Annotated in this window: 305 protein-coding genes, 3 tRNA genes, 3 rRNA genes, 2 pseudogenes and 2 riboswitches (1 of these 315 cut by a window edge); of the genes and pseudogenes, 148 read left to right on the top strand and 165 right to left on the bottom strand. The window is 38.2% G+C overall.

Annotation, left to right across the window (positions count from 1 at the left end; all coding sequences use genetic code 11):
• From QUE72_RS17425 to QUE72_RS17460, 8 genes are all read left to right on the top strand, one after another.
• Positions 1-469: the final stretch of an HlyD family secretion protein gene (locus tag QUE72_RS17425; RefSeq protein ID WP_074496206.1), read on the top strand. 779 nt of this gene lie to the left of the window's left edge; only the last 469 of its 1248 coding nucleotides appear in the window; the start codon falls outside the window, past its left edge; its stop codon occupies positions 467-469.
• 4 nt (positions 470-473) lie between these two features.
• The gene (locus QUE72_RS17430) at positions 474-851 is read left to right on the top strand and encodes a hypothetical protein (protein WP_074496207.1); all 378 of its coding nucleotides are present in this window, start codon (positions 474-476) and stop codon (positions 849-851) included.
• 2 nt (positions 852-853) lie between these two features.
• On the top strand, positions 854-1261 hold the full coding sequence (locus QUE72_RS17435) for a hypothetical protein (RefSeq protein WP_286270399.1): 408 nt from the start codon (positions 854-856) through the stop codon (positions 1259-1261).
• Between the two features lie 54 nt (positions 1262-1315).
• On the top strand, positions 1316-3463 hold the full coding sequence (locus QUE72_RS17440; protein WP_074496208.1) for a peptidase domain-containing ABC transporter: 2148 nt from the start codon (positions 1316-1318) through the stop codon (positions 3461-3463).
• Positions 3464-3755: 292 nt separating this feature from the next.
• Positions 3756-3935: a hypothetical protein gene (locus tag QUE72_RS17445; RefSeq protein WP_074496209.1), complete on the top strand. Its 180-nt coding sequence runs from the start codon at positions 3756-3758 to the stop codon at positions 3933-3935.
• A 644-nt stretch (positions 3936-4579) separates the two neighbouring features.
• A complete protein-coding gene (locus QUE72_RS17450; RefSeq protein ID WP_286270400.1) occupies positions 4580-6673 on the top strand; it encodes a winged helix-turn-helix domain-containing protein in 2094 nt (697 codons plus the stop codon).
• Between the two features lie 361 nt (positions 6674-7034).
• Positions 7035-7658 carry a fused MFS/spermidine synthase gene (locus tag QUE72_RS17455; protein ID WP_074496211.1) on the top strand — a complete coding sequence of 208 codons (624 nt, stop codon included), beginning with the start codon at positions 7035-7037 and terminating at the stop codon, positions 7656-7658.
• Positions 7651-8541, top strand: a complete 891-nt coding sequence (locus tag QUE72_RS17460; protein WP_286270403.1) for a spermidine synthase — start codon at positions 7651-7653, stop codon at positions 8539-8541. The genes QUE72_RS17455 and QUE72_RS17460 overlap by 8 nt, the downstream gene beginning before the upstream one ends.
• A 1-nt stretch (position 8542) precedes the next feature.
• Here QUE72_RS17460 and QUE72_RS17465 read toward each other — a convergent pair.
• Positions 8543-9151, bottom strand: a pseudogene (locus QUE72_RS17465) (FMN-binding negative transcriptional regulator).
• Positions 9152-9444: 293 nt separating this feature from the next.
• Between QUE72_RS17465 and QUE72_RS17470 the strand changes: the two are divergent.
• Positions 9445-11376 (top strand): SUMF1/EgtB/PvdO family nonheme iron enzyme, encoded by a 1932-nt coding sequence (locus tag QUE72_RS17470; RefSeq protein ID WP_286270404.1) that lies wholly within the window; start codon positions 9445-9447, stop codon positions 11374-11376.
• A 37-nt stretch (positions 11377-11413) separates the two neighbouring features.
• Here the strand turns inward: QUE72_RS17470 and rluF are convergent, their stop codons facing one another.
• The 6 genes from rluF to QUE72_RS17500 all read right to left on the bottom strand — a co-directional run bounded on the left by rluF (position 11414) and on the right by QUE72_RS17500 (position 17719).
• Positions 11414-12262: a 23S rRNA pseudouridine(2604) synthase RluF gene (gene rluF / locus QUE72_RS17475; RefSeq protein WP_286270406.1), complete on the bottom strand. Its 849-nt coding sequence runs from the start codon at positions 12260-12262 to the stop codon at positions 11414-11416.
• 87 nt (positions 12263-12349) lie between these two features.
• Positions 12350-12464, bottom strand: a 5S ribosomal RNA gene (gene rrf, locus QUE72_RS17480).
• 120 nt (positions 12465-12584) lie between these two features.
• Positions 12585-15464: ribosomal RNA gene (locus QUE72_RS17485) — 23S ribosomal RNA — on the bottom strand.
• A gap of 444 nt (positions 15465-15908) precedes the next feature.
• A tRNA-Ile gene (locus QUE72_RS17490) sits at positions 15909-15985 on the bottom strand.
• A 28-nt stretch (positions 15986-16013) separates the two neighbouring features.
• A tRNA-Ala gene (locus QUE72_RS17495) sits at positions 16014-16089 on the bottom strand.
• An 87-nt stretch (positions 16090-16176) separates the two neighbouring features.
• Positions 16177-17719, bottom strand: a 16S ribosomal RNA gene (locus QUE72_RS17500).
• Together the 16S, 23S and 5S rRNA genes with 2 tRNA genes alongside form the textbook arrangement of a ribosomal RNA operon.
• A 636-nt stretch (positions 17720-18355) precedes the next feature.
• Here QUE72_RS17500 and QUE72_RS17505 point away from each other — a divergent pair.
• Positions 18356-19102 carry a hypothetical protein gene (locus QUE72_RS17505; protein WP_286270408.1) on the top strand — a complete coding sequence of 249 codons (747 nt, stop codon included), beginning with the start codon at positions 18356-18358 and terminating at the stop codon, positions 19100-19102.
• Between the two features lie 63 nt (positions 19103-19165).
• Here the strand turns inward: QUE72_RS17505 and QUE72_RS17510 are convergent.
• From QUE72_RS17510 to prmA, 8 genes and pseudogenes are all read right to left on the bottom strand, one after another.
• Positions 19166-19498: pseudogene (locus QUE72_RS17510) on the bottom strand (phosphoribosylglycinamide synthetase C domain-containing protein); the annotation flags it as partial.
• Positions 19499-19514: 16 nt separating this feature from the next.
• Complete coding sequence (locus tag QUE72_RS17515) at positions 19515-20738, bottom strand: tetratricopeptide repeat protein (protein WP_286270410.1); 1224 nt, start codon at positions 20736-20738, stop codon at positions 19515-19517.
• A 60-nt stretch (positions 20739-20798) separates the two neighbouring features.
• The gene (gene purD / locus QUE72_RS17520) at positions 20799-22082 is read right to left on the bottom strand and encodes a phosphoribosylamine--glycine ligase (protein WP_286270412.1); all 1284 of its coding nucleotides are present in this window, start codon (positions 22080-22082) and stop codon (positions 20799-20801) included.
• Positions 22083-22153: 71 nt separating this feature from the next.
• A complete protein-coding gene (locus QUE72_RS17525; RefSeq protein ID WP_322111100.1) occupies positions 22154-22906 on the bottom strand; it encodes a class I SAM-dependent methyltransferase in 753 nt (250 codons plus the stop codon).
• 260 nt (positions 22907-23166) lie between these two features.
• Positions 23167-24768, bottom strand: a complete 1602-nt coding sequence (gene purH / locus QUE72_RS17530) for a bifunctional phosphoribosylaminoimidazolecarboxamide formyltransferase/IMP cyclohydrolase (RefSeq protein WP_074497070.1) — start codon at positions 24766-24768, stop codon at positions 23167-23169.
• A gap of 179 nt (positions 24769-24947) precedes the next feature.
• Positions 24948-25235, bottom strand: a complete 288-nt coding sequence (gene fis / locus QUE72_RS17535) for a DNA-binding transcriptional regulator Fis (RefSeq protein ID WP_074497022.1) — start codon at positions 25233-25235, stop codon at positions 24948-24950.
• Between the two features lie 18 nt (positions 25236-25253).
• Positions 25254-26219: a tRNA dihydrouridine synthase DusB gene (gene dusB / locus QUE72_RS17540; protein ID WP_286270413.1), complete on the bottom strand. Its 966-nt coding sequence runs from the start codon at positions 26217-26219 to the stop codon at positions 25254-25256.
• A 200-nt stretch (positions 26220-26419) separates the two neighbouring features.
• On the bottom strand, positions 26420-27301 hold the full coding sequence (gene prmA, locus QUE72_RS17545; protein ID WP_286270414.1) for a 50S ribosomal protein L11 methyltransferase: 882 nt from the start codon (positions 27299-27301) through the stop codon (positions 26420-26422).
• A gap of 175 nt (positions 27302-27476) precedes the next feature.
• Between prmA and QUE72_RS17550 the strand changes: the two genes are divergently transcribed.
• On the top strand, positions 27477-28172 hold the full coding sequence (locus QUE72_RS17550) for a substrate-binding periplasmic protein (protein ID WP_286270415.1): 696 nt from the start codon (positions 27477-27479) through the stop codon (positions 28170-28172).
• 6 nt (positions 28173-28178) lie between these two features.
• Positions 28179-29144 carry a siroheme synthase gene (locus QUE72_RS17555; protein WP_286270417.1) on the top strand — a complete coding sequence of 322 codons (966 nt, stop codon included), beginning with the start codon at positions 28179-28181 and terminating at the stop codon, positions 29142-29144.
• Positions 29145-29430: 286 nt separating this feature from the next.
• On the opposite strand, the gene QUE72_RS17560 is transcribed toward QUE72_RS17555, so the two are convergent.
• The 8 genes from QUE72_RS17560 to QUE72_RS17595 form a co-directional block, all read right to left on the bottom strand.
• The gene (locus tag QUE72_RS17560) at positions 29431-30444 is read right to left on the bottom strand and encodes a sterol desaturase family protein (RefSeq protein WP_286270420.1); all 1014 of its coding nucleotides are present in this window, start codon (positions 30442-30444) and stop codon (positions 29431-29433) included.
• A gap of 55 nt (positions 30445-30499) precedes the next feature.
• Positions 30500-32725 carry a TonB-dependent receptor family protein gene (locus QUE72_RS17565; protein WP_286270421.1) on the bottom strand — a complete coding sequence of 742 codons (2226 nt, stop codon included), beginning with the start codon at positions 32723-32725 and terminating at the stop codon, positions 30500-30502.
• A complete protein-coding gene (locus QUE72_RS17570; protein ID WP_286270422.1) occupies positions 32725-33966 on the bottom strand; it encodes an imelysin family protein in 1242 nt (413 codons plus the stop codon). Before QUE72_RS17570 ends, QUE72_RS17565 begins: the two co-directional genes overlap by 1 nt.
• A 96-nt stretch (positions 33967-34062) precedes the next feature.
• The gene (locus tag QUE72_RS17575; protein WP_286270423.1) at positions 34063-35820 is read right to left on the bottom strand and encodes a DUF4856 domain-containing protein; all 1758 of its coding nucleotides are present in this window, start codon (positions 35818-35820) and stop codon (positions 34063-34065) included.
• A 702-nt stretch (positions 35821-36522) separates the two neighbouring features.
• Positions 36523-37815 carry a sensor domain-containing diguanylate cyclase gene (locus tag QUE72_RS17580; RefSeq protein WP_286270424.1) on the bottom strand — a complete coding sequence of 431 codons (1293 nt, stop codon included), beginning with the start codon at positions 37813-37815 and terminating at the stop codon, positions 36523-36525.
• A gap of 314 nt (positions 37816-38129) precedes the next feature.
• Entirely contained in the window at positions 38130-42113 is a 3984-nt protein-coding gene (gene cobN / locus QUE72_RS17585) for a cobaltochelatase subunit CobN (protein WP_286270425.1), read from the bottom strand.
• On the bottom strand, positions 42110-42454 hold the full coding sequence (locus tag QUE72_RS17590) for a DUF2149 domain-containing protein (RefSeq protein WP_074497044.1): 345 nt from the start codon (positions 42452-42454) through the stop codon (positions 42110-42112). Before QUE72_RS17590 ends, cobN begins: the two co-directional genes overlap by 4 nt.
• A 5-nt stretch (positions 42455-42459) precedes the next feature.
• Positions 42460-42987, bottom strand: a complete 528-nt coding sequence (locus QUE72_RS17595) for a MotA/TolQ/ExbB proton channel family protein (protein WP_175573081.1) — start codon at positions 42985-42987, stop codon at positions 42460-42462.
• Positions 42988-43261: 274 nt separating this feature from the next.
• On the opposite strand from QUE72_RS17595, the gene QUE72_RS17600 reads away from it, so the two are divergent.
• From QUE72_RS17600 to QUE72_RS17615, 4 genes are all read left to right on the top strand, one after another.
• Entirely contained in the window at positions 43262-45454 is a 2193-nt protein-coding gene (locus QUE72_RS17600; protein ID WP_286270429.1) for a TonB-dependent hemoglobin/transferrin/lactoferrin family receptor, read from the top strand.
• A 159-nt stretch (positions 45455-45613) separates the two neighbouring features.
• Positions 45614-47320, top strand: coding sequence for a pseudouridine synthase (locus QUE72_RS17605; protein WP_286270430.1), 1707 nt, complete (start codon positions 45614-45616; stop codon positions 47318-47320).
• A gap of 484 nt (positions 47321-47804) precedes the next feature.
• Entirely contained in the window at positions 47805-48305 is a 501-nt protein-coding gene (locus QUE72_RS17610) for an RNA polymerase sigma factor (protein WP_286270431.1), read from the top strand.
• Entirely contained in the window at positions 48298-48939 is a 642-nt protein-coding gene (locus QUE72_RS17615) for a hypothetical protein (RefSeq protein WP_286270432.1), read from the top strand. Before QUE72_RS17610 ends, QUE72_RS17615 begins: the two co-directional genes overlap by 8 nt.
• A gap of 69 nt (positions 48940-49008) precedes the next feature.
• Here the strand turns inward: QUE72_RS17615 and QUE72_RS17620 are convergent, their stop codons facing one another.
• Complete coding sequence (locus QUE72_RS17620; protein ID WP_286270434.1) at positions 49009-50913, bottom strand: winged helix-turn-helix domain-containing protein; 1905 nt, start codon at positions 50911-50913, stop codon at positions 49009-49011.
• Between the two features lie 147 nt (positions 50914-51060).
• Between QUE72_RS17620 and QUE72_RS17625 the strand changes: the two genes are divergently transcribed.
• Entirely contained in the window at positions 51061-51819 is a 759-nt protein-coding gene (locus tag QUE72_RS17625; protein WP_286270437.1) for a sterol desaturase family protein, read from the top strand.
• An 11-nt stretch (positions 51820-51830) separates the two neighbouring features.
• Here QUE72_RS17625 and QUE72_RS17630 read toward each other — a convergent pair whose 3' ends face one another.
• Entirely contained in the window at positions 51831-52232 is a 402-nt protein-coding gene (locus tag QUE72_RS17630) for an MmcQ/YjbR family DNA-binding protein (RefSeq protein WP_286270439.1), read from the bottom strand.
• Positions 52233-52497: 265 nt separating this feature from the next.
• Here QUE72_RS17630 and QUE72_RS17635 point away from each other — a divergent pair, with 265 nt between their 5' ends.
• The 3 genes from QUE72_RS17635 to QUE72_RS17645 all read left to right on the top strand — a co-directional run bounded on the left by QUE72_RS17635 (position 52498) and on the right by QUE72_RS17645 (position 55621).
• The gene (locus QUE72_RS17635) at positions 52498-53751 is read left to right on the top strand and encodes a S1 family peptidase (protein ID WP_286270440.1); all 1254 of its coding nucleotides are present in this window, start codon (positions 52498-52500) and stop codon (positions 53749-53751) included.
• Positions 53742-54707, top strand: a complete 966-nt coding sequence (locus tag QUE72_RS17640) for an FHA domain-containing protein (RefSeq protein WP_286270441.1) — start codon at positions 53742-53744, stop codon at positions 54705-54707. The genes QUE72_RS17635 and QUE72_RS17640 overlap by 10 nt, the downstream gene beginning before the upstream one ends.
• Before the next feature lie 182 nt (positions 54708-54889).
• Positions 54890-55621, top strand: a complete 732-nt coding sequence (locus tag QUE72_RS17645; RefSeq protein ID WP_286270442.1) for a PEP-CTERM sorting domain-containing protein — start codon at positions 54890-54892, stop codon at positions 55619-55621.
• A gap of 376 nt (positions 55622-55997) precedes the next feature.
• Here the strand turns inward: QUE72_RS17645 and QUE72_RS17650 are convergent, their stop codons facing one another.
• Positions 55998-57176, bottom strand: coding sequence for an IS4 family transposase (locus tag QUE72_RS17650; protein WP_286269174.1), 1179 nt, complete (start codon positions 57174-57176; stop codon positions 55998-56000).
• Positions 57177-57602: 426 nt separating this feature from the next.
• On the opposite strand from QUE72_RS17650, the gene QUE72_RS17655 reads away from it, so the two are divergent.
• The 4 genes from QUE72_RS17655 to QUE72_RS17670 all read left to right on the top strand — a co-directional run bounded on the left by QUE72_RS17655 (position 57603) and on the right by QUE72_RS17670 (position 62615).
• Positions 57603-58919 carry a S41 family peptidase gene (locus QUE72_RS17655; RefSeq protein ID WP_286270444.1) on the top strand — a complete coding sequence of 439 codons (1317 nt, stop codon included), beginning with the start codon at positions 57603-57605 and terminating at the stop codon, positions 58917-58919.
• Positions 58920-58921: 2 nt separating this feature from the next.
• Positions 58922-59608, top strand: coding sequence for a response regulator transcription factor (locus QUE72_RS17660; RefSeq protein WP_286270446.1), 687 nt, complete (start codon positions 58922-58924; stop codon positions 59606-59608).
• 8 nt (positions 59609-59616) lie between these two features.
• Positions 59617-60897, top strand: coding sequence for a sensor histidine kinase (locus tag QUE72_RS17665; RefSeq protein ID WP_286270448.1), 1281 nt, complete (start codon positions 59617-59619; stop codon positions 60895-60897).
• Positions 60898-61436: 539 nt separating this feature from the next.
• The gene (locus QUE72_RS17670; protein WP_286269174.1) at positions 61437-62615 is read left to right on the top strand and encodes an IS4 family transposase; all 1179 of its coding nucleotides are present in this window, start codon (positions 61437-61439) and stop codon (positions 62613-62615) included.
• Between the two features lie 73 nt (positions 62616-62688).
• Here the strand turns inward: QUE72_RS17670 and QUE72_RS17675 are convergent, their stop codons facing one another.
• Entirely contained in the window at positions 62689-63159 is a 471-nt protein-coding gene (locus tag QUE72_RS17675; RefSeq protein ID WP_286270450.1) for a GNAT family N-acetyltransferase, read from the bottom strand.
• Entirely contained in the window at positions 63156-64049 is an 894-nt protein-coding gene (locus QUE72_RS17680) for a substrate-binding periplasmic protein (protein ID WP_286270451.1), read from the bottom strand. Before QUE72_RS17680 ends, QUE72_RS17675 begins: the two co-directional genes overlap by 4 nt.
• A gap of 1270 nt (positions 64050-65319) precedes the next feature.
• Here QUE72_RS17680 and QUE72_RS17685 point away from each other — a divergent pair.
• The 4 genes from QUE72_RS17685 (at position 65320) to QUE72_RS17700 (ending at position 69001) form a co-directional block, all read left to right on the top strand.
• The gene (locus QUE72_RS17685; RefSeq protein ID WP_286270452.1) at positions 65320-65745 is read left to right on the top strand and encodes an MAPEG family protein; all 426 of its coding nucleotides are present in this window, start codon (positions 65320-65322) and stop codon (positions 65743-65745) included.
• A 251-nt stretch (positions 65746-65996) separates the two neighbouring features.
• A complete protein-coding gene (locus QUE72_RS17690) occupies positions 65997-66458 on the top strand; it encodes a nuclear transport factor 2-like protein (protein WP_286270453.1) in 462 nt (153 codons plus the stop codon).
• A 64-nt stretch (positions 66459-66522) separates the two neighbouring features.
• Entirely contained in the window at positions 66523-67512 is a 990-nt protein-coding gene (locus QUE72_RS17695; RefSeq protein ID WP_286270454.1) for an alpha/beta fold hydrolase, read from the top strand.
• A gap of 139 nt (positions 67513-67651) precedes the next feature.
• Positions 67652-69001 (top strand): S41 family peptidase, encoded by a 1350-nt coding sequence (locus QUE72_RS17700; protein WP_286270455.1) that lies wholly within the window; start codon positions 67652-67654, stop codon positions 68999-69001.
• A 483-nt stretch (positions 69002-69484) separates the two neighbouring features.
• On the opposite strand, the gene QUE72_RS17705 is transcribed toward QUE72_RS17700, so the two are convergent.
• The 4 genes from QUE72_RS17705 to QUE72_RS17720 form a co-directional block, all read right to left on the bottom strand.
• Complete coding sequence (locus QUE72_RS17705; protein WP_286270456.1) at positions 69485-70348, bottom strand: YicC/YloC family endoribonuclease; 864 nt, start codon at positions 70346-70348, stop codon at positions 69485-69487.
• 116 nt (positions 70349-70464) lie between these two features.
• On the bottom strand, positions 70465-72177 hold the full coding sequence (locus QUE72_RS17710; RefSeq protein WP_286270457.1) for a GMC family oxidoreductase: 1713 nt from the start codon (positions 72175-72177) through the stop codon (positions 70465-70467).
• A complete protein-coding gene (locus QUE72_RS17715) occupies positions 72174-72872 on the bottom strand; it encodes a gluconate 2-dehydrogenase subunit 3 family protein (protein WP_286270459.1) in 699 nt (232 codons plus the stop codon). The genes QUE72_RS17710 and QUE72_RS17715 overlap by 4 nt, the downstream gene beginning before the upstream one ends.
• Positions 72869-73393, bottom strand: coding sequence for a thioredoxin family protein (locus QUE72_RS17720; RefSeq protein WP_286270460.1), 525 nt, complete (start codon positions 73391-73393; stop codon positions 72869-72871). The genes QUE72_RS17715 and QUE72_RS17720 overlap by 4 nt, the downstream gene beginning before the upstream one ends.
• Before the next feature lie 208 nt (positions 73394-73601).
• Here QUE72_RS17720 and rph point away from each other — a divergent pair, with 208 nt between their 5' ends.
• The gene (rph, locus tag QUE72_RS17725; protein WP_286270461.1) at positions 73602-74315 is read left to right on the top strand and encodes a ribonuclease PH; all 714 of its coding nucleotides are present in this window, start codon (positions 73602-73604) and stop codon (positions 74313-74315) included.
• 11 nt (positions 74316-74326) lie between these two features.
• Positions 74327-74968, top strand: a complete 642-nt coding sequence (gene pyrE, locus QUE72_RS17730) for an orotate phosphoribosyltransferase (RefSeq protein WP_074499647.1) — start codon at positions 74327-74329, stop codon at positions 74966-74968.
• Positions 74969-75045: 77 nt separating this feature from the next.
• Here pyrE and QUE72_RS17735 read toward each other — a convergent pair whose 3' ends face one another.
• On the bottom strand, positions 75046-75483 hold the full coding sequence (locus QUE72_RS17735; protein ID WP_074499646.1) for an META domain-containing protein: 438 nt from the start codon (positions 75481-75483) through the stop codon (positions 75046-75048).
• A gap of 243 nt (positions 75484-75726) precedes the next feature.
• On the opposite strand from QUE72_RS17735, the gene QUE72_RS17740 reads away from it, so the two are divergent.
• Positions 75727-78642 (top strand): ATP-binding protein, encoded by a 2916-nt coding sequence (locus QUE72_RS17740; protein WP_286270463.1) that lies wholly within the window; start codon positions 75727-75729, stop codon positions 78640-78642.
• Between the two features lie 69 nt (positions 78643-78711).
• Here the strand turns inward: QUE72_RS17740 and QUE72_RS17745 are convergent, their stop codons facing one another.
• A complete protein-coding gene (locus QUE72_RS17745) occupies positions 78712-80595 on the bottom strand; it encodes a methyl-accepting chemotaxis protein (RefSeq protein ID WP_286270464.1) in 1884 nt (627 codons plus the stop codon).
• Between the two features lie 275 nt (positions 80596-80870).
• On the opposite strand from QUE72_RS17745, the gene purU reads away from it, so the two are divergent.
• The 6 genes from purU (at position 80871) to hemN (ending at position 87509) form a co-directional block, all read left to right on the top strand.
• Positions 80871-81731, top strand: coding sequence for a formyltetrahydrofolate deformylase (gene purU, locus QUE72_RS17750; protein WP_286270465.1), 861 nt, complete (start codon positions 80871-80873; stop codon positions 81729-81731).
• A gap of 68 nt (positions 81732-81799) precedes the next feature.
• Complete coding sequence (locus tag QUE72_RS17755) at positions 81800-83581, top strand: M61 family metallopeptidase (RefSeq protein ID WP_286270466.1); 1782 nt, start codon at positions 81800-81802, stop codon at positions 83579-83581.
• A gap of 118 nt (positions 83582-83699) precedes the next feature.
• Complete coding sequence (locus QUE72_RS17760) at positions 83700-84230, top strand: VOC family protein (RefSeq protein ID WP_286270467.1); 531 nt, start codon at positions 83700-83702, stop codon at positions 84228-84230.
• Between the two features lie 686 nt (positions 84231-84916).
• Positions 84917-85492, top strand: a complete 576-nt coding sequence (gene yihI / locus QUE72_RS17765; RefSeq protein WP_286270468.1) for a Der GTPase-activating protein YihI — start codon at positions 84917-84919, stop codon at positions 85490-85492.
• Positions 85493-85504: 12 nt separating this feature from the next.
• Complete coding sequence (locus QUE72_RS17770; RefSeq protein WP_286270470.1) at positions 85505-86014, top strand: DUF2489 domain-containing protein; 510 nt, start codon at positions 85505-85507, stop codon at positions 86012-86014.
• Between the two features lie 124 nt (positions 86015-86138).
• Complete coding sequence (gene hemN, locus QUE72_RS17775) at positions 86139-87509, top strand: oxygen-independent coproporphyrinogen III oxidase (protein ID WP_286270471.1); 1371 nt, start codon at positions 86139-86141, stop codon at positions 87507-87509.
• On the opposite strand, the gene QUE72_RS17780 is transcribed toward hemN, so the two are convergent.
• The gene (locus QUE72_RS17780; RefSeq protein WP_286270473.1) at positions 87502-89640 is read right to left on the bottom strand and encodes a winged helix-turn-helix domain-containing protein; all 2139 of its coding nucleotides are present in this window, start codon (positions 89638-89640) and stop codon (positions 87502-87504) included. The genes hemN and QUE72_RS17780 overlap by 8 nt on opposite strands.
• A gap of 187 nt (positions 89641-89827) precedes the next feature.
• On the opposite strand from QUE72_RS17780, the gene QUE72_RS17785 reads away from it, so the two are divergent.
• Positions 89828-92155: a CocE/NonD family hydrolase gene (locus tag QUE72_RS17785; RefSeq protein ID WP_286270475.1), complete on the top strand. Its 2328-nt coding sequence runs from the start codon at positions 89828-89830 to the stop codon at positions 92153-92155.
• A 48-nt stretch (positions 92156-92203) separates the two neighbouring features.
• Here the strand turns inward: QUE72_RS17785 and QUE72_RS17790 are convergent, their stop codons facing one another.
• Together QUE72_RS17790 and QUE72_RS17795 are read right to left on the bottom strand one after the other, a co-directional pair.
• The gene (locus QUE72_RS17790) at positions 92204-93700 is read right to left on the bottom strand and encodes a putative bifunctional diguanylate cyclase/phosphodiesterase (protein ID WP_286270476.1); all 1497 of its coding nucleotides are present in this window, start codon (positions 93698-93700) and stop codon (positions 92204-92206) included.
• A gap of 161 nt (positions 93701-93861) precedes the next feature.
• Positions 93862-95490 carry an RNA polymerase sigma factor gene (locus QUE72_RS17795; RefSeq protein ID WP_286270477.1) on the bottom strand — a complete coding sequence of 543 codons (1629 nt, stop codon included), beginning with the start codon at positions 95488-95490 and terminating at the stop codon, positions 93862-93864.
• Between the two features lie 199 nt (positions 95491-95689).
• Between QUE72_RS17795 and QUE72_RS17800 the strand changes: the two genes are divergently transcribed.
• Together QUE72_RS17800 and QUE72_RS17805 are read left to right on the top strand one after the other, a co-directional pair.
• Complete coding sequence (locus tag QUE72_RS17800) at positions 95690-96292, top strand: CIA30 family protein (protein WP_286270478.1); 603 nt, start codon at positions 95690-95692, stop codon at positions 96290-96292.
• 34 nt (positions 96293-96326) lie between these two features.
• Positions 96327-97547, top strand: coding sequence for an acyltransferase family protein (locus QUE72_RS17805; protein WP_286270480.1), 1221 nt, complete (start codon positions 96327-96329; stop codon positions 97545-97547).
• Between the two features lie 20 nt (positions 97548-97567).
• Here QUE72_RS17805 and QUE72_RS17810 read toward each other — a convergent pair whose 3' ends face one another.
• On the bottom strand, positions 97568-98104 hold the full coding sequence (locus QUE72_RS17810) for a DUF1285 domain-containing protein (protein WP_286270482.1): 537 nt from the start codon (positions 98102-98104) through the stop codon (positions 97568-97570).
• 146 nt (positions 98105-98250) lie between these two features.
• Here QUE72_RS17810 and QUE72_RS17815 point away from each other — a divergent pair.
• Positions 98251-98326 (top strand) — tRNA-His (locus tag QUE72_RS17815).
• A 123-nt stretch (positions 98327-98449) separates the two neighbouring features.
• On the opposite strand, the gene QUE72_RS17820 is transcribed toward QUE72_RS17815, so the two are convergent.
• A complete protein-coding gene (locus tag QUE72_RS17820) occupies positions 98450-98581 on the bottom strand; it encodes a hypothetical protein (protein WP_286270484.1) in 132 nt (43 codons plus the stop codon).
• A 356-nt stretch (positions 98582-98937) separates the two neighbouring features.
• Between QUE72_RS17820 and QUE72_RS17825 the strand changes: the two genes are divergently transcribed.
• Positions 98938-99399, top strand: a complete 462-nt coding sequence (locus QUE72_RS17825; protein WP_286270486.1) for a methyltransferase family protein — start codon at positions 98938-98940, stop codon at positions 99397-99399.
• 11 nt (positions 99400-99410) lie between these two features.
• Entirely contained in the window at positions 99411-100388 is a 978-nt protein-coding gene (locus QUE72_RS17830) for a WD40 repeat domain-containing protein (protein ID WP_074499765.1), read from the top strand.
• Between the two features lie 24 nt (positions 100389-100412).
• On the opposite strand, the gene QUE72_RS17835 is transcribed toward QUE72_RS17830, so the two are convergent.
• From QUE72_RS17835 to QUE72_RS17895, 13 genes are all read right to left on the bottom strand, one after another.
• Positions 100413-102167, bottom strand: a complete 1755-nt coding sequence (locus tag QUE72_RS17835; protein WP_286270487.1) for a sugar phosphorylase — start codon at positions 102165-102167, stop codon at positions 100413-100415.
• On the bottom strand, positions 102151-103398 hold the full coding sequence (locus QUE72_RS17840; protein WP_286270489.1) for a glycosyltransferase family protein: 1248 nt from the start codon (positions 103396-103398) through the stop codon (positions 102151-102153). Before QUE72_RS17840 ends, QUE72_RS17835 begins: the two co-directional genes overlap by 17 nt.
• Positions 103391-104236 carry an HAD-IIB family hydrolase gene (locus QUE72_RS17845; protein ID WP_286270490.1) on the bottom strand — a complete coding sequence of 282 codons (846 nt, stop codon included), beginning with the start codon at positions 104234-104236 and terminating at the stop codon, positions 103391-103393. The genes QUE72_RS17840 and QUE72_RS17845 overlap by 8 nt, the downstream gene beginning before the upstream one ends.
• Before the next feature lies 1 nt (position 104237).
• On the bottom strand, positions 104238-105119 hold the full coding sequence (locus tag QUE72_RS17850; RefSeq protein ID WP_286270493.1) for a kinase: 882 nt from the start codon (positions 105117-105119) through the stop codon (positions 104238-104240).
• Between the two features lie 183 nt (positions 105120-105302).
• Complete coding sequence (gene fghA / locus QUE72_RS17855; protein WP_286270495.1) at positions 105303-106136, bottom strand: S-formylglutathione hydrolase; 834 nt, start codon at positions 106134-106136, stop codon at positions 105303-105305.
• A gap of 9 nt (positions 106137-106145) precedes the next feature.
• Complete coding sequence (locus tag QUE72_RS17860; RefSeq protein WP_074499629.1) at positions 106146-107294, bottom strand: S-(hydroxymethyl)glutathione dehydrogenase/class III alcohol dehydrogenase; 1149 nt, start codon at positions 107292-107294, stop codon at positions 106146-106148.
• A 281-nt stretch (positions 107295-107575) separates the two neighbouring features.
• On the bottom strand, positions 107576-108574 hold the full coding sequence (gene cydB / locus QUE72_RS17865) for a cytochrome d ubiquinol oxidase subunit II (protein ID WP_074499628.1): 999 nt from the start codon (positions 108572-108574) through the stop codon (positions 107576-107578).
• Positions 108567-109943, bottom strand: a complete 1377-nt coding sequence (locus tag QUE72_RS17870) for a cytochrome ubiquinol oxidase subunit I (protein ID WP_074499627.1) — start codon at positions 109941-109943, stop codon at positions 108567-108569. Before QUE72_RS17870 ends, cydB begins: the two co-directional genes overlap by 8 nt.
• Before the next feature lie 147 nt (positions 109944-110090).
• Complete coding sequence (locus QUE72_RS17875; RefSeq protein WP_074499626.1) at positions 110091-110642, bottom strand: GbsR/MarR family transcriptional regulator; 552 nt, start codon at positions 110640-110642, stop codon at positions 110091-110093.
• A 256-nt stretch (positions 110643-110898) separates the two neighbouring features.
• On the bottom strand, positions 110899-112722 hold the full coding sequence (locus tag QUE72_RS17880; RefSeq protein WP_074499761.1) for an SLC13 family permease: 1824 nt from the start codon (positions 112720-112722) through the stop codon (positions 110899-110901).
• Between the two features lie 299 nt (positions 112723-113021).
• Positions 113022-113990: a magnesium transporter CorA family protein gene (locus QUE72_RS17885; RefSeq protein ID WP_286270502.1), complete on the bottom strand. Its 969-nt coding sequence runs from the start codon at positions 113988-113990 to the stop codon at positions 113022-113024.
• Between the two features lie 83 nt (positions 113991-114073).
• Complete coding sequence (locus QUE72_RS17890) at positions 114074-116806, bottom strand: ATP-binding protein (RefSeq protein WP_286270504.1); 2733 nt, start codon at positions 116804-116806, stop codon at positions 114074-114076.
• 118 nt (positions 116807-116924) lie between these two features.
• Positions 116925-117917: an alpha/beta hydrolase gene (locus tag QUE72_RS17895; protein WP_286270505.1), complete on the bottom strand. Its 993-nt coding sequence runs from the start codon at positions 117915-117917 to the stop codon at positions 116925-116927.
• A gap of 348 nt (positions 117918-118265) precedes the next feature.
• Between QUE72_RS17895 and QUE72_RS17900 the strand changes: the two genes are divergently transcribed.
• Positions 118266-118868 (top strand): DNA-J related domain-containing protein, encoded by a 603-nt coding sequence (locus QUE72_RS17900; protein WP_286270506.1) that lies wholly within the window; start codon positions 118266-118268, stop codon positions 118866-118868.
• Positions 118869-118952: 84 nt separating this feature from the next.
• Here the strand turns inward: QUE72_RS17900 and QUE72_RS17905 are convergent, their stop codons facing one another.
• On the bottom strand, positions 118953-119861 hold the full coding sequence (locus QUE72_RS17905; RefSeq protein WP_286270507.1) for a LysR family transcriptional regulator: 909 nt from the start codon (positions 119859-119861) through the stop codon (positions 118953-118955).
• A gap of 144 nt (positions 119862-120005) precedes the next feature.
• Between QUE72_RS17905 and QUE72_RS17910 the strand changes: the two genes are divergently transcribed.
• The gene (locus QUE72_RS17910; RefSeq protein ID WP_074499620.1) at positions 120006-120545 is read left to right on the top strand and encodes an NADPH-dependent FMN reductase; all 540 of its coding nucleotides are present in this window, start codon (positions 120006-120008) and stop codon (positions 120543-120545) included.
• A gap of 56 nt (positions 120546-120601) precedes the next feature.
• Here QUE72_RS17910 and QUE72_RS17915 read toward each other — a convergent pair whose 3' ends face one another.
• Both QUE72_RS17915 and QUE72_RS17920 read right to left on the bottom strand, forming a co-directional pair.
• A complete protein-coding gene (locus tag QUE72_RS17915; RefSeq protein WP_286270509.1) occupies positions 120602-122374 on the bottom strand; it encodes a DUF885 domain-containing protein in 1773 nt (590 codons plus the stop codon).
• Positions 122375-122639: 265 nt separating this feature from the next.
• A complete protein-coding gene (locus tag QUE72_RS17920; protein ID WP_074499618.1) occupies positions 122640-122930 on the bottom strand; it encodes an ArsR/SmtB family transcription factor in 291 nt (96 codons plus the stop codon).
• Positions 122931-123312: 382 nt separating this feature from the next.
• Between QUE72_RS17920 and QUE72_RS17925 the strand changes: the two genes are divergently transcribed.
• On the top strand, positions 123313-124779 hold the full coding sequence (locus QUE72_RS17925; RefSeq protein WP_286270510.1) for a glutathione synthase: 1467 nt from the start codon (positions 123313-123315) through the stop codon (positions 124777-124779).
• 343 nt (positions 124780-125122) lie between these two features.
• Here the strand turns inward: QUE72_RS17925 and QUE72_RS17930 are convergent, their stop codons facing one another.
• Positions 125123-125704, bottom strand: coding sequence for a TetR/AcrR family transcriptional regulator (locus QUE72_RS17930; RefSeq protein WP_286270512.1), 582 nt, complete (start codon positions 125702-125704; stop codon positions 125123-125125).
• A gap of 89 nt (positions 125705-125793) precedes the next feature.
• Between QUE72_RS17930 and QUE72_RS17935 the strand changes: the two genes are divergently transcribed.
• Positions 125794-126330, top strand: a complete 537-nt coding sequence (locus QUE72_RS17935) for a dihydrofolate reductase family protein (RefSeq protein ID WP_286270514.1) — start codon at positions 125794-125796, stop codon at positions 126328-126330.
• Between the two features lie 431 nt (positions 126331-126761).
• Here the strand turns inward: QUE72_RS17935 and QUE72_RS17940 are convergent, their stop codons facing one another.
• Genes QUE72_RS17940 through QUE72_RS17955 form a run of 4 tightly spaced genes read right to left on the bottom strand, consistent with a single transcriptional unit; the run spans position 126762 to position 131870 of the window.
• Positions 126762-128426, bottom strand: a complete 1665-nt coding sequence (locus QUE72_RS17940) for a hypothetical protein (RefSeq protein WP_286270515.1) — start codon at positions 128424-128426, stop codon at positions 126762-126764.
• Positions 128414-129373 carry a TniB family NTP-binding protein gene (locus QUE72_RS17945; protein WP_286270517.1) on the bottom strand — a complete coding sequence of 320 codons (960 nt, stop codon included), beginning with the start codon at positions 129371-129373 and terminating at the stop codon, positions 128414-128416. The genes QUE72_RS17940 and QUE72_RS17945 overlap by 13 nt, the downstream gene beginning before the upstream one ends.
• Positions 129367-131226 carry a DDE-type integrase/transposase/recombinase gene (locus tag QUE72_RS17950; RefSeq protein WP_286270519.1) on the bottom strand — a complete coding sequence of 620 codons (1860 nt, stop codon included), beginning with the start codon at positions 131224-131226 and terminating at the stop codon, positions 129367-129369. Before QUE72_RS17950 ends, QUE72_RS17945 begins: the two co-directional genes overlap by 7 nt.
• A gap of 2 nt (positions 131227-131228) precedes the next feature.
• Positions 131229-131870, bottom strand: a complete 642-nt coding sequence (locus tag QUE72_RS17955) for a hypothetical protein (protein ID WP_286270521.1) — start codon at positions 131868-131870, stop codon at positions 131229-131231.
• Between the two features lie 571 nt (positions 131871-132441).
• On the opposite strand from QUE72_RS17955, the gene QUE72_RS17960 reads away from it, so the two are divergent.
• Positions 132442-133506 carry a hypothetical protein gene (locus tag QUE72_RS17960; protein WP_286270522.1) on the top strand — a complete coding sequence of 355 codons (1065 nt, stop codon included), beginning with the start codon at positions 132442-132444 and terminating at the stop codon, positions 133504-133506.
• A 120-nt stretch (positions 133507-133626) separates the two neighbouring features.
• On the top strand, positions 133627-133818 hold the full coding sequence (locus QUE72_RS17965; protein WP_286270523.1) for a hypothetical protein: 192 nt from the start codon (positions 133627-133629) through the stop codon (positions 133816-133818).
• Positions 133819-133871: 53 nt separating this feature from the next.
• Here QUE72_RS17965 and QUE72_RS17970 read toward each other — a convergent pair whose 3' ends face one another.
• From QUE72_RS17970 to QUE72_RS17990, 5 genes are all read right to left on the bottom strand, one after another.
• Complete coding sequence (locus tag QUE72_RS17970) at positions 133872-134027, bottom strand: hypothetical protein (RefSeq protein ID WP_286270525.1); 156 nt, start codon at positions 134025-134027, stop codon at positions 133872-133874.
• 99 nt (positions 134028-134126) lie between these two features.
• A complete protein-coding gene (locus tag QUE72_RS17975) occupies positions 134127-134369 on the bottom strand; it encodes a hypothetical protein (protein WP_286270526.1) in 243 nt (80 codons plus the stop codon).
• Between the two features lie 16 nt (positions 134370-134385).
• Positions 134386-134646 carry a hypothetical protein gene (locus tag QUE72_RS17980; RefSeq protein WP_286270528.1) on the bottom strand — a complete coding sequence of 87 codons (261 nt, stop codon included), beginning with the start codon at positions 134644-134646 and terminating at the stop codon, positions 134386-134388.
• Entirely contained in the window at positions 134643-134855 is a 213-nt protein-coding gene (locus tag QUE72_RS17985; protein ID WP_286270530.1) for a hypothetical protein, read from the bottom strand. The genes QUE72_RS17980 and QUE72_RS17985 overlap by 4 nt, the downstream gene beginning before the upstream one ends.
• A 19-nt stretch (positions 134856-134874) precedes the next feature.
• Positions 134875-135372 (bottom strand): hypothetical protein, encoded by a 498-nt coding sequence (locus QUE72_RS17990; protein WP_286270533.1) that lies wholly within the window; start codon positions 135370-135372, stop codon positions 134875-134877.
• Positions 135373-135745: 373 nt separating this feature from the next.
• Here QUE72_RS17990 and QUE72_RS17995 point away from each other — a divergent pair, with 373 nt between their 5' ends.
• The 11 genes from QUE72_RS17995 to QUE72_RS18045 all read left to right on the top strand — a co-directional run bounded on the left by QUE72_RS17995 (position 135746) and on the right by QUE72_RS18045 (position 148853).
• The gene (locus QUE72_RS17995; protein ID WP_286273000.1) at positions 135746-136567 is read left to right on the top strand and encodes a WYL domain-containing protein; all 822 of its coding nucleotides are present in this window, start codon (positions 135746-135748) and stop codon (positions 136565-136567) included.
• Complete coding sequence (locus QUE72_RS18000; protein ID WP_286270535.1) at positions 136567-137361, top strand: DUF7281 domain-containing protein; 795 nt, start codon at positions 136567-136569, stop codon at positions 137359-137361. Before QUE72_RS17995 ends, QUE72_RS18000 begins: the two co-directional genes overlap by 1 nt.
• A gap of 486 nt (positions 137362-137847) precedes the next feature.
• The gene (locus QUE72_RS18005) at positions 137848-140325 is read left to right on the top strand and encodes a hypothetical protein (protein ID WP_286270537.1); all 2478 of its coding nucleotides are present in this window, start codon (positions 137848-137850) and stop codon (positions 140323-140325) included.
• Complete coding sequence (locus QUE72_RS18010) at positions 140312-141706, top strand: hypothetical protein (protein WP_286270541.1); 1395 nt, start codon at positions 140312-140314, stop codon at positions 141704-141706. Before QUE72_RS18005 ends, QUE72_RS18010 begins: the two co-directional genes overlap by 14 nt.
• Complete coding sequence (locus QUE72_RS18015; protein WP_286270542.1) at positions 141706-142296, top strand: condensin complex protein MksE; 591 nt, start codon at positions 141706-141708, stop codon at positions 142294-142296. Before QUE72_RS18010 ends, QUE72_RS18015 begins: the two co-directional genes overlap by 1 nt.
• Positions 142297-142474: 178 nt before the next feature.
• Positions 142475-144595 (top strand): hypothetical protein, encoded by a 2121-nt coding sequence (locus QUE72_RS18020; RefSeq protein ID WP_286270544.1) that lies wholly within the window; start codon positions 142475-142477, stop codon positions 144593-144595.
• Positions 144588-145544, top strand: a complete 957-nt coding sequence (locus QUE72_RS18025; protein WP_286270546.1) for a hypothetical protein — start codon at positions 144588-144590, stop codon at positions 145542-145544. The genes QUE72_RS18020 and QUE72_RS18025 overlap by 8 nt, the downstream gene beginning before the upstream one ends.
• A 10-nt stretch (positions 145545-145554) precedes the next feature.
• Positions 145555-146451 (top strand): HTH domain-containing protein, encoded by an 897-nt coding sequence (locus tag QUE72_RS18030; RefSeq protein WP_286270547.1) that lies wholly within the window; start codon positions 145555-145557, stop codon positions 146449-146451.
• A gap of 1 nt (position 146452) precedes the next feature.
• Complete coding sequence (locus tag QUE72_RS18035) at positions 146453-147334, top strand: hypothetical protein (RefSeq protein WP_286270548.1); 882 nt, start codon at positions 146453-146455, stop codon at positions 147332-147334.
• On the top strand, positions 147335-148300 hold the full coding sequence (locus QUE72_RS18040; RefSeq protein ID WP_286270549.1) for an AIR synthase related protein: 966 nt from the start codon (positions 147335-147337) through the stop codon (positions 148298-148300).
• A 1-nt stretch (position 148301) separates the two neighbouring features.
• Positions 148302-148853, top strand: a complete 552-nt coding sequence (locus tag QUE72_RS18045) for a nucleotidyl transferase family protein (RefSeq protein WP_286270550.1) — start codon at positions 148302-148304, stop codon at positions 148851-148853.
• Between the two features lie 576 nt (positions 148854-149429).
• Here QUE72_RS18045 and yihA read toward each other — a convergent pair.
• A complete protein-coding gene (gene yihA, locus QUE72_RS18050; protein WP_074499599.1) occupies positions 149430-150065 on the bottom strand; it encodes a ribosome biogenesis GTP-binding protein YihA/YsxC in 636 nt (211 codons plus the stop codon).
• 195 nt (positions 150066-150260) lie between these two features.
• On the opposite strand from yihA, the gene QUE72_RS18055 reads away from it, so the two are divergent.
• The 5 genes from QUE72_RS18055 (at position 150261) to QUE72_RS18075 (ending at position 157573) form a co-directional block, all read left to right on the top strand.
• The gene (locus QUE72_RS18055; RefSeq protein ID WP_074499598.1) at positions 150261-151493 is read left to right on the top strand and encodes a c-type cytochrome; all 1233 of its coding nucleotides are present in this window, start codon (positions 150261-150263) and stop codon (positions 151491-151493) included.
• A gap of 119 nt (positions 151494-151612) precedes the next feature.
• Entirely contained in the window at positions 151613-152236 is a 624-nt protein-coding gene (locus QUE72_RS18060) for a paraquat-inducible protein A (protein WP_074499597.1), read from the top strand.
• Complete coding sequence (locus QUE72_RS18065; protein WP_286270551.1) at positions 152229-152855, top strand: paraquat-inducible protein A; 627 nt, start codon at positions 152229-152231, stop codon at positions 152853-152855. Before QUE72_RS18060 ends, QUE72_RS18065 begins: the two co-directional genes overlap by 8 nt.
• Positions 152848-155856: a PqiB family protein gene (locus QUE72_RS18070; protein WP_286270553.1), complete on the top strand. Its 3009-nt coding sequence runs from the start codon at positions 152848-152850 to the stop codon at positions 155854-155856. The genes QUE72_RS18065 and QUE72_RS18070 overlap by 8 nt, the downstream gene beginning before the upstream one ends.
• Positions 155857-156046: 190 nt before the next feature.
• Positions 156047-157573, top strand: a complete 1527-nt coding sequence (locus QUE72_RS18075; protein ID WP_286270554.1) for a DUF418 domain-containing protein — start codon at positions 156047-156049, stop codon at positions 157571-157573.
• Positions 157574-157584: 11 nt separating this feature from the next.
• On the opposite strand, the gene thiE is transcribed toward QUE72_RS18075, so the two are convergent.
• Genes thiE through thiC form a run of 5 tightly spaced genes read right to left on the bottom strand, consistent with a single transcriptional unit; the run spans position 157585 to position 163191 of the window.
• Complete coding sequence (gene thiE / locus QUE72_RS18080) at positions 157585-159081, bottom strand: thiamine phosphate synthase (protein WP_286270555.1); 1497 nt, start codon at positions 159079-159081, stop codon at positions 157585-157587.
• Positions 159078-159884, bottom strand: a complete 807-nt coding sequence (locus QUE72_RS18085) for a thiazole synthase (RefSeq protein WP_286270556.1) — start codon at positions 159882-159884, stop codon at positions 159078-159080. The genes thiE and QUE72_RS18085 overlap by 4 nt, the downstream gene beginning before the upstream one ends.
• A 2-nt stretch (positions 159885-159886) precedes the next feature.
• Positions 159887-160096 (bottom strand): sulfur carrier protein ThiS, encoded by a 210-nt coding sequence (gene thiS, locus QUE72_RS18090; RefSeq protein ID WP_074499592.1) that lies wholly within the window; start codon positions 160094-160096, stop codon positions 159887-159889.
• Positions 160080-161246 (bottom strand): glycine oxidase ThiO, encoded by a 1167-nt coding sequence (gene thiO / locus QUE72_RS18095; RefSeq protein WP_286270557.1) that lies wholly within the window; start codon positions 161244-161246, stop codon positions 160080-160082. Before thiO ends, thiS begins: the two co-directional genes overlap by 17 nt.
• Positions 161233-163191 (bottom strand): phosphomethylpyrimidine synthase ThiC, encoded by a 1959-nt coding sequence (thiC, locus tag QUE72_RS18100; protein ID WP_286270558.1) that lies wholly within the window; start codon positions 163189-163191, stop codon positions 161233-161235. Before thiC ends, thiO begins: the two co-directional genes overlap by 14 nt.
• 98 nt (positions 163192-163289) lie before the next feature.
• A riboswitch (TPP riboswitch) is annotated at positions 163290-163388 on the bottom strand.
• Between the two features lie 145 nt (positions 163389-163533).
• Here thiC and QUE72_RS18105 point away from each other — a divergent pair.
• On the top strand, positions 163534-165210 hold the full coding sequence (locus tag QUE72_RS18105; protein WP_139302634.1) for a M1 family metallopeptidase: 1677 nt from the start codon (positions 163534-163536) through the stop codon (positions 165208-165210).
• A gap of 15 nt (positions 165211-165225) precedes the next feature.
• A complete protein-coding gene (locus tag QUE72_RS18110) occupies positions 165226-166185 on the top strand; it encodes a tetratricopeptide repeat protein (protein ID WP_286270559.1) in 960 nt (319 codons plus the stop codon).
• 35 nt (positions 166186-166220) lie between these two features.
• Here the strand turns inward: QUE72_RS18110 and QUE72_RS18115 are convergent, their stop codons facing one another.
• Both QUE72_RS18115 and QUE72_RS18120 read right to left on the bottom strand, forming a co-directional pair.
• The gene (locus QUE72_RS18115) at positions 166221-166514 is read right to left on the bottom strand and encodes an energy transducer TonB (protein ID WP_286270560.1); all 294 of its coding nucleotides are present in this window, start codon (positions 166512-166514) and stop codon (positions 166221-166223) included.
• Positions 166515-166616: 102 nt separating this feature from the next.
• Entirely contained in the window at positions 166617-167798 is a 1182-nt protein-coding gene (locus tag QUE72_RS18120) for a trypsin-like serine protease (protein WP_286270562.1), read from the bottom strand.
• Between the two features lie 254 nt (positions 167799-168052).
• Here QUE72_RS18120 and QUE72_RS18125 point away from each other — a divergent pair, with 254 nt between their 5' ends.
• Positions 168053-168436, top strand: coding sequence for a response regulator (locus tag QUE72_RS18125; protein WP_074499587.1), 384 nt, complete (start codon positions 168053-168055; stop codon positions 168434-168436).
• Between the two features lie 68 nt (positions 168437-168504).
• On the opposite strand, the gene rpmG is transcribed toward QUE72_RS18125, so the two are convergent.
• From rpmG to radC, 6 genes are all read right to left on the bottom strand, one after another.
• Positions 168505-168660 (bottom strand): 50S ribosomal protein L33, encoded by a 156-nt coding sequence (rpmG, locus tag QUE72_RS18130; RefSeq protein WP_044834320.1) that lies wholly within the window; start codon positions 168658-168660, stop codon positions 168505-168507.
• Between the two features lie 10 nt (positions 168661-168670).
• Positions 168671-168907, bottom strand: coding sequence for a 50S ribosomal protein L28 (rpmB, locus tag QUE72_RS18135; protein WP_074499586.1), 237 nt, complete (start codon positions 168905-168907; stop codon positions 168671-168673).
• A 252-nt stretch (positions 168908-169159) separates the two neighbouring features.
• Positions 169160-169543, bottom strand: a complete 384-nt coding sequence (locus QUE72_RS18140; protein ID WP_074499585.1) for a hypothetical protein — start codon at positions 169541-169543, stop codon at positions 169160-169162.
• Positions 169530-170198, bottom strand: a complete 669-nt coding sequence (locus QUE72_RS18145; protein WP_074499584.1) for an AAA family ATPase — start codon at positions 170196-170198, stop codon at positions 169530-169532. Before QUE72_RS18145 ends, QUE72_RS18140 begins: the two co-directional genes overlap by 14 nt.
• A gap of 155 nt (positions 170199-170353) precedes the next feature.
• Entirely contained in the window at positions 170354-170659 is a 306-nt protein-coding gene (locus QUE72_RS18150) for a PilZ domain-containing protein (protein WP_074499583.1), read from the bottom strand.
• 94 nt (positions 170660-170753) lie between these two features.
• A complete protein-coding gene (radC, locus tag QUE72_RS18155; RefSeq protein WP_074499582.1) occupies positions 170754-171425 on the bottom strand; it encodes a RadC family protein in 672 nt (223 codons plus the stop codon).
• Between the two features lie 87 nt (positions 171426-171512).
• On the opposite strand from radC, the gene coaBC reads away from it, so the two are divergent.
• From coaBC to QUE72_RS18175, 4 genes are all read left to right on the top strand, one after another.
• Positions 171513-172721 (top strand): bifunctional phosphopantothenoylcysteine decarboxylase/phosphopantothenate--cysteine ligase CoaBC, encoded by a 1209-nt coding sequence (gene coaBC, locus QUE72_RS18160; RefSeq protein ID WP_286270567.1) that lies wholly within the window; start codon positions 171513-171515, stop codon positions 172719-172721.
• 62 nt (positions 172722-172783) lie between these two features.
• The gene (gene slmA / locus QUE72_RS18165; RefSeq protein WP_286270569.1) at positions 172784-173368 is read left to right on the top strand and encodes a nucleoid occlusion factor SlmA; all 585 of its coding nucleotides are present in this window, start codon (positions 172784-172786) and stop codon (positions 173366-173368) included.
• Between the two features lie 115 nt (positions 173369-173483).
• Positions 173484-174944, top strand: a complete 1461-nt coding sequence (locus QUE72_RS18170; protein ID WP_286270570.1) for an aminoacyl-histidine dipeptidase — start codon at positions 173484-173486, stop codon at positions 174942-174944.
• A gap of 95 nt (positions 174945-175039) precedes the next feature.
• Positions 175040-175696: a response regulator gene (locus QUE72_RS18175; RefSeq protein ID WP_286270572.1), complete on the top strand. Its 657-nt coding sequence runs from the start codon at positions 175040-175042 to the stop codon at positions 175694-175696.
• Positions 175697-175742: 46 nt separating this feature from the next.
• On the opposite strand, the gene QUE72_RS18180 is transcribed toward QUE72_RS18175, so the two are convergent.
• From QUE72_RS18180 to QUE72_RS18190, 3 genes are all read right to left on the bottom strand, one after another.
• Positions 175743-179186, bottom strand: a complete 3444-nt coding sequence (locus QUE72_RS18180; RefSeq protein WP_286270574.1) for a hybrid sensor histidine kinase/response regulator — start codon at positions 179184-179186, stop codon at positions 175743-175745.
• A 151-nt stretch (positions 179187-179337) separates the two neighbouring features.
• The gene (locus QUE72_RS18185) at positions 179338-179847 is read right to left on the bottom strand and encodes a flavodoxin family protein (RefSeq protein ID WP_074499576.1); all 510 of its coding nucleotides are present in this window, start codon (positions 179845-179847) and stop codon (positions 179338-179340) included.
• Positions 179844-180296 carry a VOC family protein gene (locus QUE72_RS18190; RefSeq protein WP_286270576.1) on the bottom strand — a complete coding sequence of 151 codons (453 nt, stop codon included), beginning with the start codon at positions 180294-180296 and terminating at the stop codon, positions 179844-179846. The genes QUE72_RS18185 and QUE72_RS18190 overlap by 4 nt, the downstream gene beginning before the upstream one ends.
• A gap of 231 nt (positions 180297-180527) precedes the next feature.
• Between QUE72_RS18190 and soxR the strand changes: the two genes are divergently transcribed.
• A complete protein-coding gene (soxR, locus tag QUE72_RS18195; RefSeq protein ID WP_286270578.1) occupies positions 180528-180968 on the top strand; it encodes a redox-sensitive transcriptional activator SoxR in 441 nt (146 codons plus the stop codon).
• 80 nt (positions 180969-181048) lie between these two features.
• Here the strand turns inward: soxR and prsT are convergent, their stop codons facing one another.
• A complete protein-coding gene (gene prsT / locus QUE72_RS18200) occupies positions 181049-183850 on the bottom strand; it encodes an XrtA/PEP-CTERM system TPR-repeat protein PrsT (RefSeq protein WP_286270579.1) in 2802 nt (933 codons plus the stop codon).
• Between the two features lie 210 nt (positions 183851-184060).
• Here prsT and QUE72_RS18205 point away from each other — a divergent pair, with 210 nt between their 5' ends.
• The gene (locus tag QUE72_RS18205; RefSeq protein ID WP_286270580.1) at positions 184061-184783 is read left to right on the top strand and encodes a PEP-CTERM sorting domain-containing protein; all 723 of its coding nucleotides are present in this window, start codon (positions 184061-184063) and stop codon (positions 184781-184783) included.
• A gap of 66 nt (positions 184784-184849) precedes the next feature.
• On the opposite strand, the gene QUE72_RS18210 is transcribed toward QUE72_RS18205, so the two are convergent.
• The 3 genes from QUE72_RS18210 to QUE72_RS18220 form a co-directional block, all read right to left on the bottom strand.
• Entirely contained in the window at positions 184850-185290 is a 441-nt protein-coding gene (locus QUE72_RS18210) for a hypothetical protein (protein WP_286270581.1), read from the bottom strand.
• Between the two features lie 148 nt (positions 185291-185438).
• A complete protein-coding gene (locus tag QUE72_RS18215) occupies positions 185439-187178 on the bottom strand; it encodes a sodium:solute symporter family protein (protein ID WP_286270583.1) in 1740 nt (579 codons plus the stop codon).
• The gene (locus QUE72_RS18220; protein ID WP_074499571.1) at positions 187178-187429 is read right to left on the bottom strand and encodes a DUF4212 domain-containing protein; all 252 of its coding nucleotides are present in this window, start codon (positions 187427-187429) and stop codon (positions 187178-187180) included. Before QUE72_RS18220 ends, QUE72_RS18215 begins: the two co-directional genes overlap by 1 nt.
• Positions 187430-187712: 283 nt before the next feature.
• Between QUE72_RS18220 and QUE72_RS18225 the strand changes: the two genes are divergently transcribed.
• The 4 genes from QUE72_RS18225 (at position 187713) to QUE72_RS18240 (ending at position 192661) form a co-directional block, all read left to right on the top strand.
• Positions 187713-189566, top strand: coding sequence for a putative nucleotidyltransferase substrate binding domain-containing protein (locus QUE72_RS18225; RefSeq protein ID WP_286270584.1), 1854 nt, complete (start codon positions 187713-187715; stop codon positions 189564-189566).
• A 4-nt stretch (positions 189567-189570) separates the two neighbouring features.
• Complete coding sequence (locus QUE72_RS18230) at positions 189571-190269, top strand: exonuclease domain-containing protein (RefSeq protein ID WP_074499569.1); 699 nt, start codon at positions 189571-189573, stop codon at positions 190267-190269.
• Between the two features lie 90 nt (positions 190270-190359).
• Positions 190360-191379, top strand: coding sequence for an ABC transporter substrate-binding protein (locus tag QUE72_RS18235; RefSeq protein WP_286270587.1), 1020 nt, complete (start codon positions 190360-190362; stop codon positions 191377-191379).
• Between the two features lie 10 nt (positions 191380-191389).
• The gene (locus QUE72_RS18240; protein WP_286270589.1) at positions 191390-192661 is read left to right on the top strand and encodes a GGDEF domain-containing protein; all 1272 of its coding nucleotides are present in this window, start codon (positions 191390-191392) and stop codon (positions 192659-192661) included.
• A gap of 12 nt (positions 192662-192673) precedes the next feature.
• Here QUE72_RS18240 and QUE72_RS18245 read toward each other — a convergent pair whose 3' ends face one another.
• From QUE72_RS18245 to prlC, 4 genes are all read right to left on the bottom strand, one after another.
• Positions 192674-194635 (bottom strand): methyl-accepting chemotaxis protein, encoded by a 1962-nt coding sequence (locus QUE72_RS18245; protein ID WP_074499566.1) that lies wholly within the window; start codon positions 194633-194635, stop codon positions 192674-192676.
• Positions 194636-194805: 170 nt separating this feature from the next.
• Positions 194806-195567 (bottom strand): class I SAM-dependent methyltransferase, encoded by a 762-nt coding sequence (locus QUE72_RS18250; RefSeq protein WP_407704983.1) that lies wholly within the window; start codon positions 195565-195567, stop codon positions 194806-194808.
• A 44-nt stretch (positions 195568-195611) separates the two neighbouring features.
• Positions 195612-196298, bottom strand: coding sequence for a DNA-3-methyladenine glycosylase I (locus QUE72_RS18255; RefSeq protein WP_286270592.1), 687 nt, complete (start codon positions 196296-196298; stop codon positions 195612-195614).
• Positions 196299-196310: 12 nt separating this feature from the next.
• A complete protein-coding gene (prlC, locus tag QUE72_RS18260; protein ID WP_286270594.1) occupies positions 196311-198359 on the bottom strand; it encodes an oligopeptidase A in 2049 nt (682 codons plus the stop codon).
• Between the two features lie 162 nt (positions 198360-198521).
• On the opposite strand from prlC, the gene gorA reads away from it, so the two are divergent.
• The 6 genes from gorA to polA all read left to right on the top strand — a co-directional run bounded on the left by gorA (position 198522) and on the right by polA (position 206075).
• Positions 198522-199874, top strand: coding sequence for a glutathione-disulfide reductase (gorA, locus tag QUE72_RS18265; protein ID WP_286270595.1), 1353 nt, complete (start codon positions 198522-198524; stop codon positions 199872-199874).
• A gap of 180 nt (positions 199875-200054) precedes the next feature.
• Positions 200055-200273, top strand: a complete 219-nt coding sequence (locus QUE72_RS18270; protein WP_286270597.1) for a hypothetical protein — start codon at positions 200055-200057, stop codon at positions 200271-200273.
• A gap of 33 nt (positions 200274-200306) precedes the next feature.
• On the top strand, positions 200307-200534 hold the full coding sequence (locus tag QUE72_RS18275) for a hypothetical protein (protein ID WP_286270598.1): 228 nt from the start codon (positions 200307-200309) through the stop codon (positions 200532-200534).
• 156 nt (positions 200535-200690) lie between these two features.
• Positions 200691-201548 carry an N-acyl homoserine lactonase family protein gene (locus tag QUE72_RS18280; RefSeq protein WP_286270600.1) on the top strand — a complete coding sequence of 286 codons (858 nt, stop codon included), beginning with the start codon at positions 200691-200693 and terminating at the stop codon, positions 201546-201548.
• 214 nt (positions 201549-201762) lie between these two features.
• Positions 201763-202728 carry an aldose epimerase family protein gene (locus QUE72_RS18285; RefSeq protein WP_286270602.1) on the top strand — a complete coding sequence of 322 codons (966 nt, stop codon included), beginning with the start codon at positions 201763-201765 and terminating at the stop codon, positions 202726-202728.
• A gap of 614 nt (positions 202729-203342) precedes the next feature.
• A complete protein-coding gene (gene polA / locus QUE72_RS18290; RefSeq protein WP_286270603.1) occupies positions 203343-206075 on the top strand; it encodes a DNA polymerase I in 2733 nt (910 codons plus the stop codon).
• Between the two features lie 299 nt (positions 206076-206374).
• Here the strand turns inward: polA and QUE72_RS18295 are convergent, their stop codons facing one another.
• Together QUE72_RS18295 and QUE72_RS18300 are read right to left on the bottom strand one after the other, a co-directional pair.
• Positions 206375-206563, bottom strand: coding sequence for an Arc family DNA binding domain-containing protein (locus QUE72_RS18295; protein ID WP_139302568.1), 189 nt, complete (start codon positions 206561-206563; stop codon positions 206375-206377).
• A gap of 42 nt (positions 206564-206605) precedes the next feature.
• Positions 206606-207472, bottom strand: coding sequence for an SPFH domain-containing protein (locus QUE72_RS18300; protein WP_074496900.1), 867 nt, complete (start codon positions 207470-207472; stop codon positions 206606-206608).
• Between the two features lie 299 nt (positions 207473-207771).
• On the opposite strand from QUE72_RS18300, the gene QUE72_RS18305 reads away from it, so the two are divergent.
• A complete protein-coding gene (locus QUE72_RS18305) occupies positions 207772-209823 on the top strand; it encodes a prolyl oligopeptidase family serine peptidase (RefSeq protein WP_286273001.1) in 2052 nt (683 codons plus the stop codon).
• A gap of 60 nt (positions 209824-209883) precedes the next feature.
• On the opposite strand, the gene QUE72_RS18310 is transcribed toward QUE72_RS18305, so the two are convergent.
• Together QUE72_RS18310 and QUE72_RS18315 are read right to left on the bottom strand one after the other, a co-directional pair.
• On the bottom strand, positions 209884-210771 hold the full coding sequence (locus QUE72_RS18310) for a TraB/GumN family protein (RefSeq protein ID WP_286270606.1): 888 nt from the start codon (positions 210769-210771) through the stop codon (positions 209884-209886).
• 52 nt (positions 210772-210823) lie between these two features.
• Positions 210824-211051 carry a hypothetical protein gene (locus QUE72_RS18315; RefSeq protein ID WP_074496893.1) on the bottom strand — a complete coding sequence of 76 codons (228 nt, stop codon included), beginning with the start codon at positions 211049-211051 and terminating at the stop codon, positions 210824-210826.
• A gap of 299 nt (positions 211052-211350) precedes the next feature.
• Between QUE72_RS18315 and QUE72_RS18320 the strand changes: the two genes are divergently transcribed.
• From QUE72_RS18320 to QUE72_RS18340, 5 genes are all read left to right on the top strand, one after another.
• Positions 211351-213567 carry a winged helix-turn-helix domain-containing protein gene (locus QUE72_RS18320; RefSeq protein ID WP_286270610.1) on the top strand — a complete coding sequence of 739 codons (2217 nt, stop codon included), beginning with the start codon at positions 211351-211353 and terminating at the stop codon, positions 213565-213567.
• A gap of 94 nt (positions 213568-213661) precedes the next feature.
• Positions 213662-215065, top strand: coding sequence for a tetratricopeptide repeat protein (locus QUE72_RS18325; RefSeq protein WP_286270611.1), 1404 nt, complete (start codon positions 213662-213664; stop codon positions 215063-215065).
• 305 nt (positions 215066-215370) lie between these two features.
• On the top strand, positions 215371-216708 hold the full coding sequence (locus tag QUE72_RS18330; protein WP_074496885.1) for a M16 family metallopeptidase: 1338 nt from the start codon (positions 215371-215373) through the stop codon (positions 216706-216708).
• Complete coding sequence (locus tag QUE72_RS18335; protein WP_286270612.1) at positions 216695-218086, top strand: M16 family metallopeptidase; 1392 nt, start codon at positions 216695-216697, stop codon at positions 218084-218086. Before QUE72_RS18330 ends, QUE72_RS18335 begins: the two co-directional genes overlap by 14 nt.
• 45 nt (positions 218087-218131) lie before the next feature.
• Positions 218132-220954, top strand: coding sequence for a M16 family metallopeptidase (locus tag QUE72_RS18340; RefSeq protein ID WP_407704984.1), 2823 nt, complete (start codon positions 218132-218134; stop codon positions 220952-220954).
• Positions 220955-221069: 115 nt separating this feature from the next.
• Here QUE72_RS18340 and QUE72_RS18345 read toward each other — a convergent pair whose 3' ends face one another.
• On the bottom strand, positions 221070-221312 hold the full coding sequence (locus tag QUE72_RS18345; RefSeq protein ID WP_074496878.1) for a hypothetical protein: 243 nt from the start codon (positions 221310-221312) through the stop codon (positions 221070-221072).
• Positions 221313-221509: 197 nt separating this feature from the next.
• Here QUE72_RS18345 and tesB point away from each other — a divergent pair, with 197 nt between their 5' ends.
• Entirely contained in the window at positions 221510-222367 is an 858-nt protein-coding gene (gene tesB, locus QUE72_RS18350; RefSeq protein ID WP_286270616.1) for an acyl-CoA thioesterase II, read from the top strand.
• Here the strand turns inward: tesB and QUE72_RS18355 are convergent.
• On the bottom strand, positions 222364-223605 hold the full coding sequence (locus QUE72_RS18355; RefSeq protein ID WP_074496872.1) for a mechanosensitive ion channel family protein: 1242 nt from the start codon (positions 223603-223605) through the stop codon (positions 222364-222366). The two genes, tesB and QUE72_RS18355, sit on opposite strands and share 4 nt — an antisense overlap.
• Before the next feature lie 8 nt (positions 223606-223613).
• Positions 223614-224510 carry an acyltransferase gene (locus QUE72_RS18360; RefSeq protein ID WP_074496870.1) on the bottom strand — a complete coding sequence of 299 codons (897 nt, stop codon included), beginning with the start codon at positions 224508-224510 and terminating at the stop codon, positions 223614-223616.
• Positions 224511-224799: 289 nt separating this feature from the next.
• Here QUE72_RS18360 and proB point away from each other — a divergent pair, with 289 nt between their 5' ends.
• Positions 224800-225900 (top strand): glutamate 5-kinase, encoded by a 1101-nt coding sequence (gene proB / locus QUE72_RS18365; protein WP_074496867.1) that lies wholly within the window; start codon positions 224800-224802, stop codon positions 225898-225900.
• Between the two features lie 17 nt (positions 225901-225917).
• Entirely contained in the window at positions 225918-227174 is a 1257-nt protein-coding gene (locus QUE72_RS18370) for a glutamate-5-semialdehyde dehydrogenase (RefSeq protein ID WP_286270617.1), read from the top strand.
• Positions 227175-227362: 188 nt separating this feature from the next.
• Here QUE72_RS18370 and ilvC read toward each other — a convergent pair whose 3' ends face one another.
• Positions 227363-228847 carry a ketol-acid reductoisomerase gene (ilvC, locus tag QUE72_RS18375; protein WP_074496862.1) on the bottom strand — a complete coding sequence of 495 codons (1485 nt, stop codon included), beginning with the start codon at positions 228845-228847 and terminating at the stop codon, positions 227363-227365.
• Positions 228848-228996: 149 nt separating this feature from the next.
• Between ilvC and ilvY the strand changes: the two genes are divergently transcribed.
• The gene (gene ilvY / locus QUE72_RS18380) at positions 228997-229875 is read left to right on the top strand and encodes an HTH-type transcriptional activator IlvY (protein ID WP_074496860.1); all 879 of its coding nucleotides are present in this window, start codon (positions 228997-228999) and stop codon (positions 229873-229875) included.
• A 2-nt stretch (positions 229876-229877) separates the two neighbouring features.
• Here the strand turns inward: ilvY and QUE72_RS18385 are convergent, their stop codons facing one another.
• Positions 229878-231398, bottom strand: a complete 1521-nt coding sequence (locus QUE72_RS18385) for a YifB family Mg chelatase-like AAA ATPase (protein WP_286270618.1) — start codon at positions 231396-231398, stop codon at positions 229878-229880.
• A gap of 635 nt (positions 231399-232033) precedes the next feature.
• On the opposite strand from QUE72_RS18385, the gene ilvG reads away from it, so the two are divergent.
• The 6 genes from ilvG (at position 232034) to QUE72_RS18415 (ending at position 239536) form a co-directional block, all read left to right on the top strand.
• Positions 232034-233698 (top strand): acetolactate synthase 2 catalytic subunit, encoded by a 1665-nt coding sequence (gene ilvG, locus QUE72_RS18390; protein WP_286270619.1) that lies wholly within the window; start codon positions 232034-232036, stop codon positions 233696-233698.
• Between the two features lies 1 nt (position 233699).
• Positions 233700-233987, top strand: coding sequence for an acetolactate synthase 2 small subunit (gene ilvM, locus QUE72_RS18395; RefSeq protein ID WP_286270620.1), 288 nt, complete (start codon positions 233700-233702; stop codon positions 233985-233987).
• A gap of 44 nt (positions 233988-234031) precedes the next feature.
• Positions 234032-234958 carry a branched-chain amino acid transaminase gene (locus QUE72_RS18400; RefSeq protein WP_286270621.1) on the top strand — a complete coding sequence of 309 codons (927 nt, stop codon included), beginning with the start codon at positions 234032-234034 and terminating at the stop codon, positions 234956-234958.
• Positions 234959-235066: 108 nt separating this feature from the next.
• Positions 235067-236935: a dihydroxy-acid dehydratase gene (gene ilvD / locus QUE72_RS18405; RefSeq protein WP_286270622.1), complete on the top strand. Its 1869-nt coding sequence runs from the start codon at positions 235067-235069 to the stop codon at positions 236933-236935.
• Entirely contained in the window at positions 236925-238493 is a 1569-nt protein-coding gene (ilvA, locus tag QUE72_RS18410; protein WP_286270623.1) for a threonine ammonia-lyase, biosynthetic, read from the top strand. The genes ilvD and ilvA overlap by 11 nt, the downstream gene beginning before the upstream one ends.
• Before the next feature lie 110 nt (positions 238494-238603).
• Positions 238604-239536 carry an SPFH domain-containing protein gene (locus tag QUE72_RS18415; protein WP_286270624.1) on the top strand — a complete coding sequence of 311 codons (933 nt, stop codon included), beginning with the start codon at positions 238604-238606 and terminating at the stop codon, positions 239534-239536.
• A 319-nt stretch (positions 239537-239855) separates the two neighbouring features.
• Here QUE72_RS18415 and QUE72_RS18420 read toward each other — a convergent pair whose 3' ends face one another.
• Positions 239856-240227: a hypothetical protein gene (locus QUE72_RS18420; protein ID WP_286270625.1), complete on the bottom strand. Its 372-nt coding sequence runs from the start codon at positions 240225-240227 to the stop codon at positions 239856-239858.
• 189 nt (positions 240228-240416) lie between these two features.
• Here QUE72_RS18420 and QUE72_RS18425 point away from each other — a divergent pair, with 189 nt between their 5' ends.
• Positions 240417-240788, top strand: coding sequence for a hypothetical protein (locus tag QUE72_RS18425; RefSeq protein WP_286270626.1), 372 nt, complete (start codon positions 240417-240419; stop codon positions 240786-240788).
• A 313-nt stretch (positions 240789-241101) separates the two neighbouring features.
• Here the strand turns inward: QUE72_RS18425 and ubiK are convergent, their stop codons facing one another.
• A complete protein-coding gene (gene ubiK / locus QUE72_RS18430; RefSeq protein WP_286270627.1) occupies positions 241102-241356 on the bottom strand; it encodes a ubiquinone biosynthesis accessory factor UbiK in 255 nt (84 codons plus the stop codon).
• A gap of 108 nt (positions 241357-241464) precedes the next feature.
• On the opposite strand from ubiK, the gene rep reads away from it, so the two are divergent.
• Positions 241465-243492: a DNA helicase Rep gene (gene rep / locus QUE72_RS18435; RefSeq protein ID WP_286270629.1), complete on the top strand. Its 2028-nt coding sequence runs from the start codon at positions 241465-241467 to the stop codon at positions 243490-243492.
• Positions 243493-243588: 96 nt separating this feature from the next.
• Here the strand turns inward: rep and QUE72_RS18440 are convergent, their stop codons facing one another.
• Together QUE72_RS18440 and QUE72_RS18445 are read right to left on the bottom strand one after the other, a co-directional pair.
• Positions 243589-244086, bottom strand: a complete 498-nt coding sequence (locus QUE72_RS18440; protein WP_286270631.1) for a hypothetical protein — start codon at positions 244084-244086, stop codon at positions 243589-243591.
• A gap of 5 nt (positions 244087-244091) precedes the next feature.
• Positions 244092-245915 (bottom strand): tetratricopeptide repeat protein, encoded by a 1824-nt coding sequence (locus QUE72_RS18445; protein WP_286270632.1) that lies wholly within the window; start codon positions 245913-245915, stop codon positions 244092-244094.
• A gap of 160 nt (positions 245916-246075) precedes the next feature.
• Positions 246076-246158, top strand: a riboswitch (cyclic di-GMP riboswitch).
• A gap of 421 nt (positions 246159-246579) precedes the next feature.
• On the opposite strand from QUE72_RS18445, the gene QUE72_RS18450 reads away from it, so the two are divergent.
• Positions 246580-247590: a diguanylate cyclase domain-containing protein gene (locus tag QUE72_RS18450; protein ID WP_175573078.1), complete on the top strand. Its 1011-nt coding sequence runs from the start codon at positions 246580-246582 to the stop codon at positions 247588-247590.
• Here QUE72_RS18450 and QUE72_RS18455 read toward each other — a convergent pair.
• The gene (locus tag QUE72_RS18455) at positions 247583-248059 is read right to left on the bottom strand and encodes a DUF523 domain-containing protein (protein ID WP_286270634.1); all 477 of its coding nucleotides are present in this window, start codon (positions 248057-248059) and stop codon (positions 247583-247585) included. The genes QUE72_RS18450 and QUE72_RS18455 overlap by 8 nt on opposite strands.
• On the bottom strand, positions 248059-248388 hold the full coding sequence (locus tag QUE72_RS18460) for a DUF3630 family protein (RefSeq protein WP_286270635.1): 330 nt from the start codon (positions 248386-248388) through the stop codon (positions 248059-248061). Before QUE72_RS18460 ends, QUE72_RS18455 begins: the two co-directional genes overlap by 1 nt.
• Positions 248389-248516: 128 nt before the next feature.
• On the opposite strand from QUE72_RS18460, the gene QUE72_RS18465 reads away from it, so the two are divergent.
• Positions 248517-248816, top strand: coding sequence for a c-type cytochrome (locus QUE72_RS18465; RefSeq protein WP_074496819.1), 300 nt, complete (start codon positions 248517-248519; stop codon positions 248814-248816).
• A 39-nt stretch (positions 248817-248855) separates the two neighbouring features.
• Here QUE72_RS18465 and recQ read toward each other — a convergent pair whose 3' ends face one another.
• Positions 248856-250670, bottom strand: coding sequence for a DNA helicase RecQ (recQ, locus tag QUE72_RS18470; protein ID WP_286270636.1), 1815 nt, complete (start codon positions 250668-250670; stop codon positions 248856-248858).
• 123 nt (positions 250671-250793) lie between these two features.
• Here recQ and QUE72_RS18475 point away from each other — a divergent pair, with 123 nt between their 5' ends.
• Positions 250794-251249, top strand: coding sequence for a thioesterase family protein (locus tag QUE72_RS18475; protein WP_286270637.1), 456 nt, complete (start codon positions 250794-250796; stop codon positions 251247-251249).
• 168 nt (positions 251250-251417) lie between these two features.
• Complete coding sequence (rarD, locus tag QUE72_RS18480) at positions 251418-252305, top strand: EamA family transporter RarD (RefSeq protein ID WP_074496811.1); 888 nt, start codon at positions 251418-251420, stop codon at positions 252303-252305.
• On the opposite strand, the gene QUE72_RS18485 is transcribed toward rarD, so the two are convergent.
• The gene (locus tag QUE72_RS18485; RefSeq protein ID WP_074496809.1) at positions 252302-254203 is read right to left on the bottom strand and encodes a YfiR/HmsC family protein; all 1902 of its coding nucleotides are present in this window, start codon (positions 254201-254203) and stop codon (positions 252302-252304) included. The genes rarD and QUE72_RS18485 overlap by 4 nt on opposite strands.
• 129 nt (positions 254204-254332) lie before the next feature.
• Here QUE72_RS18485 and QUE72_RS18490 point away from each other — a divergent pair, with 129 nt between their 5' ends.
• Positions 254333-256453 (top strand): TonB-dependent receptor, encoded by a 2121-nt coding sequence (locus QUE72_RS18490; RefSeq protein WP_286270638.1) that lies wholly within the window; start codon positions 254333-254335, stop codon positions 256451-256453.
• A gap of 16 nt (positions 256454-256469) precedes the next feature.
• Here QUE72_RS18490 and QUE72_RS18495 read toward each other — a convergent pair whose 3' ends face one another.
• Genes QUE72_RS18495 through QUE72_RS18525 form a run of 7 tightly spaced genes read right to left on the bottom strand, consistent with a single transcriptional unit; the run spans position 256470 to position 263593 of the window.
• Positions 256470-257714 (bottom strand): response regulator, encoded by a 1245-nt coding sequence (locus QUE72_RS18495; protein WP_286270640.1) that lies wholly within the window; start codon positions 257712-257714, stop codon positions 256470-256472.
• A 14-nt stretch (positions 257715-257728) separates the two neighbouring features.
• Positions 257729-259903, bottom strand: a complete 2175-nt coding sequence (gene uvrD, locus QUE72_RS18500) for a DNA helicase II (RefSeq protein WP_286270641.1) — start codon at positions 259901-259903, stop codon at positions 257729-257731.
• Between the two features lie 24 nt (positions 259904-259927).
• Positions 259928-260632 carry an HAD-IA family hydrolase gene (locus QUE72_RS18505; protein WP_074496802.1) on the bottom strand — a complete coding sequence of 235 codons (705 nt, stop codon included), beginning with the start codon at positions 260630-260632 and terminating at the stop codon, positions 259928-259930.
• Positions 260632-261351: a DUF484 family protein gene (locus QUE72_RS18510; protein ID WP_083601913.1), complete on the bottom strand. Its 720-nt coding sequence runs from the start codon at positions 261349-261351 to the stop codon at positions 260632-260634. Before QUE72_RS18510 ends, QUE72_RS18505 begins: the two co-directional genes overlap by 1 nt.
• Positions 261348-262178 (bottom strand): diaminopimelate epimerase, encoded by an 831-nt coding sequence (gene dapF / locus QUE72_RS18515; RefSeq protein WP_074496800.1) that lies wholly within the window; start codon positions 262176-262178, stop codon positions 261348-261350. The genes QUE72_RS18510 and dapF overlap by 4 nt, the downstream gene beginning before the upstream one ends.
• A gap of 9 nt (positions 262179-262187) precedes the next feature.
• The gene (gene lysA / locus QUE72_RS18520; protein ID WP_286270645.1) at positions 262188-263435 is read right to left on the bottom strand and encodes a diaminopimelate decarboxylase; all 1248 of its coding nucleotides are present in this window, start codon (positions 263433-263435) and stop codon (positions 262188-262190) included.
• The gene (locus QUE72_RS18525; protein ID WP_175573077.1) at positions 263435-263593 is read right to left on the bottom strand and encodes a lipoprotein; all 159 of its coding nucleotides are present in this window, start codon (positions 263591-263593) and stop codon (positions 263435-263437) included. The genes lysA and QUE72_RS18525 overlap by 1 nt, the downstream gene beginning before the upstream one ends.
• Positions 263594-263702: 109 nt before the next feature.
• Here QUE72_RS18525 and cyaY point away from each other — a divergent pair, with 109 nt between their 5' ends.
• Genes cyaY through QUE72_RS18550 form a run of 5 tightly spaced genes read left to right on the top strand, consistent with a single transcriptional unit; the run spans position 263703 to position 268170 of the window.
• Positions 263703-264023: an iron donor protein CyaY gene (gene cyaY, locus QUE72_RS18530; RefSeq protein ID WP_074496794.1), complete on the top strand. Its 321-nt coding sequence runs from the start codon at positions 263703-263705 to the stop codon at positions 264021-264023.
• A gap of 12 nt (positions 264024-264035) precedes the next feature.
• Positions 264036-264965, top strand: coding sequence for a hydroxymethylbilane synthase (gene hemC, locus QUE72_RS18535; protein WP_074496791.1), 930 nt, complete (start codon positions 264036-264038; stop codon positions 264963-264965).
• Positions 264955-265704, top strand: coding sequence for a uroporphyrinogen-III synthase (locus QUE72_RS18540; protein ID WP_286270647.1), 750 nt, complete (start codon positions 264955-264957; stop codon positions 265702-265704). Before hemC ends, QUE72_RS18540 begins: the two co-directional genes overlap by 11 nt.
• Positions 265705-265708: 4 nt before the next feature.
• The gene (locus QUE72_RS18545) at positions 265709-266953 is read left to right on the top strand and encodes a uroporphyrinogen-III C-methyltransferase (protein WP_286270649.1); all 1245 of its coding nucleotides are present in this window, start codon (positions 265709-265711) and stop codon (positions 266951-266953) included.
• The gene (locus QUE72_RS18550) at positions 266950-268170 is read left to right on the top strand and encodes a heme biosynthesis HemY N-terminal domain-containing protein (protein ID WP_286270651.1); all 1221 of its coding nucleotides are present in this window, start codon (positions 266950-266952) and stop codon (positions 268168-268170) included. The genes QUE72_RS18545 and QUE72_RS18550 overlap by 4 nt, the downstream gene beginning before the upstream one ends.
• A gap of 210 nt (positions 268171-268380) precedes the next feature.
• Here the strand turns inward: QUE72_RS18550 and chrA are convergent, their stop codons facing one another.
• Both chrA and arfA read right to left on the bottom strand, forming a co-directional pair.
• Complete coding sequence (gene chrA, locus QUE72_RS18555) at positions 268381-269568, bottom strand: chromate efflux transporter (protein ID WP_074496785.1); 1188 nt, start codon at positions 269566-269568, stop codon at positions 268381-268383.
• 97 nt (positions 269569-269665) lie between these two features.
• Positions 269666-269854, bottom strand: a complete 189-nt coding sequence (gene arfA / locus QUE72_RS18560) for an alternative ribosome rescue factor ArfA (protein ID WP_286270652.1) — start codon at positions 269852-269854, stop codon at positions 269666-269668.
• A 72-nt stretch (positions 269855-269926) separates the two neighbouring features.
• Here arfA and QUE72_RS18565 point away from each other — a divergent pair, with 72 nt between their 5' ends.
• The gene (locus QUE72_RS18565) at positions 269927-270610 is read left to right on the top strand and encodes a DUF2982 domain-containing protein (RefSeq protein ID WP_074496780.1); all 684 of its coding nucleotides are present in this window, start codon (positions 269927-269929) and stop codon (positions 270608-270610) included.
• A 27-nt stretch (positions 270611-270637) separates the two neighbouring features.
• Here QUE72_RS18565 and fre read toward each other — a convergent pair whose 3' ends face one another.
• From fre to trxA, 4 genes are all read right to left on the bottom strand, one after another.
• Complete coding sequence (gene fre / locus QUE72_RS18570) at positions 270638-271333, bottom strand: NAD(P)H-flavin reductase (RefSeq protein WP_286270653.1); 696 nt, start codon at positions 271331-271333, stop codon at positions 270638-270640.
• A gap of 26 nt (positions 271334-271359) precedes the next feature.
• Positions 271360-272853 carry a 4-hydroxy-3-polyprenylbenzoate decarboxylase gene (gene ubiD / locus QUE72_RS18575; protein WP_286270654.1) on the bottom strand — a complete coding sequence of 498 codons (1494 nt, stop codon included), beginning with the start codon at positions 272851-272853 and terminating at the stop codon, positions 271360-271362.
• Between the two features lie 160 nt (positions 272854-273013).
• Positions 273014-274273 (bottom strand): transcription termination factor Rho, encoded by a 1260-nt coding sequence (rho, locus tag QUE72_RS18580; RefSeq protein WP_074496772.1) that lies wholly within the window; start codon positions 274271-274273, stop codon positions 273014-273016.
• A gap of 188 nt (positions 274274-274461) precedes the next feature.
• Entirely contained in the window at positions 274462-274788 is a 327-nt protein-coding gene (gene trxA, locus QUE72_RS18585) for a thioredoxin TrxA (RefSeq protein ID WP_074496918.1), read from the bottom strand.
• Between the two features lie 226 nt (positions 274789-275014).
• Here trxA and rhlB point away from each other — a divergent pair, with 226 nt between their 5' ends.
• Positions 275015-276268 (top strand): ATP-dependent RNA helicase RhlB, encoded by a 1254-nt coding sequence (gene rhlB / locus QUE72_RS18590; protein WP_286270655.1) that lies wholly within the window; start codon positions 275015-275017, stop codon positions 276266-276268.
• A gap of 22 nt (positions 276269-276290) precedes the next feature.
• Positions 276291-277799 (top strand): Ppx/GppA phosphatase family protein, encoded by a 1509-nt coding sequence (locus QUE72_RS18595; protein WP_286270657.1) that lies wholly within the window; start codon positions 276291-276293, stop codon positions 277797-277799.
• On the opposite strand, the gene QUE72_RS18600 is transcribed toward QUE72_RS18595, so the two are convergent.
• Genes QUE72_RS18600 through tatA form a run of 7 tightly spaced genes read right to left on the bottom strand, consistent with a single transcriptional unit; the run spans position 277761 to position 283703 of the window.
• Positions 277761-278612: a DMT family transporter gene (locus QUE72_RS18600; RefSeq protein ID WP_286270660.1), complete on the bottom strand. Its 852-nt coding sequence runs from the start codon at positions 278610-278612 to the stop codon at positions 277761-277763. The genes QUE72_RS18595 and QUE72_RS18600 overlap by 39 nt on opposite strands.
• A 5-nt stretch (positions 278613-278617) precedes the next feature.
• The gene (gene hemB, locus QUE72_RS18605) at positions 278618-279640 is read right to left on the bottom strand and encodes a porphobilinogen synthase (protein ID WP_286270662.1); all 1023 of its coding nucleotides are present in this window, start codon (positions 279638-279640) and stop codon (positions 278618-278620) included.
• 13 nt (positions 279641-279653) lie between these two features.
• Positions 279654-281519 (bottom strand): sensor domain-containing diguanylate cyclase, encoded by a 1866-nt coding sequence (locus tag QUE72_RS18610; protein ID WP_286270663.1) that lies wholly within the window; start codon positions 281517-281519, stop codon positions 279654-279656.
• Positions 281520-282305, bottom strand: a complete 786-nt coding sequence (locus tag QUE72_RS18615; protein WP_286270665.1) for a TatD family hydrolase — start codon at positions 282303-282305, stop codon at positions 281520-281522.
• 19 nt (positions 282306-282324) lie between these two features.
• Positions 282325-283092, bottom strand: a complete 768-nt coding sequence (gene tatC / locus QUE72_RS18620; RefSeq protein ID WP_074496756.1) for a twin-arginine translocase subunit TatC — start codon at positions 283090-283092, stop codon at positions 282325-282327.
• Positions 283092-283472, bottom strand: coding sequence for a Sec-independent protein translocase protein TatB (tatB, locus tag QUE72_RS18625; protein WP_074496754.1), 381 nt, complete (start codon positions 283470-283472; stop codon positions 283092-283094). Before tatB ends, tatC begins: the two co-directional genes overlap by 1 nt.
• A 3-nt stretch (positions 283473-283475) precedes the next feature.
• Entirely contained in the window at positions 283476-283703 is a 228-nt protein-coding gene (tatA, locus tag QUE72_RS18630; protein ID WP_074496751.1) for a Sec-independent protein translocase subunit TatA, read from the bottom strand.
• A gap of 143 nt (positions 283704-283846) precedes the next feature.
• Between tatA and QUE72_RS18635 the strand changes: the two genes are divergently transcribed.
• A complete protein-coding gene (locus tag QUE72_RS18635) occupies positions 283847-284818 on the top strand; it encodes a hypothetical protein (RefSeq protein WP_286270667.1) in 972 nt (323 codons plus the stop codon).
• 5 nt (positions 284819-284823) lie between these two features.
• On the opposite strand, the gene QUE72_RS18640 is transcribed toward QUE72_RS18635, so the two are convergent.
• The 5 genes from QUE72_RS18640 to ftsY all read right to left on the bottom strand — a co-directional run bounded on the left by QUE72_RS18640 (position 284824) and on the right by ftsY (position 291624).
• Positions 284824-287442, bottom strand: a complete 2619-nt coding sequence (locus tag QUE72_RS18640) for an EAL domain-containing protein (RefSeq protein ID WP_286270668.1) — start codon at positions 287440-287442, stop codon at positions 284824-284826.
• Positions 287443-287654: 212 nt separating this feature from the next.
• A complete protein-coding gene (gene rpoH, locus QUE72_RS18645; RefSeq protein ID WP_074496744.1) occupies positions 287655-288518 on the bottom strand; it encodes an RNA polymerase sigma factor RpoH in 864 nt (287 codons plus the stop codon).
• A 192-nt stretch (positions 288519-288710) separates the two neighbouring features.
• Entirely contained in the window at positions 288711-289697 is a 987-nt protein-coding gene (ftsX, locus tag QUE72_RS18650) for a permease-like cell division protein FtsX (protein WP_286270669.1), read from the bottom strand.
• Entirely contained in the window at positions 289690-290382 is a 693-nt protein-coding gene (gene ftsE / locus QUE72_RS18655) for a cell division ATP-binding protein FtsE (RefSeq protein WP_074496739.1), read from the bottom strand. Before ftsE ends, ftsX begins: the two co-directional genes overlap by 8 nt.
• A gap of 12 nt (positions 290383-290394) precedes the next feature.
• Positions 290395-291624: a signal recognition particle-docking protein FtsY gene (gene ftsY / locus QUE72_RS18660; protein ID WP_286270673.1), complete on the bottom strand. Its 1230-nt coding sequence runs from the start codon at positions 291622-291624 to the stop codon at positions 290395-290397.
• Between the two features lie 115 nt (positions 291625-291739).
• Between ftsY and rsmD the strand changes: the two genes are divergently transcribed.
• Both rsmD and QUE72_RS18670 read left to right on the top strand, forming a co-directional pair.
• Complete coding sequence (gene rsmD, locus QUE72_RS18665) at positions 291740-292333, top strand: 16S rRNA (guanine(966)-N(2))-methyltransferase RsmD (RefSeq protein WP_286270674.1); 594 nt, start codon at positions 291740-291742, stop codon at positions 292331-292333.
• A gap of 61 nt (positions 292334-292394) precedes the next feature.
• Positions 292395-292922 carry a hypothetical protein gene (locus QUE72_RS18670; protein ID WP_286270676.1) on the top strand — a complete coding sequence of 176 codons (528 nt, stop codon included), beginning with the start codon at positions 292395-292397 and terminating at the stop codon, positions 292920-292922.
• Here the strand turns inward: QUE72_RS18670 and QUE72_RS18675 are convergent.
• The 3 genes from QUE72_RS18675 to QUE72_RS18685 all read right to left on the bottom strand — a co-directional run bounded on the left by QUE72_RS18675 (position 292919) and on the right by QUE72_RS18685 (position 295505).
• Entirely contained in the window at positions 292919-293506 is a 588-nt protein-coding gene (locus QUE72_RS18675) for a YjaG family protein (protein WP_286270678.1), read from the bottom strand. The two genes, QUE72_RS18670 and QUE72_RS18675, sit on opposite strands and share 4 nt — an antisense overlap.
• A 61-nt stretch (positions 293507-293567) precedes the next feature.
• Entirely contained in the window at positions 293568-294632 is a 1065-nt protein-coding gene (locus QUE72_RS18680) for a coiled-coil domain-containing protein (RefSeq protein WP_286270679.1), read from the bottom strand.
• A 111-nt stretch (positions 294633-294743) separates the two neighbouring features.
• On the bottom strand, positions 294744-295505 hold the full coding sequence (locus tag QUE72_RS18685) for a SapC family protein (protein WP_074499209.1): 762 nt from the start codon (positions 295503-295505) through the stop codon (positions 294744-294746).
• A gap of 358 nt (positions 295506-295863) precedes the next feature.
• On the opposite strand from QUE72_RS18685, the gene QUE72_RS18690 reads away from it, so the two are divergent.
• On the top strand, positions 295864-296064 hold the full coding sequence (locus QUE72_RS18690; RefSeq protein WP_286270680.1) for a hypothetical protein: 201 nt from the start codon (positions 295864-295866) through the stop codon (positions 296062-296064).
• A gap of 32 nt (positions 296065-296096) precedes the next feature.
• Here QUE72_RS18690 and QUE72_RS18695 read toward each other — a convergent pair whose 3' ends face one another.
• The 4 genes from QUE72_RS18695 to QUE72_RS18710 form a co-directional block, all read right to left on the bottom strand.
• Positions 296097-296831 (bottom strand): helix-turn-helix domain-containing protein, encoded by a 735-nt coding sequence (locus QUE72_RS18695; protein WP_286270681.1) that lies wholly within the window; start codon positions 296829-296831, stop codon positions 296097-296099.
• A gap of 204 nt (positions 296832-297035) precedes the next feature.
• Complete coding sequence (gene pgi / locus QUE72_RS18700; protein WP_286270682.1) at positions 297036-298670, bottom strand: glucose-6-phosphate isomerase; 1635 nt, start codon at positions 298668-298670, stop codon at positions 297036-297038.
• 368 nt (positions 298671-299038) lie between these two features.
• Positions 299039-299827 (bottom strand): substrate-binding periplasmic protein, encoded by a 789-nt coding sequence (locus QUE72_RS18705; RefSeq protein ID WP_286270684.1) that lies wholly within the window; start codon positions 299825-299827, stop codon positions 299039-299041.
• Between the two features lie 283 nt (positions 299828-300110).
• On the bottom strand, positions 300111-300530 hold the full coding sequence (locus tag QUE72_RS18710; RefSeq protein ID WP_286270685.1) for a chemotaxis protein CheW: 420 nt from the start codon (positions 300528-300530) through the stop codon (positions 300111-300113).
• Positions 300531-300750: 220 nt separating this feature from the next.
• Between QUE72_RS18710 and ectA the strand changes: the two genes are divergently transcribed.
• From ectA to QUE72_RS18755, 9 genes are all read left to right on the top strand, one after another.
• Positions 300751-301254, top strand: coding sequence for a diaminobutyrate acetyltransferase (ectA, locus tag QUE72_RS18715; protein WP_083602053.1), 504 nt, complete (start codon positions 300751-300753; stop codon positions 301252-301254).
• A gap of 9 nt (positions 301255-301263) precedes the next feature.
• Positions 301264-302553, top strand: a complete 1290-nt coding sequence (gene ectB / locus QUE72_RS18720) for a diaminobutyrate--2-oxoglutarate transaminase (protein WP_074499202.1) — start codon at positions 301264-301266, stop codon at positions 302551-302553.
• Positions 302554-302587: 34 nt separating this feature from the next.
• The gene (locus tag QUE72_RS18725) at positions 302588-302986 is read left to right on the top strand and encodes an ectoine synthase (protein WP_074499201.1); all 399 of its coding nucleotides are present in this window, start codon (positions 302588-302590) and stop codon (positions 302984-302986) included.
• Between the two features lie 357 nt (positions 302987-303343).
• A complete protein-coding gene (locus QUE72_RS18730; protein WP_074499200.1) occupies positions 303344-304777 on the top strand; it encodes an aspartate kinase in 1434 nt (477 codons plus the stop codon).
• Positions 304778-304799: 22 nt separating this feature from the next.
• The gene (locus QUE72_RS18735) at positions 304800-306221 is read left to right on the top strand and encodes a sodium/proline symporter (RefSeq protein ID WP_286270687.1); all 1422 of its coding nucleotides are present in this window, start codon (positions 304800-304802) and stop codon (positions 306219-306221) included.
• A gap of 5 nt (positions 306222-306226) precedes the next feature.
• Complete coding sequence (locus QUE72_RS18740; RefSeq protein ID WP_074499198.1) at positions 306227-306496, top strand: hypothetical protein; 270 nt, start codon at positions 306227-306229, stop codon at positions 306494-306496.
• Positions 306497-306608: 112 nt separating this feature from the next.
• Positions 306609-307346, top strand: coding sequence for a substrate-binding periplasmic protein (locus tag QUE72_RS18745; RefSeq protein WP_286270690.1), 738 nt, complete (start codon positions 306609-306611; stop codon positions 307344-307346).
• Positions 307347-307469: 123 nt separating this feature from the next.
• Complete coding sequence (locus tag QUE72_RS18750) at positions 307470-307847, top strand: thioredoxin family protein (RefSeq protein ID WP_286270692.1); 378 nt, start codon at positions 307470-307472, stop codon at positions 307845-307847.
• Positions 307848-307852: 5 nt separating this feature from the next.
• Positions 307853-308545, top strand: coding sequence for a cytochrome c biogenesis CcdA family protein (locus QUE72_RS18755; RefSeq protein WP_286270694.1), 693 nt, complete (start codon positions 307853-307855; stop codon positions 308543-308545).
• A 44-nt stretch (positions 308546-308589) separates the two neighbouring features.
• On the opposite strand, the gene QUE72_RS18760 is transcribed toward QUE72_RS18755, so the two are convergent.
• Entirely contained in the window at positions 308590-309723 is a 1134-nt protein-coding gene (locus QUE72_RS18760; protein ID WP_286270695.1) for a nuclear transport factor 2 family protein, read from the bottom strand.
• 91 nt (positions 309724-309814) lie between these two features.
• A complete protein-coding gene (locus QUE72_RS18765) occupies positions 309815-310846 on the bottom strand; it encodes a helix-turn-helix domain-containing protein (RefSeq protein ID WP_286270696.1) in 1032 nt (343 codons plus the stop codon).
• A gap of 448 nt (positions 310847-311294) precedes the next feature.
• On the opposite strand from QUE72_RS18765, the gene QUE72_RS18770 reads away from it, so the two are divergent.
• The 3 genes from QUE72_RS18770 to QUE72_RS18780 all read left to right on the top strand — a co-directional run bounded on the left by QUE72_RS18770 (position 311295) and on the right by QUE72_RS18780 (position 315747).
• Positions 311295-313703: a TonB-dependent receptor gene (locus QUE72_RS18770; protein ID WP_286270697.1), complete on the top strand. Its 2409-nt coding sequence runs from the start codon at positions 311295-311297 to the stop codon at positions 313701-313703.
• Positions 313704-313737: 34 nt separating this feature from the next.
• Positions 313738-315120: a 5-methyltetrahydrofolate--homocysteine methyltransferase gene (locus QUE72_RS18775; protein WP_286270699.1), complete on the top strand. Its 1383-nt coding sequence runs from the start codon at positions 313738-313740 to the stop codon at positions 315118-315120.
• Positions 315121-315264: 144 nt separating this feature from the next.
• Entirely contained in the window at positions 315265-315747 is a 483-nt protein-coding gene (locus QUE72_RS18780) for a Fur family transcriptional regulator (protein WP_286270700.1), read from the top strand.
• 39 nt (positions 315748-315786) lie between these two features.
• On the opposite strand, the gene QUE72_RS18785 is transcribed toward QUE72_RS18780, so the two are convergent.
• Positions 315787-316785, bottom strand: coding sequence for a mechanosensitive ion channel family protein (locus tag QUE72_RS18785; RefSeq protein ID WP_286270701.1), 999 nt, complete (start codon positions 316783-316785; stop codon positions 315787-315789).
• A 584-nt stretch (positions 316786-317369) separates the two neighbouring features.
• On the opposite strand from QUE72_RS18785, the gene QUE72_RS18790 reads away from it, so the two are divergent.
• The 7 genes from QUE72_RS18790 to QUE72_RS18820 all read left to right on the top strand — a co-directional run bounded on the left by QUE72_RS18790 (position 317370) and on the right by QUE72_RS18820 (position 324662).
• Positions 317370-317477, top strand: a complete 108-nt coding sequence (locus QUE72_RS18790; RefSeq protein WP_407704985.1) for an entericidin A/B family lipoprotein — start codon at positions 317370-317372, stop codon at positions 317475-317477.
• A 226-nt stretch (positions 317478-317703) separates the two neighbouring features.
• Positions 317704-318654, top strand: a complete 951-nt coding sequence (locus tag QUE72_RS18795) for a YihY/virulence factor BrkB family protein (protein WP_286270703.1) — start codon at positions 317704-317706, stop codon at positions 318652-318654.
• A 57-nt stretch (positions 318655-318711) separates the two neighbouring features.
• Positions 318712-319449: a dual specificity protein phosphatase family protein gene (locus QUE72_RS18800; protein WP_407704939.1), complete on the top strand. Its 738-nt coding sequence runs from the start codon at positions 318712-318714 to the stop codon at positions 319447-319449.
• A gap of 103 nt (positions 319450-319552) precedes the next feature.
• Positions 319553-320173 (top strand): DUF502 domain-containing protein, encoded by a 621-nt coding sequence (locus QUE72_RS18805; protein ID WP_286270708.1) that lies wholly within the window; start codon positions 319553-319555, stop codon positions 320171-320173.
• 209 nt (positions 320174-320382) lie between these two features.
• Entirely contained in the window at positions 320383-320925 is a 543-nt protein-coding gene (locus QUE72_RS18810) for a BON domain-containing protein (RefSeq protein ID WP_074499186.1), read from the top strand.
• A 542-nt stretch (positions 320926-321467) separates the two neighbouring features.
• On the top strand, positions 321468-324179 hold the full coding sequence (gene acnA, locus QUE72_RS18815) for an aconitate hydratase AcnA (RefSeq protein WP_286270710.1): 2712 nt from the start codon (positions 321468-321470) through the stop codon (positions 324177-324179).
• Between the two features lie 90 nt (positions 324180-324269).
• Positions 324270-324662, top strand: coding sequence for a hypothetical protein (locus tag QUE72_RS18820; protein WP_074499184.1), 393 nt, complete (start codon positions 324270-324272; stop codon positions 324660-324662).
• Positions 324663-324736: 74 nt separating this feature from the next.
• On the opposite strand, the gene QUE72_RS18825 is transcribed toward QUE72_RS18820, so the two are convergent.
• The gene (locus QUE72_RS18825) at positions 324737-325153 is read right to left on the bottom strand and encodes an MAPEG family protein (RefSeq protein WP_286270712.1); all 417 of its coding nucleotides are present in this window, start codon (positions 325151-325153) and stop codon (positions 324737-324739) included.
• Positions 325154-325595: 442 nt separating this feature from the next.
• Here QUE72_RS18825 and QUE72_RS18830 point away from each other — a divergent pair, with 442 nt between their 5' ends.
• The 7 genes from QUE72_RS18830 (at position 325596) to QUE72_RS18860 (ending at position 332458) form a co-directional block, all read left to right on the top strand.
• Positions 325596-326198, top strand: a complete 603-nt coding sequence (locus QUE72_RS18830) for an acyloxyacyl hydrolase (protein ID WP_286270714.1) — start codon at positions 325596-325598, stop codon at positions 326196-326198.
• A 260-nt stretch (positions 326199-326458) separates the two neighbouring features.
• Positions 326459-327811: a sigma-54-dependent transcriptional regulator gene (locus tag QUE72_RS18835; RefSeq protein WP_074499181.1), complete on the top strand. Its 1353-nt coding sequence runs from the start codon at positions 326459-326461 to the stop codon at positions 327809-327811.
• A 36-nt stretch (positions 327812-327847) separates the two neighbouring features.
• The gene (locus tag QUE72_RS18840) at positions 327848-328078 is read left to right on the top strand and encodes a histidine kinase (protein ID WP_074499180.1); all 231 of its coding nucleotides are present in this window, start codon (positions 327848-327850) and stop codon (positions 328076-328078) included.
• 15 nt (positions 328079-328093) lie between these two features.
• A complete protein-coding gene (locus QUE72_RS18845; RefSeq protein ID WP_286270715.1) occupies positions 328094-329575 on the top strand; it encodes a sensor histidine kinase in 1482 nt (493 codons plus the stop codon).
• 23 nt (positions 329576-329598) lie between these two features.
• Positions 329599-330054 carry a response regulator gene (locus QUE72_RS18850; protein ID WP_286270716.1) on the top strand — a complete coding sequence of 152 codons (456 nt, stop codon included), beginning with the start codon at positions 329599-329601 and terminating at the stop codon, positions 330052-330054.
• A gap of 49 nt (positions 330055-330103) precedes the next feature.
• On the top strand, positions 330104-332083 hold the full coding sequence (locus QUE72_RS18855; protein WP_286270717.1) for a response regulator: 1980 nt from the start codon (positions 330104-330106) through the stop codon (positions 332081-332083).
• Positions 332084-332281: 198 nt separating this feature from the next.
• Positions 332282-332458: a DUF1328 domain-containing protein gene (locus QUE72_RS18860; protein ID WP_074499176.1), complete on the top strand. Its 177-nt coding sequence runs from the start codon at positions 332282-332284 to the stop codon at positions 332456-332458.
• A 365-nt stretch (positions 332459-332823) separates the two neighbouring features.
• Here the strand turns inward: QUE72_RS18860 and glmS are convergent, their stop codons facing one another.
• Positions 332824-334656: a glutamine--fructose-6-phosphate transaminase (isomerizing) gene (gene glmS, locus QUE72_RS18865; protein WP_286270718.1), complete on the bottom strand. Its 1833-nt coding sequence runs from the start codon at positions 334654-334656 to the stop codon at positions 332824-332826.
• Positions 334657-334674: 18 nt separating this feature from the next.
• Positions 334675-335433: a DeoR/GlpR family DNA-binding transcription regulator gene (locus tag QUE72_RS18870; protein ID WP_074496240.1), complete on the bottom strand. Its 759-nt coding sequence runs from the start codon at positions 335431-335433 to the stop codon at positions 334675-334677.
• A gap of 162 nt (positions 335434-335595) precedes the next feature.
• On the opposite strand from QUE72_RS18870, the gene QUE72_RS18875 reads away from it, so the two are divergent.
• A complete protein-coding gene (locus tag QUE72_RS18875) occupies positions 335596-337209 on the top strand; it encodes a methyl-accepting chemotaxis protein (protein ID WP_286270719.1) in 1614 nt (537 codons plus the stop codon).
• Between the two features lie 141 nt (positions 337210-337350).
• On the opposite strand, the gene glmU is transcribed toward QUE72_RS18875, so the two are convergent.
• The gene (gene glmU, locus QUE72_RS18880) at positions 337351-338709 is read right to left on the bottom strand and encodes a bifunctional UDP-N-acetylglucosamine diphosphorylase/glucosamine-1-phosphate N-acetyltransferase GlmU (protein WP_286273002.1); all 1359 of its coding nucleotides are present in this window, start codon (positions 338707-338709) and stop codon (positions 337351-337353) included.
• A 260-nt stretch (positions 338710-338969) separates the two neighbouring features.
• On the opposite strand from glmU, the gene QUE72_RS18885 reads away from it, so the two are divergent.
• Positions 338970-339191, top strand: coding sequence for a DUF6289 family protein (locus QUE72_RS18885; RefSeq protein ID WP_286270721.1), 222 nt, complete (start codon positions 338970-338972; stop codon positions 339189-339191).
• 70 nt (positions 339192-339261) lie between these two features.
• On the opposite strand, the gene QUE72_RS18890 is transcribed toward QUE72_RS18885, so the two are convergent.
• The 9 genes from QUE72_RS18890 to QUE72_RS18930 form a co-directional block, all read right to left on the bottom strand.
• Complete coding sequence (locus QUE72_RS18890) at positions 339262-339681, bottom strand: F0F1 ATP synthase subunit epsilon (protein ID WP_074496244.1); 420 nt, start codon at positions 339679-339681, stop codon at positions 339262-339264.
• A 47-nt stretch (positions 339682-339728) separates the two neighbouring features.
• Positions 339729-341114 carry a F0F1 ATP synthase subunit beta gene (gene atpD, locus QUE72_RS18895; RefSeq protein ID WP_286270723.1) on the bottom strand — a complete coding sequence of 462 codons (1386 nt, stop codon included), beginning with the start codon at positions 341112-341114 and terminating at the stop codon, positions 339729-339731.
• 29 nt (positions 341115-341143) lie between these two features.
• A complete protein-coding gene (gene atpG, locus QUE72_RS18900) occupies positions 341144-342004 on the bottom strand; it encodes a F0F1 ATP synthase subunit gamma (protein WP_286270724.1) in 861 nt (286 codons plus the stop codon).
• A gap of 28 nt (positions 342005-342032) precedes the next feature.
• Positions 342033-343574 carry a F0F1 ATP synthase subunit alpha gene (gene atpA / locus QUE72_RS18905; RefSeq protein ID WP_286270725.1) on the bottom strand — a complete coding sequence of 514 codons (1542 nt, stop codon included), beginning with the start codon at positions 343572-343574 and terminating at the stop codon, positions 342033-342035.
• A 13-nt stretch (positions 343575-343587) separates the two neighbouring features.
• A complete protein-coding gene (gene atpH, locus QUE72_RS18910) occupies positions 343588-344121 on the bottom strand; it encodes a F0F1 ATP synthase subunit delta (protein ID WP_074496248.1) in 534 nt (177 codons plus the stop codon).
• Between the two features lie 13 nt (positions 344122-344134).
• Entirely contained in the window at positions 344135-344605 is a 471-nt protein-coding gene (atpF, locus tag QUE72_RS18915; protein WP_074496249.1) for a F0F1 ATP synthase subunit B, read from the bottom strand.
• Positions 344606-344656: 51 nt separating this feature from the next.
• Positions 344657-344893, bottom strand: coding sequence for a F0F1 ATP synthase subunit C (gene atpE / locus QUE72_RS18920; RefSeq protein WP_074496250.1), 237 nt, complete (start codon positions 344891-344893; stop codon positions 344657-344659).
• 115 nt (positions 344894-345008) lie between these two features.
• Positions 345009-345824, bottom strand: a complete 816-nt coding sequence (atpB, locus tag QUE72_RS18925; RefSeq protein WP_074496251.1) for a F0F1 ATP synthase subunit A — start codon at positions 345822-345824, stop codon at positions 345009-345011.
• A gap of 30 nt (positions 345825-345854) precedes the next feature.
• Entirely contained in the window at positions 345855-346139 is a 285-nt protein-coding gene (locus QUE72_RS18930) for an ATP synthase subunit I (RefSeq protein WP_254849511.1), read from the bottom strand.
• Between QUE72_RS18930 and QUE72_RS18935 the strand changes: the two genes are divergently transcribed.
• Entirely contained in the window at positions 346024-346335 is a 312-nt protein-coding gene (locus QUE72_RS18935; protein WP_254849512.1) for a hypothetical protein, read from the top strand. The genes QUE72_RS18930 and QUE72_RS18935 overlap by 116 nt on opposite strands.
• A gap of 90 nt (positions 346336-346425) precedes the next feature.
• On the opposite strand, the gene QUE72_RS18940 is transcribed toward QUE72_RS18935, so the two are convergent.
• The 10 genes from QUE72_RS18940 to rpmH all read right to left on the bottom strand — a co-directional run bounded on the left by QUE72_RS18940 (position 346426) and on the right by rpmH (position 355396).
• Complete coding sequence (locus QUE72_RS18940) at positions 346426-347328, bottom strand: ParB/RepB/Spo0J family partition protein (RefSeq protein ID WP_074496253.1); 903 nt, start codon at positions 347326-347328, stop codon at positions 346426-346428.
• A 23-nt stretch (positions 347329-347351) separates the two neighbouring features.
• Positions 347352-348134 (bottom strand): ParA family protein, encoded by a 783-nt coding sequence (locus QUE72_RS18945; RefSeq protein ID WP_074496254.1) that lies wholly within the window; start codon positions 348132-348134, stop codon positions 347352-347354.
• A gap of 23 nt (positions 348135-348157) precedes the next feature.
• Entirely contained in the window at positions 348158-348784 is a 627-nt protein-coding gene (gene rsmG / locus QUE72_RS18950) for a 16S rRNA (guanine(527)-N(7))-methyltransferase RsmG (protein WP_074496255.1), read from the bottom strand.
• Positions 348785-348801: 17 nt separating this feature from the next.
• Positions 348802-350691, bottom strand: coding sequence for a tRNA uridine-5-carboxymethylaminomethyl(34) synthesis enzyme MnmG (gene mnmG, locus QUE72_RS18955; protein WP_286270731.1), 1890 nt, complete (start codon positions 350689-350691; stop codon positions 348802-348804).
• A 406-nt stretch (positions 350692-351097) separates the two neighbouring features.
• Positions 351098-351541 carry an FMN-binding protein MioC gene (mioC, locus tag QUE72_RS18960; RefSeq protein WP_074496257.1) on the bottom strand — a complete coding sequence of 148 codons (444 nt, stop codon included), beginning with the start codon at positions 351539-351541 and terminating at the stop codon, positions 351098-351100.
• 9 nt (positions 351542-351550) lie between these two features.
• Positions 351551-352924, bottom strand: coding sequence for a tRNA uridine-5-carboxymethylaminomethyl(34) synthesis GTPase MnmE (mnmE, locus tag QUE72_RS18965; protein WP_286270734.1), 1374 nt, complete (start codon positions 352922-352924; stop codon positions 351551-351553).
• Positions 352925-353011: 87 nt separating this feature from the next.
• Positions 353012-354646, bottom strand: coding sequence for a membrane protein insertase YidC (gene yidC / locus QUE72_RS18970; RefSeq protein ID WP_074496259.1), 1635 nt, complete (start codon positions 354644-354646; stop codon positions 353012-353014).
• 2 nt (positions 354647-354648) lie between these two features.
• Entirely contained in the window at positions 354649-354900 is a 252-nt protein-coding gene (yidD, locus tag QUE72_RS18975; RefSeq protein WP_286270737.1) for a membrane protein insertion efficiency factor YidD, read from the bottom strand.
• The gene (gene rnpA / locus QUE72_RS18980) at positions 354867-355223 is read right to left on the bottom strand and encodes a ribonuclease P protein component (protein WP_286270739.1); all 357 of its coding nucleotides are present in this window, start codon (positions 355221-355223) and stop codon (positions 354867-354869) included. Before rnpA ends, yidD begins: the two co-directional genes overlap by 34 nt.
• 38 nt (positions 355224-355261) lie before the next feature.
• Positions 355262-355396 (bottom strand): 50S ribosomal protein L34, encoded by a 135-nt coding sequence (rpmH, locus tag QUE72_RS18985; RefSeq protein ID WP_074496262.1) that lies wholly within the window; start codon positions 355394-355396, stop codon positions 355262-355264.
• Between the last annotated feature and the right edge of the window lie 144 nt (positions 355397-355540).

Here is a 355540-nt window from a genome sequence, read left to right on the forward strand (position 1 = left end):
TAGTCATGTGGTTAAGGCGACGCATAGTGGCATTGTTACCGATATTCATATTTTACCCGGCGAAACGCTGAATAAAATCAGGCCACTTTTAACTATATTGCCACACAACTCATCATTAATTGCAGAGCTTATGCTCCCTACGCGTTCAGCAGGCTTTATTGGGGAAGGAGATAAAACTTATTTGCGATTTGATGCTTTTCCACACCAACGCTTTGGTTTTATTACCGGAAAAGTCACTCGAGTAGATAATGCATTGATCACCCAACAAGATGTCAATTTTCCAATCAGTATAACCGAGCCAGTATACCGCCTTCAGGCAAAGTTAAATAAACAGTTCATCGATGTTTACGATAAAAAACTACCGTTAAAAAGTGGCATGATGTTTCAAGCAGATATTGTACTTGATAAACGATCTTTATTTGAGTGGGTTATTGATCCAATTCTCAGCGTTAAAGGAAAATTAAGGTAAGCATATGTTGGCAAAACACTCATATATGGCATACGCCTTATTAAAATTAAAAACACTTATTGTTGATACCCCTTTGAAGGTTTCATTACTTACTGGTCAATTATTGATTGCATGTATCTTTTTATTCCATGGGAATAATCCTTTACTTGTGCTATCTGCTAGCCTGTTAGTGATCAGTAGTATTTTAATTATATATTCAATAAAGCGTAATTCCCCATTATTTTTTTCATTAAGCGAAGCCGCTACATGTTGTACATTTGTTTTATTCTTTACTGCTGTTTCTGATCTAATGCTACATGGCTTTTGGCTTTTCTATAGCGTGTTATTAGTACTGTATATGTACTTTATTCAGCTGATAAAAGTAATAGAAGAGGATCAATAATCATGATGAATTTCAGCGTCAGCTATCGTGTAAATCATCTATTAAACAGCATATTTCTTTTGCTTGTTGTTAGCCTGCTATCTCCTGAAAATAGTATGTACTTTATTTGTATTGGTGTTTGGTTAACGCTTAGCTTACTTGATGTATTTCTAATCTATCGAAATGCCAATATATTATTATTTTCACGCATGAGTGAGAACGAATTTATTATTCACCACCGCACAGGGAAGATGACTTACCTGCCAAAGGCAAGTCTGTATGTTCAACGATATCTATGTTTTTACCGAATATATTTAGCCAACGAGCAATTAACTCAAAGGTTTTATTTTCTTTCATGTCCAAATTTCAAAATTGATTTCGCACCAATTAACTATAGCAGCCTAAAAGATCTGCTTATTGCAGGCGAATAGCAATAACACATAAGTAAGAGCATTGAGTCACACATTAATAAGGGATTTAATTAAATGGATTTAGCTGCAAATACCACTCAATTACTTGAGTTTTCAACGAAAAAAAGAGTGCCGCTAATATTACAAGCAGAAGTTGCTGAGTGTGGTTTAGCTGCAATTGCAATGGTGGCATCGTATTTTGGTCACCAACTAGATATGCAAGCTATGCGAAGTCGCTTCTCAGCTAACCTAAAAGGAATGAATTTACAGCAACTTATTGAACTGTCGGACAGTTTAGGATTAGCAAGTAGGCCATTGCAATGCCCATTAGAAGATATTAACAAGCTTAATTTACCCTGTATTTTACATTGGGATATGAACCACTTTGTTGTACTAACCAAAATAGCGAAAAATAAGTTTTATATTAATGACCCAGCTCTGGGTAAGCGTGTTTACTCTAAAGAAGAATTTAGTCAGCATTTTACCGGTATAGCACTAGAGCTTTCTCCAACCTCAAAATTTGAAGCACGCATTGAGCATCAAAAAATGCGAATTTCACAATTGTGGAGTAATATCACAGGCCTGAAATCAGCCTTGTTGAAGCTATTATGTCTCTCATTGTTTTTACAAATTTTTTCACTCATGACTCCGTATTACATGCAATGGGTAGTGGATGAAGTACTCATTAGTTACGACAAATCATTATTGGTTGTTCTTGCTTTTGGATTTGCACTACTAGCGATCGTAACTGTAGTTACAAATACCATTAGAAGTTGGTTAATTTTACGTTTATCGAGCATGCTTAATATGCAAATGGGCGTTAACTTACTTCGCCATTTATTGCGCTTACCAATGAATTACTTTGAGTCGAGACATATCGGTGATGTTGTTTCTCGCTTTGGTTCCCTTAATCAAGTGCGAGAAAGAATGACTACTGGCATAGTAGAGACAACGGTTGATGGGCTGATGTCAGTTATCGTACTTGTTATGATGCTAATGTACTCTATTAAGCTCACCTTAATCGTGCTTTCTGCAATAGCACTGTATATTATTTTCCGGGTATCTTTATACCAACCCCTCCATAGAGCAACAGAAGATTCCATTCAAAATTCAGCAAAAGAACAAAGTAATTTTTTAGAAAATATAAGGGGCATACAAACTATTAAGCTGTTCGGCAACGAAGCGCAGCGTCAAGGTATCTGGCAAAATCGATTTGCCGAAGTTATTAATGCCGATATTCACCTTGGAAAGTTAAAAATTGGTTTTGAAAACTTCAACAAAGCATTGTTCGGTTTAGAAAATGTATTAGTTATTTATTTTGCTGCAACAGCAGTTATGGGGAGTGAGTTATCTATCGGTATGGTATTAGCCTTCATTGCATATAAGGGACAGTTAACGCAAAGCATCACAAACCTTATAGAACAACTGATTCAATTTAAAATGATGCGCCTACACTTAGACAGAATTGCTGATATTGCATTATCAAAGACAGAAAAACACCGGGAATCTTCATTTCCTATAAAGCAAGAAATGCAAGAACATGCTGGAGAGCTTCGTTTAGAAAATGTTTGCTTTTGTTATAATAACGATGAACCGCCCATCATTAATAATTTAACTTTTACTATAAATTCTGGGGATTGCATCGCCATCACTGGTGCTTCTGGCTCAGGTAAATCTACTTTGATTAAGCTGATGTTAGGCTTACTTTCCCCAACTTCTGGAAAGATATTTTTCAATAATCAAGATATTACACAAATAGGGCTTAAAAACTACCGTAAAATTATTGCTGCGGTTATGCAAAATGACACACTATTAGCAGGCTCTATTGCTGATAATATTTCCTTTTTCGACCCTGAGCCAAACTATTTAAAAGTAGAACAATGCGCACAATTAGCCGCCATTCATCAAGATATTTGCCAGATGACCATGGGCTATAATGCACTCGTTGGTGATATGGGTGCTTGCTTATCAGGCGGTCAGCAACAACGAATCCTACTCGCAAGAGCATTATACAAAAAGCCCAGTATTCTTTTCTTAGATGAAGCAACGAGTCATCTAGACAGCGAAAACGAAATTAAAATATGTGAAAAAATCCAAGACTTATCGATGACTAGGGTCATGATTGCTCATCGACCAGACACCATTAAACATGCAAAAAAGGTATTAACATTAACCAATGGCCTACTCGAAGATATATCACAACAGCATTTGCAAATCGGTTAAATAACGGTTTTGCATTTACACCTGATGGGCAACAGCCTTATCAATTTAGTTAACCGAATAACCGAAAATAAAAGGAGTTTTATAATAAAAACTGTAAGTAAAGAAAATTTTCATGACGTCACTGGAGGTAATAGATATGCCAACCTTAAAAATGACATCAGAGTGAGAATTCAATCTTTACACATATATAAAGTAATTATTAATACGTGTGGCTATGTCAAGCCTCAACGTAAATTACACTATTAGATAACACTTTACATACTTAACCAAATAATTTTATAAGGATTTTAAAATGACTAATATAGATAGATCACAATGGACAAAGATTATCGGCGGTAATAATACAACTCAGCCACATCACCTAGGCTTTACTGCTAATCAAGCATTACCAAGTCCTGCACTTCGACTTCCGGAAGACTACGATCCGAAAACTCCAATTAACGGCGATATTTTATCTGCCTTTAAGCGTTGATTTCATAAGTTTACGTTGGTGAATGAACCAGTATAAAGTCAGTGAATGTGAATGACCTTCCATTTATTGACTTTACACAAACTTCCCCCTTCTCTGGATGTTTTATAGAAAAGCTTTTTGAAAAGAACGTACAACAAGATTAAAATTTAAGTGGTTCTAATTTTATTTTTATGAAAAAAAACCAAAACCCGCAAATTTACCAATTTGTGACCAAAACAATGGGAGTATCATTAATGATACTCGGCCTCTTTATACACATTCGTTATAGCTTACTGCTTCTGGCTATAAATTGTACACTTTTAGGGTTTTATTTATTCACCGCCAAACAAGTAGTGTCAAAAATTTACCACATACTCTTAACTAGCTTTGCTCTACTACTTATACTCACTACACGTATAACATGGCTTACTATTTTTTACGCACTATTAGTTATTTTCATACTAAGTTTATTTTATTACAAATGTATTAAACCCTATTTTTAACGTATTTCTGTTCTTAGCCGATAAGTATCGCCTTGCATTTCCACCTCTGAAATGTTTTGATACAAAATGACCAAATAGCATTTATTTATATAAATCAATAAGATTGAACATTTGTATAATTTTTGTAGTTCGATGGGCATCAAGGGAAGAGAGTGCTGAGCTGTGGAAAAACGTCATTTAATTAAAATAAAAAATTGGATATTTGATCCAATTAATAAAACCTTAACGTTTCAAGAAAATGAAGATAATAAACAACCAAAAGTCGAAACGTTAGAGTCAAAACATGTAGCTTTGTTAAGTTGTCTTATTGAACATCAAGGTTCAATAGTGTCTCGAGAGCAACTTGTTAAGATTGTATGGAAAGATAGGTATGTAGATGATCGAACGATTAACGCTACAATCTCTAGGTTACGCAAAATTTTAGGTGGTGAGACGCAAGAATTTATTAAAACCCACCCAAAGTCAGGCTACAGCCTACATTGTGTAGCCTCTACTATTTCAGTTAAGCAAGTAGATCAAAGCCTTCCCGATAAATCTTCCAATATATCACCGCAGAAAAAATTTACGCTATCGCTTATTATATTTTTAAGTTTACTAATGGTTTGGTATGCAATCGAACAGTCGCAAAAACCTTTAGAAACACAAACAGAAACGAATATAGAAATTATTCCTTTAACGTATGAAGAAGGCTGGGAGTTTGAGCCATCGTTAAACGCGGATGGTAATTTACTTGCCTATGTAACCTTTAATGGCTGGCAAGATAAATATAAAGTCCATGTACAAAACAATGACTCTAAAAATACAAAACCTATAAGCACATTAATTAATACTAGGTCGCCTATTTGGCTACAAAAAACTAATCAATTATTTTATGTTGCAGAAATTAATGGAAAGTGTGTCGTTCAAAAAACAAACGTATCATTAGATATTAAGTTTTCAAATATACAGTCTATCGCTAAGTGTGGAGATAACTTTAACGTACCTCATATAGCCCTATCTGAAGATGGTTACTGGCTTTATTACTTAGAACAAAATAAAAACCAACCTTCAAGAGTAAAAAGAGTAAACTTAAAAACTAAAGAATCAGAGTTATTAACAAATCCTCCGTCCAACTTTTATGGTGACTTTGATATTGCGTTAAATAATGACGATTCTAAACTTGCATTTATACGCTACTATGACGATATGTCACACTCAGTAGTGATGTTGAATTTAAATACAGGTGAACAATTAGATTATACGAAAAAAAAATATGAGGTTGATTCAGTTGCATGGTCTCATTTAAGTGATAAATTTGTTTTCACAGATGACGCTTTCAATACCTTATTCAAAGTCAACTCTAACTCTGCTGAGATTACCAGTATATTTAAAAGTAATGAGAGGCTTTCTGATCCATTTTTTGTAAATAACAAAAAACTTCTGATATCTAAAGGAGATCCATACAAATCAAATATTGGTTCAATAGAGTTGATAAATAATCAATTAGTAAATTTAGATAAAGTTATTCATTCATCTTTTAAAGATCACAGCGCCATTAAAACAACTGATGATGAAAGTTTAATCTTTGTTTCTAACAGATCTGGTAGCTATGAGTTATGGAAAAAGTCTTCCAAAGACCTCAAACAACTTACTCATTTTAACGATCCTTCCAACTATATTTCTGAACCGTTATTGCTTGAAAGCAATTCACTAATACTTTTTAAATTAAATAACTCATATATGTTACTTGATTTAGATTCAGAAGCACTTAAACCTATTAATTTTCAAGAAGGAGAAGTAAGGAGCATTACAAAAGATTGTAGCTCCAAAAATAAAGTACTTTTAACTATTAAAAGCAAAGGAGAGTGGTACTTAAACAGAGTTGTTATAAATACTTTAAAATCTACTTCGATTATGCCTAGTGTAACTTCTGTAAAAGAAAATTGTGATAACAATGAATATATTGTTACCAGAAAAAATAAGCCTGGATTATTTATACTTTCCAATCATGACATGTCATTCAATCAGGAGATACTTTCACAATATACTTTCGAGTCACCTGAACTTTGGGCTATTAATGGTAATTACCTATTTTTTTGGGAAAATTCACAAAAAACATTAAATACATATAATTTATTAACCCAAGAGCTGAGTAAATTGATGTTGCCGGATAAAAATCTGACGCTTCTCTCCTCAAAGAATAAAAAATTATATTTCAGTGACTTATCTGTAAATAATACTTTTATTGGGGAAGTTACAATGTCAATTTCAAAATAAACAATATTATCCCAATAATTTAATTATTGTTTTGTCTACTTTGAATAGTGATCAATTCAATTATTAGGAGAAAACATGGAACGTTTATTTATCGTCATACTATTTATCGCCAGCAATACTTTATTAGCATCGATAAGTATAAATATCGCTAACATAACGATACATTCTAACTATGACTTACTAAATCAGGGGAAGATATCAATCGACAATAGTTTTGTAAAAAAGAAAAACAAAACGAGAATTTAGGCAACACATGCTTGGCGCTATAATTAGCGCCTATTCATAAAATATACTTCATGTGCATTCTTTGCTAACTTACGGTAGTCTTTTCGATCTAATAACATTAAAGCAATAAGTTCACATGGCTGTATCTTCAAAATTTCATAATTCGTTAGTTTACGCACTTGCCTTTTCTTCAGGCTTTTCCATCATGGGCATCGAGCTCTTAGGGGGTAGAATTCTTGCCCCATATTTTGGGAGCAGTGTACATATTTGGGGAAGTATTATTACCGTATTTATGTTGAGTTTAAGCTTGGGTTATTTACTCGGAGGGAAGTTATCTACACGTAATGCCTCATTAAAGCGCTATGGCACAATTTTTTTAATAGCAGGAATTACCGTGCTACCTATTGCATTATGGGCACCAAATATTATGGAAAGTATCTTTATTAATATAGAAGACACTCGCTATGGTTCTTTACTTGCTTCAATGGCATTATTTTTTGTTCCAACTGTAATTTTGGGCATGATATCGCCATATTCTGTACGTTTATTAGTGATTGATAAGGAACGTAGTGGACAAGTTGCAGGTGTGCTTTATTTTGTATCAACCCTAGGCAGTGCTTTAGGTACAATTATGACGTCGTTCTATTTTGTTCTGTGGTTTGAAGTAAACAATATAATTTTTGCATATAGTTCTTTATTAGTTTTGTTGGGTTTAGTCGCTATTACTTTTTATTTTCAGGAAAAATCTCGCCATGCGTAATTTAATTTATATTTTGTTCCTATTCATTATAAGTCAGCACACCAAGGCTGATATTGTGCACCAAGAGCGTTCGTTATATCGAAATATTTTAGTCGAAGATAATTATGATGTACGCTGCTTGAAGTTTAATGTGAAAACTAGCAAAACTAATCAAAGTTGCCTTTATAAAAGTGAACCTCAAAAGCTAGTATTTAATTATACAAAACTATTATTTTCTAGTTTATTAATGTTAGAAAAAGCCCCTGAAAATATCCTTATTATTGGTCTTGGTGGTGGTACTATGTCGAATACGTTACACCGATTATACCCTGAATCTCGAATAGAAAATGTTGAAATAGATCCAGCAGTTATTAAGGTGGCACGCGAATATTTTGGATTTTACGAAAATGATCATGTTACTTCTAAAGTGCAAGATGGCCGTATTTTCATTAAACGTGCAGGTCTTAAAAATGAACAATATGATTGGATTATATTAGATGCTTTTAATGGCGATTATATTCCAGAGCATTTATTAACCAAGGAGTTTCTTGAAGAAACAAAAAAATTATTGTCACCTAAAGGTGTCTTAGCAGCAAATACATTTTCAATAAGCAAATTGTATGAACATGAATCGGCAACCTATCATGCTGTATTTGGTGACTTTTTTAATGTGCGTAATCGTAATAACAGTAATAGAATCATTCTGACTACAAAAGCTGATTTACCTACCGAAAGCTATATTTCCAAAAGAGCCAAAGCACTTCAACAACAACTCAAGCCATTTGATGTCGACATCATCGATATCACAACTTACATCACATCAACAGCCGATGATAAAGATTGGCCAGATGATACTAAAATATTAACTGACCAATTTTCTCCTGCGAATTTACTCAATTATTAACTTATTCAGTACCAAGCGTTACTTGCCATTGTGTCATCAAGGCAAGTAACGCTTGGCTACCTAATGTGCCAGTGACTGAAAGGCCGTTTTTGACCCCTCTTTGATCCTCATTACTTCTATGCTGACCAAGTTTTGCTTTGGCATCGATGTGGTCAATCGTCATTGAAAAGCCCACAATGCCTTTTAAAAGCTTTCCTTGATATTCAGGTGTCACTACTTCGCGTTTTTTCAGTAATGAAGGCTCATACTTTTCCATCAATTTATCCAAAGCCAATACAGTATTTTCACCATAAAGCAGCGTTACTTTGCCCTTTACATGTACACTCGCATAGTTCTATGTTGGCACATTGGGAGGGTTGGTATACCAAGTCGGTGATATGTATCCATGTGGTCCATCAAAAACGGCTAAACACGCACCTTGCTCAACTTCTTTCCAATGTGTGTTTGCGCGTGAAAAGTGGCCAATTAGCAACTGCCTTTCTTGATCATAATACAAGGGTAATCGCGTTGCCTGTAAAGAAGGAGAAACTAACGTGACAAAACTATATTTATGCAAAAAGTCGTCAATCAATGGCGGTTCAGGAAATTGCATTCGTAGTAGTACATACATGGAGAAGCCCTTTACACCTTAAAGTCTATTGTTATCATAGCAATGACAATTTATCTGTTTTTAACGGAACTTCAAAATATATTTGTTAATAGGTATACAGCAATTTATCGTGTAACGTTATTGTTAAGCTTATTTCATGAATTAAAAACTTCCCGTTATGGCTTACCATCAAAACAAACGTTTCAATTATTATCACTTGCGCTTTGAGTTCTTAACAAATATGATTGAAACTATTAGAATTATATCAATGATTAAATTGAAGTAATTCCGTAAGTTAAAAATGTTTTAATAACATGGTTAATTTATGGCTTAACATTCGAAATCGTTCAGGAAAAATAAACATGCGCTTGGCTTTACTCGCACTAACGGTTGGCTGTATTTCAGTTGGCTCACAGACATTCGCTTTTGAATCAGTGTCTTCGGGCTACAACTCGGTAGAAAGTTTAGAACTTCAACTGAGTGATAAAGAGGCTGAATATTCTGCTTTTATCAACACATTAAATTCGTTGAATGAACAGTTTAATGCTGAAACAGAAAAATTAGCCCTACTTCGAAGTAGGGGAGACGAACTAAAGAAAGCACGTGCTTTAGCGTTATTAAATATGAACGAGCAATACGAAGCTCTCGTTGATAATCCCGAACAAGATATAGCACAAGCACAAACTGCCTATCGTCAAGCCATTCAAAATCAGAAACAAAATAAAGATGACATTAAAAACACTGTTTCTTTAATTACTAGTTTGAAAAAGCAACTTGCTGATGCAAACTTACAACGATTTACATTAGCAAATGCTCGTGAAGCGTTAGTAGAAGAAATTAGAATTTCACGTGTTAAACGACTACAAAAAGAATTTGATAAGCAAGACCAAATTCAAACATCACAATCTGTCGCTTGTGATGCACAAGAAACATTAAAACAATGTATTACTCGTAGCAATCAATTAGCAAAACAAAAAGCTTCTAAACAGTTTGTAGATGGTTTGTTTGCTGATGCAACTGAATCTAATAAAATTAGCCAAAACAAAGACAATTCTGCAGCGCAAGTTCGTCTACTAAACCATAAAGTAGAATCAGGTGAATTTAGTGGCCAAGGTAACTATTCAACAACAGTTACAGTAGAGTTGCAAGGTTCGTTACCGAATGCTGAAGCATGCAAACTACTCGAATTATCTACTCGTTACTGCACTTATGATAAAGAGCATGCACAAATAGCCCCTGTTAATGTAGATGCTGGAAACACCATTACGCTCAATGATGAAGGCGTTATGTACGAACTCACTATTCGCTCTGATCAATATGATGATGAAGTTTTTATAGATGGTGTAAGCTATGGTTCAACAAAGTTATCGGTCATGCTTTCAGCTGGTTTACATGACATAGTGATCACTAAACCAGGCTATTTAGACCATCAAGAGCAAGTACGATTAAATAAAAACAAAACAGTAAAAGCTGAACTTGTAAAATCAGCTATAAATTTTGCAAATGGTGAGCCTGTTCAAGATATTTTACCTGGAGATGAGTTAGGTCCTGAGCTTATCGGCGTACCGGCTGGGCGCTTTCAAATGGGTGATTTAAAAGGAGCTGGGTTAAGTAATGAAAAACCTGCACGGGGTGAAGAAATCTTACGTCCTTTCGCAATTGCACAACATCAAATTACCGTTGGTGATTTCAAACGCTTTGTAAAAGCGACAAATTACGTTACTGAAGCAGAAAGTGAAAATGGCTGTGCCGCTTTTATTGATGGAAAACCTGCATATAACAGCGTGTTAAATTGGCGTAACCCAGGCTTTAAGCAAGATGATGAGCATCCTGTTGTTTGCGTTAGCGATAACGATGCGAAAGCTTACTTAGCTTGGTTAACTAAACAAACTGATCGTACCTATCGCTTACCGACAGAAAAAGAATGGGAATACGTAGCACGTGCTGGTAGCGTTGATAACTACTGGTGGGGAAGTGATATTGGTAATGGACGTGCAAATTGCGCGTATTGTGGCAGTAAGTGGTCTAATGTAAGCACATCACCGATAAAGTCATTTAGACCAAATAGACTCGGCCTTTACGATACCGTAGGCAATGTATGGGAACTTACTAATGGTGAAAAAGTAGTTGCTCGAGGTGGCTCCTGGAATTTTGCCCCTAAACTTGCAAGAACCTCTGTAAGATTAGAATTAGCGCCCGGTTTTCGTTCCAACTATGTTGGTTTTCGAGTACTTCGTGAAAATTAATTTTAGTCAGCTTTTCTAAGCTTATATGAAGGAGCGATTAACGCTCCTTTTTTGTCTCTAAAGACAATGTACTTTTCTTTTTAGGTTTAGCATTAACAGTAATTTTTTGTTTATGCTTTTGTTTATACGTAACCGCACTTGAATCTGTATCATCTGCTGTTTTAGTAGATCCTTTTAACGCATCGTTAATCGTTGCCATTTCTCCTTTAGTTAGATCTCGCCACTGTCCCGGCTTTAAATTACCAAGCTTGACGCTCATAATACGATTACGCCTTAATTTCGTTACTTCGTAACCTAAATACTCACACATGCGACGAATTTGTCTATTGAGTCCTTGTGTTAATATAATCTTGAAAACGAATTTACTTTGAGGAGTGACGTTGCATGGATTTGTAATCGTACCCAAAATAGGTACACCTCGCGACATTCGTTCAATAAAGCGTTCACTGATTGGTTTATCTACTGTTACAATATATTCTTTATCATGAGCGTTTTCAGCGCGTAAAATCTTATTAACGATATCACCATCGCTTGTTAGGAAAATAAGCCCCTCAGATGGCTTATCTAAGCGACCAATGGGAAAGATGCGTTCTCGATGCCCGATTGCATCAATGATATTGCCTTTTACGTTACGTTCAGTTGTACAGGTAATACCTATAGGTTTGTTGTAAGCAATATAAATACGATCAGATTTATTCGAAGGCATAGCACCAACACGTTTGCCATCCACTTTAACCTCGTCACCGGGTAGCACTTTTGTACCTAATTCAGGTACAGTACCGTTGATCGTAACCCGCCCATTATCAATTAATTTATCCGCTTCGCGGCGAGAACAATACCCTGATTCACTAATATATTTATTAAGTCGCTTTCCTATTACAGTCACTGTTTTTCCATGAAATGAGTTTATCTTGAATTGTATCTCAAAACGTAAAAAACCCGTAGCTTTCGCTACGGGTTTCTCTAAATAAAAGCTTGATGATGTCCTACTCTCACATGGGAACTCCCACACTACCATCGGCGCTATTGCATTTCACTACTGAGTTCGGCATGGAGTCAGGTGGTTCTACAATGCTATTGTCATCAAGCATAATCTTTTTTCGTCTACTTTCGTAAACACAATCTCGGAATTCTGATATCTATCGTTATTCTAATTCAAGGCACAGTACGTGATGTTATCAAACATTCCTAAAACATTTAGGTGTTGTATGGTTAAGCCTCACGGGCAATTAGTATCAGTTAGCTCAAGGCCTCACAACCCTTACACACCTGACCTATCAACGTTGTAGTCTCCAACGACCCTTTAGGGAGATTAAATCTCCAGTGAGAACTCATCTCAAAGCCTGTTTCCCGCTTAGATGCTTTCAGCGGTTATCAGTTCCGAACGTAGCTACCGGGCAATGCCATTGGCATGACAACCCGAACACCAGTGGTTCGTCCACTCCGGTCCTCTCGTACTAGGAGCAGCCCTCTTCAATTCTCAAACGCCCACGGCAGATAGGGACCGAACTGTCTCACGACGTTCTAAACCCAGCTCGCGTACCACTTTAAATGGCGAACAGCCATACCCTTGGGACCGACTTCAGCCCCAGGATGTGATGAGCCGACATCGAGGTGCCAAACACCGCCGTCGATATGAACTCTTGGGCGGTATCAGCCTGTTATCCCCGGAGTACCTTTTATCCGTTGAGCGATGGCCCTTCCATACAGAACCACCGGATCACTATGACCTGCTTTCGCACCTGCTCGACGTGTCTGTCTCGCAGTTAAGCTGGCTTATGCCATTGCACTAACCGTACGATGTCCGACCGTACTTAGCCAACCTTCGTGCTCCTCCGTTACTCTTTGGGAGGAGACCGCCCCAGTCAAACTACCCACCAGACAGTGTCCCCAAGCCCGATCAGGGCCCTAGGTTAGAACATCACGCATACAAGGGTGGTATTTCAAGGTTGGCTCCACACACACTGGCGTGCATGCTTCAAAGCCTCCCACCTATCCTACACATGTAGGAGCAATGTTCACTGTCAAGCTATAGTAAAGGTTCACGGGGTCTTTCCGTCTAGCCGCGGGTATACGGCATCTTAACCGCAAATTCAATTTCACTGAGTCTCGGGTGGAGACAGTGTGGCCATGATTACGCCATTCGTGCAGGTCGGAACTTACCCGACAAGGAATTTCGCTACCTTAGGACCGTTATAGTTACGGCCGCCGTTTACCGGGGCTTCGATCATGAGCTTCGCAGAGCTAACCCAATCAATTAACCTTCCGGCACCGGGCAGGCGTCACACCGTATACGTCATCTTTCGATTTTGCACAGTGCTGTGTTTTTAATAAACAGTTCCAGCCACCTGGTTACTTCGACTGTCAACAGCTTAAAGAGCAAGTCTCATCACCGTCGACAGCGTACCTTCTCCCGAAGTTACGGTACTATTTTGCCTAGTTCCTTCACCCGAGTTCTCTCAAGCGCCTTAGTATTCTCTACCTAACCACCTGTGTCGGTTTGGGGTACGGTTCCTATATATCTGATGCTTAGAAGCTTTTCCTGGAAGTATGGCATCAACAGCTTCTACTCCGTAGAGTATCGTCTCGTGTCTCAGTCTTAAGAACCCGGATTTGCCTAAGTTCTCAACCTACTCACTTTCACATGGACTACCAACGCCATGCCTGTTTAGCCTGCTCCGTCCCTCCTTCGCAATATATAGAAGTACAGAAATATTAATCTGTTTCCCATCGACTACGCCTTTCGGCCTCGCCTTAGGGGCCGACTTACCCTGCCCTGATTAACATGGGACAGGAAACCTTGGTCTTTCGGCGTGGGAGTTTTTCACTCCCATTATCGTTACTCATGTCAGCATTCGCACTTCTGATACCTCCAGCATGCCTTACAACACACCTTCAACGGCTTACAGAACGCTCCCCTACCACTTAAATCAAAGATTTAAATCCGCAGCTTCGGTGACTAGTTTAGCCCCGTTACATCTTCCGCGCAGACCGACTCGACTAGTGAGCTATTACGCTTTCTTTAAAGGATGGCTGCTTCTAAGCCAACCTCCTAGCTGTCTATGCCTTTCCACATCGTTTCCCACTTAACTAGTACTTTGGGACCTTAGCTGGCGGTCTGGGTTGTTTCCCTCTTCACTATGGACGTTAGCACCCATAGTGTGTCTCCCGCATATCACTCATTGGTATTCGGAGTTTGCAAAGGGTTGGTAAGTCGGGATGACCCCCTAGCCTTAACAGTGCTCTACCCCCAATGGTGTTCGTGCGAGGCTCTACCTAAATAGATTTCGGGGAGAACCAGCTATCTCCCGGCTTGATTAGCCTTTCACTCCGACCCACAAGTCATCACCGCATTTTTCAACATACGTGTGTTCGGTCCTCCAGTTGATGTTACTCAACCTTCAACCTGCCCATGGGTAGATCGCCGGGTTTCGGGTCTATTCCTAGCAACTGTACGCGCAGTTAACACTCGCTTTCGCTACGGCTCCCCTAATCGGTTAACCTTGCTACTAAAAATAAGTCGCTGACCCATTATACAAAAGGTACGCAGTCACCCGAAGGCTTCCACTGCTTGTACGTATACGGTTTCAGGTTCTATTTCACTCCCCTCACAGGGGTTCTTTTCGCCTTTCCCTCACGGTACTGGTTCACTATCGGTCAGTTAGGAGTATTTAGCCTTGGAGGATGGTCCCCCCATATTCAGTCAACATTTCACGTGTGCCGACCTACTCGTTTTCACAATATGTTTGTCTTCGTGTACGGGGCTATCACCCTGTATCGCCAAGCTTTCCAGCTTGTTCCACTGACGCCCATACGCTTAAGGGCTAATTCGCGTTCGCTCGCCGCTACTAACGAAATCTCGGTTGATTTCTTTTCCTCGGGGTACTTAGATGTTTCAGTTCTCCCGGTTCGCCTCATTAACCTATGTATTCAGTTAATGATAATGTCTTATGACATTGGGTTTCCCCATTCGGAAATCTGTGTCTGTAACGTCTTTTATCGACTTAACACAGCTTATCGCAGATTAACACGTCCTTCATCGCCTCTAACTGCCAAGGCATCCACCATATACGCTTAGTCACTTAACCATACAACCCTAAATATTTTAGGTTACTCAGTGACAAAACTGAGTATCAATGTATGTCTGACATTTTCACGTACTATAAATAGCACTTGAATTAGAATGAAATAAGATAAGGAAGTCTTATTTCGGTTGTTAGCTTTATTCATTAAAGTAATGAGCGCGACACTCGTTACTTACCTAAAGCTAACGTGATATAACTAGTTGATAAAACTACTTATATCGGGATATAAATATCAGCTTTCCAGATTGTTAAAGAAATCGTAATTAACACGCATTCGGTTAAAAACTTGGTTAAAAAAACCAAATTGAAAATCACTAAAAAGTAACCTTTAATTTGGTCTCTCATTCTTTATGAAGAAGTGTCATTCAATTCAAGCTAGTCAAGGCAAGTGACACGATGTTTGCTAGTGCAAATGAGTGCTTACTTAACGAAGAATAGTGAAGAATTTGGTAGGTCTGGGCAGACTTGAACTGCCGACCTCACCCTTATCAGGGGTGCGCTCTAACCAGCTGAGCTACAGACCTATTATACGTCCCTTTACTAGGCAAAAAGTGGTGGAGCTAAGCAGGATCGAACTGCTGACCTCCTGCGTGCAAGGCAGGCGCTCTCCCAGCTGAGCTATAGCCCCTTTTAGACTTAGTCAGGGTGACTTCTTCTACGTTCGTTATCATACAATTTGTGTGAACACTCAACAATAATCTGTTTCACTTCAAGATAAGGAGGTGATCCAACCCCAGGTTCCCCTAGGGTTACCTTGTTACGACTTCACCCCAGTCATGAATCACAAAGTGGTGACCGTCCCCCCGAAGGTTAAACTAGCCACTTCTTTTGCAACCCACTCCCATGGTGTGACGGGCGGTGTGTACAAGGCCCGGGAACGTATTCACCGTAGCATTCTGATCTACGATTACTAGCGATTCCGACTTCACGGAGTCGAGTTGCAGACTCCGATCCGGACTACGATACACTTTATGGGATTCGCTCCACCTCGCGGTCTTGCTGCCCTCTGTATGTACCATTGTAGCACGTGTGTAGCCCATCCCGTAAGGGCCATGATGACTTGACGTCGTCCCCACCTTCCTCCGGTTTATCACCGGCAGTCTCCTTAGAGTTCCCGACACTACTCGCTGGCAAATAAGGATAGGGGTTGCGCTCGTTGCGGGACTTAACCCAACATTTCACAACACGAGCTGACGACAGCCATGCAGCACCTGTCTCAGAGTTCCCGAAGGCACAATTCTATCTCTAGAAAATTCTCTGGATGTCAAGGGATGGTAAGGTTCTTCGCGTTGCATCGAATTAAACCACATGCTCCACCGCTTGTGCGGGCCCCCGTCAATTCATTTGAGTTTTAACCTTGCGGCCGTACTCCCCAGGCGGTCAACTTAGCGCGTTAGCTACGCTACTCACGTCTCAAGGACACAAACAGCTAGTTGACATCGTTTACGGCGTGGACTACCAGGGTATCTAATCCTGTTCGCTCCCCACGCTTTCGTGCCTCAGCGTCAGTATTTGTCCAGGTGGCCGCCTTCGCCACTGATGTTCCTTCCAATCTCTACGCATTTCACCGCTACACTGGAAATTCCACCACCCTCTACAATACTCTAGTTACCCAGTTTCAAATGCAGTTCCGGAGTTGAGCTCCGGGATTTCACATCTGACTTAACTAACCGCCTACGCACGCTTTACGCCCAGTAATTCCGATTAACGCTCGCACCCTCCGTATTACCGCGGCTGCTGGCACGGAGTTAGCCGGTGCTTCTTCTGTCGCTAACGTCACAGATAATGGATATTAGCCATTACCCTTTCCTCACGACTGAAAGTGCTTTACAACCCGAAGGCCTTCTTCACACACGCGGCATGGCTGCATCAGGGTTTCCCCCATTGTGCAATATTCCCCACTGCTGCCTCCCGTAGGAGTCTGGGCCGTGTCTCAGTCCCAGTGTGGCTGATCATCCTCTCAAACCAGCTAGAGATCGTCGCCTTGGTAGGCTCTTACCCTACCAACTAGCTAATCTCACTTGGGCTAATCTAAAGGCGAAAGGTTCCGAAGAAGCCCCCCCTTTGGTCCGTAGACATTATGCGGTATTAGCAGTCGTTTCCAACTGTTGTCCCCCACCTCTAGGCATATTCCCAAGCATTACTCACCCGTCCGCCGCTCGTCAGCAGATAGCAAGCTATCTCTGTTACCGCTCGACTTGCATGTGTTAAGCCTGCCGCCAGCGTTCAATCTGAGCCATGATCAAACTCTTCAATTAAAAAATCGTTTGTGCATCCGAAGATGCTGCTCAATGAATTCTGTACATTGTTTTTCATTACCTAAGTAAATCAAAACTAAAACTTAAATAAGTTTTTGTATGAACATTCACTAAGACATTTTTTGTAACCTAAGTTACTGGTAAAACATCATCACTGTGAGTGCCCACACAAATTGCATGATAACTAATTGTTAAAGAACTATTCTTGCGAATAAATTGATAAATCTCATTCGTTTATCAATGAGCTCTGAGGTTGTTGCCGTGTGGCTTTACCCTTGAGAGCGGATGCGCATTCTACGCACCTCAGTTTTGATGTCAACACTTTTTATTTAAAAGTTTAAATAAATTTGTTGTTGTTTGATTTTGCTTTTTATAAAAGTAAAACCTACTTCAAAACCGCTTCTTGGCTTGTCCCCGAGAAGTGGAGCGCATTGTAGAGAACTTCAGAAATGGATCAAGTACTTTTTTCATTATTTTGTTTGTTCGAACAAATATTGAACTTAATGCTGTATATGTGAACTAAACTATGGCATAAGTAGTAAGTTTCGCGGAATTTAAACGCTGTGATTCACATTTAATCTATCAAAACGTTAAAAATAATAATAAGAAACGTTACGTTTCTAATGAGTACAATCTATGAATAAAGTAATAGCATTATTACTTTGTTGTTTATCTATGATTGCTGATGCCAAGGATTTTGCAAAAGAAAAACAGGAACGTTTAATTGGCAGTTTACTTAAACAACAAGTAAAGCAACAAATATCAATTGAAAACAGTGTTCAGTCACTATTAACCCGATATCCAGAAAAAGTGGATTTAGTCGTAACAACTGCGATTAAGTTATATCCCAATGATTATAAAAGTATTATGAAGGGGGCAATGGAAGCTGAGCCTGTTTTATCTTGTAGTGTACTAGAAGCTATGATGGCGTCTAATGTTGCTACAACTGAACAATTGCTAGCACAAGCTATCACTCTAGAACCAGCATATACTCATGAATTAATGGTTACCGCTGCTAAGGTACAGCCAGATAACTTTGATAATATTTTACGTGTAACGCTAAAAACAGAACCATTATTATCTGATAGCATCGTCGATAAAACCATGGAAGCATATCCAGAAAAGTTATTTTCGATTTTACTCAGTGCCATTCGTGAATTACCTGATGATATCTCAAGCTTTATGAAAGCGGCATTTAATCTGTCAACTTCGACAACTGAACAACCAGCAGCTAATACATTCACCTTAAAAGAACAAAAACACTTAGAAGATGTATTTAATGCAGCAATGTCAGCAGGCATGACAAAAAAAGATGCGATGAGTGTTGCGCTAAGCAGTGGTATAAATCAGGACACATTGGATAAGCTTAATTTGGAAAACTGAACCGTGCTATTAAGCTCAATAACTAACATAAAAAAGGAGCTTTACGCTCCTTTTTTATTAACTTTATCTTTCTCGTGTAATAGCGCGATGAACAATATCCGTTCTAAACTCTACACCTTGACAAGTAATTTGGTGTAGTAGTTCATACGCCGCTTTTTGTGCAGACGTTACACTTTCTCCAAGCGCAGTAGCACATAACACTCTGCCACCAGCAGTAACAACATGGCCATCTTTCAATGCCGTACCTGCATGGAAAGTCTTACGATCTTCAGCTCTGTTTGTATCCAAGTCAGAAATAACATCACCTTTTGGATATGTTCCTGGATAACCCGCTGAAGCGAGTACAACACCTACCGCTGCACGGGGACAAGAGCTAATCTCTTGTGTATCAAGCTTACCGTTTTCACACCAATTATTTTAAATTTGTATAAAGCATTTCTTTAATAGTTAGCCTATCTTCTGGGTTATCAATCCATTTTAATGCATCATAAAGGTGGTAGTTTTGTTGCGATTCTCTCTGCAATTTATCATTTAATTTACTCAGTAACACATAGGGTTCAAGCAAGTAAGGAGCCTTTTTTATCGCTTTTAGATATAGCCGTTTACTTAGTTCATATCTTTCATTGGCTTCGGCCTCCTTTGCTTCCGCGATAAGCAAAAAGGGGTTAGGATCATTGGCACTAATATAACGCTGTTGTAACACCTTATATTCACGCCATCTATGTTGTTGTTTTAGAAGGATACTATAATTTTTAAGTGCAATATAGTTGGTATTATCAAAAGTTATCACTGCACGATAAATGTTTTCTGCCTGTTTTTTAAAGCCCATCTTATTAGAGATGACTGCCAATATATTTAAACCGCTTAAGCTTTTTGGCTCTACTTGATAACCTTTATACGCATAGTTGTAAGCCACTTCTACTTCTCCTAGTTGTAAGGCTTCAGATGCAGCATTTTGATAATAAAGTGATAAGAAATCATTATATCCTATATATAGGCCGTTAAAAGCCTCTCTCGTCGCAAAATAGTCAACGACAATAGCATCGCGAAAACCAATGAGAGGCGGCGGTGATACTGATTCACCTTCTTCAGTATCTTTGGCACTTTCAAATAAAAGTGTTTTTACATGACGGGCGGAAGTTATAATCCCTCCAGCATCATCATATACCGGATTAGATAGCATCAAACGAAAGCTAAAATCTACATTTGCCAATTTTGCCAAGGCTGTTGTAAGTATGCCTAGGCTCATACAATTTCCTTTTCTTAAAGCATATGTTTTTTCAGCTGAATAGGTGAATAAATCATAGTCAAAACGTGGTAACTCTTCCTCCAAATATTTTTTAATTGCTTCGTTGCTGCCAATTTCATTTGCTTTATAACGAGCTAGATATGTTAAAAAGTGATCCTCTTGACTTTTCGACAGTGAAAAAATGTTAGACTCCGATAGAGGCAAGTTTGGAAGTGACTTATCGTTATCTGGAGGGAGAAGATCAACTGACACTACCTTATTTATTTTTATTGCTTTTTGTGAACAACCAGAAATGGAAAAGAGTAAGCTTGATAAAAGTGAAATGATACAAAGCTTAAATAAACAACTCAAATATGAGTTTCTCATCAAATCAAAGTTTAAATCCATTTACAACCACCTTATCGTAGATTAAAGGGAGTAATCACTCCCTTTACCTTTTTACCAATATTAGTATTCTCGTGCAATAGCGCGATGAGCAATATCCGTTCTAAACTCTACACCTTGCCAAGTAATTTGGTGTAGTAGTTCATATGCAGCTTTTTGTGCAGACGTTACATTTTCTCCAAGCGCAGTAGCACATAACACTCTGCCACCAGCAGTAACAACATGGCCATCTTTCAATGCCGTACCTGCATGGAAAGTCTTACGATCTTCAGCTCTGTTTGTATCCAAGCCAGAAATAACATCACCTTTTGGATATGTTCCTGGATAACCCGCTGAAGCGAGTACAACACCTACCGCTGCACGAGGGTCAAAACTAATGTCTTGAGTGTCAAGCTTACCATCACAAGCAGCTAAACATAAATCGACAAGGTTGGACTGTAAACGCATCATTATAGGTTGAGTTTCAGGATCGCCAAAACGACAATTATATTCAATCACTTTAGGGGTGCCGTCTTCAGCAATCATTAAACCTGCATATAAAAAGCCAGTGTAAGGGGCATCTTCCTTCGCCATGCCCTTAACTGTCGGTATAATAACTTCTTCCATTGCTCGTTTATGTATTTCTGGTGTTACAACGGGTGCAGGTGAATAAGCTCCCATGCCTCCAGTATTAGGCCCTTTATCGCCATCGTATGCACGCTTATGATCTTGGCTTGTAGCAAAAGGTAAAATATTTTTTCCATCAACCATCACGATGAAGCTTGCTTCTTCACCGGCTAAAAATTCTTCGATAACCACACGGTGGCCAGCGTCACCGAACGCATTACCAGCGAGCATATCTTTAATCGCGTCTTCTGCCTCTTCAAGTGTCATCGCAACAATCACACCTTTACCTGCTGCTAAGCCATCAGCCTTAACAACAATAGGTGCACCCTGTTCACGTACGTATGCTAATGCCGGTTCAATTTCGGTAAAGTTAGCGTAACTCCCTGTTGGGATATTATGACGAGCAAGAAAATCTTTTGTGAACGCTTTTGAGCCTTCCAGTTGAGCAGCTTTGGCGCTTGGGCCAAAAATAGCTAACCCTGCTTGTTGAAAGACATCAACAATACCGTCGACCAATGGTTGCTCTGGGCCAACAATAGTTAAACTGACGTTATTGGTTTTAGCAAAACTAACTAGGGCATCGATGTTTCCCACCGAAATATCGATATTTTCTAATTTAGGTTCGATTGCTGTGCCCGCGTTACCTGGTGCAACAAATACCCTTTCAACTTGATTTGCTTGAGCGGCTTTCCATGCTAATGCATGCTCACGTCCACCACTGCCAATAACTAATACATTCATTGATAAATTTCCTAAAATGGTTAAAAAGAAAGAGCGACAAGTCACTCTTTCTGATTACTAAAAGTGTGCAATTAAGGCTTTACAAATTTAAGTGTCATACGATCACTTTCACCTATTGCTAAATATTTTTCTTTGTCTTCTTCACCTAATCGTAGTGATGGCGGTAATGTCCATACACCTTTAGGGTGATCTGCGGTATCTTTCTCATTCGCGTTTATTTCACTTTTTTCAGCTAATGTAAAACCCGCTTCGTTTGCTAATTTTACTGTCAATTGTTCAGGAAAATAGCCGCTTCGCTTATCTTCTGGCCATGACTGAGTATCTGGCATTCTATGCTCTACCACTCCTAACACACCGCCTGATTTTAACGCGGTAAATGCATCTTTGAATATTTGCGCAACACCTTCTTCACCCCAGTTATGTAGGTTACGGAAAGTTAACACTAAGTCGGCCGTTCCTGCTGGCGCTAGCTCACTTGGTTGTTTTGGTGTGAAATTAGTCAGCTTCACTTTACTAAAAACTTCATTACCTGATAATTTTTTTTCTAAGCTACGACGAGATTTACTGTAATAATCATCACCGCCTGTATCTGGGTAATGTGCACCGTAAAGTGTACCCTTTTCTTTTAGCGCTGGTGCTAATATCTCTGTATACCAACCACCGCCTGGCGCAATTTCCACCACAGTCATGTTTGGTTCAAAACCAAAGAAGTTCAGTGTTTCAATCGGGTTACGGTACTCATCACGCGCTTTGTTTTTATCGCTTCGGTGTTTCGCCATTACCGCACGTTCAAGTGCTGAAGCTTCTTTTGCTTTCATTAACATCAACTCAGCAGATGTTTCTTCTGCGATAGCAGTTGTGCCACCAAAAAGCGTTGCTGAACCTATTACAGCACTGATTAATTTATTTCTTAATGCTTTCATATTTTTCTTCCTTTGAATGACCTGTTGTAGTTATATCAAAATATAAGAACAAAATATGCGAAAACAATATTCAAAACCGATAAAAAAATTAAAAAAAAGCGCGAAAACAAGTTTCAACGCTTTTTAAACTTAAATTCGACTAAAGCTCACACGCTCTACTCTTAATGGCGGAAATGACGCATACCAGTAAAGACCATCGCAATACCATGCTCATCTGCCGCAGCAATAACTTCTTCGTCACGCATAGAACCACCAGGCTGAATGACTGCAGTAATACCAGCTTCTGCAGCTGCATCTAAACCATCACGAAAAGGGAAAAATGCATCAGATGCCATCACAGAGCCTTTCACTTCTAAGTTTTCATCTGCGGCTTTAATACCAGCAACTTTCGCAGAATACACTCGACTCATTTGACCCGCACCAACACCGATTGTCATACTATTTTTGACATAAACAATAGCGTTTGATTTAACAAATTTGGCAACTTTCCAACAAAATTTAAGGTCTCGCATCTCATCTTCTGTCGGTTGACGCTTTGTCACTACTTTAAGATCTTCATCACTTACACGACCTTGATCACGATCTTGCAGTAACAAACCACCATTTACGCGTTTGTAATCAAGGCCATTAGTTTGGCTATTCCATTGGCCACACTCAAGCAGTCGCACATTAGGTTTCGCGGCAACAATTTGTGCTGCAGCTTCTGAGATAGAAGGCGCGATAATAACTTCTACAAACTGACGAGAAACGATAGCTTCCGCAGTGTCTGCGTCTAGCTCACGGTTAAAAGCAATAATACCACCGAATGCAGAAGTTGGATCTGTTTTAAACGCCAAATCATATGCCGTTAAAATATTATCACCAATAGCAACACCACAAGGGTTTGCATGCTTTACGATTACGCAAGCGGGTTCTTCAAACTCTTTAACACATTCTAGTGCAGCATCGGTATCAGCAATGTTATTGTACGAAAGCGCCTTACCTTGTATTTGTGTAGCCGTTGATACCGACGCTTCTTCAGGATTTGCTTCAACATAAAAAGCAGCATCTTGGTGTGAGTTTTCACCATAGCGTAGATCTTGCTTTTTAATGAATTGACTATTAAAAGTGCGTGGGAATTTGTTTTTCTCTTCGAAATTTACTTCTTGGTTTTCTGCACCATGTGCAGATAACATTTGACCAAAATAATTCGCAATCATGCCATCATACGATGCTGTATGCTCATAAGCTGCAATAGCAAGATCAAAACGTGTTTTGTAAGCTAATGAACCATTGTTTACGTCCATTTCAGCTAGCACACGGTCATAATCACTAGCATTAACAATAATCGTTACATCTTTATGGTTTTTTGCTGCAGCACGCACCATTGTAGGACCACCAATATCGATGTTTTCAATAGCATCTTCTAACGAACAATTTTCTTTAGCAACAGTCTTTGCAAATGGGTACAAATTAACCACGACCATGTCAATTGCAGCGATATTATTATCAGCCATCACGGTTTCATCCGTACCACGACGAGCTAAGATACCACCGTGAATCTTTGGATGAAGTGTTTTTACTCGTCCGTCCATTATTTCTGGGTGGCCGGTGTGATCAGACACTTCTGTCACCTTAATACCATTATCTGCTAACAATTTCGCAGTACCGCCAGTTGAAAGAATATCAACACCTTTTTGCGCTAAACTACGGGCAAAATCGACAATACCGGTTTTATCAGACACACTTAATAGTGCACGTTTAATTGGGCGTGGGGTATCCATTGTTGTTTCTGTTACCTTAATGTAAATATTGTTTTGTCTGGCCTTTGACACATGTCCTTGGCGATTCATCCATCTTGTTTTCATCAATGAAAGTTTTCGTTAACGTAAACATTGTTCATTGGCTATAAGTAAAAAAGCACCCTAGGGTGCTTTTTTGTTGCAGGCTAGCCTGCATGTTCTTAGTTCATACCGTACTTTTTCAATTTCTTACGTAAAGTACCACGGTTTATGCCAAGTAAATTAGCAGCACGTGTTTGGTTTCCGCGTGTATACTTCATCACTTCCTCCAGCATAGGTGCTTCAATTTCTGACAGTACCAATTCGTACATATCATCAACGTCATTGCCGTTTAATTGAGATAAGTAGTTGCTGATAGCAATTTTAGCTTGTGTACGTAATGGAGAAGCTTCAGCTTGTGTTTGTACGTTACCGGTAACAAACGGAGATGAAATATTTTGTTCAAACATATAGTTCAGACTCTTAAGTTAATTTAAATGATCAAAATACTTATTCAACGCATCGAGTTGCTCTTCGCAACTTTCTAATACATTAAATATAGAACGAAACTGTTTTCCTTGGTGTAACCTTTGTGTATACCAAGAGGTGTGTTTCCGAGCAAATCGAACGCCCATAAACTCACCATAAAACGTGTGTAAATCCTTTACATGCTCAATCACAATTGAGCGAATTTCTGCTATTGAAGGTGGTGCTAAATGTTGACCAGTTTCAAGAAAGTGATTCACTTCTCTAAAGATCCACGGTCGACCTTGAGCTCCTCTGCCAATCATTATGGCGTCAGCACCTGTATAAGTAAGCACTTGCGCTGCATTTTCTGCATCGATAATGTCTCCATTAGCGACAACAGGTATGCTTACCGATTCTTTAACAGATTTAATGGTGTCGTATTCGGCATCGCCTTTATAGAAGTCATTGCGTGTACGGCCATGAACAACTAAAGATTGAATACCATTATGCTCAGCGATTTTTGCAATTTCGACAGCATTTCTACTATTTTCACACCAACCGGTGCGAATTTTTAACGTGACAGGTACAGACACAGCATTAACAACAGATTTTACAATCTGTTCCACTAATGCAGGTTCTTTCAGCAACGCTGAACCGGCCAATTTTTTATTCACTTTCTTTGCTGGACACCCCATGTTGATATCGATGATCTGAGCACCGTTATCAACATTGACTTTCGCAGCAAAAGCTAACTCTTCAGGTTCAGAACCTGCGATTTGAACAGAGCGAATACCTGAATCAGCAGAATGAATCAAACGTCGTTTTGACTTTTCGGTATTCCAAACTTTTGGGTTGGCAGACACCATTTCTGATACTGCTAACCCAGCCCCCATTCGACAGCATATCTGACGCATTGGTTGATCAGTAATACCGGCCATAGGGGCAAGCATAGTTTGACTATTTAATCGATAAGAACCAATATTCACGTTGCTGTTTTTTTGAGCTACCTTTCAAAAGGGCGCTAAGTTTACGCGTTTTTAGTAAGATTGAAAAGCATATAAATTGAACAAATGTGAGTTTTTTTCAATCTTTTTATATTGACTTTTGGCAAAACAATATTGCAGATGATTTTGATTTAAAATGTATAACGATACTGTTCAAATTTTAACTCAATTATTACAAAATGTTAGCGGCTAGTTCCCGATAGTCTTACCCACTCTTCTTGCACAGCAATTGGATCCATTTCGCACCATTGACTATAAATTTCTTGTAATGATTTTGCTTGCGCTTCTAAAACGCCTGATAATGCAAGCTTGCTACTGCTCGCTAAAAACGCGGTAATGGTTGGTGCTAGCTCACGTAAAGGGCCGGCTAAAATATTAGCAACAACAATGTCAGCCTTAAGTGTCGGCTGGTCTTGAGGAAGATATAATGAGAGTCTATTTTCGACACCGTTTCTCTTCGCATTTTCTTTACTTGCTTGTAGTGCTTGTGGATCGATATCGATCCCGATAACTTCTTTTGCTCCTAGTTTTAATGCCGCTAAAGACAAAATACCTGAACCACAGCCGAAATCGACAACAGTTTTACCCGTCAAATCAAGGCTATCTAACCACGTTAAACACAATGCAGTTGTTGGATGTGTTCCTGTCCCAAAAGCTAGGCCAGGATCTAACATAACATTGACGGCATCTGGCTCTGGTACTTCTCGCCAACTTGGGCAAATCCAAAGTTTTTCACCAAACTTCATGGGATGGAAATTATCCATCCACTCTCTTTCCCAGTCTTTGTCTTCAAGTTGCTCAAGTTTAAACTTCATATTCTTCTTATCAGGGTGAATGCCTTGTAAATAATTGACTACAGCATCCATGTCATGGGAAGCGTCATAAAGCCCCATCACAACCGTATTTGCCCAATAAAGCACTTCGTCACCAGGAAGGGGTTCATATATAGGTGTATCTTTTGCATCTATAAAAGTAACGGCTTGAGCACCGCAAGCCATTAGCCAATCGCTGTACTTCTCTGCCGTTTCTTCATTGGCACTTAATCTAAGTTGTATCCAAGGCATACTTATTCTCTTTATCTTAATTTGTCGATATTTTAACATTATTGAGAAGAAAAACTGATTGCTATTTGTTCACTTGAGAGTCAATAATACTCATAGAATATCATGATAAGGTTATAGTGATGTGTGCAAAATATTAATCAAATGCTTATTTATCGCAACATGCTTGATTAGCACCATGTCATCAGCAAATAAAATAACCTTTGTAACTGAAGATTTACCGCCGTTGCAGATAGAAAACCCTCACACGGCACATTCAGGCGCTATGGTTCAACTAGTTAATGAGTTGATAAAAGAGCTCAAGTTAGATGCCGACATTGTCTTTATGCCTTGGGCGCGTGCTTATAATATTGCCCAAAATACTGAAAACATATTTATTTTTTCTATGTTGCGCAGTAATGATCGAGAATCACTTTTTCAATGGGTTGGAAAAATATATACCATACGCGCACATCTTGCTTCGTTAGCAAAAAAAGAGATAACGATTAACTCAATCGAAGATGCCAAACCATACAAAGTAGGCGTAATCCGCAATGCACTTGCACAAAGTTATTTACAACAACTTGGCTTTAAAGATAACAAAAATATTTATGCTAACCCTTCCTATAAAGCGCTATGGAGCAATTTATTGAATGGCAATACAGACTTGGTCTTTACCAATAATATTATTTGGGGGCCACAAGTCGCGGAGGCGGGTATTGACCCTAAAGACATAAAACTTATTTTTGAAATTAAAGACTATGCCTCAGATATGTATTTAGCCTCAAGTAAAACGACAGATCCTATACTGGTTAAAAAAGTGACGTTAGCATTAGAAAAAATTAAAGCTGACGGACGTTATGATAAAATTATTAAACAATGGCAATTATTCTAAAGACCAATGAAATATTTTCCTATCTTTCTAACCGCAGATCGAATTAATGCATTAATAATAGGCGGCGGTGACGTTGCAGCGCGAAAAATTGAATTGCTGCTAAAAGCTAATTGTAAGATTACCGTGATGAGTGAAGATTGCAACATGGCTGTAGAGCGTTTAATTAACACCGCATCACTTACCTATCTAGCGCATCAATATCAAGCAGATACTCTTGAGCAATACAATTTAGTGATTGCTGCGACTGATAATGAAACGGTTAATCAACAGGTTGCAGAGCGCGCTCATCAGCTTGATATTCTCGTCAATGTTGTTGATCAGCCCGCACTGTGTAGTTGGATAACGCCAAGTATTATTGATAGAGATCCGATGCTTATTGCCTTATCGAGCTCAGGTTCAGCCCCAATTCTTTTACGTATGTTGCGTGAACAAATTGAAAAAACGCTGCCTGATGGTTACGGTAAACTTGCTGAGTTTAGTTATAAATTTAGAGATCACGTTAAAGCCCGTATTAAAGGTGTGAGAAACCGCCGTGCATTCTGGGAAGATATATTACGCGGGCGTATCGGACAACGAGTACTCGATGGTGATATCGAACAAGCTGAAAAACAACTTATTCAACAACTTAAGCGGGAAATTTCTTTGCCAGAAGGGGAAATTATTTTCATCCATACCTTGCTAGGTAATCCTGATAATTTAACGTTGGCCGCTCACAGAGAAATGCAGTTTGCCGATGCAGTATTTTATGATGAACAAGTAAACCCAGCCTTTATTGAGTATATTCGAAGAGACGCAGATAAGTACCCTCAACAAATCAACGCTGATGTATTAATAAATGCACAACATGCATTAGAGCTTGCAGAAGAAGGACAGAAAATCATTTATTTGTTAGCCGGTCATCAAACGATACCACATAATTCAGCACTATCGCTCAGCCAAGTAACAGTAAAAGAGCTTGTGTGTGGCACTTAACGTTTAGCACGAGCATGAACAACCACTAAAAAAAGCCCCACTCTCACGAGCGGGGCTAACAATACGTTTACGCAGTAAGAGCAATTCTACGCACGTACTCCCGGAAAGAAGTACCCATGCAGGTACATCAACCATTAAAGACTCAAAACACATAAGTAAGGGCAAATATTTGCTTTGACTTTAATGTAAACACTTGCTGTTAATACCTTTACTCTGGCTATATGAGTAAAAATACTTAAGGGTTAACATCAAGTTGTTTGTATACTAGCAATGCATTCCCTCACAGTCAATACAAATGAGAATTATTTTTATTAACTTTTGTTTTTATATTTTTTTGATAAACTTTATTCCTTATCATCACAAAAACTTGTACAAAAGGTGAACAATAAATTCCAAATAAATTTGAATGTTGAGCATATTTTCCGCCAATACCAATGGATAAATTTTTAACCGTTGATGCTTTAACCAATGTTCCTGCCAACCTGTCCCATACAGCCAAAGCAGAACCCAAATTAACGTCAAACCACATTGGATTGTCGCTATGGTGCACTTGATGCTGAGCAGGACTAATTAACCAATTCTCGAACTTATCACCCCATGATAACCATATATGGCTATGACGTAAGTTAGAGCCCATGAAATTAAATGCAAAGACAAATAAATTGGCGCCTACAATATCAACCATCTTTAACGTAGGACCAAATAAGTAATAACAAAAGCCTACAACAAACCCTTGAGTAAGTGCCATACGACATGCGTATAAGTAACTTTCAACGGGATGTGACCGATAAATAGTCATCGGCGTTAACACTTTCGCCGAGTGATGTACCTTATGAAACTCCCATAAAAACGGGATCTTATGCAATGCCAAATGCAATAAGAATCGCGTTAAATCATCAAAAATAAAGAGTAAAAAGGTAAAAGTAAACATAATAGTGGATGCTGACCAAGTTAAATGCTCAATCGTACCAAATATCCGTTCAATCGCGTCAGATACGCCTAATGCAATGGGCGCCATTGTTAAAACAATGAAAGGAAAAAAGGCAGCTTTTAACAGATTATTTATCAAGAATAAGTAATAGTCATGGCGTGCGGAGCTTGAAAAATAAATATTTCTAGGAAAAACATACTTCAAAAAACCAATCACAGAGCGTTGTGAAGTACTTTTTGCCGCTCCCCATATGAAGGCAGGAACAGCAAGCATCAAAGAAGAAAGCAAATATCCCCAGTAAATGCGTTTATTTGCATCAAATAGATAGCCTGATAATTCATCTAGATTTGTATATAGAAAATCAATCATCGGTTATCTCTCAAAAAATAGTGACTGGCTTTAAGTGACAACCAGCCACTGTCTACTAAAAGTTATATTGATAGCCAAAATACGCTTGTTGCGGCTTACTTGGACGAGCACCATATGGGCGACGGCTGATAACCTCTTGCTCATCTAGAATGTTATCAATTTTCAAATAAACACTACCTAATTTACCTAAATCGTAGCTAGCTGAAATATCCAGAATACTATAAGCTTCAGTAGCTTCACCAGCAAGTGTTACTGCCTCCCCAGAAGCTTCCATCATTTCATCAACATAACGCGCCACCAAATTTATATCCCAATTATTCGCCGCTAAACCCATGGATAACGTTAACTGGTTTTCTGGTTGATAAGGAAGCGGATCCCCCTCTTCAATAATTCCCCACATAGGAAAGTCAGAGGTAAAGCTAGTGTCAAATTCTGACTGTGTATTGGTATATACTAAAGATACAGGTAAATCAAAAGTACTATTAATTGTAAACGTATGACCCGCTGTAAATTCTATGCCATATACGGTTGCTTTACCGCTATTAAATTCAGCGTCTAGGTTGTCACCACAACTTGCAGCAGCAGAAAATGAACAGCTCTCTTTTAAGTTTTTAATGTCATTATAAAAGTAAACCGCTTCAAATTGTGTTCCGTTACTACGATAACGTGCTCCTAATTCATAGTTTACACTGCTTTCAACATCAACCGCAGGATCTTCTTTTGGACTAGTTGGAATAAACCCTTCATGCACACCAAAGAAAAAACCAGCAGACTCATTAGCTTTATAGAAAACACTTAAACTGGGCAACCAAATGTTGGTTTGTTTGTCCAACCAATCATTCGCTTTTCCTACTGCTTTATTTTGGTAGTTGGCATCAATAAATTCACCGCGAATACCTAACGTTACATCTAACTGATGCCAGCTAATTTTATCCTTTAAAAAGATAGATATTGCATCTGTTTCTTCTATATTGGTCGTGGTCGCAACAGTATCATTACCATCACTAATAAGTTTACTCGATTGCATCAAAAATGAGTCTTCGGTATGAAAACGTTTGATCTGATCTTGATGAAATCTCACGCCAATATTAAATTCATGTGTTAACCCGGATAATTGATAGTCGGCATACAGTTCTGATTGAATTCCCTGAGAATAGTACTCACGATAATTATCACCAACTATTATTTTTTCATACTCCTTTTGACTATCGGCTTCTCCAGTAAGTAATCGATAAAAACCTTGATGCTTTTCGTCTGTAGGGTTTGCAATGACTTCTTGCACATCGGCATCGACTAAACCGCCTTTAAACCCGTTAAATTTAAACCATGAACGGTCAAATTGATTACGATAAAGTCGCGTTGTAATATCAAAACTTTCAGTGCCAATAAAATGAGTAAATTGAATTTGCTGATGTTGCCAATCCATTTTATCTAACTGGCTTGCTGCATAACGGCGGTTAGGCGCTGTAGCAAAATCTTCATCAGTTAGCCCTAAATAGGTTTCATCTGATAACTCATCAGCATAACTTAATTTTAATTCAACGAGTTGACTATAATGATTATTAGAAAGGTCATAATTAAATTTAACCATAATATCATTTTTGTCAAAACCAGTGTTTCCTCCTCCATCAAGTACTTTAAAGCCATCTGATTGCAGATGTACGCCCTCGATTAGATAACCTAATTTACCTTTAGTATTACCATAATATGCTTTCGCTTTTAAGTAACCATCGGTACCTGCGGCAAGGTCAAGCGAGCCTTCACTTGATCTTGGCACATGACGAGTGGTCATATTTAATGCACCAGCTACCGTATTCGGACCATATTTAATAGCTGACGGACCTTTAAATACTTCTAATGATGTCATCTTATTCATCATTGGGAAGTAATATGCTGCAGGCGCAGAATAAGGAGCAGGTCCAATTAAAACACCATCTTCCATTACTGTAATTTTTTTACTGCGTTCAGGAGTCGCACCACGAAAACCAATATTAGGACGTAAACCAAAGCCATCTTCTTCACGAATATTAACCCCTGGTACGCTGTATAAAACACGGTTAATATCATCAAATTTAAATTTCTCTAACGTTTGTTCATCAATTAATGTAGCAGAGCCAGATTCAGTTCTTAATTGATCATCATGACCTAATATTTGAATACGTTCGTAATATTCTTTATCTGTGTCTTTTTTATCGGAGTCATTAACGGTATTAGCAAGTGCTGGTGCGCAGATCGCGCTGATAACCAATGCCAATGTATGTTTAGCAAATAATTTCATCATTAGTCGTTGTCCCCTGCTGCCGTTTTAGGAAGCTCAAGTGCCAGTTTATTGATAAAATCAGTTTTCAGAGTATCAGTGACATTTTTTACATTGGCATGTGTTTGTTTCACTTTCTCTTCGTCGGTTAATAAGGTGTCAGCCATGCTAGTTTGATATTCTTGCGATTGTGCAATGGCCAAGTCGATATGTTCTTTCAACAAAGATGCAACGTCTGCCGCATTAGACTGTTCTAAAAAATCAAAAAAGTTCACTCCTTGGGCACCTGAAAGTAATGCCTCAAAACCGATTAAGTTCTGAGTGATATGCTCGATAGAAGCATGTGCATAAATTGACTCAACTGACTCTGGGCAGACTGCCGAACCACACTCATTTAAAGCATACCCTAAAGGTTCAGCTAACTTGCCATCTTTGGTGCTTTTATCAATGTAAAACATTGCATCAGTAATACGGTTAACCGCTGCATGTACCGATTCAATGGCACTATCATCACTTCCCGCTTGTTTTAATTGATTTGCATAGCCTTCGGTTGCCAACCAGTGAGTTGTTAACGTTGTAGCACTGTTATTAATATCGTCTGCAACAACCGTTGCAAATTCACAACGTGCGACTTTACGATAACTTTCTGATTGGTTATTCCAGTTATCTGGCGCGCTAGCTTCACAACTATCGGCTAAGTTGTCATTGAATAATAAATATTCTAATGCCGCCATACCTCGACGTGTTGGCGTACGTTTACTGATATCATATGGTTGACCATTTACAGTATCAGCTTTAAAAAATGTGATGTCGTAATCGACCGCACATGTGTTGACCGTTGGCCAAGAATAAATACTCGCTTTTAAATAACCACTGTTTTCAACTAATGGTCCAAGTTGCATAACCTCAATTTGTTGCCAAATTGACATTGCTTCACGCCATGAATCTCGAGCAGTCATTTTTGCAGTATTAACAGCCTCTAAGTTACCAAAACCATCAGCGTATTGGCTTTCTACATCACAATAAGCGTTAACCGCTTGTGCTTGTTCGACGCTTTTCTCTTCAAATGCCTGATAAGTTGGCGTGATAACGTTATCAACAACGTTAACGACCAACGCCGCTTTGTCAAAATCTGTAGTTATTGGAGGTGGCTTTATGCCAAAATCTTCGCCAGCTTTACTGCTGGTGCTTTCACCACAGGCGCTAGTTAATAATACTGAAGCCACTGTAATGGATAAAGTACTTTTATCAAACTTAGTGAACATGTAACACCTTGTTTTTTATTATCAATTAAAACAGCAAAAGCTTGACTAGTAATAGCCAAGCTTTTATTTTTTACAATTTACTTTATTATCAAAAGATTACCAGTTCTCTGCATTTTCTGCGTCAAATTCATAAGCTTCTTTAAAAATATCACGCGCCTTAATTAAGTTGTTTTGATATGCTTCAATATCAGCCATATCAACCACTGGCTTATCACCAACATACTGATGAAATAATGCAAAGTCTTCGTCAGATAATGGTGAATACGGATTAAATTGTAACCCTAAAGCAAAGCCTTTTAATTCTGACCAATGCTTTGCTAAATCAGTAAAGCTAAATTCTGTCGAACCTTCTTTTAGCTTGTTTAAATCAGCATAAGAGTCATTAATATAATGTACAACAGTAGCAGCAATGGCTTTTTCCCACGCTAATAATGCCTGATCACGATGGCCCTTCAATGTTTCCATTTGCTCATCAGTTAACGCATTTGGCGCATTGTCATTAATTAACTTACGTCCAGCAATGAGTGCATTCATAGCATCACCGGTAAAATCTGTAGCAACCACTGCTTTACGATCTCGCTTAGCCGCATTTACAGACGCACCGAAATTATATTCAGAAAGAAGATCTATTTCACCATCTGCATTAGAATCAAATTTACCATTCCAAGCAGTTCGTCCATTAGTACCTTCGTCATCAACCTTACCTGCAATTTCATTATCTGAATATTCTAAGTAATCTCGTGCAGCACCAAAATAACCAAAGCCTTCATCAAACTGATGCTCAAGGTTAGTATATTTTTTACCTGAAACAGCACTCGTGTTATCAGTTAACAAACCTTTTCCTTCAGTTTCATGACCAAAATAGTCATCAGCAGCTTGTGAATAAGTAACAGACATCAATAAGAATTTTTGAATAAGCTGTTTAAGGTCTGTACCGTCTTCATTGACATAGATGCTCGTAATTGCTTCACCATTTACATCAAAACGAGCAGCACCATTAATGTATGTCATCGCGTTATCGGCAAGTTGCTCAAAAAACATGTCAACTAAGCCCTCAGGCGTGTAATCACCTTGGTTGCCCCAGCCAATAAATGCATTTGAAGCTGAGTCGGTATGCCCCCAAGTTTTATGTTGACCTTTTTCATCACGCCCAGCAATTTTACCGCCTTCGCCGCCTAATCTTTTTGCACTACCAGAGATATTGGCAATAAATTTTTGCTTAGCATTATCGCCAAACGATTTAAGGGAAAAATTGTCATATTGCCCTTCTGACGTGCGAAAATATAAGTTTAACTTATCTAATACATCTTGTTTGGTTGCTAAAACACCGTTGTCTAAGTCTGTTTTTAACTCATTTGCAATGTAGTAATTAAGTTCATTGATCAAAGCATGACGTGCAATTTGACCGCTGTATGAAACACTTGAACCTTCTTCAAACTTACTTTCAAAGTCATAGCCAGCAATGTTATTTACTTCAATTGTCATTTCTTTGGTAAAACTAAGGCCACCATTATCTTGCGCAGTCACACTAATAGTATAAGATTGCACAGCTTCATAGTTTACCTCAACGCCCTCGGCTAACGCTAATTCAGTACCATTTACAACAAACATGTCGCCATCAACGCTAAAAGTATGCGTATCGCCACTTGCGTCAGTTGCTGACAACGTGCCTACTACTGCGCCTGCAGTGTTTTCATCAACAGATGAATTTGAAACACTTATGTCTGTAGGGGCACTATTTGTTGGTGTTGTATCAGTGTCTGGTGTTTTAGAACTACCACCGCCACCGCCACAAGCAGACAATGCAAATATTGCAGATAACGCAATTGCCACGGTACTTTTTTTAGCATTCATAGTATTAACCTTCTCAATTAAGCTATTCGTATAAATTTTAATTGCCGCAAGGTTAACATATGTAACAATAAAGTTACAAATAGAAATCGTTTTCATTATCAACTGTACTTTTGGTACAGCACACTAAAGTAAAGACACGCTTTTATACATTCTCCATACAACCTAGCATATTTAATAACATTATTAATGAGATATACATTGCTAACAAGAGTAGTGATTATGTAATCTGCTTGTTAATGCTATAAATAATATTAACAAAAAACTAACACTGCTTAAGCAAAGGAGCACACCTTAAAAGGGTTTTCAGGGAAGTGGCTAACGTAATTTCATTTGTTTTATATAATTGAGCGACCCATACAATTCATGCTTTTATGTAAGATCAATGATGGATTACTTTCGCCATAAAAATTATTTTACTAACTTTAGGACCTAATGCTCAACGACATTAATTTTTCAGATACTAGCGATGAAAAATGACACTTAGATGGAATGAATATGACTAACCCATTAATTTTGGGTAACAGTAATATGACAACTTGAAGACAAAAACGAAATGTAAAGGTTAATGACTAAGGGAAGGACAACAGCTTATTAACGATGATTAAATGGATAAACCACAGTAAACCTGCCATCAGAACAATGACTATGTATTATTCAAATACCTACTCTCGTGCGCAAGCCTTCAAGCATTTTGAATGCACTTTAGCTAAAACAATAGACTTGATTTCGGCCATTGTTTTTCGCCATATATAACGCTTTATCGGCCCGAGAAAATAACATATCAAAAGTGCTATCATCATTAAGCATAATGGCTACTCCTACACTCACTTGAACATTTAACTCACCTTGCCAATGACCTGTAAGTCTTATGCTATCTTGCTGTTGACGGATCCTTTCAGCGATATGCTTTGCTTGTTCTAAGTTAGTATCAGGTAGTACGATGGCAAACTCTTCACCGCCAATTCGAGCAAGTACGTCTTCACTGCGCAAGTTAGGAAGTAAATGCTTACTTACGGTTATTAACACTTCATCGCCTGCTTGATGGCCATATTGATCATTAATATCCTTAAAGTGATCAATATCAATTGAAATCACAGTGAGGGGTTTACCGTTACGTTGCGCTCGTTTAAATTCACGTTCAGCGTGTTCGACAAAATAACGTCGATTAAATAGGTTAGTTAACGAATCAGTATTTGCTTGTTTTCTAAACTGTTCTTTTAATTTATAAAGTTCTGTGACTTCTGTTGAGAAGCCAATTAAAACCGGTGCTTCACCTTCAGGGTAATATGGTATTTTCACACTCAGGTAATGATGCTCATTGCCGTCATCATCAATCACGGTTTCATCTATGGTTTGACGCTCACCAGTTTCAAACAATTTTTTGTCAGATTGATAAAAATGCTCGGCCACTTCTTCAGGTAAAATGTCGGTTTCTTTCTTACCAACAACCTCTTCAGCTGGCAAGCCAAATAAGGCAGCTACGCGACTATTGACATATTTGAACGTTCGTTGATTGTCTTTCATGTAAATGTGCGCATCGACGTTATCAAGTACAATATTGAGTAAATCTTTTTGCTTTTTAACAAGACCTTCTAATCGTTTTTGCTCGGTAATGTCGGTAGAAATACCACATAAACCAATAATATTTCTTTCTTCATCATATAAGGGTTTTTTCACTGAGTGATAAATACGAAATTCACCTCTCGACTTAACATAGTTTGTTTCTTCTTGTTCTACAATGACACCTTCATTGATTACTTTTTTATCGTTTTTCTTTAATTGGTGAGAAATGCTTAGATCAAAAAAATGACTATCGTCTTTGTCAATAACATTTTCTAAAGACGTATCAAAAAGCTCTAGCACCATATCATTGGCGTAAAGATATTTGCCGTTAAGATCCTTGGCGAAAATACAGGCCCCAACATTGTTTAACACTTCTGATAACAACATTACTTGTTGGGCGATAGATGAGAGTGGTTTATTGTTTTTCGTCACTATTTACTGCCTAAAACCGAACATAGCAAAATACAACGTTCTTTTTCAGTATAGCTAATTTTGACATTTAGGTAAGTAGAAACCGCATTAAATACCGTGTAAAAATGAATTAATGGGGTCAGGTACATTAAAGATTAAAGATTAAAGATTAAATGAATTAATGGGGTCAGGTACATTAAAGATTAAAGATTAAAGATTAAAGAAAGTTAACCATGAATAGATATTTCAGCCACTCCCTTTTAATAATAACTATCCATTAACGAAAGTAAAAAAGGGAGCAATTCATGCTCCCTCCATCGTGTTAATTGATGACACTAAGCCGCTTTAGCGAGCGATTTATTTGCTATTTCAATCGTTATTTTTTTAGCTGACCAAATATAATTATGAGAAAAACCTGCTAAGAAGATCAACAATAGAATATAAAGTGCCGTGTAATCGTCTTCTATTTGTTCTGTTTTCACCTGCTCTTCTAACTTTTGACCACTGACTTGTTGCGCTTGTGAAGCGGCTGCTACATCCGGTTTAGCTAAGGCTTCTGCCAATGCTTGCGATAGTGGTGTTAAGCCAAAACCAGCAGCTGTTGAATCCATATATTCGTTGAATTTGTCATTGTTTGTTGCAACATCAAATTCACTCGCAATTTCAGTATAGGTTTCCACCATTTTCTTAATCGTTGCTTGGTCGGCCTGCCAATACCCTTTTCGAACTGCTTCAAGCATACGCTCTATCATTTGTGCCAAACTTTCCGGGTTGGCTTGTTCAAAGAATTCACGCATGTCCATTTGATATTTATCTTCAACATAGACGTCAAAAAATTCCTGCCATTGATCATCTCTAATCGCTTCTGGCGTCATTACTTCCCAACCCCACATATTATTCATGCGATCAAGAATCGCCGTAGCGCCAGCATAACCTGAATCTTGCATGGCTTTTATCCAACGAGGATGAAAATATCTACTACGCATTTCTTGGTTAACAAATTCATCAAGGGTTTGGCTTTTCAATTGATCTTTTTTACGTAAATTTGAAACAAACATTTCCGGTGTTTCACCATCAAGGTGGCGTACCGCTAAACCGATACCACCAAAATATTGGAACGGATCATCATTTGTCATCAAAGCGTATAAATTAGTTGAACGTGAGAAAATCACCCCATCGGTACCTGAAAGCACCTTGTTATATAAACCTTCACCATCACCGAAGACGTCCCCGACATTTTCTGACCAACGTTTTTCATCTTTACCAAAAGCATAACCCATACGGTCTAAATACAAACCAGCCAGCTTATCATCAGTTTCCCAAGTATCAGAAGCTAATGCACTGCCAGCTAAGCCAGTACCATAGTTGCCAGTTTCATTTGAAAAGATACGTATTGATGACAAATAATCAGCATCTGCTTCTGATTTTCCTTGTGCTAACAATTCAGTTTTTAACGCATTTGCGTGGCGATAAACAAAGTTGTTTTCTTCTTTCATTGTTGCAATTTTATCAATCGCTTTTGCCAACCAAAGCATAACGTTAGGGAACGCATCTCGATATAACCCCGTCGCTGAAATAACGACATCAATTCGTGGGCGCTTTAATTCACTCATCGGAATAACTTCAGTACCAACAACATTACCTTGGCGATTCCACTTAGGTTTAATGCCAAGTGCATGTAGCACTTGCGCTTCAAGTGCGCCTTGATGGCGCATTGTTTCTAATGACCATAATGAAAAAGCCAATTTTTCAGGAAAACGCCCATGCTTTTCTACGTAGGCATCAATCGTTTGATTCATGAGGGTTACACCAGCATCATACGATTCTTTCGAAGGCACTTTCGCAGGATTAAAGCCAATAATATTTCGCCCAGTAGGTGCCGCGTCAGGGTTACGAATAGGATCATTACCATAAGTGACTGGAATATAATTGCCTTCAAGCGCTAACAGTAAGTTTTCCGTTTCAGCAATACCTTGAAAGTTGTTCCAATATTGTTGTGCGGTTGTTAAGTCTTCTGATAGCTGCGTATCAAGGTTCGCCAGTTTATTTGGCGTTTTCAAATAAGTATTAAGCAACTGATAACCTTCTAGTGCGGCTAAATTCCTCACTTTTCGATGATCAAACTGTTCAGCAATGGTTAGGTTATTATCCGCTTCATACACGCCGGCACGTTGAGTAAAGTCATCACCTAACATCTGTAATATCGTGGTATATAGATGCGCTTCTTTCGGTAATTCACCAAAAATGTGAATACCTAAAGGTTGGCTCATTTGCGCTAAGGTCGTTAAATGATCTTGTACCTTCGGTAACAGCTTTGAAAAATTTAGTTCAAACTCAGTTTGTTCAATCGACAAGTCTTTTAACATATTTAATTTTTCAGCTGCGGTAATAATTTCAGTTTGTGTATTCGCTTTTGTCTGCCCTTCTTCGAGCATCATATAATTAGCGATTTTTTCATTGAGTTCCGCCACTTCTGCATATAATCCTGCTTTTGCAAACCCAGGCGTTAAATGACTGATCATGGTGGCACGACCACGTCGTTTTGCTTGCATCGCTTCACCAACATTGTCGATAATATAAGGATAAAAAACCGGTAAATTTCCAATGGCAAGGTTTGGCGCATCAAACACAGAAAGGCCACGCTCTTTACCTGTTAACCACTCTTGTGAGCCATGCGTACCTAAATGAATAAATGCATCGGCACCAAAGGTTTTACGTGCGAATAGGTATATAGCTAGATAACTATGATTAATCGGCGTTTTTGTACTGTGATATAACGACGCGTGTTCTTGCGCATTTTCTCCACGTACCCCCTGAGGCAACACGATCATATTGCCTAAATGCATTCTAGGAATAACAAACGCTTTTGCTTGTTCGCCATTAATCGTGGTATTGCGTAACATACCGCTATCTTCAGGTTTACCCCAGCGTTCAACTATCGGCGCTGTAACCTTTTCAGGTAAATTATTAAACCATGACAAATACGTTGATAATGGCATATATTCCGCTAAATCTTGTTCAATAAGTGCTTCTGCATCTTCACCACGATAATAAGGACGTAAGAGTTTACCTGCTGATTCTATTAAATAATCACTGTCTTTTGGCGTGACTTGATAGCCACTTTGTTGCATCGCGTTGGCAATATTCGCAATAGACGATGGAACATCTAAAAAAGCGGCACCAATGTTTTTCTCTCCGGGAGGATAGTTCCAAATAAAGGTAGCGACTTTTTTCTCATTGTTAGCAGTGATAGCCAAACTAGCATGGTTATATGCCCGTTCAACCAATGCATTGAGTTGGTAATCAATCACCACTTTTGCACCTTTTTCGTTTGCAGCAATAATAGTTGGGTCAGCACTACCCGTATCTTCTGGCATCACCAAAAAGAAAGGCGTTAATGACGGCGAAATGCCAGCATGGTCTTCAGAGAAATCGGTTTCATCACCTTCGGTGTAATTTAGTGCATGTAATACCGGTACACCCACTTTTTCAAACTCGGCACGACGTTTTTCTACATAATGTAACGAACGATAATTGATCAGCAAATTAACACGAGGATCACCGTTCTCGGTAAGCAGTAAATCGGTATAATTTAACGCCTCGTCATTCCCTTCAAAGAAATAACCAAACGCTTTTGCACCTTTTGCCTCAAGCCCTTTGATCAATGCATCTACGATTTGTTGTTGTTCATAATCAACAACACTTCTATGTATACCAATCGCAACAACAGGTTGTTGAGGCGTTGGCGCTAAGAATTGATAAAATGCCGTTTCGTCATCGGTTACTTGTGGTGTTAGTGCGTAATGGTACAACCCCACATTAGGTACTGACTTTGGCATTTCGGCCTCAACAGATGATAACGCTAATAATGAACCTGAAATATAGAACATCAGGTTGCGATAGTTATCACGACCAGCATTATTGTAATAACGACCAATGCTTTGTTGTTGTTTTTCAGTAAGGCCTTGATTTGTTTTTGTATTTGCCAAATCTCCCAATGAAATGACTGGCACATTTGGAAATTCAATAAGATAAGCATGATATTTAGCAAACATAAATTTTGATAATGCTGGGTTGATGCCATCTAGCATGACCAACGCCGCATTTTGCCAATCTGCTTTAATTTCTTGTTCTGATTTACCTTTCGTTGAGTAAATGACCAATTCAAAAGGTTGATCTTTTGCTAGCAATTGTAATAAATCACCTTTTGGTTTTGAAGCATGTGAAGACATCATCAACAACACTTGAGGCTTTTCATTAGCAAATAACGGTGTGGCAATAAATAACGTGAGCAACACGACTAAGATTATTTTTTTCATTCTTGATCACTCTTTGTTTTATTATTTTTTTCGTCGCCTTCTGGCACATACACAAAGCTGCCATCTGCCATTTTATAAGCAACACCCGCCCGCATACCTTCACCAGAGCCAATATCACCAGTAGATTTATATTGTTTAATTTCTTTGCCTTTTTTCACGATCATTTCCATGTTTGGTTTTCCGGCATTTTTAATCACCGTTACATCATCAGCAGAAAAGACGCTTAATGGGTTTTGCGCTAATGCAATTAATAACGCAGCAATAATCACTAAAAAAACATCAACGAGGTTTACCGCACTAACGATTGGGTTTAACTCTTCATCATCATCTAAAAAGCGCATATTACTTACCTCAGTTTGCGTACATTGATAAGCTCATCAGCACACCAACGTTTTTTAACTGACGCCGGCCAAAAGGTCAGTGTAGAAATAACTAAGCCCCAAATAACTGCTGCGAAAGCGATAATTAGATTTTCACTAATGCCTTGAATATTGCCATCGGCTAATGCTTGTAATGCAGGCCCCATTGGGATCATTGTCGCGATAAGCCCTAGCATTGGTGCTATTCTGGTAACAATACGTAAGGTTTCCAGTTGCTTTAACGCAACGACTTCTAACTCATCATCACTGGCAAACGGATTTCTAATAAAATAATTATGAACAGGGAAACCTGGAAGGGTTGTCATTGAACCATCGTTATTGTGTATCTGTTTTACATAATTCAGTTTATGTTGTCGGCGTTGTAACCACTGAGAAGCAAATTTCCCTAATGCATAAATGGCATATACCACTAACAAGCAAATAACAATAATAACTGGCGTCATCAGTAACTCTGAAACTTGCGCCATGGTGATTTCTAATAATTGGATGTTCACTAAATTTTATCCCCCTAGGATTTAATGAAAACATTGTACATAACCCCAAAACTACAATCAAATAATAATTATTCTCATTTGTGTTTACTTTAGCGTTTTGATCCTATAGAGTAAAAAACGATTGATTAGAAAGCCCAAGAAAATACCGGCCCGTAGTGGTTACTTGTTTTAACTTGCACAGAACATCCCCCCGTTCTCGCCAACCTAAAACAAGTATGCGGGTGCGGTATTTACATCATTGAACACATATTTTTAAGTAATAGGATTCATTGCAATGTATTTGCATCAACAACCGTATAAACGAACATTATTATCAACTGCTTTATTATTGGCAGTTTCTTCAACGCCTGCCTTTGCCTATGAAACGCCTGATTCAGATTTAACCAATGATTTAGAAGTTATCGTGATCAGTGGTTCCAAAACTGAAAAAGCGCTTAAAGACGTTGCTGGGAGTATTTCGGTTGTTACTTCAGAAGATATTGAGAAACAAGTCGTGACTGACTTTAGTCAGTTATTCCAATATGACCCTAGTGTACAAGTAAGCGGCTCAGCAGGTAGTGCTCAGAATGTTATTGTTCGAGGCATGGGTGGTGACCGTGTTCTGATGATTAAAGATGGCATGCGTATGAACGAAGGGTACGGCGCAAATGGGTTAAATGATATTGTAGGTCGTGGTTTTATTGATACAGACACATTAAAACAAGTAGAGGTTGCTAAAGGTGCAGCTTCTTCACTCTATGGCTCAGATGCGTTAGGCGGTATTGTTGTTTTTACCACCAAAGATGCTTCTGATTATTTAGAAAAAGGTGAAGCAATCGCAGGTAAAGTAAAGCTTGGTTACAATGAACTTGGCAAACAAACCAACCTCGGCGGCACCTTAGCCTTTAAAACAGGCGAAGTAGAACACTTATTAAATGCCAGTGCTCGTGATGGACAAGAAGTACAAAACTTCGACGGTACTAAACCTGATCTTGATATTGAATCAACGAGTTACCTATACAAAGCAAAACTAAATTTAAATAAAACTGACTTTCTGTCATTCTCTGCAGACATATGGCAACAAGACGTTATTGGCAATCACGCTCTCGGGCTTCTTGAATACTTTCGTACTCTTGATGGCTACAATGTCGTTGCCGAAAAAAATACTAGCAAGCAAGATACCCAAGCATACAAACTTCGTTATTATAGTGAAACCCCTACCGCACTTTATGATTTACTTAATATCGCTATCTATACCAACAATTCAGAGCAAGAAGATATTGAATACGGTCAATTAGATATCAACGCCAATTTTGGTTTCCCGGTCGTTGAAATTCGCGATATGTGGAACACTTCACTGTACAAACAAAAAACCAAAGGGTTATTGTCTAACGCAAGCTTAACGCTGAATGATACTCATACGATTGGTTATGGTCTTGATATAGAGCATTCAGAGTCATTGCGTACAGAGGTAAAACTTTACGAAGTAGAAGGCGTAGCCAAACCAGGTTATCCACAAGAGAATGAAAAATTCCCAACGACGGAAGTAAAACGAACCGGATTATTTATCAACGATGAAATAACGTTATTAAATAATCGCTTAACAATCACACCTGGAGTGCGATTTGATACCTATAAGATGGAAGCAAATAACGCGAAAAATGACGATGGCGTTGATTATAAATCCTATGATGAAGATCATGTCTCATTAAACCTTGGTGCATTATATAAGTTTAGTGATGATATTGCGGTATTTGCCCAATATGGTCAGGGCTTTAAAGTACCTGCTTATGATCTTGCTTATATTAACCATGATAATTCTATTTATGGCTATAAAGTGGTACCCAGTAATGATTTATCCCCCGAAAAAAGTGATACCTATGAACTTGGTTTACGTGGCACAGTTAACGATTTAACCTTTAGCGGTGCGATTTTTCACAGTAAATATGACGACTTTTTAGCCACTGAGTTAATTGATATCGAAAGTGTTATAAATCCATATACAGGCCAAGAATCATCCGTATTAGTGTATCAATATCAAAACATAGATGCGGTCACCATCAAAGGTATTGAAGCGTCGATACACTATGATATCAATCACCATTTATCCATGTTCGCAAATGCCGCCTATCAAGATGGTAAAGACGACGAAACAGGTGACTACCTAACGAGCATCAGCCCGCTATCAGGGAGTGCAGGGTTTAATATGCAGTATGGTGACTTTTCTTCCGACATTATTGTTAATTGGGCGAAGCGTATGACAAAAGTTAACAGTGGTAATGCTGAAATTGCCGGTCACGTGACTATCGATATGCTAGGGCATTACGCAATTACAGATGATTTACGTGTTAACGTGGCAATTTCGAACCTATTCGATAAAGAATACGTACGTTATTTAAATGGTGCAGGACACGCAAGCGGTAATACCTTAAACAATGTTACTGAACCAGGTAGAAGTGTTTCAGCCGCGATTCATTACCAGTTTTAGTAATGTAACGATTAATTACGCGACATAAAAGCTCCTTTCATAGGAGCTTTTTGTTTTACGAGGTAATCTTCATCTAAATATATCATAGCGTTTAACCGACTTTTTCCGTAAAATTCTCTTTGTTTCCATTCAATTTATTAAGCAGCAGTCGCAAAGGTTATGATCTCCAAGCACCCACCGGGGTTAGTCATTCCATTTTCAAACGAGCCCCAATTAGCTTTGTTACCAGAGACATTTACCTACCCTTTCTGTTATCAGCCTGATCCTTGGGCAAAACAAGCTGCAATTGAGTTACAACAATGGCTAAGCTTGCATACACCCGATGCACAACAACATGAAGGAAAAATGTATGGCGTACTTGTTGTAAAAAGCCAACGCGGTGAACTTGGTTATTTATGCGCTTATTCAGGTGCGACTATCGCGTTATCTGATTTAAAAGAAACATTTAACAAACACTTCGTACCTAATATTTTTGAAGGGTTTTCACAAGACAGTGATTTTTCAACGCATCAAGCTATTATTAATCAGATTAACGCTGAAATAGAGGCCTTAAGTAGCTGTCAAACACTTGTCGACTTGCAAGAAGAAGTTGCAACATTGAAACGCCAAGCTGAAAAAGCGATTAGCTTAAAACAGCAAGCAATGGTTGAACAAAAAAAACAACGAAAAATAACCCGACATGCCATTTCAGAGCAGCTTTCCACTTGGACAGAGACGCATGACCCTGACACCTTTGCTCATGCGAAAGCGTTAAGTATATCGCTATCACGAGAAAGCGTGACACACAAAAAAGCGCTACAAGCACTAAAGACATACTGGCAACAAAAAATAGCCGCTCTCAGTGAACAAGTCACTGAGAAACTAGACGTGATCTCAGTATTAAAAAAGCGTAGAAAAAAACTATCGAATAAATTGCAAAAACAATTATTTCAACAATATCAGTTACTCAATATTGACGGAAACAAAAAAGAGGTGCTTGAATTATTTGCAGAACAAGACAAAGGAAAGCCACCCGCAGGAACGGGTGATTGCGCAGCGCCAAAGCTATTGCAATATGCCTTTAGCCAGCAATTAATACCGATTTGTTTTACCGAATTTTGGTGGGGGAAGTCTCATCCCTCTGAAATACGTAAACACGGTTATTATTACCCTGCATGCCAAGGAAAGTGCGGGCCGATATTACCCCATATGCTTCAAGGTTTGGCGGTAGATATTAACCCATTGTTAACCAACCCTGCCGAACAATTATCATTAGAGATTGTATATCACGATCAACATATTGTTGTAGTAAACAAGCCTGCGGGGTTATTGTCGGTGCCCGGCAAAAATATACAAGATTCAGTTGAAACAAGAATAAAAGCAAAATTTCCGCATGCACAAGGAAAATTAATAGTTCATCGGTTAGATATGGCGACATCTGGTTTGTTAGTGCTCGCTTTAAGTGAACGAGCACATAAATCAATACAACAGCAGTTTATTGAAAAAAGAGTAGAGAAGCGTTACATCGCCTTAGTTGATGGTGTTATTGCAGAAGAGTCGGGCAATATAAATTTACCACTAATACTTGATATTAATGATCGTCCTCGTCAAAAAGTATGTGTTGAACATGGAAAGTTCGCGAAAACTACATGGCACGTCATTGAACGCTTTAATGATAAAACCCTTCTTCAGCTATACCCGATAACCGGCCGTACACATCAACTACGTGTACATTGTGCACACCCCGACGGATTAAATACGCCGATTACCGGCGATGGTCTTTACGGCACACTCGCTGACAGGCTCCACTTACATGCCGAGACGCTTAGTTTCAACCACCCTATCACGAAAGAGCCATTATCATTCCACATACAGGTAAATTTTTGATTTTCTACTACATAAATATTCGGTCATTCAGCGAGAATTAAACGCTTTAGAGGCACGGCGTTGATTGCAGAGAATGGTTATTCAGGAGAACATGCTCCTGCGTTCTCTAATAAGCTACATCCTTGTAGCGTCTTTGTTAAAACCAACAACACAGGCTATGAAGCGTTTAAACTCGCCCTTTGGGAGCCTGTTAGAGGCGCGATAATTGCGCAAAACGTGTTTGATTTAGAACAAACGTTTCGCTTATTCTCCCACCTCTGACATCGCTCTGAACTGACTTAATCTTTATGCGAATTAGTATAAATCACTTACGTATGCAGTCCCTTTTAAAAACCATCATGTAGTTAAGACAATTGATTAGCTGCTCTCGATCGCCCGTTCATCCAGTGAATAGTGATATTTTTAAAAAAATGTATTTTGGGTGTAATAAACTTCAAGGTAAAACCACTAACAAGGCAAAGCATGTATAGGAACTTATTTTTCAATGGGCAGTGATTTTTATCAATTATCGATACTTCCATATTCAGGGATCATAATCAAAATTTGTCGGGCGTATACCAATAGCCAAGAAGACTTTGAAGATTATTATCAAGAAGTATGCCTGCAAATTTGGCGTAGTAAAGATAATTTTAATCAGCAATCAAAGTGGTCAACGTGGATATACCGCATTTCTTTGAATGTTTGTCTAACGCATTTGAAAAAGAGTAAGTCAGGTATAACGGATATATCGTCCGATGCGTTACCCGAAGAAGTGATTGACGACAGTAAAGCCTTTATCAATGACGATATAAACCAACTCTACAATGCAATAAAGCACTTGTCAGAAATAGACCGAGCGTTGATTTTGCTTTATTTGGAAGAAAAAACCTATGCGGAGATTGCCGAAATTACCGGTACAAATACGAATAGTATTGGCGTCAGAATCAACCGAGTAAAAGAAAGATTGCACAGACACTTGAATCAACAAGGAGTAACAAATGAATAGATCCATTGAAGCCATGTGGAAAGAAGGTTTTATCAATGAGCCTAATCTTGCCGCACCGAAGATTAATGCCTTATATAACCTAAAGTCTCAAAATATTGTAGATAAATTACAAAGCATGTTCGCACTCAATATTAAAGCGCTAATCATAGGTAGTATCATCATGATGATTATGATGTCACTTATAGGCGCGCCGTTTTTAGGTTTATATATTTGCTGTTTACTCATACCGCTGGTGATCATTGCCAAAAAAGAGTTAGCCAAAAGCACATCCTTATCGAAAGGCCAATCGAGTTATGATTATTTACTCAATTTTGATCACTGGCTAAAAAGCTCGATTAACACCTATGCCAAGTATTACCGCTTGTTTTACCCTTTATTTTTTATTGGCATGGTGACTCAAGCGCTCGTTAGCAAAGCGGGTGGGAAAATTATCAGTTTAATCATGCAAAAGTTCCCAACAGATTTAGTCCTGTTAGGCATTCCATATTATTTAATCATCATATTAACAATGCTACTGCTGCTTGTTATAAAGTATTCTGATGCATTGTACCGTTTAGATCTCAATATAGTTTACGGACGTCAATTCAAGAAATTAGACGAATTGATTGCTGATATGAAAACACTGAAAAGCTAATTTTGTTGTCACCAGAAGGTAGATTATTGATCTGCCTTCTACGATTTCACCATTGTTCAAATCAACTCACTATCTTTGTGTTTTTAATCGCTTTATCGATTTATCATCAAGCGCCAATGTTTTCAAGAGTGCGGAATACCTCGCATCGTTCTTAAGTGGAACTAGTCTAGGATCATTACGGGTAAATATAAGACAATTAGATTGATAATTAATTGCTTTGTCAAACAGAGGAAAAGCGTTATTGGCATCACCCAATAAAACATATACCACCGCGGTTTCATAAGGACACATATATTGTTGACTTTGCTCTGCTTCATTTATTAACGCTAAGGCCTTTGAACGATTTCCTGCTGCTGCATATGATTGCGCTAGAATAATCAATGGAAATACACCTCGTTGACTTAATTTCACTCCTTGTTCAGCCAATTGAATACTTCTGTCATGGTTACCTTTTACATATTCTGCAACAGACAAGTTTAAGATCGGGTAGGGTAACGTATTATGCAGTTTTACTTTATCTTTTCCCCATACTATAGCCGCATCCACTTCATTAACCATCAACAATGCCCATAACCCCCAATCAGCAATTTCTAAGTTCAGAGGGTCTAAATTCTCCGCGCGAAGTAACGCTTTTTTAACCTGTTTCGCGTCGCCTATCGCTGCGTAATATAGTGCAAAGCCTAGCTCTGTGAGCGCCAGATTCGGATCCTTCCTATGCGCCTTAGTTAACATTTTCCATGCATCTTCCCACTGCCAAGTATGTACATATGCAACGCCAAGTAATGACATGATTTTCGCCGACTCTGGGTTGATCTCTAAGACATCAATGGCAGAAGAAATCACTTTAGGTAATACTTTTTTCGGTTGTTCGTATAATACCATTAATATCCGATACGCATTTGCTTTGGCGATATAAGCCGCTTCAAAATTAGCATCGTTGGCAATAGCTTGAGAAAAAAACGCGATTGAAGATAAAACAGAATCATGTGTCATTAACGAAAGTTGATGCTGTCCTTGCACATATAAATCATAGGCTTGAACATTAGTGGTAGGTATTTCTCTAAGTACTTGTTTTTCTTCCTCAAGTATTATTACTTTAAGTGACTCTGATACTGATGAAGCTATTTCACTTTGGAAATTAAAACGATTAGGACTGTGTATTTGAATATCAAAATCTCCATCCCACAATAATTGATCATTTTGTAGATTCTCTAATTCAACGGTAACACGGATATTGCCATTGCTACCTTCACTTACCACACCATCTAGCACATAATTTACCGCAGGTAGTTTTTCTTTAATATGTGAACGTACTTTATTGTTTTTAAAAATAAATGATGAAGGGGGTGGAACTATTTTAATACCCGATACTTTTCTTAACCCTTGAATAAGCTCTCTGGTGATTTGATCCGCAAATGGTGCTAAATTCGCATTATGTAAACTCGACACAGAAAATGGTACAACGAGTAAATAAGGTGGTAATTCCTTAGGTGTTTTTGTTGTATTATAAAACCAAAGAGCACTGATAATCGCAGTCAATAATAGTATTAACTTGCTCAAACTTAAGGGAAGTTTGTGTGCGTAATTCACGCTAGGAATATCACTCACGTCTATTGACGATTCATGAGTTAACACATTGTTAGTGATTTGAGACTCAGTGTTAGCACGCTCCTCAACGTCAGCAATAAACTGGTAACCTCTTGAGCGAACGGTTTTAATAATTTGTTGTAAATTCCCATTATCTCCCAGCACTTTTCTTGCTGATTTTATGTGGTTACTTAACGTAGTATCTGAAACTTCTCTGCCATGCCAGACCTTTTGGAAAAGCTCCTCTCTTGTGACTAACCTTTGCCGATGCTCAATTAAATACACAATTAAGTCGAATACTTTCGGTTCAATTTTCACCGAACAATCATCACAACGTATTTCAAATTGTACGACATCAACGTCGATATTGTTCACCCGATAAATCACTATTTGCTCTCCGTTGCTTGGTTGATGCTTTTGGGTTTGTATTGGAGAAATATTACCTTTTGATTACCTAATCGTTAGCTAACCATCATGTTTTATTTTCTTGGTTGTCAATAATAAACGCCAGCTTAATCAAAAAGGAAATATATTATGCCTACGCCTATAGAGATACTCATTGACCCGCTTTCTCTTATGTTACTCTCAATTTACGCAACATTGATTGTTGTCGAAACAATACACCCAGGACAACCACAAAAAAAAGTAAAAGGCTGGATCCCAAAAGCCATGTTTGTTTTTATCATTTATTTTTATTTATCAACCTATTTACCTTTAATTTGGGATAAGTATTTGTTGCCATATCAACTGATGAATCTTCAAGAGCTTAATCCGTATATTAGTACCTTAATGGCCCTTTTAGTATTTGAATTGATGATTTATCTTTGGCATAGAGCAATGCATAGTAATAATTGGTTATGGAGAACATTCCATCAAATGCATCATAGTGCGGAACGTTTAGATACATTTGGCGCCTTTTATTTTAGCCCGTTAGATATGATTGGCTTTACATTTATTGGGAGTTTAACGTTAAGTATTTTTGTTGGTTTATCGCCTCAAGCAATTTCATGGTTTTTATACATCACTATGTTTTTAGCGATCTTCCAACACACAAACATTAAAACGCCACAATGGCTTGGCTATATAATTCAAAGACCGGAGAGTCATTCCGTTCATCATCAAAAAGGTATTCATAGATACAATTATTCAGACTTGCCTATTTTTGATATTTTATTCGGAACGTTTAACAACCCGAAAGAATTTTCACCCGAAATAGGGTTTTACAACGGTTGCTCAAGCAGAGTCAAAGACGCGTTGCTGTTTAAAGATATTAGCAAAGTTACCAATAGATGAAACAGCACTTTCTAACGTGATTCTATATGTACCAAGATAGATGCTTGATCTTTCTTGGTCATTTTACTCACCACCAAATTAAACGAATTATCGATCATGCGCTCAATTTCACCTTCAGGAACTGATCCATCTAAAATAACGGTGTTCCATTGAGCTTTATGCATATGGTAGCCAGGGATCACACTAGGAAATATATCCCGTAACATTATCGCCTCTTCAGGATCACATTTTAAATTAACACAATAATGCCCTTTCATTTTTCCGTGAGTATCTTTTTCATTTCCAGTGCCTAACGATAAAAGCGCAAACATTTTGTTTTTCACTTTGAATACTTTTACATCAGCACCGAAGGGATAACCTATGGATACGTGTGGTTTACTCAATAAGTATTGTTCAACTATTTTACTGTCCATATAAATTTCACTGATTTGCTAATTTCTACATCATATTAAAAAGCAACATTAAGCCTATAGCAACATTTGTACATTCTAAAAAAGCAACACTAGCTATTAACAATATGACACTACCAGTATGAACGTATGATTCAGAGCGCGTACTTTCTGTTACACCTAGTTAAACTTCTCAGAAAATATTGCGAGGATAATTGATGACAAATGAATTCATGGTGGCACAATACAATGAATGAACTATTTTTGAGCATTCACCATAGGATTTTGAATGAAAGCTTTGTTAAGCATACTACTTGTTGGCCTTAGTAGTTTTGTATGCGCCACTGAGCAAGCCGAAGCCATTTTTAAACAACTCGCCCCCTCTTTATATCAAATTAGGATTATTGACAAAGCTAGCGGTGAAAAATCTTCCATTGGCTCAGGGTTCCAAATTAGTGCTGATGGTTTAATTGCCACCAACTACCATGTAATTTCAAGTTATGCTCGTCACCCTAAAAAATATCGGATTGAATATCTAGATAATAAAGGAAATAGAGCCGAGTTAACGTTACAGAATATTGATGTAATAAACGACCTTGCTATTGTAAAACGTGACGTTGAACAACCAATGGCTTTTTTCGATATTTCTGATGCGCCACCAAAGAAAGGTGAAGAAATTTTTTCTTTAGGAAACCCGCATGATCTTGGCATGATAGTAGTGCCGGGCACATATAACGGCTTAAAGAAAGAATCTTTTAGTGATCGTATTCATTTTACTGGCTCGGTTAACTCTGGCATGAGCGGTGGTCCTGTGGTCAATAAAGCAACGAAAGTTGTAGGAATAAATGTCGCCACATCTGGCAATCAAATTGGCTTTTTAGTACCACATGACAAACTACAAATATTACTTGATAAGCATAATCAACAGGCTCCTGATGCTATTGCACAACAAATGCAAGAACAGCTTAATAACTATCAAGAACAGTTAATTACCACGTTATTAAACAGCCCTTGGCAATTAAAAAACCTTGGTGAAGGGCTTGTACCCACCATTGACGTACCTTTTATTCGTTGCTGGGGCGAATCTAACGCTGACAAAAAGGATGCACTAATGTCAATGGCGGTGGCCAATTGTTCATTAGAAGAGAACGTATTTATTGCGAATAATTTTTATACTGGCTCAGTCGAAATGGAATTTCGCTATCTACACGCTAGAAAACTAAGTGATATAAAGTTTTATCAACTCTTTCAACGTCAAATAGCTCGTGTGATGCCAGGAAATACAGCAGGTAAAGAAGATATTACAGAATTTGAATGTCAGCACGATATCGTGATGCCAACTAACCAACAAATCAATAACAAGGCCATTTTCTGTACTCGCGCCTATAAAAAGTTTACCAACTTATATGATGTACTTTACCTCGCGATTTCTGTCGACCATCATCAGCAAGCCCTTATTAGCCACTTTACGTTGGCGGGTGTTTCTCAATCAAGCGCCCAAGGATTTACTAAGCAGTTTATGGAGTCGGTAACATGGAAATAATTATTGAAGAAATCAGCCGAGGACATAAAGTGATAAGCCGACAGAAGTTCGGCCAGAACAAAGTCGACATTGGCCGAGGTTATCATAACGATGTAATGCTATCTGATCCTCACGTTTGCGCCGAACACATAACGATTTCTTTTGATGGTGAACATTGGCGGATACAAGATCTAGACAGCATTAATGGTAGTTTTCTTGGTGAAGGTAAAAAAACGGCCGACGGCCACATTGTTCATTCAGGCGATATTATTCGCGTAGGAAAAAGCCAAATTCGTATCTTGTTTCCTTTTCATCCGGTAGAAGAAAGCATCACCCTTAGCCCTTTTGAAAATTTAATTAACCTAACCAAGTCTCCCGCGATATTAATCACCAACATAGTTGTTTTTGCCTTAATAACCGGCTGGTTATTTTTCCTTAATAACCCAACAGAAGTAAAATTCACTCAACTGTTAGTATCAGCTGCCGGCTTAACCTTAATGTTTGCTGTTTGGCCTATTGGTGTTGCTATCGTGTCATTGTTAACCAAACATGATGCTCGCATTTGGACCCAGCTTGGTATTTGTTTTGTTTTTTATAATATCTCTTGGGTCACAGACTTCCTAGAAACATTTATTAATTTTAATACGGCTAGTGGTTCGTTTTTAGTGCTGTTAGCTTCTTTTACACCTATAGCAATCGCTTTTTGTTTATTTTGGTTGAATATCTATGTTGGTTTTCATGTCAGTAATAAACGCCGCATGGCAATTGCCAGTGGCTTAACAATTCTATTAGTAGGAGGCAGCTTTTTAATACAAGTGAGTAAAAAGCCTGACTTTAGTATTAAGCCTGAATTCAATTCAACACTGCTGACCCCGAGTTTCTTATTTACCAGTAGCAGTAATGTTGACCAGTTTATCAATAACACTAACGAGCTTTTCATCAAAGTAGATGAAAAAGCCAAGCAGAAAGACTCGTAAAAAAGTGTCGAGAATTTTTACAATCGATGTTTTTAAACAAATCGGCCATTTAAAAAAAAAGAATTTACATAAATAAAATCAGTAAGTTAAAAATATTTTTTAAAGTTGGCACAAGATTGGCATTATACAGGTCAGTCAAATCAATGATTACAAAATTTAAGATTTATAACAGGAGATACACTATGAACATTAAAAAAGGACTAGCAATTGGCTTAGCAGCTTTAGGTTTATCACTTTCAGCACAAGCTTCGGATATCAACGTTGGTGGTGTAGTTTGGGATCCGGATTCAGTGAATTCTTTCCCAGCTGCAGAAGACTTTTTCAGCAGCGGTAACCTTTTCGAAAATTTCGTTACTCAACCGGGTGACATGGTTAATGGTTTTGGTATTTTTACTCAAATGAACAGTGATTCACCAAATGGCGCTTCATTCTGCCCAGGTTGTGAATTAACCTTTACTTTCTCTATGGAGTTAGTAAGTTTCACACCAACTTCTGGCAATGATGGTGACTTTGAATTTAAAGATTTAGCTATCGATATTTTTGTTGACCATACCCCTGATTATAGTGCTACAGCTGCGTCTGCTTCAGGAACACCAGCCGAGTTATGGTTATCTTTAGTAGCAGATGGTTTCCTAACAGGTTCTGCGACCGATTTTGGTACTGGTAGTGATACTGGTACAGGTTCTGCATTATTAAACGTAACGGGTGGTTTAGCTGCAGGTAACTTCGATACTAACGGTGAATTTAACGGTACTGACATGGTACTTTCTTCTTCATTCCAACCTGGTGGCCCTAACGGTCTTCTTAAAGGTGGTTTCGAATTAACTGGTAATTCAATTCCAGAGCCAGCTTCAATCGCTTTATTAGGTTTAGGTATGTTAGGTTTCGCTGCTTCACGCAAGCGCAAAGCATAATTACTTAATACTAAATAAGAAATTTAAAAGCCACTCATTGAGTGGCTTTTTTAATGCCTTAACTTTAACAACACTCTTCTTAAACACTCCACACGATACTCACCCAATACAGCCATCATTGGCGCACAGCAATAATAGTTGTTCCTGCACGAATAATGAAGAATTATGCAATGTAAAGAAAAAACCTGTAGTGAAACTTTAAAAACAAACTATACGCCTGCACTTTCGTACTTATACCAATTCGCATAAAGATTAAGTCAGTTCAGAGCGATGTCAGAGGTGGGAGAATAAGCGAAACATTTGTTCTACATCAAACACGTTTTGCGCAATTATCGCGCCTCTAACAGGCTCCCAAAGGGCTGACGGATCCCCATTTTTATATAACTGAACATATTTGATAATAAGCTAAAAAGTTTTCTCGACTTTTCTGTAGATAGTGATTTTTAATTTTGTGGAGTCTATGCCGAATTACTTGCTTCGCCAATGTAAGAAACGATAGAACTCTGCGGTGTTTTATCGTATTAGCCTGAAACATTATTTGCCAATTGCGCTGCTCCGCTTCAAAGCCAACAAACCAAAGTAATAGACTGGCTAAACATGCAATTAAGCACAAGGCACTCATTCGCCTTACGCCTTGTGTTTTACTAAACCGCCACGAAAAGCCATATTGTTGGCTTTTGTCATCGCGAAAGTTTTGCTCAATTTGCATCCTTTTACTGTACAACTTAATTACTTGATCACTAGTGAGTGTATTATCTGATGTTGCGAGTAACCATGGCTCATGAGCATGCCGTCGATACATGCGAGTATCTTTAGTAAAACGGCTATTCCCTTTTCGTCCTTTGTATTTTCCTTTGTACAAATGGAGAAATGCATCACATGCTGTTGGACTGTGTTGAGTAACCCTCGCTTTGCCAAGTCGAGTTGGTTGACAGCTCGCTCCCTGATGAAAGGCAGGGAGTTTTTCCCAAGTATTTTTACCTTCTAACTTACATGTCATCGTGCCTCTGAGACGGCCAATAAAGTGCCATCCTAATGAACGGACTTTAGTATACCAAGGAGTAAGAAAACCACCATCTGACAAAATATAAACGGACCGGTGTTCACCAATAACTTGAAGGAGGTTGTCTAAAAATCTGGCATTGGTTTCTGGCGTATCAAAATCTTTTAATTCAACAACCATGTTGTAAAGCACTAAAGAACGGCCGTCAACGAGTAAACTCGCTCTAAGCAGGTGGTAATCTGAACGACAACAACCACTCCAGTCCACTGCAATGGCTAAATAAGGCAAGTTGCTAATGATTGGTTTGGCCAACGAAGCGTATATTTCAACTTGTTGGTTAAACAAATGCTCGTTATTAAGAAAACGATCAACCCTTTTTATTTTATGCTTAATGTTCGCACGCCCAGCTAAGTAACGCCCCAAACTTGTTAAGGTTAATCTATCAGACGCTATAAGTGCTTCAGAGCATGCTTTAAGTGTCTTCATTCTCGCTTGATTGAAATTCGATAAGGACTTATCAAAGAAGTTATGGCAAAGTAAGGATTCAGGCATAGCATTTTACTCTTATTTTTGTTTTGACGAACTAATAAGATCATAAAATGTTGTGCCTGTCATTTTTTGGGGATTCGTCAGCCCAAAGGGCGAGTTTAAACGCTTCATAGCCTGTGTTGTTGATTTTGAAAAGGACGCTACAAGGATGTAGCTTATTAGAGAACGCAGGAGCACGTTCTCCTGAATAACCATTCTCTGCAATCAACGCCGTGCCTCTAAAGCGTTTAACTCTCGCTGAATGACCGAATATTTATGCGAATTGGTATTAATGAGTTTACGTGCATCAATAGATCTTCTTCACAGAAGCTTCACAACTAGATTGCTACCTTTGGATTATTCAACCATTTATTTAGTTAGCAACATGAGAGTTCTCTACTTCTTTTTAATTTTTTTTTAACTGCGTGTAACAGCAAGCATCTGGATATTATGCCTGACTTAAAAGATCCGACCATTGTTAATAAACAGCTTACTGTGAATCAAATGCACCAAGACATCGATTACTTAATTGAAGGTGCTTTAGCAAGGCACCCAGACTTTTCTGCCTATGCCAATCTTGAAGAACTAAGTCGAGCAATACATAAAGTTAAACAAGAAATTACCAAGCCTATGATCAGAGCAGAGTTTTATCGTTATATCGGTAAACTTAACCATCTTTTTAATGACGGACATTCTTTCTTAATTTGGCCTTACAACGAGTGGAAAATCATAAAAGAGCAAGGAAAGTTAATATTTCCATTTGATATTGTAATTTCTGAGTCTGCAGAGATTATTATCAAAAATACTTATAGCGACGTTAATAATAAACTTATAGCTGGAACAACCATAAATAAAATCAACGGAGTGCCATCTAAAGAACTGATTAGCGCTCTCCAACAGTATGTAGGTGGTGAGACGCAGCGACTAAGAGAGCAAATTGCTGCAGAACGTTTTAGTCTAGTACTTTGGGCTGTTTATGGTTTCATCAGCCAATTTGAGCTAGAAGTTTCCTTAGATAACAAAACGTCTACACTTTTAGTAAGCACCGGGCAAAAGTGGGAACAAAATATAGTTGCAGGAACCAAAAAACCATACTATTACAAAGTCATTAAGCCTGGTGTTGGCTACTTATATCTAGAACATTTTGATATTGATCCCGATACATTTGAAGAGTTCATTGATAAAACATTCACTGAAATCAAGCAAGAAAAAATTAGCTCTCTTATTATTGATATACGTAACAATTCAGGAGGAAATACCGACACAGTTACTTATTTAACTCGCTATATAGCGGACAAGCCATTTCGGTTAATCTCGTCTGTACGTGAAAAGTTAAATCAAGATAATCGTGGTTGGTTTGACTATAAAGGTGAAGTAGGTAAAATCATCACTAAAGAATGGACAGATATGGAAAAACCGATAGCAAACGGATATCAATTTACTGGTAATACTTATTTACTAATTGGTGCTGTAAGTTACTCTTCAGCAATAGTTTTTGCTACAACATTAAAAGATAACCAATTCGCCACTCTAGTTGGTGAAGTTACAGGCGGTTTTGCGAATCAAACAGCGCAAGGTAATCTATTTAACTTGCCAAACTCTCAATTACGCGCTTATATTGCAACGCGTAGTTTAGTGCGTCCGAGCGGTGATTTAACTCGTCAAGGCGTTGTTCCACATCATATTGCTTATAATTCTCCAGATGATATCAAAGCTCAACAAGATGCTGGTATCGAGCGTATTTTGTCGTTAATAGGGATAAAATAACTATGCCAGAAACGTATACAATATTGATTGTAGAAGACAACATAGATATTGCAGGTCAACTTGGTCATTATTTAGGTGAAAAAGGCTTTGTAACTGATTTCGCCCATGATGGTAAGACCGCAATCAACTTACTCGCTAAAGAGCGCTTTGATATAGTCATATTAGATCTTATGTTGCCAGATACCAATGGCCTTGCGATATGCAAACATATAAAACAAACGTCTGAAACAAACATTCCTGTCCTCATGCTAACAGCAAGAGATAGTTTGGGAGAAAAAGTCGATGGGTTTGGTGCAGGTGCCGATGATTATTTAACCAAGCCATTTGCACTTGAGGAAGTTTATGTACGATGTTTAGCGCTAGGTAAACGTAATCAGCTTCATAAAGCTAGCAGTATTAGTATCGGGTTATTAAATATCGACTTTCTCAAACACAAGGTAACCAGAAATAACCAACCCATTTCGTTATCAAGTACTGACTTTGCTATTTTGAAGTTGTTAGTGGAAGCTTATCCAAACGCCGTAAATAAACGATTTTTAGCAGAAAAAATATGGGGTGATGAGTTGCCTAAAACAGATGCCATCCGCAGTCATATATACACTTTAAGAAATGCAGTAGACAAACCTTTTGAATATGCCATGATTAAAACTTTACATGGTATTGGCTTTAAGTTAGAAGTTCCAGATTAAAGTGGCACATGGATAATACACAACGTAGTTTACCCTCTGCAATTACTTACCTTGTGGTTGGGTTGGCACTGACATATACTGTTATCTACAGCCTACTAATTCTAACCTACTCATGGATAGTTGAAGATAATATATTCAACCGTTTAGTAGCTTCTGAAGCGAATTACATTGAACAACAGTTTTTACTAACAAATAAAGTCTCTCCCCCTCGTGCAGGGTTTATTACGCTACATAAAAATTGGCATGATGTACCAGTTAAAATAGCCAAAGGTTATGTTATTAATCCCAAACAGGTTGAATATTCGCTTGATGATGGTCGTTCCGTACATGTTCAAGTATTTGAACTCGGTGGAAATGTTTACACCTTGCTAGCCGATGTGGCAGGCTTTGAGGTAAGCAGAGATTACCTACCTAATATTATTGTTTGGTTAGTGGCATTCGCGACTTTTCTTGCGTTTATTGTCTCTATGGTAGCTTATTTAATTGCAAAACGAATCACTAATCCTATTAAGATACTTGCTAATGATGTGAGCAAATTTTCAGTGAATTACATTCCGAAAGACTTTGCCCACTCCTACCCAGATAATGAGCTTAGAATATTGGCGACGAAGATCGAGCAAAGCTTCAGTCAATTACAGGCCGCACTCAAAAGAGAGGTGAACTTTACCCGTGACGTAAGTCATGAAATTCGAACGCCGATTAGCATCGTGAAAAATGTACTTAGTAATTACCAGAAGTCTCTAACTTTAAGCTCTGAAGAATTTGAACAGATTTACCAGGCTAACTTTGAACTTGAAAAAATCACTCATACATTATTAGCTTTAGCAAGAAATGAATCAAGTGAAACCACCAGTGTAAATTTAACTGAGCTCATTGAAAATATAGTATTGCAACATTTTGAGCTAAATCATTCTGAGAAAGGTAAAGCACTGAAATTAAAACTACAATTAGAAGAAAATGTCTTTCAAACAGTCAATAAAAATTTAGTCCAAATATTACTCAATAATATACTGTCCAATATAGTGCAATACGCCACTGCAACTCATGTTGCTATATTGCTCTCCAGCGTTGGTATGTCCTTTAGAAATCAGACGGCAGATTTGGTGCCAAACCAACCACAAAGAAGTGGCACTAAAAGTTTTTCCAGTACAGGCATAGGACAAGGGCTTAATTTAATTGAGCGAATTTGTGAAACAAATGGCTGGAAAATGAGGGCTGATTACCAGCAAGGAATGTTCGAGCTTAAGATCTATTTCAATCCTCAGGTTACACCAGTAGTTACGGCGTAAATTAGTTTAATTTTCATTTTAGCTTATCTATACAAGTATTAAATTAATGTACCTTCTCTTTATTGAGGAGCGCTTCATGAAAACTTATCTACTCGCGCATTAATAGCCGTCTTATAAAATATTAATCAATCATTAGCTGAGATGCGTTTCACCCCACTGAATTCTGAGTATGGAAATGAGGGGACAACAACATATTTGGTATCGATTGAAAGTGGTATTGCATTGTATGTTGTTAGCCATAAGTGTAGTGAGGTACATGTTCATAATCATAAAAATTACTTGCCTCTAATTTAGGGTCTGTTGATCTTTCGCATTTATTTTTGCAGCAGTTTATACCAATTCGCATAAAGATTAAGTCAGTTCAGAGCGATGTCAGAGGTGGGAGAATAAGCAAAACGTGGCAGGTATAGTTGTTACGTTTTGCGCAATTATCGCGCCTCTAACACGCTCCCAAAGGGCTGACGAATCCCCAAAAAATGACAGGCACAACATTTTATGATCTTATTAGTTCGTCAAAACAAAAATAAGAGTAAAATGCTATGCCTGAATCCTTACTTTGCCATAACTTCTTTGATAAGTCCTTATCGAATTTCAATCAAGCGAGAATGAAGACACTTAAAGCATGCTCTGAAGCACTTATAGCGTCTGATAGATTAACCTTAACAAGTTTGGGGCGTTACTTAGCTGGGCGTGCGAACATTAAGCATAAAATAAAAAGGGTTGATCGTTTTCTTAATAACGAGCATTTGTTTAACCAACAAGTTGAAATATACGCTTCGTTGGCCAAACCAATCATTAGCAACTTGCCTTATTTAGCCATTGCAGTGGACTGGAGTGGTTGTTGTCGTTCAGATTACCACCTGCTTAGAGCGAGTTTACTCGTTGATGGTCGTTCTTTAGTGCTTTACAACATGGTTGTTGAATTAAAAGATTTTGATACGCCAGAAACCAATGCCAGATTTTTAGACAACCTCCTTCAAGTTATTGGTGAACACCGGTCCGTTTATATTTTGTCAGATGGTGGTTTTCTTACTCCTTGGTATACTAAAGTCCGTTCATTAGGATGGCACTTTATTGGCCGTCTCAGAGGCACGATGACATGTAAGTTAGAAGGTAAAAATACTTGGGAAAAACTCCCTGCCTTTCATCAGGGAGCGAGCTGTCAACCAACTCGACTTGGCAAAGCGAGGGTTACTCAACACAGTCCAACAGCATGTGATGCATTTCTCCATTTGTACAAAGGAAAATACAAAGGACGAAAAGGGAATAGCCGTTTTACTAAAGATACTCGCATGTATCGACGGCATGCTCATGAGCCATGGTTACTCGCAACATCAGATAATACACTCACTAGTGATCAAGTAATTAAGTTGTACAGTAAAAGGATGCAAATTGAGCAAAACTTTCGCGATGACAAAAGCCAACAATATGGCTTTTCGTGGCGGTTTAGTAAAACACAAGGCGTAAGGCGAATGAGTGCCTTGTGCTTAATTGCATGTTTAGCCAGTCTATTACTTTGGTTTGTTGGCTTTGAAGCGGAGCAGCGCAATTGGCAAATAATGTTTCAGGCTAATACGATAAAACACCGCAGAGTTCTATCGTTTCTTACATTGGCGAAGCAAGTAATTCGGCATAGACTCCACAAAATTAAAAATCACTATCTACAGAAAAGTCGAGAAAACTTTTTAGCTTATTATCAAATATGTTCAGTTATATAAAAATGGGGATCCGTCAGCCCAAAGGGCGAGTTTAAACGCTTCATAGCCTGTGTTGTTGATTTTAACAAGGACGCTACAAAATGATTTGCTCTATTGCGTTTTTGTCTAATCGGGTATGTCTGATGTCTTCTGCAATAGTTGCCCCTATAGCTTGATAAAATTGACGACCAGAATCATTATCTGAGGCTACGATCCAATCAATACGTGCCATATCGTTATCTTTCGATATTTGACAAAGGCGCTTAATGAGTTCCTTCCCAAAGCCATATCCGCGATATTCTTCGTATATATACAAATCATCAAGCCATAAACCAGGTTTTGCTAAAAACGTTGAATAAATTTCGTAATATGTAGCAATTCCTACTAACTGACTGTTAATTTCAGCAACAATAGCTTTGACTTTGGGTTGCTGGGAAAAAAACATTGTTGCAAGTATTTCTTCATCGAGAATTAAAGAGTCTATACAGCCATCAAATTCCGCTTTTGCTTGAATTAACGATAAAACAGCCGTTAAATCTTTTTCTTGAATCTCTCTTATCATCATTTTATCAATGCCTTATGCCCTATTAAATTATGACCCAAAAATTCGGTTTGATAATCTTCTAAAATTGGATCTATTTTATTTTCGTCGATTAGTTTTTTTAGTTTCCTGTCGAACAGCTTTACAAGCCTATTAACAGTTTTTCGTTTAGCCTGAACAGGTGAGAATGCCAAATAAACACCCTCTTCAGATATACACCCAGCTTCTACTATTTTTTCCGAAAGACCAAGCCTACTCACTTCAAGTTTCGTTGAATTTCGTGTAAAAATGAAAGTATCAATTCTTTCTTTTATTAACTTACCGATATTTTGCTTAATGTATCGATCATGATAAGACTGAGATTGAAACTGGTATGGGTTTTTAATTATGTAGTTTTTTAACTCTGGTATTGATGTATCTGTGGCTATACCAATTTGAACCCCTTCTAATGAATCGAGTCCTGAATAAGTCCAAAGGGATTGTTTCAGCTTATAAAAACACATTTTTTGAATCCCAATAGGTGTATTTGGGTATGCTAAATCCGGCGCCTCTTTCTTAGCGGGTGATAATAACGCCATATATTTTCCATCTTTGACATACATTATAGCTCTGGACCAAGGGTAATTATCTATCTTTAACTCGATATTTTCACCGTCAAAGACAAGCTTCAATATTTCAACGATATAACCTGGTTTGGATGAGTTATTAGGGCAAATTTGCGGACACCAATCAATAGCGGCAACATTAATAATAGTCGGCGGCAGTGAAGCGCTAGATACAGGCACTGTATAAACTAACAATACCATTACTAAAAGGTAGTGACTCATTAATGTTTTAAAACTCACCAACTCACTATTAATACGAGCTTTTATTTTAATCTTAAGCTTTAAAGCAATGTTTTTATTTATACTCAAAGCTTTTCACTCCACAACTACTGTGTCTATGTACAAGTAACTATACATTTTCTAACATGTATTTCGTGAAGGTTTCGTGAAGAAAGCGACAAAAGCTTAAGATCTCGATCACTCTTAGAAATATTTATTGAGAATAATTAACAAATCATCAGCCCTACATTAAAGATTCTATTCGGTGGGTATTTGTTAACTTACAAAAAAATCTTCACAAGAAAACGACATACATTGATTAAAGGTACTCTGCATTATTGTGAAAATTTAATTATTGGTTTGTCATTAGCCGTTTTTTTAATTTGTCCTAAATCATTAGCGGAAACGTGTGCGCCTAGCTGATTTCTGAGCATGGTAATGAAAGGAACACAAACAAAATTACGGCTTAGAGGAGTTAACATAGGTTTACTTGGCCTTAAGTAACAATGATATCACGCTAAATATCGTTAGCCCAAAGGCGATTCAGCTTAGTTCACAATAAAAAAAGGTGACCTAACGCCAGCGTTATAGCAGCTCTATGCCATTGGCCTGCAGCGCTTGTAAACATAAAGCTAGCAAAGGCTTGTCCGTCTGCCTAAAAGGTAAACAAGTTAATAGTTCATATTAAAAGAAGATCAAGCGTTTAAAGCAGAGTTACTCGATAAATACTCGTTTATCTTAGATCCCATATTGAAAGAGCGTGGAGTAAATTTTGTGGCTAACTCGCCAATGCTGCCATACCTTGCAGAAGATGTGTTATTAATTACGGCACAAAACCCGATGTCAGTAGCCAAAGCAGCAGAATGCATTAATTGTAAAATTAGGAAAATAATTTATACAAGATTTATTTAAAGGTGAAGCGACAATGCGGTCTATTTCACAAGCTCCAGTCGAAGGAGCCTATTTAATTGATCTGGCGTTATCTGAATTCACAGGAAAATTACAAATTACAATACTTAGCTTTATATGTTTTTTACGCATATAGATTGGCCGAGGACCAAGCAGATAAATTAATTGAGTTACGTGTATACAGCGTGTTAGTCATTACTTTTCTCATCCTAATTATTATTTTCAGAAATACAAACGATAGTGTATTTAGAGCAAGGTTATAACGATAAAGCAAGGGCAGAAAGGCAAAACTTACAAAAAACGTTCCCTGAATTTAAAGTAACAAAAGATTTACTAGGCATTTAGTAATATCTAAGCAACTTGATTTATCGAGCTATGAACTAGAACGAGCCACAAGTAAATTGACTTGTGATTTATACAACTATTAATCATTTTATTTTTTAAGGAAGTTATGGACGCCATTAAAATATTACAACCCATAATTATTATGGGGCTGCATACCCTAATAATTACAATCTATATGTTTATCACTCGAATTTCAGCGATGAAAAAGCTGAAAATACACCCAGAAAAAGGTCAGGATACTAGTAATTTAAAGTTATTGTTACCGGCAGAAGTTAACAGAATATCAAATAATTATAATCACTTGTTCGAGCAGCCCACATTATTTTATGCTGTAGTACTTTTAATCGCTTTATTAGGGCATGTTGATACTTTAAGTGTGATTTGTGCTTGGAGTTATGTTGCAGTTCGAGTGATCCATTCTTTAATACAAATCACCATAGACCGCGTATTGATCAGGTTTTATCTATTCTTATTCTCATGGCTAATACTCGCAGCAATGTTAATAAAAGAAGCAAAGATAATATTTTTTTAAGTTATGCTGACCATTCCCTGAGCCTAGCATTAGGTTTAGGGAATAGTTATCTCTTAAAATAAATCGAAGTATAATCCTGTAGAAAATAACTCCCCACTAAATAAACTCTGACATTAAAAATATTTATTGTTCTTCACAAAATCACGACGAAGCTTATATTAAAATTAAAGCATGTGATGTTTCACACGATTTATTCGCTCAGGATCTTTGTAAAAACTTTACTGATCCCGTTATACATTAGGAAAATAATAATGAAACTGACCCTAAGTACGATTTATTTATTAACACTGCTATTTTATTCAAATTTTTCAATCGCTCAGGAGTGCAATGAAACTTGCCAAGTCAACGCCGTTACTGCCTATTTTAGTGCACTCGATAAAGTTGCTAAAAAAGACTCTACAGCCAAAGATATTGATGCGTTTCTCGCGCTAATGCATAGCGATGTGAAATACGTTCACGTTGAATATGGTGCAAAGTTTGATCTGGTTAACTGGCGTGAAGCATTTTTACGAAACTTAGACCGAGGTATGTATCAAAATACAGATCAAAATGAACAACGAATTATTAAATATATATCCGGAAAAAGTTATATCGCCGTAGAGTATTCTCACGGGATTATTCAAAACAATGAGCAATGGGAAGCAACAGAGCCACTGCTTGTGATATTTGCTTTCACTGAAGGAAAAATATCACTGATTAAAGAGTTATGGTGAAAACTAAGTCTCGAAAAATAAAGTGTTTTGTAACGTAGCCAAAAAATCATTGGTATGGATAAAAATGACTAACATGATAAAAAAGTTAATTCTGGTAATTACTTCACTAATTATATTAGGAAGTATCTTTGGCGTTATTTACGAGCAATATTCTCGTTATAACGCCGAAAAAAATCTGCAACCACATGGAGAATTACTCGATGTAGGTGGGCACAAACTACACTACTATAAACAAGGGACAAAGGGACCTACAGTAGTATTCGAATCAGCTTTTGACCCTGCTGGTCATTTACAGTGGTTCAATTTGCAGAAACAGTTATCTGGCTTTGCAACTACCGTTTCCTACGATAGAGCTGGTTTGATGTGGAGCGAACGAGGAGCCAACCCGAAATCTGGCAAATTCATGGCCAAAGAGCTACATACGTTACTTGAAAGAACTGGGGTTTCAAAGCCCTACATTCTAGTTGGACATTCATTAGGAGGGATAATTTTAAGAAATTTTATAGCGTCTTATCCACAAGATGTCGCTGGGGTAATTTTGGTTGAGAGTGCGCATCCAGAAGCACAAAAATTCATATCTGCTGAATTGAATAGTACAATTAACGAACAAATACCTGGTAGTTTACTTAAGTTTGCAAATAATGTTGGTCTTTTACGTCTAATGTTTAAAAATTCGTTTCCAGATAATAGTGAGTATGATTATCAAAACTCTCTTTATCCTGCGCTCCTTTATAAAAGTGCTAATGCAATTATTGAGGAACAAAATAAAATACCGCAACTCTACAAGGAGGCTAGCGATATAAAGTCTTTTGGGGATATTCCTCTTATTGTCATTACTGCTACAGATACAAACAGGTATGATAATTATTTTAGTGATGAAAAGTTAAAAACTGAATTAATTCATGCGCTGGAAGTAATGCAAAAAGATCTATTAAAGCTCTCAACTCAGAGTGAACAAATTTTGGCTCCAAACAGTAGCCACTATATAAATGAAGACCGCCCAGATATCATAATAGACGCAATCAAAAAAATGATTACATACACCAATGGATGAAAATCATTCAAGTTCCTGAACTTGATTACTTCATTGAAAGCTGGGAAATACACTATTTGATGTTTACAACCTATATAAATAGTGTCGTCACAACGGCTAAATAAAGCAATAAAATAATAATTAAGGGTATATGAGCAGAATGAAATTTCTTCTAGGTAGAAAAGTCGCCAACTTAGTAGTTATATTTGGTGGGTTATTCAGCTTTCTCGTGCACAGTAATCCGAGTGTGCTTAACGAAAAGCTTAATGAAAATGAAACTAATCAAGTTATATCAGCAGTATGCGACTTACTTGATAAAAAATATATATTTCCGGAAGTATCTAAAGAAATAGATCAGCTGTTTAAAACTAAATTAAAAAAGGGTGATTACAAAAAGTTCAATAATGCTCGTGAGTTAGCCCAACAGTTAACTAAAGATATGCAATCAATTAGTCATGATCGTCATTTAAGAGTACTTTTTGACCCTAAACGTATAATGCAAAGTCGTGAGCAAGAAAAACAAGCAGTAGACCCCGCTAAAGAAAAAATAGAGAGGCTAATACGGCGGACAAAAAACCATGGTTTTAAACAAGTCTCTATACTAGATGGTAATATCGGTTATATAGACTTAAGACATTTCGACTTTCCCGATGAAGCTTCTGACACTGTCACTGCAGCGATGACATTCCTTGAAAACACTGACGCTCTAATTTTTGATCTTAGACACAATGGTGGGGGTTCACCCTCAATGGTTCAATTACTTGTGAGTTATTTATTAGATGCAGAACCAATCCAACTCAATGATATTTACAAGCGTGACTTGAATATTACTAAACAATACTGGAGTTTAGCGTCAGTGCCTGGTAAACGACGCCCTAATACTGACGTATATGTATTAACAAGTAGAAGTACTTTTTCCGCTGCTGAAGATTTTTCATATACTTTAAAACACTTAAACCGAGCAACAATTATTGGCGAAACAACGGGGGGAGGTGCTCACCCAGGTGGAAGGGAAATTGCTACCGATAGGTTTATGGTATGGATACCAACCGCACGTTCCATTAATCCAATAACAGGAGGGAACTGGGAAGGGGTAGGTGTAAAACCACATATAGAGCAATCAGCTAAAACTGCCTTAAATACTGCTCATATTATGGCATTAGAATCACTAACCTCGAACAACAAGGGAAGCCAACAAATCAATCAATGGTACTTAACAGCATTAAAAGCTAGATCAGAAAAACCTCAAGTTGCAAGTGAAGTGCTCATAAAATACGCAGGTAATTATGGTGTTCGTACCTTAACATTTGAAAATGGAGCTTTATATTATCAGCGTAAAGGAAATAATAAATTGAAACTATTTCCGATCAACGATCATTTGTTCATGGTTGAAGGGAAAAATGACTTCAGAATTAAAGTCGTAGTGGAAGACCAGAAAGTAGTTGCTATACAAGGTATTTCAGATAATGGCTCTTATAGTCAAAATGCTAGAGAAGCTTCAACACTCTAATCTTGCAAAGAGAGCTTGGGTTAGTTTAGTTGTGTCATTCATAGAGATCATTTCAATTTTGCGATCTCTAAATTTTTCTTGAAATTTGATAGTAGAACACGCTCATTATGAGCTACTACAGAAACCAGCGTTGTTAGTTTTTTGATAAAGTTTTATCCACTTTAATCTTTGTGAATTTCATCATTCATGACACCTAAGTATTAAAAGGGTGCTTCACATCCTTAGCATTAAAATGATGATAATCTCATACTCATCTCTGCTACGGCATCTGTATGTATGGAACTATGAATGATGACTTGCTCTGCACATTCACGTTTAAACTCAGCTGTTAATCTTTTCTTTGGTATGTTCCCTCGTTAATTAATATAACTTAATCCCTAACGAGGTCTCTAGTTAAACTGTACCGTTATAGAAATCTACGGACTAGGTTTCAATAAGCTTTAAAAACAAACAATACTGAGTACCAATGGAGCGTAACGATCATTATTCTATATTCTGGATCTGCTCACGCATCTGCTCAATAAGCACTTTTAATTCAACAGCTGAGTTGGTAATATCTGCATTAATTGATTTTGAGCCTAATGTGTTTGCCTCACGATTAAATTCTTGCATCATAAAATCTAAACGGCGGCCTTGTGCACCACCTTTTTTAAGTATATTTTTGGTTTCTTTTACATGGCTGTATAGACGATCAATTTCTTCGTCTACGTCCATCTTCTGTGCAAGTAATACTAATTCTTGCTCTACACGGGTAGATTCAAGCTCAATTTTAGCGTCAGTAAATTTATCAATTATGCGGTTGCGTTGCCATTGAATAACTTCTGGCATGAATGCTTTCACTTTTTCAGCTTCAGCAGTGATGCCGTCTAAACGCTGTTCTATAAGTTTCTTCATGTTTTCGCCTTCGCTTGCTCGCGCGGCAATGAAATCTTTTAATGCTTGATCGAAGCCTTTTAGAATATCGGTTTGTATCACATCTAAATCAGCTTCTTCTGTTTCCATCACGCCTGGCCAACGCATAATTTCTACAGGATTTACTTGGCTGTTAAGGGTTTGTTCGTTTATCCAACTTGCATGCTCTAATAGCTGTGTGGCAAGTTCTTGGTTAAGTGATAACTTACCTTTAGCTGAAGGATTAGGATTAAACCGTAAATTACATTCAACTTTACCGCGTGCTAATGCTTTACGAAAACGCTCCCGTAATACGGGTTCAATGCTGCGAAATTGCTCAGGCAAGCGAAAGTAGTTTTCTAAAAAGCGTTGATTAACACTGCGAATTTCCCAAATTGCATTACCCCAAGACTCTTTAACTTCTGCGCGGGAAAATGCCGTCATACTGTGGATCATAATCTTTCCTATTAACTAATTTTATAAGAATGAACTGGAAGATTATGCCTTACCTATATTTAATCAGCCACGTTTAATTGATAAAGTGTAGTGTGTGTGAAAGCGATATCTTCACATTATTCGGTATTTTGGGCTTTCAACCATTGTTGTTTAATATGCTCAGCAACCCTAAAAGCATTTGCATATATAGTATAGGTATATGGAACACTACCACCTGTTGGCATAAAAGAACCGTCTGTCACATAAAGATTTGTCACTTCATGTGCTCGGCAATTTTTATCAAGTACAGAAGTATTTGGATCGTCACCAAACCGACAGCCCCCAGCCATTAAGTTAGTCGGTGGCGCGCTACTAACGGATGTTGTTATATTTTTAGCACCAAGTTTTTCAAGTAGTTTAGCGCCTTTTTGCACCAGATACTCTGCTACCTGAATATCTTGAGGGTGAGCACCTATACGCACTTTTGCAACAGGATCGCCCCATTGGTCGGTCACTTCTTCATCTAAAGCAACGAAACAATCATCATTTGGTAACCAATCGGTAAAAGCCTCAAAGCGTAAGGTTTTATGAGAAGTAAACTTGTTGTAGAGCTTTTCTTTTAGTTGTTCGCCCCAAATAAGATCGCCTTCCTCGTCATATTCTGTGTCATAAGCGCGAGCAATCGGGTTATGGTAAAACAGAAAATCAAGCGTGCCACCTTTGGCTTTCCCTTTTTGGCTTACACCCTCAAAGTTTTCATCATTGATTTGATACCAATCTTGTAACGCACGATTAATGAATGGCCCTTCAGTTTGTAATTCACGTGCTTGTTCAGGTGTTAAATCATCAAAGTAGAAATCACCTCGACCACCGCCACCGCCACTGAAAATTAAGTTTTTACCGACTTGACCATTGTTATTTGCCAAGCCTTGTTGAAAGTGTTTGCTTTTTGAACTCAGCAAAAGTCGACTGGTTTCAATAGCCTGACAAGCAACCACGTAAGTATCTGCGATGATGCGTTTTTTATGACCTTTAGCATCATAATAATGAACAGCACTCACTTGGCTTTTTTGTTCACTTGCTAAATAAAAAACTTTCGCATTCGGCACTATGGTTAAGTTCCCCGTGGCAACAGCGTGGTTGAGTAATGCCGCTCTACCGCTACCTTTCGCACCAGTAGAACAACCATAACGACTGCAATAGCCTGAATATTCGCAGCTTTTCCTACCCATGGCCGGTTGCGATAGTATTGCGCGTGGAATGGGGAAAGCATGGTAACCCAGTAAATCGGCTGCTTTATCAATCCATTTAGCTACTGGGTGATCAATAAGTGGGGGGTATGGGTAATCCTCTTTATGAGGTTCTAAGTATGGATGCTCAACCACTTTTCCTGAAACGCCAATTTCACGATCAACTTGGCGATAAAAAGGTTCAAGTTCCTGATAACTAATCGGCCAATCAACGATGTTAGCACCTGCTATATCACCAAAAGATGATTGTAACGCAAAATCAACGGGCTTTAAGCGATGAAAATAACCACTCATAAAGTTAGAAGAACCGCCTACCACATTACCGTTCCAAAATGTCCAACCCGATTCGCTGGTCGCCTCTTTATGCCAATGAGTTTCACCATCTTCTACATGACTTTCTTCAATCACATGCTGTTCATCAGTAAGCGCAGGGTTGTAACTGTCGCGTACATTGGCAGCAAGTTCATCTTTATAAAACTCTTTTTCTGTCAACCAAGGGCCTTTTTCTAAGACAATAACGTTAGCGCCTGCTTTTGCTAATGTATAAGCAATAGGGGATGCGCCAGCCCCACTGCCGACAATACAAATATCATATTTCATGCTTTATTAGACCTATAAGAAGGTGGGCGTTTAACAATGTTCTCGGTTACATTTTTGGTGGGAATGACAGTCGAATTTACTGCAACAGTGCTTCTTGCGGGCAGTTCATAATACCGTTTTCCCTTTTCCGGTAAGGGGAAGCCCATTTGATGTGCTAACCATTGCCAACCAATACCCTTTGGGTTTCCACCATAAGCGGGCGGTGAAAGCATGGCTTCGTAAATATTTAAAATCATCATATTCAACCAGCTTTTCCCCGCCGTTGAACGACTAATTCCTGTCAACACCTGCTGTTTCTCATCATCCGTCAAGGCAATAAATAATCGATCATACCGCTTGTTAGTAAAGCCATTTAGCCATTGTACGCCTTGAAAAATGAAAGCAACTTCTTCTTTATCGGTTGGTTGCTCATAAACTAATAAATATAAATACAAACACGCATTAATCTCCTTAGCACCTGGCCCAGAAGCCGAACTTGGTAAAAGGTGTTGTTGTACCGAATCTAACGTTTGCCAATCACCCTGTTTCTTATCTTGCTGATATTTATCAAGTAAGTCTTCACTTACTACTGACATAGGAAAAGTAGAAACTAAAGCACTTGCACCAGCGGCTGACTTTAATAATTTACGACGATTAAGCTTCTTTGACAGCCACGATGGCGTTTGTTGATAACGTTGTTCAAAAGACTCACTCATTCTGCCGAAATCCTTTTTAAGTTCTGTGAATTCTGACTCATTTGCCAAGTATCAATAAACATAAGCCAAGCCTTACGAGAATGTTCGCCATTTGCATCAATAAACTCTCCAGTATCTTTTGAGAGCATTACTTTCCCTGTATTCGTCGACACAAAGATATGCGGATAGCCAACCACTGGTGGAAGAGACTTTAGAAAATCATTATTATCATTATGTTCACTGACATTAATTTTTAATAAAACAAATGCTTGGTGTAATGCGTTATTTACGTCTGGATTTTTAGTTAAAAATACCTCCATTTTCTGGCACCACACACACCAGTTACCTCCTATTTCTATTAAAATATTACGTTGTGTTTTACTCGCTAATTCAATTGCAGCTCTCGCATCATCGAAAGGGTTTCTTGACGCATCATACCCTTGGCTAAAGGCAGGTAAATGAATGCTTGCCTGCGCGAAAACTGGTTTAACATTCGAACTACTACAAAGTATAAACAGCATAACAAGCAACGTTTTCAGCATATTTTTTCTACTTTTATCACATCAATAATCATTAAGACCTCAGCTTCCTTAGCTTTCTTTCATTAATTGATGCTAGCGTGTTCCCCTCGCTTTCGCAATTAAGTTGCTTGAATGAAAAATTTGTTGTAATTACTCACTAATTACGGTGTCAAAATGTATCACTAACACATATAATTGCCGCGTCATTCGATCAAACAGGAAATAATCTATGCGTCCTAGTGGAAGAACTCCCGGCCAAATTCGACCGGTCACAATTACACGCCAATTCACAGTCCATGCTGAAGGCTCGATTCTTATTGAATTTGGCGATACCAAAGTAATTTGTACCGCTTCTGTCGATGAAGGCGTTCCTCGTTTTCTTAAAGGTCAAGGCAAAGGTTGGGTTACTGCTGAGTATGGCATGTTACCGCGCTCTACACATACACGTATGCGCCGTGAAGCGGCAAGCGGCAAGCAAAGTGGTAGAACCTTAGAAATTTCTCGATTAATTGCTCGTTCTTTACGTGCTGCGGTTGATTTACAAGCACTTGGCGAAAATACTATTACCGTTGACTGTGACGTTATTCAAGCCGATGGCGGCACACGTACTGCATCTATCACAGGCGCTTGTGTTGCTTTAGTTGATGCACTTAATTATATGCGCGCTAAGGATATTATAAGCACAAATCCCTTAAAACACATGATTGCCGCTATTTCTGTTGGTATATATCAAGGTGAACCTGTAGCAGATTTAGATTACCCAGAAGATTCTGCAGCAGATACAGACATGAATGTTGTTATGTCGGATACTGGCAAGTTAATTGAAGTACAAGGCACAGCCGAAGAAGAACCTTTCTCTTTTGAAGAAATGCAACAGATGATGACGTTAGCTAAACATGCAACCAGTGAGCTTTTTGATGCTCAAAAAGCGGCATTAAGTTAAGGAGAACGTTGATGAAAGATTACCAACGTGAATTTATTGAATTCGCCTTAGAAAAGCAGGTATTACGCTTTGGCGAATTTACCCTAAAGTCTGGTCGAACAAGCCCTTATTTTTTTAATGCTGGCCTGTTTAACACGGGCAGAGATTTGGCTCGTTTAGGTCGTTTTTATGCCTCAGCACTTGCAGATGCCAATATTGAATATAATTTATTATTTGGCCCTGCGTATAAAGGTATTCCAATTGCCACAACAACTGCCGTAGCGTTGGCTGATCATCACGGTCAAGACGTTCCCTATTGCTTTAACCGAAAAGAAGCAAAAACACATGGTGAAGGTGGCAGTTTGGTGGGATCACCACTGCAAGGTAAAGTTATGTTGGTTGATGACGTTATTACCGCTGGCACCGCGATACGTGAATCGATGGAAATTATCAAAACACATGGCGCTGAATTGTCAGGTGTATTAATTGCCCTAGATCGCCAAGAAAAGGGTAACGGAGAACTATCAGCTATTCAGGAAGTTGAGCGTGATTTTTCTACACAAGTTATCTCAATTGTAACCTTAGGTGATTTGATTCAATTCTTAGAAGAACAAACAGGGCAAGAAGAAAGTTTAAACGCGATTAAAGCGTACCGTGAGCAGTACGGAATTTAACTTCTAGCTTCAATCACTGTTCTAACAAAGCCAGCATTAATTGCTGGCTTTTTAGTATTAGGTTAATTTGAAGTATTTCATCGTGACTGACCAACAAAGGTTAATACTACCTTATCGTTTTGATCATAAAACATGAGTGTATTCTCGGTGATATGACCTTTGGCTACTTGTTCAAGCGCTTGCACAAATAACGACTCAACCTCAGCCGTTTCCATGCAAAATCGTTTGCTCATAGCAAGTGGTGCAAATTGTATCGTCGAATCATCTATGTTCACGCTGCCTTGAAAACGATTACAACCTGAAAAACCTGATACCTTTCCTGTTTCGATAAACTCTATAAACGGTATAAGTTCTGTTTTATTTGGCAATGAAAAACCTTCTGCTGATTCAAGTTGCCATCGAACATTTTTCAACGTTTCAACCGGTAAACTAAGGTTTCCGTCACGTTGTTCTTGCTGACAAGCTGAAAGTGTAAAGACCAAAAAGAATACTGCAAATGCGCGACTAATAAACATAACATCTCTCAAAAAATAGAATATATTGCGTATTGTAGCCGTCTGGTGAAAACATTTATGACAAAATCGCTGGAAACCCGTGAAATTACGACTAATGTCTAACCGCATTTACTTTTGCCATATCGCTATAACTTTGGTTTAACGTTTTACCACAAATAATATTTGCTAGAATTTAGCTGATCCCATATGGTTAACGTACTACATTTATTGTATTTATCATTTCGTGAAAATTTAAGGATATATGTGTTCAAATTTAAGGACAAATATCATTGGTGCACATCGCTTCGCCTTAACGTAACCATTTTATTGCTTACAACTTTGATATTCCCCATAAAAGTAGGCGCTACCTACTTAGAAGAAGCGCAACCATTATCGCAACGAAAAACGATTAGAATCGCATTACCTGACCAAAAAAGTATTGATTCAGCATCACAAGAACGCATGCAAGCATTAATAGCTTTTCTCAAAGAGTTCTGGCAGATATGGGCTTTAGATCACCAAAAACAGGTGCAATTTTCCATGCTTTCTGGCAAAGAAGCAATGGAACAACTCAACAACAACACAATAGATATTATTGCGATTAATATCCTTGAACCCAAATTATCAGCGTTTTTATACAGCATTCCCTATGCAAAATTTAAGCAACGCGTGTTTCGTAATCAATATAAAAAGCTAAAGAAAAACACACACGTCGCCATTCATGATCCTAGCCATGCCGCGCTAAACTATTTACCTGAGCATATTAACATTACCTACTTTGATAACGTTGATGCATTAGTGAAACAATATCAGAAATTTGATGTACTTTACTCTATTCACCCTTGGATGTTAGAGAAGGCGCTAGAGGAACACAAAATTAATGAAACTTTTTATGTGAATCAAAATGAAGTACCTGAGATGACGTTGCACTTTGCAACGCGGAAAGCTGATCGCCAACTCATGTATATTATTAACGATAGTATTCGTCAAATAAGCCTTGCTCAAGCTGACATTTGGAGTGAAAAATACCTTTTAACAGAACAGAGTAACTTCTCATTATTGTTAGGCAGTTATGTCACACCGCTGACTGAAGCTGAAAAGCACTTTATTATTAACCATAACACCATTCACATACCAGTGCCTAAAACGGGAATTTCTCCTTTTATTATTACGCGTAATCACGCCAATATAACCGATCGTGGCTATTCAATTGATTTACTTAATATGATTTCAAAGAAATTAGGTATTGTATTTAAACCCGTTAGGTATGAAAATTATTTGGGTGTATTTAAAAGCGTTAATAATAATACAACACAGTTATTTCCATTTTTTGAGATTGATGAAGAATTATCAAAGCGCTACATATTCAGTCAACCATTTCTTGATGCGCATTATAGTGGTATTTATAATCCAGATATTTCAGAGTTTACTCAACTGACTGACGCAAATAACCACACCATTGCCTTAGTTGAAATGTTTGCTATATCGCAAGCCATAAAAGATCACTTTCCTAAAGCAAAGTTTATCACTTATAGAACGATAGATGATGCTATTGCATCAGTTGCCAAAGGTGAAACAAGTTTATTCATCGGTCGCTCACTATTGGCTGCCGCAACGATAAAGCAACATGGACATGCTAATTTAACCTCAATTCCATTATCAGATTTTCGCCCCGATGCCCAAATTGCATTTGCCACTACGCCACAAAACCATATGTTGATCTCTTTAATCAATAAATCATTAAATGAAATATCCGCCGATGAATTAGACACGCTTTACAATAAGTGGAGCCAAACCGCTTTTCCTATCGCTGATGTGCAAGGGAAAGTGGCTGATGCTTACCGTCAGGCAAGTTATGTTTTTTTTGCCATTTTATTAATCGCGTTGATTATTTTTTGGGTGTATTTCCGACAACTACAAGTACGTAAAATCGCACAAAAGAAAATTGAACATGCACTAGCTATTGCCGAAGCAGCAAGAGCTGAAGCAGAACGTTCTGCACAAGCTAAAATTAATTTTCTCGCAAGAATGAGTCATGAAATACGCACTCCAATGAATGGTGTACTTGGTATGGCAGAAGCACTCTCTTTTACTGCTTTAAATAAGGAACAAAGCGAGTTACTTGATACCTTAGAAGGCTCAGCACGGCACTTATTAGCATTATTAAACGACGTACTTGATTTTTCCAAAATGGACGCAGGTAAACTCACCTTAGAATCAGTGCCTGTTAATCTACATTTATTGGCAAAGAACTTATTAAAAAGCTTCCATCATATTAAGACTGAAAGAAATTTACGTTTGAAGTTGAATATTGATGAAAACATTACTCATAGTTACTTCACTGATCCGACTCGATTAAATCAAGTACTAAACAATTTGATCAGTAACGCGATAAAGTTCACTGAAAAAGGCTGCATTACTGTCGCAGTTGAACAAATTGCGCAAGATGTTCAAGAAATAGATATTTATGATCAGATACGCATCTCTGTTAAAGATACAGGCATTGGTATTTCTGAGCAAAACCAACGCTTGTTATTTTCTCCTTTTACTCAGGCAGATACTGATATTACCCGAAAATTTGGCGGCACTGGTTTAGGACTCAGTATCTGCAAAGAAATCATCGCCTCAATGAACGGTGAAATAGCCGTAGAGTCTACGCCTGGAGAAGGAAGTGAATTCTATTTCACCTTATATTTAAAACAAGTGAAATTTAAACGTGAAACTGAAGATAGACGTAAAAATAGCCGTGTAGTTAATGAGCCTACCGATGATAGGTTTAGTAATATTAGTGTACTTATTGCAGAAGATAACTTAGTCAATGTTAAGGTACTTTGTGCTCAGCTTGCTCGTTTAGGTATAGAAGCTGATATCGCTTACGACGGGATTCAAGCACTTGAAAAGCATAAAAAATCCCCCTACGACATTATTATTTCTGATTGTCATATGCCAAATATGGATGGTTTTGAATTAGTTAAAGCAATTAATCAACAAAACAATCACCCTATTTGGTTAATTGCTGTTACTGCTGATGCACTAAGTGGTGCTGCAGAGAAGTGTTTAAATGCAGGTTTTAATGATTATATGGCAAAACCCTGCCCACAAGAAGAAATCACCAATAAAATGAACCATGCTTATCGAGCACTACAAGCAATAAAGATAGAAAAGCAAAAGGGTGATTAACTACACAAAAAACACTCACTGTAGACTATAAATATTAAAGGGGTTACTTTTGCGTTAACAACCGTCCTATTAAACTTTAAACTTACCAACAAGTGCATTTAAACTGCTAAACTCAGCTTGCAAGCTGTCACATGCTTGATGAGTCTGTTGAAGATATTCTTCACCTTGCTTATTTAATTCCATTAACTGCAAAATGTCCTCATCAATCGACTTGATAACATCACTTTGTTGTTTGGTTGCCTCGGCAACAGCATGGTTCTCATTATCAACATTTTGTAATGAATTAACGATTGCTTGCATACGTTCATCAGCAATGTTCGCTTTTTCTACGCTGGAACTACTGTTTTGTTGACTTTGTTCCATCGAACTCACTACAGATACAGTGCCTTGCTGTAAGGTTTCTATCATGTTTTCAATTTCAGTCGCCGCTTCTTGTGTGCGTTGAGCTAATTGACGCACTTCATCGGCAACAACCGCAAAGCCTCGTCCGGCTTCACCTGCACGCGCTGCTTCTATCGCCGCATTAAGTGCTAATAAATTTGTTTGTGAGCTCACACCCATGATCACATCTAAAATACTGGCAATGTTTTTCGCTTCGGCGCGTAATTTTTCTACATCACCGCTAGAGCTTTCCATCGTGTTTGATAATGCTTGTATAGAACGAATATTTTCATTGAGTGCTTCCATGCCTTGTTGAGATTGCTGGCGCATTGCTGAAGCCAAATCAGATGCGTTACCTGCGTTAATCGATATCTCTCCAGAAGAACTGTTCAACTCTGTCATCGCACTCGATACATTCGTCCCTCTACTAAGTTGCTGTTGTGCCATATCAATACCGAAATGTGCACTGCTTCTAACTTGTTCAATATGCTGTTCAAGACTGCCAGCAGAGCTATGCACTCGCTGCATAGTTTCATGCACAGTTGCAATAAAATTATTAAAGTTTGCTGATAGTTGACCAATTTCATCTTGGCTATCAACAGAAAGTCGCTGTGTTAAATCACCATCACCTTCCGAAATATCCTTGATAGCATCGTTTAAGCGATAGATAGGCTTCATTAAATGATTAAATAAGAAATGCAATAACAACACTGAAATAATCAAGCTAGCAATGCCGACAATAATGGCTGAATTACGTGATGAAATTAACGGCTTATAGGCTTTTTCGCGATCCAACACCACACCCACATACCACTTGACAGACGCCACACCTTCGATAGGAATAAACGAGACAATATTATCGCCAAATTCATGAAGTTTGCTGTTAAAAGCAGGTAAAGAAGGAAGGTCAAGTAGCTCTTTCACAGACTTATTAATCATTTCACTGTTAGGGTGGCTTAATATTTTACCGTCTGCAGTAGTTAAATACGCATAACCTAAATCTAAGAAGTCAATCATATTAAGTATTTCAGCAATGTCGCTGAGAAAAATATCCCCACCTGCAGCACCAATAAACGCACCATTTTCTACAATTGGCGCTACCGCAGAAATCACTTGTTGGTTTATGGTGGCATCTAAGTATGTTTCAGTAAACGAAGGTGTACTTTGTGATTTTGCTAATAAATACCATGGACGTTGACGAGCGTCGAAACCGGCAGGAAGTTCGATGGTTAAATCATCAAGAATAAATTGCCCTGTTTTCTCGACACCTATATAAGTATTTTTTAAATCTCCAGCCTTAACTGCTTGTTGCACTGCGGTTAACATAGTCTCGGTGTCGTCATCTGACGTTGCGTTTTCGGCTATCGCTTCAATGATTTGCAAACGACCGTTAAGCCAATTCGCAATATTTCCAGAAACTGAATGGCCGATCTCATCAATGGCTCGATTTAAGTTATCTTCTGTATCTTGTTTAAGTGAAAAGTAATTAATCGAGGTTGATACTGCTAACGCTAAAATTAATAAAAATACCGTGACAGCAATAATTTTATGGGCAAATTTTAAAGGAAACACAATTAATTCTCTTGTTATTATTATTAAGCAACCATAGTACCTTACCATTGCTTGATAAAATGTCCAATGTAAAAAATTTCATCTATAGAAAGCTATCTAATTGAAAAATAGATATAAAAAATTATCTGTAAACTAAATAATCCATACTTAGCCTAACTTAATGAACAAAAGTTACTCCCTTCTTATGCCGAGTATTTCTAGCCAAACAACAAAAAGTTCTGATACAAGCTAAATAAAAACTGGCACACTAATTACTCATGCAGCACGGAGGTAATATGAGCAGCGCTAACCATTACATACTGACTTGGCAATGTCCTGATACGACAGGGGTACTCGCGCAAGTCGCACAAAATTTATTTGAACATGGTGCGTTTATCACTGAAACGTCTCAATACAGTGACCCTTACACTGAAACATTTTTCTCACGCATTGCCTTTGATGATCGTCATATGACGGTTGGCAGTGAGGAATTCGCTCAAGGTATTGAAAAGTTAGCTACACCACTAAATTTACAATATCGCTTGCGTGAAAAAAGCAATGTGCCCAACGTTGTCATTGCGGTGTCGAAAGATGACCATTGTTTAGTGTCTTTGCTGACGAAATGGAAAGCAGGCGCATTACCCGTCAATATTGTAGCAGTTGTTTCTAACCATATAGAGTGCAAATCATTGGTTGATTGGCACGGTATTGATTACCATTATCTGCCAATGACGCCAGGTAAAAAGCATGAACAAGAAACAGCAATGATGGCTATTTTCGAACGATATCACGGCGATTTACTCATTTTAGCCCGCTACATGCAAATATTGTCAGATGATATGTGTACGAAACTCCGTGGCAAAGCAATTAATATACATCATTCCTTTTTACCCAGTTTTAAAGGTGCACGGCCGTATCATCAAGCACATACCCGTGGCGTAAAAGTGATTGGTGCAACAGCGCATTATGTTACCGCTGATCTAGACGAAGGTCCTATCATCGTGCAAGAAGTAAAGCCCATTAACCATACATACACCATAGAACAAATGGTACATGCAGGTCATGATTTAGAAGCTACCGCACTTAGTCACGCAGTAAAAATGCATGCAGAACAACGCGTTTGTTTGAACAAAGATAAAACCGTTATCCTAATTTAATCGCGGTTTTATTGATCTTTTAAAGGTTTTAGGTATAACGGTGCTAAAACCTTTTAGCAATTTATCTCATGACTATAAAATATCGTATTGCCGCTAACCATGTTAATCATCATTTATTCGATGTTTCGCTAACCTTTACTGCTGAACAACATCAAGATTACTTTTTGTCATTGCCTGCATGGCTTCCAGGCAGTTACATGATCAGAGACTTTGCTAAAAATATCATAGCAATTTCAGCAACTAATGCACAAAACCAATCAATTGAACTCACAGCACTTGATAAGCAACGTTGGCAACTAGCTCGCTGTGATGGCAACATAACGATTAGTTATCAAGTTTTCGCTTTCGACTTATCGGTCAGAACAGCTTATTTAGATAATCAACGAGGCTTTTTTAACGGTAGTTCAACGTTTCTTGCCGTTGATAACTTAAAAGATGACCCATGTCAGTTAGTGATAGAGGCACCTACCAATCAGCCCCATTGGCGTGTTGCCACAGGTATGCAACGAGCTAAAAACACAGAAAAATACCATTTTGGTGAATACATCGCTGACAATTACGCCGAATTAATCGATTGCCCGGTTGCAATTGGCGAGTTTGATAGTATTGAGTTTGACGTAGAAGGTGTTACACACCATATGGTATTTACCAGCAAACATTATGGTGACACAGAGCGTATGGCAGAAGATGTTGCAAAACTTTGTCAGCATCATATTGATTTATTTGGTGAAGCGCCTTTCAAAGAATACTGGTTTATCACCCATTTGTTAGAAAATGGTTTTGGTGGTTTAGAACATAAAAATTCAACCATTTTACAAGCAAGTCGTTTTGATTTACCAAATCCTCAGCAAAAGGACGAGCTCAGTGACGACTATAAAACCTTTCTATCCTTATGTTCTCATGAGTATTTCCACGCATGGAATGTTTGTCGAATTAAACCAAAAGCCTTTGTACCTTATCAATTAGATCAAGAAAGCTATACCGAGCAGCTTTGGGCTTACGAAGGTATTACCTCTTATTACGATGATTTTTCACTTTATCGTGCCGGTATTATCTCTTTTGACGATTACTTAACAGTACTCAGCAAAGCGATTACACGCGTCAACCGTGGCAATGGTCAATTCAAACAGAGTGTTACAGAGTCAAGTTTTTATACCTGGACAAAATTTTATAAACAAGGACCAGACGCCGTTAATAATATCGTCAGTTATTACACTAAGGGCGCAATTATCGCCTTATGGCTCGATTTAACGATAAGAGAAAAATCTAACCAGCGCTATTCACTCGACCAATTAATGCGAGAGCTATGGATACATTTCGGCCGTCCAGGCATTGGCACTGAGCAAGAAGATTTTATCAACATCGCCAATATTCTTTGCGGTGAAGATATCAGCGAGGTGTTCACCCAATTGTTAACTGCAAAATCTCCGGTAGATATAGCTCCGTTATTAGCGAACGTTGGCATTAGTTTCACAAAAAGTAAATTCTCCAAGCTTAATAGTGTCGACACCACTGAAGACCATAACTATACCCCATATTTAGGAGCACACTATAAAGCGCTTCCTCTTGGTGTGCAGATCACTCAAGTGATTGAAAACTCGCCCGCAGCTAATGCAGGTATCGCGGTTAATGATGTATTAGTGGCCATTGATCATTTAAAAATCACCGATAAAAGCATTCAACAATTGGCAAGTTACTTACCAGCGAATCAACGCGTTGACTGTCATTTATTCAGAGACGACCAATTAATAACAAACGATATTAGCTTTATTGACTCACCCGATACTGGGGTAAGTTTAACGGTAAAAGATGAAGCATTAAGCCAGCAATGGCGAGCAATAAACCGTTAATTGACATAGGGTGTAAATAAAAAAAGACACCCTTATAAAGACATTATATCAACGCAATTAGTAACATTTGTTACTTTTAGTTTATCATCATGCTATTCGAGTAAAAGAGAAAGTCGCTATGATCAAAATTGAGAAAGTACATCATGTTGCGTATCGCTGTAAAGATGCCAAAGAAACCGTAGAATGGTACAAAGAAAAGCTTAATATGGACCTTGTATTAGCTATTGCAGAAAATGAAGTACCCTCTACCAAAGCCCCTGATCCCTATATGCATATATTTTTAGATGCCGGTATGGGCAATGTATTGGCATTTTTTGAATTACCTAACAGTGATGATATGGGCAGAGACGAAAATACACCGGCCTGGGTGCAGCATTTAGCACTTAAAGTTGCCGATGTAGATGCTTTAGTTGCAGCAAAAGAAAGCTTACAAAGTAAAGGGGTTGATGTATTGGGCCCTGTTCATCACGGTGTATTTAAATCGATTTACTTTTTTGATCCCAGTGGCCACCGATTAGAGCTCGCTGCTGATATCGGTACACCTGAACAATATAAACAACTAAATGACGTGGCGCATGCCATGATAGATGAATGGGCTGAAACCAAACGTGCGCCTAATCATGCTGCGTGGTTGCATGAACACGATTAGATTTGATACCAACTGATATGATAAAAAAGCGAGTAATAAACATTACTCGCTTTTATAATTCTTATTTACCAACACCATTAATGAATCTCTGTACGCTTGTTCCTTCTTTCTTTGTAAGACATTTGCCATTAATATTTTTTGCTAATGGCTTTCCAATTTTTAATATTCTTGCAAAACATTAAGTTAACGAATTTTCATTAAAATGATGTATTTTTAACCAATTTAACACTTGCTTAACAGATTTAATTCGGTAAAGTAATGAAAGCTACTGATTGGTAGCCAAATACAAAATGGAACTGAATACGCAATTAGGAAGCTAAAAAATACTCTTTGTAGTATTACTTTATTGCTAATAGGGATGGTTTAATCTTCATCAGGATTGATGACAATTAAGTCCAGGAGGATAATAAGGAAAGCCTAAGAAAGAGTCAGGACGACCGATAAGTAGAAACACCAAGGGAAGCTAGTAATAATAAACGGGAACACTGTTAGAGACATACAGGGATTGTTACCAAAGTAACGGATCACACTAAATTGGAACATGCATTTTGTCGAGTTTATATGACAATAATTCTCCTAAAGCGATGGCATTGCCATCGTTTTTTCTTTCTATCATCAGAATAATTACCCTCAAGCGTAAATCTACAGTAAAATAGTAGGTAATATTCATCGTTAACGTAAGCCTTATGACACGTAAAAAGAAATCTAGAAAACCTTCAGCCGCGCCAGTAAGGTTATCTAAGCAAGAAAAACAGCAACTTGCAGAGCTAAAAGATAAAAAACCGAAGAAACAAAAAGGCAAAAAGCCAGGTAATCGACAACAAGAAGCTCGAGATAGTAAAAATACTCCGCAACAAGCGCAGCATAATAAAGACCCACGTATTGGCAGTAAAAAACCCATTGCGTTAGGCACAACTGACAATCAACCGTCGGCGGCTAAACCGAAATATAAGCCAGAGTCATCACCTCGTGTTGCACCAATTCGCGAGGTAAATCATGTTGATAACACCGCTGAACTTAACAAAGAATTAAACAATATCGAACAAGACGAAGCTTTACAGGTTATCCTTGGTAAGCAAGAACAAGACATGGCCTTAACTGAGCAAGAAATTGATTACTACAATCAGTTAATGGATAAGCACCAAGCCATCAGCGAGCAGCTTGGCTTAACTGATGAGGAAGAAGAGAGCCATCAGTCACCAAAAGATGATGACGCTTTATGGGATACCCTCGATAAACAAGATTTTTCAGATTATCAATAACACAGGAACATTATGTTTGAACAATATTGGCTCGAATTATCCGTTATTGGCGGCCTAATAATCGCAGCGCTTGCTTTTTATGCAGGCATGTTATTAAAGCAAGTAAACCAGCAAAAAAAAACGCAACAAAGTGCACAAAAACAACAACAAGAAAAGTTGCGTGCGCATGACAAGAAGATACTCGATAGTGTTGTGATCATTGTCCGAGCAATGAAAGAGGAGCAATGTGAGTTATCAGAAGGTTGTTGGCGTTTAAGCGTATTACTCGACTCATTAAAAACATCGAGTAAACTTGCTAGTGAGTTTCCAAGCATTTTTGAGTTATACAATGCAATTAAGCACATGCCAATTCTTGAAGAACGTAAAAAGCTTGAAAAACGTGAACGCATGAAACTTGATTTAGTCAGAATGAAAGCAGAAAGTCGATTACAACCAAGCATTCATCAAGATATCGAGCTGTTACACCAATACGCTAATGAACGTATTTCAACCCTTAACGAAGAAGTTAACAGCGCAGCATAGTTACTAACCACATTTATATGTAAAGCTTGCGCTTGATCAAAAAGTTTTTTACCTGCATTGATAAAATACGAGTGTTCTACCCCTTTTGAACACTCGACTGTCAAACATCGTAAAGGCTAAACTAATGCAAACTGAACTGTATTTTGATCAAACATTACTGGGAAAATATAATACCAGTGGACCGCGCTATACTTCATACCCAACCGCGCTTGAATTTCATGATCACTTTACTGCTATTGATTTGGCTTCTGCGATAGAAAACTCAAAGAATAATACGTTATCGCTTTATGTTCACATCCCGTTTTGCCACTCATTATGCTACTACTGTGGTTGTAATAAAGTGGTTACGAGACAACGTGATAAAGCAGATATTTATCTTGATTATTTAATAAAAGAGTTAAAAACAAAAGCGCCGCTATTCCAAAAATATCAGGTTAAACAATTACATTTGGGTGGAGGCACACCAAGCTTTTTAACTAAAAATCAATTGAGCTTTCTTGTATATCATTTAAAAAAAGCATTTTCGTTTTTAGAAGACATTGAGATGAGCATTGAAATTGACCCCCGTGAAATTGATCTTGAGTTAATCGATCATTTATACGAATTAGGCTTTAATCGTTTAAGCATTGGCGTGCAAGATGTTGACGGTAAAGTACAACAAGCAATTAATCGTACGCAGTCAACCGACTTTATTGCCAGTATTATTGCGCGAGCAAAACGGCTAGGCTTTCGTTCAGTAAATGTTGATTTGATCTATGGCTTACCACATCAAACACCAGGAACATTCAGTAAGACTATCGATAAAGTCTACGAAATGAGCGTAGATCGCATTTCATTGTTTAGTTATGCACACCTGCCGAGTCGTTTCGCTTCTCAACGTAAACTACGTGATGAGTGGTTACCTAATGCACAAGAAAAATTTGCCTTGATGAAATTAGCTATTGAACGATTATGTCAATATGGTTATGAATTTATTGGTATGGATCACTTTGCTAAGCCTGATGATGAACTGGCTATAGCGCAGCGCGAAGGCACCTTACACCGTAATTTTCAGGGATATACCACTCAGGGTAGCTGCGATTTACTCGGACTAGGTGTCTCTTCAATCAGCGCTATTGGAAATAGCTATAGCCAAAACGAAAAAGAATTAAAACAATATTACCGTGCTATTGATGTACAAGGGCAAGCGATAACTAAAGGGCTAACATTAACACAAGACGATGTCATTCGTGGCCAAGTAATCAAGTCACTAATGTGTAATATGTATATTGATAAAACAGCTATCGAAAATCAATTTTCCATTTGTTTTGATCAATACTTTGCCGATGAATTACAAACACTCGCCTGTTTCATCAACGATGATTTAGTATCAATAACAAGACAACGCATTAACATTAATCAACGGGCACGATTATTAATTCGAATAATTGCCATGAGTTTCGATGTATATATGAAACAGCATTTGAATCAACAACGCTTTTCCCGTGTTATTTAGTCGCTTTGTATGTTTGATAAATATCAACATTATTTTGATTGGCTTGGCTGTAACTTAGCTGTCCCTCTGCAATATCAAAGTCACTAATACGTGTTTTAACCAGTGGTTGTATACTATCATTTTCACTTAACAGCGATAGAATCTCTTGCCTATTGCTATCAAACCAATACCAATACAGGCCCCTTTTACGCAAATTAAATTGACGTCCATTCATCACATAGTTAGCAAGCTCAAGATTGTTCACTAGTTCCTTATTCATATTCCCGACGAATAGTTGATGTTGCTGATCTAGCCATAAAGTATTTTGTTCTTTATCACTAAAATGTACATACTGCCAACGACGTTCAGCTTTAGATACGGAATCTGTTTTCAAGTCATAAAAGTGCACTTGCCATCGTTCATCGACTTTAACACTGTAAGCGATAACACTATTGCGCTTAAATGATACCCCTCTAATTTCATTTTGAGGTATTTTCAGTCGAATAAACGTTCCATCTTCCAACGAGATCAAGTGAATTTCATTTAATGTTAGTGCCATTAAATAACGGTCATCAGGCGACCAACGTAAATCTAAGTAATGCCTATCATCATTAAAGTGAGTGAGTTTCCGGCGAGTTAAACGATTAAGATCAGTGAGCCATACTTCTTCGTGGCCAGTCGCTAATGATATATAAGCAACCTGATTCGAATGATGGGAAAAACGAGAAAATTGCTCATTTACCGAACTGTCAGCAATCATCACTTGTTGTTTAGTGTCTAGCGCTAATAACGCAATATCTATATTCTTATTACCTGCTGAAAACAAATAATCTTGTCCATTAATGTGCCTTCTTGGAGCACGAATAACACGTGTGCCAGAATAAATAACGCCTTCTTTTTTCCCCGTTAAGCGATAACGAATCAATTCATAAGCGGGGTGTTCGCCCATCATGACGACATGGTTGCCATCATGGCTCCATATCGCACAACAAACATAAGCGTTTAGTTTAAATAAAAAGGTTAATTTATCGCGTTCTATATCTAACTGATAAAAACCTTCCCATTGTTGTTGGTCGGGAGATGAGATTAATAATTTATTTTCTGTCGGGTGCAAATCGAACTGGCTATTCCCCCCTAAATAAATGTCAGGTTGTGCTACTCGCCTCTGTTCACCAGTTTCACTATGAATGGAAAACAATGCATATGGTGTAGCGATGCCATTATTTTCAGCATACACTAAACGTTTATCATCATGCGTAAATAAAATTTTGCCAAAACTGCCAGCTGTACAATTATGAATGAGTGTTGGCTTTCCTAACGTCAAGCCACTAATCTCTCGAATGAAATATTGGCATTGATTGCTATTTCCGACTAAATACGCCAGTTTTGTCCCGTCATCATTCCAACTTGCAGGGCCAACACCTATGTCTCCATGATCATCAATCGTGATCACTTTTTCATCAGCAATTCGTTTTATTCTTAAATACACATTACCTTGTATGTTAGATAAATAGGCTACCCGCGTACCGTCTGGTGAAAATTCAGGGAAAAGCTCATCACCAGCATCTGTGGTTAATGCTTGAGCTGATGTTGTTATTCTCGCTTCATTATTTACCGGCCAAATTAGGTAAGTCATAAGTATAAACGCAATCATCAATAACATGATAATTAACTGACGCTTCGGCTTCTCTATCAACGAATTTGGCAGTAACTCTGCATGATTCACTTCGCTATCTGAATGATTAACAACAGGGGGATTTGTCTGCATTACTCGTGGCAGAGAATCTTCTAAAATATTATCAGTCGGTTGTGGTGTCGTTTCTCTAGTAGTTTGTTGCTCATCCACCCTTGTGACAGTCGCAATAAACTTATAGCCTTTTTTCGGAAAAGTGGCGATAAATTGGGGTTGTCTCGGGTTATCTGCAAACGCTTTCCTCAGCTTTGTAATCAGTTTACTTACCGTATTATCGCTGACAACCCTTCCAAGCCATACGTTTGTGATTAACTCATCTTTACTAATAATCACATCTGGGTGCTGACAAAAATATCGCAACAACTCTACTGCCATAGGCTCTAACTGTAATGTCTGTTTTTCATCGACAAGTGACTGTTGTTGATCACAAAAAATAAAGTGTGCTATTTGCCAGCGCATAGTTGTATCTACACCGTGTTAAGTGATTGTAAATTATCATAAACCACTTAGCTGGTCACGAAAAGTCATCAAAAGTCATGGTTTAATCACGACACTTTTTGTAAACCAAGTATCTTTGTTGCGTAACTTCAATCTATCAAAACGCTCATATAACCATTAAGAATTATTGCGTTAATAAGGATAAAAAATGATTATTTTAACAACGTTTTTTCAGTCAATTGGGCGTTTTTTCCGACGTCCTTTGACTCAATTTATCGTGATAACTTTCACCGTCATTACCCCTGTCAAAGCAGAAGAAAACTCAAATGAATTGATAATGCCTAGTCAGCTAAAAGGTGCTCCAATGACTTCTCGAGATCACGCTTTGTCGTTATTAACTGATACGATATTTCACCAACAGTTGCTCGCTTTAGCACAGCAATTACCGGCGAGTGTTGTAGAAGAACAAAGTATGTTCAGTAAAGTTGCGTTACTATCACTCTTAGGCAATCACAAACAACTGTTATCTCTTATCAATAAACACCCCAATGGTATTAACTATAGCCATTACCAATTATACAGCCAAGCTTTACAATTATTGAAAGATAAACAATCTGATCTTGGGTCTGCCATTAGTCAACAGTTTTCACATCGATTGGATAAGGCTGATGACGAAGCATTAGTGAATTTAAGCTTAGCACTTGGTTGGTCTATCGATAATGCGCAAGATTATGCCTATAACATTTTTAAGGGATTAAAAAACGAAGAAACACTGTCGATAAACCAAGCCATTAATTTAATTACCAATGCACATCTTTATCGAGTGCTTACTGAGGTCATTCCGCGAGTGAATCCCATGCTCGTTACAGAGCAAAATAAACGATTTGATATTCAACCTGAAGTATTAATAACAACCAGTGAAGGCATTGAACTCACAGCCACTATTGTGATGCCGAAACATCGGGAAATGACTTTACCTACAGCCATGCAATTCACTATTTATGCCGACGAAAAAAGCCATATAAAAACAGCTATGCATGCCGCCGCACATGGCTATATCGGCCTAATTGCTAACACTAGAGGCAAACGCTTAAGCAGCAATACTATTACGCCATTCGAACATGATGGACAAGATGCGACAGCAGTCATCAATTGGATCAGTAAACAACCATGGAGTAATGGCGAAGTAGTCATGTATGGCGGTAGTTATAATGGTTTTACCCAATGGGCAACAGCCAAACATATGCCAAAAGCGCTCAAGGCAATAGCACCCTATGCAGCTGCAAGCTTAATTACCGGTTTACCATATGAAAACAACATTATGTTAACGGCAAATTATGAATGGGCATTTCATGTCACCAATAACAAAACCGTTGATCATAGTGTTTACGCCAATTGGCAAAAGCGAAATGCACTCGTTAAAGAACTGTATGAAAGTGGAAAATCAATCTCATCTATTGACAAATTAGACGGAAAAAATAATCCATGGTTCCAAAAATGGTTAAAGCACCCAAGCTTTGATACTTATTATCAAGCAATGGTACCAGTAAAACATGAATATCAAAGAATAGATATTCCCGTATTAACAATTACAGGTTATTTCGATGGTGGGCAGATTTCTGCATTAGATTACTTAACCCGTCACTATCAACATAGCCCAAATGCAGATCATACTTTGTTAATCGGACCATATAATCACCATACAGCGCAAAACAAGGTAAGAACTCATCACAGCAACTACAAACTTGACGCCGTAGCGCTAGAAAAAGACACGGAAGAAATCGTTTTTCAATGGTTTGACTATTTATTAAAAAATACAGCAAAGCCAACGTTGCTAAAGAACAAAGTGAACTATCAAGTAATGGGAAGTAACCAATGGCTACATAAAGCGTCATTAGCAGAGATGAATAAAAACGCACAATCGTTTTATTTTCAGACTAACGCTAATGAACAGGGGCATTATTTGCTAAGTAATAAAATGGATTCAAAACTGAATTTTATAAAACAAACCGTAGATATGGCTGATCGCACAACAGAACACAACGTTTCTCCTTGGCCAATCATGTCAGAATCATTTAACGTTGATAATGGCGTCGTCTTGATGACCGAGCCTTTTGAGCAACCCATGGAATTATCGGGTCAAATACATGGTACTTTATCATTGGCCGTTAATAAAAAAGATGTTGATATAGGTTACACGTTGTTTGCCATTGATCGGTCTGGTAAAACCATGCACCTGCAAACTTATATCAGCAGAGCAAGCTACGCACATAATATGAGTAGGCGAGAGCTGTTAACCCCTAATGAGAAAAAAAATATTCCTATCGTTAACGCTAGAATGACTGCAATGCTGTTGAAAAAAGGCAGCCGACTTGCCATCGTGTTAAATGTGAATAAAAATCGCAACGCACAAGTTAATATGGGGTCAGGTAAAGATGTTGGTAGTGAAACTATCGCTGATGCTGGCAAACCATTAGTCTTAACTTGGTTTAACGATAGTGAAATTAAATTACCTCTAAAGGTTTGGCAGCCTTAATTAGTTAAGAAACTACCAATAAGGTAGTTTCTTTTTTTTATTTCTAAATCAAGGATTAAGCTGTTTTATATGCCGCGTTAAATCCTCAATAGGCATCGGCTTTGCCAAATAGAACCCTTGCGCTTCTTCGCATCCCATATTTTGCAATAAAGACAATTGTTGCTCTGTTTCTATGCCCTCAGCAACAATATTAACCCCGAAGCTTTTTGCCATAACGATAATGGCATTGACGATCGTTTTTGAGCGTTCGTCATGTTCTATTTCAGAAATAAAACTGCGATCAATTTTTATTTCATCCACGGTTAAATCTTTTAGCATCGTAAGTGATGTGTAACCAGTACCAAAGTCATCGATAGAGAAGGTAATACCACTTTGTTGTAGATCCGAAATAATATCAACACTTTGGCTCATATCAGTTAATGTTGCTGTCTCGGTAATTTCAATACGTACATAATTTGCAAAATATTCAAGACTTTTAATAAATTTTGCAAGTACACGCATTTCATCAATATTATTAAATTCTGTCGCTGATACATTAATTGAAATATGTTGTAAAATTCCATTAAGTAAGCCTGCTCCGGCTAACTCTTTAGCTGCTTTACCGACAACAAATTTAGATATAGCACTCGTTAAATAATTATCTTCAGCAAGTGGAATAAAATCTGCTGGAGATACAAAACCATGCTTTTCGTGAACCCAGCGTACTAACACTTCAACACCACTCACGGCCAGTGTTTTTAAATTATATTTAGGCTGATAGACAACTGATAGGGTTTCATTTTCAATCGCCTGTCGTAAATCTAGTACCAATTGCCGTCGTTGCATGGCCTTTTCTGTCAAAACTCGATCATGATATTGAATAGCATTTTGTTGCTTTTTCGCTATTTCCAACGCTTCTGTTGCCGACACCATTAATTCTTTCGCATTCCTACCGTCTGTTGGATATAGTGCAACGCCAATACAGCAAGTTACATTAATACCATTATGTTTCGCACGTTTTGCAAACAATCGTTGAAAACTTAAAACATGATCATCCATATCAAAGGCTTCATCGGTATTTATAAGAGCAAAACTAGCAAATTGATCGGCATGTAACCGAGCCGTCACAGAACCCGCAAGCGTCGCTTTTGAGATATCAGCTGCTAATTCTCGTAAGAACATGTCAGCGCGGTCAAAACCTATCGTTTCATTTAACGCTTTAAAGTCATCAATGTCTAAATAACCGAGAATGATTTGTTCATGAGAGTGAAGTGAGCGTATAGATTTATCCAAAGAACGGATGAACATATTAATACTATATAGCCCCGTCAGACCATCTAAGTCATTGGTTTTCTCTAATGCTCGGTTATTTCGGTACACCAATAACAACAGCATCATTGCAGTTACAAAAACGAAAATGAGTCCTTTATACGTTTGTGCAAGTGCGCGTAAATTTGCACTGTCAATAAAGGTTTCAACGGCAAAATCTGAGAACAATATCCAAAGACCCGAAAATACTGCGTAAATAAAGGCGATTCTCACCGCCGAATTAACGACTTTATCCATAAAAATTTGCTCTCAATACTGCGCTTATTATAATGGCAGAGGTTTAGTTCATACCCAATTTATTACATATACATCATGACTCATCAGATAACAATGATACCCAATCAGTTACCTATCATTGATTCAATAAATCATTGAATACATTATTATAGATTATACTGTTAATTGTGCTTAATTGCCTTAATACGTTTCTTCACCTGTCGCGCATAATAGATTGCAGGTACAATAACCATGATAGCAAGCGCACCTAATATCCAATGATGATGCTGTTCAAACAATTGCAGTTTAACAATATCTGCGGCAAGTTCTGTATTTGCTTGTTTGGCAAAGGCTATTGCACCTATAGCACCTTCTTTGGCAATTGAAAAACCTCCACTAAAGGCACTTTCCCAACCTAGAGAAGATAAAGACGAATATGCTTGATAACCAATTGCTGATGCACCAAACGCAAGACCCCCTATTGCAACAGTACCTAAACTAAATAGACCGAACCCAATCGCGCCAATAGCCAATACCCCAACAGAGATAATGCCCACACTAATAGGCGCTATGGCAACACCTCCCCATGCAAATAATAACCCTCTTGCATAACTTCCACCGGCTATCCAACCAAAAGCCGCTTTATCATTTTGCTCTGGAATACTAAATTGAATATGCACCAAAGGTACGCCAAATAGTGTTAACTTACTGATATATTCACGCTGTTTTGATGATGCTTGGTCACTTTCATGTAGGAAAGCTTCAGGATGAAATAACCGCTCATGCTGACGTAGAGTTTTCTGTGCGATAACCATCGCCACGGCAAGGTACAAATAACATGCAACAAATGCCAGTACCACAAGTTGTGAGATAATAGCCATCATTTTAGCACTCTCATGGTTTGCATAGACATAATGTTTTAGTCCTAACATCGCCAGAACAAACAAACATGCAAAGGTAAAAAATAACACAACAGATTTGATCACTAAGCGACGCTCATTAACCGTTCGTGATTGATCAAGTCCAGCCCGTAAGCCAAAAAATGAACTAATAAAACCTGAAGACACTGCGAGAAACGTAAGTATGGTTCCCAGTTTAAACAAACTACTGGTTTTCACCGCACTTGCACCAAAAACAGCCGCCTTTGCGGGCGGTGCGATATCGCTAATAATGGTAAAGATAGCGGTAGTAAAAGCCACCCCAGGCTTACTTTTTTCTAATGTATCTTCAACAAATGAATTCACAGCAGTTTTTAATAATTTACGTCCACGAGAAAGTCGCTGTTTCACTGTGTCTTCAGATAAATCAAGTTCACTCGCTACACGTTCGATAGATTGTTGTTCACGATAAAATAATACCAAAGGTTCGCGATAGGTTTCTTCCATTGTATTCAGTGTTTTCCATAACAAGTCTTGCTCTTGCTGCGCAATCATCGCGGTATCTAATTCAGCATTCTTTTGTGCATGATCATCTTGTACATTAAGTTCGCTGGCATTTGTAATTGGCTGATTATTTTCTTTTCGGCGAAAGTGACTGACCTTGAACCGTAAAATACCGCACAACCATGATTTAAGCTTTTCAGGATCTCGAAGGGTATCAAGCTTCTTCCAAGCTTCAATAAAGGCTTCTTGGGCAAGATCTTCACTTTGTTTTATATCACCAATGGCTGAATAGGCTACAGAGCAAAGTAAGTTTTGATAGCGAGAGACAATCTCACAAAAAGCATATTTGTCGCCTCCTAATGAGTGCATCACAAGATGTGCATCACTGGCATCAATAATCGGTACTCGTTTTTTAAAAAATTTCATCATCTTTACTTCCTGTTTGAATACCAAATAAGTGCCGTTGAAAAAATAAAAGTGACAAAAAAAATGACTTTTTTATGGCTTTTAACAATAAATAAAATTTCTTTGTCACCTTTTCTCTGTGCTTGGTACTTAATCCACAAGAAGGTGATGAAGCTAACACGGCTCATGACCTCCGATGTTAATTTTACAATATTTAGGAAAGATGATGAAAAAATTAAGCCAAATAATAAAGACACTCGTAAACGCAACGATGCTTACCACGGTTATCGCTTTTTCAGGGGCAGCAAATAGTCATACCATAGAGAAACTTGTCGATGATTTTAATCATAAAACTAACAATAGCTTGGGCTTGCCAAGACAATTTATCAATGACACAACTGCCGGAGGCAAAACAACAACAACCTTAACGATTTCAAATGGCAGTATGCATCAATCAGGTGACATTATACCTCCTAGAGGTCAACCAGGCTGGGCAAGTTCAGTATTGTTACTGGATGCGCAAGGCATGCCGATAAATTTGAGTCAATATGAAGGTATAAAGTTATTAATAAAAGTCCGAAAAGGTAACTTATCAGTCTCTGCCAATAGCACAGAAGTGACGAACTTTGACTATCACGCTGCGCCAGTAATAATTAGTGCTGATGAACAATTTCACGAAGTAAAGCTGCCTTTCAACGCCATGAAACGCGCTTGGTCAGAGCAAACGCCTTTGAACACAAAGACGATTAATAGCGTAAGTATTGTCGCTTATGCCATGCAAAGATCTTCTTTCGATTATCACATTCGCGAAGTCAGTTTTTATTAATTTATCATCTCTACATACGAAAAGGGTAACTAAGATGGCCAGTTCATCACAAGCGCCGAATAGGCTCGACTACCTAGACGCAGCGAGAGCATTAGCGTTACTACTCGGTATTTTTTTTCACGCAAGTTTATCATTTATGCCAATGTTTATTGGCTGGGCGGTGATGGATATTTCCACAAGCAATATCGTCGCGATATTTGTGATGATCAATCATTCTTTTCGTATGGAACTATTCTTTTTAATTGCCGGCTTTTTTAGCCACATGACATTGCAAAAGAAAGGCATGAAAGCTTTCATATCATCTAGGCTTATCAGAATAGGACTTCCGTTGGTGGTCGGCTGGTTTCTTCTAAGGCCTATGTTGGTGTCAGGTTGGGTCATGGGGGCTGAGAGCATGCGTGGCGATGTAAATGTGTTAAACGGACTATCACAAGGTATTGCAAGTTTTAAAGAGCTCCCAAATGGTTTTCTAATAGGCACACATTTATGGTTTTTATATTATCTATTACTCATACCTGCCCTTGTACTTGTTGTCTGCAGTATGGTGTCGTTAAATGACAAGGTGAAACATACATTATCAGCAAGTATGGATCACGTGGTAACTTGGCTTTGCCGATCCTCTTTTGCGCCATTTTTGGTCATGTTGCCAATCGCGAGTTGCTTATGGTTTATGTCGCACTGGGGAATGGATACGCCTGATAAAAGTTTAATACCAAACTGGCCGGTGCTTTTTATTTATACTGGATTTTTTAGTTTTGGTTGGCTGATGAATCGTCAACGCCAACCTTTAGCAGATTTTGCAACAATAACCTGGGGCAAAGTATTCTTATGTTTATTGGCTTCTATATTAAGCGTGCTATTAACCAACTATCAGTCACAGCTGGGGCACCCTGATTATTTATTGCTTAAAATAGGCTTCACCTTGAGCTATGCATTAATGATGTGGACTCTGGTATCACTGTTTATCGGATTATGTTTTCGCTTTTTTAATCGCTTAAATCACACAATGCGCTATCTTGCTGATGCTTCCTATTGGCTTTATCTGATACATTTACCTATCGTGATTTGGCTGCAGATTGCCTTTGCCGAAGTGGATATTCACTGGGCGTTCAAGTTGTTGAGTATCTGCATGATCACCGTGATGTTATCGTTAATCTTATATGAGCTTTTCGTACGCTCAACAGTTATAGGCGCGGTACTGAACGGCAGAAAAAAATCACGTGTTTTAATTTCTGCACTCAAGTCCAGCGCGTAAAACAAAAAATATTGACGTATTTATTCATCAATAAAACCGAGGTTAATACATTGGTCAGCACTATTAAATATCATTGCTGCCTTACCCTTAATCTCGGTTTCTTTAGCTAATTCAACCCATTGATAGTACACATTACGATGAATAGTGGCAGGTAAATTACCCCTAACAATAACAGATAAACCTCCGTCATCTTCTATTTTCACAGGGTGTTCGGCATCTAAAATAAACTCATCATCAACATTTGTGGTTAACATCATAATCGTTGATTGTTCATCAAGCCAACGCCATTGGGTTATGATTAATGGGTACTTTTCGACCTGTATTTTGATTTTCTCGACAGGGGTCACCAAAAAATACTCATCAGCTTCTTTTTTCAACACTGAAGCCAATAACTTAACCAGTGACATTCGTTTGAAAATAGTACCCATGTAAAACCAATCACCATTCGCTTTTATGGTCAGATCCATTGCTCCGCAATAGGGCGGATCCCAAGATTCAACTGGTGGATAACCTTTTTCTTGCTGTTTAAGTTGTTCGACAAGCTTTTCTAATGACATACCAACACTATTTTATTGCTTCACATTGTTTTTATTCTAACAAATTTTGCAATATTTTCTCATTTGGGCTTGTCACCGTTTACGAGGTACTATAGAATTCGCGCACTTCGATAAACGCAAACGCTTTGTGATTATCAAGTTCTGTGGTGGCATTAGCTCAGTTGGTAGAGCCCTGGATTGTGATTCCAGTTGTCGTGGGTTCAAGTCCCATATGCCACCCCACTTTTTCTCTAATTCCTTAATTATGCTTTAACCTGCGAGTACGTCATCACAAAGTGATTCCGTTATTATAGTTCCCGCGCGTTCAAGTCCCATTTGCCACCCCACTTTTCTCTAATTCCTTAATTATGCTTTACCTGCGAGTACGTCATCACAAAGTGATTCCGTTATTATAGTTCCCGCGCGTTCAAGTCCCATATGCCACCCCACTTTTTCTCTAATTCCTCGATATTTCTTCGCCTGCGAGTACGTCATCACAAAGTGATTCCGTTATTATAGTTCCCGCGCGTTCACATCCCATATGCCACCCCACTTTTTCTCTAATTCCTCGATATTTCTTCGCCTGCGAGTACGTCATCACAAAGTGATTCCGTTATTATAGTTCCCGCGCGTTCACGTCCCATTTGCCACCCCACTTTTCTCTAATTCCTCGATATTTCTTCGCCTGCGAGTACGTCATCACAAAGTGATTCCGTTATTATAGTTCCCGCGCGTTCACGTCTAATTTCAAACGTTTTTATTCACTTTGACTAAACTTTTTCTCCGAAATTGAGTATGCTTAGTTTTATGACTTTTTCATAAATTGAATGGCTTCTATCAAGGTAAATATCTACATGAAGTTTCTTGAGTTAAAAATTCCCCCAGTATTACTAATGATGATATTTGCTGCGATAATGTGGCTGAGTAAAGACATTTCAACACCAATGATATTGTCCTCACAGTTAACCATCATAATGACGTTATTATTCTGCTTTTTGGGCACAATTGTGGTCGCGGCGGGGGTTATCGCATTTAAAAAAGCCAAGACCACTGTAGACCCAACCAAGCCAGAATCAAGCGCTTCATTGGTCAGTTCAGGGGTTTACCAATACACCCGTAATCCTATGTATTTAGGTTTCAGTTGCTGGCTAATGGCATTGTGCTTTTATGCCGCCAACCCGCTGTTAATCGGTTTTGTCGTGCTGTTTATTTTCTACTTAGATACCTTTCAAATATCACCAGAAGAGCGAATGTTAGAGAAGCTCTTTGGTCAAGCTTACCTTGATTATTGTCATCAAGTTCGGCGCTGGATTTAATGTTATTGGTTATGCGTACATATTTTCTTCTTTTAATTTGCGTTGCGCTAAGCGCTTGCACTGAGCAGCCGGTGTATACCTCTTTAGCCAGCGTCACACAGCAATATAGTGAAAAAGTACTTAAAGCGGCAGATATTAGTACTGATGGTACAATAACGATAGTTAGTGACAACGAACAGGTTTGTGTGTGGGATAATATAAAAGACCAAAAAAGCTATTGTTTACAAGGACTTGATGCAAAACTGATCGAGTTGTTAGGTATCTCTCACTCTAAACGATACTTTTATACCTCAAATCGCGTGAATGTACATTTATATGACTTAGCAACAGGACGCCTTGTCAGAGTTTGGTCTGCTGGTGATAATATTATCAATGATATTGCGATGGCAAATAATGAAAAAGCTTTAATCTTTGCTTTTCGTAGTGGGCAAGCCAGCGTTGTTTCTGTGCATAGCGATGTCATTAACACCTTTAAACCTCACCGCTTAGACATTAACTCTATCGCCATTTCTAATGACGGTATGAGTGCATTTACCGGTTCAAGCGACAAGTACGCTAGTCTATGGCATACGAAAACTGGCGAGATACTTGATTCGTACACTCATCAATCGCGTGTTAATCATGTAGCATTGTCACCCACTGGCAAGTTTGCATTTACCTTGGATGCGATAAAAGACCGCTTTTTTTGGCGTATCAATAACCCACAACCGCAAGCAGAATTAGGCAGTCTTGTGAAGTTCATCGAATTTAACGACAGTCAGTTTGTTAATCATAACAAGTGGTTATTATCAGCTTCCCCCAAACAGGTTATTCAACTATGGCGGGTAAAAGATGGTGAACTATTAGCACAGTGGCAGGCGTATAAACATGAACAGCGCTTTCGCTCGTCGGTATTAGCCATTGAAATGATCAACCCAAACACTATCGCCTCAATGACCAGTGATGGTGTTTATCAGCAATGGCCTGTTGCGATAACATCGCTTCATTAAGTCCCTTTTTAGCGAGCTGTAATGTTACTCTTTCACTTGATTACTGAGCCACACCGTTTGATAAGGTTGTAAGGTGATACGCTCTAAGGTATCGCGTATTTCCTGTTGTGCGATTAAGTCAAACCAAGATTCAGTTATCACTAAGTTTAACTCGCTAAGCATCAGTGGCTGAGGTTCACAACTAATATTACTAATACAAAAAATACTTTGTTTTCGATCAACGCTTTGTCGCCAAAAGCCAAACAATTGTAATCCTAGATGCAAGGTAAACTGTACTGCGTTTGGATGAAAAGCCGGCTGTTGTGTACGAATATCAATAAGTTCTTTCATGGCACTAAAAATTTGCTGATGATGACTTTGCTTATCACTTAAACGCTGTTTTAATTGTTCATATTGCCAACGATGTCGGTTTATCGAACGATTGTGATGGGTATGTGCTAACCGTTCTTCATCATTTCTGGTGGCTAAAAGACTATGAATATAAATGCCAGGTATACCTTCTAACGCAAGCATAATGGCATGCGCACAGATAAAGCGTGCATTCCCCCATTTATCGGGCCCTGCACTCGTTCCTTGTAATGCATCATAAAGCGCAATATTTATTTCATAGGCTTTTTGTTGACCTTCATCACTGGTTCGCCAAGAAATTCTGCCGCCAAATTGCTTCATGGTGTTAATTAACACGTTTAACTCTTGATCGGTTAATAAACCTTCCGCTGGACGCAACCCTATACCGTCATGTGAAGCAATAAAATTAAAATAGGTTGTACCATTTTGAGCGGGTGGCATGCTCATCAGCCAACGTTTTAAGTATAAACAATCACCAGTGATTAGCGTATTTAACAATAACGGCGGTAATGAAAAGTTATAAATGGCATGGGCTTCGTTAGCATTTCCAAAATAGGTTAAATTTTGTGTGTTAGGAATGTTTGTTTCAGTGATCACAATAGCGTTAGGTTTTGCGTGTTCAATAAGCGTACGTAACAACCTGACGACTTCATGAGTTTGCGGTAAATTTATAGATTTACTACCGACAATTTTCCATAAGAAAGCCACCGCATCTAAACGAAAAATTTCAACGCCCATATCAAGATACTGCCGAATAATCGACACAAATACCCTTAATACCGCGGGATTTCTAAAATCAAAGTCCACTTGGTCATGACTAAAAGTGCACCACGAAAATTGTTTGCCGTTTGCCGTTTCAACTTCTTTTAATAGCGATGATGTTCTTGGTCTGACGACTGAGGATAAATCATCATCGGGTGACGCGGTAAAAAAGAAATCATGGCCAACTCCTTTACCATTGATGAAATTTTCAAACCATAAGCTTCTACTTGAGCAATGATTAATCACTAAATCAGACATTAAACGTTTATTCGCTGCAATCGCTGAAATATCTTGCCAATCACCAAGTGCTTCATTGACCGACGAGTAATCAATAACCGAAAAGCCATCATCAGAACTAAATGGAAAAAACGGTAAAATATGCACACCATTTATTGTGTTACCGATGTAGTCAGTAATAAAGTCTTGTAAGGTTTTCAGTGGTTGTTCATCTGTGTCGATAATACTATCGCCATAGGTGATCATCACCACATCTTGCTCTGACCATAAGTTCTGATAGGGCTTAACTTCATGCATCTCTTCGGGAAAACGCATTTCAGCAAGTAGTTGATCCGCTAACCCCTGGTAATCATCAACACCCTCTACATCGCGGTAAATAAACGCCAGTTGCTGGCATACCTTTTGTGTTAACGTATCAAGCACATTTACCATGTATAGACCCCTGAGAAAATTCTTCGTTATCTAATTCAACTGCGGTTTTTAATTGCTCTAGTACATCTGGCATTGCACTTACCACACGGTTCCATGATGGAATAAACGGGGTGTCCATTGGATTTTCTAAAAACGTTTGTCCTGCGGTCATAATGTTCATCGCAAACATTTCAACCGCCTTTTCTTCTATGTGAATATCTAGCGTTAAGCCATTCATTACTGCGTCATTACGATAGGTTTCTACATAATCTAATGCTATACGGTAATACGTTGCTTTAAGGGTACGAATAGTTTCGGCAGTGAAGGTTTCACCTTGTGTTGCCAGTTTACGAATTAACGCTTTACTGATATCAACTGACATTTTAGATAACCCGGCATTGGCATTATCTAACGATAAATCTTGATGCTTATGATCGTATGTTTGCGCAATATCAACTTGGCATAATCGGTTCGATGAAAAATTACGGTGCATTTCAGATAATACCCCTATTTCTAAACCCCAATCACTTGGAATGCGTAAGTCGTTTAACACATCGCGCCTAAAGGAAAACTCACCTGCTAGTGGGTATAAGAAGCTATCCATGTATTCTAAATATTCGTTATGACCTACAGTTTTCTTTAATGCTTTGAGAAGTGGAGTCACTAATAGTCGTGAAACACGCCCGTTAACTTTACCGTCTGCCACTCGTGCATAGAAGCCTTTACAAAACTCATAATTAAAGAGTGGATTGGCCACAGGGTAGAGTAGTCGAGCTAGTAATTGGCGATCGTAAGTTAAAATATCACAATCGTGCAAAGCAACAGATTCAGACTTGCCCGACGCCAATACGTAACCCATGCAATACCAGACATTGCGCCCTTTACCCATTTCTTTAGGCGCTAAGCCAAGAGCTTCAAGCTTGGCATCAAGGGCACGAAGCCTTGGCCCATCATTCCACAACACCTTATGATGTTGTGGTAGCTCACCAAAAAATTTCAACGCAGAGCGATATTGCGTTTCGTCAGCGCGATCTAACCCGATCACAATCTCAGATAGATAAGGAACTTGTGCAATGTTATCAATAATTTCAGGCAATGCTTTACCTTCAAGTTCAGAATAAAGTGACGGTAAAATTAACCCTAATGGTCTTTTCTTTGAAAACGCCAATAGCTCTTGTTCTAGGCTTTCTTGATCACGTTGCCCTAAGTTATGTAACGTTGTTACCGTACCATTTTGATAAAAATCAGCCATGTTGCACCTCGTGATGATGAATAAAAGGAAGTAAATGCGTTAATGTTTCAGCCCAACCTTTCGGGCCATATTCGTCGCTTTGAATCGCTTTGGATTGACGCTCTAATGCAGGAAAATCATGCTTAGGTGATCGAATTTGTACGGCAATATCTGCCGTTTCAAGCATGGCAATATCGTTGTCACTATCACCTAACGCAATAGTCGTTATATCTGATGCGGGATATTGTTCGCGGTATCTTTCCGCAAGCCAGTGTTGTGCAAGCCCTTTATCGCAAGCACCACTAATATGTAAAAAGCGTCCGCCTTGCAGTACATTTGCACCATAATCTGACATCAAATCGATGAAAGCCTTACGTTGTTTATGTGTACCATTCCAATGAAGCGGTTCGCTAAATTCTCGCTGTAATGCGTTTTTTGCTTGTTGCTCGCTTAAGTGAGTAAGCGCAACGAGCTCGTTCACCGTCAACTGAGAAAAACCCGTAAAATACTGTTGATACTCAAACGCCACATTTTTCAGTAATGAAAGCCAATAACTTCTTGGCTGACAAAATGTTTTAACCCAATAATTCCCTTGTTGAAAAGCATCTTCTGGTTGTTTATCAAAGTAATTAATAGGGATATAAATAGCAGCACCATTTTCAACAATAAATGGCGTAGACAATGCTAGATCATTTCGCAACTCTTCTAATTCAACAAAGGTTTTACTGGTGTTTAATATAAGGGGAATATCAGCCGCCTTTAATGCCAATAACGTTGGTTTAGCAGCCTGCCAACTATAGGTTTCATGATCTAGTAACGTGCCATCTAAATCGCTAAATATTAGGTAAGTATTTTTCATATTAATCGCCTATAACCACTTGCTTAACTTGTCGATCATAATCAAGCAATAACAGGTAATTCATTTGCTGAGGAAGTGTTACTAAACCGTGTTCGGTTAAACGTTGAAAATACTGAATAAACTGACGGATCTGTTCCGAAGACATGATTTGATTGTTTGTATCTTCGGAGTTTTCTGCCAGTTTATTTTCTTGTTCTAACCGCCACTGAAATACCGCATTAAATGATGGCGCAGCCAACATCACCCAATAATCAAACAACTGATATAGTGGTTGATAGTTTTCGACTAACTGTTGATTCACATAGGTACGCCAAACACATTGTTCATCATTAGTTTGTTCTAACCGATTGATTGCGGGGGTTAACGCTGTACTTTCTTGCCTCATAACACCCCAACACCAGCCTTCAAGAAGCACTAAATCAGGCTGGTCTTTCACATACTTCCACTGCGTTACATATTTAACATCATCTATGGCCTTATCGAACGCAGGTATTTGCACGCCAGAATTGCCTTGTTTTAACGCCAATAATGTTCTAGATAATAAGTCAATATCATGGGTGCCTGGCACACCTCGGGTCGCTAACAAAGGGTGTATTTTCTCGGCTAGCTTATTTCGCGACTGTTTAGATAAGTAAAAATCATCAAGTGATAGGTTAACCACGTTGACATTGAAATTTTGCACTAAATACTCAGCGATGAACGCGCACATGGTTGACTTGCCACTTCCTTGGCAACCATTAATACCGACAAATAAAGGAGATTCACCACAATGAATACGCTCAAGTAACGTATTTGCTAACGGCACATAAAACTGTGATGCGGTTTCTTGAAACGCGTCAGATAGTTGGTGTTTGGCAATAAATTCGCTGAGCATTTTGTCCATCAATATATCCTACATTAACATCTTTATTTCAACTCTCGTGCCAAATCAAGCATATAGAGAAAATTTAAAATATCTTGTTGTTAATTAAGAGTATATTAGTTTATTACAAAACACCTTGTAGAAAGAATAACATGCTAAGTTGGCTAGTTTTAACGCAACGATGCACCATGAAGGTGCACCCTGTTATTTTTGTAAACACCTGTGATGGAACGCTAAATGCTCATCAATAAAACTTGAGATAAAATAATAGCTATGATCATAGCCAGCCCGCGTTCTAAGCTCTAATGCAGAGCCATGTTGTTGCGCTGCACGTTGAAGATTCTTAGGTTTTAATTGTTCAGCGAGAAAATTATCCGCGTCTCCTTGATCCACTAGTATCGGTAGTGTTGATTTTTCTTGAGCCAGTAAATGACAGGCATCATAAGATAACCAATCGTTTTTATTGTCACCTAAATAGGCCGAGAACGCTTTTTCACCCCATGGACATTGTGACGGATTTGTAATCGGACTAAACGCTGAAATAGACTGATATTGATCTTGATTTCGTAGACCTATAACCAAGGCACCGTGCCCACCCATGCTATGCCCCGCAATTGAACGTTTATCGGTAACTGGAAAGCTTTGTTCGATCAGTCTAGGCAACTCATACACTATATAATCGTACATTTGGTAATGTTCAGACCAAGGAGATTGCGTAGCATTAACATAAAAACCAGCCCCTTGTCCTAAGTCATAAGCATCATCATTGGCGACATTTTCGCCACGCGGGCTCGTATCAGGCGCAACAATAGCAACGCCTAGTTCAGCCGCTTTCTTAAAAGCGCCAGCTTTTTGCATAAAATTTTCATCAGTACAGGTTAGCCCTGAAAGCCAATAAAGAACAGGCACAGGTTTGTCTGCATTAGCGTTAGGCGGTAAAAATATCGCCAAACGCATCGTGCACTGCAAGGTAGTTGAAAAATGTGTAAATTGCTGATGAACACCTTCACACACTTTTGCTTGACTAATTTGTTCCATTAACGCTCCTTATTTATCCATATGGATCACTGAACGAATACTTTTACCTTCATGCATGAGATCAAACGCAGTGTTTATATCTGCTAGCCCCATGGTGTGGGTAATAAACTCTTGTAAGCCAAAGTCACCTGCTAAATATTTTTCAACAATATCAGGTAGTTCTGAACGACCTTTCACACCACCAAACGCAGTACCTCGCCATACACGACCTGTTACTAACTGAAATGGTCTTGTTGAAATTTCTTGTCCTGCGCCAGCGACGCCAATAATAACTGATTCACCCCAGCCTTTATGACAACACTCTAACGCTTGACGCATTACATTAACGTTGCCTATACATTCAAAAGAGTAATCAACACCGCCATCGGTAATGTCAACAATCTGTTCTTGTATCGGCTTATCTACTTTTTGAGGGTTAATAACATCTGTTGCACCTAGCTGTTGCGCTAAATCAAATTTTGACTCATTAATATCAACACCAATAATGCGTGATGCGCCAGCCATTCTTGCACCAATAATAGCTGACAAACCAATACCACCTAAGCCGAACACAGCAACCGTATCGCCAGGTTGTACTTTAGCCGTATTAAGCACAGCTCCCATACCAGTAGTAACACCACAGCCTAATAAACATACTTCTTCTAATGGCGCGGTTTTATTGACCTTAGCGAGTGATATTTCAGGTAACACCGTATATTCAGAAAACGTAGAGCATCCCATATAATGATAAATAGGCTCACCGTTAATAGAAAACCTTGAAGTGCCATCTGGCATCACGCCTTTGCCTTGTGTTTCACGCACCGCTTGGCATAAATTGGTTTTACCTGAAGTACAAAACTTACATTCCCCGCACTCTGCGGTATAGAGTGGAATAACATGGTCGCCCACGTCAACACTGGTAACGCCTTCACCAACCATCTCCACAATACCGCCACCTTCATGACCCAAGATAGAAGGAAAAACGCCTTCAGGATCTTCTCCTGATAAGGTAAAAGCATCAGTATGGCATACACCTGAGGCAATAATACGTACTAATACTTCACCCGCTTTTGGTAATTGAACATCAACCTCTTCCATTTTAAGTGGTTCACCTGCTGCCCATGCAACGGCAGCTTTTGATTTAATCGAAGTTTGTCCGGGTGCTAATTTAAGAGACATTATTTTTCCTAATTTTTATATTCACTTTTGAAACAGTATAGCGCTCTGCCATTACTCTTACGAGCTCAATTGCTCATAGACAAGCTACAACATTGTTTGACGGTTATAATTTTGAAGGATAATAAAAGAAAAAAACAGGGCATTAAGAATACCCTGTATAAAAAGAGAAATAACAGTCCTACATTAATGTAGTAGAGCAATCAAATTCGATTGATTCAACGAAGTAATCAATAACGCTGGTATTTAATCTTGTTATTACCTTAATGAAAAGACCATTCGTCTTAGTAATAGTTGAGTTCATCTGCTTTACCCCAAAAAACACGATACGAATAGACGGTATAAGCTAAAATAGTTGGTACAACGATGAAAGCTCCCCACAGTATAAAGTTAAGTGACTCTGGTGCAGCAACAGACTGCCAAATGGTTAACTGATTAGGCACAATGTCAGGGAAAAAGCTAAAGCTTAAGCCAAAAAAGCTTAACGTAAAAATAAATACCGTGATAAAAAAAGGTAAACCTGAGCCATGTTCTGGTGTTTTTTTCAAATGTCTAAGTACATTAAAACAAAGAAAAAAAGCAATACAACAGACCATCGGAATTGGTAATAAAAACAAACCATATGGCCAAGTAAACCACTTTTCATAAACTTCAGGGTTAACCCACAAATTTAAACCGGATACTAGCACCACACCAATAAAGGTGATAACCACACAACGCTGTGCATACTTAATGGCTGTTTGCTGTAATTCTCCATGTGTTTTCATCACTAGCCAACCTGCACCAATTAGCATATATGCGCAAGCAACACCAAAGGCACTCATTATCGCAAAACATGTTGCCATCCAAGACTGCTCAAAGCCGGTCACATAAATGCCAAGTATATACCCCTGAGACAACGCAGCAATAAATGATCCTGCTTTAAAAGTTTTATCCCAAGTTTTACGATGTGACACTGCTGCTTTTGCTCTAAAATCAAAAGCAACGCCCCGCAAGATCAAGCCAATCAACATAACCACGCTAGGAAGATACAAGGCTTTTAGTATCAAATTATACGCTGCAGGAAAAGCGATTAATAAAAGCCCAACAGCAAACACTAACCAGGTTTCATTTGCATCCCAAAAGGGGCCTATCGACGCTATCATGGTGTCGGCATGCTCTTTTTTTTCTATCGGTAACAACATGCCAACACCAAGATCATAACCATCTAATATCACATACAATAACGTTGATAATGCCATTAAACTTACAAAAATAACGGCAAGCGATTGTTGATCAAACATGATTATTCTCCCATTCATTTTCACGGTAAGGAGAAGTTACATTGGTTAACTCCTCATTTTCAAATTCTTCCACCTTCACGGCACGCTTCGCCAATAAGAAAATGGTATGTAGGTATGCTACGAGTAAACTTACATAGACCACGACATACATTGTTAAACTGATCACTACATTTTCAGCTGCTATATCAGTGACAGCCTCTTTCACCGTTAATATGCCACTGACTAAATAAGGTTGACGGCCAATTTCTGTGACATACCAACCTGCAAGCGTTGCAATCCAGCCAGAAAAACTCATCCACACAAGCACCTTTAATAAACCCGTTGATACCTTTTGCTGCTTGAACAATTGAAAACGCGCAAGCCATGCAACTAAAATCATCATCAACCCCATACCTACCATGACACGAAAGCCATAAAACACAGGTTTTACTGGTGGGTGGTTGTCAATAAAGTCATTTAGGCCCTTAATTTCCCCATCTGCTTGATGTGTTAAAATCCAACTGGCTAAATTTGGTATACCTAATTCATAACTGTTAGTACGAGTTTCTTCATTAGGAATAGCGAATAACAATAGCGGTGCATTAGTGCCAGTTTCCCACGCCCCTTCCATCGCGGCGACTTTTTGCGGTTGATGTTCGAAAGTATTTAAGCCATGTAAGTCACCAACAAATGCTTGTAAAGGAGCCAATATAACTGCAACGGTTAAACCAACCTTTAACGTGAGTTTAGGTGCTTGCTTTTCATCTCCTAGTAACAGACGGTATGCGCTCAACCCTGCAACTAAAAATGACGCGGTAAGCCCAGACGCAATCATCATATGGAAGAACCGGTAAGGGAATGAAGGGTTAAAAATAACGGCAAACCAGTCGACAGGAAACACTACCCCGTCTCTTATTTCAAAGCCAGTTGGCGTATGCATCCAAGAGTTCAAACTTAAAATCCAAAACGCAGACAACGTTGTGCCAACAGCAACCACAATAGTCGCAATAGTATGTACCCTTGCGGACACTCGCTTCATACCAAATAGCATAATGCCAAGAAACGTTGCTTCTAAAAAGAAGGCCGTTAATACTTCGTAACCCAATAATGGGCCTGCAATATTCCCCACCTTTTCCATATAGCCCGGCCAATTAGTACCAAACTGAAACGACATGGTAATGCCGCTTACTACGCCTAAAGCAAACGTAAGCGCGAACACTTTTACCCAAAAGCGGTAGGCTCGCATCCACACAGGGTGCTGTGTTTGGTCATAACGCACTTTAAAGAACACAAGAAACCAGCATAACGCGATGGTGATGGTCGGAAAAAGAATATGAAAACTAATATTAAGCGCAAACTGAATTCGCGACAGCATTTCTGTCTCTAACATAATATACCTCTGCCAAATTTGGCGTGAGTAAGTCCGTAGCGCAATATTGCTATTGCACTTAAAGTATAATCAATTATAGGAAGATAGGGCTTGTTGATCTTTCGCGTTTATTTCGAACAAAATTTAATCTCGAAAGAGCAACACCCCCTAGTGTTTACTCGACTTTACAACCTTGTCTTTAAAATCAAGCATTTTTACCACACCCGAGCCAAGCTTCATGAGGGTAGTTAATTTTTCTGGGCTAACACTTTGCAACTCACGCGCCCATTTAGTTAATGTTTCTAGCAAATCATGAATTTCATCCATCTGTTGTAAAGCATATTCTTCATGTGGATTAGATGGTTCATCAAGCAAGGAATCACGCAGTAACGATAATGTTGGATCAATTTCACGTTTACTTCTTTCTTCAAAAATGCGATTTGCAAGTTCCCAAATACTACCCGACGGTAAGTAATAATCTTTTCGATCACCGGCAATATGTTGCACGTTCACAAGCCGCCAGGATTGCAGCTCTTTGATACCCATACTGACATTACCGCGAGAAATACTGAGTGTTTCACCTATCTCGTTAGCTGATAATGGCTGTTTACTCATGACAAGCAAGCCCATTATTTGACCGATCGTGCGATTAAACCCCCATCGACTGCCCATTTCACCACAATGCATTACAAAACTTTCTATCCGAGGTGATACTTTCATCTTCTAAACTTTCAATAATTTCTGAACGTTTAGAATTTTAGAACGGAACTTGATCTAGATCAAGACAAATTTATCTATATCTCCACATTATTTTACTGACCTGTTACTAGGGTCTGTTGATCTTTCGAGATTAAATTTTGTTCGAACTAAACGCTTTTTGTTCAAACCGTGAGCAATGGCGCATGGTTATTCCATGTCAATTGCGAACAACGATGAAGAAATAGTGTTTAGCTCAACCCAAAGGGCAGTCGGAGTATTAAAAGTAAATCCAAGATAAAAGGAACGACAATGATACCCACATTAAAATAATTAATGGTACACCCGCACGAATGAAGTCGGAAAATTGATAACCACCAGCATTCATCACTAATAAGTTGGTTTTATAAGCCATGGGGGTTGCATAACTTAGGTTAGCGCCAAAAAGTACCGCTAAAATAAAAGGCTCAACAGGCAAAGAAAGTTGATTGGCTACTGAGATAGCTATCGGTGTGCCTATAACCGCCGCTGCATTGTTTGAGACAATATTCGTCATAATCGCGAGCATTAGCATTAACGAGGCAATTATGCCCCATGGAGGTAAATCAACCGCAAAGGCCACAAAAACCTGCGCAATATAATCAGCTCCACCAGTTTGCATCATTGCAGAGCCTAGCGCTAAAGACGCAACGACAATGAGGATCACTTGCGTACTAAGAGCAGCAGATACTTCACTCCAGTCAATACATTTGGTCATGAGTAATACTAAAATTCCGCACAGTGAGCTAATAGCAATAGGTAAAACACCGATAGCGGCAACAGCGACGACTAAAAACAACACAAATAAGGCAATTGGGGCTTTTTGCGAATAAGGTAAATCTGACGCCCCATCAATAATTAAGAATCCTTGAGAACTTTTCAGCTCTGCCACTTGGTCTGCATCTCCTTGCACCAATAGCACATCACCAGCATGAATTATCACGTTGCCGATACTTTTACGACCAATATCCATGGCACTACCATTACGGTGTAAAGCAAGTACAGAGATACCATATCGTTTGGCAAATTGAACATCTTTCAATGTTCTGCCAACTAAATTTGATGCCTGGATAACAACCATTTCAACAAGTTTTTGTTTTTCAGCTTTTAAAGGGTGATCATCATCAACTTTATGTGCACCTGAAAATAAGGTTGCCTGTAAAACAGATTCAAACTCTTTAAGTTGTTCAGGATGATCTTTAACGTGTAGCCTATCACCTTCTTTTATGATCGTATCAGGAAACGGACGAATATTTCGGTATTCAGGACTACGTTGTATCGATTCAATACTCATTTGGTCATCAGTAAGTTTCAACAATTCAGCAACGGTTTTACCGTTCGCAACACTATCTTCATTAATATTAAGATAGGCACTAAATAATCGTGGTGAAGTATCCGGTAACGACGCCTTGCGTTGAGGTAAAAGTTTAGGTGCAATTAGCCATAAATATGCGATGGCAATACAAGCGGCAATGATTGCGGGCACACTAAAATCAAACATGCCGATACGTGGCAGCCCCATATCACTCGCCACACTCACCACTAATAAATTTGTAGAAGTGCCGATAGTTGTTGTCATTCCCCCCACTAACGTAGCTAACCCCATGGGCAGTAACATAGGTGAGGTATCTGTTTTTGTGCGCAAGGCAACGCTCGTTAAGATAGGTAAAAGTAACACCACTATTGGCGTATTATTAACAAAGGCGCTCAATGCCCCAGCAATGATCAATGTTACCAACAATGAAATTGCCGGGCTTATTTTCCACAATTTCGCTAAATTTCTACCAACAGGTACTAAAGCCCCTGTTCGAACTAATGCATGACCAATGATCATCAATGCACAAACAGTAACCAAAGCTTCATGACCAAAACCAAAAAATAAAGAGGACGGTTCTAATTGCTGACCATTAATATCAAAGGGAAACACTGTAAAAATCATGCATAGCATCACCAATACCGCTAATGATGACGTTTCTAAGGGTATATCTTCACGCCTGAAAAAATAAAGTGCAATCACGGTAAGCACTAACATGGCAAGTGCATGATTATTAGGAATGTCAGGCATGGTCACATTCAACTTATTGATTATTGTTAATAACACACAAGTTCAACGTTAGCACTAGGAATGCTAAAAGGCGAGAAAGTCAGGAAAAATAACTTGATCGTACAAAATTATGCCTACCGATGAAGTGACTCAAAATGCCAGAAATCAACACATGTTAAAAGTAGCAACATGTATTGACTTTAAGCCAACATCATACCGAAAAATCAATATGCCTTGTTTCTAATCAGAAATATAAGTTGAAAAGTCATTTTACTAAGCACTGCGTTTTCGTTATGTATTAAGCAGTAAAACTTTTAACATTAAAGCCACTTTTTCCGTTTAAAAATAACAATGAGTCCAACGGAAATAACCAACATTACCCCTAATAAAATAAAGTAGCCATTCGCCCACTTAAGTTCAGGGATATGTTCAAAGTTCATCCCATAAATACCCGCTAAGAACGTCAGAGGTACAAACAAAGCAGTAATAACAGTTAACACCCGCATCGTTGCATTTAATTGATGTGAAGTAACAGACATATAGCCATCAATTAAGTCACCACAAATTTCATAATACATTTGCGACAAACTCATTAATCGTTCTAGGCGTTCTCGTAAATCGGTTAAGGTATGAATTTCAACAGGTGTGATCAATGATGTTTCATCATTTTCTAAAAACTGACTTAACGATTCACCAATTGACACATGGTAGTTAAAAGTACGCCTAATTTTTACCAATTGAGAGCGATACGCAGTAATTTCTCGCATCATCTTATCATTACCGCTAAGTTGAAATTGATCTTCAATTTTTTCTAAATGCGATTCAAAGGTAAAAAGCTGTTTTAAGTAATTTCCGCAACTAGAGTGAAACATTTGTAATGCTAAATGCACCGGACTACGCGCTAGATATTTAGCACTGCTTTCGTTGAACAAATTATTAACGGCAATAGAGCTTCCTGTATGGCAAGTAATTAAAATTCGATGCCCAATAAACATGCCTAATTGCAAGTGTTCGAACGTTAAAATGTCGTCATAACTAACAAAACCGCGATACAAGAGAAAAATATAGTTTTCAAACAATTCGACTTTAGGCGGGTGTCTATCACGTTGCGTGTCTTGAATCGCCAATGGGTGACAATCAAGCGATAATAACATTTGTTTTTCAATGCTCTGGTCAAGCCCTTCTAGATCTAACCATAAAGTAGCATCAGCGTCTTGCTGCCACTTTTCAATTAGCTCTTCACCGCCCATTTCTGTGGTAGAAGCGGATATCAACATAGCTTTAATCATGTATTACCTAACCTTATAACAACGTAACTTAGCACGTAGACAACATATGCTTTAGTGTATAAACACGGAACATTTTGCCTCCATTAGATATTGCGACTGGCAATATCGTCACTTATTTTCGTAAAACACGCCAATAGTCGCTCAACATTTATTGGCTTTGTTAGGTGCTCAGTAAAACCTACTTGTTTAGCATATTCAACACTTTCCGCATTTACATCAGCCGTTAACGCTAAAATAGGTAAATGTTTATAGGTATCTATTGCTCTGATTTGTTTTGTAGCCTCGTAACCATCAAGTACAGGCATTTGACAATCCATTAACACTAAATCAAACGACTCTCGCATCAATGCTTCAACCGCTAATTGGCCATTATCAACGACAACTGGCTCTATTTGATGTTTTCTTAAAATGGTTTTTATCAGTGCTTGGTTGATGCGATTGTCTTCGGCAACTAACACCTTCAAGTGAGGAAAGTTTCTCACGGTTGTTGAAGTAGATTTAGCTATATTATGCTCTGACACCTTTAATGACGCGGTAAAAGTAAATGTTGATCCTTCACCTTCTTCGCTAACTATTGTGACATCCCCCCCCATTAATTGACTTAATTCTCTAGATATTGCCAGACCTAACCCCGTACCACCATAAGTACGAGAAGTAGAATCATCAGCTTGTGTAAACAAAGTAAAAAGCTTTTTCTGGTTAATCTGGCTAATGCCTATACCGGTATCTGTGACGGTCACGGTTATCAGGGCATTATCACCGTTGATATTAACAATGGCTTTTAACACGACGGAGCCTTTACCGGTAAATTTAATCGCATTACTGCATAAGTTCACAAGCACTTGCTCAATACGGACATGATCGCCTATAAATCGAATGTTGGCTGGCAATTGATCATCAAGCTGCCACTGCAACCCCTTGTTCATAGCGAGCGTTTCAAAGATACTGGCAACTCGTAGTAAGCTGCGATGCATATCAAACGTTTGTTCAGATAATTGCAATTTACCCGCTTCAATTTTTGAAAAATCTAAGATATCGTTCACGAGATTCAATAAAATGTCTGAAGATATCTCTATCTTGTTAATATATTCTTTTATTTCAAGTTGTTCACTTGATTGCTTTGCCATTTGGGAAAAGCCCACAACAGAATTTAATGGGGTTCTAATTTCATGACTAATAATCGCTAAAAATCGGCTTTTTGCTTGATTAGCTTGTTCTGCTTTCTCCATCGCTTTATGCAATGAAATTGTTCTATGATGTACTCGATTGTTTAATACTAAATGGCGATTATTCATCAACAACAACATTGTGATAATACAAATCACTAAGCAAAACTGAAATATAAATAACAAAAACAATGAATGGCTTTGTTCTCGTTTGAGGTATTGCTGGTTACGTGACAAGTTTAATAGCCATGTTTGTCCTGAATTTTCAAAACGTAACGTATGCATTATGTTCTTGGTAACATCATCATCTACATTTTTTGCAAAAGAATGCGGCACTCCTTCTTCAAATAACAAAAAATGAAAAAGTTGCTTGTTATTAACACCAAAGGTTTCATGAAGAATTGTGTTCACTAAAAACACTCCTGTAGCAAAGCCTTTTAGTTGTTTTGCAGTTGGCGTTTCATTTTTGTCACTCACATCAAATACTGGCATAAACAATAAAAAGGCAGGCTGCTTGCTGGTTATCTGCACTAACTGAATAATAGGCGTTGCCTGCGGGTAATAACTATTTTTAGCTTTTTCTATGGTCTTTTTACGCTCAACGTTTGAATACACATTGTATCCAATGGCTTTTTCATTACCGCTTTTAGGCACAATATACTTAACATAAACAATAGGATCTTTCGGTAAAATTGGTTCTCCACTAATTTTTAACGGCTTTTGATAAATACGCTGTAATTCAGCCTCTTCTTGAGGTTTTTGCCGTTGGGATATCAGTGGATTCCATGACAAAGCGTGTATTGTCGGGTTATTTTCAATAATTTCATGTGCGAATTCATGAAATGAGTTCAGTGCTAACGTATTATTTTGAATAAAGTTTGCTAATGTTTGTAGTTGAAGTAAGTTATTATTTAATCGTGCGTATAAACTACTTTCTATTACCTTTATTTCTTTAGTAATTAATTTTTGGCTATTTTTATCTGCATAGTTAATAAAAAAGTTTGTCAGTGATAACACCCCTAAAAATAATACGCTCGTTGCCAATAGATTAATAAGCCGAACATTTTTAGGAAATTTTTCCTGGTCTGAAAATGAAATAAGACTTAGCAAGAAAGGCGTTGCAAGTAATACTCCTATCGAATCACCAAGCCACCAATAAGTCATGTTAACCCAGTAACTATTCAGCACATAATCGTCATTAAAATAGGTTAACGCTGCCACGCCGATATTAGCGGCAATGAGGTTCACAACGACGCCAACACCTACGATAAAACAAATCAACTTTCTCGTTGCAGGTTGAGCAATTGGGTTTCCAAGCCAACGTTTCATTATGTACCCGCCCACAAAAGCTTGCAGTGATGAACCAAAGGCAATCAAAAACGTACTGGCACCTTTCAACGATAATAGATCAATAAAAATAAGCTCGTCATTAATGCTAACATTCAGTGCAATAGAACAAATAAACACCGCTGGAACAAATCGCCAGCCCCAAAGATAACACCCAACAAGAGCAACACCGGCCGGTAACCAAATTGGCATTATTTGAGTAAGAAACGAAAAGTTTGATAGAACTAACCCTGATAAATACGCACTTATCGCTAAGACAAAGTACAGCAATTTACTAGCAGTTAGTTTCAGATTCGTATTCATAAGATGATCATTTTTAATTCTTTTGTTAAATTTTTTACTCGGTATAGCAGGCTAATAGCGTAGTGTATAAACAAGATAAACCCTATACTCTGCAATACGTTACTTAAAACCATCCTCATTAAAAGTCCTCTGAGCTTTCTAATGGATAAGCTAATATGTGACTTCTTTTCGCAGGTTTTACCCTACCGTCAATCATGGCTGATAACATATGCACTAATGCAGGACTCACCTGCGCCTGATTATTCAGGAAATAAGAATGACCTTTTGGCATATCAAACCGGTTATTAAAACTATCGCAATCAACCTCATAGACATTTTTGGCCACCTTGGTTAAATCTTCTGGCCCTGTCATACCTAAACGAGCAGAGACGGTTCTATGCCTAAGGTTGCTTAATTTACTCGCGGGCATGGCTAAGTCATCATTGGCAAAGTACACAACGACATTTCTAGCCGATTGTGGAATTAGTACACCATTATTGCTAGGTTCTAAGCAATGATTAACCACATCTGCCGCAACCATGAAAATATTTCTAAACAGTTTAGGCACCTGGCCACAATGGTCGTATTTTCCCCATGCGGCTATCGCGTTTCGCAACACTCGATTACCCATAGAATGAGCAAGAATGTTAATTCTTCGTGTACAAGGGTTTTCTTTACTTGCTTCTTGAGTGCGCCAGTTATCAAACTTTGCCAACATACGCGCAAATGCTAAACCACTGGCATCAGCTGCTCTTTGGTCATCCCAGTAGTCATCTATAAAAGCATAAAAGGCATCATCATCACATGGCCAAATAAGTGGAACAACTAAAGCAAACTCATCTCCATATTGTTGATTTATTAACTGCTGTAAGCGTAAAGCATTGGGGAAGATATCAGGTTCAGGAGTATTGTTAAAACCATGTATGTACAACAATACTTGCATAGTGTTGGGTAGGTTTTTAAGATATTGAAAAAATGCTGGACTGCCTATTTCTCGGTAGTCATGTTCACCAAGGCGTTGGCAAAAATACATATCTAAGCTAGTGCGTGTTTTTTGCGGTGGGAAAGATATTTTTCGCCCTTTACGACTCCTTGCTGATTCTTTCGGTGTTCTATTCGTTGCAAATAACATAAAAAGTCCATTTAATGTTAACGCTAATTACACAACAATTAGCCGGTTAGGTAGGTTAAGAGAATTACGTTTTAAAACGACCTCTTTAACACCAAAGTGTAGTGTAATTTGCAACGTTTGCGATAAAAAATCATGATTCAACAGCTTTTATTAGAGTATGTTAATACCTTTCTTCTCATTTACCGATAATTGCTCCATTAAATAGTAGCGTTAAATACCTTTACGCATACAGCGCTAAAAGCTGCTTTGCTATACATGATTGAAATCGAGTATTTGATATTTATTTGAATTTTAAAGACAAAGCCCGTTAATGTATGATGGACTCTACATGAATAACTGGTACACGAAATGCGCACGTTAAATCCATACTTAACACCAATATTTCATGAACTTGAGCATTATTTCAGTGTTTCTCCTGTTTCCAATGAATATGACATTATCAAACATTTAACTGACAAGAATATCGCACCTTTTAACCGTTTTTCATTAGCTGATCACAAAGATTTATTCAGCGCGCACTTTCTTTGTATGCACGCCCTTTATCACTTAAAAGCACATTATAAAACGACACAAAAATATCAGCTTTTTATTGAATCTGTTCGTATAGAAAGAGTCGTCATAAACAAAGCAATACCGGATGAGCACCCAGCCAAAAACACACCTGAAAAAACAGACCCGCTGGCAAGCTATTACTTAAACCCACAACATTATTTTAAAACGCAGGAACACGAAATAAGCGATATGATCAAAAGCTTTTGGCAAAAATACCTCGCACATGACACTAAAAAAGAGGCATTCGAAATTTTGTGCCTACCCATAGATGCAGACAAAAAAACGATTAAAGCTCAATACCTTAAACTCGCTAAAAAATATCACCCTGACAAAGGTGGCTGTGCTGATACTTTTAGCAAAATCCGTCAAGCCAAAGCTGACTTAGATAAGCTGTTTTAATAAATACCGGCAACACATTCATTTATTGCTCAAAACAACGTTCTTAGCCATGCTAATAATACAATGAAAACCTTTCTCTTCGCGTCATGCATTCTCACAGTTTTTTGTCACATATTTGATAATAAAATCGATAAAGGTCCGTACATTTTTAGATTGTTCTTTATGAAAAGGGTACACGGCGTATAAGGCATGTTTTTCCGCTTGCCAGTCTGGCATTAGCTTGACTAACTCTCCTGTTTGCAGCTCTTTTGCAACAAACAATTCGGGTGTTAACAGTATACCAAGGCCAGCTCTTGCCGCTTGCTTCAATGCCAAGCCATTATTTACCACATAAGAACTTGGCGGTAAATCAATGGTGCGAACCTCATTATCTTGGCGAAACACCCATTGTCGAGGCGATAAAGCCAAGCTATACATTAAACAATTATGTGTATAAAGTGATTCTGGTTCGCTAGGCTGACCATGAATATCCACGTACCCTGCTGACGCACAAAGCACCAGATCAAGCCCATGTATTTTGCGCGACTTTAAACTTGAACTTTTTAACGGTCCACCGCCACGAATAGCAACATCTAGACCCTGTTCTACCAAATCTAAATATTGATCACTCATTAACAGCTCTACTGATATTTCAGGGTGTTCCTTCATAAATTCACACACTGCAGGATTTATTAATAATAGGCCAGCCGACATTGGAACACTTACTTTAATTAAGCCCCTTAACTGGTTGGAGGATTCTATGATGGATAGATCAGCCGTATTTAATTCATCTAAAATATTACGCACTTGATGATAATACTGTTTACCTTTTTCAGTGACATGCATTTTTCGAGTGGTACGGTGAATTAATGGTGCCTGTAGATAATCTTCTAGTTGATTAATATTTTTACTAATCGCAGCCTTTGATAACAACAAATCTTCAGCAGCCGCTTTAAAACTCCCTAACTCTATCACCCGCCTAAAAACAGTTAATGCTTTTATTTTATCCATCATACAACCACAATTATTTACTTATAGTGAACTATGTTATCACTATAACCAAGTTTATCTACTAAATAGAACGCAGTATAGTAACGTTAACTTAACTTTTATTGGCAAATATGCCGTCATCATTAATAACACAACGGGGAAGTATGTATGAAAAAAGTGTTAGCATTTTCAGGCAGTAACCACAGTCAATCGATCAACCAAACACTCGTTACTTTAGCAGCAGAGAAATTCACCTCGCATGAAGTAACCATCATAGATCTTAACGAATATGAAATGCCTTTATACGGCTTAGATGTTCAAGAACAAGGCTTTCCTGATAGCGCAATTCAACTACGTGAGTTGATGTCTGATTATGATGCATTAGTCATTGCTTCACCTGAACATAACGGCTCAATGCCAGCCTTTTTAAAAAATGTGATTGATTGGCTTTCTCGCTTAACCACGCCAGGAAAACCCTTTTTTGGTGACAAAATAAAACCCGTATTACTGATGAGTACATCTCCGGGCGCAACCGGCGGTGCAACCAACTTAAAACACATGGCAGAGTTGATGCCTTGGTGGGGCGGTGACGTTAAGGACACCTATAGCTTAGGCGGATTTTACGACAAGTATGCTGATGGAAAATTTGACCCAGAAACAGATCAAGCCATTAGCAACGTCATAAAAAAATTCGAAGCAACAATATAAAGTAGCGGTAATGTGCGCTTACTCTCACTTTCCCATTAAGCGCACTATTCTATTGATTACTCTTTTCCTGCTAATTCTTCAGTAATATATTTCTCTATTTGTGCTTCAAGTACATGTAGAGGTACTGAACCATTTTTTAAGATTTGATAATGAAATTCACGTACATCAAAATCAAGACCCAGTTCAGTTTCGGCTCGCTTGCGTAATTTGCGAATTGTGATTTCACCTATTTTGTATGACAACGCTTGACCCGGCCATGAAATATAACGGTCTATTTCAGTTTTAACATTATGTAACGATAACGCAGTGTTATCTCTCATAAAGTCCATTGCCTGGGCTCTTGACCAACCTTTTACATGCATACCGGTATCAACCACTAATCGCGCTGCTCGCCACATTTCGTATGTCAGTCGGCCAAAATTACTGTAATGATCAGTATAAATGCCCGCTTCAATACCTAACCATTCAGCATATAAACCCCAGCCCTCACCAAAGGCTGAAATATAGGCGTGTTGCCGATACGTAGGCAAATTATCTAACTCACTATTTAAAGAAATTTGTAAATGATGCCCCGGCACACCTTCATGTAAAGTTAACGCTGGTAATACATACAATGGACGTTTATCTAATGCGTAAGTATTCACCCAATATGAACCTGAATGGCGATCATTTGGCGGGCTGATATATCGTCCTGTGGTATATTTAGGTGCGATACTGTCAGGAACCGGCACCACACCATAGGGTGTACGCGGTAAATGTTTAAATAATGAAGGTAGTTTGCCATCAATTTGCTTTGCAAGGTACGACGCTTCTTTAATTAATGCTAACGGCGTTTTTGCGTAAAACTGCGGATCTGTTCGTAAAAAGTGGGTAAATTCAGTAAACGTTCCTTCAAAACCCGTTTTGGCAATTACTTCATCCATTTCCAAGCGAATACGTGCGACTTCACGCAAACCAAGCTGATGAATTTCTTCTGCACTCATGTCAGTGGTTGTATAGTGTTTTACCCGATTGTTGTAATAGGCAAGGCCATTAGGCGTTGAAGAAACAGCAATATTTTTTCTGGCGTTTGGAAAATACTCTTGCGTAAAAAACTGATAATAGTTTTCATAAGCAGGAATTATTTGTGTGGTTAATAAGTGGACTAAGCGCTCACGTTGTTCTTGAATAAACTCAGCATCAAGCAACGTTGAACTCGTAGCAAAGGGTTTTAAAAACACTGATTGTTCAACTTTTTCAGGGATAAAGGCTGATATAGAGTGCTCATAATCTACTAAAACGGCTTGAGGCTGCGTGATCCCTTCAGCCAAACCTTTTCGCATCCAATCAATATTTTGTTCAAAATATGTTGGCATTGCTGCAAGCTTATTGATGTATTGTTCAATGTCTTTTTTATTCTTAAATACCGTTGCATCAACGGTAAAATTGATACTTGAATGAAACCCTGATTCAGACTTAAACGGAATATAATGCGATTTATAGTGATAGTGAGCAATTTTGTTATCAAGTTGCGCTTTGATGATCGCATAGTTAATTCTATTTTCAGCTGACAGCTCATCTTGCTCTATTTGCTCAAATGCAGCGGCAATACTTTTACGTTGTTCGTACTGTTTTGCTAAAAATTCAGGTGACAAATCTGGCCAATAGCGTTTTTGCTCTTCTTTTTCGTTACTCTGATACTTCCCCTTGCCTGCACGGTGATCTAATAACTGTTGCACGGTGTGTTCAAATTGTTCATCAGCACTAGGCTTTATCGGCGTTAGTTGACATGCACTAACAAAAAACAAGCAGATAAACACTACCGTGTATTGAAGTAAGCAAAAGTTCATAAGGGTACCTGTATTAAAACGGAATGAGAGAACATTTATTAGCGGAAAAACATAACGTAAAAAACGAAAAAAAAATAGCGAAGCACGATGAAAGGCATGGCTTATAAGACAACTAACTCCTTTGAAAAATTAATGTATTAAACGCCTTCAATTTCACTTGATAAATGTTTCAAGGTAAAAAATCACCCTATTAAGTAGCATGTGATAGCGAACCTAATCCGCGTATTATTCAAAAAAATTATGATTGTTTTGTTGATATTTCCCCTTATTGCTCATCCGCACAACATTCATTTCGTAAAAATGAAATTACAGAAAGCAGTTTTTCATACTCAACAACACAGAATAACGTTCTTCCTTCCCGTCGTTGTTTAATCAATCCTGCAGATGTTAAGCCAGAAAGATGATGTGATAAGGTAGACCCTGGCACGTTTAGTTCTTCTTGAACAACCCCAACCGGAATACCTTGCCGACCCGCTTTAACCAATCGTTTGAAAACAGCTAATCTTGTTGGGTGGCCTAGCTCTTTTAATGCTTTGGCTATGGTTTCTATGTTCATCATCGTCTCTTCGAAGAATTTATACTTCGATATTACTAGAAATATATTGACAAGTATACAAACCAACCTATAATTCGACAAAACCAGAATTATAGAATAATTACCGATATTATCGATATCACACAAGACATGGCGCTTGATGTTTTAAGCATATTTATCTTTTTGGCCATAGCGTTAACGGTATGAGACTTAACGCAATAATGGCATTAATTATTGGTAGCGCAAGGGCAAGTATCACTGAAATCGTGCAATTATAGTCTATTTTCAACAACCGAATAATTTCAGCATTTTTAGCTGTAACCCTATTGGTAATCGCTGGTGATAGTTTCTTATATCCATGTCTGTTTTAAATAACTTAATAACCTTAATAGGAGTTACCAAGATGAGTAATGCCAATCCTTTAATTCCACAACAGATGATTGACGACATTATTCAGTGGGCAATTATGCATGGCGTAGCATTTCGTCAGGCTGATAATACAGCCAAACATTGTCCATTGAGCATTGCTCCTATCGCAATGAATAGTGAGGTGTTCGAAAGGTTATGTAACATAACGCCAATTATGACTAAATTGATCAACAACATCTCTGAAGATCATGATTTTTTACAAACTTCGCTTGCTGATCTGGCAAAAGCAGATGCATTTTTTGCACGTATTCTTTCTTTACATCAACAGGCGCATGGCAAAATTGATAACCGAATTAAACCCGAAAGAAAACCTTTGCTACTAATGCGCACTGACTTTATGAGTGATATAACTCATGGAGTAAAAGTAATAGAGTTCAATGGCATAGCCGCAGGTATGGCACCTTTTGGGCAACGAGCGACAGAGCTTCATGCATATCTTAATAGTCAATGGACAGGTGTATATCAGCGGTGGTTAGAAACAGATAAATCTACGCCAGCAGATAATAAAGGCCTAGAGCAGCTAGCTTACGGAATTTCAGCAGCGGCAAACAGCGTTAAAGCCTCTTTTGCTGAGGAAGAAAAAGCTCAAAAGCCAATCTTTTTAATGGTGATCCAAGAAAATGAAGACAACGTTTATGACCAACATTTGCTAGAGGTAGCTTTGCAACAGCTTGGTTTACAAACGGTAAGGCGGACTTTTAAGCAATTACACAAAGAACTTTATACAGGGAGAAATCAACGGTTGATGTTAACAGGGGTTGGAGCAATTGATGTCGTCTATCTGCGAACAGGTTATCAGTGCAACGATTATTATACACCAGAGCAAGATGAAAAAATGTGTTGTCAATCATTAAGTCAAACAAGGTTGTTCATTGAGCAACACCGTGTGGCAGTTAATGCGACATTTGGCCAGCAGTTAGCAACAAGTAAAGCCATGCAAATGCAACTTAGTTTGATGTTACCCCAAGATTATACTCGCTGGGGGCTGACACTAGAAGAAGGAACATTAGTAAAAAGCGTTTTTGCCGAAATGAAACCACTCAACCAAGCAACAATCGCTTGGTTTAACACGCAAGCAACTAAACAGCAATGGGTACTCAAAAACCAAGGAGAAGGTGGCGGGCATTGTATTTTTGGTGATGATATCAGTGAAAAATTAGAACAACTAAAACCGCAAGATTACGATGCATGGACATTTATGCAGCGTTTATTTCCCCATGAGCGTGACATACCCACAGTTGCAATAAGGGATAGTAAACCGATAAGAGTAGATAACTTAGTTAGTGAGATAGGCCTATTTACAGCCTATTTTGATGGGAAACCTGTCACAAAGCTGAATGGTTATGCTGGATACCTAATTCGAAGCAAGCCAGCTAATGAAAATGAAGGTGGCATTCATAGCGGTCAAGGTATTTTAGATTCTTTAGTACTTATCTACTAATAGCGATATTTCTTTCATTGTATGGGATTGCTAACGGCCACTTAGACGGATGAACAATTATTTTACAAACTTGCTTAAATAACGTGTGACTAAGCATAATGTTTGGGACTATCTCATATTGAAGTAGTTTATTTGAATGGCTAAAACAAATGAGATTTTATCGATTTCTCTGTTTTTTAATCATGATACCTGATATTCAGTCAGCAATCTTAATGTTCACAAATAGCCGACATTAGCTAGCTTTTGTAAATTCAGGAGCATATTTACGGCAATATTAGCCAAGATTTTCTGCTCGACCGTTAGATCGGTGTAAACGCATAGGAGATAATCAATTAAACTTAAGTCACGGTGTTAAATTATCTTTTCTATTGGCTATATAAGCATTTATTCCAGTGAAAATAATATCAAGAGATTCGTCAATATCATCAACGGTTAACTTACCTGTGGTATCACAACTCATTGAAATAGAGAAGCCATGTAAGTAATCTGCGAGTAAGTTTAACGAAGCATTTTCTATGGATGTACTCATATTCAGCTTGTTCATAATGATTTTAAATCTATTAATAAAAACGTTAGCTGGACTTGCTGACTTCATAGACAGTAAAGTTTGCAAAAGACCATCATACTTGCTTAGAAGTACAATGTAACTCTTTGAAAGCTTGCGTAGCTCTACCTCCCACTCTAAATCTTTTTGCGGTTGATATATCTCAGAAATTAGGGATGTTGTTAGCTCTTCTAGCAATTCACTTTTATTTTTAAAGTAATAGTAAATAGCCATCGCATCAACATTGAGTTCCGCAGATAATGATCTAATGCTTGGTATTTTTCCGCCACTTATCATCAGCTTCTTAGCTGTTTCTATAATCACTTCTTTGCTTAATGCCTTTGATTCTTTTTGAGGTCGGCCTCTTTTTTTTATCGTCATTATATTTATTCAATTTATGTTGGTTTACAAATTAATTCTACAGTGTAGAATATTTTGAAATTAATCTTAGATCAATCTAAGAGGTAACTATGACTAATATTGTATTTATAGCAACAAGTATTGATGGCTACATCGCAGATAAAAATAATGAAGTTGAATGGCTGCATGCAATTCCTAACCCTGATAACTTAGATATGGGGTTTACTAAACATATGGAAAGTATTGATGCCTTAGTCATGGGGCGTAATACATTAGAGTTAGTGTTAACACTAGATTGTGATTGGCCGTATTCAAAACCAGTATTCGTTCTTAGTAATACACTTAATGCTGTAGCAAAAGGCTATGAAGACAAAGTTTCTTTGGTAAATGGGGATTTAAGAAAATTAACTGAAGAATTAAAAGGTAAGGGCTATGAAAATTTGTATATTGACGGCGGTGTTACAATTCAGAACTTTCTAAAAGAAGATTTGATAGATGAAATCATAATTACCACTATTCCCGTTCTGTTAGGTGGTGGTATTCCACTATTTGCTCAACAAGAAAATACTCTTGAGTTTAGATGCACTGATTCAGAAGTGTTTTCTAATGGTATTAGCCAAAACCGTTTTAAACGACTTAGATCATAATTTTCAACTAAACAGCAGCTCGAAACTCTAACGATGAATTGGTAATGTTTATTGTCAAAACCATGCATATTTATATCTGCGGGGAGAATGTCCAGTATCGTATCAAAGTAAATGTTAGATGGGCTAATTCTCATTCAGTGATTAGCAATCTCAAGTATTATGGGCAGTTACACATTACATCTGGAAATTTTCATTTTTGAAGAGAATGAACATTCAAGAAGAATAGGCATCAGAGAGAAGTTGAAAAAATGAAAAAACGTCACTTTTTTCATTAGTCGAGAGAATTTTATTCAAGTTTCCATTAAGCGATAGAATTCTCTACAGCCCAATATAAATAAGGACTTACAATATTTATAATTACAAATATTCGAGAAAAAAGCAAAAAAAAAGTTAAGCCAATTGCTTAACTTTTAGACGGGTGTTTTGTTTGTTTAAAGTGACAAGGAAAGTTGCTTTCGCTTATGGCAACTTGGGTGATAAAGATTATTTAATATAGATACAAGTTTAGGTATTTTTTTGTAGATCGATGACTCAAATATTGGCTCAATTTTGTTTTTACTCAATGCCAACTTTATTGTATATGGCGCAACATTATGAACACTTCCCCACCTCTCAATACACTCATAGTTGCTAAGAAAATTCGCAATGGATATTCCTGTATATCTTTTGTTAGCAACGGTCGGATCTAACTCAGTTAATATTTCTGCTTTGCCTAATTGACCAACTAGAGTTCTTGAAATGCCGATAATCCTTGCTGTTGCAACTTGTGTAAAAACTACGCCTGACTGTTTTAAGTATTCATTTTCCAAAAAATGAATGATGACCTGCTCATTAACCTTGATTGAATCTATTAGTGATTTTTTAGTTTTATCGATATGCAGAGGCAGTCTTGCGGCTATAATTTCGAACGCCAACGATTCATCAGAAAGTAAATAAACTGACTTCAACTCTTCAAGCTCTGAAAGGTATAAAGTGTTTTCAGGATCTTCCGTATCACATGCCATGATAGAGCTGATAAATAAGCGAGCATCAATAATGGTATTTCTTCCGCTTTTTGTATTAGCTGTGATTTTAAAGCAATCAAGTTGAAACAACTTACGCACTAGTGTCATTTTGCAATTAAACATTTCGGAAAACCCAGCTGGGTCTAGATGATGGCGTAATTGTTCATTAGCTAAAGTATTGTTCGCCTCTCTACTTGTCGATTCATTTCTTATCCTGCAAGGTGTCATTGTACTTTCACTCAACAGCTCATTTTTAGGAGCAAAAGAAAGATAACTAGGTTTAATGCCCTTGATTAGCCAATTACCTTGAAGTTTATCTTGTAACTCATGCACCGGAAAAAAGACGGCACGCTCACTTAAAGCTTTATATTGATGCCGTACATTTGCTAAAGATTGGCACCAAGTACTTATTGCATCAATGTTTGTTAAAAGGGCATAGCCTTGTTGGGCCACATCAGTCCAATTATCTATAATTGTTGGTAAAAGTTTTATTTTATTGTGCATTGAGTCATATGGTCGAACTACTCGATATATTGATTCGGCTAAATCTTGAAGAAACAGCGCACGCTCTTCAAAATCTAAGCGATGAAAATGCAATACATGATCTGGCATTTTTTCTACTTGGCAGTGATTGGCAATATCATTCCACGAATTGAGGCATTTTGAGCACCCGTACTCAATAAGTGTTGAATCCCAGTTAAATTTTTCTCCGCATGGACACTTTTCTACTAACTGAACTTGATGCTTTGCACAATGAGTAATGGGCATTAACTGCCAGTCCTTCATTAAATGGTTTTGGTCTCGCATACAAAAAGGACAAGCTACTGGTTGCCTATCAATTAAGTATGATAGCTGCTCTTGTTTTTCATCTGACACAGGCCAGAAAGAGGCTGGATTAGCTTCATCAACCAGATTGCAAACGCATTCGACTATGCTGCTTTCACTGCTCGCTATATTGATAGTCTTAACATCCTGATAATGTGAAAATAACTGTTTAACTTCAATGTAGTCATTTTCAGTAGAAAGTCTGACAAGGTAGCTACGAGCACTTTCATTATTAGCTGGTAAAATTTGCGTCATTAACTCGTACATGATGTCTCCTCAGAACCATAATAATTCATGATTTCAGTATCCAATTGCTTTGCACTCAGCTTAAAAGGATTAAAAGTTAGTGGATTTTGAGGGCGATATTCTTCGTAAGCTTCTGTTAAACTTTTGATATTTATCGCCTCAGTTGAGCCAGCGATTTCGATCGCTTCCAAAAATAACGAAGATAAGTTTCTGAATAACCCATCTGTAGCCAAATAAATAGCATCTGACAACGCTTCCAGATTAGCTTTACAATTAAGGGCATTTTGGTAAAACTCGATAATCTCAATCCAACCAGCGTCATTGTTGCCATATGGTGCTAATACGTGATTTTTACGACAGCGTGATTCCAGTTGTTTCTCTTCTTCAAACTTGCCTTTGATCTTTAGAAGTTCCATAGTTTTTGGCATGCCAACAAGTACTATTGGAATTTTTAATTCGTTAATAATCTCTTTTAACGCATCCACATTGTCTTGAGTAGTTGTTCCGCTGCCTCGAAGTAAATGCTGTGACTCATCAAATATGATTAGTTCCACTCTAGCTTTTTCTAACTTACCGTATATTTGCTTCGCTATGTTATCCGTACGCCCAGTTACGACCTTCGCCCCCGTTAACGCTCTGAATATTTCAGCCGTGAGTGATGCGACAGTCGCTTTTTTAGGGATATCTACAGCTAACACAGGAACAATTGTTTGATAGCCCTCTTTATATCGTGAGTTGCGTTTTAAATACCTTTTAATGGTCTGGCTCTTACCAACCCCTGCAACCCCTGACAATATCATTGACCTAGGATTGCTAGTGTTGGCTGTAGCTTTACACCTATCAAACGTATCATTTAAAAATTGAATACGAGATGTGGCGGTTTTCCTCTCTAAAAACTCACTTGTTGCGGGGAGTAGCGTTCTGTTTTTTCTCTCAGGGTTCATCAATAAAGCTTCATTACTTACCATTGTTCTTCTCCGCTACGATAGTTTTCTTCGCTAGAATGAGGGACGGTATTAGAACGCTCTATTGAACTGTTTTCGTCATATTCAGTGTCGTCAAAGTCTTCCGCAGTCAGATATTCTTGAGGTACAGGCTCTCCGTTTTTACGCTTCTTGGCGAGAATGTTACGAGCTTTTTGTGCTGTTAAAAGTTCAGCAGTATCTGGTCGAGACTTGCTTTTTAGCTGTGACTTTATTGTGCTAAAACTAACATCTTTAAGCTCATCTGCACCTTTAGTATTCAATAACTCCAACATCGTTCCATCTGGCAGGACAGCAGTTACTGCCGAGGCATCAAAGTCATCTATCAATACGGTAATTTTTTTAGCATTACCTTTTTGATCAATATACCCACGTAGAAATGTTTTGAATTTCGATGAATGAAATTGCTGACCTCGATGTTGAATTCCTGCTTTAAGTGATGGAGTTAATTTCTTTTCTCGGCCTCTTAGTAATAGGCGTTCATCCATATCTTCTAACGTAATATGGTCTGAACACTGAATATGCTCATCCCATACCTCTAGTGGAGTTTGATTGTTCAACGCTTGTAATGGCTTTTTGTGGTAAACCTCATAAATGTACTGCTCCAAACGCAGTAAAAATTCTGCAACGGTAGTCTTAGCCATACTTTTCAGGTTTTCATCTGTAACATCTTTTTTGTCCTTCTTGGGTACATACCCTTTCACTTTCGTTAAGAACTCAGCACGAATTTTTTTGTTAAATGCCTCTATGTAAGGCTTTTCTTGTGGCGCATTGGAGGCACAATATTTAATTTCTGCACCAAGAGAACCCAAGAATCGCTTCGTTGCTTCAGCGCGATAACCGGGACCATTATCTAAAACATACTTTAAACCTATGCCCCCAATTCTTTGGCCGTGCGGTTTATTATTGACTCGTACAGAGTGAGATAAAGAGTGAACAACAGCGGCAGAAGATTCACCCTTGTCCAATTGAACGGTATAACCCAATATGCAGCGGCTAAAGCAGTCAATCACCAAAAATAGAGAAACTTTACCAGCATAGCTGCCATCATCATTAAGTAACCCTAGGTTAGGACACAAGCCGTCACACTCAACACGCTCTAATATGAAACTTGTCTCAATGGAAGAAAGAGCAGCTCTATTTTCAAGTTTTGCGTATGCTTTGCCATGTCGTTTTTCATCAACAATGTGCTTAGGTATTCTCTTTAGGAATCGTCTGATCTTTCCTTCTGTTGGGCATGTCTCTGGGTAGAACTCATTGCGTTTTGCTTTAAATTTCTTTTCAACAATATTAATGAACTCACTAACAGGAGGCTGTGATCTGAGCAAGTAATGCCTTTTGGCTAATTTAAATAAGAAGTCCTGAAGTTCAGGAGACATTCTTTGTTCTCTAGGCCCTTGATAGCTATAAATTTGGGGAGCAATATCTCGGCCATCTCTAATCCACTGCCTGCGCCATTTATCGCTAGTTTTAAATTTAGGCTTCTTAGGGTGTTTATCCTTGAGCAGTTCATAAACGTTATCAATTGCCTCATTTGCATATATTTCCACGCAAGGATTAGGTAATTTATCTAAGGCTTCACAGTACGCTAGTCGAAACTCTGCAACTTTTTGTTGCTCTTCATCCAGCGGAAAATATTTTAATGAAATAGCATTTTCAACCAATGTATATTTACTAGCGTTAACATTAGAAATAAACTCCCCCGTTTTAATTTGCTGATACTTACCGTTATCAAACTCTAGAAAAACAACTTTATGGTCAAAGTACTTAATACTGCCTGATACAGATGGAGTTCTAACTCTTTGACCTATCGATAGGTTAGCAATAGTAGCTTTCATTTTTAGGCTCCTATCACTAATTCTGTTTCGTTTGTTAATGGCTTTGCATAGTCAAAACGATATTGTTGATGAGCTAGCATGAGCTTGGTTATACGAAGCGTAATATTTAACTTTCTTGCGGTTTCCTGCATTGCTCCCCAAGTTGTATTGTTGCCTACAGTATCACTGAGGCTTTGTGCTTGCTCCTTGTTTAAAGGCAACTTGCGCAAATGACACAACCTGATGAGGTTTTGCTGAGTAAATCCCTTGCAAACTTCTTCATCAGTTAAATATTCAACTTGTTGGCTTCTGGATTGGAGTAGCACTTTACGAAAGTGACGGAAGCGTGCTTGTTCGTTGGGATCATCGACAAATACTTTAGGCTTTATTTCTAGCTTTTTTATCGTATTATCACGATTGATAACTTCTGTATCTACCGTATAGGCCGTGGGTTTGCCATTTACCCCTTCATAGATGTATTGCACTGGTTGTGCCTTGTAGCTCAATACGTCAGCTTTAAAATCGAGATATCGATAAGCCATAAGCTCTAAATTACTATCGCACCATACCCTTGCGCCATTTTTGACCGATGGAAAAAAATCAATCCCTCTTCCTTTTCTGTAGTTTGGTAAGTATCTAACGTCTTTAATTTGGTTTGTCATCATTCTTTAGTTTTCAAAATAGGTAATTTCTAAAAAATGGTAGAACTAATAAAAAGGGTGCGCAACTTAATTACTAGTATATTTTTATGGTTAAGCTTATGTTAAATAAGAGTTTATTATACATATATGAATAATGAGTTTGACGTTTTCTGGGAGTGAGTTGAGGTGTAGTAAAAGGCAATGAGTAGTCTAACTAAATGAAAAATATGAATGAATTTATATTAATAAACGCTATATTAAATACTCGTTTATAGAACCAGAATATATATAAAAGTGTTCTAAAGCTTTATACGAGTTCTAATAAATCGGTCTAAAAAAATATACATTTTTCTTTTAATTTAAACGACCACCCTTAAAATTTGCCGAATTCTTTAAAATCGGGTACTTTTTACATGGCGCTAGCCACACTTGCACGTGAGTGAAAAACAGCAATTTTGACCTGAGAAGGTAACGAAAACCTCTAAATACAACTTAAATTTGATTAATACATACATGGCTTGAGAGATCGTGTTGTAATCGCGTGTAGCAATGATTGGTAACAGATTCTCTCTGTCTCAAGCATATGGATATGTATATGAAAAATTTAAAACCATTCATCTTTTCAGCTCACGCTGACTTAAAACCAGTAATTCCTTCGATTAAGAAAAGTCACTTGTACGAAGCCATTGCCGCTTTTTGTGGGTATAAAAGCTATGCTGCATGGCAAGTAGCGATTCACACTAAAGTTGATGACATTGAGCAGGCTCAAGGCCAATGCTTTGAGAGAATGTTGGGGTTAGGACTGCCTGCTAAACACGCTTTGCTGATATCTCAGCAGATGCCACGACTATGGCAACAATACGATAGTATTACACTGGATGATATCTACGCATATTATTCTGAAGCATCCTATGATGATGCGCTTAAATCTACTCGCATGTTAGATGAACTGAAGTCAGCAGTCGAAAATGGGAGTGAAGAGGCTATGTTATTAGCACTTGTGGTAACAGCCCAATTGTTAATTCAATTTGACGAAGACCCTGATAATCGTAGTGGTGAATATTGGTATCAGAAAAAGCTAACCAATCAAAAGCTCAATCACTTCCAACTTCAAGTTGCAGAACAATACCAGCAAATCATGCCTTATCGAGAGCTATTTCAACATTTACTGACCATTTTTGATGTCAGTGAAGGCCCTGTATTGCATAGTCCAAGTACTATTGAAGCAGTTTGCTACAAGCATGATGATGGCCTTGTTCGTCAGTGGAGTTCCTATTTTTCAGACAGACCAACTGATGTTATTGATGCGATTATCTATGTGTTAAATCACCACGAATCGGAGCAGCCAATTATTCCATACTACTTGTATCTCGATTGGTTAAGGGCAGAAATGCTCCTATTTGCTGATAGGGAAGGTATTGTTGAAATTATAAAAGCTGCCGTTGATGACGAAGAAAAATGGTTTTGGCACCTGATAGGCTTGAGACAAAAGGTTGATGTTACTGTATCAACGCTTAGAGCAATTCACGCAGATACAGGTGAAGATTATGATGATTACGGGCCTATGGACATAGTTGGTGATGAAGGACTTGTTCTTCCGAGTGTTTCCGATGATAGAAAAGCCAAGCTTCAAGCGGAAGTAAATAAAATCACATATTAATTGTTTTAGGCTAGCCGCAAGCTTTTTTATATTCTCGTGGCTAGCTATTCTTGGGGGTAGCTAATATTACATTCTATAATAAGCTAGACAGGTAAACTAGGCGAGGCATCATAGTAGCTTATGAAAATAACTAACGCTGAAACTCTCAAACAAGCACTTGCTAGCATGCGTTTAGAGGGCCTATCTCTATCCCCTGAAGTTAATACGTTGATGCTGAATGCTCTTGTTGATCCAAATATTGACACTGAAGATATTAAGCGCCTTTTAGTTAAACCTTACAGAAACGCTAAAGAAAAGCGTGATGGACACTAGTCACAAGGAAAATGTCCTCCTTGTGACTAGTGGTTCAGCCTAGGCAGTTGACCTCAATCATCTTCATAATCTTCTTCTTGAGCAGCATCCCAACCTTTGTCCCAGTCTTCGACCACCCACCATGTATCGTCTGACCATTGGTATGAATTAGAGCTTTTGGACTCACCTTTCCAATAAGCGTTGTAGCCTTCTTTTTGCTCACTAGACAATAAAGTTATGGCAATTATAAGTACAGATGACTGCGTGTAAACGCAGTCATCTACGAAGTCATGAATTGAGTTATTTCTTAAAGCTTATTCGACAATTGTTTAGTTTCCGGTGGTGTTCGATTGTACATATTCAAGAGAAAGAGAACATTCACCCTTACTGAGCATTTTGTTGAAGCATTCTGAGCACCACGTACCTAAGCCTTCAGCATAAGTTGGGGTGACAGACATAATTGAACCAATTTTTTCGTGGCTATATGTAATGCTATGGCAGTAATCTCCGACATATATTGGGTTATCACAACCAAAGCAATGACAAAAAGTTTGTCTTTCTTTATCACTCATAAGTCTTCCTGTTAGATTATTTATTATTTTCTTCGTGAGTTTTGTCTAAACAAATATTGCGGTGCTGAATATATGCTTGTGCTATCTGATCGAACATGTCTTGAGAAAATACAATTTCGATGGTGTCTCCATCGATAAATTTTCTGAAGTTGATTTCTTCAGCATCAAACAGCCGCAATACATATTCACTGCCAAGCTTATGTAGCCGTTCATCGACTTGTACTTTTTCTTCTTGGGATAAAAAAACGTTTTTAGTGAGTGTTTCTGGCATCATCATTTGCTCTCCTTACTATGAGTAACAAGCTCTGCAACAGTGTCTATAATGCGAGCGGCGGCATGAGGATCTTTGTTAATGTTACCTTCCATTGCGTATTGAAAGGCTACGGTTCCATCTCTGGCGACAATGGCAAACGCGATAGAATCTTCTGCCATTTCCTTAAATGCATCGAACATTTGTTCTTTTTTAATTAAGCCTTCATAGGACATATATACCCCCTTACCTCAGTTAATACTTTTTAATATCAGAACTCACAAAGCTAATTGCGAAATCTATAACAGGATTAGATTCAATATTCTTAAGGGCTAGTGCATGAAGTAAGTAAACTTTGCACGCAGACTTCCAAAAGCTATTTTCATGAAACGGTAAATAGCAATGTGCTTTTCTCATTTGCATCCATTCCAACAGTTCACCTTGCTCTTCGAAAATCTTATGAAAGCTGTGCTTCAGGTAATACTTAGCAGCATCGTCACTAATTATTGCTCCGGGTACTTTGTAGTGACGAGAACAATATAAGCCAAACGCTAGTGTTGAAAATACGCACCCCCAAGAAGATAGGTATTGTGCAGATGCTTGCCATGCTACAATCGGCAGTGAACGACTTTTTGGATTAAAGCACCATTTATTCCAGCAGATATATGGCGAAATACCTCTCCTATTAGCTGCTATTGCATCAAGCTGGCATATAGTTTCCTCAGAAATAAGTGGTAATAAATCTAAATGCATGATTTGTCTCTAGCAACCAAATGATGCGTTTATCTTAGTGCTATTTTAAGCTGACTTGCCAATATTGAATTCTTTCAAAAACAGGTAATTTTAATGAAAATTTAGTCTTTCACAAATAGATGTGCTAGATTTACCTTAAGACAATCAAGCCATTGATTAATATATATTTTAGTGTTTATTAATTAACTGTCCTTTAATTTCCTATTTAATAATTACCTCATCTCTATTCGTCATAAAGTTTGACTTGTTAAATCAATAAGATAATATTATGTAATCATTTTGATTATGTGGTGGCACGATATTGAGTTCATTAAGTAAGTTAGATTTAAGCTACGCCCAAAAACAGAGATTGGCCTATATCGATTTCTTGTTAATGTTTAGAGGTCACTTCAGTCGCAGTGATTTAACTAACAAGTTTGAGATGGGATTGGCAAATGCGACTCGTGACATTGCCCTGTATAAAGAGCTATCACCAAAGAATATGGAGCTTGAAAGCTCTAAAAAACAATATTTGCAAGCAAAAGCCTTTAAACCGCTTTTCAAGCATGATGCGAAGAAAACGTTAATAAAACTCGCTAATGATATTACGGATGGCTTTGATGCTATCGGTGACGTGACTTTCCCTATCGAAGCACCAAGCCAATTAAACGTTCCTGATATATTCATTGTTGCCAAACTTGTTCAAGCGATACTAAATAACAAACCCGTCAATGTTATTTATACCTCGTTAAGCAGTGGTTCTGCCTCAAGAGAGTTAGTTCCTCATTCAATTGTTGATAATGGACTACGTTGGCACGTGAGGGCCTTTGATAGAAAAACAAAATCTTTCAGAGATTTTGTGCTTACTCGGATAAGCAAAGTTACGATTAAAAACCAGACTGCTGAGTCACATGAAGACAAATTAGAGGATCATCAATGGATGAGAATGATGCCTTTGCAGCTAGTAGCCCATCCAAAAAATGTTCAACATCCTACAGCTATTGCGATGGATTATGGTATGGAAAATGGTGTTCTTGAGTTAAATGTACGGGCAGCGTTAGCTGGATACTTGCTTAGACGATGGAATGTAGATTGCACCACCAATGCAGATCTTGCGGGTGGCGAATATCAACTTTGGTTGAAGAATAGGCAAACTCTGTATGGAGCAGAAAATCTTGCCATTGCTCCCGGTTATCAGCAGTCAGAGGACGACTAATGCACGACAAAAGAATTGGTAAGTATCTTCATAGTATTGAGCAATCCAAAGCAATTAATTACTCGAAATTTCTTGCTTTACTGCCTGAACAATTGTGTGAAGAAGTTAAAGAAAAAGCGACTATTAAATTTTTAAGTAAAGGCTCTGTAATCGTTGAGGTTTCTTGTGAGCAACTTTTAGAAAAATTGCGCTCATTGGCGATTGAACCGTCAAGTCGCATTGATGCAACGTTGCTAGGTGACTCTCATAAAGTAAATACATCGACTAGCTACTTGTTAGCGTACCATCAATCTTCCGTTGATGTTCACCCCGATACGATTATTAGTAGTAATGACGAAACACACCTTAGATTTCAACCTAAAAAACGTCTAGTGATTATTGAAAATGCAGAGCTATTTTTCGCAAGAGAAACACTATTTGCTCAGATGAACAAAGCGTTTTCTCTTTCCTTGTCATTTGACAATACAGATTTGGTTTTTGGTGCCGGAAATCAAATATCCAACAAGCATAACTATACATTTATCAATCAGTATGAATCGATTTTATGCTTCTTTGATTACGATTTGGGTGGTTTGAAAATATATAAGGCGATGCGAAATATGGTAGGGAGCAAGGCTAAATTCTTGGAGCCTAGCTCAGATAATTTAACTGAATTTTTCATAAAGAAACCGAAGACCCAAGAACAGTACACAAAGGCGTTAGAAACTGCCAACAGTCTTGGCTTAAGCAAGCTACACAGCTTGTTTGAATCAAAAAAATCATTCATGGAGCAAGAAGCTTTGTTGGCTTTATAAGAAGGAATCAAAACATTGTCACATCAATTTAATTTTGTATTAAAGAAACTGGTACTAGTTGATTCGGCTGGTTTTTGTTATTCAGAGATAGAGTTAGATAAACACACAATTTTACTTGGCGAAGGTAATGTCGGTAAATCTAGCCTTCTTAATTGCATTCGTTTGTTTCTATTGCCAGAAGTCAACTTCAATCGAGCAAAAGATAAATTTAACTTCAAAAGTTCAAATGGTTATGAATATGATAAAAACGAGTCATTTGGGCATTATTTTCCTAGCAAGTACTCGCATTTAATTATCGAAGTAGAGAAAGTTATCGCAGGCAAACGATACACCCACTGTCAGATTCTAAATAGAGGCAAGAACCTTTCATTTGAGCGTATTTTTACTGCTTTGCCATACCAAGAAATTCAGCATCTATTCTGGCAAGTAGAGGAAGAGGACGAACATAACATCGGCTCTAGAGTAGAAAAGCTATCGACTCAAGATGTGTTTACTAAAATTAAGGCTAAAGATAAGCACTGTATTTCAGTCAGAGACCCTCAAAAATTGAAGGATTTGATGTATGCGCGAGACATACTATCTGAAACTGAAATGCGTTATAGCCTTTTTCCGCTCAATGATGCATCTGACGAAAACGTAGAGTCGTTGAGAGCGTTAATTTTAATGCTTTTCGATATGGAGACATCAAATGAAGGTGTTGCTAAAGCGGTTGCTAATATTGTTGAGTCAGAGAAAAAAGAGACAAGCGATGCATTAAACTTTGATATTCAATCTTTTTTATTAGCACATGACTCACTTAAGCTGGAAGAGCAAAAGTTAACTGATATCGAAAACAAAACGAGAGAGTTTGAAACCCTAAAGTCTAACTTTGCCAAATATAGTGAACTGTCAGAAGTTGAGACTCGTTTTGTTGATTTTTATCTGCACCTGAGTCGCAAATTAAAAGAAACAAATGAAGCCGTAAACGAATCGGCAGGGAAAATTAAGGAATGGCAACAGCAATTACAACCTATTGCTGACCAAGTTAAGGTAATCAACCAAAATTTGTTCACAGCTAATAAAATCATTAACACTTCAGAACAAAATATAGCTAAGACTCAACAAGCGATTGATAAAGGAGAGTTCGAGTTAAGCCGTTATGTAAACATGACGCAACAAGAAGTACTAGAGCTTCTTGATGAGGAACTGATTGATACGCAAGAGAAGATTCAAGCTTATCAAAATACGAACGCTAGACGTATACGAATTAATAAGCTTGAAACTGAAATTACTCAGTATCGGAAAGCTCAACAGAATATAGAGTTGGATATTAAAAATTCAGAGTTTGCGATTCAAAAGCAGTTGCCTAACGATACACTAGATCTACTAAATTCAATTAATTCACGGCTCTTATTGGCAAATCCGGGTAAGGAATTGGAAAAGCATGAAGTAGATGCAATTGAAAATTTTAAAGGCTTATTTAGTGACCAAGGTTATTTATATAACTTTTGGGGGCAAGAATTTAGAAAATCTGACTCTAGGGCAACTCGCGATTTACACAAAGAGCTAGAAAATATTGAATCCGAAATTAATGCTGTGATTTTGGAAAAATTTGACCTTGAAAAACAAGATACTGAAAACCCATTAATCATAGAGAAAAAACTTCAAGAACTAGGGAAAGAGTTAAAAGAAATAGAGCGCGTTAAAAAGGTTATATTTGAATTAAATGATAATATCAGCGCTTTAAAAATATATAGCGGACAGCTAGCTGAAAACCAAGCTGCGGTTGAGGAATTTTCACCTCAAGTAGTAACCTTATCAAAACAACAAGGTGAACTATCTGAGTTAATTGAATCTGAAAAACAAAAACAAACGGGTTTAAGTCGGGAACAATCTCAGCTATTGGCACTTCAAAGTAACGCGAATGGTACTAAACAAGCCTATCCAAAAGTTCAAAAACAACTAGAAAGACAGGGAACAGCTAATAATAACACCACTTTAACATCAGAATATTTATCTTCTCTTCAACACGACTTACAGCAAGTTGATCAGTTGAGGGGGCAGATACTTGAAGGGCTTCGAGATTTTGCTCGGGATGGGTTTATCGAACTAGAAGATGATCTTTTTAACTCAAGTCCAGTACCGAGCACGATTCATCAGGCTTATGCCAACGTTAAACAAATCTATGATGAACTTGAAGGTCAATGGCACCTACTTAAATCAAAAACTCGTTCGCATAATGAAAGTGTCAGTAATTATGCTGATATTTTAGAAAAGAACTTTGAGCATATTAGTCGCTTTGAGAATCAACTTAACCGCTCGTTTGAAGGTATTTCGGTTAATGACTTAACTCAAATTGAAGTGTCTATCCATGTAGACCCGCGTTTTAAAAATCTCATATCTGAAATTCAAAAGAGCTATAACGAGTTTAGTGAACAAGCTCTTTCTGAGCAGTTCTATCTGAGGCTTCAGGCATTTAGCAATGCGTTTTTCAAAGATGGTGAGCGTAATAAGCTAGTAATGTCTGATGTAATTAAAAAAGTCAGCTATAGAGTTAAGAAAGATGGCCATGACAGTTGGCAAACGAAACAACAATCAACTTCTACCACTGCATTGATCAACCTTAAACTGGTGCGAATTCTACTCGCAAAATTACGAGCTGATAGTTGTATGGTGAAGCTACCAGTAATCATGGATGAAGCGGCAAATATCAATGTGAATCAGTACGAATGGCTTTTAAGAGATATCAAGGACAGCGGTTTTTATCTTTTCACCGCAGGTACTCATAGCTCTGGTGCAGAACTAGTTCACATGATAGGGAACCATTATGATGTTGACGCTTTAAAAACAGCAAAACCATACACAGCCGAGAGAACACGCGTAGTTTGGGATGGCCCACAGTCATTTTACGATGAAGAAAGCTTTGAATCATTTGTAGAAAATGATCAGATTGAGCTTTTGGAAGGTGTAAATGAAACAATTTAGCGCCATTCAAACACTAAAAATAATGTTAGAGCGACCTAACATTATGTTTAATGTCATCAAAAAAATGGACGCGCAAAATGAGCGTTTCATTAGTGAGGGAGCTGTAGCATTTGAAGTTTTGGAAAGTATAAAGCACCTAGATAAGCTAGAGCAGCAACGTTTCAAAATAGCTTATGCAACGGACAATTTAGCAAAGTCACATATTGTTGCTGATCAAGATCAGGTTGATAACGTTAGCCGCTTAATGTTTCAAGAATCCGTTGTTTCTATTTTTAGGCTTTGTGAAACATCTCTATATCAAGAGCTAACAGATGCAAAATTAAAAGCTGAACTCGCTTCTTTTTGGCATATTCAAAAGAAACTTCTTTCTGGTGATTGTAGTTTCAACTCAATGGATTATGACTATACAGAGCTGGTAGATGAGTTATTTCACAAGCTCGGTAGTTTACTAGATTTGCTCAAGCGCAACTTGGTTAGAATGCAGAGCATTAATAGTGATTTGGAAAAACTATCGTTTGAGGTGAGCAAAGACGGTACTGACTTTGTTGAGTACAGACAAAAAGTGCTAGATGACGTAACGCATCTATATGAAAGGCATATTCTTCCCACTCAGCGATTTGTTAATCCTGACGTAAAGTTAGTGGATGGAGACAACCTGCTAGCGACAATCAACTCTATAAAGTTGCTATTTGATGCTCATGGAAAACATGAGCTTTCTGACCAAGTGTTTCGCTATGGACTGAGTTTTACCAACATCATCAACCCACTAAAAGACGTTTCAAATCAGATAAATGGTTTTATTCGCAAGACCCAGAAGAGTTTAACTCAATTTAACGCGATGGAATGGCACTTTGAACGCTTTAAGAAAAAGTATGAAGAAACTCTGGATGGTCGTGTAAATCGCACAAAAATAGATAACTCTTTCGCTGATGACGTTCCTTTCATGAAAAATGTGAAGCGAATTCCGAGGCCCAAAGGATTAAAAATTGAAAATAATAGCTCTTATTTTTACAACATATTCAAAGATCTTGAGTATCGAATCCAAGACCAATTACTGCTATCAAACGAAGATATAGAAGCAGAAGGCCAAGCTTTGGTCTCTTTCACCTCGAAAGATCGCTTAAAGAGAGCAAAGGCAATATATGACTTGATAGAAAAGCTCTCATTGAGAGAATCAAAGGACGTAATTGCTACCCTACATTACCGCCTTCAAAGTTTATTACCAGAATATCACTTTGTTGATCTTATAAATGCTGTCGTCCATTTCATGAAAAAGACACTTGATGGAAAACGTCTGATTAAGACAAACAACAAGGCGTTCATTCAACAAGAAAATAAATATTACGTATATAGGATTGTCATCTTGCAGGAGTCTAACTAATGGAAAGAGAAGTTATTTACAGCTTTGAAGAAATTCCTTACACCAAAAGTGCTGAGATTTACCGACTATTCTCTCAAGGTCGAGTGCTCAATAAGCAGCGCTATGACGATGTTCACGGTTGCTTAGTAGATGATGATTTATTCACATTGGTATTCAATAAAATTAAGCACTTTTCCCTTTTCTTTAAACATATGGGGTATGACCTAAAGTTTGATGAAGACGGAGACTTTTACTTCACTCAAGACCTTCGTGACGCTAACAACGATGAATCAGATGATAATGCCATGAAGATTCAATCTATCCTGCTTTTTATTGGAAGGTACTATGCAACAGTAGGCGATTTGGCACAGTTACAAGATCCTATGTTTGGGCTGAAGGAATCAGATATTGATGCATTAAAACAAGACGATTTGCTAGCAAGTTCGCTGAAGGCTTTAAGGATAGACAATTGGGACAAAGCACTCGAATACCTGACAAGCAGAAGCCTTATATTTAAAGTGTCTCAGGATAAATATGTGCTAAGTAAAGCCGCAATGACATTTTTGAATAGGTTGATAGAGGCTCATTCTGAGTTTATCAATAACAACTAAGTCAGGTAGTAAATTTAGAAGAGGGTACTTACTCATCTATTTGAATGATAGCCTGAACTAAGTTAGTCGACTTATTTCAATAACTATTGAATTATTGTTGTCATATACTTATTAGTTGGTAAAACAGCGAAAATTATTTACTATTGTGAAGAAAATTCACTAAAAGGATCATGAGGTTATGAATAGACCGGGAGTAGTTTTAGAAGAAATGATGAGGATTATTGGGCCATCATCAAACCCTTTAGCGCCTATGTTAGAAGGAATTACTAACTCACTAGAGTCCATTCTTAACTTACCTGATGACTTTGAAAGAAAAATATCAATTGAACTGCATTTTAATGATAGTGATGATAACGAAGGTGGTAAGCGTTTAGATTACATGATAATTGAAGATTCAGGGAATGGATTCAATGATGAAGCATTTACTAGATTTAGTAACTTACTAGACAAGAGTAAAGGATTTAAAAATAGAGGTACAGGCAGACTTCAATATTTGCATAGATTTGGTGAAATAGTCATTGAAAGTAATTTCATCAATGAAGGTTCATATTATTTGAGGAGTTTTAAGTGTAATAAGCAGTCATTTATCTCTAATAACATATGCAATAATTCGAATTCTGAGATATTGAAGACAACAGTAAAATTCATTAACCCTAAACTAAACAATCAAGACATTAAGTTTTATTCGTCTTTATCATTTCAAAAGTTTGTATCTATAATTAAGTCCCATTTTGCATTAAGGGCATATTTGGAGGAAGAAAAAGGGATTACATTTCCCAATATAGAATTAAAGTATTGTTACACTGTCGCTGATTCAGAAACGATTTTAATAACAAAAGATGACTTACCCCAGCCGAGTGAGCGAGGAACTTTTGAAGTAAATTATCAAAGTGCTAGTTTAGATAAAAATAGCAAAGTGTGTTGGCATGTTGATAATTCTAAGCTCCCTGAAAAATTTGAGTGGCTAGTTTTTGACTTTACTGAAGAAGAAATTGATCGGCATGGAGCATTCTTATGCTCAAAAGACATACCTATTGAAGAGTTAGAAAATCCAGTTCTGAAAAAAAGCAAAGGCTTTAAGGGGACTAAACGATTAGCTGCTTTTTACGGCCCTTACTTAGATAAACCAGAAAACGTCAACCATGCTGTAGATTCATTCAATATAAAGTCTAGAAGTGAAGTATCAAATGTTAGCAGTGATCTTTTTGATAATGACTCTGTTGTTTATATAGATGACATAAAAAAACAAGCTAACAATGAACTTAACATAATCTTTAAAGAAGTAATGTCTGCACAAAAAGTGGCTGAACAAAATGTTCACAGACTTGCTAAAGAACTAGGCATATCACAACAGTTTGCGAACAAAGTCTTAAAAACTATATCGCTAAACGATGATGAAGATTCAATTACAAGTAAGTTACTAATAGAAGAAGCTCGGTTTATTGCTGATAAAAGCAACACAACCAGAAAGTGTCTTGATGATATAAAAAGCCTTGATCCCACAAGCGACGATTATAGAGAAAAACTAGAGTCAAAATCGAAACAAGTTTCAGAACTAATTGATGCTCAAAATAAAGAAGAGCTTTCAAAGTATGTAGTTCGCAGAGGGCTGGTAGTAAAGTTGTTGAGCAAGATACTTAAGAATGAGCTTGATGTACAAACCAAAGAAATACCCAAAGGAAAGAACAGAGATCGAGAAGGCATCATTCATGATCTCATATTTAAAAGAAAAAAAACCAGTTCAAGCGTAAATGATCTTTGGATATTGGACGAAGAGTTTGTTCATTTTGATGGGTTTTCTGAAACACAATTTACCAAGATGCAGCTCAAAGATGGCAGACCATTTCTTTTTCCCGAAGCTTTAGACGAAATGAAAGAAATGGGATTTAAGCCAGATCGTAGACCTGATGTCTTTTTATTTGCTGACGAAGGAAAATGCATCGTAATAGAATTTAAAGAACCAGAAACAGATCTAGCGGATTACCTCCAGCAGATGCCAAGATATTGCCAACTAATTGCAAATTATGGTCAGGTAAAAGTTGAAAATTTCTACTGTTATTTAATTGGTGAAAAAATATTTCCTGAAGCCGATTTGAATGAGTATGAAGAATCAGTTACTGGTTCTTGGTATAGAGATTCCATTCCAATTCGGGCTACAAAAATGAATAATCGCAGTGTGATTGCAAATATGAGACTTGAGGTAATTAAATTATCTGATGTGGCAAAAAGAGCACACAGACGGAACAAGAGTTTCGCTGATAAATTAGGGTTAGATAAGCTACTTGATAATTATGAGTAATACACAATTTCTCGAAACTAATGAAACGGTAATTGTTACCTCTGGATCTGCTTATATCGACATAGATGTTCTCGCTTGTTCTTTGGCGTTAAGTTATTTACATAGACTATGTGGTAGAGAATCAATTGTATGTCATACAGGCAAAATGAATGGAACCATTCCCGAATCTATAAAAGTTGAAGTTAATGACTTTTTTGAGAAAAAATTACCCTGTTTGGGTAGATTTAAATATGCATTAGTTGACGTATCCAACCCTAAATATTTTGAAAGTTTTGTTGATAATGAAAAAATCATTGAGGTTTATGATCATCATTTTGGGTTTGAAAAATATTGGAAAGATAAACTTGGTAAGTTTGTGCACATAGAACATGTAGGTTCGTGTGCAACATTGATATGGGAAGAATATGTCAAACTTGAAAAAGTTCATCAACTTCCAGAGTCAATTGCTAAATTGCTATATCTAGCAATAGTCTCCAACACATTAAACTTACAAGCATTTGTAACAACTGACAGGGATATTGATGCAAAAATTGGTATCGAGAAATTAGGGTTTATTAAAGCGGAATTGATAACGGAGTACTATTCACATATTGAACATCAATTATTGAATGATTTTAAAAATGTTCTTCTAAATGATGTAAAAACTCATGATTGGGAAGGTGAAGATTGCTTCATTGGGCAACTTGAGATGTTAGATTCCGGTGAATTAATCGAAACATATTTTTTAACAGGTACTGCCACTAAATATATACAAGAAGAATATGTGACGAATGGACAACTTTGGTTTGTAGTTATTTCTGATATAAACAGAGGCCATAACTTTATTTTTACGGAAAATAGAAGAACTAAGCGTTTGATTGAAAGAACTTTTTCATTTACCTTTGATGGCAATTTCGCCAAGTCGGATAGGCTATGGATGAGAAAGGAATTTATTCGAGACATGAGTTAAGGAGAGTTAAATGGAAAAGAGTCTTCTGGACATAATACACATTGTCTTAAATCAAGTTCAAAAACCCTTGACAGCGGAAGCGATCTTGAAAGAAATAAAATCAAATAATTTATATGATTTTACAGGTAAAACTCCTAAAACAGCAATTAGAGCAAGGCTTGCTGAAAACATCGATCAATTCGAAAGCGCATCACAATTTGTAAGATTACAGAAAGGAACATTTGGTCTAAGAAAGTGGCTAATTGAAAGCCCCGGACAGTACAAAGAATACGAAGCGAAGAAGAAAAGAAACCAGCTAATGGACGAATATTTAGCTGTGTTTAATAGAGATACTTTACCCCAAATAGTCTCCATTAACGGTTTAAACGAAGTTCCCATTGACTCTAATTGGTTCAAAAATAATTGTACGCCTATGGTTAGGCATGAAGCAGAAGATGATTATTCTGTTGTTCAATTAATCTCTGTTTTTATAATTAAATTTAAAGATAAAATCATAACTCACACTAGATCTGCAAAAGCTCCTGAGTCAAGGTTACACGGAGAAAGGTCCATTGTTTTTGGTGGGCACATTACATATGAAGAAGTTAACTCTTTATTTGACCCTTTTGACCCCAATTCTACTCACCCATTTATCAAGCGAGAATTGGAAGAAGAGATTACCGTTTCATCTGATTCAGTAATGACACCAATTGGCCTATTATACGATTCTACAAGAGATGTAAGTAGTCAGCATTTGGGGCTGGTATATTTAGTTGAAATGATTAATGAAGATTACGAAATTGGTGAGAAAGGTTATCACATTAATGATGAATTAACTCACATAAGTGATGTCATCAAAAACAAGAGCGATTATGAGAATTGGTCGGTAGAACTTATAGATAAAATTTTAAATAAAGGGAAATATTAATATGGATCAAAATGATATCAAAAGCATTGTTCTATCTCTAATAGCTAGTGGGATTTTTCAAATTCTCTTTTGGATAATTAGTGCAGTATACAATAAGTTAAAAAACGGCTTTAAAGAAACTTCTTTAAGTTTTTCAAGTACGATTATTGCGATTTGGTTTACTCCAATTTTTATATTATTAACTTGCCTCTTTGTATATTTTGATAAAGTCGATATTTTAGTTGCGGCTTTAGTTACAAGCTATGCTCTTGCTATTACTACTTGGGTGTTGGCTAGGGAAATTATCAAGTTTAGAAAGGTAGGTATAGTTGGGGTTGACGTAAATATAACTAAAGGTATTGATTATAAAAAAGCTTTAAAGCTGACAAAAAGAAACCTTAAGGTATTAGGTACTGGTGCTGATAAGTTGACTCAACTTGAGGATGAATTTGCGGAGGCGATAAATTCAGCTTCAAGGCAAAATAGAGTTCAGTTATTACTTTGTAATCCAAATAATAATGCACTAGTGGAGATGGCAGTCAATGATGGTAAGCAGCAAAATGAATATGCTGACAATGTAAAGACTTCATTGAACAGACTTAAAACAATCCATCAAAATACAGAAAAACTAGAAATTAGATTTTATGATGCAGAAATTCAAGAGGATATGCCTGTTTTTAGATTAATGTTTTTCAATGAACATTATTGTTTGTGCTCATTTAATTCGTTTGGAAATAAAGATAAAGGAACATCTGCGCCTCAATTGCATCTACACTGTCCTACTAATAATAACGGAAAACTTCTTTATTACAGAGCATTTGAGAATTACTTCAATGATTTATGGAAGCAGAGTGAAAAAAATAGGATTTATGACAAAGATGATTGGACAAAATTTGGACTCTAAATGCTAGATTACGATCAAACTTATTTTGGATGTGGAAACAAGGTTCCTGCATATAGTCTTAAATCACTACTAGATGAGAGCGATTACTCATTTTTAATACCAGATAATAATATTGTAAAAATTAACGATGAATACTTAGTAAGTTCGATTGACACCGTGTTTCCGTTTACAAGTGATATTGCATTATTTGCAAAGGCGACTGTGTTGCATTGTGCCAATGATTTATTCGCATCTGGAGTTAACCCAATTCAAGCAAACGTGAGTATTGGTGTTAGCGCAAGCCTTGATATTAATGAGATACAACAATTGTTTAATAGCTTGAAAGAAGCATTAAATGAGAGAGAAATAGATTCTTGTAATTACCACACTTTTAGGGCCGATCAGACATCAGTCACAATAGCAATGAATGGCACAGCCAAAGAGTTAAAACCGAAAGCTAGATTGAGTGGCGATTACGATATTTTTTTAACTAAACCTATTGGTTTTTGGACAACTCAAAAGCATGGAACTGGTGATGCTACTCTTTGTTCAGAACAGTTACTTTTAGAAAGTAACTCCATATGGTTAGATTTTATTCAATCTGAATTAGTAAAATATTCAACAGACATTTCAGGTTTTGGTTTAATTGGTCACATAGCCTCTTTTTTAGAAAGTCAGCAATATTGTGCATCATTAGATTTGGGTAGGATTATTAGTCCGCTAAATATAGATCTTGCTAACATCGAGCATTATTTAGGATGTTCAGCGAAATCTAATCTTGAGTCATTTGGAGCATGTATTTCCTCAGTCGAAAGGTTAAATGATATAGTGCTGGATGTGCTATTTGGTGGCGAAATAAATGGTCCGATCTTAATGATAGTTGAACAAGATGCTGAATTAGGCAAGTGGTTTGACAAGTTGATACATATAGGCACAGCTTCACCTCATGTGATCAGTAAAAATCAAATAATAAAAGTTAGGGATTAATATGAAAGTTGGGTCAATTCATGGAAGGTTTCAGCCATTTCACAATGAACATTTAGATTACGCTCTAGCAGCATTAAAATCCTGTGATTTTCTTTGGATTGGCATTACCCAGTACGATATTGAAGAATTAAAAAAGTGTAATGACTCTCCAAACAGAAGTGTTCTGTCATCAAATCCACTTACCTATTTGGAAAGGATCAATATTATAAAAGACGCGTTACTAGACGCGAATATCGATAGAGCCAAATTTGATTTTATTCCATTCCCTATTGATGAGCCTGAAAAACTTTACCAGTTTGTTGATATTAATACGGTCTGTTTTACGACAATTAGGGAATCGTGGAATAGATCTAAAGTAGGGCGCTTGTCACAAGCGGGTTATAAAGTTGAAGTACTATGGGAGAATCTAGAAGATAAAGAGGTGTCATCAACTTTGATTCGGGAATCTTTGCTAAATGGTAATGGGTTATGGAAAAAGATGGTTCAACCTTCAACACAACAGCACATTAATTCCCTTAATCTGACCAATCGACTTCAAGAATATCTCAAATAAGAATCATAGAACCTAAATTTATACTTGTTGCAGTCAAGTCACAAATAACACAAAGTCAAATGTCGACAGAAATTTGAAAAAACAGAGTATTAGAGCCAATCTTCACATTGCTTCAATACAGCCCTTTAAAATTAATAGGTTATATTCTCGCCTAATGAAAAAATACTCTCGCCTAATGAATCTAACCACATAAATATAACATCATTGCATAAATTCAAATATTTTTAGAGTAAACACTTTACTTTTATAGAGTGGATACTCTATAATCAGTTTTGTTCCTAGCGAACACCTGTTGTAAAAATTTTATATTCTAGCTTTCCCCAAAGCTATCAAGCCGAAGATGATTCATCTTCGGTTTTTTTTTGCCTAAAAATGACTGTTTAAATTTCCTTAATAATTACAGCGTTTACCCGTAAAACTAGAATAATGCTAAAAATTGACTCAGGTAAGGGATAATAGGTTCGTTTGAAAAGGAGTTTCTCTATTCAGTAACCTCAGCTTTGCATAAGCAATGCGTTTATAGCATTGATATTATACAAACCTGAGGTTAAGTAGTACTTAATAGAGCATCGTGATTTATGCTTCAATCAGTTTTTCTGGGTCCATCCATTGGCAAATCACTTGGGTTGCTTGATCAACACCTGTTTTTTTCAATGACGAAAAGGCTTGCACCTTAATGTCGCCGCCAAGGGGTTGTAGGGTTTTCTTAACTTTTAATACTTCTGCGCTCGCCTTTCCTTGAGATAACTTATCTGACTTGGTTAACAACGCTAATACAGGTAATTCACTGTCTACCGCCCATTCAATTAGATCACGATCTAAGTCTTTTAGTGGGTGGCGAATATCCATTAATACCACCAAGCCTTGTAAGCTTTCACGCTTTTCTAGGTATTCACCTAACGCTTTTTGCCACTTTTTTTTCATTTCGAGCGGTACTTTTGCAAAACCATACCCTGGTAAATCTACAAGTCGTAACTGTTCTTCAACTTCAAACACGTTAATTAATTGAGTGCGACCTGGCGTTTTACTGATACGTGCTAAACTTTTCTGGCGTGTTAACGTGTTTAATGCGCTTGATTTACCTGCATTAGAACGCCCTGCAAACGCAACTTCAATACCGGTATCTTCTGGAAGTTTTCGAATATCAGGCGCACTGATCACAAAGGATGCTTTATTTAAATTAACTGCAAAAGTAGACAAAACCGTTTCCATCTTTAATCTTTAGTAATGGGCCTATTATATCTGTTTTTGAAAAAAATTAGTGAAAACCTTACTTTTTTTAGCGTTTTTTTCTAACACAGGCTTAAAAAGCCTTTGGTTTCGTGTAAAATGCCGCGATAATTAAAAAACTAACAACGATGCTTGATTGGCTATGAATCAAGCGCAATATGAAACAGAGAGCAATCCATGAAAAACGTTTTATTTTCAATGGTCATCGGGTTGGGCATGATGGCTCAGGCTTATGCCTTTGCGGGTGACGCCCAATCAGGAAAAACAAAAGCAGCTGTTTGTGCAGCTTGTCATGGTAGTAACGGTATGGGTACCGCAGACAGCTACCCAAACTTAGCGGGTCAGCACGCTGATTATATCGTGAAACAGTTAAAAGCGTTTAAGGCTGGTGATCGTAACGATCAATTAATGTCACCAATGGCAGCAAATTTATCTGAGCAAGACATGGCTGATTTAGCCGCGTACTATTCAGCCTTTGGCATAGACGGCTCTGCTCCTGCAGGGGGAGGTGATGAAAGCACAACCCAAACAGCAGCTGCTCCAGTACCGGAATATCAACCAAATGCTAGTGCCGGTAAAGCCTTATATGAGCATGGTGATGCAGAACGTGGTATTACAGCATGTATCACTTGTCATGGTAAAGACGGTAACAGCAAAGTGTTGATTAACCCTAACTTATCTAATCAGCACCCTGAATACATTGAAAAGCAATTAAAAAACTTCAAAGACAATGCGCGTCATAACGCGTCAATGAATCAAGTGACAGCAAACTTATCTACCGAAGATATTGCTAATCTAGGCGCTTATTTTGCAGACACTGCTGCGGTAGGTGAAGTAAAAGCGTCTACAGGTAAAGTAGCCGTCAAATCATTTGTTGGTGATGCAAAATTAGGTAAAGAAAAATCTGCAACGTGTATTGCTTGTCATAATGCAGACGGTAACTCAACTAATGCAATGTATCCTTCAATTGCTGGACAAGGTGAAGCTTACCTTTACAAACAGTTGAAAGAATTTAAATCAGGCGTTCGTGATAACGCAATTATGGCCGGTATGGTTGGCGCGTTAAGTGAAGAAGATATGCAAAACGTTGCTGCATATTACGCTTCACAAAAGTTAAAGCCTGTTGCAGGCGATGCAGATGCTTTTGGTAAAGAGCTTTACGTTGGCGGTGATGCTGAGCGAGGCATTACAGCCTGTATCGCGTGCCACTCTGTCAATGGTGGTGGTATGGACAGTGCTAGCTTCCCTGCTGTTGGCGGCCAGCATCCGGGCTATTTAAAAGCCCAGCTTCAAGCCTTCCGTTCTGGTACTCGTGCTAACGATAAAAACGGCATGATGCAAGATATTGCCAGCAAACTTTCTGATGCAGATATATCAGCACTTGCTAATTATATGTCTACATTAAAATAAAAATTAACATCTCTTAAAAAGCAGCGTCATCGCTGCTTTTTTTATGTTCAAAATAAGTTGCGATTATATCAGGATCACATAAACTAAAATTACTTCCAATTTTACAAAGGGTTATATCAATGACAGCGTCGCTACCAACGGATACCTTAGCTGCCTGTCAACGCTGCGATACCTTGGTAAATCTTCCCAAGCTCTCAAACCACCAAAAGGCGCTTTGCCCTTGTTGTAATACGGTGTTACATTCCCCTAAAAAGCACACCCTTGATAAAACATTCGCTATTTCATTTGCAGGGTTATTATTATTAATACCCGCTACTGTCATGCCGTTAATGGGCATATATGCCGCAGGTCAGTATAACCAAGCGTCATTATTTACATGTATTGTTTTATTAGCGAATGAAGGTTTTTATTTTATTGCCTTTTGTGTCTTTATTTTTGCCATTGCTGTACCTGCTGTTCGTTTATTCACAGCGTTTTATTTAACTTTTTGTTTGAAGTATACGAGCAAAAAACCTCACTTGATCGTGTTTTTCCGCTCTTATCATCTACTGAATAACTGGGCAATGATTCATGTATTTTTTCTAGGGATCATCGTGTCATTATATAAATTAGTGGATATTGCAGATATTGCTATTGGCACGGGCATTACCAGTATCATTCTATTGTTGATGTGTTCAACCATGCTATCCATCACGTTAGACCATCGATTTATATGGCAACAGCTGGAGCAAATCAATGACTAGAACAGCACTTTCGAATGGTTTAGGCAGTTGTCCTAGGTGCCAAAAAATTAATAAAATGCACAGTGAAAAACAACAATGTTCTCGCTGTGCTCATTGGTTTTACAGTCGTAAACCAAACAGCTTACAACACACCATGGCGTGGACAGTGACTGCTTTAGTCTTATTTATACCTGCCAATATCTACCCCATGATGACACTCCATACCTTTGGCAAGACAGAGGCGTCAACTATTTTACAAGGTATTGCAACGTTCATTCAAACAGGGCATTACCCTATCGCGTTCATTATTTTTATGGCTAGCTTTATTATTCCGTTAGGGAAAATTATTGGATTATTTTTTTTGGTTTATCACGTTAAACATCGCAGCAATATGAGCCTGAAAAGGCAAAGCCATTTATTTCATATCGTTGAAAATATTGGTCCGTGGTCAATGCTTGATGTATTTGTCGTCGTAGTAATGGCGTCTGTGGTGAATTTAGGTTTTATCAGTAATATTGAAGTTTCTTTAGGGGCAAGTTACTTTGCCTTAATGGTTATCGCAACGCTGATGGCAGCACATAGCTTTGATTCTAGATTGCTATGGGACAACAACAATAAAAAAGAGCAAACACATGAGTAATAAACAACACCATCCGCTTGACGCAATTATATCATCAAAAGAAAGCGTTTCTGCTGTTTGGTTAGTACCGATTATTGCGTTGCTATTTGGTGCGTGGCTAATTGTAAAAGCGGTGTATGAACGAGGCGTTTATATCACCGTACAATTTAATCAAGCAAGCGGCATTGTCGTTGGTAAAACAGAAGTAAGATATAAAGGTTTACCGATAGGTGTTGTCAAACAAGTAGAAGTCACTGATGATCTACAAAGTTTATTAGTACAGATTGAAATGGTAGCGAGTAGTGAAGAATTACTCACTGACAATACAACGTTTTGGTATGTCACTGCTGATGTGTCATTTCAAGGTGTTACTGGGTTAGATACTTTAATATCAGGTAGTTACATAAATGTTCAGCCCGATTTAGAGCACAGGGGGAACCCTAGCAGGTTTTTTGTCGCATTAAATGAAGCACCAGAACTCGATAAATCTACCCCTGGTTTACACATTACTTTGAAAACCAATACTCTTGGGTCAATTAACACCAACTCACCGGTTAGCTTTAAGCAAATTCCCGTTGGCCATGTGTCAGGCGTGCAGTATAACGTTGACGATGCTACCGTCGATATTTCAGTGTTTATTAAGCCTGAGCATGCCTATTTGGTAAAAGAAAACTCTATTTTTTGGAACGCTAGCGGATTCGAATTTACCGGTTCTTTAACCTCAGGCATTAACATTAAAACCGAATCAGTAGGTTCCATTATATCGGGTGGTGTTGCCTTTGATGATCCTAAATTTTCAACACCGTTGCCCTCTGCAAAATCAGGTCATGAATTTACTTTGCATCCTGACTTTCAAACTGCCGAAATGGGGCATGAAATTACCTTAAAGCTTGATTGGGACACCGGTATAGATAAAGGAGCTTTAATTGAGTATCAAGGACTGACCTTAGGGGTCATAGAATCATTTAGTAAAATTGACCCAACATCTCGTAAAATTACAGCTATCGCGAAAGTGAGCCCTCGTGTTGTTCCTTATTTAACAAGCGACTCGCAGTTTTATACCGTTACCCCAGAATTAGATTTAGGCGGGGTGACCAATTTACGCACATTACTAAAAGGTTCACATCTCAGTTTACGACCATCATTAAAAGGGGAGCCTCAAACACAATTCAATGTGTATGCACATAAGCCAGCTTATGATTATGACGAACCAGGCTTACATATTATGTTAACCGCTAGCGATGTTGAATCTTTAAAAATAGGTACCAATATTTACTATAAAAAACAACCTGTTGGTACCGTTCAAGCCATTGAAAATAAAACCTCTGAACAGGTAATTGTGCATATTCATATTAAAGAACAATATAAACAATACGTTAAAAGTAACACTCGCTTTTGGAATACCAGTGGCGTAAGAATAAAGGCAGGAATACAAGGTGTAGACATTAAAGCACATTCATTACAGTCTATTTTAGCCGGTGGTATCGCTTTTGATACGCACGAAACCGTTAATGCTAAATCAGTGAATAATGGTGATCTATTCCCATTACTTTCATCGAGAAAAATCGCGAAACAATCATTGCCCCTAACACTGTTAGTTGCTGACGCTAAAGGTATAAAACGTTCAACACGTATTATTCATCGCGGCAACGTTATTGGTTCAGTTCACGCTATTCATCATAAACAAGATCATCATGAACTCGTTGTCGGGCTGTTACCAGAATTTGACTATTTATTGAAAGAATCTACAAAATTTTGGTTGGTAGATCCGCGGTTAACTCTCTCTGGCGTTACTGATACAGAAGCATTTTTCGGAGGAAGCTATATAGCGATATTGGCGGGAAAAGGACCATTTAAACAACGCTTTCATATGTATCAAAAACCACCCGCTAAAGAACTACATGCCAGTGGGTTACAGCTCACATTAATGAGTGAAAACGGTGCTAGTCTTGTACCAGGGAGCCCAGTAACGTATAAAGGTATTTCAGTTGGTCAAATAGACAGTGTAGATCTCAGTAAAAATGGCGATAGTACATTAATTACCATTACTATTGATGAAACTAACCAACATTTAGTTAATCAATTTTCCCGGTTTTATGTTTCCAGTGGCATTTCATTAACAACTGATTTAACCAGTGTTTCATTACAAGCAGAGTCTGCCGAAACAATTTTACGTGGAGGGTTGAGTTTTTATAACCCAAAAGAAGGTGCAGCTCCGTTAACGAAAGAAGGCGAAAAATTCACGTTATTTTCCAGTCGTCACAAAGCCAAAGTAGCCGGCCAGGCAATTAGCATAAAATTTACCAATATTGCCGGCATTAAAGCTGGACTAAGTATTAAGTTTCATCAACAAACCATTGGTTCAATTTCTTATGTTGACTTTATTAATCAAGAGCAAGGAGCCATTGCATATGGCTATTTAACCGATTACGGCAAGCGATTCGCGGTGGAAGGCTCAAGCTTTTATTTTGATGAAGCCAGTATTGGCCTCACCGGTAATAAACACATAAGTTCAGCACTACAGGGTGGCTTTATTGGTGTATCTCCAGGCAAAGGTAAGGCTAAAACGCATTTTATTGCTGCCAATTCCGCTCCTGCAACTAAAGCACTTCCTTTTGGCTTAAATTTAACCTTAACGGCTAATTCACTCGGGTCGATTCGAGTTGGTAACCCTGTACTTTATAAACAAGTAGCTGTTGGCAGCGTTATTGGTATCGATCTAGCAAATAATGCAGACAAGGTTAATATTTATATTAATATTACCGATCGATATACCCCCTTAGTTACCCCTGAATCCAAATTTTGGAACACAAGTGGCTTTAGCCTTGAAGCGGGTCTTTTTTCGGGCGTTAATGTTGAGTCAGAATCATTAGAATCACTCATGTCTGGCGGTATTGCATTTGCAACCCCAAAGAGAATGTCGGCTGAACAGTTGGTTTTGCCAACTGTATTTGATCTTTATCAATCCGTTGAGCCCAAATGGCAAACTTGGTCACCTAGAATCCCATTAGCGCCACAGTAGTAAATTTGTACTCGAAAGTTCAATACGCCCTAGTATTGATCTTCATCATTTAGTAAAACCTGGTATTTTTTAGTGAAAAAATTAACACTTTTTATTAACTAAAATTAAAAAAACATTACTATTCAACGATATATCTATTGGAATATTAGTTGCATAGATCACAAGAATCGATAATAAAAAATATAATATTATGACAACACAATCCCACGATTTATCACCAGTACATGCGCAACAACGGATCAATTTATTAGATTATTTAAGGGGTTTTGCGCTTATTGGCATCCTCTTTATGAATGTTGAATGGTTCAATCGGCCTGATGTTGATTTATTACAATTTGACTTTACACAAACCGGCGGAAACTGGGCAGCAAGCTGGCTCGTGAAAGTGTTTATCGAAGGAAAGTTTTATAAATTATTTTCTTTATTATTTGGTATGGGCTTCGCCGTTATGCTCATTAGAGCACAAGAAGTTGGTCGACCTTTTGGCGCTTGGTTTACTCGTCGAATGATAGTCCTTTTCGTTATTGGCATGTGCCACTTAGTGTTTCTTTGGGGTGGCGATATTTTACATGATTATGCCGTCGCTGGGTTGATGTTATTAGGCTTTGTATTTATATTACGCTGGAAAAAATTATCACGTTTTAATACCCCCACAGCCTTTGCAAAAACTGGATTCACGCTTATTTTACTGCCCTTTATCATATTAACTTTTGTTGGGATCGGATATGGCGTAACTCACGATAACCAAAAAACGTCAGCCTCTTGGCAAGAAAAGAGCGAAGTAATCGCGCAAGTTGAACAACGTATACTTACCGCACAAAGTGTAGGAGAGTTTTTATTAACATCAGCCGAGTATAAAGCGTTAAACGAAAACTCAAATAAGCAAGATGAAACTAAAAAGAGCGAAGCTCTTACTAAAATCCCCGAACAAGAGCAAACTAGCGATCACACTGAAAATTCAGACCTTGATCAACACACAGAAGAATCAACACCTGAAGAGCGTATTGAAAAAAGTGTCAATAAACAATATGAAAGCAAACAAAAACGCCATTATCGTTCAGTTGAAGAGGAGCGCATATTTACAGAAGGCGATTATTGGCAAGCAACCCAACACCGGTGGGAAAAGGCGATTCGAGCATTAGGCAATACTCCATTCTTTGCTCTCTTTATTTGTTTACCTTTATTTATGGTAGGTTATTGGTTGATCGCAAGTGAACGATTAAAACACCCAGAAAAACATCAATCTTTTTTCAACACTTTATGCTACTGCGGACTTTTCTTTGGATTAATATTAAGCGTATCAGGAGTTTACCTTAATTTACATCCAGCAACTAAAGCGGCACCTGAATTACAAGCTGTCGGTAATAACCTGTTTTTCCTTGGTCAATTTGTATTGTGTGCTGGCTATGTGGGTTTATTCGTTAAAGTACATCAAAAACGTTGGTTTACACGTGCGTTTTCTTGGTTGTCACCGTTAGGTAAAATGGCGCTAACAAATTATATAAGTCACTCTATTATTTTTACTACGATTTTCTATGGCTATGCTGGTGGTATGTTTGGCCAAATAGATCGCACGCAACAAATGCTTTTTGTAGTCGTCGTCATCATCTTCCAAGTGATTGTTAGTTCAATTTGGCTATCATACTTCAGGTTTGGACCACTTGAATGGTTATGGCGCAGCGCAACATATTTAAAACTTCAACCCATGAAACGCTAACCGCCATGTCTTTAACTAGGTTGCAAGCAACGTTGTAACCTAGTAACTGCTTTTTGGTAATCGTCAGCTTCTGTTATTGCGGTAACCACCGCAACGGCATCTACGCCCGTTTGCCAAACTTGTTCAGCATTCAAATGGTTTATACCACCAATAGCCACTACCGGAATATTGTCTGCGATAGTGAGTATATGGCTTAAATTATCAATGCCTTGAATTTGTCCTGTCATGTTCTTCGTTTTCGTCGGGAAAATTGCACCAATCGCTAAATATGAAGGGTTAAGTTGTTTAGCAAGAATAAACTCATAACAACCATGGGTACTAATACCCAATCGAAGCCCTGCTTGGTTAATAGCAAATAAATCAGCATCGAGCAGATCTTCTTGACCTATATGAACCCCATAAGCCCCATGTTTGATCGCCAATTGCCAATGATCGTTAATAAACAATCTTGTTTTATAATGCTTGCTCAACGCTACGGCCTGCATGATGAATGCATCTAATTCTTCATCAGATAGATTTTTTAACCGAAGTTGTATGATTTCTAAACCTAATGGCAGTAATTTTTTTAACCACTCTACAGAGTCAACCACAGGGTATAACCCGAGTGATTGTTCCCCTTGAAAACTGCCAATAGCAGGGAATGGTGCTAAATCATGGTATTGTTGATTAAGGACAGATTCAACCGATGGAAATGCCGATGATACAAGCTTATTCATTTTTGGCTGATCAAATGCACCATATTGTTCAAGCTTATTTTCTTGTGCTTTCAGCCCCTGATGTATATACGTTTTTGTTAAGGTAAACGCATCTCTTAATAAGTAACCTTGTGCGATATATGATGCAATTGCCATGGCAAAACTACAACCACCGCCATGACTGAAATGCGTATTAACCCGAGATGAAGACAACCGAAACACCTGATCTTTCAAGCTATCATAGGCTAGGTCAGTCACCTTGTCTGACTCGCTATGGCCGCCTTTAATGATGGTAGTTTTAGCACCATATTGGCAAAGCCTTCGCGCTAATAAATTTTCATCATTAATCGTTGATTGAGTCAGCATTTTAGCTTCATCAAGGTTAGGTGTTACGATATCAATATACGGTAATATATCGCGAAAATGCGAAAATTGTAGCGTGGTTAACTTACCACCAACACTTGCGCTACCGACTGGATCAAATACCACAATTAACGTGGGATTTTCTTTTTTTAAGGCCATTAATATCGTAATCAACCATTGCACTTGATCAATTGTCGCAATTAAGCCTATTTTAATCACCGCAGGCTTTTTATCTTCTTTTAGTGCATCTACTTGTTCAGAAAGTAGAGATATATTTACAGGATTAATCGAATACAACTGTTGAGAATTTTGCACGGTATTGGCAGTGATCAGGTGACAAGTTTCAACGTTTAGGCTATGGCCTGTTTTAATATCTGCAGCAATGCCTGCTCCACCTGAACAGTCTGCCCCTGAAATGGTCCAAACAATTGGTTTATCAGCACCCGTCATTTTGTTGCTCCATGATGGTGCCAAAAGGGCGTATCTAATGTAGGTGTACTAGGGTGTGCTGTTTGTCTTTCAGGCATAAGCCCTGCAACATATGCTTTTTCACCTGACGCTACTGCCAATGAAAACGCTTGCGCCATTGCAACGGGGTTATCTGCCAATGCGATAGCAGAATTTAATAACACACCGTCGTAGCCCATTTCCATGGCTAAACACGCATCTGAAGGTTTACCTATTCCTGCATCTAAAATTAACGTGGCATTTGGTAATCTTAAGCGGATGGTTTCGAGGTTATAAGGGTTCATTAACCCTTTACCCGTACCAATAGGTGACGCCCAAGGCATGATCACCTGACAACCTAAATCATGCAATCGCTGGCATAACACCAAATCATCAGTGCAATAGGGTAGCACTTTAAACCCATCAGCGATTAATTGCTCTGTAGCCACTAGCAATTCAATCGCATCTGGTTGTAAGTTGTAGTCATCACCAATGACTTCAAGCTTTATCCAATCGGTCGCGAATATTTCTCTACTCATTTTCGCAAGGGTGACCGCTTCTTTTGCCGATTTGCATCCCGCCGTATTTGGTAATAAAAAACCTTGTTTAACGTTAACGATCTCTTGGATATATCGCCAAATTTGTTCACCACCCATGGCATTAGGGTTTTGTCTTTTTAGTGAAAGCGTCACCACTTGTGAGTCACTGGCTAGAATCGCTTTTTTCATGATCTCAGGTGAAGGGTATAATGCGCTGCCAATTAATAGTCGACTTGATAAGGCTTGGCCATAGATAGAAAACGACATGTCTACCCTCCCTGAATTGGAAATAACACATCTAGTGTGTCATGTTCCGTTAAGCATGTTGTTGCATAATCACTATTTGCGACAAAATCACTGTTTAATGCCACAGCAAACGTTAATGCTTGCTGTTGTTCCGTCAAATATTGTTGTAGAGCGTCAGCAACACTTGCTTGTTCAAACAAGGAAACTTGCTCACCATTAATGAATATATTCATGGGAAAAATTCACCGGTAATAAATGTTGATAAGAAGAATGTACGCTTTGTTCAGATGAAAGTGTGGCATTCACAGCAGAGAGTAATTGCGCCAAAACCACTGGGGCAATTAAAAAGCCATGCCGATAGAGTCCATTGATTTGAATAACCTTGTTGTCAATACTGATTTTTGGCTGGTTATCACTAAACGCAGGCCGTAATTGGCTGATATGCTGACGAATATTAGCTTCTGCAAAACCAGAATGCACACTATAGGCGGCGCTTAATAGTTCCATCGCCGACCGTACTGTCATAGGTGAGCTATCATCACTTTCAATTTCAGTCGCACCTACCACAAAATAACCATGTGTTTTTGGTGCAATATAGAGTTGATACCTTGGATGCATTAGTCGTACAGGACGCTGAATGTTTACATCAGGCGCAAATAACTGAAATAGTTCACCACGAACTGCTCGTAAATCATTTAATGGCATTGCCTGTTGGGCTACAGCCTGTCTCGCACCAGTACCTCGGCAATCTATCACTAACTCAACCGTACGTTGCTCGTCATTAATCGTTAGCTCAACACAATTATTTACTTGCTTTATTGCGCTTACATTGGATACGGTTAGCCACTCAACAGCTAACGTTTTTATTTCTTCTTCTAGCGCTAATAGTAATTTACGATTTCCAAGCTGCCCTTCTTCCGGTAGAAAAAGTCCCTGATTAAAGTGCCTTGAGAGCTCTGGCTCTAGATTCACCAATCGCTGACGATCCAGCTCTTGCACCGCGTGATTAGCATAGTGCTGTTGTAAAAATCGCTTATATCGTAGTAATTCAGAATGGTCTTGCTCGTGCGCAACCATAATAGAACCTTGTTGCTGAAAGTAAGTATAACTTGCAAGATTTGATAATAAAGTGGGCCAAAGTGCTAACGAAATAAAGCCCATTTCAACAATATTTGCATCACAATGCATTGCCTCACCTAAAGGGGTTAGCATGCCAGCCGCCGCATAAGCGGCGCTGTTTGTCCCGTTGATATCATCTTTATCAATTAAAGTTACTTTATGCCCTTCACGTGCAAGTGAAACCGCAGCTAAACGCCCCATTAAACCCGCACCAACAATGGCAATTTCAGCCATATGTTCCGACTGATGCTTATTTGGCAACATGGTATATTTCGCTGCCTGAATCTTTAAATTCCTGCGACTTTTCTGCCATCCCTCGTTCAGCACTTTCTAAGGCTGAAAGATCAGCAGTAACCGTTTCATCTAGTAATTTTATCGAAATAGATTCACCATTTTCTGCCTCTAATTTAGCAGCATAATCCCTTACATCTTGCGTGATTTTCATCGAGCAAAATTTAGGCCCGCACATAGAACAAAAATGCGCAATTTTTCCTGACTCTTGCGGTAACGTTTCATCATGATATTGGCGTGCACGTTCAGGGTCTAAACCTAAGTTGAACTGATCATGCCAACGAAATTCGAAGCGTGCTTTTGATAATGCATTGTCACGAATTTGTGCCCCTGGATGTCCTTTCGCTAAATCACCAGCATGAGCGGCAATTTTATAGGTGATCAAACCTTCCTTAACATCTTCTTTATTCGGCAGCCCTAAGTGTTCTTTAGGCGTTACATAACACAGCATAGCGCAACCATACCAGCCAATGTTAGCCGCACCTATACCAGATGTAATATGATCATATCCTGGCGCAATATCCGTTGTTAATGGGCCTAACGTATAAAAAGGCGCTTCGTGACAATGTGTAAGCTGCTCTTCCATGTTTTCTTTGATCATATGTAATGGCACATGACCAGGGCCTTCAATCATCACTTGAACATCGTGCTGCCAAGCAATTTTAGTTAACTCACCTAACGTTCTTAACTCACTAAACTGTGCTTCATCATTGGCATCAGCAATAGACCCTGGGCGTAAACCATCACCTAATGAAAAGGCAACATCATATTGTTTGCATATTTGGCAAATATCTTCAAAATGCGTATATAAAAAGCTCTCTTTATGATGAGACAAACACCATTTAGCCATGATTGAACCACCACGAGATACAATACCTGTTACACGTTTTGCCGTCATTGGTACATAGCGCAATAATACGCCAGCATGAATGGTAAAATAATCCACACCTTGTTCTGCTTGTTCAATTAGGGTGTCTCGAAAGACTTCCCAAGTGAGATCTTCTGCTACCCCATTTACTTTCTCTAACGCTTGATAAATAGGCACTGTACCAATAGGGACCGGTGAATTACGAATGATCCATTCTCGTGTTTCATGAATATATCGGCCTGTTGACAGGTCCATTACTGTATCTGCACCCCATTTAGTAGACCAAACCAACTTTTCAACTTCTTCTTCAATGGAAGATGACACCGCTGAATTACCGATATTAGCATTCACTTTAATGAGAAAGTTTCGCCCTATAATCATTGGTTCAGTTTCAGGGTGATTGATATTTGCAGGGATAATTGCACGTCCTTCTGCCACTTCTTTACGGACAAACTCGGCCGTGATCTGCTCAGGTATTTGAGCACCAAATGATCGACCAGCATGTTGGTGCTTTAAAATTTCATCCTTCATTTCAGCACGCTTGGTATTTTCACGTATCGCAATGTACTCCATTTCAGGTGTAATGATGCCTTGGCGTGCATAATGCATTTGCGTGACATTTTTACCTTGCTTTGCCTTACGAATTTTCGGTAGATTTTCAAAGCGAATATGGTCTAAGCCTTCATCCGCTAACCTTGTTTGACTATACCCGGATGATGCTCCCGCGATACATTCGCTATCTTCACGTGCTGCAATCCATTCAGCACGTAATTTTGGTAAGCCAACATGTACATCCACGTTAACCGCTGGATCGGTATAAACACCAGAAGTATCGTATACACGTATAGGTTCGTTAGGCTCGAATAGCGGGTTTTCTTCACTGCCACCAACAAAAGTGTCTGCTACTGATATTTCACGCATCCCTACACGAATATCGTGTAAGTTGCCCTCGACATAAACTTTATTTGAATTTGGATAGCTTTGACCAGAAACATTTTCTAAGAATTGTTCTGCTTGTTGACGACGCTCACGTTTTGTTAATGAACTCATTGTTCTCTCACCTTTTATTTGATTTCGTATTGCGTTAATGAAATTAACAGCAATGCAGATTTATAAGGCGGAGTTGGGGTAGATCAAGAAAATATAAAATCGATATTTCCCTTGTTTCCTTCGCTGAAATTACTCAGATCAGGTTCTACGGATCCCGCTTACGCGATCTCAGCCCAATGGCACTCCGACAAGATTGATAATGTTAGTTTACTTTTTCAAGTAACATTACTCACCTGACTAATTCTAGAGAATGTTACGGTAGCCTGCAAGATTAATTCAGGCTAAGATAGAGAAAAACCAACAAAAATTATACAGTATACATAAAATCAAAAAGAAGACATTATGATGAAAAAAATTGCACTGAGTTTACTCACTTTAACAACAGCTCTTACACTACAATCACCTATCACAATGGCTGATAATTTATTTGGCACTAATGGCGAAACTACACGCCAAGACGTGTTACGCGGTTCAATCACACCTGAGCGTCAGTGGTGGGATTTAAGTCATTATCATTTAGCGATTGAAGTAGATCCTTCTACTCGAACCATCGCAGGTACCAATACTGTAAGTTATCGTGTTATTAGCAAAACTGATCGTCTGCAAATTGAATTACAACCCCCGATGAAGCTGACAAAAGCAACACAAAAAGGCCAAGTATTAAACATCGACCAAGATGGCTACAGTTATTTTATCCACACGTTAAACAACGCTCCTATAGGTAGTGAACAACAAGTAGTCCTACACTTTTCAGGTAAACCGCAAGTGGCAAAACGTGCCCCTTGGGACGGTGGTATCACATGGAAAAAAGATAGCAACGGTATTGATTTTATCGCCTCAAGCAATCAAGGCATTGGCGCAAGTATTTGGTGGCCTAATAAAGACCATGGCTACGATGAGCCTGATCAGGGTATCAAGATGAGTGTTGAAGTACCAGAACACTTAGTTGACGTATCTAATGGTCGTTTGTTAGCAATTGATCATAATAAAGAAAAACAAACCAAAACCTACCACTGGCAAGTTGTTAATCCAATTAATAATTACGGGGTAAATATTAATATCGGTGATTACGTCCACTTCGGTGAAAAGTATCAAGGGGAAAAAGGTGTGCTTGATATGGATTACTGGGTACTGCGTGACAACCTTGAAAAAGCTCAAGAACAATTTAAAGATGCTAAGCGCACCATTGAAGCGCTAGAACACTGGTTTGGACCATATCCTTTTTACGAAGACAGCTATAAATTAGTTGAAGCCCCTTATTTAGGTATGGAACACCAAAGCTCTGTAACCTATGGTAACGGATATCAAAATGGCTACCTTGGCAGAGATCGCAGTTTGACGGGTGCAGGTATGTTATTTGATTTTATTATCGTGCACGAAACGGGTCATGAATGGTTCGCCAATAACATTACCAGTAAAGACATTGCTGATATGTGGATCCACGAAAGCTTTACCAATTACTCTGAAAGTTTATTTTTAGAATACCACTATGGCAAAGAAGCTGCGTTTGGTTATACGCGTGGCCAACGTATTAACATACAAAACCAAAAAGCTATTATTGGTGAATACCACGTGCATAGTGAAGGCTCTAGCGATATGTATGATAAAGGCGGAAATATGCTGCATACCATTCGTCAAATTGTAAATAACGATGATTTATGGCGAGAAACCTTACGTGGTTTAGGAAAACAATTTTATCATCAAACCGTGACAACGCAGCAAATTGAACAATACATGGAAAACAAAACAGGTAAGTCGCTATCAAACATTTTTGATCAATATCTGCGTGACAACCGTGTTCCCACGTTAGAATATTTTTTAAAAGGCGAGCAATTACGCGTACGTTGGAGCAATGTAAAGCCTGGCTTTGATATGCCTGTAAAAGTAAAAATTAACGATAAAATGCAATGGCTTAGCCCAACAACTACATGGACAAATGTACAAATTAGTCAAAAAGATCCAACTTTTGTTGTTGATAAAAACTTTTATATCAATACTATGAACATATTAGGTAGTTAAACGGCTGTATGAAAAATGAAGCAACGATTGTTAAAAACGTTAACGTTACGTTATGCTTTTTTAACGATAAGCGTATTTAATACGCTTGTTGCTCATGCCTTAACTAAGTCATCTACCGATAATTTCAAAGAAAAATCGATAGACAGTGTATGTATTACTTCACCTATCGATTGCTTGTCTCGAATAGACCTTGAGCTCAGTAAAAAAAACCAAAGTGAATTGGTTAAATATGACTTACTTCAATATCGATTTGTTGCGTTATTTAACTTACAACGTAATAAATCGTTACTCGAAGAAACAACTAAATGGCTAAGCCACGACAACCTACCAATCCCCTTTAAGATTACCGTTTATATTTACCATGCAAAATCGTTAAGAGCTTTCGGAAAATCCGAAAAAACAAAAATATATGCCGAAAAGGCGATAACCTTACTCAAGCAGATGAATGAAATATTTCCCTCTCCTATGCGACTTGTAGAGTTAGCCAATTTAACAATGCAATACGGCGAGGTACAGCAGGCCTATTCACTGTTGTCTCAGTTAACCGTGAAATTTAAAGACAGTAAAAACGCGCTCTTTAAAACAGAATTACATGGTAATTTAGGGCATGCGGCTGCAAAATTGCAAAAGTATCAAGAAGCTGAGCAGCGTTGGAAGGCAGCACTTTATTGGGGAGACATAGTAGGTAATAAGCAGCAACAAGGGGTTATTCGATATAATCTTGCCGATATTTATGAACAGTTAGCACAGTTAAACACGGCTACGTTGTATTTTGAAAAAGCACTGTCATTTTCCCAACAAGCGCAAGATTCAAATAAAATTTTGCTGATAAAATTTAGATTAAGTCAATTGTACGTCAAACAACAGATGAACTGCCAAGCATATCAGTTAATCAATTCAATAGAAAAGTCAGCCTTATCGTTAAGCAAACAACAAACGTATGATACGCTTATCAAGCACCTTAAACCATGCTAACTACGCAACTCAGTTAGTTATTTTTATTGAGTAAGTTACTTTGTTTTCATTGGCTTAACTTGGTATTGAACTTTATGTTTTTTGATCCAATACTTAACTGGTACACCCTGTTCGTACTTAACAGGAAAACTCGTCTTTTTCGTACGAAGCAGTGCAAATTGGTTAAAAGAATTATATTGTTCAGCATTCGATAATTTTACCTCTTCGACCTTACCATGTTCATTAACAAGTACATCAAGAAAAATAACGCTATTTGATACCTTGCCAAACGTTTCAGGATGTTTTGATAGTTTTACCTCTGGTTGTTCCTGTGCATGAGATACACTCATTAAGCAAACCAATATAAACAACACACCTCTAAACATGTTTACACTCCAAACAAAAAAGGGCTAGCCTCAGCTAACCCTTATAATAACACAACAAGCACGTACTTACGCTTTACGACGCGCCGTTGCTAAACCTGCTAATGCTAAACCAAATAGCATAATTGAACCAGGAGTAGGAATTTGCGATACCTGTGCTGCAATCCAATTTGCGTATGGATTCATCAAAATGCCGCCAAAACGATCGCCATAAGCACCTGGTGCTACTGGAGATGTACGCGCACCAAAGGTATTAATACCCGCAATTTCGTATGTATCAGTTAAGCTATTATAAACAAATGACGGACCACCTGAGTCACCACCACCAATGTTTGCTTCTATGCCTTCTGGTAACCAAGAACTACAAATACCATACACATCACAGAAAAAGTCAAAATCGTACTCTTCGCCAGCACCACCACCAAATAAATCATCATTATCGGTGTATGTGCCATCAAAGTCTGCATGCCATACTTCAGCTTCACCTGAACCATCATCGTCAAAACTAATCGCATCAACAATGTTCATGCCCATAAGCTTTGAGAAATAGTCAGGAGAACCTGCTGGATCACCGTCATTGGTGTAGTAACCAGAGTGACCATCGCCGCGAGTACCATAGCCGACCATAGTGAATAATGAACCGTCACCGCCACCTTGACTAGATAAGTTTAACGTATCGTATACTTGCCCTGAAAACAAATCATAGGTTTTTGTGCCTGCTGGAATATCACGCTCTAGTTCAATGATGGCAACATCATCATTTAAACAGCCAATTGAACCATCTGAACAGACATTAAAACCGTCATAATCTGGGTGAATATCTACTTTTTGTGCAGGAATTAAATCGTTAAATGTACCATCGCTATTAAAAACAACCACAACATCGTTATTTGGATCAGCTAGATTAATCGTTGTACCTTGGTCGTTTTCATCAACACAATGAGCCGCACTCAATATATGTCGACTGTTTAATGCAGCGCCAGTACAGATAAAAAAAGAATTATTCATTTGAATCTGAATACTGACCACACCACTAAACGGTGAATTAGCTGTATTAGGATCAGTAATACTGGCTAAATTATCACCGCGAGTAACTGAATTATCACCATTACCTGAAGCGATATACGCTTGTGCATTTGAGTTATCGATATCAAGGCTTAGAAGGTCTGCGTTTGCTTGGCCCATCACTGCCATTGAAGCAAGTGACATAGCACTAATCAGTTTGCGCGTCTTCGTTTTAATATTGGACATATTTGTTCTCTTTCTAGCTATTATTATTAACATTATAATTACAAAGTCTGTGATGCAAAAATAGCGCCAACAGAAATTAACAAAAAATATCAAAGAGTTAAAAAAAACAAAATATTTTGCTGTAAAAATAACTGACACAATTACATTGAGTTAACATCATCATTGTATTCTCATGATGTTAAACTTTAGTTGATTAGTTATGCTATGTTGTTCTACGCTTAATAATACAAAGTGAATTATTGAGTAACTGCGTTATGGATGACCAATTAACATCAAGCATACTAATTGTCGATGATAGCTCTACCAATATCCGTGTTATTTGCAATCAAATTAAAGAATTAGGCCATAAAATTCATATTGCTAAAGACGGCGTTCAAGCACTTAAATTATTGACAGAAATTAAGCCCACCATGATCTTAATGGACATCAGTATGCCTAACATGGACGGCTTCGAATGCTGTAAACGTATCAAACAATCAAAAAGTCGCAGAGATATTCCCGTGTTGATTATTTCAGGCTCTAATGATGAAAAAGACATGCGCCGAGCGTTGAATGTTGGCGCGAGTGCATATATGACAAAGCCCATTGATGCGCAGCAATTACGTACCAATATTGATTTTCATATGCCTTGGCATTGAAATATTTTCACAACCATCAGGCAATAAAAAACCCGGATAAACCGGGCTTTTAAATTAGATAACCAAAATTACTTAATTTTAGCTTCTTTGTACATAACATGCTTACGAGCTTTTGGATCAAACTTTTTGATTTCCATCTTCTCAGGCATAGTCTTTTTATTCTTATCAGTAGTATAAAAATGACCTGTGCCAGCACTAGAAACTAAACGAATTTTATCACGCATGATTTATTCCTTAGACTTTTTCGCCACGGGCACGAATATCAGCTAATACTGCATCAATGCCTTTTTTATCGATAATACGCATTCCTTTCGGAGTTAAACGTAATTTAACGAAACGGTTTTCACTTTCAACCCAAAAACGATGGGCTTGAAGGTTAGGTAAGAAACGACGACGAGTGGCGTTTCTTGCGTGAGAACGATTGTTCCCTACAACTGGTTTCTTGCCGGTTACTTGGCAAACTCTAGACATGTGAGTCACTCCAAAAATTAATTTCAGCTCGAGCTACAATTTCCCATGGCCGTCGCCTTGGGATCCTGAAAAAGGTGGCATATTATAGTGAAACTGATTACTTAAATCTAGCTTTTATCTACTTAATAAAGATAAATATAATTTTATTGTTATTTTTCAAAACATTAGTAAGGTATCAACGGCCATTTATGCAATGTTTCACTCGCAATTTACGCATAAATTCTGAACTTTATGGCGATCAAACAAACGAATTTAGTCTACATTAGAGGCTAATAGTTTACTGAGCATTTTTTGTTGCTCTTCATTACATAATTCATTTATTAAAATACGGATAATATGTGATTTCGCAAGATTGGTATCTTTTGACAGAGTATGCAGTTGTTCAATGGCATCTTCACTCAAGGTAAATGTAGCGTGTCTAAACGGTTTTTTACTTTTTTTCTCGGCGTTTTCTAATTGAGCAGCAGCCGCTAAAGCTTCTTCTAATTTAGCAGGTCGATTAATGCCCTCACTTACTAAGGTAGGGCGCCCTTTAGCATAATTTTCAGCATCCGCAATAAAGTCATCAACCGTGAAATCTTTCTTTTTTTTACTTTGATTACCGTCCTTGGTTTTTTTTAAATCAGTTAAACTCATGCGAGTTATCCGGTTTCATGGCAATCAGTTCTTCAGCAATCGATATGATCTCAATTGCGGCTTTACTTTCACTGTCTATTTCTAACACCGAAGAGCCACTTTCTTCGCTATCATCATAAATGTTCCTGCTATAAGTCACAGCATTCAATACATTGATACCATATGACTTACACACATCTTTAGCTTCAATAATGCGATTGGCTTGGGTCGGTAATGCTGGGCATTGTGTGATCACAAACGAGGCAAGCATTTTTGGATTAACCATTTTACAAGTACTAAGCATATCTTCCATATGCGGTACAGTTTTCAAATCTCTGCGCTTTGGTCTTAGTGGAATAATAACATGATCAGCAACCGACATAGCAGCACGCAGCGCAAGATTATCTTGGCCGCCACAATCAACAATCACATAATCATAGTGTTGATTAAGGCTCAGTAAGTCATTGCGAATTTTACCATAAAGCTGAATACAATTAATCGCAGGTAATGAAGGATCTGTATTTCGTGCCTGAATCCAATCCGATGTTGTGCGTTGTGGGTCACAATCAACCATTAACACGATACCCTTTTTAATCTTGGCAAAATATACAGCTAAGTTCTGAGCTAAGCAGCTTTTACCGCTACCGCCTTTTTCGCCACCAACTAAAATCATCATCTTGTTGATTTCCTTAATTACAACATACTTATACGAAGACTAATAAGTATAGACCATATCTAGGATCTGTTATTATTAGAGGTTAACTTTTGCTCAAACCTAGGAGGTGATAATCTTTGCAGTACTTATTTATTTGAAATAAATAAATCGTTCAGCTAATCATCAAGACGCAATGCAATTTCATACCAACCACTATCTTGCTTTAAACACCTAACAACTTGCCCAGTAAGTTTTTGACTTTGTGGCGCCGCCGCTTTAAAAATGACCGTCGCTTGCACATTAACTGGAATTTCCTGATCACAATCCAGTTTTAAGCCGCCTCTGGAAAAATCTAAACAGGCAATCGTTTTATTAAATTCTGTACCTGAAGCATCTCGCCATTGAATATTGACTAATTCCTTTTCCATATCCAGTCGAAAAGACTGTCTTCGCTCAATTGGCGTATCACTTTGTTCTGTCATTATTTGATCTCAACATCCCACATCGATAATTTAAAATTACCGTTCATTGCCTAGCTATGCAAGAAAATCAAACATTTTTTAACCAATTCGTTAATTACAACAGTCCGTGTTCTGCGAATGAATAACATTGATGCCCAGCAACAATCATATGATCAAGTACCTTGATATCAACCAGCGCAAGCGCTTGAGTTAAACGATTCGTGATTTGCTTATCTGCTATGCTTGCTTCCGCAATACCAGAAGGATGGTTATGTGCAAGAATGACCGCGTTTGCGTGTTGGCGTATAGCCGTTTCAACAACCACGCGAGGATATACGGCTGCAGCATTGAGCGTGCCATAAAAAAGTTTCTCAAAGGCAATAACCTGATGTTGAGTATCTAATAATAAAACAGCAAACACTTCCCGATGTTCATGCCTTAACTGTCCAATAAGAAATGCTTTACTTGCTTGAGAGCTTGTCAGTGCGTCACCTTTAATTAACTCTTCGCCAAGGCACCTTTTAACCATTTCAAGACATGCTTGCAGCTGTACATACTTAGCGCTTCCTAAACCATTTATTTGACAAAATTCATGCTGACTTGCCTGAAACACAGCGGATAAACTACCAAACGTTAATAACAACTGCCGAGACAACTCCACAACGTTATTTCCTTTCACACCTGTGCGGATAAAAATAGCCAGTAGTTCCGCATCAGATAATGATTGCGCACCAAGTGATAATAATTTTTCTCTTGGCTTTTCCATGATTGGCCAATCTTTTAACATAGCAGTTCCTTTGCTTAGCAATTTTCAATAGTGATGAATAGTGATATTCTTATACGCTACCGATAAAAATAGTCTGACTTAGTAGATATGCAACAACTCGCAGATAAAAACATTGTCTTAGGCATCACTGGTGGCATCGCAGCTTATAAAACGCCTGAACTAGTAAGGCGATTAAAAGAGCAAGGTGCAAATGTACGCGTTGTAATGACAGACAGCGCTAAAGCATTCATTACACCACTAACACTACAGGCCGTTTCCGGTTTGGCGGTATCAGACAGTTTATTAGATACTGAAGCCGAACTCGCTATGGGGCATATCGAATTGGCAAAGTGGGCTGATTTAATGCTTATTGCACCGGCAAGTGCAAACACCATAGCGCGTATGGCACATGGGTTTGCTGACGACTTACTTTCTACGATAGTGTTAGCAACAGATGCTCCTATCGCCATTAGCCCAGCGATGAACCAACAAATGTGGCATGCACAAGCAACACAAGAAAATATTCACACACTTATACAGCGAGATATACTTATCTGGGGACCAGGAAGTGGCGAACAAGCTTGTGGTGATATTGGCTTGGGACGCATGATCGAAGTCAGTGACATTGTAACGCATGTATGCAACCTCTTTGCCTCTAACGATTTAGCTGATCAACACTGGGTGATCACAGCAGGTCCAACGCGAGAAGCTATTGATCCTGTTCGCTATATTTCCAATCACAGCTCAGGAAAAATGGGTTATGCCATCGCTAAATCTGCATTGCAAGCAGGTGCGAATGTTACCGTTATTTCAGGCCCTGTAAGCTTGGCACCTATTCAAGGCTGTAACATGGTATATGTCGATAGCGCACAACAAATGTTACAACAAGCCCTTAATCATTGTAGTAAGGCGACTGTTTTTGTCGCCTGCGCCGCCGTTTCTGATTATCGCATGGCAGAAGTGGCTGAACACAAAATAAAGAAAACAGCAGAGACTGATCAGCTCACACTCACCCTTGAAAAAAATCCAGATATTGTTGCTAGTGTTGCTCAATTAACGGCTAAACCTTTCGTTGTAGGCTTTGCCGCAGAAACGCAACAGGTCGAACAATACGCCAAAGATAAATTGATACGTAAGAATTTAAACATGATCGCTGCAAACGATGTCAGCAAAGCAGGGCACGGTTTCAACAGTGAAAACAATGCGCTTAAAATATTTAGTCGTGATAAAAGTGTTGAGATACCACTGGCAAGCAAACAACATGTTGCTGATCAATTAGTCGCTATTATTAAACGTCAACTAGATGAAATACTTTGAGTTTATCGCTACAATCTTGCAATAAACAAACGAATTAACCTTAATCATTAGAGAATAATAATATGTCGGGTTCCGCAAAGCCTAATCGTAAACAACAAATCTTAGAATGTTTAGCATTAATGTTGCAAACTAGTCCTGGGCAACGCATCACTACCGCCAAACTTGCAGAACAAGTAGGGGTATCTGAAGCCGCGCTTTACCGACACTTTCCATCAAAAGCAAGAATGTTTGAAGGCTTGATAGAGTTTATTGAAGAGTCTATTTTCTCACGTGTCAATTTAATTTTAACCGATCACAAAGAAGCCCTTGTTAGATGCCATCACATATTACATGTCTTGTTGATTTTTGCTGAACGCAACCCTGGTATGTGTCGTATTTTATCTGGTGATGCATTAATGGGCGAAAATGAACGTTTGCGCACACGGGTCAATCAATTTTTTGAAAAACTTGAGTCACAATTTAAACAAGTGTTACGTGAGCGTAAGTTACGCGAAGGTAAGGGCTTTGACATTCCAGAGTTAGCGTTAGCCAATATCTTAGTTTCATTTGCTGAAGGAAAAATTTGTCAATACGTACGAACTGGTTTTGAAAAGAAACCCAGTGAGAGCTTTAACGACCAATGGTTATTTTTAATGGCGAGTAAATAAAGCTTAATCCTCAAAGTTTACAAACATAAGCACTGAGGTATCAGTGCTTTTTTATTCAAATCATAAGAAAAACATAACTGTACTTTTTAACGCACAATAAAAAGGAACCTCCGTCGTGAGTCAACTAGCTGAACTTTCTCCTTCAATCTTATGGCAATTATTCGAGCAACTCTGCCAAATTCCTCGCCCCTCGAAACATGAACAACGCGTTTCAACATGGATACAACAATGGGCTACCTCGCTAAACTTAGAGGTTAGCGAAGACAGCGTCGGAAATTTACTTATTCGTAAACCTGCGGCAACGGGAATGGAAAACAAAAAAGGGGTTATTTTACAAGCCCATATGGACATGGTGCCTCAAAAAAATAATGACAAAGAACACGACTTTCTCAATGACCCAATTGAGGCCTACATTGATGGCGAGTGGGTCACAGCCAATGGCACCACACTAGGTGCTGACAATGGTATCGGGCTTGTATCAGCACTTGCGGTACTAGCCAGTTCAGATATTGCGCACGGTCCATTAGAAGTATTAATCACAATTGATGAAGAAGCAGGCATGACTGGCGCTTTTGGCTTACAGTCTGATTGGCTAGAAGGCGACATTTTAATTAATACTGACTCCGAACAAGAAGGTGAAGTGTACATGGGTTGCGCCGGTGGTATTGACGGCAATGCTAGATTTGACCTCGACTTTCAACCTGTTAAGAAAAATACTACAGCATTTAACCTCTCAATATCTGGGCTAAAAGGCGGCCATTCTGGCGTTGATATTCACACGGGTCGTGCTAATGCCTGTAAACTGTTAGTGCGTTTCTTATTGATTGCCACAGAGCGTTTTAATATACAACTAACAGAGCTTAATGGCGGCAGTCTGCGAAATGCAATTCCTCGTGAAGCTGAAACAAGCTTTGTTATTGAAACGAAGCATATCGAAGCATTAAAACAATGTCTCGCTGATTATTTAGCCACAATACGTTTTAATTTAAAAGCCGCTGAACCCAACATAGACATGTTGCTTATTTCTCCAGAAGAATTCGAACAGTGTTGGACACCAGCTTGCCAAGCTCAAATTTTAAACGCAATAAACGCCTGCCCGAATGGTGTTATACGTATGAGTGATGATATTGAAGGCATTGTAGAGTCTTCACTAAACTTAGGCGTTATGCGTACTAAAGGAACTCGCTTTGAATGTATGACATTGATCCGTAGCTTACATGATGACGGCCGCTCGGAGGTTGAATCGATGGTTCGTTCTGTGTTCAGCCTTGCAGGGGCAAACATTATCTTTGATGGTGCCTACCCAGGCTGGAAACCAGATACCACTTCACCCATTATGGCTACAGTTCGCGACGCGTATCAGTCATTATTTAATACATTACCTGAAATTATGGTAATTCATGCGGGGTTAGAATGTGGCTTATTTAAATCGGCCTATCCGCAATGGGATATGGTTTCTATTGGACCAACGATCAAATTTCCGCACTCCCCTGATGAAAAAGTACATATTGCATCTGTGAATAAATACTGGCAATTATTAGTTGAAGTATTAAAACAAATACCTGAAAAAAGCTGATCTTTAACCGTACAAGCGTATTAGACTCAAGTCTAATACGCTTTTTTATATTATCGCTATATACTCAGTTTAGGGAAAACTATGGAACACGAATTATGATCCAGCCAGAACAAATAATAATAGCTGATGATCACCCATTGTTCAGACAAGCTTTATTAGACACACTAAAAGTACAATTGACAAAAACACAGTGGGTAGAAGCACAAACCATTGAAGAGCTTGAACAACAACTACAAGCAAATCAAGCAGCAGATATGTTGTTACTTGATCTCAATATTCCAGGCGCTCACGGCTTTAATACGTTGATCCATGTCAGAAACCATTTTCCACAAATTCCTGTCGTTGTTGTCTCTGCACACGAAGATCAAGACACCATCAGTAAAGCCATGGAATATGGCGCTGCAGGCTTTGTGCCTAAATCAACACCTGTTGATACAATTTTTGTTGCTATTCAGAAGGTTTTCATGGGCGACATTTGGCTACCACCTACCTTTACGCCGAGTAGTAAAACACAACATATTGATATTGCTGAAAGTGTTGCGAGCTTGACTCAGCAGCAATATCGAATTTTAATGATGTTTGCCCAAGGCATGTTAAACAAACAAATTGCTTATGATCTGAACGTATCAGAAGCAACGATTAAAGCGCATGCAACTGCGATTTTTCGTAAGCTTAATGTTAGAAACCGAACACAAGCCGTTATCGCGATTAGTCAATTAGACTTATCAGAACAACAATTTGCTGAAGAATAACACTCAGCGATTAAAAAATTGGCTAAGCGTAGCGATAAAGTAACTTTTACGTTAAGTATTTATCTTGTAATTTCTTCGCTAACATGGCGCTCATCATTGCTCTTAGCGCTGCAGGTTTAACGAGCTTTCGCATAAAGCCAACATCTGCCGCCTTGGTTTTTTCTTCAATGTCTTCATCTGTAGTAGCAGTGATCAATATCGCTGGCAAATATTGATTCGATTGTTCTCTTAACGCTTGTATCAAGTCAAGGCCGTTATGATCATCATCGAGCTGATAATCTACCAATAATATTTCAGTATCATTATAGTGCTCTGCAAATAGTGCTTTTGCTTCTTGATAGGATGCCGCCGCCAATACATTACATTGCCACGCATTTAATAGCTCAACCATGCCACTTAGCACATCATGATCATTATCAATACACATCACGGTAATATCACTAAAACCTACATTAATTTGTGGTTTTTCTATGACTGGCTGAACATTTATTGCGGCCTTGTTTAGCCCAACAGTGAAACTACAGCCCTGTGAAAGTTTAGAGGTTAATCCGAGCTGATGTCCTAAAATATTTGCCAAGCTTTGAGTAATATTTAACCCCAAACCTAACCCTCTACTGCTACCAGATGTTTGTGGCGTGTTCAATTGGGTAAACTGTTCAAACACTATATTTTGTTTGTCTTCTGGAATGCCGGGGCCATTATCAGCCACTTGAATGGTCACTTTTTCGTCATGACACCTTGCCCCTAACAACACTTTTCCAGGACTTGCATAGCGAAACGCATTACCGATTAAGTTTTGTAAAATTCGGCGCAGCATATGTTTGTCTGAAAGCACCCATAACGAGGTTGCCGCAACACGAAAATCTACCGATAACTCTTGTGCTGATGCAGAAAACTCTTGGCTTAAATCGTTAAATAACGGTTGCAAGGGGAAGGCTTCAAAGTGTGCTTTAATGTTGCCACTTTCAATACGGGCAATTTCGCTTAAATCCGCTAAAAGATCATTCGCCACTTTCAATGAATGATCAATATTTTTCACTTGTCGCTGCTGAACTTCATTTAAGTTATCTTGGCTAGCAAGTGCCGAGGTAAAAAGTCTAGCAGCTTCTAGAGGTTGCATTAAATCATGGCTACAAGCCTTTAAATATAAGCTTTTTTTAATATGCGCTTGTTCTGCTTTTTCGCGTGCAAATTCTAACGCTTCATTGGCTTGCTCTAACTTTTGTGTTCGTTCTTGCACAACAGTTTCTAAATCGAAGTTTTCAGCTTTAAGCATTTGTTCTGCATGTCGATAAGCAGTAATATCAGAAAACATCATGACAAAGCCGCCATCAGGTAATGGATTACCTTCAATACGAATCACTTGCCCATTATCATGCTCTCGCTCTGAACTATGTGAACTCCCAGATCGTAAATAAGCAATACGTTTATTTACCTGTTGTTCAATATTACCTTCTCCTACTAAGCCTCGTGAAATGTTATAGCGGATCAATTTTTCGATTTTAACCCCTGCATAAATCAGTTCTTTCGGGTATTTAAAAATATCGAGGTATTTTTTATTCCACGCGACCAATTTTAAGTCTCGATCAACAATAGAAATCCCTTCACTAGCATTCTCAATCGCACTTTGTAATAAATGCTGTATCTGCTGTTGTTTTTGATTTGATGCATCCTCAACCAATACTGCTAGTTCATCTAGCGCAATATCTCTTCCATCCAGCGCTGACGAAATAACCAACTGTGCAGACGAAGATCCCATAACACTTGCCAAGGTATTTTCGGTATATTGCAATAAGCGCTGATTATACACAGCCAAACCTAATGCTCTTTTGTTGTGTTGTTGGTTAAATTGCGCAAAGCTATCCGCAGCTTTTTTAATCCCCACAAAACGGGAAACAAGTAATTCAAGTTCATGGCTATTAATTTTACGACTTTTACGTGAAGTTGCTTGCATATCAGGTAATTGCCATTCAAGAAATACAGAGGCTTGAACCCGTTCTTGAACACTTTGTCGGCTCATAATAGATAACGCCCACATCACCAGTACATTAATGCCCAAGCTCAATAAATTCGCGCTACTTTTAGCCGGTAAAATACCATCAGTAATTGGGGATTGGTAAAAGCCAAATTGAGGTAAAAAGTTTAGTAAAAGCCATAAAGTAAAACCCACTAATATACCGCCATACACACCTGTTAAACTAGCTCTTCGCCAATAAAAAGCAGCAACAAGGGCAGGGGTTAATTGTGCAAAAGCACCAAAGGCAATTTCACCTAAAGAACTTAACGTATCAGGCGAAGCAAGCAAGAAAACACCGTAGCCAAGTAATATCACCTTTAACACTAATAACTTACGAATTTTTAGTAATCGAGACCTAAAATTATCGTAATCTGTGTGACGCGTATTACTAGAGCGGAATATCATGGGAAAGACAATTTCATTGCTTAACATGGTACTTAATGCAATTGAAGAAATGATGACCATAGAACTAGCGGCAGATATTGCGCCCAAAAAAGCCACTAGCGTTAACCAAGTTTGTTCTTGTGTCCAAGGTAAGAAAAGCACGTAAGTATCGGCAGGAACTGAATCTCCTAACAATAAATCACCCGCTAAACCAAGGGGTGCCGCAAATAATGCAAAGACTAATAAATACAGCGGAAACACACGTCGACTCAGCCACGTATCTTTTTCATCTTTAAGTTCAACGACCATCACCTGAAATTGGCGTGGTAATGATAAAAAAGCTGCCATAACAATAATTAACATTGCTGACATAGATAATAGGTTAGGCGTATTGAAGTTTTGATATAACTGAATATTAGCCCCAGATTGGTGCCAAATTTCACTCGGCGAATCAAAAAGAACAAAACTGACAAATAAGCCAACGGCTAAGAAAGCAATAAGTTTGACTAAACTCTCAAACGCAATGGCAAGCATCACACCTGGATGGCGCTCAGTCACGTCTATATTTCTAATACCGAACATTACAGTAAAACCTGCCAGTACTAAGCTAACAATCAAGCCAAAGCCCCATGTACTCACTACGTTAGTGGCTTGCAGTTGTTGGAAAGAGTATACGATGGCTTTTAACTGAAGTGCGATATAGGGCATTGTGCCAATGAGTGCGACCAACGTAACAATTATGGCTAGATTATGTGATTTACCAAACCGAGAGGCGAGTAAATCAGCGATTGAGGTTAAGTTTAGTTTTAAACTGATACGAATAATGCGCTGAATAAAAGGCCAGAAAAATAAAAAAATAATGATAGGCCCTAAATAAATAGGAATATGCGATAAAAAATTACTTGATGCTTGGCCGGTCGTGCCTAAAAAACTCCACGATGTGCAGTAAACACCAAGTGAAAGCGCATAAATATATTTTTGTGCCTGCTTGGCTAATCGATGGCGATACTTATCACCCAAATAGGCAATAATAAACAACAACCCAATATAACTAATGCTGATCAGGGTTAACTGCCAATTAGGAAACATAACATCACTCAAAAAAACTATGAATAAGCTAAGTGTCTAAATATTAGATGATAAAAGCAATTAGATTTTGGTCTAATTGCTGTTCGGTTTTGGCCTTTTGCGCAAGAATAAACGCGAAAGATCAACAGGCCCTAGTTATATAATTTAACGCTTAATACTGTTTTAACGCCTGCGTTGTTTCGACAATATATTGTTCGAAATGCTGCTCTGATATCTCTTGCTGTATTACAGGTAAGTAATAATTCCCGATAAATCTCATGTCAAAGTAATCTGCTGTTAGTGCAAATGGTTCCACAAAGCAAGATGGTGCTACTTTTTCCGCCCCTGTTGAAATGAGGGCGTTTCGTTTATTTTTTAACGCTCTACCCAGCAGTTTTTCAATGGTGACCAAGTCAGTTAATCGATCAAAAAATACTTTCATTTGCGCTGACATCGCATACCAGTAGATAGGACTCGCATAAATAATGAGATCATACTGACATATTTGTTCAGCTAATTTGAGAAAGTCATCATCTTTATTTTTGTTTTGATAGTCATAATACGAAAATTGATAGTGAGACAAATTAATAATATCAGCAGGGAATGATAATGCTAACGCATTAGCACACTTAACGGTATTGCCATTATCTCGCGACGTTGCCACAATAATAACCGCTTTCATATTGTAACCCCCTGACTGCAATGCGTTGATTCTTGGTATGTATTTCTTTCTTGAGGAATATCGCTCAGGTATTCAACAAATTCAACTTCAAAACCATTAGGATCAACAAAATACGTATTTTTTCGCTGCGGTAATACTTCACCACTTTTTGTTCGTTCAAACCCAGCGGCTTTAAGACGATCAATTAATGCTTCCAGGTTTTGAGTAACAAAAGCAAAATGAGCTAAACCCACGCTATTCCCCTGTAAATCCCGATTGGCCCCTGTACCGCCGTCATTAAACGTTAAATATTGGTAGTCATCGCCAAAATGCAACCATTGCCTCGCGTTGCCATACCAAATTTGCGTATCACGCCCACGTATGCGCCAGTGTGGAAACGCAGCTTGGTAAAATTTCAGCGTTTCAGGAATACTTTTTACTACTAAATTAATATGTTCTAAATGTAGCATTACGCCTCCTTATTGGTTTATTTGATCGCCATCGTGTTATTAATCAAAGCTAAATAGTATGTCAAAAAGGCCGACAAGGGCTTAGTGTCATTGTGATCTGTAAATAGTTGATTTGGCATAGACATTATGCTTACTCCTGTTCTTGTGAATAACAACGCAAGCTTAAAACCTCAAGTTACATTGAGGTAAAGTGTTTTTTTGCTTATAGTGAAATAAAAGAAGGAGCTATTAATGCAAGAAGCAAATTTATCGGTAGGGCGTGTAGCCAAACGAGCGGGTGTTAAGGTATCCACCTTACATTTTTACGAAGCTAAAGGGTTGATAAAAAGTTGGCGAAACAATGGTAACCAACGACGTTATAAACCTGACGTATTAAGACGAATTTCAGTGATCAAAGCGGCACAAAAAATGGGAATTAGTTTAGAGGAAATAAAGCAAGCCTTTGCTGCGTTGCCAAAAAACCGTACGCCTAACACTCAAGATTGGCAACAATTAGCTAGCCAATGGCAGCAAACCTTAAATGAGAGAATTACTTACATGGAAAGGTTGCGAGATTATTTGAGCGGCTGTATTGGTTGTGGGTGTTTATCAATGAACAGCTGCCCGCTTTATAACCCCGAAGACACCTTAGGCGACGCAGGCTCTGGCCCGGTTATTTTAGATAAAAAATAACAAAAATAGAGCCAAAAAGCAGCACAATCATACTTACCGCATAGCACGAAATGCTACTTTACTTTGTGCATATAGCACTATTAACGATTATTTTTAATCAACGCTTCTAACAGTGTTTTGGCTTCAGGTTTTTGCAAAAAGGTTTGTTGGCCATTCACCACTTCAGCTAATATGTTCATAGCTTCTCTATTCCTCTCTAATGAAACTAAGGCTTGCGCTAAATGAAATTTAATATCTGGCCTGTTTTTATCGATCACTAACGCTTTTCGATAATACGGGAGCGCTGCTTGATATTCAGACATAGCATGCAGAACAAGTCCTAAGGTATCTAATGTGTCTGTTTGCTTTGGATTTAACGCTAAAGATTGCTCAGCATACCGTTTCGCTTTTACGTAATCACCAAGTTGGTATGCTGAATATGCCGCATTATTATAAACCGTATGGTCAGGATAATTTGGCATAATCGTTTCGTATGTTATTAAAGCTTGCGTCCAATTAAGCTCTTTAATAAATAGCTCTGCTTGGGTCATCATTAATAATGGATGTTCAGAATGCAGCGCTAAACGACTCTTTAAATAGGTTTGTGCTTGCTCCTTTTTTCCTTGAGCCAGCAATACATGTATTTTGCCTACTTGAGCTTCTGGGTATAGCGCTTCAACTTGGTTAAATTGCGCCATTGCTAAAGATAACTTTTGTTGACTTAATAAGTTTTGACCATAAAGCAACGTAATTTCGTTATGTTCAATTGTTTCTTGGTACCTTTTGATCACCTTAATTGAATCATCAATCCTACCCAGTGTGCGAAAATATCGTGCTAACGCTAGCACCGTTGACTTATCAGAATGCCATGCTATTGCTTTTTGATATTCATTAATGGCGTCTTTCACATTAAAAGATAACGCGTAAATTGTCGCAATTTTAAGATGTAGTGTTGCTTTATCAGCAGAGCTTATCGGTAGTCTTATACCAGTCTTTATTACCTGTAATGCCTCTACTTTTTGCTCTAACCCTAAGTAAAGATCAGCCAATAATAAATACATTGCTATTTCTTTTTGCTGAACTTTCAAAAACGCTTTTGCCACATCTACTGCTTTATCAAGTTGTTTTTGTTCAACTAAAAGAGAAATATAATGTTTTGTGATCTGATAGTTCTCTGGTGCTAGTTGGTACGCCTGTAGTAGTTTCTCTCTGCTTTGTTGCAAGTCATTAAGTTGTCGGTAGAACTTAGCAAGTACAAAAGCGAGTTCTGCATTCGTATTTTTTTGTAATTGCTGCGTTGTAAAGCTAATTGCTTTATCAGTCGCACCACTATGAAATAAGATTTCAGCTTTAGTGGTTATAGCAGGAATGAGCGTTGGTTCTTTAGCAAGCGACTGTTCAACAAATCTTAACGCTTCATCTCTATGATTTAATGCAAGATGAATTAACCCGTGTTGATATAAAGCTTCTGCTGTAGGTTTTTTCTCCACTATTTTATTGGAAATAATTAATGCTTGTTCAAACTTATGTTGAGCTACTAACGATTCAAACAAAACAGGTTCAAGAATCGCGATACTTTCCGCATCTTTATATTGTTCATTTATCGCAATATTAAGTAATTCTTCAGCTTGTTGAGGTTGCTCATTTACAATTAAAGCCTTTGCGATTTGCACATCAAAAAGCGGGGTATTGCTGGCTAATGATTTTGCTTGCTTAAAATAAAAAAGTGCTTTTTCTTTGTTTTCTAAAATAAGGTATGTTGTACCTAATAAAGAATGAATAGCGGCGTCTTCAGGGTATTCAAGATTTGCTTTTTTTAGTGTACTAAGCGCTGTCATGTAATTACCAAGACCAAAATCTATCGAAGCACTTAGCCTTAAAGCACGGTAACTCATTTCATCCACCATCAAAAACTGTTGTAGATAACCTTTAGCTACCGCTAAATTGCCTTGTAAAAATGCTGTATAACCCGCTAAATAATAGTAACTAGGAAACTGTTCTAAGGCTTTATCGTCTAAATTCTCCAGAATTTGTGAAATATTATTTAAAACATTATTAGCAGTACTGGTCTTCTGCTGCTGAGCAACAACAATCGCCTTTAGAAATAATGCTCTAGGTTCATTAGCAACTTGATTAAGGATCTGTTCTAAATCTTCATCAGCAGCCACAAAATTGTGCAGTTCTACAAAAATACTTGCACGCAAAAATAAACTAGACAAATCCTGAGAATATTCAGCTAATGCTTTATTAACAAACGACAATGCCTGATCCAATTTACCTTGTTGATAAAGTATATTCGCCTTCATTACATAAGCCTTTAACGGCGGAAAATAACTTGATAACACATCGTCAAGCAAGCTAACCGCTCTAGCAGCATTATGCTCAATCAAGTTGACCTGCGCTAAACCAAGCTTAGCGTACAAATTACCTGGGTTTTTAGAAAGTGCTTGTTTGAAGGTTTTTCTAGCGATTTTATGATGTCCTAAGCCAATTTGAGCGAGACCTTGCTCAACATAAAATTTCTCAGAAACATCAACACTATTTTCAAGAGTTTCCAACACTTGTAAGCTCTTATTATATTGGCCTTGAAGAGTATATGCCTTGGCATACATCAATGTTAGTTCAGCGTTATTTAGACCCATACGTTGAGCATCTTTTAATTCAGTCTCGGCTAAATGACCTTTACCTTGCGCTAAATACACTTTTATCAATAAAAGCTTAGCCGCCATATGTTCTTTGTTTTCGAGCAGCAAGTTTTTAAGGTAAATTTCAGCATTGTTGTATTGATGTGTTTGATAAGACTTTTCAGCCGCTTCATAGTTTGAGTCAGAACCTTGAGCTTTATCTGTACCCAAAAAAAGCCACAAAAATAAAGCTGACAAAAGAATATAAGGAGAGCGCATATCATCCTTGTTGTATAGGATTAAACTTACTATTTAGCATATATTAATTTAGCTATCGATTGTCAGCATTTTTTACGTTTTTATACTGTTCATTTTCAACGAACTCACCAAGGGACTGTTTTTGTTAACAAAAAATAACAAGGCACTTTTCTTGCATTTATGTACAATATAATGATGACGTTGTTGTCATACCTATATTTGGAACTAATTATGAATGTTTTAAAAATTGTCGGCGCCTCCTTATTGATCGCATTATTCTCTTCTTCTAGTGCAGTAGCAGGATTAACCACGGTTGCCACCTTTATTGATGCAAAAAATGACTGTAAAGGTTTTTTTGATAACACTTCAAGTATTGGCATTAGTAATACAAGCGGCAATGGCTTTGGTAATTGCCAAATTTATTCGCAAGACGAAAATGGTGTAAAGCACAACATGGCTTGGGTTTTAGCCAAATTCGATGGTGAAAGTCGAGATTTTGAGGAAGGAAATAAATTTAAATCTGATACTCGAAGAGCGAACTGGAACTTCCAAAACAGGCCTCGCAAACGTAAACCTGGAAATGGCTCAAGCGGTACTTGGAATTTTGATAACGATAAAGTCGATATATTTTATTGGCTAGCAAAAGCAGGTACAGGTTTTAACCTTTTTTGGACTGTTGACGACAGCACTATTAATTCTGGAATATGTACCCCTTTTAATGGCACAAATGCTTCGGTATTTTCAACAAATCTCAATTTAGATTGTATGAGTGCTGCTGTAGCTGTTAACGAAGGTGTTTATTTAACGCCAAGTGAAAAAGGGTTATCACACCTCACTTTCTTTGGAAACACTTCCACGGTACCTGTGGTAGTACAAGTTTCAGAGCCCGGTATACTGCTAATATTTAGTTTAGGAATTACAGGGTTATTTTTTGCTCGAAGACAGCGAAAATAATTCTAATATCGCTTAATATCCCTTTATATTCTCGTTTAAAAAATGCTCAACAACCTGTTGGGCATTTTATTTGGCCGTTTGTGTATAAAATTCAGCGATGTATTTACCGCCTTTTATTTCGCCAATAAACCGTAATTTTAGTTTGTCACCTTTGTTAGGTATCAACGCACCTATATCCGTTTCGCGTTTCCAATAATAAGGCGTTTCTTTCATGCCTAATTGGTAGCCTGTGGGGTTATTCGCTTTATCCACCGTAAAGAGTGTTGCGGTATCAAGTGGAAACGTAGAATTTACCGTGGTAGTACCGTTATCATGCATAACGTTGATTTCAAACTCGCCTGATTGCAACACACACTTTTGATTTATCACATCACAATGGCCAAAAGGCTGCATTTGGTACAAGCGTAGATCACTCGCTTGATCTTCTAAATACAAATCTGATAACACATAACCACCTAATATAAGAAAGGGAGCCAGTAAAATGGCAAGTTTGGTGTGACGGTTCATCCATTCATCCTATTTTTATATATAAAATTTGTGTTAATACAACCTAATAATGTCCCTAGTATTAGCACAAATATTCTAACAATTTAACGAAATAGAAAAGCTTCTACCCATACAAGTAGAAGCTTTTGATTAATGCGCGAGCATTTAATTAATGGTCATGAGCTGCCGAAATACCACCATGCGGCGTACGGAAGTTGGTAACCAAGTCTTGAATTTCTTGTGGTGCTGGACCTGTCGCTTTAAGCACGATAAACGCCACGGTAAAGTTAACTAATGCACCTACAGAACCAAAAGCATTAGGTGAAATACCGAAGAACCAGTTTGGTTCCATGTCTCCTAAGAAAGCACTTGGAGCATAAAACATAATACCTTTGTGCTGGAATACATAAAGCATAGTGACACCGATACCCGCACACATGCCAGCTATCGCTGCTTTACTGTTCATTTTCTTAGAGAAAATACCCATCATTAGCGCTGGGAAAATACTTGATGCCGCCAAACCAAAGGCTAACGCCACCGTTCCCGCGGCAAATCCAGGTGGATTCAACCCGAGATAACCGGCCACTATTATGGACAAGGTCATCACTATTCGGCTTGCTAACAGCTCATTTTTCTCTGACATGTCAGGCACGAGCACCCCTTTCATCAAGTCATGAGATATCGCCGACGATATTGCCAATAACAAACCAGCGGCGGTAGACAGTGCCGCCGCTAAACCACCGGCAGCAACAAGTGCAATCACCCAATTAGGTAAGTTTGCAATAGCAGGGTTAGCCAAAACCATAATGTCTTGGTCAACTTTTACCATTTCATTGGTTGTTTTGTCTGCCGTATATTGCACTTTACCGTCGCCATTCTTATCTTCAAACTTCAATAGACCGGTTTTTTCCCAATCTTTAAACCATTGAGGGCGCTCAGCATATTCAAGATTTTGTCCTGCTGCGGGCTCAATAGTATTCATTAAGTTAAAACGTGCCATTGCGCCAACTGCCGGCGCAACTGTGTAAAGTAACGCGATAAATACAAGTGCATAACCTGCTGACTGACGTGCCGCTTTTACTGAAGGTACCGTAAAGAAACGCATAATTACGTGTGGTAAGCCTGCCGTGCCAATCATTAACGACAAGGTATAAGCAATCATTTCTGTGTAACCGCTCATATTGGCCGTTGTATACTCTTTAAATCCTAGGTCAGTGACCACCATATCCAACTTATCGAGCAAGTAAACGCCACTGCCATCTGATAAGGTTGAGCCTAAGCCGAGTTGTGGAATTGGATTACCCGTTAATTGTAATGAGATGAAGATTGCTGGAATGGTATATGCGGTGATCAACACCACGTATTGGGCGATCTGCGTATAAGTAATGCCTTTCATACCACCTAAAGTGGTGTAAACAAATACCACAAACATACCAATGTATAGGCCAGTGTCATATTCTACTTCTAAAAAGCGAGAGAACGCTACACCAACACCTTTCATTTGGCCGATTATGTAAGTTAAAGAAGCTATGATCAAACAAACTACCGCTACAATACGCGCTGTACGTGAATAAAACCTATCACCAATAAACTCTGGTACGGTAAATTTACCATGTTTACGCATATACGGCGCTAAACACAGCGCTAGTAATACGTAACCACCCGTCCAGCCCATAAGAAATACCGAACCACCGTAACCTAAAAAGGCAATTAAGCCAGCCATAGAGATGAACGATGCAGCACTCATCCAGTCAGCACCAATTGCCATACCGTTTTGTAGTGGCGTAATACCGCCGCCTGCTGCGTAAAATTCACTCGTAGAACCTGCTCGAGCCCACCAAGCAATTAAAAAATATAAACCGAAGGTGCCACCTACTGCGATCCATGTATAGAGTTTTAACTCATCCATTACGCGTCCTCCACATTATATTTTTTATCAAGGTCGTTCATTTTCTTACCGTACCAGAAAATGAGACCAACGAAGGTATAGATAGAGCCTTGTTGTGCAAACCAGAAACCCAGTTTGTAACCACCTAGACGAATGGTATTCAATGGCTCAACCAATATTAAGCCGAATCCGAATGACACCACGAACCAGATAGCAAGACAGATAAAAATCAGGCGCAGATTTTCTGCCCAATATGAATTTTTGTCTTCCATTGTTTTCTCCTAGCATTGAGCTTTAGAGCCCATTATTAATGCGCATTTTTTAATTTTTTTGCGCTTTTAATACCTGTTGTTTTTATCGTTAGTTTTATAATGCTTCTTACTTTATAAATAGAAATGACACAATAAAACTAAACTAAGATACACACTAACAAGGTTTTTTTTGCCGAGGTATTACACTTTAGTCTAGGGGGTGACGATCTTAGTTGACCAAACACCTAAAAATGCACTACAACAGACTAAGATTTCACATGATGATTTTATATAGGGAACAATCATGGATAATGAAATAGCCGAAGTTCGTGACTTTATTCAAGCCATTCCTCCTTTTGATCAACTACCATTAAACAAAATTCAATCATTAATAAGCGCTATTCGAATTTGTTACATCAAACAGAAGCAAACACTTCCACCAAGCCAGTGTGAGCAAAATTCACTGTTCATTATTCGCAAAGGTGCTCTTGCATATTTCGATAAAAATAATGAATTAACTGGAAAATATTGTGAAGGCGATATATGCACTGCTTTTTGCCAAACAAAAAATAGCAAAGACATAACAGTAAAAACCGAAGAAGATACGCTTGCGTACTGTATTCAATATCAAACATTGCAAGAAATTATTCGCCAATACCCTGCGGTGATTAATTTTTTTCAAGATAGCTCGGCACAAAGATTAAAGAGTAAGATGTCACAACTCAATGAGGATGCTATTTTAACATCATCGTTAATGAACACTGATATCAGCCAGTTTTACCACAGCCCGGTAGCCACTATTACGGAAAACACATCAATTCAACAAGCGGCAATTGAAATGACTACGTTAGGTTTTTCATGTTTGGTTGTTACTTCCAACGATACTGATCGCGTGCCAGTTGGTATAGTGACCGATAAAGATTTACGACAACGATGTATTGCTAAAGGGTTAAATTTTTCATTGCCTGTTAGTGAAGTAATGACCAAAAACATGTTGACGATTAATGAAGGAAGTCGCGCTTATGATGCGCTTATGTTGATGACGGCTAAACGCATTCATCATTTACCCGTTTTACAACATCATAAACTCGTAGCCATGGTGACTATTACAGACTTAATGAACCATGAAAGTCAAAATGCCGTTAACTTAACTCACCTTATTCGTAAAGCAAGTTCATTAGAAGAATTAACACAAATTAGTAAATTGTTACCTAAGCTACAAATTAAAATGGCCAAGCTAGGCACCACAGCAGATCATGTAGGAAAAAGCATCAGCGCGATCACATCAGCTTTTACCATAAGGTTAATAGAGCTGGCTGAGCAGCAACTAGGTAAAGCTCCTGTCAGCTTTGCTTGGTTAGCAGCAGGTTCACAAGCTCGAGAAGAGCAATTTGCCCATTCCGATCAAGACAATGCATTAATTATCAGTAATGACATGAAACCAGAACACGACCAGTGGTTTTTAGCTTTAGCCACGTTTGTTTCTGATGGACTAGCTACTTGTGGCTTTATTTATTGCCCAGGCGACATTATGGCGACCAATCAGCAATGGCGTCAAACTCAAAAAGTTTGGCATGAATATTTCAATAATTGGGTGAATACTCCTAGCCCTCAAGCGCTACTAAATAGTAGTGTTTTTTTCGATTTAACCACGGTTCACGGCAATGAAGAATTATTAAACGAGGTAAGAACACAGCTGTTAACTAAAACGAAAAAAAGCACACTTTTTCTCGCGCATTTATCAAAAAATGCACTGTTAAATAGACCACCATTAGGATTTTTTAGGGACTTTGTATTAATAAAAGACGGAGAAAACAAACGCGTACTAGATTTAAAACACAATGGTATCGCTCCAATTGTTGATTTGGCGCGAATTTACGCATTAAGCCAAGGTATTACGGCAACCAATACCATTGAACGCCTTAAACAAACGGCTGGCACACCTGCCTTAACGAAATCTTCTGCAGCGAATTTAATCGACGCTTTTGAGTTTTTGTCATTATTACGAATGGAGCATCAAGCTAAAAAGCTGGCAGCTAACTGTCAAGCTGACAATTTTTTAGCGCCAAAAGATATCTCAAAATTAGAGCGAGAGCATTTAAAAGACGCTTTTAAAGTGATTAAAACATTGCAAGACGCTAGACAGTCGAGTTATTAATCTCATGTGGCGTCATCAGTTTTTATTCAATTGGTATTTTGGTTTAGAGATAGCACGGAAAAAAGCCTTTTTATCGGCACCCGCTGGCCCATTAAAAGACTACCTTTCAGTTCCATTTCCTGCACTAGATACACCTGTAAATGCGCTCAACGTAATTGCGCTTGATTTTGAAACCACAGGCCTTAATGCAGTAAAAGACAAACTATTAAGTGTTGGACATGTAGAAATCAATCAACAACAAATTTTGCTCGGTAGCAGTTACCACCAAATTATCAACACGCAGCGTGAATTAGTCGCTGACAATGTAGTGATCCATCAAATAACCGATCAACAACAACAACAGGGGAAGCCTTTAGCACAGGTCATTGAGCAACTGTTAAGTACCATTGCTGGCAAACCACTGTTAGTACACTATGCTCGCATCGAAAAACAATTTTTACAACAAGCCTGCCTGGCGCTTTATGGTATGGCTCCTCCTTTGCCAATTATAGATACATTATTATTAGCCAAAAGGCGCTTAGATAAACGCGATGTAGCATACGACCCATCAGAACTCAGATTAAGTGCGCTACGAAAACACTACCATTTACCTCACTATCAAGCACACAATGCTCTAAGTGATGCCATAGCCACAGCAGAACTATTTTTAGCTGAAAGCCAACATCATTATGCTCACGCTACACTTAAAGATGTATTGAGCTAGCTTATACATATTTTAAAATATTTGTAATAACGCTGTTTAACAAAATAGATCAGCTATACTTACGTGAAAACACCAATATGAGACAAGGATTTGAAGCATCGTTGGCGTACAGCCGTTATGGTAATTGCAGCACTAGGATGTGTATTTATACTGCTATTGAAGTACATAGATAATAACAATGTCACTCAACAACACTCCGTAAACGTCGCTGTTTCCCTAACACCACTATCAGCACCATTTTATGTTGCTAAGGCTATCGACGCCTTTGATAAACAGTGTAATTCCGTTAACTTTGTAGATGTTGTGGGTGGGAAGCGTGCTTTTGATCTAGTATCATCAGGGCACGTTGAGTATGCCACCTCATCCGATTCTGTTATTGCCTATCAAAGTTTACACCACACACCATTAGTTACTCATGCTATGTTTGTACAATCAGATAACGACATTAAGCTACTCAGTAATAAAGCGGCATATATCCGAGATATTAAACACTTAGCAGGTAAAAAAGTCGGTGTTACGTTAGGAACGGCAGGCGAATACTTTCTCACGGCTTTGCTCGCACTAGAAGGGTTAACACTTGAAGATATCATGGTAAAGAATTATTTACCTGACGACCTGCACAGCGCAATATTAGCCGAACAAGTTGATGCTATTGTTTCTTGGGAGCCCTATGCCTTTCAAACAATCCAAATCATGGGCGAAGATATTAAATTACATCAAACAAAAAACTTAAATTCGTTAAGCTTTAATCTTATTTCTACTAATAGGCAAGCAGAAGATATTACAACTACACGCTGTTTATTAGCCGGGTTAATTAAAGCTACAGAGTTTATCGCCATTCAACCTAAAAAAGCCAAAGCAATTGTTAAAAATAAACTAAACGTTGAACAAGCTTTTATCGATTGGGTATGGCGCGATTATATTTTCAAAGTTGGCTTAGACAATTCGTTATTATTAAGTATTGAGGCGCAAGCAATGTGGGCATTTGAGCAACACTTATTATCATCCAAAGACACGGAACCTTTGACCGCTCATAACCAGTATAAAAGTTATATTGATGTAAGAGCGTTGTCACAAATAAACCCTCAGTTAGTTAACATTTATTTTTAACAGGTAACACATGACAACAGCATTAATACAACGTGTTTCATATTTCGCCATAGGGTGTTGTTTTGTCTTTTTTCTTATTATCTTTAGCGTACTTTTTGCTTATCAAAGCATTACTTTAGCAGCCCAAAGAGAAGCCTTTGCTCAACGTATTGAAAGTCATACAGATATCCTTAAGCAAGTCATTTTAAGTAAACAATTATTTGTTAAAAATAACGATATTGACGAGTGGCTAAATTACCATAATCAATTAGAAGAAATACTCAGTACAGCGCCAGAAATGACCGCGAAACAACAAGTTATATTGAACAGCATTCAAAGCCGGAACCTAAACCTCAAAGCATTATTCGAAAAACAAACACAAGAGCAGTTTAATAATGCTAACAAAATTCTACAGAACCATTTTAACGCAAGATTATTAACCCAGCTTGAATCTATTCGAGCAGATGCCGTTAATTTGTCAGTAGATGTTCAAGAAAATATCCGCGACACCGTTGAACATAAGTTCATGCTCATAGCAATTGTACTGTTATTATCATTAAGTACATTAACATTTACCGCGATAAAACTTCGGCGCATTCTAAAAACATCCCTTACGGAAGTAGACAGCGCCATAACACATAATGCTACCGATGACTTTCAAAAAATTGAGTTAACTTACCCTTCTGAAGAATTTGAGAGTATCGTACAGCACTTTCAAGAAATGAATAAAAAACTGCAAGAAAACAGTATTTCCATTGATGCCATGCAACAAATTATTGCAAAAAGAACCGAAGTATTGGAAGAGATGACCCGAACCGATCCGCTCACAAAAGTGGCAAATCGGCGTGCTATTTATGAGCGCGGGGCATTAGAATATTCTCGCAGTAAGCGCGCTTCTTTAGCACTAACCGTTATGCTTTTTGATTGTGATTTCTTTAAAAAAGTCAATGATGAATACGGTCACTTTTGCGGTGATGAATTACTTAAACATCTATGCCATGTTTGCCAATCAGAAATTCGAGTCGTGGATTTTCTAGGGCGATATGGCGGAGAAGAATTTATTGTTATCCTGCCAAATTGCGATAACAGCGGGGGTATTGAAACGGCAAAGCGAATTCAACAACAGCTTGCTATTCAACCATTAGTGTTTAAAGGGCAAGAAGTTTTTGTCACACTGAGTATTGGTATCTGTTCGTTAACTTCAAACCATAAAGACTTCGAACAACTGGTCAATGATGCAGATCAAGCCATGTATCGTGCAAAGCATAATGGCCGAGATCGTATCGAAGTGTTTGCCGCTTAAACGTATTACTCACTAACTTAACTCTTGCTCGCTATTCATCACAATACGCAATGTTTGATTGATGTCATTTACTTGACCATTAACATCTTTCACAATTTTGTCTGCAAGTGTTCGAGAATGCATTACTTCATTTTGCACACTTTCCATCGCTTGTTCAAATTCAACAAAGTGACTTCGTTGTTGATTAATTTGAGCCAATGCATCTTCCGCTACATTCGCTGAAGTGATTGCTTGCTCAACCACATTTTCAGCATTTTCTTTTAATAGCGCCGCGATATCTTTTTGTTGGTGAGACGCATTTTCAATACCGTAAATGTTATTTTCTAAGGTCGAACTTGCCTGGTTTAACTGCTCTAAACGTTTACTAACTTGGTTAAGTGACTCTTGCGTTTTACCCGCTAACTGACGTACTTCATCAGCAACTACCGAAAAGCCTCTACCATGTTCACCCGCACGTGCGGCTTCAATTGCTGCATTTAATGCCAGTAAATTGGTTTGATCAGCGATTGAACTGATCACATCAACAATTGAACCCACACTTTCTACCGATTGCGACAGAGATAGAATAGCTTCCTTACCTGCACTTGCAGCTTGATTAGTTTGCTCACTTGCAGTCAAGACTTCATGCACTTTGGCTTGGCTATCATTCATCGCTTGTTCTGTCGTTTTTGCATTATCTACAACTTGTTGTGACAACGTATTAACGTTATCAGTCACACGTGATAAGGCATCCATAACCTGCACTACATCGGTTAAATGCTGATCGGTACTCGCAGAGGATTCTAAAATATTACCCGCTTGGTTTTCCATGGTTTTCATTGCTGTCGACACTAAATTTAATTGCTGTGCTTTTTGTTTATCTTCTTGAGCAAGTTTTGACACCATTTGATTAAAGCTATGTGAAATTTCACCAAGCTCCGTTTTTAAAGGTATACCCGTTATGTTGTCAACACGGCCTTCGTTTACCAGCGTCACAAAGCTATCGCGAAGTTTACGTAGCGGATTTAACACTACGCTCCGCGTTAACCAATAATTAGCTGCTAAAAAAAGGATTAGAAATGATAGCAGTCCAATAACAATATAAGACAACTGTTGATTCACCTGCTTTTGCGCCTGCGTAATTTCAGCTTCGCCATTTATAATAATATTTTCAAGGTCATCAACTTGATTACTCAGCAACTTCAAACCTTCTTGGCGTTGCTGTTCATTATCTAACGTATTGCTCAATTCAATATGATAACGCCTGATCAAAGATGTTAGCTCAGACAATGCATCTTCGCTCATATCTTCTTTATCATCCTCATCGGCAAAAAAGTCATCTTCATCACCGCTATCATCACTGTAAATTTCTAATAATGGCTTTGTCGAAAGTTGATCAACTAAATCTTTGAGTGCTTGAAGTGGAAACGATAATGAATCACTGTTGGCTTTCTGTTGAGCAAACATGTTTTCTCTACTGTCCACTAAATCAAATAAAGCAGTCGCTAAACGATTGGTTAATTGTAAATAAGCTTGCTTGTTCGCGGCATCTAGTACTTCAGTTTGTTCTACATAACCAGCTAGCTGCTGATTAATCGCTGAAATACCTCGTTCGCCATTGCGCAATAGAGCAAGAGGGTCTCCACTTAATTTGCCCATTGCACGATATTTAGTTGCGATTTCTTTTTTAAGACCCCTTGCCTTAGTTGTAATGCCAGCAGCAAGCTGAGATAACGACAACTGCTCAGCGTTGATAATAATATCATCAAGAATAGCTTCAGCTTCGGTCAATTGACTAGCATCTCCAGACTCTAAATACCGTCTAACCGTACGACTAAAATTAACCGTAATTAATGATTTTAACTGCTGGTACTGATCATATTGCTTTCTACTTTGTGACAGTGATTCACTCACTTGATACATCGTCGCAAGAAAAATAACAGCAAAAGCACTGATTGCAATGACGGAAGAACGGGAAAAAGTAGAGACGCGCACAACATTACCTACAACTATAATAAGTGAGTAGGCATTCTCGTTAAGTATTATGACAATTAAGTTACAAAAAAATGACACTTTTATGTCAAAAGGTCATTATAGATTCATTCCGTCACATTAATATGACAGCTTTATGATAACGCTGGCAAACAAAACAAATTACAATTGATTTAATTAATTTCAGCCTTTGGAATAGCGCGATTTACATAAACATCAAAACGGTTTTTCTTCATTTTAATACTGGTAGATGGCTTTTTTGAGGCTAAGTTTTCTGCATAGCTAGGACGCTTCACAACAACACGATATTGCGCGATATCTAGGGCTGGTGCTAATAAAGCATCGCTGTCTACGTCTTCACCGACGAGTGATTGAAACACGCGCATTTCTTTTTTAACCGCGGCAGACTTTTCCCTATGAGGGTACATTGGATCTAAATAAACCACATCAATATCACTTTCGTGTGTCATATTATCAATAGATGAAGCAAACATTAGTGACATACGATCAGTAATGTCATTCACATCAACACTCAAAGCCGCGCGCTGTAAGCCATCGTCAAGTAATGCAGCAACCACAGGGTTACGCTCGATCATTTTTACTTCGCAGCCTAGTGTTGCTAATACAAAAGCGTCTCGGCCTAAACCTGCGGTTGCATCTAACACGCATGGGGTAAAGCCATGCTTTAAACCGACTGCTTTTGCAATGTCTTGCCCACGGCCACCTCCAAATTTACGGCGGTGTGCGGTTGCGCCTGAGACAAAATCAACCGCAATTGCACCAAGCTTTGGTTCATCGAGTTTGATCAACTCTAGGCGTTGAATATTGACTTGTAACAAAAATATAAGCGAAGGAAAGTTTACTGCCGACGCAACGTCGCCAATATAATCAAAACCCCATTTGGCAGCGATTACTTTTGCTTTTTCAGCATCTATTGAATCAACATAGCCAACAGCGATTTTCTGTTTACACAAAGTATTTACGAGATTAATTGATTGTCTCCCGTTGAAAACGCCACCAATCGACTTAATTGTGACAGCGACATACCAGATTCCTGGTGCCAATGGTTAAAGCTCTGTTGAATAGTCTTCAACGTTGATTTGGTGTGAAGACCACCGGAGATCAAGTCATGAGCCCGAAAGTAACCTTCGACATCTCGACTCAACAAAAACGTATCTTTACCCAACATACGCAATGCATACGGGCCAGTGTTCCCCCCTAATCGTTGTCCATTCTTTTTTAAATACGCCCACAAACCAATAATATCAGCGGTTGGCCATCTTGCGATGAACTCAGCAAAGCTATGACCGTTCTGCCGCTCTTCAAACATCATTTGAGCATTAGCTTTGATGGTTTTCACTTTATTAAAGTTACGGATGATTTTAGGATCGCTTGCTTTTTGCTCTAACATCTCTTCTGGCATCATCAATATTTTTTCAATATCAAAGTTAAAAAACGCTTCTTCAAAGTCAGGCCATTTTTTTTCAACCACACGCCAAACAAACCCTGACTGAAAAATCTTTTTAGTCATTTCAGACAAAATACGATCATCAGTAAGTTCATCAATTCCTTGTTTTTGCGCAGCTAATAGCACATTGAGCTTAGCGTCACCGCCTTTGCGTTCTGCTGCACGTTGATAAATCGCGTCAACTGTTTCTAATGTCATCTCATCAGCCTATTAAGCAGCAATACCACTATGGCGCAGCAGTGCGTCAATATTTGGCTCTCTGCCTCTAAAGGCTTTGAATAGCTCACTTGGCTCTTGTGAACCGCCTTTTTCTAGAATGTGGTTCAGAAAATCTTTGCCTACTGCGGAATTAAACACCCCTTCTTCTTCGAACCTTGAAAAAGCATCCGCGGATAATACTTCAGCCCATTTATAGCTGTAATAGCCTGCAGCATAACCACCACCAAAGATATGCCCAAAACCATGCTGGAAGCGGTTAAAGTCGGCCGCTGGCACTACTGAATATCTATCTCTAACTTCATTAAGCACTTGTTGAATGTACTGATCATTTTCGGTATCAGATTTGTAATTGCTGTGCATAAGAAAGTCAAACAAACTAAATTCCAATTGACGCAACATTTGCATCGCCGATTGATAGTTTTTCGCCGCCAACATTTTATCAAGCATGTCTTCTGGCAATGACTCGCCCGTTTCATAATGACCTGAAATAAAAGCCAATGCTTCTGGCTGCCAGCACCAATTTTCTAAAAATTGACTGGGTAATTCAACAGCATCCCATGGCACACCATCTATGCCGGATACACCGCAAGCGTCTATTTGCGTTAACATATGATGTATGCCATGACCAAACTCATGAAATAAAGTAACCACTTCATCATGGGTAAATAATGCGGGTTTCTCTCCTATTGGGCCATTGAAATTACACGTTAAGTACGCAACGGGGTATTGCACCTCGCCTGAAGTTAATTTTCTACGGCCAACACAATCGTCCATCCATGCACCGCCTCGTTTTTTCGCTCTTGCATATAAATCAAGATAAAAACTTCCACGATAATGTTGATTGGCATCATGAATGTCATAAAACTTTACGTCTTCATGCCAAGTATCAATACCTGTTTTCTCGGTGATTTTAATACCAAATAAACGATTAACTACTTCGAATAACCCTGATACAACCTTATGTTCAGGAAAATACGGTCGAAGCTCTTCATCAGAAATAGCAAAGCGACTTTGTTTTAATTTTTCACTGTAATAGGTTAAATCCCATGGTGCTAACTCATTAACATCATAGTTTTTTTGGGCAAACTCTTTAACTTGTTCAAGATCTTCAATACCTTGGCTTTTCGATTTTTTAGCTAAGTCTTCCAAAAAGCCCAACACTTCGTTTGTTGAGTTCGCCATTTTGGTGGCTAACGATTTTTCAGCAAAGTTGTCAAAACCAAGTAATTTCGCCAATTCATGACGTAATGCCAAAATTTCATTCATTATATCGCTATTATCATATTCACCTGCATTCGGCCCTTGATCTGAGGCACGTGTTACAAAACCGCGATAAAGTTTTTCACGCAACTCTCGATTGTCACAATACATCATTACCGGTAGGTAACTTGGAATATCTAAAGTAAACAGCCATCCTTCTTTTTCCTGAGCCTTCGCCTGAGCAGCGGCAGCGTCTTTAGCGGAATCAGGCAAACCATCAAGTTCCGATTCATCGGTAATATTAACGGTATAAGCATGCGTTGCATCAAGTAAGTTATTACTAAAGGTTGAGCCCAGTTCCGATAAACGCGTGACAATTTCACCATAGCGCTTTTTCTGCTCAGAAGGTAACGCAATACCCGATAGGGTAAAGTCTCGCAAGGCATTATCAATGACTTTGCGTTGTGCGGTATCAAGTGTTTGATATTCATCACTCGTTGCAAGGTTTTGATAAGCTTCAAATAAGCCTTGATGCTGGCCAACAAAGGTACCGTATTCAGATAATAAGGGTAAACACGATTCGTAAGCATCACGAAGTTCTTCACTATTGACGACCGAATTCATATGTGAAACCGGTGACCATAGCTTACCTAAAATGTCATCAACATCATTAATGGGCTCAACTAAGTTATCCCAAGTATAACTGTCGTTATTCTTTATCACCTGTTCAATGGTTTTTTTACAATCAGCAATGGCCTTTTCTACTGCGGGTTTTACATGCTCTGGAAGAATTTTAGAGAATTGCGGTAACGAAGTGTTTTCTAGTAATGGATTACTCATAGTAATGTCAGCTTATTGGTGATGCTATTATGATAGTAGATGTAAAGGCTAAACTGTATTAATTCAAGTATCTTAGTAAACATTGCTTGAAAGGATGAATGATTATCCGCATATTTAAGGTCTTAAACCTATTATCTGCACACAGATCAGGAGCAAAAACAGATGACTCAACACTTTGACTTTCTAGCCATTGGCGCAGGCAGCGGCGGTATCGCATCAGCAAATCGCGCAGCAAAGCTTGGCAAAAAAGCCGCTGTTATTGAAGCAAAACAAGTGGGTGGCACCTGTGTAAACGTTGGTTGTGTACCTAAAAAAGCCATGTGGTATGCAGGGCAAATTGCCGATGCTATTCATTATAGCCATGATTACGGCTTTAATCTTTCTGCAGATAATTTTGACTGGTCACGATTAGTCGCCAATCGTGAAACTTATATCAAGCGTATACACGCTGCATATGGTCGTGGTTTTGAAGCTAACGGTGTTACGCTAATTGATGGCTTTGCCAAGTTCATTGATAATAATACTGTTGAAGTGAACGGCGAAAAAATCACGGCTGACCATATTGTCATTGCCACTGGTGGCCGCCCAAGTATTCCAAAGATTCCCGGCGCTGAACACGGCATTGATTCCGATGGCTTTTTTGCTTTAACACAACAGCCAAAGTCTGTCGCCGTAATTGGTGCAGGTTATATTGCCGTTGAATTAGCCGGAGTATTACACGCACTGGGAAGCGACACACATTTAGTCGTCAGAAAAGCAAAACCGCTTCGAGATTTTGACGACATGTTGTCTGACACCTTAGTGGAACAAATGGCCAAGCACGGCCCAACATTGCACAATCACAGTACACCAACGTCCATTGAGAAACACTCTGACGGAACCTTAACCATTCACCTAGAAAACGGCAAAACCGTGGGTCCTGTTGAAACCGTAATTTGGGCCATAGGCCGTGAACCAGCAACCGATAATATTAACATTGAAGCAACCGGTATCGAGTTAGACAAAAAAGGCTTTATTCCTACCGATAAATATCAAAATACTCAAGTTGAAGGCATTTATGCCGTAGGTGACAACACCGGCAGAGTACAGTTAACGCCTGTTGCTGTTGCAGCTGGCCGTCGATTATGTGAACGTTTATTTAACAATAAACCAACTGAGCATTTAGATTATAGCAATGTTGCCACTGTAGTGTTTAGTCATCCTGTCATTGGAACTGTCGGTTTAAGTGAACAAGAAGCCATTGACGAATACGGTGAAAACCAAATCAAAGTATACCGGTCACAATTTACCGCGCTGTATCAAGCGATGACCGAAGAGTATCGTGACCCTACAAAAATGAAACTAATTTGTGTAGGTAAAGAAGAAAAGATAGTGGGTATTCATTCCATCGGCTTTGGTAGTGACGAATTACTACAAGGTTTTGCTGTAGCAATGAAAATGGGCGCCACAAAAGCTGATTTTGATAATACCGTAGCTATCCACCCAACATCAGCAGAAGAATTTGTTACCCTTTAGATCGAGGTCTGGAAAACCCACTCTGTAGATTTGTAAAGTCTGGAAAAAATACTAACCTCAATAGAGTTCATTTCTCTGAGGGGTTAGTATGGTTTCCGTTATTCACTCAAAAAATCGATTTTATCTATTGCAGTACAACATAAAGCTTCATCCATAGTAAATTTTTTAATTGCCCAGAACATGGAAGTTAAATCAAGTGAAGGATATGATGCTCTAGATGTTGCTTTGCTTCAATGGGGTGTTAATAATTCTGATTTAACTTATGTATCATTGCTTATTTCTACTGGTGCAACAATAACTATCAGCCACAAACAAATTACTAAAAAATTAAAATATGACAATTTTGATCTATATATGAAAGTAATTTCAAAATACCCCGAATTACTAATTAACATCTAGCAAAACTGTATTAAATATTAACAGGAAGGTAAAATGCTTAACAAAATTAATTTAATATTTATTAAAAGTTACCCCTTAGGTATAACTATCATTCTACCTTTAGCAATAACATATCATTTGAATGTAAGTTCAGAAGTGCTTTTTTATATTGCTTTTTGTTTGTTTTTTGGTTATCAACAGCGCAGACAATTAAATAAAGAGATTAAAATACTAAAAGAAGAAGTCGATGCTTTGAAAAAGAGTGGTGAAGGTTCTGCTTAAGCCTTTTACCTGACTTACCAAACTGTTAAATTATTCAAATGGAGTATCTAGGATACACTTCAATATTCAGGTTTTTTATGGTTTGAAATCTTCCAACATTTGATATCAAGGGTAATAATTCACCCTTACTTAGCTTCCACGTTAATGGAGTAAATAATGCTAAAACGGAAAAACATACAATCATCGCAACTTTGGGTTAAACCCCTCGCACTATTAAGCACGCTTTTCATTAGTGGTTTAGTTCAAGCAAACAATGAACAAGCAACAGCGTTAAAATTATATACCTTTGATTGCGGCACGATAAAGGTGTCGAATATGGACGTATTCTCAACCAGTGGTGATTATAAAGATCAACAGGCAACATTTACTGACAGCTGTTATTTGATTCGACACGAAAAAGGCGATTTAATGTGGGATACTGGCTTACCCGCATCGCTTATCGGTAAAGAGCCGATGGTAAATGGCGTGTTCACATTATCATTAAAAAAATCGTTAGTGGAACAGCTCGCTGAAATTAATCTATCACCAACAGATATTGAATACCTTTCTTTGTCACACAGTCATTTTGACCACGTAGGGCAAGCGTCTACGTTTAAAGATGCCACATGGTTAACCAGCCAAGCAGAACTAGAACATATCGCGAGTGCTGATGATTTAAAAGCGCTTCATACTGACTTAAGCAAGTTAAAGCGTAAAACCTTTACGCAAGATTACGATGTTTTCGGTGATGGTAGTGTGATGATTCTCAACGTACCTGGCCACACAGTTGGTCATACAGCATTACAAGTGAATTTAGCAAATACCGGCACCGTGTTATTATCAGGTGACTTATATCATCAAGCAAAAAGCCGTCACTTAAAGCGCGTTCCTCGTTTTAATGTTGATGAACCCCAAACACGTGAATCTTTCAAAAAGTTTGAAAATATTGCCAGCGCCAAAGATGCAAAAGTGATTATTCAACACGAAGCTAAACACGTCAGTAAGCTACCTAATATCCCGCAATACCTCGATTAGTTTTCCGAGGTAAAAACAAAGAATAAACGTGCGTTACTTTCGCGCACGTTTTTTTAACGATACGCTGAATTTATGCCAATCGCTTAAAATTGCTACAAAATCATTCAGTAAGCGTACAATAACCACACAAACGCTTGAATTTTCTTGCGCAATCAATAAAAAGTCATACTATAAAAGTTATTATAATATTAACTAAGCGCTTGGCAGGCATCGAATGAGCGAAATACGGTCTTTCTTGATCAGTAACGAAGTAGGCGATGAGGTGTGCATTACCAATTTTGGCGCGCGCATTATACAGTGGTATACAGAAGTTAACGGCGAAGAACGTAATATTGTGCTTGGCTACTCTTCTTTAGCTGAATATCTAGATGATCCCTTTTACCATGGTGCGATTGTTGGCCCGTTTGCCAATCGTATTGAAAATGCACGCGTTATAATTGATGGTCAAGAATACCTGTTAGATGCCAATGAAGGTTTAAATCAATTACACGGCGGTACACATGGCCTCAGCCAACAATTTTGGCAACTCGAAGAGCAGCAAGCGCAATCTATCACGTTATCTTGTCAGTTAGCAGATGGTCATGATGGCTACCCTGGTGCCATTTCGTTTTCGGTAAAGTATCAGTTAACAGATGATGGTGAACTACACATTCATTTATTTGCTGAAACAGAAAAAAACACCGTCATTGGCTTAACGTCACACCCTTATTTCAATCTCGCCGGAGTCGAAAATTCCGCTGATAATCACTTACTAACGATTAATGCAGAGTACTTTACCGAAGTAAATAGCAAAATGATCCCTACGGGGGCAATACTCCCCACAAAAGACACTCGTTTTGATTTTCAAAAGCCCCGTATTTTAACCAATGATGCCCGCGACGAAATAGATCAAAACTTTGTCATCAATCAACGTGATAATGCTCAGGCAGTTTTGATCAGCCCTGATAAAAAACTACAATTACATGTTTCGAGTGATATGCCTGGATTACAGGTATACACTGGCCATCACTTATTTGGTCGATTTAGCGCAAAACAAGGTATTTGTTTAGAGCCTCAATATTTTCCAAACAGTCCGAATATAAACGACTTCCCATTTACTCTTACAACACCTGAAAAACCCTTTTCAGCAAGCATCTGTTACCGCTTAGTTAAGCCACAAATAGATACTGTACATAGTTAATGTTTCAATAATTTGTGCATCAATCTACAGTCGCCCTGTCGATGCACATTTGTTAACTTTATTTGAACATCTCGAACTGACATTTAACCAACACCGCATATGTTTTTTAAACCGAATGAGTTTATTGCCTCCTTTATGATTAGCATAAAAATAGAAATATTTTTCCTTAGAGCAATTTATCTAAAGTATGCGTAACCCCTGTGTATTCTCGCTTATGTTTTTTAGTTATTTGCAGCTTTCATAATTCTTTAAAAATAGTTTAATAATAGGCTGGTATTGCAAAATAATTCTGGTAATCTGTTTCACCCCTGATGAGGATATTCGATGGATTTTTGTCCAACAAGCATCTTTGCTTAATTTTCGTTATCCACATCAGACAATAATAAGAATAAATAATTAAAAGGATTTTGTTCTCACCTTTTTTATTTAAAAAACATACAGTTATAAAAGCATCATACCGCGATAGAGTTATTTTATTGTGGGAGGAACTTATGTTTTCAACAAAGTTATCCACAAGCAAAGCTACTAATTTTTAAGAATTTTTCGATACCGCTAGTGCGTAAGCATTGAATATGTCATGCTTAGCAAAATTTTTCTGTGTTACCTCGAAAATCATGAATACACCTAACTTATCTCCGCTTATATTAGTAGATGGATCTTCTTACCTTTTCCGCGCTTATCATGTTCCTTATTTACAAGCACTATCAACTGCTGATGGGCAACCTACTGGGGCAATAACCGGCGTACTTAATATGATTAAGAGCCTTAAGAAAGATTACCCTAACGGAAACATTGTGGTTGTTTTTGATGCTAAAGGTAAAACCTTTCGCAACGACTTGTATCCAGAATATAAAGCCAACCGCCCCCCCATGCCCGATGATTTACGTACCCAAATTGCACCATTACATGAAATTATTGAAGCGATGGGTTTACCTTTACTGGTTATAGAAGGCGTAGAAGCTGATGACGTTATTGGCACCTTGTCGGCTCAAGCAACTAAGCAAGGAATTGAAACGGTCATCTCTACTGGCGATAAAGACATGGCACAATTAGTCAATGAACATGTGCGTTTAATCAATACCATGACCAATGTTGAAATGAATGTTGAAGGTGTTGTCGAAAAGTTTGGGATTAAACCAGAACAAATTATTGATTACCTTGCGTTAATGGGCGACAAGGTTGATAACATTCCTGGTGTGGAAAAGTGTGGTCCGAAAACGGCAGTAAAATGGTTACTAGAACATGAAACCCTTGAACAAGTGATTGCCAATGCCGATAAAGTAAAAGGAAAAATTGGTGAGAATTTACGTAACGCATTAGATCAATTACCTTTATCGTATGAGCTTGCAACAATAAAACTGGATGTTGCACTTGAAAAGCCTATTGAAGAATTAATACCTACTTCGCCTGATAAAGACAAGCTTTCTACCTTATATAAACAGTTTGAATTACGCCGTTTACTTGCCGAATTAGATAACAGTGACAGCCCCGAAACAACGAGTGATCAGTCTTCGCAGGAACAACGTGAACAAATAGATGTTCATTATGACACCATTTTTACTAAAGAAGCTTTTAATGAGTGGCTAGCTAAACTAACCTCGGCTGATTATTTCGCATTTGATACTGAAACAACCAGCGTTAATTACATAAAGGCCGAATTAGTGGGTTTATCATTTGCCGTAGCTCCAGGCGTTGCAGCATACGTTCCTGTTAATCATGATTATGAAGATGCGCCTAAGCAACTTGATCGCGATTGGGTTTTATCACAATTAAAACCTCTACTTGAAGATAAGCAACAAGTCATCATTGGCCAGAACTTAAAGTATGATGCCAACGTGCTCGCACAATATGATGTCGCTATCAATTGTACGATTTACGATACCATGATCGAGTCATACTGTTTAAACAGCGTTGCAACGCGTCACAATATGGATGCGTTAGCCGAAAAGTATCTTGATTACAAAACCGTACATTTTGAAGACATTGCCGGTAAAGGTGCGAAACAATTAACATTCAACCAAATTGAAATTGAAAAAGCCGCCCATTACGCTGCTGAAGATGCTGATATAACTTTCAGACTTCATCAAGCAATCTTTGCCCAATTAGAGCAGTTAAAAGGCCAATTGTCAGTGTTCACTGATATTGAAATGCCTTTGATGCCAGTACTGGCAAGAATGGAACAACAGGGTGTATTAATTGACAGTGACTTATTGGATCAACAAAGCCAAACCATTGGCGCAAGGTTACAAGAATTAGAAGTGGAAGCACATAACATTGCAGGACAAAGCTTTAATTTAGGTTCCCCTAAGCAGTTGCAGCAGATTTTATTTGAAGAATTAAAAATTCCCGTCATCAAAAAAACACCAAAGGGTGCACCTTCGACTGCTGAAGAAGTATTACAAGAACTTGCATTAGATTATCCGTTACCTAAAGTGATTCTAGAAAACCGTGGGTTAAGTAAATTAAAATCAACATATACTGATAAATTACCACTGATGGTTTCACCTAGAACTGGCCGGGTGCATACGTCATATAATCAAACAGTCGCTGCAACAGGTAGGCTGTCTTCCACAGATCCAAACTTGCAAAATATTCCTATTCGAAGCGAGGAAGGCCGTAAAATTAGGTTGGCCTTTATTGCACCAGAAGATCATAAAATTGTAGCCATTGATTACTCTCAAATAGAGTTACGCATTATGGCACATTTATCAGAAGATCCTGGTTTAGTTGCCGCTTTTGCTCAAGGGAAAGATGTACACCAAGCCACCGCTGCAGAGATATTCTCAGTAAGCTTAGACGAAGTAACAGCCGATCAACGTCGTAGTGCTAAAGCAATTAATTTTGGTTTAATTTATGGCATGTCTGCTTTTGGTCTTGCGAAACAGTTAAATATTGCTCGTAATAAAGCGCAGGAGTATATGGACAAGTACTTTGAACGCTACCCGCGAGTATTAACGTACATGGAAGAAACGCGCCAACAAGCGGCTGAACAAGGCTATGTAGAAACGCTCTTTGGCCGTCGTTTGTATTTACCAGACATTAAATCTAAAAATGCTATGCGCCGCAAAGGTGCAGAACGTGCGGCGATTAATGCCCCCATGCAAGGTACCGCTGCAGATATTATTAAAAAAGCAATGTTGGCGGTTGATACCTGGATTGAGGCAAAACAAGATCCTCGTATTAAAATGACCATGCAAGTCCACGATGAACTTATTTTTGAAATTCATCAAGATATTGTTGAAGAAGTCACAGAAAGTCTAGTGACAATTATGAATGATGCCGTCAAGCTGAGTGTGCCATTAATAGCAGAAGCGGGTATAGGTGATAACTGGGAACAAGCTCATTAATTTTTTGTGCTTTTATTACAATTAAGAGGTAATACAGTCAGAAATTCAATTTTATCATTAGATTAAAGGCATGAAAATCGACAAAAACGTAAATTTAAAACAAAAATGGAAATTTATTACATTTTCACTTTACAACATCTGAGTTTTTACTCTATAATCTCATCTGTTCCTTAGCGAACACTTGTTGTAATAATTTGTATATTCTAGCTTTCCTCATAGCTAATAGCCCGATGACAATGTCATCGGGCTTTTTTTATTGCGAATTAATCAACAATATTATCAATGAGAAGTTAAACGTTTCATTCATCATCAGGGTCAATAATTGGCTCAATAGGCTTAGGTTTACTACGACCAGATTTACGTAGTGCATCACGAAGCACATATTCTATCTGCGCATTCAAGCTACGCAGCTCATCATCAGACCATTGCTGCATAGCTAACAAAATGTCTTCATTAATTCGTAATGGGTATGCTTTTTTTGCCACGATTGCCTCTAAGTTAAAAACAGAGCGAAAGGCGCTAATAGATGATTAATACAAACTACCCGTGTTCAACACAGGCTGAGCAGCCTCATCACTACATAGCACGACCAGTAAGTTACTTACCATAGCGGCTTTCCGTTCAGTATCAAGCTCAACAATGTCACGTTCTGATAACTGTGTTAACGCCATTTCAACCATACCAACAGCACCTTCTACCACTTTTTGACGAGCTGAAATAATGGCCATCGCTTGTTGACGACGCAACATAGCATTTGCTATCTCTGGTGCGTAAGCTAAATGACTGATACGAGTTTCAATGACTTTTACACCCGCTTTATCTAATCGTTCTTGTACTTCATTTCTTAACGCATCAGAAATCAACGCTGAATCACCTCGCAATGTCATTTCTTGTTCATCATGATTATCATAAGCATAACTTGTAGCTAAATTTCGTAGCGCAGATTCACTTTGAATTGAAACAAAGTCTTCATAGTCATCTACCTGAAATACCGCTTCAGCAGTATCAACAACTTCCCAAACAATAACAGCTGCAATTTCAATCGGATTGCCACTTTTATCATTAACTTTTAACTTGCCGCTTTCAAAATTTCGTACTCGCATTGATACGCGAGATTTACTGTAAAAAGGGTTAGCCCAACGTAAGCCTGGACTATGTACCGTACCAACATATTTACCAAACAATTGTAATACTGCAGCTTGTTTAGGGTGCACCATAAAAAAACCGAACCAACAAATAAACAACAACAGAGTAAAAATAACACTGACGATTATTTGCCAACCTGCATGGTTTTGTAGTCCATTAATTAACACTGCAATACCCGCTACTTGTAAAGCAAGTAAAACAAATATAAACATGATGCCATTAGGCGCTTTTATTTCTTTTTCTGTAAACATGTTCATCTCCAACAATGAATTTATATGATATCACTATGATATCATATTGAAATTAAGTCAAGCGTTTTATACCATCATGCTTCCCTAAAAACGGCCAATAACAACATATTTGCGTTAAAGATTCAGCGGTTATGCTAAGTTTCTGCTATGCTCTTTTCGTTAAATTATTGTTAATAGAGGGTGTTATGCAGAAAATTTTAACCACCTTAGTGGTTGCTTCATTAACACTGGGTGCAACTTGCATTCACGCGTTTGAGCAAGAAAAATCAAAGACTATCTCAGAGTTAAACCAAATCGACATGAAATATCCAACAACCAAACGAGGAAAAGTTTCCGACATTTATTTTGGCGAACAAGTTGCTGATCCATACCGTTGGTTAGAAGATGATCGCAGTGAAGAAACCGCAGAATGGGTAAGTAAACAAAATGAAGTGACTTTTGATTATTTAGCTCAAATTCCTTATCGCGAACAATTAAAAGATCGTTTAGAAGAAATGTGGAATTATGAGAAAGTTAGCGCTCCATTTAAACGTGGCAAATACCAATATTTCTATCGTAATAACGGATTACAAAATCAAAGTGTTGTATATCGTCAAGATGAAGCAGGTAATGTCGAAGAATTTTTAGATCCAAATAAATTCAGTGAAGATGGCACAACCTCATTAGCTTCACTAAGTTTTTCTAAAGATGGTTCAATTGCAGCCTACTCGATTTCTGAAGGTGGCAGTGATTGGCGTAAAATTATTGTTATCGATGTAGAAACGAAAAAGGAACTTGAGGCGCCATTAGTTGATGTGAAATTTTCAGGAATTTCGTGGTTTGGCAATGAAGGATTTTATTACTCAAGTTATGACAAACCGAAAGGCAGTGAGTTATCAGCTAAAACTGATCAACATAAGTTGTATTATCATAAATTAGGTACCGCACAAAAAAGCGATACACTTGTATTCGGTGGTACGGCAGCTGAGAAGCACCGCTATGTGGGTGGCTATGTTACTGAAGATGATCGCTACCTAGTGATCAGTGGTTCAGTATCTACCTCAGGAAATCGTCTTTTTATTAAAGACCTATCGAAAAAAGATGGCCCGTTGGTCAACATAGTAAACCATACAGATTCCGACACGTATGTCATTGATAATGTGGGCAGCAAGTTATATTTAGTGACAAACCTTGATGCACCAAACAAGAAAATTGTTACCGTTGATGCTGAAAACCCTGCAGTTGAAAACTGGCAAACGTTTATTCCAGAAACAAATCATGTATTAACGGCCACAACAGGTGGCGGTTACTTTTTTACTGAATACATGGTCGATGCTATTTCAAAAGTGTCGCAATACGATTATCAAGGCAAGAAAGTCAGAGATGTTGAATTACCAGGTGTAGGTAGCTCAAGTGGTTTCAGTGGTAAAAAGGAAGATAAGCGACTTTATTATTCATTTACCAATTATAAAACACCAAGTACGACTTATGCATTTGATGTAAAACCTGGTAAAACTTCCGTTTATCGTAAGTCAGGCGCTAAATTCGATAGTGATTTATACGAATCAAAGCAAGTATTTTATCCATCAAAAGATGGCACTAAAGTACCGATGATTATTACTTATAAAAAAGGTATTAAATTAAATGGTAAAAACCCAACTATTTTATATGGTTATGGCGGTTTCAACGTAAGTTTAACGCCGAGCTTTAGTGTCACTCGCGCCGTATGGTTAGAACAAGGTGGTATTTATGCTGTTGCTAATTTACGTGGCGGCGGTGAATACGGTAAAGCATGGCATAAAGCTGGTACGAAAATGCAAAAGCAAAACGTTTTTGACGACTTTATTACTGCTGCTGAGTTTCTAATTAAAGAACAATATACCTCAAGTGATTTCTTAGCCATTAATGGTGGTTCAAATGGTGGCTTACTTGTAGGAGCAGTAATGACACAACGACCTGACTTAATGAAGGTTGCATTACCTGCTGTTGGCGTTCTAGATATGCTTCGTTACCATACCTTTACTTCTGGTGCTGGTTGGGCTTACGATTACGGTACATCAGAACAAAATAAAGAAATGTTTGCGTATTTAAAAAGCTATTCACCCGTTCATAACGTTAAAAAAGGTGTGAAGTACCCTGCGACAATGGTTACAACCGGTGATCATGATGACCGAGTAGTACCGGCGCATTCATTCAAGTTTGCTGCTGAATTACAAGCGAAGCAAGCGGGTCAAACCCCTACGTTAATACGAATTGAAACCAACGCAGGTCATGGTGCGGGTACGCCGATATCAAAAACCATTGAACAATATGCTGATATTTATGGCTTTACCCTATTTAACATGGGCTTTGAATCTCTACCTAATCAATAAATAATGATTGCATCATTATAAAAAGGCGCTAGTTTGAATATCAAGCTAGCGCCTTTTTCTCTAAAGTTTTGTCACTTGATATCCCGACTTTTCAAGTAGCGCCAATACATTGTTCTCGCCAACTAAATGACCAACGCCTACCAAGACAAACTCTTTATCGTTATCATTGAACATTTTTTCAATAAGTGGTATCCAGTTTTGGTTACGTTCAGTAAACATTTTCTTAAACGTATCAGGGTCTTCGTCTTTGACTTTATCTATCACCAATTCAACTAACGTGTCACTGTCACCTGCACGCCAAGCTGGCAATAACTTGTTAAACATCTCTTTGAATTCACCCATTTGTGCTATCGACGAACGCATTAATTCTTCTTCATTCCCATGCCCCATGTTGGCGATAAGATTAATTTGAAAATCACTCGATTCTAAATATTCTTTCCCTTTATTGTCTTTGGCAGCCAACTTGTTGAAGTAGGCATCAACCCCCTCACCAGCAAGTTGCGCACGTTTAGCTTCAAGCATTGCCATCATCATCACAATAAAACCCGGTTTAAAGCCATTCATTTCATTGACATTAATCCCAAACGCTGCAAGATGAGTTTCTAACTGTTTAAATGTTTCATCGCTCAGTTTATCACTCAACTTTTGATCATTAGTATATGACACTTGCTGCATTAATTTTGCTTGGAAGCTGGTATCGGTTGGATCAGGCAATTGTGTTTCTAAAACAATGGTGTCAGTTGCTTGATAGGCAGTTAAAAACTCTGCAGGTAAAGGGAACTCACTCGCGGGTAAAATATGAACCGTTCCGCCTATATATACTTGATCTTCCCCTTTCGATACTTTCCAAACAGACGTTTCAGCCATACATAGGCTAGTGTTTAATAGGCCTATAGAAGTAATTAATCCCGCTTTTGCTACAAATTTTTTGATGTTTTTTAATGTCATTTTTCTTATCCTTTATCAGTAAATTTTGTCTATAAAATATTTTTAATATGAATTACTTTATTAACGTGTTTAACGGTTTAAGCATTACTGTCTTTGTACTTTGATTAATTGTTCGCTGACTTTGTTTTATTAAAAGTTGAATATCTTGTTCAGCAATTTTCTTTAAATTACTTTTAGTGGTTTGTTGTAAAGTTTCAGCAGAGGCGCCACTACATAACAATGCTAATAATGCGATGATTGGGCCAATTATATATTGCTTATTTTTCGTGATATTTTTCATCTGTGTATTCCTTCAATTGCTAATGATACGTTTACGATTGCTCGTTGATGGAAACAAGATTACGGTAGGAATCGCTCTGTGTCTCTTATCAAAGCCATATCAATTTACCCATAAGCTTTAGAATTCATAGGTGACTGTTTTATAAGTACTATTTAATTTTTATAGAAACCTTATCAAAACCTTATCTTGCGCTTTTTAAATGAATACTTTTCTTTAACCCTTTAATTTTATTATACTATTTTTTCATTGTGAAAAATATGTTACATTTCTCGGTAATTCTCACTATTTAAGCCGTGACAATGAATTTTCAAATAGGCCCTTGGTTATTCGTTCCTCAAAAGTGCATTCTTTGTTCAGATTCAACAGGTGATATCGAGTTAGAACCTATTTTATTTAAGTTGTTAGATTACTTTGTCAACAATCAAGATAGAATCATTTCTCGACAAGAGCTAGTTGAACATGTGTGGCAACAAACATTCGTTGACGATAACGCTATCAATCGTGCAATGTCAGAGCTAAGGAAAAAGTTATCACACCCAGAAAATGCAGCACCGTTAATCAAAACACATTACCGTAAAGGCTACAGCATTACGGTAGAGGTTGTTGCGATTCCAATGGCTGATGATACTTCATCCAACAATGATGATATCAGTAATGAGAAAAATAGTGAGCACCTACATACTACCGATAATTTGTCAGCGAATGTTATTCAGCAAAGTAACCGCTTTAAATATAAACACTATCGTTTCATGTTTTTTGCATTGATATCGCTTGTGTTAATTATTGTCGGTTATCATATACTTACTTACTTTCAAACCACATCCACCATTAAAACCAATAAAAATAATCACGTAAAGCAAGCAAACGTGAGCTCAGAATTGTCTAATGACCCCATCAAAAAATCATCTGAATCACATACTATACAAGGGGTTACGTGGAATTCAGGCCAAGAGCTTAGGCCTATTGTATCTTCAGATAACTTATTGTTTGCATACAACAATAGAGCCGAACCAAACATAAACAGCTTCGTAAAACGTAAAGGTGATTTAAAAGAAGTACAATTGATTTACAAAGACTTTGATGTAACGTCTATTTCTTGGCAGCATGGAGCCCACAAGGTACTTGCCGAGGTTACTAATTATAAAGACGAGTGTTTTATCGGCTTGTTTGATCTCACTGACTTTGTTGATAATCCACCCGTCACCAAACTAAAAACATGTGAAAAAGAGTTATACGGTGGTGCTCATTTAGCATCAAATGGCAAGAAGTTATACCTCATTGAGCTTGACCAAGTTAAACAAGGTGGTCAGGTAGTTGTTTTCGATGTTAAAACAAAGAAGTCTACCTTGCTTATTCCGTCAGGTGACACTCAATTTGGTGTCACTAAGCTTAAACTGTCACCGGATAATAAAAAAATACTTTATCAACGACATCAGCGTGACCAGCCATTATCTGTACATATAATGGACTTAATCACTAGGGATAATAAAAAACTTTATCAAATACCGCATGCGGGTGCGCCGCTTGTGTTTGATTGGTTTCCTGATAGTCAACACATTGCGATACAAATCATTCAAGATCTTACCATTTTTAACTTATCTGGAGATAAAGTTAGTTCATATCCAATAAATATAAAGAACTGGGTGGTAGGTTTAGCCGTCGAAGATACATCGAATATATTGCTTGCAATGGCAACTGGTCAAAATTTAGAGATAGTTAATATTGCGGCACTGTTTAACAAGCAAAACACGGTAGAAGTAACCTCATTAGTGAAATCTGACTCAATGAATTACTATGCAACGACACATCTCGATAACGAAAAATCGCGTTATTTCATTTCTAGCCGTACCGGTAATTTGCAAATTTGGCGTAAACAAGCACAGCAAGTTAAACAAATTTCAGCATTTCCCCAGCAAAATCCAAAAAAAATAGGCTCATTAGTGTTATCGCCAGATCGAGAGCATCTGTTATATTTACGTGGCAAACACTTAGAAATATTTAACGTAAAAACTAACGCTATTAAGAAAGTTGAAATGCCAATTCACGGCCCTATTGGCAGCTATCAATGGCAAGCAGATCAGCAAAAAATTTATTATGATATGGAACATGATGGCATGAGACAAATTTGGTCAACAAATTTAATCACTAATGCTCAACATCAATTAACACAAAATGGCGGTAGAATGTTGCTCAAAAATCAGCAACACCAATTGTACTATATCAATGACAACCATTTACATCATTTAAGTGGCCAAACAAAACACAAAATAACCATTCCCATCGCGCATTGTTGGTGCTCAGTTTCTCTTACAGCGGAAGCGTTATACAGCTTAGATAGCAATAACTTATATAAAATGACGCTTGATTCCAGTGAAGTCTCAAGCATGACTATTCCATTTAGAACATCTGGTATTAAAATGGAAAGCAATCACAGTGCAATCGCAGCAAAATATAACAATGCCCCATCACAAATTAAACGTATTACATGGCAGAAGTCGCTACTTAATGATGAATGATGAAAAACTACCGCTTACATGCATCACTTCCATGTAAGCGGTTTCAATTGTATGATGGTATTAAATGCGCAGTAGAAACTAACCGGGTGATAGGGTGAAGATAATACTAAAATATATAATTTTCATTTATTTAACTATAGCTAGCATCAATGTATTATCAAACGAGGCACCTGATACATTTGACCCTTTTGCCCAAGTCAGTGCTAACCCGTTAGTCACCCAACTACTCAATATTGCACAGAAAGCCCGCAACGATTTATCAACAGCACAACAGCAATACAAATCACTTGATACCAGTGAAATTGAGCAATTAGAATTACCACTACAAATAGCACATCTATTGGCAAAAATCGCCATTAAACAAGCAAGTAATGACTATTTATCAGCCAATGCTTTAATAAAAACGCTCAAGTTATTTGCCAATCGACATGATGAGCAATGGATACTTAGTATTTACTACGAACGCTTAGCATTAAATAATATGCGCCAAGGCAAGTACCTGCAGGCAGCACAATATTCAACCCAAGCAATAGATTTAGCCGCAAGTATTAATTATCTATTTATTGAAGCAAGTGCCCGAATAACGCGTGGCGTTTCATACAGCAAGTTATCTAAAAGTGGCGAAGCACTACAAGACTACATTAAGGCACACAACTTCTTTCAGCAGGTTGGTAACTTAGATAAGGTTGTTACCATTTATACTAATCAAGTGACCTTATACTTAGATCGTTTTGAATATGCACAAGCATTAATAATGTCAGATAACGCTATCTCAACTTTGTCATTAATGCCTCAAGCACCAACTAGTTTGGTTGCAGCTAACTACATTAATAGGGCGATTGCGTTAGCTTATTTAGGTAAGAAAGACGAAGAATTAACTGCTTACCTGAAAGCACAAGAGTACGCATTACAAGCAAATGACCTTGAAATACAAGCATCTGTATACGCCAATATTTCAGATTACTTTTTAAGATACCAAAATTATCAACTCGCCATTGAACGGGCAAAGCGCTGTATTGAAATTGCCGAGCAAATCAATCAGCTCAATTTAGTCGCTATTTGTTTACTCAATCAAGGCCTAGCTACAATACACCTTAATGATATACAACATGGCATTGACATGATTGAACGGGCACATCAATTAACTAAGCAAGAAGGTATGAAAAGTACATTGCTTGATGTGTACACTGCCTATACAGAGGCCTATACCACCATTAATGACCATGAAACGGCAAATAAGTGGTTAACAAAAAGGTATGAAGCAGTATTAATAAAAGCTAAACACGATAGAGAGCATGACTTTAGCGAGCAAGAAAAAAACTTTAAAGCCATTATCCAAGAACGAGAAAACCTACATCAATCACTAAAATCTACCATGACGAACAAATTACTCTCTCAACAATCAGTGATGCACGGGTTATGGTTTAGTCTGATATTGATTAGTCTATTGTTGCTCGGTGCAGTATGGATGATTATTCGCATTAAAAGATCAGCATAAAAACGGTGATTTACCGCATAATTCGATATTTTCAACGTAATATATCTTAAATCACAGAAACACATGTTAATATTTTGTTATATTCTAACTTTGTGCTATACAATTCTATGTACTTATCAGAGTGTTGGTCAAAAACCCCTTGTACAAAGTGCAGTCACGCTTAATCGAGTGGATACAACACCCTGTTAGCTTCGCTGTCAACAAGGAAAAAGCAATTTTTGCTTTTGGTATATACTCACCAATACTCAATAAAAACTAAAATAAAATAGTTAACAACCACGCACTACACTCAACGGAGAAAAAATATGAGGTTCGTTAAAGCCTTTGCATTAGTGTGCGCTCTTCTGATGGCAAAAATATCATTTGCCACCAATGTTGAAGACATTCACACCTTTACGTTAAAAAATGGCATGCAATTTTTAGTACTTGAAGATCATTCAATCCCTAATGCAAACATGTATTTATTCTGGAAGGTCGGTTCGCGAAATGAATACCCAGGAATTACCGGTTTATCACACTTTTTTGAGCATATGATGTTTAATGGCTCGAAGAATTACGGCCCCAAAATGTTTGACCGAACAATGGAAGCTGCGGGTGGTAGTAATAACGCTTATACGACTGAGAATTTAACCGTTTATACCGATTGGTTCCCTGCTTCATCTCTTGAAACCATGTTTGATCTAGAAGCTGATCGCATTGCAAATTTATCCATCGATAAAGAGATGGTCGAAAGTGAACGTGGTGTTGTTACTTCTGAACGTAGTACAGGGTTAGAAAACTCTAATTTTCGCGCAATTTCAGAAGAAGTAAAAAATGCAGCATTCCGCGCTCACCCTTATAGTTGGTCGGTGATCGGTCATCAATCAGATATCGACAATTGGCGTTTAGAAGACTTAAAACGTTTCCATAAAACCTATTATGCACCAAATAATGCTGTGGTTGTGATCGCCGGAGATGTAACAGTCGCAAAAGTGAAATCTCTTGCAAAACAGTATTTTGAACCTATTCCTGCCCAAGAACCTCCGAGAAAAGTGCATACGGTAGAACCGGAGCAAAAAGGGGAAAGACGTGCCTATTTACACAAAGCCTCAGTCACTACCCCCAATATTTTAATGGCTTTTCACGTACCAGAAACCCAACATGAAGATTATTACGCACTCGATATTTTAAGTGACGTATTGTCGATAGGGGATAGTTCAAGATTACAAAAATCGTTAATTAACGACAAACAAATTGCGAGTTCTATTTTTACCTATATGCCACAATCAATCGATCCAAACCTTTTTTATATTTACGCCGTTGCCGCCAAAGACATTAGTGCTGAGGCGCTGGAAAAGTCTGTGATTGCCGAAATAAACTCCGTCATGCGTGAGGGTATTACAGCAAAAGAGTTACAAAAAGTGAAAAACACAAAACTGGTAAATTTTTATCGTGAAATGTCGACCATTAATGGTAAGGCAAATACGATTGGAAGCTTCCAAATGTACTTCGGTGATTACAAGAAGTTATTTTCAGCACCGCAAGACTATGAAAAAGTAACCGTAAACGATGTACAACGTGTTGCCAAAAAATACTTACGTAAAGCCAATCGTACTGTTGGCGTATTATCTTCACAGGAGGATTCAAGTAATGAAGATTTATAACGCCCTATTGGCCATTTTTTTCACCCTTATTAGCCAAATAGCAACAGCAGGATACACCTTGCCTAGCTATGAAAAAGTCACCTTACAAAATGGTTTAACGGTCATTTTAATGGAACAACATGAAGTGCCATTAATTGATGTTAATATCGTTGTTAATGTTGGCGCTATTGATGATGCTAACAACGCAGGGCTTAGCTATCTTACCGCTCAAAACCTGTTATTAGGAACAAAACATCTTTCTAAAACACAATTAGATCAACAAATAGATTTTGTTGGTGCAGAATTGTATAGCACGGCGAATTTAGAGTTTTCAACCATTGGTGCATCTTTTGCGGTAAAAGACACCGATAACATCATGAACATTTTACGTGATGCTGTGCTTTTTCCTCGTTTTGACGAAACAGAGTTCAACAAGCATAAAAGTCGACATGCTTTACAGTTAACCCAAAGAAAAGAAAGCCCTCGATCTGTCATCAACCAATACTTCAACCGTCTTATTTTTGGTCAAAACGGTTATGGTGCCGTAACTAGTGGTGATCAAGAAAGTATTAAGTCGATCAGCCTTCCCTTGATTCAACAGCATCATAGTAAGTGGTATACAGCCAACAACGCTGCAATTATTGTTGTCGGTGACTTTGAAACTAACGTAATGAAAGAGAAAATAAAAAAGTTATTCTCATCATGGTCTAGTGCTAACCCAGCTTTACAACAACAAGACATTAAGAAAACCCCCCATGCTAGTTCACCACAAGTCTTACTCGTCAATAAAGGAGATGCTCGTGAGTCAACTTTTTTAATTGGTGGTAAAGGTATCGCCAGAAATAATCCAGATATCGTCGGCCTTTCAGTCATTAATACTATTTTAGGCGGACGATTTACCTCTTGGTTAAATGATGAACTACGTGTTAACGCCGGCCTAACTTATGGTGCGAGAAGTCGCTTTACGTCATATAGTCATGACGGTACGTTCACCATATCTACTTTCACGAAAACAGAAACAACCATTGAAGCCATTGACCTAGCGTTAAAAACCTATCAACGCTTATGGCAACAAGGTATTGACTCAGCCACTCTAACTTCTGCTAAAGCATACGTTAAAGGTCAATTTCCACCAAAATTTGAAACGGCCAGTCAATTAGCTGACCTATTAGCTAATATGTATGGCTATGGATTCGATGAAAGCTATATTAATACCTTTGAGCAACAAGTTGATTCCTTAACGATAGAAAAATCTCAACAACTAATTAATTCATATTTCCCTAAAGAAAACTTACAATTTGTAGTCATAGGTAAAGCTGAACAAATTAGAACTGCATTAGCAAAATACGGTAAGATTACCGAAACAGACATTAAAGAAAGTGGATTTAACATCCAATAAGTATTCAGGAGATATCATTTGAAAACATGGACCATATCGCTATTAATGCTAGCACTTACCGCCTGCCAGCAAACAAGTAGCCCAGACAGTGACAAAGCAATCACCAATATCGACGGTGTTAACTTTGTTGAACAAGTAGCAGGGAAACCAGGAAAAACGGTTATTCCTTATCAAAAATATGAACTCGATAACGGTTTAACCGTTATTCTTCATCAAGATACTTCTGATCCATTAGTACATGTAGATGTGACTTATCATGTTGGCTCAGGTCGTGAAGAAATTGGTAAATCAGGCTTTGCACACTTTTTCGAACACATGATGTTCCAAGGCTCTGAAAACGTTGCTGATGAGCAACATTTCAAATTAGTCACTGAAGCCGGTGGTACGATGAACGGCACCACAAACACAGATCGCACTAACTATTTTCAGACGGTTCCAGCGAGTCAATTAGAAAAAATGTTGTGGTTAGAAGCTGATCGTATGGGTTTTTTAGTGGATGCTGTTACACAAGAAAAGTTTGAAGTTCAGCGTGAAACTGTAAAAAATGAACGCGGTCAACGAGTGGATAACCGACCATATGGACGCTTATATGAACGAGTTTCACAAGCATTGTATCCAGCAGGACATCCATATTCATGGCCTGTGATTGGCTATTTAGAAGATTTGAATCGCGTAAATGTTAATGATTTAAAAGCCTTCTTTTTACGTTGGTATGGTCCTAATAATGCCACTTTATCTATTGGTGGTGACATAGATCCTGCGCAAACACTAACGTTGATCAAAAAATATTTTGGTAGCATTCCAAGCGGTCCAGAAGTATTACCACCTGAAAAACAGCAAGTTACGCTTAATGAAGATCGCTATATTTCAATGGAAGATAATGTACATTTACCATTGATTTATATGTCTTACCCTACAGTGTCAGTGCGTCATGAAGATGAAGCCCCGTTAGATGTGCTTTCAAGTATTCTTGGCGGCGGTAAAACATCTCTACTTTATAAGAACTTAGTTAAAAATCAAATTGCTGTTCAAGCGACTGTAAATCATCCGTGTGCAGAGTTAGCGTGTACATTCAATTTACTGGCATTACCTCATCCTGCATCAGGTAAGAACTTAGCTGATTTAGAAAAAATTATCCGAGATTCTTTAACAGAATTTGAAGCACGCGGTGTACAAGAAGATGACTTAATCAAAGTAAAAGCCGATATGGAAGCTAACTATATTTTCGGCTTACAAAGTGTTGCAGGGAAGGTTAGTCAACTTGCCGCAAACGAAACCTTTACTGGAAACCCTAATCATATTGAACAAGACATTTCTCGTTATGCAAACGTTACTAAAGAAGATGTTATGCGGGTATTTCATACCTATATTAAAGATCAACATGCCGTGATCATGAGCGTAGTGCCAAAAGGTAAGAAAGACCTCATTGCCGCAAATGATAACTTTACACCAGCTGCTCGCGATATTAAGCCATCAGATGCTACCTCTGCTGATGACTTAGCAATTCGTAAAGCAACGGATAACTTCGACCGTAGTATGATCCCTAATGCGGGTGCAAATAAAGCCGTGAATGTACCTGACATGTGGCGCACAACATTAGCTAACGGCATTAAAGTATTGGGTACACAAAGCTTAGAAACCCCCACTACGTCAATCTTATTAAAAATACCTGCTGGTCATTACTACAGTGATAAAGATAAAGCAGGTGTTGTTTCATTACTTACAAGTATGTTGAATGAATCGACCACTAAACGTAGCGCAGAAGACATGAGTAACGCGTTAGAAAAATTAGGTGCTTCAGTGTATATCACACCGAGTAACCAACACATTAATGTGCATATTAATGCATTAACCAAAAATATTGATGCCACTCTGAAATTGGTGAATGAAAAACTAACTGCGCCGGCATTTATTAGCAGTGAATTTAAACGCAATAAAAGTAATTCAATTCAAGGTGTCATCAATAGTAAGAAAGATGCGGGCTATTTAGCATCAAGCGCTTATCGTCAATTACTGCATGCCGATAACATTGCAGCGATGCCTATTGGCGGAACAGAAGATACCTTATCGAACATTACGTTGAACGATGTGAAAGCATTTTACCAAACACACGTAAAACCGAAACAAAGTGAATTAATTGTTGTTACTGATCTTAACCAAGTACAGATGAGTAAGTCATTGTCAGTGTTAACTCAATGGCAAGGTGAAGGTGAGTCATTAAATTTGACGCTGCCAGAGCCCGAAACCAAACTTGGTGTGATCTACTTAGTGAATAAAGACCAAGCAGCACAGTCTGCTATTCGCATTGGTAAACGTTCAATTACAGAAGACATTACCGGCGAATACTACAAGTCTTATTTAATGAACTTCCCTTTAGGTGGCGCATTTAATAGTCGTATTAATCTAAACTTACGTGAAGATAAAGGCTACACTTATGGTGCACGTTCTTATTTTAGTGCCAATAAATTAGCCGGCTTTTTCACCGCAAGTGCAGAAGTCAGAGCTGATGCAACAGACAAATCTATTGTTGAATTTGTTAAAGAAATAGAGCGCTATGCTACCAGTGGTATTACTCGTGAAGAATTAACTTTTATGCGTAATGCGATCAACCAAAAAGATGCACTAAAATATGAAACGCCAAGAGCAAAATTGGGCTTCTTAGCACAAATTTTGGAGCATGATTTAACACCAGATTTTGTACAAGAACGCGTTAACATTGTTGAAAATATTACTGCTGATGAAATCAATGCACTTGCTAAAAAGCATTTACAATTGCAAGACATGTTGATGGTTGTGGTCGGAGATTCTGCCACATTAACACCTCAACTAGAAGCACTTGGTTATCAAGTAATACAACATGAATTATAAGTAAATAGTTGTTATTAAAGCCTGATGGAAACATCAGGCTTTTTTATAGCTTTCAACACGGATAGACATAAAAAAAGCCACGTTCAGCAGCTTTCATTCATCACAGTAGTCGTGATTAAGGTCGGATAGTAATTGCAGGAGAAGTATCTATTTCACCTTCGTCTGAAATGGTAGCAACATTACCATCACACATGAGCACCGCTAAACTACCAGCATTACTTGCTCGAATAAATGATAAATCGTAGCCAAACTGCGTTAAACTACTCGCCGCAAATTTTTGCGCAAGCGACAGTTTATCCCACAACATTGAATGTTCTGGTTGATAATGTCTACGTTCTAACAATAACTCTCTGTCCATTACAGCTTCCACAAAAACCCCATAATATGAAAATGACACGATGTCTAAGACTGCGACGATAGCTTAATCAGGATGAAATTTCAACAAAACTCGATTAAAAAATAACAACCTAATGATTCTCTTATACGACAGCTTTCAAAGTTAACTTCACTTTCTTATACTTACGCCATAAACCAAGCAATCAAGTCATAGAAATCATGAGCCAAGTATTAAACGACTTATTAAATTTGTTAACTCTAGAACCGATAGAACAAGGGCTGTTTCGTGGTCAAAGCCAAGACTTAGGCTTTAAAGCTCTTTTTGGTGGACAAGTGATGGGACAAGCATTATCTGCAGCGCAAGAAACCGTAGAATCATCACGTCATATCCATTCTTTACACTCTTATTTTTTAAGGCCTGGTGACGCTCAAAAACCTGTTGTGTACGAGGTTGAAAATATTAGAGACGGCAATAGCTTTAACACTCGTCGTGTTAAGGCGATACAAAATGGTAAAGCCATTTATTATATGACTGCCTCGTTTCAATCTGAAGAAGTCGGTTTTGATCATCAACCCACAATGCCTACAGTGGCCGGTCCTGAAGGTATTCCTTCATTTAGTGATTTTATTTTCGAGCACCAAGAATATATCCCTGACAATATTCGGGTAAAATTTTTATCTGAAAAGCCAATTGAGTTGAGGCCAGTAGAGCAATATAACTGGATAAAGCCAGAAAAAGCAGAGCCTATTTGCCACATGTGGATTAAAGCTAACGGTAAGTTGCCTGATGACCCGCGCATTCATAAATACATGTTAGCGTATACATCAGACTTTCATTTTCTGCCAACCGCACTTTTTTCACACGGTACCACACACTGGCAACCTAACTTTCAAATTGCCAGTATTGATCACGCTATGTGGTTCCATCGCCCATTTAGGTTTGATGATTGGTTATTGTATGTTATGGAAAGCCCTACATCAGTTGGCGGACGTGGTTTAGTGCGTGGCCAAATTTATAATCAGGCCGGCGATTTAGTTGCCAGTACGATACAAGAAGGCGTGATACGTCAACGTTAGGGACGTTGACGCCAATCTTCCCCTGTAGGGTTTTGGAAAATACGCACATTAAAAATCGGAGCCATTGCATATAAATGATCAAAAATATCGGCTTGTATGGCTTCGTAATTCACCCATTCTTTGTCTTTACAAAAGAAATATAACTCTAAAGGCAATCCTGAAGCAGTTGCAGGTAATTGGCGTACCATGCATGTCATGTCAGGGTGTACTTGATCGTGTTGCTTTAAATATCGACCGATATAAGCACGATAGGTCCCCACGGTTGTTAATTGTCGTTGATTAACAATATCTTCTGGCGCAATGCCACGCTCTTGATGATAGCTGTTTATCTCTTGCAACTTTTCTTGTAAATAATCTTGGATAAGCCTAACCGTTTGTAATTTTTTAATTTCATCAGGTTTATAAAAGCGTACGCTAGCCAAGTCTAAGGTAATCGCACGTTTTATACGCCTACCACCTGAAACATACATACCACGCCAGTTTTTAAATGATCCGCTAATCAATGCATAAGTTGGCACGGTTGTGATAGTACGATCAAAGTTTTCAACTTTTACCGTGTTTAAGCCAATTTCTAATACGTCACCATCAGCCCCATATTGTGGTATTTCAATCCAGTCTCCAGGTGCAAGCATTCTATTCGCTGATATTTGAATACTTGCCACCAAACCTTTGATTGTATCTTGGAACACTAATAACAGCACTGCGGTTAAGGCACCTAAACCACTTAATAAATATAAAGGTGATTTGTTTAACACAAAAGCTATAGACAAAATACTTGCGACCAAATAAACAAGTAATTTGATCACCTGAAGCGCAGAATTTAACGGAATATAACGTTCTTTCGCCACTTGGCGATAGCCGCTTCTTAATACGTTTAACAACGCACTGATCGCACGCGCCACTTGATAGGTGATCGCGATATGAAAAAAGACTAATAAAAAATGTCGATAAAGGTTTTCTTCAACAAATAAATGTGGCACTAGAAACCATGCGGTAACTAACGGAATAATAGCCAATGTACGGCTGAATACTTGATGTTCAAATAGTAAGTCATCCCATTTATTTTTAGAATGCAGTACCATTTTTTCCACAACAACCAATAGTTGAAATTTCGCCAAGTAATAAACAATACCGGCAACAACCAGCATAAATATCGTCCCTAGCATCATGGTCATTGATGATAAATAATATTCAGGAACGCCGTTTTCCAATAACCATGTCGAAAAATAATCCTGCATAATCAGTCCTAATGGTATTTCTTATTTAATTGCGCTAATTGCTCATCTTTATGTTCCCATAAAGTATTCACCCACTTTTGAAAGTAGATTTTGTAATTACGATCATTCATGTAATCACCCACTAACTCTTGGTCGATGTCTCTAAGTTCAATTAGCACTTCTATGGTATGCACACGACCGCAGAGAAAGTCAAAAAAGGTTGGCGTTTTCTCTGGGTAATAAATTGTCACATCAAGGACTTTATTAAGTTGCTCACCCATTGCCGACATCACAAACCCTATACCACCAGCTTTAGGTTTTAGCAGATGTTGGAACGGGGAACGTTGTTTTTGCTGTTTTTCGGGGGTAAACCTTGTGCCTTCAATAAAGCTCATCACACTCACTGGTTTATGTTTAAATTTGTCACAAGCCTTACGCGTTGTTTCTAAATCTTTGCCTTTTAAATGCGGGTTTTTCTTAACAAAACTTTGGCTATAACGTTTCATAAATGGGAAGTCCAACGCCCACCATGCTATACCTAGAAATGGCACATAAAGCAGCTCTTTCTTAAGAAAAAACTTCAAAAAAGGGGCTTTACCATGCAGCACACGCTGTAATACCAAAATATCTACCCAGCTCTGATGATTCGCAACGACTAAGTACCATTGCTTTAACTCTAACTTTTCAAGCCCTGATACAATAATGTTTGTTTTAGTAAACAGTTTTTGATTAACCGTGTTAATCGCAACCCAATTACTCGCCATTCGATCAAGTAAGTAACTAAATAACTTTTGCCACCCAGCAACAGGTACTAACGCCTTTAATAAAGAAAAAATGATAATGGGTATTAACCAAAACAATGTATTAATGGTATACAGTAAAAATGAAACTAAACCGATAATTGGTGCAGGTAAAAAACTCAACATGAAACAATAAAAAAGTAATTTCGCATAACACTATGATAAAGGGAATTTCACTTGCTTTCAGCTACTAATTATTAAAAAAACGAATTGGTTATTTTTCTATCATTTTAAATTTATCTCACCGGCAAAATCATAAAGTTAACGAGTGTTTATCACTATAATGACACTTTAACGCTCGTTATTGCTTAAAGCATGTAAAAATAACGATCTAGTCTAATAAAAAACACATTTTATTATTGCAAGTTTCCTTAGGATCGAGGATGCTCAATGACTGGATAATTGAGGAAAAACAATGAATTTTCATAGGGCTGTCATCAAAGTCGGAAGTGCACTAGTATCGCCCGAGTCAAACGGTTGTAGTAGTAAGTATTTACTGTCTATTGCTCAGTTTATTACCGCATGTCAACAAGCGGGTAAAGAAGTTATTTTAGTGTCATCAGGCAGTGTTGCTGCAGGTAGGCAATCGATTCATCACAGCTCTCCCATGCCTTCCATTCAAACAAAACAAGCGATGGGTGCCGTCGGACAAATGAAAATGATGGCAAACTGGCAACGTTTTTTCGATCAAGCATGCGGTCAATTACTGATCACACATGGTGATTTGAAAGATCGTCAGCGCTATATCAATATCAAAAATACCTTACGTATTCTCTTAGCAAATCATGTTCTACCAATAGTAAATGAGAACGATACCGTTGCTTCAGATGAAATAAAAGTCGGCGACAATGACAATTTAGCCGCGCAAGTCGCTTTAGTCAGTGAAGCAGATTGTTTGTTTATATTAAGTGACGTTGATGGTGTTTTTGATAGTGACCCTAGATACAATCCGGATGCAGCCTTAATTCCAGAAATAGCGGAAATTACTGAACAAATATATGCCATGGCGGGTTGTACTCATAACCCGATTGCGACAGGGGGGATGAAAACTAAAATTCAAGCTGCCGAAAAGGCAATTGAATATGGCATCACTACCTATATTGTTAATGGGAGTAAAAGTGAAGTATTTGAACAGCTGCTTAAAGGTGAGAACCCTGGCACAGTATTTTTAGCTCAAGAAAACACTATCGGTCCAGCTCGTAAACACTGGCTAAAACATACCCTCAAAAGTAAGGGTGAAATTTTCCTTGATAAAGGTGCCGTTAACGCATTAAGTCGTAATGGTGCTTCTTTACTCTCTTCTGGCATCCTTGATTGTAAAGGAAGCTTTATAGCCGGTGATTCTATTGACCTGGTTGACCACAAAGATAAGCGTGTAATTGCGAAAGGCATTTGCCAATATAGCCAGCCTGAACTGCAAAAAATTAAAGGCGTTCAAAGTGAAGATATTTTCGATATTTTAGGCTACCGCCCAAGTAAAGTTATCGTGCATCGTGACGATATGGTAATTCTGTAGCCAGGAGTTTATACATTATGACAACTACATTTAATATTGCCGACAATGCGCGTCAGGTAAGTATAGCAGCTAGACAAGTTGCGCAATTAACCACGACAGCTAAAGATGAACTGTTATCAAAAATGGCCGATGCCATTGAGCAAGATACCACACGCATTCTTGCCGAAAATACTAAAGATATTGAGGCAGGTCGTCAGCGCGGTTTGACTGAAGCGATGTTAGATAGATTGTTATTAACATCTGAAAGAATCAAGGATATCGCGAATGCGATTAGAGAAATAACCACGTTAGCTGACCCTGTTGGTCATGTGGCTGATTTATCATTAAGACCTAATGGCATACAAGTGGGGAAAATGCGCATACCGCTTGGCGTTATCGCCATGATTTATGAAGCGAGACCCAACGTAACGGCTGAAGCTGCTGCTTTATGTATAAAATCAGGAAATGCCGTAATACTGCGTGGTGGTTCAGAAGCAATACATAGCAATTTAGCATTAGCGCATTGTTTACATCGAGTACTTGATAACTGCAAAATTGATCGCAATATTATCTCGATTATCCCCGATACCAGTCGCGCAGTCATTGAACAGCTATTAACACAACGAGAAACGATCGATCTTGTCATCCCTCGCGGTGGAGAAGGCCTTATTCGTTATGTCACAGAAAACAGCCAAATTCCCGTGATTCAGCACTTCAAAGGCGTTTGCCATTTATATATCGACAAATTTGCTGATATTAACAAGGCCATCAATATTCTTATCAACGGTAAAACACAGAAACCTAGTGCCTGTAACGCCTTTGAAACCATGCTTATCCATAAAGACATTGCTGACACTTTTTTACCGATAGCAGCCAATGCTTTAGCAGACAAGCAGGTCAAAGTGCATGCTTGTGAACTCAGCCAGCCCTATTTCACAGGTGCAAGTCGCGCTACTGATGAAGACTACCATACAGAATACCTCGCCCATGAAATCGCGATTAAAATAGTATCTTCATATGATCAGGCCGTTGAACACATTAATCAGTTTACTTCTGATCATACTGAAGTAATCGTCAGCCAAGATGTTAGCCGATGCCAAGCATTTATTCGTCAAATAAACTCATCAGTAGTCATGTCGAATGCTTCATCTCGTTTCTCTGATGGCGGTCAATTGGGCTTAGGCTCTGAAATTGGCATTTCAACCAGTAAATTACACACGTATGGCCCGATGGGGTTAACCGCCCTAACCACAGAAAAATTTATTGTTGTTGGTGACGGTCAAATTAGAGAATAATCCGAAAGGAATACTCCTTTGATTAAACAGCTCATAAGGGTAATACAAATACGTAATGCCTTATTGATACACAGTAATATTATCAATCAAAGGATATCAGGCAATAAAAAACCGATATTAGCTCCAGAGTACCAATATCGGTTTTTGACCTTACTCAGATAAGCAAGGTCTAGGGTGAATTTCTAATATTAAAGGTTAGATTCCACAATACGTTTCATATCAGTCATATAACCACGCAGTTCTTGACCAACAATTTCAACACTGTGGTTACGAATAGCATCGTTTACTTCAATTAAACGAACATTATCTACACCGTTAGATGTATTTGATAAACCTTCACCTAAATCTTCTAATGAAAGCTTACTAACAAAATCTTTTAACATGGGTTGTGCAGCATGGGTAAATAAGTAATTACCATACTCAGCTGTATCAGAAATAACCACATTCATTTCATATAGCTTATTTCGAGCAATACAGTTGGCGATTAATGGTGTTTCATGTAACGATTCGTAGTAGGCTGACTCTTCGATAATACCCGCAGCTACCATTGATTCAAACGCTAATTCAACGCCAGCTTTAACCATTGCTACAACAAAAATACCTTTATCGTAATATTCTTGTTCGCTGATCGCTGTTTCGCAATCAGGGGCTTGCTCAAAAGAAGATTCAGCAGTTTGTTCACGCCATTTTAATAAGTTTGCATCGTCATTTGCCCAGTCTTCCATCATCGTTGCTGAAAATACACCTTCGATAATATCATCCATGTGCTTTTCAAATAATGGACGTAATACGTCTTTCAATTCTTCAGCCATATCAAAAGCACGAATTTTAGCAGGGTTTGACAAGCGGTCCATCATGTTAGTAATGCCACCATGTTTTAACCCTTCGGTAACCGTTTCAATGCCATATTGCAATAATTTACGTGCGTACGCCGCGTCTACACCTTGTGCTACAAGCTGTTCATGACCCAGTACCGCAGCCGTTTGTAACATGCCACATAAAATGGTTTGCTCACCCATTAAATCAGACTTAACTTCTGCGATAAATGATGATTCAAGTACACCTGCACGATCACCACCGGTTGCTGAAGCATAGGCTTTTGCAATGGCTAAACCATTACCTTGTGGATCATTTTCAGGGTGAACAGCAATGAGTGTAGGCACACCAAAACCGCGTTTGTATTCTTCACGTACTTCCGTACCTGGGCATTTCGGGGCTACCATTACCACAGTTATATCAGCACGAATTTGCATGCCTTCTTCAACAATATTAAAGCCATGTGAATATGCTAACGTTGATCCTTGTTTCATAAATGGCATTACCGCCGAAACAGCAGACGTATGTTGTTTATCTGGTGTTAAATTTAATACTAAGTCTGCTTGCGGAATCAGTTCTTCGTATGTACCAACGGTAAAACCATTTTCAGTTGCCCAAGCCCACGACTGACGTTTTTCGGCAATCGCTGATTCACGTAATGCATAAGAAATATTCAAGCCAGAATCGCGCATATTAAGGCCTTGATTTAAGCCTTGTGCACCACACCCTACAATAACGATGTTCCAATCTTTAATAAAGTTACAGCCATCGCTGAACTCTTCACGCTTCATAAAACGACACTTGCCCAATTGAGCCAATTTTTCACGTAAACTTAGGGTATTAAAATAATTACTCATAATATTTCCTTGCCAGCCTTAATGCTGAACTAACTAAAACAGGATGTCAGATTTTTTGACCTATGAGCATAATACTGCAAGACGAACATTGCTTAAAATGATATATTCGCACCACTGTATTGCAAAAAACGCAACATTAAGTCACTACCATGGATCAAAAATCATTAAAAATGTTCGTTGACCTCGCCAATAATTTACATTTTGGCAAAACGGCAGAAGCAAACCACGTAAGTACCTCGACCTTGAGCCGTGCCATTCAGCGCATTGAAACTGAAGTGGGTTGCAACTTATTGCACCGTGACAATAGAACGGTGGTGCTCACACAGGCGGGTCAGCAGTTTCAGCAATATGCACAACAGCAACTTGATAACTGGCATGTATTACAGCTTTCACTGCGACAAGAACAAACCCAGTTACAGGGAAAACTTAATATTTTTTGCTCGGTTACCGCAGCATACAGCCACCTACCGCCATTGCTCGATCAGTTTCGTCAACAACACCCCTTAGTAGAAATTATGCTCGTAACTGGCGATGCAGCCGATGCCTTTGAACAGCTTAGTTCTCAATCTGTTGATTTAGCCATTGCGGTAAAGCCCGAGTCATTATCACGTCAGTTTTATTTTCATCCGCTCGCGCAAGTTCCCTTAACTGTGATCGCGCCAAGTAAAGTTTGCCATGTACAACAGCAAGTCAATATGCCCGTAATTGAGTGGGGAAATATCCCGATGATTTTGCCTGAACACGGCATCGCACGAAAACGATTCGACTATTGGTTTCGTCGCCGGCAACAAGGAAAGCCGAACATCTATGCTACGGTTTCGGGTCATGAGGCACTTGTGAGTATGGTTGCGCTTGGTTGTGGCGTTGGTATGGTTCCACAAGTGGTCGTTGATAATAGCCCGGTAAAAGACCGCGTGAAAAACTTAGAGAATATTGGCGATATCCCCCCTTTTGAGCTCGGCGTATGCTGTTTAAATCAACACAAAGCCAATAGTTTAATTACCGCTTTTTTACAATCAATTGAATAAGTCTAAGCAACCGCGGTAGTTAAATGTTTTAATAATCGATCCATCGCGCGATACGACATTGCTTCAATTAAATGTTTATGAGCTATCTGTTGGCTTTTTTCCATATCTGCCAGCGTACGCGCTATTTTAAGAATTTTATGATGCGCACGCGTTGATAAGCCTAGTTTTTCAACCGCTAACGCTAAGAATTCGTTATCATCTGGCGTTAACGCGCAGAACTTTCTTAACTCTGTACTCGACAAATACGCATTCGCTTTACCCTGCCTAACAAGCTGTAAGGCTCTACATTGTTGCACCCTATGTCGCACTTGCGCACTAGTTTCTACCTCTGGCACGTTATCTGACCACATACCTTTGGGTAAGCGGGCAACTTCAATTTGAATATCAATACGGTCAAGAAATGGCCCTGATAACTTACTTAAATATCGCAATACTTGTTCTGGCGTGCTGCGGTTATCATTATAAAAACCTGTAGGTGAAGGGTTCATCGCTGCTACTAATTGAAACTGCGCAGGGTATGTTTGCTTTTGTAACGCACGCGAAATCGTCACCTCACCAGACTCCATCGGTTCACGTAATACATCTAACACTTTTCGATCAAATTCAGGTAACTCATCAAGAAAAAGTACACCATGATGCGCTAGCGTCACTTCACCTGATTGTGGAATACTACCACCACCGATCAACGCTGCGGAAGAGGCCGTATGATGCGGAGAACGAAATGGCCTTGTTAACCAAGCTGTTGAATCTACCGCCTGATGGCTAATCGACTTTATCGCCGCAACATCAATACCTTCTTGCTCAGTCATCGTGGGCAAAATCCCAGATAACCGACTTGCTAACATGGTTTTCCCTGTCCCTGGCGGGCCAATAAATAACAAATTATGAGCGCCACTAGCAGCTATTTCTAATGCTCTTTTAGCAAGGGGTTGCCCAACCACATCGCTGATATCGTCTTCGATAATGATGTTATGCTCTGATTGTCTTTTAGGCTCTGCGACAGGTAAGCGCTGCTGTTTCATAAGATGTGGATATAATTCTGCAAGGTGTGTTAGTGGCAAAACAGTGGCTGATTCAACCCAGCTCGCTTGTTCAGCATTTGAAGAAGGCACGATCAATGTTCGGTTAGCATGTGCGCTGGCCATTGCCATCGGTATTTCACCAACAATTTGTCGTAACTCTCCAGAAAGGGCAAGTTCACCGGCAAATTCATATTGTGCAATCTCATCACCAGGTAGCTGTTCAGACGCCACAAGAATACCTACTGCAATCGGCAAATCAAACCGACCACCCTCCTTGGGTAAATCGGCAGGCGCTAAATTGATGGTGATACGTTTTGCCGGAAATTCATAACCACAATTTAACATTGCGCTACGCACTCGATCTTTTGATTCGCGCACACTGGTTTCTGGCAAGCCAACGATGTTGAAGGCTGGTAACCCATTGGCTAAATGTACTTCTACAGTAACCAACGGTGACGATAAACCTATACGGGCGCGACTATAGACACACGCTAAAGACATAATAAATCCATTTACACTGCTTTTCTTCCTTGCAAGCAAGTGTAGACCCGCTTTTTTAATAACGCTAATCGCAGCTGGTTAACCTGAGCTCTAGCTAATCAACTGAGACGGTAAGTTTTTATTTGTCACACTGTTCTAGCACGGAGTTTTTTCTTAGTACAAGGCAAATTTGTGCGTCAATGACCTGTCTATTGCAAATAAATGTAACGCAGTAATAAGGAAAAACAACTGCTAGAAAGTAAGTTGTTATCTCGAGATCAGGTTAGTTATAACCAAAGGTAAATATTTGCTATGAAAAACTCTAAGAAAAAAACTTGCACATTGAATTAGAGCTATGATACTAATTTAAAAAGACAGCGAATTAAGCGCAAAATTTAATATTTTTTCAGAGTAATCGAATAAACATGCAAAACTATAGCTCAGTCATTATTAACATTCTCGTCGTGGTGATTATTAAATCATCGCGGGGCCGTTTGTTGAGCTAAAGTAAACTCAGAAATTAACTACAAACCCCCCGCTCCTAATGGACCGGGGGGTTTTTCGTATAGGGCAGCCAATTAACGTGAACGTTAAGGTAACAAGACAAAAGGAGTCTACTTAGTAGGGTTAACCACTCTCAAAAGTATAAAACAATCATGGCAACTGACAATCAACACACCGGTGGATCTTTATTATTTGATGTGCTGCAACAACATGGCGTACAACACGTATTTGGATATCCAGGCGGTGCTATTATGCCAATATACGATGCTTTGTATGATAGTGATGTTCAACATTTTCTCGTGCGACACGAACAAGGTGCAGCCTTTTCAGCTATTGGCTATGCTAGAGCCACCGGTAAAATAGGTGTTTGCTTGGCAACATCGGGGCCCGGCGCGACTAATTTAATCACTGGGCTTGCAGATGCATTAGCAGATTCAATTCCTATTGTTGCAATCACAGGCCAAGTTGCTACCGCAGCCATGGGATCTGACGCTTTCCAAGAAATTGACGTATTCGGTTTATCATTGGCATGTACCAAACATTCCTTTCAAGTACGTAGCGTTGAAGAACTTGAAAAAGTACTTCATAAAGCTTTTACCATTGCGCTAGAAGGACGTCAGGGGCCAGTATTAGTTGATATTCCAAAAGATGTTCAACTAGCCGCAGTCGAAAAATTAGGCATTCATTACGATCAAATTACCAATAAAGTGAAGCTTCCTCCTGCTGACGTTTCCAAAGCACTTGAAGTATTATCGCAAGCCAAAAAGCCCATCCTTTATGTTGGCGGCGGTGTAGGCATGGCAAATGCGTTAGATGAAGTTCGTCAATTTGCAAACGAAACAGGGTTACCCTGCGTATCTACTCTCAAAGGCCTAGGCGCTATTAATGCCGACAATCCCTATTACTTAGGCATGCTAGGTATGCACGGCACTAAAGCAGCAAATTTAGCAGTACAAGAATGTGATTTATTAGTGGCCGTTGGTGCTCGTTTTGATGATCGCGTTACAGGAAAATTAAATGAATTTGCCCCTAACGCAAAAGTTATTCACTTTGACATTGATACTGCTGAAATTAACAAACGAAGAGCCGCTGATGCTGCCATTCTTGGCGATTTAAAAATTAACGTACCACTACTTGCTATGCCTTTAAATATCAAGGATTGGCAAGATAATATTGCGAAAATGAAAAAAGCTTTTGCGTGGCAATATGATCATCCTGGAAAAGGCATTTACGCGCCTGCTGTATTAAATGAAATCAGCGAAAAAATGTCTAAAAATGCCTGTGTAACAACCGATGTTGGCCAACATCAAATGTGGGCTGCCCAGCACATGTCGTTTAATGAGCCTTGTAACTTTTTAACCAGCGGCGGTATGGGAACCATGGGTTTTGGTTTACCAGCAGCCGTGGGTGCACAAGTAAGTAGACCGCACGACACCATTATTGCGGTAACAGGTGACGGCTCATTCATGATGAATGTACAAGAACTTTCCACCATAAAACGTTTTCAATTACCAGTGAAAATTGTGCTGATTGATAACGCTAAGCTAGGCATGGTACGACAGTGGCAAGACCTATTTTTTGATGGTCGACTCAGTGAAACCGACCTTTCAGATAACCCTGACTTTATCATGCTAGCCAACGCTTTTGATATCAAAGCAAAAATGATCACCGAAAAAGACGAAGTAGCACAAGCTGTTGACGAGATGTTAGATCACAATGGTCCTTATCTTTTACAAGTGAAAATAGACGCGCAAGAAAATGTTTGGCCGCTTGTACCGCCAGAAACAGCAAACGATAAAATGATGGAGAGCAGCTAAGATGAACCATTATCAATTACTCATCACAGTTGACGATAAACAAGTAGTATTAGAACGTATTTTACAAGTGACGCGTTATCGTGGCTTTTTAATCAATGGCATGAGTGCAGTCGTAAACACCGGCACACAAATCGGCACCATAGAACTGCAAGTTAGCAGTGAACGTCCTATTGAATTATTGGTCGACCAAATCAATAAACTGATCGACATCAAGGGTGTCAAAGTAGACAATAGAAGCTCGCGCCAAAGCAGCGCGCAAGATTATTTACTTAGCACCCAATACAAATAATCAGCGTTTAATTCGCTGAGCATGATAAAAATTAGGAAAAGAAAATGGCAAAAGTTAGTGCAGAACTCATCTGGTTTAATGGTGGTCTTATCCCATGGAAAGACGCAACCGTACATGTAATGAGTCACGCTTTACATTATGGCTCCTCAGTGTTTGAAGGCATTCGTGCCTATGAAACACACAAAGGCACGTGTATTTTTCGATTAGAAGAACATATCGACAGACTCTTTGACTCTGCAAAAGTTTACCGCATGAATATTCCCTTTACGCACGAACAAGTTATGCAAGCATGTAAAGATGCCGTTGCGCAAAATAACTTAGATTCTGCGTACTTACGTCCACTCGCATTTTTAGGTGATGTAGGTATGGGCTTACGCCCACCTGTCGGTGCGAAAGCAGATCTAATGGTTGCTGCTTTTGCATGGGAAGCCTATTTAGGCGCTGATGCGATTGAAGATGGTGTTGAAGTAGGTGTATCAAGCTGGAACCGCTTAGCACCAAATACGATGCCAACAGCAGCAAAAGCTGGCGGTAACTACTTATCTTCACAGCTAATTTCAATGGAGGCAGGTCGTCATGGTTATACAGAAGGTATCGCCTTAGATGTGAATAACATGGTGAGTGAAGGTGCAGGACAAAATTTATTTTTAGTACGTAATGGCGTTATTTATACGCCATTTAGTACCGCATCTATTTTACCTGGCTTAACAAGAGATACCGTTATTCAACTTGCTTGTAAATTAGGCTATGAAGTGCGCGAAGAACCTGTTTCTCGTGAATCACTCTATTTAGCCGATGAGTTTTTTATGACAGGTACTGCAACGGAAGTTGTCCCGGTTAAATCTGTTGACGGTTTACCTGTGGGTAGCGGTACACGAGGCCCAATCACCCAAGCTATTCAAGCCGCATTTTTCGGTATTTTTGATGGTACAACACAAATTGATGACAGTTGGTTAACGCCAGTTAAATAAAAATGTGATAGCAACCTAGGGGTCAATACTGCCCCTAAGTTTGCTTGTTAAAACTCGCGATTTAGTTCGTTTTCACAAGTAAATTTATTATCTTCATGGAATTACATTATGCCTAAATTAAGATCAGCCACTTCAACTCAAGGCCGCAATATGGCGGGCGCTCGTGCATTATGGCGTGCAACAGGAATGACAGATAATGATTTTGGTAAACCTATTGTTGCCGTGGTTAATTCTTTTACACAGTTCGTACCGGGCCATGTTCATTTAAAAGACATGGGGCAATTAGTGGCTGGCGCTATTGAAGAAGCGGGTGGCGTTGCCAAAGAATTCAATACGATTGCCGTTGACGATGGTATCGCTATGGGGCACAGCGGTATGCTGTATAGCTTGCCTTCTCGTGATTTAATCGCTGATTCTGTTGAATATATGGTCAATGCTCATTGTGCTGATGCCATGGTATGTATTTCAAACTGTGACAAAATTACTCCAGGCATGCTAATGGCTGCTATGCGTTTGAATATTCCCGTAATTTTTGTTTCAGGTGGTCCAATGGAAGCAGGTAAAACAAAGCTTTCTGATCAAATTATCAAGCTTGATTTGGTTGATGCCATGATCCAGGGCGCTGATCCAACCGTTTCGAATGAACAAAGTGATCAAGTAGAGCGTTCTGCCTGTCCAACATGCGGTTCATGTTCAGGCATGTTTACCGCAAATTCAATGAATTGTTTAGCCGAAGCTTTAGGCTTAGCATTACCTGGCAATGGTTCAATGCTAGCTACCCATGCCGATCGAGAACAGTTATTTTTAGACGCTGGTAAACAAATAGTCGAACTAACCAAACGTTACTATCAAGACAACGATGAAAGTGCTTTACCGCGTAACATTGCGAACAAAGATTCATTCTCCAATGCCATGTGCTTAGATATTGCGATGGGTGGCTCAACCAATACTATTTTACACCTACTCGCGACCGCCCAAGAAGCAGAAATAGATTATACCATGGAAGATATGGATAAGTTATCACGCGTAGTGCCACAACTATGCAAAGTCGCTCCTTCTACTCCTAAATACCATATGGAAGATGTGCATCGTGCTGGTGGCGTTATTGCTATTTTAGGCGAATTAGCTCGTGCTGGTTTATTGAAAACTGAGGTGCCAAATGTATTAGGTACCACATTAGCTGACGTTATCGCTAAATATGATATTAAAGTCACCAATGATGAAGAGGTTAAAAAATTCTATCGTGCTGGCCCTGCGGGTATTCGTACCACCAAAGCGTTTAGCCAAGATTGTCGTTGGGACACCTTAGATGACGACCGAGAAAATGGTTGTATTCGCAATATTGATCATGCCTTTTCAACCGAAGGTGGCTTAGCTGTGTTATCGGGCAATATTGCCCTTGATGGTTGCGTCGTGAAAACTGCAGGCGTTAGTGATGACAACTTAACTTTTACCGGCCCTGCTCATATATTTGAAAGCCAAGATGCTGCAGTAGCAGGTATATTAGAGGGTAAAGTGGTTGCCGGTGAAGTTGTGGTTATTCGCTATGAAGGCCCGAAGGGAGGCCCTGGTATGCAAGAAATGCTTTACCCAACCACCTATTTAAAATCAATGGGATTAGGTAAAGCATGTGCATTGTTAACAGACGGACGCTTTTCTGGCGGCACATCGGGTTTGTCAATTGGTCATGTATCACCAGAAGCTGCAAGTGGTGGCACTATTGCTTTAGTTGAGCAAGGTGACATTATTCATATTGATATTCCCAGTAGAACCATTCAATTAAACGTTAGTGAAGAAGAACTCTCAGAACGTCGCACTGCAATGAACGCTAAGGGCATTAACGCATGGAAGCCACAAGAGCGTATTCGTCCTATCAGCTATGCACTTAAAAACTATGCAATGTTAGCGACCAGCGCAGATAAGGGTGCAGTACGTAACCGAGATTTACTTGATGGGGTTCAAAGCAATGACGGGTGAAGAACAGCAAGCTTTAGCCCAAGTTAACGCAGACCAGGAACAAGCATTAGATTACCTTAGGCGTATATTACTTGCGCCTATTTATGACGTTGCGGTTGAAACCGAATTAACACCATTGAGTAAACTTTCAACACGGTTAGGTAACCAAATTTTTCTTAAACGTGAAGACCAACAACCGGTACATTCATTTAAATTACGTGGTGCGTATAACAAACTTGCTAACCTATCTGAAACGCAATGTATTCATGGCGTTATTGCTGCTTCAGCTGGAAATCATGCACAAGGTCTAGCCTTAGCAGCAAATAAGTTAGGCATTAACGCGACAATCGTAATGCCGATTACCACACCTGATATTAAAGTGGACAATGTACGCCGCTTCGGTGCCGAAGTTCGTCTTGTAGGTAAAAGCTTTAATGAGGCAGCAACGGCATGCTTGCAATTTGCCAAAGATGAAAGCAAAACGATAATTCATCCGTTTGACGATATTGACGTTATTGCTGGGCAAGGGACTGTCGCGAAAGAGATACTGCAACAACAAGCCACTTGCGACGTTATTTTTGTACCTGTTGGCGGTGGTGGCTTATTAGCCGGCATGGCCGTTTATTTGAAACAGTTACAGCCTAATATCAAAGTGATTGGTGTGGAAGCTGAAGATTCAGCATGCCTTAAAGCTGCCATGGAGCTTGGTGCTCCTACTGATCTAAGCCAAGTAGGGCTTTTTGCCGATGGCGTTGCGGTAAAACGCATCGGTGAACATACCTTTGATTTGATCAAAAAATATTGTGATCAAGTGATCACTGTTTCAACGGATGAAATATGTGCATCCATAAAAGATATTTTCGAACATACCCGCGTTATTGCTGAACCTGCAGGTGCATTATCATTAGCAGGTTTACAAAAATATTGCCAAACCAGTCTTGGAAATGAATCACTAATCGCCATATTATCTGGCGCTAACATGAACTTTCACACGCTACGCTATGTTTCTGAGCGCTGCGAGTTAGGCGAGCAAAAAGAGGCTGTGCTGTCGGTATCTATTCCTGAAGAAAAAGGCAGCTTTAGACGTTTTTGCCAAATATTGGAAGGACGTGTGATCACCGAGTTTAATTATCGCCAAGCAAGATCAAATAGTCAGGGTGAACAAGCGCAGATTTTTGTTGGTATCAGGCTATCTGGTCAGCAAGAAAGAGAAGCATTAATCACTTTATTGCAACATCAAGGCTTTTCAGTCAATGACTTTACCAATAATGAACTGGCAAAACTTCACGTGCGTTACATGATAGGCGGTCATAATATTTCGACGGCTCAAGAGCGTATTTTTAGATTCCAATTTCCTGAATACCCAGGTGCTTTAGAAAACTTTCTTAATACCTTAGGCGAGCGTTGGAATATTAGTTTGTTTCATTATCGAAATCACGGTGCAGCATTCGGACAAGTATTGGCAGGTTTTGAAGTAAATAATGATGAGCAGCTCGATTTTTTCAACCACGTTAACAGCTTAAATTACGCATGGCAGGAAGAGACAAACAACGCGGCATATCAAGATTTTTTGAGTTAAAACGTCAACTTAGCTTTAGATGACAATCAATTTTACATCATTAACAGCTTGACAGCATACTGCTCCGATGACATATTATGTCAAGAAAACATAATCTAGTAGGAGCTTATATGTTGAAAAATAGCTTAGCATCGAAAACCCCCGATATTGACTCACCACAAGTGACCAAACACTTGATCAAAGTCGCAATCGCTATCGTCGTTATTTTAGGCGCATGGATGACATTTTACACCATTGATGAAGGCCATGTTGGCATTGTGAAACGCTTTGGCGAAGCGACAACACAAGTTAACCCAGGCTTGCACACAAAAGTACCATTAGCTGATACCATTGAAGAGCTTGAGATACGTACACGAAAAAATGCTGAATCATTAAAAGCCTCTACTTATGAACAAATGCCGGTGACAGCTGAGGTATCAGTAAACTGGACAGTGATCCGTTCAGAAGCCTTTGAGCTATACAAAAATTACGGTGGTTTAGATCAGTTTGAAAACCGCATTCTTGACCCAAGATTACGCTCAGCGACCAAAGACGCGTTAGCTCGCTTTAAAGCAGAGCAAATTGTACAAAATCGTGGCCAAGTTATTCAAAAAATTGAGGAAACACTATTATCAGAAATGACTGAGTTTCCTGTTAAGCTTGATAGCGTTCAAATTGAAAACCTTGTGTTACCGCCTAAATATTTGCAAAGTATAGAAACCAAGCAAACCGAAAAGAACTTAGCCGCTGCTGAAGAGCATCGTTTAGAACGCCAAAAGCTTGAAGCACAACGTGAAGTAAATACTGCAGAAGCCAAACGAGATGCAGAAAAAGCACGAGCTGACGGTTCAGCATATGCCATCACAACTGAAGCAAAAGCTGAAGCAGAAGCGATTAAATTAAAAGGTTTAGCGGAAGCGGAAGCAATAAAGAAAAAAGCTGAAGCGATAAAAACCAGTAAAGTGCTTGTTGAATATGTTAAAGCCCAACAGTGGGATGGAAAACTACCAACAACGGTTATGGGTAGCGACCAAGGCATACTTTGGAACATGAAAGAAAAGTAGCAAACTGTTGAATTTTGCCCATTGCAAGAAAGCCTATTGATATCACAATAGGCTTTACTATAGGGTTAATTAAATTGATTAAGCCAAATAAAATAATAAAAATGTTAACCAAAAACTATAGCACTTTGCTTTAAATGTAGTAGCTTATATCGGATCTTACAATTTCGATGAATAGGTTTAGACTTCATCTGATAGACAGCTATGAGCGACAAGCGTAAGTTGAGTAATATGCAAAATCTGCATATTACTCTTAGTGAGAGGCAGAATTATACGCCAGCCTAAACAGCTAAATATCTAGTTGTTTAATAAAAAAGTGAAACTAACTTATTTTTTTAAAGCCTTGTTTAGCCATACAATGATACGCAGCTTTCGCTAATGAATTACTTTTAGATTTTGTATCAGCTTGGTTATTTAAATAATTAATAGTTGCTTGATGTCTAGCTGCTTTGTAATCCTGTTCAGTTTCGGAATCTTTCTTTTGGCGATATACAGGACTTTTAGTTAACGACAGGGTTAACTGATGCGATCTTTTAATACTTTTATTAAAATCACAATTCGCTTTTGCAGCCAAAATAGATTTATCACTATTGAAGAATTTATTATTATCACGGTCTTGCCATGTTGCGCTATCATTTGAACTACAAGCAGAAATAACTAAAGGGAATAATAAAGTAAAATAAAATTTTTTCACGTGTCTTCCTTTTCAAAATTTACACTATATCTCACCAGTACAAGTATTAATCATAACCTTAAATTATTCAATAAGTGTTTGTTTTTTTTATTTATAATTTGTTAATAATAGCCGTCACATAAGCATTAACTTATGTGCGATAAGGAAATAAGTGCGCCTTCTGTACTTATAAAATCAAGGAAACAAGAAGTGAATAAAAACTTATTATTTGCAACCTCTACCATATCATTTGGTATACTTTCAAGCTTTTTAGCGCAAAGTGCGATCCATAGACAGCCAATTTTTATCTACTATGCAACTGCTGATAAGAACATTGAAGTAGGGATTGAAACTCATAGTTGTGATAGAAGGATTGTATTGGCTGACGGAGATAAGACAGATCATTACACACTAATTCACGGTAAAGAATGTGTAGCAAGAAGAGGTGGTGATGGATGGGGGCCTATAAACGAAGGAAGTGCTTTGGACACTATCGAATGCATTGCTGATCTCCCTCCTATAATAGATTATACTAACGGTGAAAGAGATGATCTAGTTGGTGATGTTAATAACTGTATCTAAGAAGTACTTATTATAGGTGAAATAAATGTTATTTTGCCTCTACTTTTTTATTCACATACCTGTAAATATATAAACAACACAATACCAACAAAGCCTGACACCAAAATGCTAGAGTCAAAGTACCGTTATGAACAAATAACTGACTGCACTCTTAAACTAATGCGATCAGAATGCCTGTTTCTCACAGTTTCAGCCCTTGGTTCGATTAATGCTGATAGACAATTGTTGGCACATTTCCGACTGTCAAATTTGATAGAGTTCTGTATACGAATCTGACAGATCTTATTCACTTTAAAAGCTTAACCTCTAAGCGTTAGGTTAGTTCGTCAATTTTAGCTTCTAATTCTGCAACTTTTTGTTCAAGAGTTGCTAATTTTTCTCGCGTTTTGATCAGTACTTGAGTTTGTATATCAAACTCTTCCCGAGTCACTACATCAAGTTCTGATAATTTTCGTTGTAGCACCGTTTTGGTTTTATCTTCAAAGTCAGTCGCTAAATTTTTCAAGCCAGGCGGAATAGCCTCTGTTACTTGTTTCGCAATATCTTCAATTTTTTTCGCGTTAATCATGGCTAAGCCTCATCACAATATATATTACTATTGTAATCTATTTAGCTATTTTGCCAACGTAAAAAACAAGGTAAAATCACCGCCCTTTATCGTCAATTGCGTTAACTCATGAAACTCAACCCCGGACAACAAGAAGCGGTTAATTATGTCAGCGGACCCTGCCTAGTATTAGCAGGTGCAGGTAGTGGAAAAACTGGGGTGATCTGTCAAAAAATTGCGTATCTAATTAATAAATGTGATTACAAAGCCCGTAATATTGCTGCGGTAACCTTTACCAATAAAGCCGCACGTGAAATGAAAGAACGAGTGATAAAAATGCTTGGCCGTGATTTAACCCGTGGATTAACGGTTTCAACCTTTCACTCGCTAGGTCTTGATATTGTTAAAAGAGAAATAAAAACCTTAGGTTACAAACCCGGCTTTACCTTATTTGATGATCAAGACACACTCGCTTTACTTAAAGAGTTAACCGATGAACAGTTCGGTGGCGATAAAGACTTACTCAATAAGCTACAAAGCATGATATCTAACTGGAAGAATGATTTACTCCTTCCAGACGCAGCCATTAAACAATCAAGTGATGCTGATACGTTACAATATGCTGAGTTTTATCAACAATACCATCTACATATGAAGGCATATAACGCCTTAGATTTTGACGATTTAATTTTAATTCCCACTTTACTGTTAAAAAACTATCCTGAAGTGAGAGAAAGATGGCGTAATAAAATTCGTTACATGCTAGTTGATGAATATCAAGATACTAATACCAGCCAATACGAATTAGTTAAACTAATTACCGGAGAACGCGGCCGTTTAACAGTGGTCGGCGACGACGACCAATCTATTTATTCTTGGCGAGGCGCTAAACCACAGAATTTAGTATTGCTGGGGCAAGATTATCCTACGTTAAAACTGATTAAACTCGAACAAAATTACCGCTCAAGTGGTCGTATTTTAAAGTGCGCGAATATTCTTATTGCTAATAACCCGCATGTTTACGATAAATCATTATTTAGTGAACTTGATTACGGTGTCGAGTTGCGGGTATTGCAGACAAAGAATGAAGAACATGAGATTGAACGGGTGGTGGGTGATTTGATCGGTCATCGCTTTTTAAATCGTAGTCATTATAAAGACTACGCCATCCTTTATCGTGGCAATCATCAGTCACGATTGTTAGAAAAAGCATTAATGACTAACCGTATTCCATACAAGATTAGTGGAGGAACCTCTTTTTTCTCACGCGCTGAAATAAAAGACGTCATGGCATACCTACGTGTATTAGTAAATCCTGATGATGATAATGCCTTTTTGCGGATAGTGAATGTACCAAAACGAGAACTCGGCCCAGCAACACTAGAAAAATTAGGCAGTTACGCAAATAAGCGCCAAATTAGTATGTTCGCTGCCAGTTTTGAATTTGGCTTAGAACAGCATTTAACGGGTCGAGGCTTAGCTAAAATGCAAGCTTTTACACGTTGGCTGGTTGAAACTGCCGATAATGCAGAAAGAGGCGATACCGCTGCGGTGCTGAGAAGCATGATCCGCGAAATTAACTATGAAGATTGGTTATACGATACTTCCCCTAGCGCAAAAGCAGCAGAAATGCGGATGAAAAACATAACTGAATTATTCAGTTGGGTTACGCAAATGCTTGAAGGAACAGACGATGAAGAGCCAATGACTTTGCCTCAAATTGTGACACGTTTAACGCTTCGCGACATGATGGAACGTAACGAAGAAGAAGAATTTTCTGATCAAGTGCAATTGATGACTTTACACGCGTCAAAAGGTTTAGAGTTCCCCTATGTCTATTTAATTGGTATGGAAGAAGGGCTTTTGCCTCACCAAACCAGTATTGATGAAGGGAATGTAGAAGAAGAAAGACGCTTAGCTTATGTGGGGGTTACTCGCGCTCAACGAGAGCTTACCTTCACCTATGCCAGAGAACGCAGACAGTTTGGCGAGGTTTCACGCACAGAATCTAGCCGGTTTTTACATGAATTGCCACAAGACGATCTTAACTGGGAATTAAAAAAGGCAACAAAAACGCAAGAACAAAAGCAACATACTGCTAAAGCAGGTGTAGCAAATTTACGCGAGTTGTTAAAAAACAAAGGCCAATCAAAGTAAGTAACCTGAGCTCGGGATAACAACTTACTTTCTAGCAGCTGTTTTTACACAAATCTGAGGTTAAGTAGCATCAAGCAATTTATTCAAAAGGGTTTATTACTCTTCGCTTTCAGGGTTTTCTAAATAATAAAAAATTGCTTCGGTAAATGTGATTAATGCAGCAATATTATTTTCTGACCACGCTCTGTTAATATGGGGTTTCATTGCCCCAATTTGGCCTGTGAATCTACGGTAACTGTCTTTTTGATAGCTTTCGAAACATTTTTTCGTAATTTTATGTAATTTTCCTTTTTCACGCAGGGCTTCAGTATAAATTACTGCATAATTGTTGATAAAGGGATGTAATAAATCAAGAAATTCTGCATCAATTTGTGTATCTCTTTCTTGTAATTGCCGAGCTCGATTTTTCACTACCTCTTCATTTTTACGTGCGATAACCGCTACAGATTCTAACAACACTTTGGCTTCTTTCTTAGCGTTATTCCTCTCCCGTTTTGCAGCAATCAACTGCTGTTGAAGACCTTCAGCTTTAAAATAAAAATACACACTTACCGCTATAAATATGGCTAAGACAGCCAATAAAAACATCATCATAAAACCTACACATTAAAACGACTATCAGGAACAGTTGCATCACTTATTCGCGATAAAAAGATATATGGGTCGATATCTTGCACACTGGGAGACTGGCAATCGTACCGAACTTTTAATGAAAACTCACCTAGGTTTGCAAAGAATTGTAGTTTAACTGCTTGGGCAAGCTTTTCTAAATTTTGCTGTAACTCTTCTGGCCGTTGATGTGGTGCCAAAAATAAATACTCGCCATCGTTTATCACCCCTACTTGAACAAACTCTTCCTTAGCGTTGTAAATTAATTCAAATAACGCCAATGTGACTTCTGCGACGGTTTTTTTATTAAACTGAAACGTCAGTTCATTCCAATTTTCAATCGTGAAGTAACCTATAGTTAACGGGTACTCGAATTTTCGCGCCATTTTATAATGATATTGGTACAGTTTTTTACTGTAGCTAGGTCCAGCGATATAGTCGATAGGCTTTTCCGCTTCTTCATACACGTATTTTAATTTAAGTGCTCTTAGCTTTACTCCTAACCAAAGACAAAAAACAAACAAAACAATAACAAAAAATATCAATAAACTAATCAGTTTTTGTTGTTGTTGATATTTGAATTGATATTCTTGCGTTAAGGTTGATTGGTTGGCAAATTGTAATGAAAAATTCCGACTTTTTTGGCTTGTAGCGTGATTTTTTTCCTCTTGAAGTACATTTTTTTCGCCGTAATGTTTAAACACTTTTTCCTGCTCAGTATATTGAAAATAAGCAGCTAAGGCTTTATCGAATTGACCAAGATCACGGTACATTTTTGCCGCCATTAAATGTAACACAATTTGCTTTTCCGTCAGTTCAGTTGAAGCAGAAATACGTTGAGCTTTCGTTAAATACCTATAACTTTCTGACTTGTTATTTAATGTTTCATGCACTCTTGCTAAATCTAATAAAACGGTTAAATACGGTTGCGTTAAATTGTAACCACGAAAACCCAATTCAGCTTTATTAAATAAGTTTAACGCTTGTTGATAATCTGTTTGTAAAAAATGTACTTTCCCTAAGCCCGACTGAGCATAAGCAATACGAATAGGGGCTTGTTTCTTTTGGGCGTAGGTTAAGGCTTCCCAAAAGGCATTGTAAGCATCGTCTAACATGCCCAATGATAAATAAGAACGCGCTAAGTGATAATAGGTTTGATCAATGTTAGCCACTTTATTCAACTCAAACCTAAGTTTTAACACCTTATTATATAAAGAAATAGCGGTATTATCGTCTCCCAAATAATAATGCGCGTTAGCCAATAAATTAATTAAAGAAATACGATCTGACAACCTAGGTTGCTCAGCAAGTAACAGCTCAATGCGTTCAATATCAGTTAATGCATTATCATGTTCAGCTAATAACGCGTTGGCCATCGCCCGATAACTTAACGCATTGATTAATAACTCAACATGGTTAAGTGCTTGTGCCTGTGACACCGCTCGTTCAGCAACTTCTTTGGCGCTATTAAACTTACCTTTGTAGTAATATCCTGCTGCAACTTTTAGTAAAAGCCTTAAATTTATTTGTTGGTCAACGCCCAATAACGTGACCCCATCTTGAGCAAATTGTAATGACTTTGCGAGATCGCCAGTATTTGTCGCTGCATCTGCAAGTAAAGTAAACACTTTTGCCAACGTGTTATTATGGTACAAATGACGTTGCTTAATAACACGCTGAGAAAGTGTTAATACACTTTGATAAGGCATTGATTCTCTATCGCCCTCGTAGAAACGATTAACGTCAGCAATATTCTGTAATATCTCTGTACTGGCTGTATCTTCCGCCAGAAGAGACGCGCTAAAAACATACAAAAATACACTGTAGAAAAACAATTTATAAATCATCGGATGAGTTTTCAATTCCCTTTATTTCAAGGGTTTAATTTAAAAAACAAATAAAGTTTACCATATAAACAATATTTATGGTTTACAAGAAAAAATCTATGAATATAATGTCTCTTGAGCTACTAAAGCTCGATAAGGGCAAATCTAGCGAAAGCTAGAGACGCAAAGTTACCGGTCTACGGGGAAACCTATGGCAGCGGAACTACCGAATTTAGACATAGTGGGGGCTTGTCTATTGAGGCTTTTCCTATGTTATATCTTTCTTTTTAGCACTAGCTTTGCGTGCTCCCTTGTCCCCTTAAACCTACTACACCGTTTACGCTTAAATTTTTTATTCACCGAAGTCTCAATGAACAACATTAATGCCATTCCGTCTAAGAAAGTGATCGCTTAGCGAGAATTTATACCAATTGAATTTAAGATTTGATCAACTTAGAACTTCATCGGCAACATAAATTTGTTTATTCTACTATCGTCCATGCAGCGCTAAGCATTCACTCCTTTGGGTGGATTGGTATTATTTATTTCCATTTATTTGCGATTAACGCTAGCACTTTTTTATAAATTACTAGAGAATGAACTTATAACAATAACAATTTATTTTTCGTATTTACTGAGGGGATGGGTAATTTTGCAATACCATGATTCCATCAAAAAAGCAGAGCAAACATCAACACTGACTATAAAGCAGTTGCAGCAATGGCATCTTCCTGCATCTCCAATAAATTACGCCATCTGTTATGAATATATTATTGGTAAAAACCCAACGTTAAACCAACAAATAAAACAACATTTATCCTTAGGCAAAAAGCTAGACGAATATGTTATTCAAGAGCTATATAAACAATATATTTTAGGCCAAAGTACGTTTAGGGAAGAAATTGTTACAGACATCGATGAATTAGTAGATAGTTTAGCGAATAATAATCAACAGTCGATGAATTGCGCGAATACTCTGTTGAAAAAGCTTGATCACAATATCGTTAATCTGAAATCTAATAATCAAAAAGCCATTACTGGCGCTATTCAACAAATCGAACAAGCGTCAAAAAGTTTTCGTCAGAAGCAACAGCAACTTTCTAACCAACTGATAATATCTAAAAAGCAATCACAGTTATTAAAAGCTGAACTGGCCGAGATAAAAAAAGATATTTACCTCGATCCGTTAACGGGTTTATATAATCGCAAGGCATTAAATAAAAACTTAGAACAATGGACACTTGAAGACCCTAACAAGCAAGTGGCGGCTATTGTTGTTAATGTTGATAAGCTATCTTTAGTAAGCGAAAAGTTTGGCGGTTTAATAAGCGATGTATTATTGTCAAAAATAGCCAACAAAATTGGAAGTTATGTAGGTGATAGCGGTTTGCCTGTACGTTCCGGTCATGATGAGTTTTTAATTTTATTACCCGAAGTAGAACGTAATATTGCCAGTGAAATTGCCGAAAAAATACGCCAAGGTGTTGAAAAGCTTCGCTTCGTAAGTAGCAAATCTGGTGTCAGGTTGCCCCATATGACGATCTCAATGGGAGTAAATGATTTTACCTTATCGCAGAATATCGATACGGTACTTAATTATACACGTACTTTAGTAGTCGATATGCAGCGCCATAGCAGTAACAAAATTACTGTTGCTAGCTAAACTTTTTTTCATTACGTGTTAGCTTTTCAGCTAATAATAACACCGTATTTTCACTATAAACTTCGATGTCATGTTGTCGTAGTAGCTCGGTCGTTAAACCCATCCCTGATATTTTGCTACCAGTAAACCGCCCGTCATAAATGCTATTGCTTCCGCAAGAAGGGCTAGATTCTTTTAATAAGGCGTATTTAATCTGTTGCTCAAGACAAATCGACAGCGCGATATTTGCCCCTCGGGTAAAAGCGTGAGTCACATCTTTTCCTGATACATCTATTACTAAATTGTCCTTTAACACTCTTTCAGCCGGCGCTCTAGGTGTTGATAACCCGCCCGCCACTTCAGGGCACACCTTCACTAGCCTACCTTCATGCTGCCATTGTTTGAACGTTTTATTGACTAACTGCTGATGTCCACCATCGTATCTAACCAGATCTCCCATTAAACATGCACTGACAAGAATTTTTTCCATTATGCATTACCTGTTAAATAATCATATAAGGGGTTAATATTTTTCATTGCTGTTGAATCAAGTGCCTCGAACCAAATAGATTGACTGTAACATTCAAAATGCAACCAATACACCGAATCAAACCAACAGACTTCATAACTAACACGATCAGCGCCTACGTGTGTACTTTTTAGTGTTAATTGTTCATTGCCGCTCGATATTTCTGAAAATATTTCGGGAATGTCTTCTTGTTCCCAAGTAAAAGGTGATAACGACTCAACTTTTTCAGTATCAATGCTTATAACATCATTTTGTTGCTGCCACTTTATTTTATTAAAAAACCAAGACAATTGATTTACCTCTAGGAAATATTGATCTATTGCATATAATACAAAAAAATCTGAGACAGCTATGCTGTTTTTTCATATAATCTGGCTAGGCAATTAAATTTTCTAATCAAAGATAGAGAGATATAGGCATGAAAATATTTACGTTAGCAATTGCTGCTACTGTGATGATGGCATCTCCGGTTTTCGCAGGCGATATCGCCAAAGGTAAAGAAAAAGCAGCAACCTGTGGCGTTTGCCATGGTGCAACGGGCATATCTACAACGCCAATGTACCCTAATTTAGCAGGGCAACAAGAACAGTACCTTTATAAGCAATTAAAAGACTTTAAATCAGGTGCCCGTAAAGATCCGATGATGACAGGTATGGCAATGCCTTTAACTGATGAAGATATGAAAAACTTAGCGGCTTATTACGCGAGTTTAAAATAATTTCTCTTTAAAAGCGCTCCATGAGCGCTTTTTCTTACCTTACTTATCGATTACTTCATTTATTACACTTAAAAACGGCGCACCATAACGTGCTAACTTTGTTTGACCTATCCCTGAGATATTGAGCATTTCTGTCGGTGTTTTCGGTTTAAAGCGCGCTAATTCCGACAACGTCGCATCATTAAACACAATATAAGGCGGTATGTCTTCGCTGTCTGCCAAGGTTTTTCGCAACTCACGCAGCTTGGCAAATAATACACGGTCATATTGCCCAGATTGTTTATCCTGCCGCCAATAACTGGCTTTTTGTAATCTAGGCGTTGCTAAACTCAAGGCTTGCTCACCGGTTAAAACCGAACGAGAGGCTTGCGTTAACATCAGCGCTGAATGGTTCGCTATATCTTGTTGTAAGTAGCCTAAATGTATCAATTGGCGAATAATCGCGTACCAATACCCTGGTGTTTTATCTCGACCAATACCAAACGTTGATAATTGTTGATGCTGTGCCTGAGCAATGACTTCTGTTAACTGGCCACGTAATACATCAATAATATAATTTGCATTATGTTGTTGATTACTACGATATACGCACGATAACACCATTTGAGCAACCTTCAAGCCATCAAATTGACTTGGTGGGTCTAAGCAAATGTCACAATTGCCACAACCTGATGTGGTAAATTCCGCAAAATAATTCAGTACTAACTGCCGACGACACGTTTGAGATTCAACAAAATCATTTACCGAGGCAAATCTTAATAACTCTACGTTACGCTTATGTTCGTTTTCCGTTTCTTGTATGCGCTTTTGGATACGCGAAACATCTTTTTCATCGTGTAAATATAGCGCCTCTGCATTAAGGCCGTCTCGTCCTGCCCGACCAATTTCTTGATAGTAGGCTTCTAGGGTTCTTGGTGGTTCAAAATGAATAACAAAGCGGATATTCGGCTTGTTAATACCTAAACCAAAAGCAACGGTTGCCACCACCACTTGAATATTATCTTTAGCGAAACCATCTTGTACTACTGCACGAATACTATGCTCCATTCCTGCATGATAAGCGGCACAATTTATACCTGCTTTTGCCAAGGTTTCGCTTAATTTTTCTACTTGCCAACGACTGCTACAATAAATAATGCCCGCATCTTGTCCACGCTTTTTGATGTAACTTATCACTTGCGTGGCGCCTCGATATTTCTCTGCCATGGTTAGTCGTATATTCGGCCGATCAAAGCTGTCTAATTGAATATAAGGATCATGCAAATTTAGCTGTTGTAAAATATCTTTCCTAGTTGTCACGTCAGCGGTTGCAGTTAATGCCACCACAGGAATCGCAGGAAATTGCGCTTTTAATATCGATAGTCGCGTATATGCAGGTCTAAAGTCATGACCCCATTGTGAAATGCAATGTGCTTCATCAATGGCAAATAAACGAATCGGTAAGTTATGCAATCCTTGTAAAAAATAATGCTGTGTTAATCGCTCTGGCGCAACATATAGCAGGGTTAATTTCCCACTCGCGAGCCGGCTAAAAGTGTCTTGTATTTGTTCATTCGACAATGACGAATTAACATAGGCAGCAGGAATACCTTGCCTATTCAAGCTATCAACCTGATCTTTCATCAAGGCAATCAGCGGAGAAACAACAATCGTTATACCCTTTAGCAAGGTTGCGGGTAATTGATAACACAAAGACTTACCACCACCAGTAGGCATTAACACCAAACAATCTCTGCCTGAAATAATTTGCTCTACAACGTGCTGCTGACCTGCTCTAAATTCAGAATAACCAAAAATTTCTTGCAAATTTTGTTGCAAAGTATTTAACGGTTCAGCTACTGATAGATCACTCAATGGAAAATCTTCTGAAATAAATGAAAGGCATATTTTACCCGATTATCACCTCAAGAAGAAAACTTTCTTTTTCACTAAAAACGGTGCACACTTTACCTTATCACTCTCATCCGACCAGACATTATGAATCAAGCCGACGTTTTTAAACAAATTGCCCACTTTTGGAACAATGGCATGCCTTTTAATCAATTGCTAGGGTTAGAGATCATAACTTTCGATACTCAAACCTCAGAAATACGCTTTCAATGGCAAGATAAACTTATTGGTAATCCAATGCAGAAAATATTACACGGTGGCGTAACAGCTTCTGCCTTAGATCTCGCTGGCGGTATTGTTGCAGCAGCTAACATCATTGAGCATCTTGATGATACGTCGGAAGCCAATATTGCACGAAGTTTATCTAAATTAGGCACTATTGATTTACGCACTGACTTTTTGCGCCCAGGCCGTGGTCAAGCGTTTGTAGCGACCGCTCGTATTATTCGCAGCGGCAGTAAGGTAGCAGTAGCAAGAATGGAGCTACATAACGAAGAGGGAGTGCATATCGCATTCGGCACGGGTACCTATATGGTTGGCTAGGCCGTATTGAACTTTGCTGTACACCTTTTCAACATTATATTTGGTAATTGTACAAAACTACACTTTTTGATGGGATTGTTCCCGATAAATAAGTGAAGCGCCTAATTAAATAATTAATTAACTTAGCATAAGTCATGATAAAATATATATTTAATCAGCGCATATACCATGACTCAGCAAGAACAAAAATTAGGCGTTATTAATGCCGTAGCTGCCTATGTGTTATGGGGTTTAGCCCCTATCTATTTTAAACTCATTGAGCATGTGCCTGCTGATGAAATTATGGTGCATCGTATTCTGTGGTCATGCTTACTTTTACTAAGCTTTGTACTGCTCACTCCAAAACGACGTATAGCTTCTACTTTATTTAAATCACCAAGCACTATAGGGAAACTTGCACTAAGCGCATGCTTTTTAGCCTTCAATTGGTTTGTGTTCATTTGGGCCATAAACAACAATCACATTCTTGATGCAAGCCTAGGTTACTATATCAACCCACTAATTAATGTTGCTTTTGGCATGCTATTTTTAGGTGAAAGGTTACGAAAATGGCAAATATTTGCTGTTGCTTTAGCTATTTTAGGCGTGTTAATTCAATTGTTTACGCTAGGCACGTTACCGATTATTTCACTCACTTTAGCAATTTCATTCGCCATTTATGGTTTATTACGAAAAAAGATACACGTTGACTCTATTGTCGGTCTGCTTATCGAATCATTCATCATGATGCCTATAGCTATTTGTTATTGGTTATTTTTTGTTGAAACCAGCACCAGCAACATGATTAACAACACCATAACACTAAACACTTTTCTGATCGTAACAGGCATTGTAACTACCGCGCCACTGCTATGCTTCACCGCGGCGGCAAAACGGCTAACGCTATCTACTATTGGCTTTTTCCAATATATTGGGCCAAGTATCATGTTTTTATTAGCTGTCTTTTTCTATCAAGAACAAGTGAGCCATGAGAAATTACTCACGTTTGGTTTTATTTGGTTAGCACTGATTATTTATTGCATCGACACATACAAATATCGACATAACGTTTGCTAACGGTCAATTGATGTTGGTATGGTTATATTGAACAGTGCACCTTCACTTGGGGTGCTTTCAATCGTAATATCACCGTGTAATTGCTGTTTAATGATATTATAAACAATATTCATACCTAGACCGGTGCCGCCACTATTTCTTTTTGTGGTATAAAATGGTTCAAAAATATTAAGTAACACCTCGGGTTCCATACCCTCGCCATTATCTTTATATACTATCGTAACCCAACTTCCTTGCACGCTTAGGTTTAAGGTTATTTTCCCTGAGGCTCTATTTTCAAACCCATGCTTAATTGAATTGGTGACTAAATTAGTGAACACTTGAGCTAGGGCTCCAGGGATTGTTTTTATATCAATGTTTTCAGGGCCATTGATTTCATAGGTGACATGATTTCGCTTCATTTCTGCTGATAGCGTTTGCATTATTTCATGGCTATAGTCGACCAAATTAATTTCTCTCGCTTCGCCAACTACCTGATCTGCTGCTACTTGCTTAAAGTTATTTAATAATTCAATGACTCTGTTAAGTGACGACATATTAAGTCTTGAGGCCTGATCAATCGAATCAAAATATTTGCGCATCTGCGACTTTGTTAAATTGTTTAATTCAAAATATTGTTGAATTTCATGCGTGTTTTCTAATGCAGAACTGGTTGAGGTTAACGCAATACCTAGTGGTGTGTTGATTTCGTGAGCAACACCTGCAGTGAGCTTGCCTAAAGATGCAAGCTTTTCTGATTGCACTAACTGGTTTTGCATTTCTTTTAAATTATTTAATGTTAAGCTCAATTTCCGCGTAGTGCGCATATTTTTGACGATAAACCACACCAATAAAATACTAACAAAAACGGCAATACAAATAACAACAGCAAGTACCATAAGGTAAAACTGCTGCTGCTCAATCATTTCTGTACGCGCGGCTAGTTCAACATTCTTTTGATTTAGTTGCTGACCTTGTTGGTCAATTTGTGATTTTTGTTTGGCGATCACTTCGCGATTAAACGCAATACGACTCTCCATATCGCTGCTTTCTTGCTCTTTTTCGATAACAGACTTCTGCTGAGTTTTTAATTTTTTTCTAATTGTCGTTAACTGGCCGACCATATCACTTAATTGCTTTTCTTTTATCGCTACCGCTTGTTTTTGTCGTTCAATGTCTTTTTTTAACGCGATTAATTGTATTTGCCGCTGCTCTGCTATTTGTTGTCGTTCATTCAGTTGTTGATCTAATACATGCAACCTTTTTGCCGTTACCGCTAGCGCTTCACTTTGGTGTTGTAAATCGTTATGTAATTGTGTTTCTCTTTTACGCATTTCTTGCATCGCCAGTTCCGTTTCTCGATACAACTCAGCAATATCAATTTCAGTACCACCAAGCAATAACAATTCTTTGGAGATAGTTAACCCTTCATAGACAATATTGGACTTATTGACCTCAAATTCGATCGCAGAAGTCCTAGAGTTAAAAAATAAATTTAACATCACATGATGCTTATCCAAGCTATTGAAGGTAACGAGCAAAGTATCGGTTTTTCTGAGATCTGACGCAACAACACTCAAATCAAACTTATCGATGACATTAACAAATACGAGATCTGCCTTTGCCGCTTGTTGTGTTGAATTCGCTAACGTTACCACGATTGGCTTTTTCTTAACCTGTTTTCTCGCTAACTCTTTTTGTACTTTATGATAAAAATCTGTGTCTTGATATACGGCAATAGTAAAAGCGTTTTTTTTATCTTCCGATGGCCAAGCTACATGCTTAATAAAATTATAAAGATAAGCTGTTTTGATTTTATCACTGCTGAGTTGCTGAGCATGAAGTGTACACACAATCAGCAATTGGCAAGATAGAATCATTGCCACTATACCCCGTTTTTTACGCCACCAGCTGGACATAAATACCATACCTTTTATTATTATTATGAATACTGTACTGACTTTTTCATCATAAATCACCTGCTAAATTTGACCGCTAAGTTCTTCGTAGGTTAATCTAACAATATAAAAAATAACAATAAGAATTAAATGCTTAGCAAGTCTATTATCCATATTGCGTTATTGTTGTTAGTAGGCCTAGCTCATCAGGCTAATGCAAATTACCCTACGGCAGCACAACCTGCTAATCATGATGATTTTCTCCATTTTTCCCTTCAACAATTAATTGACACTAAAGTTACCGTTGCCTCACTATCTGAAGAAACTGTTGCCCAAGCTCCTGTACCAGTAAGCTTAATTACTGATTCAATGATTAAACAAAGTGGCGCACAAACGTTAAAAGAATTGTTACTCACATATGTGCCTGGATTTACCCACGTAGAAGATCAAAATGAAATCAATATTTCAGCTCGCGGTATTTTTACCTCAGCCCAACAAAAGATACTCATTATGGTTAATGGTCATCGCTTCAACAGTAGAAGTTATTCTATGGCAACGCCAGATCACAGTATTTCGTTAAATAAAATTAAACAGATCGAAGTGCTAAGAGGACCAGCCTCTTCGCTATACGGCAATGTTTCTTTGACGGCAACCATTAATATCATCCTCAAAACCGCTGCTGATATTGAACAACAGCAAGCAAATCTATCTGTAGGTAATCACGGTCAAAAATCTGCTAACATTCTTTTAGCAAAAACTTTTTCACATGCCGATGTTGTGATGTGGGCAGATATGTATCAAGCAGATGGCGAAGTAATCCCGCTTGCGCCTGAAAATATTTACAGTGAAAAACCTCAACCCAATAGCGAAGCGATAATTTATGGCATTAAAGATAAGCATCCTTATGATATTGGCATTTCTATCACTACGCCAACAGGTGAATGGTTGCTCAACCGTCGACGTAGCCACTATATTGAACCCTTTACTGCTGGTGGCTTAAGTGGTGAACCATATCAATACGACAGTTTTGAAAAAGTAAACGGAACGGGACCAGGGTTTGGTTATTTAACAACGCATTTCGGTTTTACAAATACCGTAACTGGTGATGCTTGGGTAAATAAAAATCGTCTATACTTTGATCAACATATTGCAGAAACCGCAGTCGTTGTTGATCCTATAACACCTGTTTATTTAGCACCCACATGGAAAGAGTTATCCGGTGGTGTGTCGAGCACCGTTGAATTTAAAGCCAAAGGCGGCGACTTATTATTAGGCATACAACTTGAAAGCTACAAAGTTTACGCCGGTACCATACTTTCTGCCACAAATAGCTTCACAATTAACTCGAATAGCGAGCCATTACTACCCGACGGTTCAGAAAGTAACTATTCAGGATTTTTACAGTATAAATATCCGATCACTGATAAATGGCAAAGTAACATCGGTTTACGTTACGACTACAAGAACCGTAAGATGACCAATAACATCGATCAACTAAGCCCGAGACTTGGCTTATTATATCAACATAAAGACATCAGCTTTAAATTGAGTTATTCAGAGGCCTTTGTAGACGCCACTTATTGGAATCGATTTTCCAACCTTTCATCCTTTATCGGTGCTACGCAATTAAAGCCTGAAATACTACGCTCTTTGCAAATTTCGCCAACGATAAATATCCCTCAATATCACTTGCAGCTTACGAGTAACTTTTTTTACGATCAGTCAAAAGATGTGATCTTTCGCGATAATAGTACTGAAAACGTCAATTACAGTAATGCAGGTGAGTTATCTTCTTGGGGGGTCGAGCAAGAAGTTCAATACTTAACACCAGCCCTCAATATTCGGGCAAATGCAACGTACCGGGCGGTAAGTAATAGCGAAAAAATACCCGTTACTGGCAGTTACATTAATAACATTCCCAAGCTCACGGCTAATATCACCTTTGATTTTCCCGTTAATAATAAACTTAGCCTACACCTTGGCTTACGCTATATTGGCAAACAGTTTTCTCCTATCAACCTTCAACAGGAAGGCATGTCATTAACGGATCATTATCCAGAGCGTGGGGTAAACTTTTATCAACCAGAAAAGAAAATTAATGCGAGTTTATTAGTAAACTCCAACTTACGTTACCAAATCAGTAAGCACATTTCATTAGCATTGCGTGTTGATAACCTGTTGAATAAACAGTATCAACAAGGGGGAACAACAGTACATCCATATCCGCAAAAAGGCCGATGGTTTAACGCGCAGTTATCAGTGAGCTTTTAACACCTCGATGTTGTATTCACTCCATGATGGTGATCTGATTACGACCATTTTCTTTTGATTGATATAGTCCTTGATCAGCAATATTCATTTGTTCAGCAAGCGATAAATGACTATTAAACACTACGCCCATACTGACTGAAAAATGAATATCTTGCTGGGCGTATTTTACCGTCGAAGTAGACAACTTTTGTCGGAAATTATCAAGCACTTGATATAAACCTTCTTGGTTTTCTCCTGAAATCAACACAGCAAACTCTTCACCACCTAACCTTGCTAATAAACTATTTGGTATATGTTTTCTCATATAAAGCGCTAAATACTTTAAGATATGATCACCGGCATCATGGCCATATTGATCATTAATACGTTTAAAGTAATCAATGTCAATCATCACTAAACCAAAGCAATTACCTGCAGCAATGTATTCTTTTAAATATTTTTCAGCATCACTAAAAAAAGCGCGGCGATTAGGTAATTCAGTTAAGTAATCGGTGTTTGCCGCTTTTTGAATCATCTCAATATTATGCAAATTTTCAATATTCTGCATCATTCGGCAATAAAATTCTTCAGTACAAAACGGCTTACGTAGAAAATCATCAGCACCATTTTTGATAAATCGCGCAGACAACATGGGATTAGCAGCTCCAGATATACCAACAATAGCAAGTTGTTCTTTATTATAATGCTTGCGAAGCTCATTAGTTAATTCAATGCCATCCATAATCGGCATTTCTAAATCGGTGATCACCAGCTTTATATGGGGTTGTTCTTTCATTGTTTTTAAGGCAGAAGGGCCTGTATCGGCAACAAACACTTCAAAATTTCGTCGCTTTAATAATTGAACTATGTAATTACGCGCAGAACGCGAATCATCGACAACTAACACCCCTGTTCCTCTATTAGCTTTTTGCCAATATAGTATCCGCTTTAGGTACATATAAGCTTGACTGTTTTCTTTCGGAATATAATCAATCACCGGTTGTGCTAGAATTTTTGCCCGGGTTTCTTCATCCATTTTACCAGTGATCACCACACTTGGAATATCATGTGACAACACGGTATTAATCACTTCGCCTTGCTGAGCATCAGGTAAGTTATAATCTAATGTAGCCGCAAAAAAAGAAGCATCTTCTTTTAAAATAGCAACTACATCTTCGTGACTCTTAGCCACAGTGACTTGATAGCCTAAAGTTTGACCAATTTTTTTAATCACAGCTGCTATCGAATTACTGTCTTCTACTACTAACAACTTATCTGACATCAACTTACCTAAATTTATAATGCTTTTAAATTAGCATAGGCAATTACCAGCCATTTGCTACCGACTTCTGCAAAATTTACCTGAACACGACTTTGAGCGCCATTACCTTCATAATTTAACACAACACCTTCACCAAATTTTTGATGGACAACAGATTGTCCTAACTTAAAGCCTGTTCCCTCGAATGTTTCTAACGAAATGGTATTAGCAAACCGGCCAGAAGATTTAGGGCGAGTAACTTGGTTTTGCATTCGTATTTCTTCTACACAATCACTTGGCAATTCACGTAAAAACCGACTTGCCGGATGAATTTTTTCTTGTCCGTATAGGCGACGGCTTTCTGCATGACATAAATATAACTTTTCCATTGCCCGTGTCATACCAACATAACATAAACGTCGCTCTTCTTCTAAACGACCAATTTCTTCTAATGACTGCTGCGAAGGAAACATGCCTTCTTCCAAGCCAGCAATAAACACTAAAGGAAACTCTAACCCTTTAGCAGAATGCATTGTCATTAGCTGTACTGCATGTTCAAATTCATCGGCTTGTCCTTCACCAGATTCTAGCGCAGCATGGGTTAAAAAGCTCGTCAGTTCACTTTGCTCTTGTTCAAGTTCAGGATCTACTTCAAAGGTTTGGCAAGCAGTAACTAATTCATTTAAGTTTTCAATACGCGCTTCTGCTCGTTCGCCTTTTTCAGCTTGATACATCGCTTTTAAGCCACTGTGTTGAATAACAAAGTTTGCTTGTTGATCTAAATCTAAATGTTGTGATTCATCTTCAAGTTGATCGATCAGTTCGACAAACACGTTAATGACCTTTGCACTACGGCCTTTTAACTGATCGCTTGCCAACATAGTTTGACATGCTTGCCACATGGTCATTTGCAAACTACGTGCAGCATCGCGTACTAACGATAACGTTTGATTACCAATACCTCGTGTTGGGGTATTGATAATACGCTCAAACGCTGCATCATCATCTCGATTATTAATTATCCGTAAATAAGCTAATGCATCCTTAATTTCTTGGCGTTCAAAAAAGCGTAAACCACCATAAATACGGTAGGGTAAATTCGCTTGAAGTAATGCTTCTTCCAAAATACGCGACTGCGCATTACTACGATATAAGATAGCTACATTGTTTAAATCACCGTTATCACTTCGCCATTGCTCTATTCTGCCAGCAATGAAACGTGCTTCATCTATTTCATTAAAGGCAGTATAAATAGCAATTTTTTCCCCTTGTTCACCTTGTGTCCAAAGGTCTTTCCCCAAGCGATTGTTATTGTTATCAATTAACTTATTTGCAGCCGTTAAAATATTGGCAGTTGAGCGATAGTTTTGCTCTAAACGTATGGTTTCAGCGCCGGTAAAATCATCTAAAAATCGTTGTATATTCTCTATTTTCGCACCACGCCAACCGTAGATTGATTGGTCGTCGTCCCCCACGATCATCACATTGCTTTGCTCTCGGCCAAGCAAGTTTAACCAGGCGTATTGAATCGCATTGGTATCTTGAAATTCATCCACTAAAATTTGAGAAAATCGCTGTTGATAGTGCCGTAACAGAATCGGATGGTGCAACCAAAGTTCATGTGCACGTAGTAATAATTCAGCAAAATCTACCAACCCAGCACGATCACAGGCGTCTTGATACGCTTGGTAAACTTTAACAAAGGTTTCTTCTGTTTGATCGTAATGGGTTTCAATATGATTAGCACGTAGCCCTTCATCTTTTTTGCCGTTGATATACCATTGCATTTGTTTTGCTGGCCAACGTTTTTCGTCAAGATTTAACGCGCGTAAAATACGTTTTATTAAGCGCAGCTGATCGTCAGAGTCCAACACTTGAAAGCTTTGCGGTAAGTTAGCCTCTTGAAAGTGCATACGCAATAATCGATGTGCTAGCCCATGAAAGGTACCGATCCACATACCATGGATATTGCCACCTACCATTTGTTCAACTCGTGCTCGCATTTCAGCCGCCGCTTTATTGGTAAATGTAACAGCAAGAATGCTGTGCGGCGATACTTTCTCAACTTGCATAAGCCATGCAATTCTCTGTACCAATACTCGTGTTTTCCCGCTACCTGCGCCTGCTAACACCAGCATATTTCGTAACGGAGCGCCTACCGCTTCACGTTGTTTATCATTAAGTGAATCTAATAGTTCAGATACATCCATAGGGTGTCTCTCGTTGTAAAGGTGTTAATTAATTAAACGGCTTAATTCGGTGATATGTCGCAACTCTAGCGTTGCTAGTTGCTTAATTGGCTGACCAACATCATAAGTCGATACCCATGCGGTTTGACAGCCAAATTGGGCAGCGCCAATAATATCGTTAATGCCACAGTCACCAACATGTAAAAGTTCAATAGGCTTAATTAATAATTGCTGACAAGTTTTTGCAAACATATCGGCAGAAGGCTTTTGTTTATTACCTTGGCCTGCATGATAAATATAGGAAAAATATTGTGCCAGATTAATCGCCCTTGTATCTACATTTCCATTAGAAATCGCGATTAAAGGCCATTTCTTTCCTAGTTTTGATAATAGTTCATGTACAGCGTCAGGCACAACAAAGTTGCTACGTTGTTCAACAAAGTATTGAAGCGCCTGCTGCGCCATCGTTTCTGCCTGCGCTTTATCAAAACCTAGCGCCATTAAGCCTAAACGATAACTCACTAGCCTTAACTCGCCAACATCATGTATTAGCTCGGCATTATCTAATAACGCTTGCTGACGAAAGCGAAACCAATACTGATAGCCATACTGGCCATCAGGTAGCAATTCAGCGAAGTATTGCTGCATTTTTTCATCAGTCGCTAACATCACTGGAGCGTTATGATACAACGTATCATCAAGGTCAAAACTAATGGCCTTAAAAGGCAATAAACGACGGTTATAACGCATTAACTTGCCTGGAGTTGCACCAATAATTTAGCCACTAACTTCCTAAATTGGTTCAATAGTAAGGTATCCATTCTTGGCTCAAAGTGATCCGCATCTTGAGAACTGATGGCAATGAAGCCTATCACTTTTTCGTGATGCTCTAATTTAATCATGACAACCGAGCCTTCACAGGCTTGATCAAAAACCATTTGCTGTTCACGCTGTTGAATACGACCAAAATAATAATCTTCTGCCTGTAATCTATTATCCAAAATTTCCTGACAATCTTGCTCTATAAGACAATCATGCTCAAAACTATAAGGTGCTACAAGCCATACCTTTAATGACTTTAAAGATAATAGTTCAGTCGTTGCTTGGCGCAAACAATTTAATAACTCTGCTGCGGTTTCACAATCGAGTAAGCGTAGATATAAATCACTGTATAAAGAAAATAGTTGTTCATTTTGATTCGCTACTGACATCAAATGAGTAATTTCTTCTTCTAACGTTTGTACTTTTGTGCGTAATGCCAACTGTTGACGTTCAACGAGTGAAATAGCGCCTCGGTGAGGATCTGATAAACGTAGTTGAGCGACTAAATCTGGCTGTCGATTAAAAAAGTCCGGGTTATCTTGTAAATAGGTCACAATTAACTCATCGGTTAATTGTATATCGACATCTGGTACCACTAAGTTTTCTGTTGAGTTTTCAGCAGTAATTGAGGTTTCATGTTTACTCATATATGAATTTGTCCATCGAAAACATGCACCGCTGGTCCTGTCATTTTTACAGGACTACCGGGGCCTTTCCAGTATATTTTTAATTTGCCACCAGGTAATTGCACGGTGACTTGTTTGGCGAGTTTTTTCTGAATTTGCCCAACAACAACAGCAGCACATGCGCCACTGCCGCAAGCTAATGTTTCTGCGGATCCTCGCTCAAAAACGCGTAATTTAATGAATTCAGGAGAAACAATCTCCATAAACCCTACATTTGCTCCTTGAGGGAAGCGATCATGAGTTGCCAAGCGCGCGCCTAAATACTCAACTGGCGCTTTCGAAACATCGTCAACAGTTAGCACGCAATGCGGGTTACCCATTGACGCAGCACCACACAGCACCGTTTCTTCGTCACTTCGTAAGATGTAAGTACCTTCTGCTTTTTGAGCAGTAAAAGGTATTTTACTCGGTTCTAATTGCGGGACTGGCATATTGACGGTCACGTTACCATCACGCTCTATAAAAAGCGTCATTTTACCTGAGTGCGTAGATACACGAATTTTATTACGCCCGGTTAGCCCTTTCATTTTAACAAAACGAGCAAAGCATCTGGCGCCATTCCCACATTGGCTAACCTCACTACCATCAGCATTAAAAATGCGATAATGAAAATCTAAATCAGGATCGTATGGCGGCTCGACAATCAGTAGTTGGTCAAAGCCAATACCAAAGTTTCGATCAGCGAGCATTTTGATTTGCTCATTAGGTAAATACACATTTTGTGTCACGTTATCGAGCACTAAAAAATCATTACCCAACCCATGCATTTTTGAAAAATTTACTAACATCTAGCTCTCTTAAGGAAGCAAGGCTTCTCCCTGCCATAAACTTGCTAATGACTCGCGCTGCCTGATAACAAATGCTTTGTCACCATCTACCATCACTTCCGCGGCTCTTGGTCGACTATTATAATTTGAACTCATGGTAAAGCCATAGGCACCTGACGATCGAACGGCAAGTAAATCACCCGCTTCAATAGCCAATGCTCTATCTTTACCGAGAAAATCCCCCGTTTCACACACTGGGCCCACTACATCATAATTTTTTTCCGGAACGTTATTGTGCTTTATCACGGGTATGATTGCTTGCCAAGCTTGATATAGCGCAGGGCGGATAAGGTCATTCATTGCACCATCAACAATCGCAAAATGTCTATCTTGATTGGTTTTTAAAAACTCAACTTCAGTCACCAAAATACCAGCATTAGCCATAATTGCTCGGCCGGGTTCATAAATAAGTGTAATATCTCTGTCAGACAATTTTTCTGCAATAGCTTCTGCATATTGTTGAGGATGAGGCGGTTGCTCATCTTGATAACACACACCTAGGCCACCACCGACATCAATATGAGAAAGTGTTATACCCTGCTCAGCCAAGCTATCAACTAAAACCAACACGCGATCAAGGGCATCTAAAAACGGGGCTATTTCGGTAAGCTGAGAACCAATATGACTATCTATACCTTTCACATTGATGTGAGACAAAGTAGCTGCGTGTGCATAAATACGGTAGGCATCATCAATACTTACGCCAAATTTATTCTCTTTCAACCCTGTAGAAATATAGGGATGCGTGCCGGCATCAACGTCAGGATTCACCCGCAAAGAAATAGGTGCGATTTTATTCATTGATTGTGCTACTTGCTGTATACGCGCAAGCTCAGCTTCTGATTCAACATTAAAACAATAAATGCCTTTTTCTAAAGCGTAGGCTATTTCACCCGCTTTTTTACCAACACCCGAAAAAACCACTTTAGCAGGATCACCGCCGGCTTCTAACACGCGTGCTAACTCGCCTTTTGAAACAATATCAAAGCCTGATCCTAATCGCGCTAAAATATTCAGCACCGCGATATTACTATTGGCTTTTACCGCATAGCAGACCAAATGCTTTCGACCCGCCGCAGCGTTATCAAAGGCATGCCAATGACGTTCAATGGTTGCCCTAGAATAGACAAATAAAGGTGTGCCGTAGTTTTTCGCTAATTCAGCAACGGCACAATCTTCGGCATATAACTGCGCCGAGCGACGATTAAAAAAATCCACTATTGTTGTTCCTGTTTTTCTACCGGTTGCTCAATAACAGTATTAGACTGTGTTTTTTTCTCGTTTGATTCTTGGTATAAAGGACCAGGCATTCCACAGCCGGAAAACAACACTATTGAGAGTAAGCCACCGAAAATAATTGAATTTTGTTTACGCATTTTTGATTAATTCGATTTTTTTCCCATGATAGACGTTTTATAATCTCATGACCATCAATTACCAACGAATCGAAGACTAATTTTTTCGATTCAATAAAAGGACCACTCAATGAACGATACACAGTACAATTTAATGGCAGACGACCTATTACTGACACTTGAAGAAGCGATAGAAGACTGCGGTATTGATATCGATTATGAAGGTGTTGGTGGTATGCTAACGTTAACCTTCAAAAATGCCAGTAAAATCATCATTAATAAGCAAGCGCCATTGCATGAAATTTGGGTTGCTACCAAATTTAACGGTCATCATTTTCACTATGACAATGAACAATGGATCGACAAACGCGGTGGTGGTGAATTTTGGCAATTTATCTCAGACGCTGTAACTAAACAAGCAGACGCACACGTGACTTTAAGCGCACAATAATTAGGATCCCGCATGACACAACCTATCATTCGTATCGCCACACGAAAAAGTGCTTTAGCACTTTGGCAAGCAGAGTATGTAAAAGCTCAACTTGAACATTTTCATCAAAACATTACTGTTGAACTTGTACCTATGACGACAAAAGGTGATATTATTTTAGATACGCCCTTAGCGAAAGTTGGCGGTAAAGGATTATTTATCAAAGAGTTAGAAGTGGCAATTTTAGAAAACAAAGCGGATATTGCCGTTCACTCAATGAAAGACGTGCCCGTTGAGTTTCCTGAGGGGCTAGGTTTGGAAGTTATTTGTCCGCGTGAAGATCCTCGCGATGCGTTCGTTTCAAATACTGTCAATAGCGTTGAAGAATTACCACAAGGTGCTGTTGTAGGTACGTCAAGTTTACGCCGTGAAAGCCAATTACGAGCGATGCGTCCTGATCTCGTTATTCGAAGCTTACGTGGCAATGTTAACACCCGTCTTGCTAAACTCGATGCTGGAGAGTTTGACGCTATCGTATTAGCCTCAGCAGGTCTAATTCGATTAAAAATGTTAGACCGCATTCGTCAATACATTGCGCCAGAAGTCATGTTACCCGCCAATGGTCAAGGTGCTGTAGGCATTGAATGTAGAACAGACGATGAACACGTTAAGGCATTATTGGCGCCTTTAGAATGCGCAGAAACACGTACTAGAGTGTTAGCCGAACGTGCAATGAATGCTAAATTAGAGGGTGGTTGTCAGGTCCCTATTGGGAGCTACGCGACACTTGAAGGTTCAACAATTTATTTACGCGGATTGGTCGGCGCGGTAGACGGCAGTAAAATCATCAGTGATGAAGTTACCGGACAAGCCGACCAAGCCGAATCATTAGGCAATACTTTAGCCGAGAAATTACTCGCGCAAGGTGCTGACAACATTTTAAAACAGGTATATGAACAGTAACCTGTATGTGCTAAATACCCGCCCTGAACCCGCCTGTTGGCAATTACAACAGGCGCTTAATTCAGCGGGTATCAATAATTTATGTCAGCCATTACTAGCATATCAAGATAAAGGTGATGGCACGCAGCTTGAGTCGTTAATCAACACGTTTCAACCCAATATTGTTATTTTTATTAGCCAAGCAGCGGTTGAGTCTGCACATAATAGCTATGCGTTATCTCATTGGCTGATGCAAGATACCTCTATTATTGCCGTAGGTGAAAAAACTCAACAATGTCTGAAAAACCTCGGTTACCAAGCAATATGTCCAACACAACACAACAGTGAAGGTATGCTAGCATTACCTGAACTTGCAGCAGAAAAGGTTGTGAATCAACATGTATTAATTATACGCGGGGACGGCGGTAGAGAACATTTAGCACAATCATTAATTAAGCGTGGGGCTAACGTAGATTATTTTGAAAGTTATCAACGAAATTGGCTTAATATTGCCGCAGAACAAGACAAAGTCTGGAAAAATAAGCAAATTAACGCTATGGTCATCACTAGTGAATCACAATTAATACGCATGGTTGATGTTCTCAAACCAATGGATGATTATTGGACGCAGCATTGCACGTATATTGTGCCCAGTAAACGCGTAGCAAATACAGCTAGTGCATTAGGCTTACGCAATATATTGATCAGTAACGGCGCCAGTGATAACGCCATTGTGACAACATTAAAAGGCATGGAATAACCCTATGACTGACTCATCATCTTCTGATAAAAATACGCCTGACAGCACACTTAAAAGCACTGAGCAACCTACTAAAAAAAGCGCTCACGTTAATAAACCTACGGATTCGCCAAGCAACCCCGTTAGAACTAGTGCACGTACTTCCTTGGCTTCCCCTAAGCAGCCTATTTCAAAAACAGCACTTGTCTCACTTTTATTGTCTTTATTCACCATTGCAGGTGTAGCAGCCTTATTTTATTGGCATCAACAACATGCATCTGAGCAAAAAACGGCAATAAACACGCAAATACAACAAAACAGCGAGCAGTTTGGCCAACAAGTCACACAGCTTCTGCGTCAACAGCAGGTTGATTCTCAGCAGCAGCTTACCAGCGCATTAGCAGAAATAACGGCACAACACGACGCCCGTATTGCGCAATTAAATGCTCAAATCTCTCGATTAGAACAATCATCACCAGAAGATTGGCTTTTACATGAAGCAAACTATTTAATTCGTATTGCGAGTAGAACTATCTGGTTTGAGCGAGATACGCAAGCAGCAATTAACTTACTAAAAGACGCCGATGAACGCCTAAAAGCGTTAGATTCTGCTGAGTTCTTATCGATTAGACAATTAATCAGAGCCGATATTGAAGCGTTAAAACTGGTGCCTGAATTAACCACAGAAGAAGTAACATTAACGTTAATGGCCTTAGAGGAGCAAATTGCACAATTACCCTTAGCAATGGCTGACATTCCGGAGCCAATTGAAAGCGAAGAAGACTTAACGCTTTCAAACAACACTGCTGATTGGCGTGAAAATCTAGCCAAAACTTGGCAACGTTTTAAACAAGATTTTATCACTATTAGACGACGTAGTGGCCAAGTAGAGCCGCTAATGTCACCTGCCCATCAACAAAACTTAAAAGAAAATTTATCGCTGACTTTACAACAAGCTCAATGGGCAGCAAGTAAAGAAAATAACACGCTATATTTGGCATCGTTAAATAAAGCACAATCGTGGTTACTCACATACTTTGACACCAATGAATCAAAAACAATAAAATTTAATCAAGCGTTACAGGTGCTTAAAAATGAAACCATCGAATTTCAGCTGCCAAGTAGTTTGCAATCACTAGAAGCAATTAAGCAACACATGAGTGAACCTGAGCTTGAAACGCTTCCTCAGCCACAAACACCTCTAAACTCGCCTACACAACAAAAGGAACAGCAAAACGATATTAGCGAACAACACGGAGACGTTATATGAAACGCCTTATTTTAGCGCTTATTTTATTTTTTGCTGCAGTTGCACTCAGCCCTGTTCTTATAGGTGAAAAAGGGTACATTTTAGTTGCCATGGGCGACTACACTATTGAATCAACGGTTGTTACCGCCCTAATTGCTATCATAATTTTATTTATTAGCTTATTGATTACTCTGAAGTTATTGCGCGGCGGCTTATCATTAAGCTTTTCTGCTTGGCATAAAATTAGATTTTCTGGTCAACGACGGGCGTTACGCAACTTTCAAAAAGGCATTGCCGCTTACGTATTAGGCGATAATAAACAGGCTGAACATTTATTAGTTAAATCTGCTGATAGCATCCCTTTTACCGAAACTGCCTACTTAATGGCTGCAAATGCAGCTAACTTACAAGGATTACCGGACAACACAAAACATTATTTACAGCAAATAAATGGCGATCAACTCGACGTTAAAGAAACAGGATTAGAGTCAGTCTTAATCACGATAAAATTATTGTTAAACCATCAAGAATTTTCCAGCGCAAGAACACTTATCGACAAATATCATAAATTTATTGGTCACGATGACCGTTTATTGGCATTGGAACTCGATTTAAGCTTGATCGAACAACGCTTTTTTTACGTGGTTGAACAATTAAATAAAGCACAAAAAAGTAAACACTTTACACAGCAGCAAATAAACAGTTGGCAACAAGCTGCATTTTCAGGGGCTTTTCATCAAAAAATTACCAAAGAAAGCCAGCAGGCATTAAATAATTATTGGAATAACTTACCTCGTAAGGTTAAACAAGAAGAAACTGTTTTACTTGCCTATTGCCAAGTATTAGCTGCAAATCGCATCAATAAACCACTGACCGACATATTATTACCAACCGTTAAAAAGGGCGCGAATGATAAGTTCATTTATGCGATAAGGCAGTTACCGCTAACGCAAGTAGATGCATTAATTCAAGCGGTGCAAAAACATTTACACCATGATGCGAAAAACGCAAAATGGTTAACAGCACTCGCTCATTTATCAGCAATGGATCAACAGTGGGAAATGGCTGAAAAAGCCTTTAATGCCCGCCTACACCTTGAACAACCAGTAGATACACTCGATCTCACGACTTTCGCTCACGTATTAGAACAGCTTAATAGACCTGAACAAGCGATATCAGCATTAAAAAAAGCAATTTCTATTTCTGATGTTGATAACACTTTAAAAATAAGTGGTTAGGGTCTGTTGTTCTTTCGAGATTAAGTTTTGTTCGAACTAAACGCTTTTTGTTCAAAGCGTGAGCAATGACGCATGGTTACTCCATGTAAAGTGCGAACAACGATGAAGAAAGAGCGTTTAGCTGAACCCAGAGAGCAGCGTTTTTTGTCATTTATACGTCGTTATTGTTTTTTCATGTGGAAAAACCACATATTCATCGCAATGCCTTGTCTAAATACCAATAAACGGCTGCAAAAATACACGCGAAAGATCAACAGATCCTAATATCGCACTAACCACAGCAAGGAACAACAAACGTAATATTGACCACTTCAATACTTTTAACAGCAATATTCCCGCAACAACCCAAGCAAAGTCAGTTGCCGAATTCACTGCACTAACAAAGAGTGGTTGATAAAGCGCACTGATGAGCAATCCAACCACTGCCGCATTAATCGCGATAATAGCGCCTGCAACTTTTTTATGTGTCGCAAGACGTTGCCAATTAGGTAAAAAAGCAGCCATTAATAAAAAGCCTGGTAAAAAAATAGCAAGAGTGGCTGTTAATGCTCCGAGCATGGGTGCAGATGAAATTTCTATAGCACCTAAGAAACTTGCAAAGGTAAACATTGGCCCAGGCACACCTTGAGCGGCAGCATAACCCGCCATAAAAATATCATTTTGTACCACGTCATTAGTCGCCGTTTGTAATAACGGCAAAACCACATGACCACCACCAAAAACTAAACTTCCCACTTGAAAGTAGCGAGTAAACAATGACAATATGGGTTGTGTGTATGTCAACAAGCTCAGTAAAAATACCGCAATAAATACTATCAACCAGTAATAATTTTTTGGTCGGCTGTTATCGATTAACTCTGCTTTACTCAACGATTCTGATGATAAGTATCGCGCCCCAATCAATGCAAATAGCGTCAAAATCAGTAAATGATTCATCGGAATAGGAAAAAGCAGTAAACTTATCGCTGTGATCAAACAAATAGTCTGGGTTGCTTTGGATTTACAAAACTGAGTAAACATGGTGTACACAGCATCAGTCACCACCACCACAGCAAGTAATTTAAAGGCAGTAATTAAGGTGACTAAATAAGGATGCTCACTATAGTTAGAATAGGTCGTTGCAAATAACCACATCAGTAAGAAAGAAGGCAAGGTAAAAGCAAGAAACGCCAAAATAGCGCCAATAATACCTCCTCGCTGATAACCAATAGCAAAACACACTTGGCTTGAACCTGGCCCAGGTAATATTTGTGATAAGGCAACGATATTGCTATAGGCTTGTTCAGTTAACCATTTTTTTTCATCAACAAATGTGCGATGAAAGTAACCAATATGAGCAATTGGCCCACCAAAAGACATACAACCAAGTATTAGAAAAGAGTTAAATATTTGCCACAATGTTTAAACACCCCAAAAACATAAACGTTTTATTATACTTTTGTTCTATGACATGAGCATGACAACAGTAAAAGAGAGCCTTATTTAATAACAGCAATTATGCTGCCATTAAATAAGACTCTCGGCCTTGGTACTTAACTTTACGGCTAAAAGATCCTTTACCTTTTTTAGCTTTGACCACTTGTGTTTTAAACGCTTTTGAAGTTACCAGCGCCGCTAAATAATTATGCTTAATTTCACCTCGACCATGCTCAGTGGTATGATTTTTATTATCTTTTTTACTCATCAGTTTTCCTCTTTGGTTAATGATGGCTATTATAAAAATATCAAGCATAAAAAAGATACATTTTTTTAATACATGACATCACCAATCATCACCATTAAACCGAAAGCTAAATGCCATGGGTTATTTATCACCTTAACAAGCTTACTTGCACTGCTCATTATTACTCTGATCAGCCAGTTTTATTGGCAGCAAGCTAGGTTTGTCTTAATGTTCTTGATACTGGCTAGTATCGCAGGCGTTACTTTAGGTGTATTAAAGTTATTAGAGCCTAAAACCAGCTTTTATTTGTCGCCACAATACTTGAAATTTCAACATAGAAAGGGCTACTGGCAGCTTGAATGGCAGCAAATATTGGCAATACGGCCGTTAACTAATGATCGTGGCATAGTACTAGATGAATTGAATTATATCGGCTTAGCAATTGATAACATCGATACTTTTAAAGACAGAATATCAGTTAGACTTGCTAATCATTTGATCCATGAACAACGACCGTTAGTCACTTACTGTGTCGCTAATGAGTTAATTAAACCCGAACAGGCTGTGATTAACTTCGAACCCTACAAATGTAATAATGGCGAACAAATAAAAGGGCCAATTGCTGGCTTTTTACATCAATGTCAGACATTAAAACAAGCCCTTGGGGCACATTTATTCATTACTGATGGTAATATTGATCGCTCACTCACCGAATTTGCAGCATTACTCAGAGACTGTAAAACAAGCAGTGAACATTACATAAAAAAAGCCCGCTAAAGGGCTTTATCTGTCACTAACAAAAATTTATATATACGCAAATGCATCGGCAAACATATGATTGATATTAGCACCATTGGCGACGAAATCAGTTCGCACCACACCCACCATATCAAATCGTCCGGCAACATAAATGTCATAATCTGCTAAATTTGTAATGTCACTCATGACAACTTTATGCACCATACCTGTTCTCCCCGACCAATCATCATGCGGCGTTTCTATAACAGGTATAAATTTACCGTGTGCTAAGCCTTCAACTGTATTTGCTGTTTGCTCGAGCTCATAACAAGCGCTTGGTTCTCTAAGACCCCAATATACTAAAACTTCACGTTGGCTGTCAGTATCAGCAAGATATTCAAACATAGATTTAATATAAGAAAAACCTGTTCCGCCCGCTAACAAAATAATGGGTCGATCACTACTTTGACGCAGCTCTGCACCGCCTAATGGTATTTCAACCAATACATTGTCATGTGCTTTAATACGCTCAATCACTTGCATGGGATAACTATCAGCACCAAAGGCACCTATTTGCAATTCGATTAGTTCGTTATTTGGTGAACTTGCAATTGAGAATGGACGCTTATCATTTTCATCCATGATGAAATTTAAATATTGCCCGGGCAGAAAGTCGACCTTTTGCTCAGGTCGCAATAACACTTTATATACATGCTTAGTCAATGAGGTAATTGACTCAACGTTACACTGTACTTGCTTCATTTGTTAACCTTTATCGAACGTAACTATTACTGTTCATTACGTTGTTTGTCTATTTCTTCGATGCCTAGTTCACACCAAATTTCATCTACTGCGGTTTTAATCGTTTCATCCATAACGATGGGTACACCCCATTCTCGGTCTGTTTCACCTTGCCATTTGTTCGTTGCATCCATGCCCATCTTAGAGCCTAAGCCTGAAACAGGTGAGGCAAAATCTAAGTAATCGATTGGCGTATTTTCTATCAAGGTTGTATCACGAGCAGGATCCATACGCGTTGTCATCGCCCAGATAACATCCTTCCAATCTCGAGCATTTACATCATCGTCACAGACAATAACAAACTTGGTGTACATAAACTGTCGTAAGAATGACCATACCCCCATCATCACGCGTTTCGCATGACCTGGGTATTGCTTTTTCATCGTAACAACGGCTAATCGATACGAACAACCTTCAGGCGGCAAATAAAAATCAACAATTTCTGGAAATTGTTTTTGTAATATCGGCACAAAAACTTCGTTTAAAGCAACACCTAAAATTGCCGGTTCATCTGGTGGCCTACCTGTATAGGTGCTGTGATAAATGGGTGATTTACGCTGAGTAATATGCGTAACGGTAAATACGGGGAAGTCATCAACTTCATTATAGTAACCAGTATGATCGCCATATGGCCCTTCTGGTGCCATTTCTTCTGGGTCAATGTAGCCTTCAAGGACAATTTCTGCCGAAGCAGGCACTTCTAAATCGTTACTAATACAGCTAACAACTTCAGTTTTACTTCCACGTAATAGCCCGGCAAATGCATACTCAGACAAACTATCTGGAACTGGCGTTACAGCACCTAAAATAGTAGCAGGATCAGCACCTAAAGCCACAGATACTGGAAATTTTTCCCCAGGATTTGTTTGTTTCCACTCTTGGAAATCTAATGCGCCGCCTCTGTGTGATAACCAACGCATGATCACTTTATTTTTACCCAGTAATTGCTGACGATAAATGCCTAAATTCTGTCGTGATTTATGCGGGCCTTTGGTAACGGTTAAACCCCAAGTAATGAGAGGGGCAACATCACCTGGCCAGCATTTTTGAATAGGTAGCTTAGTTAAATCGACATCATCACCCGCTATTACGATTTCTTGACAGGGGGCTTTTTTCACCACCTTAGCCGGCATGTTCAAAACTTGTTTATATACAGGTATTTTTGCTAAAGCATCTTTAAAGCCTTTTGGTGGTTCAGGCTCTTTTAACATCGCAAGTAGTTTACCTACATCACGCAACGCAGCAACATCTTGTTGACCCATTGCTAATGCAACCCGTTCTGGGGTACCAAAAAGATTGGTAAGTACGGGAATTTCATAACCTTCAGGATTTTCAAATAATAATGCAGGGCCGCCTGCTCTTAGCGTGCGGTCACTTATTTCTGTCATCATCAAATCAGTTGAAATCGGCATACTGATCCGTTTTAACTGACCTAATTTTTCAAGCTGGTTAATAAAGTCTCGTAAGTCGCTATATTTCATTGGCTACTTTTTCGTTGCACGTTTAATATTTGAAAGCGCGAATACTACACTATTGTTGGCTATTTGTCGTTTTAAACCACAACAAATTATTCAATAGTAAAACTATTAGGCATAAAAAACGCCAGTAATACTGGCGTTTTTTATATAAACAGGAAATGTTTTATTTACGTTTCATCGAGTCAAAAAACTCGTCATTCGTTTTTGTCATGGCCAGCTTATCTATCATAAACTCCATGGCATCAATCTCACCCATTTCATGCACTATTTTGCGTAATATCCACATTTTTTGCAGTTCATCAGGCTTAGTCAGTAACTCTTCACGACGTGTACCACTACGATTAAAATGAATAGCAGGGAATACACGCTTCTCCGCAATTTTACGAGAAAGGTGTAATTCCATATTACCCGTACCTTTAAACTCCTCGTAAATCACTTCATCCATTTTAGAGCCTGTTTCAATTAACGCTGTAGCGATAATGGTTAAGCTACCACCTTCTTCGATATTTCGTGCTGCACCAAAGAAACGCTTCGGACGGTGTAGGGCATTAGCATCAACACCACCAGTTAAAATTTTACCTGATGAAGGGATAACAGTGTTATAAGCACGCGCTAAACGGGTAATGGAATCAAGCAAAATGACCACGTCTTTTTTGTGTTCAACTAAACGCTTAGCTTTTTCAATCACCATTTCTGCCACTTGTACATGGCGGTTGGCTGGCTCGTCAAAGGTTGATGCAACAACTTCGCCTTTCACAAGGCGTTGCATTTCTGTTACTTCTTCCGGGCGCTCGTCAATCAATAGCACCATAAGCTCAGCTTCTGGGTGATTATAAGCAATACTTTGCGCTATGTTTTGCAGTAATAGCGTTTTACCCGCTTTTGGCGGCGCAACAATCAAACCACGTTGGCCTTTACCAATAGGTGAGGCTAAATCAAGCACTCGCGCCGTAATATCTTCAGTTGAGCCATTACCACGTTCCATGGTGATGCGCTGATTTGGATGAATCGGCGTTAAATTTTCAAATAAGATTTTATTACGTGAATTCTCTGGGCGGTCAAAGTTGACTTCTGTGACCTTTAATAATGCAAAGTAACGTTCACCTTTTTTAGGTGCGCGTATTTTACCTGCAATGGTATCACCGGTACGCATACTAAAGCGTCGAATTTGGCTCGGAGAAACGTAAATATCATCTGGGCCAGCTAAATATGATGAATCAGCTGAACGTAAAAAGCCAAAGCCATCTTGTAGTATTTCTAAAACACCACCACCAAAAATGTCATTGTCATTTTCAGCATGCTTTTTGAGTATTGCAAAAATAATATCTTGTTTACGTGTTCTAGCAAGGTCTTCTAACTGCATTGATTCAGCTAGTTTAACCAATTCATTGACGGATTTTTCTTTAAGTTCGGTAAGATTCATATTGAAGTTCTTAGGCTGTTTAACGGTTTATGTTGGCCTGCTGGCTTGTTGTTTGAATAGAGTTTGATTTGAAGAAATGTTATTTTCTTTCGAGTTATAAAGTTAGCATTAAATATTGAAAGCGTAAAGTTACAAATGATAGAAATTAAAAGGCTCGCAATTGGCGAGCCTAAAATCAACTTAACCTTCTATAGATTTGCGTCAATAAACTCTTTAAGTTGAGTTTTTGATAATGCACCTACTTTCGTGTCTGCTACCGCACCATCTTTAAATAACAATAGTGTTGGAATACCACGAATACCATACTTAGGCGGTGTCGCATCATTTTGATCAATATTTAATTTAGCAACCGTTACTTTGTCTGCATATTCATCTGCAATATCATTAAGTAATGGTGCAATCATTTTACAAGGTCCACACCACTCAGCCCAGAAATCAACTAATACTAGACCTGATGCATTGATGACGTCAGCTTCAAAACTGTCATCTGATAGTTGAACAATTTTATCGCTCATTATTTTCTCCGTTTGTGCTGGCCCTTCGCCAAATTGATCGAGATTATACGCGTATATAGTGTAATTACCATAGCTAAAAATTAATAGCATATATTCATTTTAAACACTCAATCACCGTCATTTTCATAATTTGGATGTAAAATGCTTGAAATAATTAACAGTTTTGTGATGATTTATTACCCTTGGTTGTATTTATTACTACATTTACCTGTTAAGCTTATCGGCTATGAACAAAACACATTTATCAGATAAAAAATTTATCGAATTAGGCCTTGACCCTAAAGTTACCGCAGGTTTATCTGCGATGGGGTTCGAGCAATGCACAAATATTCAGGCAAAATCATTACCCGTATTACTTGAAGGTAAAGATATTGCAGGGCAAGCACAAACAGGTGAAGGTAAAACTATCGCTTTTCTGGCTGCCACTTTCCACCACATACTTTCAAAGGGCAAAACAGAGCATAATCAACCTCGTGCTTTGATTATGGCGCCGACACGTGAATTAGCCATTCAAATTCATCGTGATGCCATTGAAATGGCTAAATCTACAGGGCTACGTTTAGGCGTTGTTTATGGCGGTGAAGGCTATGACAGCCAACGTCAAACCTTAGAACAAGGTGTTGATATTTTAATCGGCACCTGCGGTAGACTTATCGATTACTTTAAACAAGGTACTTATCATTTAAACAACCTTGACGTAATCGTGTTAGATGAAGCTGATCGCATGTTTGATTTAGGCTTTATTAAAGACATTCGCTATATGTTTAGGCGTATGCCACCAGCAACAGAACGATTAAGCATGCTGTTTTCTGCAACCTTGTCTTTCCGCGTTAAAGAACTTGCTTTTGAGCATATGAACGACCCAGTCAGTGTTGAAGTAGCGCCCGAACAAAAAACCAATACGCGTATTTCTGAAGAATTATTTTATCCTTCAAACGAAGACAAGATGCGCTTATTACAAACACTGCTTGAAGAAGAGTGGCCTGATAAAGCCATTGTTTTTGCAAACACTAAACATAGCTGCGAAAACATTTACAATCATTTAATTGCAGATGATATACGTGTTGGCTTACTTACGGGTGATGTTCCACAAAAGAAACGTTTAAAAATTCTTGAGCATTTCACTGAAGGGCACCTAGATATATTAGTTGCAACAGATGTTGCCGCACGAGGGTTACATATTCCGCAGGTAACACACGTGTTCAATTATGATCTCCCAGATGATTGTGAAGATTATGTACACCGTATTGGCCGTACTGGCCGTGCAGGTGCTACAGGTCATGCAATAAGCCTAGCGTGTGAAGAGTACGTATTTAATTTACCCGCCATAGAAACTTACATTGATCATTCATTGCCTGTTAGTAAATACGATCACGAAGCACTTATCACCGATTTCCCGAAACCTAAGCCACGGCAAAGACGTCATAAACCTCATCAAGGTGGTCAAAACCGAGGCAGGGCGGGCAACCACAGAAGATAACTTATTGTAAGTGCATAAAACCATGTCAACAATTCACTCACCGTTATACGCCGTAATTGATTTAGGATCTAACAGTTTCCATATGTTAATTACGCGCCAATTAGCAAACAGTGTGCAAATTGTTGACAAGGTAAAGCGCAAGGTACGCTTAGCTTCTGGCTTAGATAAACATAACCATTTGAGCGATGATGCCATCGCGCGAGGTTTAGAATGCTTACGTTTTTTTGCTGAGCGCTTACAAGATATTCCAATACAAAACGTCAGAATTGTGGCAACCGCTACAGTTCGCATTGCGACAAATCAAGCCGAATTTCTCAAACAAGCAAATAAAGTACTCGGCCAAAATATTCGTGTACTCACTGGGATAGAAGAAGCTAGTTATATTTATCAGGGTGTTGCCTATACTAGCTACGGTGAATCAAACCGCTTAGTGTTCGATATTGGAGGTGCTAGCACCGAAATAATCGTCGGGCAAAATACCAACGCTAATAAAGTCATTAGTCTGAATATTGGTTGTGTAATTTTTAATAAACGCTATTTTTCAGATCAACAACTTAACGATAAAAACTTTCAACAGGCCGTTGATGCTGCTAAGCAACTTATCACACCATTTGTTTCAGAATTTAAGTCAATCGGTTGGCAAAAAGTATTAGGTGGTTCAGGTACTATGCAAGCGCTTTCAGAGGTGCTTATGTTTCAACGTAAGCCTGCATTGATTACTACCAGTTTTTTACACGATATCAAGCAAAAATTAATCACATACCAGCGATTCGATGCTATTGATATTGACGGCCTAACTAGCGAACGTAAACCGGTTTTTGCTAGCGGAGTTGCCATTTTAATTGCCTTATTTGAATGCTTTAATATCACTCAGTTACAACTTTCAAGTGGCGCGTTACGAGAAGGGTTGTTATATGAAATGCTACCCGACAACCAGAAAGTTGATTTACGACAACGAACAATCAATTCTTTGATGGAAAAGTGTCATGTTGATCAACCTCATGCGAATAATATATTGGCACAAGCACAACAGCTTTATGCGAGCTTTTCCTCGTCATGGGCATTAACCGATGACAACGGATTAGCTTTATTAATTGCCGCATGTCAATTACATGAAATCGGGCTTTTGTTAGCGTTTAAACACCATCAACAACACAGCGCCTATATTATCGAACATAGCCAACTTCCCGGATTTGATCAGGCCGATAAACAATTACTGTGCGCGCTTGTAACGATGTACAACGCTGATATTGACCCACAATTATTAAAACTTCAATCAGCCTGCGACTTCCAAACAGCTTGTTATTTATTGGCGATTATCAGAATAGCGGTTATTTTGTGTCGCCGCAGAAAAGATGATGTATTACCGGTTTATCAAAGCAGCGCTACTAATAATGAAATCACCTTATGCTTACCTAAAGCTTGGTTAACTTTACACCCTTTAATTGCTGATGAACTCATTCAGGAAAATGATCATTTAAAAGCTATTGGTTTATCGCTTAAGGTACATAGCCCAAATATTAGCAAATAAAATAAAACCCCCGCCCACCATCATTTGTATACTAACAAGTTCACCTAGTAAGAAATACGCGGCAATAATGCCATATAGCGGCTCTAGACTTACAGCAATACTTGCCGTTTGACCACTTAATCTTTTTAACGAGAAGTTAAATAAGGAATGAGACAACGCCGTAAATACAACACCCAATAACATGAGCAATTGCCACTGAGACAAATTCATAGATACGGTGAAAAGGTCGATAAACGGCAATAACACCAGTGCCGCAAAACCGTTTTGATAAAAAGCTACCTGTTTAGCTTTCACTTCAGCGACAAATTTTCGGTTTAATAGCGTGAGGATCGCAAAAGAAAGTGCCGAAGCTAAGCCCCAATAAATACCTAATAACGCATTCTTAGCATATGCTTCATTTGGCAATAATAAATAAATGCCTATTACCGTGATAACTGCTTGTATTAAGGTATCTAGTTTATACTGTTCAGTGAAAAACCACGGTTCAAACAGCGCCACAAAAACAGGAAACGCGGCGAACGTGAGTAACCCTATCGCTACGCTAGATATCTGAATAGCGCTAAAAAAGCTGACCCAATGGAAAGCGAGTATAGCGCCGGTTATGAAAAGCCCAAAAAGCCGAGATTTTGTGGTGAATAAATCATGTTTTTGGTAGACAACAAGTAAGCAACCCAAAGCAATACAGGCAAAAAAAGCACGTCCAAAAACAATATCAATCGGCGAAATGGTTAACCATTTCGCAAACAATCCCGACAAGGCAAATAACAGCACCGCACCGTGTAGCGCCATAAATGCTTGTCGGTAATGTGCCACTTTTTCTATGCCTGTTCTTTAAGCCAAATAGCAACTTGTTTGGCAAAATAGGTTAAAATGCCGTCTGCTCCTGCACGTTTGAAGGCTAGTAAGCCTTCCATAACACATGGCTTCTCAGCTAACCAACCGTTTTGAATCGCCGCCATATGCATTGCATATTCACCACTCACTTGATAGGCATAAGTAGGCACTTTAAATTCATCTTTCACCCGACGAACTATATCAAGATAGGGCATACCCGGCTTAACCATCACCATATCAGCTCCTTCTTCAAGGTCTTGAGCAATTTCATGCATTGCTTCATCGCTATTGGCAGGGTCCATTTGATAAGAGTGCTTATTACCTCCTTTAATATTAGCTGCTGAGCCGACAGCATCTCTAAAGGGACCATAATAATTCGAGGCATATTTTGCGGAATAAGCGAGAATACGAGTATTTACATGACCTTCAGATTCTAATGCCTCACGAATTGCGCCAACTCTTCCATCCATCATATCTGATGGAGCAACCACGTCGGCACCTGCCACTGCGTGCGATAATGCCTGCTTAACTAGAATATCTGTTGTAACATCATTTAATACATAACCTTCGTCAAGGCCAGATTCACCTAAAATGCCATCTTGACCATGCACAGTGAATGGATCAAGCGCCACATCGGTGATAACACCAAGTGAAGGAAATTTCGCTTTCAGTGCACGTACTGCTCGTTGAGCCAAGCCGTCTGGATTATAAGCTTCTTCGGCCATTAATGATTTTTTATCTTCCGGTGTTACCGGAAACAAGGCAATTGCAGGAACTCCTAATTCAACTAACTCAGCCGCTTCTTCTAGCAATAAATCAATGCTTTTACGTTCTACGCCAGGCATCGAAGCGACCGCTTCACGCTGCTGTTCACCCTCAAGTACGAACACCGGATAAATAAGATCATTCACCGTTAATTGATGCTCTGCCATCAATTGTCGAGAAAACGAATTTCTACGCATTCTTCGCATGCGACGGGCTGGAAATTTGCCAAATTGGCCATTCATATCATATTCCTCTCTACGTATTGTTCGTATCAGATTCTATTGTTTTTGCAATGACTCGGTTACGACCTTGTGTTTTAGCGAGATAAAGCGCTTGGTCTGCAATGTTAAAGATCTCAACAGGTGTAACATCTGCTTGTTGTTGATAAGTGGCTACGCCACAAGAAATCGTTAAAGATAATTGCTCACTTTCAATTGAAAAAGCCGTTTCTAATACTTTACTTCTTAACGCTTCTGCTAAAGCAATAGCCCCATCAGAGTCTGTTTCAGGTAAGATCAAACAAAACTCTTCACCACCATAACGAAAGCCAAGGTCACTACTACGACGTAATATGTTTTTCATTAACTGTGCAAGCTTAACTAAACAAACATCACCTGCGGTATGTCCATATTTGTCATTGATTGCTTTAAAGTGATCGATGTCAATAACAACAAGACTCAATGGCGTTAAATTTCGACGACTACGACGAAATTCTGCCAATAACTTTTGATCGTAATGTCGACGATTAAATAGACCCGTAAGCTCATCTTGGGTATTTTTTTGTTCTAACTCTCTGTTGGCATCTTCCAACTCTTGCAACGCAATGTTTAATTCTAATGTTCGTTCTTGCACAGCTAATTCTAATTGTTCTTGATTTTCATTTTGCAGTACCAACAATTCTTCTTGGGCTTTTTTTGATTCTACAGCACTGGCTAATGCTTGTTGTCGTGCGGCATATTTTTCGTATTTTTCATGGTGAGATTGACGTCCTAAAATAAAGACGATAAGCAAGCCAGTTATCCAGTAACCAACGGTATATAACTCGGTATTTAAATGGTACCAATCATATAAGCCAACATTCGTGAAAACGATAAAGCCTTGCACAATGACAAAGGCACTAAAAAGTGCTGCCAACTGGTGTTTTCGTTGAGCTAAGTGAAGTGCTAAAGCCGCTAAAAATAGCGTAGATACAATTTTTATCACATTACTGATCAAAATATTATCATTAAAGCTCAAAAAGAAACTAACACCAATGAAAACCAACAAACTCCACCCGATAAGATGATAGGCCCAATATAAATATCGGCGATTATCTGCCAGTTTAAATAATTCACTGCAAAACCATAGAATCAAAATGGCACTTAGTGCAGTAAAAAGAGGAAATTCTTGGCCATGAATACTGGTATATTGTGGTAGCAAAATAGAAAAATTTACCCCGTACATTGCGGCTAAACTCCCTGTTAATGCCGCTAAATAACTCGCCAATAATAAAATTTCATAATTTATTGTTGATAAGAAAATAAATAACAATATGAAGACCATTGCAATTAAGCCCCCAATTGCCAAACCAGAAATAAAACTATCTTGACCAATGTAGTGGGTAAATCGATATTGATTGAATGTTCTGATTTGCACGACACGATTTGCATGGGATGAAAGCTTTACCAGTAAAGTAACGGTTTCATTGGCTGATAAGGTTATTTGGCTGGTCACCACATTATTGATTTGTTTTGTACTCGATATTAATCGGTTTTTATCCGTTAACTGCTGACTTTCTTCATCTTGATAAATAATATGTTGATACAAAAATTGACGTCCATCAATCACCAAGTGATTATCAACGGTTTGATCTAATGCATTATATAATTCGACTTTAAGCCAATTGTTACCAGCATTAATCGCTATATCTTGGCTCGAAACTTTTTGCCATTGATCAGGCGCTAAATTTTTAACTTGTTTAATAGATAAGCCTTTGTTGGCTTCCTGCGGTAGATAGAGTGTTAGCTTTGTCGCACTATCATTAACGGGCATCGAAGAAAACGATGACATAGTAACCGCATTACTAGCATTACTGACGAGTAATAGACTGCACAAAATCAATAAGATAATGTGTAATCTCATTTAGAGCTCCAAGTTAAATACATAACGACTATTTTCAACACTGTATTCGATGATAGTCTGCTCAGAGTAACCCGTTATCTCTGCTAATGCTTTCACTACATATGGCAAATATGACGGTTCATTTCGGCTACTTTTAGGCTTTGGCCGAATCGTACGAGGTGTTAAATAAGGAGCGTCTGTTTCAATCATTAGCCGCTCTAATGGAATATGCTTAACAGCTGTTCTTAACTCACTGCCCCTTCGCTCATCACATAGCCAGCCAGTGATCCCTATATACATATCATGTGCTAAACACTGTTTCACTTCCGTTTCACTACCAGTAAAACAATGCGTAACGAATGCTGGAATTTTATTGATAAATGGCTTAATAATCGCCAGCCAACTGTCAAAAGCATCTCGCTGATGTAAAAATACCGGTAATTGCACATCAGCGGCTAGGGCTAACTGTTGACTAAACACTCTTTGTTGGTTTTCAGGTGTAGAGAAATTACGGTTAAAATCTAATCCACATTCTCCTATCGCTTTAACTGATTCATGCGTAGATAGTTCACGTAGTTGTTCTAAATAATTGTCTGTCACGTGATCCGCATCATGTGGATGAACGCCCGCGGTACAAGATAAATACTCAGGATATTGCTGACACAAGGTTAACGCTTGTTGACTTTCAGCCACATTCGTACCGGTCACCAACATTGCACTAACATTGTTAGCCTTGGCCCGTAAAATAATGTCAGCTCGATCTTTATCAAACCGAGCGTTTGTTAAGTTAACACCAATATCGATCAATATATTCGCCGCTTATTTATTATGTGTTATCACTATTTACATCAGCTTGCTGTTGCTCATCTTCATCATCATTTGCATGGTAAAAACCAGCAATAAAAACCCCCGCTTCAAATAACAATAGCATAGGTATCGCTAGAAGTGTTTGCGATATAACGTCAGGAGGCGTTAACAACATACCAAGCACAAAAGCACCCACGACGATATAAGGGCGCTTCGTTTTCAACTTTTCTGGTGTAGTAAATCCAGTCCAACATAACAACAAAATCACCACAGGTATTTCAAAGGTTAGACCAAAAGCAAAGAACAGTTTTAATACAAAGTCTAAATAGCTGCTGATGTCAGTGGCAATATTGACACCTTCTGGCGCTACTGAGGTAAAAAAGGCAAAGACAATTGGAAAAACGACGAAATAGACAAAAACAATGCCTGCATAAAATAAAAAGCTGCTACCAAACAGTAACGGCGCAACTAATCGCTTTTCTTTACGGTACAATCCCGGTGCGATAAACGCCCATACTTGATACAAAATGTAAGGCATTGCAATGAATATCGCGAGTACAATAGTCAATTTAAACGGAGCAAAGAAGGATGATGCCACATCTGTTGCTATCATTTGACCGCCTTCAGGCATTACAGCAAGTAAAGGCTTAGAAACATACTCATAAATATCATTTGCAAAGTACACCATTGAACAGAAAACAATGAGAACAGCCAATACCATACGTAGCAGTCGATCACGTAGCTCAAGCAAATGATCAAATAAGGTATATTGCGGTGTATTATCCATTAACGATCAACTTCTTTTTTATCCGTAGTTTTATCTGATGTATTTTCACCTGAGGTGGTATCAGTTACTCGGGCATTATCACTCTGGCTTGGGTACGGGTGCTGCACAGACTCAGCAGCTTCTTTTAGCGACTTAAGTGATTTTGCGACTTCAGGCGATATATCTTCAAATTTACTTTGCTCAGCTTTTTTTAAATCCGCATGTAATTCTTGTATACGTAATTCCTGAGAAATTTCATTTTGTACATTTCGACTAAAGCTCTTTACGCCTTTAATCCAGTCACTTACCGTTCTAATAGCTACAGGTAGCCGCTCTGGCCCCAATACGACAAGCCCGATTACCGAGATAACTAATAGCTCCCAAAAACCGATATCAAACATGTGCTACGCTTTATCTTTTTCTTTATTAGCTTCAGTGTTTTCTTCCGTCGCCTTTTTATTTGCAAGTGCTTCCGCAGACTGCTCTTCTTTCTCTTCATCAGTCACGGCTTTTTTAAAACCTTTAACCGCAGAGCCTAGATCTGAGCCTAAATTACGTAACTTTTTGGTGCCAAACAATAAAATAACAATGGCGGCAATTATCAATAATTGCCAAATACTTATTCCACCCATTAAAAAAACTCCTATAATTCAGTTACAGCCATTATAAAGTTATATTTCAAAAAAGCATCTGTTCACTGTTTTAAATTTAAGGAGAAAATAAAACGTTGTCTAAATTGCAGCTATTCATCCTCACTAAAGTCACAGTTTTATTCATGCTTACCAGTCCTGTAAGGGCAAATGTTGTTCAAGAAAAATGCACTCAAGAAGAGCAAAGCAAACAACATATAACCCAAAAAGACTGCAAAAAGCTATCGTATTCGGATAAAAAGCAACAACATTGGATGGAAAGCTTACATCAAGCGGTTTCAGATAGCGTCTATCATTCAGCGCTTTGGTTTGATGATTTTTTTCTCGAAGAAGGAATGGAGCAAGAGTCTCCTAAAACGACAGCCCGTATTCGTTTAGGATGGGAACCAGAGGCAAGAGATTGGGCTAAATTTGATACACGATTTCGTGTTAAAGTGAAACTGCCTCATTTTAAAAATAAAGCTGATTTAATTTTTTCAGATGATGATGATAATGATCAAAGCCACTTACCGTTAGAATCGATCAACACTAAACCGCATACTGATGAAGAAAGCTTCTCAGCTGCTTTACGATATACCCATCGAAAATCTAAAAGTCGTATTTTTGAATCACGCATTGGTATTTCGGGCGGGGATATTTTTTTTCGCATCAAGCATGACCGCAGAATTACATGGAATGAGCGTAATAGTATAAAAATAGATCCTTCTGTGTATTACTTTCTTGGTGACGGTTTAGGTGCAAAGTTATTGCTTGAATATGATTATCAAGTTAATGCGAAAACACAACTTCGAATCAATTATAGCGTACGTGGTTCGGCTGCCTTTAGCGGTTTACGTTGGAAACACGGAGCCTACTACTTGCGACAAATTGATCATAGATCAGCCTCTATCACTGCATTACAAGTTGAAGGAGAGCGCAATGGCGAGAATGGCTTTATGATTGATAACTACCGACTAAGTCACCGCTATCGCTTTAACGCATTACGAAGCTGGTTGTTTTTTGAAATTGAGCCTTTTTTAGAATGGCCTGAGGAACAGCATTACACAACAACGCCTGGTATTGCCTTGAGAGTAGAAGGATATTTTTCTAGAGATTAATATTACTATGCACTCGCTTTGGAGGTACTTTCCTCGATCTCACAGTTATCAGCAAACCTTTTTGGTTTAGCAATATGGTAACCTTGGCCAAAATCACAACCAGCATTGTTAAGCTTGTCGAGCATATCTTGCGACTCAATGCCTTCTGCCACCAATCTGTAGCCAAACTTACTTCCTAAGTCACGCAATGCTTTAACAAGCGAAATATTTTCTTCATTACAACTAATAGAGCGAATTAAACTACGATCTAGTTTAATAAATTCAAAAGGGTAGCTATGTAAGAAATTAAACGACGATAAGCCTGCCCCGTAATCATCCAGCGCCAACTTAACGCCAAAGTCTTTTAATTTACGCAACCCTTTCAATGCTAGCTCTGTATGTTGAGTAAATGCAGACTCATTAAATTCTAAAATTAAACGCTCCGGCTGAACGGTATTTTGTTTAATTAATTCTATGAGTAAATTTAACTGATTTGCTTGTGTTAAGTGACGCCCTGAAAGGTTCACGCCAATAAACGCATTGGCATATTCTTCATGAGATTCCCATTGACGCAAGCGTAAAGAAACTTGTTCAATTACCCAGGTTTCAATTTCTAGGATCATGCCGGTTTCTTCCGCCATAAATAAAAACTCGCTTGGTGTTAATAAACCTTTGCTTGGATGCTTCCAGCGAAGTAACACTTCAAACCCAAGGGTATCAGTACTTTGTAGCTCACTAATTTGTTGGTAATGTAATTCAAACTGCTGTTGCTTTATGGCAATACGTAGTTCTTGTTCTAGCGTTAGACTGGCAATTAATTGCTCACGCATGCTGTCATCAAAGAATACGTACCGGCCACGTCCCATACTTTTTGCTTGATACATTGCAGCATCTGCATCGCGCAATATTTCATTAGCATCGTTATAGTGGTGGTTGCATAAAGCAATACCAATACTCGCATTCGAATATAAAGTATGACCATTGATATCAAACGGTTTCTCAATCGCTGAAATAATACGAGTAGCGACTTCTTCAACATCGTCTTGTGATTGCAATGAATCAAGTAAAATAACAAATTCATCGCCGCCTAAACGCGCTAAAATATCATTATCGCGAACACAAATGGTTAAACGTTTTGCGATTTCTTTTAAAAACTCATCGCCTGCATGATGGCCTAAGGTATCGTTAATTAATTTAAAACGATCTAAATCGATAAATAATACCGCGAACCTATGTTTTGGATGACGTTTAACATGACTTAACGCGTAGTTTAATCGATCAGAAAACATTGCCCGATTAGGTAATTTAGTTAACGCGTCATGATGTGCTTCAAAATAAAGCTGCTGCTCTGCTTTGCGACGTTCTTCTATTTGCATCCGCAAATTTAAATTAGTTGCTTGTAACTCTTGTGTGCGTTGATTCACCATTCGTTCAAGTTCGTCACGGCTTCGTTGTGCCGCCTCTTGCGATTCTTTACGCATAATTGCAGAGGCAACATGTTGACTGACAAAGCGAATAAGTTCCAAGTCTTGATGACCATAGGCATGATGATGGTGATAATGCTGAATCGCCAACACACCGATAATATTGCCTTGATCGATTAACGGAGCACCTAACCAAGCCTTTGGCAATTTTTCAACCGGGTATTGCAAGGTAAAGGCTTTCTGTTCTATATCACCCTGTTCAGTTAACGCGTAAACACTACCATTTGTGATAAGCAACGGTAAACGTCTTGTAATTGCTAATTCCGTTAAGCCACTGCCCATTTTTCTTGGTTGGGGTTGTGCAATTTTTTCATCAATGTAATAAGGAAAGCTTAGCTTCTTGTCTTCACCATTAACTAAAGCAATATAAAAGTTTTCCGCAGGTAAAAGTGCATTAATCTCTTGGTGTAACGATTGATAAAATACTTGAATATCTTGATTAGCAGCCGTGAGCTCTGATATGGACAGCATCGCTTTATAAAGCTTTACTGCTTTTTGCCGTTCGCCTATTTCTTGCTGTAGTTTTCTATTGGTATCTGTTAGTTTCTGCGTACGCTGACGAATATTTTGCTCAAGCAACTCCCTGCTTTTTACACGATCAATTGCGGTAACAAGATGCTCAGCGATAAATTCTAATAGTTGACAATCCCGGTCATCAAAATAAAGCTTATTGTCGTAGCTTTGTAACGCAATAACACCAATAATTTGATGACCACGTTTAAGAGGAACGCCTAACCAGTCTACGCAGGAAGAACCGTATAATGAAATTTTCTCAGCTTTTGCTAACGCCATACGCTCTGCCGAACTACAATGAATAGCCTCACAATCATCAAAAACTAAACTGCTTAAACTTTGTTGCCAATGATTTTTTTCTAAGTATTCAAGTAGACGCTTTTCTTTGGCATTATGCGCATGTGCGAGGGATAAACGACGAGATTTGTTAACAAGAAGTATATGGAAACTATCAGCAATTAATAATGATTTAATCACTGACTCAAGCGCACTATAAAACGACGACATATCGTTTACCGTACTTGCCAATTCAGACAAACGCAGTAATCCTGATTGCATCGTTTTTACTTGTCGATATTTCTTTAACAGCGACTTAAGTTTAGGCAATTGGCGCGCTGCTTGAATATCTGTACTTGCCTTTACTTCCATCTAAGGCTAACCCATCTTTTTATTAGTATTATTATTTTGCGACCTAGTCTACCAAAATTTATCCTTTTGACTAGTACAAAAGCACAAAAAATGAGCATTATTTTCACATGACGTAAACGAAAACCATTATCTTAACCAACTTTCGAACTATAATTATGTTTTTAAGCACAAAAAAACCGGCAAATGCCGGTTTTTATCGCGATGGCTAATGACTATGCAGCCATGCCATTTTTCAGTTTATTTAACGCGTTTTTCTCTAATTGACGTACACGTTCTGCTGAGATCTCGTACTTGTCAGCTAACTCTTGCAAGGTAGATTTATCTTCATCTAACCAACGAGTTTTGATGATATCTTGACTACGATCATCAAGTGCAACTAACGCATTTGCTAAACGCTTATTCGCATGTTGCTCCCAGTTATTTTCTTCAACTTGCTGTGCAATATCTGAAGCAGCGTCTTCTAAATATTGAGCAGGTGAAAAATTACTTCCGGCAGCATTGTCATCGTCGTCATTCGACATTTCAAAGGTTTGATCTTGGCTTGTCATACGTGATTCCATTTCTAACACGTCTTTTTTAGTCACACCAAGTGATTCTGCCACATGACTTACTTCGTCATTGCTAAACCAACCCAAACGCTTTTTATTTTTACGTAAATTAAAAAATAATTTACGTTGTGCTTTTGTTGTTGCCACTTTCACGATACGCCAGTTGCGTAATACAAATTCGTGAATTTCAGCTTTAATCCAATGAACAGCAAATGATACTAAGCGTACACCTACTTCTGGGTTAAAACGCTTAACAGCTTTCATTAAGCCCACATTACCTTCTTGGATCAAATCAGCCTGTGGTAAACCGTATCCTGCATATCCCTTCGCAACATGAATAACGAAACGTAAGTGCGACATAATTAATTCTTGTGCCGACTGTAAATCGTTGTCATTGTGTAAACGAGTCGCTAGCTCATGCTCCCGCTCAGCGGTAAGCATAGGGATGCTATAGGCCGATTGCACATAGGCTTCAATGCTGCCGCTTTGTGGCACAGTTAGCGCCATCGATTGCATTGTATCACTCATTTAAAGTCACCTTTTTTAAAACCTTGCTCGCGATGTTAACACGAAGCATCTAATAGATCGATAGCTAAAACAAATCGTCATTTATATTAATAAGACCGAAGATAAGACTAGCATCTTTCAAACAATATGCGATGAATTTTTTATGACGTAAAACATACACGCTTTAAGCTATCTGCGATAACTTACGACAACTTATTCTGCTGTTGGTTCAATTGCGCGAATATGTTTTCTTACTGAGATATAACTGCCAGACAACCCTAACACGATCGCAAAGAGTAATAGCCATAGCATTTCTCCACCGCTTAGCCCTGTTAAGCTAAAGTTGCTTTGGTAAAGATCAGTTAACGCCACCAATGAATAAGAAAAATAATGCACTAGAGCAGCGACACAAAGTATCGCTACCATACCACCTAAAACACCATACCATGCACCGGCATATAAAAATGGCCGTTGAATAAAACTATCTGTTGCGCCAACGAGTTTCATTACAGCAATAGCGTCTCGTTGATTTAAAATCGCTAAACGTATGGTATTACCAATAATAAGTACTACTGAGGCACATAATAATATTGCAATACCAACAACAATATCTTCAATTAAAGTAGTGATCGCAGCTAATCGCGTTAACCATTCTAAATCAAGTTTACCTTGTTCAACTTCTCGTTCATTGGTTAATTTTTGCAGTAATTCTTCAGCCGCTTGAGGCTGGCTTGAATGCTTTGTTGGGATCACAAGTACCGTTGCCGGTAATGGATTTGTTGATAAGTAATCTAGTGCCTGTCCAAAACCAGATGTCGATTTAAATTCTTCCATCGCAGTTTTTGCAGAAATATAGTTAACGCTAGCCACTTCAGGGTAAAGCGACAATCGCTTCACTAAGTTTTCTGCTGCTTTTTCGCTGGTAGAGAGTTTCAAAAATAAGCTTATTTCTGATGCTGATTCCCATTGCTGTGAAATCGATTGTGCGTTTTTAACAAAAACATGTAACGTTGCAGGTAAAGTTAAGCTAATGCCAAGTACAAGAATTGTCATTACTGAGGTAAAAGGCGTGCGCCATAAATCGCCTAAACTACCAATACCTTGCTGTAAATGACGGATAAAATATGCCAACAGTTTGGCAGCAACATTTGTATGTGGCTGACTAGAATGGTTCTTTGCTGTATCGCGTTGTTTATTCATCACTTCCACCTTGCAACCCTTCAACAAGGCCATCGTTAATCATTGCACCTTGTTTTAACGTTAACGTGCGATATTTTAATCGTGCAATAAGGCCAAGATCATGAGTGGCAATTAGCACAGCAACGCCTAAATCATTAAACTCTTCAAATAATTTAATGATTTCTAATGAGAGTTTGGGGTCTAAATTTCCGGTGGGTTCATCCGCTAATAAAATTGGCGGCTTATTCACAATAGCCCGAGCAATGCCGACACGCTGTTGCTCCCCTCCCGACAACATATGAGGATAACAACGTATTTTACTGGTTAATTGAACTTTCTCTAGCGCAGCTTCAACACGTTTTTTTGTTTCTTTATGACCAAAACCTTCAATAACTAAAGGTAAAGCGACATTATCAAAGACAGTGCGATCCATCAGTAAATTGTGATTTTGAAAAATCATGCCTATACCACGGCGCACAAAGGGTACTTGTGAATACGATACAGAGGAAAGATTAACCCCATTGATATGAACACTGCCGCTTGTAGGTGTTTCCATTAACGACATCAGCTTTAACAAAGTACTTTTTCCGGCACCTGAATGGCCAGTTAGAAATGCCATTTCTCCAGCGGCTAAGCTAAAATTAACATTATTAAGTGCGACAAAACCGCCTGGGTAAGTTTTGTTAACCTGATTAAAGCGAATCATAGTGGCTCTTATTTATTCTGGTTCTTGGCTAAATAAAGCATTAATAAAATCTTCACCATCAAATGGCCGTAAATCATCAATACCTTCACCTACTCCTAAGTAACGAATTGGAATATCAAATTTATCGGCAACGGCAAAGACAACACCACCTTTAGCCGTACCGTCTAATTTAGTCAACGTCAGGCCTGTTAAACCTACCGCTTCATCAAACAACTGTGTTTGACTCAGTGCATTTTGCCCTGTACCTGCATCAATCGTTAACATCACTTCATGGGGAGCATTTTCATCAAGCTTTTTCATTACACGAACAACTTTTTTAAGTTCTTCCATTAAATGTGCTTTATTTTGTAATCGACCTGCCGTATCAGCAATTAATATATCAGCACCACGTGATTTCGCTGCGCTAATCGCATCAAAAATTACGGATGCACTATCAGCTCCTGTGTGTTGTGCAATTACGGGTATATCGTTGCGTTCACCCCACACTTGTAACTGTTCTACCGCAGCAGCACGGAAAGTATCACCTGCTGCTAACATAACTGACTTGCCTTGTGCTTGAAATTGTTTTGCCAGTTTGCCGATGGTTGTCGTTTTACCTACACCGTTCACCCCCACCATCAAAATAACATAGGGTGTATCACTCTTCTCAATCTCTAACGGTTTATTCACCGGTTCAATCACTTTATTTAATTCAACTTTAAGTAAATCATACAGGGCTTCTGCATCTTTTAACTGACGTCTTGACGCTGATTCAGTGAGTGATTGAATTATCTTCATGGTGGTTTCAACACCAACATCTGCCATTAACAAATGTGTTTCGAGTTCTTCAAATAATTCATCGTCAATTTTTTTGCCGCGGAAAAGGTCAAACAAACCGCCGCCGATGTTTTGTCGTGTTTTACTTAGCCCTTGTTTTAATCGAGCAAAAAATCCAACTTTCTTTGCTGGCTCTGGCTCTGGCTCTGGCTCTGGCTCTGGCTCTGGCTCTGGCTCTGGCTCTGGCTCTGGCTCTGGCTCTGGCTCTGGCTCTGGCTCTGGCTCTGGCTCTGGCTCTGGCTCTGGCTCTGGCTCTGCAAGGTTTTGTTCGTTTGGTGCTGTTGGCAAGTCTTTTTCTTGAGTTTCTGCCACATTTTCAACTTCAGAGCTTTGCTGTTCTTCGTTTACTTGCTCTTCTTCCGACGTTGGTTTTTCCGCTTTACTGCCGAAACCTAACCAAGAAAACATACCTTTTTTTTCTGACATTTCGTAACTTCTTTCTATTAAAAGCGAACAACAGGTGTTATTGCGTGTTAAACAAGGATAAAATTGCAGCTAGTTTAACACCTTAATTGCCGACAAAAAACAAAAGCTTGATCTGATGCGACCGACTAAACAAAAAACAACGCCGAAGAAAAATTCTCTCGGCAGTATACGTATTATTGCGGGTAAACATCGTGGCAGAAAACTTCCCGTTATTAATGCAGATGGTTTAAGGCCAACAACCGACAGAGTTAAAGAAACGGTGTTTAATTGGTTAATGCCATACATGAATGACAGCAAGTGTTTAGATTGTTTTTCTGGGGCTGGCAGTCTAGGTTTTGAAGCAATATCTCGTGGAGCAACCCGAGTAGATATGCTTGAATTAAACAAACATGCAGCTACGCAATTAACAAAAAACAAGGCGTTATTAGTTGCTGATAATTGTCATATTCATCATGTTGATTCGCTCAGCTTTCTTGCTCAACCAGTCACTGAAACGTTCGACATTATTTTTATTGATCCACCTTTTCGTCAGCAATTGCTACCAAAAGTCATTATGCTTTTGCAAAAAGGCTGGTTAGCCCCCGATGCACTTATCTATGTTGAACAAGAACTCGATAATACTACAATGACTATTCCTGAAGATTGGCAACTTGTGAAAGAAAAAATTGCAGGGCAAGTAAAGTATCAATTATTTCAGCAAATACCTTAACAGCTTTTGATCTTATTCTTTACTGAACACGTAATGTCACGCATGTTCATTAATGGAGTATATGATGTCTAGAATTGTAAGTGTTTTATTGGTTGTAATGTTGACTGCATGCTCAACAACTTACCCAAATAAAAATGTTACTGAGCAAACGTTTCCTTCGGTAACGGGCGAAAACTTATTAAAAGAAACGATTCAATTACCCCAAGCAATAAAACAAAAAGCCACTGTTTTACTGTTAGGTTATCAGCAAGACAGTCAGTTTGATATTGATCGCTGGTTGATCGGTTTAGATATGACCAATACTACAATTGATGTGATAGAAGTACCAACAATACAAGGTATGTTTCCTCGTATGTTTAGCACTCAAATTAACAATGGTATGCGAAAAGGCATACCCAAAATTATGTGGGCTGGAGTTATTACCGTTTACCGTGATGGCGATAAACTGCAACAGTTTACCGGTAACACGAACCCGAACAATGCCAGGGTGATGCTTTTAGACAAAACAGGTGTTATCCGGTATTTTTACGATCAAGGGTTTTCTGTAGATGCGTTAAATGCTTTGCGAAAATCGGTAAAGAGCCACTAAGCGATTTCCATTCCTAAATTAGATAACCCTTGACCAAGCGCCATGTCTTTTATCGCTTTAATTGTTTGTATGTTTTCTGGCGATTGTTGCAATAAATCAAACATGGCATTTTGCATTTCTTGTTCCCATTTCATAAGCGGGTCTTGATTAATTAACAGTGGATCTACATCTTCTATTTCGCTATTTTCTTCTAAGATAAGCAGTTCAACATAGGCAGATACACTGTTATGCGAAAGACGCGATATCTGATTAATTAGCTCAATATCATTATCTTGAATATATTGCAGTAAAGCATTTAGCGCCATACAAGCATCTAATGCGGGAAATACACCAAAAAAACTAAACTGCTCAGGATCAGGTATCTCCGCTTCTAACTTTTCGAGTTGCACCTCACAGTTAATATTTACTTTTTGCTTTTTATCGAGCCGTTGCCAAACCAAATTTAGTTGATTACGTAAGATTCTATAATCACCAACATCTGTCGCTTCACTAAACATTTTATAGTTAGGCAGCATACGCTCAAGTAATGCTGCGCTAAACGTTATTTGTTGCCATACAGATAGTTTATTTATCGGAAGTCGCATTTAAAACAAGTCACTTTTAATTATCATTATGCAAAGTATACTGGTTACGAAAAGATGTTCCTTATTTTTTTGCTAATTCTTTTTGTGCATATTCAAATCGTAACCGGTACTCGGTTACTTGTTGTTCAAAGTCATTAATTGTTTCTGTTAACGTTGCTGTTAATGCTTGATTTTCATCTCGCAGAGACTTAATCGTTTCGCGCGCTTTAGCGTATTCGCTTTCCTGTTGGTATTTTTTAGCTTGTTGGCCATCAAATTTTTGCTGACATTCAACAAGAGACTGTTTCAATTGTTCAGTATTTTCTTGCGAATCAATTAACTGTGTTTCAATGGCTTTAATATCTGATATTAGTTGTTGCGATCGAGCTTCCGCTTTGAGTACCTGTTCGCGTAATTGCTGGTTTTCTTTTTTTTGTGTCGATATAAATACTTGCTGTTCGGTAGTTTCTTCGGATAATACCTGATATTTTTTTTCTAACGTTCGTAATTGATTAGTTTGCTGTTTGTTTTGTTGTTTAAAGGCTGTTAATTCTTGCTCAAAAGCGCGTTCTTTTTCAAGATAACGCATTTGATGCTTTTCTCGTTCACGATGAATCTGATCAATTTTTTGTTGCTGACTTTCCTGCACTTGCTCTGCATCCGCTTGGTAGTGCTCAAAGTCAGCAGTGACTTCATTTAATTGGCTATTCAACTGAGTAATTTGTTGGTTTTGTACATCTAAGGTAGCAGTTTTAGCTTGCGCTGTTTTTTGGAGGTTAGCCGTTATTGATTGCTGTTCTTCAAGTTGACGATTTAGCATCTGGCATTGCTGCTCTAACGCTAAACTATGTTCATCATTTTCAGCAGAAGTAATTTGATGTTCTAATATATTAAGCTGTTGTTGGTGCTGTTGCTTTAATTGGGTAATTCGCTGTTGTGCTTGTTCGTTATGTTCACTTACTTGTGCAAGTTTATTTTCAAGCTCAGTGACATACGGTAAAGAAGATAGTTGCTCAGCAGTTAATGAATCAACCTGCGATTGCGAAGTAATAACCGACACTCGCTGCTTTATTTGCTTCGAAATATCATTTGCAAGCGTTTGGATTTGTTGATCTACTTCGCTCGATTTATCAAGTTTTTCTTCCATGCACATTCCTAGTGTTCTCACGCCACTTTAAAATTAGCACAGCAGTTAGCAATAAAAAAGGGAGCAAATGCTCCCTTATACGATTGGTATCAGTCAAGATAAATAAGAGAGTTACTTTTCTTCAGCTTTCTTTACGTTGTACTGAATATTCGCAACTTTCTGCGCATTTCCGCTTGCGTTACGTAATTGTGCTAAACGATTTACCTGTCCAGAAGAAGCTAGCATTGAGTGGATCGGCATGAAAATACCTGTTTTGTATAACTCAAGAATCTTTTCATCTGATAAGCCTTGTAGTTTCTCTTCGTTAATGCCGTATAAACCAACAAGCTTTTTGTTTTGGCCGTCAGAGAATGATACGTTTAACTCAAGCTCTTGAAGTAAATCATTTTCTGTTAGCACTTTTAAAAAGTTTTGGCTCGTCATTTCGTTTTCGTATAAACGACCTAACTGATCATGAATGTTTTTGAAAAAGTCAGTTTCTTCGCCTTTGTCATCAAACAAAGCATTGTCTTTATCTTCGCCAACAAACGGGCTGTCTAAATCGACACACGCTGTTAATGTATTTTCTTTTTCAGGATCTAAACCTAAAGAAAAAGGCACTAATGAAATTGCTTGAGGAATATAAATTGCCTGCCACTTTTCACCTTCAAGGTATAAATTTTCACCTGACTCTAGACCTAACATTACCACACTGCGATATTGACCTGACTCTGGATCTTTAATGAATACGATAGGGTAACTTGTTGAAGCTTGTGCAAACTCACGAACATTAATTGGGGCGATATGTTGATCAGCAAATTGTCTTAAGTCACGTTGAGTAGCAACTTTTACATTTTGATGTTGCTCTTTTTTTACTGCTACGATATTTGTCATGTTTATTCCACTCTAAGCTTTGATTCACTGCGGTTAATTATTTATAGATAAGTCGCAGAATTTCTAATAGTGAAGTAGTTATATAGACACCTTTCTTGGCTTTCAATGGCTAAACCGGAAAAATATAGTATTATTAACAGTAATATCGTCAATATTTGAATGTTTTTTCTATTTATTTCTCTATAACTTGTTAAGAATAATGAACTTTATTTCCTTTTCAGTACAAAGTAATTTACCCACTAAAAAAAATTATCTTTTTTTAAGCCTTTTGCTATGTCTTGCGTTATTTTCGATAACGGCATCAGCAAAGTCGAATATCAAGCCCATTTTCGGTTATAGCTTAAAAGGCTTTCCAAGAATGCAGATAAAGAATGAATCTAATCAAGAGCTAGCATGTTGGGTGGCAATAGATGGGTTTAAAAAGAAATTTCGCTTGCCGCAATTCACCACCTCTCAATGGATAACGGTTTACGACAAGCGTTATAATTATCAAAATTTTAGTACTTGGTGCGATAATATTAAACATCACCCTGAATATCGTAAATACAACCGCGGTTAATACATTACTTAACCAGAGTTCAGGGTAACAACTTACTTTCTAGTAGTTGTTTGCCTTATTACTGCGTTAAATTTAAAAACGTAAAACATATACAAACCGCCAAAAGATAAACTCGCCATTCCTATCACCAGAAAAATGCTTGGCCATGGACTTCGTCGCTCACGTTCAGACATTAAAGAAAAATAGCGCCTATCTTCTCCGTAAGCCTGTACGAAACCCTCACCTCTATAACGATCTGACATCACTAGTAGTTCACTAATACGACTCTTATTTTTTGCGATGCGTTCTATTCTATGTTCGCGCGTTTCATTAATAGAATGTAGAGAACCAGGAGTATAATGGCTGTTAAGCTCATTCGGCTTAATTAGCCCCATCGATTTATATTGAAACACCGTTTGAGAGAATATACCTGAAGAGTTTGAAAGAAATGTAAACGCTAAGCCTAGTACAATTGCAAAGGCAGCTTTAATGTAGCCAGTGCGCATTTTATGTCGCGCCTTTTCATGTCTACGACCAAGTTCCTCGGCTATCTCAGGTAAATGACTTAATTGAGATTGCACATAATCATTATCGAGTGAAGCGATTAAAGCCATCACGTCTGTTTCGAACGCCGAAGCTATTTTATGCAATATCTCAAATGAAGGTGAACCCTTATCATTTTCTAACTTTGAAAGGTATGACTGCTCAATACCTGCTCTATCAGCCAGTTCTGGTTGCGTTAAGTTTGCTTGTTGTCGAAGTTGTCTTATTTTCTCACCTAATTTCATCTTAATTCCTTTACGCTATAAACTCTTATTATTAACGTTAAGTGTTGATCATTAATAACTAACACTCGCGCTACTCAAGCAAGATTTTTTAGTATCATATCAGGAATAAAAAGATGAATATTGAGGCATAATGAAGAATATTAGCGGAGATAAAAAAATCGACGCCTTTAACAGCGTCGATTTTTAAAATTTATTACAGTAAGGTTAACTATTTCTTTCACGGAAAAGTTGTATTAACGCATTCGTTGAACCATCCATCGTTAAAGGCTCATCATGATCAGAAAGCTTTGAAAGCACTTGGTTTCCAAGAGCTTTTCCAAGCTCTACACCCCATTGGTCAAATGAATTAATTTGCCAAATAACCCCTTGAACAAAAACTTTATGTTCATAAAGTGCTATTAAGCTACCTAACGTTTTTGGATCTAGCTTATCAAAAAGTAAGGTATTACTCGGTTTGTTACCTTTCATCACCTTATGACTGGCAAGGTTTTGGATTTCATCAGTGCTACATTTAGCTTTTTTCATCGCCGCGGTCACTTGAGCTTCTGATTGCCCTTCCATTAGCGCCTGTGCTTGCCCAAAACAATTTGATGCCAGCATGTCATGATGATTTTCCACATCGTGATGCGGATATAATGGCAACATGAAATCTACCGGAATAGGTGTCTTACTTTGGTGGATAAGTTGATGAAATGAATGCTGGCCGTTAGTGCCTTCACTGCCCCAAATAATAGGGCCGGTATCATAGTCTAGTTCTTGGTTATTGATTGAAACAGATTTACCGTTACTCTCCATATCAAGTTGCTGTACGTAAGCAGGTAAACCACGTAAGTAATGGTAATATGGTAATAATACTTGAGATTGTGCACCATGGAAATTACGATACCAAATACCGAGCAAGCCCATAATTACCGGAAGGTTTTCTTCTAATGGCGCAGTTGTGAAATGCTGATCCATTTCAAAAGCACCCTGTAAAAATTCTCGATAGTTTTCATACCCTATAGCTAAAGCTAACGGTAAACCAATAGCCGACCACACCGAATAACGACCACCAACCCAATCCCACATCGGAAAAATGTTGTCAGAGTCAATGCCAAAATTTTCAGCCGCTTCTATATTTGTAGAAACACAAGCAAAGTTATATTGCACATCAGATTGTGTGGCTGTAGATAAAAACCAGTCTTTTGCAGATTCAGTATTTCTTAATGTTTCTTGAGTGGTTAATGTTTTAGAAGAAGTAATCACCATGGTTGTTTCAGGATCAAGCTTTGCTAATACATCTTGTAAGTGGCAACCGTCCACATTTGCGACAAAGTGTACGTTTATGTGCTTTTGACGATAAGGCTTAAGTGCTTCCGACATTATCTTAGGGCCTAAAAAAGAACCACCAATACCAATACTAACAATATCGGTGAACGCCTTACCTGAATAACCCTTTTTGCTACCACTGGATACAGCATCAACAAACGTTTTAACTTTTTCTAATGCTGCATGCACTTGTGGCATGACATCTTGATTATCAACGGTAACACTTTTCCCTGAAAAATTTCTTAACGCTGTATGTAGTACGGCTCTGTTTTCCGTTAAGTTAATTGGTTCACCTGAAAACATTCTTTTGCGATAATCTTCTAATTCAGCATTTTTCGCTAAGTCAATCAGCAAACCCATCGTTTGTTCAGTGATTTGATTTTTTGAATAATCTAGCGTTAGTCCAGCAGCTGTCGCAGAAAACTTTGTGAACCTTTTATCGTCAGCTATAAACAAATCACGCATATGTGTTGATTTAATTTCTTGAAAATGCGATTTAAGCGCTTGCCATTGTGGTGAACTTGTTAACATAACTAACTCCTATATGATCCTCTTCCAGCTCAAGTTTAAGCAAATATACATATCTGACGGTGGTTATTTACTCAGCATGATCTAAACATGAAAAAAAACACCATTTAACTGGTGAATTAACGCGATTATAACACCATGAAGCGGATACAAGCTAGAAAACAAGATAATTTTGTAGTTTTTTTACATCATTTTTGAATATTTATCCGCTTTACTGATTTATTTTAAAAACGAATTAAAACCCACAGTAATAATGTTGATAGCAAAAAAGTTCTTTCTATCGATAGGGCAATTAACAAAATGTATTTTGATGATTGAAGATCATGAACTTACTATAGCTAGCTTAATAATTCACTCATTTAAAGCGCTAACTAAAAACTTAAAATATCCTCCTCAATTGAATACATGTTAGGGTACAAATGCGCTAGTTTTGCATACCAGCGCTCGCTAATTTCACGTAATTTTCCACTCTGCTTTAAGTGATAAAATGCTTGGGTAACGTTTGCTGCTACTTCAGGTGAAGTACGTTTAGACATGAGCAAGTACACATCAGATTGATGAACAGTAAAAATAGATTTAAATTCGTTTTCTATGTTAAGTTGACGGCAAATATAACTGAGTCCTTGCTGTTCATAGATAATAATTGGCAACCTTTTCTTAGCAAGCAGACGAACATTTTGAGCTGGGTAAGTTACTGAATACAAGTTATTAAAGCCACGATTAATTAACCACTCTTCACGTACATCACCGCGAACAACACCAATGTTACTTATTTGCTTTAAATCCTGAAGCGAATTTATTTCAAGGGTATTATCAATAGTCGTAAAAGCCTGCCACTTCTTGGTTAACACTTTACCTATCCAGTGAAAGCTATGCTCTCTAAACGCAGTGCGTGAAAAGCTAAACAATAAAATATTCTCATTGTTTTTGGCTATATTTAAAACACGAGCTTCTGGCGATATTTGTATATTGGTAGATATATTCAACTCATCTAGCAATGCTTTAACTATATCAACAACATAACCTTCAGCTTGACCATTATCGGCAAGATAACTTGCAGGGGGCTCATCTACTCCTATAACACGCATTGATTCACTTTGACCATATGCATTGCCAATAAAGAGATATACACTAAGAAAAAAATAGATTAATCGTTCCATCGACATTCAACATTAACACTAACTTTAGTTAACTGTAGCAAATTTTGAATGTTCTGCTGTATTAAATAGAACAATTGTTATTTAACCTGAGCTCGGGATAAGAAGTTAGCTAATCAACTGAAACGATAAGCTTTTTATTTATCACACTGTTGCTAGTACGGAGTTTTTTCTTAGTGCAAGGCAAATTTGTGCGTCAATAACATGTCTATTGCAAATAAATTTAACGCAATAATAAGGAAAAACAATTGCTAGAAAGCAAGTTGTTATCCCGAGATCAGGTTATTTAATTATGTATCTCAATGACATTACTAAAATCAGATACTATATATAACTTACCTGATTTATTAAGCGTACCTTTTATATACTCACTGTTAATTTCCGTGCTCGTTGTATCAATTTCTAGTTGTTCTGCACTAATAATTTCCCCGACAGAATCAACTGCAACACCGACTAGCTGATCTTCGCTTTCCACTAAAATAATGCGGCTTTCGCACCCTTCATTTTCCTCATCTACGTGTAACATCCTGCGACTAGAATTGATTGAAACAATACTACCGCGGATATTTTGTATGCCTAAGGTAATATCTAATGCTCCTGGCACAGGTGTAGGTACATCATAAGGCAGAATTTCTTTAATTTTTGATACCGGATGTAAATATTGTTCCGAAGCTACTTCAAAACTTATCCATTGACTTTCGTTCAAATTATCCTCCCAAAATTCGTTATTAACACATTAGTTTACATTACATTCATTACATATATTTAGATGTCTAACTGTTTTATGATACATGTTTAGACTAAAAACTTTAATATAAGAGGGTTACATAAATAAAATAACCTTAGTATACTAAACATTGTAATTGACTATATCTTTTAATGTTCTCAATTTTAGTTAGTTATAAAACTAAATAAGCGTGGTTATTTTGAACATAAGTGAAAAATTAGTACTAGAAACTCCCAAGCTGATTGATGGGATAGAAATCAACGAACTGATCAGCAATAGTCCTCCTTTGGACACCAATTCGTTGTACTGCAACTTTTTGCAGTGTGGTCACTTTGCCAATACATCTATCGTTGCAAAACTAGATGGGAATGTCGTTGGCTTTATTTCTGGATATATCGTGCCAGAAAGACCAGAAACCTTGTTTATCTGGCAAGTAGCAATAGATAAGCAGGCACGAGGGCTAGGTCTGGCAACACGTATGCTGTTGGCCATTTTATCAAGACCCGTAAACGCTAATATCTCCTTCGTAGAAACAACAATAACGCCTGACAATCAAGCCTCATGGTCATTATTTAGAGGTTTAGCCAAGAAGTTATCTTGTGAACTAACACATGATATTTGGTTAGATAAACAAACACACTTTCGTGGTGAGCATGAATCTGAGTCGCTCCTACGAATTGGCCCTTTTAATGTAAGTGAATAAAAAACTATTATGAAAATATTTAATGAAATTGAATCAGAAGTACAATGTTATGCCCGTTCATTCCCTAGAGTTTTTAACCGAGCCAAAGGCGAATTTATGTGGGATGAAGACGGCAACAAATATTTAGACTTTTTAGCTGGCGCAGGAACACTTAACTACGGACACAACAATGATAAATTTAAGCCAGCACTCCTTGAGTACATTGAAAATGATGGCATCACGCATGGTTTAGATATGCACACACGTGCTAAGGGTGAGTTTCTAGAAACCTTTAACGAATTAATTCTCAAACCTCGTGATTTACAGTACATAGTGCAATTTACCGGTCCAACCGGTACAAACGCTGTTGAAGCAGCAATTAAAATTGCTCGTAATGTAACAGGCAAACATAACATTGTTAGTTTTACTAACGGTTTTCATGGTGTAAGTTTGGGAGCTCTTGCCGCAACAGGTAATTCCCATCATCGAGGTGGCGCCGGCGTTAGCTTAAATGGCGTGCACCGTATGCCATTTGACGGTTACTTAGGTGATAACATAGACACCACCGAATACCTAGACAAAGTGTTATGTGACTCAAGCAGTGGTATTGACTCTGTTGCTGCAGTATTAGTAGAAACCGTACAAGGTGAAGGTGGTGTCAATGCTGCAAGTATTGATTGGCTTAAAAAGCTTCAAGCAGTGTGTAAGAAGCACGAAATCTTACTCATAGTAGATGATATTCAAGCAGGTTGTGGTAGAACTGGCGACTTTTTCAGTTTTGAAAGTGCTGGTTTATCTCCAGACATCGTCACGTTATCAAAATCATTAGGTGGCTATGGTTTACCATTTGCCGTTGTACTGATGAAGCCAGAATTAGACCAATGGAAGCCAGGTGAGCATAACGGTACGTTTAGAGGTAATAACTTAGCGTTCGTTACCGCAAAAGCTGCCTTAGAACACTACTGGGCAGATTCTCATTTTTCAGATGAAATTAAGCGCAAAAGTGACTATATCACTGAGCGATTAAATAGCATTGTGGAAACGTACGGTGAAGGCAACTTCACTGCGAAAGGCCGAGGCATGTTCCAAGGCATTAATTGTGTTGATGGCGACATCGCTGGACGAATTACAAAACTTGCCTTTCAAAAAGGCTTGTTAATTGAAACGAGCGGCGCAGAAGATCATGTTATTAAGTTATTTTGTCCATTAATCATTAGTGATGAAAACTTAAAACAAGGTATTGATATCATCGAAGAGTCAGTCAAAGAAATCTGTGCAAAAGTCGATGACATGCCAGAAGCATTGTTGTACTTCGCTTAATAATACTTATTGAATAAAAATTATAGGAAAATTAATGATTGTACGTAATTTATCAAAAGCCAACGAATCAAACCGTCGTATCGTATCACCAGATGGTAACTGGGAAAGTACACGACTTCTTTTAAAAGAAGACAATATGGGTTTTTCTTTCCATATTACCACCATTTATGAAGGTTCAGATTTTCTATTGCATTACCAAAAGCACTTAGAATCTGTGTATTGTATTTCTGGTGAAGGTGAAATTGAGTCATTGGAAGATGGCAGTAAACACTCAATAACACCTGGCACAATTTATATTCTAGATAAGCATGACAAACATATGCTTAGAGCCTTCAAAGAAATACAATTTGCTTGCGTATTTAACCCACCGTTAAACGGCAAAGAAGTTCATAACTCTGAAGGTTCATACGAATTAGAAGCTGAGACAATTTAGTTTAATATGGTCAAATACTGAAACCCAATATGCGGTTGTTTGAATAATCGCATATTTCATTTTCAGCATTTCATAGCAAGAACGGAAGTCATCAAAACGTTAAATCATTACCGATTTATTTTGCTTGAAATATTGATTATTGAAACGGGTTTCTTCATTTGCCAAAGAGAAATAAAACCTAGATCAATTGATGACTTGCTGATCAAGTTTTTATTTTTCAGCCTGAAACATGGAATGCGTATTATGCTATATAAAACAATACGCGCGATAACTTAAACAACTTTCAGGCGGATTATATTAAGGCGACTCACCTAATAACGTTACTTAACATTTAACATTAACGTAATTGAGATTAACATGCATACAGTTGAAAAAATCGGCGGAACGTCGATGAGTGACTACAAGTCAGTAAGAGATAATATTTTCTTAAATCCAAATCTTTCAACACCTTATAATCGTATTTTTGTCGTATCTGCATACGCAGGCGTAACTAATAAGCTTTTAGAACACAAAAAAAGTGCTCAGCCAGGCGTATATTCATTGTTTGCCGACAGTATGGTCGATTCAAACTGGCAAGAACACTTTAAGCAATTGTCTGTCAGCCTTCAAAAGATTAATGAAGATTTATTTACTGATCCAGAGCAATTGATTAGCGCGAACAATTTTATTGAAGAACGCTTAGAAGACGCACGCAATTGCTTGTTAAACTTACAAAAGCTTTGTCAACACGGGCACTTTTCATTAACCTCGCATTTAGAAACCGTTAAAGAAATGTTGGCAAGTATTGGTGAAGCACATAGTGCGTGGAATACCGCCTTACTACTTAAAAATAGTGGTATCAATGCCTGCTTTGTCGATTTAACAGGTTGGCGTTCTGCTTCACATATTTCTTTAGATGAACGTGTTAACCTTGCCTTTAAAGATATCGACTTAGCGAGCTGTTTGCCTATTACTACCGGTTATGCACACAGTGAAACAGGCTTGATGTCAACGTTTGATCGAGGTTATAGCGAGATGACATTTAGTCGAATCGCAGTACTTACTAATGCCACCGAAGCAATCATCCATAAAGAATTCCATTTAAGTAGTGCTGATCCAAATTTAGTTGGCGAAGAATCTGCAGTTCCTATTGGTAGAACCAATTATGATGTTGCCGACCAACTGGCTAATTTAGGTATGGAAGCAATACATCCAAAAGCAGCAAAAGGCTTACGTCAAAGTCAAATTCCTTTACGGGTTAAAAATACCTTTGAGCCTAAGCATTTAGGTACTTTAATTACCGGTAGCTATGTCAGTAAATCACCGTGTGTTGAAATTATTGCCGGCTGCAAAGGTATATATGCCTTAGAAGTATTTGACCAAGCTATGGCTGGAAATATTCATAATTATGATCCGGTTATTTTAAAGACAATACAGCGTTTTAAAGGCTACATTGTATCAAAAGACGTCAATGCCAATACCATCACGCATTACTTAAAAGCAAGTTTAAAAACAATTAAGCGAATATGTGAAGCCATTCAAGATGACTTCCCTGAAGCTGAAATAAATCAGAAAAAAGTGGCTATTATTTCTGCCATCGGTAGTGATATGCAAATACCTGGCTTACTCTCAAAAGCAGTAAATGCTTTAGCAAAACAACAAATTAGTGTACTGTCAATTCATCAAGCCATGCGCCAAGTGGATATTCAATTCTTCATTGAAGAAGATGATTACGACGATGCAGTAAGAGCATTGCATGCTGAATTAATTGAAGTACATGATCACGGGGATGCTATTTGTTTAGCCTCGTAAGTACAGTATTTAAGGTAAAATAATGACTTTATCATTTATTTGTTTTCTTACATTGTTTGCCTTAATAGGCCTATCTTCTGCCTTTCAAAGCAAAGGAAATAAATCAGACTACTACCTGGCAAGTGAATCTGTATCGCCTTGGTTAGTGGGTTTATCTGCCGTAGCAACTAATAACAGCGGTTATATGTTTATTGGTGTTATTGGTTACACCTATGTTACAGGTCTTGCTTCTATTTGGTTAATGGCAGGCTGGATATTCGGCGATTTCCTTGCCTCTCTCTATGTCCATAAACAATTAAAAGAAGCGACTGCAAATACCAAAGAAGTTTCGTTTGCGGGGGTATTAAGTAATTGGCACGGTAAATCTGGCAACGGATTACAACGCATAATAGGGCTAATCTCACTCGCTTTTTTAATAACTTACGCTGCAGCTCAATTGCTCGCAGGAAGTAAAGCGTTACACGTGCTTCTAGACTGGCCTCTATGGTATGGTGCAGTGATTGGCGCAGTATTAGTCTGCTTATATTGCTTTTTTGGCGGTATTAGAGCCTCTATTTGGACCGATGCAGCACAATCAATTGTAATGATAGTGGCAATGTCAATTTTACTTGTTACTGCTGTAAACAGTGTGGGTGGCCTCGATCAGGCATATACTAGCTTGGCGACTATCGATGGTTACATGGATTGGACCCCTGAAAAGTTACTACTTCCTGGGGTATTTGGTCTGGCATTGTTTATTATCAGCTGGATATTCGCCGGCCTTTCGGTAATAGGTCAGCCCCACGTGATGGTGCGGTTTATGACTTTAAACAATGCTGATAATATGTTTAAAGCCAAGCTCTGGTATTATTTATGGTTTACGAGCTTTTATTGCATGGCAACAGCCGTTGGTATGTTATCTAGACTCTTTATTGCTGACACTGGCAGTTTCGATGCAGAACTCGCTTTGCCTACCCTTGCACAACATTTATTACCGGAAGTATTAGTAGGGTTAATTCTAGCCGGTATTTTTGCGGCAACTATGTCAACAACAGACTCTTTAGTGTTAAGTTGCTCTTCGGCAGTAACCCATGATATATCGTCAAAAAAGATAGAAAAAACATGGGTGTTAAAAGCAACAACGACGTTAGTCACTTTTATCGCCTTGCTATTAGCACTAACCAGTAAACAAAGTGTTTTTAATATGGTTATCATGGCATGGTCAGGTTTAGCGAGCGCCTTTGCTCCGCTTTTAATAACCCAAAGCTTAGGTGGAAAGCCCAATCAATTGTTAAGTATTATCGCAATTTTTGTAGGTTTTGCTGTAGCGTTACTGTGGCGAATGGCAGGATTGACCGAATTCATCTACGAAGGTTTGCCAGGTATTATCACAGGTTTGTTAATATTTTATATTGGACTTTCTCACTTTAAACTTCGCTTACCCACTCAACAACGGAATGTATAGTAGTTGTGTTTTTTCTTGAAGATGAATTAGCAGAAAAAATTGTAAACAAGTCAGCAGTTAATGTTGATAAAGACACTTTATCTGCACTGAAAAAAGCGAGTTATAACGAGTTAACTCGCTTAATTTATCAAACCCCCCCTTTATTAACGCTTGTTAATACTGCTACTCAAGAAATTCAACAAGAAACACAAGAAAATAACGACACAGAAAATATGGTAAACACCTTAGGAAGACCCGCCCTATTAAAATTAGCACGTTTCGCCTTACGTAAATAATACTGGTACTAAAAAATGACTGATTACACGCTCTTAATGCTTCAATAGTTGCAATATGCGATTTCTAGGTTAATAATTATCTTCTATCAATGACCTATTTTTCGACTGATTGGTGGTTATTATTCAACGCTTTGCAACTATCTGCACACTATTAATCTTACTTTTTTCATCTTCAACTTCTTACGCTAATGCAAAAAAAACAATCTCTATTGCCGTAAACCTTGGAGCGCCGTGGGCATATTATGATCCGAAAAAAGGTATCACTGGTATTGATGTGAAAATAATTGATCGCGTTTTTACCGAACTGGGTTACCAAACTGAATTTCATTTATTGGCATACAATCGCCTTATGGGACAGTTTAACCATGGCAAATATGATATGGCGAGCCCCGCCGCCTTCACATTTAAAAGTGGCACACTTACCGATACTTATTTACCTTTTGAAGACGTAGCAATTTCGTTAACGAAGCAGAGCTTAAAAATCAACAAAATTGATGACTTAATAGGTAAAAGAGTTATTGCCTATCAGCATGCTAAATCTGTTTTAGGTAATGAATTTACGCACATAGTTGAGCAAACTAGTTATGAAGAAATGGGTCTTCGAGAGGTACAGATTAAACTGCTGGTGAATAACAGAGTAGATGTCGTCATTGGTGAGCGAAGAGTACTCCAATTCCTTATGAATAAGCTTTTCCCTAACGAAAACATCACCATTCACCAGATATTCCCGGTAGTTAATTATGGGAGTGTAATTAGAGAGTCAGAGTTAGCTAAAAAATTTAATCAAGAGCTCAGAAAACTCAAAAAATCAGGTGAATATGATGAAATACTGAAGTCATGGAAAGACTAAATTAACAGGCTTAATGTTAACAAAACCTTCCGTTAATGCTCTCTTGTTGATTAATTTTGAAATAGTTAACTGATTAAACCGTTCTTAATATCTACATTTCAAATTTAATTTTTATAGAGTGACATGAAAACATTACTTACTACGTTTATATTCGTCTTTTTTAGTCTATCAGCCAATGCTGAAAAACTACCGTTTACAGAAACGCTTTACCAAGAATACCAAAATAACAACGAAACTTTTCTCGTCGATGTGTTTGCAACTTGGTGCCCAACCTGTAAAAAACAATCGAAGATTATCGATCAATACTTTAAAGAACACCCAGAAAGTAACATTAAAGTACTTGTGGTTGATTACGACGATCAAAAAGAGTGGGTTACACATTTTAGAGCACCAAGACAATCTACGTTATTAATATACAAAGGGAAGAAACAACTTTGGTTTTCAGTAGCAGAAACCAACAAGGACAAAATATTCTCAGCATTAAAACAAGCTGAGGAATAACGAATATGGAGTTTACCGCAATACCGCTTGCTTTTTTGGCTGGCATTCTAAGCTTAGTTTCACCCTGTGTTCTGCCAATGATACCGGCGGTAGCCGCTTCTGCAATGCAGTCATCCAAGTGGGGGCTTGTAACTTTAGCATTAGGCATAAGCCTAGCATTTGCATTAGCGGGTACGGTGCTAACCTTTATCTTGTTAAATTTGGGAATATCAACAGAATGGTTGCGCTACTTTTCCGTTGGAATGTTGCTTTTTATGGGGGTAACTCTCTTAATACCTCAACTTTCAGATAGGTTAGCGTTGATACTTTCTCGATTAACAAACAGAGCGGCGAGCGTTCAAATTCAAGGTAGTTCACCGTCAATGCAATTTGTTATCGGCGCATCATTAGGACTCGTTTGGTTACCCTGTGTAGGCCCAACGTTAGGCACCGCTATCGCACTTGCTTCAACGGGACAAAGCATGCCAATGGCCTTTATTGTTATGCTTTCATTTGGTATCGGTACCGCTGTTCCACTGGTTGCGTTAGGTCACTTTTCAGGTAAAAAATTAACCGCATTAAAAACATCAGGAAAATTTGGCAAGTATTTTCTTGGTGTTACATTAATATTTCTAGCACTCATTATCCTGACAGGGGTAGACAGAATATTAGAAACATGGGCTTTAGATATTCTGCCTGATTGGGTAACCTCTATTTAATCCTGATAGCAGGGCTTATGATAAAATGAGCCCTGCCTTTCTATTTATTGCATTGCCAATATTTCAACCATTTTTTGTGCAACAAGCGTTGATGATAAATGGTTTTGTCCCGTGACAATTCGACCGTCAACTTCCACATGCGCTACATTCCTACTACTGTGAAAAAACGAACCGCCTCTCTCTTCTATGGTTTTTTGAATCAAAAAGGGGAACTCTTTAAAGTACGCTTTACTTTGATTTTCAAACGATTCTGGATAACCACTTATTCTTCGCCCTTTTACTAAATACTCTCCATTTTCAGTCATCAAATTAACAATTCCCGCTGTACCATGACAGACTGATGAGACGATACCGTTATGCTTTTCATAAACGTCCATCGCAATCTTCTGTATTGCTTTATTCTCAGCTACTTGATACATGGCATTGCTTCCTCCTACATAATGAACAGCTCGATAATCCGCAGCATTTACCTCGTTTGGAGATTTAGTGTGGCCAATGGCATACATAAAGTCACTGTCGTACAAGTACTTCTTATGTATTGGATCTGATGTATTAATATAAGATAAGGGAATGGCACCTCCTTCTGGGCTTAGGAAGTCAACGGTATAACCTGCTTGTTTAAACGTTTCAAATGCTTTGACGACTTCAGAAAAACTTACTCCGGCAGGTAAACGAGAGTCACCATGAAAATGTGCGTTAGAGACGATAAATAGTATTCTTTTTCCATGACTAATTGTTTTCTCACTGACCGCCATTTTGCTGATTATTTTCCAGTCAGAATCGAGCTTTTTTAATAAGAACAAGTCAATATAACGCTTAGATGTTTTAGGGGTTATTATCTCTACTTTTGCTGTTGCGGCTCCGCTCGCTAAATCAATTGATAATATTTCACCAATCCGCCCATTAAATTTTCCTTTTTTGTTAAACCATGAAATATATTCACTCGCGGGAACAGGCCATACATCCTGATTTTGTTTTTCTAATAATAGTGTTGCATCACGATAAAACGCCTGCTCAATTTTCTCTTTGTTATTAAAAGCAGTACCTTCAATATAATGTTTTAACGTTCGCTCTATTTGCTTTATTTCGTTTAAATCCTCTTGTATATCGTTAGCGCCTACAATGTTACTCAATAACATAAGTATTATACTCAAACTAAATAACCTAAATGAATTCATATGATCCTCCTCTTGATGGTCACATCAACATTAAGAGAAGAGATGAATTCATACACTCATAAAATATAAAATCGAACTTCGGAATTATAATTTAAGAGTTATTAAGAATAGAATGACGGTATTTCGCAGGCGTTAACTGTTCAAATTGCTTAAACGCACTGTAAAAGGTAGATTGTGCATTGTAACCTGATAATTCAGCAATGACTTCCATGGTCATATTCGGCTCTGTAATAAGTAGCTGTTTTGCCTCTTCAATTCGCCATTCATTCACATAACTTGAAAACGACTTGCCCATATTATCGTTCAAAAGTTGTGAGAGTTGTGGTACGGATACATGCATTCTTCTCGCTAACTGACCAAGCGTTAAGTTAGCGTTTTTATATAGTTTTTCTGTTTCCATTAGTACGTTTAATTGCGTTAAAAGCTCACTTGCGGCCACCTCTTCAATTTTTTTATTTGCATAGCGCATCTCTTTTTTATGATGAGTTTTTAACATCACTGTTGACACACTCATGTATAAAATAAAAGAGAATGTTAATGCACCAACAATATAAGAGGTATACGACGCCGTAAAATAGGCCAACCAAATAATGCTCACCCCAAAAAACACATTAACGCTTACTAAATCGCTTCTTGCTAACGCTCTCTTATTGGTAATTAAAAGTGATAATGTAGGAAAAAGTAACATGCATGATGAAACTAGGTATGCAAACCAACTCCAGTTAATAAGCTTGTAGAAAACACCCCATAACTCTACATTACTTTGATAAGGATATAGCGTACCAACTGCAATAATTATTACGCAAAGTAAACTGATATGAATTTTCCAATGCAAGGTAAGTCGTTCTAATTGCTTTGTTACACAGGCGATGTAAAAGTACAAGAAGGGGCCTATCAAAAAGCAAGCCGATAATCCTATTTGTAAGAACTGTTTACCAATGGTTGGATCAAAATAAAACCAAATAGACTTCGAAATTCGTAAACTAATAACCAATAATAATGCAGCTAAAAATCTCTTTTCTGTGGTAAAAGGTTTAGAAAACCATAGATACAATGCCAAAAATAAACCATTAAACGCACCAAGAGCGCTAAAAAAGAATAATAATTGACTTGAGAGTGCCATTGCTAAAAACCTGCTAAATGCGATGCATTAAAATGAAACTAATATTCATTTATCAATAAATGCCCATTATAGTCAATTGATAAAGGCATAATACTGTTATCTTTCACATTACTTAGCAAGATTTAGTTCACCCTCCTTTTAGATTAATTAATATCTTTGTAGGAAAGCCGTTCAGTTATCAAACCTTACTGTTTGTTGCTTTTACATCGCAAGACCTTATTAACCAATTAAAAAATAATAAATTTATCAATACCATACAGTTATAACAGTTCAAAATTTTCCCATACCCTAAAGTCAATTTTCTTGATACAGAACCACCTACAATAATGTAAATTACTCATTTTTACAGAGGCCTCCTGTTTACATTAGATATGTTATATCATAACATTTAATGATAATGATGTTATATCATAACACTTATAGTTAATATCACTCTATTGGAGATCTAATGTTCAAAATATCAAAGGTAGCAGTTCTTGTGGGCAGCTTATTGCCTGCTAGTTTGTTCGCACAAACAATTGAAGGAACAGTTATTAATAGCAAAGGTGACATAATTGTTGGCGCAAAGGTTGAAGTTGAAGGTACAGCGATTACCACGACAACCGACAATAACGGCCGCTTTGTCATCAACAATTTAGCCACAGGTACAAAAGAGCTACATGTAACGGCCAACGGCTTCGCGCACTTAATTAAAGGCGTTGCAATCTCTGAAGATATCAACCAACTCACGTTAACGCTCAATCGTTCACCGATTGAAGTGATTGATGTTGTCAGCTCACCTGTGCATATGTCAGTGATGGAGTCAGCGTCGCCGGTTACCGTATTAGCGGGTGAAACGTTACGTCGCCAACAAGCTTCAACACTCGGAGACAGCTTAGAAAAAACTGTCGGTGTTCATACAAATTTTCATGCCAATGTTGCCAGCACGCCGATTATTCGTGGTTTAAGCGGCCCTAGGGTTATGATCAGCCAAAATGGCCTAGATGTTAGTGATGTATCACGCGTTGGGCCTGATCACGCAGTAGCAACTGAAGCATCAACCGCAACACAAATAGAAGTGTTACGTGGACCAGCAACTTTATTCTACGGTAGTGGCGCAGTGGGTGGCGTGGTGAATGTTGTTGATGGACGGGTACCTACTGACAGCACAACACGTGGCGAATGGTCGCTTGAAACAAATTCAGCGGACCATAAAAAGCTCGCTTCTTTTAATGCCACAACAGGCACAGAATCTTTTGCATTTTATGTTGATGGTTATTGGCGAGAATCTGATGATTATGAAGTACCTGTTGCCCCAGAATTAGAGGATGATCACAATGATTCATTTGTCGTTGAAAACAGTGCGGAAGAATCCAATGGTATAACCATTGGCGCTAGCTACCTTTTTGATAACGGTTACTTAGGCTTTTCTGTTGAAGAATTTAATCGTGAGTACGGCATTCCTGGCCATACCCATGACGGAGATGGCGATGACGACCATGATCACGATAATGAAGCTGCAGAAGATGAAAGTGTGTATGCCGATTTAGAACAAACGCGCGTTCAATTACAAGGTGAATTCAATGTTACAGGCAACTGGCTGCGCCAAGTCAAGCTTCGTGCTGGCTTTACAGATTATCAACATTCTGAAATCGAACATGGTGAAATAGGCACTGTCTTTGAAAACGAAACCCAAGAAATCAAACTAGATTTTTTACATCAGCCACTTTCACATTGGAAAGGAGGTATAAGCTTACATTACAAAAATAGTGAAGTTGCGGCACAAGGTGCTGAAGCTTTTACTCCGCCTTCTGAGAATGAGACATTCGCCTTAGCACTCATGGAAGAACGCCACATAAATGATGACGTGTTATTACAATTAGGCGCTCGTATTGAACGAGTAACCTTAGATGCAAGTGATGTGTTATTACCAGAATTAGCAGCACATGCTCATGACGATGAACATAATGATCATGGTCATAATAATGATAAGGATTACATACGAGTATTTTCTGTCGACCACGAATTTACTCCGGTAACCGTATCAACAGGCTTAGTGTGGAATTTTACACCTGGGTATAATGTTGGTGTTTCACTTTCTCGATCAGAGCGTGCCCCTTCTGCTACCGAATTGCTGTCATTCGGCCCGCATATTGGTACAGGTAGTTATGAAATTGGTGCGTTATTTGCGCGCCATCAACACGATGACGAAAGTCACATCGGTTTAACAGATGAAGTGATCGATTTAGAAACGGCAAACAATATTGATCTCACCTTTCGCAAAACTCAAGGTGATGTTGCCTTTGTGCTAAACGCCTTTTATAACAAAATTAATAACTATTATTATCAAATAAATACAGGGTTGTTTGCTGAAAGCGGACACGAAGACCATGGTCATGACCACGGCGATGATGAACATTCAAATGAACTGCCTGTATATATGTTTCAAACCGACGACGTAACGCTCAAAGGGTTTGAAGCACAAATAGCTTGGCAAGCGACAGATGAAATTAAAGCCACGGTTTTTTCTGATTATGTCAGAGTAAAATTACAAGATGGGGGTGACCTACCTCGTACGCCACCATTAAGAATTGGTACAAATTTAAGCTATACCAACGAAAAACTTAGTGCGCATTTAGATATTACTCGTTACCAAAAACAAGACAAAATATCTTCGTATGAAACAGAAACTGACGGTTACACACTTGTTGATGCAAGTATTTCTTATGACTTACCCATACTGAATCACGATATTTCTCTTTATGTAAAAGGCAGCAATCTAACGGATACAGAAGCTAGGGTACATAGCTCATTTCTTAAAGATATTGCACCACGCCCAGGGCGAAGTTTTTCCGTAGGTGTTCGAGGCTACTTCTAATTTTTATCAAATAATAATTTTCAAGGAATTACACATGACAAATTCATTTAAACTTAACTTACTTGCCTTAACAATCAGTAGCTTAGTGCTTTCTGGTTGTGGCGATGCCGAAACCAATATTGTCGAAAAAGAACCTATTGCAGTTGAAGATGACCATGATGATGATCATGATCATGGCGACGGATATACCATAGAATCTATGGGGCGATTGGCGGTACTGTCAGCTGAAAGCGCAGAAGCGGCAATTTTTGATCTCGATGACAATACTTTGCTTGAATCATTTGCACTGACATTTGATTCGAATTCCCTTACCACTTCGGCAGGCTATCGTTATGCTGTCATCGTCAACCGTAATGACGACAGTATCGGCTTTATCGATAGTGGTTTATGGCGCGAAGATCATGGTGCACATCTACACGATTATGAGCAAGCGCCTAAAATGAGTGACTATACCTTAATGGGTAGTCGTCCAACTCATGTTGTTAATCATGACGGTCAAATGGCAGTTTTCTACGACGGTGATGCTAATATAGGAACAAGTGCCGCTGTACAAGTACTAACAGATATTGATATTAATAACGAAACCTCTGAACTACCAGGGATTGAATACAGCATAAACATGCATGGTGTTGCTGAACCACGAGGTGAGCATTTGTTGTCCACTATACGTCGTGACGACACCGACAGTACGTCAAACGCAAAAGTACTTCCGGATCAAGTAGGGGTTTATCATTTTCACGATGGCGAATATGAACTTAAACAGACGTTAGATATTACTTGCCCTGACTTACACGGTGCAGCACAAAATCATGAATTTGTTGCATTTGGTTGTGGCGATGGGGTATTAGTTGCACACGAGCATAACGACGAATACGAAGCTGAAAAAATAGCTAATATCAATGAACTCAATGGTCTACGTATTGGCACTATTTATGGTCATGAAGCAAGTGAAACCTTTGTCGGTATCGCCTCAGCACACGGTGGCGGTCAAGCGATACTAGTGACACTTAATCCTGAAGACAATGAAATGGAAACCATTGATTGGCAACCAATGCCTGACGCATCACCAGTTTCCTATGCTTTTGCATTCGAAGGCAAGCATTTCTTAATCTTAGACAATCAAGGATATCTAACAGTATTAACGCAACACTCACATGATGGTCATATGGAGTGGGAATTTGAAGGACGTATTGATATTTCAGAACAAGATGTATCAACCATGCCAGACGGAATGTCATTTAGCATGACCGTTGCCCAAAACGCTCATTACGCTTACATTTCTGATCCTATTGCCCAACATATTCTTCAGGTTCATATTGAAGACATGGAAATTGAAGGTGATATCGAGTTAAATTTTGCACCTGCCAAAATTTCTTGGTTAGGGATTGCTGAAGAAGGTGAAGAACACGACCACTAATAGTATCTTAAGTCAGGTGTCACGATTCACAGTGACACCTGACTTGTTAACAGCAGTATAGTGCTATGGCAGGTACTGACATAAAAATGCTGTTGTTTGACATAACAATAACCTAGAAAAACCAGCAGATTCTACTCATTCATTATGACCCAATGCACCTTTGCTCATAAAGTAAAAACCTCAGAAGAGCAACTGAGGATAGCTGAAGCTCACTGTGAACGTCACGGCAGTAAACTCACACCGATAAGGCAACAAGTGCTATCCCTTTTACTTAATACAGAAAGAGCACAATCAGCCTATGAATTGATTGAACTATTTGAAAATACATACAGTGAAAAAATGGCGCCGATGTCTATTTATCGAACATTAGATTACCTAGTAAAAGTCCACTTAGTCCATAAAATAAACGTCGCTAATAAATTTGTTGCTTGTGCTTTCATAGACAATGAAAAAGATCATGATGTAACACAACTTTTATTTTGTCAGCAGTGTCAACAAGTGCAAGAATTACCAATTAATCATGCTATAGAAGAATGTCTTACCGACGAAGTAACAAGATTCGGCTATCAATTATGCACCCATCAAATTGAGCTAACTTGCATATGCGCTAAATGCATGCCCACCTGATTAATGAATAAAATAAGCCCATAATAAATGATAATCACGTTATAGAATATTGTCGCCTTCTTCTGGATCTCTTGAGTTTACCGCTTGCTCTCTAATATCGTCATGGTCACTGCTGGTATCATCATCATGATAATTATGATGCGATATATTATCGGTAGTTGTGTTAGGGGCATCTTGTTTAATTTGAGGTGTAGTGTCACCTTTTTCTGATGTTAAAATAATTCTTTCTCGTGCATCATCTGGCATCGAAATACCTTCTTGCATAAAGACTTCAACAACGCTTTTCATTAATACTGACGCAACTTTCTGTTTGCTGTTAACCTCGCTATTTATCCAAAAATACAGTCGTAAATTACACGTTGATGACCCCAATGAATCTACAAGCACTTGAGGTATTGGATCATTCAAAACAGCGTGCTGTTTTTGCATAACCTCTGCGACTAAAGATTGTGCATAATCAACATTAGCGTCATATCCTATACCAATATCAATAGTGCAACGAATATTTGGATTTGCAGTGAGATTACGTATCGCGTTCTTATAGATAGTCGCATTAGGTAGTTGAATATGATCACCGTTTAGGTCAACCAAAGTAGTCGCTCGTGAGGTCATTTTATTTACCATCCCTAAATATCCATCAACTTCTATAATGTCTCCGAGTTTAAAAGGCCGTTGAACACTTAAAAGCAAACTTGATAGAAAGTTTTCAGCAATATCTTTAAAGGCAAAACCAATAATAAGCCCAAGTACACCTGTACCACTTAGAATCGCAATAGCAAACTGAGTCAGGCCTACTAAATGTAAAAATATATACAACCCAACCAGAACAATTAAAATACTGATTGTTCTTCGGATCACCAATTGCATTAATTGACTAATGCTTGGTTTAATAAAAGGCTTGGCGACAAAACCAGCAATCGGCTTTGATAACCAAAAAAATATCAGAAATATTAAAATCCCCACAAAAATAGCAGGTAATTTTTCAATCACGATATAAACAAACTGGGCTAAGTTATCAAATATAAATTGAGTTTGCATATTACCGACCTTTTACTTATTTTAAGGAGATCATTTTAAACACTTCGTTAAGCTCTTAGTAAAAGCAAAAATAGCACCACAAGTTTAGAAATGTACAAAAAGCACTTGGGTGTGAATCCAAAATTGGGTGCTATATGACCTTGCAACTTTCAGCGAGCTCTTAAGGTTGTGTTAGCTATCATAAATTTATTGCATGGTCAGAAGATTTTTCCTGAATACCTTAACAATTACAAAATCCCGTCCTGTAAATGATACGAACGTAGTATACTTATCGCAAAGTGAAAACCTGACACATTCGTCTATAATATTTACACAACAAACACTGATATTTTTTACAGATATTAATTTTATTATTAAAAATCAACAAACTAAATAATGGCATGACACTTGATAGCCTAAAGAAATGTATTTTGTCCGGCTTCAAGGCAATGTTAAACGCAGAATATAAAATACCGATATTTTATAAAGGTTTACCACTGCATAGATTAATAAATATCCGTTGGACATAACAAAGAGAACTATACATAACTAAGGATCTTAAAATGAAACCAAGTAAATTATTAATCAAATTACAATCAGTATTAATGCTCACTATCTTTGCTATTTCGGTAAGTGCATGTGCAACGATTGAAGGGGCAGGAAAGGATATAGAATCTGCTGGTGAAGCCGTTCAAGATGCGGCAGATAATTAAGTGGCAATCAGATACATTGTTAGGGTTCGTAATGTTTAGACACTATGAACCCTTTCCCCTAAAGCAAAAACTATTTCATTTCTGATTTACGTGGCTGTTCTCCCGATAACCTCAGTAATGGCAATACACAACGAGTAATTGCTTATAAAGCATGAAACCCTAAATTTAACAACTAATGCTTGCTCGAAATTCAAACGTATCCGTTTAAATAAAACAAGGCATCCGTATGACATCAGAACACTCGGTTACACACCCACAAAGCTTTTCAATTAAAAGTTGGTGGCATATAACTAAGCGGGTTTTCCACAAAGTGCAACGCGACAACATGCCCCTTATTGCTGCAGGAGTTGCTTTTTATTTTTTGCTAGCAGTATTTCCCCTACTTGCAGCACTCGTATCAATGTATGGCCTTTTTGTTGACCAAGTTACACTCTCCCAACATATCAATATGCTGGTAGGTGTTATTCCTGAGCAAAGCAGAGCCATTTTAGAGGGACACATTGAAAACTTAGTGACAACGGATGATCGCACATTGAATCTGAGTTTTATGGTTAGTTTTATATTAGCTCTTTGGAGTGGAGGTAAAGGCTCTGTAGCCCTAATTACAGCTTGCAATATCACTTATCAAGAGAGTAAAAGCCGTTCATTCATTAAAATGATTATAGCTCGTGTTTTACTAACGCTAGCAACCATATTACTTATGCTACTCATGCTGTTACTTTTAGTAGGCATTCCATTAATATTTAGTTATATAAATGAATCAAGTCAAAAAATATTAAACCTAATAACATGGCCATTATTGTTATTAACCTTTTATTTATCTCTTGCTAACCTCTACAAATATGCGCCACATCGAACATCTGCTAAGTGGCGCTGGGTGACTCCAGGTGCACTGATGGCTACTTTGCTTTGGTTAACAGGTTCATTCCTTTTTAATCTGTACATCACAGAATACGCAGGTTACAACGAAACATATGGCTCAATGGGAGGAGTGATAATTCTATTAATGTGGTTTTACGTTACTACCTACACCATTTTACTTGGTGCAGAAATAAATGCCGCAGCAGAACTACAGACGCTAAAAGACACAACAATAGGCGATGAAAAACCACAAGGTGAAAGAGGAGCATACGTGGCAGATAATGGCCCAAAAACCAATACCAGTTCGCATGAATAAAAATAGTGCGGTAAAAACATCTCAAATAAAGCGTATAAATGCGTACTTAGGTTTTTAATGAAGTTAAGAGGATATATGGGAATTGTTTATTATTACATCGCTGGCGCTTGCCTGACATTTTTTGCAGGGCATTATGTGGCTAATACCCTTTATAGTATTTTGTTGTATTGGACTAGCCTCTCATTAGCTGCAGTTTCCACAGCGTATGTACTTAAGCGCCCAAGTATTTTTAGGAAAAAAGAAGACGGTTCAATTCCTTTTTATATTCGCTGGTTATTCATACCTTTTTTACTTGGAGCACAATTATACAATGTGTGGGCTCGCAAGAATGACTCTGTACCTGCAATACAGAAAATAGACAATAATGTATTTCTTGCTTGTCGGTTATTTCATTCTGACATGATCGAACTTAAAGATAATGGCATACGGGCTATTTTAGACGTAACAGCAGAGTTTGACGGGTTAGATTGGTCAGCCAACGATGAAAACCTTGATTATTTAAACTTGCCAGTATTAGATCATCAAAGCCCAACCAATGAACAATTAATACAAGCAATTAATTGGATTAATAAACATATTGAGCAACATAGTGTTGTTGTTCATTGCGCATTAGGCCGTGGTCGTTCTGTTTTTATTGTCGCTGCTTATTTATTAAGTAAAAACAAAGACTCCTCAATTACACAAGCACTTGAAGCAATTCAAGGTGTTAGAAAAACCGCAGGGTTAAACCGTCATCAACTTAAAGCACTAAAAAAAGCCCATGAATCTGGAGTACTAAACATCAATAATTCGTAGCCATAAATGCTAACCGATTGCTGAATCAAGAAAATGTCAATTTATGCAAATGTTAAATCGCTAATAAACACATGAAAATCATATGCAGTAAATAAGGAAACTAATGTCTAAAAAAATTACCGTATTAATTATGCAGGGGCTTTTAGCGTTACTCCCTATATCGTTAACCTTTTACTTTCTCGTTTGGCTTGTGACGACTATTGAATCAAGTTTAACCCCCTTTATTCCAGAAGAATTTTATTATCCAGGTTTAGGGCTTTTCTTGGGATTGGTCATTCTGTTTTTCGTTGGCTTAGCCGTAAACGCTTATATTGTAAAATCATTAATTCGATTAGGCGGGGAGTTATTAGAAAAGATCCCCGTAGTAAAAACTATTTATGGTGCCATTCAAGATGCTGTGAATTTAATAAATATTAACAAACAACAAAAAATGCAAAGTGTGGTCTCAGTAAAAATTAATGACAGCATACATTTAATTGGCTTTGTTACTAGTCACGAAAGCGCGAAAGAACTATTTAACAACGATAATAAATTAGGTGTATATATCCCACTGAGTTATCAAATAGGAGGTTACACTTTATATATAGATAAAAGCCAATTAACGCCTCTGGATATAAGTGTTGAAACTGCCATGAGAATAGCGCTTACGGGTGGTAGCGTTTCAACAGCGCCTAAAAAAGACAGCCAACATTTAGAGCCTAACCAAAAAAATAATCATAAATAACCGCATCATTCTAATCGATCTATTCCTCGCTAACATGTTGTGGTGTGCAACGAAAAATTTCCACGTGTAACTATTACTGAACGATAAGTAATAGTTACTCATTATCCCTACTTTCATCCACAACAATAAATAAATAATATATTATTTTCAATAAGTTAGTTGTGGCATCAAAATCGCATCCTAAGTGTAGACTTAACAGGAGAAAAGTTATGAAAAAATCAACTATTTCAATTATTGTTGCAGCCGTTATTAGTACCACTTCTTTAAATGTGAGTGCAGAAAACACTTGGAAAGATGGCGCGAAAGACGCATGGATTGATGGCAAAGCCGAATCAACATTGCTTTTTAATGGGAATTTGAATTCTTTCGATATAAATACGGACGTAAAAAACGGAACTGTTATTTTAACGGGTAAGGTTAATAACTCTGTCGATAAAGCGTTAGCAGAAGAACTTGTGGCTTCGCTTGAAGGGGTTGAGAAAGTAGACAACAAATTAACCGTTATTGATAGTAAGTCAGATGAAGACACTGAAATGATGCAAAGTCTGAAAGACTCTAAAATAGAAACCGTGGTCAAAACCAGATTATTGTTTGAATCACAAGTAAGCGGATTAGATATTGAAGTAGAAGTTAAAAACGGAGAAGTAACACTTTCAGGAAAAATAGAGTCAGACTCAGAACGAGATCTTGCTGTTGCAATTGCTAAGAATACTGACGATGTAACAAATGTCGTTGATAAACTTAAATCTTAAGACTTAGTAGCCAGTAATTTATTACTTTTTACGTTCCTCCGCGCCAAATTAGGCGCGGTTTTTCTCAATTATTTAAGATAGGATCATAATCTACATGAAAGGTTTCAATTTTAAACTTTCAAGACTTTTACGCGCTAAAAGATTAGTCAATAAAAATAAACCTGTTGTTCGTCAATTTAACTGGTTTACTCGTAGTAACGAGCCTAACAATTTAAATGAAAATCAACGATAGTCTAACGTTAGACTTCACGAAAACGCTTACTTTCTTACAGGATGAGCATAAAAAGATGCGACACGCCTAAGGCTAAAAATAATGGACGCAACCAGTACAGTATGTAAAAGAGATAAATAAAACCCAAAATAAAGAGCATGATAAACATTATTAATATTCATGAAATAGTCTTCAAACTTGGCTAATAACACCGACTACAGCTAATATTATTTTATCTATTCTGTAGTAAAACAATAAAGGCTTAAACAGAAAAATATTGCAACGTAATTAATTCGCAAAATGCGCTGTTAACGACAAAAAGGAGAGGGAAATGACATCACCGAATCAACATTTATCGACATTGACAGTGCGAGGTAAAAATTATCATTACTTCGACTTAACTAAATTACAGTTTGATACTAAACGGTTGCCACTAACCGCCAAAATTTTATTAGAAAACTTGTTACGTCACAGCGATAAGCAATATGTTCAGCCAGAAGATATTCAAACCTTAGCCAAGTGGGATACAACAACATTTGCTGACACTGAAATAGCCTTTGTTCCCTCCAGAGTGCTATTACAAGATTTCACCGGCGTGCCTGCCGTCGTCGATTTAGCTGCTATGCGCGATGCAATGTTAGCTTTAGGCGGCGATCCTAATAAAATTAATCCCCTTAAACCAGTCGATTTAGTCATTGATCATTCAATAATGGTCGACGAATTCGGTAATGCAGATTCATTTGCTCGTAACACTGAGATTGAGGTTGCGCGAAATAAAGAACGCTATCAGTTTTTAAAATGGGGACAAAGCGCATTTAATAACTTCAAAGTAGTACCGCCAGGAAAAGGTATCGTTCACCAAATAAATTTGGAGTACTTAGCGAGCGTGACTTTTGTTGATGAGCAGCAAGATACGCCACTGCTATATCCTGACACCTTAGTGGGTACTGACTCACATACAACCATGATCAATGGTTTAGGTGTACTCGGTTGGGGCGTAGGTGGCATAGAAGCAGAAGCCGCCATGTTAGGTCAACCGGTTACTATGCTTATACCCGAAGTTGTGGGTGTCGAACTAACGGGTCAATTACCTCCTGGAACAACTGCCACCGATCTAGTATTAGCCTTAACACAGCAATTACGCGCCTTTGGTGTGGTGGGTAAATACGTTGAATTCTTTGGTGCTGGCGTACAACACCTTACTGTGGCGGATCGGGCAACACTTGCCAATATGTCACCTGAATATGGAGCGACGTGTGGTTTGTTTCCAGTTGATGAACAAACGACCAATTACCTTGCGTTAACAGGCCGTAAAGAGCAGCAAATAGACATTATTAAAGCTTATTCAAAAGCTCAAGGAATGTGGGGAAGTGAAGCACAAGAGCACGTTGAATATCACGCAACACTGAAGTTAGATTTAAATGCTATTGTTCCTGCTATAGCAGGACCAAAGCGCCCACAAGATAGAGTACATTTGAATCAAGCAGCGAATGCATTTAACGAATGGTTATCTGAGCAAAAAGAACTCGCTATCACCTCTGATGATAACCAAAAAGCACGTTTTGACAGTGAAGGCGGCGTAGAAAAAATAGGGGAGAAAACCTGCGTATCATACAGCCACAATGAACAAAACATTGATTTACATGAAGGTGCCATTGTCATCGCTGCGATTACGAGTTGTACAAATACCTCTAATCCTTCTGTATTAGTTGCAGCGGCACTCTTAGCACAAAAAGCCAATGCATTAGGGTTAACAGTAAAGCCTTGGGTTAAAACAAGTTTTGCGCCAGGCTCGCAGGTTGTCACCGAATATCTCAACAAAGCTGGATTAACTGACGCACTTGATAAATTAGGATTCAACCTAGTGGGCTACGGCTGTACAACGTGTATCGGTAATTCTGGCCCATTACCTAATGCCATTTCTGACGCTATCAAAAAAAGCGACTTAACCGTAGCATCTGTTTTATCAGGCAACCGCAATTTTGAAGGTAGAATACACCCTGATGTAAAAGCGAATTATTTGGCATCACCACCACTAGTAGTAGCGTATGCTTTAGCAGGTAATATGAAAATAGATATTACTAAAGAGCCACTTGGTACGAGTAACACTGGAAAACCAGTGTATTTGAAAGATTTATGGCCAAGTCAACAAGATATTCAAGATGTTGTTACCCGTGTCGTTAACAAGACAATGTTTTCAGAAAAGTATGGATCAGTTTATGACGGCGGAGATATTTGGAATAATTTAGAGACGGTTAACGCTGATATTTATAATTGGCCAGAAAGTACTTATGTAAAAAAACCAACATTCTTTGAAAATATGCCAATAAAACCAGAGCCAATTAACGCGATTAAAGATGCACGTTGTTTATTAAAGCTAGCAGACAGCGTCACTACTGATCATATCTCCCCAGCAGGCTCCATTGGCAACAATACTCCTGCTGCTGACTACTTACGTGACAATAACGTAAAGCAAGTAGACTTTAACTCTTATGGTTCTAGGCGTGGTAATCATGAAATTATGATGCGCGGTACTTTTGCTAACGTTCGGTTGAAAAATCAGCTTGCTCCAGGCACTGAAGGTGGTTTTACACGTAAGCAGCCTAACGGTGAATCAATGACAGTATTCGAGGCCGCACAACAATACATAGCTAACGATATACCAACCATAGTTATTGCTGGCAAAGAATATGGCACAGGCAGTTCACGTGACTGGGCTGCTAAAGGACCATTATTGTTAGGCGTTAAAGCGGTTATTGCTGAAACATATGAGCGGATTCATCGTTCTAATCTAATCGGAATGGGGATTTTACCTTTGCAATTCAAGCAAGAAGAAGGTGCACACACTTTTAATTTAGACGGTACAGAGCAGTTTTCAATTCAAGCGATTGAAGCAGGCCAAAAACAAGTGAAAGTGAACGTTTTAAGGCAAGATCAGGTTAGTTTAAGTTTTGAAGCTGATATTCGTATCGATACGCCCAATGAGTTTGAGTACTTTCGCCATGGCGGTATTCTTCAATATGTGATCAGAACCTTGCTTTAGATTCGATTTATACCAAGAAAGTTTGCTTGATCTTAACGTAAAGCATTGAAATAGAATCTTTATACAACTATTTAATACAAAGGAAGCACAATGTCTACTGATGATTTCCATATTTGCTCTACTTCCGATGTATTATTATTAACATTTGATGAAGACTGGGCACTTGACGGTTACAAAAATCGATTTGGCGAATCTTTACTTGAGCATGCAAAAGAATTTAACGATAAAAAATGGGCTGTAATCGATGATATAAGCAATTGGCCCATCAAAATTCCTGAAGAAATGGAAATGTGTAACGAGCTAGCCACTCGTTGTGTAGAGAAAGGGTTTCGCCATTGTGCTGTGTGTGGTCAAGAATATGCGATTTCAAAATGGATGATGAATAAAGTTATCCCAAATAAAGTTGAAATCGCTTATTTTGACAGTCTAAGTGAAGCTAAAAACTGGCTTAGCTCTCTTGGTTATAATACTAATTTTCAATAAATTCTTTATGTCTAGAAAGACGCATTACTTGTAAATTTTCTAAGCTAAACCAATGATGTTTTGCAATATACCCACTACATTAATCTTAGCCCTATCATGATTAACATAACAACATTAGCGGCTAAGCCAATTAAAAAAAAGTAACTACGCAAACTCGGATTTTTCTCAGTTGCAATACCATAATATAAAGCCATATACACAATGCGTGCAGCAAGATAAACCCACACACACATTGCAAAGATAGCGCTTTGATAGTTAAGCGAGAAGGCGAAGAGAACCGTAGCTATAAATAGGGCACTGTTTTCTAAGGTGTTATGAAATGTTCGATGCGCCCTAAACACGAAACTATGATGAGATAACTCACTGTTAATTTTTCCTGGAATGGCATTGGGTTGTTTGGCCTTAGTAAAAGTAGCTACCACCCATTGAATGAGTAGCATCACTAAATATAAATAAAATGCCATATAAGCAGAGTACGCAACTTCGTTCATGATCACTTCCTTTTTTATATTTTCTGAAAGCTTTATAACTTCAAAACAGCAATTACTATACCTAACGTAACATTTCGATATTTTATGCACCTAAGCTACATAGTTTATAGACGCTAATGCTGCATAATCATAGTAAATGGCTGAATTTTAGAATGTAAAAACTTCACAACCGCTGTAATCCGTTCATATTAATTAAACATTTCCATAAGATAGAAAAACAATTCACACAGGTAATCAAAGAAATAGATTAATTTGAAATCACTTAATTATCTCTACGTAGTCGTATTTTGTTGATGTTATGTTATTAATCTTTCTATTAAAACTAAAAACTTTGCGCTGGCTTATTATTTGCTAATCAATCTAAACACACGATTATTTAATCCAATTCGAGCGAATGCAAACTTGATAATGTCATCGCTCGTTAATTAACGGAACTCGCAAAATGACAAACTATAAACCTACGTTATATAATTCACTATCTCACACAAATGTTCTCTCAACGTTTTTACTGCTACTCACTATATTTACAGTGAGTACGAAAACGACAGCGGCTCAACTTCCTGATAGAAACAAACAAGCATTCAGTGTTGAATACATGACAGGCTCAAGTGATATGCATGGTATGCGTATAGCTTACAAGCCAGACTTTAACTATGATTTAAACCTTCCTTTAATTGGTAATACACGTTTGTCGTGGGAAACAAGCCTCAATCTATTTGATTTACATGGCAGCGCTAAAAATGAAGCAACATATGGCATTTCTCTCTCGCCTGTTTTTTCAAAAGCCTTACCTAACATCTCTAATGATTATCCACTTACGTTAGAGTTTGGTATTGGTGTAGCTTATGTACATAATGAAAAGTTTGGCGGTGTTGATATTGGAAGTTACTACCAGTTTGAAGATCGTTTAGGCTTGCTAATTGGTTTAGATAAAAACCAAAACTCTGAAATTGCCATTCGTTATATTCATTACTCAAATGGTGGATTCAATACTAAGAACCCAGGATTAGATTTCTTGAGTATAGCTTATATTTATCGCTTTTAAATTAGGGTCTGATGCTTAATGTGCATCGGGCTTTATACCACTTAACGGCAATATATTCACATTTAATATCAACAGCTTTATTTTTAGATAAAAAATGATTTTTACGCTAGTTAATTGTTTCGTAATAAGAATAAAGTTTGTCTTTAACGATGAAAACGCTTGAAATAATCACCAATCACCACACATATAAGGTACACTCGTAAAGACTCAATTGTTGCAGCCAAGTAACAAGATACATCTTAAGAACCTAAGGGATTAAAGTGTTAAACATATTATTAGTCGATGATGATGCCGAATTTACCGAAGTTGCTTGCCATATTATAGAATTTTTGGGTCATGATATTTGTACTGCTGGCTCTTTAAAAGAAGCTTATGAGTGGTTAGAAAATAATACCTTTGATCATATTTTTTTAGATTTTATGCTTCCAGACGGTAGTGGCTTACATTTAATAGATCATCTCAAAAATTCTCACCATGACCCTTACATCACCTTAATAACAGGCCACCCGTTAGTGAAAGGCTTACTCGCTGGTTTATGTGGCCCAAAAGTTAATTACATTGCCAAACCCTTGCAACGTGAAGATTTAGAGCAAGCATTAACACAAGAAAAACCAATTAAAGCCCCTCGTACAGATAAGGCAAACAGCGGGTTGCCTCAAAAACACTTTAACTGTCTGATTGGCGAGTCTGAAGCAATGCAAGAATTATATACCATGATATCTCGTATTGCGCTAACCAAAGCTAACGTTATGTTATTAGGTGAAAGTGGTGTTGGTAAAGAACTTGTCGCTCAAGCTATTCACAATGCAACGAGTAGCGAAATAAGCAACGAGACTGAAATGGTTGCAACAAACTGTGGCGCATTGGCTAAAGATTTAATTGCCAGCGAGCTTTTTGGCCATGAAAAAGGCGCGTTTACCGGTGCTATTGGTAAAAAAGATGGCGTATTTTTACGCGCAGGCAACGGCACATTGTTTCTAGATGAAATAACAGAAATGCCAATAGACATGCAACCCAACTTATTACGAGTGCTAGAAAGTAATAAAGTAACCCCACTTGGCGGCACGAAAGAAGTAGAAGTAAACTGCCGAGTAATCTCAGCGACTAACCGCTCAGTTGAAGAGATAGCTGAAAACAAAGTATTAAGAGAAGACATTTATTTTAGACTTGCTGTTTTCCCCGTTAGCATTCCACCATTAAGGAAACGAAAAGAAGACATTCCTTTACTTGCAGCAGCATTTCTTGATGAATTAAATAAAGAATATCAACGCGAGTATCAATGGAATGCTGAACAAATACAACGCCTCACCGATTACGACTGGCCAGGTAATATAAGAGAGTTACGTCATGCCATTCATCGAGCATTCATCATGTCTGATCCCGATGCAAAAAATGTCACATTGCCAAAAGACTTCCGCTCACCTTTCTCTTCTGTCTCAGAAAACCAACATAGCTTAAGTGCGGGTCGTACAATTGAAGATGTAGAGAAGGAATTAATTCGCGTGACACTTGAAGATGTAGAGGGAAATAAATCACTCGCCGCCAAAATGTTAGGTATTAGCACTAAAACGTTATATAACCGTTTACATTCCTACGGAGAATTAGAAGACTAACAACCATTAACTAAGCAATGCATGGAGAAACCCAAAATGAATGATCATCAAACTAATGAACAGTCAGAAGAACGTGACTTAAACCAATTAATTCATGATGCTCGTGGTCCACTCAATCGGATATCTATGCAGGCAGAACTTATTAAACTAGTACTCGAAAATGATATGCCCACAGATAAAGCACTTGACGCTGTAAACAAAATATTAGTTTCATGCCAAACATGTAGCCACACGCTTGAGCAATTATCAAAGTCGGCTAAAAGCTAAGGTAAGCAACTAATAATGTTATATATAAAAAGGTTATTAGATAATAAAAAAATATCATGGGCCATCATTTTTATCATCGTGATCAGTGTCATTTCCATTAATGTACTTTTAGCGATAAAAACCATTGATGACTTATCCGATGTGCAAAAAAAAATGACCAACACCGGCGAAATTATCCTTAATTTAGACGAACTGCACAATTTAGTTTTATCAGCAGAAACTGGTCAACGTGGTTATTTACTCACTGAAGAAGAAATATATTTAAGACCTTATAAAGAGGCCATAGCGCAAGTTTTTAAACAAATCGCGTTGGTACGACTGTTAGAATCTGACATCAAAAGTCAAACAAAGAAAATAGTTGAACTCTCTGACTTAGTTGAAATAAAAATGATAGAACTGAGCACAACAGTTGAGCTTGCATTGGATAACAAAGAAAAGCGCGCTATTGCGATGATATTGACAGGTCGAGGAAGAAATTTATACAAAGAAATGCAAGCTATCTTTAACGAAGTAAAAGATCGTGAAGTTGCTTACCGTAATAATTTGTATCAAAGACTGGCACTTAACAAAAGAGAAGCAAAATTCACCTTTAGTATTTCTGCGATCACCAGCTTATTACTGCTTGTTGGCCTTGGTGTACTTGTTCGACTTAATTATAGAAATGAATTACTCCACCGACAGTCTTTGGAAGATAAAAATAAAGAATTAATTGAAAAGGTAAACTTACGGACCAAAGAATTAACCATTTATTCTGAGGAGTTAACTAGAAGTAACCGTGAGTTAGAAGACTTCGCCTTTGTTGCTTCACATGACCTACAAGAACCTTTACGTAAAATTAGAGCCTTTGGCGACAGACTAGCAACAAATTATAGCGAAGTTATAGACGAACGTGGTTTAGATTTCATAAGCCGTATGAATAATGCCGCTTCGCGTATGTCTAATTTAATCAATGATCTATTAGAGTATTCACGAATTAATACCCGCGGAAAAGAGTTAGTAACCGTATCACTTGAACAAGTACTCACTGATGTGATTGACGATTTAGAAATAGCCATTCAAGAAAGTTCAGCAACGATAAAACATCAAGACTTACCTGAAATTAACGGGGATATAACGCAACTCAATCAGTTATTTTTAAACCTACTCAGTAATGCAATTAAGTTTAGACATAAAGATATTGCACCTCAAATTAATATTAGCCATCATCAAGAAACAGTCATCGACCCGATTTTACGCGCTGAAACTTTATGGCATATAATCACTGTAAGTGATAATGGCATTGGCTTTGAACAAGAATTTGAAGATAAAGTGTTTGTTCCTTTTCAACGTCTGCATGCTAGAACGGCTTATAAAGGAACGGGCATAGGTTTAGCCGTTTGTCGACGAATTATAGAGCGACATGGCGGTACAATTACCGTTAAAAGCCAAGTTAATAAAGGTAGCGAATTTACTATTCGAGTACCACATAACTATATAGCACCAACAACAGAAGCTTAAAATAACTAAAAGGAATCTGTTTCATGAGAAAAAGCACACCAATTGTAATTTTAATGGCTGATGACGACGAAGATGATCGTTTACTTGCTCAAGATGCATTAATTGAAAGCAAAGTATTAAACGAACTTCATTTTGTTGAAGACGGCGTTGAGCTCATCGAATATTTAACGCATCAAGGTAAATTTCAAGATCAGGCAAGCGCGCCTAGACCAGGCTTGATATTACTTGATTTGAATATGCCCCGTAAAGACGGACGTGAAGCCTTAAAAGAAATAAAAGCAAACCCGGCACTTAGAAGTATTCCTGTTGTGATTTTAACAACTTCAAAACAAGAAGAAGACATGGTTAAAGGTTATGATCTTGGTGCTGCATCGTATATCACTAAACCCGTAAATTTTGAAGGGTTAGTAGAATTAATGAAAACGTTAGGTAAATATTGGGTGGAATTTGTTGAACTTCCCCCATCCGATTACGCTTAACAAACAACGTCAACAATAGCCTAACAACGCATAAGTAAAAAATTAAACTATGTCTAAACAAGTTACACGCATACTATTGGTTGAAGACGATGAAGATGATTACATTCTCACGTGTGACTATCTTGAACAGATGCATAATCATCACTTCGACATTGACTGGGTTGATAACTCTAATGAAGCTTTAGCATTGTTAAAAAAAAATAATCACGATATTTGCTTATTAGATTATCAACTCGGTGGGCTAAATGGTTTATCTGTGCTTAAACAGTCCAACGAAGAAGGCTGCACAGTGCCAATTATTATGCTGACAGGGCAAGTAGATATTGAATTAGATAATAATGCATTAGATGCTGGCGCAGTTGACTACCTTGTAAAATCAGATCTCAACCGAGCAAGATTTAACCGTGCAATACGCTATGCTTTAGCTAGAAAAGATATTGAAAATGAACGTCTTGAGCGTATAAAAGCTGAAACGAAGAACCGCTCAAAAGATAGGTTCTTAGCGCATTTAAGCCATGAATTACGTACTCCACTGACCTCAATACTTGGTTATACTGAGTTACTGCTAAATGATGAAAGCAACAAAGGAATACAGCCAGAATTAGCCACCATACTAAACAATGGCAAACATTTGCTCGGGTTATTAAATAATGTGCTCGACCTTTCAAAAATTGCTGCGGGCAAGTTTGAATTAAACCGTTCACCTATTTCCTTTGATAGCTTTATCGCTGATGTATACACATTGATGTCAATGTCGGCAAAAGATAAAGGGATAAACTTAGAGATATCAACTAAGTCGATGTTACCTGTAGAAATTAATACAGATTCCCTCAGATTACGTCAGATATTGATCAATATTATTCATAACGCCATCAAATTTACTCAACAAGGTTCTGTAAAAATTGATATATGGCTTGAGGAAGCCCCCGAAAATACTCGTTTATATTTTTCAGTTACCGATACGGGTGTTGGCATTCCTGAAAATTTATTATCAACAATTTTTAAACCATTTGAACAAGTGCAAGATATCGTGTCACGCAACGAAGAGGGTACTGGGCTTGGTTTGTCTATTTGCAGTGAAATATTAAAGTACATGAGCGGAAGTATTTCAGTGGAATCAACATTAGCAGTTGGAAGCAAATTTACTTTTTTTATCGACCCTGGAATTATTACAACTACTGAACGAAAAAAATTATCTTTTAAACGTAGTGACTATCAATCAAATACTAAATCACTAAGCAAACTATCAGGCAATGTTTTGATTGTTGATGATATTAATGATGTTAGACGATTAATAGGCTATGCCTGCCAATCTTTTGATCTTAATGTGGATTATGCTAATAATGGCCAGCAAGCTATTACAAAAATAGTTTCAGCACAAGATTTGAAAAATCCCTATGATTTAGTTCTTATGGATATTCATATGCCGGTTTTAGACGGTAAGCGGGCGATAGCACAACTAAGAGAGATGGGTATAGAAACACCAATTGTTGCTATAACCGCAGCAACAATGAGAGGAGTACGAAAAGAACTCTACGACTTAGGGTTTAATGACGTCATTCCCAAACCAATAGATAAATACGAGTTACATCAAAAAATTAAGCAGCAGTTGAATCCGTTAAATCAAAAAGTAAAATCTAACCAAACAACAACACAAAACAAAATAGATCATCAAAATACGCATCAGCGAGTTTTGCTTATTGAAGATGATGCAGATTCCGCAGAAATTACAGCGTTATTATTAAGTAGAATGGGTAACCAGGTTCAAATTGCATACAACATTAAACAAGCGAACGAGATACTTGAAACAGATATTCATTGGCAATACATACTAATAGATATGAATTTACCCGACGGTAACGGTTTAAAATTAAGCTCAACATTAAAAGAACAAGTACCTAACGCCAAAATCACTATTGTCAGTGGAAACGATGTTACACAGCAAGAGCTCACTCAACACGGTGCAGATAAGGCACTACTTAAACCGGTTAACTTAGCTATGTTGCAACAACATTTTAATGAAAATTGATCACATTCGCGCTTAAAAACGCCTAACCTGTTAACCCTTTACTGTGCAAGTACTACACTCTTCCCCTGTAACTTTTACTTTTTATAGTCTGTTTTATTCATATAGTTTAAATAATTACTTAAATAACAGTAGCTTATTTTTGGCACAACTATCGCTTATCTACAGATACAGTAAACATTAAAATAAAGGAGAAAATTTATGTTAAATTGGGCACTAACATTTTTAGTCATTGCTATTATTGCTGCAATATTAGGTTTTGGTGGTATTGCGGGTACAGCTGCAGGTATTGCAAAAATAATCTTTTTTATCTTTGTAGCTTTATTAGTTATCTCATTAGTCGCTAATGCATTACGGGGTAAAGGCCCGAAAGTTTAGCGGTTTAAACTTACTTTAGCGATTTCGGACAATGATACAACACGGATGTGTTAGAGGATGGATGGCTCCTGAGCTGTATCAGTAAAAAAATACAGACAGTTGAGCCTAAATCCTTAAAGGTTATAGAATCACATAACATAATCAAAGCTCATAGGACAAATTCTCAGATTGTGCCTTAAATTTATATTTAGGACAGCCACAGACAGTGGCACTCTTAACTTCGATAGTTAAATGAATACTACGCACATACTTTTTATCTAGTTTTTAATCCGTGCTTATGGGGAAGTAAAAAAAACTCCCCCTTAAAAGCTGTAAGAGAGTACTTTATTACTCTCCCACAAAAGCACAGTTTCTTTAAAATACGCTTATTCCACCGTCACTGATTTTGCAAGGTTTCTTGGTTGATCAACATCGGTACCTTTAATGATAGCGACATAATATGAAAGCAACTGTAATGGAAGCGTATAAACAATAGGGGCAATAATATCATCGCAGTGTGGAACGTTAATCACCGTCATGGTGTCATCACTTTCAAACTTAGCATCAATGTCAGCAAAAACATACATTAAGCCTCCACGTGCTCTTACTTCTTCAACATTTGATTTAAGCTTTTCAATTAAATCATTTCGGGGTGCAACAACGATCACCGGCATTTCAGCGTCAATGAGTGCTAAAGGCCCATGTTTTAATTCGCCGGCAGCATAAGCTTCAGCGTGAATATATGAAATTTCTTTTAACTTAAGCGCACCTTCCATTGCTATCGGATATTGATCACCTCGACCTAAAAACAACGCATGGTTTTTGTCAGCAAAGTCTTCTGCCAAATCTTCTATCGAGTTTGCAAGTGCTAACACTTCATCGAGCTTATTGGGTAAACTCATCAATGATGTCGCTATTTCTGCTTGGGTTTGTTCAGGCATGCCATGATGTTGACCAATGGCAAGAGTCATCATTAAAAGGCCAACCAGCTGTGTGGTGAATGCTTTGGTAGAGGCAACACCTATTTCAGCACCTGCTTTGGTCATAAAGGCTAAGTCGGATTCACGTACTAGCGATGAACCAGGTACGTTACAAATCGTCATACTTGCACAATATCCTAGCTCTTTTGCTAAGCGTAGCGCAGCAAGTGTATCAGCTGTTTCACCGGATTGAGAAATCGTCACTAACAATGCATTTTTCGGTACATGTGATTTTCGGTAGCGAAATTCACTGGCAATTTCAACATTACATGAAACGCCCGCTAAACTTTCTAACCAATAACGCGCTACCATTGCAGAATGATAACTAGTACCACAGGCAATAATTTGTACATGTTCAATTTGTTTAAATATATCATCTGCACCTTCACCGAAGGCATTGATGTCGATAGCATTACCAATTAACCGACCTTCTAATGTATTGCGAATTGCTGTTGGTTGCTCATAGGTTTCTTTGAGCATGTAATGACGATATTCACCTTTGTCACCACTGTCTTGAGCAACTTCACGCTCTTTTGCTTCACGCTCAACCGCATGACCATCTACATCAAAAATATTAACGGAATGACGTGTTACTTCGGCGACATCACCTTCTTCTAAAAATGCGAATTTTCGTGTTACAGGTAATAGAGCTAGCATGTCAGAAGCGATAAAATTTTCGCCTAAACCATATCCAATAACAAGCGGACTACCTGAACGAGCCACAATAATGCGATCACTGTCTGTGTTGTCCATTACAACGGTACCGTAGGCACCATCGAGTTGCGCTGCTGTAATTTGCACCGCTTTTAATAACGTATCAGCAGTTTTTAATTCATGATGAACAAGGTGGGCTATCACTTCTGTATCTGTTTCTGAAGTAAAGGTGTAGCCTAGTGACTCAAGCTTTTCTCGTAGTTCTTTATGGTTTTCAATTATCCCATTATGTACTACGGCAATATTTTCACTTGAAATATGAGGGTGAGCATTAATTTCACTTGGTACGCCATGAGTGGCCCAACGCGTATGAGCAATACCAGTTCCACCAAATAACGGCTCTGATGATAACGCATCTGATAATTCTTGTACTTTCCCTAATCGACGTAAGCGGCGTAATTGCTTATCGTTATTGATAATAGCTACACCTGCTGAATCATAACCACGATATTCTAGTCGCTTTAAGCCTTCTACTAGAATGTCTGCAACATCACGTTGTGCCACAGCACCGACGATACCACACATAATATTATCCTTTTTATGTTAAGCGATAATGACATTAACGCCTTGTTCTATTAACTTTTTATTTAATTCCGCAGACAAATCTTCATCGGTCACCAAATACTGAATTTGATCCCATGGAATTTCTAAATTTGGAATTTTTCGATTAAATTTTTCTGATTCAACCATCACAATCACTTCTCGAGATACTTCGGCCATGACTTGGCTTAACCCCAAAAGTTCATTAAACGTTGTGGTACCACGGGTTATATCAATACCATCTGCACCAATGAATAACTGGTCGAAATCATAAGATCTTAAAACACTTTCAGCGACTTTTCCCTGAAATGACTCTGAATGAGGATCCCAAGTACCACCTGTCATGAGCATAGTCGGTTCATTTTCAAGCGCATGTATATCAGAAGCAATGGATAGGGAGTTAGTCATTACCACTAGGCCTTCTTTTTTACCTAGTGCTTTCACCAATGCTGATGTTGTACTACCGCTGTCTAGAATAATACGGTTATGATCTCTTATCAGTGTAGCTGCGCATTCGGCAATACTTTGTTTACGCTTTGAAACCTTTTCACTTTTAGGTTCAATCAATTCTGTAGGTAATGGTACCGCACCGCCATAACGACGTAACAATAAGCCACTGTTTTCTAAGGCGGCAAGATCTTTTCGAATAGTTACTTCTGACGTTTCAAATTTTTTCGCTAGTTGTTCAACGCTCACTTCACCATGTTCATTTAACTCGGTGATAATAATATGGCGACGTTGCTTAGTGTTTCGCTTTGTCATAGTTTCGATTGACAACCTTAAATTTCAAACCGAAAGTTATTATAGGAATTATCACGATTTATTCAAGACATTCTTCACGCAATAATTTAATTATTAGCTATATTTAAAGCATTCACTTTTCTTTACAAGAGAACAGCTTATATGAACTTCAATAGTATACGTGTGAAATACACTACAGTTTTTTGTTTTATAGCGCTTACTTTTGTAGTGCTCGTATTACTCAATGTCAACCTCGTCAATAAAACACTCAATGGCATGGAACTTTTCGGGCAAAAATTTAATCCTGCAATTTCTGCTGTGTTAAATGCTGATCGTGACTTATATCAAGCCAGGGTAGCTGAACTCCAAGCATTGTCTCATAGCAACAACAGTGAAAAGCTCACCGATGATCTTGCCAATTACAAAGAAAATGCAAAACAAGCATATGACAGAATGCAAGAGTTTATAAAACACTTAAGTTTATATCCTGATGTTGCCAATAAACTTAATGGTTTTACAACGGCTTATCAACAATGGAATAACACATCATTAAAAGTTTTCTCGCTTATTGAACAAAACCAAATATCACAAGCTATTGCCTTAAGTGAAGGACAGTCTTTAGTATTATTTGATCAATTACGTGATTTTTATAACATTGCTGGCGAAGTTGCAGACGAAAAAAGTGCTACCGTAAATGAAGAAACAATTGCTGCTGCTGAACAGGGACAAACAGTGTTAATTATTATTAGTGTAATTGTAGTGATTCTCACAGCTACGGTGGGCGTATTAGCACCGAAAGCGATGGCAGATGCCTTAGAAAGTTTGTCGATAAAATTAAAAGAATTAAATAGTGGTAATGGTGATTTAACCAAAAGGCTAAACAGCAATCGTAAAGATGAGATAGGAGAAGTTGCCAATGATATAGACGAGATGTTTAACAGCTTAACGACGTTAATAAAGTCTATTGTTGTGCAATCAAGTTCAGTGATCAATGGTGTGGAGCAACTTAACAACGGTGCCCACGAAATAGAAAACACCAGCCTTCAACAAACCGATGCCGTTGATGCTATCGCCACGGCAGTTAACGAAATGTCTTACGCTATCAAAGAGGTAGCAGAAAATGCACAAATGACAGCGCAAGAAGTGAATAAAGTAAACCAGTTAACCAATGAAGGAAGACAAATTACTACCGAAGCCGCCAATGAAATGCATACTTTGTCTACAACCGTAAGCCAAGCCACAGATGTTATTCGTAAACTTTCAGATAACTCTTCCAATATTGCGTCAGTGCTTGATGTGATCAGAGGTATTGCAGAGCAAACAAACTTATTAGCGTTAAATGCCGCAATAGAAGCAGCTAGGGCTGGTGAACAAGGTCGAGGTTTTGCTGTCGTAGCAGACGAAGTAAGAACGCTTGCTGCCCGTACACAACAATCTACAGAAGATATTCATGTGATGATAGAAACGCTCCAGCATGGTGTAGAAGAAGCAGTTACAGCCATCAACAAAGGAAATTCTGCCACACAAACGGGAGTAGCATTATCAGATAAAACATTAGAAGCATTTGAAAAAATATCGATTGCATCAAATCATGTAATAGATGCATCATCACAAACTGCAACGGCAACAGAAGAGCAAAGCCAAGTTGCGGAAGATGTCAGTAAGAATATAACCCTATTAGCAGATCAAACCACTGCTAATCACCAGATGGCTAGAAATAATGGGAATGACGCAATGAATATTCTTAGTTTAGCTCACGAACTTAATGGTTCTGTTTCTAGTTTCAAGCTTGATTAGGGGCAGTTTAACTAACTACGTGAGTAAGGTTAGCGATCAGCTCTCCTTACTCACTTTTCATTAGAAATGAACTTTGAATACGAATTAAACCTATTCGACAGCAAAGCTGAACACGCTCTACTATTACAGAAAGTTAATCGTTTATTTTTTCAATGGACGCTGCCAACCATCAATATTTCGTTGTTTACCACGGGCAACAGCTAACTGATCTTTTTCAACATCTTTAGCGACCACAGATCCTGCGCCTACAGTCGCTTTTGCACCAACAAACACAGGAGCAACTAAAGACGTGTTTGAACCAATAAAGGCATTATCATCAATAATGGTTTGTGATTTATTAACACCATCATAGTTACAAGTAATTGTACCTGCACCAATATTCACATTTTTACCGATATTCGCATCACCCAAATAGGTTAAATGACCAGATTTACTGCCTTCCCCTAAAATAGATTTTTTCATTTCAACAAAATTGCCGACGTGAGAATCTCTATTCATCACAGAGCCAGGTCGTATACGTGCAAAAGGGCCTACAGAGCACTGGTCACCAATAACCGCACCTTCAATAATTGTATTTGGTTTAACTTCAGTAAATTCACCAATGGTACAGTCTTTCAAAATACAGTTCGCACCAATTTTTACGCCATTCGCTAAAACCACTTCACCTTCAAACACACAGTTAACATCAATGTTAACTTCCTGACCAATAAGTAGCTTTCCTCGAATGTCGATACGATTAGGATCTCGTAAACTCGCGCCATTTAACATTAATGTTTCAGCTTCTCTTAGCTGAAATGCACGCTCTAACGCTGCTAATTGAACTCTGTTGTTAGCCCCTTCTACTTCAATTTCAGTTTCAGGGTGGGCAGTAGCAATTGATTTACCTTCACCATGACATGCCGCAATAATATCGGTTAAGTAATACTCGCCTTGCGCATTGTCGTTTGACAAATTTGCTAGCCATCGTTTTAGATCACCGCCATTTGCTAATAAGATACCAGTGTTACATTCATTAATAGTAAGTTGGTCGGATGTCGCATCTTTCTGCTCTACAATTCCAACAACATCACCAGATGATCTTACAATACGACCATAGCCGGTTGGATCTTTAAGGTTTACCGTTAATAACGACATACCGTTTTCAGGCTTTACTGCTATTAATTTTTCTAGTGTTGATACTTTTGTTAATGGCACATCTCCATAAAGTACAAGAACATCCTCATCATCTTTTAAAAAAGGTGAAGCCATATTTACCGCATGACCAGTACCTAATTGTTCAGCTTGTTCTACAAACGTTAAATCTTCACCGGTAATACGGGCTTTTAATACTTCACCGCCAAAACCATAAACCATGTAGATATTATCTGCATTAACACAACGTGCAGCATCAATGACATGTTCAACCATGGGTTTATCTGCAATAGCATGAAGAACCTTAGGTAATGATGATTTCATACGAGTACCTTTACCCGCAGCTAAAATGACAACAGAGAGTGACATAGTTAATCCATTAGTTGTTATTTGTTGTTGATACCTGCTTGCTTCTAGCGTAAGAAAACAGGACTGTGATTCTTTCATAGTGCGATATTATCGAAAGATTGTGAAGTAAAAGTACCAAGTTTATCTTTTTAACTTTCATTTTCCAGACGTTGACAAATAAACGTTTAATTTATAACCTAAATGAGTGGAGGGAGTCACTAACGTTGTTTTAATTAATTGGTATCTCACCTTGCTAAAACACTATACTTAAAGGAATAAAGATGAATATATTTAAAAATATTGCGCTAGTCGTAACAACTTGTACATTAACCTTATCAACGTCGGCAATAGGAAATGGTAGCGAAATTGAAACGACATTTTATCAAACCGCTGCAAAACAGAATGCTGTAGGCGGCCTTTTAACAGGTTGCGGAGAGCGCCCAAGAGGTTGGGGCACACGTACAGAACATTATACCGTTGAAATTTCACCGTGTTGGTATTAATACAACATAAAAAAAGCGACCAAATGGTCGCTTTTTAATTCACTAAAACATAGTAAAATATAACCGTAATTTACTTTTTCTTAGACGCTTGAATGACGCGTAATTGAGCAACGGCACGTGCTAATTCACAAGCAACTTCGGCATAATCAACATCATCACTTTGCGCATTCATGTGCGCTTCAGCACGCTGTTTTGCTTCTAACGCTGCTTGTTCATCTAGGTCATCTACACGTGCAGCAACATCAGCAAGCACAGTAACATTGTTCGGCTGAACTTCAAGCATACCACCTGAAAGGTAAAGTACTTCTTCTTCTCCACCGTATTTAACGATTCGAGCCATACCAGGTTTTAGTGAGGTCAGCAAAGGTGCATGACCAGGCATAATACCTAACTCACCTTCACTACCTGTGATCTGTAATGATTCAATGCGACCAGAAAACAATTTTTCTTCAGCACTTACTACATTCAGATTAACAGTTGTTAAAGACATTTTGACCTCCTAAAAGGTGACTACGTAATCATAGTCACCAGCTTTCATTACATGCTTTTAGCTTTTTCAGCTGCTTCTTCAATAGAACCAACCATGTAGAAAGCTTGCTCAGGCAATGCATCATATTCACCAGCAAGAATACCTTTAAAGCCAGCAATAGTGTCTTTAAGTGATACATACTTACCAGGAGAACCTGTAAATACCTCTGCAACGAAGAACGGCTGAGATAAGAAACGTTGAATCTTACGTGCACGATCAACCGTTTGTTTATCTTCTTCAGATAGTTCGTCCATACCTAAGATGGCAATAATATCTTTAAGTTCTTTGTAACGTTGAAGTACTGATTGAACGCCACGAGCAACCTCATAATGCTCAGCACCAACCACTAATGGGTCAAGCTGGCGAGAAGTTGAATCTAGAGGATCAATCGCAGGGTAAATACCTAATTCAGCAATAGAACGTGAAAGTACAACTGTTGCATCTAAGTGAGCAAAGGTTGTTGCTGGAGAAGGGTCTGTCAAGTCATCCGCAGGTACATATACCGCTTGGATGGAAGTGATTGAACCTTTATTCGTTGACGTAATACGCTCTTGAAGGATACCCATTTCTTCAGCTAATGTAGGTTGATAACCTACCGCTGATGGCATACGACCTAGAAGTGCAGATACCTCAGTACCAGCTAGTGTATAACGGTAGATGTTATCAACGAAGAACAGTACATCACGACCTTCGTCACGGAATTTCTCTGCCATCGTCAAACCAGTCATCGCAACACGTAAACGGTTACCCGGTGGCTCGTTCATCTGACCATAAACTAATGATACTTTATCAAGTACATTAGAGTCGTTCATTTCATGATAGAAATCGTTACCTTCACGCGTACGCTCACCAACACCAGCGAATACTGAATACCCACTGTGCTCGATAGCGATGTTACGGATAAGCTCCATCATGTTAACGGTTTTACCAACACCAGCACCACCGAATAAACCAACTTTACCACCTTTAGCAAATGGACATACTAAGTCGATTACTTTGATGCCTGTTTCTAACAATTCGTTAGACATGGCTTGTTCTGCGTAAGCTGGTGCTTCACGGTGAATAGACCAACGATCTTTTTCACCAATAGGACCTGCTTCATCAATCGGCTCACCTAAAACGTTCATGATGCGACCTAACGTCTCAACACCAACTGGAACCTGGATTGCATTACCTGTATTTACTACATTCAGACCACGACGCAAACCGTCTGAGGTACCCATTGCGATAGTACGTACAACACCGCCACCAAGCTGCTGTTGCACTTCAAGTACTAATCCGTCAAGGTCACCTTCGGTTATGTTTAATGCGTCATATACCTGAGGTACAGCATCTTGTGGAAATTCAACATCCACAACTGCGCCAATGATTTGGACGACTTTACCTGTACTCATGTTTATTCCTCTTTAAATTTAATCTTTGCCTACACCGCTGCAGCACCAGCACAAATTTCACTCAATTCTTGAGTAATACTTGCTTGACGCGCTTTGTTGTATACCAATTGTAAGTTATCGATTAAGTCACCAGCATTATCTGTAGCGGCTTTCATCGCAATCATACGAGCGGCTTGCTCACATGCGAGGTTTTCAACCACGCCTTGGTACACCTGAGACTCTGTATAACGAACCAATAATTGATCAAGTATTGCTTGAGCATCTGGTTCATATAAGTAATCCCAACGATGTTGAATTGCGTCATCGTCTGACTTAGGCAAAGGTAAAAGTTGATCGATAGTCGGCTGTTGCGTCATGGTATTTACAAACTTGTTGTAAACCACATAAAGCTTGTCTATTTTTCCGTTGTCATAGGCATCAAGCATCACTCGTACTGAACCAATAAGGTCAGTTACAGAGGGTGTATCACCTAAACCTGAAACTTGTGCGGTTACGTTTGCGCCCATATTGTTGAAAAAAGCAGTAGCTTTTGAGCCTACTACACAAAATTCAACTTCAGCGCCATCAGCTTGCCATTTGCCAGCATCAGATAACACAGACTTAAATAAATTTACATTTAAGCCACCACATAATCCACGGTCTGTAGAGACAACGATATAGCCTACACGCTTGACTTCTCGCTCTTCCAAATATGGATGGCGATATTCAAGGTTTCCAAGCGCGATGTGACCGATCACATTTCGCATATTTTCAGCGTATGGACGAGATGCAGCCATAGCATCTTGCGCGCGGCGCATTTTACTGGCTGCTACCATTTCCATTGCGCTGGTGATTTTCTGCGTATTTTGTACGCTTCCAATCTTCGATTTTATCTCTTTAGCGCCGGACATGACTATTCTCTCCGAAAAGGTTAACTAATTACCAAGTTTGCGTAGACTTGAACGTGTCAAGTGCTTTTGCCAAACCTGCTTCGATGTCTTTATCGTAGTTACCGCTTTCGTTGATCTTAGCCATCAACTCAGCATGATCGCTGGTTACGTAGCTGTGTAATGCAGCTTCGAAATCACCGATTTTTGCTAGGTCTACGTCGTTTAAATAGCCTTTTTCAGCAGCGAAAAGCGAAACCGCCGTTTCAGCAACTGATAATGGGCTATATTGCTTTTGTTTCATTAACTCAGTTACACGTTGACCGTGTTCTAACTGTTCACGCGTAGCGTCATCCAAGTCAGAGGCAAACTGAGCGAAAGCTGCAAGCTCACGATATTGAGCAAGTGCTAAACGAATACCGCCACCAAGTTTTTTGATGATTTTCGTTTGCGCTGCACCACCAACACGAGATACTGAAAGACCAGCATTAACAGCAGGACGAATACCTGAGTTAAATAAATCTGTCTCAAGGAAGATTTGACCATCAGTAATTGAAATAACGTTCGTTGGTACGAATGCAGATACATCACCTGCTTGTGTTTCAATAATAGGTAATGCTGTTAAAGAACCCGTTTGGCCTTTAACTTCACCATTAGTGAAACGTTCAACATATTCTTCATTTACACGTGCAGCGCGTTCTAATAAACGTGAATGCAAGTAGAATACGTCACCAGGATATGCTTCACGTCCTGGTGGACGACGAAGTAATAGTGATATTTGACGATAAGCTACCGCTTGTTTAGATAAATCATCATAAACAATCAGCGCGTCTTCACCACGGTCACGGAAGTATTCACCCATTGCACAACCAGAGTATGGTGCAAGGTATTGTAGTGCAGCAGCTTCTGACGCTGAAGCAACAACAACAATTGTGTTATCTAATGCGCCATGCTCTTCTAAACTACGTACAACGTTTGCGACGGTAGACGCTTTTTGACCAATCGCAACATAGATAGATTTAATACCTGTGTTCTTTTGGTTAATAATCGCATCTAGTGCAATCGCTGATTTACCGATTTGACGGTCACCGATGATAAGCTCACGTTGACCACGACCGATTGGAATCATCGAGTCAATTGACTTGATACCTGTTTGTACAGGTTGGTCAACTGATTTACGTTCGATAACACCTGGTGCTACTACTTCAACTGGAGAAAAACCGTCATTTTCAATCGGGCCTTTTCCATCAATAGGCTCACCTAATGTGTTTACTACGCGGCCTAAAAGACCACGACCTACTGGTACTTCCAAAATACGGCCAGTACCTTTTACTTTTACGCCTTCTGCTAGGTCAGCATATGGACCCATAACTACCGCACCTACCGAATCACGGTCAAGGTTTAACGCGATAGCGAAGCGGTTACCAGGAAGTTCGATCATCTCACCTTGCATTGCGTCTGCAAGGCCGTGAATGCGAATGATACCGTCGGTTACTGAAACGATAGTACCTTCGTTACGAGCTTCGCTGACAACGTCAAACTGTTCAATACGTTTTTTGATCAGTTCAGCGATTTCAGTGGAATTCAGTTGCATGCTCTGTTCCCCGTTAAGATTGCATTGTTGTTGCTAAGCGGTTCAATTTACCTCTAACAGAACCGTCGATTACCATGTCACCAGCTTTAATTACTAAGCCTGACACTACGTTTGCATCTACAATACAATTGAGCTTTACTTTTCGAGCCAAGCGCTTTTCAAGCGCGGCACTAATACTTACTTGTTGGTCAGCTGTTAATTCAACAGCTGACGAAACATCCACAGTAATTTCTTTTTCATATTCGGCTTTTAATAAGCCAAATTGCTCTGAAACCTGCGGTAGTACCAACAAACGTTCGTTTTCAGCCATTACTTTAATTAAGTTTTGGCCCTGTGGATTCAGTTGTTCGTCACATACTTTGATGAACAAGTCTTGTGCTTGTTCAACAGATGCTCCGCCTGATAAATAGCTGGTCATTGTTTCATTAGTTGAAACTTCTGACGCAAATACTAGCATTTCTTGCCAAGCATCTACCGCACCAGCTGCCACAGCATATTCGAACGCTGCTTTAGCATAGGGACGAGCGATTGTTGTCAATTCAGACATGCCCTATACCCTCTTAAAGTTCTGCTACTAGTTTATCTAAGATGTCGCTGTGTGCAGCGGCATCAATTGAACGTTCGAGAATTTTCTCGGCACCGGCTACAGCAAGAATAGCTACTTGTTTACGTAACTCTTCTTTAGCACGATTGCGTTCAGACTCAATTTCTGTATGGCCAGCAGCTAAGATTTTCTCTTTTTCTGCTTGCGCTTTTTCAGCAGCATCTTCAATTAATTGTGCTTCACGCTTTTTAGCTGCTTCGATAATATCAGCAGCTTGCGCTTTAGCTTCTTTTAATTGTGCTGTTGCTTTTTCTTGCGCTAAGGCAAGATCTTTAGCAGCACGATCAGATGCAGCTAGACCATCAGCAATGGTTTTCTGACGAGTTTCAATAGCTGCAATAATTGGCGGCCATACAAACTTCATACAGAAAATAACGAATACGACAAATGCGATCATTTCACTGACAAAAGTGATATTTACGTTCATTTGTGTACCTCCTATTTAAATTCGCAGTTAAAAAAGTCTAAAAAAAATTAATTAGCCAATTTTCACGAATAGGATGTATAGACCCATTGCAACACCGATGATTGCGATCGCATCGATTAGACCAGCTACGATGAACATTTTAACTTGAAGTTGTGGCGCTAATTCTGGTTGACGAGCAGCAGATTCTAAGAACTTACCACCTAAAAGACCGAAACCGATCGCTGTACCTAATGCACCTAAGCCGATAAGTAACGCAGCTGCTACATATAGTAAACCTAAGTTTTCCATTTTTATCTCCGATTATTAAAGTAAAATTAAAAGTTAAAAAATTAAATTTTTTCGGGTTTCCTTACCCTTTGCCCTTCGGGCCGGCTAATAGCCGTTCTAACCTAATCCCGAAAGGTTAGTGATCTTCGTGCGCTAAACTCAAGTAAACTATCGTTAACGTCATAAAAATAAATGCTTGTAGTGGAATAACTAACAAGTGGAACGCAGCCCATAAGAAGTGCGGGCCAAATATTTGCCAAACACCCATTGTTGCGATCAAGATGAAAATAAGCTCACCTGCATATAAGTTACCAAATAAACGTAAGGCAAGTGATAGCGGACGAGCTAATAAAGTAACCACTTCAAGTACAAAGTTCACAGGATATAATGTCCAATGACCAAAAGGTTGTACGCTCAGCTCTTTAATAAAGCCGCCAATGCCTTTCACTTTGATTGAGTAATAAATGATTAACCAAAAAACGCCTAATGCTAACGCTAAGGTCATATTAATGTCTGTAGTAGGTACAGATTTAATATAATGAATACCCACTAGGCCGGCTAAGGTTGGAATAAGATCCACTGGTACCCAGTCCATCGCGTTCATTAAGAAAACCCAAACAAAAATCGTCAATGCTAAAGGAGCGATAACAGGGTTTTTTCCATGAAATGAGCTTTTAACGCTATCGTCAACAAACTCAACGATCATTTCAATAGCACATTGAAGCTTACCAGGAACACCTGTTTCTGCTTTTTTTGCCACGGAACGGAAGATATATAAAAACACCATACCTAAGAATATTGACCATCCTAATGTATCAACATGTAAGGTCCAGAAACCAGCATCAGTACACGCTTTATTAAACGCGACGCCGCCGTCTGCCATACACATCTTTGCATTAGTTAAATGGTGGCTAATATATTCTTGGCTGGTAATTTCAGCACTTGAAGCCATATTTTTGTCCTAATGATTAAAGTTTAAATTCTAATTTCTATAAAAAATCGGTGTTAGTAGTGGTATCACCACTACTAAACAATATGTTGCGAAAAAAGGGGCTGGTAAAATATTCAAAAACTTAAATGCCAATGCAAATAATAATGCTGACAACCCCAGTTTTAACTTCACGCCACTATAAAAGGATTGCATTACCTCTTTGGACGCTTGTGCTCCTGCATATTTAAATGCTTTATATGCAAACACACAATTAGGGAGTATTGCTATTATGCCACCAGCAATAGCTGATTCAGCATACGATACTCCCGCAAAAATAAAGCTTATTATCGTACAAGTGATCACTACACAAATCATGATCAATAGTTGCATTAACGCGAGTTTTCTACCTTCTTTAGTTAATGCATTGTTTTGCCTGTTTATCGCAAGGCTCCTCAACGAAGATTTTCGTAAAACTTGTACTTTTTTTCAGCAAGTTTTTATACTTGATAAAAGTCGACGCAAGTATACTTAATTACAGCGTTAATGCAACAAAAGAGGGCAGCGCTTGCCCTCTATATGTGCGAATATCTTATATTAATAATAAATTTATATTAACAATTTTTTAAAATGAACCAAAGCGCGCGACGATGCCATCTAACTCATCTAAATTGCTATACGATATGACTAATTTACCTTTGCCTTTTTTATTATGAGAAATGTTCACATGTGAACCAAGCTTCTCTGATAAGTTTTGCTCAAGAGACAATGTATCTGGGTCTTTCACTTTATCTTCTTTAGGTTGCTCAGGCTGTTGCGCTTTTTTTATTAACGCTTCCGTCTCACGCACATTTAACTCTTTAGCAACGACGGCTCTCGCTGTTGTTGTTTGCACATCCCCTTGCAACGCAAGTAATGCTCGCGCATGACCCATTTCAATATCGCCATGCTCTAATAATGTTTTAACATCATCATTTAAATTATTTAAGCGTAATAGATTAGTAACCGCTGTGCGTGATTTACCAACAGCATCAGCAACCTCTTGATGGGTTAATTCAAACTCCGTCAATAAGCGCTCTAACGCAACAGCTTCTTCCATTGCATTTAAATCTTCTCGCTGAATATTTTCTATCAACGCCATTGCTACCGCAGCTTCATCAGCGACATTCTTAATGAGACAGGGTACAACATCAATATTGGCTAATTGCGCGGCACGCCACCGACGCTCACCTGCAATAATCTCGTATTTATTATGATCAATAACACGAACAACGATGGGCTGGATGATCCCTTGAGATTTAATTGAATGGCTTAATTCATCTAACGCATCTGGTGACATATCTTTTCGTGGTTGATATTTACCAGGTTGCAATTGTTCTATCGGAAGTTTTTGCAATTCGCTATCGGTAATAACAGCTGAATCGGATTGCTGTATTTCAACGTCGTTTGATTCAGCTGCTTTTCTTGGTGCATTGGTTAATAGGGCATCTAAGCCTCTACCAAGGCCTCTACGTTTTGAAGGGCTCATAGTTTTCCTTGCAAAATAATATGTTAACTAGCTTGCTTTTGTTGTTGTTTCTTTCTGATCATTTCGCCCGCTAAGGCTAGATAAGCTTTAGCGCCTGTTGATGATTTATCGTAGTACATTGCAGGAGCACCAAAACTTGGCGCTTCTGCTAAACGTACGTTTCTTGGAATAACAGTACGATAAACTTTATCACCGAAATGTCGCTTTAATTGCTCTGAAACGTCGTTTGCAAGGCGATTACGGGGATCATACATTGTACGTAAAATCCCTTCTATTTCTAAATCACCATTAACAACAGATTGTAATTGCGAAATGGTATCCATTAGTGCCGTTAAACCTTCAAGTGCATAATACTCACATTGCATTGGCACTAATACAGAATCAGCAGCAGTCATTGCATTTACCGTCAGCATATTTAACGAAGGAGGACAATCGATGATAATAAAATCATACTCATTTCTTACTGGCGCTAAAGCATTTTTAAGACGTTGTTCGCGCGCGTAAACTTCCATTAGTTTAATTTCTGCTGCGGTAACATCAGTATTTGCAGCAATAAGATGATAAATACCTGTTGTATCTTTACAGACAACTTTTTCGAAAGGCGTTTCTTCAATTAATAATTCATAACAAGTCGCATGTACATCATATTTATCAATACCGCTCCCCATTGTGGCATTACCTTGAGGATCTAAATCAATTAACAATACCTGACGTTTTGTAGCAGCTAAAGATGCGGCTAAATTAACAGCTGTTGTTGTTTTGCCAACGCCACCTTTTTGGTTAGCAACTGCAATTATTTTTCCCACTGAAACCTCAATTTTTATTATTGTTAAACGTTAATTAGTTCAATCAAGTGACGTTCGCCAATTAGTTCAGGCACTTTAATTTCATGACTATCCGCTAATATAACACCTTTAGGTAATTGCGCTAATTCTTCTTGTGGATATTGACCTTTTAGCGCAAAAAATCTACCTTGATCTTTTGCAACAAGGTGATGGCACCATTGCACCATATCTTCTAGCGACGCAAAAGCTCGACTTAATACCCCATCAAATGGAACTTCAGGTTGATATGCTTCAACTCGCGATAATAAAGGAGATACATTAGCAAGTTTTAATTGAAAAACAACCTGCTTTAAAAAGGTTATACGCTTACCTAAGCTATCAAGTAACGTAAAGTGCTTTTCTGGGTACATTATCGCTAAAGGTATGCCAGGTAAACCTGGACCTGTTCCAACATCAATGAATGTTTCGCCCACGAGGAGAGGGCCGACCATCATACTGTCTAAAATATGTTTAACCAACATATCTTCAGGGTTTCTAACCGAAGTTAAATTATAGGTTTTATTCCATTTATTCAGTAACTCTACATAACTAATTAACTGAGAAATTTGCTGTTCTGATACGTTAAGATCAGTTTTACTAATTAAACGTGCTAAGTTTTCTTTCAACGACATGTATAGGTCCAAAGAATCTATGCGGATTTTCGCAATAAACCATGTTTTTTAAGATAAACTAATAATAACGATATTGCTGCTGGTGTGATACCAGAAATTCGCGAAGCTTTGCCAATCGTTTCAGGTTTAGCATCAGAAAGCTTAGCAACAACTTCATTTGAAAGTCCTGAAATCTGGCTATAATCAAATTCAACAGGGATCAATGTATCTTCATGACGTTTTTTCTTGGCAATGTCGTCAAGTTGCCTATCAATATAACCGGCATATTTAATTTGAATTTCAACTTGCTCAGACGCTTGTTTATCAGCTAAAGGCTGACCTAATGCTTCAATCGCCATTAAATCTTGATAGCGAACTTCAGGGCGACGTAATAATTCTTCTAAACTATTTTCACGGCTAATTGGGTTTTTAACCAACTGATTTATTTGCGCTACTGCAGGGTGATCTTTCTGGATCCATGTAGATTTTAATCGCTGACGTTCTACTTCGATATTTTCAAGCTTTTCATTAAAACGTTGCCATCTTGCATCATCAACTAAACCAAGTTTGCGACCCGTTTCAGTTAAACGAATATCGGCATTGTCTTCTCTAAGCAATAATCGATATTCAGCACGAGATGTGAACATACGGTATGGCTCTTTAGTACCAAGCGTTGCTAAATCATCAACGAGTACTCCCATATAGGCTTGATCACGACCTAAAATCATTTGATCTTTACCTTGAACACGAGCAGCAGCATTAGTTGCAGCAATTAATCCTTGAGCGCCAGCTTCTTCATAACCTGTAGTACCATTAATTTGCCCTGCAAAGTAAAGGTTATTGATAAATTTACTTTCTAAGGTTTGTTTTAAATCTCGAGGATCAAAAAAATCATATTCAATCGCATAACCAGGGCGGGTAATGTGCGCATTTTCAAAGCCATTAATTGACCGAACTAACGCCATTTGAACATCAAAAGGCAAACTCGTTGAAATACCGTTAGGGTATACTTCATGTGTGGTTAAGCCTTCTGGCTCTACAAATATTTGATGTGTATCTTTATCTGCAAAACGCATGATTTTATCTTCGATAGAAGGGCAATAACGAGGCCCTACACCTTCGATGACGCCTGTATACATAGGTGATCTATCAAGTCCCTTACGGATAATGTCATGGGTATTGGCATTAGTGTGAGTAATAAAACACGGTATTTGTTCTGGATGATCAGTTGTTGATCCCATAAATGAAAATACGGGTCTAGGATCATCCCCAGGTTGTGCTTCCATCACTGAAAAATCTAAGGTTCTAGCATCAAGTCTTGGTGGTGTACCTGTTTTTAAACGATCCATTCTAAAAGGCATATCACGTAATTTATTTGCTAAATTAACACTTGCTGGATCTCCAGCTCTACCGCCTTGATAATTATTCAAACCAATATGTATTTGACCTGCGAGGAAAGTACCAACGGTTAATACAACGGTTTGAGCTTTAAACTTTAAGCCCATTTGCGTTGATACACCAACGGCTTGATCATTTTCTAAAATAAGATCATCACAAGGTTGTTGAAAGATCGTTAAGTTTTCTTGGTTTTCAAGATAGTTACGTACGTAATTTCGATAAAGCGTACGATCTGCTTGAGCCCTAGTAGCCCTTACAGCAGGACCTTTGCTTGCATTTAAGGTACGAAATTGAATGGCAGCATGATCAATTGCTGTCGCCATTAAACCACCTAGCGCATCAATTTCTTTAACCAAATGTCCTTTGCCGATCCCACCGATTGCAGGGTTACAAGACATTTGACCTAACGTGTCGATATTATGTGTTAACAATAGGGTTTTACACCCCATACGAGCAGCTGCCAAGGCCGCTTCTGTACCAGCATGACCACCACCTACAACGATGACTTCATAAGTGTCTTGATACCACATAATGCCACTAACCTTAAAATGTATTTCTTGCAAAAGGGCACGTATTTTATCTTGTTTTCTTGTGAAGTGAAACGATCAAATCACTAAAAAGATCAGCTGTGGATCATTAATAATATATAAAGATCTATATAAAGATCTTATTATTGATCTTTATTAGTAAAGTGATTTTCTGTGGATAAAGGGTTTTTCCTTATATAAATCAATTTGATCTTAATGATCGTTTCTTGTGATCAAAGTATGATCAATTGCTAAATAACCTTTGATCAAAAAGCCTATTTATCCACAACCGTGCGTATTTAATATTTTATTAACTGGAAAATAAATTTTAATACAGGGTTTATTCTTAAGTTATCCACATTTGATTTGTTTTAATACTCTTTCTGTGTATAAAATACTTATAAGCAGTTTATAAGTGATCTTTATTTGCTAAAAGCCATGCTTGTGCTTCTTCTTCTGGATCAATATCAAGTGTCATATCAAATGTTTTTATTGATATTAACCTTTTACAACCCTTTGAATATATTAGATTATCTATGTTTTTTGCTGCAAAACAGAAGGTGTCGTAATTAGAGTCTCCAATACCGATCACAGTATACTTAGTTGAGGATAAATCGATCGTAGTATTTGTGAGTTGATCAATAAAAGGCAGTAAGTTGTCTGGGTAATCTCCAGCACCATGTGTTGAGGTACATATTAACCATGTTTGATTTTGAGAGGGTATTTCAGTGAGATCAGGTGATAAATGCAGCGTTACATCATGTCCTAATTGCGTTAATGTTTCTTCGCACGCTTCTGCAACATATTCAGTGCCGCCTAGCATGCTTCCAACGATAATTTGAAATGAAGACATAATGATCCTTTATTTGCCAATACAAAATGATGAAAAGATCTCACCTAGTAGATCATCATTAGTAAATTCGCCTGTTATTTGATTTAACGCGTTCTGACAAAGTCTTAATTCTTCAGCTAGAATTTCACCTGCCACATAAGATTCAAGTTGCTCTAAGCCAATACTAAGATGATGATAGCCTTGTTCAATGGCTGCTAAATGGCGTCTACGGGCCATAAAACCACCTTCTGTGCTACCTTGATAACCCATAATATCTTTTAAGTGGCCAGTTAGTAATGAAATACCATCTTGGTTTTTTGCAGAAAGGGTTATGGTTGGATAGTCAGTGTCTTTATCAAATTGAACGGCTTTGTTGAATATATCTGCTTTGTTTTTAATGATGGTCAATTCAATGTTTTCTGGAAGTTTTTCAAAAAACTCGGGCCAGTATTTTTTTGGATCTTCAATTGACTGATCCGCGTCAATTAATAGTAAAATTCGATCTGCTTGTTTTATTTCCTGCCATGCGCGTTCAATACCTATTTGCTCGACTTTATCAGATGATTTTCTAAGCCCTGCGGTGTCAATAATATGTAGCGGCATCCCATCAATATGAATATGTTCTGATAATACGTCTCGTGTTGTTCCTGCGATATCTGTAACAATAGCGCTTTCTTTACCGCTTAGCGCATTTAACAGGCTCGATTTGCCTGCGTTAGGACGGCCAGCGATTACAACCCTCATACCTTCTCTTAATAAACTACCTTGCTTTGCTTTTTGCTGCACATCTTCTACTTTTTTGATCAGTGCTTTAAGTTGATTGACGACTTTTTCATCTGCAAGAAAATCAATTTCTTCTTCTGGAAAATCAATAGCTGCTTCCACATACATTCTTAAATGAATTGTGTCGTTTACTATCTCGTGAATTAGTGCTGAAAAATCGCCTTGTAACGAATGTAATGCGCTTTTTGCTGCTTGTTCTGATGTGGCATTGATCAAATCTGCAATCGCTTCAGCTTGTGCTAAATCGAGCTTATCATTTAGAAAAGCTTGCTCACTGAATTCACCGGGGTTGGCCATACGAATATTGTCAATTGCGATGATAGATTTTAATAACATATCAAGAATAATAGGGCCGCCATGACCTTGAAGTTCTAATACATCTTCACCGGTAAATGAATTTGGGCCTTTAAAAAATAATGCGATACCCTGATCAATGATTTGTTGATTATTATCATAAAAGGGTAAGTATTCAGCTTTTCTAATCGCAGGGCATCTACCTAATACTTTTTCTGCAACTTTAGAGGCTAGGGGGCCCGATACTCTAATAATACCGACACCGCCTCTACCTGGTGGAGTAGCTTGTGCTGCAATGGTTTCAATATTGGATACTGTTGTTGTCATAATGCTCTAACGACTAAATATGAATGCCAGTATTATAAACATAATCGTATTCAGGGTAAAAAAAAGCGACCTTTCGGTCGCTTATTGTTATTTATTTTTTTGCTTTTCGAGTGAGGCAAATATAATTTTCATCTGAATGATGGAAATAACATTACTCACTAGCCAGTACAATACTAGGCCTGACGGGAACCAGAAGAAAAAGATAGTAAACATTACCGGCATATATTGCATAATTTTTTGCTGCATTGGGTCTTGTATGGTCATTGGCTGCATTTTTTGCATAATGAACATACTGATACCCATCAACACTGGTAATATGTAGTAAGGATCTTTAGAAGATAAATCAGTTAACCATAAACCGAATGACGCATGTCTTAATTCAACACTTTCTAAAAACACCCAATATAATGCTAAGAAAATAGGCATTTGAATTAATAACGGTAAACAACCACCGGCAGGGTTTACTTTCTCTTTGCGATAAAGCTCCATCATGGCTTGAGAAAGTTTTTGTCTATCGTCACCAAAACGCTCTTTTAACTGCGTCATTTTTGGTTGTAGTTCACGCATTTTTGCCATAGACGTGTATTGCGCTTTGGTGAGCGGGTACATAATACCTTTTACGATGACCGTAATGATAATAATTGCAACGCCCCAGTTGATGACAAGTGCTTGTATTTGAATCAGTAACCAGTGTAGTGGTGAACTGATCATAAATAAAAAGCCAAAATCGACGGTGAGATCAAGTCCATCTGCTATTTCAGCTAGTGCGTCTTGATCTTTAGGTCCAACATAGAATGTTGTTGAGATAGTTTCAGTTGAACCTGATTCAATAATTTGAGCTGGTGCTTTAAAGCCAATAACCGCTTCATTCTTACTACGTGAAAACTCAGTATATAATAAGTTTACTTGCTCAGCATTAGGTACCCAAGCTGATACAAAGTAATGCTGAAGCATTGCAACCCAACCACCTTGAGTTGTTTCATTTAATTTTGCGTCAGCAATGTCATCAAAGTCATATTTTTCGTAGCGTTCTTCTTGGGTAGAATAAGCTGCACCTCGATAGGTTGGTATTAAAGCGCTAGATTGATCAACACTAGCCGATTGGCGTAGCTGAGCATATAGTTCAACACTTGCTGCACTGTTTGATGCATTTTCAACAATATAATCTACGTCGACTTGGTAACTACCTGGTGTAAAGGAAAAGTTTTTCTTAACGGTTAAGCCATCGTTTGTAATATAAGTTAATGAAACAACAAGGGGTTGTCCTTCGCTCATTTGATAAGTAGTGCTTTCAACTTGGTAAATAGGGCGACCTTTCACTGTTCGGTCTATGCCTTGTGCACCCGTTAATCCACTTTGCGCAATATATCTAAAGTTACCATTTTGCATCATGGTAAACGGAATACCATTACCTTGTTCCGTGTCATAATTAAGCAACGTCGCCTCAACGATATCACCGCCTTTGGTATCTATTTTTATGGCTAATACATCCGTTGTAATTTCCACTAAAGTTGCACTAGCTTTTGTTGTAACTTCTGTTGATTTTGAAGCACTTGGCGCAGGAACGAAGTCGTCATCACTTGATTGTGTGATAGCTGAATCATTGTCGCTTTGGCTGAATTGTGTGATCGGTTCAGGCGCATTGTCTTGTTGCCATTGCTGATACAGCAAAAAACTAACAACCATAAGCGCAATAAATAAAAAACTGCGTTGAGACTCCATAATTAATACTTTCTCTTCTTTTTTGGTGGTACGGGATCTTCACCGCCCGCATTTAGTGGGTGGCATTTTAGTATACGTTTGCCTGCTAACCAACAACCTTTTACAACACCAAAGCGATTAATTGCCTCTATTGCATAAAAAGAGCATGTTGGCGTGAACCTGCAGTTACTCCCTAATAACGGGCTAAGCCAGCGTTGGTAAGCTTTTACAGCAGATATGGCTATTTTTTGTGGCGTTGAATTATTTTTCGCCATATTTTATCCAACTGCTTTGTTATTTGTTGGTTATCGAGTTCATCTGTGCCTGAGCGAACCATAACTACTATATCAATATGGGGTAGTTGATGTTGTTTCAAGCGAAAACTATTTCGTACTAATCTTTTTATCCGATTTCTTTGCACAGCAAGTTTTACGCGTTTTTTAGCAATGGCTAAACCTAAACGACTATTTTGTTCTGAATTTGGTGTAATTAGTACAGTGATATGGCTAGAGCCAAAACGAGATGGGTTTTTAAAAGCTGATTGGAATTGACCGGGAGTCAAAAGTCTTGACTCCCGAGTAAATTCAAAAGTAACCATGAGGTTACAAACTCTTTATTGAAAGATTAATAAAGAGATTAAGCGCTTAGGCGTGCGCGGCCTTTAGCACGGCGACGTGCTAATACTGCACGACCGTTTTTAGTAGCCATACGAGCACGGAATCCGTGGTTACGCTTACGTTTTAATACGCTAGGTTGAAATGTTCTTTTCATTACGCTATCCGTCGGTTGTTGTTGCCCTGGCAAAACCGCCGTTTCGAGCACACTTGGTCAAAAAAAGAGGCGGAATTCTATATATTATACGCGCTAATGTCAATCATTAATCTTGATTATATTGTTAGAGGATCAAAATAGATC

The sequence above is a fragment of the Thalassotalea hakodatensis genome, assembly GCF_030295995.1.
Classification (GTDB): Bacteria; Pseudomonadota; Gammaproteobacteria; order Enterobacterales; family Alteromonadaceae; genus Thalassotalea_C; species Thalassotalea_C hakodatensis.

Excerpts from the sequence above, each read along its gene's own strand:
- QUE72_RS17430 (WP_074496207.1), top strand. The coding sequence starts at position 474 with ATGTTGGCAAAACACTCATATATGGCATACGCCTTATTAAAATTAAAA.
- QUE72_RS17435 (WP_286270399.1), top strand. The coding sequence starts at position 854 with ATGATGAATTTCAGCGTCAGCTATCGTGTAAATCATCTATTAAACAGC.
- QUE72_RS17440 (WP_074496208.1), top strand. The coding sequence starts at position 1,316 with ATGGATTTAGCTGCAAATACCACTCAATTACTTGAGTTTTCAACGAAA.
- QUE72_RS17445 (WP_074496209.1), top strand. The coding sequence starts at position 3,756 with ATGACTAATATAGATAGATCACAATGGACAAAGATTATCGGCGGTAAT.
- QUE72_RS17455 (WP_074496211.1), top strand. The coding sequence starts at position 7,035 with ATGGCTGTATCTTCAAAATTTCATAATTCGTTAGTTTACGCACTTGCC.
- QUE72_RS17460 (WP_286270403.1), top strand. The coding sequence starts at position 7,651 with ATGCGTAATTTAATTTATATTTTGTTCCTATTCATTATAAGTCAGCAC.
- QUE72_RS17470 (WP_286270404.1), top strand. The coding sequence starts at position 9,445 with ATGGTTAATTTATGGCTTAACATTCGAAATCGTTCAGGAAAAATAAAC.
- QUE72_RS17505 (WP_286270408.1), top strand. The coding sequence starts at position 18,356 with ATGAATAAAGTAATAGCATTATTACTTTGTTGTTTATCTATGATTGCT.
- QUE72_RS17515 (WP_286270410.1), bottom strand. The coding sequence starts at position 20,738 with ATGGATTTAAACTTTGATTTGATGAGAAACTCATATTTGAGTTGTTTA.
- purD (WP_286270412.1), bottom strand. The coding sequence starts at position 22,082 with ATGAATGTATTAGTTATTGGCAGTGGTGGACGTGAGCATGCATTAGCA.
- QUE72_RS17525 (WP_322111100.1), bottom strand. The coding sequence starts at position 22,906 with ATGTTAATGAAAGCAAAAGAAGCTTCAGCACTTGAACGTGCGGTAATG.
- purH (WP_074497070.1), bottom strand. The coding sequence starts at position 24,768 with ATGGATACCCCACGCCCAATTAAACGTGCACTATTAAGTGTGTCTGAT.
- fis (WP_074497022.1), bottom strand. The coding sequence starts at position 25,235 with ATGTTTGAACAAAATATTTCATCTCCGTTTGTTACCGGTAACGTACAA.
- prmA (WP_286270414.1), bottom strand. The coding sequence starts at position 27,301 with ATGCCTTGGATACAACTTAGATTAAGTGCCAATGAAGAAACGGCAGAG.
- QUE72_RS17550 (WP_286270415.1), top strand. The coding sequence starts at position 27,477 with ATGTCATCAGCAAATAAAATAACCTTTGTAACTGAAGATTTACCGCCG.
- QUE72_RS17555 (WP_286270417.1), top strand. The coding sequence starts at position 28,179 with ATGAAATATTTTCCTATCTTTCTAACCGCAGATCGAATTAATGCATTA.
- QUE72_RS17560 (WP_286270420.1), bottom strand. The coding sequence starts at position 30,444 with ATGATTGATTTTCTATATACAAATCTAGATGAATTATCAGGCTATCTA.
- QUE72_RS17565 (WP_286270421.1), bottom strand. The coding sequence starts at position 32,725 with ATGATGAAATTATTTGCTAAACATACATTGGCATTGGTTATCAGCGCG.
- QUE72_RS17570 (WP_286270422.1), bottom strand. The coding sequence starts at position 33,966 with ATGTTCACTAAGTTTGATAAAAGTACTTTATCCATTACAGTGGCTTCA.
- QUE72_RS17575 (WP_286270423.1), bottom strand. The coding sequence starts at position 35,820 with ATGAATGCTAAAAAAAGTACCGTGGCAATTGCGTTATCTGCAATATTT.
- cobN (WP_286270425.1), bottom strand. The coding sequence starts at position 42,113 with ATGAAAAAAATAATCTTAGTCGTGTTGCTCACGTTATTTATTGCCACA.
- QUE72_RS17590 (WP_074497044.1), bottom strand. The coding sequence starts at position 42,454 with ATGCGCTTTTTAGATGATGATGAAGAGTTAAACCCAATCGTTAGTGCG.
- QUE72_RS17600 (WP_286270429.1), top strand. The coding sequence starts at position 43,262 with ATGTATTTGCATCAACAACCGTATAAACGAACATTATTATCAACTGCT.
- QUE72_RS17605 (WP_286270430.1), top strand. The coding sequence starts at position 45,614 with ATGATCTCCAAGCACCCACCGGGGTTAGTCATTCCATTTTCAAACGAG.
- QUE72_RS17610 (WP_286270431.1), top strand. The coding sequence starts at position 47,805 with ATGGGCAGTGATTTTTATCAATTATCGATACTTCCATATTCAGGGATC.
- QUE72_RS17615 (WP_286270432.1), top strand. The coding sequence starts at position 48,298 with ATGAATAGATCCATTGAAGCCATGTGGAAAGAAGGTTTTATCAATGAG.
- QUE72_RS17625 (WP_286270437.1), top strand. The coding sequence starts at position 51,061 with ATGCCTACGCCTATAGAGATACTCATTGACCCGCTTTCTCTTATGTTA.
- QUE72_RS17630 (WP_286270439.1), bottom strand. The coding sequence starts at position 52,232 with ATGGACAGTAAAATAGTTGAACAATACTTATTGAGTAAACCACACGTA.
- QUE72_RS17635 (WP_286270440.1), top strand. The coding sequence starts at position 52,498 with ATGAAAGCTTTGTTAAGCATACTACTTGTTGGCCTTAGTAGTTTTGTA.
- QUE72_RS17640 (WP_286270441.1), top strand. The coding sequence starts at position 53,742 with ATGGAAATAATTATTGAAGAAATCAGCCGAGGACATAAAGTGATAAGC.
- QUE72_RS17645 (WP_286270442.1), top strand. The coding sequence starts at position 54,890 with ATGAACATTAAAAAAGGACTAGCAATTGGCTTAGCAGCTTTAGGTTTA.
- QUE72_RS17650 (WP_286269174.1), bottom strand. The coding sequence starts at position 57,176 with ATGCCTGAATCCTTACTTTGCCATAACTTCTTTGATAAGTCCTTATCG.
- QUE72_RS17655 (WP_286270444.1), top strand. The coding sequence starts at position 57,603 with ATGCCTGACTTAAAAGATCCGACCATTGTTAATAAACAGCTTACTGTG.
- QUE72_RS17660 (WP_286270446.1), top strand. The coding sequence starts at position 58,922 with ATGCCAGAAACGTATACAATATTGATTGTAGAAGACAACATAGATATT.
- QUE72_RS17665 (WP_286270448.1), top strand. The coding sequence starts at position 59,617 with ATGGATAATACACAACGTAGTTTACCCTCTGCAATTACTTACCTTGTG.
- QUE72_RS17670 (WP_286269174.1), top strand. The coding sequence starts at position 61,437 with ATGCCTGAATCCTTACTTTGCCATAACTTCTTTGATAAGTCCTTATCG.
- QUE72_RS17675 (WP_286270450.1), bottom strand. The coding sequence starts at position 63,159 with ATGATGATAAGAGAGATTCAAGAAAAAGATTTAACGGCTGTTTTATCG.
- QUE72_RS17685 (WP_286270452.1), top strand. The coding sequence starts at position 65,320 with ATGGACGCCATTAAAATATTACAACCCATAATTATTATGGGGCTGCAT.
- QUE72_RS17690 (WP_286270453.1), top strand. The coding sequence starts at position 65,997 with ATGAAACTGACCCTAAGTACGATTTATTTATTAACACTGCTATTTTAT.
- QUE72_RS17695 (WP_286270454.1), top strand. The coding sequence starts at position 66,523 with ATGACTAACATGATAAAAAAGTTAATTCTGGTAATTACTTCACTAATT.
- QUE72_RS17700 (WP_286270455.1), top strand. The coding sequence starts at position 67,652 with ATGAAATTTCTTCTAGGTAGAAAAGTCGCCAACTTAGTAGTTATATTT.
- QUE72_RS17705 (WP_286270456.1), bottom strand. The coding sequence starts at position 70,348 with ATGATCCACAGTATGACGGCATTTTCCCGCGCAGAAGTTAAAGAGTCT.
- QUE72_RS17710 (WP_286270457.1), bottom strand. The coding sequence starts at position 72,177 with ATGAAATATGATATTTGTATTGTCGGCAGTGGGGCTGGCGCATCCCCT.
- QUE72_RS17715 (WP_286270459.1), bottom strand. The coding sequence starts at position 72,872 with ATGAGTGAGTCTTTTGAACAACGTTATCAACAAACGCCATCGTGGCTG.
- QUE72_RS17720 (WP_286270460.1), bottom strand. The coding sequence starts at position 73,393 with ATGCTGAAAACGTTGCTTGTTATGCTGTTTATACTTTGTAGTAGTTCG.
- rph (WP_286270461.1), top strand. The coding sequence starts at position 73,602 with ATGCGTCCTAGTGGAAGAACTCCCGGCCAAATTCGACCGGTCACAATT.
- pyrE (WP_074499647.1), top strand. The coding sequence starts at position 74,327 with ATGAAAGATTACCAACGTGAATTTATTGAATTCGCCTTAGAAAAGCAG.
- QUE72_RS17735 (WP_074499646.1), bottom strand. The coding sequence starts at position 75,483 with ATGTTTATTAGTCGCGCATTTGCAGTATTCTTTTTGGTCTTTACACTT.
- purU (WP_286270465.1), top strand. The coding sequence starts at position 80,871 with ATGAGCAGCGCTAACCATTACATACTGACTTGGCAATGTCCTGATACG.
- QUE72_RS17755 (WP_286270466.1), top strand. The coding sequence starts at position 81,800 with ATGACTATAAAATATCGTATTGCCGCTAACCATGTTAATCATCATTTA.
- QUE72_RS17760 (WP_286270467.1), top strand. The coding sequence starts at position 83,700 with ATGATCAAAATTGAGAAAGTACATCATGTTGCGTATCGCTGTAAAGAT.
- yihI (WP_286270468.1), top strand. The coding sequence starts at position 84,917 with ATGACACGTAAAAAGAAATCTAGAAAACCTTCAGCCGCGCCAGTAAGG.
- QUE72_RS17770 (WP_286270470.1), top strand. The coding sequence starts at position 85,505 with ATGTTTGAACAATATTGGCTCGAATTATCCGTTATTGGCGGCCTAATA.
- hemN (WP_286270471.1), top strand. The coding sequence starts at position 86,139 with ATGCAAACTGAACTGTATTTTGATCAAACATTACTGGGAAAATATAAT.
- QUE72_RS17780 (WP_286270473.1), bottom strand. The coding sequence starts at position 89,640 with ATGCGCTGGCAAATAGCACACTTTATTTTTTGTGATCAACAACAGTCA.
- QUE72_RS17785 (WP_286270475.1), top strand. The coding sequence starts at position 89,828 with ATGATTATTTTAACAACGTTTTTTCAGTCAATTGGGCGTTTTTTCCGA.
- QUE72_RS17790 (WP_286270476.1), bottom strand. The coding sequence starts at position 93,700 with ATGGATAAAGTCGTTAATTCGGCGGTGAGAATCGCCTTTATTTACGCA.
- QUE72_RS17795 (WP_286270477.1), bottom strand. The coding sequence starts at position 95,490 with ATGATGAAATTTTTTAAAAAACGAGTACCGATTATTGATGCCAGTGAT.
- QUE72_RS17800 (WP_286270478.1), top strand. The coding sequence starts at position 95,690 with ATGATGAAAAAATTAAGCCAAATAATAAAGACACTCGTAAACGCAACG.
- QUE72_RS17805 (WP_286270480.1), top strand. The coding sequence starts at position 96,327 with ATGGCCAGTTCATCACAAGCGCCGAATAGGCTCGACTACCTAGACGCA.
- QUE72_RS17810 (WP_286270482.1), bottom strand. The coding sequence starts at position 98,104 with ATGTCATTAGAAAAGCTTGTCGAACAACTTAAACAGCAAGAAAAAGGT.
- QUE72_RS17825 (WP_286270486.1), top strand. The coding sequence starts at position 98,938 with ATGAAGTTTCTTGAGTTAAAAATTCCCCCAGTATTACTAATGATGATA.
- QUE72_RS17830 (WP_074499765.1), top strand. The coding sequence starts at position 99,411 with ATGCGTACATATTTTCTTCTTTTAATTTGCGTTGCGCTAAGCGCTTGC.
- QUE72_RS17835 (WP_286270487.1), bottom strand. The coding sequence starts at position 102,167 with ATGGTAAATGTGCTTGATACGTTAACACAAAAGGTATGCCAGCAACTG.
- QUE72_RS17840 (WP_286270489.1), bottom strand. The coding sequence starts at position 103,398 with ATGGCTGATTTTTATCAAAATGGTACGGTAACAACGTTACATAACTTA.
- QUE72_RS17845 (WP_286270490.1), bottom strand. The coding sequence starts at position 104,236 with ATGAAAAATACTTACCTAATATTTAGCGATTTAGATGGCACGTTACTA.
- QUE72_RS17850 (WP_286270493.1), bottom strand. The coding sequence starts at position 105,119 with ATGGACAAAATGCTCAGCGAATTTATTGCCAAACACCAACTATCTGAC.
- fghA (WP_286270495.1), bottom strand. The coding sequence starts at position 106,136 with ATGGAACAAATTAGTCAAGCAAAAGTGTGTGAAGGTGTTCATCAGCAA.
- QUE72_RS17860 (WP_074499629.1), bottom strand. The coding sequence starts at position 107,294 with ATGTCTCTTAAATTAGCACCCGGACAAACTTCGATTAAATCAAAAGCT.
- cydB (WP_074499628.1), bottom strand. The coding sequence starts at position 108,574 with ATGTTTGATCAACAATCGCTTGCCGTTATTTTTGTAAGTTTAATGGCA.
- QUE72_RS17870 (WP_074499627.1), bottom strand. The coding sequence starts at position 109,943 with ATGTTAGAGACAGAAATGCTGTCGCGAATTCAGTTTGCGCTTAATATT.
- QUE72_RS17875 (WP_074499626.1), bottom strand. The coding sequence starts at position 110,642 with ATGAAAGTATCACCTCGGATAGAAAGTTTTGTAATGCATTGTGGTGAA.
- QUE72_RS17880 (WP_074499761.1), bottom strand. The coding sequence starts at position 112,722 with ATGCCTGACATTCCTAATAATCATGCACTTGCCATGTTAGTGCTTACC.
- QUE72_RS17885 (WP_286270502.1), bottom strand. The coding sequence starts at position 113,990 with ATGATTAAAGCTATGTTGATATCCGCTTCTACCACAGAAATGGGCGGT.
- QUE72_RS17890 (WP_286270504.1), bottom strand. The coding sequence starts at position 116,806 with ATGAATACGAATCTGAAACTAACTGCTAGTAAATTGCTGTACTTTGTC.
- QUE72_RS17895 (WP_286270505.1), bottom strand. The coding sequence starts at position 117,917 with ATGTTATTTGCAACGAATAGAACACCGAAAGAATCAGCAAGGAGTCGT.
- QUE72_RS17900 (WP_286270506.1), top strand. The coding sequence starts at position 118,266 with ATGCGCACGTTAAATCCATACTTAACACCAATATTTCATGAACTTGAG.
- QUE72_RS17905 (WP_286270507.1), bottom strand. The coding sequence starts at position 119,861 with ATGATGGATAAAATAAAAGCATTAACTGTTTTTAGGCGGGTGATAGAG.
- QUE72_RS17910 (WP_074499620.1), top strand. The coding sequence starts at position 120,006 with ATGAAAAAAGTGTTAGCATTTTCAGGCAGTAACCACAGTCAATCGATC.
- QUE72_RS17915 (WP_286270509.1), bottom strand. The coding sequence starts at position 122,374 with ATGAACTTTTGCTTACTTCAATACACGGTAGTGTTTATCTGCTTGTTT.
- QUE72_RS17920 (WP_074499618.1), bottom strand. The coding sequence starts at position 122,930 with ATGAACATAGAAACCATAGCCAAAGCATTAAAAGAGCTAGGCCACCCA.
- QUE72_RS17925 (WP_286270510.1), top strand. The coding sequence starts at position 123,313 with ATGAGTAATGCCAATCCTTTAATTCCACAACAGATGATTGACGACATT.
- QUE72_RS17930 (WP_286270512.1), bottom strand. The coding sequence starts at position 125,704 with ATGACGATAAAAAAAAGAGGCCGACCTCAAAAAGAATCAAAGGCATTA.
- QUE72_RS17935 (WP_286270514.1), top strand. The coding sequence starts at position 125,794 with ATGACTAATATTGTATTTATAGCAACAAGTATTGATGGCTACATCGCA.
- QUE72_RS17940 (WP_286270515.1), bottom strand. The coding sequence starts at position 128,426 with ATGTACGAGTTAATGACGCAAATTTTACCAGCTAATAATGAAAGTGCT.
- QUE72_RS17945 (WP_286270517.1), bottom strand. The coding sequence starts at position 129,373 with ATGGTAAGTAATGAAGCTTTATTGATGAACCCTGAGAGAAAAAACAGA.
- QUE72_RS17950 (WP_286270519.1), bottom strand. The coding sequence starts at position 131,226 with ATGAAAGCTACTATTGCTAACCTATCGATAGGTCAAAGAGTTAGAACT.
- QUE72_RS17955 (WP_286270521.1), bottom strand. The coding sequence starts at position 131,870 with ATGATGACAAACCAAATTAAAGACGTTAGATACTTACCAAACTACAGA.
- QUE72_RS17960 (WP_286270522.1), top strand. The coding sequence starts at position 132,442 with ATGAAAAATTTAAAACCATTCATCTTTTCAGCTCACGCTGACTTAAAA.
- QUE72_RS17965 (WP_286270523.1), top strand. The coding sequence starts at position 133,627 with ATGAAAATAACTAACGCTGAAACTCTCAAACAAGCACTTGCTAGCATG.
- QUE72_RS17975 (WP_286270526.1), bottom strand. The coding sequence starts at position 134,369 with ATGAGTGATAAAGAAAGACAAACTTTTTGTCATTGCTTTGGTTGTGAT.
- QUE72_RS17980 (WP_286270528.1), bottom strand. The coding sequence starts at position 134,646 with ATGATGATGCCAGAAACACTCACTAAAAACGTTTTTTTATCCCAAGAA.
- QUE72_RS17985 (WP_286270530.1), bottom strand. The coding sequence starts at position 134,855 with ATGTCCTATGAAGGCTTAATTAAAAAAGAACAAATGTTCGATGCATTT.
- QUE72_RS17990 (WP_286270533.1), bottom strand. The coding sequence starts at position 135,372 with ATGCATTTAGATTTATTACCACTTATTTCTGAGGAAACTATATGCCAG.
- QUE72_RS17995 (WP_286273000.1), top strand. The coding sequence starts at position 135,746 with ATGTTTAGAGGTCACTTCAGTCGCAGTGATTTAACTAACAAGTTTGAG.
- QUE72_RS18000 (WP_286270535.1), top strand. The coding sequence starts at position 136,567 with ATGCACGACAAAAGAATTGGTAAGTATCTTCATAGTATTGAGCAATCC.
- QUE72_RS18010 (WP_286270541.1), top strand. The coding sequence starts at position 140,312 with ATGAAACAATTTAGCGCCATTCAAACACTAAAAATAATGTTAGAGCGA.
- QUE72_RS18015 (WP_286270542.1), top strand. The coding sequence starts at position 141,706 with ATGGAAAGAGAAGTTATTTACAGCTTTGAAGAAATTCCTTACACCAAA.
- QUE72_RS18020 (WP_286270544.1), top strand. The coding sequence starts at position 142,475 with ATGAATAGACCGGGAGTAGTTTTAGAAGAAATGATGAGGATTATTGGG.
- QUE72_RS18025 (WP_286270546.1), top strand. The coding sequence starts at position 144,588 with ATGAGTAATACACAATTTCTCGAAACTAATGAAACGGTAATTGTTACC.
- QUE72_RS18030 (WP_286270547.1), top strand. The coding sequence starts at position 145,555 with ATGGAAAAGAGTCTTCTGGACATAATACACATTGTCTTAAATCAAGTT.
- QUE72_RS18035 (WP_286270548.1), top strand. The coding sequence starts at position 146,453 with ATGGATCAAAATGATATCAAAAGCATTGTTCTATCTCTAATAGCTAGT.
- QUE72_RS18040 (WP_286270549.1), top strand. The coding sequence starts at position 147,335 with ATGCTAGATTACGATCAAACTTATTTTGGATGTGGAAACAAGGTTCCT.
- QUE72_RS18045 (WP_286270550.1), top strand. The coding sequence starts at position 148,302 with ATGAAAGTTGGGTCAATTCATGGAAGGTTTCAGCCATTTCACAATGAA.
- yihA (WP_074499599.1), bottom strand. The coding sequence starts at position 150,065 with ATGGAAACGGTTTTGTCTACTTTTGCAGTTAATTTAAATAAAGCATCC.
- QUE72_RS18055 (WP_074499598.1), top strand. The coding sequence starts at position 150,261 with ATGAAAAACGTTTTATTTTCAATGGTCATCGGGTTGGGCATGATGGCT.
- QUE72_RS18060 (WP_074499597.1), top strand. The coding sequence starts at position 151,613 with ATGACAGCGTCGCTACCAACGGATACCTTAGCTGCCTGTCAACGCTGC.
- QUE72_RS18065 (WP_286270551.1), top strand. The coding sequence starts at position 152,229 with ATGACTAGAACAGCACTTTCGAATGGTTTAGGCAGTTGTCCTAGGTGC.
- QUE72_RS18070 (WP_286270553.1), top strand. The coding sequence starts at position 152,848 with ATGAGTAATAAACAACACCATCCGCTTGACGCAATTATATCATCAAAA.
- QUE72_RS18075 (WP_286270554.1), top strand. The coding sequence starts at position 156,047 with ATGACAACACAATCCCACGATTTATCACCAGTACATGCGCAACAACGG.
- thiE (WP_286270555.1), bottom strand. The coding sequence starts at position 159,081 with ATGACGGGTGCTGATAAACCAATTGTTTGGACCATTTCAGGGGCAGAC.
- QUE72_RS18085 (WP_286270556.1), bottom strand. The coding sequence starts at position 159,884 with ATGTCGTTTTCTATCTATGGCCAAGCCTTATCAAGTCGACTATTAATT.
- thiS (WP_074499592.1), bottom strand. The coding sequence starts at position 160,096 with ATGAATATATTCATTAATGGTGAGCAAGTTTCCTTGTTTGAACAAGCA.
- thiO (WP_286270557.1), bottom strand. The coding sequence starts at position 161,246 with ATGTTGCCAAATAAGCATCAGTCGGAACATATGGCTGAAATTGCCATT.
- thiC (WP_286270558.1), bottom strand. The coding sequence starts at position 163,191 with ATGAGTTCATTAACAAAACGTGAGCGTCGTCAACAAGCAGAACAATTC.
- QUE72_RS18105 (WP_139302634.1), top strand. The coding sequence starts at position 163,534 with ATGATGAAAAAAATTGCACTGAGTTTACTCACTTTAACAACAGCTCTT.
- QUE72_RS18110 (WP_286270559.1), top strand. The coding sequence starts at position 165,226 with ATGAAGCAACGATTGTTAAAAACGTTAACGTTACGTTATGCTTTTTTA.
- QUE72_RS18115 (WP_286270560.1), bottom strand. The coding sequence starts at position 166,514 with ATGAGTGTATCTCATGCACAGGAACAACCAGAGGTAAAACTATCAAAA.
- QUE72_RS18120 (WP_286270562.1), bottom strand. The coding sequence starts at position 167,798 with ATGTCCAATATTAAAACGAAGACGCGCAAACTGATTAGTGCTATGTCA.
- QUE72_RS18125 (WP_074499587.1), top strand. The coding sequence starts at position 168,053 with ATGGATGACCAATTAACATCAAGCATACTAATTGTCGATGATAGCTCT.
- rpmG (WP_044834320.1), bottom strand. The coding sequence starts at position 168,660 with ATGCGTGATAAAATTCGTTTAGTTTCTAGTGCTGGCACAGGTCATTTT.
- rpmB (WP_074499586.1), bottom strand. The coding sequence starts at position 168,907 with ATGTCTAGAGTTTGCCAAGTAACCGGCAAGAAACCAGTTGTAGGGAAC.
- QUE72_RS18140 (WP_074499585.1), bottom strand. The coding sequence starts at position 169,543 with ATGAGTTTAACTGATTTAAAAAAAACCAAGGACGGTAATCAAAGTAAA.
- QUE72_RS18145 (WP_074499584.1), bottom strand. The coding sequence starts at position 170,198 with ATGATGATTTTAGTTGGTGGCGAAAAAGGCGGTAGCGGTAAAAGCTGC.
- QUE72_RS18150 (WP_074499583.1), bottom strand. The coding sequence starts at position 170,659 with ATGACAGAACAAAGTGATACGCCAATTGAGCGAAGACAGTCTTTTCGA.
- radC (WP_074499582.1), bottom strand. The coding sequence starts at position 171,425 with ATGTTAAAAGATTGGCCAATCATGGAAAAGCCAAGAGAAAAATTATTA.
- coaBC (WP_286270567.1), top strand. The coding sequence starts at position 171,513 with ATGCAACAACTCGCAGATAAAAACATTGTCTTAGGCATCACTGGTGGC.
- slmA (WP_286270569.1), top strand. The coding sequence starts at position 172,784 with ATGTCGGGTTCCGCAAAGCCTAATCGTAAACAACAAATCTTAGAATGT.
- QUE72_RS18175 (WP_286270572.1), top strand. The coding sequence starts at position 175,040 with ATGATCCAGCCAGAACAAATAATAATAGCTGATGATCACCCATTGTTC.
- QUE72_RS18180 (WP_286270574.1), bottom strand. The coding sequence starts at position 179,186 with ATGTTTCCTAATTGGCAGTTAACCCTGATCAGCATTAGTTATATTGGG.
- QUE72_RS18185 (WP_074499576.1), bottom strand. The coding sequence starts at position 179,847 with ATGAAAGCGGTTATTATTGTGGCAACGTCGCGAGATAATGGCAATACC.
- QUE72_RS18190 (WP_286270576.1), bottom strand. The coding sequence starts at position 180,296 with ATGCTACATTTAGAACATATTAATTTAGTAGTAAAAAGTATTCCTGAA.
- soxR (WP_286270578.1), top strand. The coding sequence starts at position 180,528 with ATGCAAGAAGCAAATTTATCGGTAGGGCGTGTAGCCAAACGAGCGGGT.
- prsT (WP_286270579.1), bottom strand. The coding sequence starts at position 183,850 with ATGCGCTCTCCTTATATTCTTTTGTCAGCTTTATTTTTGTGGCTTTTT.
- QUE72_RS18205 (WP_286270580.1), top strand. The coding sequence starts at position 184,061 with ATGAATGTTTTAAAAATTGTCGGCGCCTCCTTATTGATCGCATTATTC.
- QUE72_RS18210 (WP_286270581.1), bottom strand. The coding sequence starts at position 185,290 with ATGAACCGTCACACCAAACTTGCCATTTTACTGGCTCCCTTTCTTATA.
- QUE72_RS18215 (WP_286270583.1), bottom strand. The coding sequence starts at position 187,178 with ATGGATGAGTTAAAACTCTATACATGGATCGCAGTAGGTGGCACCTTC.
- QUE72_RS18220 (WP_074499571.1), bottom strand. The coding sequence starts at position 187,429 with ATGGAAGACAAAAATTCATATTGGGCAGAAAATCTGCGCCTGATTTTT.
- QUE72_RS18225 (WP_286270584.1), top strand. The coding sequence starts at position 187,713 with ATGGATAATGAAATAGCCGAAGTTCGTGACTTTATTCAAGCCATTCCT.
- QUE72_RS18230 (WP_074499569.1), top strand. The coding sequence starts at position 189,571 with ATGTGGCGTCATCAGTTTTTATTCAATTGGTATTTTGGTTTAGAGATA.
- QUE72_RS18240 (WP_286270589.1), top strand. The coding sequence starts at position 191,390 with ATGACAACAGCATTAATACAACGTGTTTCATATTTCGCCATAGGGTGT.
- QUE72_RS18255 (WP_286270592.1), bottom strand. The coding sequence starts at position 196,298 with ATGACATTAGAAACAGTTGACGCGATTTATCAACGTGCAGCAGAACGC.
- prlC (WP_286270594.1), bottom strand. The coding sequence starts at position 198,359 with ATGAGTAATCCATTACTAGAAAACACTTCGTTACCGCAATTCTCTAAA.
- gorA (WP_286270595.1), top strand. The coding sequence starts at position 198,522 with ATGACTCAACACTTTGACTTTCTAGCCATTGGCGCAGGCAGCGGCGGT.
- QUE72_RS18270 (WP_286270597.1), top strand. The coding sequence starts at position 200,055 with ATGGAAGTTAAATCAAGTGAAGGATATGATGCTCTAGATGTTGCTTTG.
- QUE72_RS18275 (WP_286270598.1), top strand. The coding sequence starts at position 200,307 with ATGCTTAACAAAATTAATTTAATATTTATTAAAAGTTACCCCTTAGGT.
- QUE72_RS18280 (WP_286270600.1), top strand. The coding sequence starts at position 200,691 with ATGCTAAAACGGAAAAACATACAATCATCGCAACTTTGGGTTAAACCC.
- QUE72_RS18285 (WP_286270602.1), top strand. The coding sequence starts at position 201,763 with ATGAGCGAAATACGGTCTTTCTTGATCAGTAACGAAGTAGGCGATGAG.
- polA (WP_286270603.1), top strand. The coding sequence starts at position 203,343 with ATGAATACACCTAACTTATCTCCGCTTATATTAGTAGATGGATCTTCT.
- QUE72_RS18300 (WP_074496900.1), bottom strand. The coding sequence starts at position 207,472 with ATGTTTACAGAAAAAGAAATAAAAGCGCCTAATGGCATCATGTTTATA.
- QUE72_RS18305 (WP_286273001.1), top strand. The coding sequence starts at position 207,772 with ATGAAATATCCAACAACCAAACGAGGAAAAGTTTCCGACATTTATTTT.
- QUE72_RS18310 (WP_286270606.1), bottom strand. The coding sequence starts at position 210,771 with ATGACATTAAAAAACATCAAAAAATTTGTAGCAAAAGCGGGATTAATT.
- QUE72_RS18315 (WP_074496893.1), bottom strand. The coding sequence starts at position 211,051 with ATGAAAAATATCACGAAAAATAAGCAATATATAATTGGCCCAATCATC.
- QUE72_RS18320 (WP_286270610.1), top strand. The coding sequence starts at position 211,351 with ATGAATTTTCAAATAGGCCCTTGGTTATTCGTTCCTCAAAAGTGCATT.
- QUE72_RS18330 (WP_074496885.1), top strand. The coding sequence starts at position 215,371 with ATGAGGTTCGTTAAAGCCTTTGCATTAGTGTGCGCTCTTCTGATGGCA.
- QUE72_RS18335 (WP_286270612.1), top strand. The coding sequence starts at position 216,695 with ATGAAGATTTATAACGCCCTATTGGCCATTTTTTTCACCCTTATTAGC.
- QUE72_RS18340 (WP_407704984.1), top strand. The coding sequence starts at position 218,132 with ATGCTAGCACTTACCGCCTGCCAGCAAACAAGTAGCCCAGACAGTGAC.
- QUE72_RS18345 (WP_074496878.1), bottom strand. The coding sequence starts at position 221,312 with ATGGACAGAGAGTTATTGTTAGAACGTAGACATTATCAACCAGAACAT.
- tesB (WP_286270616.1), top strand. The coding sequence starts at position 221,510 with ATGAGCCAAGTATTAAACGACTTATTAAATTTGTTAACTCTAGAACCG.
- QUE72_RS18355 (WP_074496872.1), bottom strand. The coding sequence starts at position 223,605 with ATGCAGGATTATTTTTCGACATGGTTATTGGAAAACGGCGTTCCTGAA.
- QUE72_RS18360 (WP_074496870.1), bottom strand. The coding sequence starts at position 224,510 with ATGTTGAGTTTTTTACCTGCACCAATTATCGGTTTAGTTTCATTTTTA.
- proB (WP_074496867.1), top strand. The coding sequence starts at position 224,800 with ATGAATTTTCATAGGGCTGTCATCAAAGTCGGAAGTGCACTAGTATCG.
- QUE72_RS18370 (WP_286270617.1), top strand. The coding sequence starts at position 225,918 with ATGACAACTACATTTAATATTGCCGACAATGCGCGTCAGGTAAGTATA.
- ilvC (WP_074496862.1), bottom strand. The coding sequence starts at position 228,847 with ATGAGTAATTATTTTAATACCCTAAGTTTACGTGAAAAATTGGCTCAA.
- ilvY (WP_074496860.1), top strand. The coding sequence starts at position 228,997 with ATGGATCAAAAATCATTAAAAATGTTCGTTGACCTCGCCAATAATTTA.
- QUE72_RS18385 (WP_286270618.1), bottom strand. The coding sequence starts at position 231,398 with ATGTCTTTAGCGTGTGTCTATAGTCGCGCCCGTATAGGTTTATCGTCA.
- ilvG (WP_286270619.1), top strand. The coding sequence starts at position 232,034 with ATGGCAACTGACAATCAACACACCGGTGGATCTTTATTATTTGATGTG.
- ilvM (WP_286270620.1), top strand. The coding sequence starts at position 233,700 with ATGAACCATTATCAATTACTCATCACAGTTGACGATAAACAAGTAGTA.
- QUE72_RS18400 (WP_286270621.1), top strand. The coding sequence starts at position 234,032 with ATGGCAAAAGTTAGTGCAGAACTCATCTGGTTTAATGGTGGTCTTATC.
- ilvD (WP_286270622.1), top strand. The coding sequence starts at position 235,067 with ATGCCTAAATTAAGATCAGCCACTTCAACTCAAGGCCGCAATATGGCG.
- ilvA (WP_286270623.1), top strand. The coding sequence starts at position 236,925 with ATGACGGGTGAAGAACAGCAAGCTTTAGCCCAAGTTAACGCAGACCAG.
- QUE72_RS18415 (WP_286270624.1), top strand. The coding sequence starts at position 238,604 with ATGTTGAAAAATAGCTTAGCATCGAAAACCCCCGATATTGACTCACCA.
- ubiK (WP_286270627.1), bottom strand. The coding sequence starts at position 241,356 with ATGATTAACGCGAAAAAAATTGAAGATATTGCGAAACAAGTAACAGAG.
- rep (WP_286270629.1), top strand. The coding sequence starts at position 241,465 with ATGAAACTCAACCCCGGACAACAAGAAGCGGTTAATTATGTCAGCGGA.
- QUE72_RS18440 (WP_286270631.1), bottom strand. The coding sequence starts at position 244,086 with ATGATGATGTTTTTATTGGCTGTCTTAGCCATATTTATAGCGGTAAGT.
- QUE72_RS18455 (WP_286270634.1), bottom strand. The coding sequence starts at position 248,059 with ATGGAAAAAATTCTTGTCAGTGCATGTTTAATGGGAGATCTGGTTAGA.
- QUE72_RS18465 (WP_074496819.1), top strand. The coding sequence starts at position 248,517 with ATGAAAATATTTACGTTAGCAATTGCTGCTACTGTGATGATGGCATCT.
- QUE72_RS18475 (WP_286270637.1), top strand. The coding sequence starts at position 250,794 with ATGAATCAAGCCGACGTTTTTAAACAAATTGCCCACTTTTGGAACAAT.
- rarD (WP_074496811.1), top strand. The coding sequence starts at position 251,418 with ATGACTCAGCAAGAACAAAAATTAGGCGTTATTAATGCCGTAGCTGCC.
- QUE72_RS18485 (WP_074496809.1), bottom strand. The coding sequence starts at position 254,203 with ATGTCCAGCTGGTGGCGTAAAAAACGGGGTATAGTGGCAATGATTCTA.
- QUE72_RS18490 (WP_286270638.1), top strand. The coding sequence starts at position 254,333 with ATGCTTAGCAAGTCTATTATCCATATTGCGTTATTGTTGTTAGTAGGC.
- QUE72_RS18495 (WP_286270640.1), bottom strand. The coding sequence starts at position 257,714 with ATGTCAGATAAGTTGTTAGTAGTAGAAGACAGTAATTCGATAGCAGCT.
- uvrD (WP_286270641.1), bottom strand. The coding sequence starts at position 259,903 with ATGGATGTATCTGAACTATTAGATTCACTTAATGATAAACAACGTGAA.
- QUE72_RS18505 (WP_074496802.1), bottom strand. The coding sequence starts at position 260,632 with ATGCGTTATAACCGTCGTTTATTGCCTTTTAAGGCCATTAGTTTTGAC.
- QUE72_RS18510 (WP_083601913.1), bottom strand. The coding sequence starts at position 261,351 with ATGAGTAAACATGAAACCTCAATTACTGCTGAAAACTCAACAGAAAAC.
- dapF (WP_074496800.1), bottom strand. The coding sequence starts at position 262,178 with ATGTTAGTAAATTTTTCAAAAATGCATGGGTTGGGTAATGATTTTTTA.
- QUE72_RS18525 (WP_175573077.1), bottom strand. The coding sequence starts at position 263,593 with ATGCGTAAACAAAATTCAATTATTTTCGGTGGCTTACTCTCAATAGTG.
- cyaY (WP_074496794.1), top strand. The coding sequence starts at position 263,703 with ATGAACGATACACAGTACAATTTAATGGCAGACGACCTATTACTGACA.
- hemC (WP_074496791.1), top strand. The coding sequence starts at position 264,036 with ATGACACAACCTATCATTCGTATCGCCACACGAAAAAGTGCTTTAGCA.
- QUE72_RS18540 (WP_286270647.1), top strand. The coding sequence starts at position 264,955 with ATGAACAGTAACCTGTATGTGCTAAATACCCGCCCTGAACCCGCCTGT.
- QUE72_RS18545 (WP_286270649.1), top strand. The coding sequence starts at position 265,709 with ATGACTGACTCATCATCTTCTGATAAAAATACGCCTGACAGCACACTT.
- QUE72_RS18550 (WP_286270651.1), top strand. The coding sequence starts at position 266,950 with ATGAAACGCCTTATTTTAGCGCTTATTTTATTTTTTGCTGCAGTTGCA.
- arfA (WP_286270652.1), bottom strand. The coding sequence starts at position 269,854 with ATGAGTAAAAAAGATAATAAAAATCATACCACTGAGCATGGTCGAGGT.
- QUE72_RS18565 (WP_074496780.1), top strand. The coding sequence starts at position 269,927 with ATGACATCACCAATCATCACCATTAAACCGAAAGCTAAATGCCATGGG.
- fre (WP_286270653.1), bottom strand. The coding sequence starts at position 271,333 with ATGAAGCAAGTACAGTGTAACGTTGAGTCAATTACCTCATTGACTAAG.
- ubiD (WP_286270654.1), bottom strand. The coding sequence starts at position 272,853 with ATGAAATATAGCGACTTACGAGACTTTATTAACCAGCTTGAAAAATTA.
- rho (WP_074496772.1), bottom strand. The coding sequence starts at position 274,273 with ATGAATCTTACCGAACTTAAAGAAAAATCCGTCAATGAATTGGTTAAA.
- trxA (WP_074496918.1), bottom strand. The coding sequence starts at position 274,788 with ATGAGCGATAAAATTGTTCAACTATCAGATGACAGTTTTGAAGCTGAC.
- rhlB (WP_286270655.1), top strand. The coding sequence starts at position 275,015 with ATGAACAAAACACATTTATCAGATAAAAAATTTATCGAATTAGGCCTT.
- QUE72_RS18595 (WP_286270657.1), top strand. The coding sequence starts at position 276,291 with ATGTCAACAATTCACTCACCGTTATACGCCGTAATTGATTTAGGATCT.
- hemB (WP_286270662.1), bottom strand. The coding sequence starts at position 279,640 with ATGAATGGCCAATTTGGCAAATTTCCAGCCCGTCGCATGCGAAGAATG.
- QUE72_RS18610 (WP_286270663.1), bottom strand. The coding sequence starts at position 281,519 with ATGAGATTACACATTATCTTATTGATTTTGTGCAGTCTATTACTCGTC.
- tatC (WP_074496756.1), bottom strand. The coding sequence starts at position 283,092 with ATGGATAATACACCGCAATATACCTTATTTGATCATTTGCTTGAGCTA.
- tatB (WP_074496754.1), bottom strand. The coding sequence starts at position 283,472 with ATGTTTGATATCGGTTTTTGGGAGCTATTAGTTATCTCGGTAATCGGG.
- tatA (WP_074496751.1), bottom strand. The coding sequence starts at position 283,703 with ATGGGTGGAATAAGTATTTGGCAATTATTGATAATTGCCGCCATTGTT.
- QUE72_RS18635 (WP_286270667.1), top strand. The coding sequence starts at position 283,847 with ATGCTTACCAGTCCTGTAAGGGCAAATGTTGTTCAAGAAAAATGCACT.
- QUE72_RS18640 (WP_286270668.1), bottom strand. The coding sequence starts at position 287,442 with ATGGAAGTAAAGGCAAGTACAGATATTCAAGCAGCGCGCCAATTGCCT.
- rpoH (WP_074496744.1), bottom strand. The coding sequence starts at position 288,518 with ATGAGTGATACAATGCAATCGATGGCGCTAACTGTGCCACAAAGCGGC.
- ftsX (WP_286270669.1), bottom strand. The coding sequence starts at position 289,697 with ATGAATAAACAACGCGATACAGCAAAGAACCATTCTAGTCAGCCACAT.
- ftsE (WP_074496739.1), bottom strand. The coding sequence starts at position 290,382 with ATGATTCGCTTTAATCAGGTTAACAAAACTTACCCAGGCGGTTTTGTC.
- ftsY (WP_286270673.1), bottom strand. The coding sequence starts at position 291,624 with ATGTCAGAAAAAAAAGGTATGTTTTCTTGGTTAGGTTTCGGCAGTAAA.
- rsmD (WP_286270674.1), top strand. The coding sequence starts at position 291,740 with ATGCGACCGACTAAACAAAAAACAACGCCGAAGAAAAATTCTCTCGGC.
- QUE72_RS18670 (WP_286270676.1), top strand. The coding sequence starts at position 292,395 with ATGATGTCTAGAATTGTAAGTGTTTTATTGGTTGTAATGTTGACTGCA.
- QUE72_RS18675 (WP_286270678.1), bottom strand. The coding sequence starts at position 293,506 with ATGCGACTTCCGATAAATAAACTATCTGTATGGCAACAAATAACGTTT.
- QUE72_RS18680 (WP_286270679.1), bottom strand. The coding sequence starts at position 294,632 with ATGGAAGAAAAACTTGATAAATCGAGCGAAGTAGATCAACAAATCCAA.
- QUE72_RS18685 (WP_074499209.1), bottom strand. The coding sequence starts at position 295,505 with ATGACAAATATCGTAGCAGTAAAAAAAGAGCAACATCAAAATGTAAAA.
- QUE72_RS18690 (WP_286270680.1), top strand. The coding sequence starts at position 295,864 with ATGCAGATAAAGAATGAATCTAATCAAGAGCTAGCATGTTGGGTGGCA.
- QUE72_RS18695 (WP_286270681.1), bottom strand. The coding sequence starts at position 296,831 with ATGAAATTAGGTGAGAAAATAAGACAACTTCGACAACAAGCAAACTTA.
- pgi (WP_286270682.1), bottom strand. The coding sequence starts at position 298,670 with ATGTTAACAAGTTCACCACAATGGCAAGCGCTTAAATCGCATTTTCAA.
- QUE72_RS18705 (WP_286270684.1), bottom strand. The coding sequence starts at position 299,827 with ATGGAACGATTAATCTATTTTTTTCTTAGTGTATATCTCTTTATTGGC.
- ectB (WP_074499202.1), top strand. The coding sequence starts at position 301,264 with ATGAAAATATTTAATGAAATTGAATCAGAAGTACAATGTTATGCCCGT.
- QUE72_RS18725 (WP_074499201.1), top strand. The coding sequence starts at position 302,588 with ATGATTGTACGTAATTTATCAAAAGCCAACGAATCAAACCGTCGTATC.
- QUE72_RS18730 (WP_074499200.1), top strand. The coding sequence starts at position 303,344 with ATGCATACAGTTGAAAAAATCGGCGGAACGTCGATGAGTGACTACAAG.
- QUE72_RS18735 (WP_286270687.1), top strand. The coding sequence starts at position 304,800 with ATGACTTTATCATTTATTTGTTTTCTTACATTGTTTGCCTTAATAGGC.
- QUE72_RS18750 (WP_286270692.1), top strand. The coding sequence starts at position 307,470 with ATGAAAACATTACTTACTACGTTTATATTCGTCTTTTTTAGTCTATCA.
- QUE72_RS18755 (WP_286270694.1), top strand. The coding sequence starts at position 307,853 with ATGGAGTTTACCGCAATACCGCTTGCTTTTTTGGCTGGCATTCTAAGC.
- QUE72_RS18760 (WP_286270695.1), bottom strand. The coding sequence starts at position 309,723 with ATGAATTCATTTAGGTTATTTAGTTTGAGTATAATACTTATGTTATTG.
- QUE72_RS18765 (WP_286270696.1), bottom strand. The coding sequence starts at position 310,846 with ATGGCACTCTCAAGTCAATTATTATTCTTTTTTAGCGCTCTTGGTGCG.
- QUE72_RS18770 (WP_286270697.1), top strand. The coding sequence starts at position 311,295 with ATGTTCAAAATATCAAAGGTAGCAGTTCTTGTGGGCAGCTTATTGCCT.
- QUE72_RS18775 (WP_286270699.1), top strand. The coding sequence starts at position 313,738 with ATGACAAATTCATTTAAACTTAACTTACTTGCCTTAACAATCAGTAGC.
- QUE72_RS18780 (WP_286270700.1), top strand. The coding sequence starts at position 315,265 with ATGACCCAATGCACCTTTGCTCATAAAGTAAAAACCTCAGAAGAGCAA.
- QUE72_RS18785 (WP_286270701.1), bottom strand. The coding sequence starts at position 316,785 with ATGCAAACTCAATTTATATTTGATAACTTAGCCCAGTTTGTTTATATC.
- QUE72_RS18790 (WP_407704985.1), top strand. The coding sequence starts at position 317,370 with ATGCTCACTATCTTTGCTATTTCGGTAAGTGCATGTGCAACGATTGAA.
- QUE72_RS18795 (WP_286270703.1), top strand. The coding sequence starts at position 317,704 with ATGACATCAGAACACTCGGTTACACACCCACAAAGCTTTTCAATTAAA.
- QUE72_RS18800 (WP_407704939.1), top strand. The coding sequence starts at position 318,712 with ATGAAGTTAAGAGGATATATGGGAATTGTTTATTATTACATCGCTGGC.
- QUE72_RS18805 (WP_286270708.1), top strand. The coding sequence starts at position 319,553 with ATGTCTAAAAAAATTACCGTATTAATTATGCAGGGGCTTTTAGCGTTA.
- QUE72_RS18810 (WP_074499186.1), top strand. The coding sequence starts at position 320,383 with ATGAAAAAATCAACTATTTCAATTATTGTTGCAGCCGTTATTAGTACC.
- acnA (WP_286270710.1), top strand. The coding sequence starts at position 321,468 with ATGACATCACCGAATCAACATTTATCGACATTGACAGTGCGAGGTAAA.
- QUE72_RS18820 (WP_074499184.1), top strand. The coding sequence starts at position 324,270 with ATGTCTACTGATGATTTCCATATTTGCTCTACTTCCGATGTATTATTA.
- QUE72_RS18825 (WP_286270712.1), bottom strand. The coding sequence starts at position 325,153 with ATGAACGAAGTTGCGTACTCTGCTTATATGGCATTTTATTTATATTTA.
- QUE72_RS18830 (WP_286270714.1), top strand. The coding sequence starts at position 325,596 with ATGACAAACTATAAACCTACGTTATATAATTCACTATCTCACACAAAT.
- QUE72_RS18840 (WP_074499180.1), top strand. The coding sequence starts at position 327,848 with ATGAATGATCATCAAACTAATGAACAGTCAGAAGAACGTGACTTAAAC.
- QUE72_RS18845 (WP_286270715.1), top strand. The coding sequence starts at position 328,094 with ATGTTATATATAAAAAGGTTATTAGATAATAAAAAAATATCATGGGCC.
- QUE72_RS18850 (WP_286270716.1), top strand. The coding sequence starts at position 329,599 with ATGAGAAAAAGCACACCAATTGTAATTTTAATGGCTGATGACGACGAA.
- QUE72_RS18855 (WP_286270717.1), top strand. The coding sequence starts at position 330,104 with ATGTCTAAACAAGTTACACGCATACTATTGGTTGAAGACGATGAAGAT.
- QUE72_RS18860 (WP_074499176.1), top strand. The coding sequence starts at position 332,282 with ATGTTAAATTGGGCACTAACATTTTTAGTCATTGCTATTATTGCTGCA.
- glmS (WP_286270718.1), bottom strand. The coding sequence starts at position 334,656 with ATGTGTGGTATCGTCGGTGCTGTGGCACAACGTGATGTTGCAGACATT.
- QUE72_RS18870 (WP_074496240.1), bottom strand. The coding sequence starts at position 335,433 with ATGACAAAGCGAAACACTAAGCAACGTCGCCATATTATTATCACCGAG.
- glmU (WP_286273002.1), bottom strand. The coding sequence starts at position 338,709 with ATGTCACTCTCTGTTGTCATTTTAGCTGCGGGTAAAGGTACTCGTATG.
- QUE72_RS18885 (WP_286270721.1), top strand. The coding sequence starts at position 338,970 with ATGAATATATTTAAAAATATTGCGCTAGTCGTAACAACTTGTACATTA.
- QUE72_RS18890 (WP_074496244.1), bottom strand. The coding sequence starts at position 339,681 with ATGTCTTTAACAACTGTTAATCTGAATGTAGTAAGTGCTGAAGAAAAA.
- atpD (WP_286270723.1), bottom strand. The coding sequence starts at position 341,114 with ATGAGTACAGGTAAAGTCGTCCAAATCATTGGCGCAGTTGTGGATGTT.
- atpG (WP_286270724.1), bottom strand. The coding sequence starts at position 342,004 with ATGTCCGGCGCTAAAGAGATAAAATCGAAGATTGGAAGCGTACAAAAT.
- atpA (WP_286270725.1), bottom strand. The coding sequence starts at position 343,574 with ATGCAACTGAATTCCACTGAAATCGCTGAACTGATCAAAAAACGTATT.
- atpH (WP_074496248.1), bottom strand. The coding sequence starts at position 344,121 with ATGTCTGAATTGACAACAATCGCTCGTCCCTATGCTAAAGCAGCGTTC.
- atpF (WP_074496249.1), bottom strand. The coding sequence starts at position 344,605 with ATGAACGTAAATATCACTTTTGTCAGTGAAATGATCGCATTTGTCGTA.
- atpE (WP_074496250.1), bottom strand. The coding sequence starts at position 344,893 with ATGGAAAACTTAGGTTTACTATATGTAGCAGCTGCGTTACTTATCGGC.
- atpB (WP_074496251.1), bottom strand. The coding sequence starts at position 345,824 with ATGGCTTCAAGTGCTGAAATTACCAGCCAAGAATATATTAGCCACCAT.
- QUE72_RS18940 (WP_074496253.1), bottom strand. The coding sequence starts at position 347,328 with ATGAGCCCTTCAAAACGTAGAGGCCTTGGTAGAGGCTTAGATGCCCTA.
- rsmG (WP_074496255.1), bottom strand. The coding sequence starts at position 348,784 with ATGTCGTTGAAAGAAAACTTAGCACGTTTAATTAGTAAAACTGATCTT.
- mnmG (WP_286270731.1), bottom strand. The coding sequence starts at position 350,691 with ATGTGGTATCAAGACACTTATGAAGTCATCGTTGTAGGTGGTGGTCAT.
- mioC (WP_074496257.1), bottom strand. The coding sequence starts at position 351,541 with ATGTCTTCATTTCAAATTATCGTTGGAAGCATGCTAGGCGGCACTGAA.
- mnmE (WP_286270734.1), bottom strand. The coding sequence starts at position 352,924 with ATGACAACAACAGTATCCAATATTGAAACCATTGCAGCACAAGCTACT.
- yidC (WP_074496259.1), bottom strand. The coding sequence starts at position 354,646 with ATGGAGTCTCAACGCAGTTTTTTATTTATTGCGCTTATGGTTGTTAGT.
- yidD (WP_286270737.1), bottom strand. The coding sequence starts at position 354,900 with ATGGCGAAAAATAATTCAACGCCACAAAAAATAGCCATATCTGCTGTA.
- rnpA (WP_286270739.1), bottom strand. The coding sequence starts at position 355,223 with ATGGTTACTTTTGAATTTACTCGGGAGTCAAGACTTTTGACTCCCGGT.
- rpmH (WP_074496262.1), bottom strand. The coding sequence starts at position 355,396 with ATGAAAAGAACATTTCAACCTAGCGTATTAAAACGTAAGCGTAACCAC.